Here is a 441,751-nt window from a genome sequence, read left to right as displayed (position 1 = left end):
CGGTTTTCAGTACCGAGAAGATGGGATGAAGCTAGAAATGGAGTAGCGGAGCGTAGGGAAAACTACGTGAGCAACGGACATTTCGGCTGAATTCCATATTCGATGCTGATGATGCCTTTAGGCATCTTTCGTAATCAAAAGCGGACTTTTTGAACTACCTCTTCTAATGTATAATTGTAAGGATAAAAGGGGGAAAGAAAAGTGTAAACATATGATCACACTTTTCACCTTTAATAGAGGAGTCATGACCATGGATACCCTACATACACACTTTATAAGGCTCGCCGGGGCCGAACAGCTTTCATTCAAGCTCCATGAACCTGTAGCTGTAACCATTGATAGCTTGTCCGCTGCCCTGTGCTGCACCCCTCGTAATGTGAAATTCATTCTCAGAAAATTGGAAGAACTGGGCTTCATCCATTGGCAACCGGGACGTGGTCGTGGACATCATTCGAAGCTAACGATGCTGCGCAGCATGAATGAGGCGCTGGAAGCGAGTTTTACCGAACTTTTGGGTAAAGGCAAAATGAAAGACGCCATTGAACTCATCGGAAACGTTCAGATGCATGATTCACTGCGAGAACAGCTCATGCTCTCCCTCCATCAACAGATGGGATTTCACAGCCACGATGAAACTTCCTCAGGTCAGGATATCTTGCGCATCATGAGGTCACGCCAGTTAGGTGATCTGGACCCGGCCTTTGTTTATACTGCATTTGAAACCTATCTGCTGAGCCAGGTCTGTAATACATTAATCACTTATGATGCCAAGACAGAATCTTTCCTGCCAGCACTGGCTCACATGTGGGAGTGCAGCGAGGATCATCGCCTATGGACCTTCTATCTCCGAAAAGGTGTACGTTTCCACAACGGACGTGTCATGACGTCCCGGGATGTTCAAGCGACGTTACAACGATTGATTGATGTGCATAGTCCGTCCATCTGGTTGTATCGGGATATTGAACGTGCGGAAGTAGCTGGTGATTACTGCATCAAGTTTGTTCTACATCGTCCTAATCGGTTCTTCTTGCATCTGTTCAGTTGTATTCGGATGACGATCCTGCCCTACGATTACAATGTAGCCAATACCTTAATTGGTACCGGTCCTTTTCAGATCTCTGAGCTGAATGAAGATGTGCTGGAGCTTACCGCTTTTGATGCGTACTACGGAATCAGGCCACATCTGGATCAAGTCCATTTCTGGTTTGTGCCTGACCTGAGTCCGAATGATCGCTATTATGAGCTACCGGGTACAGATCGATTGAGTGTCACAACAGGCTGTGATCAGACGAACAGTATCAATTACCCGGCGCTTGGTTGTCAGTATATGCTGTTCAATTTTCACAAGGAAGGCATCCATCATCATCCCCTATTTCGACATGCTCTGCGTATCGTCTATGATTCGGTCGCGCTTGTCCGAGATCTCGGTGGGAATCGGATCACACCAGCCAGCAGCTTTCTGCCCTGGAGAAGTGCAGCCCAAGACTGGTCCGCTGCCTCTCTTGAGCATGCTCTTGAACTGCTGCATAACTGTGGGTACCAGGGTGAGACGGTAACATTATCGTATAAGCATAATAAGGATACAGATGTTGCAGAGTGGTTTCAGTGCCGTGCAGCGTCCATCGGTCTGAACATCAGCATGCAAGCCGTTGTGGATTATTTCAACTCAGAGGAAACCACGAACGCACAATTGATCCTCGCTGAAGAGATACTGGAGGAAGATTGGCAGTACGGCATGATTCATTTTTTCAAAAACCTGTCCAACCATTTTCATATGTGTATGTCTCCTGCATTCCAGTCTCTACTGGATGACAAACTGGATCATTTCGCTAAGCTTCATCGGGCAGAACGTACTGCGCTCCTGGATGAAGCTGAAGCCTTGCTACGTGATCACTGCTGGATCTTGCATGGCTGTCACATGAACAAGCAGGCTGAACTGGATCAGAGCATCTTCGGTATGCAGACAGCGGAATTCGGATATATGGACATCTCGAAATTATGGATCAAAAATCCTTAGGGATTTGTGCACAGTCGCATCTGCGGCATACAGGAGTGGACCACGTAATGGAACAGCAAAAAAGCCGGTAGCCTATTGACGATAAGCTAGCGGCTCTATTGCCGATCCATTTTTAGTGCAATCAGAGATTAATATTTAGAGATTATTTTTGATGTAATAGGTCTCCAACACTTGCATAATGGACTCAATTTTAATCGGTTTGCTGACATACGCATCCATGCCTGCCTTCAAACATTTATCCATGTCTCCTCTTAACGCATTTGCAGTTACCGCAATAATGTATGGACAACTCTCGGGGTGCAAAGAATTTTTAATCACTTTTGTCGCTTCGAAGCCATTCAGTCTTGGCATATGCACATCCATGAAGACAATATCATACGAATTGTGTTTGACCGCTTCGACTGCCTCAACACCGTCTGCCACATGATCCACAAAGTGCCCTTTTTTCTCAACGATTCTGCTAAGGACGAGCTGATTCACCTCATTGTCTTCTGCGATTAAAATTCGCAAGGCTGATGTTCTGCTCTTCTTCTGCTGTTGATCCAACCTGTTGTTTTCTTCACCGTTATTTAATTTAAATCGGGCGGTAAATATAAATATTGTACCCGGTTCATCCGATTCCTCAATCCAGATCTCGCCCTGCATAAGCTCCACCAGTTTCTTGCTAATGGCAAGGCCAAGACCGGTCCCTTGGGGTTTGCGGGTCATAAAATTGTCCAGTTGGTAGAAAGGTTCAAATAATTGTTGTTTCCTCTGAGCCGGAATGCCAATGCCCGAATCCTTTACCTGAAAATAAAGCTGCACGTTATTGCTGCACTGCTCCTTAACTCCCACTTTAACTTCCACGCCGCCTTCTAAAGTGAATTTGACCGCGTTGCCGATGATATTGGTAAGTACCTGTTTAAGTCGATAAGCATCACCATACACCGGAGTTGGAATAGCATCTTCTATGCACATACGAACATCCAGCTTTTTTTCACGAGCCAGTGGTTTTACAATTTGCACTGTCTCGGTCACGATCTCTACGAGATCAAAAGGATCTTCAACCAGATCAGTTTTGCCTGATTCGATTTTGGAAAAATCAAGAATATCATTAATGATGGCAAGCAAGGAATCTCCACTCTTCTGGATGATTTCGATATATTCCTTTTGTTCCCCGCTAAGTCCAGGGGTATCCAGGAGCAAATCGGTCATCCCAATTACACCGTTCATGGGTGTGCGGATTTCATGACTCATCATCGCCAAAAATTCACTTTTGGCCTTATTCATTCTCTCCGCCGTTTCTTTGGCTACAAGTAGTTTTTTCTGCTCCGTAATATCCTTCGCAATCAGGTAAAACCCGACATTGGATTGGTTAACAATAATTGGAGCAAGCGTAGCCAAGACTTCTGTCTCAGATCCATCCGTGTGCCGAACAGCGTTGATCTCCTTTTCAGCCATCTCATAATTACTGCCCAGAATCAGACCCAGATTACTGGCTCCGATAAATCTGCTTATACTTGTGTCGATCATTTCAGCCACGGGACAGCCCGTCATTTTCACCGCTACTGGATTTGCATTCATAATATTACCATCCATGTTAAACGAGATAATGGCGTCATGATTGTATTTCTTAAGCGAAGTGTATCGCTCCACAGATTCCTGCAATTTAAATTCGATGCGTTTTCGTTCAGTGATATCCTGTAGTGTTCCGTTTAGCTGGATTGGCTGACGATTCTCATCGAGTGTAATCAATCCGCGCAAGTGAAGATACTTCTCATTTCCATCAGAACTGATGTGTTTGTATTCAAAATCAAGCGGTTCACCCTGTTTTACCCCTGTAATATGTTTTTGTATAGAGGCTATATCTTCGGAATTCATAACATCAAAAACATCACTTATACGATATGGTTTGCAGGTGCGTTCAAGTTCAAAAATCTCAAAGATCTGATCTGAAAATGTAATATGGTCTTTGACCATATCCCATTCCCAACTACCAATTAAGGCAATCCGTTCAGCCTCAGCACTGATATCCTCTTGTTTTTTTCGCTCTGATATATCTCGTCCAATCGTAAGAATCTGTTGTTCATGCTCCGCATCACCAAAGACCTTGTATGTGGTTTCAAACCAAAGATAATGCCCATCTTTGTGGCGGACTCTAATATTCAACAGATTACCTTTAGTCAAATCCATCTGTGAGATCCGTTCCAGATCTTGTGGGTGAAAGGAAGCATTATTGTTTCGGCCGATGACTTCTTCCGGGGAATAACCCAATATTTGTTGGACTGACGGTGAGCAGAACCGACAAACGCCCTCTAAATCAGCAATATAAATGATCTCCTGAGCATGGTCCGTAATAAGTTTGAACACTTCTTCACTATGTAGAAGTTTTTGTTCAGACAGTTTACGATAGGAAATATCAACAATATGGCAAATGAAATAAAGAGGTTCATCGTTAAATTCGCTTCGAACCAAGGAAACATGTATTGAACACCATAAGATGTCACCATTTTTATTGATGTAACGTTTCTCGTATTGATTTTCTTTTGATGTACCTTCACATAGCTCGTAACTACAGATCATATCTTGTGGTGAATCATCCGGATGTGTAATATCCTGATATGTGAGATCCATTAATTCAACACTTGTATAACCTAGCATACAGCAAAAAGCAGGGTTCACTTTCATCCATTGTCCTGTTGGAGCAACGAGTGCAATTCCAATAGGGGCTTGGTTATAGATCTGCTCGAACAATTCATGATGATCGACCTTTTGAACCTGCATTATAAGCTCTCCTTTTGGCATATAAACTTCATGTAAAGATTGTCGAAATCTAACGTTTTTCCTGATATAAGATGTTCTATAAGAATTAGTCAGTTTTAAAACAACAGTACCTGCTTAATACCCAGAAATCCAACTTTTGAAACAAATCTTTTTAAGAGAATTGTGTCTATAAAGTCAAAAAAGGCCTGGGATCCACTACTCTGGAGTCCCGACCTTTGTCGTTATATATCATTATAAGTCACATGCAGTAAGGAATGGTGAGAAAAATAGTTTAGCGCTCACGACCAACAAGATAATCCAATAGATGTCTCAAAAATGGAATAGGTTTCGGCATCTCGTTCAATGCATCTGTAGCAAGACAATAATGCTCCCACATCGCTTTCTTCGCGCCTTCATCACCAAGAATGGACACAAAGGTTGAATTATTGTTCCGCTCATCCTGACCTGCAGGTTTCCCAAGAATGAGATGATTTCCCTCGAAATCCAGCAAGTCGTCCTTGATCTGGAAGGCGATCCCCGCATGATAAGCGAACTTTTTCAGCATAGCCATCTCCGATTCCTTCACTTGGGCAAGTATGGCTGGCATGACCAGTGCAGCTTCGAAGGCAATGCCTGTTTTGTAAAAACAGATCATGTTCAACTGTTCAAGTGTTAATTCCTTGCCTTTGGAGTTCAGATCCATTGCCTGCCCCATACACATATCCTCTGCTTTTTCAGCCGAATATTGAATGAGCGTGAGCACAGTTGCCGCATCAAAGCGATTCAACGAGGATTGCTCTCCTATCGCCTTCTGAATGAGAAACAGACCAGTAAGCTCTGCTGTGGCGCTATTGTGTACCTGATGCAGCGTGGAACGTCCACGCCTTGTCGAAGCATTATCCTGCGTAGGCAGATCATCAAAGATCAGGGAAGCGGTATGCATGTACTCCAGTGATCTTAGCAGCGGAACGATAGAAGTTTCAGGTAGACCATACTCGCGCACACCCATAACCCAAGTTAATATGGGGCGTAACCTCTTTCCATCTCCCTGCAAACTGTAATTGGCTGCATCGATCAATGTTTCTTTCATCTCATGTAGTCCATTTGGTTTCGCAATCTGCAACTCCACATTAATCTGTTCGCGAACCGTTCGAATGGTCTGCTTGAACTCCTCTTTCTCCTGCTTGTCATTTTTCAATTGAAGCACAACCTGATCCCGTAACAATTTATCGAGGAAATCAACGTCATCTGCTTTTCGCACCATCTGTTGAACCAGTTGGTTGAATTCGGGCTGCCCAGAGGCAAAGATTGTCATCACTTCATCATATTTCTGCTGCCCCAACCGTTCTTTACAACGCTTTAGACCGTTTATAGCACGATCCAGTATGACCTCACGGGTTTTGGCGTCGGAGTTGTATACATCATGGATTAGGTAAGAGATGACTGCCCAGTACAATTCATATGGATTAATCAGATCAGGGCGCAGATCTCGGTACTTCAAATAGTACGTATACGGAGTTACTGCCCCTTCTTCCATATCGTCAAACATATCGGCAAAATCATCGGCCAGCTGATTATAGATCCCGTAATAAAACGTCCGCAGATCGAATCCTTCATCCACTGGCGCACTGAGTACAGACCGGACGATTAATCGGGAAGAGGAAGATTTAATAATAATCGGAATGTACAGTTCTTCATTGGTATAATTCGCATTGGCTAATTTCTTGCTGCGATCAATCTCCTGCGACTGAAAAAAGACATAGGATTGCTCTAAGAACGTCCGCTGTTTCTCTGGATGCTGGTAGTTCTTGATGTACTCAAATGCTTCCCGAAGTTCGGAATGTACATATTCAATCACTTCAAGATTGCTGCCTTTCCACTCCCCCAGATCAGGTACAACCCCTGTAAGAAGTGCATCGCGTATCATCAGGGAATATTGTTCTTTTTCCTGAACAGTCAAAGCTTGAGAATCCAGCAGGTCATCCACAAATGGATACGTCAAACCATACGAATAACCAAGTCTGATCGCCGCATCAAACCTCCGCGCACGCTCTTCAGGTGGTGTCTGCTCGTTCATCTCATCGTCCACATGAAGGACCACGCCGAGAATGATCTTGATGAGCTTCCGCTGCGCCTGCTCTGCATCCAGCTCCTTCGGGATGTTGGATGATACGTTTTTTAATTTGTTCATTACCCAGATGACAGCCGTTTCAATGTGCTCTTTCTGTCCCCACCGGTACAACGCAGCCAGACTGATATAATCAGGCTGTCCTTTGCGCCCAGCGGCAGAGCCCATAAAGTATTTTTTGGTATTCTGAACAACGTGCTGAATCCGGGCCTGCGTATCTGGAGAATTGAGGGCTTGCCCCAGATCTCGCATATAAATATAGGAGATACTCCGATCCAGGTAATCATCCAGCTTACCAGTAGTATTCATCCAGTGGATATATCTATGAACATCCCGGGGATCCGGTTTTCTTTTGCTAGGTGATAAAAGAGAAAGCCAGGCAAAACGATGAATATGTTTCTTTTGCCATACATGAATATCTTGGGTAAGTGCTGTTGTATACGTATTTTCCATAAGTTGCTGCCTAAGAGAAGTAAAATACTGAGATGCTTTCTGCTCAGCTAGCCGATATCCTGCATCAGCCTGTTCTGTTAGTACGTTATTCATAGGGTGGATACCTCAACTTCTATTAATGTTAAACATGTATCCATGAAAGGAGATGAGGTGCTCCATGGACGAAAACTGAACTCATTTGATCGTGTATCCAACGCTTCAGCTCATGTTCATAACCTATATACGGCGATTCAACCGTTTGGTTACGAAATCGTCATTGTTCATTCCCATATACGTGATTTTACAGAATGGATGACCAGACTTTGACCGCTGTGATGGCGATAAGTACGATTAATGCATATCGAAGTACCCTCACATTGATCATCGAACTAACCCGTGAACCAAGGGATGCGCCTAGCAGACTTCCGATCACCGTGTATATAATGGGTTCTAGCGGAATGTCTCCACCCGTAATTTTCCCTATAACGCCGCCAATGGCGGAGATAAATACAATCGCCAGTGAAGAAGCAATCGTTGTTCGTACGGGGATGTTGAGAATTGTCAGCATGATGGGAATAAGGATAAAGGCACCACCCGCACCAACAATTCCTGATACAATGCCTACTGCAAAAGCAGTGCCTGCTGCAATCCATCGGTTAAACACCAAAGGAGCTGAGGTATCAAGCTTTCCCTTTCCGGGAATCAGCATGAGAACAATTGCTATGATCGCCAGAATGCCATAGATCAGATTAATAACTCTTCCGTCCAGATGACCGGATATGAACCCGCCGATCAGACTGCCAGCAAGAATGCTGGAGCCCATGTACAACACCAATCCGCGGTGAACGATCGCCCCACCACTTCTACCCGTTTTTACTTTTCTGCGGAATGCAATCACACCGGCAAGTGAAGCGAAAAACACTTGAAACATACTAATCGAAGATACCTGATGTGCTGAGAATGGCTCCAGTCCCATCCAGGATGGAACATATAACAGTAGCGGATAATTGATAATGGCCCCACCAATACCCAACAAACCGGAGAAGAATGAACCGACCAGACCCAGTATAAACATGATGATAAAAAGCAGAAGATCCATCGGTTATGCGCTTCCTTTCGTGCAATATAAATCTCATCTCGATACCACTCAAAAGTGCTATACAAGGTGAATATAATCCGTTATAATGAAAACCAAGTAAATTAATCCGAAATGAGTGATTAAGCATGTTTAACGTGTTGAAGACTCTTTTTGAAAATAAATGTCCACAGTGCAACGAAAAATTACAGGTTCATAACGATGCGTTGTGCTCGACCAAAACTTGTTCTCAATGTCATTACAAAGAAGAGAGTTATGGCTCTCTCGGCGTTCGAATTGTCTATGACACCACAAAATGATAAAAAGCTATAACCTTGTTAATTGTATCACGATCTCTGAAATTTCGGGATGATTCGACAAACTTATTTCCGTCTTATATGCCACAATTACTTTATAATGAAAATACAAAAACGGTGCAAAACGAATAAATCGTTCTGCACCGTTTTTTTCTGTTTTTCTTTTTTTTGAGATGAGTTCCCTTAGATTAAAAGGGTTACTTACTTTATTTTATTTGGTTTTGAAGCTGAGGAATCCATCATCTACGGCTACGGTTGTACCGTTCACTGCACTTGCTGCATCACTGAACAGGAATGTAACCACACTGGCTACTTTCTCCGGTTGAATAAGCTCTCCACGCATATGTTGAGTAGCAAGCGCATCCTTCATGGCTTTGTCATCACCCAGAATCGGTGTTTCAATAAAGCCAGGTGCTACACCAACTACACGAATTCCATGCTCAGCAAGTTCCAGTGCACCGGATTTGGACATCATGACAACAGCAGCCTTGGCTGCATTGTAGTTGAAGCTGCCTACTGCGGCAACACTTCCATAGATCGAAGCTGTATTTACAATGGTACCTTGTACATTCAATTCAACCATTTTTTTCGCGCCATAATACATGCCGTAGTATACACTGTGCTGATCTACATCAATGACTCTGTGATAGGATTCCGGGTCCATCTCCAGAAAAGGCTTCACAAGTCCAATGCCTGCGTTATTGAAAATACCGCTTAACGTACCATATTGCTCTACGGTCCAGTCGATCAGGGCTTTGATCTCGTCCCCTTTGGATACATCCACTTTGTACGCGCCCGCTGTTCCGCCTGCTGCTTCAATCTCTGCCGCAAGCTTCTTGGCTCCGTCTTCATTATAGTCAGCGACAACAATAGTCGCACCTTGATCCGAAAGTTGAAGTGCTGTCTCTTTACCAATACCACTTGCTCCACCTGTAATAATGATCACTTTTCCATTGTGCTCCGTCATGACTCAGCTCTCCTTTGGCAAAATATATTTAGGTACATTTCATAACTTATAGTAAGTAACTATATTTTATTAACTTATATACTTATCATACGCCTCTGTCCTGACCTTGTCAAACCATAGATCATCTTCACATATATAAATATGAGATAAATGTCATATACATCTCCTATTTACATGATATAGTCTAGCTCCTGTGATATTAAATATGCATCCGTTTTCGGAAAATAAAAAAGCGAGCATAACGGTAATTCAATCATTCCGATATCTCGCCCTTCTCAAGTATTCGATTACATACTGATTGTCTTAAGGTGCTAAGATCAATTCAACTTATTCACCCTGAAGTCCGCTTAGCGGATCTTTCAAATTATTGATGTTCGTGATCAGTTCAGGAATGCCTGTCTTCTCCCAATTTTCTGCCGTAAAACCTTGCTCTGCAATTGTATTCTCGAAATTGCCCACGACTTCCGTTAATTGAGTATTGTAACTAACCAGATTCTCATGAATGCTCTCTCCTATTGCAGGAGCAGTCAACTGAGAAAATTCACTTGCTTCTGCTTGGATCAGATCGATTTTCTCCTGAATCTGCGTTGTAATCTCCGGATTATTCACCGCACTCGATGCGAGCTCTTGCAGATCAGCCCCGGCGTTTGAAACCTGTTCTATATAATCAGTAGCCCCACTCACATAATTTAGACTTTGATTCGCTTGTTCCACGACAGAACAGGCTGAAATCAGCAGAATACTTGATGCAATAAGGCCTGTCATCATTAACGTGTGCTTTCTTTTTCTTATGAACATGATCATCTCCCCTTCTCCTAATCGGAATCCTTGTTCCAAGTCCATGATACCTGTTAAGACTGCTTCTTTGCAAATGGGTCTGCAGCCAACGTTATTAACATGTATAATAGTAAAATCACACGGTAAAGGGATGTCATGATTATGCTTCAAGCCTTGAACCAACGCTTGAACCGCATCATGCCACTGATTACCCCAATCAGCATTATTGTTGGCGTGTTATGCGGGAGTTTTCTTTCTTCTTATACCTTTTTATCCCCTTGGCTTTTTGCGTTCATGACGTTCGCTGGAAGTATCAGTCTTGGGATACGGGATTTTGTGAACGTGCTGAAGAAGCCGTTTCCCCTGTTTGTATGTCTGTTTATTTTGCATTTGGCGATGCCTCTGATTGCACTCGGTATGGGCCATCTGGTCTTCCCTACAGATGCGTACACCATAACAGGCCTTGTTCTGGCAGCCGTAATTCCAACAGGAATAAGCAGCTTCATCTGGGTCAGCATCTATCGGGGCAATATCGCACTTACGCTATCTATCATCCTGATTGATACCATGCTTGCGCCTTTCGTTGTGCCCGGAGTGTTATCTTTGTTAATCGGCACCAGTGTCACATTGGATACAGCAGCCATGATGAGCAGTCTGTTCTGGATGATTGTTGTGCCATCGCTGGTGGGTATGCTTCTGAATGAGTGGACCAAAGGGGCCATTGTCCCGGTATGGGGACCGAGGTTGAATCCGTTATCCAAATTGTTTATGGCATCAGTTGTTGCAATTAACGGATCTGTCGTTGCGCCCTACTTGGCTGACTTCAACTGGAAGCTCGCTGGACTTGCGGTCATCATTATTTTCCTGGCATCATTCGGTTATGCGCTAAGTTACTTCATCGCCCGATTGCTGGGCTGGAATGAGGCCGATCAGGTCGCTCTGGTGTTCAATGGAGGTATGCGTAATATCAGTGCTGGCGCAGTACTTGCTGTTTCTTATTTTCCGCCACCTGTTGCTGTACCGGTCGTGCTAGGCATGGTATTCCAGCAGATGCTCGCTTCATTAACAGGTTATCTGCTCGGTCGTCGCTCTCAGCTTCTGCAAAAGTCGGATAAGACATCTGCCGCTTAACAAAATATTGGAATGTTTAAAAACGCCGACATATTAGTCAGCGTTTTGCATTGAGTTGCTATTGTTACTATTATTGCCAAGATACTGCTACGTTTCGTAAACCTAGCAATCCGTTCCTGGCTACAAATCCACTTTCATATTGCCCAGCATCTTGGCAACTTCAGGATTATCAATCTTCATGAATAGACTTTCCTTGGTATCCAGTGTGGAAATGGTTGCAATCTCTTCCGGGCTTAGTACAAAGTCGAAAATATCGAAGTTCTCGATAAGCCGCTCTTTGCGTACTGATTTTGGAATAACAACAACATCCCGCTGCACAAGCCAGCGCAGTACAACCTGGGCGACGGATTTGTTATGTTTGTCGGCAATGGAAACCAAGACTTCGTTGCTGAACAAATTGTTGCGACCTTCGGCGAACGGGGACCATGACTGGTGCTGTATCCCCTGTTCTTTCATGAAAACAGCGCTGTCGACCTGCTGTTGAAACGGATGAGTTTCGATCTGATTGATGACAGGCACAACTTCGTTGTGGACGATGAGGTCCATCAGGCGGTCAGGTAGGAAGTTACTGACACCGATAGCCCGGATCTTGCCCTCACGGTATAGTTCTTCCATCGCACGCCATGCGCCGTAGTAATTACCAAACGGCATGTGAATGAGGTACATATCCAGATAATCGAGCTGCAGCTTACTTAACGATTTGGCAAACGCCCGCTTGGCACTTTCGTATCCTGCATCCTGAATCCAAAGCTTGGTCGTGATGAAAAGTTCTTCCCGCGCTATGCCACTGCGTTTAATTGCACGTCCAACCGCTTCTTCGTTTAGGTAACCGGCAGCGGTATCAATTAGGCGGTAACCGGCCTTCAGCGCCTCATATACCGTGTTCTCACATTCATCAGCATCGGGAACCTGGTAGACACCAAAGCCAATAATCGGCATTTTCACTCCATTGTTCAAGGTTACAGTTTGCATATTCAATTCCTCCTATGGTTCAATTGTGAATCGCAAGTGTTCACGTATTCCTGAAATTCAGCAACGAAGCGAGGATTCCACTTCCGGCCGACTTGCGTTACAATAACCCTAGCTCCTTCGTCTTACACGAAGTCAAGCGGTCTCCAATATTTTTTTTGAAGGAGGAGTACATATGTATACTGTTCAGGATGCTGCCCAGCTTACGGGACTCACAGAGCACGCTGTTCGCTTTTACACGGATAAAGGCTTGGTTCCGAGCATTCAACGCAATAAAAATAATATTCGGGTGTTTGATGAAGAATCCATCAATTGGCTACATGGCGTCAAATGCCTCAAGCAGACAGGTTTACCGATTGAAAATATTAAAACATACGTCGATCTCTGCCTCGAAGGTGATTCAACCGTTTCGCAGCGATTCGCACTTATGATGGAGTATAAGGAAGCGGCGCTGATTCAGCTTGAAGAGGCCAAGAGCCGCGTAGCCCATTTGGAAGAGAAAGCACGTCAATATCAGGCCATTTTGGAGCAGCGCATCCCGGATATGACCAACCCGGTCAATTGGGAAACCAAGCGTGACGAAGAAGGGAGTTGTCCTGCATCCCGTTTAAAAAGTCGCAGTCTTCCTGAAGCTGAGGTTTCGGCTCAGTGCCCAGCAGCTGCTATGAAGCAGCAAACTAGCATAGTATCCTAAACTTCACATGATATAGCTCACGTATGTTCTAAACATATAGGATACTTCTTACATTATGTATACCTAAATGAGCCTGAGTAAAAAACGCCGACAACATTGTCGGCGTTTTTCGCCACTACAACCCTCTGCTGGAATCTCTTTAATCTATTCCTGCCCATTTTCTGGTCCCTGTTCACAATACAAAAAAACCATCAACAAGTGATGGTTTTTCATGAAATATCCTGTTCAGAAATCTGCTGCTCATGATGCCTTTATGCTTATTTCGGCTGAATATATCCTTCAGCTTTGAGTAGTTCTGCGATCAGAACCGCACCACCTGCTGCTCCACGGAGCGTGTTGTGGGACAATCCAACGAATTTGTAGTCATAGAGTGAATCTTCGCGCAGTCGGCCTGTGGAGACACCCATTCCGCGTTCGATGTCACGATCCAGTTTTGTCTGTGGTCTGTTCTCTTCTTCAAAATACGTAATGAACTGTTTTGGTGCACTTGGCAGAGCCAGTTCCTGCGGACGACCTTTGAACTGCAACCACCGCTCCAAAATTTCGTCTTTGCTTGGTTTTTTCTCGAAGTTTACAAACACGGTCGCCAGATGTCCATCCGTTACCGGTACACGAATACATTGGGTTGTAATTAATGGAGCCGATGCTTTGACGATCTGATTATTTTCGATACTACCCCAGATCCGCAGTGGTTCCTGCTCACTCTTCTCTTCTTCGCCACCGATGTATGGAATGACATTATCGAGCATATCTGGCCAGTCCGTAAAGTTTTTACCTGCTCCCGAGATTGCTTGATATGTGGAAGCGACAACCTGAGTCGGGTTGAATTCACGCAAGGCGTGCAGTGCAGGCACATAGCTCTGAATCGAGCAGTTTGGTTTTACAGCAATGAATCCGGTTTTTGTGCCCAGACGTTTGCGTTGAGCTTCAATCACATCCAGATGTCCCGGGTTAATCTCAGGGATTACCATGGGTACATCTGCTGTCCAGCGGTGAGCGGAGTTGTTGGACACTACAGGTGTTCCTGTTTTGGCATAAGCTTCTTCGAGCGCTTGAATCTCATTCTTTTTCATATCAACCGCGCAGAAAATAAAATCAACCTGGCTGGCAAAAGCTTCGACCTGGGAAGCATCCTGAACAACGATTTTCTTCACAGCTTCCGGAATAGGAACTGCGAGTTTCCATCTGCCTTGTACGGATTCTTCATATGTTTTACCTGCAGAATTGGCGCTTGCAGAAATAGCTGTTACTTCAAACCATGGATGTTGATCGAGCAGGTCCACAAAACGCTGACCCACCATTCCCGTTCCTCCGACGATACCAACTTTCAATTTTGCTGACATTCAATCATCATTTCCTTTCGGTTTAAGTGATTCTTCTCTTTGATCAATTTCATAACTCACTAAAAACGTATTATGAAATTTGACTTCCTAATTAACACTATTCAGGCAATTCCAAAGCGTGTAGTCACAGCCCTGGAAAAACCAAAAAATCCCATCCCCAAGACAATAGTCTCAGGGACGAGATTGAACTCTCGTGGTACCACCCAGATTCGCCAATATGTCACCATATCCGCCTCTTCAAGTAAAGGTTTACAACCATGTTGCTAGCTGTAGACCGTTCATACTCTAGCTCTGTAACAGGAGCTCCTGTCACATCATCCCTTAACGCTAAGTTCCGATGTGCTGCTCTGAGTCTTTATTCAATAAAAAGTTCTTTACTCCTTTTCAGCTGCCGGAGCTCTCTTTGAAAGAATGATTTTTATCTACTCGTCTCTTCGTCGCATTTGATATTGCGATTATAATATCAAAATTACCGTGATGAAGTAAACACATTTTTTTAGATCATGGAATTTATATGTTTCCAGCGGAGCTGAACCATTCAATTATCACAAGAAAAATTTCAGCTAAATGCGGTCTGTCTTCTGTGAAAAGTACGTGATAGACGTTTTTATTATAATATACTGCAAATAGCTATTTCCTTACTGTTTTTTGGCAACCATCGCATACGTTCCTAGTGGACTCCCAGGCCCCGAGACATGATGTGTCTTAAGTAATTTCAGTTCGGAAAGAAGAAGTGTTTTCACTTTGTCCGGGATCGGAAGCATTTGCAGTTCCACAGGCGCTTCTGCCAGTGTCATTTCGGTTTCCCAGCGACCGTCCTGCAACTCAGGAGAGTGGATTGAAGTCTCGTTCTTAATCGTCCAGCCTGCCGCAGACACAAGCTCTTGGATATCCTCCGGTGTAAAAAGCGTGCGCACATTGGAGAAGCTGTTCTCCTTGTAACATTCAACCTGAGACTGAATCAGAACGGATAACCAATGTGAGAGCTGGCTCACATCTGTAACTCGTGCATCCCATTCTGCGAAACATAACTGATGTCCCCACGTCCTAACCTTGGTAAGAATCTGGGCGAGTTCGTCAAACGATTTCAGGTACCAAGAACAATGGGATAGCACAATCACATCAAACTCATTCTCGGAGAATTGGGCTTGATCACTTAAAATGTCGTAATCATAATCCATTCGAATTCGATCACCCAGCGGAGATCTCCGCAGCTTGGCTGCCGCTTCGCCTACGGTCAGCGGTGCACCATAATCCTCTGGTGCAATATCTACACCATGAACGTACCCGTGCTCCCCCACCAGATGTGCAAGTACGGCCGTTGTATCTCCCTGACCACACCCGATTTCCAGAACGCGGCTGCCTTCCTGTATCCCCCAAAAGAGGCCCAGTTTCATCCGATGCTCAGTCTGAATATACTGAATGGCGGCGTTGTCCTCTACGTCCATATACTTAATAAGGTCTCTGATGATAGATTCATTCATGATTCCTCACCCCTCAAAGAGCAACTTAAACTTCTTGCTCATTGTAGCGTTACAGGAAGCAATGTACAATGCTGGAGTCTAGACAGAACCATGGCACGGAGGAGGCACCGTCCTACAGCAGATATAAACCTCTGCTACATATCAATTTCTAGGCCCACTGGGTTGCAAGCTTCTGAAGATAGGGGGTCAGCATGGGCTGTAATTCCTTGCGCATTAGTCCGATCTCCAAGATCGCCTGAATATATCCGAATTGATCACCAATATCGTAGCGGCGCCCCTGCAGTTCAAGGGCCAACAGTTCCTCCACCTGACTCACTTCTTTCAAGGCATCCGTTAACTGATATTCCCCTCCAGCCCCTCTCTCGATCTGATCCAGAATAGGAAAGATGGAAGGTTTCAGAATGTATCGTCCCATTACGGCTGTCCGGGATGGTGCTTCTGCAAGGGATGGTTTTTCGACCAGATTGGTGACTCGGTGAACCCGGTCCTCTGCACCATTCGAATCAATGATGCCATATTTGCTCACATTTGCCGCGTCTACCTGACGGACACCAATGATCTGGTTGCCTGTCTTTTCATAGAGATGAACCATCTGTGCAAGTGCAGGCGGATCAGACACCATAATGTCATCTCCAAGCAGTACAGCGAAGGCATCATCGCCTACAAATTGCCGTGCACACCCAATGGCATGCCCCAGACCCAGCGGTTCTTTTTGACGAATAAAATGAATATTTGCCATCTCGCTGATGGCCTGCACCTCTTCCAGTAAAGACTGTTTGCCCTTGGCATACAAAGAGTGTTCAAGTTCAACCGATTTATCAAAATGGTCTTCTATGGATTTTTTGTTGCGTCCGGTCACAATGAGGATATTCTCAATGCCTGATTGTACTGCTTCTTCAACAATGTATTGGATGGCCGGTTTGTCTACAATCGGTAACATCTCTTTGGGCTGTGCTTTGGTTGCTGGCAGGAAACGGGTTCCGAGACCCGCTGCCGGTATAACTGCTTTTTTAATTCGCATATCATCATACACTCCTTTCATTTGCTGCTTATAACCAATAATGCACACTCTGGGCAGCTAAGTAGCTATACGAAACACCCAATATCTGCTGGCCATATAGTTCAGAACCATCCCCATCAAGGTCGCCAGGATCTTGCTCATCACGAGACTCCAACCCAGCATGTCGTGCAAAGTCATCAGAATGAGGGCAGATAACGCGAGAACGATGAGATTGGTGATTAGAAAACGAACAAGTCTCGCTCTATCGCCGCCCCCTCGCGCCGTATCTCGAAAAGTCCACCTGCCGTTCAGCCAATAACTGTTCGCAACGCCGCAGCTGTACGAGATTACTTGAGCCATCAGAACCGGTACACCGATCACTGCAAGCAAAGCAAATATCACCGCATCCACTGCCGTATTTGCAACACCCACAATACCGAACTTGAAAAGTGTAACTAGACGTTTAGTCATGATGAGCAACTCGGGCTGTCAATCGGGATTGCGCTTGCTGGCCCTCGGCCTGAACCACATCTCTCACAATGTATAGCGGACGCGCCTTGGTCTCATCATAGATTCGGCCAACGTACTCGCCCAGAATGCCCAGCATGATCAAGATGAATCCGTTAAACATCAGCATGATGCTCACAATGGAGGGCCATCCCTTAATCGTTGAATCCGTAAAGATGGCCGAACCAATAACGGTTAACATGTAGATGAATCCACCTACCGACAGGATCGCACCTACATAACCTGCAAGCTTGAGCGGTTTATGCGAAAATGAAGTAATGCCATCCAGGCTTAGCTTCAGCATGCGTTTCAGCGGATATTTTGTTTCGCCTGCGAGACGTTCATCACGTTCATATTCAATCGCAGTCTGACGAAATCCGACCCAACTGACCAAACCGCGCACAAACCGATTTTTCTCCGGAAGACGTTTCATCTCATCACATACTTTGCGGTCAATCAGGCGAAAATCTCCGGTATCTACCGGGATATCCGTATCCGTTGAGGCACGAAGTACACGATAGAACAGACTTGCCGACCATTTTTTGAAGCGAGTTTCCCCGCTTCTTCTGGTGCGACGTGCATATACGACTTCGTAACCCTCTTTCCATTTGGCGATCATATCCAGTATCAGTTCGGGAGGGTCCTGCAGATCCGCATCAATAATAACCACCGCATCCCCCACTGCATAATCCATACCCGCTGTTATCGCAATCTGATGTCCGAAGTTACGGGCAAAATCGATCAGCTTCACACTCTCGTCCCAACGGGCGTAATCACGGATCATCTGTGCACTTCGATCCACGCTTCCATCATTGACAAACAACAGTTCATAGCTCTCTCCCGTGCTGCCCATGACCTTCTTCAGACGCCGATAAGTCTCCTCGATCACCGCTTCCTCGTTATACATGGGAATAATAATGCTGTATCGGTACGCGTGAGCCATGTTTGTCCCCTCCCTTTTCCAATGGACTTCGTTCGAGATTTTCATTCTATACAAATTGGACTAAAGATTATTTACACTGCATACTTCGATGACAGAACAACCTTCCAATCGCTGTTATCCCCAGATTTTTTTGATTCCTTTTATAAAGGGAAAATCCGGGGATAAAGGCGAACGCTTCGCTTTTTCAGGTTTTTTCTGTCCTCTCCGTTATCGTTTAAATGATAAGTTCAATTTATATAGCTATAATTTCACTTCGTACAAGGTGGACTGTCCGCCGAATCCGAACCCGAATCCAAATTCATTCTCCGTGTCACCGTTATCCATGGATCCGCTGTCCGTACCTGTCTTCCACTCTGACGTCGGAATCTCGGTTCCGTGCTCTTTGATCCAATCGCTAATATCCGAGTTCCCTCCGCGGCCACCCATGCCACCAACCATGAAGTATTTCACTTGCCCGCTCTTGACGAGTTGCTCAAGTTTTTCTGTTGTGTATACCGGGTCTGAGCCGGAGAAACCTCCAAGTGTAATGACCGCTGCTCTTTCATCGATGATATAAGGTGCTGCCTGATTATAGTCCGTAGTGGCAAAGAGATACGTTTCGCCTGTATTGTGCTCTTTCAGATAATTCAGTGTGGCTGTATCCACTTCTTCGTTACGGTTACCCATTCCGCCACGGCCACCCATTGTAGGCATTTCTGTGTCTCCTGCACCGTTACCCATCGGCATACCCATTCCTGCTCCACCAAACATACCATTGGAACCGGTGGGCCCTGCTGCCGGGATCATGCTGTTACCACCGTAAGTAATTGGGGTGAATGCCCAGTAGATTGGACCGATCAGCATCACCATGAATCCCGCGATAATGAAGCCCTGTTTCCATTGATGTGTGCGATGAAGCATAACGATTAGGATGACCGTAACCAGAATGCCTGCGATCAATTCACTAATGGACCAGCCTGCACCAATCGTCTCGTTATACACCTGCATGATATACCAGCCAAACAGAGTCGTCAGCAGCACGGACACCGGAAGCAACCATGCCTGCCATCCATCGCGATCACGATATGACTTCCACATCGCTACAAATCCTGCACCAGTCAGCGCCGCTATTGGAGGTGCAAGCATAATCAGATAATATTGATGGAAGAAACCTGCCACACTGAAAAAAGCAGCAACAGGAAGCAGCCATGCCAGCCAGAACAAGGCCTCCTTGTGCTTGTTGGTTATATTTCTCCGTCTTAATCCTGCAAATATAGCAATGCATCCAAGCAGCACAACTGGCAGAAGCCAGCTAGCTTGACCTGACAGTTCAGTCTGGAACAGACGCAGAGGACCTTTTTCCCCTGTTCCAAACATTCCGCCCATGCCTCCGCCGAAATTTCTTCCGTTCGGCATTTCCATATCATTTGGCATCTGCCCGTTCGGGAAATTGCCATTCGGCCCATTCATGCCACCCATGGCGTTTGTGCCATTCGAACCATTCATATTATCGTTATCCTGTGCATTGACATCTTGCCCAGCGCCAGGAACACCACTGCCTGTCTGATTAGGGCCTGAAGACAAGTCTCCTCGATTGCCACGATTATTTCCCTGTCCCATACCATTTGGCATACCTGCGTTACCTGCGGTATTCTGCTGACCCGTTAGGCGAGCCAGACCATTGTATCCAAAAGCGAGTTCCATGACCGAGTTAGTTTCACTGCTGCCGATATAAGGCCGCTCGTCTTCGGGTATAGAATCCACAGTGACCGCCCAGGATAAGGAAACGACCGCCAGAACCGCTGTGCTGCCGATCAGCAGGATGATCTTCCTTCTCCATTTCGCCTGAAATGCAAGCAGATAGAACAAGTAAAAAGCCGGGAGTACCATGTAGGCTTGAAGCATTTTCATATTAAAGGCTACGCCTATTAACCCAAAAGCAACCAGAATGCGCCAAGCACTGCCTTGTTTGCTGCCTTTGAACAAAAACCATGAACCCAGCAATAGTGTAAACACCAGCATGCTGTCAATATTGTTGGTCCGGCTGACTGCCGCCACAACAGGCACAGTTGCCATCGCAAGTGCCGAGATTCGTGCTGCTGCAAGTCCATATGTAGGTTTCACCATGAAATAGATCAGGAGCACCGAACCGATTCCCGCTAATACCTGCGGCAAAATAACGCTCCATCCGTGCAATCCAAAGACATAGGCAAAGGCCGTCTGGATCCAGAAGACAACAGGTGGTTTATCTACAGTGACCGAGCCTGCCGAGTCGAGTGAAGCATAGAAAAAGTTATGGAAGTTGCTGAGCATACTCCCAACGGCAGTCGTATAATAGGAATTGGCATATTGATCGTTCCAGATACCGTACCCATTCAGAAATGCCGCCAGTAATACAATCGGCAGAAGGACAAGATCCATCCTTCTTTTGGTGTTATTCAATGTTAATCACTCCTTCAAAGTTCTTCATGTCTAGTATTGTGACATGCCAAAATAAAACTGGGATGAGTGCCCGCTGAATGTTGTCTGAGGATAATTCACAATCCTTTCAGCTAAATTTCAGTTTAGCAAGCGATAATACAACATACAGTCCCTCCGAAGCGAGGGAGAAGTCTAGATGGATCAAGCAGGGAGAGAACGTACATTATGAAGCTTAGCAGCGGAATTAAAATACTATTGGCAGATGATGAACCACATATTTTGCAATTTCTGGAACTTGGATTAAGCAATGAAGGCTTCGATGTGCGTACAGCACCGGATGGAGCGGCTGCGCTTGAGTTGGCGCTTGAATTCAAGCCACATATGGCTATTTTGGATGTCATGATGCCAGAGATGGATGGATTCGAAGTGGTCGAGCGGCTGCGTAAGACCGGTGCCGAGGTTGGCGTAATTATGCTGACAGCGAAGGATGAAGTCGAGAATCGGGTTAAGGGCCTTTGGTTAGGTGCTGACGATTACATGATCAAACCCTTTGCCTTTGACGAGCTGCTCGCCCGGATTCAGGCCAGACTGCGTAATCAATTTCCTTTATTAATAGGAGCCGTCACCCACGGTCCCTTCCGAATTGATGATCAGCGCAAAGAAATCACCTATCAGAATCAGGTCCTGGAGCTATCTCCTACCGAATACGAACTGTTAAAATTTATTGTGCTAAATCATGGGATTGTACTTAGCAAAGCGACTATTCTAAGCCGGGTGTGGGGGTATGATTTTGGCGGGGAAGAAAATATTGTGGAGGTTTACGTTCGTTCCTTGCGCGACAAACTCGGTGATAAAGAGCATAAACTCATTCGCACGCTTCGGGGTGTGGGATACAGGGTGGATCTCTGATGTACTCGCTGCGTAAGAAAAATAAACTTCGTTTAAGACGTCTGCACCAATGGATCTGGCCTCGTTCATTACGATCTCAATTGCTCTCACGTTCTCTGTTCGTGCTTGCTGGGCTGTTATTGTTAATCGGTATCCTGCAATTCTGGATCATGGAAAGCTTTCTCTACCGGAATCAGGCAAAAACCATGGAAGAACAGCTCATGTCCATGCCCCCAGTTTGGCTCGGAATCCAGTCACGTAGCGGATCTTCCAACAATCCTTTTGGTGGACAGGCAGGAAACGGTTCTGGTAATCGGGTGCTGTTTATTCCTGACCGTTCACTGGCCCTGTTTGATAACCAAGGTACGTTCGAGGATGTTTTTGGGGAAGACGGTCTGAAGGCCCCTCATCTATCAACCGTTGAATATCAGGACATTACAGATGAGTTAAAAGAACAAAAACACATTCCCTACCGGATCGTCACGGATAGCCAAGGGAATGAGCAATTGATTGTATTCGCTTCACCCGGTCCACGCAATCGCGGTTTACCGATGGTCCAGATGGGAACGGCCACGAAGCCACTTAGAGACTTGATTATTAAACAGCTTCTGATCTTCCTCATGTTATCGCTGTTGGCCATGGTCGCCGGTCTTATTCTATACACTAAGGTATTACGCCGGACGCTGGTTCCTCTATCTAACATGGTGAATAAAGTACAGCAGATCGATGCAGGCAGCCTCGCAGAACGCCTTCCCGTCGTTCAGGGACAAGAGGAAGTGGATCAGCTCGCCGTTTCATTCAATGGTATGCTTGAAAGACTGGAGAACTCGTTTGAAGCTGAACGGGAATCGAAAGAGCGGATGCAGCGTTTCTTGTCCGATGCTTCACATGAGCTTCGTACCCCGCTTACCTCCATACACGGCTTCATTGAAGTTCTACAGCGGGGTGCAGCGACCAATCAAGATCAATTGTATAAAGCACTGGACAGTATGCACGGCGAATCCGTACGCATTAACAAGCTGGTTGAAGATTTACTGCTCCTGACCAAGCTGGATCAGGCTCCGAAACAGGAGCGGGAAGTCATTCAGCTCGACAGTCTGCTGCTCGAAATGCAACCACAACTTGCCATGATGGCTCAGCAAAGATCCGTTCATCTCGACCTGACGGCTGAGGTACATGTACTTGCTGACCCTTACAAGCTGAAGCAGGTTGTACTGAATCTGTTCCATAACGCGGTGCAGCACACCGATCCAGAGCATGGAGCCATCTCCATAACGTTGTATGCCACACACCATAAGGCTGAATTGTCAGTAAAGGATAATGGTACAGGCATTGAACCTGCACATCTGCCCCATATCTTTGAGCGATTTTACCGCACAAGCAGTTCTCGTTCGCGCAAACAAGGGGGTGCAGGTCTGGGTCTAGCCATTACCCGCTCGATTGTGGAGTCGTATGGTGGGAAAATTACTGTACGAAGTCAGGTAGGCTCGGGAACTGAATTTATGATTTTGATCCCGCTGTATAAGGCAGATGTCTAAATAGAGCGTCGGCTGCAAGTAGGTATAATTTGGCTATAAGCAGCTCTACGTAAGATCTACTTGATCATTACTCATGCTCTAGTCAAACTCTCCAAACGATGCTTTTCTTCTATTTTAATTTCGGCTTTCTCATTGCATGACGAATCCCCCACTCATTTCGGTTGAGGAATGAAAGGGGGATTCTTTTTGTATCTGATTGATAGAGTGTAGAGTATAGAGTAGTAACCCAGTTGGTTTCAGCCTTTCGCGCTTTCAGGCTAACGAATCTGAGGCGTCTTATTCAAGGATTTGATGCTTATAAATGCTTTTCATAAAATACCATTGTCATTTCGTCGTTAATTGCTTTTGTTACACCCGTTTTTTTGTAGCCTATCTTTTCATACAAATAACAGTTTCCTTTTTCTTGTAAGATGGTACCCAATTTCCATAACTTTGCATCCTCATATATCTGCTCAACCATTGTAAAGACCCTTTGAGCAATTCCTTTTCCTTGATGTTCTGGCAGTATAAAAATTGGGCTAATACTATAGATCTGATTATCTTTTTTCACGACTCTAATTCCACCAACAGCAACCTCAAGATGATGAATTATGAAATAATCTGTAAAAGATTGATTGATTTGAGTAATAATTCTTTCTACGGTTTCATTGGCGGGGCTTGTTTCAAAATCCTGATATTTTTCCAACAAAGGCATAAATGCTTTGATTTTCATTTCATGAACAGTCACTGCATCTTTTAAATCTGCTTTGTATAATGAAACCTCCATTAAATATATACCTCCGATTGATACACTTGTTAGAAATACGATTTATAGTACATGCTCCGTTAACTTAGTACAAGAAAGATGTTCGTCTACGTTTGGTGTTTGTTTCATTTACAGCATATAAACAAGATAAAACTAACTTATTTTTTTATTCGACGTTGTATTCTCATATTCCTTGATATCTAAGCAACGGAACCAAGCAAAAACTTCATCTAACATTACGCTATCATCCGTCGGACAAGATTATCCAGTATGAACGGTGGATTACCAAGGGTATACGCCATTCTCATCTAGGAATTCTCCGTTATGGCGTTTGCCATCCGTCGCATAGCGCACGATAATCGCAGCGCCGGCTTCTTTGGATTTACCGCCTTCGGCATTGCCATTAAGATCTGTTGATGTAAATCCGGGTGTTACTGCAAAGACTTGAGCCCTGCTGTTTTTAACTTCATAAGCCATCGAAAGTGTCATTGCACTGTTGGCCGTTTTGGATGAATTATAGTCGAAGGCGTTTAAAGTAAATTCCGCATTTTGCATATGGTCCAGAGAAGCCATGTCGGTTGATACATTAATGATTGTGCCTTCATTATCTTTGATTAACGGGAACAATCGCTGATTCAAACGGAAGGTGCCGAAAAAGTTCACTTCAAATGCGTTCCGCAGATCTTCCTCTTTTGTATCCGTGAAGGAATGAGAGAAAGCACCAGGCATACCGGCGTTATTGATCAAAAGGTTTATCTCGGGATAAGTCTTCTGAATCGTATCGGCTGCCTGCTGGATGCTATTCAAGTCAGTCATGTCAAGCTGTAGAAATTCTACGTCTAATCCCCTGGAAGTTAACTCGGAAACAGCTGCTTCCCCCCGTTCGACACTACGTGCGCCAAGAATAACTTTCCAACCCGCTTCACCCAACTGCTTGACGATTTCATATCCAATTCCTTTATTTGCTCCGGTTACAAAAACAGTTTTTTTCATGCGAATCCTTCTTTCCATATTTTGATTTATGTTTAACAATGTTTAAGTTACTATGCTACACTTAGTGTAGGTCAAATTATTTTTATAAAAGGGGGAATTATCATGTTAACGATTGGAGAAGTAGCGAAGAAAGTTGAAATCTCTATTGGAGCGATCCGCTTTTATGAAAGAAAGGGACTGCTGAAACCTGCTGCACGAAATGAGCAGAATAACCGTCTTTATTTGGAGGATGATCTGAACTGGCTCGTTTTTATCAAATGCCTTCGCGAAACCGGGATGAGTGTGGAAGACATCAAAAAGTATTATGATCAGGTCAATGAAGGAACCTCCACGCTGAAGGAAAGAACCAAACTGATTGAGGATCAAAAGCAAAAGTTGCTGAATGATATCGAGGAGAAAAAAGCGCAGCTTGTTCATTTGGATAACAAACTGGAGCGCTATTATCGCGGAGAAAATTATTAACACAATCCTTGTCCAATAGGCCAATTTTTTGCGTTTTATGTAAGAGAACACGTACCCTAACAAGGTTTCCTCAGTAGCTTCTTAAAATAAATACAAAAAAATCAGGCAGCCAGCAATAACTGTCTAACCTGATCCGAAATTTTCATATTATAGCTATTTTCAATGAGGATAAACGTTCAATCAAATATGACCTTTGCCCTTACACAGTTGATAATGGATATAGGGTTCATTCTCGATTTCGATCAAATTTAACCGTTCAAAATTACATTTCTGTATCACCTTATTGGATGCTTGATTGTTAGTCAAAGCGATCGCATTTAACACTTCCACATTTGTATGTTCAAATAAATACTCCGTCATTCCGTTCACTGCCTGCGTTGTATAGCCACGGTTCCTGAAGTGTTTCGAAATACCGTACATAATCTCCCGATTGGGTGCTGGCAGTTCGTCCTTGATACCTGAGCAGCACCATCCGATAAACTCATCATTTTCTTTGAGTACGATAGCCATACGTAAACATAACTCTCCAATATCCCCTCCCGTCACCACAGCTTGTTTAAAACGCTGATTCTCAGGGATTTCATATTCAGTGAGCCACAGGGTCCTGCTTTCAATTGTAGCGTTCCATCCAGGTAGGAATTCATACACCTCAGGTTGCCACGTAATTTCTTGCAGTTTCTTCAAATCCTCGAGTCGATACTCACGTAAATAAATATCCTTGCAATTGATGATTAATTCATCGGTTAGTATGGGTTGGTTCATAGTTCCTCCTACTACACACTTAATTTCAGCTTATTAGCTTTACTTCAAACAAGCCCCTCTTTTTCCATAAACTCATCTTTGGTTAATCCAAAGAGGATCAGATCCTGGTATTTTCCATCCGTATAGATCACCTGGCGACGCACACCTTCCTGAACACATCCAAGTTTTCTCATCATCGCTGCGGAAGGTTCATTTCCCTCGAGTACATAATCATTAAATTTGTTGAGCCTGCGCTCGAAGAAGGCATACTTCAGCAAGATTCGAACGGCTCTGGTTCCGTATCCTTTTCCTCGATGATCCCTGTCAATTTGAATGCCAATGCTAAAGGTACCGTTCCTTTCATCAATGCTGTTCAGATTCACACCTCCGACATTTTCACGATCCATATTTACGATTGTAAACATGATCCGTCCTTTGGCTAAAGAAAAATCAGAGAAGTTTTCCGTAAAACTCTTCGCTTCAACATGGGTTGGCGGCAACTCTACTGCACACTCCAATAACCGACGGGCAGGTGTATCAAAGCGGTTATAATAATGATCCTCCCAATCTTCTTCACGCAAAGCACGTAATCTGATCTTATCATCCTGCCAGAAATACTGACTATAATCGATCTCTCTCATTCCAAGTCCCCCCGCATATTCAACCAGATTTTTACTTCGAGCTACAAACATAATAACCCATAATGTGGAATTGGAGGAGATTTGTTTTCATTAAACACAACACAACGAAAATAACCCCCGAACAGGAAAAACCTGTTGGAGGCTACGCTCTATTTTATATCAAAATCTCATTACGATTCTTCCGTATATTGAGGCTTGGATACGTTATCCGGAACCGTTTCGTCAAAAACATCCTGACCTGGATAATCCCGTACGTCTCCCTCGTGAAGCTCATGATTTTCATAATCAAAACGATGTGCAGACCGCTGGTCCACCCGCCACGGTGAACTTTTCCCAAGAGACTCGGATAACAGCGACGAACCGTAAGGACCCTCCGGGAATTCTTCGAGTGTGATATCGTTTCGCTGCGACTCCACCGTAGACACATCGGTATATTCTTGCCGTTCTTCACGCAAAAACTTATCTTTCATCGTTTATCCCTCCTGATACAGATGACCAACGTCCACTTATTGTGAGCGAGGACTAACGCATTTATACATGATTATTGGAAAACACTGCGTTCAGGTTTTGATCCATTACGATCATTATCGCTATCACAATTGGCGAATCCATATTAAAAGTACAAAAACAATGAGGCCAGCCATGCTAATCCAGGTATCGCGTTTGGACCATACCAATAACGATGAACGTCCTCCGAGCGTAGAGTTCTCTCTAACTTTACGCATTTCCATCGCAATGGTCATATCCTCTGCACGTTGGAACAGTGCCATCAACAAGGGAATCACCATCGGACCCAGGTCACGAATTCGAACGGTATTTGGTCTTAAAGCTGCCTTTCCACGTGCCCGCACGATTAGTGAGAATCGCTGCCACTCACTCCAGATCATCGGGATAAACCGAAAGATTAACGATACAGCAAGTGCAAACGAAGCTACGGGCAACCTGATCTTTTTACCGATACCGAGTACCCAGTTAAGCCCTTCTACCATTCGCCCATAAGGTGTCGTCAACGAAAACCAAAGGCTTGCCAATGTGACGATAAACAAACGATACACATTCAGCAAAGTGCCCTCCGCCTGCATCAGGGAAAAGCCAAAGTGCAGACCTCCTCCCTCTGTTGAAAGAGTTGTCCCAGATAACGCCGTTGATATGATGAAAAATAATAATAATGGCTTCATTATCTTCATACATCCAGCCAAAGTCTGACGCGGGAGCACGGCAAGTGCTGTTACTACCGGCACCAGTGTTAACGTCAATCCCAGCCATCGCTGTTGAAGCATAGCTGCGGTGACCAGCAAAATATACAAAATCCATTTCAAACGCGGGTCCATAACGCCATATAATCCGCCTGAATGAGTCAATGTGTTCGGAAGAAGCTTCGGATCATCTTCCGTTTTAATGGACGACAGCATCAGTGCTTCTTTTTCATCCTTCATTGCATCGCTCTTGACTTCCATCATTACCGTCCCTGATGTTTCTATCGACTCGTTCTGAATCCCCACCTCAATTAACGTAGACTGAACAATGCTTTCAGCCATCTCTTCTGGCGTCATTGCGGTCAAAGGCAGCTCTAGACCCGCTGCTCTTAACTGCTGTGCCAGTCTCATCGATGGTGGCAGTCCGATCCCTGTCTGCTCCAGCAGTTCAGGTCTTTTGTGAAGTTCTATCGGCGTAAGATCGGCGATTAGACGGCCTTCCTGCAACAACAATACTCGATCCGCACAAGGCAAGAATGTATCCAGATCATGGGTTGCTACCACGCCCCCACCACCTGCCAGACGATGTTGCGACAATACATCCAGCAAAAGCCCGACACTTTGCGTTTCCAACCCGGCGCTTGGCTCATCCAGCAGAAGCCAGTGTGGATTGGTCACACTTCCGAGAGCAAGTCCAAGCCTGCGCTTCTCTCCCCCACTTAGAGCAAATGGCGACCTGTCCAGATGAAAACGTCGGTCCAACTCCGAGGACACTGGCGGGTCCCATTGGTTCAGTGCTTTTGTGATCCGTTCTTGTTGCTGTTTCTCTGAAAGTCGATAGGGACGCAGAGAATATGTGAATTCACGCTGAATACTTCGCGCAAACAGTTGTTGTTCCGGAAATTGAAACAATAGTCCCATTTGCAATAAAATCGACTGCGGCACTTTTCCTTCTTTCCAGAAAGGTGTGCCATCCAATGTGATACTTCCTGCATCGGGAGGTCTCAGACCAGCCAACGTCTGTAATAAAGTCGTTTTTCCTGAACCCGTGCAGCCCAACAGCAAGGTGATTTCCCCACTGTTCAACTGTACACTCACATCTTCAAGCAGTGCACGTTTGCCCGATTCGGATGCTTCTATACGTATATTGGTTAGCTTGATCTCCAACGTGCGACCTCCTTGGCCAGTTGCTCAGGTCGCAGTGGCATGGCTTCTGGCATCATACCTTTTTGCTTGAGCAATAACGCAGTTTTTACAGTAAAAGGGGGGTCCAATCCTAACCGTTCACAGGGAGATAGCTGTACATTTTCCCGAGTAGCCTTCTCATTCATCTCTGTTTCATAGTAAAAGGACTCCGGCTCCCCGTTGTACACACAACGTCCCCTCTCCATAGCAATGATTCGATCACACAGGGTTGCTTCCTCAAGATGATGTGTAATCCAGATTACTGTCGTACCCCGCTGGGTAATCTTCTGAACGATGGCCTCGATGCGGTCTCTTGCTCCTGGATCAAGCATGGCTGTTGGCTCATCCAGAATCAATATATCCGGTTTGGCCGCGAGTGCTACCGCAATGTTAAGCAGTTGTTTCTGTCCACCCGATAACTGTGAGATGGCCATATCCGGGGGATATTGAAGTCCTACGGTATGTAATGCGTCCTGCCTCTGCTCCAATTGTTCTTCTACAGTATTCATTAATGGTGACAATGCATAATGAAATTCCTCTTCAATGGTATCACCCAGTACCTGTGCATCAGGTTGCTGTAATACCCCCCGAACGGTAAGTTCATCCGAGATATCCCGTAAGCCTCCCGATAGTGGAATGAATCCAATCAGTAGTCCAGCGAGTGTGCTTTTTCCACTGCCATTCGCCCCTACTATACTAATCCATTCGCCTTGGTGCAGCGTAAGTGAAACCCCATCCAGCGCTTTCCTCACCTGACCACCTTCGGTAGCATAATGCACCCGGACATCTTCTAATGTAATTATAGGCAGGTTGCCTTGCATCGTAAATTAGTCCTTTCCCTTTCTATTGTTATGTGGTACGATCCTAATCGTTAACCACATTTATATAATTGGTTAACAATCATATTACCAAAATGGAGAGGATTGTTCAAACATGAAATTATCTTTGCGAGGCATTGTATTCAGCGCACTTATGGCCGCAATTTTAGTACTTTTTGGTTACATAAGCATTCCCATTGGCTTCTCCCCTGTACCGATAACATTACAAACTTTGGCTGTCATGCTGGCCGGAGGATTACTTGGTCCACTCTATGGTTTTCTAAGTGTCACGATCGTTGTTCTGCTCACCGCTCTTGGATTCCCCTTGCTACACGGGACCGGAGGACTTGCAGTACTGCTTGGACCTACCGGAGGATATGTGATGATGTGGCCGATCTCCGCATTATTGATTGGACTGCTGCTTGCACGAATCAACATCAAAGGTGTAACAGGATTCATTCTCGCTTTTGTTGTATTTGAACTATTTGGCTCACTGCTCTTGTATGTCTCAGGTGTCCCTTGGCTTGCCTATGCATACAAAATGTCCTTACCCGAGGCCATGATTCAAGGATTCTATCCTTACATTATTGGGGATTTGGTCAAAGCTGTATTTGCTGCCATCATCATTGCGCCCGTGCGCATGGTTTTCCCACCTCAACGTCTCACAGGTAACATGCATTCCACGGTTATAAAAGCGGATTCTTAATAGAAGCTACATAAGGTAACTAATCTGCCTATCTTTGAAAACGACGAAACCGCCAAAATCACTTTGGCGGTTTTCGTTACTTCTTTTCCTCTAAGATTGTTCTGTCATCGGAGTGATCCGTGTAAATCTTCTTTAGTTCAACTTATATATTCACCTGAATTAATTGACGCTCTGTAATCTGAAATTGTTGATCCGCTGTATTTTCAATAAACCTCTGATCATGAGATACATACAGAATTGTTCCTTCATAGGCCTTGATAAAACGCTCCAACGCTTCCAATGCATGCATATCAAGAAAATTCGTCGGCTCATCCAACAATAGAATGTTATATTGTCCAAGAAACAAGTGACATAATTGAAGACGAATCACTTCTCCTCCACTTAGTGTCCCAACATTCTTGAGCAAGTCATTCCCTGTAAACTGCATTGCGTGCAATGCACTTCTGAGCTCTGATTCCTCATATTCCGAACGATTTTTCAGGAATTGTAATACGGTCTCTTTTGTCGTGAAACGATAGCTCATTTGCTGAAAATAACCGAGCTTCGCTTTTGGAGACATTATGATCTGATCTCCGACATGGAAAACATGGTTAAGCAATGTACTTTTCCCACTGCCATTGGCTCCGGTTATCGCTATTTTTTGTTTTAATGGAACCTGAAAACTCACATCCTCCAGCAATACGTTACCTTCCACTTCAAGTGTAAGGCGATCTGCCATAATCGGAAATCGATTGTGCAGCTCCAGTGTCTTTGGCTGACGGAAGATCATAGGCCGATCCTCTTGCACTGCTTTTACCTCATGAAGTTGTTGCATCCGCTGTTCAATCGCTTTGGCTGCGCGGTGCACCGCTTTTTGACTGGTGCCTTTGGATTTTGTTTCAACCATACGGTTTGTTTTTGCCTTGGATTCTTTTTTGGACATGCTTCCGGCCTGCGTTATTTTCTCGGCTTTCTTCATCTTTTCCCTGGCGGCCAGCTCCAATCGTCTTTTCTCCTTCGAGAACTGTTCATGGGCCTGGTTTTGCTGTTCACGCTCCAGCCTCTTCTGTGCCTGATAATCACTATAGTTGCCAGAATATACGCGAACCTCGCCTTGATGGATTTCCCAGATCGTGGTCACCAGTTCATCCAGAACCGCACGATCATGACTGATCAGTACGATTGCCCCATAGTAATAACGCAATTCATCCAGCAAAAATGTAATGCCCTCTTGATCCAGGTGTGTTGTTGGTTCATCCAGTAACAGTACTTCATGATAATGAGTGAACATTTGAGCCAGTTTCAAACGGGTCTGTTCTCCTCCACTCCATGATTGATCGTGTTGCGGTATGGCTAATTTACTGAGTAAAGCCCCGTCAACTTCGATACTTTCGTTAGGCTGGGGTGGTTCGACTTGTTCCAAATAACCAAACTCTGCAAAACGTTTTACCTTTCCGGCTGTTGGCTGGATTTGCCCCGCAATGAGTTTCAACAGTGTACTTTTACCCTGACCATTACCACCCACTACACCAATGCGATCCAGTTGATGAACAGCCAGTCGCTCAATGTTCAGGATTACTTTATCCATATAGGTCATCTCAACCTGTTCTAATTCAAAACATATCTTTTCCATATTCGCTACCTCCGAAATAAGATTTATTTCGTATCGATAGCGAAGCACGCTTCTATCGATACGAGCTGATCGTGCCAGCTCGTATCAATAGAACAGTAACGTCATCATGGCGGTTACCTCCAGTAGTCTGTATTGAGCGCCTTTTACTTAATTATTTACCTGATTAAGATAATCAGAAGAAAAAACAAAGAATCACAGGCCACGGCCTGTGATTCAACGTAAACGGGAAAGCGAGTATAACACTTATTTTAAGGTCAGGATGATTGAAAATGACAGACTGATCCCGTTTACTCTGAACCAATAGTCAGAGCCTTTGAACGTATTCAATTACCGATTCAAAGGAAGGAAACGCAGTCTCATCGCATGTGTCATGTTCAATAATCCACCTTTCATTATCTTGTATAGATGTACAATTTTAATTATAATTTTCCAATTCCACCATGTCAACGGAACGATGAAAACACGGCACCATCAGATTAGTACATCAATCTACTTTTGTTCCTGGCCATTACCGCTACTTAATTTTAATAGAAGCTCTTGGCTACTAACCTGACCTGTAGCCTGTGGAATCACTTCTTCGTAGTTGGCTGAGTTGGTTACTATAATTGGCGTTACCGTGTGATAACCAGCGGCCTTAATCTGTGCAATATCGAACTCAAGCAACAGATCTCCCGCTTGGACCCGATCGCCTTCTTTGATATGGGAAACAAAATGCTGCCCATCCAATTTAACAGTATCAACTCCCACGTGAACCAATATTTCAGCACCGGTGTCTGATACTACAGCCAAGGCATGTTTTTTCTTAAATGCAACGGTAACTGTACCATCAAAAGGCGCTACGACTCTGCCCACAGCTGGCTCAATCGCAATCCCTTTACCCATTGCTCCTGATGCAAAGGCCGGATCTGGAACTTCCGACAATTCCACAATCGTTCCTTCGATTGGGCTGAATACAACTTCGTCTGAAGCATTCATTGTACGGGCAGGTTGCTGGGCGGATGACGTAGATTCAGTTATTGTTTCTTCTTCAACCGGATCTTTGAAGCCCATGATGTACGTGAGTACAGCCGAAACAACAAAGGATACTACGATACCCAGAATTAATCCAGGGAAGCCTTGTCCACCTGGTCCGTAGAAAATTGGCAAGGTCAGCAGTCCCGGTGCACCGGATGCAAATGCCAATGTGCCCGCTTGACCAATGATAGCTCCACCAACTGCACCACCGATAACTCCTGCAATGAATGGACGTTTCAGTGGTAATGTTACCCCATAGATGGCCGGTTCAGTAATACCGAACAAAGCCGTCAATGTGGATGATCCCGCTAATGTTTTCAGTTTTTTGTTCTTGGTTTTCAGCATAACCCCAAAAGCAGCACCCGTTTGAGCAAAGATTGAAGCTGTCGCAGCTGGTTTAACCCCATCCTGTCCATACACTGCAACGTTGTTGATAAATACCGGAATAAGACCCCAGTGTATTCCGAAGATAACGAGCAGCTGCCAGCTTGCACCCATAACGGCTCCTGCAAGCAATGGACTGAATCCAAATGCGGCAACGAGTCCAGCTGCAATTGCATTACCAACGTAGACACCAAATGGTCCGAATACCAACAGTGTCAGTGGTACCATAATCACTAGCAAAAACAATGGCGTAACAAAGTTTTTCACACTATCGTGAAGTGACTTATTAAAGAACTTCTCCAACTTGCTCATGACAATGACAGCTAAAATGATAGGAATAACCGTCGATGAATAGTTCATCAAAATGACAGGGATACCGAAGAAATCCGTTGGTGTTCCCTCTGATTTCAACGTGACGATGGACGGATAGATCAGTGCTCCTGCAATCGTCATCGCGACAAACATATTTCCCTGGAATTTACGTGCTGTTGTAACCGCTAACAACAGAGGCAGGAAATAGAAGAGACTATCTGCTGCTGCATACAGGATTGTATATGTTGTTTCTGTCGTTTCCAGCCATCCAATATTACTTGCAATCAACAATAACCCTTTTAGAATACCGGCTCCCGCCATAACACCCAGAAGTGGTGCAAAAATGCTGGATATGATATCGATAATACCTCCGAGCCCTTTGCCTGCTTTGCGAGGTTTTTCTTTATCTGACGAATCGTCCAGAATGTTACTGATCTGTCCAATGGCACTATAGACTTCAGGCACCTTGTTACCAACAACTACCTGGAACTGTCCTCCATTTTCTTTGACTGCGATGATGCCTTCTGTTTTCTCCAGTTTGGCTTTGTCTGCCTTGGCATCGTCCTTCAATACAAACCGTAACCGTGTTGCACAATGAACCAGCGATTCCACATTTTTCTCACCGCCGACCAGTTCTACAATCTCTTTGGCCAGTTTCTCTTGACTCATGATCTGCACCCCCACTTTTTCTCAAACAGGCCCTTTACCGATTTTTTTGCACGCAAAAAACCTAAGCCTTGAGCAAGGGGACACAATGGTCCTGACCTTCTCATGACTTAGGTTTTGCCTGCATAACCAGTAACAATCCCAGTTAAATCGTATTCAATTCCTGTTAATCACATATTATTATAATTAAACCATTTTTGTCAACATTTAAATATTATCGATTAACCACTCGTTCGATATGAACCGTCAGATACAATTTTTCTTCATTGGTCAGCTCATGGTTGTACTCTTTTTTGACAAACATCTCAATTTTCTCCGTACATGCTGCGGCATCAGGATGCTTCTCCTTAATCATGTCATAGAAATGATCATAGTTGTTGTCGTAATGCGTACCGCTGAGCACACGCTGGGAGAAGAACTTCAGATGTGTGATAAAGCGAAAATAACTGAGGGAGTCCTCATCAAATTCCATTTTGAAATGATATTTCGCTATATTAATAATCTGCTGGATAAACTTCGTAATATTCATCGTTGTGATAACTTCTTCGTTCATCTCTGCGTTGACAATATGAAGGGCAATAAAAGCGGCTTCATCGGGTGGAAGCTCAATATTCATGCGAGTATTGATCTGTTCCAGCGTCTTCAGGCCAAGTTCGAATTCGGGCTTGTACAACTGTTTGATCTCCCACATTAATGCGTTCTTGATCTCCACGCCTTCCCGATAACGTTCGATGGCGAAGTTAATATGATCTGTAAGAGATACATAGATGTTCTCATTCAGCTTTCGGCCCAGATTCTCACTTGCATACGTGATGATCTCTTCCACAATTTCAATCAGTTCCATCGGAACTTCGCGCAGCAGCATTTTGAAATTATCGGACGTCTGTTTGTTTTTCAATGCAAATACTTTCTGGATGCGGGTCTCGTCTACTATATCCCCCGGCTTTTTCTTAAAGGCAATCCCACGTCCCATCACCACAAGCTCTGCTCCATCCGCCTGATAGATGCTAATGACGTTATTGTTGATAACCTTTGCTATTTTCACTTCAATCCCCCCGTCACGTTCCACTCTCTTGGCAGTTATACATCGTCTTTTGGGCATACAAAAAAAACCTGAAGCATCACAAAATAAACAAGACATGGTGGTCTGCTTTTTTCGGTGCTTAGGTTTTGCCTACTTCGAGTAGTAACAATCCCAGAAACGATATAATTGCGTCAAGTATAGCGCGAACCTGACTATATGTCAACGCTTTCAATGTGAGGACAATCGGAAGTCCCATGGTTATATAAATTGAACTAGAGAATATTTACACTTGCTACTCCGATGACAGAACAACCTTCCCATCGCTGTTATCCCCAGATTTTTTGATTCCCTTTTTAAAGGGAAAATCCGGTGATAAAGGCGAACGCTTCGCTTCTCCAGCTTTTTTCTGTCCTCTCTGTTTTGTGTAAATGTTTAGTTCAATTTATATAGATGAAACTTCCGATGTTTTATTGCCGTACAAGACCATTTTAATTCAGAAAAAATATAAACTACTCGTCACCCAGGTTTGTTCCGTTGGATTCAATCACATTTTTGTACCACTCAAAACTCTTCTTCTTCAGCCGTGTCAGCTCACCTTGACCTTCATTATTACGATCCACGTAAATGTAGCCATAACGTTTTCTCATCTCACCTGAGGATGCACTTACAATATCAATAGGTCCCCAGCTGGTGTAACCGATGATGTTCACGCCATCCTGAATGGCCTCACCCATTTCAGCTACATGTCGTTTCAAGTAGTCAATCCGGTACCCATCATCCACTTCACCTTCCGGTGTAACCACGTCATTGGCACCAAATCCATTCTCAACAACAAACAGCGGCTTCTGATAACGATCATGTAGTTGATTGGCAGTAATACGGAATCCTTTGGGATCAATCGTCCATCCCCATTCGGACTTCGCCAGATATGGATTGGCTACCGAGCCAAATACATTACCACTGGTCATATTTTTGATAACTTCCGGATCGGTACTGGTTGTACGACTTGAATAATAGCTGAACCCGATATAATCTACGGTATGATTCTTCAAGATTTCCGCATCACCCGGCTGCATAACAATGTTCAACCCGTGATCTTTGAAGAAACGTTTGGCGTAACCCGGATATTCCCCACGTGACTGCACATCGATGAAGAAATAGGACTCTCTATCTTTTTCCATGCCCTGGAACACATCTTCCGGATTACAAGTATACGGATAGAAGCTTCCTGCGGCGAGCATGCACCCAATCATGGCACCAGGAATAATCTCATGACATGCCTTGACTGCCAATGCACTTGCAACCAGTTGATGGTGAGCAGCCTGATATTGAATTTCCTTGATGTTATCCCCTTCATTAAACGCCAGCCCCGCCCCAAGGAACGGAAGATGTAACAGCATGTTGATCTCATTAAATGTCATCCAGTATTTCACCTTGTCTTTGTACCGAGTGAATACCGTTGTAGCGTAAGTTTCGAATAGCGTCACCAGTTCACGACTTCTCCAGCTGCCATACTTCTCGATCAGGTGTACAGGCACATCGAAGTGAGCCAATGTAACCACAGGTTCAATGCCGTTTTTCAACAATTCATCAAACAGGTTATCATAAAATTGCAATCCGGCTTCATTTGGCTGTGCATCTTCTCCTGTTGGGAAAATCCGTGCCCAGGCAATGGAGACACGCAGTGCTTTGAACCCCATTTCGGCAAATAAAGCAATGTCTTCAGGGTAACGGTGATAGAAGTCAATCGCTTCGTGTGAAGGATAGAACTCGGTAGCAAGCGGCGTAAAAGCCGGAACATGACCTTTCATAACACTTCTACGGTTCTCTCCTGTTGGCAGCAAGTCAACGATACTCAGTCCTTTGCCGTCTTCCAGATACGCGCCCTCCGCCTGATTCGCAGCAATGGCTCCACCCCATAGAAAATCTTTAGGAAATTTAAAATTCGTCATCATCATTCTCCTTCCAAATATGTAATTCAGCTATCCGCTCAAATCCTGAAAAATATTAAAAAGACAAAATAGAAAAAACCCGAACCAGCCTGGGTACACGATTACGTGTAAACAAGCCAGCTCAGGTTATGCCCATATCGGTAACATTCCCAGATCATGATTATGCGGATTGGATAAAACTTTAGCAAGAATCAGAACAGTTGTCAACTTCTTGAAACCGGTTTAGCTTCGGATTGCCCGCTACGATATTTGATAGAACGCAGCACATGTGCCGCCAAGAATCATCTGTTGATCTGATATAGGTAGGGCATTAATATGACTCATAATGAGACCGTATACTTCAGAATACGTAGCTGAAACGTTGCTCACGGGCCAGTCGGACCCGAACATTAACCGTTCCGCACCAAAGGCTTCTATGGAGATATTCAGATAGGCTGTAAAGTCGCTCGGAGTCCAATTTGCCCAATCTGCTTCCGTCACCATCCCTGAAAGTTTACAGTACGCATTTGGTTGTTTGGCCAATGACTCAAGCGCTTCTTTCCATGGTGAGAGTATACCTGATTTTATGTCGGGTTTGGCTAGATGATCAAGTACAAATCGCTGTTCAGGAAACGCCTTAACCAGTTCAACGGCATAAGGCAGTTGCTCCTTGGACACCAACAGATCATAGGCCAAATCATACTCCTTAAGCAATGAAATTCCCCGCTGAAAGTCTTCTCTCAATACATACTTCAGATCAGGTTCATCCTGTATGACATGACGTACGCCCTTCAGATATGGATTGGACGCGAACAGTTCAAGCTGATTCCGAACTTCATCCGAACAAAGATCCACCCATCCGACAACACCTTTAATACATTCATGCCGATCTGCCAACTGCAGAAGCCACTCGGTTTCTGTCAGTGATTGTCTGGCTTGTACCGCAATACATCCCTCCAGTCCGGATTGGACCAATAAAGGTTCAAGTTTTTCCGGAAGAAAAGATTGACGAATGGCTTTCATCTCTTCGCCAATCCATCCGTACTCGGCGGCATTGTATTCCCAGAAATGTTGATGTGCATCCAGTTTCATATTAGATCCCTCCCAGGGTATTTAAATCTAATTATCATCAAAAAGCAACCATATGATTTTTATTTCCAATGAAATAAACGCTAACTACACAATCTATTCATTAACAAAATCACTAATTTTTACATGATTTTTATTCCAATTGTGCAGGTATTGTCCAATATTAAATCATGATATAGTAAATTACGAAAACGCTTTCAGTACATAAATCGGTGGTGATTCCAGTATTAAACAAGTGAATTTTGGTTTGCGTTGAGCTCTATTTTCACCCTGCTTAACCGCTATTCACGTTCAACCATTCTCTATTCGAAGGAGACTATATTAATGAAAAAAAACCGCAAATCAGTCCTTTCTCTTACGCTTGTGACTGCCATGATTCTATCTCTATTCTCCTCCGCTATGGCTTCAGCTGCAACTGACTACAGTCAACAGGTCAATACCTCTGCCGCTCCAAGCAAAATGCAGACCTATGTAAACGCCATGGAGCCTGGCTGGAATCTGGGTAACTCTCTGGACGCCGTTGGTGAGGATGAGACAGCCTGGGGCAATCCGCGCATTACAAAGGAACTAATTCAGTCAATCGCAGCTGAGGGCTACAACAGTATCCGTATTCCTGTGACCTGGGAAGCCCACATCGGTGACGCACCCGATTACATAATTGATTCCGCTTACATGAACCGGGTTCAAGAAGTGGTAAACTGGGCTCTTGATGCCGATCTCTACGTCATGATCAATCTTCACCATGATTCCTGGCGCTGGATCAGTTACATGGAGAAAGACCATGACAACGTGCTTGCACGTTATAACTCTGCCTGGACTCAGATTGCGAACAAATTCAAAGATGCATCCGATAAACTCATGTTCGAAAGTGTTAACGAACCACGTTTCTCTGAAGGCGGCACAACAGATGCAGCGATTGGATATCGCATGCTGGACGAGTTGAATACTTCTTTTCACAAGATCGTAAGAACTTCGGGTGGAAACAACGAGACACGTCCACTTGTGCTTCCAACGATGCATACTTCTTCCGCTCAACCTGATCTGGATGAACTGAATAAGACCATTCAAAAATTGAATGACAGCAATATTATTGCAACCGTTCACTACTACGGGTTCTGGCCATTCAGTGTGAACATCGCAGGTTACACCATGTATAACGAGGAAGTACAGAAGGACGTTACCGACACATTCGATCGGGTATACAATGCTTTTACAGCGAAAGGCATTCCGGTTATCGTTGGTGAGTATGGCTTGCTTGGTTTTGACCAGCACACAGGTGTCATTGAGCAAGGCGAAAAGCTGAAATTCTTCGAATTTGTTGGACAATATCTGCGTCAAAAACAGATGACAACGATGTTGTGGGATAACGGACAACACTTCGGACGCACAAGCTTTACTTGGTCTGATCAGGAATTATTTGATACCATGAAAGCCAGTTGGACAGGTCGCTCATCCACAGCCGAAACGGACCTCGTATATCTTAAACAAAATGAAGCTATTCAAGATAAGAAAGTAAAACTCAATCTGAATGGGAACAAATTCAATTCGTTGAAAAATGGCACTACCCCTCTTGTAAGAGGTAAAGACTATACAATCAAAAAAGATGTACTTACGTTAAAGTCCAATCTGTTAACCAAATTGACAGCCTCTGGTGATTTGGGCGTAAATGCCACACTCACGGCTGGATTCAATGAAGGTGCTGACTGGAACTTCAATATCATTAAATATGACACACCTAAGTTGAACGATGCAACAGGTACAACCAGTGCCTTTGCCATTCCGACTACGTTTAACGGCAATCAACTGGCCACGATGGAAGCAACGTATGCAAACGGAGAGAACGCCGGTCCACAGAACTGGACTTCGTTCAAAGAATTCTCCTACACATTTAGCCCAGATTACGAACGTAATGTGATTGAACTGAAACCTAACTTCTTCAATGAAACCAATGATGGTGAAGTCACGCTTAAATTCCATTTCTGGAACGGAGATGTGCTGACGTACAAAATCACGAAAAATGGAACCAGCGTTGTGGGCGTAGCTTCCAAATAAGAACTCATCTAACGTTCTGTTCAGAGCTTAAAGCTCTGGCAGAACGTTTTGTTTTTGTTTCACAATTGATCGAATAACGTACAAGTGGCCCTTCATACCTTTACACTAACTAGGATTGAGGGGGAAATGTCATGTTTAAGCGTGTAGACCGTCTTGCTATCGAACTACCCATATCCAGTAATCCTGACCCTAATGGAGCTAGTGCAGTTCAGGAGTTGCTTGGTGGAAAGTTCGGGGAAATGTCAACATTAAATAACTATATGTTTCAGTCATTCAATTTCAGAGGCAGATCCAAGCTGCGTCCTTTTTATGACATTGTTGCAAGCATTACTGCGGAGGAATTCGGCCATGTCGAACTTGTCGCCAATACGATTAATCTCATGCTTGAAGGTTCGACATCACCAGGCGCTCCAGACTCTACCCCGCTACGTGTAGGCAAAGACGCACGGATGACTTCACATTTTATTGAATCGGCTCAGACAGCGCTCCCTTATGACTCCATGGGAAGACCCTGGAATGGTTCGTATGTCGTGAGCAGTGGCAATCTGATCTTTGATCTGTTGCATAATTTCTTTCTTGAATGTGGAGCCAGGACGCACAAAATGAGAGTCTACGAAATGACGGACAATAAGACAGCCCGTGAAATGACAGGTTATCTGCTTGTACGTGGAGGTGTGCACGTTCTGGCATATGCTAAGGCACTGGAAATTGCAACGGGCGTGGATGTAACGAAGATGTTCCCTATTCCACGACTGGATAACAAAGCTTTTGAAACGACACGAAAATGGGAAGCGATGGGCGAGCACCGCAGGCTGTACACGTTTAGTGACAAGGATTATCAGGGTATTGCCCAGATCTGGAAAGGAGTACATCCAACCGATGGTGGTAAACTGGAGGCTTTTGCCGGCTTGCCAGGTTATGGAGGGCCAGTGCCTGAGCTACCTGATCTGCCGGAAGAATTTGCGCCAGGAATATCCGCGGAAGATCTAATGCAGATTGCCGAGCGACTGAAACGTCACGCTGGTCTGTAGGCCCGAGATTGACGTTGTTTATTCATTAGGCGTAGATTGGAATCACCGTAAAATGGTGCCCCTGCGTGCTGACTCTCTTGGATTGTTAGATCACCGATGATCTATTTCTTTGATTTCATACGATTGTACACAAAAAAGGGAAACGGGAGAGTTACATCTCTACCATTTCCCTTATATCGTGCCACTATTGTGGCTCAGTGAATTTCACTACAAGTACTGCTTCCCCATTAGCTTGAACATGACCTGTTGACGTTGCTGTAACGGTCGCTATGGTTTCATTTCCGCTTGGGATCAACACAGGTGTAATCACTGGCAGACCCGCGGCCTGAATGACATCCATGTCAAATTCAATCAACAATTGTCCTGCAGTTACACGCTCTCCGCTATTCACATACGCGGTAAAACCATTTCCCTTTAGTCCAACCGTATTAATTCCGATATGAACCAGCATCTGTACACCTGTTTCATGCTCCAGAATCACCGCATGTTTACTCTTGTTCATGACATGAGCGATGACACCATCAAACGGCGCATACACTTTGCCTTCTGACGGCTCGATGGCAATGCCCTCACCCATGTGTTTTTCCGAGAACGCCGGGTCAGGGACCTGCTCCAGAGCAACGACGGTACCGTTCATTGGCGAAGCGATTTCGAGAAAATCTACCTTAGGACGATTGCTTTTAACAGCATCGGTAACTGAATTAATACGCGGATTAGAATCCACTGCATTAACTTCACCTGATGTTACTCCACTGTTGTCATGGCTCATTGATTCTTCTGCAATCGGTTGATCCTTATATCCGAAGAACCAGGTAAGCGCAAATGCAATCGCCATGGCAACTACGTTGGACAAGATATATAACGGCAGTTGGCTGTTCAGATAGAGCAGTGTACCGGGAATAACCGTTACAGCCATGCCCGTACCTTGCAGATGGAACAGGGAAGCGATGAAACCACCCACACCACCACCAACCAGTCCCATAATAAATGGTTTCATATAACGCAAGTTAACTCCAAAGATGGCTGGCTCGGTAATGCCCAGAAATGCGGACAAGGAAGAAGGTAATGCGAGTGCTTTGAGTTTCATATTTTTGGTCTTCAGACCGACTGCGAGACAAGCCGCTCCTTGTGCTGCCATGGCACAGGTAATGATGGCGTTGAACGGATTGAATCCCGTTTTCTCTAGTAGTTGAATCTCCAGGAAATTAAAGATGTGATGCACACCGGTAACGACAATAATCTGATGGAAGAATCCAATGATAATACCTGCGATGCCAAACGGAAGATCTAATACGGCAGTTGTTCCATGCAGCACCCACTCTTCTAGGGAATGGAACACGGGACCAATCGCGAATAGTCCAAGCGTAATCATGACTGTTAACGTAATAAAAGGAGTCAGAATTAAGTCCAGTGCCTCTGGTACCCGTCTTCTTAATACCTTTTCAAACTTGGCTCCAATCAAACCTACAAAGAACGCGGGCAGAACCGATCCCTGATAACCCACGACAGGTATAAAACCGAACATATGCAGCGGCTGTGCTGATCCATCTGCCACCGCGTAAGCATTGGGTAATGCGGGATTAACCAGCATTAGCCCCAGTACGATACCAAGTACCGGACTTCCGCCAAATACGCGGAATGCGGACCACGCTACAAGTGCAGGCAGAAATGCAAATGCCGTATCCGTCAGGATTTGAGTGAACAACAGGAAATTGGCCGAGATATCATCCGGTGTTGCACCGAATAACGCCAGAATTTCACTCTGGGTAAGTAATCCGCGCAATCCCATGAACAGTCCTGTAGCTACCAGAACGGGAATGATGGGTACAAATACGTCACCAAACGTGCGGATAGCCCGTTGAAAAGCATTTCCTTCTTTTTTCCCCTGACTCTTCACATCATCCTTGGATGTTCCTTCGATTCCCAGCTTCTCAACCTCTTCAAAGATTCGATTCACTGTTCCCGTACCAAAGATAATCTGATATTGACCTGAGTTGAAAAAGGCGCCTTTCACCTTCTCGATGTTCTCGACCGTTTTCTGATCAATCTTTTCTTTATCTTTCACCATGATGCGAAGACGAGTTGCACAATGTGCAAATGATGCGATATTCTCTTTGCCCCCGATGGCATGAATGACTTCCTGGGCAATCCGTTGATTCTCCGACATGTTATCTCATTCCTCTCACGTAATACTTAATAATGCCAATGTGTTGCTTCAAAATCAGCTTTGCCTCCGCGTGCAAAGAAACGAATATCCACGCTGTCCGGACTTGGGAAAATCCGGCCGGTAAAGACCTCTTCCCCATCGTTCACAAAGACTTCTACCGAAGATGAATCCACGAACAATTGGAACTTAATCACATCTGCAGTAAGCGTACACCGCCGTACGGATCCATTTTGTTCTGCCAGCTCGGCACCAGACATCGTCCGATCCAGAATAACTTTCTGCTGAATCCGATCATACAGAAGAACCGTTTTCTCCGTTTCACTTGCTCGGAATTCGATGCCGACAATCTCTGCTTCTACATGGCCTATCTCACATATCAGCTCATAGACAGTCCCCTCAAAACCAGTGAAGGATCGGCTCTCATTGTCAATCGTTGCGCGAATATGAGTCCCTTCCTCTTGCTGACGTAATTGGATCATCTCTGCAACCGGTTGTTGGATTAACTTCCCGTCTCGGAGTGACAACTGCCGAGGAATGGTCAAGCAATGAGCCCAACCGTTATCGTCTGTCGGATACGCCAGATCGGGAAGTCCCATCCAACCAACCAGAATACGTCTTCCGTCCGGACCCTGCATGGTTTGCGGAGCATAGAAATCGAATCCACGATCCAACTCCTGAAATTCACCATGTGTGAACTCTCTCGTCTGGAGATTAAGCGGCTCACCGATCAGATAACCGGACTGAAAAATATTCTGATAATGATCTCCCGCAGCGTCTAAGCCTTGTGGGGAAAAGACAAGTACACCTTTCCCGTCTATCTCCATATAATCCGGGCACTCCCACATGTAACCAAAGGAGGTTAATTGCGTGCGAATTTCACCAAGAAACTCCCAGTTGTTCAGATCAATGGAGCGATACAGCACTGTACATCCCGTCTCGTCTGTTCTCTGTGCACCAATGACACAATAATACGTATCTCCTTGTTGCCACACCTTGGGATCTCTAAAGTGTTCCGTGTATCCGGCTGGCACAGACGAGATCACGGGATCATTCAGTTTGCTTACTGAACCGCTCTCATCCATGACTGCCAAGCACTGATACGGATGTCTGACCCAAGCCTCATCCCTCGTATTGCCCGTGTACAGCAAGTGCAGCTTGCCGTCTTTTTCAATCGCACTACCGGAATAAGCTCCGTGTGAGTCATACCAGCTATCCGGTTCGATTCCAATCCCGACATTTTCCCAGTTCACCAGATTCTTCGATCGGGTATGGTACCAGTATTTCATGCCATGTTCTGTTCCAAGTGGGAACCACTGATAAAACAGATGATAATAGCCTTGATAATATGCAAAGCCGTTAGGATCATTAAGCAGACCTGTTATCGGCTGAATGTGATAACTTTGTCTCCAAGGACATACGGATATCTGTGCTTCAAGCTTCGCAATCTCTCCAGGCTCTGCTTGCTCAATTCGTCTGTAGCGTTGCTCTCTAGTCATTTTCATAGTTGTTCTCCATTCTTGCTTATATAAGTTAGACCAAGAAATTTCACACTGGGACTACGATGGCAGAACAATCCTCCGATCGCTGTTATCCCCAGATTTCCTGATCCCTTTTCTAAAGGGTGAAATCCGGTGCTAGCGTATGCTTCCGAAGCAGCTTTCTTACAGAAAGCTTTAAGCGAACACTACGTTTCTTCAGATTTTTCTGCCCTCTCCGTAAATGTTTATTTCTTATTAACTTATACGAAAATCAAAATATAGGAACCGGTTCCATTGAACGCAAAAAAATAATTCCATATGGCATTCATGCCTGCCCGCGTTCGCATATCCGAATTGGATATTCAACAGTGGAACCGGTTCGATGGAATTATCATAAAGGATGTTTTTATAATTTGTCAACGCTTTCTCGAGGAATTAGTTCTACGTCCAATGTTGTTCGTTCCTCCACCGACTCGCCTTTGACCAGACGAATAATATGATTAGCCGCTACTTTGCCCGCCTGCAAATAATGATATTTCACTGTCGTCAGCGTGGGATGAATCATCTCCGTAATATCATATCCACCAAATCCGGTAACGGACAAATCTTGCGGAATGCGGATTTTATTGGAGAACGCAATCTTCATCACACCCAGTGCGATATTATCCGTGGCCCCTACAATGATTGTTGGTGTGATTTCTTTCAGTATGGCTTCAGCGGTAACAATGGCTTCCGACATCTTAAAGCTTGTCTCATAATACTTCACTTCACATCCACCACACTCGGCGATTGCTCGCTGGAACCCTTGTTTACGGTAGATCCCTACCGCCCGATCCTTCTCGCTAACTCCCATATACACGATCTTGCGGTGACCCTGTTCTACGACATATCTGCCCATCTCATAACCTGCCTGGTCATCATTGTGAACCAGACTGTGCAGCTGCTCATGCTGCTGCCCCACCAATAACACCGGAATCCGTATATCCTCAACGGCCTTCAGATGTGCTTCGGTCACTTCAGCAGCCAGCAGAATAATACCTGATACCTTCTGGCGTGCAAAATCATAGATGGCATCTATCTCGCGCTGCATGTCCTGACTCGTATTAGCGATCAGCATCTGATACTGATTACTTCGCAGTTCTTCATCAATTCCAATCAATGTCTGGGATGTTGCAAAAGAATCCAGGCGTGGCACAACCGTACCGATAATACTGGTCTTCTTAGCCTTCAGACTCTGTGCAAATGTGTTGGGAACATAATTGTATTGTTTGATAATACGCTCAATCTTCTGGCGTGTATCCTCACTAACAGATCCGCCATTCAGGTAGCGAGAGACCGTGCTTTTTGCCACACCTGCCATCTGAGCGATATCAGAAATCGTTTTATTCATAAAGACTCCTCTTGTTTCTATTAGCTAGTTTACCTTTTATTATACTTCGAATCGCAAACCCATGGCGAATTTGATTCAATTCCATTTATCGCACATCTATTGTACTTTCTCATTCCCGATGTAATAACAAAAGCCCGATATCAATGTGGCGTTCATACAGATGTATGATCCGACATTCATCAGGCTGTTAAATTTCAATATACACGTTTGCTCAGACCATCCGCACAAAAACGTTCCCTTTTCCTTACGGTCTCAGACTTCAATAATAATTGGCAAGATCATTGGTCTTCTCTTTGTTTGAGCGTAAATGTAGTGACCGATCTCGTCTTTCAGCTTCCTTTTGATTACATTCCACTGATTCACACCAGCCCCGGTTAACTCACCCATCCGGTTCAGAACCAGCTCATGAATCTCATGCATGAATTCTTCCGAATCCTTGACGAACACGAACCCTCTGGAGATAATTTCGGGTGACGTGACCATCTGTTTTTCCGTTTTGCTTAGTGTAGTCACAATCACCAACATACCATCGGAAGACAGTTGCCTGCGATCACGCAGTACAATATTGCCAACATCACCCATGATCAGACCATCTACGAGACTGTTTCCTGATGCAATCTTGGGACCTAGCGAAGCGGTGCCGTCTTTGTACTGGACCATATCCCCATTATTCACGATAAACACATGATCACGCTCTATACCTACGGACTCGGCAAGCAGTCTGTGTTGATACAACATGCGGAACTCACCGTGGATCGGAATCAGATAATCCGGCTTCATCAGAGTTAACATCAGTTTGAGTTCTTCCTGACTGCCGTGTCCGGATACATGCATTCCTGCTGCACCACTTGAACCATATATCACACGTGCTCCGAGAACATACAGGTTATCAATAACATGTGCAAGATTCCTCTCATTGCCCGGAATAGCTCCGGCAGCAATAATAACCGTGTCCCCGGCGTTAATTCTTACGTGAGGATGCTTACCGGAAGCCAAACGTGACAATGCTGCCATTGCTTCTCCCTGGCTACCGGTACATAATACAACGACTTGTTCCGGTGGAAACTGATCCGAATCGATAGCTTCAATCAACAATCCGTCAGGAACTTGCAAATACCCCAATTCACTGGCCACCGATACCACATTCACCATACTTCTGCCCAACAGTGCCAGTTTGCGCCCCGTCTCAAATGCTGCATTCACAATCTGCTGTACCCTGCTGACATTCGACGCAAAGGTGGAGATAAATACTTTTTGTTTGGCACGAATAAAGGCATCCAGAATGTGGTCTCCCACAACACGCTCGGAAGGTGTAAATCCGGGTCTTTCTGCATTCGTACTCTCGGAGAGCAAAATATGGACACCCTGTTTGCCAATCTCGGCCATGCGGTGCAGATCTGGGAAAGGTCCATGTACAGGCGACATATCAAACTTGAAATCTCCGGTATGCACAACATTGCCTGCTGGGGTCTGAAAAAAGATACCAAGACAATCCGGTATACTATGACTAGTTGCGAAAAAGGAAACCTCGATCCCTCCGAGCGTAATGATGGAATGAGCATCGATCGTATGCAAGTCGGCCTTGCGCAGCAACCCGTGCTCTTTCAGTTTAAGTTCGATCAGCCCACGAGTGAGCCTGGATGCATACACCGGGATGTTCATTTGTTTTAACAAATAGGGAATGCCACCGATGTGATCTTCATGTCCGTGGGTAACTACAAGACCCCTTACTTTATCCAGGTTCTCCAGCAGATACGTTACATCTGGAATGATCAGATCAATACCAGGCAATGTCTCATCGGGAAACTTCGAACCACAGTCAATCACGATGATGTCCTGATTGTACTGGATGAAATACATATTCTTCCCTATTTCATTCACGCCGCCAAGTGCAGCGATATACAGTTTGTTGTGGGCTAGATTCAACTCTGTTATTCCTCCTCTGCGTGGCAATCGTATACGATACGGATCTATATTCCTAGTATGGAAGCAATCGCCTCAGTTATGCATTTCAGCGTGATTATGCCAAAAAAACCACCATGGAATAGTCATTCCACAGTGGTTTATACGAAAAATAAATACGATTACACCAATGATTTATCACGCTGTAGTAATACGTCTTGTTCGTAGGTTTTAATATCGGTAATCCACTTTTCACGAACTGGAACGCCTTGCTGAGCACAATAGTAGTCCCAGATCGCGCCAAACGGATAGGATTTGAACTCTTCCGTTAAGGCAAGGCGCAACGTGTAATCCCCTTCCAATTCGGCTTGTTTCAAGGCATCCACTGGTTCGAGCATCGCTCGGAGAAGGGCTTTGATCGTGTTGCGAGTCCCCACAACCCATGCGGCTACACGGTTAATACTTGCATCAAAGAAATCCAGTCCAATATGTGTGGTCGCAAGAAGGTCATGTCGAACCAGTTCACGTGCAATCTCCAGCAACTCATCGTCCATAATTACCACATGGTCACTATCCCAACGCATCGGGCGGCTTACGTGAAGCAGAATGCCACTTGTAAACAAAGACAAGGACGACAGTTTATTGGAAATAACCTCTGTTGGATGGAAATGACCCGCATCCAGGCAGATTAACGTATCATTTTGCAAACCGTAACCCATATAAAATTCATGAGAACCCACCACATATGCTTCCGAACCCAGACCAAACAACTTACTCTCTACCGCGTCCAGGTTGTGCTCCGGGTTAAGTGGTTCGCCGAATACTTCATCCAGCGATTCTTTGAGACGTTTGCGTGGTGTCAACCGATCAACCGGATTATCCTTGAATCCGTCCGGTACCCATACATTGGTTACACAAGTCTGACCAAGCTGTTCTCCAAAGTAAGCACCAATCCGGCGGGACGCCTTACAGTGATCAATCCAGAACTTGCGAATCTCAGGGTCTGGATGACTGAGCGTGAACCCGTCACTTGATTTTTCATGGGAAAAACATGTTGGGTTGAAGTCCAGACCAAGTCCTTGTTCTTTGGCCCATTTCACCCAGTTCTCATAATGCTTTGGCTCAATCTGATCCAGTTCAACCTGCTCGTCTGTATCCGTGTAAATCGCGTGCAGATTGACCTTATGTTTGCCGGGAATCAGAGCAAAAGCTTGCTCCAGATCGTTACGAAGTTCTGCAGGTGTGGTCGCAGCCCCCGGATATTGACCTGTAACCGAAATACCACCTGTTAACTCTCCATCTTTATTCAGAAAACCTTTGACATCATCGCCTTGCCAGCAGTGTACGGATACTTTGATCTCCGCGAGTTTGTTCAGTACCTCGTCCGTATCAATTCCGTGCTGGGCATACAATGCCTTGGCTGCTTCATACGCTTGCTTGACTTGGTTATCCATCCGCAAGAACCCTCCTAATTTAACGTGTAAATGCTGCCGGTACACCGCCATCAATGGTCATCATGCAACCGGTTGTTTTTTCGGATTTCGAAGAAGCAAAGAATGCAATTCCTTCTGCAATATCTCTTGGATAGATATTCACGAGCAATGTCGTCCGTTTGCGATAATACTCTTCCAATTGATCCGGTTCAATCCCATATGCCGCTGCACGTTCGTTTCTCCAGGAACCGTTCCAGATCGCTGAACCCTGTAGAATGGCATCTGGAAGAATCGTGTTGACACGAATGCCATACTCTCCGCCTTCTGCTGCAATACAACGTGCCAGATGTGCTTCCAGCGCTTTCGCTGAGCTGTAAGCAGAAGCACTTTTACCTGCATACACCGAGTTCTTGGACCCGATAAATACCATGCTTCCCCCAATACCCTGCTGTTTCATCAGCTTGAATGCTTCGCGAGCCACGAGGAAATACCCTGTACCCAGTACATTCATGTTCAGGTTCCATTCTTTCAGGGACGTTTCGTCAAATGGGCTGGATGTGGCCAATCCTGCATTGTTTACGATGATATCCACTCCGCCATATTGCACAGCAACATCTGCATAAGCAGATTGAACGGCTTCCTCATCGGTTACGTCCATTTTCAGCGCATAAGCTCGATTCGCACCGTACTGATCATTAATTTCCTGTGCTACTTTCTGTGCGCCCTCCAGGTTGAGATCAGCAAGCACCACATGTGCGCCTTCAGATACCAATCTGCGTGCTGTTTCACTTCCGATCCCGCCTGCTCCACCTGTGATAAACGCCACTTTACGGGAGAATTCGGTTTCTGCCGGAGCCAGAGACAATTTGTACAATTCCAGCGGCCAGTACTCCACATTGTAAGATTCGTTTGCACTGAGTGATACGAATTGACCCAGGCTAGTAGCTCCACGCATAACGGCAATGGCTCTGTGATACAACGCTCCGCTTACTTGGGAAAGCGCCCAGCTCTTGCCTGTGTTGATCATGCCCACACCTGGAATGAGGATAACGCGTGGTGCCGCTTCGAACATGACATCACCTTCGTTTTTGTTGCTCTCAAAATACTGTTGATATTGCTCTTTGTAGGCAGCCACACCTTCTACCAGCTTGGCTTTTAAACCTTCAATATCTTCCGCATCCGGTGTCCAATCGATGAACAAAGGTACCACTTTGGTATGTACCAGATGATCCGGGCAAGCTGCGCCCACCTGAGACAATTCCGGGGAATCTGCTCCGCCCACAAAAGCAAGTACGTCCTCTTGATCGTCAAAGGACAAAATCATTTTTTTGCTATCCGACACCGCTCCACGAATCGTTGGCATCACACGTGATACGATCTGACGACGAACATCAGCGGCGAGTGCCGGGTGTTTCACACCACCAAACAAACTTTCTTCGTTCACCCTTGCTTCGATGAAAGCTTCTGCTTCATTGATAATCTTGATCGTTTGAGCGTAACATTCCTCGGATGTTTCTCCCCAAGTCACAAGTCCGTGTTTTTCCATCAGTACGAGTTCGGCATTGGGATTCGAGAATACGCTTTCAGCAATCATTTTAGATAACGTAAACCCAGGGCGTACGTAAGGCACCCATACAAAACGATCACCGTAGATCTCTTTCGCCAATTCCTTGCCGTTATGCGCACAACACAGGCTGATAATCGCATCCGGGTGCGTATGATCCACATGTTTATATGGAAGGAACGCATGCAGAAGAGTCTCGATGGAGGCGCGCGGGTGCTTGGCATCAATCATGCAATGTCCCAGATATTCAACCATCTCTTCATCCGACATAGATTCACGTTCAATTAATGGTCGAATGTCTTCGAGCCCAAGTCCGGTAAAATGTTTCGCTTCCATGGAACCCAGATCAGAGCCGCTTCCCTTCACATACATTACTTCTACATCACGACCACGAAAATCCTTCACTGTCGTTTTGGTAGACGTATTACCACCGTAGATGTTACATACACTGCGATCAGAACCAATGAGATTAGATCGGTAAACCAACTGCTCAAGTCCTGTTGTTTTCTCAGATGCCTGCGATGCATTCCATAAACTCTGTACCATTTGTTTCCCTCCGATAATGTTTGTTTTATTCCTAATCCGAGTTTAACATCTTTGTTTTATTTTGAAAACAAAATATTTTTAAAACCAAACGGAAATATTCAAAAGTCATTATAGATTGAGGTATATTATTAAAAAAACACCCTGACGTGAACGTCAGAGTGTTCCTGTATCATCGGCGGATTAGAAAATCCCCGCTTTTTGGGAAGTGTTTTTAATACCATAGGTATCATTAACTACGGTGTTGCCAAAGCTCGTTAAGCTTCCGTTCGGACCTGTGGCCATGTCCAGATAGTTCAGACCTGAACTGTTTCCGTACCAAGACCAGGCAAGCCAGCCTACCCCTTTTTCCTGACCATATCTCATGATGGCATACTCGTCCACATCACCGTTTGTGTGATATCCCCCGAATTCACCAATGATCAGAGCCAATCCTTTGTTCAGCACATTCTCCATATTGGCTTTGACGGTTGCAGCATCTTTGCCAGCATACTCATACATGTGAATGGAGAACACAGTATTTTTCTGAGAATCGGCTGCAAATACACTTTGTCCATAATCCACGATGGATTGAGGGAACTGTCCCCATCCGGCTGCATCCACAATTAGCGTATTTTTAATTCCCGCATTTCGGAGTTTCGGAATGGCTTTTTTGTAACCATCAGCCCACGCACTTCCATTCCACGTTCCATACCATTCATTGGCGATGTTGACGATTACCCGATCTTCTTTGCCAATCAAAGCTTCCTTAATGCTAATCCAGTAGTTCACTGCCGCATCCAACGAATTATAATCATCTTTCCCTGTGGCGTCATGCACCTCGAGTACAGCTATCATTTTATTTTGGTTAACCACATTAATTATATTTTTAACAGCGTTCAGATCATCTTTGGTGTACAGGCTACCATTCGAAAGAACAATGCGTACCGTATTGGCACCTGTTTTGGCGATTGCAGGGATAGCGGTATTCAAATCATTTTTGAACCAGGAATGTCCGTGATTAACACCTCTCATGACAAAAGCCTTGCCTGTGGAATCGTATAACTTGTTACCGCTTACATAAAAACCTGTAGCAGCAGATGCTTTGGGTGCTGCACTCCCTAATACCATAAACATGAGAGCAGCAATAACCGTGAAGATTGTACACTTTTTCAGATTAACCATTCGTTTGGAACCTCCTGTATTTGTTTTTTTTATTTCAATTAACCTTGCTCTAGGCAAGAAGTTAACTAAAATCGTTGGTAATAGAAGTTTTTTGGTTATTAAATAAATAACAATTAACTTTATCTAAGTTGCGTTATTTAGTTTAAATAAACTTTATCGTTAAAGTTATGAAGTTATAATAAATTGAAAACGCTTACCAGTCAAGATCTTTTTACCATGATTAGGAATCATTTGTTTTTACATAACACAGCAAAAAAAGGCTCTCTCCCCTCACAATCGTTCGGAGAAAGAACCCTCTGTATTATTAACGAAAGTTAACTCTTGTTTATCTGTTATTTATCTGTTGTTTAATCCCTGATTTAGTCTAAGTGTCTTCCCTAACTCCCGCCAATACCACACCAACCCGGTACTGTGGTCTCACCCGAATCTCATTAAACTTCCCGATCTCCACACCCTCAAATCGCTCCACATAAGCCTGATTCACATAACTCTCAGTCGTCCCTTTTCGAATTGGGGTTACAGACAGACGAAGCGCGTGATCAGCCAACAAATGACGGGATTGCTTCAAACCAAGCAGCCAGCTATGCCCATAGTGAATATGATCTGTTAACATCTGATGATGAATATGTGCTGCTGCAACATCTCCTTCATAATCAATCTCAACCCACACGTCATTTACTTGTTCCGGCCACGCTGTGTCCAATCTCAGTGTTGCTGCATACTCTTTGGGGTAATCAACCTCTACAGCAGGCTCGTAAGGCGAAACTTGGAATGTGTACGTAACGAATATTCCCTGCTTCGACTGGGATGACACAGCATATTTCGAAGCTGAAACATGCTCTGGAGCCGGATAAAAGGATACCTCCATCTCTGGTTGCTCCACAGATGTACATAGGAGCATCTCATTCTGTACATACAGATGACTGCTGCTAATTACAAGCCTTTCTTCTCCGCCCACACGGAAACGGTAGGCATGTAATGCCTCTTCACGGGTCAATGTAATGATTCGTATGACTATACCGTCCGATGTTGTGATTCGCAGATGATGGTCCTTGCCGGCAATCGGATGTATCACAACTTCATTCCCCTGCTCTGAAACAGTGCCTTCGGGCATATCCACATTTGTAACAGATGATGCATCCATAACATACTCAGGCGCCATACCTTCATGGGCATAAAAGACAGCCGCAAGCTCCTGATTTACCATAAATCGGGTCAGTGGCTGAACGGTAGCACTAATGATCTTCATTCCATTCAGATTCATATGGAAAGGCAGAATGGCCGCCATGCCGGATTTCAGCTGCATCTTTCCTTCTCTTGGATAGGAAGCAGTCCCTTTGCTGGTATGCAGTTCCAATTGAATATCTCGATCAGGCATCGCCACATGATCCTGATAATTATTCATGAACAGGAATCCTGAGCCATCTTGTTGGCGAACAGACCAACGCAGATCCATCGTGTTCTCCGGTGTTATCGCATGTTGACCATCCGGTACAACACAGCCCATTGGTGCAAGGAACTCACCGTATGCTTCCAGGAACATGGACAAGGTACGAATGCGGTCATACGATTCACCAACACGTCCAAATTCCCCGAGTGGCGATTGATAATCATACGTCATTTTAGGCAATGCCTGCTCGTTCATATATGAATTTTTGCCTATTGGATTGGTCCCCCCGTGATACATATAATACCCAACCAGATTGCTGCCGTTCGCAAGTTTCACAATGGTCATCGCCTCAACACTGTCTGCATCAACAACCGGACGAGCGTGATAACTGACCTGCATGCCACCAGCAAGCTCGCAATACGCAGCAGGATACTCCAGACTGTCATAATCCACTTCTTCCACAGGATTCATATGCAGATCCCGGAACAGATACTCCCGGCTTGGAGGCTGATTGGGAATCCATGGTGTGTACGCATACCCCGCTAGCATCGGTAATGTTCCTTCTTCAGGCACCGCAGCATTGCCCCAGGCCGTGGCAGTATAGAACATCGGCTTCATACCGACTTCTTCGGCAATATGGCGAAGCATCTGCAGATGTTCTCGTCCATCCCGGCCGGAGGAAATGTACTTATCACGTGTATACCCCCATGCATCCATGGGTGCGCCAGCGTGCATGTACTCATTTTCCAACTGTACCCCGATAACAGGGCCACCCTCCTGATAAAAACAGCCGTTGAGCTGACGGGCAATCTCCCGGTATAATCGCTTGGCGTAATACAGATATCCTTCATCGTTCGACCTGACTTCGAATGGATAACTGAATAGCCAATCCGGCATTCCACCATTACGCACTTCTCCATGACAGAATGGACCAATTCGCACGATCAGCGGCAGCTCATGTTTGCCACACAGATCCACAAAGTGCCGCAAATTCAGGTTTCCTGACCAATTAAATTCCTCTTCCTGCTCCTCGTGAAAATTCCAGAAAACATAGGAAGCGACAATGCTCACCCCGCCTGCCTTCATCTTCAGTAATTCTTCTTCCCACTGTAAGTAAGCGAATCTGGAGAAATGAAATTCACCTACCACAGGAATATGGGGTTTAGCATTACGAGTCATATAATAGTTGGTAAAATCATACGATTCCCCTCGTGGGCTTTTGCCGCCACTGCCAGTCATGCGACCCGCATGAATGTCCTTATCTTCCGCGTCCAAAATAAAGCGAATATGGCTTCCTGCTATACTATCGTTCATGGATTATATAACTCCTTTGATATAGATGGGATATGGTAGAATCGATTATCAATTATCGATGGATGATTGCCCCTTGATGATTCGGGTTTTTCTCCAGTACCCGCTCCAACTCAAGTTTGGCTTCACTCGTCCGACCCAGTCCCAGAAGACCCAATGCCCGCATATACCGGCAATGTTCTTCATTTCGCTGATTGAGATCGTCGTCGAATACTAGAAAATCGGGCAGAGATACCGCAAAATAATCCATTCGGATGTGATCATGCATATGTCTTTCGGCATAATCAATCAGTTTGTTAAAGCGCCTGTTTGCTTCCTTCACATTGCCAAACTTCTGCCAGGCCAGTCCCTGATAATAGATCGATTCCGGCGGCTGATCATTATAAAACATCGCGCTTGTCGGTTCGTTCAGACCGATTGAGGCTCTGTGGAAATTCTCCTCTGCAGCGTGATTATTCTTCAGTTGCTGGTAGGCACAGCCAAGATAAAAGTAAACGGGGTTATCTCCGGCTCCCTCCAATTTACCTTCACCTAAGTTCTCCGGGTAAACCAAAGCCTTCTTCAACAGCTCCAATGCTAGTTCAGGTTGTTGTTTCTCCAGATTTCGCTTTGCCAGTTCCGTCAGTGCCGTAACATATTGTCCTGTTACCTTACCTTCTCCACCCTCCCATGGATGAAACCGCCGGGTCTGAAGGGCATTCCATGCTTCTTGATGACTACCTTGCATATTCAATAAAGTCACCCACTCGATATACAGATCATCACGGTGGTGAATCAACTCCATATGTTGTTCCAGCAATTTGATTCGATGCTCGCAGGAATACCCTATCTTCTTGTGCAATTGATCCAACTCGTAGAAGATTCGGGCATCCTGTGAATCCAACCGGAAAGCTTCCTCTAATGATGCCAGTGCAAGATCAGGGCGATTCAGCTTGTTATAATAAGCCAGTCCCAGATTCCGATGTACAGTCGAATATGCAGCATTCACCTCGCGTGAAGTTTCCCAATGGGTGATTGCTTCCTCGTAGCGTTTATGATCATATAACCAATTTCCCAGGTAATAGTGAGCACGCGCATCATTCGAATCCACTGCCAATGCATCCTGAAGCACCATGAATTCAAATAACGTATTAGGAAAACAATAATCCGTTGGAGCAGCTTCCCCCTGCTTTTGACATTCCCGAGCCCGCTCCACATCCCCCAGCTGACGATACAAGTAGGCCTGAGCATAACCAACCATAGGATAAGGCTGTGAATTTTCGGATTCAACATACGAGAGTACCGTCAGTGCTTCTTCCCACAATCCACAATCCGCGTAATCTGCGGCTAGATTCAGATAATTATAAACGTCTCCTCTCATCAGACGATGGAAATGCTCACGTGTTTGCCCCGCTTGTTCTCTCTCTGAAGGTGCAGTTGCTCCGCTGTAGATCAGGACTAATTCATGTGCGGCTCCAAATTCAACCGGGTCCAGTGCCAACGTCTCACGCGCATATTGGATTGCCTGCTTATCTTGACCCAATCTACGCAGCAAAGCCACCTTCAGATGTCGAGCCTTATAATTTCTGGTGTTACGAATCAGCGAACGTTCGATGTGATCCAATGCTTCGAGGTCTCGATGTAACGCCGTATCGATCTGAGCAAGCATGCAATACCCCGTATCCTGATACTGTGCAGACCATACGGCTTTATACAGTGCTGCGTAGGCTTCTTCCTGTTTCCCCTGTAATTTCAAACTCAGACCGAGTTGGTAAAAAGCTTCACTATCATATGGATTCGTATTTTTCCACGTCAGCGATTGAACGGACTGTCTGAAATACTTCTCTGCATCTTGAAACAACCCTCTGTGCAGCAGCAATGTGCCATACGCAATGTTTAGACGAATATCCGTTGCATCACGCTTCAACCCTTCCAGATAATAAGGTTCTGGTTCATACGTGGCATGCCGATATTGCTCCAAATGAAGACCAGCCAGATATAGTTGTTCATTCGTACGAATCTCGGATGGTAGCGGGAGTGCTGTGGCCGGATCTGGAACTTCCTGAATCTCAGAACGTTCAGGCTGATAGGCCACGAGTACTCTTCCTTCCCCACTTCGAACACTTAACTTCAACTGATGCCATTCATCTTGTCCGCTCCACGAGAATGAAGATTTATATAGTTCCGTAGGTGAGATATTACATCTCTCATGGAGATATACCGTGGTTGGACCTATCACTTCAACGGTCACTTGTTCAAAAACCGACGTCGCATATACCATCACGGTTACCATTCCGGTCGTTTCATCCTTTTCCAGATTAACCGCTGCATCAATCGATGCATTTTTGATCATACCAATTCCTTTATACGGCATAAAATACTGCGAGAATGATTTTGCTTCATAGGGCTGTAACCACGTAAAATCAGGCTGATTATCGGTATAGATCCCGGTCATTAATTCAATATAAGGTCCATCCTCGTCCGTTAACTGGCGATCCCAAGCTTGCCCGAATTCCCCGTTCCCCCAGGTCCATTGCTTCTTGCCCGGAGAAATATGATGATTGGCTACATGCAACAAACCTGCCTGAACCCCGTGGTCATAACCCCCTACAAAATTATAATCCGACTTATACGCCATATAGGATGTTGGAACTGGTATGTTTTTGTATCGCGAGATATCCACACCTTCGGAATAGTCCATCTTGTAATAGGTTCCGGTTGCGATGGGGAAGCGGGATACGTCCCGTTTTCCGTGGTCCAGCACAGCTGTTACATCAGGCGGAAACACGGATTGCGTATGATCGTTGACGGCTACAGCCGGGTTGGCCCACCATAGAAAAGTTTGAGGTGCGCTGGTGCGATTGTATACCTCGGCATGGATTTCAAGATAGGCTTTGCCGGGATGTAATGTGAAGCCAGCGGTCATTTTGGTACCATACATGCGATCAATCTCACCCACCCACACGGTAGCGCTTCCATCTTCATTACTGCCAAATGTATAATCTACTGGACCAAACGTGTTGGGCCGATGATGCTGTGGCCAGTTGAATTCAATTCCTCCGGAAATCCATGGCCCTGCCAGACCCACGAGCGCAGGTTTAATCACCCGGTTATAATATACAAAATCGTAGTTGTTGGTCCGATCCAGCGCACGATAGATCCGTCCACCCAGTTCGGGCATCATCTCGATACGTACATATTCATTTTCGAGAATAATTAATCGATACGATTTCATTTGGGCCTTATCTTCAATGCTGTCGATCACAGGATACGGGTACACCTTACCCGAACTTCCCTGGTAGATTCTCTTTTCAAGAAACATCGGATTTTTGTCCGGTTTACCTGTACCATAGGTTGGGATATCTCTGGTTTCTTCCCATATGCGAACGTTTAATTTTGCTGTCACGTGATTCAATTCCCTCACTCCTCGGCCTCGTATATATTGTGATCATACGCTCCGACATGCAGGAAGAACATTGACATTAAGCGGTTCTTGATGGACGATCTTCGGATTCCCCCATAACCAAAGAGAGTACCGATCCACTGAATAATGCAGTGATAGGTACTCTCTGATCGATCTTGATTAACTTATCTGCGACGTGCAAAATCCACAAATCTGAACTTGTCCGGTCGATGCCTCGACTCCGTATACTGAAATTGACTGGCATCCTCCAGGTACACCTGGCTCCTCACCACAACCACATTATGGAACCCTTCAAGGTCAAGTAGTTCCCTGTCCTCAGCGGTTGGTTCTTCCACCAAAATCTCTTTTTTGGCAAACGAAATGGAAAGCCCCAACTCTTGTTCAATGTACTCATAGATGGAATCATTACAGATCTCTTTGCTGAGCCCAGGAACAAGCCGCTGGCTGATGTAATCTTTGTCCAGTATGACATGCTCTCCATCCACTTTGCGCACACGTCTGATTTCCCAGACCTGTTCATTCAGACCAAAGTTAATTTTTTTGTGCAACGCCTGATCAACCTGTTTCTCCTCGAAAACCTTCACATACGTTTGAGCACGATGTCCCATTTTTTTGGCCAATTCCTTGAAGCTAACCAGACCTGAGATGGGAAAATCGATCTTGCGTATGTCCAGTACAATCGAACCCTTGCCTTGAATCTTCTGAATATAACCTTCTTCATACAACATTTTCAATGCTTTGCGAATAGTCTCTCGAGACGTTTGATAACTTTCCGATAGATCCAGTTCCGATTGAAGCAGCGTCCCTGCCTCAATCTCTCCGGTCCGAATACGATCTGCAATATCTTCATATATCCGGATAAATTTATTATTCATTATTCATCACCATTGTTCATTACCCTTTTTTTATCATATTGGCAACCATTATAGCATTAAAAACCAATCAAGCGGTAATGTCGTTACTAGCGATGCTTGCATTCTCACATGTAAGAATCAATTCAATTTAGATATGACGATCGAACGCTGACGCTTTCTTCACTTGATCTGTACGGTTCTCATCCATGACTTGAATCAGCTTATTTAAGCGGAAGATCAGCGCTGCAGCTTCGGATCTGCTCAAATGCTGCATGGGACGGAAGCTGCCATCTTCATATCCGGTAATCATGTACAAACCTGCAAGTTCCTGCACTTCTTCTTTGGCCCAATATGATACATCAGTCTGGTCGGTAAACGCTCTTGGGGAAGTCAGCGGTTCCGGTCTGATTTTACGAACAACATTTGCTATAATCTTGGATGCCTGTTCACGTGTTACCAGTGCATACGGAGCGAATTTGCCGTTCCCCATCCCTTGAACCATCTCATGATGAACGGCTGCCTTAATCTCAGGAGCGAACCAATCCTCATCGTTCACATCCTGGAATCCATGCTGTTGATTGACCATTGTGTCCACACCTATCAAACGCACGATTAATGCGGTAAACTCTGCACGTGTGATCGGACGGCGTGGTTCGAAGCGAGTTTCACTTACACCTTGAATGATATTTTGTTCCGCCAGCCAGGTGATCTGGTCTTTATTAAATGTTTGGCTGATATCAATAAATTTGATATTTTTTTTCGCAGGTAACTCAGGTTGCTCATCAGAAGGTTCAGGTTGTGGACTCACCTCATCGGCTTTTACCGAAGTACCTGCTGGATTTGAAGCTGTACCACTACCGCTCCAAGCGGATGGTGGATACGGAAAAGTCATGGCTGCGGCCCGTTTGCTTTCACTTTTCTCACCTGCTGAATTCTCCGTCCATACTTCCACCTCATAATGCTGCTCGGCATTCAGCCCTGACCATACATAACTACGCTCGGTGCCACGGTAGATCTCACGATCTTTATGGGTGATCACAATCAACTCATTCATTGAATCCAGTTCCCAAGTTAGCTTAATCGTATTCGTACCTTGCGCTATGGCTGCTACTGTCAGTTCCTCGGAAGGCAACGTCTCGAATTCCGGAACCTGGAGCGCCTCACCCTCCCCTGCCTCATTAAATGGAATGATTGCAAAGTCAGTATAACGCTCTGCACTGTTCAAATCAGATACATGTATGGATGTCTCCGTTGTCGTTCCGATAAGCTCTTCATTTCGATAAACTCGATAACCCGCAGCACCAGGAATCAGCTCCCAAACGATGTCTGCACCATTCATTGAACGTCCCTCTACTACAGGTGATGAAGCAGCACTACCGGGCAAAGTCATTGCATGAAGGTAATAACCCCCATTACTACTGCCCGAGGGATTCATGGTCTTCACTGTATAGATATAGTTCACGCCCGGTTCGAGTTCCTTGTCGTCATAGAACAGTTCGTCTGCAGGAATACGAGCAACCTCTACACCATCCCGTTCAATGATAAACAACTCGGCACCTTCGACCCGGCTCTGTTCCAATATAAGACGAATGTGGTCCTTCGCCGAATGATACTCCACTTTGACAGGAGCTGCTGGCTTGGTCAGGACAGAATCCGCCAGCTTCTCCGATGCATCTCCCTGATCATTCTCTGTGTAGATTTGAATCGGGTACTGCTTGCCTGCATCTAGTTGCTCAACAATAAACTCTTTTGTTTTGCCTCTATATACTTCAGTACCATTTAGCAATACAACGAATGTTTCGTTCCCATAAGGAAAGTCCCATTCCAGTTTGGCGTGATCAGTCTCGGGGTATATCTTCATTTCCAGTGAATCAACATGAGGCAAGGTGTAAAAAGGAGTCACGGTCACTGGGCTTCCTGAACCAGCCGTATTATAAGGAATAATCTGTACCTGATCATATCGGGTTGCACTCTCCAGATGAGTTAATTTCACCTCTGTGATATCACCTTCTTCAATAGTGGTGAACATCTGATCTCCGATACGTATGATATATCCCTCCGCCCCTTGTACCTTAGGCCAAGAGATCAATCCCCCCTTTTCTCCAATCTTGCTTGCATGTAAAGGTTCATGAATGGTCGCTGGCAACGTTCGTAAGTAAACTTCGAAACCGGAATCACTCTCTCCCGTTGCATTGGATGTTTTGATGGTATACGTGTAATGCTCTCCTGGTGTCAGTCCATGATCTTCAAATGAAGTTTGATCTGCTGGAACCTTAGCGACTTCAACACCATCCCGCATAATAATGAATTGCTCTGCTCCCCGTGTGGAGCTTCCAGTCAGGTCCAGTACCGCAGTCTTATCTGTGATGTGTGTTATGCCTGCCGTCTGAGGTGATATGGGTTTCGTTAAAACCTGAATCTGAATAGACTCTGACCGATGACCATCTTCATTAATCGCAACAAGTTCGAATTCATACGCTGTGCCATCCAGCATGCTATTGAGATGTACAGACGGTTCAGACACGCTCTGTACATCTCCCGTTACCCGATTGCGAATCTCATATGCAACAGCTCCCTGAACAACCTCCCAAGCCAGATCCACCTGATGTGTTCCTGCTTTCACTGTGATATCTTCTGCAACCAATGGCAACGTTTGAGTCATTATACTGAACGTAAGCGGCGCACTCGTTCCACTCGCATTAACTGCCCGAATCACATATGTGTATTTCGTTCCTGGCGACAGATCCTTGTCTACGAATTGGGTTTCACTTGAATCCATCTGAGCGATCTCTCTTCCATCCCGTTCAATGACGTAATGATCTGCCCCTTGGACACCTGTGTTGCTGAAATCCAGACCAAGGCTGTTTTTTGCCACATCATATACTGCAACCTTAACGGGTTTCTGAGGCAAAGTCAGTAGGGATACCTCCGTCGCTTCAGAACGAGTTCCCTGTCTGTTGACCGCCCATAGTTGATAGCGATGCCTCGTTCCATCCTGGAGCCCTGTAATCGTTGCTTCATTCTCCATTCCTCTATAGATCTCCTTGCCATTCTGCTCAATCACGTATTCAGTGGCACCTTCCACGAGAGACCAGGAAACTTTTGCATGATGTACTCCTGGATCAACAAGTACTTCGGCAGGAGACACAGGTTTGGACAATCGGATGAGCTGCGCTGTCTCACCTGGACCAGAAGCATTCGTAGCCTGAACTTGCAAAGCGTACTCTGTACCTGGCAATAATCCCTCAACCTTGTAGGCCTGTTCTGATGTTCTGCCCACTTCTGTTCCATTGATTTTCACAATATAGAGATTCGCCGTATCTACAGCTTGCCATGCAAGTCCCATACTTGTCTCATCAGTCGATGTGACAATTAGCCCTTCCGGCCTGCTAGGTAGCGTAAGAATTGTACTACTGGTGGATGCACCGTACCCGGCAGCATTGCCCGCCTGTACTTCATAGGTATACTCACGACTGTTTGACAGATGGCGAACCGCGAGTTGTGTATCTGATATCTCATGGCTCTGTCCATCGATGACCACCCGATATTTCGTTGCCCCAGCTACAGGCTCCCAGCTCAAGATTGCTCCCTGTTCAGTTACTTGAACAACGTGAAGTCCCGACGGGCTCTCCGGTAGTGTTGTTCCTGATACCGAACTGCGTATCCCCTGTCCACTTCCGTTCACTGCTTGTACATCCAGTTGATAAGATGTTCCTGAACTCAGTCCCGCAAAGACCCATTCTTGGGTTCCAGCAGAAACCGTTCCCGACTTCTCTCCATTCAACCATAACTCATAACGATCGGCTCCTCGTACTGCTTCCCAATTCAGACGAAGGCTCGCTGTGGAAGCATCGGATACCTGTAAGCCGGACACTTGCCCAGGTAAAGTCTTGAGCAAAGGTAATCCTGCCAAGGGCCCTGGGCCTGTCTCGTTTCCGGCAATCAACGCATAGCTGTACTCCGTGCCACTATCCAGACCTGAATCCAGATACTCTGTCTGCTCTCCTTCATATATAGCTGTTCCATCACGCGAAAGACCATAATACGTTGCAGAAGTCACCGTATCCCACGTTAATGAAATATCATGCTCCCGAATCTGAACGGCCATAAACTCACCGGGCATTGCCGGCAGTGTGAGAAATCCGGTCCTACTGCTACCACCTGCGCCACTTTCATTCATTGCCGTTACCGAAATGTTATGAATGGTTCCTGGAACGAGGTTGCTGACATAGGGAAGGCTACCAGGATCAGATACCTTCTGATCAAATACGGTGGCACCGTCCGAAGTAGTCGCGATGATGCGGTAAGCATCCGCTCCTCGTACTGAATCAAATTGAATTTCGGCCAAATTGGGTTGCGAATCTACTTTTCGAACGCGCAACGTTCCGGGAGCTGCCGGGATAGTTAATACTTGAGCGCTTACTGCATCACTTACTCCGGTATGGTTTCTCACTCTAACTTCATATTCATAGACCTGACCACCACTTAGAGAGTGATCGATTATACTGTGGTTAGGATAATCCAGTGTCCATGACTGTCCTGTTGTTTTATTCGTTATCTCATACTGATATCCATCGGTATACCTTTCCCCAGTTGGCAAGTCCACTGTAAGTTCAGCTGATGTCTCAGCGATCTGTGTCATTCTCACATGATTCGGTTGCTGGGGCTTGCGTTGAATATGGTAAGGTGATGATGTTGTCTCATATGTATTCCCTGCTCTGTCCATGGTTTTCGCATGGATGTACCATATGCCTTCCGATTCGATGGATATTTTATGCTCGTCAGAGCGAGCTTCAAGCCAATGCTCCGGTGATTCTGCACTGTTCGTAACTTGATAGAATCGTTCCAGTTCCTGAATGCCTGAGTGGGCATCTGCATATTGAATGGTGGTGGATATGTCCATGTCCGTCCAGCCATGTCCGTTCGGTGCAAATGTAATCGTTGGAGCCATCTGATCCACATAGGCGATTCGACTGACTTCCTTGCTCACATTGCCAACGGTATCCCTTGCTCGCGCCCGAATGGTGGTAGCTCCGTTTGTACTAACTGTACCTGTATTTCCTGTCATATACGGAGCATCATTCAAGCTGTATTCATAGGATATCGCTCGTTCATCCACACTACCAGCGATATTAAATTGCACATGTTCTTTACTCCATCCAGAAGAACTTAAACTAATCACCGGCTCGGTTGGAGCTGTCGTGTCGATTCGAACCTTAGCCTGAGCGGACGTGCTTATATTGCCCACACGGTCAAGTGAGCGTGCATATACGATCGTTTCTCCCTCATCGGTAACCGTCACTTCGCCCGTGTAATCGATCCAGGGACCTTCTTTGTTAAGTCGATATTGGCTCTTGGCAAGCCCACTGCCCGTATCTTCACCACTGTTTATCGCAAAAGTTACATCCTGATTCGTCCAATCCTCTTCACTTAACGTAATCGTTGGTTGCTCAGGCCCAGTCTTATCGATTCTGGCTGTTGCCGAAGTGGAAGCACTGACATTGGAGGCCCGATCGACACTTCGTGCATAAATCTCCGTTATTCCTTCTTCACTGAGTGTAAAAGGGGTCCTGTAGTCGATCCATTCTCCCTCACTTCCCAGCTTATACTGTGTCAGACCAATGCCACTTGCTTCGTCCATACCCTCCGTTAATGTCACAATTACTGCCGCTTTTGTCCATTCGGGCGGATTCAAAGAGATAACAGGTGGTGTTGGTGCCGTCCGATCTACCCTGGCTGTCACAGCCGTTTCCTGTCCTGTATTACCAAACGTATCAATACTGCGTGCCATAACAGTTGTGTTGCCTTCACTGCTTACGGTAAACGGAGCGCTGTATTCACGCCATTCTCCTGCCTGACCAACTTTCACTTCAGTCTTCTGAGTTCCGCTCAAGGCATCCTTTCCTTCTTCGACCGTGACGAGAACATCTTCCTTAGTCCATGAGGATGGAGTGACTGTAACAGACGGAGCAGTTGGACCCGTCGTATCTTTCATCATCTCTCCAGCGGATATAAATGGGGTCTGTATCCCTTCTCCATTCAATGCCGCCACAAATACTTCATATTTTCCGTCCGCGAGTCCGGTCAGGGCAAACGCTGTACGTGTGGAAGTTGTTGTTCCCGTTCCGAGTACTTGCCCACCTGGACTGCGTATTTCCGTTTTGTAATGGGTGCCTGCAGGATTTCCATTATTATTCCAACTCGCTGTAACGGAGTTGCCTGATTGTGTCACAGCTGCAGCAGCGGGTGGATTGGCCAATGTATATTTGGTGGATGGACTAGAGTACCCCGTGAAGGAACCACTTGAATTTTTGGCCCGTACGGCAAAAGAATAACTGGTATTCGGAGTGAGCCCAGTCACCTGCCGACTGTTTGATGTACCTGTATCCACGATCTGATTCGTCGTCATATTCTTCAGCTCATACGTAACGGAGGCATCATTCGCCTTCTTATCCCAGTTCACCGTCAAGTTATTAGGGTTAACCAATGTATACGTCGGCGTTCCGGGCACAACAAAACTTCTTACCGTAAAGTTAACGGTGCCTGCTGAGGACACCCCACCTTTGTCATCCATGACCCATACTTGTAATGTGTGTGTGCCATCTGGCAGGGTGTCAGGCAAAGTGTAATTGGTGTTGAAAGACTGATTAGAACCCGTTGCGGTCATCTGGGTCAGAATGTTCTCGGACCCACCATCAATGGACCATTTTACGGTCAATAGGTCGCCTACATCCGTATCTCGCGTTGTACCAGAGATCTGAAGTTGCTCGCCTTTGTAATAGGTTTGACCTGAAGAGGGTGCTGTTAAGGTAAATGAAGGTGGAGCATTTTTGGGGCCGATCCCCACAATGGTTGAAAATTTGCGTGAAGCCTGATTTACTGTTGACTTGGCGTCCCACCAAAATTGTGCAGCTGTATCACTCGCCGTAACGGTCTGGGCTGGAGTGAATGCTGAAGGTGAAGACCCTCCTGTGAGTTGGGCACTGTCTGGACTGCTGTACTGGCCCATATATATGCGATCTGCATTCACAACATTGTACGTATTCGCATAAAAAGCCGTGACCTGAACACCACCGCTATAATTGCGCCATCCATTCTCGATGACTTCAAACGGAGATGCATCATTGCCATTCACCATCGTATCCCAATAAAATGTTCCACCCAAATTCAGTGCCGTTCCACTACGGTTGATAGCTTCCAGTTCAACCTTCATGTACCCACCTTGTGAGGTAGCATTAACGATAGATACACGCAAAATATATTCCACATTGTCCTTTTGCCGGGACATTTCAATCACATTATTGTTAATTCGGTAATAATTCAGCGGCAATGTTTTGAAGTTCACGGGAGATCCGTTATGGTCGATAATGGTGGATACATTCCCTGTATCGCCACCGTAAAATACATTTGTGTTTGGTAGTAATACAATTCTGTATTTACCGTCACTGTTCATCTCCACTTTCACCTTGGAAGACTGTACAGCCTTCATGCTGGACGTATCGGATACAATCCCGATTGTTTCAACCGTTTCAGCCATTACCGTGGCTGCACCCCATTCAAGCAACAGGGCTTGAGGTGATAATAACGCAAATGCCAGCACCACTTTGGTTAACTGTTCCGCTTGTTTCTTCACACGTTTTCCTGATTTCTTCAACGTCTACTCTCCTTTTTGGCACACAAAAAAAGGAGGCACCCCAACAAAGGAACGATGTCCTAAGTTGGGGTGCCTCCCCTAACAAGTGTTATTTTTTCTTGATTATAACGATTAAGCGCATGAATGTAAACACTTGATCATGAACGCCTTACTTCTCATTTCTCATCTCTGATCTTTAATAACGCTTCGTCCAGTGCACCAACGACCTTGTCACACCATACATCAAATTCCGGATCTTCGGTCTGTAATTCAGGATGGGCCAGAATATGCTCAATCGTGCTTCGAATGCCCTGATCGGCTCTTGTCGTTGCTACAAATTCCGGAACAAGCCGCTTCAGCTTACTGTTGTCAAACACAACGGTATTGGCTTTGTCCCCAAGCAAACCGCCGCGAAGATCCTGATCACTGCATGCTGCCAAGAACTCGGAGGGTACATGTACCGCATGAAGCTTAGCGCCCAACACGCCGGCTATAATCTCATGAATCTGATTCCAGGTGACGGATTCGTCCGAGGTGATATGTACTGATTCACCAATGGCATGGATATTACCCATAAGCCCGATAAACCCTTTGGCAAAATCAGTATTGTGCGTAATGGTCCACAGTGAGGTACCATCTCCATGGATGATAACGGGTTTGCCTTCACGTATACGCTTGAGAACCTGCCAGCTGCCTTGAGCACCATGAACACCGAGAGGTACCGATTTGTCGCCATACGTATGGCTCGGACGCACAATGGTCACCGGGAATCCGTGCTCACGATATTGTTTCATCAGATAGTCTTCACAGGCAATCTTGTTGCGAGAATACTCCCAGTATGGATTTGATAAAGGCGTACCTTCCGTGATCCGGTAATCAGCCAAGGGAGTCTGATACGCTGATGCTGAACTTATAAATATAAACTGCTTTGTTTTATCCTTGAACAAACGGTAATCTCTCTCCAGTTGAGACGGTACAAAAGCGATAAAATCTGCCACAACATCAAATTCCAGATCAGCTATCAGTTCCGCTACACGTGGCTCGTCATTAATATCCGCTTGAAGTACGTTGACTTCCTTAGGTAAGTCATGGTTATGATTGCCTCGATTAATCAGATACAGTTCACAGCCTTGCCGTGCAAGCATCTCCGTAATGGCCGTACTAATGGTGCCTGTCCCTCCAATAAATAGCGCTTTCATTTTTGCCACCTCCTGATCGATTTTACCCACTTTCCCATGATATCACGCACCAAAAAAAGGAGCAAAGCTCGGTGACCCGAAACCATGCTCCTTCTGCTTATACGACCTTAATCGTTGCGTATATCATATACATACCGCAGTGAATCTCGTATTCTCCCTTGGGCAGATCTTTGTCGACCGTATAATAATTAGGTCCCTTTTGCATGTATAGATCCATGCCAAGCTTTTGTGATCCGACTGATTTGACATGTGTCACCGAGCGGGTCAGAATAAAGTTGATTTTAGTCGGTACGCCAGCTTTCACCTCGATAACGTCTGGTCCAAAACCATCGTTACTTACGTCCACATCAATGACTTCATATCCCTTCAAATCCTCCGCTGTCTCAGCTTGTGCAGTTACAGCACTTCCTGATCCGGGGGATAAGTCTTTGCCCATAAAATAAACCAAAAATGATCCAAGCAGTACAACAACGGTCAGGCCCAGCGTTAACCAAGGCCATGTTTTTCCAAACCAGCTTTTCATATAAACACTCCTCATTCGATGTCCCATCAATAATCAATCAACAGACGGATGTATTCTTTAAGCATACCTGATTCGCATGACAATGAAAATGACCCCTCTGGGCTATTGCGGTTGAGCCGTATAAATTGAACTAGTGAATATTTACACTGGACACTCCGATGACAGAACAACCTTCCGATCGCTGTTATCCCCAGATTTTTTGATTTCCTTTTCAAAGGGTAAAATCCGGGAATAAAGGCGCACGCTTCGCTTCCTCAGGTTATTTCTATCCTCTCCGTTTCGTGTAAATGTTTAGTTCAATTTATCTAGAATATTTCATTAAAAAAAGCCTGATTTCTCAGGCTTTACTACGGTTATTCCCGTTAAGGCTTCCCAATATCCCTTTTTGTATAACTCAGGAATAGATCGGTTTACTGCGACTGCGACTTCGTCTCATGCGTAATTTATACAACTCTGGCAGGGCTACACCAATGAGCACAATGATAACTCCGAACCATTGCAATCCGCTGACATGCTCATGGAGCACGATTGAGGATAACAATACTGCAATTGGAAGCTCCACTGCACCCAAGATTCCGGCCATGTCACCACCAATATGCGGAACGCCGATAGCGAACAGTACTGGTGGAATAAAAGCCCCGAAGAATCCAAGTAACAATCCAAATACAAGCAACTGGCTCCAGATCAATCCGTTAAAGAGGAATGTCGGCGGGAACAAAATGCACAGCAGGATCAATCCGCCTGTAACCATCCACGCACTGCGGAAGGCTGGATGCGCTGAAGGAACCGCTTTGCCGCTAAACAAGACAAACAGGGAATAACTTACAGCTGCCATTAGTCCGAGAGCAATACCCAGACCGTTGAACTCACCCAATCCTTGTTCCAGGAAACCCGCTGCCAGCAAGGTTCCACCAAACAGAATGATCAACGTCAGGAACGTGACTTTGTCTGGACGTTGACGTTTGCTAATCGCCTGAATCAATACGCTAATCCATGTGAACTGGAACAACAGGATTATGGCAAGTGAAGCCGGGATATAACGTAAAGACTGATAATACACGAGACCTGTAATTACCGTTGGTGTTCCGGCAGCCATCAATAACAGACGTTGTTTCCACGTCAACCGTTTGAATACCTGTGCCACGGCTCCTGATGCTTTGCCATTTGCCTGTGACTTACGTTTTGTTCTAAATCTTGTGTATAGCGCCAGCATCCAGGATAGAAGAAAACCCGTGATCAACTGTGTTCCCACAACCTCTCCAAGTTTATATCCTTCGCCATACGCCAGAACCACAATCGTGGATAATATGCCATAGCTCATCGCTCCCGCGAGAACGGACAGATAATATTTCATTTGCGAATAAACCTCCTGATGATAAGAAAAATACGCCCGCATGTTGGTTCATGCCAAGGTCACAGACACCATCTAAATGCAAAAAATCCTAACTACTAGCAAGGAATACATTGATTCCTTGGCATCGTAGTTAGGAAGTATAGGCTTCCCGTAGAGACCCTCGCCCTGTGTACACTTTCGGCCTGCGAGGTTATACGAAATGATATATGCAATTTGATGTAATTCGTGTGTGACGACTTTTCATATATTACATGGGAGGTGAGATGGTGTCAACCCTATTCCGTATAAAAAGTTGAACTAAATTATTACACCGAGTCGCTTCAATTGCTGTACCATTCTTCACACACTATAATTACGCAAAAACGTCATGTTCGATTGGAGCCTGAAGAGTCCCACTCCAATGTTTGCTGTAAACCTGCCTTCAATCCATCCAGATCCAGCCCATCCACGGCAAAAGCCTCACGGATCAAAGGCGGCGCGACAAATTCATCATACTTGCCCAGATAAGGCGCTTCATCTTCAGCCAGTAACGCAGATGCGTCTTCAGCCGTTCGACACTCACTCATGATCTCGGCTAACAATGTTCGTTCGTCGACCTTGCCGGACACTACAAAATAATATGGCTCCATGGGCACAACCGAACGCAAGGCAAGTTTCTTGGACAGATTATGCTTCATCAGGCGCTCCAATGTACGGAATGATTTACTTCCCACCCAAGGAAGAACATACATCGAATCTCCCCCTGCCGGAATGACAACCTGCTTCAACAGTCCGCTTTCACGAGCTAGGCGGCGCGCCCGTTCAAGTCGATTGACGGCTTGTGGTGACAGGTAAGGATAGATCACTGAGTCAGACAACACTTCACGCATTTTCTGCACCACCGACGTATGAATATCTCCTCCCGCTCCAAGCCATAACGTATCTACTTTACCTTTTGCGGACTTCACATACACAGCCTTGTGCTTATGATCGACCTCTTCCACTTTCCACAGTTTGCCTGCGAGCGAAAAACAATAGCCAGGTGGGGGCACGGTTGTAATTGAACCAATCTCTTCGGAGCCGTTCAGTACTTTATGTTCCTCATCATCCTTAAACACCGCGTAGAAGCGATAATTATTCACGATTTTCTCACCTGTCAGACCGATAATCAATGTTCGATCCTCTGTCCATTGCAGGTGATCCGTCTCAATGAGGTATTTCAGGAAAACCTGATATTGATCAGGTCTTACCAACGCAAAGGGAGCCAGCGAAAGGATGGCATCTGCAAGATCTCTCGGCTCCGCCTCCCCCATACTTTTCAACATGCTCATCGTCTGATGGTAGAGCACACCTATGGGCATTTTGCGGGCTTCAAGCGGCTCGACCCACTTGGTTTTTACATATAGTTCAATAACAGCAATCGCACGCATCAAAGTCCACGGCATACGCGCTGGCAATTGCGCTTCCTCGTCCTCTTCCTCCGGACATACAAAAAGCATCTCTGATGCCATGTCCTCTCGTCTGCCTGATCGTCCCAGACGCTGTACAAAGCTGGACGCACTATACGGTGCACCGAGCTGAACCACACGTTCCAGTTCGCCCAGATCGATGCCCAGTTCAAGCGTGACCGTTGCCGCAGCAACCGCGGGCCCCGACCCGGTGCGCAGGGCAGCTTCTGTTTCCTCCCTCAGCATGGCGGAGATACTTCCATGATGCACATGGAACACATCACGTTCCTGTCTGCGAGCCGCGATCCGCCGCATCTCAAGAATGGTGACTTCTGCATCGGTACGGCTGTTGGTGAAGATCAACGCTTTTTTACGATGTGTGCTCTCATAAATGAAGTCGTAGTAGGCTTTGCGTGCGTTATGAAGCTGCTCCGCCTGCTCCTCGTCCTGCGCATCTGGAAAAGAGAAATGTTCCACCCGCAGTCGCAGCTTGCGACCGCCCGGGGACGAGACCACATCCACCCCCTGCTGCGTTCCAGCAGCAAGCCAAGATGTAGCCGTATCATAGTCACTAAGTGTAGCGGATAAGCCCACTCTTCGCGGTGTACAGCCAGCCATACGCTCGATTCTGGCAAGTTCGCTGAGTACTTGAATGCCCCGATCCGCTCCCATGAAAGCATGCACCTCATCGATGATGACATATCGCAAGTCATGAAACAGCGCCGGGATTGCATTAGGTCGATTCATGAGCAGACCTTCCAGCGATTCTGGCGTTATCTGGAGCACACCGGACGGATTTTTCATCAGTTTTGTTTTCTCCGCCTGAGGCACATCCCCGTGCCAATGCCAAACCGGAATATTCCCTTCGGATAACAGATCCTTAAGACGTTCGAATTGGTCGTTAATCAGGGCTTTCAAAGGTCCAATGTACAAAATGCCAACCGATTTTGAAGGCCGTTCATACAGCTCGGTCAATGCAGGAAAAAAAGCCGCCTCCGTTTTGCCGGAGGCTGTGCCTGCCGCAATCAGCATATGATGCGGAGTATGAAAACAGATATTGCAGGCCTCAATCTGAGCAGGCCGAAGCGATTCCCATCTTTTTTTATATATAAATTCCTGAACGAATGGTGCCAATCGATAGAACGGATTCTCACTCATAATTCAAACTCCGCCAGAAAGTCGTCCAACTCATCCGTATTTGCGGAAGCATCTGACCCTTTATCCGTTTCCTGAGGTTTGGCAACCCGCTCGCCAAGTAATTGAGTATATGTCACTTCAGGATTCTGATGGAGTGTATGCAGTACATCCATAAAGTCCCGTACCACTTCACGCGTGGTCAGCAATTCATCCGCCCCGAGTCGATTCACCGCCGTTTGCATAAAATCAATCAATTGTTCATCCGTCAGACTTGCGCTGTATCCAAAATGCAGGGCATGAATCTGCCGCAGCTTCTGGAGCAGAATCAGAATCTCTTCATGCGATAACATCGCCAGCTTCAGGATCGGTCCTGTGTAATTCGCATACGCTTTGGCTGCATAACGACCATCAATAAGCCTGGAGCGAAGCGCTTCATAGCTGTATAGTCCACGCCGTTCATCCTCGACAAATTGCGGCGTACCGCCTACAAATATGCCCAGATGCTCCGCTTTGCCCTGCATCGTATCATTAAACATCGTCAGCAATTTCTCATAGTTGCTTTGACGGGAGACACTGTTTGTAATTTTGTACAGATTCACCGCTTCATCAATGAACAACAGTAATCCTTTGTAACCAATGCGCGCTGTGAATTCAGACCACAATTTGAAGTAGTCATACCAGTTGTCATCATCAATGATAACCCCAACAGCCAGTTCTTTTTTTGCTTCCGTTTTGGTTGCAAATTCTCCTCGAAGCCAGCGAAGCGCCGCCTGTTTGCGATCATCATCAGCGAGCTTGTACCCATTCCAGTAAGAAGCCAGTACTTTGGCAAAATCAAAGCCGTGGACCAGATTCTGCATCTCTCCTGTCACCGCGTAGATCTGCTTCTCTACCTCAAGCGGCAGAGCGGGATCATCCGGGCGCAGGTTCTGACTCTGCATCGTGGATTGTTGCAGTCCTGCGATCCATTTTTGCAAAATTGGCTCCAACGCTCCCCCATCCGGGCGTGTGCGTGTAGACAGACGAGTCATCAGTTCGCGATATGTCGCAAGTCCCTGCCCTTTGGTTCCCACCAATCGTCGCTCAGGTGACAGATCCGCATCTGCCACAACGAAATCACGGTCCATCGCATAGTTACGAATCATCTGCAAAAGAAAGCTTTTACCGCTACCGTAACGGCCGGTAATGAGTTTGAACGCAGCGCCACCCTCCGCAATATTGTCCATATCCCGCAAAATGGCTTCCACTTCCGGTTTCCGGCCAACGGCAATCTGCTCCAGTCCAATTCTCGGGACAACACCCGCCGTTAATGAATTTACAAGTGCGGTGGTCAGCCGCTTTGGTATTTTAAGTTCTGTCACTGCCTATCACCTCTTCACATGTTCGAACACATCTATATAATCAGGAACAATCCGATCACCATCAATCAGAAGATCACCGATCGTTTCCATAGCTACATCATTAATTTCATCCAGTAGAAGCGTAGGCATCGTTCCATATTGCTCAGCCAGACGCATCAGCTCCGTATCTGGACTTGCGCCAAGTAGAACATGAATCGTTTGCACCTGCTGAGGGGAGAGTTCCTGGGCAAAAAGCAACCATTCTTCATCCAGATCAGCCTCAGTAGACTCGTCCCACTGCAGCCCAATTGATTCTGCTGACACTCCTGTTGTAATCTCTACCACAGATGGAGCTGGCTCCATGGAATCTTCAGTTGGAGTGATCTCATCCCTTGCTTCTAGCGCATCTACTGAAATACTTGCAACATTTGCGTTGTTAACCTCTTCATCCTTCACTTCAGAAGGGTGCTCAGCCTCAATTGTAAGCGCCAATCGCACGTACTCACTTTCCTGCTGTAACGATGCCAGTTTCTCTGAATCGATACGAATCATCGGTTGTTCCACAGACTCCGCCTGTTCGATCGCATATGTTTTGTCCAGGTAACGTTCAATCAGATTTGCAAGTTCGAGTTCAAGAGTCTGTCCTCGCAATCGGCCTCTGAATCCGAGCAGTTCACGAAGTTTATTTTCAGTACATCGATAGATTCGCGTGACCATCTGCACAAATTCAGCCTGTTCACCTATGGGCATATATCTGAACGATACCGATCTTCCATAGATCGAATCATCATAGACTGCTTTGCGAAACAGGATACGCTCCACCGTGCGTTCATCGTTAGGATCACACTCAGGCAACAGTCCAACTAGTCGCGTACGTTCCAGGTACGAATCAACCAAGGCCATGACCCGCGGGATGTACTGCTCCATCACTTCTTTGCCGCCATCTCTATAAAACTTACTGAGTGTAATATCGTAATCATAGTATCTTTGCAGCATATTCAGCGAGATATCCGATACCTTATCCTGTAAAATACGTTGCAGTTCCCTATCCAGCATCTCTGCTGGCAGGTATCCGCCCGAAAGGCCCATAACCTCGGATAAGGACCTCTCCATCTGATGGACCAGCACATAATCGACCATCCACTCTTGCATATATATATTTAATTGGGGCAACCGTTCACGGTAGTTCACCCATAGCTGCTTCAATTGATCATAACCATCCTGAGGATTCTGCCAGCCAATGCCGTTAATTAATTCGTAGATATGAACAAATAGATAGGACAGATCGGTATCCGGGTATCTCCCCTGACGTACTTCCTTCCTCCAATACAAATACCACTTGCGCTGGGCTTCGTTCATCACGCCATACGTTGGCCAGTAACTCATAAAGGGAACCCACGGGGATACATCCCCCTCCATCTCTGCCCACTGTTTTGCTTCCTCTACAAAACGTTTCTCTGAGGACAATATGCCTCCACGATGCTGCATCGGTTCATGTGCAGACTGCACAATGGTTGACCGATCAGGAACCGGAACCGCTGCTGTCTCCGCTTCTTCACTTAGATCTATCTCCATAAATTCCAGTTGTCTTGAATCGTCTTTCATAGAACGTTATCTCACCCTCCTCCAAGACAGAATACGAACAGGTGTATCCATAGGGATCATTATATCACTTGTCCTGTGTCTGCGGTGACGAAATTTAGACATTCTTGAACACAAAAAAAGAAGGCATCGCTGCCCTCTTTTATCAAGTCTATATAACTTCTTCATCCATTGATTAAATCTTGGTCAAAACGAACGTTGCACAGGCGTAATCAACCAACAATTACTCGATTCTTCCCTTCACTTTTCGCTTGAGCCAGCGCGCGACTCGCTTTTTCAATCAGGTCGGACGCATCAGTCCGTTCATCCGGTACCAGCACTGCACCTCCAACACTAACCGTAACGACTCCACTTGGGCCTGATAATTCTCGTTGAATCTGAAGTGCCAGAACATGCTGCCGGATCTCTTCCGCAAGTCCCGCGGCATATTCAGACGTTGTGCTCTTCAATTTCAGCATGAATGTTCCACCCCGAAGACGGGAAATCTGTGCTTCATGTTGTTCGCTAACGACGGTAAGCACTTCACCGATCCATTGCAGACACAAGTCGCCACCTTGAAGACCGTAAGCTGCATTATACGAACGGAAATCATCAATATCTATGATAAGCAATCCCAGCGTGCATTCATTCTGCATACAGTCATCCCAGTCATCCTGAAGCTGCGACTTGAATACCGTCTGAATCGGCATATCCGTTAACGGATCTGTCGTCAGATAGTTCTGAAGCTGGCTCGTCGTTTCAGTGTAATTGTCCTGTTCATGGTGGGACGCGCCGCTGTGCAACAGAACCATCACAGAAGGTTTACCCGCGTGCGTAACAGAAGCAAGTGTAATTTCAAGCAACAATGAGGTACCTGCTGCTGTGGTGAAATAGGACTGGCTGGTAATCAAACTTGTGTTATTGTGCTTTAATTCCTCAAAATTCTGTTGTAACGTCACTCTCGTTTGCTCTGGTACAAACGCCCTGAAGTCCTTGCCCATCAGGTTTTTGGAACTCTCGAACCCGAGCAGCTCGGCAGCCTTCGTATTACAGTAGATAATCTGACCGTCAGTCAAAGTAAAGAATGCTACGGGCGAGTAATCCATTAACTGCAAATAACGCTGTTCATTTTGTCGCAAAATACGAGCATTTTGCAGCGCCTGTTCTTCAGCCTGAACCAACTGGTTTTCTGTCTGCCGACGTACAATGGTTTTGAGTAAAGGTAACACGCTCAGCTCTTTGGATGTCCATGGATACGAAGTTGATTTTACAACCTCACGCCACTTTTCGAATGATTTACGAGGGGACAGACGCATGCCATCATCCGTCTTGAGCACCGCTTTGGCTGGGTCACCCGCCCAATCGACAACCTGGACGACCTCAGGTCGGAACCAGAGCATGTAGTTATGCTGTCCAGGCGAAATGGCAACATAAATAACCCCGGAAGCCTTATCCTGATAAGCTTTGGATGTTTCATACTCTGAACTCAGTTTCGACGTGTAATAACTATAATCCTCGGACTTTCCTGCAAGCCAACCTGCCAGTTCACGAATCTGTCCGCTGTTTGGCGTTTCACCATACAACAACAGCTTGTCCTGGTAACAGATCGCTGCTCCGGCAGCATCCATCAGGTTTAACACCGTCTCTTCTTCTCCCTGTAATTCCTCTAGAACTCGGGCAGGACTTGTATTTCCAATAAAAATGTTGGCAATTCGTGAAGCGGCTTCACGTGATTGAATCTCTGCTTGATAATCATCGAGTTGCTGACGCTGGAACAATTCATTCGAGAAGAATGCGCCCAGAAAATTGCACAGATTCCGTACGCGATGGGGTACATATCTGGCCGAATAATGATGGCATGTGATGAGTCCCCACAGTTGATTGTTATGAATGAGAGAGATCGTTACAGTCGCACCTACACCCATATTATGCAAATATTCGATATGAAGAGGAGATACGCTGCGCAGGACCGAAAGACTCAAATTTAGCGGTTTGCCTGTGAGCGGTTGTAGCATAGGCACAATCTCGACGGGTTTATAATTCACATTCACAATGGTTCGCAACCAATTGCGAAGATACAATTCCCGAGCCTGCTTGGGAATATCCGAAGCCGGATAGTGATGGCCAAGGAATGGTTCGAGTTCTTGTTCACGCGCTTCAGCAATTACTTTACCATTCCATTGCTCGTCAAACTCATAGATCATCACTCGGTCATAACCGAGCATTTCCTTCACCTGTTCAGCCGCAATCTGACTTGCTTCCACGCGACTATCTGTACTTTTAATCCGACCGAAGAATCGGGATATCCACTCAAAGTCGGTAGTCTCCACGCCCTCTTTTTCATAAAAAGGCTCAATCTCCAGAATGAGCAGCCCTTCACTTTCATGAAGAACAGAGGAGAAGACCCGGTCCTCACCGGATACCTTAATGGTCAGATCCATGTAATGCAAATCAGAGGTTACATCCGCATTGAAGCTGCTACCCAACAGTTTGCTTACTTCTTCCTTACCAATCAGATTTTCCAAAGGCATGCCCAGAACATCCTCATAGGCAATACCCAGATGGTCCTCCGTATTTTGACTACACTGAACAATGGTTGGCGTAAGACTGGTATTAATGGCCAAAAGAACACCATGAGGTTGAATAAAGCCGGGGATATGAATGGGTTCTTTATCACAGTTATTCAGATCTATCGGATCATTAGTGTATGTTCCCTGATGAAGCAATGTGCGGTTCAACAAATTTTGTTCTTTCTTGGACTTCGGTTCGGCCATGGCCAGGAAAATCCCCTCTCATGATGTTATATAAGTTGAACTAATGATTATTTACATTGCACTACGATGACAGAATAACCTTCCAATCGCTGTTATCCCCAGATTTTATCGATTCCCTTTTCTAAAGGGAAAAATCCGGTTATAAAGGCGCACGCTTCGCTTTTTCAGGTTTTTTCTGTCCTCTCCGTTAGGTGTAAATGTATAAGTTCAACTTATATAGATACCTTTTAATATATGAAAAAAGTCTGCCCTACAGGCGTTCGGGGTGGTGAACCGGCATGTTACTTGTCCTTGTCCGTATTAATCCACTGATCCAGCAGGCGGAACGTCTCCGATGCACTGTGTACCATGTTGTCATGATCTTCAGGAGTGCTGATGGATTGCTGTAGCAACCCCGTAAACTCGCTCCATCTTGTTCTTGTCTCTGAGCCGTAGGCATTGAAATATTCCAATCCACGATCCGCTTCAATGGGCAGGAACTGCGACAAACGTTTGGTCATGATCTGTCCACCGTTCGTGGACCCCTCAATTACATACAGATATCCGAACAAACGGGCAGGTGTTGAAATATCCGGCAGTTCTTTACAGAGCGGAAGTTGAGTAATCTCTTCTTCACTGGCACCCAGATTTCGTAAATCTTTTTCCAAGAGTCCAGCCTTGCCTCTAATCTCAATATCCAGTCCCGTACTTTCCCAGAAAGGCTGCTGTACAGCCTGATTCTCTAGCGGTTTCAGGAATCCATAAAATTTCTCTAAATATGTTCTATATTCTTCTATAGTCACAGTTTGATTCATAATGGCTTTTGCATAAGGGTTCTGTTCTACTTGTCTGTGGTAATGAGCTGTCTCGCTCTTCAGACGTTCCATAATAGTTGTTGCTGTCATCGTAGTTATCCCCTTTCACAATCTGTTCTGTTGTTGCATATGAGTGCTTATCCTCAATCGAATCTCAGTATATATTGAAATAGAAACCGTGTTTGTTGCAAACAGCTCCATTTAATGCAAAAAAGACTCTATGTAAGTATACTTATTCTTGTTTGAGAAAACTATATGAATCCAACATCTGTACATAGTTAACACTTTTCTTGGTTGTTATCTTAACTGACTGTAATCTGTATGTTTTAGTATTAACCGAAAACCATAAAACTGACCCCTATAATCTGGAAGACAGTAGATTTCAGATGTCAACATGGTACACTGTTTTTATATCCTGTCATTGGAGGAATGCATTCTATGGATCTTACTGTTCAAGACGTTGTACTTCATCTCGTAGATAACATTGCACTGCCGGAAAACACGGTGGATCAGCTCATTACTGGCTCACTTGATCGTAAGGTCACAGGAATTATCATAGCTTTTATGCCCACACAATATGTGATTGAACAAGCCATACAGCAAGGTGCTAACTTAATCATTGCGCATGAATCTCCGTTTTATAACCATCACAGTCATACCGATTGGCTTGCAAATGATTCGGTTTATATGGACAAAAGAAAGTTGATCGACGAAGCAGGCATTTCCATCTATCGATGTCATGATATCATCCACCGCTTCCAACCGGATGGCATTACCGAAGGACTGATTCAGGCCTTGGGGTGGTCCTCTTATGCGGAGCAACGAATACCAGAAGCAGACATCCTTTCTTTTCCGGAAGGAAGCACCGTTGAAGCTATTGCTCACCATGTGAAAAGTTCCCTAGGCATCGATTATGTACGCGTTGCAGGCAATGCCGAAATAGTCTGTAGACGCGCAGCGGTACTGGTAGGATTTCGTGGTAATGGACATGTAACGATTCCCTTGATTCAGAACGAGCAAGTGGACCTCATCATTGCTGGAGAAGGATTCGAATGGGAGACACCGGAATATATCCGTGATGCCGTGCAACAGGGCAAGTCCAAGGCACTGATCATGATGGGGCATGCAGAGAGCGAGGCTTCGGGGATGAAGCTATTAGCTGACAGGTTGGCAGAACGTTTTCCCGAATTGTCTGTTCGTTTTGTAGGCGAGAAGCCTTTGTATACTGTGATCTAATGATATGAATTTGATGTGTACCGAGAGGATCTAGCTGATTGGTTCTAATCTCATTGCCCAGCGTACCCCGGAGCTTGTATACCTTCAACGCTTCGGGGTCGAGTCGGCAGACTCTCTTTTCATTTCTTGGATAGCTAACGAACCTCATACACCCTATGTAGCAAATATTTGCCGATTATCAAAAATAACGAATCGTAGACACCCTATTCCTTCATCCCCTCCTGTTTTATAGCCACTTTCTACCCGACATAGCCCATTTAACGTTGCTGAGATTCCTTAGATTTCTCAATTCAATCGAATCAGTACAATAAGGTGTCACTGGTTCGTTAGATTATGATAAAAATTGAGTACTGAGCACATATGCCACGCATCTCTCTTTATACCCCATCTGGATTTTCGGGGTTCTTTATTGTACTCTAGATGCTGTGACTTCAAAGCTCAGGACATTTGTCCTTGGCGTTCAGAGTTAATTTGTCATTTAATAATAGAAGTCGAAGTGATTAAATAAGGAGCGTACATATGAGAGGAATTATTTTTGCATTACTGGGCGGCGCGTGTATCACGCTCCAAGGTGTTGCCAATACTCGGATTAGCACCGACATGGGCACATGGCAGGCCGCTACGATTACACAACTGACAGGATTCATCTTAGCGGCGCTGATCCTGATGTTTGTTAGAGACACCAACCTTCAAGGACTCAAACAAGTAAAACCTATGTACCTGGCTGGAGGTGCTTTTGGTGCCGTCATTATTTTCAGCGAAGTGACAGCAATTCAGCAAATTGGGGTTACATTCACGATCTCGGCCTTGCTCATTGCACAGCTGTTCCTGACTTTTCTGGTGGATAGCAACGGATGGTTCGGCGTGGTAAAACAAAAGATGAAACTGCCGCAATTTCTAGGCATTGCCTTAATGGTGACTGGTGTCATTATTATGAAACTATAGTTTTTGAAGAAGGATTGGAACATATCGTCGGGGGTGAACAACAGCGTGCAAGAAATCCATAACGAGCAACAATTAATACAATATCTGAAGCAATATGAACTCGAAACTGTATTTCACGAGCCCCTGCGTACACATATGACGTTATGCCACTTTGAGAAGTGTGAACTGATCTGTCGTGAAGGGGAAACTTCCGAATATTTGTACGTGCTAGTCGAAGGTAAAATCAAGATTTTCACCACCTCCGCACAGGACAAAACGCTGGTGCTTTGTTTCAAAACACCGCTTGAAGTTGTCGGTGACATAGAGTATGTCCGTGAAAGCGATATTGTTAATACGGTTCAGGCCGTGTCACCTGTGGTGATGCTTCGCATTCATTATCAATGGCTCGCTGAGCTTGCCAGCGATTATGCACCTTTACTTAAATTTTTGCTCAAAATCATCTCTCACAAATTCTACATTGACTCGAACTTTTCCAATTTCAACCTGATGTATCCCGTTGAGGTTCGTCTAGTCAGCTACCTGCTCTCCATCTCAACAGAAGAAGCGGGTAACGTCGTTCATGAAGAGCTGGATGCGTTCAATCTGACCGACATCGCGAATCTGATCGGCACCAGTTACCGACACCTGAACCGGGTCATCCAGAAGCTCTGTGCAGACGGGTTAATTGAACGACATCAGGGATTGATTATGATCAAGGACCGGGCGGGTCTACGTGAAATAGCAGGTCACAACATTTATGAATAAGGAGTTCGACAACCATGTTAATCACAGGTATTTCGCTTGCGCTACTGGCAGGTGCACTTGTCAGTCTGCAAACGATTTTTAATAGCAAAGTTAATGAACGCACCGGTTCATGGTCCACAACAACGATGGTGCTTTTCACCGGATTCATTGCTTCGTTCCTCATCTCTCTGCTAGTGGAGGGCAAAAATACATTCAGCTTTCAGCATATGCAACCCTGGTATTGGCTCAGTGGAGCCATCGGCGTTGGTGTAGTCTTCTGTCTCGTGCAAGGCATGAAGTTACTTGGTCCCACGTATGCCATCTCGATCGTGCTGACATCCCAACTGAGTTTTGCTCTATTGTTTGATTCCATGGGATGGCTCGGTCTGGAGCAAATTCCTTTTTCATGGAATCAGCTGCTCGGTGTACTTGTCATTGTTGGTGGAATTGTGTTATTCAAGTTCGGTGGGGGTAAATCGGAAAAATCAGAGCAGTCCCCTGGAACGTTGCAGTCTGACTCATAAAAGAACAAAAAAAGAGTGTCCGTCCAATCCCGCAGATTGGTCAGACACTCTTTTTATGCAATCAAACCACGTATCGCCTCGTTCTCTTACACGAACTCTACGTTATGGTAGACATGAAAAAATCTTATTCTTGAATTGTTGTAACTATGCCTTCTTCAAAATATACGTATCGATAGTTTGAATACACCCATTGTTCATGAACTCCAAACTCATAAGTTGTTTTGTTAATCTGGTCAGGTCCACCCCAACTAGACTCTCGCACTTCAGAAGCTGTCATTCCAATAGCTGGAGGAACCTTCGAAAATATCTTCTCGTACTCAGCTTTATGTCTAACCATGTCTCGTTCAGCTTCAATCCATTTATCTTTGGTTTGAATTTTCAATTTTGTTTTTAAAAATAAGTCTGAATACTTTCCAACATAGGCAACAGGTATGCTCTCTAAATAATGCATCATCATATCAGAATCGCCTTCCTTACGGGACAACTGAGACTCAGCAAAATAATAAAGCATCTTGCTCTCAACATTATAATCAATTTTGCTAACCAAAAGACGAGCGATTTCATTGTAGTCTTTATTACTCATTGCTTCTTTGAGCTTATCCTCTTCTGATACTCGTTTATATATTTTGTCCAATTCTTTTTGTTTCTGTTCTCCTTCCTCCCTCTTCTTAGCATAGAATGCCTTATAATACTCGTTTTTCTCATGATCTAGTTCTTCTTTGAATACTGTTATTTCATCTTTTAACTTACCATTGTATGTATCTAAATCTATTAAGTTCAATTTCATTACTATTGGCTCATATGATATCTTTCCAGAAGCCTTTTCATTTTCGTAGTCATTTTTAGCATCAACATAAGCAAATATTTCTTGATAATTTTCAATATCCTTGAAATCTGGTTTTGCTAAGTTCAACTTAGCCTCTCCCCATTTTTCAGAACTTATTAAACTTAATATTGTTTCTTTTTCTATTGTTAATTTGTCTGTTGTTTCTTTCTCCATTGTTACATTTACTGTTGTTTCTTTTTCCTCAATAGATTGAACATTGTTACACCCCACAACGAATATAATCAAACAAATTAAAGATAAAACTACAGTAATACTCCGTTTCAACTAACACACCCCTGCTCCTATAGTATTTTTGGTTATATGTGCTATATTCTAGTACATTTCTTAAATTGCATCAATAAGGATATATCTTCTATTTCAACAACTGAAAATTCATTACATAAATAATTCAGAAATACCCTATTGTTATTTCTATATCCTTTTATAGTGGGGATACTGTGGTCCTTGATCTCCTAATCAAAAAGAAACTCTTTGTAAACATCTTCAAATAACATAAAAAACTCACTCCTTATATGGATTTTCCCATAAAAAAGTGAGTTTTAATACTGCCCTTAGACATCATAGATAGGAAAACGTATATCATCATAAAAATCACCAAGCGCTAACAGGTATACCCTCGCTGAGCTATAAAAATAATGAATTCTTAATATTTGTCCTACCCTGACAAGGCTACAATTATGCAATCAAACCACGTATCGCCTCGTTCTCTTACACGAACTCTACGTTATGGTAAACCTGTTGAACATCTTCAAGGTCCTCAAGCGCATCGATCAGTTTCTCGAACTGAGCTTGTGCATCCTCTGGAAGTTCAATATGGTTTTGCGCAAGCATCGTCAGCTCGGCTACCGTGAACTCAGTAATACCAGCAGCTTTGAATGCTTCTTGTACAGCGTGGAATTGATCCGGTTCTGCATATACAATTACAGCATCGTCTTCGTCCACGATATCACGTACATCCACATCTGCTTCAAGCAAAAGTTCCAGTACTTCCTCGGAGTTTTTGCCTTCTATACCAATAACCGCTGTTGGATCAAACATGTAAGCAACAGAACCGCTGACACCCATGTTACCAGCGTTTTTGTTAAACGCAGAGCGCACTTCCGGCGCTGTACGATTTACATTGTTAGTGAGTGCATCAACGATGACCATCGCACCATTCGGTCCGAAGCCTTCATAACGCAGCTCTTCATAGTTCTCATCCCCGCTGCCTTTAGCTTTTTCCATCGCACGATCAATAATGGCTTTGGGTACATTATACGTTTTGGCACGTTCCAGCACGACTTTCAGTGCACGGTTCGCTTCCGGGTCCGGTTCGCCCTTCTTGGCAGCTACATAGATCTCAACCCCGAATTTAGCGTAGACCCGGCTCGTGTTTGCATCTTTTGAAGCTTTCTTTTCCTTGATATTATTCCACTTACGACCCATATCGTTTCCGCTCACTTTCAACATGTAATCTGCTTTCTACTATGCCATTATATCTTGTTGAGCGTACTTCAACAAGTTAATACCCACGAAAATATGGGAGTAACTGCGGTGATTATCCCTCTCCATTTGAAGATTAGCCTCAGTTTATCCTCTCATAAATCTCTCAGCAGCAACTAACGTTACCTCTATTCACTCCATATATAACAAACAAGAAGCACCCCATAAGGAATGCTTCCGTCCTTAAATCTGTCCTAACTTCGTTCATCTGACCCGGTCAATTAAGCGTGGAATTGTCGACCATCCAACACTTCAGGAACATAGCCTGCACGAATGACAAAGTCTCCGAAATGTTCACCTTCATAGCGCTCTTTGGCATATTGGTTCACCATTGGAGTCAACGTGTCCAGAATCTCGGCTTCCCCAATGTTTTCTTTGTACAGCTTGTTCAGACGATGTCCGGTGAAGCTGCCACCAAGATACATATTGTATTTCCCTGGTGCTTTACCGATAAATGAAATCTCCGCCAGCATTGGTCTTGCACATCCGTTCGGGCAACCCGTCATCCGAATGACAATCTCTTCGTCTCTCAGCCCGGCTTCGTCAAGTACAGGCTCCAGTTTGTCGATCAGAGACGGCAAGTAACGTTCCGACTCAGCCATCGCAAGACCGCAGGTTGGAAGGGCAACACAAGCCATGGAACTTCTACGCAGCGCAGAGTAATGTGCTCCATCAGTCAGGTTATACTGCTGAATAAGTGCTTCAATCTTTTTCTTCTTCTGGCTGCTGATATTACCTATGATCAGATTTTGATTGGCAGTCAGACGGAAATCACCCGTATGCACTTTGGCAATTTCACGTAGACCCGTCATGAGCGGATAGCCGTCTACATCTTTTACCCGGCCATTCTGAATGAACAGCGTGTAGTGCCATCTGCCATTATTACCTTTTACCCAACCATATCGATCTCCGTTTGTCTCGAAATGATACGGACGTGCCGCATCCAGTTTCCATCCCAGACGGGTGGTCAGCTCTTCGACAAACCACTCCACACCACGATCATCCAGCGTATATTTGAAACGAGCATGTTTACGAACTGCACGATCTCCATAGTCACGTTGAATCATAACTGTTTTCTCTGCAACATCAATCATTTGCTCCGGCGTACAGAAACCAATGACTTTGGACACCTGAGGATAGGTTTTGGCGTCACCATGAGACATTCCCATGCCGCCGCCAACGGAAACGTTGAAGCCTTGCAGTTTACCGTTCTCCACAATAGCAATAAAGCCAAGATCCTGTGAATAGACATCCACATCATTGGAAGGCGGTACAGCAATACCGATCTTGAACTTCCGTGGCAAATACACTTTGCCATAGATTGGTTCAACTTCTTCGTCGGAGTCCTGAGAATCAATCACTTTCTCGCCGTCCAGCCATAGCTCATGATAAGCCCGCGTACGAGGGTCCAGATGATTGCTCACCTGACATGCCCACTCATACACTTCAGCATGCACATCAGATTGATTCGGATTCGGGTTACACATCACGTTACGGTTTACGTCACCACATGCAGCCAGTGTGCTTAGCAACGAATCGTTCACTTCGCGAATGGTGTTCTTAAGATCCCACTTCAGTACACCATGCAGTTGGAAAGACTGACGTGTGGTCAGACGAATCGTCTCATTTGCATATTTATGTGCCACTCTGTCCATCATCAACCACTGCTCCGGGGTTACAATCCCACCGGAAGCACGCACACGCAACATGAATTGGTATGCAGGCTCCAGCTTGGATTTGTGACGCTCATTGCGCAGGTCACGGTCATCCTGCATATAACTGCCGTGGTGTTTCATCAGACGGTTGTCGTCCTCTGGAATAGCCCCCGTGATACGATCGGCCAACGTTTCGGTCAGACTTCCGCGCAAGTAATCACTTTTGATCTTTATATCTTCCACATCACTATTCGTGCGCTGTGGGTTAAGTAAGTTATTATAAACCATGCTGCTTTCTCCTCTCGTCTCTGCGGGATGGTGCAATCCGGCTGAGCCGGTTATTAATAGACGTCCCGCTGATAACGTTTCTCCTGCTGCAACCGTGTCAGATATTCCGATGCCTGCTCAGGCGATAAACCGCCTTCTTGTTCAAGAATCGTGGTGAGCGCAGCATGCACATCATGTGCCATTTTTTTCTCGTCGCCACAGATATATACGCTTGCACCTTCCTGAAGCCATTGGTACAGTTCTTTGCTGTGTTCCAGCATACGATGTTGTACATACACTTTCTGTTCCGTATCACGTGAGAAGGCTACATCCATCTTCGTGAGTACACCATCTTTGAGCCAACGTTGCCATTCCGTCTGGTACAAGAAATCGGTGGAGAAATGCTGATCTCCGTAGAACAGCCATGTCTTGCCCTCTGCTCCTGTTTCTTCACGCTCACCAAGGAAAGATCTGAATGGCGCTACACCTGTACCTGGGCCAACCATGATAATCGGTGTATCCGGATTCTCAGGAAGCTTGAAATTCGGGTTATGCTGTATATATACAGGCAGGGTGTCCCCAGCTTCGATTCGTTCAGCCAGATGTACCGAGCATACACCGTAACGTTCTCTGCCACGCGCTTCATAACGTACCGTACGAACGGTAAGATGAACTTCATCCGGGAAAGACTTCGAACTACTCGCTATCGAATACAGACGTGCCGGAATTTTGCGAAGAACAGCTACGAATTCTGCAGCAGGAATACCTTTCAGATTATAATCCTGAACCAGATCAAGCAGATCACAGCTATTCATGACTGTACGGAATTCGGAATCATCTGCAAGTAACGCCGTCAGTCCACTCCCAGGATTCAGTTTCGCAAGTTGTTCTACCACCGGTTTCGTCACCGCTGTAATTTCAAAATAACGCAGCAACGCTTCGTGCACAGATGCCTGATCCCCGTTTTTATTTACGGTCACGCGTTCATCGGCATTCCATCCCATGGCTGCAATCAATTCATCAACAAGGCGCGGGTGATTCTCAGGGAATACCCCAAGGCTGTCACCAGGCTCGTAATCCAGGCTGGAGCCTTCCAAAGACAACTCAATATGGCGTGTTTCACGGTCCGATCCTCTGCCATTCAGATTGAGATTCTCCAACACTTCAGCCTTGAATGGGTTCGTGCGATCATATTCGGACTCCCCGCCGCTCAGTGCAGCTGTAACAGCCTCAGTGGTTACCGTGCTCGCAGCAGCAGATGTACTGCTTAAGGAAGCCAGTACTTCATTCATCCACTCCGCAGCCGGTTCATCAAAATCAACATCACAGTCCACACGCGGTACAAGAGCTGTACCACCCAATTCCTGCAATCGTTTATCGAAGTCCTTACCTGTCTGACAAAAGAACTCATAGGAGGTATCTCCTAGAGCCAACACCGAGTAACGAAGCCCTTCAAGCTTCGGAGCCCGTTTGCTGTTCAGGAATTCATGCAATGGAATCGCATTATCCGGTGGTTCGCCCTCGCCATGCGTACTGACGATGATGAGGAGATTTTCAATTTTCTTGAGTCCGTTCGGTTTGAAATCTCCCATCGATGACAACGTTACCTGAAGACCCTGCTCTTCAAGTTTCTTGGCCAGCTTCTTCGATAGGCCGCTGGAATTCCCGGTTTGTGAACCAAAAAGCACGGTAACTTCACGGGATACGGGCGGAGCACTCACAGGTGCAATACCTGTAGTTGGTGCAGCCTGTACCAGGTTAGCTGGAGCCGCTATTGTTGCGCTTGCCTGAATTGCTGCAATATATCCGCTCAACCAAGTGCGTTGTCCATCGGTCAATGTAGGAATAAGACGATTAAGCAGTTCAACTTGTTCTTGATTAAATGGGCTGTTTGTCACTTGAAGTTCCACTGTTTGCCACCTCGCGCATTGCTTCGATTTTAATTCCGACTAAAATCATCACATTAATTTAATTTCTTCTCTCTAAAACCTAACACACCGGGTGTTGAGGGTCAATTTCAATGATTTTATAGCATTTATCAGTTTCGCTGATAAAGGACAAAAAACAACAAAAACCCTCCTTTTCAAATTAAGGACGGTTTTGTTTTATTTTTAATTTGGCGGCCAGCTCAAGTTGAAGTTGAAAGTGGAATATAGTCACTAAAATGATCTCCTAGGACTCTGCTTTTATCTCCGTATACTCTGTCCAAGTGATTCTCTCCCCACAGACATATGCGGTCAATGATGTCCTGTAGTGTCAAGCCGTACTCTGTCAGCTCATACTCTACCTTGGGCGGAATCTGAGGATGAATGATCCGATGGATGATTTCATTCTTTTCCAGTTCACGCAGCTGTTGGGTTAGGACCTTCTGGGTAATGCCAGGAATGGCTCTGCGAAGTTCGCTTGTTCGTTTTTTACCTGATATCAGCTGATGCAGAATAAGAATCCTCCATTTTCCACCGACCAGTTCCAGCATCGCCTGCACACCACTCTCATATTTTTTCATTTCTTGTTCCACTTGTACTCCCCCATAATTCACATATATGTTTATCCGTTATTAAAAGTAACCGAAGAACCCCAAAGTATCTACAGCACTCTCAGGTGCGTACTTCTCAAGGAGATGTCATGAAACTTATAATAACATTGGTCAGAATGTTTAACCAAAATAAAAAGAAAAAAGGATGGTTACTCCTACATGAAAGTTAAACTGGTCGTTACTCACCCAAGACAAGATTCCCTAACATTTGCCGTAATGAATCGTTTTATAGAAGGTATGCAGGAGAATTCCCATGAAATCGATATCCTCGATCTGTATCATGACGGATTCGATCCCCTATATCGTGTAGAAGATGAGCGAGACTGGCAAAATCCCGATAAACAGCATGCCCCTGTGATTCGCAAAGAGCTGGATCGTGTGCTTGCGGCTGATGCCATTGTATTTGTTTTCCCGATCTGGTGGTACAACGTTCCCTCCATGCTCAAAGCTTATCTGGACAAGGTATGGAACATGGGCCTGCTGAACAAGGCAAACTCCAAAAAGGCACTGTGGATTGCACTAGCTGGAGGAACGGAGGCTTCATTCCATAAATACGACTATTACAACATGATTTCCAATTATCTGAATAATGGGATCGCGGGTTATGCAAGAATGCAGGAATCCCGAGTTGAATTCCTCTATGAAACCATATCAGAATCCAAAGAACATATTGAAGGCTTGTTGGAGCAAGCGTATCAAATCGGCAAACATTACAATTAACAATTCGCAGAAATTACAGATAACATTCGCACACATTACAGATAACAACTGCAAAACGATATCAATCTACTCGTTCGTTGTGTAAATGACTTTTCGCTCCTTGCTGGCATACAATCAAGAAGGCTTACTCCAACCTGGGTTCCAGGTCAAAGTAAGCCTTCTTTTTCACACGCTACGATTCTGGTGTATCATCATTTCTTCCATACCAGTTTGCTCATCATCGCATATAACAACGTAGCCGATTCGGCTCGGGTTGCTTCGGCAAGTGGTTTCACCTCACCGTTGTACCCGTGGGCGATGCCCAGATCCACAAGTAATGCTACACTATCCCGGGCATAAGAGCGAATCTCGGAAGCATCACGGAAACGAGTAAGGTTATCTGTTCCAGCCTTCTCGGAGTCAACCAGTCCAGCCGCTGCAAGTGCACGAACTGTCAATGTCATCATCTCTTGACGAGTGATCGTCGACTCTGGCAAAAAGCGCCCGTCACCGGTACCACTGGTGATACCTAGCGAACGCGCAGCTGTAACAGCTTCGTAATATGGAGCCTTTTCGTTTACATCAGAGAACGCATTCCCGGAAGAAGCATTCAAGCCCAGCGCAGTCATCAACCACTGCATGTATTGGCCACGGGTCATCTCCTGTTTTGGATGTAACTGCGCGGAATCCCCACTTGCCTCAGCATCAATTACACCTCGGACAGCCAAAGCCTCCATTGCTTTCTTGGCCCACTGCACTTCTGCAAGATCTGCGAATGTCTGCTCCACAGACACAACAGCATAATTTCCTGTGAGTGATGTTACGGAAAATACAAGCTTCCCGCTTTTTTGATCGTAGTAACTTTGCGGCAATGGTGTTGCCACACCGTTCGCACCAATGGCAAATGCTACAATCCGATCCTGCTGAGCATTTTGTGATGATTGGAATGGCAGACGAAGTGTTAACTGGCTTTCCGATGGCCATGGTTGACCATCCAATTGAAGTTCAAGCTGGACTCCATATTGCGTGCCAAGCTGATCTGCGACTGTTTTTGGTAACTCCGTTCTGACCAATCGGATTGATGCAACCCCATCACGAACGACATCCTTCGTTAACAGTGTCGCAGGAAGCTCCAACATCCCCAGCTCTGTAACAATGTTGAACACATGTGACTCACCCTGATCTATTAACGCAGAGGCAGGCAGAGATACTTCATATGCCGTTGCTCCCGAAACTGGCTTCAGCCGAAGTTCAACCAATCGCTGACCCGCATCTGTTGAGGGTGCAACTTGAAAAGCCTCTTTAATCGTTGAAACATCCACGTTGGACTGCACTACACCCTTCTGTTCAGACTGTCCCTGCAACTCCAGAACTGAACGGTCTTTCTCAGGTTTAGGCTGTGGTGCAGCATTCTCTGCACTTGGACTTCCACTTCCTGATTGTCCGCCATGGTCGCCTGAACCAGAACCATTTCCTGAATTCCCACCGGAATTGCCGCCTGGATTACCGCCCGAACCAGGGTCCGTACCTCCAGGGGAAGGAACAGATGCGAGCACCTTCACCGTCAACGGTACAGTCAGGGCTCTGCTGTCGTCAGAAGTTCGAGTAATTTCCAACTCCAATGTTACTGTTGTTTCCTTAGATGGTGGGATAATCGTTCCATCGGTTTGAATGACGGACGGTACCGAACTGGAAGCGATCTTCACCGTGAACCCTTGTGGCACGGATGGTAACTTCAGTTTTTTTGCACCTGCGGAAGGCTGTTCCAGTGCCGTAATCCCTGTTGCTACATCGGCAGCGCTCTGCTGAGCCGTGTGCACCTGATAAGCGGAAGATACACCTCTCAAGGATTGTCCCGTCGCATCAAAAGCTTCCACTTTGTAATAATATTCCGTGCCGGGGTTCAGTTCACTGTCCGTGTACTCCCGTCCATTGCCGCTGTAGACCACCTTATACTCTCCTTGCTCACGATCTGAGCGGTAGAGCTTGTAGCTTGCTGCACCAAGATGAGCATCCCACTGAAGCGTTGCGCTCGCTGAATCGAACGTCTCAGCATGAAGGCCAGCACTATCATTTGCAGGTGGCGCGGCGTCAGGTTTAACGATCATAATCCAGCTAATCATCGGGTCCTGCGATGCCGTATTACGCACGGTCAACTCCAGTTTGTTGTCCGACACGCTGATGCCTTTGTGGGCTCTAACGCTGGCAGGTGTAAAAGTAACTGCACCAGTATTGGTTCCATTGATGATGAAATTTGCTCTGCGCGATGCATTGGTCCACGGATCGTTGAATCCGGCGTACACATCGTATGTCCCGTTTGGCACATCAAATCTATAGGTTAAGTCCGTGCCTTTAGGTGAATTGCTGACATTGCCACCGTTCAGATAACGTACGGTCGAGAATATATCTCCGCCATTCGAACCGGATGACAGTGCATCTGCGCTGGTATACCCCCAATTGCGACCCTCCACAGGAGCGTACATCTGGTCCGCCGTTCCCGGGTTGGCAAGTGTTCCTTTCATATAGGCACCCATGAGACTATAATCAGCCGTTTCGTAACCTCCGCTATTCACGAAATAGAGTGTGTTTTCCGGGATGACGTTTACGCGAACTGCCTGCTTTTTGTTGTTATATTCCGGTGTGGTTACCTGTAATGTGAGCGGTCCTGGCTTGGCAAAATCTTCTGCCGTCATGGCCCGGTTATCAATCGTCCATACTGCTGGCGTTGATACCAGTGCTACACCCTCGCGCACATTCAATGTTGATGGCAAGGATGGTACTATGCCTAGCGCCACGGCTTCTGGTAACGGATCAGCGATATCAACTTTGCCCATCGAATTCAGCAGATCAGGTGTCCAGCTGTTATACCACTTGATCGCGATATCCGAGCCTATTCCAAACTCAATTGGCAAGAACACGTATTTTGCAGCATCATTCGAGAAGTTGCCACCATTCCACGTATCCCCCACGTAAATGAATTTGCCTTTTTCCGGATCGACCGGAATGACGGAAGTGGTCTGTGTGCCAAATGCCTTGCCTGGATCGGGATCACTCGGCAACGTACGCACAAACGGATTGGTCTGCGTTGACCACGGGCCAAAGATGTTGTCCGCAACCGTCACTTTGTTTTCGTTAGGGGCCCAGCCAGAAGCTCCGGAAGTCAAAATATAATATTTCCCCTGATACTTAAACATCGCCGGTGCTTCGCGTTGCCCTCCCGGGAACACACGCACGTAATCTACGCCGTATTCCGCCTGATAGGTAGAATCTCGTACCGGATTGCCTTTGTCATCCGTTCGTCCTTCCTTATGCCACCCTGTTACGTCACTGTAGTCTTCATTCAGTTTGGAGATATAAAGCGTCAGGTTTTCTTCGCTGGAGTAGATCAGATAACCGGTGCCGTCATCATCCTTGAACAACGTCATGTCACGTGCCATACCCTTATCACTTGGAAAGTAATCTTTCTCCCCTTCCGGGGCTCTGTCCATCCGGTAACTCTTCTGATACACAAAAGGTCCTGTTGGAGAGTCGCTGATCGCATAACCGGCTCTCGCCTTACCGTAGTTCGCATTATCGTTATAAGGGTCCTTGTCGCCATCCATGTGGGCCCACATCACGTATTTCTTCGTTTTGTCGTTGTAGATGACCTTTGGTCGTTCAATGATCCGTCCTTTGCGAATATCTGCCCAGATATCCACCTTGTCTTCCCGTCCTGCATACAATTCGGAAATCAGTGGGTCATTGTCAAAATCATCCATCGATTGAAGCGTCGTCAGAGCCATGCCCTCGTCAGTCCAGTTCATCAGATCCTTCGATGAATACACACGCACACCAACAGCTGGCCAGCCGCCCTTATGATATTCGCCATACCAGTAATAGGTCTCCGTCTGTTCATCATAGAAAAAGCCAGCCCCATGCGCATCAATCGGCTTCCCGTCCAGATCTGGCCACAATTGCCCTGGTGTAATGCTTGTGCGAACTGTGGCAACACCCAGCGGTGTGGATGCTGGAGAAGTTACGCCGTCCACGGTCGCCTGAAGGATGTAAAAATATCCTGTGCCCATCGTCAGACCACTATCGTTAAACGTGCTTTCATTGCCGCTATAGACCTGCTGATACGTACCCGTAGCACTGGTAGACCTGGAGAGCGTATACGTTACATCAGATCCAGCAAGGGCATTCCACCCCAGAGAGATTGAAGTATCCGTCACAGCTGTGGCAGCAAACTCTGCAGGAGAGTCAATGGAGTACGTAGTAGCTTCTGCAACGGAGAATGCTGACTCACCAGCTGCATTAAAGGCCGTCACACGATAGCTGTAGCTGGTGCCCGGCTCAAGTGCAATATCCGTGAATATGAGCCCTTTCCCTTCGTATATCTGCTCATACTGGTCACTGCCAGCTTCGGCTCGAACCACGCGATAACCCGTTGACTTGTCCACGGCGGACCAAGATAGCTTCACGCTCGTTGCGTTGAGTGCTTCGGCCTTTAATTCGCCAGGAGCCTGTGGTGCCGCCGCAGTCGTCCGAACTTCCAGCGGAGCAGTCCATAATGATTCGGATAGGCCTCCGTATTCATAAGCCAGCTTGTAATAATACACCGTATCCCCGCTTAATCCTTCATCCGTGTGTCCCAAATTCCCGGTATTGGTTACCAGAGAATAACCGCCTTCAGGCGTAGAGGAACGGTACAAGCGGTAGGTTGATGCACCCGCGATTTCAGACCATTGCAATGAAACCGAAGACGCCGTCTGCTCAGCGATGGAGAGCTGAACATCGTTCCCAAGCGGTGGCTCGGAAATGATCACGTCATCTGCATGTACCGACTGCCACTTATTCCGAATGCCCACGGTACCTGACCCGTATGTAGGATCGACCAGATCAAATACCAACCGATCGGAGCCGTTTTCCACGATATACCCGCGAATGGTGGTACCTGATAACACCACTTTGAGCGTGTACCACGTATTTTTGGCAAACGCATAATCCACCGTTTTCAGAGGTGTGTCTGATCCGTTTACCCGTTTGGAGAATACGAGTTTATTATTGGGGACCTGCATTTGAAAATAGTAAAAGTTGCTCTTATCCTGAAACCGTGGCAATATTCCCGGATACCCCTGACCGGCTCCCGTGTAAAAGCGCATGGACACGGTCATGTCCGACATGGAGTCCCCAGTAGAGATGATGCCTTCATTGGTATCGCTCTGGAAAAGCGTAGAGTTGGACGCATCTGTCGGGTCAGAAATTACTTCCCAGTTGCCTGAACTTACGTTCCACGCAGGTGATTCCGTGTAATTCCCATCCGAAAAATCGTCCTGCAACAACGTGGCGGGTATCCTGCTCAGATCAGCATACGCCTTACTCGGCAGCATCAACGGTCCCGAAGACAGCGCAAGTGTTGCAGATAACATAAATATCATGGGTTTCCTGAGTTTATCCAATGTTCATTCTCTCCTTTGGCGTGAAAGATGAAAGCATGGTTCTTGATCGCGCGGTGTTGTTGTTCAGCCTATCCTCAGCAACCAGTGGTCAGTAACGAGCGTTTGTCCACCTCCTTATTTTAATGAAATCGGTTTCATTGGAGCGCAAAAAAAGACCCGTCTTCCCTTCTAAGTGCAATGATACCCATACGGAATACCGTTTCTTACTTGCCCCTATGTAGTGAAACAGGTTTTTAATATATAAATGTAATCGCTTTCTTGGATTATATTATTGCCTTATTCCAGCTGTCAACTGTGAATTGGGCTCAAACATCTTTCGTTAAAACCACGCAAAAAAGGCGCGAGTTCTGCCTGTTTTGCAAGCAAAATTCGCGCCTTTTCTCACGCTTCGAGCTTATTCGCAAGCTCGAAGCGTGATTCGTAATCAAAAGCGGACTTTTTGAACAACCTCTAATTAGAATACTTTCGTGGTCCATGATTCACAGTTCCACGTCTCCGTAACTACATCACGGTAGAATTCCGGTTCGTGGGAGATCAGAAGAATACTGCCTTTGTAAGCCTTGAGCGCACGTTTCAACTCTTCCTTGGCATCAACGTCCAGATGGTTCGTCGGCTCATCGAGTACAAGCAGGTTGGTTTCGTTATTGATCAGCTTACAGAGACGCACTTTGGCTTTCTCGCCACCACTTAGTACAGCTACCTTGCTCTCAATGTGTTTTGTAGTCAAACCACATTTTGCAAGTGCAGCACGCACCTCGAATTGGGTATAGGAAGGGAACTCCTGCCAGATCTCTTCAATACACGTATTGTAGTTGGCATCCTTCATCTCTTGCTGGAAGTAACCAATCTCCAGATGTTCACCTCGTTGAACGGTTCCTTCCAGAGCTTGAATTTCACCCAAAATACTGCGCATCAGGGTTGTTTTACCGATTCCGTTCGCACCCACGAGGGCAATCTTCTGTCCCCGCTCCATACGCAGATCCAGTGGTCTGGACAACGGTTCGTTGTAACCAATCACAAGTCCTTTGGTTTCGAAAATGAGCTTGCCGGATGTTCTTGCATCACGGAAGTTGAACTGCGGTTTCGGTTTCTCCTTGGCGATCTCAATGACATCCATCTTGTCGAGTTTCTTCTGTCTGGACATCGCCATATTACGTGTAGCTACACTTGCTTTGTTACGCGCTACAAAATCCTTGAGGTCAGCAATCTCTTGTTGTTGGCGCTTGTACGCCGACTCCAGCTGCTGTTTTCTCATCTCATGCACTTCCTGGAAATGATCATAATCGCCCACATAACGAGTTAGATTCTGGTTCTCCATGTGATAGATCAGGTTGATTACACTGTTCAGGAACGGAATATCGTGAGAAATGAGGATAAAAGCATTCTCATATTCCTGCAAATAACGTTTCAGCCATTCGATATGCAATTCATCCAAATAGTTCGTAGGCTCATCGAGGAGCAAAATATCGGGTTTTTCCAGCAGAAGCTTGGCAAGCAGTACTTTGGTACGCTGTCCACCACTCAGGTCATTGACGTCTTTATCCAGACCGATATCCGTCAGACCCAGACCACGTGCGGTTTCATCCACTTTGGCATCGATCATGTAGAAATCCTGGTTTGTCAATGTATCCTGAATCGTACCCACATCTTCAAGAAGTTGTTCAAGTTCCTCCGGGGTAACATCGCCCATTTTGCCATACATATCATTCATTTCCTGCTCCATGTCGAACAAATACTGGAACGCGCCGCGAAGTACGTCACGGATCGATTGGCCTTTATTCAATACAGCATGCTGGTCCAGATAACCAACACGCATCCGTTTGGACCACTCCACCTTGCCTTCATCCGGCTGAAGTTTTCCTGTAATAATGTTCATGAAGGTGGATTTACCTTCACCATTGGCCCCGATCAGACCAATATGTTCGCCCTTCAACAGGCGGAATGAAACGTCGTTAAAGATAGCACGGTCACCAAAACCGTGACTTAATTTTTCTACATTTAATATGCTCATTCATGACACCTTTTCTATATAGACTTAATTCTTTGTATATTATAAGCGTTATATCCCGCACAACTCAACGCCATATTCAAAAATATTGCACCTTTTTGTCTGAAATTTGCCTTATATGAAAGTATGGGTTAAAATTTTGCCTTAACGAATTACTACTATATAGAACGGAGCTCTTCGAAGAGCATCAGGTGAAGATTATGATTGAAGTGAAACAATCCAAGTTGGGTGATGGTGGTGAGTTTAACCGCGGGGTATTTGCTACCGTTGATATTGCCAAAGGAACGCTTATCCATCAGGCACCCGTTGTGCCTTACCCAAATGAAGATCATGAGCATGTCGAAAAAACGATTCTGGAAGATTACGTGTTCGAATACGGGGCGAATCATACCGCAATTCTGCTCGGTTACGGCAGTCTGATCAACCACTCCTATGAACCTAACGCTACTTATGATATCAATTTTGATAACCACACCTTTGACTTCTACGCGTATACAGACATCAAGGCTGGCGAAGAAATCGTGATCAATTATAACGGTGAGGAAGACAGCATGGACCCGTTATGGTTCCTGGATGATTACGAAGAGCGTATGCTTGAGTTCAATAAGTCCAATGATGATGAGGGTGAAAAAGAGACCGAACCCCAGTCCGTGGATACGGACACGAGTAAATAAACGTTAAACTCAAGTAAAGTTCGCAAGCACTCTGTTGTATGTGCGAAAAGAACTCACTGACCCCGGTGAATGATCAAATGAGTACCTGGAGTACTCTTCATGGTCCAAAGTTTAAACACAAAAATAAGCAAGTCCTCCATGAATGGAAGACTTGCTTGTTCGTGTTGTCTTGCTTTCTAAGCCAGATACACATGTTCATGTTTCATTGTTTATCGTGCCTCTTAACTTGTTTTAATCCGTAATCGGCGGATCTGTATGCAAGTCTTGATCGGGTGTCGTGGATCTCCACTTGGTAAAGGCTACCTCGAACCCTGCACGCTTCGGTGAACACAGAAATGGACCTGCGTGTTTGTTCGTTGGATAGGCAAACCGTGCAACCCGAATCGTACGCCAAGGATGCTCATCTGTGCGTGCACGAATGACAACAGCCTCATTACTGTAGGAGGCTCTGATTGTTACGATTCGTCCACCCCACTCTGGCACAGGAGAGAGTGACCAATCCGAATACGTATCCGTCACGACGGCTCCAACATGTGCCACGCCATCATTGACCTCAACTCCGGCCTTGATCCATTGGTCTTCTCCGTACCATAACATTAGTCCCGCCTGATCATATAATTCGGTGAATGAGCTTAGATCAAACGATACCTCAATCGCTTCCGTTCCGTCCCATGGAGCAAGCATGGCATGTCCATCCCGATGACAGAACCCGTAGAATGTGTTCTCCCAGAAGTCACTGCCTTCCCGAGCTTCCACAACGAAACGATCCCCATCCATTCGTGCAGCAACGGGTTCCTTAGTCCACTTGCCTTCATGAAGCCCAATAAAATCCGATGACATCGTTGTTTTCATCCTTCCTTCCGTCCCAAAGGGGAGTTCATCATCACTTCTAAATTAAAGAACCCAGGTCCGATGCAGCAGTAGGATATGCAAAATTCATGGTGTTTAACTGATCGATAGTCAGATTGAACTGAATCGCCATTGCAAAAAGGTTAATCAATTCTTCTGTTTTGCTCCCGAGCACATGCGCACCCAGAATACGTCCGGTTGATTTGTCGATCACCACTTTGGCCATGGCAAATTTTTCATGAGTTCGCTTGTAAGTATACCATTTCGACATATCATTTACCTGCACCTCGTAGCCCTCTTTCTTGGCTTGTTCCGTGCTCATACCTACAGCTCCAAGGGCAGGGACAGTAAACACAATGGAAGGCATCACTTTATAATTAGGTTTGTGTTGATTTCCCTCCAACAAATTGAACGATACAGCCCGGGATTCCTGACCTGCTAACGGGGTCAAGGGCAACCCTTTTGTATCGGTTACATCACCAGCAGCATACACTCGTGGATTGCTTTCGCTTTGCAAGTACTCGTTCACCGTAATACCCTTTTTGCTGTAGCTGACGTTGGCTTTCTCCAATTCCAGCCCATCCACATTAGGAATACGCCCAGCTCCATGAACGACAAGTCCACACTGCCACTGGTGATCTGCACCATTGCGTGTGCCATGAACGACATATGAGTTCCCCTCTTGCCGTATGGACTTCACCTCCGCGTTCAAGTGAACATGGATGCCGATCTCTTTTGATCTTTGCAACAAAGATTCTACCAGCTCCGCATCAAACGATTTCAGAGGCTGTTCACTCCGATGCAGGATGTGGACTTCCGTCCCGGCTCTGGCCGCAATATGCGCAAACTCAAATGCAATGTATCCACCGCCTACCAAAACTAATCGATCCGGCAGCTGTTCCAGATCCAGAAAGTCATCACTATATATAAGATGCTCTGAGCCCTCAATCTCAAGTGGCGCAGGTCTTGCACCAGTAGCAATCAGGATGTGTTTGCCATGGAGCACTTCTTCTCCCACTTGAATATGGTCTTCATCGACAAATGAAGCTTTACCATGGAACGTATCCATTCCGGCCTGTTTGAATTTATCCTCGCTTGCTCTAGGTATGCTCTCGGTAAAGGTACGTTTAAAGGCCATAAGTTCAGACCAGTTGATGGTTGCCTGTCCCTTAATTCCTTTCCCTTGCATCCGTTCATTCCAGTCAATCAGCTCCGCCGCTCCAGCCAGCACTTTCTTCGGATCACAGCCACGCAGTGCACACGTTCCGCCGAACTCACGTTCATCAATTACAGCGATTTTCCAGCCAGCTTTAGCGCAACGGGTGATTACAGAGCTTGCCGCGCTTCCTGTTCCAATTGCAATCAAGTCATACGTTTCTTCTGTCATCATGGTTCCTCCTCTTCCTTTTGTTACATCTATTGTTGGGATACACAACGTTAAAGCAACCCCGCCTGTTTAAGGTACTCCCTAGCCACCTGCTCGGGATTCGCTCCATCCACGTTCACGTCATAGTTCATCTGACGCATCTCGTCATCCGTAATTTTGCCAGCAAGCTGATTCAGCACCTCAACCAGTTGTGGATATTGATCTGCCGTTTCTTGACGAAGCATCGGCGCGCCTTGATACGGTGGGAATAACTCCTGATCATCCTCCAGCACAACAAGTTCATATTGTCTCAACTCACTATCTGTGGAGTAGGCATCTACGAGATTGATATCGCCACGTTGAACAGCACCATAGCGAAGCTTCGGTTCCATTGTCGCAACGTTCGGAAATTCAATTCCATACTTCTTCTGAATGCCTAGGTAACCGTCTTCCCGATCCGAGAATTCCAGGGTAAATCCTGCCTTCATCTGCTGTTCCACCGGTTTGAGATCCGAAATGGTCTTGAGATTGTATTGATCTGCGATGCTCTTTGGAACGGCCAACGTATACGTATTGTTGTAATCCATAGGGTTCAGCAGCACCATGTTGAACTGGCTCAGCATTCCATCTCTTGCCTGTTCGTACACCTCTGTCCGATCGGTACTCACTGCCGTTTCCTTCATGAATTCGGAGATCGCTGTCCCGGTGAATTCGGGATAGATGTCAATATCACCTGAGTTGAGTGCATTGAAAAGGAATGGCGTTTTGCCTAATCCGGGTTTTAGTTCAACGGTCAGGTCTGTATCTTTTTCGATTAGCAATTTGTACATATTAATGAGAATTTCGGGTTCAGCTCCCAGTTTGCCAGCAATCACGAGATCCTTCTGCCCTCCACGTGCCAAGAAGGGAATGGTAATCACAAGTATCGCGATTATTGCCAGCGAACCAAGGGTAACCAGTGTTTTCTTGAAGGATAACCGCTGGAACTGACGTAATAGTACATCAAACAAAATAGCCAGCAAGGCAGCCGGAATGGCTCCAAGGACGATCAGTGCGGTATCGTTCCGATCAATGCCCAGCAAGATTAATGCACCCAAACCTCCTGCGCCGATCAAGGCAGCAAGTGTCGCCGTTCCTACAATCAGGACCATAGCGGTCCGAATTCCAGCCATAATAACAGGCATCGCCAGTGGCAGTTCCACTTTGATTAGACGTTGCCAACTATTCATGCCCATCGCATTAGCTGCTTCCACCATGGAAGGATCAACTTCGGATATGCCTGTGTATGTGTTGCGAAGTACGGGAAGCAACGCATACACCACCAATGCAATAATTGCAGGAAGTGTGCCTATACCGAATAACGGGATGAGCAATCCGAGAAGCGCCAAGGAAGGTATCGTCTGCAACACAGCCGTAACCCCGATAATGGGTTCAGCCACTCTTGGTTTGCGTGTCAGGTATATACCTAGCGGAATAGCGATGAGGACAGCAAAGAACAATGCGATAAATGAGATCTGAATATGTTCCAGCAGAGCAGACAACAACTGACCTTTGCGCTCACTGAACACCTCCGTGAATCTATTCATGTCCTTCACCTCGTTCCTGTAACTGACCAGACCAGTATTTCATCAGATCAACTCGACTGATCTCGCCAATAATCTGGCGGTTACGTTCAACCAGCAGATGGTCATGGGAAGCCATGATATCAACTAACTCCGTTAACGTAATGGATACAGGAACGGCGGTTTTGGCTGATTTTGGCACATGACCCGGTGAGAGTGGTGACATGATGGATTCGAGATCAAAATCAGATTGTGAAATCGTATCGGCGTTAGGACTTCCAACAAATTCACGTACGAAATCATTAGCTGGCTGTCGGATCAGTTCTTCCGGGGTACCCACCTGCAAAACCTGTCCATCCTTCATGATGCAGATGCGATCCCCCAGCTTCATCGCTTCCTGAATGTCATGGGTGACAAACACAATTGTTTTTTTCATCTGACGTTGGATATCCAGAATATCGTCCTGCAATTTCTCCCGACTCATTGGATCGAGTGCACTGAACGGTTCATCCATCAAAACTATCTCGGGATCGGCAGCGAGTGCACGCAACACACCAATTCTCTGCTGTTGTCCTCCAGATAACTCGGACGGTTTACGCTCACTGTACGTATCTCCGTGCAAACCCACCATGTCCAGTAACGTATGTACACGCTTCTTGATTTGATCTGACTTCCATCTTCGCAGTTCAGGAACAACCGCAATATTTTCGGAAATTGTCATATGCGGGAATAGTGCAATCTGTTGCAGTACATATCCGATATTCCAGCGCAATTCGTGAATGTTGTATTCATCGATTGGGCGTTCATTAATGCGCACTGTTCCATCTGTTCGCTCAATCAGGCGATTGATCATTTTGAGCATGGTGGTTTTGCCACATCCACTCGGACCAATCATGACAAACAGTTCTCCCTTGTTAATGTTGAGGTTAACCTGACGCAAAGCCGTTGTTCCATCAGGATATTGTTTCGATACATTTTCGAACTGAATCATTCGCTCTCTTCGCCCCTTTATCAAACATTCATCCTCATCTATTTCCCCAAAAGTGTGTTCGTATAATCACTGCTTTCCGTGGTGTTCTTGATTAGGGAGAGATCCATATTTAAAATCAACGATGTCAACATGCTGGTAGACATGCAAAAAGACGGGCACTAGGCACCGTCTTCTCATTGAATATGAAAATATTTCTTCCATTATTCCCATACTTCCATATGATTCTGAATAAATTGCTCGAATGAAATCGGGTTATTCCCCGTTAATTTTTTCACCGTATCCGTCGTTTGATCTTCTCTCCCTTCCTCCCGGATGGGCACATCCAGTCCTGCGAGGGCAGCAGCGTATTCTTCTGACATTCCTGCGCGAATCATGCTGTTCCTCAATTCATCATCGGACAAAGATTCATGCTGGATGGACTGACCCAGTATACGACTAATGATGTCTGCAACCTGTCCATAGGACAACGACTCCGGCCCTGTAATAATATGCTCCGTATTATGAGGAACTACATCTGTCAGAGCATGGAAGGCCACCGCCGCGATATCATCTGCACTAACAAATCCAATTTTCCCTTCACCCGTAGCACTGTATATTTTCCCGAGTTGCTTCGTCGTCTCCCGATGCGGTCCCTCCGTAAAGTTCTCCATAAAATAGGAAGGCTGCAATACAGCCCACTCAGGAGCATGGGCTTTTAAATACTGATGTACTTTGCCAAATATAGGACCATTCTCATCGATCGAAGCACTGCCAAGTAAAACGAATCGCTTAACGCCGTTCCACAATGCTTCCTTGATGAATGGAATCATGGCGTTTTCTGGGCTCATATCCATTGCTGGCACAACAAGGTACACCTGATTCACATTTTTCAGCGCCGGAGCATATGTCTCGGAATCATACCAATCAAAATAGACATAATTATCGGCAGAACCAGAAAGTGATGATTTCGTTCTTCCTGCCAAACGCACCGGATATTGATGCTCTTGAAGTATGGCCGCAACACGGCTTCCCGTCTTCCCATTAGCCCCTGTAATAAGTGTCAACGTTTTATCATTGATCATGCTTGCTTCCTCCTTCAGTTTTGTTTGGCGTTTTTCCAGACCAATCGGTCTATAATAGTCAAAAAATAAACGCCCTAAGCGTCCATTTTCAAAACAAAATTAAAAATTATTGCTCAAATCATGTAATACGTTAATCCATAGCTCTTAGGGTCAGCTGTACAAAATCTCGCAGCGCTTCTGCACTTGCACCACTCTTCGCTGTAAAGGTCAATGAAAGTCGGGAATAATTCAGAAAACGGGCAAGCCCGGGCAATTCTTCCTCTGCGTGCTTCAATTCGCCACTCTTCTGGCCTCGTAACAGCGCAGTATGAAAAACATCTTCCATTTGTTGGTTAGTGGTTTGAATAAAGGCGGCGATTTCGTGATTTTGTGGTGCCTGTTCAACCGCGCTATTAATGATGAAACATTCATTACGACGTTCGTTGTCGGTCAACACGTTAACCACTTCGTTGAACAACTCGGTCACGCCTTGCCTCACACTTGTGCATTCGTTTAATAGTCTGATCCCCGCCTCTGTCTTCTGCTGAATATAGAATTTAAGAGCAGAGACAAATAAATCATGTTTAGTTCCGTAGGTGTCATACAGGCTTTGCCGCGCAATACCAAGTTCACTCAGCAGTAAGCTCAGAGATGTACCTTCATAACCGTACGCTCCAAATACAGACGTTGCTTTTCTTAGAACGCTCTCCGTGTCAAACTCCTTGGCTCTTCCCAATTTCAGACCTCACCTCCCTAATCATTAAATAAAGAATACCTTTTCCAGACTGATCAGTCAAGAAAATAAATGCTTTGATTTTTGACAAAGTGGTATAATGTGAATAGAAGCTGAATGAATTCTTTTACCATTTATTAACCATGACCACATATAAAGGAGTGTACCTATATGTATATTCAAATTACAGATTTGGCTGCAAAACGATTGACTGAAAGCCTGAATGACCAACCCGGATATTTCAAAGTGATCTATGACTTGGAAGGTTGCGGATGTAACGGAGTTATCGCGATTATCATTGTTGATGAACTTGCAGCTCTCGACGCGCAGATTGAAACCAATCTGGTTCCGTTCTATGTTGATCCGAAGCAGCAGCTGAACCTAGAACAACATATGAAGCTGGATACGGAAGAAAATTATCCTTCTTTCAAATTAAGCAGTGATTCCGGTGTGCTCAGCGCCAACGTTCGCGTTCGTGACACCCGTGCCGTAACAGCGGGAAGCTCCGGTGGATCTGACGCCTGCATGTTGTAATACAGTCTCCAGCTTACTTGAAGTAATCTAGCATTATCTTTCTTCACATCAAAAGCCGTTGCATCTAATGCAACGGCTTTTTCATGTGTACTGCCCCTACGAGAGTTGCAAAAAGAATATTTTATATAAATTGAACTTAACATTTACACGAAACGGAGAGGACAGAAACAACTGGAAGAAGCGAAGTGTTCGCCTAAAAGCTTTCTGAAAGAAAGCTGCTTCGTAAGCATACGCTATCCCCGGATTTTCCCCTATAAGGGGAATTCGTAAAATCTGGGGATAACAGCGATCGGAAGGTTATTCTGTCATCGTAGTGTCCAGTGTAAATATTTTTGGTTCAACTTATATAGCAAACTTTGTTTACAACTCGGAAACAATTGGAGAACCTATGGATATAATCCTCTAGTATACTCGGTATATAGATTCATATAATCCGAGGAGGAACACACATCATGAAATCTTTTACTCGTAAATCCATCATATCTACAATTCTCGTAGGCTCTGTTGTAGCAGGTTCTGCATTTACTACGTTTCCCATCACTTCAAGCCTAAATCCCGTCGCGTCTGCGGCAAGCTCCAGCTTCACTCAATTTCTGCATGATAATGCACCTGGTCGTACGATCAAAACGATTAAAAATGTGGCAACTGTGACCAATGTGTCCAGTACAGTTGTACTTGTCAATAAAAAGAGAAATCTGCCTTCAACTTATGCACCACAAGATCTGGTTGTACCTAATATTCCTTTTAGCTTCTCAGGTTCCAGTCCGAAGAAACAAATGCGTAAAGTAGCTGCAACAGCGCTAGAGAAACTATTTGCTGCTGCCAAAAAAGACGGCATCGATATCAAAGCGGTGTCTGGCTATCGCTCTTATGCGACCCAGAAATCAATCTTTGACCGTAATGCCAGCATCAAAGGTGAAGCTGTTGCCAATAAAACAAGTGCTCGGCCAGGACAAAGCGAACATCAGACTGGTCTAGCCATGGATATCTCCAGCGCTTCGGCTGGTTATGATCTTCAGCAAAGCTTCGGCAACACCAAAGAAGGCAAATGGCTGAAAGCCAATGCCCACAAGTACGGATTCATCATCCGTTATGGCAAAGATCAGGAGAAATTGACCGGTTACTCCTATGAGCCATGGCATGTACGTTATGTCGGAGTATATATTGCTGGTGAGATTACCAACCAGAAACTTACGCTGGAGCAGTATTTGGAACGTGCCAAATAAGGCAGTTATGAACCCAAAACTTAGACAGTTATTTGATTAGATAAAAGAAGCGTGACTATAGATAACATGACTGAAGGAGAAGATGGGGCCGCAACTGGCCCTCTTCTGCTTCAATCTTTCATTTACACCCCTCATCATGTCCCAACGATTTTTCTAAAGACCAGTGGCAGTCTCTTCAGGCCTTCTGTTCCAGCCCAAGAGCCTACGCCAGCAAGTATTGCATTATGGCACAAATAAAGTGCGACATTGTACACGATAGGGCCTAGAATAATCTCCACAACTACAAAACGTTTTAACGTCGAAGATTGGATCACATATACCCGAAATTCATGAGGGTCATGTCCTCCCATATACCTTGCGATCAATGCTTTCATGAATCACCTCTAGTGTTTTATTTTAGCGTATGGCAGACAATCCTTGTCTTATTCTAAAATAACACTTACATAAAGTAACTAAGTGTGTTATAGTCAGTTTATAAATTATACATAAGCGAGGGAAACCACCATGAGTGAGTTGGAGAATCTAGTCAAAAACCGTAGATCGGCCGTTATTTTTGAAGAAGGAATTGAAATTTCAGATTCGGAACTACAAGAGATTTTTGCCCTGAACAAATTTGCACCATCTGCCTTTAACCTGCAACACACGCACTATCTTGTGATTAAAGATGAGGAACAGAAAGAGAAAGTCTATGAAGCTTCCCAGCAATATAAAGTAAAAACAGCTTCTGCGGTCATCGTGGTTTTGGGCGATGTTAACGCACATCATCATATCCGCACCATTAACGAAGGCTTGCTGAACCTGGGCGCTCTTACTCCGTTCCAATACGAGCAGGAATCTCAAAGTGTCACTGAATTTTACGAATCTCGGGGCAGATTCTTCCAACGTGAGGATGCGATTCGCAATGCCAGCCTGTCTGCCATGCAATTGATGCTGATCGCTCAGGATCGCGGTTGGGACACTTGTCCAATGATTGGCTTTGACTCCGAAGAACTGCAAAAGAGTTTGGAAATCCCTAACCATTATGTACCGGTTATGCTGATCACCATCGGCAAAAAGTCGGAAGCCAAACAGCGCCCGCGCGGTTACCGTAAACCAATTAACGAATATGTTAGCTTCAACAAAATGCACGCTGAGTAACATATAATATAACAATTTATATAAGTTGAACTAACATTTACACGATAACGGAGAGGACAGAAAAAAACTGAAAAAGCGAAGCGTTCGCCTTTATCCCCGGATTTTCCCCTTTAGAAAAGGAATCGAATAAAATCTGGGGATAACAGCGATTGGAAGGTTGTTCTGTCATCGTAGTGACAGTGTAAATAATCTTTAGTTCAACTTATATAGCACAATAACACAGCAAAAAAGCCACGATCTCGTGGCTTTAGTACGTTTCATAGATCAACGTATCCAACATTTGAAATTCATCGTCAAACTCGGCATATATGTAAAGTCGACCAGCTGGTGTATCCCCCGCATCATAACCCAATCGAAGGTATTGATCTCCCTGAAATTCTACGTCAGCCAAAATCAATTCATTGATATCTTCGTCCGGATGAGCCTCGGCAATGGTTCTGAGCGCCCGCTCACCAAGCATGTCCCACCGTTTCCACGTCGCTTCCATATATGGGGATAATGTTACCATCTCTGTCTTGGTTGAAACCTGTGCAGTGACTACCAGTTCTTTATCCTGAATAAGTAATCGCATCTGATAGTTGGACATCGATGCGTCATACTGAAACACACCCATCCCCTGAACTTCATGATTGGATTCAAATATTAGATTGTCTGCATGCTGCAATCTTTCCAGCTTGGGATTAGCGCTATAATCCAACTCGGCCAACTTGTTCTCTGAACAGTACAGCTCTTTCAGTTGCACGTTATGGCGAATATCCAGCTTGCTAATATGGTTGTTAAAACACCGGACACTCTCCAAAACCAAATTCGAACGAAGATCCAACTGTTTGATATGATTGTGATTACAGCGAAGTTCAATCAAGTTTGGACAACCTGTTACATCAAGTTCCAGCATGTAATTGTTGGCGCAATCAAGTCGCCGCAGTTGCTTATTCTGTTCAAGTTCAAGTGAGAAAAGAGCGTTATAACTGCAACTAAGTTCCTCCAACTGCTCAAGGTGCTCCGAAGCCAGCTCCGACAACATATTCCAATTACACTCCACCGTTATAAGTTTGGAATTATAAGAAAGATCTAATTTTCGAAGTCGATTAAAACTGCAATCCAGCACTTGCAATTCCGAATTGGAACGGAGGTCCAGTGTAAGAAGTTGATTCTCTCTGCAACGTAACGTCCTCAGCTTGTGATTCTGAGTAAGATCCAGACCGGTCAATTGATTATAGGCACAATCCAGCTCTTGAAGACCCCTGAAATACTCGATTCCATCAAGATTGCTAATATTATGATTGAAAAGTTGCAATATCTCAACCTCACAAACGTCACTCTCCTGAATGAAATCCCGGTGATCACAAAAACGATCCAACACAACTTGCCTGAAATGTTCATCCGTGAAGGCATAAGTAATATCCATGTCTAACACCTCCCCCTCTCGTTTTGCTCAATTGGAACAGTCTTCCAACATATTATCCCTATTCTATGAGTTTCGTCGCCGAGATTCAACAATAACCTAAGCAAATTCTTTTATACCATGTTAGCATCCAACTTGTAAGAGAAACCATATTGAGAGGAAGAATTCCATGCAAATGTATATCGAAAACCTCCCGTCATATCGTCTTGCCTATGTTCGACAAGTGGGTCCTTACGGTCCAGCCAATGCTCAAGCGATGAATACGCTGAAACAATGGGCAGACAAAAATCAACTGCTTAATGAAGCAGCAATTCTACTCGGTATTCCCCAGGATGACCCGGCGAGCACACCTCCTCAGAACTGCAGATATGATGCCTGTATTGTTATCACTGAATCTGAACGTCTGAAAGATGATTCTATTGAGTTTGGCGAGCTATCAGGCGGAGATTATCTCATCTGTATAGTAAAGCACACGGCAGAAGCTATTCAGCAAGCATGGAATATGATCATCCCTCATTTACAAACAAGTGGTTATCAGATGGACAACAAGCCGGTTATAGAACGATATCGTTGGGAACTGCTTAATCAGCATTATTGCGAGATATGTGTGCCTGTAAGACCTGTGTAATTCATGTTATGAAGAAACAAAAAAAGCGACTTCAAATTGAAGTCACTTTTTTTGTTAACGATTGCTACTACTGCTACTACTAGCTAGTTAAGACTTGTTAAGATATTAAAATGCCCAATTGCCTTTACGGAATACCGGCTCGATTGTGCCGTCCTGTAACTCACCATCGATATCCAGCTCTGCGGAACCGATCATGAAATCGACGTGTGTCAAACTCACATTGCACTCATGCTTCAGCAACTCTTCGTTCGACATCGTTGTGCCATCTTTCATGTTGAATGGATATGCACTGCCCACAGCCAAATGGCAGGATGCATTTTCATCAATACCCGTATTGTAGAAAATGCGATTCAGGTTGGAGATCGGGGAGTCATGTGGTACGAGTGCCACTTCACCCAGATAACGTGCTCCTTCATCGGTGGCAAACAGGTTCTTCAAATGCTCTTCACCGGATGCTGCCGTAAACGCTACAACCTGTCCATCCTTGAATGTGATTCTCATCTGGTCTACCAGCTGTCCATTCAGGTTCAAAGGCATGGTGCTGCTGACATATCCATTCACTCCACTGCGCTTAGGCATGGTGAATACTTCTTCAGTTGGCATATTCGCGACCGTGTATACACCTTGTTTATTTTCGCTACCACCGCCACCCCAGATGTGGTTGTGGACCAATTCAATTTTCAGGTCTGTACCTGGCGCACGGTAATGCAGACTCTTATAGTTCTTTTTGTTCAGGAGATCACTCATGGTATTCAGGGTATCCAGATGTTCTCTCCAATTTTGTACAGCGTCTCCGCCATCCACACGGTTCATTTTGAAGATCGTTTCCCACATCACGTTGATTCGGTCTTCTTCCGGGATGTCGGCAAACACTTTGTTCGCCCAAGCCTTGGTCGGTGCCTTGATCAGACACCAGCTAATTTCATGATTACGTGTGTATTTTGAGTACCCTTTACGTGCCTGAGCAGCCGCTTTGGTTGCCCGGGACACGCTGTCGGAGTCAATTCCGTTATACAGTTCAGGATCTGGAACTTTGATCGTCAGGGTAGCACCGCCTGCTTCTGCAAACTTCTCCATCATATCCGCCTTCCAGGCTGGATAGTAGTCAAAGCTGTCATTGGAGCCATGTTCAAAACGACTGCGGGTAATATTGTCGTCATCGAAGTCCACTTGTACATAGTTTGCACCAGCCGCATAGGCTTTTTGCACAATGAGACGTGTGAATTCAAGTGTTTCGATGGGAGCAGTAACGAGCAGATCCTGTCCTTTTTGAATATTCACGCCAACTTTGACAACCAGTTCTGCGTATTGTTCCAATGACTTTTCAAAGGTTTGTTCAAATTGACTCATGGTTGTGTTCACTCCTGTTTCAAATTTTAAGATGACTCGGAATCTGCTGAGTGGCCGTTACAGCGAAGGATCGTTCTTTAGATCGTCGTTGTCTCCAAATTTTCTTCATCGTATTTCAAAGGTTAAAATTAGGAGACAAATACGAACGCTATCGCTTCTTCAGAATCGATTCCTTCTCTTTCACTACTTATGCTATTATTTTTCAATCATTCGTTACCTAATCTCATTTAACTATTTCGTTTTTCTTGTTCGCGCAACTCGATCCGGCGGATTTTGCCTGAGTTTGTCTTCGGCAGATCCGTAACAAATTCGATCTTACGTGGATATTTATAAGGTGCTGTGATTTCCTTGACGTGGTGCTGCAATTCACGCATCAGTTCTGGTGAAGCCAGTGAATCATCTCGCAGTACGACAAATGCTTTCACCACATTCCCACGGATCTCATCCGGACTTGCAACCACCGCGCATTCCTTCACACTGGCATGTTTCATGAGTGCTTCTTCCACCTCGAATGGTCCAATCGTGTAGCCCGAACTGATGATGATGTCATCACTGCGTCCTTCAAACCAGAAGTATCCTTCTTCGTCTTTGCGTGCACGGTCCCCTGTTACAAAATAATCGCCACGCTGACTCGCTTCCTTCCGTCCCTCATCCTGATAATAAGACCGGAACAAAGCTGGCATCTCTTTGTGTACCGCGATATCTCCGACTTCACCCGCAGGAACAGGCTGTCCGTCTTCGTTAATGATTTCAATCAACCCAGGTGTAATCGACTGACCCATGGAGCCAATGCGTACCGGAGCGTCTTTGAGACTGCCGATTAACAATGTGCTCTCGGTCTGTCCATATCCGTCTCGAATGGTCAAATCGAAATGACGTTGGAAGATTTCAATGACTTCCTGATTGAGCGGTTCACCCGCTGACACGGCACTGCGCAGATGGGACAGGTCATAATGTCCAAGATCATCGGCTTTGGCCATCAACCGATATTCCGTTGGTGTACAGCAAAGGACATTAATCTGATGTTCCTGCATCAGTTCCAGGTAACGCTTGGGCTGGAATGATCCGTTGTAGACCAGTCCAGTCGCGCCTCTTCCGAGTACCGACAGGAACGGGCTCCAGATCCATTTTTGCCAGCCAGGTGCAGCCGTTGCCCATACGGTATCTGAAGGTTGAATATCCAGCCATAATGAAGAAGCGATCCGCAGGTGGGCATATCCCCAACCGTGGCTATGTACAACTCCTTTGGGATTACCTGTTGTGCCCGAAGTATAAGCAAGAATAGCTGTATCATCACGGTGTGTTTCCACCGCAGCCATCTCATCGGGTTGATTCTGCATTAACTCATGCACATTGACCCAACCTTCGGCAGGTACGCCAACTTCACCATTGGGTGATGCTACGATGCGATGTGCCAGTGATGGCAGATCCGCGTCCATCTTTTCCACTTCCGAGGTCGTCTCGGACCATACAATAACAGCCCGCGCCTCAGAGTGACGCAGACGATATTCCAGATCTTTTGCCCGTAACATCTCGGAGGAAGGAATAACAGCAATCCCCAGTTTCAGACAAGCAATATAAATGACATAGGCAATAATACGGCGTGGTACCATGACCAACACCCGGTCACCTTTCTCCAGTCCAAGTTCACGCAAGCCACCAGCAAGACGATTCGCCTGCTTGAACAAATCACCATACGTGATCTCTTCCAATTCTCGTTGATCGCTGAGCCATCTAAGTGCAATCCGGTCTGATGGATGATTCTCCATCTCGGATGTCAGGTTATAGCTTTCAGGCGAAATCCACTGTTCAAAGTTCAAATGGAGCCTCTCCTTCGTAGTTCAAATGTATAGCTTCTATATATTATACCCTAAATCCTAGGACCAGGTGCTATGAACTAGGCTCATTCCGAAAAAATAAACATAGGTCAATTAATGAACTATTATAATAGATCTTATCCTATAAAGAAAATGACATATACAAAATGGCGCCTTCCTGATTGATCAGATAGGCGCCATTTCATTCTTCATTTATATTACATTAGTTTTACCTAACTATGATTTTCACACAGCTATACTGTGTATGTTACCACGGATAATTACCCATTCCGTCCAAAATGCTTTCGATCTCATTCAACTCTTCCGTTGTCAGGTCAGGTGCGCTGAGCGCAGCTACATTTTCTTCAATCTGGGACACTCGGCTTGCACCAATCAGTGCAGAGGTTACACGGTTCTCACGCAAAATCCAGTTCAGAGCCAGTTGGGAGATTGTCTGACCTCTTCGCTCCGCAACCGCCTGAAGCGCATCGAACTTGGCAATCCGTTCGTCCGTGTATGCTTCTTTTTTCAAATTGCCTGTTGGATTGGCGCGTTCTTCCTTGATCTTATCGACATATTTATTCGTCAACTGACCGCGGCCGAGTGGACAGAACGCAATGGAACCTACACCCTGCTCATCCAGTACGTCTTGCAAACCGTCTTCAATCCAGCGATTCAGCATCGAGTAGTTTGGCTGATGAACCAGACACGGCGTACCCAGACGACGGAGAATGGTTACCGCTTCTTGCGTCTGTTCTGCATTATAATTGGACAAGCCCACATACAGAGCTTTACCTTGCCGCACGATGTGATCCAGTGCCGTCATCGTTTCTTCCAACGGTGTATCCGGATCTGGACGGTGATGATAGAAAATGTCCACATAGTTCAGCCCCATCCGACCAAGACTTTGATCCAGACTGGCAATCAGGTTTTTGCGGGAACCCCACTCGCCATATGGTCCACTCCACATATGGTAACCTGCCTTCGACGAGATAAGCAGTTCATCCCGGTAAGGACGCAGATGTTTTTTGTAGATCACGCCAAAGTTCTCTTCCGCCGATCCTGGAGGTGGGCCATAGTTATTCGCCAGATCGAAATGGTTAATTCCGAGGTCAAAGGCACGCAAAATCATTTCTTCCTGAATATCCAATGTGCGGTTGCCACCAAAGTTCTGCCATAAACCCAGCGCAATTTGCGGCAGTCTGATTCCGGATTTGCCGGAACGTACATATTTCATCTCATCATATCGTTGTTCACTCGCAGTATAGGGCATTGTCATTCTCACTTTCCTGTAAGGTTTGTTGAATTCCTTTTCATCTTAGACATTTCTCTGGCAAAACGATATGGCATTTCACTTTGAACATATGGAAAAATGATTGTTATCTATATAAACTAGTCTTAAATTATTCATCTTTCACACTAATTAATATGTTAAAATGCAAGATGAGACGAAATCGTACAGGAGTGAATACCCTTGATTACGTATATGTTCAAGAACAATCATTTTCAGGAGCTTCAGCTCCTTCATTATGGCACGGAAGCCTGTACACCTGGTCACCACTTTGGCCCTGCCATGCGAGACTATTATAAAATTCATTATATTTTGAATGGCAAAGGCACCTTCGAAGTTAGTGGCAAAACGCATACCCTGCACAAAGGTCAAGGTTTTCTGATTGTTCCGCATTCCGTCGTGCATTACGAAGCAGATCAGGATGATCCATGGGAATACAGCTGGGTTGCTTTTCAAGGCAGCAATAGTTCTTCCTTTTTACAGCAGGCCTGTCTGTCCGAGCATCACCCGATTTTTGAGCTGGGTAATGAGGATGACGAGATGCGATCCTGCCTGCACCGAATGATTAATTCGCGGCATACCCACAAAGGCTGGGAGATTAGCATGACTGGTTTGCTGTATCAATTCTTCTCCATTTTAATTGATCAGGCTAATTCAGATCATCTTCAACCCATGCCGGATTATTCGAAGGAAACGTACGTAACGCAGGTAATCGACTTCATTGAAATGAACTATGCCAATGCCATTACCGTTCAATCCATCGCGGCCCATGTCGGTTTGCAGCGCAGTTACCTGTGCTCTCTCTTCAAGGACAAGATGGGAAGCAGCATCCAGTCGTATCTGGTTCATTATCGGATGCGCAGGGCAGCCGAACTGACGCTTGATCCCGGTCTGACCATTGGTGATATTGCCCGTTCTGTGGGCTATACGGATCAATTGCTTTTCTCCAAAATGTTCAAAAAAGTGATGGGTGAAGCGCCCACCTACTACCGCAAACATAAAACAGCACCCTCCCAGTTAAGTTGTTAATTGGGAAGGTGCTGTTTTTTTGCCAATTGGTTATACCGTCTCCGGCATGGATATGCCAACAACTTGCACTTTGATTTCATCGACCATGACGCCTGCTAATTGTTCAACAGCCTGTTGAACATTATGTTGAAGTTCACGGCAGACCTCGTGCATCTTGTTGCCATATTGAATGTTGATGCGCAGCTGGATGGTTGCCTGATCGTCTTTGACATGTACGTCAATCCCTTTTTGCAGGCTCTTGCCGCTGATACTCTTGGCAATCCCTTCAGTCAGTCCAACCGACATGGAGGATACGCCAGCCGTTGATTGAGCGGCCATCCCCACGATCTTGGATAACACATCGTTCGAGATGTGAATGGTACCCATTTGAACAGATTGAGGTGCGATATATTCAGGTTCATTGTATTGTTTTTCGATAATTTCAGACATGTGCTCCACTCCTTCGAATAATTTAAATTCTATGCATTCTGCCATTTGTCCTTGAAGAACATGTTATAGATTCGAACCAGAAGAATTTTAACGATCATATAAACTGGGATAATAATCAGGATGGCAATAATTCCACCCAGGTCCCCTGCACCCAAGACCAGAATAATCGTCGTTAACGGGTGAATATCCAGCTTTTTGCCGAATACGTACGGTGCAACCAGGTTGTCCTGAATCTGCTGAGCGACGAGAATAATAATCAGAGACCAGATGGCAACCGATGGTGATACCACGAGACCCATGATCACAATAGGCACGGACGACACAATCGCTCCGATAAATGGAACAAAGTTCATGATGACCGCGATTACCGTGAGCAGTAATGCGTACGGCAGTCCAATGATCAGGAAACCGATATACATCAGTACACCCAGCGCCAGATTTACCAAGACTCGACCTACAATAAAACCACTCAGCGCCTGATCAATCTCAAGTACAACTTCACGGCTGTCATTTTGGAAACGTTTTGGAGCGATATGTGCCAGTTTACGACCAAATTTCTCGCCTTGTAACAGCATATAGAACAAAAGGATCGGTAGTGTAAACAAGATGATCGCAAAACTGGAAACGAGTGAGAAGAATCCACTTACATAGTTGGTTACAAAGTTAAATCCTTTGTTGATATACTCCGTGATCTGGGAGAAAGGTGTCGAGCCCTCAGGGAACAAGGCCTGAATGGCACCATTTTGCTCCAGCTCTCTCAGCTGTTCACTTAATGAATTAATTAGACTTGGTGCGTTATCAACCAGATTGATCAGTTGCTCACGTAACGATGGCCATAAACCAATGATGAAGAACACTCCCAGAATAGCAATAACCAGATAGATTAGCAAAATACTTAGCGTGCGATTTATTTTCTTTTTCTCCATATAATTCACAAGCGGTCTGAGCAGATAATAAAAGAACACCGACAACATCATCGGCACGGTAATGACCGTGATCATGGTGACGAGCGGCTGAAAGATGAAGCTCACACGTGATAATAAATAGATATTAACCAATATCAGCGCCAGTGCAATACTGAACCGGACAAACGTATTTACTTTGAACAAAATATTTCCCTCCACATGGACATTTCTTCTCTTATTTAATTTGGAATCTCAATGGTAAACACGGTGGTCTCTCGCCCACGCCGGGAAAGGATCAGCCGTCCACCCATTTTCTCCGTATTACGTCGTGCGATGGACAAACCAAGTCCGGTGCCTCCGGTCGCTGTCCGCGCCTCATCCCCTCGTACAAACGGGTCAAAGATCGTTGACCATAGTTCTTGAGGTATGCCCACTCCGTTATCTGCCACCTCTATCACCACATGGGTATGAAGCGGAATGAGTTCGACGCGCAGTTCTGTCCCGAGTGGATTATAAGACAGAGCATTGGTGATCAGATTCTGAATGACTCTGGATAACAGCTCCGGATCGTACCTCGCGTAGATCACCTCATCAGGAACAAGTACATGAAGGACAAACTGTTTCTGTTCAATCTCCCCATACGTGTCTGCCATAATCTCGCGCACGAATTCTCCAATCTCTCTTCTCTGAATATGCATGCGAAAATCGGGCGAATCCACCTTGAGCAACTCCAGCATATTCTGTATCATGCGTGCAACTTGAACAGACTTGTTATAGATGTATCCCAGATATCTTTGCTGCCTGTCCTTGTCCTCTCCACGTCCTTCCACCAAAGCCTGCGCATATCCCTGTATAGATGTTATCGGTGTCTTCAGATCATGTGATAAATCTACAATCAGTCGCTGTTTGCTCTCTTCAGCGTAACGTTTCTCCGCAGAGGTGTTCTCAATGACATCCGCCATGTAGTTAAAGGTCTCACCAATCTGGACAAATTCCCTCTCGGCTGAGATCGACATTCGTGTACTATAATTTCCTTGTATCATCTGCGTAAGACCCGAGGAGAGGATACTGAGTGGTTTTTTGATTCTCCGTGCGACCCAATAGCTATATACAAAGATCAACAATAAAACCAAACCGATGCCAATCATAATGTAAAAGGATAATGGATGTTTCAGATTAGTAATCAACTGATTATCGTTAATTCGCACGCTGATCAGATCACGCGGGATCTTCAGCAACACATACGTTGCCGCTCCTTCTGTCGAAAATGGAGTGATGGAGTAATAGTACGGCTGGTCGCTTCGGTTCTCCAGTCCAGCATACAGATCAGCTTCACTGTAATGGGTGAACGAATCTTGCTTGTCTCCCACATGACGAATGACATTGCGATTCGCATCCAGAATTTCAATCCAGCCACCGCTGTCCTTGAGACGTTGAATCTCTGTGTCTTTGCCTTTCGCCACCGAACCACCACCGGAGTAAAATTCGTTCTCCAGCTCTTCCACATATACGTGGGCTTCAACATTCAGATCCGGATCAACCACCTGATCCGAAATGCGAAAATCCACGACATCAAGCGAAACCATAAGGTACACAATCAATACCAGTAACAGCAAAAAGAAGTTGAACAGCAAGAAGTCCAGTGTCAGTGAAGTCTGCAACAGTCGCTTTTCTCTAGCTTTCCATGGGCGCTTCAATTTTGTATCCCAGTCCCCTTATCGTTTTGAGGTATTCCGGTTGTCTGGAGTCACGCTCGATCTTTTCCCGAATGTTGCTGATATGTACCATAATCGTGCTGTCCTCGTGCGCATAATAATCGCCCCAGACCGCTTCGTATATTTTTTTGCGGGTGAACACTCGGCCAGGTTGATCGAGCAACAATTCCATGATTTTATACTCTGTAGAGGTCAATGTTACAGGACTTCCTGAACGAAAAAGTATACATTGGGATCGATCCAGCGTCAGATCACCTAACACCAGATTTTGATCTTTTTCTGCGGGGATCTCCGCTGCGTCAAATTGATTGACTCTTCTCAGCAACGCCTCTACTCTGGCGACAATCTCAAGCGGGTTGAATGGCTTCGATATATAATCGTCTGCCCCAAGTCCGAGTCCAAGGATTTTATCGTGATCCTGACTTTTGGCAGATAGGAACAGAACAGGCATGTGATATGTCGCCCTGATTTGTTTGATCAACTGCAATCCATCCATTACAGGCATCATAATGTCCAGTATGACCAGATCGATCTGTGTTGAACGTATGGTTTGTAACGCCTCGGCTCCATTCACCGCAGTTTTAATGGTATAGTCCTTCTCCAGATAGAGTTGAAGCAGTTCCACAATCTCTGGTTCGTCATCTGCTATTAATACGGTGTATCTCATGTTATTCCTCTCATTTCCTATACTCTATGCCTATCTCTACATTAATACTATATACTACGTCTCTTAATTCAACCTAAATCATTTCTAAAGATAATCTAAATAAATAGAAATAGAGCCCTGGCGCAAGCCAAGGCATTAACTAAAATAGGGCTGTTTTCAGCCTACATTCAAGCTTTGCGTTCTTCATTCAGGCTTTTCAATCTTCATTCGGACCATTTGTATTAGATTATCAGATCAGTCCTTAAGCGAACGAAGCCACGGTTCAACTTTTCCCAATAAACGTTCCTTGTCATACTGCACATATTGGCTCGCCCGGTTGCGCACGGGATCACCCGCGTAGAAACGTTCATATAGATCATGCCTTGCTCCAAGTGGACTTCCGGTCAGCTCCCATGCGAGTTGAAAGAGTCGAATCTTCTCCGCAGCTTGCATCGTTACTCCACCAAGATATTTGCCTATCATGGAACCCATCTTTTCATTCATCTCAAACGTACCAGAAGGAATCTGCATCAGACCGCCCGCAGCAATGGTCTTCAAAATCTCCACCGCGCGGGGATAATAGTGATTGCCCAGATTACGTGCGGTTTCAATATATTTGAATTCCGGCAACCAGTTGCCAAATGCGTCCGGCTTGGACTGTGCTTCAGCAGCAATAATCAGTCCCTCAATGGTCTGCATCTGACTGATCAGCTCTCCGAGTTGTTCCTGTACATTCAGGAAGGAGTCCACCCCGATCTCCTTGGCAATAGCTGAAGTCACGGCTGTAATAAACTCCAGTTTCGAGTGTAATCGAATGACACTCTGATGGTAGGCCAGACTGGCCGAAGCTGTATTACAGCGAATCTGCCATACGGCTTCAGGGTTATTGTGCAGCAATACACGTTCCCAGGGCACAAATACATCGTCAAAAAATAACACGGCATCCATCTCATCGTACTGCGCACTGAGTGGATGTGATTGATCTGTATCTTTTGCCACAAAAGATTCTCGACACATCATGTGTAAGCCCGGACTGTCCGCAGCTACAATTACCATATGGGCCAGCTCTGGCAAGTGGCCTGGAATTCGTTGAACGGGATAAGCAATGATATCATCGGCATAAGGCGCTGCTGTTGCCACCATTTTGGCCCCGCGGATCACAACGCCCTCTGTATTCCTTTTGACAATTCGCAGCATGGCATCCTCATCTTCTCCAACAGGCAAGGAACGATTAATCTGTGGGTCCCGCTGGACAATTGTCAGGAATGCATCTTTTCGTTTGGCTTGTGCAAAATAATCCGATATTTTGTCTGCAAATGCCGGGTCATGCGCTGTCATCTCATGTCGTGTTGCATACCAACCGGTCAGCCTGGATCGGGCATAATCAGACAATCGGCTCATCACCCCATACGTCCGATCGGCCCACAGCCGAAAAGCATCCGCCCTGCTGTTCACGTCAGGAAGTGAACGAGGCACAAGAAAAGAGCGATGCACGTAACTTCCCGTCTGTTCGTCCCAATAGGCCACGGTTTCCCTTGTCTCCGGGTCATCCACCAGATTGAACAATCCTTCTATGGTTTGAAGTGTTCCCTGAAAGGCCTGATGCCCAGTTACCTGGATACGCTCTCCGTCCAGCCATACATTCCGCTCATCATTCAGACGCTGAATGTAAGCTTGTCCACGAGACATCGTGATACTCATGATATGTCCTCCCTCTCAGGCACCGGCCTGACATTTCTGTAACTCCATCCTTCTAACTGCTTGAGAAACTATGTAATGATACATTCTGTATCTAATAAAATAGTACTGTGCCTTGGATAGAAAAGTCAACAGACACCGAGCCATAAGTCCGGTGTCTGTTGGGCCATACTATTTTAGACTAATTTGGAATACATGTGACGCAGATACCGCCAGCGAACTAGTGCAAAATACAAAATCTGCATGGAAGCAAACACCAAGAAGATGCGCAGGCTGTATCCAAAGACCGAGAAATCAACCAGTTGCTGCAACGCCACAAAGGCAACCGAACTGTGGATGACCGCCACCAGAATCGGCAGGAAGAACATAAGCAATAGCTGCCTTGTTACGATCTTACGGAGTTCGGGACGACTCAGTCCCATTTTGCCAATCATGCGATACTGCGCTTCATCCCGTTCTAGATCTGCGTAAAGTCTGAAATACGTGAAACTTGCTGCAAAGGTGAAGAAAACAATGCCGATCAGGCCGCTCAAAATTAGAATGATGCCATTGGTCTGCTTGGAATTAAGCCAATCCACCACAAGCGCGCTGACCTCGTAATAACCTTTTTCGGAATGATCATCTTGAATGGATTTGATCAATTCAGGAGCAAAGCTGCGTGTACCCATCCAATCTTTCACGATAAATTGTATCGTTCGACTCGAATAGAAACCTTCAGGCATGCCAACTTCCTCGTTGTACGCAGGTCTCATCTTATTAAACAATTCGTCGGTTACGACGTAGAGATAAATTTCATATTGAAAAGGAATCACAATATCGGTACCAGGTGTCGATAGCTGGACAGGTACGCGCTGATTATCAACCTCCAGATTGATCTTTCCTCCCGAGGCTTCTTGTTCAACCTGTTCACGGTACTCCTTGCGCATCGCCAAATTGCTTGGTGTCATAAATGACTCATCGATTTGTTTCAACGTACGTTCTTCATACCCCAGTGCCTTCGCAAGACGGTTATAATCACTCAGTTTGATAATATTCCCATTATTATTTTCACCTATAGGAGCATAACTGCCCTTCACGTAGGGAACTTGATTATCAATCAACGTTTCTTCAATCTGCCGAATATGTCGCTCGGAGTTTGGAGTATACCAGTTATTCATATAACTGAATGCGTACGGATTCGACATGGACGACAACCCCGGGTCAGCAATAGCAAGCATGGTGCCAATTCCCGTAAATGAAGAAGCCGAGATGATACTTACCATGAAAAACATGATGGCGTTATCTTTCATTCGGTAGGTAAGTTCAGATAAGAAGAGCAGATTGGTTTTACGGAAAAACAACCTTGGATTTCTTTTCAGTGCCCGAATGATGTATACACTGAGCTGTGTGAACAGAAAGTAAGTACCTACTATAACAACCACGACACTTGCAAGTAATAATGGAAAGGAGAAGCTTACCCATACAAAAGTGAATACTCCTGCATAACCCCCGCCAATGAACAGCACCGACATCAAGGCGAGTAAGCGTGATGCTTTGGGCTCTGGTTTCGGTTTTTCCTCTGATTTCACAAGGTCAATGAGTGAACCTTTCCGTATGAGCAAGGATGACGACATCGCGATGACAACGAACAATAGCAGAAATGCTCCAACCGTCAAGGCGATGCCTTTCAGCGGAAAATAGAACCGAAGACTGTTCTCAACAGCCAGCATGGAGCCACAGATGAGCAGAATCAATTTGCCGAAAATGAGCCCGAGTCCGATGCCCGTAATGATCGAAGCTAATCCAATACTCATATTCTCCATAAACAGAAGCCGATTCATCTGTTTGCGTGTCATGCCAAGAATCAGGAAGATACCAAATTCCTTCTTACGCGTCTTCAGAAATGAACCTACCGAGTAGAGCAGGAACAGGAACGAAAAGATGAATATAATGATCTCCGCAATCATAAACCCCTGATTCGCAAGCAAAGTAACCGTACCACTTGATCCCTTTAACCCCGCTTTCAAATCGGGATGGAACAATAGCAATGCATAAGTAAAAAAGATCATGACGGAAAACGTACTGCTCAGAAAATGAGCCAGATAAATTCGTTTATTACGAACAACGTTATTAATGGCGAACTGGCGAAAATTCATGTCCTGACCCTCCAATTAGGGATAATACATTAATTATCTTCTGGTAAAAGGCTGCACGATTATCGCCGTAGTGAATTTCGTTGTAGAGTTTGCCATCCTTGATAAAGACAACCCGACTGCAATAACTTGCAGCTACTGCATCATGAGTGACCAGCAGCATCGTAGCCTGATCCTCCTGATTGCGAGTTTCGAGAATCTCCATGACATCTCTTGCCGCCTTAGAATCCAGGTTACCTGTTGGCTCATCTGCCAGAATCAACTTCGGGGAATGGATAAGCGCTCTGGCAATGGCCGTACGCTGTGCCTGTCCTCCTGATATCTCATATGTCCGTTTGTTCAGAATACCCTCGATCCCCAGTTTGCTTGCCAGCTGTTCAACACGAGTGTTCATCTCTGCTAGCGAAACACCGTCAAGAGTCAGTGGCAGCACAATGTTTTCCTTAACTGTCAGTGTATTTAACAGATTGAACGATTGAAAAACGAATCCAAGCTCTTTACGCCGGAACAGCGCGAGTTCGTCCTGATTCAATTCAAACGGATTCTTCCCTGCAATCCGCAGTTCGCCCGACGTGGGTTGATCAATGGTTGAGATCATGTTCAGCAGTGTTGTTTTGCCACTACCTGATGGTCCCATAATGCCAACAAACTCACCTTCCTGAATACTGAGGTCAATACCTGATAACGCTTCATAAGATACGATGCCTTTGTAGATTTTACTGATCTGTTTCACAGAACAAATCTCCATGGTTACAACTCCTTAGTGATGTATGAATTCAAAATTAAGTTACTTTCATGCTGTGTGCATGTGTATTGTGCGTGGCCTTTCCTGTACTCTTATGACTATAGTCTATCGAAGTTTCGGCCATTCTCCTATGGTTTAACCTTTCATCAACATGACAATGTTGTAAGGTTACATCATGAAAATCAAAAAGACGCCTTCGCCCCGATCAGGCAATAGACGTCTATACTTACACCTACACTGTAATTCATACCCCACTCACACTTTTTCAACAAAAATACAGCCCTCACATTCCAATCTTATCTTCAACCTGTCACTTCAGGAGTTGAATGTAATTCGGACAGTCGTTCCTTCGCCGTACACCGATTCCAGATCGATCCGATGATTCATTCGCGTTAACACTTCTTTGGCAATATACAACCCCATGCCTGTGGACTCTTTGAAATGCCGCCCGTTCTCCCCAGTGAAGAAAGGCTGGAATACCCGGTTCAGATCAGACTTCGGAATCCCGATGCCCTGATCCTGCACTTCCAGTATGATGGAGCGTTCGGCTTCATACGCACGCAGATGAATCTTTTGTCCGTTGCCCGCAGAGTACTTGATTGCGTTCGACAGTAACTGTACCAAGACAAAACGAATCCACTTAGCATCGGATTGTACAACCAGCGCAGAATCTATATGCATCTCTGGATAGACGTGATTGCGAATAAAGAATCGCTTGAGCTCATGGATCGCTTCTTCCCCAGCGGTCTTCAGTATCACAGGTTCCACACTGAAATCCTGCTCGAAGGTATCCAACCGCGCCACATACAGCACAGTCTCCAATCCCCGTCTCATCTGGTCTGCTTCCTCTCGAATGCTTATGAGCCTAGGGTCGTCATCTTCCTGACCTTCCACGGTCAACTCGATGACGGATAACGGTGTCTTCATCTGATGGACCCACTGGTTCATGAATGTCAGATATTCTTGCTGTCGCTGCTCCAGCCGATGCAGATGTGCGTGATACTGGCCGTATTGTGAATCCAATAACTTTTCCAGCGCCAGTGATAATGGACTTGTTTCGTTCAATGGTACAAATTCCTTCAGCGAATCCATCGACCGTGACATCCGGGTATAAAAGGAGCGATGTGAATAATAACGATACACCAAATATCCAATGTACAAAAATAATCCCAGCGTTACGGCATAAGTAGCCGTGACCCAATCGTTGTAACCGTCATACCAGAACACTGCAACAACGGTGAACAAGATGGCAACAACCCAGCAAGTTAAAGCGAGATGTTCTCGTATAAACAATCTCATGATGGAGAAGAAGCTTTCCAGTTATTGTTCAATCGGTAACCCGAACCTCTGACCGTCTCCAGTGCATCCGTAATACCAAGCTCGGCTAATCGCTTACGCACCCGAGTAACGTTAACGCTGAGTGTATTGTCATCCACAAAAGAGTCATCCCAAAGTTTCTCCAAGATTGTCTCTCTGCTCACCAGCTTGGGACTGCGGCGCAGTAACGTTTCCAGCAGAATCGTTTCCTTCTTCGTCAGCTGCACTTTGCGATCACCAAGCTGAATCTCCAGTCTTTCCAAGTACACGACCAAGCCGTCCAGTTCCACCTTGCGTTCTTCGTCACGTGCAGCATAATCCCCATATACCCGGCGTAGCTGACTTCGAATTTTTGCTATCACAATCTCATGCTCAAATGGCTTCGTGATATAATCATCCGCTCCGTTCTCCAGTGCCATGACCTGATCCATCTTTCCACTCCGCGCGGAGATAAACAAAATTGGGCATGTGGACAGCGTACGAATCTGGCGGCACCAATAGAAACCATCGTAACTGGGCAAATTGATATCCAGAAGTACCACATGTGGCTGTACCTGCTCAAACTGTTGCACAATCATCTCAAAATCCTCGACCAGAACGGCCCGGTCCCCGTAGCGTTCAATATGTGATTTCAATAATCCCGCAATCTTGGGATCGTCCTCTATTATCATAATGGTATACATTATTGGATCTCACCTCTGGCAAAATCATAACACAGGATTTATTATCGAGCATCGATTTCCTTACGCCAATCCACAATATCTGCATTCAATTGCTTCAGGTCTCCGGAAGCTTTCTGATCATCCGATAACTTGTATTGTTGCTTCAATGCCAGGATACGATATACACTTTCATCAATTCGGGATTCGGAGATTTTACCTGACTTCACTGCACTCATTAGCGTGTCAAAAATCGTCTTGGCACTTTCATAACTATGAGCTACCAAGAGAATGTCACTTCCTGCTTTCACCGTTGCTAGGGCAGCTTCATCCAACTTGAAGTTCTTCGCTATTGCTCCCATACTCAGGTCATCTGTGATGACGACACCGTCATACTTAAATTTGCCGCGCAAATGTTCACCAATAATGACATCCGATAAGGAAGCCGGATGATCCGGATCAAGCTTCGGGAACAAAATGTGTGCAACCATGACCGCCTCTACCTGCTCCTTCACTGCGGCCTGGAACGGAATCCATTCAAGCTCGGCCAGTTGTTTTTCCGTTTTGTTCACAACAGGCAGATCGAGATGGGAGTCTACGGATGTATCGCCATGACCCGGAAAATGCTTCACCACCGGAATAATACCTTCACTACGTAGTCCCTTCATCTCTGCAATCCCCATACGTGACACCAGTTCTGCCGAGTTGCCGAATGAACGATCTCCAATCACCGGGTTCTTCGGATTACTATTCACATCCAGCACAGGAGCAAAGTCCACATTAAAACCCGCAAGCTGAACTTGTCTCGCCAACAATTCACCCATCGTTTCAGCAAGCACACTATCTTTCGTCTCGCCTACTTTTCTACTGGAAGGAATGGATTCCACCGTCTCCGGCATACGACTGACTTTGCCGCCCTCCTGATCCACACTCATGAAGATCGGTACCGGGTTGGACTGATTCGCTTCCTTGATGGATTGCACAAACTTGGCTGTTCCATCGAGTGTAGATACATTGTTGGCATAGAAAATAATGCCCCCTACCTTTTGATCCGTAATCATCAGTTTGGCTTGATCATCCAACGTTGTCCCTTGAACACCGGCCAGTATCATCTGTCCAATCTTCTCTTCTAACGTTAATGAACTGAGCTGCTCCTGCACCGGATCGACTTCTTCTTGCGGTTCCTCTGGTACTTCTTCCTGCGGTGGAGCGGTATTCTGCTCCGGCGATGAGGAAGATTGCCCTGAGTTAGAGCCAGCGTTCGAGCCGGTATTCGAGTCCGTTGCAGAGGAAGGTTTCTGTGCTTGGCCACATGCCGATAAAAGCAGGACTACTCCCAGCAGAAGACACAGCATCTGCAGTGGTTTTCTCCATTTACTGTTCGAGGTGTAACTATAGTTGTACAAGGATATTCATCCTCCTTATGTAATGTCATCTTGGTAATCCAAAGGTTCAGGCCTAACCTTATCACAAGGTGAATGATTTTCAAAATGAGCGCTTCTGAGGATTGAATCGTTGTGCTGACATATATGCAGCGAAAAAAATGGTTGCTATAGAGCCTGAAATATGGAACTAAATGGTGTTGTGACTAGCGCGTGCGGGGCGTGTGGGGATAATGAATAGGAGCAACGGTGCAGGAAAGTGTTTTACTATTGTGAATTTTTCATATGTTGAAATTATTATTATAGGTGGCTCAAAAAGCCGCCCAAAGGCGGCCTATTTGTTCGTTTTATTTACTTTTCGTTGTAAATCGTTGCCGTTCAGCGTTGGTTCACCTTTCACCAAACGTTCTTAGTCTTCGATTAATGGAGTGTTTGCAACACTTCCGTTGTAAAAGGAATGATTTCGGATATGCGACCTTCACGAACTTTGGCAGGCCATTCGGGATCACTAAGCAGAACACGACCCAAGGCGATCAAGTCAAATTCATTGTTCTCCAGCTTCTCATTTAAAAGATCCAAATGGGCATCCCCTGTTCCCTGGTTCTCGGTTGCTCTATCTACAAATTCAGCTTCAAGACCTACCGATCCAACCGAGATGGCTGGTTTGCCAGTGATTTTCTGTGTCCAACCCGCAAGATTCAGCTCAGATCCTTCGAATTCCGGTAACCAGAACCGGCGTGTAGAACAATGGAAAATATCCACGCCAGCAGCACTGAGCGGGGCCAGGAATTGCTCCAATTGTTCTGGCGTCTCCACCAGACGTGCCTCATAATTCCCCATCTTCCATTGGGAGAACCGGAGCACAATTGGGAAATCAGGACCAACCGCCGCACGACAAGCTTCAATCACTTCAACCGCAAATTGGGTTCGACGTACCAAATCACCACCATATTGGTCGGTCCGTCGATTCGTCTGCTCCCAGAAGAATTGGTCAATCAGGTATCCATGGGCTCCGTGCAGTTCAATGCCGTCAAACCCGATTCGCTGTGCATCCGCTGCCGCTTGGGCAAATGCCTGTACAAGACCTTGAATCTCCTCTTCCGTTAATGGTTCACGTGATGGTTCACCTGCCATGCTAACCCCTGACGGACTTACAGGATCAGCTTCTGCGTTAGGCAAGTCACCGGAACGACGTGCTGTACCCACATGCCACAATTGTGGCATAATTTTGCCACCCGCTTCATGTACTGCTTTTACTACATTAGCCCATCCTTGCAACGAATCTTCACCATGGAATAATGGAATACTCGCTCCACTAACCGAAGATGGATGATTAATGCCTGTACCTTCCGTTATGATGAGCCCCACTCCCCCTGCTGCTCTGCGACGATAGTATTCAGCAACTTCTGGTCCAGGTACACCCTCTGGTGAGAATCCGCGAGTCATGGGTGCCATAACGATTCGATTAGACAATGTTAGCTTGTCCGAGGTGAAAGGTTTGAATAATGCTGAAGGTACATTCATAGTACATTGCTCCTTTGCAATTGGAAGTGTGGAACTCCGCATCCACATGAAATGCGACATACTTTTGTATATTGTAACACGTGTAATCCAGTTGACTGGTTTAGGATTATTTCTCTATCCATTTTATAGTTTCTTAATTTTATTTTCAAATTTTCGAAGTTAGGCAGTCATGTTCATCTTATGAACAAAAAAAGAGAGCTACCTTGTGGCAGCCTCTGTTTGAACACACTACCACAGCAATCCGTCCTGCGATCTACGATACAACAGGTATTTTCCCGGTCACCAATAATGTGGATGTAGCATAGTATATAATCCATAATCTTCCTTCCATTTTAATTAGCATTCACGGGGATATCACTCCGATTCACTCGAAGCAATTTCCCTGATGAAGTCGATAACACATCCGGATCGGTACCCAGACCAAAGTAGAAGTCACCCTCGTTCTCTTCGAAAGACTTGGCATACGTGTCCTGGTTAAAACGTAAAATCTCATTCCATGTGGTCAGATCCGTTGATTGGTAGACCCGATTGATATACAGATTGGCACTTTGGCGAGTGTACGTAAGCACATACACCTTGCCATCACGCAACAGCACATCTGTAGGAAGCGCCTTGGCATCTGGCAGATTAACTCGTCTTACCTGATTAATATCGGTCATGACATTTAAGGATTTGGGCAGCAGCTGCCCATCATTAAATACACCTCCGGCTATATAGAGCAACTTGTTATTAAAGTTAACATTTTTGCCTATTTTATTATAAGGAATCGTGCCCGTTTGATAGGTTAGTCCAGGCAGCATTTTGCTGCCATAGATGACAACATCCCGTTTCTCAAGCTTTTCATTAATCTCCAGGATATTAGTTTTGTCATTCCATATTTTATTGGCAGGATACATCATGCCAGATGCATATAATTTTCCATTAAGATGGAACATGGTATAGGCCCGGAAACCAAACGTATTAATCGTCGCATATTTCTGCCAAGTTTCACCTTCATCATGAGAGATTAATATGGTTGGTTTGGACTCCGTGCCCAGCGCGGCAAACATCTTGCCCTGATAAGAAGCCAAATCGTATACGTGTACACCAAGTGGAAGATTACGATATTTGGTCCACACCTCTCCATCCAAACGATAGAAGTTGCCCAGTTCCCACTTCTCACTATCCGAATCATTGCCAGGGATATATAACTTGTCGTTCAGCACTCTGTAAATGTCAATCTGTTCCTCATCCACATACATCTTCGTCAATGGCATAATACTCGGATTGCTGTTGGTTACCGACTGGGTCTTGAATTTCGCATTTGCTGTATCATAATAAATGACTGGAATAGGACCTGAATTCGGCGCTACACCCAGATTACTACTGTTCCCGTGGCCCAAATATATTTTGCCGTTGTACAGTTGCATGTCCCAGACGTTATTAGCATATGGTGTTTTGGTAAAAGGTCTGCCTAACAGTTCGATCTTCGATGTTACATCGGCTGAACTGATCGGTGCATTCGACACCTTGGCAAGCCCACGTTCCGTCGCAGGGGGTTGACTCGTTGACGTAGTGTTTTTCGGCTTGGAGTTCCCCATAAGCATCCAGCTCATTCCTGCGACAATGGTCAAAATTACAGCTGTCCATTTCGTATGTCTCTGCATGTCCGCTTCCTCCTTCATTTTTTCACCATCATTACCTTCACACCAAGATGATACAAATTGTATCTTTTTATACTATGTAAAACCACCCGCACATGCAACAAATTCCGCCCTATTTATACAAAAAAAGTAGACAATCACATCTGTTGATGTGCTGTCTACTTGTTCTTACTGTCTGTGATTTCTATTCAGCTTTTACCAAAATCTTAACCTGATTTTTCTCTTTTAACAGTGCTTCAAATCCATGCTCTACCACTTCATCCAACGAAATTCGTTTGGTCACCAGCTTGTCAGCCGGGAAGAAACCTTTATCCATCAGACTGATCACCGCCGGGAACACATCGCGATAACCAATAATGCCATTAACTGTACGTTCTTTCATGACAATTGAGTTCGGGTGGATCGGTGCTTCCTGTTCAAAAATACTGACGATCATCAACTCTCCACCAATACGTGTCGAATCGATGGCTTGTTGCAGAACACGTGGAACACCGGTTACTTCATAGGCTACGTTAACGCCACCTTGTGTACGTTGGTGGATCTCTTCCACTACATTAAACTGCACTGGATCAATCACAATGGCACCAAGTTCTTCGGCTTTTGCTTTCCGTTCATCCGATAACTCCACCACGTAAATATCCGACGCTCCCGAAGCTTTAAGCGCTTCGATGACCAGTAGTCCGATTGGGCCTGCGCCAAACACGGCTGCCGTATCTCCCACTTTCAGCTTGCTTTGGCGCACAGCGTGAAGTGCTACAGCTGAAGGTTCAACCAACGCACCTTGCTCATACGAGATTGAATCCGGAATGGCATGTACCATGTTTTCTGCAGCAGTTACATACTCGGAGAATCCTCCTCCGCCTCCAGCGAGTCCAAGGAAACCCATCTGATCGCACAGATTGTATCTGCCCTGTTTACAAGCTTCGCAGTGTCCACATGCATAGATGGGTTCTACCACAACACGATCGCCTGCCTTGAAACGTGTAACACCTTCCCCTACTTCAACCACCTGTCCTGAGAATTCATGCCCCATAACTATAGGCGCTTGTTCCCCTGTTAACGGATGCGGTGCTTGAGCTGGAATGAAGATTGGACCTGCTGTGTACTCGTGCAAATCACTGCCGCAGATACCGCACCATTCCACTTTTATTTTGACCTTTCCTTCTTCAGGCTGAGGTTCATTAATATTTTCGAGACGTAAATCTTTGACTCCATGCCAACGTAATGCTTTCATTCATTTCATCTCCCAGATCATAATTTGTGATATAATCGGAAACGTTTCCGTAAATTAAATATGTCACATTTTAGATACGCTGTCAAACATATTTCTCCATTAATATGTCTATTTCGTGATCATATCGAGTTCATTTTAGAATGCTTATACTTTAATTCAAGTGATCTTAGCGGTATTACAAACGATGTAATCCTTGTTATTAACATATATTATGGCAAATATTATTGTAGATCTATTGAAATTTAATCAGGCCTCGCCATAAAACTGATCCTTTCACGGGATACTTCATTGTTCAAATGTTATAATCAGGTTATATAACTATCGTGAAGCACATACATATTCCTAATAATTCGGAATCGTTTCCGATAAAGTGAGGTAACCGTACATTGAAGAAAGAACAGAAACTTACGATCAAGGATGTTGCAGAGCGTGCCGGCGTGGGCATCGCTACCGTATCCCGGGCCATCAACAATTCAGAAGGCATCAGCAGTAAAACACGAGATAAAGTGATGCAGGCCATTGAAGAACTGGGGTTTGTACCCAACACCTCAGCACAGAGTCTAAAAATCCGGCAAACGCACCAGATCGCGCTCGTGGTACCCGACATTCGTAACGCCATCATTCCGGAAATCTCCTGGTCTGTAGAGCAAACGGCGAAGCAGCACGGGTACCATGTCGTGCAGATCAATACGGCAGGCAATGCCAGAACGGAGCTTGAAACCATTCGTAATGTAAAAAAATTGCATGTGGACGGACTGATCTTCATGCCTCTGGCGTACCCCAAAACGTTACCCGGACTGATTGATAAAGCGCCGCTCCCTATCTCCATGATTAATTACGGCAAAAAACTGGAACCGGGTATGAAGGCAGATATCGTCTCTCTTTCTCAGCCCGAAGGCAAACTGGTGATGGAGCATCTGTTCAAAATTGGCCGGACTCGAATCGCTTATGCAGGAGCACCGAAGGACATTATTGAAGAACGCTTTCGTGCGTATGAGCAAGCCGTAGGTCACGTGGACATCTCGCTCGTCTATTTTGGTGAGGACTTTTCATTAAATACAGGTGCCAATGCTGCAGATTATTTCTATGGACTTACGCATATGCCAGATGCTGTCTATGCCATTAATGATATGGTTGCCATCGGATTGGTTAATCGGTTCAAGGAGTTAGGGGTCCGTGTACCGGAAGATGTGGCTGTTGTGGGTGTGGATAACAATCAATGGACAACCGTCACGTCTCCTCAGATTAGTTCCGTGTCCATTATGGGCGAAGAAGTCGCCAGACTTGCTACCGAGCTGTTGTTAAAACGAATTCGGGAGATGAATACGACCGATTACGAACACATCCAATTTGAACCACGCTTAATCGTTCGTGAGTCAAGCGTAGCCATGATTCATTCCTCCCAGCGAGGACCACACAGTTAAATTTGGTGAGTGGGTTGTGCCAGTAAGATAAAATATATTTTACGGCTATCCCTTCATTTGTTTTGCTACACAGATAGACAAAAAAAGGTGTCGCTCAGGTCTAACTCTTTCCTGGCAGCACCTTATTTGTCGTTGATTATATATAACTATAGCAGAGTCATACTCCGCATACGTTCATTCTAAGAAAACAGTTGCCTGATTGGAGTTCCCTTCAGGAACATCACTATATTCTCTACGGTATGATTATAATAGATCTCATAATTGCCACGAGTCACATAACCTAGATGCGGTGTGGCCAAGACGTTGGGTAATGTTCGCATCACATGGTTAACTGGTAGCGGTTCCTGCACATATACATCCAGACCTGCACCAGCAATCACACCACTCTGCAATGCCTCCACCATAGCTTCCTGATCAACAATGCCCGCTCGCGACGTATTAATCAATAGTGCACTCGATTTCATTTGTTGAAATTCGGCTTGTCCGATCAGATTCTGCGTACGATCACTTAATACTAGATGTATGGATACGATGTCACTCTGTGCAAGCAGTTGCTCCTTGGTCTCGGACCAGATCACACCATGTTTTTCGGCCTTCTCTTGTGTTAGATTCTCACTCCAGGCCATCACATTCATACCAAATGCTTGTGCGATCTCAGCCATGCGAGTGCCTATTTTGCCCAAACCAAGCAATCCAAGTGTTCTCCCATGCAAATCCAACCCGACCGTGCTCTGCCAGTTTCGATTGGAGCGAAGTGCATTATTTTCCGTAACCAGTTGTCTGGACAGCCCCAGAATCAGTGCCCATGTAAGCTCCGTCGGCGGATTAGAGCTTCCCTCGGTTCCACACACAATAATCCCGTTCTTCTCTGCAGCCTTGAGATCTATCGACGCGTTGCGCATACCACTTGTAATCAGAAGTTTTAGCTTAGGGAGCTGAGAAATGACCTTCTCCGGAAACGGTGTACGTTCCCGCATCAGAACCACAATATCGAAATCCTGCAATTCCTGAATGACTTTTTCTTCCGAGCCCATATAGTTGTTGAATGTCTGAATCTCTACCTGATCCATCAACGGACCCCAATCCGCCGACGTCAGCGCAACATTCTGATAGTCATCCAAAACGGCACAGCGCAACTTTGTATTCATTTCTGATCTCCTCCTATATCTGCTCAATTCTTAAATATATAAATTACACTAAAGAATATTTACACTTGTCACTACAATGACAGAACAACCTTCTGATCGCTGTTATCCCCAGATTTTCTTCGATTCCTTTTTTATAAAGGAAAAATCCGGGGATAAGCTTATGCTTCCAATGTAGCTTTCTTCCAGAAAGCTTTTAGGCGAACGCTCCGCTTCCTCAGCTTATTTCTGTCCTCTCCGTTTTGTATAAATGTTATGTTCAATTTATATATATTGTAGCAACTCCGCATCACTTTCAAAAGTTCTATTCCAATTACTGTAACAAAGACAGCGTAACCTGGATGCTTTGCTCTACAAACAAGCGGTCCGGTCCTGATTTCATCAGTACAGTCAGTCCAATCATGGATACAACCAGAGACTGTGCGACCGCACTCGCGTTCATGTCAGTAGACAACTCCCCGCTCTGTTGCCCTCGTTCTATCGTTTCCTTGAAAAGAACACCCAGGTACATCTGATGCTCCCGTGTAAGGACAGCGAATTTGGGATCATGTGGAGCCAGCTCAACCATCGTATTAATGCAAAAACAGCCGTGACTAGGCTCGGTCACACTCCCCTCTGCTCCAATATGTTCAAACAATCCACGAAAGGCTTCTCGCACGGAGGAGCCCTGTTGAAGTCTAGCTCTGACTTGAGCCGCATGCTGAGTGGTATACCTGCGAAGTGCTGTTTCGAATAATTCCTTTTTATCGCCAAAAGCCGCATACAGACTGGGACGTTGAATGCCCATTGCAGTCGTCAAATCACTTAAAGATGATGCTTCGAACCCCTTGTCCCAAAATGTATGCATCGCTGCATCGAGTGCTTTATCCGTATCAAATTCCCGTTGTCTAACCATACAATTCACCTCTTTATGTATCGATCAGTATGTTTATATATTTTAACTTCATACCAATGGATAAGTCAAAGATCACTCACTTAAAATGATTGAAAATTAAATAAACTCCTCCCTAAAGTGTTTTAACCAAGTTGAAAATCTCATCCAATTCTCTGTTGACAGAATTCACGTAAATAAAGTATGGTTATCCCGAAACATAACATACCGATCAGTACATAATAGAAAGGTGACAACGACTCATGCAAACTTCTTCTCCAGATGCACAATTATCCACTAAGGATCGTCCTGCCATGTCACGGTTAGTTGCTCTACTCTTTGCCGTGTGCAGTGGACTTGCGGTCGCCAATATTTATTATGCTCAGCCTCTGCTGGACTCCATCGCTCAAGAATTCAGCCTCTCTCCATCATCCATAGGGATTGTCATCACAGTGACTCAAATATGTTATGCCTTGGGGCTGTTCCTTCTTGTTCCGCTTGGGGATCTTTTAAATCGTCGCAAGTTGATCATCAATCAAATGCTCTTATCCGTGCTTGCACTGGTTCTCGTAGGAACCGCACAATCCAGCTCACTTTTATTCACGGGCATGGCTGTCGTTGGTTTATTAGCCGTCATTACGCAAACACTCGTTGCCTTTGCTGCACACTTGGCAGCCCCTTCCGAACGTGGTCGCATTGTCGGTCAGGTAACCAGCGGAATCGTCATTGGCATTTTACTTGCCCGAACGGTTGCTGGTACGCTGAACGATTGGCTCGGGTGGAGATCGGTATATCTGTTCTCTGCCGGCCTTACATTACTCGGAATTGCCGCCTTATTTTTCGTTCTCCCAAGGCAACAATCACCACAAGTAAAACAAAGCTATATCCAATTACTCGGATCCGTCTTGCAATTGTACCGTGAGTTGCGTGTGTTACGAGTACGAGGTGTACTGGCCATGCTGATTTTTACAGCCTTCAGCATCTTGTGGACTTCTATGGTTCTGCCACTAAGTAGCCCTCCACTGTCCCTGTCTCATACGGTCATAGGTGCATTCGGTCTCGCAGGAGCGGCGGGAGCATTGGCTGCTGCCCGTGCAGGTAAACTTGCAGACCGGGGCCTTGGGCAGAAAACAACCGGTATCGCCCTTGTCATTCTGCTCTTGTCCTGGCTACCCATCGGTTATGTCCATCATTCTCTCTGGTTTCTGATCCTGGGCGTTATCCTGCTCGATCTCGCCGTGCAGGCCGTACATGTTACCAACCAGAGCCTGATCTACGAAGTTCGCCCCGAAGCACAAAGCCGCCTGACGGCAGCTTATATGATCTTTTATTCCATCGGCAGTGCAACCGGCTCCATCGTTTCTACCCAAGTGTATGCATGGGCGGGCTGGACAGCCGTTTGCTGGTTAGGCGCGGGTGTTAGTGCAGCCGCACTTCTGTTCTGGATGATCGATCGTTATATGCATCGGAATCTCGATCGTTGAATTAGTCCAGTTTATTCCACACCACAATAAATAGGGTTGCCAACGGACCAAATAACAGGGAAATCAGAAACCAGTTCCGACCACTTCTGTTTTTTCCCTGTGCCAGTCCGGCATTAATCAATGCAAGGGTGCCCCAACCTACAAAATATTCATTATCCATCAAACGTCTTCTCTCCTCTATCCCTTCAATAATGACTACTGCTCAAGCATATCTTTGAGCTTACGATTACGATCCTCTAGAAATGCCTGCATGTACCTCTTCAGCACAAGTCGCTCGGTTGCCCATCCCAGCAATCCAAGTGGAGCTTCGAATCGAAGTGTGTCTCTCATGCAAGTCATCTGATCCCCAATTACACTGAAATGATGTTCATGTCGCATGCTCTTGAAAGCCCCTTTCTCCATTTGATCCACAAATAGAAACGGTCGTTCAAACTGCACAATTCGGGACTTCAGCTTCTGTCTGACACCAAAATGAGTAGCCTGAAATGTAACTGTATCCCCTGCTCCAATTCTTCCTGTGGTTACTCCTGCGACTGCTCGCTCTCTCGTATGTTGCCAGACGGTCTGAGTATGTACATCAATATCCCGGGCATAGTCAAAGCATCGTTCAATCGAGGCATGTATCGTAATCTCGGTTGTCACTGCAATCATGGCAATCGCTCCTTGGCAGGAAAAATAAGGTCTTTGCAAGTATACGCTTGCTTCCTTGGTCGAACAACACATCGTGGATGATATAACAAAAAACGGGTCCCCTGTCTTAGTACAGGAGGCCCGTTCTCAATATAAGTAAGGAATACAGATCATATTCAGATTAAATAAGCAATTCATCAATGGCAAGCGTACGCTCTTTGGAGAGATCGCGATATTCTTCAGACTCTACTTTGATGAGCGGTTTGAAAATATCAGACGTATTGTTCATAACAATTACACCTTTTTCTCCATTGCTGAGCAGTACCTGTTTTCCGATGAAATTAGGAAGCAAATGCTGCATCAATGCCTGAACCGGTTTTTCATTCAGTTTACCAAATCCCATTCCATAGATATCTCTAAGGTTGTTGATCAGATTTGGATTGCTGCCTCCGTGGTTCCCGGATCTCATGCCTATATAGATATCAGCTACAGATACAATCTGGGTATATGGATGAATTTCACTTTTCTCAAGTTGCATCGGATAACCCGATCCATCTTCCCGCTCGTGATGTTGCAGAGCAACCAGTGCTGTCGCTTCATCCGTCATCGAATTTTTGATGATTTCATGGCCATATATGGTGTGACGCTGCATTTCAAGCTGCTCGTCCGCCGTCAACGGTTCTGTTTTGTTCCGAATCCGGTGGGATACTTTGCACTTTCCAATGTCATGCAGATAACCACCGCGACTAATCTGATAACTCTCCTTCTGAGAATACCCAAGCCAATTCGCAAGGTAGAAGGACAACAATCCTACCTGGATTGAATGTGTATAGTTATTGACATCATCCCGCTCCAGCATCATCAGGAGATGAACGACATCTTTCTGCTCATCCAGCCCCTCAACCATCGGTTGCAGTGCATCATCCACCATGGTGGCGTTGAACTTGCCAACGGTCAGAGCTTCGAGAAAAGCATTTTGATAATTATGTACAGTCTGAATAAATTGGGACTTCATCTCTTCTTCAGGCGGCTCTTCCTTCGTGCTTGTATTTAACCCCGAAGCATGCTTGGCGGCTGCAGCAAAAAATTCTGCTTCAGTGATTTCCTCTTCGCGTGATTCAATATCTACATAATCTACACGGTGCTGCATAAGCAAGGAGATATCCTCACCTTTGATCACAGTTCCCTTCCCGAGAACGTGTAATCCTGCATCGCTGAATGTATCCGCAGTTAGACGGTCTCCGTCTTGCAGGTTCATAATATGGATTCTCAAATCGGTATTCCCCCTGAACAATTCATTATAGTAACAGCACCCAACGGAACGGGGCCACAAAAATACCTATACTCTTTATATCGTTATAATTCTTCATTTCATACATAGTTCAAACGACCTTAATCGAAAAGGTAAATACGAACGTATAAGACTTTATCCTCACCCCAATATTCAGATTAGTCCCGGTTTATATACTTTTAGACACTTTTGTGTCTCGTATTTGTATCAGAGTAAGCCAAAGAAGTTCAAACGCTCCGTTTGAACTTCTTCAAGACCTCTCACATTAGATTTTGATCGAAGCCAGACTTGCCCCTTTAACAAATAAACGTTCAATGCTCTTCTCCACCGAAGCATCGGGAATCAGCGGCGGTGCCTGGTGAGGTTTGGTACGCGCATCAATAATCACCTGATCACAGCCCCAATGCTTGTGGTCATATCCGCTATTAACCCCGTACATGTCATGTGAAGGGTTGCTGCGAGTAAAGGTGGCCCATAAGAAGTTGCTGAGGTTAGCACTCAGGAACGAACTGTCGTCACATAGAATGATCAGCGGACACGAGTCCAGACCTCCCTGTTCTTTCAATAGAGACGTGAATGCTTGCATCTCCTGTGCTGTATCCGCATAACTCGTGAAGGCCGATGTCTGGATGGAAACGATACCCGGCATGATGAGCTGCGGATTCTCATAACCACGAATGTTCTTCAAAGACTCCGGAACTTCCGTGCACAGATCCCGAACCTTGTCGCCATACGCTGCAAAAACAACTTTGCTACCGCTGTTCAGCCCTGTACCCGAGTAATCCAGAGTATCAATCGTTGTATGGGTGTGGAAATGAATATCCCGTTGCATATCCATACGCTCCAAGATATAGGTCAGGAATTCAACTTCCTTATGGGTGTCTAAAGGCTGCTGATCCTCAGCGGTAATGAACAGGTACTTCGCCAAACTGAGCTGACCCGTACCCAAAATACGATTGGCAATCGTAAGCAACTCTGTCGGTTGCTTCACCGCCTGGTAAGGCGTGTAACGTTCACTGCCGATTGCAAACAGTAATGGATGGACCCCTGCCGCATCAACCGCATGCACTTCTTTGACGCCTGGAATCTCCTGTTTGATCGCGTCTCCAGTAATCTCATGAATCAAATCGCCAAACGCCGTATCCTCTTGCGGTGGACGACCAACAACCGTAAACGGCCAGATAGCATTAGGTTTGGCATAAACTTTATGCACACGCATTAACGGGAATTCATGTGTCAGACTGTAATAACCCAGATGATCACCGAACGGCCCTTCGGGTTTTGTCTCACCTGGGTAGATATCACCTGTGATGACAAAATCAGCATCATTACTGATGCAATATCCGTCCTTGTAACTGTACCGGAAGCGACGTCCAGCGAGCAAACCGGCAAATGTCATCTCACTTAGTCCTTCAGGCAAAGGCATAACCGCTGAAAGTGTATGTGCAGGTGGACCACCAATGAAAATACTCACTTTAAGCGGTTCTCCCTTTTTGACAGCTTTGGCTTGATGTATACCGATTCCGCGATGAATCTGATAGTGTAACCCTATTTCCTTGTTCATTTCAAAATCATTGCCATCCAGTTGAACCCGGTACATTCCCAGATTGGAATTCATGATGCCTGGCTTATCTGGATCTTCGGAATACACCTGTGGCAACGTTACAAATGCTCCGCCGTCCATGGGCCAATGTTTGATAAGGGGCAGGTCAGAGATTTGAATCTCTTGCGCGGACACCGGCAGGCTTATAGATTTCTGTTTTGGCAGCGCCTGCCACGCAGCAAGACCTGTACGGACATGCTGCAATGGCGTCTTAAGCGCCTTCATGGGATCGTCACGAACAGCCATGACCCGTTGTACACCTTCGAGTGTACCACGGAACATGAACTTGCTTCGTTCCACCGTGCCGAACAGATTGGATACAGCCTGGAACTTTGAGCCTTTTACATTTTCGAATAACAACGCCGGGCCTTTAGCCTCGTGCACTTTCATATGGATCGCTGCCATCTCCAGATGCGGATCAACCTCTTCTTTGACCCGAATCAAATGACCATGCTGCTCCAGATCGTTAATACAATCTTCCATATTGCGATATTTCATTGGATGGCTCCATTCTGTGTATGATAAATTAATTAAGTTCATAGATTCACATAACGTCTCTTCTATTTTATCAAATGATCCACTGCTAAACAAAACTATATGTGAAATTTTGTCGCGAATACAGATATCAAAAAAAGCAATATGGCAGCAATTTGAATCCTGAACGCACAGGAACCAATTGTTACCATATTGCTACTCTCTCTGTTCTGACTTGCCTTAAGGTGTAATGGTTGATCTGGGAATCGTGACAATAAACTGTGTGCCTTTACCCATTTCGCTCTCCACATCAATTGTACATTGATGCAATTTCAATATTTTAATCACAATGGACAAACCCAATCCATTCCCTCGAAGCGAGCTGCTCCGCGCTTTATCCACCATGTAGAATCGATCAAAAATATACGGGAGTGCTTCCTCAGGTATTCCTTGTCCAGAATCTCTAATCAATACCTTCACAAATGAAGATGACGTCTCAATTTCGACATGAATGGTACCTTGTGGACCGGTGTATTTGATCGCATTGTTTATTAAATTCTGCCAGACCTGATCAAACAAATCTTTGTCCACTGTGATTTCACAGGGCAACAAGTCCAGTTCGATCTGTATATCCTTCTGCGCCCACTGCGGCTCCGCCAGTAAGATCGCCCTTCTTAATTGTTCATCCAACTGGAACGTGGTGAAATGAACCGGATGATGCTCTGAATCCAGCGAGGCTAGCCGAAGCAGATTATCACTGAGCCTCGATAAGCGCAGCGTTTCCTCATAGATAATATCCAAATGCTCTTTCTGCTCTTCTAATGGAATAACACCATCCTGTAGTGCTCTGGTAAATCCCCTGATTGAAGTGAGCGGAGACTGCATTTCATGAGAGACGTTGCTGACAAAGTCATCACGAACCGAATCGATTTTTTGCAACTCACTGGCCATATGATTAAAGCTCTCCATCAGTTCGCCAAACTCATCCTGATTATTATGTTTCAAGCGGACCGACAGATCACCTGATGACATCTCCTTCGCTGCAACCGTTAATCTCTTAATCGGTTTCACAATGTACCCGGACATGAACAGGATTAATAAACTACCAATCACCAGAACCGTTAACAGTGAGGTTAAGAGCGTGTTTCGCAATGTATGAAAAAGAGACGAGAAATCGCTTTGAATCAGAAATGTGCCGATCCCCTCGGTTGTTCCGGGAACACCTATGGTCGCAATTCCATCTTTACTGGACATAAACATTGCATCGGTTGTACCTTCCTCAAATAACGAATGAACTTTGTCCTCTGGCAAGGAAGATAACACTTCACTTTGTTCATTCACAGGAGTGATATTCAAGCCGTAGCGAGCAAAAATATCCAAGCTTGATTTCACTTTTTCCGGATCATCGATCAGGTTAATCAGTGTAGCGAGGTCTTCAGCAAAAGTAACCATAAAACGATTCGGTGTCTTTTCTTGGGACCCGTTATTTATCATAAAGGAGAGAATTAAACTCACCAGAACAATCCCGATAAAAGTAGCTACGATGCGAAGTCGCAGGCTTTTCCTAAACATTTTCATGCCCGCTCCAGACGATATCCAAGTCCTCTTATCGTTGAGATCACTAGCTCAGGTACAGGTTCAAGCCGTTCCCTTAACCGTTTGATATGTACGTCAACCGTACGCTCATCTCCTTCGTAGTCGATGCCCCATATGTCATCTATAAGCTGTGTACGTGTGAATATTTTCCCTGGCGAACTCGCCAGAGAAAATAACAATTCACATTCCTTCTTTTTTAATTCGATAGTTTGTCCGTCCGCAATGACCATCAGATTGCCCAAATCAATTGTTACACCGGTGATCTGAATCATGTTTGATGAACTTTTGTTATATCGTTTCAGTAACGATTTTACACGCAAGATTAACTCCACAGGATCAAACGGTTTAACCAGGTAATCGTCTGACCCGGCATTAAATCCTCTGACTTTGTCCTTGGATTCTCCCTTGGCAGTCACCATCAGGATTGGAATATCCAGATAAGACCGAATATCTTCCGTCAGTTCAATGCCGTCTATTCGCGGCATCATCACATCCACAATCGCCAGATCAACTTTCGTATGCGAGAGGATATCTAACGCCTCTTGACCGTCTGGTGCTTCCAGCACGGAGAATTGATTCTTTTCAAGATAGATTCGGATTAATTTGCGGATATGGGAATCATCGTCCACCACCAGAATTGTGTTCATGTAGCCATTATCCTTTCCACGATTGGTTTTATTCGTATCGCAAGGATTCCATCGGGTCCAGCTTCGCCGCTTTTGATGATGGCATCAAACCGGCCACGATACTAATTCCTGTACTTACCACGATACCAAACAAGATATAATATCCCGAGAGATTAATGAGTTTGGCTCCAAACGCATTGTCCAGGAGAATATTTAATACATAACTAATGATCACTGCAAAGACCACCGCAATAATACCACTAAATACGCCTAATAAGGCAGATTCGGAGAAGAATATTCGCTTGATATCTTTCTTTCTAGCTCCAATGGCCCGAAGAATGCCGATCTCTTTTGTCCGTTCCACGACACTAATATAGAGTACAACCAATATCATAATACCAGATACGATCAACGAAATGCCTGCAATACCCGCGAGCACAATGGAAGCCATACTTACATATGTCGTGATATTCTCCATAACTTTGGCCATCTGGGAGCCTGCGAAGCCAGCATCAACAGCAGCTTCATTGATATCATTTACATATTTCATATCGGTTGCATAGGCGTTAACCTGAATCGGTCCGATTGTTATTCCTTTGTCCGTATACATTTGCTCTAGCGTCCCTGATGAAATGTATCCCGGGGATTGTTGCATTGGAGATCGTTGATCTGCGGCTTCATAGATACCTGAGATCGTTACTTCTTTCTCCAAAGTTACCGGTTTATTATTGCCATCCATCTCGTTGATATATAGAAACACAGACTTACCGATCATGGTTTCAGCTTGATCATTTCCGCTTAATTGTTTCGCCGTATCGAGGGGTAACAACATCTCATTTTCTACCGGCAGAACACCCGTTGTTATCAATGCTGGATCAAAAGCATCCGTTAACGTTGTTAATTGCGTGAGTCCCACACTTTGTTTTTCATTCACCATAGTCGATTGGCCTGTAATGGTCGTAATTGTCTCTACGTGATCTACATTAGGGAAACTTCGGATCGTCTCGATATCAGCTTCGGTGAACGGTTCACCCGCAGCCATCAAAGCCTCGGGGCCTTGCATATCCTTGGCTTCTTCACTCGGCTTTGTTATATCCACGAGCAAAGGGTCCATACTTGAATTGATTTCGTCATTCATATAAGTCGTTATACCATTCCCCAAGGAGAGCATCAGGAGTACACTTAATATACCTATAGATCCCCCCAATGCTACCAGTACATTACGCTTGCCGTTGAGTTTCATATTTTTGAGTGCCATCTTGAATGAAGCAAGCAAACTCAGGCTCCGGGAAGAATCCTGACCACTCTCGTAAACAGCCGTAGAAGGATCTTTCAGGTCAATATCGTCACTAATGCGCCCCTCTTCAACCTTCACAATACGTGTACCCGAGTCAGCGACTTTCTGCGAGTGAGTTACGGCAATCACCAGCATTCCCTTTTTGGCTATACTGTCCAGCAAAGCGAGGATTTGATCTCCATTTTCCTTATCCAGAGCCCCGGTTGGTTCATCCGCCAAAATAATATCGGGATTGTTGGACAACGCACGTGCGATGGAAACCCGTTGCTTCTGTCCCCCGGATAATTGGTTGGGACGTTTGTTCAGATGATCTTTCAGTCCAACCTCTGTCAAAATATCAACGGCACGTTGGTTCCGATCCTTCTCGTTTGTATCCGTCATTTGCATTGCAATCGTCACATTTTCTAGGACTGACAAATGCGGGATCAGATTGAAATTTTGAAAGACAAAGCCGATATTATTCTTCCGATAATCATCCATTTCCTTCTCTGTCATGGCACTTAAGTTCTTGCCACGAACAACGACGTCCCCTTCATAATCGGAGTCCATGCCACCGATGATATTCATCAGCGTGGATTTACCACAGCCAGATTCGCCTAGGATGGAGACAAACTCCCCCGTCTCAAAGCTTAAGTTCAAACCGTGGAGTACCGGAACTCTTTCTTTTCCATATAAGGTGTATGATTTCTTCACATTTTTAACTTCTAGTATTTTCATATGGATCTCTTCCTCTCCTGAACATGCACAATATCTATCTATTTGATGTTTCATATCGTAACAAATCATTGTGAACTGATAATGAACTGGACCATTGCACCTATAGAGGTTGTTCAAAAGAACTATATACAAAAAAAAACACCTACAGCTTGCTTGAAATAAATCATTCCAAGTAAGTGTAGGTGTCCAAAATTTGATTAGATTAATCCGGCTTTTGCCAGCAGCCTTTTCACAATTGCCGCAGATTGTGCACGACTAATGTCTGCATCTGTCATCAGCTTGCCATCAGCACCTTGTACCAGCTCTTGTTTAATTGCCGATGCAACCGGCTCTGCTGCCCATGCTTGTACTTTAGCGCTATCGCTGTATGTGCTCAGCAGACTTGTTGTCTCTGAAGCATCGGCCTGTGCCAGACCGACCAGTTTCATCGCACGTGACACAATGGTCAACGCTTCAGCACGAGAAATTTCGCTGTTCGGACGGAAGCTGTCGTCAGCATAACCTGAGATCAGGCCGTAGGACACAGCCGTCTGAACCTCATCCTCATACCAGCTGCCTGTATTCACATCTGTGAACGATGCCGCTTCTGTACTGCGCGGTGCGTGCAGCCCCAAACCTCTTAACAGAACAGCCGTAAACTCTGCTCGCGTAATACTCCGGTCTGGCGCAAACACGTTCTCACCAGTACCTTGTACGATCAGACGGGATGCCAGATCCTGTACGTCATCACGACTCCAGTGGTTCGTTACATCACTGAATGTTGCCGGATGATAGATCAGAGCATAAGTGCTGTTCGTCAAGCTGTTAATAATAGCAGAATCTTGTCCATTACCTTTGATAACCTTGGTTGGTACATGCAGAAGGCTGCCATCTGGCTGAAGTACAACTCCTGTCGTGATCTTTGAACCATCGACACCCTCTGGCAATGTAATGGAGCGCTCTACATATGAGTTGAAACGATCCACATTAACCTGCTGTCCATTCCAAATCGCTTTCACTTCAAAATCAACCGGAGCTGCGATCACTGTAGTGTTCTCCAATTTGTCCGCTGCCGCCTGAATGGCTGTTTGTTTGGATGCAGCACTAGGCGCAATGGCGATCTGAATTGTGATATCTTCGAGTGGAGTCGTTCCTCCAAATTGGTTATGAATCTGATCCACCTGAATCTGGTTAGCTGGGAGGGTGTATGTACCACTGTCAGTCTGAATGACAACTTCGGCATTACTTCCTTCCATTGTTTTGACCAGCTTGCCGTTCAGTTCACCAACGACCGCGCCCTTACCTGTACCTGTAATCGGCAGCAGAAGCGTTCTTAGTCCACTACCAATCTGATTGATGACTTTGTCATTATCCACGTGAATCGTGGTGGTAACCTGATTGTTTACCGTTGATGTGGTAGCTGTCGCAGATTGTTCCTGTTTCTGTCCGTTCACATAGATGTCTACACCTTTAGTTACCGCCGGAGTCGATGGAACTGGGGTAACGACAGGGGAGGTTGGTGATACACTACCTCCTCCACCCGAAGAGTTACCAGGATTCGGTGTAGGTGTCGAACCAGAATTGTCGCCACCTGAGTTTGCTGCTGTAATTGTGATTGTTCCACCAGACAATTCAGTATAATTTTCATAATCTACGTTTGTGAAACTCCAGTGCTCTGCATCTTCCCTATTAACCGTGAGTTTTTTCGTTCCTGGAGCCGCATTATTTTTGGCTTTGACCTCAATATCAAACAGTTGTTGCTCCACAGGTACTGGATGTTCGCCTGCAGTAAAATCAGCCCAGATGATCCGCACCCAGCCAGCTTCATTATCAATCTTATAATGGAAGTTTTCTTCATTGTTTTCCACTATGGATGGTAAATTGCCGCCCACATATTTAGGCGTGATACGTACGATCTCCAGTGCAGACGAATCATAATCAATCTGCATATTATAAGCGGTAACTGCCGCATAATGCGGTTGTTTTAACGTCACAGGAACATGCACGCTCTGTCCAGCCTGTACGCTGACATCCGTAAACTGTACCTGTGATGGTTCCATCGGCTCCGCCCCTGCTACACTCGGCAATACGAGTGACGAGAGTAACGCCAGTGCGATCAAACCTGACATTGTTTTTCTGATTCTTGGACGTTTCTTTTTCGGTTGAAACATGTAATAACCTCCATAGTCTTTATTCTTTAATAGATGCACTGATGAACGAGATTTTTATCCCCTACTTAAGATCAAGGGGGTGGTGGAGGTCCTTCAACAGCTTGTTTGCCAACAATTGTTACTGTTCTTCCTCGGAATTGCTCGTCGGAAGTAGATTGAGGTGTGATTTCAAGGAAAAGGTATTTTCCCAAGTCGCTCGTAGTAATAGTGTACTCAGAGCTTGTTGCTTCCGCGATCTCTGTCTTACCTTCTCCCGTTGCATCCGAACCTTGGTACCATTGATACAGCGTCGTATTAGGGTAATCACCATCTGCGTCAAAGTATTCGACTGTACTGGTTATCTTGACTCCGGTCTTCATCTCACCGATTAGTTGAGCATTCAATGCATAAGGCGCATCGTCCACTTGCTTGAATGTCAATACATAACGGTTATCCTTGGCACCAAGCTCTGTAACGGCATAGCCTTCCAGCAAAGCCTGAGGATCAGACCAAAAAACTTCACCGTCACGGTTGACATCCATCCGATTCATCTCAACAGCAGTATAGGAGCGACGGTTGAATTCGTTACGAAGATGTTTCAATAGCGCTGCTGCATCCGCAGAATTCACTTTGCCATCATTATTCACATCACCTTGTTTACTAATATAAAGTTCGAAATTATCCTTAACAGGTTCACCGGATAAAGTATAATTGGCTTTCAATTCAATGTTGATCTTACCCCATTTATAGGGAATGATTACCAATTTATTTTCATTGTTTACGTATACGCGAGCCACACTATCATCATCTGAACTGGCGCCTACCGAATCGTATGCATTGAGTGGAAAATGCGTATTTAAATCAATGATAACAGTCTTATCCAGTGCCTCGATTGGTGTATACGACACGAGAGAATGCTGATTTGAATCTTCCGATGAACGATTCAACCATCGAATATCCTCGTTGAGCACAGGTCGTGAAATGGTTATTTCCGGACCAATGGCTCCTGCGTTAGCCTGTGGGAGCGTTCCACCTATAGGCAATGCAATGCCCAATCCGAGCGCAGTCAACATGCTTTTTTTCAATATCGGCTTAAGCCGTTTTTTGTTTTGTTTCCCCTTCAATTCATGTTCCTCCTCGTATACATTTCAAATTTGAACAACTACATGCTCAGTATAACGACCCATTCTGAACCAATTCTGAACAGGACCATGGACCTATTACCAGTTATAATTCGACAAAAAACGCCATGGAGTAAGCCTCCATAGCGTTTTGAGTACAAATATTTTTCCAGTTTGGATCAAATTCACTAAAAATTAAATTCCCTCAACAATTCTTTTTGCTCTAACCTTTACCTCACGGTAGAGTTCATCCTCATCAATCGTCAGCAGTTTCCTGCCTCGCATGAGAATCTGACCATTCACAATCGTGGTGTCCACGTCCGCTCCATTTACGCTGTAAGCCAGTAACGATTCTACCTCATGTACCGGTTGAAGATGTGGTTTCGCCAGATCAATCAGGATCAGATCAGCTTTGCGCCCCACCTCAAGCACACCCATTTCATCCTGTAGACCTAGCAGACTAGCACTTCCGCGTGTAGCCATGCTTAGTATGTCCTTGGCTGGCAAGCGAGTGGGATCGCCATAGTCCAGCTTTTGCAGCCAGGTGGCAGCTTTGATCTCCTCGAACATATCCACGGTTGTGGCACTTCCCGCTCCATCCGTTCCGATGCCCACGTTAATTCCCTGGGCCAACATCTCGGTAATTGGAGCAATTCCACACCCCAACTTCAGATTGCTGACCGGATTGTGTGCTACACCGCCGCGCATGCCCTTCAATCTGCCGATGTCCCTGCGATTGAGGTGTACACCATGCGCAAGCAGTACATGTGCCTGTTCGAACATCCCCGCCTCTTCCAGATACTCTGTCGGTGTCAAACCATAGCGCTCACGAATCTTCACAACTTCTTCCTTTGTCTCAGCCAGATGAATATGCAGAGGAATATCCTCCCTGACAGCCAGAGCAATGACTTCACGAAGCGGCTCCACGGGACAAGTGTACGGTGAGTGGGGTCCATACATCGTTGTAATCCGTCCCTCAGCCGCTCCAGACCAGCGTTGTACAAGATCGATCGCCTCCTGCAACCTGCGTCCCCCATCATCCTCCATGAATACCATCCCACGTGTAAGCGATGCCCGCATACCCGTTTGCTTAACTGCTTCTGCAATCTCATTCATATGAATGTACATATCCGCAAACGCAGTGGTACCCGAACGGATCATCTCGGCGATGGATAACTTGGCCCCCCAATAGATGTCTTCCGGGTTCATCCTCGCTTCGGCAGGCAACATTTTGCGTTCGAGCCAGTCCATCAGCTTCAGATCATCCGAGAATCCCCGAAGCAGGCTCATTGGTGTATGTTGATGGGCATTAATCAGACCCGGCATGGCGATCTTATTGCGGCCATCGATAATCTCATCTTGCGGTTGAGGCAAAATGTGTTCAGCAATCTGCGTAATGCGATCTCCCTCAACACGAATATCCCCCGTGAAGGGGGCATAGGCATCTTTCATCGTTAGGATTGTAGCTTGCTGAATCAGTATACTCATTACATTCACGGCTCCTCTGGATTGGTTATGGTTCTTTCCATATCCGAGGGTAAGCCTTCACGTAACGGCAAGGTCAAGTCATTTTAATTTTTGAATCGTCATCTTTCTGAAACTTTGTATAAAGGGTTTGGGGTCGATTTCGACCATATATGGATATACTCCTGTGCTTGTGTGCAGATAGAAAAATCCACCTTCATCACCCATACGGCGAAACGACATGTCGAACACTTCCGTAATGTTGAATTCGCGGTATTTGGTTACGATTTTATCTGAATACAGAATCATGGAACGGGCATTCATCTCAATCTGCTGGGCGAGACCCGTCACTTCTCTCTGTACTTTGTAATAAGGTAATACAGCAACGCAGTTCATGAACTCCCTCCATTCATGCCATGATTATTGTTCCATCATAGCAGATCGGAGGTTCTCAGCAAAAGAACATGAAACTAGGTGATCTTGGTCGTCACCTTTAGTGGCGTATGAAGTGCATCCTGAATGTCCTGCAAAGAGAGACACTGTTCAATATGAAACACACCATGAGGCAACTCTGTTTTATACACACGTTCTGCCACGGCTGCAGCTACCGCTGCTGTTGCATCTGCTTCCTTTGCGCCGGCCAGTAGTTGTTCGACGCGGATTTGCTCACCATTTTCCCATCCTGCGGCATCAACCTTGACCGCATACATCGGCTCTCCCCCAGGAATAAGGCCAAATGCCTTAACCGTTCCATTCCGAATAGACGGGATACGCAGTAACGAAAACAACCCTGCACGTTTGGAGAGTGCCATGGATCCTGTGATCCAGCGGGAGTCCAGACAGAGTCTGGTAGATACGGTTGGAATACGTAACGTCCGGGCAACCACATGCTGATCCGAGAAGTTAAATCGATAGGCCTTCCGCTGCCCTAGTTTTGCTCCAAAATCAATACGTTTGCCATCTCCGAAACTTTGTACCTCAGCAGGTTTGCCCTTTTTCATCACTTGGTAAGTGGCATTCATCTGATCAACGGTCCACTCCACGGCAGCTTTTCCGTGCTTCTCTCCAAGTCCCAGCATTACGGTAATGTCTGCTTCCTCCACCTGATCCATATGCATGGTCGCTTCGCGCACAAGCAAATTAGTCACTCCGGGTGATAATCCAACGCTGAGGATCGCGGTCGATTGGGAACGTTGCATTTTGGTGTGCAGTTGTTCCACCTGGGCGAGAAAATCATATTTTGCAGAAATATCAATATAGTCGGTTCCGGCTTGTGCGCAGGCTTCAACAAAACGGGTATCGCTCTGATCCACACACATGATGACCAGTTTCACAGGCCTTAACATGGATGGCTCTACAGGTCGTGTTACATCCAGTTGAAGTGGTAGCACAGCACCACCTGTAGACCTGCTGAATTCCTCCGCACGGTTCATGCGTGTACCCGCAGCCCATACTTTACCCGGGAACAATTTCCCCAGTTGAGTACATATCATCTGCCCCACTTGACCATAACCGCCAATCACCCAGATCTGATCTTTCATAGGCTTCACGTTAGTTTCGAATTGCATAATACCCCTCCACCCAGAACGCCCCGAAGTATCGTGTAATATGTGAGAAACCGCATTCGGTCAGTAGCTGAGTCATCTCTTCAGAGGATATGGGATCGGATTCACGGCCCAAGGAAGCAGCAAAACGCTCCCACTCTTCAGGAAGGACGCCCACACTCAACATGTGATCCTTCCAAGCTTGCATCATGATTGGATGTGCAGGTGAACAAAGATCGGCATTTACAGCCGCAATGATCAGTGGTGCACCCGGTTTAAGTCTCGCTGCAAGACTGGTAAGAAACGTTCTCTTGGCCTCCCTCCCCTGAAGGAAATGTATCATGAGCATGCTTGTCGCCCCATCATATACGATATCCTCCGGCAATTCTTCAACCGTGACAGGCTGCAGCTTCACTCTGGAACCGATGCCTGCTTCCGCGACTCGTTTCTCAGCAAGTTGCAGCATGGGCAGTGAAGGATCAACACCAGTCAATGTCCACTCCGTATGGCGTAAGCCAAGCAGAGCAATCTCTTTTCCCCCTCCCGCTCCGGCTATAAGTATATTAATATCGTTGTTATCCGCAAAAGATGCTGCAAGCAGCCGTTCCATTAGATCATGCATATGAGAATAACCCGGAATTTTCAGGGCTATCGATTGTTCGTAACGATGAACATCTGCTGTTTCCCAGCTCATCGGTGATGGATTGTGATTCATGGACACTGCACTCCTCTTGAATTGAAGTTAGACTTGACTCGTTGTTCGTCTAATTTCATTATAGAAGGATACGGCGAGCCTACAATCCCAGAACATTGGGATATGCGCACAGAGAGAGGAGTAATCTTGTTGACATCACGTATTGATCGGAACCACAGACTTATCACTTCTCTTGAAAAAGGAACCTGGACCTCACATACCTATCGGGAAGCTGTTCTCAAGCAGATCCATACGGTTATACCTTACGATGCATACTGTTTCACTACCGTTGATCCTCTGACTCTTCTCTCCACAGGAGCCGTGACAGAAGATGGCATTGAGGCCATTCATGATCGGTTATTCATCAATGAATACATGGAAGAAGATATACATAAATACGCTGAATTAATTCGCAGCGGTGAGCATACAGCTACACTTCATACGTCCATGAACTCACAGCTTGAACAAAGCCCACGTTATATCAACATTCTTCAGCCAGCGGGGTTTGGTGATGAACTACGTGCTGTATTGGTCAGTGGAGACGCTTGCTGGGGATATCTGACCCTATATCGTAAGACAGAAAGTGCTGTCTTTACAGAAGAGGAGCGGATGATGATTCAGTCCTGGACCGCTTCTATTGCATCGATGCTGCGGTCCACGAGCCTGACACTGATCGATGAGATCACGAGTGAAAGTCCCGAGGAACCCGGAATTTTGATCACCTCAGACACGTTCCAGCTCTTATCCCTGAACGCCTCCGCTCAATATTGGCTGTCCCAATTACGTATGCTGGAACATGTAGGGCCGGATGTGTTGCCCCGTCCGGTACGTGCAGTGAGTTCCCACTTGCAGCGCAAGAATCGGGCAGAACTGGTCGTGGGTACTCAGATTGCAACCGATCCACCCTCCAAAGTTTGTATCCAACTTCCGGATGGCCGTTACCTCCTACTTCATGCCAGTCTCATGCAACAGCTTACGGGACCGGATCAGATTGCTATCCGTTTGGAGCAGGCGATGCCACAGGATTTGCTGCCCTTGCTCGCCGAAAGCCACGGATTATCCAGTCGAGAGCGGGAACTGCTCGGATATGTGCTGCGCAGCTATTCTTCCAAAGAGATTGCTGCCGCGATGCATATTTCTGTATACACGGTTCAGGATCATTTAAAATCCATTTTCGCCAAAACCAAGGTATCCTCACGTCGCGAGCTCATCTGGTATTTCGTTTCCCGTTTCCAGCTGTCGGATGAACCTGCGATATAAATCCTGATGAAATTTCCCAGTAATCAATTTGACTATCAAATAATGAGAAAAAATCAAAAGATGCCAATACGATATCCTCGTAATGGCATCCTTTTTTATATGCTATTTATGGATAAACATAGCGGTAATGCAGGCTAGCTTCAGTCATTGAACTTCATATTTTGCATTCTGCTTTTAAACGCAGCGTGCAGTTCTACCGAGCCGTTTGCCACAAAATATCCAGACCATTTCATTGATTGTGTTATTTGGTTTTCGCTAATAAATAAAGAAAATATGGAACACTAATAACTGTAATGACGATTCCTGTCGGCACATCTCCTACCAGGCTAACCGTGCGCGTAATCGTGTCAGCCACCACCACGACTAGACCCCCGGCCAAGCTGGCAGCCGGAATGAGTAATTTGTGATCGGGACCGACCAGTTTTCTGGCCATATGCGGAGCGATCAAGCCAACGAAAAAGAAGCTTCCCCCCACAGCTACACTGCCAGAGGATAAAGCAACAGCAGCGATTGACAACCCCAAGAACTGCCGCTTCACGGAAACACCAAGCCCCTGTGCTGTCTGATTGCCTAGATGGAGGGCATTCAGTATGCGAGCCTTGTAAAAAATATAGCCGAGTAAGATCAAGACCCATGGTGTCAGTATGGAAATATAGCCCCAATCATCTCCCCATAGGCTCCCCGCGAGCCAATACAGCATGAAGTTCATCTGCGAATCATCCAGCTTGAGTGTCAAGAAAGTCGTCAGCGCCCCATACCCGCTTCCTAGCGCGACCCCGGTCAAGATTAAACCGATTGGTGAGATATCTCGTCCGCGGCGATACGATAATAAGAAGATCAATCCCGCCGCCAATAGTCCGCCAACAAAAGCCAACAGAGGCAGAGCAATGAAGGAACTCTTCCCTGTTGGTGCAATGAATACAACAAAGAACAGGACAAACAAGCCCGATCCCGAACTAATTCCCAGTGTTCCCGGACTAGCCATGTCATTGCGCAGCAAACTCTGCATCACGACCCCCGCCGCTCCCATTCCCAGACCTACCAAGATCGAAAGTACAATTCGTGGCAAACGAAAGTCAAACACAATCAGATTTTGCTTATCGGTACCGTTTCCCACGAGAACGTTCAGCACTTCTAGCGGTGAAAGATTCATCTTGCCAGAATTCATGCTAATGATAGCAAAAACAAGGATAAGCACCATAAGCACTACATTGATGATAATGCCTCGTTTCACCGTATAACGCCGCTTGGTCATTCGTATTCCCTCCTTTGTCTTCGAGCCAAGAAGAGAAAATACGGCACACCAATGATAGAAAATATAATGGCAATCGGCGTTTCGAACGGTTTATTGATCAAGCGTCCAGCCAAATCGGCCGATACGGTCAGCAACGCACCATATATTGCCGCTGCCGGAATAATGTATCGATAGTCGACACCTACCATATATCGCACAATATGCGGTGTAATCAGACCCACAAAACCGACCGGGCCAACCACAACAACAGCCAATCCAGTCAGCACGAGTACAATAATTGTCGACAAAATCTTGACCAGTCCGCTACGAATGCCGAGTCCACTTGCCACATCATCTCCCAAACTGAGCAATGTAACGGAAGGGGATAAGGCCAGTGCCAGCAGTATACCACCAACAAAGAGCGGTGAGATTATCAGCAATTCTCCCCATTTGACACCCGCTGTACTACCCGCCGTCCAGAATGTCAATGCTCGGCCCAGGTTATAATTGATCGCCAAATACTGACTGAGTGCGCCAAACAACATTGAAATAGATAGACCTGCCAGTACAAGCCGCTGTGGAGTCATTCCGCGATTGCCCAGTGACGCGGTAAAGTAAGTCATACCGGTGGCGATCGCTGCTCCCAGACAGGCGAACAACATCATCTGCCAATACGAATAACCCGGCAGAAAGGCCAGGCAAAGTGCAATTGCAAATGCTGCGCCAGAGCTAATCCCCATGAGCCCGGAGTCGGCCAGCGGATTGCGCGTTGTCCCCTGCATGATAGCGCCACATACCGCAAGGCTGCAGCCAACGATCAGATCGGCTACGGTACGCGGAAGACGCATGGTTTGGATAATTTGATGTTCAGTGCGCATTGGATCAAATCGGAAAATAGCCTCCCATACCGTTGCTAACCTCATATCAGCAGCACCAAACATAATCGATGCCGCCGACATGAGAACCGTTAATCCAAGCCCTACTACCATGTACATGGTGAAGTTCATCGCCCCACGGCGTTTTTGTTCAGGCTTGCTTTTCATCTCGTTTCCCTTTCATCACCTATTGACAATCCAAACGAATATGGATATTAACGTCCATATATTCGATTGGTCATGTTTGAAAATTTGGAGTGTTCAATTAAAATATCGTTCTAACTCTTATTTAGCTAATGCTAGCAATTGACTAACAATATAATCAATCAATGCACTGGAAGTCATTACGTCGGTGGACCAAGATAGCGAAGAATCCACCTTTACGATCCGATCATGTTGCACAGCAGGTATGGCATTCCACACAGCATTATCAGAAGCAACGTTTCCATCTCCTAAGAAGATCATATAATCCCCAGAGTAAGCGGGTAATACTTCCATGGAGACATCGCCCCAATATTTATCTGCGTCGATAATATCCGTTTGGACTTTTGAAGGTGCCTGCAATTGAAGTTCATCGTAAACAAGCTCGCCAACGGCATGCTTGGCTCCAGCTATGTAGTTACTTTTATCACTGAATTCTCCAACCGTAATCGTTACATCGGATAGGCCCGCATTCTGAAAAGCTAGCTTTGCTTCTTCAATTTTTCCGGTATAAGCATTCAAAACAGCCTTAGCCTCTTCCTGTTTGTTCAAAACATCGCTAATAAATTGTATCCGCTCTTCTGTAGTCATATCACCATAGGGAACATAAATGGTCGGGGCAATTTTGGATAAATCATCATACGACTCATCACTCCATGCCAAAATGATAAGATCAGGCTCAAGCGTCATGATATCTTCCGGCTCCATGGCTACTTTTATGGAGTCTGTAATCTGGTTAGCATAAACAGGCTCTGTCTCTCCCCGTGCAGCTCTAGCCACACCTAAAGGAGTTACACCTAGGGCTACCACATCACCAACCAAATAATCGACTACAACTCGCTGAGGGTTGTTAGGTACCTCAACATCACCCTTAACTGTGGTTATCGTTCTGGTCTGCGAGACTGCTTCCGAAGCTTTTGTCTCCGCCCCTTCCTGTTGTGTCGTCTGCTGTGTCTGTGCAGGTGTTGTATTCGCCGTTCCCCCATTATTCGCTGGCGTCCCTGACGTACATGCTGTCAATAAGAGCATCATGCTTATCGCCGCCGCCAAAATCATTTCTTTACTTCTTAATGATCCAAACATCGTTGATTCCCCATCTCTATAAGACTTGACTAGACTCGCTAGTTCCCTCTCATCGTAAGGGAGGTGAGAATCATTATCAATACCATCAACCTGCATGGATAGTGCGTTTATTTTCCGATAATCACTTGGTGTCATCTTATAATGCTTCTTAAACATGCGGAACAGGTTTTTCTCATCTGTGAAACCAGCTCCAGATGCGATTTCTTTAACTGTCGCTTCTGTATGTTTCAAGTCATGACAGGCAGCTTCAATCCTCCTCTGAATGAGATACTCCTGTAAGTTCATCCCTTCCCTTTTTTTGAACAACCGCGTCAATTGTCCACCACTGATCCCAAACATATCGGCAATTTGTTGAAACATAATCGGCTCCCTGTAATGTTTATCGAGATATATCTTGGCAGAACAGGCTGGATCTGGCTGGAGATACCGAATCTCACCACCCTCCAAATCCCTATACACCTCATGAATCAATTGATATAGAAAACTTTTCGCCTGTAGCTGATCCATCGCTTTGCCACGTTTCCAGCCATTCATCATCCGTTGGAACCAATCGCGTAGCAAGATGGGATTACTTGGCGTATAACCAAACTGTTGAACAAATGGATTGACTTGCTCCAGTAATTGCTGCAGGTGTTTCTTGAAAAAGAGAGGTGATTCTGCTCTATAGAAAACCATAAAGGTATTCACAATCTCCTCTTTAGGCGTAATACTGAGCAGGCTCCCCTTCCCACCGTGAACTAAGCCAAAACGTTCCATTGCAAATGTGGTTTCATTCAGTTGGATTTGCGCTTCTCCCCCATATGCATAGATAAACATGCTACTAGGCATTTTATATTGCTCCAACGGGTATTGTGACGCTACATTCTGAAAGCGTACATCTATTAATGTAATGATCGAACGTGTCCAGATACTGGCCATCATATCAATCATCTCCGGTGTAAATCCCTGTCTTGCTTCTTCCTCTTGCATCTATCCGCGCTCCTCGTTTCACTTTTTCCAATGTATACATCACTCAATAATTGATATTGATTATCAATATCATATCTGATCAGGTAAGTATATCATCATTAAGTGATATTGGGGAACAGGCTGTAGACGTTATGCTTTTCATCCGCTTTCGTAAAAAAAACTAAAAAGGAACACCTGAGAGTACAAAAAAAGCCTGATCCATATGGATCAGGCTTCTTCATTATGTTTTTCGTGTTCAACACTGTTCCGTAATCACCATGTTTCCGCAGCCAACTGGGACCAAGTTTATTAAGACTTTGCAGGTTTCCGAGAAGGTTTGGATGAGGTAGATTTTTTATTCTTTTTCTTACTCACTTCCACAACCACTGGCTCCTGTGGATGTTCCACCGGGTACATTTTACGGAATAATAACGTCTGTAGTACCAGGAATGACCCCCCAACCGTCCAGTAGAGCGGCATCGCTGCCGGAGCTGTAAGAGAAAAGAATGCCATCATCAATGGGGAGAGATATCCCATAATGGCGAACTGTTTTCGCTGCTCAGGCGCCATATTGGCTTGTGATACCTTGGCTTGAATCAGATATATGACCGCGACCACCACAGCGAGTACATAGTCCGGCGCTCCCAGTTTGAACCACAGGAACGAGTGGGAGGACAACTCCGGTGTAAGTCGGATGGCTGTGTAAATACCGGACAGGATAGGCAACTGAATGAGCATTGGCAAGCAACCAATGTTCAGCGGATTGAACTTATGTTTCTTGTATAGCTCCATCGTTTCCTGAGACAGCTTTTGCTTATCAGCAGGGTCATTTTTGCCTTCATATTTTTTCTTGAGCGCATCCATTTCAGGTTTCATGGCGTTCATGATGACTCGTGTTCCCTGCTGGGACTTGGCTTGACGCATCATCAATGGCAACAGTGCTAAACGAATGACCAGCGTAATCACGATAATCGCGACCCCGTAGCTTCCGTTAAATATCGTGGCAATATGCTGAATCAGATACGACAGTGGAAATACAATGTAGTGATTAAAAAATCCCGGTGTCGATGAAGTAATCTCCGACACGTTGTTGCTGCATCCGGCAAGCAGCATGACTGCAAACAAAATGAAAATCAGGCCATAGATCCGTCCCTTGCCCGAAGTAAAAGTGAATCCCTTGTTAGTCTTATGTTCCATATATATCCTCCTCGTTGATTTGTTGACCAATCGTTCAACGAGGAATGACAATCTGGTTCATCTTCATCGGGCGCTTCTCTTCGTCTAATCATGCGGCTCCAGTCTTCCTGTCTATGCTGTCTGTCCAAACACAGGGCAGGAAGAACAGGTTCAAGTCCACCACCGGCGCCACCTTCCATCCAGTACTCTGTCATGCCACAATGAAGATGGGCAATATAGGCATAACTGACGGTGAAGATGAGTCCAATCGAGAATAAATATGGTAATAACTCCTGCAGTTCAAACAAGGGATTCACCCCCTTTATAGGTTAGTTTTTATATTATAACACTTACATATTGTTTTTGCATAAATCCGTACGTGAAAACAAATACTCTTCAGCTATTCCGTTCTCAATTTGGACAACTCTTGCTCAGCTCGGTGTCTTGCCACGTTATAAGAAGGCCATGAGCGATCTGATGTATCCATATCCAGATATGCTTGACGTTCCAGCATTTCCCTCTTGAGATCCGGATACTCCTCCTGAGCAAACTCTCGAAGTAACGGAACTGCATCTGCCGGTAGACTCGCCAGATAGGTTGCATCAATATTGCCAGTCTGATGATAACGTTCAATATTCAGCTCGGCAATCCTTTTATCCATGCCCACATAGTTGACTGCAACATAAGCTGTGAGCGCCAGCACAATATACCAGCGAATCAGCGGTATTGACGTGTACCGTATACGAAGGCCAGCAATCAGCAACAGGAGTGCAAGGAAGATCATAAATGCGTGTACCAGGAAGCGGATGTACGTATATCCATATGCCTGCTCATAAAGATTTAGGCGCATAAACGCGGAATACAACATAATTGCTGAACAACTGACCAGAATCAGGAGCAATACCTGATGCACGATGGAACCCGCTTTGCCACTCGAACGGGTATACTGCAAAGCAACAATAAGAATAAAGAAGTTAATACCTGTGACGAGAATTAACTCTGCGAATCCACTTCTCGCATAGTCTGCGTAAGACAGATCTACCGGAAGATGCCCCTCTCCTGCACCAAACAGATACGAAAACTGTACAAGTACAAACAAAACGTACACACAGTTAATGACAACCAGCATCGTCCCTACAACGATGGGGTCCAATCTGAATGGTTCCCGCTGAACTGGAGTGCGTTCGGGCTCGGGTGTAATCTTATTCGTAACCTTACCTTCAGTGGCCGGGTCCACAGGAGAGAATATATAGGTGTGGTCACGCTTATCAACCGTGGATGCAGCTCCATTTTTCCAATGTGCGTTCTCTCTCTTCTCTGCCTCATATTGCATTGGCTGTACAAATCCCCATACATAACCGAACAGCAATACACCCACAATGACAATCCAGATGATTCTTGGTATCCCTGGAGTAAAAGCCAATTGATTCAGCCACTCCGGAAAACCGGCTAAATACTGATCAAAGACCCCGTCAGCGGAGGATAGTAATGCAACGACTACAATGAGGATAGGCAAGGACGCCACAAGACCAATGAGCACTTTGAACACAACTGTTTTCTGGGATTTGCCCATGCCACGCCCGCCTGCTCTCACAGCAGTGGCAGCAACAGTCCCCCAATGACGTATGGCTTGAGGCAGCAAGTGGTCAATAGCCGTACCAATCAAACCAATCTCCCACCACTGCTTCTGTTTTCTGCCCATCAGATACGTCATATGTAAGATAACTACGCCGGGTACAACCAGAAAATTAAGAACATACAGCAGTTCATTATCGTATAACAGGAACGTTAGCGACAACAATAGCACTACAGCCGCTACAAAAGCATCAATGAACTTGAAAGACCTCATGCGGTCCCGTGCAAACAGATACATGAACACATAAAAGAGAATTACAAAAATAGGATACGATACGCCAATCTCATTACCATAGAATAAATACTGATGAATGATTGCCAGCATCCATGCGGACAGTAGCGTGATTAGAGCGCGTTGCGGTGAAGCCATTATTTTATCAATCATGGGAAAAACCTCCATTAACCTTTCTATGCTATATTCTAGATGATAAAATAGGAATATAAATAGAAATTAAAATCGACAAAACTTCTTATTTTAGAGGAATACGTCAGAGTTCACCTCCAGGAGGGAATCAACACTTGAAATTACATCAGCAATATCTGCTGTTGCATCGTCATTACGGCCACCATACAGAACATGAACTTACACTCGCCGATCTCGCTGAGTTGCTAAATTGTACGCACCGCAATACGTTAACGATTGTCAAAAAGATGGTTACCCATGATTGGATTCGTTGGGTTTCCCAGCGTGGCCGGGGTCGGCGTTCTTCACTGACCTTGCTTGTTCCGGCTGATCAAATCGCCGCAGAATATATGATGCAGGCCATGAATCGCCGGGAGTTGCAGGAAGCTGCAGAGCAGGTGAGCGCATTCTCCAGTTCAACAATCATGCAGGATCATCTAAACCAGTGGTTGCTCGGGTATTCGGGACATCATACAGAAGCCGGCACCAATAATGAGCAGATTGATACGCTTCGATTGCCTCTGCGCCAACAGCTTCATGCGCTTGATCCGCTGTACATTAATCTATTGGCTGAATCCTTTGTTACCAGCCATGTCTTTGACGGGTTAGTTCAGCGGGGTGAACAAGGAGAGATTCTTCCCTGTCTGGCTCATACCTGGGATGTCAGTGCAGACCGAAAGACCTGGATCTTTTATTTGCGAAAAGGTATTACATTTCACGATGGTCAGATGCTGACGGCCCATGATATTGTGCATACGTTTGAACGGCTGCAATCTACAGATCGCCGGACACTGTACCGTGATGTAAGCAAACAGATTCTATCTATTGAAGCGGTCGATTCCTTAACCGTGTGTTTCCAGCTTAAAAATCCTCATGAATTGTTTTTGTCCTTCCTGACAACAAGTCGTGCGGCGATTGTACCCTCACCCGGAACACACGAACAGAAGATGAAGCATTCCGGTGATGTGCATGGGATGCAAAAACCTGTCGGGACGGGGCCGTTCAAGGTCACTGCCTGGGATGATCACTTGTGCAGACTTGAAGCCTTTTCATCGTATTTTCAGGGTAGAGCACATATGGACCGGGTAGATATCCTGCAAATTCCGTGGAGTGCCTCGGCCAAAATGGACGATAGCCAAGATATCGAAACTCCGTTCTTTCATCTTGTTCATAATCCGTCTTCGTCTACGGGTGCAGACTGGACACAGATTAGTGCAGGGGTGATGGTTCATAAATTGCTCACGTGTAATACGCAAAAAGCCGGACCGTTAAACGATCCGGAAGTAAGAGCACACCTTCAGTTATGCCTTGCTGGAATGTATAGAGATGATGGAACTGCAGAAGACTCTGAGGTCGTTGTGTCTGATTTTAGTACGGTGAATACCAAGAAAGTCCAGGCCCACTCGGAGGGATTTAGCGATATATCGATAAGTTCCGTATCCTCCAGTCCCATCTCCCTGCACATTGCAACCATTCCACAATATCGCAGGGATGCCCAACATCTGGCGTCCATACTGGAGCAGTGCGGTTTCTCTTGTACCGTCCGTACCGCTACAATGGAGCAGTTCAAAGGAAATCTGCGGTTGGAATCTGATCTGATTCTCTTCTCGCTCATTCGGGACAGGGACGAAGAACTGCGCAGGTATGATCTCTACTCCACGTTGTCTGAGCATTTGGAAGATTCTGCTCGCATAGCGATTCATAAGATTTTGCAAACCATCGTCGCCTCTCCCATCGCTGCGGATCGAACTCGTGAATTAGACCGCATTGAGCAATTTTTGGTCAGCCAGAACCTACTGTTCCATTTATCTGAAAAACCGGTAGAGACGGCTTATCTGCCTTCGGTGCGTGGTCTATCTTTCAACAGCCAGGGCTGGGTGAACCTGCGTCATATCTGGTTTCCTTCTGACGCACGAGCACATCAGTCTGATTAAACATCGTATTATATGACTTATACCATCCGATCACGTATCTTTTTTTATTTTGACATGGTCGTGATCGGCTCTCCCTGTTTGCTTCTCAATGAAATAGTATCTTTACGTCGATATACTCCAAGCAGTAAACCCACCATGGCGTATTCTAAGATCACATGAGAACCAAATCCAATAAAAGGGAAAGTAACGCTGACAATCGGAACCTTTCCGGTAGTCATCGCCAGCGAGTAAAGCATTTGCAATGCAAACATCATTGTAATACTAAACACGATCATACGACCAAATTCATCGAGTACACGAGGTAGCATTTTCAGCATACTAGTAAGAAACCATACGATTCCAAGCAACAGCATTATGCCTGCTAACCAACCAAATACATCAATAAGCATTACACCGGGATAGTCCATATAAAATCCTGTAAAGTGGTCCAAAGACGTGTCAGAACCGTTTCCCCACCATCCGGCAGAATGAAGAATATTCATAATCGTTTGGTTATAGTAACCGTTTCCTAGCGGATCATTCTGGAGATCCAACACAACAGAGAGTCTCTCAAACCGCCTGTATTCACCATTCAAAAACAACTGTATCATAGTGACACTTCCCGTAATTGCAGCACCCACGAACGTATAAAACCATTTTCGTGTAATCCAGGCAAACAAGATAATAGTTGCCGTTCCGAATGGAAACAATCGTACCCAATCTGAAGCCTGAAACAGGCTAAAAGACGGCAAAGCCACAAGAAGAATATACGTTGAGACAGATTGTACATCGCACTTATTACGCAGCTTATCCATCATAATCGCACCTATGGCAAGGGGCAATACCCACATGGATATCGTCGTAAGATCAATTGTTAACCCAAATATGCTCCAGAACCGTTGTACACCATAATCAAACGGTGATACCAGGGGATTAATCCACAACATTCCACTTAACAAAATATAGATCCACCAGGCAGATTTTTTCCATTTTTGATAATCAAAATACATCAAAAACACCATCAGCACTAAACCAACAATAGTGTAGAGCAAATGACTTTTATACAAAAACTGAAACTTTTCAACTGAGATATTTGTCGTATAAATCCACATCAGCAGCAGGCTTACTATTAGCAAACTGGCAATTCCCGTTAACAGCGCCCAATGCATACGATGACGATGCAATCGGTGCATACTCTTGCCCACTACTGCAGGATCGCCCATCTGTTCAATGGCATATGCAATTGCTTCTTCCTCTGTATAACCTTCTTGTTCTTTATCCAAAATCATCTCTTCCATGTGGTTTCCCAACTCATCACGCAGGTCGTTATGTACTTCGCGAGCTTTAACCTGAACACACATGTGATCAAGATAATGCTGAATTCGCTCATGTCGATTCGTCATGTCAGGCCTCCTTCCCCAAGCACCCGATCCACAGCTCGACGGAACAAATTCCACTCTGCTTTTTTACTTTGTAAGGCCTCCATCCCCTTGTCACGAATCGAATAATATTTCCGTTTACGGCCTTCGACCTCCATCCAGTACGACTCTACCCAACCTTCAATCTCCATGGCATGCAAAATAGGATATAACGTGCCCTCTTTCAGATTAAACACACCCTCAGATTGACGATGTAGTTCCTTAATTAATTCATAACCGTACAATGGTCGTTCCTGAAGCAAGGTCAGAATCAATGTCTCGGTACTGCCTTTAATCATTTGTTTGTTAACCTGCAACGCGCTCACTCCTTCCTTTCCACATACATCGGAAACCTATGCATAGAACAACTAGGTATGATATTACCTTATCCTTCCTTTTCTGTCTAGCCAACAAGCTTCTTTATTTATGTTAAAATAAACAAGTCCTTTCATTCATGAACTCTAATGATGAATCTATATATTCGTGTATTTTTTAATTACAGATACTATTTTTTCAATACAATTAAGGAGGTATTACATTCATGAGCAAACTAATTTTCTTTCTCGGCGGAGCCGGAAGTGGCAAGACCACACTTGCCAAAGCCCTTTCCCGTAAACATAAAGCTGCTTTCTTCGATATGGATATTCTGCTTCGTCCTGCGGCTGAGGCAATCATGACCCTTCAGGGACTTGACCCATCTGACCGAGATTCGCCTGAATACAAAAGGTTGTGCCGTGATCTTGGGTACCGCATTACGATGGATGCTGCTCTGGATAACGTTCAGTTGGGTATCGATACCATCGTTGTAGGACCCTTTACCAGAGAAATTGGAACCACCGATTGGATTGCTCAGGAACTTGCACAGATCGGACGTACCCTGGATGATACGGATGTTCGTGTGGCCTATATTTATCTGGAGAATGAAGCGTTGTATCACAAACGGATTACAGCGAGACAATCTCCACTAGATGATTGGAAACTCGCAAACTGGGATGCCTTTACAGCTTCTCTCATCCGAAAAGAAGTAGCCTGGCCGCTCCCTGCTTCATCCGTCGCTTATATTGACAATTCCAGTGATGATCCTGCGATTGCCTATGCTGAACTTGAACGACGGATGTACGAGTAAAAAGAATGACACGCTAACGAATCTCAGGCACCTTATTACCTGGTTTGGACTAACATGAAAATTCTAACGAACCTCAGTAACGCTAAACTGGATCTAACAAATGAAAATAGGCAAAAATGTACTACACACGAAGAGATAAGGTGTCTCAGATTCCTTACGATTTCAATCTGACTCATATGCGTGGAATAGGGTGCGTCAGGTTCGTTAGCTTTCCAAAGAGTGCCCAGCAAAGAAGCCAATTGTGCGCAAAAATGCTTCTGAATGCTATTCGAATGTGATCTGAATGAAAGCTGTACACCGATCACATATACATATCTAACAATATCAAAAAAAAGGGATCCGTCTCACCAAGCCTAGCAGGCCGATGAAACCGATCCCTTTTTCCATTAAACATCCCCGCACACATGGGATAGCCGATACCTTCTACTCCAATTGGACGTCAGATATCTGCCGAGAAGAATACTTCACATTCCTCCGTCACCCTACCATTCACCTATCCATGCACTTAGCATAAAATAGACCAATCTGCCTATCCGCGCTGACGCGCAGCATGACGTTCAGCAATACGGGCCGTGATTATTCCGTGACTCTCATCGATCTCGTCCGGTGTACACGCGGCTTTTAACTCATATACTTTCACCGGAGAACGGTCGATAATATCCAAAAACGAATCAAAAAATGTCATGTCTTTACTATGAATGTATGGACACCAATGATCTGCCAGCCCTACGGTTTCATGAATATGCACACCAACCACGTGATCAATCAACGCGTTAGCCTCACGTACATTGTCATACAACCCCATTCGATCCATCATCATGCCGTGACCAATATCGTACCAGAGACCAAGCGGAGCGCCCTTCATTTGTCCAATAATTGTTCCTGCTTCGTTCAAAGTCGGCATCTGATAACAGCGTGAACGGGTCTCAATACCGAAATTCACCCCGTATCCTCGCTGCTCAGACAAGTCACATACCTCTTCTAGGCTCTCCTGAATCCGTCTCAGGTAATGTGCGCTGCCATCTTTCCGCTTCTCCAGCATCTCTTGCCATAAAGATTGATATGCAGGTGAATCCGGTCCTTGATCGTGGTATATCTTTTTCAACGCTTCATCTATGTTGTATTCAAACGGAACCTCACCCGGATGTACAACAACAGCCTTGGCCCCATAACGATGTGCGTACTCGGCTGAGCGAAGTAACAGTTCAATCGCCCGCTTGCGGCGCGGTTCATCATCGAATCCGAGCAGGACGGAATCCGTCCCGTAATCTGGATCAGCCACATGCGGGAATGTATTATGCACACTGGATACACCGATCTCTCCCCGTTCAATCATCGGTTCTATCGTCTGTTGCATCTCTTCCGTAACGTTGTAATTCAATTCCACCTGTCTGAACCCAAGAGACTTGATCTCTTCAATCATGCCTTGTCCGGTCGTATGACGTTTGATATTCCAACATGTTGAAAACGAATATTCCTGCTTGTCCGTATACATGATTGGTCCTCCTGTCTCTCATTCTATCGCCCATTCATATTCCATTAATCTCTCTATCTACCTCTACTATTCATTCCTCTATCCGTTGTTTTCACGGAGAGTCAATTCAAATCTCATCTTGTTCGCAGTTTTCCCAGGCACATAACGATAGATGATCTCCGCATGATTCACGTACATTAATACGGATGGTTCAGGCGCTTCAGCCTTCACGATACACGTAAGTCCAGGGAACTGCCATAACGCTGGTGTAATGTCCTGCTGACGGAGGGATGGCCCTCTGATTTCAAAATAAACATCGATCTCTTCCGCCGTATCCAGCTCCACATCAATGGTTAACGAATCTGGCGTGAGATCCACGTCAAACGTCACTCCGCGCAGATGACTGTTCCACCCCTCGCCTACCTCACGGCGGATCAAGCGAAGATAATAACGCTCCCCCATCTCTGTCTGCCAGTGGATCGTGGCTGGATGCATCTGGCCGTTGGTATTCACACTTCCCGACATGGCACCAATCATCCGGTCCTCACCAATCCAGGCTTTGGCCGTACATAGATTCCGATTGGACGTTGGATCATTGCGCTCACACAGTTCCATGAACTGTTTCTGCACAAGCCGATCCTCTTGATGAGCCTTGAAATACGGCACGGCTTCCGCGGGCACATCTACCCCAAGGAGCGCAATCAGTGGATCATGGCCTGACTCACAGTTGATTCCTGCCAGATATTCATACCCTTCTCCAAGCAAGAGATAGATAAATACACCGATTGAACTATGCTCTCGCATCTCCATGTCGTACGCCCGAGAGAATGGGCCGGAGAGATTTTCGAGGTTGGCATTATAATATAGCGCAATGTTATTCCACAGCCCATGTTCAATTCGGTGTCCAATTTCAAGTAAACGTTTGGTGACTCCGTACTTTCGATACATACCAAGCACGGAGAGATCCACCCCGTAATACGTTGTTGTATTGAATTCAGCGAATGTCCCGTCGTACTGTTCAAACTCCTTCATCAATCCCTCCGCCTGTTCATCCGAATGCTGAATCCATTCTGTTCGGTTCAAGCGATGGCCGTAGTAGTGGGTAATGAAAATATGCATTAACTCAATATTGGTGTTCATGGGGATTACGTCAGATAACCTGCGTTCTATTGACCCTTGAACAGCCAATGCCATGGCATGGTCCATCCGTTTCATGAGTGTCTCCGGTATAAGTTCAGCGAATTCAGCAGTTACGACCACACAGACACAAGCGATAAACTCGCGCCAGTTGGGATCATAGCTGATCCAGACCGGTGGCAGAATCTGATTCACTGCCGAATGAAAAAGGCGTTTCAGTTGTTTGGAATCTGCCGCCTCTGTGAGCAGAGATCCATCTTCCTGTAGTTTATGGATAAACTGCGCAGACACCTTCTCAAAGGTGCGTTCCAGGAAATAGGCCGTGCCTGGCGCAAAAGATTTCCAAGCATAGTGACCCGCTGGTGGATGCACATCAGTTGGCCGGGTCGCGAAGGTTCCGTGATAGATCTCATCCGGAGCGTCATATTGAACATCGAGCACCTTGTGGAACACTTGTATCGCGCGTTCCACATCACCAGGCTCATTTCGAATCAACAACCCAAGCGCATAATGTGCACTGGCTCGTGTGCTGTGCTGCGATGAATCCTCTTCTTCAAAACTCCGAAGCAGATCCAGTTCCTTATCATAGAAGCTATCCATCATCGTCATGGACTGGTTTACAAGATACTGCTGCTCTTTCGACATCTTTTCTACCATTCGTTGTGTCATGTCATGCGCCCTCCCGAGACTATAGGTGCGTGTTCAAAAAGATCAGTTTTCAGTACCAAGAAGATGGAATTAAGCTAGAAATGGAGTAGCGGAGCGTAGGACAACTACGCGAGCAACTACAATGTTTCTGAAGGAAACATACTTCGTAAGCATCAACCTATTTCGGCTAAATTTCATATTCGATACTGATGATGCCACTAGGCATCATTCGTAATCAAAAGTGAACTTTTTGAACAACCTCTATTAACCTTTTACAGCACCTACCATTACGCCACTGATAAAGTACCTCTGCAACCACGGATACACAAGCAAGATCGGTAAGGTTGAGAAAATAACGCTGGCTGCTTTCAGACTCTCAGGCAGGACTTGAACGGCACCAATGCCTTCGTTCTGCATCAGTTCTGTAATCTGGTTTTGCTGAATCATCTGATACAATTTCAATTGCAAAGGGTAAAGCTCAGGCTTGGTGATATACATCAGTGCATCCTGGAAACCATTCCACCGTCCTACTGCGTAGAACAGGCTCAGTGTCGCCATAACCGGAAGGGATAGCGGCAAAATAATACGCATAAGTGTTCCGAAGTGGCTGCTTCCATCAATGCCCGCCGCTTCTTCGAGACTTTCGGGAATCCCTCGGAAGAAGGTGATGAGGATAATCATATAGAATGGACTAATCAATCCAGGCAGAATAAGTCCCCATGTGCTATCGAGTAGATGCAGATTTTTGATCAGAATGTACTCGGGAATAATGCCCCCACTGAAGAACATCGTCACCACAATGACAAGCATGAACCACTTACGCCCTTTCAGATTACTCTTCGCCAGTGGATAAGCTGCTGCAATGGTCATCGCCATGCTTAACACCGTACTCAGGACGGTCAGCCAGATCGTATAGATCAGGGAACGAATCATCGATCCATCTGCAAATACTTTGGTATACGCCTCAAAGGATAACTCTTTGGGAAAAAAAGAAACTTCTCCTGAACCGATCGCCCGGTTTGAGCTGAGCGAGATCGCAATAATATGAATGAATGGTGCAAGACACAGCACCATCGTAATGATAATAAGAATGACGTTTACCGTGTTGAATATTCGATTCGCCGTGTTTTCAGACATCTCACTCACTCCTTACAGATCATATGTGAATCAAATCCACTACATAATGCTCTCATCGGTCAATTTCTTGGACGTATAGTTTGCTCCGAGTATGAAGACAAGTCCAACTAATGCCTGGAACAAACCTACAGCTGTTGCGAGCGTGACCTGACCGGATTGTAAACCGACACGATAGACAAACGTGCTGAGCACATCCGAGTATTCACGTACAGCCACATTTCCGATAATAAATGGTCGGTCGAACCCGATAGAGATCATGTTGCCGACATTGATGATCAATAAGGTAACAATCGTTGTTTTGATGCCTGGCAAGGAGATGTGCCAGATTCTGCGTAGCCGACTTGCTCCATCCACTTCTGCCGCTTCATACAGTTCACGGTTAATCCCTGTCAGAGATGCCAGATACAGAATCGTACCCCAGCCTGCACTCTGCCACACACCTACCGCAAGATACGTAAAGAGCCAATAGTTTTTGTCTGAAAGGAAAGGTAATGGATCAAATCCCATGCTCATCAAGATATTGTTAATGAAACCCGATTGTGTACCAAATACTTGAAGTACGATCCCTCCAATAATGACCCACGAAATAAAGTGAGGAATGTACAGTAAAGTTTGTGCCAGTTTTTTGAACCAAGCCTTTTTAAGCTCGAACAATAAGATGGCCAATATAAGCGGCGCCGGGAAGGAAACCAGTAGATCCAGCATGTTTAGCACTAACGTGTTGCGTAATGCCGTGTAAAATCCCTGATTTTGAAACACTTCTCTGAATGCATCCATGCCAATCCACTCACTACCGGAGATCCCTTGAAAGAAGTTAAAGTCCTTGAACGCAATCTGCACGCCATACATTGGCCCATACTTGAAAATAATGAAGTAGATCATGGGCAGTAGGAGCAACGCATATAGTTGCCAGTTTCTGCGGAAATAGATGCTTGTTTTCATAAACCTTCCCCCCATGTCATTCAGGATTCTTCATCAAGGCGATGTTACCATCGCCCTAATGAAATCCCTGTTCTTTGTTGTCATACACATTAGATGTGATCTCTACTCTACTTATTTCATCGCTTTGTAAGCTTCTGTACGTTCATCCAGGATCGCTTGACCACCGCTTGCCATGTAGTCTTTCATCATGCTGTCATACGTGGCTTCAAAATCAGCGGGTTTGGAAATGGTTGTTTTCACGAAGAACTCCATGAATTTGTCTTTCAAGCCGTTACCGTAACGTGCTTCTGCATCAATCGGCTTGGAGAAACGTACCGGTTGAATCGTGTCCGTGTTGGAAATTGCTACCGACTTGCGCATGTCATCCCGATACTTCGACTCTACCTGTACGACATAAGCCTCTTCATTTTTCTTGTCATCCCCAACGTATTTACCATTAACGATAATGGCAATGTCACCGGAATTATAGATACGACCTGCGATTTCAGGTGAAGCATCATCTTTGATCAGTGGTACACCATCCACGAGCTCATAGTTCTCATTTTCAACACCGAATTGCAGGTCGAACAGGTTGTTGCCCGAAGCCATCCAATCCAGATACTTCATCGCTGCTTCCGCATTTTTGCTCGATTTTGGAATCATGACATACATCGCATTGGGAGCATATGCCGGTTTGGCAAATTTGCCTTCGGAGTTCTTGAATGCATCAATCGGTGTGATCACTGCACCAGGTTTATTGGTTTGCAAGTTTTTGTACGTACCGGAGATGTAAATCTCCCCTGCATCTTCGGTGTAGAATCCAACTTTGCCGTTAGATACATCTTCCCACAGCTTTTTCTTGTCTTTATCTAGTCCAAAGTCCTTGCTCATTAATCCTTCATTATAAAGTGTGTTCATATATTTCAGAGCGTCTTTGAAACCAGGCAACAACGTTGGATAGTCATTGGAACCCAGTTGTTGTGTTAACGTATATTTTTGTTCTTCCGTCAGTGGTTCAATGAATGACCAGATGAGTGGTTCATATTGAGCCGAGGCAATCGACATCCCCATTGGGATAAGTCCTGTGCCAACCTTACCCGGATCTTTTTCCTTAAAGGCCTTCAGTGTTGTATGCAGCTCCTCAGCTGTCTCAGGGGAAGGCAATCCGAGCGCGTCCAGCCAGTCCTGACGAACATAGGATGCATACTTGCCAAGTACAAGACGTTTACCTGGAACCGCGAACTGTTGTCCATCATATTGACCGTAGGCCAGCGTTTCATCTCCCAGGAACTTCTTCAGGTTAGGACCGCTTTGATTGATCAGATCCGTAAGTTCAGTCAGACCTCCTTGCTCTGCATATCGGTTGAATGTTCCCGAGTCGTAGGTAAATACGATATCAGGTACTTCAGAGCCACTCGCCATCAGAACGTTAAGCTTCTGTACTTCCTCCGAACGTGGTACCGGAACAAACTGAACATCAATGTTGTTTGGATCACCAAACTTCTCTTGTATGAAGCGAGTCAGATAACTGTCCGAAATGGTGTAGCCCGCCGGAGTATTTCCGCGGTCGAAGATTTCTACTTTCAAAGTTGTTTTTTCCCCCGAACCCGACGCTTCTGATGAAGATGCAGATTCGCTTCCTGATGAACATGCGGATAATAATAGAGTGAATGCTGTTACCACTGCGAGGATTGAACTTGCCTTGCCCGCCTTACGTCTTTGAAATAATCTCATTTGACCTTTCCCCTTTCGCACACTCTCTGAATGAATTCACATGATTGCCACTCCACTTTGTTCAGCCCATTTTGTTGCACCTGTGAATGTCACCAATCATTACATATGAGCTGTTATTTAGACAATAAACTATTTTCAAAATGTAAAATTCACGTTTTTTAAGTTAAATACCGCGATATATAAACATATTTCCTGACAATATACAATTTTCACGACACCTATGTTAACTATATTAACATAATATGTTGTGTTATGGTCGATTTCTCATACCCAATCTGGCATCACCCATCTTGCAATAATCCTTTTTCCATAGAATCTCTCTTCAAAAAATGAAAAAGAGACCACATCTTATGTGATCTCCTTGTTTAACAACACGTGTAGAACGACTCGACGCACTAATTCCTCGGCGGAAGATTAAACTTCACTTGACCAAACAACGTATCGATGGCATTTCCCGCAAATTGATCGATAACATGTTCGTTGTTCGTATCCGTATGTTCCAAAATCAATACATTATACTTCTCATCATAATGCATTCCGCCCAAAATAAATCGTACAGGAGTGTTCTGAGCCGCCCCTGCCTTCGAAATGGCCTGAATAAGTTCAGATTCATGCCTTTGTTGACTTGTCTTGTAGGTACCAACAGGTATAGTTATCGTATATGACGAGTCATCTACATGAAATGTAAATGTGTTGTTGTTTTCTGTAATGGTAACCCCTTTACTGATATCTACTGACCCCCATACTTGCTGTCCGTGTTTGTACATCATCTTCACTCCTGCCCTATTAATCTATGAATTGTCATAATGCTAGTATAGGACATTCGTAAAATTCCATAACAACATACCAGCTACACTGGCCTAAGATCGTTGTTGAACATCCAAAAAATCTCCTGCAAAGGACGATAAGGGAAAAACCTTATTGCCTCATTCAGGAGATTTCATTGGTATCTCTAAGATTATTGGATTTCACCCGATACTCGGATGTTCTAACACGTGCAATACCGTTATTGATCTCCTTGTTTTCCACTCTGCTTGCGGTAGTCTCCTGGTGTCACGCCCATAATCCGTTTAAATACTCTGCCAAAGGAGATGGCATTGGCATAACCCACTTGCAAAGCAATATCCTGAACAGCCATATCGGATGCAGACAACAGACGACAGGCCTTTTCGACCCTCAGTTTCACCAGAAAATCAACAAACTTCATCTCAAACTCTTCCTTGAACAGATAACTTGCATATTTGCCCGAGATTTGGAACCGATCACTCAGATGTTTCAGCGACAGATCCGGATCATCAAAATGCTCTTCAATATAAATCCGCAGCTCATTGATCATCGCACGATGACTTTTCGTTTCATTTACGGATACATAATTGCGGTAGACCTCTTTAAGCCACTCCTGCAAAATCTCTTGAATCCCCTCCAGTGTCTCCACCTGCTGGATATCACTGCGAAGACGAGTCAGGATTTCCTCGGCAAATTGGCTTTGCAACCGCTCAGACAGCTCCCCGAATTCACGGGACAACATCTGGATTAACGCCTGCAGCAACATGCGAATATCGTTATCTGTAATCTGATCTTCGCTGAACGCAACAAACATCTGGTCCAGCTGCGTCCGCCAACCATCACCGGTTAGTCTGAATTCACGGACAAAGTCTGCGAGCATCTGCAAATACTTGTACGATTGCAGCTCAATACGATCCGGCAGTTGCTCACTGAGAACGATGGCATCTTTACCCAGGGTAAGTCTATGCTGCAAACCCGCATCTGCACTCGCATAGGAACGAGTAATCTCCTCCCAGCCCGATACGGTTCGTCCAATCCCGAACGTAAACCGGAGGCGGAAATTTTCCGCAATCCACATATGCATCTGTTTAGCCAGATCCATAAGCAATTCACGGTCCAGTCCTTCATGCTCATCCGACGCAATCACCACAATAAGCCTGCGGTTCCCAAACCATTCAGCCCAACCACCGAATTGAGTCTCGTTCTGCACAAGTTCTTCCACTACGTTCATGAGCGCAATCTTCAGAATATTCTGATTGGTCGAGAGATCGTCACCATTCATCTCCGCAATGAGGACAGCAACACTCTTCGGTTCCATGAATCGTTCCTCTAGCGGTTGCAGATGGCGAAGTCGCTGACGGAACGAATCCATTCGCTCTCCTTCCATCAGATCAACAAGCAACTGTCTGCGATGAATCAGCAGGTTTTCATGATGCTGTTTCTCATAGTCAACCGTTTGAGCTATCAGATGTTCGAGCGCACGGTCGATGAGAGCCAGTTCATCCTTAACGGATGGAGCTGCTTCATCCTCCTCGGCACGTGGCTGTAACGCCTGAATTCGATTCATGATGAGCTGGATGGGCCGCGTATTTCTGCGCGTAATGTAGATTAGTCCCGCCACTGCACCAACAATCGTTAATAATCCAATACCGATCCACACATAAGAGACGAGTGATACCCATGAATACAGCTGTCCGGATTGAATGCCGCTCTCAAAGACCAGACCAAGCTTGTCCGCAGTCACACGATTAAGGATTTCACCTGCAGAAGGGTCCATTTGATGCGCGGTATAGATCAGATTGTCGCTCTTATCCCGAACCTGAAGAACAGATAACTTTTCATTGGTCATGTTATCAATCTGCCGTTCTACTGCATACATGCGGATGGTAATGACTAGCAGACCTTCCCCGCCCCACGGCAAAGGAAGCCACTTATTCATGCTAATCACCTGTGAAGGTACGTCGAAGGAACGTTCCTTATAATCACGTGGCAAGTTCCAACCAAGATTCTCCCGATCTTTCAAGGCTTGCTCAATATAGGCACGGTCTTCGAAGTCTTCCAAGCGCATCATACCTCTAGGCGTAAGGATCTGGGAATCCGACATGCGATAGAGATAAATGGATTGAATCATATCCTGCTGATCCAGCATCCGTCCCAGCCCGCTTGCCGCATCATAGATGAACTGACTTGATAATTGTCCCTGTCCAGCTTCCAGAAAGCGACTATATGTCTTGTTCGCACCAATGTCTTCAAGCAACCGAAGTTCAATGTCGCTTAGCGAGCGTTCCAATGTATCCACGATATAACGGGTGGAGATCATGTCGGCTTTTTGCGTTTCGTTACGTGAGAGTTCGTTGACAATCAGGAAGGAGAGAAAGATCAGAATGGAAATCGTAAGCAGAAAAATAGGGAAATAGGAATACATCAACTTGGTGTGCCAATTCCGCTTCAGATTTACTTTCATAGGCTCCAACTCCTTCCATCTCTATTCTAATGAGTATGCTCTTCTCTGTTCTTTGGCCTGTCTGCTGACAATATACAGAATCACTGATCCTAGTGCCGCACTAATCGTGCAAGCCAGATACATCAGTGATGGACCGCCGGAATCGAGTAAATATCCGTTAAGCATATTACCAACAATTCCGCCCAATCCGGCAAATACCATGTTAAATAAACTTTGTCCTGTAGCCTGCATCTCTCGTCCCGTAACGGAAGCTACATATTCCACTGCTGCGATATAGAAGAATCCGAAGGATAACCCATGCAGCACCTGAACGCCAATCATGACCTCAGGCGTCGGCCATAGCCATTGTATCCCCCAACGTAACATATACGCCCCGGCTGCAAGCAGCATCGTCCGTTCATGTCCCCATTTTCGGAGTATGAATGCTGCTGCCAACATGGATGGAACATTGGTAATCGACGCCAGCAACAGTGCTGTACCCGTCATGGTCACAGAACCGCCAGCCATCTGAAATGAAATAACAAAAAAGGAGTTAAACGCAGTGAGCGTTTGGTTAACCAGGAAACAACCTGTTAGAAATAGAAGGAATGTCCGGTTTCGGAGCAATCTTGCCAAACCTACGGAGAAGGTTACCGAGGACGAGGAGATACTCGTCTGCCGGGGAAGTGTACTTGCCAGTATAGCGCTCAGAATGTTAAACAGGAGAAATGGCAGCCATAACATGTGAATGGAAAACTGGGAGAGATACATCCCTGCGGCAAATCCACCAACTCCCGTTCCTATGCTGCCGAAGAGTCGGATCATGCCATATGAGGTGTTTGCGGCTCTCGCGGCTGTAACCGCATAGGAGTCAGCAACGGGTATTTGAGTCACTTGGAATATAGTGCATAAAGTATAAATCAATATTAATATAAAGTACACTTGAATATTGTAGAAGTACGCTAACGACGCAGGAACAAGCAGGCTTATGACCAGGACGAACCGTGTCTTTTTAAACTTATCTACCAGAATTCCCCATATAGGTTGAAGAATAATGGATACAAGTGTGCCAAACGCCATAATAAATCCTGTTTCTTTACTGGAAAACCCTTGTGCTACGAATATGGGATTAATGTACGGGTTAAACATCCCCCCGGCAAGCCCCATAAACAGATATAGGCCCTGTAATTGGAGTAAAACACGTTTTGCATCATTGGAATCGGCTTTTGTTTTCTCTGTGTAAGCCTTCATATGTCTACTTCTCATCCGGATCTCCATCCTTTATTTCTGTAGTTGCTTCGCCTATTCTCTATTTTTATGTGCGTGTCAGACTCGATTTGATTGCAGCCAATGCCCCGATTGCTCCTGCTTTGTTCCCCAGTTCAGCTACAGCTAAAAGTGTAGGCAGAACGGTGTAGCGTTGGAGGCGCGTGCGCACTTCATTTAGATAATAGGATGGGTTGGATGCAGCCACGCCACCACCGATCACTATAATGGAAGGATTGAGTAAAGCCGTAATATTCGCCAGACCTCTAGCCATATAACGCATAGGCAGTTCCAGAATCTCAAGTGCAGCAACATCACCTGATTCGGCTGCTCTGAATACATGTCTGGCTTCAATCTGTTCCACTTCCCCTCCTGCCAGACTCATAATCAGGGATAAGGAACTCCCCTTTCCAGCAGCAAAATAACGCCTCGCCTGTTCGGTAATCCCCGTACCTGAAGTCACTTGCTCAAATACGCCAAAGGAATCCGCATCTGCAACATAACCGGTATGAAGCCCTTCGTCTCCTGCAATGAAATGCCCAATCTCACCTGCTGCTCCATTCTGGCCGCTGTAGAGTTGTCCGTTCAGGATAAGAGCAGCTCCAATGCCTGTTCCAACCGTGACCATCACACAGTGTTGATGTCCCTGCGCTGCCCCTCGATCATATTCTCCCATTGCGGCCAGATTCACATCATTGTCCAACATGATATTCCCGCTGTAATACTTCGCAATAACAGGGCGAATATCTAGCTCAGGCCACTGAAAAGCTGGAGCATTTCGCAGTATCCCCTCCTCCTGCAGAATCACACCAGGGAATCCCAAGCCTGCACCCGAAAGTTGATCCAGACTGCATCCAACTTCGCGGCAGAACGTTTCCAATTCAGCGAATAACCATCGGAAGAACTCATCCGGCTGATCACTTGCAAGCGTAGGCAAGATACGTTCATGAACTTCACTTCCAGCCTGTTGTGATGACAAGAGCATTAATGTTTTGGTGCCTCCAATGTCAATACCTGCAATCCAGCCGGATCGATCACCTCCAACCGTACCATCCTGATTGGACTGATCATCATTACTTACGTTTTTCACGGATTCTGTCATCCCTTTCCCCTCCTCACATGTTGTATATCCAATCTCTTATTCCATGGCTTCCTGCTGAAGGTTCAGCATCGTTTGTTGTATGGCTACCTGTACCGCGCCAGTGACAACAGCCTGCTCACCAAGCTTGGAACAGATTAACTGTGGTTGCACCGGGAATTGCTCAGATATAATCTGCCTCAGTAAAGGCAATAACACATCACCGTTTCCTCCTACGCCTCCGCCAAGCACAATGAGATCTGGAGCAAGCACAACGCTAATCTGCCGCAGAGCTGAAGCAATCTTCTGGCTGTATTGCTTTAAAATCTCTAACGCCTCTACTTCTCCACTACGTGCAGCTTCAAATAACTTCTCGGGAGTCAGGTGTCTGTGAAGATCATCTGTAACTACATGTCCTTTTACATCCGCATCCACATCCGAATCCGAATCAGCAACTTCCAATAGTTCATCATGCGAATTAAGATGAAGGTTCGCCAGTTGCATCAGACCATCAGCGGACAGCACTTCCTCCAGACGTCGACCATCGTCCACCAGCATCTCTGCGATCTCGCCAGTTAAGCCACCTAAACCTCGAAGCAGTTGGCCATGTACCATGATGCCAGCACCCGTCCCTGTACCAATCGAGAAAAAAACAAACAAGGGATACCCTGCTGCTGCACCACTCCGATACTCCCCAAGCGCCGCTAGATTCACATCATTTTCCAGAATTACTTCACAGGGAAAAGCTCCTGACAACGACTCTAGAGAGAAAGCTTCTTCCAGACCCGCTAACGGGTCCACAATACGATGGATACGCCCTGAATCAGGCAGCACTACGCCTGGTATACCAAACCCGATGCATTGAATCTGATCCCAATTCAGATGATTCTTATCAAGCAATTCGTTCATATGGCTTCGAAGAAGCTCCAACATCGTCGCTTCTGCTGGCTCATGAGCTTTTTGAACAACCATAGGATATGTTCGATAGGCAATGATCTCTCCATTCAGATCGGATAATGCAATCCGAATACGTGTTGCGCCGATATCTATCCCACAGACATAATAAGCCGTTTCATTGAAACGAATGAGGGTTGCTTTGCGACCCTGAGCGTTGTCAGCTCTCCCCATTTCCCTCACCAGATTACGGTCAATCAGATGTTCGATCGCCAAAGACACCGTTGGTTTACTAAGTCCGGTCTGACGGCTGATATCCGCTCTCGACATCGTTCCCTGAGTTATCAGGGCATCCATAATGAGATTTTCATTCAGATTGCGGATATACTGCGGTGTGCCAGCCATGTTATCGCCTCCTCTAATAGTTAGTTAGGTTTATTAACAAATTGATTAATTCAATATATCATCGTGCTTAGTCGGTGTACAGCTTTTTGTCATTGCACTCTTTTACTAGAAAGAACCACATCTTCACCTGTAACACAAAAGCCTAATAAAGGAATTATTATACAATAATAGACGTTTATACATTTCCGAAACAGTGACGCGGTCATAGAATACCTTATCACGATCAGGGAGGTTTTAATATGTATAGAAAACATCATAAATGTCATCATCCAAGACCAAAGTGTTTTTACAAAAAAATTACGAAAACTTGTGTTACCAAAATCAAATATGTCCCTACAAAGTGTAAAAAACATTGTTGTGTCACTGTTGAATATTGTCCAGTCAAAAAAAGAAAACATTATTAATATTCTTTTGCCCTTCTCTATAGAGAAGGGTTCTTTCTATTTGAACTAGATTAATACCGGATACCATTAACCTATCAAAAAAGTTGCGGTGATATTTCACCGCAACTCCTTTCTTCCTTATATACATATTCATCAAGTTTTGGAGAGTTCAATAAATCCTTCACCGAATACATCACGCACGTCATGAATGGTGATAAAAGCAATCTCATCTTCCGCTCGTACAATCTTCTTCAGCATAGAAACTTCCTGCTTACTAATCACAATGTATAGAATTTCTTTCTTATTTTTCGTGTAATAGCCATGACCAGACAGGACGGTTACTCCGCGATCCATCTTCTCAATAACTTGCTTCGCGATTTCATCCTGTTTGGAAGAGATAATCATGACTGCTTTTTTCGGATTGAGTCCTTCAATAATGAACTCCATTGTTTTGGTTCCGACAAACAGCAAGACAATTGTACACATTAATCCTTGCGGTCCAATGATGAAGTATGAGGAGAAAGCCACAATCAGATCGAAGAACAGAAGTCCGTAACTGATATTCCAATCCAGATATTTGTTGGCAAGTCGGGCCAGGATCACTGTTCCCGCCGTTGTGCCTCCCACTCTAACAATTAAGCCAATACCAAGACCGGCAAATACTCCTGCAAAGATGGTATTGATCCAGAGTTCATCCGACGCAATCGTCCAACTCTCCGTCAGATGCAGGAACAACGAGTTGAATACAACCGCAATAATCGTATACACCGTAGTTGTTTTATCAAGAAACCGGTATCCTACAATTAACAAAATACCGTTCAGGATCAAGTTCATCAGTCCAGGGGACCATTCAAACAGGTAATACAAAATAATCGTGATACCCGTGACGCCACCTTCAGCCAAATCGTTCGGGATGACAAACAGGTTCACCGCCAGTGCAAACAGAAATGCACCTGCCATAATAAATAGGATATCCGTAATTCGTTTCTTCATTATGCATTCCATCCAATCCATCAGAAATCAACCTAATCGACCCGTCTCATAAGTTGTCATAACCACTCAAAGATAGATTTTACCATGCTCTCAACAAAATTTGTATACATAATACAAATTGTTGCGTAATTTGTGCAAAGGAATTTGTAAAACCTGCTCTTCCGTCTTCTGCAGAGCTATTGAGCATCATACACCCATGACAAATGTCATGGTCCGTCATTGATATTCATCATTACAGAAGGCTGACGTTTATGACTTACTGTCATGTTCGGATTGTTTTACAATGATAAAAACGCTTCCTACAGGAAAGTCTAGCGGGAAACGCCAAGTTGTAGCTGATTACAGTTATAACGATTGAGGAGGACACAATTTTATGAACAGATCAAAAGAAATGGCCTTAAAAAAAGAAGTTACCCCTTACGAAAAAAATGATCTCAGATTAAGTATCCGTCAGTTAATCAATACATTGCTCCCGCTCTTCTTGTTATGGGCTGCAGCTTACTTTAGCTTATCGGTTTCCTACTGGCTGACCTTCCCGATTGCTTTGGTGGCATCCGGATTTGTACTTCGGACCTTTATTATTTTCCATGACTGCTGTCATGGTTCGTTCTTCAAGAGCAAACGCGCCAATGATATTCTCGGTACCATTACGGGTGTATTAACAGTCACACCTTATCAGCAGTGGAAAAACGAGCATTCTATCCATCACGCGACAAGCAGTAATCTTGACAAACGTGGTGTAGGTGATATCTGGGTTATGACGGTTGACGAATACAAAGCAGCTTCTCCTTGGGGACGCCTCTTCTATCGGATTTATCGTAACCCGTTTGTATTGTTTTGTATCGGACCTATTTACGTGTTTCTGTTGGCTTACCGTTTTAACCGTAAAGGTGCAAGACGTAAAGAACGCATCAACACACATCTGACTACCGCATTGATCGTAGTGCTCTATGCATTCATGTCCTGGTTAGTCGGATGGCAGGCTTTTGTAATGGTGCAGGCACCTATCTTCTTCTTCTCTGGTTTCTTTGGTATCTGGCTGTTCTACGTGCAACATCAGTTCGAAGAGACGTATTTTGAACATGAAGATGAATGGAGTTATGTAAAAGCAGCTGTTGAAGGCAGTTCTTATTACAAATTGCCAAAATTATTGCAATGGATCAGTGGTAATATTGGGTTTCACCATGTGCATCACTTGAGCCCGCGTGTACCTAACTATTTCTTGGAAGAAGCACATAACGCAACACCACCCTTGCAAAAAGCTACGACTATTACACTACGTTCCAGTCTGGTTGCCCTGCGCTTCCGTCTGTGGGATGAAGATTCCAAACAGTTTATTAGCTTCAGACAGCTCAAAAAGCTGTCCCGCAAGCCTTATATTCAACCGACTATCCGTGTAACGAATCCAGCGGGTCTGACAGAGAAGCCTTAACTCTGTCGGATTCGTTTTCTTGTGTTCAAGCCATAGTCATGCTACAGTCATGCTAAAGTTGAGTACAAGTACAAGGAGGAGAATTACATTCAAAAGTGGATGCAGATTTTTTATAAAAATACAGGGTTGAACCCTTATGTATGGCTCGTCTTTTTCATCCTGCCCTTCTATTACATTTCACAATATTCCAAATTATGGACGATGGTAACAGGCATTATTATCATTCTCGTTTTCTTCGTCTGTTATCTGCTCGCCTTCATCACCAAGGGCTGGCAGGTATACATGTGGATTGGATTGCTCATTGCCATATCCATTACGATGACGATTGCCTATGATTATGCCTACTTCTCATTGTTTCTTGCTTTTTTTATTGGGAATATTAAAAATAAAGCCGGTTTCTTCACCCTCTACTCGGTGAACTTGGGAGCCAGTTTCCTAACCATTAATTATGGTTTTATCAATCAGAGTTCATTGCTCGTGAGTCAGTTCCCGTTTGTGTTCATCAGCTTAATGGCCTCCATCCTGCTTCCAATCAGTACGTATAACAAAAACAAGACTGAACAATTGGAAGGCCAATTGGAGAATGCGAACAAGCGACTTGATGATCTCGTAAAAATGGAAGAACGCCAGCGTATCGCTCGTGACCTGCACGATACACTTGGACAGAAGCTCTCTCTGATCGGTCTGAAAACCGATCTGGCGAGACGGCTGCTCCGCAATAATCCCGATCAGGCTGAGATCGAGTTGAACGACCTCAGACAAACGGCAAGTACAGCTCTGAAGGAAGTCCGGGAAATGGTCACCACCATGCGTGGTACACAATTGGTTGATGAACTGTTCCGGGCGGAACAGATTCTGAAGGCCGCTTCGATTGAATTTGAGCTGGAAGGCAATCCGAAGTTACAGGATACGTCACAATTAAATGAAAATGTGCTCGGTATGTGCTTGAAAGAAGCTGTCACCAATGTCGTCAAACACAGTCAGGCAACAACATGTACCATCACCATTAAGGAAACACTGGCGGATAATGTGTTAACCATACAAGATAACGGTGTTGGAATAGAACGAACTCGCAAACAGGATCGGCGCGGAACAGGAATTTTGGGCATGAAGGAACGACTTGAATTTGTGAACGGTTGTCTGGATATTCGCTCTGCAACAGACATCCCGGGTACAGCGATCATTATTCATGTTCCCAAACTCGTCCGCAAACCGATAAAGGAGGCAGAATCATGATTAGAATTGTAATCGCGGAAGATCAGCGCATGATGCTTGGCGCCTTGTCCTCCCTCCTCAATCTGGAGGAAGATATGGAAGTTGTCGGACGTGCCAGCAACGGCCAGGAAGCCCTTGCCCTTGTCCAGGAGCTTGCACCAGACATCTGTCTGATGGATATAGAAATGCCCGTGAAAAGCGGCCTCGAAGCTGCAGAAGAACTTAAAGGAATGAGCTGTAAGGTCATTATCCTGACCACTTTTGCCCGGACCGGATATTTCGAACGTGCCCTAAAGGGCGGTGTCCGTGGTTACCTGCTCAAAGATAGTCCGATTGAAGAACTTGCCGAATCCATTCGCCAAGTCATGAACGGCAGAAGAATCTTCGCTCCCGACCTGGTCGATGAAGCTTATGTAGAAGAAAATCCCCTGACAGAACGGGAGAATGCCGTACTAGGCCTCATGGCAGATGGGAAAAACACCAAGGAAATCGCCGGGCATCTTTTCATCACAACGGGAACAGTGCGTAACTACATCTCCATTATTCTCAACAAGTTAAATGCCAGTAACCGCATTGAGGCCATCACTCGCTCCAAGGAAAAAGGGTGGTTCAAATGAAAGTACCGCTTTAACCCACTGAAACAAAAATAAACATGTGTCCCGGCTGCATAAGCTGCGATAACATGCTCCAAATAAAAAGCTTGGCCCAGGAAAAAATTGCTGGGCCAAGCTTTTTTATGTGTATCGTAACAACCCAACACTCATTTCTTCTACATTGCAGAATATCCGTAAAACACTCAAGATTTCACAGATACAGCCAAGCCAAGAGCTTCTAATGGCACTTGATCGGTCTTAAGCTGATGAATTTGGTTACCGTCCTGCCATGAGATCGTTACATGAACTGACTTTCCACCACTTGGATATTCAACCTTGATATACCCTTTATCTTTGGGTACAGGCAACGTATGGGACTCCAGGTACTCTACCATTTTCTTCGCTATGCCCGGATTATTCATTTCATCTTCGGATACCGAACGAATTTCCAGCGTCCATCTACCTTCTTGCCAAGTCAGATATTGACTGCCTGCGGCACCTTCACTCATGCCTTTGATGCCATGTCCCAGATCCACAGCCATATCTGCTGGAATATCTTTCAGGTCCGTCTCAGGGAAAATTTCTGGCTGATTCGGGTCCTTATAGGTCTTCACTTCATAGGAAGCCAGTACAGGTATCTTACTATCGGATGCAGTTAAAGATTGATCATTAATGGCAACAGACTGAGTGGTAGCATAGAAGTTTACCTTAAATGCATCAGCAGTATTGGACAGTATTGCCGCACCCAAAGATGTACCCTTGTCCAATGTGAATGAAGTGGGTAACGCTGCATCCTTCATCTTCAGTTGGTTGCGAACTTGTTTGATCATATCATTCACACCTGATTGACCAGTAGCAACATGGTTGTCGCCCGCCTGCGATCCTGATGCTTCTTCATTATCTGTTGTGCCCGTATTCGCTTTGGTTCCTGTTTCATTTTCATTAGAAAAATCAGCACCACCGCTGCCGGTCTCGGTCTGTTCACCCACTGTTGTCGTTGTTGAAGAACTGTTCTCTGATGATGCTGCATTTGAATCCGGTCCGCCACATCCTGCCAGAGCAAGTAAAACGGCTGTCGTTACTGGAATCGTGATCCATAATGGTTGTTTCTTCATGATGTGTACCTCCTTCGTTGTAGCCAATCTGTAGAAAAATTAAAAAGATTAACGCTTGTCGTTCCAGAAGTTAACCGGCTGCACTTTTTTGCTTAATACTTCAAAACGATACCCTTCTGCCTTCAATGTTTTCAACACTTGCGGTAATACTTTCAGCGTTGCTTCCTGGTCGTGCATAAGCACAACTGGCGTTGTTCCGCTCTTTTGCACATTGTGGATCTGCTTCATTACACTGTTATAGACTTTCTGGTGATCTTTCTGGTATTTCCAGTCTTCCGAATCCACATTCCAATCCCATAGATGGAATCCACCCTGGCCCAGCAGTACATTACGGAATGCCGGTTTGAGATATGGTTTACTACCATATGGCGTCCGAACGAGACTTGTTTTAACTCCGGCAACCTTATTCAGACTTACATTGGCCTGTTGCATCTCTTTCAATCCGCTATATGCAGATTTATAGAATTTGCTTGGAACGTGAGTCACACCATGCAGACCCAATCCATGCCCGTCAGCTACGATTCGTTTGGTAGCCTTCTGAAATTTCTCCATTTGAGGACCCAGCATGAAAAACGTTGCCTTTGCATTATACTGATCCAGAATATCCAGTAACTGACCCGTATGAGCGGTTGGCCCATCATCAAACGTCAGATATATGATTTTGGAATTTGCTTTGCTTGCACCACCCTTGGATGCAGCTGATTTGGCAGATACCGACTGCGGCAATAGTAGTGGAATGATTAGTAAAATAGCAAGTGTGAGCATGATAGATTTGCGAATATGTAACATAATTAAAAATCTCCCTTGTGTGTTATATTTCCCCGGGTGTCCATGTTTTTCTACCTTCATCCCTTGGCGATTAATCCTAATACTATCAAAGATAGTCACTCCTGTTCTCGCTTCAAAGGCTACGGTAGAGTTACACTTTTGTCAGATAAACCTAAAATTTAATACGAATTTGATAGATTTAAGTAAAAAAAAAGATCCCGTCAGGATAGATCAATTGTGACATATCCTCTATTACCCACATTCAGAATTTTGATAGACTTTTACTCCAATTCAAACAAATCTATACAATCATTAAATATCGTTGCATGCAAAAAAACCTGCACAAGTGCAGGCTTCTTTGTCTTCAATCAGCATATGGCATCAAACCATCATCCCTTGCAAGGGGATTGCCCCCATTGCTTTCAGGATCATTACCTCATGCTGTATGTACATGGTGTTTTGACGCTGGAATCTTCTCGACTCCCTACGTGCAATTTATTCAGTTGGAGCAGTGAACGAACGTTTGCCAAACTCGGCATCCAGCATATAGAAGGCATTGCTGTCTTTTTCAATGCGGCGAAGCTTCTGAATAATATTGTCAAACAAAGCTTCCTCTTCAACCTGCTCATCAATGAACCATTTCAGGAAATACATCGTTGCATGTTCACGTTCATTCAGAGCGATGTCAGCCAGATTGTAGAATTTTTTCGTGTTTTGCTGTTCATGAGCATAACCATGCTCAAATACATCCAGCATCGAAGCATATTCATTCTTCGGTTCTGGCAAAGCCGCAAGTGTGGCACGTTGTCCACGATCATTCAGGAATTTGTATATTTTCATGCCATGGAATCGCTCTTCTTCCGCTTGCACGATGAAGAAGTTCGCAAATCCATCCAGACTTTTGCTGGAACAATAGGCTGCCATAGCCAGATATACATGAGCGGAATAAAACTCAAAATTCATCTGTTCATTTAAAGATTCTGTTAACGCTTGGCTCATAATCAAAACACCTCTTTCTTTCTCTAGGGATGGTTACATTCTAACATAACGTAAGCAGGACTTACACCGATTTTCTACAAAATTCGCCAATGACTGAACGAACAAAAAAAGCTCTGCCGCGATGGCAGAGCTTCTTTCATTCTTTAGAGATATGCAATTATACCAAGAACGCTTTGGAGATGATAACCAACAGGATGAACAGAACCAGAATGGCACCTACAGAAGTGAAACCTCCGTATCCGTAGCCTCTTGTTTCTCCACCTAATACTTCGCTCATTGACCGTACCTCCTCTGCAACAGGTATGGGTTATCTTATGCAGGAAGAACGACTTTGACAGGGCGGATGCCCTAATTATTCAGATTGCTGTTTTTTTCATTCAGTACCGGGGAGATTGCACACGCATGATATCCAGAAAAGGTACCTTCGCTGTGAACTCTTCTTCGGTATACTCTACATGCACAAGTCGTGTACGGGAGTCCATTTTGACGATGACTCCTTGCACCTGATCTTCCTTGCCCCATACCGTCAACAGTACTTCCGAACGTTCCCGAAAGGCTTCAACCAGCTGGTTTCCCAACTCTTCAAGTTCAAACTCATCCCGTGTAGGTCTTTTTGCTACTTTTGCTTTTGCCAATGTGGCTGCCTCCTCTACTCCGACGTCCCGATTCCACGGGTTGATTGCCGAGTTCATATTCAATTAGTATACCATTCATTTACGTTCGTGTAATCTCATGGCATCCAGAATGAGCAAATTCCTCAGGCAATTTACCGTTAACCGTGATACCTCCTATTCTTCTCCATACTCCACAATGATGCTGTACTCATTCGATCGGGTTTCTCCAGCCCGTTTTTGTCCATTCCATTCATACGTGTACCTGGCAATCAAGTCTCCTTGCAGCGTCCCCGCCTTCTCAGAAGCTAACTGCGCTACATACGAGATGTTCTTTTCCGTTCCAGGCTCAATCACGCCCACATGCAGAACCCGTGGTGTGGAATACTCTGATATGCTCAATTGGATCTCACCCGTAGCTTGCCCAAGCCATCTGGCACCCTCAGGTAAAATGCTCCCAAGTTGTACACGTGCCGGCAAATTGCCCGTATTCCCCACACGTACCTGAAAAGTGACGGTACCTCCCTGCTCGACCAATGTGGGTGTCACTTGAACATAAGCCTGAATTATCGGCGCTTTTAATTCGACCACAGCTTCATTGGATGTAATCATCCGCTGCACTGACCGTGAATCCGGCAATCGAAATGTATACATCAGGCTAGCATGATTCACATACCTGTAGTCCTCAGGCATCGATTCATCTCGATCTGGAAGTTTCGCTTCGAACTGAATATTCAGAACCGAACGGGCTGTCAACGTCCCCAGATTAAGCCCTTTAACCAGATTGGTTCCGGGACGTTTAACCCCATTCCAGCGCAGACTGCCTTCAACAAATGTCACACCTGTTGGCATTACATCCAGGAGAGTTCCATCCACCGCATAACTGCTTGCATTGGAGACGGTAATATTATATTGGACGGCATCACCCAATGTGGCCGTTACCGGGAGCACACTTTTCACCACAGAGACCTGGGGCTGTATCACTTCCAGGGTAACCTGATTGGAGTAGACCGTCTCCTGCTGTCCTGCTGAAATATACGCCAGTACGGCTAAACTTGATATTCCGTTTGCATCGCTTCCCCCCATAACCTGAACCCGATATTGTATCCTAATTGAGCTTCCGGGCAAAATCTCTCCAAGTTGTATGCCCGTATCAGGCGTTACTTGTGGCGCAAACATTTCATCTACGATGACACTCGCAGGTATAAAAACAATACCCTGTGGCAAAGAAATCGTTACTTGGGCATTCGTGGCCGCAATAAAACCCGGATTGCTCACGATGACGGTGTACATGACAATATCCCCTGAGAAGGTATAGATGTGATCCGCCTGCAAGGAGATCTCCAGCCGGGATGAGACCAGATTGACCTCCACGATATTGGATTGTTCCATACCTGTAACCGTTCTGCCTTCCGGTGTCAAAAACTCATAGTTAACCTGTGCCTGATTCAACAGCTTCAGTGTCTCAGGTAAACGCAATATTACAACTTGGAAGTGGTATCGCAACGTGGCTCCGGGCTCGATTTCAGCTGGAGGCAATCCTCTCTCCGGTGATGCTCCCGGTAACGGAATACCATCACGTAATACACTGTTGGGAAGCAGTGCCGTCTCTGCAGATAGCTGATCCAATAGGCGCACTACGGCCGTAAGATTTCCGGTGTTAACAATTTCAACACGGTAGATAAGAGACTGCCCCAAGGCAGCCTCCGTGACATTGCACACTTTTCTGACTTCAAGCCTGGGGCCGATCCACGGTGTTACAACCGTATTCGAATAAGATACCTGTTCCAGTTCAGTCGCACCCGAGCTGAATCGAACCAGGGACTGATTCTTTAGCCAGTGGGACAACGGACCGGAAGATTGGCTCATATCACCACAACCTCTACTCTGAATGTAACCGTAACGGAAGCACCCGCAGCAATCGAACCAAGCGTGATGCCTGTATTCGGATTCCCTGTTGGTCTTGGCACACCATCCACCGTAACACTTCCTTGCACAAATACTGTACCGACAGGTACCGGGTCAACCATGACCACATTATTCACCACTTCAATGCCGCTATTAGTTACTACAACCGTATAGGTGATTACATCACCAACAACAGCATCAATGGCACTTGTGCTTTTGGCAACAACAACATTTGGTGCAGATACCGGGATAACCAGAACATTCGAAGATACGGTGCCCGTCAACAGACGGCCATCGGGTGGACTAAATGTATAGTTGGCCACCGCCTGGTTAACCAGTTGCTGATCCTGCGGCAACGTATCTACAGTCACTTCGAGGGTAACCGTTACAATAACCGTACCTCCGGACGGTATGGTACCCACAACGATACCCGTCTCCGGATTGGCACCTGGCTGTGGAACACCATCAATCAGAACACTGTTGGGAAGCAGTACGGCTCCATTCGGTATATTGTCCGTTAATGTCAAATTTGCATCAAGATTCCCGCTATTGTTAATGGCAAAAGAATAGGTGATAGTGTCACCAATCGTTGCATTGGAAGTGCTCCCTGTTTTGGTTACGGCAATAATCGGCTGATAGATTGGTGTTACAACCGTATTGGAATACGCTGCTCCCGAGAAAACACCCGATGTGAAACTTACGGAAGACTGACTGCTCACTTGTGGTGGTGTTGGCAGTGTATTGACCCGAACTGCATACGATACCGCTATCGATGCTCCAGGTGCCAAACTACCAAGGGCTATGCCCAGCGCAGGGTTGGCCAAGGCACGTGGGACGCCGTCCACCAGAACACTGCCTGTAACAAATGTAGTGGCTGGGTTGATCGGATCGGTGATCACAATGTTGTTTACCGGGTCAATTCCTTCATTGGTCACAACCATCTCGTATACAATCGTATCGCCCACCACAGCATCAATCACCGGAGTGGTCTTCACAACGCTGACATTCGGAGCAGATACTTGAATGTTGAGTGCGTTGGACGTAATCGTGCCTCCAAGTGTTCTTCCATCAGGTAATGTGTACGAAAATGTAGCAGAAGCCTGATTGGTGATGGACTGGCTCAAAGGTAATGTCACAATCACAACGGAGAAGGTAACTAGAGTTGTTGTAGAAACGACACCAAGCGGAATACCCGAAGCCGGATCTGCACCTGGTGCAGAAGCCCCGTTAATAATAACGCTATTTGGAACAAGCTCTGTTCCGGCTGGAATGGTATCGGTCAACGTGACGGATGCCCCATAGTTCCCGGCATTGGAGATGGCGATGCTGTACACAACGGTATCCCCTACCGTTGCTATCGTCTGATCTCCCGTTTTCACTGCCGACAGAATAGGTTGATAGACCGGAGTTGTAACTGTATTGGAGAATGTGGTCGCTGAGAAAGTACCTGATGTAAAGCTGACCGTGGACTGATTGTTTAACACTGCACTTGCCGGGAGCGCCGTAACCTGCACACTAAATACAACGGTTACCGTAACACCAGGTGCGATGGAACCAAGTGTTATTCCCGTAGAAGGATTGGCACCAGGGCGCAGAACACCATCGACAAACACGCCGGTTGGCGCAAGAACGGTACTTGTCGGCAATGCATCCGTGAAAACCACATTGTTCACCGTTGCAATTCCGTTATTGGTTACAGCGATGCTATACGTTACGACATCACCAACAGATACCGCCGTTGAAGTTGTGGATTTGACGACATCGACATCCGGTGCCGATACAGTAATGGTCAGCACATTGGATAGAACAGACCCCGTGATGTTCCGCCCATCCGGCAATGTATATGATAGAGCTACCGTAGCCTGATTCACCAGTTGTTGCGGACTTGGCAGCGTATCAACAACTACTGAAAAGGTAATGGTGGTCGTAGCTCCGGGAGCCACATTGCCTGCGGGGATGCCGGTTGCCGGACTTCCTGCTGGCAGCGGTTGACCGTTCACAATAACGCTATTTGGAACAAGGATGGTTCCGGCTGGAAGGTTATCTGTCAAGTTAATCTGGGCTCCATAGTTTCCCTGATTGCTCACGGTGATCGTGTAGCTGACCGTATCCCCAACGGTAGCGTTTTGTGTACTGGCTGTTTTTTGTGCTGAAAGAATAGGCTGGTACACCGGAGTGACCACGGTATTTGAAAAGGTTGTGCTTGAGAATGTACCTGAGGTAAAACTGACCGTAGAGCGATTGCTCAACTGATTGCTTGGCGGGATCGCGTCGACACGGATACTGAACGTGACCGTTGCGGACGTTCCGGGCCCCAATGTCCCAAGGGATATCCCACCTGCCGGATTGGCTCCAGGTTGCGCAACCCCATTCACTGTGACACTACCTGTAACAAAGGAGGCTCCGGCTGGAATCGGGTCCGAAAACTGAATATTGTTCACTGGTGCAATTCCACTGTTAGTCACCAGAATGGAATAGGTCACCGTATCGCCTACCGTAGCCGCAGTGGAAGCTGTGCTTTTGACAACAGCGACGTTTGGTGACGAGACCGGGAACGTGAGCGTATTCGAAGTGGCTGAGCCAGTCAACGTCCGCCCATCTGGAGGTGTAAAGGTAAAGGATGATGTAGCAAAATTGCTAAGCTGCTGCGGAGATGGAAGGGAATCCACAACAACAGCAAACGTGACAACAGCCGTCGCCCCCGCTGCTACAATGCCTACCGGGATGCCAGCTGCTGGCGTCGCTCCAGGTTGGGGTACACCAGATACCACAACACTGTTAGCTACTAAAGTAGTCGCAGCTGGAATGGTATCTGTCACTGTAACATTTGCCTCCAGATTGCCTGTGTTGCTAACCGTTACCGTGTATACAACCGTATCACCTACGGTTGCATTGACGGTATTTGCCGTTTTGACAAGTGAAATCTGCGGTTGTATGACCGGAGTCTGAGTCGTATTGGACGATGATGACCCTGAAAATGAACCGGATGTGAAGCTGACCGTCGACTGATTGTTAATCTGTGAAGGAATCGGCATGGTAATCGTCACCTCAAAAGTTACGGTAACCTCGGCTCCTGGAGCCAACGTACCGATTGGAATGCCGGCTGTCGGATTGGAGAGCGGGAACGAAGTCCCGTTCACAATGACACTTCCGGGTACAAATGGGGTATTTGAAGGAAGAGGATTGACATATACCACATTATTAACGGCTACTGTGCCGTTATTACGAATAACAGATGTGTATCGAATGACATCCCCGACTACGCCGTACTCTACATTGTCACTGTTAACAATCGTAACATTGGGTAGAGACACTGGAATAGTGATGGTGTTTGATGACGAGAGACCGGCAATCGTTCTCCCACTTGGCAGCGTGTAGGCAAACGAAGCAACCGCCTGATTAATTAACTGTCTTGCATCTGGCAAACTGGTAACCGTCGCAACAAAGGTGACTGTTGCACCTGAGCCCGCAGCAATCTCTCCTAGACTGATTCCTATCTCCGGGCTGACCCCAGGTGTAGGTACGCCATTAATAATGACACTATTTGTGCTGAATACTGCTCCTGCTGGAATGGGATCAGTCAAGGTAACCGTTGCAGCTATATTACCTGTATTGTTAATTTGGATGGTGTAATTAAACGTATCGCCTACCGTCAAACTTGTTGTACTTGCTGACTTCACCACTTGGATCACTGGCAGAAATATGGGGGTATTTACTGATATGGAAGAAGAAACACCATTAAAACTGCCTGATGTAAATGCTGCATTGGCCCGGTTACTAACCAAACCCGTGGGTGGAACAGAATTCACTCGGGTCTGATAGGTCACAGTTACACTGCTTGAGCTATTCAATGTACCCACTGCTATTCCCGCAACGGGGCTTGCGCTTGTAACAGCAGATCCATTAATCGTGACACTACCCGGGACAAATTCAGAGCCGGATGGTGCATCCGAAATCACCAGATTTTGTACTGCACTAATTCCTGCGTTTGTTGCAACAACGGTATACGTAAGCACATCTCCTACTGTCGCATCCGGTGTATTTACTGTTTTACTAATAGAAACATTGGGAGCCGATGCAGATATACGAACGATATTGGATAAGCTGCTGCCTGAGAGATTCCTTCCACTTGGAAGCTGGTACGTATAACTTGCTGTCCCTTGATTCTCCAGTGTCGGGGGAGTCGGAAGTGTGGTGAGTGTAGCGCGAAACACCACCGTAGCCGTAACTCCCGGCAGGAGGCTGCCCAGTGTTATTCCGGTTAATGGGCTGGTTCCAGGACGTGCAGTACCATTCACGGTTACCGAATCCGGGACAAACGTCAGTCCCGCTGGAATCGTATCGGTCACATTTACTTGAGTCGCTATGTTTCCACTGTTCGTGACCACAAGTGTGTATGCAATCTGATCCCCCAGTGTCGCATTGGTTTGGCTTGCCGACTTGTTGATACCAACAACAGCTTGGTATACAGGGGTTGTAATGGAATTGGAGTTGGAAATACCCGTGAACGCACCTGAGCTATACGATACTACCGCTCGGTTGACTAACGAACCCGAAGCAGGCTGGGACTGCACATTCACCTGAAACGTCACCGTTGCAGAACTTCCGGCCGCCAATGTCCCAATAGAGATACCACTGCTCGGATTCGCAGACGGTACGACAGTTCCCCTTACGGTTGCACTGCCGGGAACAAAAGTTATTCCAGCAGGGAGCGCATCTGTAAGTACCACATTGTTAATCACCTGAATACCGCTGTTGGTAGTAACTACGGTGTACGTGAAGGTCTCCCCGACAGCAACATCGGTGACTGATGCTGATTTTACCGTGGTCACATTGGGCAAGGTTACCGGGATTGTTAAGGTATTCGAGGCGATGTTTCCCGTGATCGTCCGACCATCAGGTGAATTGAAGGAATAAGAAGCCGTAGCCTGATCCACAAGAGTCGGCGGTGTCGGCAAGCTTGTTACAAGTACCTGAAAGGTCACGGTATTGGCACTTCCTGCCGCAAGGCTCCCCAGATTAACGCCGGTAACCGGATTGGCGCCAGCAATCACATTTCCATTCAGACGAAAGCTGCCTGCTACATATGAGCTACCACTTGGAATGTTATCCCTCAATGTAACGTTGGCAGCAACATTCCCTCCGTTGTTCACTTGGAGTGTATAAGTTACCAGGTCACCCACCGTGGCATTGGTGGTACTCGCCGATTTCACAATGGACAGGTTTGGCGAATAAACAGGAAGGGTGGAGTTATTGGACGGAATAACTCCGGTAATGACCGGCCCCCCTGCTACGCTTTGAAAGGTAAAGGCTGCATTGGCCGAATTCACCAGTTGCAGGATGCTTGCATCCTGACCGATGAGTGCTCGATAGGTTACAACGACACTGCTGGATAAAGTTAACGAACCCAGCGGAATGCCTGCCGTCACATCAAGTGTTGGACGGGATACACCTGCAACAGTGACACTGCCTGGAATAAAGGTAAGACCTGCAGGAAGTGAATCGGATAAAACAACACTGGCCGCACTCGCAGTGCCTGCATTGGTAACGGTAACCGAATATAAAATACTATCCCCGGCAACTGCACCGGCGGCGACCGTTGCCTTAGCCAATGTGATCTTGGGTGCATTAATATCAACTTGAATTGCATTGGCGTTGACAATGTAGGCATCCCCCGAGGTGGTTAATGTCAACACCGCAGATGACTGGTTATTGATCAACCTTGCTGAAACATCCACATTGGTAATATCCCAGCCTTGACGTCCACCGATAATATTGGTGCCTGGAGCCCCGTTGATCTGATTTCGTGTCCCAAACGTTCCTGTTGTATTAAGCGCTCCGGTATCTCCGTTAATCTGAGAAGCAAAAAAGTTCGCAGCTAGATTATTGGGCCCGGACAAAGCAACCGATGTAGCTGAGGTTGGCCCGAATAATGCCTGGTCACCGGTCCGGTTCGCGTCGCCCTCCTGCGCACTGAACAGTATTCTTCCTCCCAGTACACCGGAAAGGGGCGTTGCAAATCCAGTCAATGTGGTAACGACAGGTGGTGAAGTGGATTGAACGAGTACGCCTCCTGCACGCAAAGACATGTTGCGAAAAGGCAGATTGGGATTCTGATAAATGACTCCAAGTGTCCATCCCGCATGATTGGCCGTGGAATCATTTGTAATAACAATAGTCCCTACTACTGCTCCGGTGATATATGTACCTGCTCCCCCATTTTGTACAAGTGTCGTCACATTGGCGGAACGTACATAGCCAGCAGCACCGCCCCCAAGATCAAATTGATTGTAGGTAAGTGGATCGGGGGTAACACTGGAAGTCCCTGCCGGTGTAATAAACGTAACCGGATTGTTGATGGCAGCACTCAGATTGACTGTACCATTGATGTAACTGCCGCCCCAGATCAATTCTGCATACAGAACGGTACTTCCAGCCGGCAGCGTAAGAATGGCTGCTGAACTGTTGCTCTGATACAGGCTTGTCGTTCCCAGTGGATAGGTGCCGTACTGGAGGCTGGTGTTGGTTGTGATAAAACCTCCAATACTGTCCTGTGTTCCGGGTACCCCCGCTGTTTCCGAACGACTCAGTCCAAGCGTATTTCCTGTAAATGTAATTGCTCCCGTAGCATTAACGGTTGAACGAACGACAAGAGGAATGAAGATCACCTCCCCTTCATCAATGATTTCCTACATATGGAACGGAGCCATGTATATAGTCTATGAGTGTATCGTTGAGTTTTGTTTGTCCTCCATAAAAAGTTTGTGACAACTCGAAACTTCTGTGAGTTTTGTTCTCACATAACAGTTAAATACATTTGCGTTTTGTTCATTGTGATTTATAATCATCATATACGAGAGTAATTCTGTCGTACCATTATGATGCAGTCAGCGGTGATATATGAAAGGTTTCCATACGCGCAATAGCCATATTCCAACAGAATACGAGTTCAAACATTCCAAATGGATTCAAAAAATGCTCCATGCCTACTGGGTTGTTATCATTGCACATTTCGCCATTCAGATTGGCTGTTTCCTGTTTCTGGAGTATGAGCGCACACCGATAGATTTCTTGATGAATGTGCTTTTCTGGCCTACGGCCGTCAGCAGTTCATGCATTTTGTTCGCAAGTTGGGTTGATCGGCGCTTCAGTTCATATTCCTTTTACACCATGTCTATAGCCAGCACGGTTATCGCCTGGACGATTATTCATGTCAATTATGACATTCGGATTATATTAGCAATCTGTCTGTTGCCCATCTTTGCTTCGGTACTGTTCTTCAGTAAAAAAAGAGTCTGGATTGTCTTTCTGATGCAGATGATTGGTTACCTTCTGGTTTTGTTCGATCCGGCCTACCGGTTGTACCTGTCTTCATTTGACATGGTATCCATTCCGGCTTTTCTAATCCTTGGTACATATGTAGCACAGGTTATCGTAACCAGCGGCGTTGAAGTTTTGGAAGATCTTCAGGCCAGTATGGTTGCCAAGCAGGACCTTATTGTGCGAAATGCCATTATGACCAAACAGTCCAAAACTGACGGTTTAACGAACCTTTATAATCAAAGCTCATTCAAGGATTATTACGAAAAAGCATTTGAGTATGCCAACAGTGGCTTGAGTTTGCATCTGGCCCTGATCGATATTGATGACTTCAAATCCATTAATGATACGTATGGTCATCGGGTTGGAGACATCATTCTGGAGAAAGTGTCCCTGATCATTCAGGAAACGATTACCTCAAGTGATATTGCAGCACGGTACGGGGGCGAAGAGTTCGCCATATTGATGTTTGAGCAATCTTTCAAGCAGGCCTATGCCTTGGTGGAACAGATTCGTCAGAAGATTGCCCTGATGGGCCATCTGGAACTTGAAGGAGCTTCCATCACGGTGAGTATCGGTCTCAAAAGCTACAGTCCTAATCTAAGCAAAGACAAATTGTTCGAGGAAGTGGATGCCTGTCTGTATGCCGCCAAACGAACAGGTAAAAATAAAACCGTAACATCACTTGATCTGACTCCGTCTCCTTCGTAGAGAAAATATAAATAAAAAAGTTGTGCTGTACACCGGAATTCCGGTTTGTACAACACAACTTTTTTTGGGTTTGCTTATGATCAATTAGCCGATCTTCTCTCTAAATCCATACCTGCAACTATGTCTGTACATCATTCCGCCCATTCCCAGCGATGACGATTTTGCTCCAGCCTGGGATGCAGGTATTCGGACGATCCGTCAATGATGAGACGCAGCTCTTTGATCCAATCCTTGAAGGAATCAAATGAAGCAAACATATTCGCCATCTCTATCGTCAAGTATAGAAAGTGAGGGGCTGGATATTCCGCAGTGATATGGCGCAACGCGCTATCCACAGGTGTATATTTCTTTCTCTTGCCCTCAAGCCCCTCCACACGTATACGTGAAGTTGGATGTTCCCGCCGCCAATCATGCAGGCGGTCTTCTCTTTTGTAATATGCCTGTATTGTATCCTTGCTCATTCGTTTAAACGTGCTCTCATGTAAAGGATACAGCACAAGCTGTATGAATGAACGGGTATCCACCGTTGCAGCAGCGCGCTCGAGTTGCTCATCCGTCACATGTTCAAACGAGTCATAAAAAGTCAGTGTGCCTTTACGGCTGGCCGCAGGTGGCTCATAACCATAAGGTACAGATGTATGATTTCCAGACATTTCACCCCTCCTTGTCTATACGCACATTCGCACAAAGGTAATTGGGATAACCCAGCTATTGTTATTATACGCTAACGATCCTGCTTCAACTCGGAATAAAATGTCATTCTGTTCTTGCCTGCACGTTTGGACTCATACAAAGCTTCGTCCGCCATCCGAATAATCTCACTTGGGTTGTCGCTGTTGGTTGGATATTCAGCACCTCCAATGCTACATCCAATTCGAATTCGCTCGTATTCGATAATAAACGGCTTGTTCAGACTTTGAATGATGGCTTCTGCATAAGCCATGGCTTCTTCCCTCGGATGACTTCCAACAGACTGAAGTACAATCAGGAATTCATCTCCGCCCAATCGGACTGTTATACCCTTCTCCTGACCAAGAGCCGACAGTCGCTGGGCCACTTTCTGTAGCAGCACATCTCCAGTCTGATGTCCAAGTGTATCGTTGACCCGTTTGAATCCATCGAGATCCAGATAGAGAAAAGTCAGCGTGTGATTTTCACTTTCGGTCTCCAGAGACTCCTCCAGATACACTTCAAGAGCAGTGCGATTCGGCAGACTAGTCAACTGATCAAAATGCGCCAGATTCTGCATCACGACGAGCTCTGAGTTTTTATTCATAAGAGAGGTCAGCATATCCCGAAGCGAACGGGACAACACTTCAATCTCCTTTATCCCCTTATTCGCAGGAATCTCAAGCTCTTCCCCTGCACGCAGTCGATTGGCTACTCTGGTAAGACGCACTAGTGGGGAAGAGATCAGACGTGAGACAAACCAGCCAATCAGTGCAAACAGCACGGTAACGGCGAGTCCAGACCACACATTAAACCACATCAGGTCAAACACAGAAGCAAAGGCAGAAGACTTGACTTGACGAATGACTACGGTCCAGCCTAATCCGGGGTAATCCAGATGACCCTGGCTGTAGGCAAACCCTGTCACATATTCATTACCGTCAGGCCACTTTTCAATGGACCAACTGCTTTTGTTGCGCTGGGCCTCTTCGATGCCGGGCAGTACCAACGGTTTACCAACCCATTCCTTCGGCCCCAGCAGCACTGTATGTTCCTTTTTGCTCACGATAAAGAACTCAATGTCTTTTTCTTCCCTTTTCAATGGGGCAAGAACGGATTCCTCGACTTCCTTCGCCCATTCCCAGCTTAAATGTGCAGCGAGCACACCTTGAATATGTCCTTTGCTATCCTTCAGCGGAAAACTGATATCGACAAATTGCAACGGCTCTCCCGTTGGATTCGGAAGCAGCTTGGCAAGAAGTACTGCATTATGCACATCTCCAATGAATTTACCCTTGATTCCCTCCTGATACACAGGTCGCTCCGATAAATTTTCCCCAAGCAAGATACCATCCGTGGCAGCTAACACTTTTCCTTTTGGGTTCATGAATCCAACCCATGAGAATGAGGGAAAGCTATCTTGTAACTGATCCAGCAGCATCTGAATCTCATCAGGTTGGAATCCATCTTCCAACGAAACCATCCGGCCCAGCAGGTCCAGTTCACCCGCGCGAGCGGACATGAATCGATCCAGCTTGTCTGAAGCCTGTGAGGCCGTGCCTGTAAGCGAGTGACCAATCTCAGTCTCTACAGCAACAAATGACTTTTGGCTAAAAATAGACCCAATCGTCAGAGTAACCAGCAGGGATAACACAGCGAAGATGACTGTAAGCACAGTTCTAATTTTGAATGACATTACTTCCTCCATTACACGGTGAAACCATCTTGCTTTTCAACATAACTATGCTGTAAAGAGTACACGGAATGTCACCTCGGACGTGTCTCAAAACTCGCTGAAGTGCATCTTTTACCGCCTTTTCGCCCCCTGCTGCGTCACTTTCCCTTGACGTGCCCCGGCACGCCTGCGGAAAACTTCCTGGCTTGGAACGAAAATTCGGCAAAATCTGCTTCTTCGGAGTTTCAGACACGCCCTAATCGTTTTCATATTTATCGGAACTTGTGTGTTTATTTATTATACATCCCCATACAATATTATACTGAAATTTTCACCGTGTTTCTTCCATTCAAAGAATAGACACGATTCTGTATATACATACTTGGGTTATGAATATAGAGAGCAAGCATATCCTTCAAAGGATCATGCGCCTGTATGTCACAGAGAGAGTAATCGAACTACTAAACATTGGGGGTGTAATGTTGAGCCTGCTTCATGTTGCTGTTATTCTGCCTTTTGCCGCTGGCATTCTTCTTGCCACGCTGCATCGTTTCTTCCGTAAATTACATTTGGGATGGCCGGTTCTCCTTGTTCCGGCACTATTATTTGTATACTTTGCGAGTCTCATACCCGCTGTGTCACAGCGCAATACCGTATCTGGAAATATCCCATGGATTCCTTCACTGGACATTGGATTTAACCTGTATCTGGACGGTCTGAGCCTCATGCTGACACTGCTAATCACCGGAATCGGTGTCCTCGTTGTTCTCTACTCCATCTTCTACATGGATATGAAAGAAGCGCTGAACCGTTTCTACCTGTATCTGTTGATGTTCATGGGAGCCATGTTGGGCGTGGTGCTGTCTGATAATATGATCGTGCTCTACGGATTCTGGGAATTGACCAGTATTACGTCATTCCTGTTGATTGCATTTCATTACAAACGTAAAGCCTCGACTTCAGGTGCACAAAAATCATTCCTGATTACGGTATTTGGCGGTTTCGCCATGCTTACCGGATTCATGATGATGTATCTCATTACCGGAACATTCAGTATTCGTGCAACCATTGCAGGATTGGGTCAGTTTCAGGAAAGCGCGCTATTTCTACCCGCACTTATCTTGATCCTGATTGGAGCTTTCACCAAGTCAGCTCAATTCCCGTTCCACATCTGGTTGCCGGATGCCATGGAAGCTCCCACACCTGTTAGTGCCTATCTTCACTCAGCCACCATGGTCAAGGCCGGACTGTACGTTGTGGCCCGATTCACACCAATCTTCGGTGGAGAGGGACTCTGGTTCTGGCTGGTTACTGGCGTTGGTCTTCTAACTTTGTGTTATGGATCATTCCTGGCGGTGAAAAAAAACGATCTCAAAGCGATTCTCGCCTATTCGACCATCTCTCAACTTGGTCTGATCATGTCCCTGTTAGGGGTTGGATCTGCTGCTCTCTACTTCGGATATGGCGAATCCTCTGCGATGTATACCGTGGCAATAACCGCTGCGCTGCTTCACCTGTTTAATCATGCGACCTTCAAGGCCGCTCTGTTCATGGTCGTAGGCATTGTCGATCATGAAACGGGTACACGTGACATTCGGAAGCTCGGTGGACTTGCTTCATTCATGCCAATTACATTCACCGTGGCATTGCTCGGTTCACTTGCCATGGCGGGTATTCCGCCGTTCAACGGATTCCTGAGCAAGGAGTTATTCTTCCAGGCGATGGTAGAAGTCACGCATCTGCGAATCTTTGGACTTGGGTCCTGGAGTGTTCTATTGCCGGTATTCGCTTGGCTTGCAAGTGTGTTTACCCTGATCTATGCGCTTATTATCGTGTTCAAAACATTCCTCGGTCGTAGCCAAAGCGAGATCCCTGCCGAGAAGCTACACGAAGCGCCCGCTGGCATGCTCATTCCGCCTGTTGTTCTAGGTGTTCTTGTCATCGTATTCGGACTCTTCCCGAATCTGCTGGCCGGATCACTGATTGAACCGGCAATGGCCGCTGTGCTTCCATCCCTCTTAAATGGGAATGAGCGCTTCGATGTACATTTCTCTCTGTGGCATGGATGGACTCCGGAACTGATTATGACGATCGGAGTTGTGATTCTCGGAATCACTCTCTACAAGCTGTTGCCACGATGGAGGAATATTTATGAGCATTATCCACAAGGATTAACAATTAACAATATGTACCATGTCGTGCTGGATAATCTTCAGCATTATGCACGCAAATGGACGGAAGCCTATATGAATGGCTCGGTTCGTAATTATCTCGTTTACATTTTCTCATTCACGGTCGCGTTGCTGGTCTATGCCTTCTTCCGTTCAGGAGAAAATATTACCTGGAATCTGCAGGGCAATGCACCTTACTCATTCTATGAGGTGGTACTGCTAGTCACGCTCATCGGCGCTGCAGTTTCAATTCCTTTTGCCAAGAACAGATTGTCGGCAGTCATTATGACCGGAGCGGTTGGTTACCTCGTAACCCTGCTGTTTGTACTCTTCCGGGCGCCGGATCTGGCGTTGACACAGATGATTGTTGAGACGGTATCCGTTGCGTTGTTCCTGCTCTGCTTCTACCATCTGCCTGAGCTTCAACGTGGCAAATCAAGCCGCAGTTATCTCACGGTGAATATGATCGTAGCGATTGCAGTCGGAATCGTGATGACTTTTGTGGCACTGGCTGCAAGCGGAACAGCATCACTCGACAGCATTTCTACTTTCTTCCTTCAGGAAGCCTATGATTCGGCTGGTGGTAAAAATGTCGTGAACGTGTTATTGGTGGATTTCCGAGGCTTCGATACGTTATTGGAGATTATGGTGCTTGGGGTTGCTTCATTGTCCATCTACTCCATGATTAATCTGAACCTCGAAGCAAAAGATCTCGGAGCCCGCTTGAAGTTCCGTAAGAAGGACGAAAGTCAGGATTCCGAGCCCGATCTGGATGATGAAACAGACAATACGAAAAAATATGGTAACCGGGAACGCAGCTCATCCTCGTGGGATACTGTTCCCTTGCAGAGTAATGATGTATTGCTGCAAACGACCACCAAGGTCGTTGTGTTCATCATTCTGACGTTTGCCATGCATCTCTTCTTTGCAGGTCACCACAATCCGGGCGGAGGTTTCATCGGCGGCTTGGTAACAGCGGCAGCGCTCGTATTGATTGCCCTGGCATTCACTACTGATACAATACGCAAAGCGTTACCCGTTGACTTCCGTGTTCTCACAGGGATCGGATTGGGTATAGCGTTACTTACGGGTGCGGGTTCATTTATATTCGGAGTCCCGTTCCTAAGTCAAACCTTCGGCTATTTCGAACTTCCTTTGCTGGGAGAGACAGAACTCGCCACGGCCATGCTGTTTGATCTTGGCGTGTATCTCGCTGTCCTGGGTGTCACCATGACCATCATTCTACAGATCGGGGAGGATCGCTGATATGGAAATATTGATGTGTGTAGCCGTTGGCATTCTGTTTGCGGTTGCCGTCTTTTTAATCTTGTCGCGGAGCCTGCTCCGCATCGTACTTGGCATGTCCATACTAACCCATGGCGTGCATCTGCTCTTGATCACCATGTCACGTCTCAAAACTGGGGCACCACCACTGCTTGGGGAGATGGCTGAACGTTATGTCGATCCACTTCCTCAGGCTTTGATACTAACTTCAATTGTTATTAATTTTGGCCTCACTGCGTTCTTCTTTGTTCTCTCCTATCGTTCTTATCTGAAGTTAAAAACAGACGATATGGAAGAAGTAAGGGGGCGCCCATATGAATAATCTCGTCGTTCTGCCGATTCTGTTGCCTTTAATTACAGGCGTTCTGACTTTGCTCTTTTTCCGGAAAACAAATATCCAGCGGATCATTAGTGTCATCGGACTTTTGTTTACAGCAGCGGTCTCAACCATACTCATTACTCGTGTGACTCAAACTGGAGTTCTAACGCTTAATATGGGCGGTTGGGCACCTCCTTATGGTATTGTGCTTGTTGCTGACATGGTGTCGGCGCTACTTGTCGTAGCCGCTTCCATCATTGCACTGGCGTGTCTACTGTATGCTTTCCGCAGTGTGAACAAGGAGCGGGAAGAGCACCACTTCTATCCGTTCTTTCATTTCCTGATTGCGGGAGTTAATGGATCATTTCTAACCGGAGATTTGTTCAATTTGTTTGTCAGCTTTGAACTGATGCTCATCTCTTCCTATGCACTGATCGTATTGGGAGGTACGGAAAGACAATTACGTGAAACGATTAAATATGTCTTGATTAACATCGTTTCTTCAGCACTGTTTGTCGCTTCCATCGGCTTCCTCTACTCTATTACTGGCACATTGAACATGGCAGACTTGTCCGTAAAAATTGCTGAAGTGGGACAGAGCGGGGTCATTACCTTAATTGCCGTACTCTTCCTAATCGTATTTAGCATCAAGGCCGGACTGTTCCTGTTCTTCTGGCTGTCGGGCTCTTATGCGGCACCACCTGCTGTCGTCACTGCATTGTTCGCAGGATTGCTTACCAAAGTTGGCTTGTACGCAATTGTGCGAACATTCACACTGATCTTCTATCATGATCCTGATTTCTTCCATACACTGATCGGATGGATGGCTGGTGCAACGATGGTCCTTGGTGTCATTGGTGCGATCTCATACCGCGATGTGAACAAAATTCTCATTTACAACGTGGTCGCAGGTGTAGGTTTTGTCGCTTTTGGTATGGCTTCGGCCAGTCGTCCTGCACTGGAGGGGCTGCTCTTCTATATGCTGCATGATATGTTGATCAAAACATTGCTCTTCCTGCTCGGCGGTGCCTTGATCGCTGTTGCCGGAACATCAAAACTCGATAACATGGGTGGGCTGATCCATCGCTATCCACTGCTCGGCTGGATGTTCTTCATTAGCGCACTTGCCTTGGCAGGTTTGCCGCCATTCAGTGGATTTCCAGGGAAGTTGCTTCTCTTTGAAGGAGGCTTGCAGGCAGGCTTGTATGGTCTTACCGGCATTGCGGTGCTTTCGAGCTTGTTGATGTTATATTCGGTACTACGCATCTTCATACAAGCGTTCTGGGGCGAACCGCCTGCCGGGGTTACAAGACGCCCTTACGCGGTGAACGGCCTGCTGATTCCTGCCGGAATTCTGTTTGTATTCATCATCGTAATGGGTGTGGGGGCTGAAGGCATGTTCCAATTGACCTCCCGCGCAGGCGATATTCTACTGCATCCCAATATTTATATTGATGCCGTATTGAAGGAGTAGATGTCTATGGCCTTTCAGATTGTACTGAATCTTATCATTGCTTTTGTATGGATGTTTCTGAACAATGCCTGGAATGGTGTTGGTTTTCTCATAGGTTACCTGCTTGGACTGCTTCTCATCGGGGGAATGCGCAGATTTTTCCCCCAGCGCTTCTATATTGTGCGGGTCTGGGCCATCTTCAAACTGATTACACTGCTGTTCAAGGAACTGGTGCGAGCCAGCATTGAGGTTATACGCCAGATTATCAAGCCCAAGCTCGATATAAGGCCCGGTATTTTTACGTATAAAACTCAATTGTCCTCGGATTGGGAGGTTACTCTGCTCTGCTTACTCATCTCATTGACACCAGGTTCTCTTCCGCTTGAGATCTCGGGTAATCAACGCAAACTGTTTATTCATGCACTGGATATCAAGGATGAACAGAAAATGAGAGATGATATCCAAAATACATTCGAAAAAGCAATTATGGAGGTGACGCGTTAATGTTATCCTCACTGTTGTTCATCTCCTTGCTCATCCTCTCCTTAGCCATACTAGGTTGCTTGTACAGGGTGCTGCGGGGACCATCCATGGCTGATCGGATTACAGCATTGGATACCATCGGTATCAATGTAATTGCCATCGTTGCCGTTCTGTCGATGATGCTGCAAACCCAAGCCTATCTGGATATCATCTTGCTGATTGGTATTCTGGCCTTTCTAAGTACAGTGGCATTTGCACGTTATATCGAACGGGGGGCGGTATTCAAAAATGATGGAGATCGTTAAAGTAACCACTGAAACCGCTATAGGTCTACTCGTACTGCTCGGTGCACTACTCAGTGCACTCAGTGCATTCGGACTTATTCGTCTGCCTGATGTATATCTGAGAGCCCATGCCGCAACCAAAAGTATGACACTTGGAGTATTCTGTGTATTAAGCGCTACATTTTTCTACTTCTGGTACTTCGATAACTATATCAGTGCCCGCTTGTTGCTTGGTATCCTGTTTGTATTCATCACGGCTCCGGTGGCCGGACATCTGAACGGACGGGCCGCCTATCGCACAGATGTACCGCTGTGGGAGCAGAGCGTTCAAGATGAACTGGAACCTTTGTTAAAAGGGAAAAAGGTGAACCATGAGGCCAAGGATATGATGGAATAATCCCAAGCCTAGGCATAACGAATACCCCCAAGGGATCAACCGCTCGTTTTGCGGTACGTCCTGGGGGTATTTTTTATTTTCATACACGGATCATATCAAACACTGATTATACAGACAGATTAAGTAGTATAGTCAGAAACCATTCAGTCCCTGTCTTCTCAGATCCGCAGCCACAATACGCGCAAGCTCCGCAGCGCCTTGACGATTCGGATGCAGACTATCCCCTGTCATATATAGACCAAGTGTTGCCGCTGGACCAATGGACGTGAAATAGGCAGAACTTAACTTATTCAGTTCAACCAGGGTGACTCCCTCTTCCTGAGCTAGTGCACGGGTGGATTGATTGTACCAGCGGTTCTCCGCTTGATGCACATTGGCTGAATTAAAGTCCGTTGCCCGGCCTTGAGGCGTAGAGAGAATGACCGTTGCTCCTTTGTTCTTTGCCTGACGCACCATATCCCGCATAATCTCCTTGAACTGCGCCTCTGTTGTATTGTTCTTGGCATTGGTGTCGTTAATTCCGAATTGCAAAATAAAATAATCTCCCGGCTTGATATACTTGAGAATCGCTTCCATCTGACCATCATCGCGGAATCCTCTCGCAAACTGACCACTTGCCGCCATATTGCGAACCTGGAAGGTGGAATTGTTCACATAGGACGGAAACAGCTGTCCCCAACCTCCTTGTACACTGCTACCCAGCGGATAGTAATTGCAGACTGTTGAATCCCCACCAATGTAGATTGTGCGGTTGGTAACGGTCTGATTGGATAACTTCCGGATTTCGAGTGCACTAAGTGTGAAGGCGGTGCCTGTCTTTCCTTCCGTAACCAGCAGGTTTAATTGCCCGTCAGTCACCGGAATTTGAAATTGGTCCGTTGCCCCGTTGCCTGTCATATTAATGATCTGGTAGACACCTTCTGCAGCCACACTCGCTCTGGCTGTATTGCCCAGAACCACTTTGACCTCATAGAGACCATTGGACAGATTCACATTGAAGGTATTGGTGCTCTTCGTGCCGTAAGTCAGAAACTGCACAGCGTCACTCTTAACCCCGCTTCCTGAGGCAGACACATTCCTCATCTGTGCAGGTGTGTTGAAGCCATAACCTTTCGTAGATGTATAGGCATCTCCTGCGGACACGCCTGTGTAACCGCTCTCAACAGCACCCGAACCAAAATCAAATCTGTAATTGTCTGTTGCCGCTTCGGCGACTCGCCCTCCACTGCTTCCCAAACCGATGCCCATTGTACTCGCAAACAGAACAAGACAGAGCAGAAGCTTTACCGATATTGACCATTTCATCACTGAATTCTCCTCTCGAATCAGAATTAACTCGGTGCACGATCCACAACTTCACAGAACTTGGTCAAGCCAGTCATAGGCTTTCGCTCCGCTAATCTCATGTCCACCTGTAAAGAAATCCGCATCCAGTGATTCTGATGCTCCCGCCTGCTCATATATGTGTGTCAAACGGGCATACGCCTCTCTCGCTGCATGAATGGGGAACACCAGGTCATCACTTCCAGCTTCAATAAAAAGTGGCCTAGGCACAATCAGGCCGATGAGATCCGGCAACTCCGCTTCACCCAGGATACCTGGCACATAGTTGTCCAGACAATGGTTCCGATCCAATATGCTGCCCTGGAATGTATTTGCATAACCGCTTACCACAGTTGCCCTGAACCGTTCATCCAACGCGGCTGTAAATGCGGTCACCAGCCCACCGCCCGAGATACCCATGCTTCCAATTCGCTCCGAATCCACTTCTGGCCGAGTCGATACATAATCCAATACACGTGTTGTTTCATACACCCTATGACCGGCGAGGGTCTTCCCCACCATGAGCAGATGCGCAGCAATCTTCGTACAGGAACTTACCCCTGGTGGCGCATCGCGGTCCTCTTCCAGTCTTCGATCACCAAATCCGAGCAGCTCTGGAGCCGCAACCACATAACCACGCTTCACAAGAGCTACTGCAAAGTCCTTGTGTAATCCGGGCTCTCCTGTCCGTGGCGACCCATCAGGTTCCATACCCGATATCTCTCGGCTACCGTAGCCATGCCCATGACAAGCAACGATAGCAGGTCTTTTAGTATCGGTAACGTTACCCTCATCTGGAATTAATAAATATACAGGCATACGAAGTCCTGCATAGGTCGTGATTTCAATCCGCTCCCGAATATATCCGTCACATGTAATGCGCTCCAGTAAGACAGGATTCAGTGCGGCCGCCATCGTGGGAAAACCGCCCAACCGTTCTTTTACACGTGTACGTAACTGACTTCGCCATAACTCCAGGGGTTGATCTGCATGATACGCGGAACGATCACGGAGATTCGTTTGTTGTTGTAGATAGACTTCAATATCCGACATGGGCCTGTGTCCCTCCTGTTATTCGTAGGATAACGTAGATATAAGACTGTTACATGGAATTAATCCCATCCATTATAGAACATCTAGGTCAGCCATGAATTGAACATGTTTGCCTGTTTTGAATAGAATCACACGATTTCTAGCCAAAAAGGATATCTCCAACCTGAAGACAGGTTACGGAAATACCCTTCATTTCATCTGACCTGGCAGCCACCAGTTCCACCTGCCCATTAATTTCATCAATGCAGGTACCAGTATTAGCCGAATTAATGTAACGTCAATCAACACCGCTGCCGTGATTCCGATCCCTAACTGCCTCACACCTGCGACTTCGGCAGAAGCAAACGGCACGGTCACCGCAAGCAGAATTGCCGCGGCGGAGGTAACCAGACGACCCGTAGAAGCCAATCCCTGTTGGACAGCCACATCACTGTCTCCGGTTCGTCTATACACTTCCTGAATACGGCTCAGCATAAACACACCATAATCCATGGATATGCCAAACACCAATCCTGCAATGAATACAGGAATCATAATGGCAATGGCTGACGGCTCCATACCTAGATGTCCTTCATTGAACACCCACACCAATATGCCAAATGAAGCGGCTAAGCTGAGCAGATTCATCAGAATTGCCTTGATTGGAATGAGCATCGATCGGAATGCCGCCAGTAACACAAGATAATTGGTGACCACTACAAATACCAGCACTTTGGGCAGTTGACTTGTGACTTCCTGCATTATTTCATACTGCTTGGCAGCTTCCCCACCATAACGTAGTTTTACGTTGTTGGAACCAAGCGTATAATCGCTATTCCTCATTCGTTCCAGCCAATCTGCCACCTGCTCCGACCCGGGCTCCCCGTGTACGGTGGCTACCAATCGTATGGAATGATCAGAGACCGTTGAACGCAGCCATGCCGTCCTTGTTGACTCCTTACCTTCTATGGAAGGAGTGAGCGACGACGGCGGAATTCGAAAAAGGCTTTGCGCGCCATTTTGATTCGGCTGTAATAGACCCCATGGTGAAACAATGCTCAATACGTCTGAGTCCTGCAGTAATTGACGGGCTTTGTTGTGGGCCAACTGCCAGTGAGAGGCAGTTAACAGTTCCTGCTGTCCGCCAATCACGATCTCGATGGCGGAGGTATTCTTTTGCCCCAAATCATGTTGCAACTGCTCTGCTGTCTGGCGGGACTCCATTCTCTCTGGCAGTGAAGAAGCATCCGGGACGGACAGTTCCAACCGGGTCACTGGATAAACACACAGGAGCAGCACAACCGTACCTCCAATGGCCATACTGACTGGTCGTTTCATGACCATTGCTGACCATCTATGCCAGACCGAGCGTCTGGGTAACGAATGGATTAACTTTCGCTTGAAGACCCGATCCGCAGACAGTGACAGTAGAGCTGGCAGCAGCGTAACATTTAACAATAGCGATAGGAGCAGAACAATAATGGCCCCCAAGGAGACACTCAGAAACATTGGCAGTCTGATCCAGAGCAAACCCAGCAGCCCAAGGAGCACGCAAGCTGCCGAGAACAATACCGCTCTGCCTGCTGTACGCAATGTTCGCTGAAGAATCTCGCTCCGCAAAACCTCGCTTTGCATATCCAGGCTGCTGCCCGTAACGTTAGCTTTGCCTTCATCTTCGTAGACCCGCTGAAGTTCTTCCCTGTACCTGCTCAGGATGATCAGGGCAAAGTCTATACTGAGTGCCATTCCCACCATGGGAATCACATTAATGATAAAGTTGGACAATTCCAGATGATAACCAAGGAGTGACGTGACTCCCATAGCGGTAATCACAGCACTGATGCCCATCATAACAGCAATCAACGCGGCATATAGCCCCCTGAATGCAAAACACAAAACGATCAGGGCAATCGGCAGGCCGACCATTTCTGCACGTTCCAGATCACGAAAGCTCAGATGATTGACATCCTGCTGCACGACTGCCTTTCCCGTCAATTGCACCGTACCTGGACCGTCTGTTGCCAACACGGCGCGCAACTGCTCCAGTGGGGGACCCATCTGATGCGCGGGCACATCCATTTTCACAAGGGCATATGCCCTTTGGTCTTGCATCGTCACTCTTTCGCTAACATCCAGAGGGGACGTGATAGAGGTTACCGCAGGCAGCACTAGAACCTGTGTCAATTGATCCTTGATCCACTGCCGGAACTGTAACGGCGAGGTATTTTCCTTTTTCTCAAAAACCAGAATAACCGGATCAGCAGGAGAACCGAATTCGTCCTCCAGAACAGCATCAACTGCTTGCGCATCCCCGTGAACCCGTTTTAATCCGTGATCCTGAACTATGTCAGGTAACTTCCACGCCCAGACCGCTGACATTCCGATGATAAATACCCAGCAGAGAATAATGAACCTCGGATATCGGCTGATGAAGGCAGCAAGTCTGCGATAACCCATACCTAAGCTCCTCTGCAATTAGATTAGTCCTTCGATTATGTTCATCGGTAAGATCTAAGCACATTCATACACTTGCGGTGTATATCTCCTTCACTCGGGTTCGCGAACTATTGGATACCATGATTCACAGGTGTTCTGTTCGCTATGGGGGCAGGGATGTATGTAAAAGGAAGTAACTCTGCCGTCAGTCCCGGGCCAAAGGCCAGCGCAATCCCACTGGAATGCTCTTCCTTCTGTCTGTAATCCTCGCGGATGGCTTGAAGAACAAAAAGAATCGTCACGGACGACAGGTTGCCATAATCCCGCAGAATGTTTCTGCTGTAGGAGACCTGCTCATCTGTCAACTGATACAGCTTCTGAACGGCATCCACGATGCCTCTGCCTCCCGGATGGATCGCCCATATTTCCGGTAAACTGCTACCCTCCAGCAACCGCTCTACCTCTGGACCGAGATGCAAACCAAGCAGCTTCGGAATCTGTGGTGACAGGTAGAGATCAAAGCCTGTATTGCCCACTTCCCAGATCATTTCTTCAGCACAATCCGGCAGCAACGTTGAGTGCCCACGACCCAGTCGAAAACATTCATTGCGGTCTGTTCCGGACGCACCAATAACACAGGCAGAGGCGCCGTCTCCGAAGAACGATGCAGCATACAGGTCGTCCCGTTTGGCAGATGGCTGAAAGTGAAGTGTACATAGTTCCACACACACGATAAGAACCGTAGCCTTCTGATCTGCCGTTACAATGGAATTCGCCAGTTGGATCGCCTTCAGACCGGCTGCACATCCTTGAAACACCAGTGGAATCCGGTTGATCTGCGGTGACAGTTCAAGCTGTTGGATCAGCCGAACATCAAGTCCCGGCAAGAATTGCCCCGTGCAACTCACCGTAATGAGATGTGTAATTTCCGAGGAGGTTACGTCTGCATCCTGAATGGCCTGTCCGGCCGCCTCGAGACCAAGTGGAACAGCAGCAGCTTTGTATTTGCCCATACGTTCGGATGTAGTCGGAACCTCGTCCGCATTGGTAAAGGGTAAATATCGGCAAGAATCAACAGGCTCAAGCAGATTCGGTTCACACGTATACCGAGTCTCCACACCGCACTGATTAAAGATTCGTTTGGCCCACCTTCTCGCATCTGGCTCATGTTCCAGCGCTTGCGCGAGACGGGCAGACACATCCTTTTGCTCAATACGGTGGGCAGGCCACGCCGTTCCTATTCCCATAATACTTGCCCCAGTAGTTGCCTCAAGCTGGTTCATCGGCTTAACCCCCTTATAGTACGTGTTCAAAAGTAGGCTTTTTAAACAACCTATATATAAAATAGGTTCATATGACATGTGTGCAGGATATAGTACAAGTCTATTCACTACCTGTCCTGTTTATGTTCATATTAACAAGCAAAGGCGAACAACATATGCGAGTTTCGCACGTGCTGTCCGCCTTTGCTACCGGATTAAACCCGTTCCTATATTACATATTCGATCTGTCAGAACTACTCAGGCCGAATTATAGTAAATCTCTCCCCAAGTTTGGCATAATCATTACCTGCCAGTCGGCTGACTGGTTTCAAATGATCCATGAGGATATAGCCTTTGTCCGGATTATAGACTTGTTCGCTGAAATGATACTGCACAATGCGTACCAGCAGCAGGTCACTCACCGGTTTACCATCATCATTCGTGATAGGAATGTGTTGATACAGCTCACACTCCATCCGAATAAGTGCTTCTTTTATTCCTGGCACGGTGACCTTTGTACTCGGCACTGTAGTCAGTTTCGTCCGCTCAAGCTCACTTTCGTGGGGTTCAAGAATAGCTGCTGTCTCATTCACTTCTGTTATGATCGCTTCATCACATATATGCACGACCAGTTCTTTATGAGCAAGCACATTACGTGCGGTATCTTTCATGATACCGTCTTTACGTGCAATGGATATGGATAACAGCGGTGGGTCCGAACTAACCACATTAAAGAAGCTAAAAGGCGCTGCATTGATCACACCATTCTCATCTGAACGTGTCGTCACAAAAGCTATTGGACGCGGCACCACCGAACCACTCATCAGTTTATAGTTGTCTCTTCCCGTTATTTCACGTGGATCCAATGTATACATATGTAATATCTCCTTCCCTGCCACAAAGTATATGACCACTCTACTTCATGACAATACAATAAACTAACTTCTTTATTATATATCCTAAAATGCTGTATTAACAAAAAAACTCCCTGGTGTCCATTGCACCAAGGAGTTCAAACATGTTTTACAATTGACCATTTCTTATTTAACAATGCTCTTTTGAATGTCTTCCATAATTTGAAGATTCGCTTGAACACCACTATACAGCCAGCTGCTGGAACGGGTAAACTCGAACAGATTACCATTTTTCACAGCCGGGATACTTTGCCATACCGGATCTTTCAGTGCTTCTGACCCTGTACCTTCATCACTATTCACAAAGAACAAGTAGTCTACATCCATTTCAGCCAGCTTCTCCATAGAGATGGAAGACCAGTTACCTGTCGCATTGGCAGAGATTTCTTTTACAACTTCAGGCTCTACAAGTCCCAGTTCTTTGTACATTACTTCTCCACTCGATACATTGTCACTTACGATGAAGAACTTGCCGCTAACCAACCAAATAGCCGCTGCCGATTTCGTTCCCCCTGTAACGGTGTTGATCTTTTCCTTGATTTCTGTAGCTTTAACTTCGTAATCATCCAGCGCTTTTTGAGCTTCGGCACTCTTATTCAAAATTTCACCGATTTTCAGCTGCGTTTTGCGCCAGTCGCTATTGATCTCATCACCGAGTACGTACGTCGGTGCAATCTTACTGTACTGTTCGTACTTCTCACCTTCAACTACACTTTCGGAACCGATAATAATCAGATCCGGATTAAAACTTGTTACCGCTTCAAAAGGCAGATCGAAAGCAATCGTTGGAATACCATTCAGATCTTTTTGTAAATATTCCTGAATTCCGTTGGCTACAGACCATTGAGCAACTGGCTTAACACCGAGTGTTACCAGATTGTCTTCCAGATAAGACGCGATGATGCGCTCCGGATTTGCGGGAATTGTTACTTCGTGTCCCATTGCATCTGTTAATGTGCGCTCTGTAGCGGCTTCTGTTTGCGTCTCTGCCTCCGTTGTTGTATCGTTCTCTCCTGCTGCTCCGTTCTCTGCAGGCTTCGCTCCACACGCGGCCAACCAGATGGACATGACCATCACCGTAATTAGAAGCATGATCATCTTTCTATTTCTCTTAAACACTGTATTAACCCCTTTCAATATGAACACCTCATTAGGCGTTATTATGACAGATATCTACGTTCAAAAATATTGATACTATTATTGATACATATAATATCCGTATGTACATTTGTCCGATTCCATTGACAATGATAATTGTTATCAGTTCAGTTGTCAATTCGATTATGCTCTGCGCTATAAAGTTGAACTAAAGATTATTTACACTGACACTTCGATGATAGAACAACCTTCCAATCGCTGTTATCCCCAGATTTTTTCGATCCCCCTTTCTCTAAGGGAAAATCCGGTGATAGCGTATGCTTCCGATGCAGCTTTCTTTCAGAAAGCTTTTAGGCGAGCGCTTCGCTTTTTCAGGTTTTTTCTATCTTCTCCGTTTGGTGTAAATGATTAGTTCAACTATATAGATCATATAAAATCTTCTTGACGGCACTCACATATAGGCGGATGCCGCCATATGCTGAATGCAGAATACGACGACAGGAAGGATGTTCTGTACATGTATTACGAATATAACCCTTATCTAAGTTATGGAGAAGACCGTTCCTTTCAATTGCCTCCACTGTTCCCAGGTGGTGGTGGCGGCACACCGGGTGGTCAGACGTTTCCAGGTACACCTGGCGGTCAAGGCTCCTATCCTCCATACATTCCAGGCGGAGGACCTGGTCCATATATCCCCGGAGGCATTCCGGGTACATTCCCGGGTACAGCAACGGGCGTACCTGCGCAACTGGCGCAAGGCAATCTGCCCACCCTGCTTAGTGCCTATCCTCGTCCGGTAGGTCAGCCTCCGGCAGAAATGCTTTTTCTGTATAACCTGATCAAAAGCAGCCCGGGTCTGCTTCCGCTCTTCCTCCAGCAACAGCCGCAAAACCTCACTCAAGCTGTGCAATTTGCACAGACTGGTGCAGCGGCACCACGAGATAACGAAGAACGTGTGCTGCCCAACTTTTGCTATAACCGGTGGTCCCTTGTCTTCACATACAATGATGTGTACCTGATGTGGCCTGCCATCAATCTGTTTGGTTTTGTGGTGGGGTACTTCTATCCATTCCTCACGCCAGGTATACTGTCCAATACACAGATTTTGTTTGCGCTCTGCTAATCCTGTCCTTACCTACAGCAAGAGCCCCACTTGGAAGCATGATTCCTTCCAAATGAGGCTCTTGTTCGTTCTTTTACCAGATGTACCTTTACATTATTAAGACCCCACAAATGCAAGGTGTGCAGAATCAGTGTCTTTAACTCAACACCTGATCCATCTGACGCTTCCTGCCCCTACTGACCATTAGGAAGTAAATCACCAAGGCCCCGAGATCCGCACACGCGATAACGATTCCCATTGGCACAGCTGTGCCTTCTCCCCCGAGACCTACGAGGGGAGCGACAATACCACCAAACAGGAACGTCATCACACCAATAAGCGCAGACGCACTGCCTGCCGATTTCTCCTGATTGGCCATCGCCAAGGCAAAGGACGCGGTATTGACCAACCCAACACTGGATACCACCAGAAATAACGGAATCAGTACAGAGATTAGATTACCTCCAGCCAGAATGGCGATGAGCAGTGAAGTTCCTCCGAGCGCCGCGGTTAGCAGCCCCGCGATTAACAGCCGGGTTTCAGATACCTTACCTGCAAGTCTGCCGGCAATCTGACTGGCCAGAATAATGCCCAGCCCGTTTATGGCAAAGCAGACACTAAACATTTGCGGGGATACCCCGTATATCTTCTGAAGCACAAACGGCGAACCGGATATGTACGCAAACATGCCAGCAGCTACAAACCCTTGGGTTAACGCATACCCCATAAACTGACGATCCCCTGCGATTTGGCGAAACGTAATTAATGTCTGCTTCAATCCGCCGCTTGATCTGCGGTTGGAAGGCAAGGTCTCTCCAAGACCAAAAATGACAGCCAACAGCGTCAGTATTCCGATGAGGCTAAGCAAAATAAATACGCCGCGCCACGACGTATACGTCAACAATTGTCCACCAATAATCGGTGCAGCAATCGGAGCTACGCCGTTAATCAGCATTAACAGGGAGAAGAACCGTGTAAGTTCCGGGCCCGAATATACGTCTCTGACGATTGCGCGCGAGATAACGATCCCTGCCGCTCCGGCTACACCCTGAATGAACCGCAGCACAACAAAAGAGCCCATCGTCGGGCTGACCAGGCAAAGTATGGAGGCGATAGTATAGAGCACAAGCCCTGCAATGAGCGGTGTTCGCCGACCACGTACATCACTTAGCGGTCCGGCAAGCAACTGTCCAACCGCAAGTCCAATCATACACGCCGTCAGACTGAGTTGAGCATACGAAGTAGATGAACCAAACTCATCAGCCAGCGTGGGCAATGCGGGTAAATACATATCCAGGGACAACGGCCCAAAGGCCGACAGTGTCCCCAGAATTAAAGCCATCCGTACACGAGATGTGGAGTTTGTGTTCAATGAAGCTGTTGTACTTTTCATCAAATACTACTCCCCGCTACCCAGTAGCTTGAGCAGGTTGGATGGCAGTGTGAACTGTTGATTGTTAATAATAATACGGCGCAGTTCTTCTTCATCCCGCTCATTATCGGCGTCCTTAATCTCCTGAATTTCCCGGTGAAGTCGCTCCATCTGTTGATCCAGCGCATTTGCCGAATCTGCCGCACTCTTTAACTCTCTCGTCAAATGCTCGGGAACATCCTTATTGTATTTATAAAAAATCTTATGCTCCAGACTCGCCCAGAAATCCATCGCTATTGTACGGATCTGGATCTCCACACATGCTCGTTCCTCACCATTGGACATGTACACAGGCACTTCCACCAGAAGGTGAAGGCTTTGGTAGCCGTTTGGCTTTGGATTCTCGATGTAGTCTTTGACCTCCAGTACACGCAGATCACTCTGGTTGCACAGCATATCCTTAATGCGATAGATATCCGAGATAAAGGAACATGTAATCCGTACCCCGGCGATATCCTTGATATTTTGCTTGATGCTCTCAAATGTTAACTCATGATTTTTACGGAACATCTTGTTCATAATGCTCTCAGGAGATTTCAGTCTGGACTTTGTATGCTCAATTGGACTGTAATCATGCAAAGACTGGAATTCTTCCTTCAGGACTTCAATCTTGGTCTCCATTTGATCCAGAGCAAATTTATAGATCATCATAAATCTCGTAATTTCATATTTGAATTTCTTGAATTGATCGATTGGATGTGGAGCGTTCATCATGGCTTTCTCCCTTTCTTTCTGCACACTAAAATTAGTTTTATGAATATGAGAACAAGCGGTCATCCACAGGTCTCCTGAACCATTATAAATCATATGGAGCCAATAAACGAATTTCTCACATTTGGGCTGGTGATTCAGCCTGGAAGGTATGGAAACTTATTTTACGCGCATCCTATAGAAGCATCCCTGTCATTTGGCACGCAAATATTAATAAAAGAGGTGGATTTTACTGCTCTATCAAGTGACGTATTCATCCGATACACTTCGAGTTAAAGCTTATTTATACCTGCCACAAGGTTGTTCATTACCTGATATCACGACATATGAAACTTCTCATCCCGGCTCTGTCTCCTCTTCCTTCCCAGACTTCGCTTCCATACATAAGCCTCTACATCTTCATCTGCAACCGCTCGCCAGCCATTACCCTGCTGCAACAATACATGATACGGATAACTTACCGGAACAGTGGCCGGTTTTGATCTATTGCCGCGGCGGACTTGGCAGCTATGGCGGGGTAAATACCGTTTGGCTTGAGCAATTTGTACATAAAGGTTATATCGTGTTCGCCCCATCCTATCGTGGCAACGAAGGAGGTGAGGGCCGTGACGAGTATGGCGGGAAAGATGCCGAAGATGTGCATGCCGCTTACCGGTTGATACAGCGTTTACCCTTTGTCGACCCAACTCGGATATCGTTAATGGGGTTCTCCCGTGGAGCCATTAATGCTGTACATACCGCAACTGCCTACAATGAGGGACCGGACAAAGTACATAAGTTAATTCTTTGGAGCGGTGTCGCCGATGTGGAACGCACTTACCAAGAGCGAACCGACCTGAGGCGCACATTGAAACGTGTGCTGGGAGGTTCCCCACGCGCAGTTCCGGAAGCTTATCTCGCCCGCTCTCCCTTGTCAAAAGCAAACAAATTATCTTGTCCCGTGCTAATCATGCATGGTACATCAGATACACAGGTGAATTACAGTCACGGAACCCGAATGTATCACTGGCTTAAGCGCCGAGGTGCAGACGTCACATTTCACGCTTATGGCGGGCAGGATCATCATTTTCACGAGAAAATACATGAGTCAGCGGTGAACAATATGTTTGATTGGCTCGCTGCACCTTAAGTCTTTCACTATGAATTTCATTTTGAAGAATCATGCGTTATGGCTGTATACTGGAGGGGCTACGTTTTTCTGAAAGGACGGATAGAATGAATCAAAGCACCCTCCAAAAATACGCCATGCTGCTTCTCTGCATGACTGCCGGAATGGTGGATCTGATCGGATATCTGGGACTCGGGCATGTGCTTACAGCCAATATGACGGGAAATATTGTTTTATTGGGTATTGCCATTGCCCGTGCTCAGGAATTTGTTGTGCTGCGGTCATTGCTTGCTCTCATTGGTTTTATTGCCGGCAATGCCATTGCAGCACATATGGTTGGACCTGTGCAGACCAAAAATGGCTGGTCTTCCAGGGTCACAGCCGTGTTCACTGTTGAAAGCATATTGCTTCTGCTGTTCGCAATCACTATGATTAGTCCATTTTCAGAACAACTGTCTTATCTGTTAATTGTCATCCTAGCCGTTGCAATGGGGATGCAAACAACTGCGGCACGCCGCATTGGCATTGCTGGCATCTCAACAACCGTGCTCACCAATAATTTGGCCGCTGTGGTTGAGGATACCGTAAGCATTCTCAAAAAGCTGCGACATGCCAATATCCGATCGTTAGCCAAAGCCTTGTCCATAGACGCCTACCTTCGTGCAGGTGCTGTTGTCATCTATTTGATCGGCGTCATTGCAGCCGCATTGTTATTCCACCGTGTGCCCATGATTGCAGTCTGGATTCCTGTCCTGATCATTGGCGGCGTAACCCTATACGCCCGATTACATGCATGGGGAACTTCACAACAAAGCGAAAGTTAATTGCCGAAGAAGCAACCTATTCATTTTTAAGAGGCTGTTCAAAAATCCGCTATAGGATACTGAAAACTGGTCTTTTTGAACATGGACTTTAAGTTATTTTAAGTATAATCACGCTATTTATTTCATCAAAGCAGCTTCTTGGCGGATAAGCTTGACCAGATGTTGTGCAGCAGGCGACAACACTTCCCCTGCTCGTGTACATACGGCAACCGTATTTCTCAGCTGTACACCTCGAACGAACACACGTGCCAGCTTGCCTTGCTGCACATCTTCCTTCACAACCAAAGAAGATATAAAGTTGGCTCCATAACCTGCCTTCACCGCACTAATCGTTTCATTCAGCCCGTTGAACTGAAGCGCAATGCGGGGAGCGGCCAGGTTATTTGTTGTGCATAGGGAAACGAGTCGCTCACGCGTGGCGCTGCCTTCTTCACGCATGATGAACGGCTCTGCCACCATCTCATTCAGCTCGATTTCTTTGCCTGCATACGGATGGTCTGGATGTACAACAAACCACATCTCATCGTCAAACAATTCATCCCATTGGACACCCGCATGTGTAATTCCACTTCCACCATACACTGCAATCTCTGCCTCATAACGAAGTAACTGGTCAAAAGCCATCCGGGTGTTGGTTGTGCTCACAACAATCTCCACATCCTCGTGCATTTGCTTAAACCGCGCAATCCAGCCCGGCAACAGAAAATTCGAAGGCAAGTAGGTTGCGGTAAGACGGATTAGTCCTTTCTTGCCCTCCCGAAAATCCTGCACAAAATTCTCGACATCCTGCTCCAGCATGAACAGGCGTTCCGCATAACCGGTTAACTGTACCCCCGCATCCGTAAGCACCAGTCTTCTTCCCTCCGAAACAAAAAGCTGGATTCCCAATTCACGTTCAAACTTCTTCACCTGAGAAGATACCGCAGGTTGACTAATATTTAGTTCCTCTGCGGCACGAGTGACCCCGCCATATCTCACGATGGCATGAAATAATCGTAATCCATGCAGATTCATGTGTTACACCTCTTCCACGTCAAATACATAATCTAAAGTTATATTAACATACATAATATATATTTTATTTATACATTCACTCCATCTATAGTTGAATTATGAAATCCAATACACGAAACAAAGAAAGGAACATGTGAAAATGAAAAATATAAATACGACCAACCTACAGCATACCTGGACTCAAGTCGACGATTACATGAATGATCTGCTGATTCCATCAGATACCCTGCTGGAACATACACTGCAAAGCAATGCCGAAGCTGGACTCCCGGCTCATGACGTAACACCAAATCAAGGAAAGTTACTTCAACTCCTGCTGCAAATCCAAGGTGCATCCCGTGTACTTGAAATCGGCACATTGGGTGGGTACAGTACCATCTGGATGGCAAGAGCACTGCCTGAACACGGACGCATCGTCTCACTGGAATCCGAACCACACCATGCGGACTTGGCGCGAGCCAATCTCACACGAGCAGGACTGATGCACAAGGTTGACCTGAGAGTTGGTCCTGCACTAACCACCCTTCCCGATGTTCAGGAAGAATACAGAGAACCGTTTGATATGATCTTCATCGATGCTGACAAACCGAGTAATCCCGATTATCTGAGATGGGCCCTACGACTGACTCGGCCGGGGAGTCTTATTATTGGTGATAATATCGTCAGAGACGGTGAAGTGATCCGCACAGACAGCACAGACCCCAGAGTTCAGGGCGTTCGATCATTCCTGCAGTTGATCGCGGATCACCCTCGGCTTGAAGCTACAGCACTACAAACGGTCGGTAGCAAAGGTTACGATGGATTCGTCATTGCTCGTGTGATTGATGCCCCTGAACCAAAATAAACAGTGGTCAATTCTTCCGCAAATTCCCCTTTCCTGTTAAACTGGAATCACTGCACAGGCAGACTGGGGGGAACCACTTGAGAGTTTTACAACATATTCATGATGAAATTCGCGGCTGGTCCCGCAATATTCAACTGTTTTTCCTGGCTAGCATTCTGTATCAGATCGGAAATGGCATGTTCTCTGTCTTGTACAATCTGTATATTCAGGGTCTGGGCTATAATGATACAATGAACGGCCAGATTGTAAGTATTCAATCACTCGCAACAGCCATTATGTTTGTTCCTATCGGTCTATGCGGTGATCTGTTCAGCCGCAAGCGATTACTCATTACCGGGGCGTTATTCAGCGGAATCTTTCTGATCGGACGCTCCTTCGATTATTCGGCTACAGGACTGATCTGGTTCGCGGTATTCTCTGGCCTTTTCGCTGGGGTGTTCCAAGTACTGGCCATTCCTTATCTGGCGGAAAACGTCAAGAAAAGCCAGCGGCTGAAAATGTTCAGTTATTATTCATCCCTTGTGCTCGCTTCCCAGGTGCTTGGTAGCCTGGGTGGCGGCGTATTCGCAGATTTGTTACATACGGCAGGACTCGCCAAAGTAACCGGATTGCAGACGGTTTTATTTGTCGGTGGTGCAGCAACACTGGCTGCATTTATTCCACTGTTATTTGTAACCGAAGGCAAGGCTGCTCCGCAGACAACAATTCCGGCGCAACCCGTTCTTCAACCCAATGCGGATCTAAAAGAAAGTTCAACAAATAACCCAAGCAACGACGATTCGATCACCAAGAAAAAAGATTCCCGACTGATTGGTCAGTTTATAGTGACTCAGTTGTTAATTGGATTAGGTTCTGGACTGGTTGTACCGTATCTGAATCTGTATTTCACCAATCGGTTCTCGGTTTCTCTGAGCGGTATGAGCTTACTGATTGCACTTGGTCAGATTATGACGATTGTATCCATGCTGATTGGTCCTACCCTGGCGGCAAAGGTCGGAAGCGTAAGAGCCGTTGTCATTTTCCAGGTCATGTCGCTGCCCTTCCTTCTATTAACAGGCTTCACCAATCTGTTGTTCATTGCTTCGCTCAGTTTCTTATTCAGACAAGCATTGATGAACGCAGCCAATCCCATTCATTCAGCCATACTGGTGGATCGGATCTCTGACAAACGCCGCGGCATTGCCAATTCACTGATGCAGACCTCGTTCATGATTGGTTGGGCTACCATGGGACCTGTCCAATCCTATCTGGTCACCACGTACGGAACGTATTGGGGTTATGCAATCACATTCAGCATCACAGGCTGTCTATACGTTATTTCATCACTGATGTACTTTGTAATGTTCAGAGAACCCAAACCTTCCGCTACGGCTCTCGCAGGATCTTAATGAGTTGAACAGAAGTAGCCTGGTTGTTCCGCAGATAACGCAACGTATCTCATCATCAGGAGTGATCACACATGAGCATGAATCTTTCATTAAAGCTGAATGTATACCTGAATCTCATACCACCTCATTCAACCGGTAGGCTAAACGGATGGAACTGATGCATAAGCTCGGTTCCCACGTTGTCTTTCGGTTTTTTCTTAGTCTGGGTGTCTCTGTTCTTGGCGGATTGCTGTTCACAGTCATTCATACACCGATCCCGTGGTTGCTCGGGCCAATGGTATTCATGCTGCTTGGTTCCCAAGTTGCCAAATGGCCGCTTATGTGGCCTGCCTCCATCCGGGACTATGGCATTCTCATTGTTGGTTATTCGATTGGACTCACCTTAACAGAAGAGGCACTGCACGGCATTTTGCAACAACTTCCCATGATGCTTCTGATGACCTTGTTGTTAATCGGATTGTGTGTCCTTACAGCCTACATCGCTTCAAAGGTAACCGACTTTGACTTTCCCTCCCTGCTGGTTGGCAGCATTCCAGGAGGACTATCCCAGATGGTGTCCCTTGCAGAAGAGATGAAATCCATCAATCTGACGCTGGTTACTTTTTTGCAGGTGACTCGGCTGATCATGATTGTCTTCTGTGTTCCGTTCCTGCTATTCAGTCCTTGGATTGGAGGTACTGCAGGTGGTGGAACAGATCAGCCTTTCATTGACGTAGCAACATGGGGTACCCTTTTCCCTGAGATTCTTCTCTATGCTCCGCTCTGTGTAGGGGGTGCATGGGTTGCACGCAAACTCCGATTTCCGACGGCCTTTATGCTGGGTCCCATGATTGTCATGTGTGTCGTTCAATTAAGCACAACGCTGCACACACCCAGTCTGCCAACCTCCCTCTTAAACGTATCGCAATTGATGATTGGCAGTCACGTTGGGTTGATGCTCAAGCCGGAACAGTTGCAACGCAAGACACAGACAGTCACGCTAGCGGTGATGAGTAGTGTACTGCTCATTGTTGGTGCACTTGGATTAAGTTATCTGTTAATGAATGTGTTCTCCCTCTCCGCGGCAACCTCACTACTCAGTATGGCCCCTGGCGGGATGGATCAGATGAGTATCATGGCACATGAAGTGAATGCCGATCTTTCGGTTGTATCCGGGTATCAATTGTTTCGGATTCTGTTTATTTTCTTCATCGTCTCTTCCGTACTGAAGATGATTCTCATACATATGCTAAAGGGAAAGAAAGCTAAGCCCTATCTTTAATGATCATATCTTGTCTGATCCCATGCCAAAGAGAGTATCCATTTGATGTCACATCCTGTGGATACTCTCTTTTATTTGTACAGACTCTGCTTCAGCATTTTGCCTCATTCAATTTTAAGCATAATGACTAATTATGAATATATTCGGTTGTACATCCAGCCCACAATGCCTACCGTAACCACTGTTGCCCCAATAATAAATGCATAATAGCCAATCTTACTTTTGGACTCCGAAGTCTGATGGTCATAATAATCCGAGTTACGTCGGTAAAACCCCATCCATAACTCTCCGATCATATTCACAACAACCAATACAAAACGTTTAACAAGCCCCATTGTATTCGCGTCTCCTCTCTCTAATCAACCTTCTTCCATATTAAGTATAATTATCCCAATTCATTAAAACAACCTACTCATATTACCTTCGGTGCAGTTTCTTGCTCCAACCAGGTTAGAATATCAAATGCTTCCTGATCGGTGCTACCACACATCTCTTCCTCAGCTTGCAATCCACTGCATACCGCAGGACGATCTTTTTGGCCAAAAATTCCGCAGCGATTATCATCGGTAAGCTGCACACACCGTACACCTGCCGGCTTGCCATGAGCCATGCCCGGTATCGGTGATGATATGGAAATCGCGATACAACATGCGGCACAGCCTGTCCTGCATTCCATACGTATACCCTCCTAATTTCAATACACTTACAATACATGTTCAAAAAGATCGGTTTTCAGTACCAAGAAGATGGGCTGAATTCCATATTCGATGCTGATGATGCCATTAGGCATCCTTCGTAATCAAAAGCGGACTTTTTGAACTACCTCTTATTTATGAACGATTTATCCAGGTCCAGGTTCGAGCAAGCCCCTGAGCAATTCTCCGATTCATACTTCGATTGGAAAAATACCCCCCATGACTTAGCGGATTCCAACTCATAGCCACGCCGCCAGAGTTCACTTCAATGTCTTCTTTGACCGCTTTCTCATAAGCAGGATCAATGGGGCGTAACGGATAACCCAGAATATCATCCCGATCGTAGAAGTTCACCCATTCCCCTTCCAGCCCGGCATAATACTGATTCACATGGGAAGAGGGCACCTGAATTGGGCAACTAAAGTCATGGTAACGCAAACTCCATAAGGGCAGGGTTGTACCAAACGAGTAAAAATTGGTCAGGGTGTCACCCCGCTCCAGAGCCGAGTTCACATCCACAACTTCAGGAACACGACTGGACGGATATTGCAGATCGTAGAAGAAGTTACTAGCGATTACGGCACCCAAACTATGGGCAACCACACAGAGCGGAGCTTCCGGTCCATTACGCTGTGCAAGGGTATGCAGCGCCTGATTCAACGTTCGATGTACGGCATCATAGTTATGGCCTTGATTTTCCACCGGTTGATAAGCAACCGCATCAGCCAGGTAATGGATAACAAATCGGCGCAACGCCTGAAAGTTCAATCCCGGAGAGCTGACGAGTTGTTGAAAGAGTGCCTCCTCCCGCTCCTCAAATACATCCGCCCAATATACAGGTTCGATATCCAGCATCTGTTTGGAGGCTCCAGGCAAGACCATTACCTTGTCCAATTCCTTATGCAAACAAGCAATCAGCTTGTCCGCATACCCTTCCTTCCGCATACCCAGCCCATGAATGACCATCACCGCAATACGTGTCATGGCTCTCCTCCTCATCGATTGACTAGGATCTCTTTCTCCACCATATGAACGCCACGACTCGAACATGCCTGAAGCTTGCTTTGTCAGAAAAACCTTTCCAACCACCATTATTTTAAAAATGTGATTCTTCCATTTTATATACAGTTTACCATGATCGTCATGAAAATAACGATCATACAACAAAAAGGAGCTGCACATCACGCAGCCCCTTCTTGTTGTTGTATTCAATTAACCTTTCAGATGAACCTTCAGCACACCATTTTGATTAGATGTAACATCACCTGTGGTGACTTCCACCCGTTCAACCATATCCTGACCATCTGGAATGATAATCGGTGTAATCAGCGGGTATCCCGCATCTTCAATTACCTTACGATCAAACTCCAACAGCTTTTGTCCAGCCTTTACATGCTCGCCAGCTTCGACATGCATGTTGAAGCCTTCACCTTTGAGAGATACCGTATTGATCCCGACATGGATCAGAACCTGTAATCCACTCGCGTGTTCAAGAATCACAGCATGTTTACTCTTGATTACATGAGCGACTTGAGCATCAAACGGGGCAACAACAACGTTGCCGGAAGGTTCAATCGCTACACCCTCACCCATCTGTTTCTCGGCAAAAGCCGGATCAGGTACTTGCTCCAGCGATACGGCCTGGCCTGTTAATGGCGCCATGATTTCCAGTGTATTCACGGCTTCGTCCCCTACTTGAGCTGCACTACGTGTGCGCTGGTTTGGATCTGTTTTTGCAGTTGAAGAAGTAACACCTGAAGCAGACTGCGATGTAGACGCTTTAGGCTCATTAACGGTTTCATTGCTTGCACTACGATCTTCTTTTCTCAGTTTGGCTCTGCCAAAAAGGACAGTCAGTACAAATGGTACAACCAGGACAATCGCCATGCCGATGAAGAAGACACCCCACTTGTTAGGGAAAATCGAAAGGAATCCCGGTACGCCACCTACACCGATGGAGGTTGCCTGAACATTATTCATCGTCAGCAACACACCACCAATCGCGGAACCGACCATACCAAAGATAAACGGATAACGGTAACGGATATTCACTCCGAAGATCGCCGGCTCGGTTACCCCGAGGAAGGCCGACACCGAGGACGTTGCTGCAAGTCCTCTCATTTTCTTCTCACGCAAGACAAGCATCATCGCAAGTGCCGCCGAACCTTGTGCAATATTGGACAATGCCAGCATCGGCCACAGGAACGTACCGCCCTGACTACCAATGAGCTGAACATCCACCGCGAGGAACGTGTGATGCATACCGGTGATAACAAGCAAAGCGTACAGACCACCGTAGATCAGACCGCCAAGCGCCGCGTAGGAATCGTATACATAGATCAAGCCAGATGTAATTGCATTTGCAATAGCAAATGTAACCGGTCCAATAATCGTAAATGCCAGGAAGCCGGTAATCAGCAACGTAACTGGTGCAACAACCAGCAGTTTAATTGAATCATGCACTCTTTTGTTCAGGAAAATTTCCATCTTCGCAAGCAGATAGGCCGATACCAGTACTGGCAGAACCTGCCCTTGATAACCGATCTTCTCAATCTCCCAACCAAACAGATTCCATGTTGGCACCGTGCCATTATTCACAGCATCAGCGTAACCATATGCACTCAGCAGATCGGGATGTACCAGAATGAGACCAAGCACGATCCCGAGCAGCGGACTGCCGCCGAACCTTTTTACAGCTGCCCAACCAATTAGAGCCGGCAGGAACGTGAAGGCTGTACTTGCGATTGTATTAATAATGGACGCAAGATCCTTCCAGGCTGGATAGACATCCACCAGTGATTTTCCATCAAAGAAAATGCCTGGACCTGTCAGAATATTGTTAATCCCGAGCAATAGACCTGCCGTAATGATTGCAGGCAAGATTGGAATGAAAATATCCGAGAGTGTTTTAATCGCTCGCTGGATTGGGTTTTGCTTTTTACCAGCAACCGCCTTCACATCATCCTTGGAAGACCGATCTCCCCCGGTAATCTGAATCATCTCATCATAGACTTTATCTACCAGACCAGGCCCAATAACGACCTGGAATTGTCCTTGGGAAGAGAACTGTCCTTTAACCAGATCATTCTGATCCAGACTTTCAGTATCCACTTTACTCTCATCGTACAAGGCAAACCGGAGTCGTGTAACACAGTGTGTTGCAGCTTCAATATTCTCTTTGCCACCAACTGCCCGGACGATCTCCTCAACCTGTTTTTTATCGATTGCCATAGTGTCACTTCCTATTTATAAAATGTGATTAGTCCTGTTGTGGTACAAGCCACATATAGGATGCATACGGACTGAGAGAGATTTCCTGCGTCAGCGCAAGGGCTGCCTCCGTATTTCCTATGAGTAACTCTGCTGATTTGCCTGCAATGTGATCATTCCAGACTGCCTCCGGAAGCGAGAACGTGACGTCTCGTTTACTAAAGTTGGATACAACAATCAGAGTTTCATTTCCATTGGTCCGTGCGTACGCGAATACATCCGGGTGTGCATCGTCTAGGCGTTCATACAGACCGTTGATCAGCACGTTAACCTTTTTACGCAGGGCAATCAATTTGCGGTAATGGTAGTAGATTGAATCCGGATCAGCCAGTTGCTGTTCCACGTGAATGGACGGATACCTTTCATCTACTTTCAGCCAAGGTGTTCCGGTAGTAAATCCGGCGTTCTTACTGCCATCCCACTGCATCGGTGTGCGGGAGTTGTCCCGGGAACGCTCTTTTACGATGTTGAAAGCTTCTTCAGCGGATTTGCCTCGTTCTTCCTGAAGCAGGCGGTACATGTTCGTTGATTCGATATCGCGGAACTCACTAACGTCATTCCAGACTGGATTCGGCATTCCAATCTCTTCACCCTGGTAGACATAAGGTGTACCTTGCATTCCGTGTATCGTTGTTGCAAGCATCTTGGCACTCTCGGCACGATAATCACCATCATCGGCGAATCGGGATAGTGCCCGCGGCTGATCATGGTTATTAAGGAACAGCGCGTTCCAACCTCCACCGGCCTGCATGCCTGTCTGCCACTCACTGAAGAGCTGCTTCATCGCTTCGAAATCATACGGCATCAGTTCCCATTTCTGACCATTCGGATAATCCACTTTCAGGTGGTGGAAGTTAAACGTCATCGAAAACTCCCGGGAAGCCGGGTTCGAATATTGGATGCAATGTTCCAGTGTTGTAGAGGACATTTCCCCTACTGTCACCATGTTGTGAGGCCCGAATACTTCATCGTACATCTCGGTGATGTACTCATGGACACGCGGTCCATCCGTGTAATATTTACGCCCATCACCCGGTGACACGCTGCCATCATCATTAGGGAAACGCTGGTCTTTGGAGATCAGGTTGATCACGTCCATACGGAAACCATCTACACCTTTTTCGGCCCAGAACTTGATCATATCCCGCACAGCTTTGCGTACTTCTTCATTCTCCCAATTCAGATCTGCCTGCGTTTTATCAAATAAAGTCAAGAAATATTGTCCCGTCTGTTCATCGTACTGCCATGCAGGCCCACCGAACTTGGATTGCCAGTTGTTCGGCACACCGCCGTCCGGAGCAGGATCTTTCCAAATATAATAATCCCGGTACGGATTATCCTTGGAAGAACGGGATTGCTGGAACCACTCATGATCTGTCGAGGAGTGATTCACTACGATATCAATCATCAGTTTCATATCACGAGCCTTCAGACCTTTCAGCAGTTCGTCAAAATCCTCCATCGTCCCATAATCCGGATTAATGCGGTAATAGTCCGCTACGTCATATCCATTATCATGCTGTGGGGATACATATACCGGCTGCAACCATACAATATCGATACCCAGATGCTGCAAATAATCAAGCTTCTCGGTTAATCCACGAATATCTCCCGTACCCGATCCGGTTGTATCATTAAAACTCTTCGGATATACCTGATACACCGTTGATGTCTTCCACCAAGATGACGGAGTTGTGTTATTAGAACTCATGTTAACGCCTCCAATAAATTGTAATGCTCTTATGTGATGTTCTCGGTTAACTTCATATCTATATTACATAAGTAAACATGTATATACAAGTTGAAACTATAATATGTATATTCTTCGCCTCTTCTACACATTCCCCATAAATCTTTCCTCTGTAACATTTATTTTGGAACCTGCGTTCGTAAACTCCATGATATCTGTATTGGGACAACAAGAAACCGTCTGTTCTTCCCACGATTGGGTGGGCAACAGACGGTCTACTTGGTTGAACTTTTTAAAAACGCCTCTTATGACATCTCGGGTGAAACTACGGCTTTTCCCTGTTTTTCCTGCATGTTTAACTTCAATAAAGATAGTGCAGCCTGTTCTTCCCTTTCCAGTTCAGCAGCACTGATCTCACCAGAGAGTACGGCACGCATTCGCTTCTGATCCAGCAGACCTTCCCATTTTGCAACCACAAATGCTGCAACACAGTTGCCCATCAGGTTTGTGAAGACACGCATTGTATCCATGAATCGATCTGCACCAAGCAGCAGAGCAACCGCTGCTACCGGAAAAGCATTGACGGCCACTGCCGTTGCGGACAGGGCCAGAAATGCGGAGCCAGGTACTCCTGCCATGCCTTTGGAACTTAACATCAACACCAGTAAAATTGTAATCTGCTGCATCAATGTCAGTTCAATCCCTACGGCCTGAGCAACAAAAACCGTTGCCAAGGATAAATAGATCGAAGCGCCATCCAGATTAAACGAGTACCCCGTCGGCACTACAAGACCCACAACCGCACGATCACAACCCGCCTTGGTTAGTTTGTCCATCATGCGCGGCATCACCACTTCTGATGATCCGGTTCCAATCGCCAGCATCACTTCAGAACGGGTATACTTCACAAATTGCAGGAAATTCAGCCCGGTAATCCACCAGGCAGCCAGTGCCAGCATGACCAGAAACAGCAGCGCTGCGCCGTAACAGGCCAGAATTAACAGACCAAAGGACGATAATGTGGAAGCCCCATAGGCACCTACCGTGTAAGCCATGGCTCCAAATGCACCAATTGGCGCGAGTTTCATGATATAACCGATGATGCGGAACACAATGCTGAGCAAGTTCTCAATCAGCGTCAGTACATTCTCTTTTGCCTTGCTCTCTGTTGCTGCCAGAGCAACCCCGAACAAGCATGCCACGAGCAGTACTTGCAGAAGTGCATTTTGTGCAAAGGCATCTACAACACTTGTCGGAATAATATTCATAATAAAGTCTACCGTATGTGGTAACTCGGAACCATTGGTTTTCGCTTCAATGCCGCTTGCATCTATGGTTGAAGGGTCCACGTTCATTCCGGCACCGGGGCGAAGCAGATTGGCTGTTCCCAATCCAAGTACCAGCGCCACTGTAGTTGCAATCTCGAACCACACGATAGCTTTCAGTCCAATGCGACCTACCGACTTCAGATCACCGATCTTCGCAATGCCTGTCACAATGACCATGAAAATCAGTGGTGCGATGATCATCTTGATCAATTTGATGAAACCTGTTCCGAGCGGTTGCAGCAAGCTACCCAGATCCGGCCACAGGATGCCTACACCAATCCCGATGATTACCGCTACAATAATTTGAAAAAATAATGATTTCATAAATGACATGAACGCTCCCCCTGTTTGCGGTCAATTCGGATTTCCGTTTGGTTTCCGTGTAACTTTTTATATCATTCTAAACGGGAGTTCAACAATGGAATTTCAATGTTTTTGTCATTTGTACCAACTCTATTGGTGAAAATTGAACCTGAAACCGAAAAAAGACGAATACCACGTCAGTTATCTTGACGTGATATTCGTCTTTATCCATCAATCCATTTATTATTGAACAGGGGTTAAATGTGCATCACAGGGTAATAGATTCTCCCGGGGCCAGCACACGGCCTTCCAACCCTTTTGCAGCCAGTTGTTGCACGAAGTGTTCCGCATCCTGACGAATCACCGGGAATGTATCATAATGAACCGGAATCGTCAGTTTGGCATTAAACCATTCCGCCGCTTGTAGCGCATCCTCAGGTCCCATGGTGAAATGTCCACCGATCGGCAAGAAAGCTACATCAATATCATGGCGATCACCGATCATTTTCATATCCCCGAAGAGACTTGTGTCTCCGGCATGCAAAATCGTTTTACCACCAATATTAATGATATATCCAGCAGGCAAACCTGCATACATGATCCGTTGTTCTTCTTCGAGCACAATCCCGGAAGTATGGAACGCCTGAATCATTTTAGCTTGAGCAAAGCCAAGATCTACCGTGCCGCCCATGTTCATGCCGAGTGTATCCAGACCTTTCCAGGACATATATGTAGCCAATTCCACAATAGCCACAACTTTGGCGTTATTCGCTTTGGCAATAGGCTCAGCATCGAGGATGTGATCCATATGTGCATGTGTCAGCAACACAACATCGGTCTTAATATCTTCAGGCTTTGTGACGGCAAGCTCGTTGCCACGCAGGAAGGGATCAATGATCAGAGACTTTTCTTCTGTGCCCAGCTGTACACTGGAGTGACCGTGGAACGTAATATTCAACAACTTGGATTCCTCCCGACATATGTTTTGATTATTTTGAAACCACTATTTATTATAAATCATAGCTCTTCACCAACGCAAAATTACGCTAGCCTCCGTGTCACCGCTGCTTACGATATACCCTTGCCTCATACGGCTGAAGCTGAATGGCACCTTCATCGGTAGAATAACGTCTGCTTACGTTGCTGATGATCAGCTTGGCATGCTTGGAATCCCAGCCTTCCGGCCAGTGCATCTCAGGTTCATGACCACGGAAATTCAGAATGACCAGCATCTGCTCATCTTCCAGCGTTCTGGTATAGGCATAGATATCCGGATCATCCGGCAGTAACAGCTCATATGCGCCATAGATAAGCACTTTATGTTGTTTGCGAAGCGCAATTAACTTACGGTAATAATGCAAAATGGATTGCGGATCACTTTCGGCATCAGCCACATTAATCTCAGGATAATTATCATTCACCTGAATCCACGGCTGACCCTGGGTAAACCCTGCGTGTTCCGTCTCATCCCATTGCATCGGCGTGCGGGCATTATCGCGGCTCTTCAGCCAGATCGCCTGCATGACTTCATGCTTCGACTTACCTTGACCAATGTAATGATTGTAATAATTTTTGGTCTCAATGTCCCGGTATTGTTCGATATCCTGAAAAGCGACATTGGTCATGCCGATCTCTTCTCCTTGATAGATGTAGGGGGTCCCTTCGAGTGTAAGCATCCATGTCGCCAGCATTTGAGCAGAACGCACCCGATATTTACCGTCATCACCAAAACGGGAAACCGGACGTGGCTGATCATGGTTGCCCATATAATTGGCGTTCCAGCCTCTACCATGTAAAACTGTTTGCCACCGGCTCATGATTTCTTTGAGATCTGTCAATTTCCATTCCTTATAGTTCCATTTACCAATTCCGGAGGATTTGGCATCGATAAACATATGCTCAAACTGGAATACCATATTAAGTTCGTCACGATCCGTCCCCACATAAGCCAAGGCCTGCTCAGGCCCAAGTCCGGAAGTCTCGCCAACCGTCATGGGTCCGTAAGGTTTCAGGATCATGTTATTCAGTTTCTTCAAAATCGAGTGTACCTGTTCCAGGTTGGAAAAGAGCTGATACGCTGGAACCACCGGCAGATTATCCGGATTGTGGGCACTTGGCAGACCCTCTGCCTTGGCGATATGCGCTACTGCATCGAAACGGAATCCGTCGACCCCTTTTTCCAGCCACCAATGCACCATCTCATACATCTCTTCTGCCATCTGTGCATTGTTCCAGTTGAGATCCGGTTGCTGTTCCGAATACAGATGCAGATAATACTCATTTGTCTCGGGATCATGCTTCCACACCGAACCTCCAAAATAGGACTCCCAGTTATTCGGCACCTGACCATTTTTGCCTGAACGCCAAATATAATAATCCCGTTTCGGATTTATCTTTGATGAACGCGATTCAGCAAACCACGCATGTTCATCCGACGTATGATTCAGTACCAGGTCCATCATGATCTTGAGACCACGCTTGTGTGCCTCTGCCAATAATCGATCAAAATCCTCCATCGTGCCATACTTGCGCAGAATGGCATAATAATCACGAATATCATATCCGTTATCATGTCCTGGTGAATCGTAGATGGGACAGAGCCAGATCACATCCACGCCCAAATGCTCTAAATAATCGAGCTTCTCACAGATCCCCTGCAAGTCGCCATATCCATCTCCATCCGAATCCTTGAAGCTGTTCGGGTAAATCTGGTATACCACACTCTCTTTCCACCAGACGATATCGCCCACCTCGCTCTCATCATTGTCTACTATATAAATTGAACTTAAGAATATTTACACTGGACACTCCGATGACAGAACAACCTTCCGATCGCTGTTATCCCCTGATTTTATGAATTCCCCTTATAAGGGGAAAATCCGGTGATAAAGGCGAACGCTCTCGCTTCTTCAGGTTTTTTCTGTCCTCTCCGTTTTGTGTAAACGTTTAGTTCATTTCTGCTCACGATATAAATAAGCCGTTAATATGTTTTATCCGAAATGATTCCCTTGTAAACATTTGAAAGGTATCTTATGCAAAAAGACCCGGTCATGGACCGCGATCTGCGGTTCAATTCCGAGTCCTTTTTTGTGAATATAAGATTAACTTAAATCCGGCGTATCCGATCCAGGCACCGATCGTGTTCAGAATAATGTCATCCACATCAAACGAACCTACACGTGTAATCAATTGTGTGACTTCAACACCAAGCAGAAGCAAAACCACTGTGGATGTAAAAGTCAGGAACAAACGGCACCTTCGAAACAACCACGGAATCCAGATGCCTAGTGGAATGAACAATACAATATTGCCGAACAAATTCTTGACCCAGGCATCTGTATGGTACCTCTCCCTCTCCAATAGAAGTGGCCGAATGGTCTCAAAGGGGACCAGATTATATTGATAATGCATGCCTGGCGTTCGTCCACTGACAAACAGTAAATTGCCCATAATGAGTATGTATAGCACTGCCATGCAAGCAACAATGGTCAGCATCCACTTGGAGTGGAGCCACGACTTTTCGCTCATTCATCCCGTCCTCCGACCTTGATTTCCGCAAAGCGGTAAGGTCTATTTTATCGGGATATAGATCTTCATGTCCAGTTGTTCAGGGGGCGATTTCCAGACATCCGTCACTTCAAAGTCTGGTCCTTCCCTCCGTTCATAGTTGGACTGCGGCAGCCAGCTGCCATAGATCATTTTACGAATATCCTGCCCGGAGCCTTCCACGGTGAACTCTGCATACAAGCCGCCCGGAATTTCAATCGAAGTAAAACCGGGTTCAAGTGCCTGTGATGCTCCACTGCTTTCTTCACCCACAATAAAAGAAAATGCTCCATCCTCTTCAAAATGACAGGCCACACCGTAAGCCATATCAGGGCGTGTCCTCTCCGGGATCGCCATGAATCTCTGTTCCATGCCAAAATCATGATAAAATCCAGGTATTTCAGCATAATGCTGATTGTCATTCAGGTTGGTCTTATATTCATAACCGATAATCCCGTTCGGTGCCAATGTGACCAGACGGGGTGTGTTCATGTGGAATGTTCCACCAAGCGAAGTTCGATAATCATTAAAATCAATGCTCTGTTGCATCTTCAGAAGAGACAACTGATCCGTTTCCAGCTTACGCAGCTTCGCGGGTGTCATTCCAAAGTGGGCTGAAAATGCACGGGTAAATGCCTCCTGGGATTGATAGCCAAAGCTCATCGCAACGTCCAATATGCCTTCCGATGTGCCTCGCAGCATCGCAGCAGCCTCCGTTAATCTGCGTCTGCGCACGTATTCCAGTACCGTGAATCCCGTGATCGCCTGGAATAAACGCTGAAAATGAAACGCCGAAAAGCTCGCAGCAGCGGACGTCTCTCTGATATTAAAATCATCTTGCAAATGCTGCTCCAAATACTCAATAGCAAGCTGAATTCGTGTGTAATGATCCATAGTGAAGGCTCCCCTATCTAATTCAAAATATCAAACGATTTCTTATGTAGTATGACTGAGATCCAGATCTTTTTTTTGATTTTGTGTGCGAACTTGTATGATGAAAAATACGCGAGTTTCACTTATCTTCAAGTTGAATGACACTATGATACAATGTATGTCAAAATCCCCTTGTTCTACAAGGAGATACTCTCTACTCTGGTTGATTTACCAGCAGAGATGTCTCTTGTGAACAAGGGGACTTGTTAGTCTAACAATCTATTCTTAACCTTTCCAGTTCCCGGACACGGGATGAATACCCCAGATATCTGTCGCATACTCACTAATGGTACGATCACTGGAGAATATGCCGGAATGAGCCGTGTTCAATATCGCTTTCCGAGTCCAGCCCGGAATATCCCGATACGCCTGGTCAATGGCAGCATGCGCATCTGCATAAGCAGCAAAATCACGCAATACAAAGTATTCGTCACCATGGGCCAGCAAGGAGTCATAAATATCCCAGAACTCCCCGTCACGATAACAGAATGCACCTGGATGTACTAATTGCTCCACAACCTCGCGAATACGTTCATCATGCTGCACAATCTCATTCGGACGATAGCTTCCAGAACGATAATATTCAAGCACTTCATCTGCACGCAGACCATAAATGAACATATTTTCTTCTCCGACCTGCTCCGCCATCTCCACGTTGGCTCCATCCATCGTGCCAATCGTTAAAGCACCGTTCATCATAAATTTCATGTTGCCCGTACCGGAAGCTTCCTTGCCTGCGGTTGAAATCTGCTCACTAACATCCGCAGCGGGAATGATCTTCTCTGCAAGAGAGACGGAATAGTTCTCGAGGAAAAATACCTTCAAGCGGTCATTCACGGCCGCATCCCTATTCACTGTGTCAGCCACGGTGTTGATCAGCTTAATAATTTTCTTGGCAAAATAATAACTCGGCGCTGCCTTGGCACCAAAGATGAAGGTACGTGGCACCATATCAAACGAAGCATCATTCTTAAGCCGGTTATACAGATGCATAACATGCAGAATGTTCAACAGTTGACGTTTATACCCGTGCAGCCTCTTCACCTGTACATCAAAGATGGAATCCGGATTCACTGCTGTCCCTGTATGATCCAGAATATACGCAGCAAGCCGCTCTTTGTTGTGCCGCTTAATTGAACGGAACTGCTCTTGGAATGATGTATTATCCGCAAAGCCTGCAAGTTGGTCCAGCTTGCCCGGCTCTGTTATCCATTCGTTACCGATTGTATCCGTAATCAGATCCGACAGTTTCGGATTGGCATGCATCAGCCACCGGCGATGGGTAATCCCATTGGTTTTGTTATTGAAACGCTCTGGATACAGCGCATAGAACGGAGCCATCTCGCGCTCTTTCAAAATCTCGGTATGCAATGCAGCCACACCATTCACGCTATGACTGCCTACAATCGCCAGATGCGCCATCCGTACCTGATCGTTCGCAACAATTGCCAGATGCCCTATGCGATCCTGATCTCCCGGATACCGATCCAGCAGCATGCCACAGAAGCGTTTGTTGATCTCTTCAATGATCATGTAGATCCGTGGCAGCAGCTTGCTGATCATGGATACAGGCCATTTTTCAAGCGCCTCACTAAGCGTTGTATGATTGGTATACGATACAGTGCGAGTCGTGATATCCCACGCTTCATCCCAGCCATAACCCTTCACATCAATCAGGATGCGCATCAGTTCTGGAATAACCAAGGTTGGATGCGTGTCATTAATATGGAAGGCCACTTTATCAGGCAAACGATCATACGGTAGCTCCAGCTTGTTGAACGTACGCAAGGCGCTCTGTACACCTGCTGAACACATGAAGTATTGCTGCTTCAATCGCAGCAGCTTTCCTTCGTACTGGGAATCATCCGGGTACAGGAATTCCGAGATCGATTCTACCGAACGGCTATAATCCAGATAGCCATAGTAGTTCGAAGGGGTGTCGAGTGAAGTCTCGCGCTTTGGCTCGGCACTCCATAGACGCAATGTATTCACATGAGTTTGACCATAACCGATGACAGGCACGTCATAGGGAATGGCAACAACCGATTCGGCATCTTTTGTAACAAACTGATAATGTCCATCCTGCTCGTGAGCTTCTACCCGGCCCCAGAACTGGACTTCCACTTTTTTGTCTGGACGGCGGACTTCCCATTCATTGCCCTTATCCAGCCAATTGTCGGGTAACTCCACCTGATTGCCGTTGATGATTTTTTGCTCAAACAACCCGTATTTATAGCGAATGCCGCAACCATGTCCTGCATATCGGAGTGATGCGAGTGAATCCAGGAAACAGGCAGCAAGTCGTCCCAGACCTCCGTTACCAAGTCCTGCATCCGCCTCCTGTTCTTCTACCTCTTCCAAAGAGAAACCCAGTTCAGCCAGACTATCACGGACCAATTCCAATTCATTCACATTCAGCAGATTGTTGCCGAGCAGACGTCCAATCAGGAATTCCAGCGAGAAGTAATAGACTTGTTTATCCTGGCGCTGCTTAAACCCCTGATTCGACGCTGCCCAATCCTGTCCTGCATATTCACGGATCATGCTTCCCAGCACGTGGTATACGTCTTCCTGTGTTGCTTCTTCAATCGGTTTGCCCAATTTGCTGACCAGATTCCGTGTAAAGATACTCTTGAACGTTTCTTTGTTGTCAAACAAAAGTAGGTTCCTCCCGGGGAAATCCTGTAGGATGGTGGCGGTTCATACAAATTTTGCGCGTGAGTGTCAAAGTTATAAATGCTACACTTTCGACTGAAAGCCCGTTCCGGGGACGAATCGTTCTTATGATCGCTGTTGTCTCCAAAATTCTCGATTAGCCTATATTCATTGAACTAAATCATATTTACACTGGCCACTTCGATGACAGAATAACCTTCCGATCGCTGTTATCCCCAGATTTTTTTGATTCCTTTTTAAAATGGGAAAATCCGGGGATAAAGGCGAGCGCTACGCTTCTTCAGGTCATTTCTGTCCTCTCCGTTTTGTGTAAATGTTTAAGTTGAATTTATATAATCAAGGGTAAAATTTGAAGCCAGCATATGCTTTCGAAGCAGCTTTCTTGCAGAAAGCTTTTAGGCGAACGCTACGCTTCAGAATCGATTTCGTCCCCTCCACTACGTTTGCACGTATGAAAAGCTCTAGCAGTAGTACCCGATGCGTCGAAAGTGTATGAATCTTAAATCCATCCTACAGGATTTTTATTTTATATATATTTATAGAAGATATCGGTTACGTGTGGGGATTAGATAATAGTGCTTTTTGCTAAAATGTATGGATTCGACGGGGCACCGATCAGCGTCTGTCCTCCGGTCAGCTTCACGTCTTTATCGAGAATGACGTTCTCAAGTACGGTACCCTCACCAATGTAACATTTCTGCATGATGATGGAACCTTTTATTTTGGCACCCTTGGCCACCTGTACACCACGGAACAGAATGCTGTCCTCCACCTCTCCCCCTACGATGCAGCCATTCGCGAGAAGTGAATGTTTAACATCGGCGGTATCCAGGTATTTGGCAGGCGCTTCGTATTTAATTTTCGTCTGGATCGGATCTTCCTTGAACAGTTGTTCATATTGCCCTGTGTTCAGCAGATCCATACTGTTGCGATAATAACTGTCAATGGAATTGATGACTGCGTGATAGCCATCATATGCATACGCAGCGATATTCAATCCATCCGGATTTTTTTGAATCACATCCCGGAAGAAATGGCTCTCGCCATGATCAATGCAGCGTTGCACCTGGCGCAGGAACAATTCTTTTTCCATGATGAAAATTTCTGTATATATATTCGGGTGATTAGCGCTTTGGTGAATGTCCACCACGTTACCGTCCCCGTCATGTTCAACTTTGACACAGGCGTCATGCTCAGGTAGCAGCTGATCTACTTTTTTGCAAACCAGTGTAACGTCCGCTCCTTTACTGATGTGATACCTGTAGACATCCTGGAGGTCTGCTTTGGTCACATGGCGACTGCCTGCATGCACAACATATTGTCCTGCCCCTCTGTGGAAAAAGTCCAAATTGTTGTGGAAATGCTGCAAGTCCCCTTGTGATGTATCTGTTGGATCATTCCAGTCTGGTGGCAAAATAAACATGCCCCCATGCTTGCGATCCAAATCCCAAGGCTTACCATCACCAAGATGGTCCATCAACGAGCGATATTTTCGCCGTACAAATACACCTATACTCTCAATGCCTGCATTCATCATATTGGATAGAACAAAATCGATCAGACGGTAACGCCCGGCATAAGGCACCGCGGCTCCGCAGCGAAAATACGTCAATTCCTTCAATTCTTCAAGTTCATGGTCAAGGTTAATAACTCCGATCAATTGTTTCATCGCATGCACCGTCCTTTTAACTTCAATTAGGCCTTGCTAGTTATTCCTTGGCGAAGCTGACGTTCCAGTTCTTCCTGATCCACGAGCAATATATCACTCTCATCTCCCGGTGCAGGCGAAATCTGAGTTCCATCAGGAATAACCAATCCTTCTGCGATAATAGCTCGGTAAATGCGTACATTTTGCCCGATTTTCACTCTTGGCATGATTACTGAATCGATGACAGCACTGTTCTCACCAACTTCAATCCCGTAGAACAGAACAGAATGATTGACCTCGCCATGCACCACACTGCCTTCACTAATAATACAATTCCGCACCTTGGCCGATGGCGAGATGTATTGTGCAGGTTGGTTCGGATTACGTGTGAAAATACGCCAGTCCGGATCATTCAGATTAAACGGTGTATCTTCGTCCAACAGGTCCATATTGGATTCCCACAGACTGCGAATGGTACCCACGTCTTTCCAATAACCTTCAAATGGATACGCATATAAGGATTTTTCGTTTTCAAGCAATAAAGGAATAATATCTTTACCAAAATCATAGGAGGTGGATGCCTGTTGTTCATCCTGGATCAGGAAACGTTTCAGTACATCCCACTTGAAGAGATAGATACCCATGGAAGCGAGTGTGCTCTTGGGCTCAGGAGGTTTTTCTTCAAATTCATAGATGCTATAGTCATCGTTGGTGTTCAGCACCCCGAAACGGCTGGCTTCTTCCAATGAGACATCAATGACCGATATGGTGCAATCCGCATCTTTATCTTTGTGATACTGGAGCATTTTTTCGTAGTCCATCTTATAGATATGATCCCCTGACAGAATGAGCACATGCTCAGGATCGAATTGTTCAATAAAGTTCAGGTTACGGAAGATGGCATCTGCTGTGCCACGGTACCAGCTGCTTCCGTCTTCACGTTCATGTGGAGGAAGTACATATACCCCACCGTTTTTCCGATCCAGATCCCAGTCACTGCCAATGCCAATATAGGAATGTAAGACAAGTGGTTCATATTGAGTCAATACACCCACTGTATCAATACCAGAATTAGAGCAGTTACTCAGCGGAAAATCAATGATTCGGTATGTGCCCCCAAAATATACAGCTGGCTTAGCCAGTGATTTGGTCAATCCTTTTAACCTTTTACCTTGCCCTCCGGCAAGTAGCATCGCTACAACTTCTTTTTTCGCCATCATTACAGCCTCCTCCACGTGCATTCGTTCTGATTCATTTCAGAGCCCATAATCGATATTCTGTTGTGTGGACACTGTTGTCTTGATTAGGAGCATGCTGTACAGATGTGTAACAGGTGAATCTTGTTGCAGTTGAACTTCATGGATTGTAAAGCCTGAAATAGAGATGATGCTGGTGTAGAATTGCCTTGACTGTCTTACAGAGGTGAATGTTAGATGCAGAACTTCAGGTGTACTCGTGCAAATGAAATAGACTACTCCTATTTAACATTAAACACGAAACGGACTGGGGAATCTTACTGGAAAACATCGACATCAAGTTTTGGGTGAAATTACCCTTTTTCGTGCTCGTGCCGCTGTTATTTATATTGTATTCGATAAAAGAGAATCAAACTCCTTTTGGAAAATTCATGGTAAATCTGTGACACTCTAGACCCGTAAACCTATAAAACCAGAAATACAGGTCATATGAATCAGGAAATGGCAATTTATTTGTAAATATTTAGAGGAATATATAGAAATGTGTCGAATAATAGATATGGTATAAAAGGAGCACTTAGAATTGCATTAAGCAATTTATCGAAGAGTTACATACTAATAACTATAAATTATTTGGAGGTTAATAATGAAGCATGCTCTGTTAGATCATCAGAGAAAAATAAAACATGAGATTTTTAATAAAATGAAGGAATCTCGTAATTTTTTTATAGTTGAAGGGGTTTCAGGAACCGGAAAAAGTTTTTTACGTCAAGATATTATTAATGAGTTGTTTCTAACCAATGAATTCGAAATTTTTCTTATGGAAGGAGATAAGAATTGTATTACAAGAGAATACTATCCCATTGAACAATGTCTATCATCAAAACAAAACATTTCGAAACATCAAAATGAAGTTTTCAAGAGCACTGTTGCTAAAACCGCTGGAGCTGTACCCTTGTTTGGAAAAGCACTTGAGAACTTTGTGCATGAGTTACTGAATTATAATAACAATAAATTTAGAAACTATAATACACACCTAACTGATACTGAACGTGACATAATTTTCAGAATGCGCCACATTAGTAAAAAAAGATTCTTGATATACGCAGAGAATTTTCAATGGTGGGATGAGAAATCAACTGATTTGTTATATCAAATTATGAAAGAAAACCAAAACGAGAATTCATTCTTGAAAAACGCAGTAGTTATAATTAATTGGACTGATGAAGAACTTGCAAATTATCAAAATTTAAAAATTGATGTTTCAGGAAATTTTGAATTCATTCCATTCAAGTTGGATGTGATTAAGAAAAAGAACTATACAAATGTTTTACATTCGATGGGACTGAAAAAAGGTATTAAAAATGATTTGTTAAATGATCTGTACTCAATAACAGGTGGTCATCTGCATCTTACAAAAGTAATGATAAATTATCTTAACGATTCAAACGATCAATCATCTATTAAGTTAGAGGAACTAGCTGATACTAATCAAATATCAACATTAATTCAGGACCGGTTGAAAAACCTTGGCGCAGCTGGACAAGTCATAGATGAAGTATTAAAATATGCTTCAGTTTTAGGGATTTCATTTACTTTTTTTGAACTTGAGAAAATTACAAATAAAAACCAAGAAGAACTACAATATATAATCAAAGAAGCGAATAAATTACATTTTGTTGAGCAAGCAAATAAAAAAGTGAACTTTATTCATGAATTTATTAGAAGTCTGTTTGAAAAAAAACTCGAAGATACCAAAACATATTATTATGCTTACGCTGAATGTTTGAAAGTAATTAAACCTAGCGACTATATTGCAAGAGCACGTGCTATGTTGAAAGCAAGCTGTTTAAAAGAAGCTGCCTTACTATACGTTTTAGCATATATACAAAAGTTAAGAAACAACGACATTATAAAAACCGAATTTCTTGAAGAAATATTCATCTCTATTAAGGAGCTTGATGTTGAAGAATATATTGAGCTAATGCAACAGGCTTATAAAGAATATAACAATAAAGAATTTGATAAAGCAATTGAACATTTGAGTTGGATTGAAGACACATACCCTACTGTATTGAAAGCAGAAAGAGACTATCTATTAGCTATGTGTTTGACAAAAAAAATTGATAGAAGTCATCGACAAGATTCGGTTTCTATTCTTGAAAACTATAGAGATCTTGATACATTAGAAGCAGAAAGTGAACTATGGTCAAGGATTTTATCCCTTCTAATAATTAGTTACATTCATATTAATGATAAAGAAAGTGCCAAGAAGATCGAAAAAGATCTTATGTTATATTTACACGAAAGAGTAGAATATGATCTCAATGCAAAGGATAAAATAAATATATTACGTAGGAAATCAAGTGCAGTCCATTCCATTTCTTTAGCCCAGAGAAACACACAAAAAAGTGTTAAATATTTTGGACCCTCAGAAGAGAGCGGAGCTCCACTTAATCCAATTCAATATTACTTTGCTTTGAATAATCATGTCGCAAATACTTTTGTTCTCGGGAAGTTTGAGGAAAGCCACAGAGATGCTAATAAATTGATTGAATATATAACAATAAATCCCGAAATAGAGTTTCCTCGAACTGAAAATGCATTGAACAATTTTGTATTGAGTGGGATCGCAGCAAAAAAAATATCCCTCCAAGAAGGCTTAGGGATATTTACAGAGATATTTAAAGAAACTAAGTCAAGTGCGGATCGAATTCTACTTCGAATAAATCAATCAGTTTTATTTGCTGCAACAAATCAATTGGATGAATCCTTAAGTGTACTAACTGAACTCAAAAACTTACTAATTAATAAATCAAATATCGAACTTTATTATCAATATTACATTGATTCCAATCTTATGGTTGTAGAATATTTATTAGGAAACAAACCAAAAGCCATGGAATTGTGGACTAATATTTCTGACTTACCTTCAATTGGTGATGAGAATTATTACGTCAAGCGCCATGAAATTATAAAAGTTATATTTGATAGTAATATCAGAATCTCTGGGGAAGAATGGCTTACATATATTGATAAAAATTATCCAGAGCTTATTGAACGCTCTAAAGAAAAATCCTTTGGGAACGGTTATTTAGTATCAGATATCCAGTTTTGGTCAGAATCATAAACCATATTTCTCAAACGTAACTGCTATTAAAGTAGCCAACATTTCATCGTATGTATAGCCTAATTCTTTAAATGAATTATGGAAAGAGCTATGTTTTACAATGTGTGGATTTGTAGCAATATCAGTTATAAAAAACTCATTATTTTGATTTATTCGATAATCTATTCTTCCGAAACCTGTGATTCCTAGTATTAATGCAATCCTTCTCGTGGATTCAATCAATCTTTGATTTAATTTCTCATTGTAGACGCCGTAGTTGTAGAATGAATATTGGTCTTTTCCTCGTATTTCATATGTTAGAATTTGTTCGTTCAGAAACTTTTTTTCAGCTAATTGAATTCCCATAGGAACAAGTGGTGTGATGCTATCATTTGCAATAAAAGGATGTTCAATTTCATAACCCTCAATAAATTCTTGAACAATGATTTCCTGTTCATACTCCATGCATCGTTGGTGGATGGTTGGATCAAGTGAAGATTGATAAATAATAACACTCCTTTGATCAATCCCAATACTGGCAGATTCATTATTCAACTTAGTTATAACCTTGAGACCTTCTGGTGGTTTTTTTCCAAAAAGCCACCCTTTTTTATTATATAACCAACTCTCAGGAACTTTAAGACCGTGGGCTTCCAATAATATACCTGTATGATACTTGTTCCTACACAAGCTTACGGTATAAGGATTAGAGCTCGTATATTTTAAATTATACAGATCACAAAAGGATGGTAACAATGATTTCCGACCCAATTTTTTTCCCTTTTGAGCCATGCTCAGTACAATTCCAATTTGCTTGCCATTTAGCATAGGATGCTTATTCTTAACAATTTGCCGTATGAACTCTTTCTCATCAAAATGAATTACTGTTTGAAATCCAGAATCTTCAAATCCTTGATTTAATTCGTCTAATTCTAACTCACTTAAATATTCGGAAGTTAAAGAGTTCTTTTCATAATCGTCAAACTTACTTGTGTGATTATCTACGTTAGTTACCATGACGACCATAATCTTTTCTTTTTGTGAATTCACTAAATTAAGGTAATTTTTAATTATCTCCACCTACAAAACCTCCAAATAATTTATAGTTATTTGGAGGTTCTACTCTACACTTTTAAGTTATTTCTTGGATTGAACCTCGACAGTACATCCTTCTTCCGCTCAACAGACACCTCTGTATAAATTTGGGTTGTACTAACGTTCGTATGCCCGAGAATCTCCTGCACTGAGCGCAAATCTGCACCGTTGTTCAGAAGATGTGTAGCAAAACTGTGCCTTAGGTAGTGTGGTGTTGATTTTTTGCTTACTTTAGACAAGTCCCTGTATTTAGAGTAAATATCTTCAATGGAATAAATTGAAAGTCGATCGCCATACTTATTGATAAACAACGCATTAGACTTGGAATCGAAATGCTCGCGAGCATGAAGCCAAGTTTTGATCTTAAGGATTACCTCGTTGCTCGAAATATACAATAAGCGCTCTTTACGGCCCTTCCCAAAGATCAACACTGTTTTTTCTTCCAGATCAATGTGCTCCAGATCAATATTCACTAATTCGCCGATCCGAATACCGATTACGTAAAGCAATTCGATAATAGCATCATTACGCTGGTTAATCCGTTTTCTAAAGATAGTACGTAATTGCTTCATATGTTCTTGTGGTGCATTTAACAGCCTTTCAACCTCGGTCACAGAGAGAGTCTTCGGAATACGTCTTGCTGTTTTAAAATTTCTTCCGAATCCAGAGATAGGCGATTCAGCAATGTCTCCTTCTTGTACCAAATAATTAAAAAATGCTTTAAAGCATATGTATTTCCTTTTGATCGTTGAGTCTTTCAATGTGTGTTTACTTGTTAATTGTTCCAGGTACTTTCTTAAATTATCTCTGTTCACATCATGTAATTGATTGTCATTGAGCCATTCTACAAGTCGATTAAGGTCAGATCGATAGGCTTTTATTGATTTGTTGGATAAATTCCGTTCTACGCTTAAATAGATTTCATATTGCTTGATATATGTATTTAAATCATGATTGCCGAGTTTCATAGTGCCTCCTGATGTATATATATGATATGTCGCGTCGCTCGACCTACATTATTGCGCATGCCAGCTTATTTGTGAAGATGTCCAAAGTGCTATAGACTGGCCAATACTGATTTTCTTGCAAAGAAAAAACGCAGAAACCCAATTTATGGTTTCTGCGCTCCGGTAATGACGGAAACAATACTCTCCCGCAGCTGATCTGCATTTTTCGTTTCATAAGGATCGGCATTAAAGATAATGGCGTCGGCAAGATAACCTTCTGCAATCTGCCCCAATTCATCTCCTCGACCCAGAATTTCGGCAGCATGAGTCGTCGCAGACTGCCACGCTTCTGTCCGGGTCAAGCCATAGTCAATCAGTGTGTCCAGCTCCTGCAGGTTGTAGCCATGGAGCGCAGGTGTAGCATAATCAGTACCGAATCCGAAACGGACTCCTGCTCTTTTGGCATATCCGATGGCTGTGGAATGAGCTTCAGCAGCACGTGCGGCACGATCACTAATGACAGCAGGCAGCGCCAGCACACCTTTTGGATCTGCGGCGATTCGATAGATCGATGTGGTCGGCACAAAGGCGGTTCGGGACTCAGCAAGTCTGCCAGTCTGATCCTCGGTTAAGAACATTCCATGTTCCACTGACTCCACTCCTGCCTGAATGGACCAGTCGATCGTCATGCCTCCCCAGGTATGAACAAGCACCTTTTTATGATGAGCATGTGCATAACGAACGATGAATGCAAACTCTTCCTCCGAAAATACGGGATCTAACACTTGTTCGGTAGGCGCTCCAAGTCCACCTGTTGCCATGATTTTAACCCAGCCTGCGCCTGTATCAAATATATTGTTCAACCGTTGCTCCAGATGCTTCACACCACGCGCATCTGCCGCACCCAACATATCACTGCTGGTTTCAACCTTCAGAGGATGTCCATAGTGTTCAGCAAGATGCTGAGCCGTGCTTGGCAACAATCCACCTGCATCACGAGCGGTGGTTACGCCAGTCCTAAGCGTGGCTGCAAAAGCTTGCGCCTGCATGACTTCAATCTCGTGTTTATCACGCTTCAATTGATCCGAGTGGTCGAAGTCTGTCCATGCCAGATGTGTATGAAGGTCAATTATGCCCGGACTAATCCACAAATCAGCATCTGGACGAACATGATCATCATACGGTGACACGGATTCTACGACTGATGCAAACCGGCCATTCTGAATCGAGATATCGAAGCGTTTGCCTTCAAGACCTGCTATAAAAATATGTTTGAAGTTCTGATCTTCCGATTTCACCTGAGTCATATTCATTTCCCCCAAACGAGGCGAACAGCCTGGACTGCCTGCTCATGGTCCTGATTCAATAATGCCGCAATGGTCGCAACAGCTTCCTCCACGCCTGACAAGGATGCATTGGCCCCAAAATGATTAATTCGCAGCAGCTGACCGAAAAGTTCTCCGTCCCCCGGAGCAACAATGCCGATCGGGTGATCGATATGCAACTTCTCTTCCCCGGAAATTCGAACCGTCGTAGTCAGTGTAGAATACGTTTTGTTATCTTTTTGCCAAGGCTCCAGACCTAAAGCCTGAATACCGGCAATGGCTGATGCAGCAGCCCGTTCATGACGCTTGATCACCTGCTCCAACCCTTCTGACTCGATCGCTGTCAATGCCGAGATCAGTGCTCTGGCTTCCAGCGTTGGAATGTTGGGAGGAACACGTACCGGTGCAGTCCCCTTCCCAGATGGCTTCAGATCGAGCAAAGAGAGAATGGAGTTACGTGGCGCATACGCATTGGACTCAAGAAATTTCCAGCCGCGCGGCGAAACGCTTACTGCGCTGATGCCATTGGGACCAGCGAGAGCTTTTTGGGCACCGATAGCTACAAAATCCACGCCCCATTCATCAACAGGTAGAGCCTCTCCCCCAACTGCCGAGACAGAGTCGCTCACCGTAATCAGTTTGTGGGCACGGGCAATCTTTATGATTTCCTCCGCAGGATTGGATCCACCTGTAACCACCTCAGCTTGAACAAAGGATACCGCGGATGGTTTATACCGTTCAATCGCGGCAGCGACCTCCTCCGCAGGTACAACTTCATCAAAAGGGACTTTAACTTCAATAACCGTTGCCCCTCCGCGTTCAAGCCATCGACCAAATAAACTGCCGTATGGCCCTGTCACGACATTAACAATGGTGCGACCTGGCGCAGATATTCCGGCTGCCACGGCCTCTATACCCAAGATCGCCTCTCCAGGGATGATCACCGGGGCATGCTCCGTAGACAAGAGCCTGGAGAGCAAATGTGTAAGCGTCTCGTATTCACTTCGCGTAAGCGGTACAAATCCTTTATATGGTTGGCTCATATAAACCTCCTGATGAAATTGATTTTGGCATTTTTGGAACGGCTGATAGCAACTCTCGACTATATGCCGATTCAGGACGAGTGAAGAATTGCTCCTTGGGACTAATTTCCACAAGCTGACCCTGCCGCATAACGGCTACCGTATCACTAATGGCATGGATGACTCCCAGATCGTGAGAGATGAACAACAACGTAAGATTAAGCTCATGCTTTAGCGACTTGAACAGTTCAAGCACACTTAGCTGGACAGAGACATCTAGTGCACTCGTCGGTTCATCCGCAATGAGCAAGCTCGGCTCCACGCTTATTGCCCTTGCGATTGCAATCCGTTGACGTTGTCCGCCGGAGAATTCATGAGGATACTTGTCCAGTGCTTTACTCTCTAACTGAACACGGGCCAGGAGCTCTCTCGATCTTTTCTCCACCTGTGCACGGTCCACAATCCGATGAAACAACAGTGCTTCAGCAAGAATCTGCCGGATGGAATGCTTGGGATTCAGTGAGGCATCCGGATTTTGGAAGATCATCTGTATATTTTTATATTGCTCACGACTTCTCTTCTTTTTCAATGTTTGATCTCCCAGCAGCATTTGCCCCTCATCGGGCGTGATCAAGCCGGCAATAACCCTCGCAAGAGTAGATTTTCCTGAGCCAGACTCACCGACAAGACCAAGTGTCGTATGATGCTGGAGATTCAATTCTATGTGGTCCAGTGCAGTAAAGTCACCATAACGAACCGATACATTTTGTATTTGTAAAGCTGGTTCCATCGTTATTCGCTCCCTTCAAGCTCCGGCAAAGGAAGCACCGAGTTAATCAGCATCTGGGTGTACGGATTTTGTGGATTTTGCAAAATGGCAAGTGAATCTCCATGCTCCACAATTCGCCCCTGTTTCATCACACACAGCTTCGAGCACAGGGTCGCTGCAATGGCAAGATTATGTGTTACAAATACCATAGCAAAGCCCAGTTCACGCTGCAATCGGGTGATCGTATCTATAATTTGCTGCTGCACCGTAACGTCCAGCGCTGTTGTTGGCTCATCACAGAGCAGAATGCCAGGCTTGCAAGCCAGAGCCAGTGCAATAACTACCCGCTGACACTGCCCACCTGACAGTTGGCTAGGGTATCGGTCCTCACGCTTCAGCGAGTCGGGAAGACCCAACAGTTCAAGCAACTCCAGTGCGGCTACCCTTGAAGCCTTCCGGCTTAACTTTTGCCTGTAATAGACAACTTCGGCCAGTTGTTTAACAACGGTACAGAGCGGATCGAGCGCACCTCTCGGGTCTTGAAACACCATTGCGCTGCTCACGTCACTTCGAATGCTGCCTCCAGTCTGCTCCACTCCGCTTGGCAGGAGGCCCAGAATGGAACGCAATGTAAGTGATTTTCCGGAACCGGATTCACCTACTAATCCCAGGCTCTCCCCTCTGCCGAGCGAGAAATGAACATCTTGGACTAATTTTTGATTCGACTTGGTCGACAGTGACAATGCCTCGACCTCCAAAATGGGACTTGTGGACATTATTTTTTCCTCCATAGATCGGCCAACCCATCACCTACAAGGGACAGAGCAATTCCAGTGTATACCACTGCGAATCCCGGAACTGCCGAAAGCCACCAAGCTGTTGTGATAAAGGATTGACCATCCGAGATCATTGTGCCCCAGTCCGGGGTAGGCGGTGCAATGCCGATGCCCAGATATCCGAGGGTAACAATTGCCACTAGCAGGCCAACCATATCCGTCATTAACACAACAACTGCCTGGGGCAGTACGTTAGGCAGGAGATGACGCAGTATAATCCGTATTCCCGGTAGTCCCAATGTCTGTGCGGAAGCCACCCATTCCTGTTTGCGATAAGATGCACTTAGACCCCTGACTACACGGGCAAATACGATCCATCCAACGAGCATAAACGTGATATAAATTCCCCGCTCACCTGCTCCGCTGGCAAATGCCACGATAATGACGATTAGATAAAAAGGGAACGCGATAAATGTGTCCGTGATCAACGATATCATTTTATCTACCCATTTTCCGTAATACCCTGCAAGCATCCCCAGAAATATCCCCATGCAAAAAGGGACAATTTCCGCCAACACCATAATACTCAGGTCGGTTCGTGCGGCATAGATCAGTCTGGTAAACAAATCACGTCCCAGTTGGTCTGTACCGAGCCAATGTTCGGCAGAAGGAGGCTGCAAAAAAGCACTCAAATTTTGCTCGGAAGGGTCATACGGACTAATAAACGGTATGCTCACAGCCAAGACAATCAGTACGGCAAACATAACACCTCCCACAAGCAGGGAAGGGATTCTTAAGATGCGGTTTATAAGGGTCGGGTTCAGGTGCTCTTCATATAACCGAGGTTCTGTTCCTATCATTTTCATGGTTTTCCTTTCGTTCTGGGATCAAGCCACCTGGTAAGGATCTCTATCAGGAGACTAATAATCACCACAGATACAGCACAGTAAAGGGCTATGCCTTGAATGACCGGGAAATCCCGTTTAGAAATAGAACTAAACAGCAAACTGCCGATTCCCTTGATGCCAAATACTTGTTCAACGACCAATGTCCCACCTATCAGATAAGAAATGTTAACACCAAGAAGGATAAGCGTTGGTAGCGCCGCATTGCGCAGGACATGTTTGAACAAAATAACCCGACTTGGCAATCTCGCCGCCTTCAAAGTAACGACAAAATCAGATTCCAGTACTTCAAGCATCTGGGCTCTCAATGAACGAACCAATGTCGGAATCTGTGACAAAGCTACGGTAATGGCAGGAAGCGTCAAACTGTACAACGTGCCCCACCACCCTTCGCCGACTCCACCAACGGGAAACCAGTGAAGACGCACACTCAGCAGCAGAATCAAAAGGATGCCAACCCAGAAGATTGGCATACCTAGCGTTACGGTAGGAAAAATACGTATGACATGATCCAGCAGCTTATCCTTATGCGTAGCTGCCAGCGTAGCAAGCACAAGGGCAATGACAATGGCCAAAGCACAAGCCATGCCGATGAGCAACAACGTGACGGGCGCCCGGTCAGCAATCAATTCTCGGGTAGAGGTTCCATTTATAATTGAGTTGCCGGTATCTCCCTGCGTGAATAGCGTTTTGACAAACCGAATGTACTGTTCACCCACCGGAAGATCCAGCCCGAGAGCATGATGCATGCTCTCAAGCGCCTCTGGCGTGCTATATTCCCCCAGAATCATTTTAGCGGGATCTCCTGGTACCATACGGATGAGAAAAAAGACTGCTGTCATTACACAAAGGATTACTGCCAATGCTCTTCCTACAACACTGAACAACCAGAACTTCTTCATTTCTTAATATGAACGTCTTCGAACCGCACGCTGCCATTAGGCAACACAACGAGTCCATCTACGGAAGAACGAGCGCCGATCAGAATGTCCGGATAATAAAGCGGGAGATAAGGCACTTCATCGGCAAGCGTCTGAAGCAGCTTGGAGTAGATTTCCGCACGACCATCGCCGTCCGCCGTTTTTTGACCTTGGTACAGAAGCTTGGTTACTTCATCATTGGTGTAATGTGTCCAGTACGATTTACTGAATCCGTCCGGATCGGTCTGGAAAGCAATGATCGAGTTTGCTTCCGGAGAATCAGCCTGTCCACTATTCAGCATTATTGCAAAATCATAAGCAAAGAATCGTTCACGGAAGGATGCCAGCTCAATTGATTCAATTTCGATGTTGATGCCGATTTGTTTTCCCGCCGCCTGAATGATTTGCGCTTCTTGCGCTCTGGTGCTGTTGCCTGAAGCTACAAGCAATTTTGTAGTGAACCCATCCGGGAAAGCCGATTTTGCCAGTTCTGCCTTCGCCGCAGTTACATCAAAGTTCAGCGCCTTAATTGTGTCATTCGCATTATACGGAATCGTCGTAGGCAACAATGAATTAGCGGTCTGTGCATACCCAAAGGTAAGCGCCTTAGTCAGACCGTCACGATCAAGTGCCAGAGCCAGGGCACGACGAACATGCACATCGGAAAAATGCTTGTCCAGCGTATTGAAGAATACTTGCTCTGTCACCCAACTACCGTTTGTTACAACGGTTGTATCTGCACCATTCTTTATTTCATCAGCATTTTGCAGCGCCAACGATTCAATCGCATCTACTTCTCCTGCCTTCAGCTGGTTGATCGCTTGACTATCGTCTTCAATCAGCTTATACACCAATTTATCCACTGAAGGTTTTCCTTCTTGCCAATAATGAGTGTTCTTAGTAAAGGTTACATCGCCTGCCGGGTCCCACTGCTCAACCACGAACGGTCCCGTACCTACCGGTTTCTTGAAAAATTCTTCCTCCGTAACTCCACCAAAATTGTTCGGGATAATACCATTCGAGAAGTTGGACAACTCGGAAATAAACGGTGTATACGGCTCTTTAAGCGTAATAACCAGCGTATGCTTATCCGTTGCTTTAATCGTATCCACTTTGGCGGATATAGCCAACGGGCCTCCAACTTTCAAATGCCGCTCAAGAGAAAATACAGCATCCTCCGCAGTAACATCACTGCCGTTAGAGAATTTCAATCCGTCACGCAGCACAAATGTATACGTTAAGCCGTCATCACTGATCTTATGTGACTTGGCGAGCCAGTCCACAATTTCTCCCTTGCTGTCAAAAGCAACCAAAGATTCAAATACTTTATCAATGGCAAATGCATTGTTCGACGTAATCTGATTATGCAAATCAAACGAGGTTACAGAAGCTGGCCTGCCGTAGACAAAAGTCCCTCCTGTCGCAGTCTCGTCTGTTTTTGATTTATCATCCGTACCTTGACTAGCACCTGGCTGAGCTGCTGTATTGGGAGCGGGATCATTCTTGGACCCGGAGCATCCGCTAACGATCACCAATAATAGGACCGCTAAAGCTCCTACCCATAATGACTTTCTGGCTGATAATTTAAACTGTGACATGTCTGAATATCCCCTTCCAATAATTCATATCTGATTAGTATGGATTGATTATGGATCAAAGGAATCCCTCTGTCAAACAAAAATTGTTGCTTACAGCGGGATTAAAACTAATATATCCATTACAGGAAATGGTTTCGTAATCAAAGGACTCTAAAGTTCATACAACACTAAAAAAGCCAGAATATTGGTATTATCCCCTTTTAGTAGACATGAGAAAAAAGACATCTGTTAAGATGAACTTAATCATGTAAACGAAGGGGATTTTTTCATGGCTAAAAAAGGACAAACATTCCGGCGGTACTCTTTGGATTTGAAATTGGAGGCAGTCCGGCTGGTCAACGAAGAACATATGAGTATACGTGAAGTAGCGACACGTTTAGATATTCAAAATAAATCTCAGGTACAAGTGTGGGCAGCAAAAGCAAAACAGGGAATGAGTCTGGAACCTGCTACGCCCAAACGGGGACGCCCTAGAACCAAGTTTTCCAGTATGGAAGAAGAGATGGCGTACTTGCGTGCGGAGATTGAATACTTAAAAAAGCAGTATCCAAATCTACACAAGGAGTGACGAGTAAAGCGGCCAGATTTCAAATCATTGAGGACCTGCGAGCACGCCATGGTCTGGTTTGGCTCTTGAAGTTAGCTGCGGTTTCCCGCTCGGGTTATTACAAGTGGAGAAAAAGCTTAGCAGCGGCAAACGAGCGTAGACACAAGGAACAGGAACTAGAATCCCATTTGCTTGCCATCCATCGCGTGCATCCCTACTTTGGTTATCTTCGAATGACCGTAGCTTTACGGCGGGAAGGCCTCCGAGTCAACCACAAAAAGGTGTACCGATTAATGAAACAATTAGGTATCTGTTCTGTCATTCGAAAAAAACGTCGATTTTTTGGAAAACAAGCCTCTGTGGTGAACCCGAATCGGCTGGAGCGCCAATTCCGGGCGGATACGCCACGAACGAAGCTGGTTACGGACATTACCTATATTCGTGCTGGAGAACACTTTGTGTATCTTTCTGTTATTCAGGATTTATACAATAACGAAATTGTTGCATGGCATCTTTCTGAACGAAATGATCTTGCTTTGGTTCATGAAACGCTGGATAGACTCCGTCAGCACGTGGATCTGAGTGGCGTAATCCTACATTCGGATCAAGGATTTCAATATACGTCGAAGCCTTTTAACCGTAAACTGAACCAGCTCGGCATGCTAGGTAGTCATTCCAGGCGTGGAAATTGCTTAGATAATGCCTGTATTGAATCTTTCTTCTCTCATTTGAAGACTGAGAAAATTTATTTGAAAAAGGCAGCAAACAAAGCGGAGGTTGAACAGCAAGTAAGCGAATACATATTGTTTTACAACCAAAACCGATTTCAGAAAAAACTAAACGACCGTTCCCCGGTAGAATACCGGGAAACGGCCGCAGCTTAAATATCGTCTTTTTAGTACTGTCTACTTGACAGGGTTATGACCATATACTCTGGCTCTCTTTGTGCTTACATTTATATAATTTTGCGGAACAGCTCCATCACTTCATCCTTGGAGGGTTGATAGGGGTTGCCTGGTGCACAAGCATCTTTCATCGCGTTATCGGCAAGCAGTTCCACATCCGGATCTTTTACTCCCAGTTCAGACAGTTTCTCAGGGATCCCAACTTCCTTCGATAGCTTACGTATGGCCTCAATGACGTAATCAGAACACTCCTCATCACTTCTACCCTTCACATCCATACCAATGGCCTTGGCAATATGACGAAATTTTCCGGGTACATGCTTGGCGTTTAACTCCTCCACATAAGGAAGTAACATGGCGTTGCACACACCGTGCGGCAGATCATATACACCACCCAGTTGATGTGCCATGGCATGAACATAACCTAATCCTGCATTATTAAAAGCAATTCCACCAAGGAAACACGCGTACGTCATATGTTCCCGCGCTTCCAGATCACTGCCGTCTCTCACGGCTCTAGGCAAATATTCAAAGATCAGTTCAACAGCTGCTGCAGCTGTCGCACTTGTCACTGTAAATCCACCCGGTGTAACCATCGCTTCCACGGCATGGGTCAACGCATCCATTCCTGTGGCCGCTGTGAGACTTGCAGGTTTGCTGAGCATCAGCTCCGGATCATTAACCGACAGGGAGACCAGACTATTGCGGTCCACCATCACCATCTTCACTTTACGTTCCTCATCTGTAATCACGTAGTTAATTGTCACCTCGCTCGATGTGCCAGCCGTTGTGTTAAAAGCCACAAGTGGCACGGACTTATGTTTCGATTGATGCAATCCTTCATATTCACGGATATGCCCACCGTTCGTAGCTACAATGCCAATCCCTTTGGCAGCATCCTGCGGTGAACCTCCACCTATCGATATAATGGCGTCACAGCCATGATCCTGGAATACTCGAAGTCCGTCATGTACATTCTGACATGTTGGATTAGGCTGAACCTCATCATATACTACATAGTCTAACCCTGATTTTCTTAGTATAGACATTACCTGTTCAGCAACGCCTGAAGTTATCAATTGACGATCACTTACAACCAGCGCTTTGCAGATACCCATCTGTTCAATCATCTGACCTGCTTCCTGTAAACAGCCTCTACCCATCAAGTTCACGGGCGGAACATAATATGCATGTGTTGCCATTTGAACCAGCCTCCTGTAACCCCTGATTTACTATCTCCATTGTAACTGAATCCGTTTTCAGATATAGTGAAATAAATCACAATGAGTCCGATAAATGTTACACTTAAGGTCGATTTTTACCCGTAATAAAAAAGACGACCCAGACACCCGCAGGTCTCCAAGCCGTCTTACTTATCTATCTTAAAGCATTATCCACTACTTATACCTTACCTAAGGTACTTTCACTAAAAGCATCCTTACGAAGGCTTACAGCGCCTTATCGTTCACACCGTCAAGCCATGCCTCAATATCGCCAATTACGGAGGATACACAGCCATCCTCGAATGGTGAGTTCAATCCAGCCAGTTCAACCAATCCGGTGAAGGACAGGCTTCCTCCCGCTTTGCACAATGTCAGATAGTCGGCCCATGCGGACTTCATGTCCTCATTGCTGCGTTTCCAGAACTGGAATGCACAGATTTGTGCTAACGTATAGTCAATGTAATAGAATGGCGATGAGAAAATGTGACCCTGCTTATGCCAGAAACCACCTTGCTCCAAATACGCATTATCTTTGTAATTGATATGTGGCAGATAAGTCTTCTCAATGTTGCGCCATGCCTGCTTACGCTCCGTTGGAGTTGCATCCGGGTTCGCATACACAAAATGCTGGAATTCATCCACAGCTACACCATACGGAATGAACAACAGACCGGAAGACAGGTGATCAAACTTGTACTTGTCCGTATCTTCCTTGAAGAACAACTGCATCCACGGCCATGTGAAGAACTCCATGCTCATGGAATGAATTTCAGCCGATTCATATGTCGGCCAGTTGTACTCAGGCACTGCAAAATCACGGCTCTCATACACCTGGAAAGCATGACCTGCTTCATGCGTCAATACATCAATATCACCGGATGTACCGTTGAAGTTGGAGAAGATAAACGGCACTTTGTAATCGTTCAGGAACGTACAATATCCGCCGCCCTGTTTACCTTTTTTGCTTACCAGATCCATAAGCTCGTTTTCGGTCATCATTTGGAAAAATGCATCTGTCTCTGGTGATAATTCAGCATACATTTTTTTACCATTTTCAATAATCCAGTCTGCGTCACCCTTCGGTGTCGGGTTACCCGTCTTGAAGCTGAAGCCCTGATCGTAATAATACAGTGTATCCACATCAATCCGGTTACGCTGGCGCTCTCTGAGCTTGGTCGCTACAGGTACAATATAATCACGAACTTGTGCCCGGAAGTTGGCTACCATCTCTGCGTTGTAATCCGTACGGTTCATGCGATCATAACCGAGTTCCACATAGCTTGGATAGCCCAGTTTCTTCGCGATCTGTGTACGTACTTTAACCAGTTCATCGTAAATGCGATCAAATTCAGCCTCATGTTCAGCCATGAAAGTGTATCTGGCTTCCGACGCACGCTCCCGCATGGAGCGATCCGTGGACAGTTCGAATGGATGAAGCTGTGGCAACGTGCGCTCTTCACCTTCGAACGGAATTTTGGCTGATGCGATCAATTGATTGTATTCTGTGGAAAGTTTGTTCTCCTTCTGGAGTTCTTCAATAATTTCCGGGCTGAAAGTTTTCAGCGAAAGATCCGCCAGCTGGAACAGCTGTGAGCCCCATTTTTGTTCCAACTCATTGCGGAATTTGGAGTTAACCAGTGCACGGTAAAAATCCGTAATATATTCCTGCACAATGGGTGCATTCTCATCCAGAAATTCGTTCTCCGCTTTGTAAAACTCATCATTGGTATCAATGGAATGACGGATGTAGACCAATTGGGCTTGCGTCTCAAAATCACTGCGCAGCGCGTTAATCTGATCCATGAATCCGCTCTGTTCTTCAACCGTTGCCGCAGCTTCAAAACCGCTCAATAGCTCACGGAAAGATGTCTTGATATGTTCCAGATTCGGACGTGTATACGTATACTCACTAAATTTCATTTATGTACACCCTTTCCTGTTTGGCAGAATCTCGGGAGGATCCCGAGTTAAACTACCCCCTATTATACAAAAGAGCAGCTAAAAAATCCCATCTTTACGAAAAATATTTGTCCATCGGTCAAATTTGTACAACATTCATGGCTATATTTATTACGTGCTCATGTAAGGTCAGTTCTTCAAAAAAATTTTCCCACACAAATAAGCCCGCCTCGCGTTAGCGAAGCCAGCTTATAGGTTGTCTCTCTTCTCTTTACATTTAAAAATTACTAGCTTTGGTCTTTATCCATAATCCGATAGAACCAGCCCATTCCGACCATGCCCACGACCATAATAACGGCCATAATAATGATATATGTCATGAATGTAACCTCCCTGCTTCCGTATATTCATCACACTACTACTAGTGTACACGGTGAAACACCGTTTGAATTGACCGAACATTGACAAAAATACGAAATCTTTAATTTTAATCTATTATTATTTCCCCAAACACACTAAATCATACTTACCTCACTGCACGGTGCAAAGTTTCATCCGCCATGCTTACGGTGTATACTATACTTCTATGAAATGGAATTTGGATTTTTACGCAGAAAGGTTGAAAGACATGTCAACTCGCATCCCATTACGTCAGCTATTTCTTATTGTTTTACTAGCCCTTATGTTATCTGTTTTATCCGCCTGTGCTGATGGAGAAGCCCATCTAACGGTGAATATGGATGGATCAACGGATCTGGATCTCAATCTCAATGTAGAGAACTCCGCTCTTGGAAAGATTGGACAAGACAATCTCATGCCTCTGATCGCAGATGCATTGAATCGAAATAACTTCCAGGCAGAGGTTACCGAACAGGGAGATCAGAAGCAACTCAAAGCGACCACCCATTATGAAAAAAGCAATACAACCAGCTTTGATACATCCGAGTTACCACAAGGGATCAAGGTTGAACAATCAACTACGCCCGGCTTCTTCACTTCCAAGATGCACATTACAGCAGAAGCCGACCTCATGGAGTCCATGCCGGATGGTGAGATCAAAAATCAGATTAACAAGGTGCCTGGCTTTCTGAAGAACCTCTTGTTAAAAGATGTTAACTTTGACTTCAAGTTGTCTTTACCCATCAAGGCAGCCGATTCCAATGCGGATCAGGTGGAGGATGGCGGAAAAACGCTCATTTGGCACGTTTCACCCCTCCAGATGAATAAACTGGATCTGACTGTACAGGTTCCCAATATTCGGAACATCATCATAATTGCAGTCATTGGTCTATTATTAGTCGTTGCTTTGCTCATTTGGTTTTTTGTTCGTCGCAGACGGGCCAGACAGCGCCACAGTGCAAGATCACATCGCGGAAAAAATTAATTCCCTCACACCAATTTTATTTGTGACTTGCCAAACGGTGTTATGGATAGTAGAATACATCCGTACTGTGTGAACGGTTAATTTTTTATTAAGCAAAGCTAAAGAGGTGACAGGTTTCATGAATATCCGCGAATGCCCACTACCTGGTATCGGAGTTAAGTACCAGTTTGATACAAAGGGCGGCCAGCAGTTAGTCATCATTGTACATGAGGACGGACGCCGTGAATTATTCTCCGTTGATCCACAAGACAACGAAGAACTCACTCTGATTGCAGATTTGGAAGATGACGAATGCGTAACCCTCTCCGGGTTAATCGGAGGCTGGTCCTGAGTTTAGTTATCAGGTGCCTACTAATTTGAGTAAATGACAGAATAACCTGTACCTTGAATTTCAAGGCGCAGGTTATTTTTCTATTATGTTACCCGCTGAGAGCGAATATATGGAACCCATGTATTTAATACGCGGCTAATCTCCGTGGAATGGAACGGTTTGCTGATAAAGTCTTGCATCCCGCATTTCAGACACTCCTCACGATCACTGGCGCCTGCAAAAGCTGTAATCGCTGCAATAACCGGTATTTCCGGGTGGGTCTGTCTGATTTGGCAGGTCGCTTCAATCCCATCCATAACCGGCATCTGAATATCCATAAACACCAGGTCATATTGAACCTTGTTCAATGAATCAACGGCCTGTGCCCCATTTTCAACGATATCACATACTCCGCCAAATTTACGCAGCATTTCCTCCAACAGATGACTGTTGACCGCTTGATCTTCAGCAATCAAAATTTTGATGTCATGGGCAAGACTAGCGCGATCCAATTGCAGTTCATCATTCGTGGTGATTTCGATCGGGTCACTACTTTCCTCTTGCCACCGCTCAACTACAAGGGTGAACTGGAATTCTGCCCCCTCACCGATCTCACTCTGTACGCCAATCGCTCCGCCCATTAATTCCACCAGTTTCTTGCTGATTGCAAGCCCTAGGCCTGTCCCGCCAAACTTGCGATTGATAGCCGGGTCAAGCTGTGAGAAGGATTGGAATAACTGATGCTGCTTTTCAATTGGAATGCCGATCCCCGTATCTCTCACCTTAAAGGTCAACATCAGGTTATCCTGACCATGCTCATCTGAGAAATCAGCACCTACGCTCACCTCAATACGGCCCTGCTCTGTGAATTTAACGGCATTACCCACCAGATTAATCAAAACCTGCCGGATTCGTGTCTCATCCCCTCGAATGCGCTCAGGAATATGATCCGACACTTCACAATAGAGTTCAATATTTTTCTCCGAGGCCTTCAGTGCAAATAGCTCGATCACCCCACCCAGCATCGCCTTAATATCTACAGGTGCGCGCTCCAGATCCATTTTGCCTGCTTCGATTTTGCTAAAATCCAAAATTTCGTTCAAAATGTACAAAAGAGATTCGCCGCTATCAATCATGATTTCCGCAAAACCTTTCTGTTCATCATCCAGCTCGGTTTCCATTAACAGATGGGCCATACCCATGATACCGTTCAATGGCGTACGAAGCTCATGACTCATGATGGCGAGAAATTCGGACTTCGCTCGGTCTGCATGCTCTGCTGCTTCCTTGGCACGTATGATATCTTTTACGGATGTCATATCACGGAAAACCAACACTGCCCCGCGGGTTCTACCCTGATCCATAATTGGCTTCAATTGAAACTCCGCCAGGAAACTGGACCCATCCTGTCTCCAGAATACGGATTCGGTACGCGGCAGACCTCGTCCCTCACGAACAGCCTGTAGAATTGGTGTATCCTTGGATGGGTAGGGAATGCCTTCGCTCTGCATTTGGATCATCAATTGCTCTAGTGCTTTGCCATTCATTTCACTTGGACAGAAGTTGATGATCTCCGCAGCGGCCGGATTGGCAAAGTTCAGATTCCCATCCAGGTCCAGTCCAATAACCCCCTCAGACATGCCATTCAAAATCAATGCCCGTTCATAACTAAGATTCTCGATTTCCTCGACGTAACGTTTGGACTCTGTAATATCGCTGGTGATTCCGTAGACCCCAACAACTTTGTCCTCAAGTATAATAGGAACATTAATCACATGTGTTTCGATTCGCTCCCCATTTTTGTGAATTAAACCTATCTCGTAGCTCTGTGCTGTACCCTTCACCGTCTCCTCAAAATGATATCGAGTCTTCTCCAGATCCACAGGATCAATGAGGTGATCGAAAGGTCGACTGAGCAGCTCCTCCTTGGTGTGTCCTGTCAACTGTTCCTGACCCATGTTGGCTTTCAACAGATTGCCGTCCAGATCAAGAGAAGCCACGCCCAGGGGATTACAGTCAAATAACGATCTGTACTCCTGCATGCTTAACTGTTGTTGCTGGCTGGCTGTGATATCCCGGGTTACAGCGACGAGCTCTATCAGTTCACCTGCACTGTCATAAACATAATGTGTAATGGTATCTGCCCACACCGTAGATCCATCCTTATGTAGCAGGCGATAACTGAGCCTTTTGGGAGCCAGACCCTTTCTCTGCTCTTCCACGTACGCTTCAACCAAAGGCACATCATCCGGATAGATAACGAATGTTCCCGGCTTACCTAAAACTTCTTCCAACTCATAGCCCAACATGCTCTTACATGCATTCGACACATATTTAAATGTACGACTTGAATCGGCGGCATGGATTGCAATCAGGTCTAGGGAAGACTCTGCCAGCAGGCGAGAGATGCGACTGCTCTCTTCCAATTGTTTACGTTGCACAATGAGGATTTCCTCTGCATCTTTTTGTTTCGTAATATCAGCAGCTTGTACCAGCAGATACAAGGGCTCACCATTGGTTTCATCCCTCACAATGCACGCTCGAATGGTTGCCCATAATAACGAACCGTCCTTTCGTTTCAGACGAACCTCCGTTTCGTACATCGGACTTGTTTCATGGGTCATTTCCCAGAACTTGCTGCGGAATTCCTCCATGTGCAGATCTTCTTCGTAGATCATATGTATGACCGAAGTATCGATCAGTTCATCTTCACTGTATGCAAGCATCTCGCAAAATGCAGGATTAAGCTGTAACCACCGTCCGTTTACATGCGATGCGACAGCAATGCCGATTGGTGCGTGCGTATACAATTGTTCGAACAGAGATCGGCTCTCTGTAATGGATTTCGACATTACATGTCCTCCTTTATGAGAATCTGAATGTATTCCGTATGAATAGATCGACCTGAACATAACTTCATCTATAGAGTACTACCCCAAATGCCATGATTTATAAACGAGGTCAGACAAAATGCACACATGAATCGACATCTTTAATCATCGATACGAATGACTTTCTTTAAAATATACCAATTCGAACACGTGACGTCATATACTACACAATACCTGTGCTCTCCCGATTATACAATGTTGAATATTCGAATAGGAACGGAGGTTGTGGATTATGATCATTGTCGCAAACCAACCGGTAGAACTGAACCGCTCGGAATGGTCTGCTTTTGAATGGTATTGGTTACAGCAACTCCAGAGTAGTCCAACGAGGTATGTGTACCAATCCATGGATCATCTTCGATTTGAATGGGACTTGAGGGGCTCTCTTGTGGATGCAGCGGAAGGACTGGATCGAAGTGGTGTGAGTTTTGCATCCTTTGAAAAATCCAGATGTAATCCTGCCTACTGGAATCGTAATGCAGAGGGTGGATTCGAGCTAAAATCAAACGTAACCCCTGCCGAGGGCATCCGGGATATCTGGAGGAATGGACACTTATACGCCTTTGAATGTGCCACAGCCACCGTCATTGTGCTGTATGGTGGCGTGCTGGGAAGCATTCGCGAAGACGCCTTTAATTCCCTGTTTCGAAATCTGTTACTCTTTGACTGGCATTATGACAGCGATCTGCGATTGACCGAAAAAAACGGTAGTGAAACGGCCCTTCCAGGAGATGTGCTGTATTTCAAAAACCCGGATGTTTCTCCCGAAACCCCCGAATGGCAGGGAGAGAATACGATTATGCTGCGCGAGAACTGGTATTACGGACATGGCATTGGCATTGCACGCGGCGAAGATATTATACGTACCCTGAATCAGTTCCGCATTCCAGGTAGCCGGGTCTCCGCCTACTTAATGGATATGGTTATCTATCCGGACTTCTTTTATTTATCCCGATTCGCCAAGAACAACCAGAATAATATGGCCGCTGGTTCTACGCCTGTATTACCCGGACAGTTATATGTACGACTTGGTGGCAGCCGTTATTTACGCAGTTGAACTACTGGACGGAAACGGCTTTTGCATTAAATTGCACGATACCTCAATCCAAGTGATGACAAACAAGCCCAATACAGCAGCAGTTAACCTGCCACCTCATTGGGCTTTCTTTACATCCAAAAGATCATTACTGCATCAACATTCGCCTTACATTTGTGCTACATCGAGGATCGCTCTTGGCAGTTTACGCATTCGGGTCCAGTTGCACAACAACCTGTTTACCACTTACCTGAACACCTGTCGTTTTGCTACCGAATTCAGCCAGCGATTTGCTCAGTTGCTCAGCCCACTCCTTACCTGCAACTCCCTCTTTGGCTCCATGCACCTGGATGACGAGTTTTACCGAATCACCCTTCTTCAGAATGCGCTCCGCTTGAGACTGCTTTGTCTCCCGGTCATGATCCTCCATACCAAGGTTCAAGCGAATTTCCTTCACTTTACGTTTATCGGGGGATTTACTCGCTTTTTTCTTCGCCTGTTGCGCTTCCGCTTTGGCCGCTCCAGCTGCAATCAGCTTGCAAGGCGGTGGACTCGTCATCAAGGACAAGCACACCAGATCTACTTTGTGCTGCTTCGCAAGTAGAAGTGCTTCCTGCGTGGACATCACACCCAGATCTTCACCATTCAGGCCGGTGAGCTGTACTTCCGCTGCTTTGATCTTTTCATTTTTGATCATGATTCTTCCTCCTCTACATCAAAAGCCTGTCCTGACCATTTACGGATCAGAGCAGGCTAGGATGGTGTTTCTCTATTTGCAATGTATATCGGCGTACGAATACGCCATTCCGTCCGATTTACAGCGTGTTGAATGCTTCCGTTAGAACCGGTACAATTTGTGATTTGCGTGATACTACGCCTTTCAAGAGCGCTCTGCTATCAGACAGTGTCACATTGTAGGCTTTTTCCACAGCTTTGGTGGATGTACCATATGCCAGAGCTACGGAATCGTTGTTCAGAATGTCTGTTACGACAAATACAAACAGGTCGAGACCTTTACTGGAGATAATCGCCTCAATAGCTGCTTCAAGCTCAGGTTGCTTCACGAGAACATCATTCACGTCAACGGCATTAACCTGTGCAATTTCCACTTTGGATTGACCCATTACAAATTCTTTGGCATCCAGGGAAATCAGTTCAGCGATTGTTTTTTGGCTCAGATCCGCACCGGCTTTCAGCATGTCCAGACCATAACTGTCTGCATCTACACCAGCAATGGCAGCCAGTTCACGCGCAGCAGCTACGTCCTGCTCTGTGCAAGTCGGGGATTTGAACAACAGGGAATCGGAGATAATGGCAGACAGCATCAGACCAGCAATCGGCGCACTCACTTCGATACCATTTTCTTTGTACATTTTATTCAAAATAGTTGCTGTACAACCTACAGGCTCTGCACGGAAATACAGAGGTCCGCTTGTCTCAAAGTTAGCAATACGGTGATGGTCAATAACTTCAACGACAGTCACTTCCTCAATATCGCTTACACTTTGCTGACGCTCGTTGTGGTCAACCAGAATGACTTTATTTACTTCATTTGCAGCTGTTTTAATCAGACGCGGTGCTGCGATTTTGAATTGATCCAGTGCGAACTGGGTTTCACCATTGACTTCGCCGAGACGCACAGCTTCAACGTCCTGACCCAATTTTGTTTTCAGATCCGCATAGGCGATTGCCGAACAGATCGTATCCGTGTCGGGATTTTTGTGACCGAAGATTAACGCTTTCTCCATATTTATAGCCCTCCGTCAATTCTCATTTAGAATAATACATGTCATATTTTAATCATACCCTACTGATTATAGCGCTAATAAGGCTTAATTCCAATCCTTTTACAGCGAATTGATTGCAAATCATTCTCAGGTAAGTCATTTTGGAAAATAGCCAAACTTGGTTCATTACCCTCAAGTCGATATGATATGTATCGTATTTATTCATCGTACAACCTTATAAAATTAGCATACGAAACCCTGATACGCAACGAAAACATTAAATCTCAGGCTCTTCCGCGCTCTGCCCTTGTCGTACAAAAAAGGTCTGTAGACTGCCGTCTTCGCTAATCTCCAGCAGGTTCAATTGCGCTCCGTAGGCACAACCACCGTCAATGCCAATTTTGTCTCCGCTCGGGTCAAACCAAATGCCTGTCTCATCATGCAAATGCTTCACGGGGGTGTGGCCAAATACGACCGTCTCTCTAATCGTCGTTGGTCTGGAATAGAATGATTCACGAATCCAAATGAAGTCCCGCTCGGACTGGTTTCTCCAATTCTCAATGTCAGGGTTGATCCCGGCATGCACAAAAATATAACCCGGAATCTCGTACACCAGCGGAAGCTGTTCCAGAAAACGAAGATGGTGTTCATAGTGTGTACGTATCCACTGTTTGGCTTCACCATAAGCTTCCCAATCTATCTGTTGCTCATCATAAGTAAGCTCCAGATCCAGATAACTTGCCATCGTCTGTAGTCCGCCGTTACGAATCCAGTGTTGATCATATTGCTCAACATCCTGGGTTAACGCCTTGACCATCATGGCATCGTGATTGCCTTTAATCACAATAATATGGTGCTGTTGCTGAAGCTGCATAATCTGTTCGATGACCTGTCTGCTACTTGGACCGCGATCCACATAATCACCAAGTAAAATCAATTCATCCTGCTGCGGATTATAATCTGCAAGCTTAAGCAGTGCATTAAATTCATCGTAACAGCCATGAATATCACTAATGACACATCTGCGCATGTGAATCCCTCCTCTCCCTGATCACGCAAGAGTATAACCGGAACCTTGCAAGAGCAAGATTCCAGTCTGTTCAGAGTAGTTATTCCCGCTTGCTCACTATTAGTCCTGCTTGAGTCCAAAGGCTTCTGCAATCAGGCCGAATGAACGTAGACGTGCTTCAAACGAATGGACCGCTGATGCAATAATGACTTCATCTGCTTCATGGCGTTCAGCCATTGCGGTAATTTTATCTTTCACCTGATCTGGTGTACCCACAATGGAAAAAGAACGACGTTGACGGATCTGTTCCATCTCCATCGCTGTGAATGGATAGTTGTTCACCGTCTCCAGGGATGGGAAGGAACTTTGTTCAAGACCTCGTCCGAGGCGCAGGAAGAAAAGTTCATTGCTGCGCGCCAGTTCAGCGGCTTCCTCCTCTGTCTCCGCGCAGAATGCCGAGACAGCAATCATTGAATGTGGTTTGTCATTCAGGATGGACGGCTTGAAATGTCTGCGGTAATGTTTCATCGCTTCTTCGCCGCCTGGTGTTCCGAAGAATTGGGCAAACGCATACGATGTCCCTTGCGCTGCAGCAATTCTCGCACCTTCGGAGCTGGAACCCAGCAACCACACTTCTGGTACCGTTGGAACCGATGGTCCGGCTACCAGAGATGCAAACCGATGATCCTCGGGCAACTGCTCGTGGAAATATCCGCCCAGATCCGCGATCTGTTGAGGAAAGAATTGTACATTCGATGATTTCCCTTCATTCAGAGCTCTGCTGGCAATCGGCATGCCGCCTGGTGCTCTGCCAATCCCCAGGTCAATCCGCCCCGGATGCAAAGCTTCCAGCAGACGGAAATTCTCCGCAACCTTATAGGCACTATAATGAGGCAGCATAACGCCACCGGAACCTACGCGAATCCGATCCGTATGTGCAGCCACATGTGCAATCATAACTTCAGGACTGGAGAATGACAGCGCGCCACTCCCGTGATGCTCCGACATCCAGAAACGGGAGTACCCCAATTGATCCGCATGTTGTGCGAGTTTCACCGTTTCCTGCAACGTATCCTGTACACTGCGTCCTTCATTGATATGTCCATGTTCGAGTACACTCAGTTTCATATATGTTCAATCCTCTCGTCTGTTAGGTTCACTAAGTACTGTGAATATGAGTTCTGCGAATATTACGCGCTCTTGCTCACTTCATTCTTGCTCATTACATTGTAACATTAATTATTACAGTTTCAAACTTTAGTTATTCTCTTTATTACCACACTTGCACAAGAAACATGCAAAAAAACGCCACCAGCTTTTGAACTGGTGACGTTCTGATCTAACCTAATTGAAGAGAAAATTGATTTATGGCGCACGTTTCGGTAACAATTTCACATACTCGTCAGACAGTTTCATCAGGCTGAGCACATGTTCATAGTCGGCACGATAGGGTTCCAAATCCGTTACCGGTTCATATGTGTTCAGCGAATAGGCTGTTCCATCGTCAAAGCCCGCACCCGGGATAAACATGATGTCATTGTTGACAAATGAACCCGTTGGCAAGTAATACCGGATACCGAAGGCATTATGGTCCATGTTGAGCAGATCATGTCCGAAGGCAGTGAATTTCTCATCCTGGAGCGAAACTCCCATCAGGTTCATGATCGTTGGCAACATATCCAACTGACCGCCTGGCTGCTCAATCACTTGTCCTTTGGTCTGTTTCGGCGTATGAATCATTAACGGGATGTTGAATCGACTTACTTTACCGTCATACGGGACGCCCAGATTGGCCTGAATCTGCTGTGTAATCTCTTCGTCAGCAGGCAGACCAAAGTGGTCTCCGTAGAGCACTAACGTTGTATTATCCCATAATCCGTTCGCCTTCAACTCATTAATGAGTTGACCGATGGCATAATCCGTATAGTTGATCGCTTGCAGATAATCGTGAAGCAATTTGTTCGTGATGGTCGCAGGAATCGTAATTCGTGCACGATCAGTGGGAACCGTAAACGGCGAGTGGCTCGATGCCGTAATGAACTGAGCATAGAACGGCTGATTCGCAGCCTGATGCGCAGTCATTTTTTCCACACCTACACGGTACAACTCTTCATCCGATGGTCCAAAGTCATTAAATCTGTCGTTAGTGAAGCTGGGCTTGTCGAAGTAACGAGTGAATCCGAGTGCCGGATACATTTTGTTCCGGTTCCAGAAGGTGACGTCATTGACGTGGTACGTCTCTGACTCATATCCCTCTTTCCCCAATAATTTGGGAAGACTCGGCAGTTCGCGGTCACTATACCCTGCTGACATGGGAACAACTCCGGTTGGATAGATAGAGGTGTTCGACATGAACTCCGCGTCTGATGTGTTTCCCTGTCCGATCTGTTGGAAAAAATGAGAGAAATAATAGCTTTCTTTGGCCAGATCATTCAGTACCGGCGTTAACTCCTGACCGTCTAATGAAGCATTAATCGGGAAATTCTGAAAGGATTCCAGTTGCAGTACGATCAGATTGCTGCCTTTGGCCTGACCAAAATATTTGGCTTTCACGGCTGTACCATCACTTGGTTTATCCTGATACGGATACTGGCTAACCAGCTCATTGATCTTAGCAATTGTTTCGTTAATGTTGCCATTTGCAATGGCCTCATTCTCTTTGCTTGTCAGAATGGCAGACGATACCTGGTAGTTCAGGAAACCGAGATTCTCCGCCCGAACCAGCTCATTATCAATCGTTTCACCTTTGACAATAAAACTGCCAGACAGCACGATGCAGAATGCAGCGGTAAGCGCAACGCCGAGCTTGCCCCAGTAACGTCTGCGAATTCTGCCAAACGTCAAACCGCTATCGCGGTAACTGCTGTGGTTACGCCAGCCAGCACGTCTGCGCATAATCAACCATATTGGCAATGCCAGTACGATGTCTGCAAAAAACAGAAAGTGCTCAGGTCGAACCAGTGGTCCGATACTTCCCCGCACTTGGGCAACTTGCCCCAGCTCACTTAGCGCGGTATAGGTGGGTACCGAACTGAAATGAACGTTATACAGCGTAGCCGCGAACAGAACCAGAGAAAACAGAATATTGAATCCTCCGTATACTGCTCGCTTCCAGCCTTTGGGCACGATCAGATCCAGCAGGCATACCACAGTTAGTGCACCTAATGCGTCAGTTAACAGACCGATGCCGGACAGACCCTGGAAAAAGAAATACCGCAGCAGTGATAACTTCAGCAGCATAAGAATGAATAACACGGCGAATAAGGTCCGTGATGAAGTTCGTTCATTTTTGGAATTATACATGGTCGCTTTCAACCCTTACCCTGAAATTTTACGTTCATTTTACAAAACGCATATTTCAGTATAACAGTTTTCCGGTTGCTATTCCATGGAAGTTCCGTGTAGGACAGGGTGAGCGTTACGCAATTGTAGATATATCCGTTTTCTGCGTGTCTGCTCCCTCTCTCTGTGCCTTAATGGCTGCTTGTGCAGCAGCAATTCGTGCATATGCGATCTGTTCAGGCAAACAACTTACGTAATCCATACCAATGCGGTGACAGAAGGTTATGGACTCTAGATCCACAACATTTTCTCCGCAGATCCCTGTCTTCAGATGAGGTTTTCGAATTCGACCTTGGACTACCGCCATCTCAATCAGTTGTCCAACTCCCTCAATGTCCAGCACATGAAATGGATTATTCATTACCGTACGAGAGTCCGTATCCATTTGAATGAATCGTTTCTCAGCTTCATGGCGACTATATCCAAATGTCATCTCTGTCAGCTCATCCGTGCCAAACGAGAAAAAGTCAGCCTGGCGAGCAATGTGAGTCGCCGTCAGCGCCGCTCTCGGAGCTTCGATCATCGCCCCCACTCTATAGAGACAATGCCGCTTCTCCTCACCAAGCACCTGGTCAGCCACATGATCCACCAGATCTCTCATCACCTGAAGTTCATGCAGATGACCGATCTGCGGGATCATAATCTCGGGACGTACCCACCAGCCTTGCCGGATGCCTTTCACCGCTGCGCGAAAAATCGCTTCAAGCTGCATATCAACGATCTCCGGGAACACCGTACTCAGCCGACAAGCCTGTTGCCCCAATGTCGGATTATGTTCATGCAATTCGCTGACTCTGCGAATTACACGTTCCAGTTCCTCCAGTTCAATCTGATGGTCTTTTTGCTCCTGCCACTCCTCTGCTTGTAACCACTCACGTCGTTTCTCCAACACTCCCAGATCCGGTAGCAGTTCATGCAACGGCGAATCGAGCAAACGTATCGTTACCGGGTATCCATCCATCGCTTCGAATATCTGTTCAAAATCAGACTGCTGCATCGGCAACAGACGCTCCAAACCACGCCTGCGTTCGGATTCACTGTCTGCCAGGATCATTTTTTGTACAAATGGTAACCGCGCAGGTGATAACAGCATGTTCTCCGTCCTGCACAGACCTATTCCCTCAGCCCCCAGTATCCGTGCTGTTATGGCATCTTGTGGTCGATCAGCATTGGCCATTACCTTCAGCTCTCTCACTTCATCAGCCCAATCGAGCAGTAGTTGCAGATCTGCTGATAAAAGTGAATCTGAGTTGTTATAAGCTGGACATTCATCATTAGTTACTGGAAAATTTCCAGTGCTCGCTTCGTTGATAGAACTAGGATTTGTGTAAAGCTTCTGCACTTCCGTTATATGCGCAGGTTGGATGTGAAGAAGTGCATCCTTCTTGGTGATGAATCCTTCATGGACAAAATCCACGGTACTCCTCAGTGTGGCTGTGGAGGATAATCGTGCGGGCTGAGTCTGCGCAACATACATCGCGCCGGATTCAATCACAAAGGTGATTTCCTGCACTTCTCCCTTATGCGTCTCCAACTGGCTACCTATCTCCAGCAAACTTTTGTACAGCTCAAGTTCGTCATTCCGTAAACGCTCCAGACCATGATCTGTTTGGCTCGCGTTCCCGGTTGGGACGTATTGTCCAGTGATTCCCCTTTCTCCTGTAAGTGGACTGCGTGTATACATTGTTCCGGTACCGCTTGATTCTCCACATTTTCCATGCATCATCGTCTGTATAAGAACAGGAGCGCTTTGCTCCGAAGAGATGTAATATGATTTACGCATGATCTCGTCCTGAGATCTGGATGCTTTACTACGCTGTGAATGATATACCGCACGTACTGCTTCTTTAAATTGAATTTGAACATCTTGAGGAAAAGGGTTCCGCCCCTCCCCTTCGATTAAATATTTAAATTGTGTAATGGTTAATTCAAGTTCCGTTTCATCCCGACCCTTGACATGACTCGATATTTCTGTGAAAAATTCAGACGGAATTGCATACACCAGCTGTCCATATTCCTTTAAATAATCTAGATAACATCGGAGTGCATACAACCGATCACCGGTTTGACGTGCGAGTCCTTCCACAGTAGCATCATTAAGACCAACATTGAGCAGTGATCGTGTCACAGTTGCTGATGCTCGATCCTGGTCCGTACGTACCGCGAGTAGTAGCGGATTCTCCGAATGTCCGAAGAACTTCCCGGTTTGCTGTTCCAGATGCCGGATCGCGTTAATAATCTCTTCCTCTCCTTCACCGGAAAGATGTCCAAGACGGGTACAGAACTCGCGACAGCATTCCGTTGTGACCACAAATCCGGCTGGGACAGACCACCCTGCATGGATAAGTTCTGCAAGATCAGCCCCTTTACTGCCCATTAGCCCTTTCATCTCTGCCGTACCTTCTTCCAACAGAATTACCCGTTTTGTCATTACAGCTCTCCCATCCGCCATTCATGGCTATGCTTGAAGACTTCAAACTCTGAGTTACAGATCAGCCTTCATTCTAATGGTATGTCACAATCGTTCAGTCAAGGACATCCGCTTTTGCATTTTGTGCTCGTTATCCAGTTTTTTTGTAAACGCTACACTAAAATAAGATGAAACAAGCCTTTCGGGTAGTTGCATTGGCTCATTCATCACTGTGAAGCAAAAAGAAGCCCCTTTAGCCTAAGCTGAAGGAACTTCACATTTTTTAGTATTCACTTACCTCAAACGTCAGCACCCGATCAAACAGGATATAATCCTTCCGACTCTTAAAAGGCCCTTTGTTATTGTCGTGTTTATCGATCGCATACGATGCTTTTCCGCTTCCCGCTTGCTTGGCTTCATACCAGTCGATGAAATCATTTACTTCTTTCATGCTTAGGTCGAATTCTGGAATTTTATTTTTTTATTGGATATAAAAAGAGCCCAAGAAGAAAAAACATCTTCTTGCGCTCCTAAATTGTAAAGTGATGAATTTGCTATTCCCATTCACCTTTTTTAACGTAAGTTGCATCATAAGCAACAATTATATTTGTTTTATCTGTTACCTTTTGTAAATCATCGAACACAACTTCTTGTTCACCGTAATCTACTAAACTCGAATCCACTTTCTCGAAGACCCCACAATCCTTCACATAAATTATATCTGGATGGTTAGAATCATATCTTAAGCTTTCAGGAAGATCTTCACCCGAAATTTCATGCGATTCGGCGACCGCAGTCGTCGATATTGCTGTAACAGGAATCATCCCAATAACAGCTATTACTAAAAGCGAGGCCCAGATTTTTTTATGCATAGGATGTCTATTCTCCAATTCATTTTTCCTATATCATACAGTAAATCCGATTAATAGAGTATTTTTTTCATTTTCTTCGATTTTAATTTAATTATTGAAACCAGCTTGTTTGAAGTTAGTTTTAGCTCCCATTCATTATCAAGCCATAAACCGCAGAATATCCTCAATCTTCTTCCCATGTGAGATCACACCGTAGTTCATCCACGACATGAAATCCACCTCATACACATTGCCACTCTTCACCGCAGGCAGGCACTTCCATTCGTCGCTGTTGAGCAATTCGCGCTCATCTCCAGGTTTAGCAGAATTTCCAGTGTCAAATGTAATCAACAAATGATCCGCATGAAGCTGACTTAACTGGTCCAATCCAATGAAAATCCTCCGCTCGTGTCTTGTCCATTGCTTCACACGGGAGTGCGGAGTCAGTCCAAGATCCTGATAAATTACTGGTCCGACATAGCCCTGCTGATCCCCATAGAGAGTAATATCCGACGCGGATATACGCAAAAAAGCTACGGTTTCTCCACGCATATAACGCGATAACCGACTCTTAGCCTCTGATGCCTTGTCCTCATACGCACCAATTACATCTTGAACCCGACTTACCTTCCCCAATACATCGGCTGTCGATCTCAAAATGGAGCGCCAATCTTCTCCCAGATGATCGACGTAAAATGTGGGTGCCACATGCTCAAAGCGGTCCAGATTCCATCGATCATATCCCTTATCCAGCATGATAAAATCAGGTACATGGCCCAGATTAAATTGCGCATCCTGCTGGCTCACATCAAATTCGGGTACATCATCCAACCCCAAATATTGCTGTCTGCCCCAGGAATGATGTGAACATTGCAATACGGGTTTTACGCCTAGAGCCAACACAAAGTCTTCCAGATACGGAGCAAAGACACGAACCTCTTGACGGTGATGACGGCGGTACAATCCAGGTGAAATACCAGCATATTGCTTGAAACGGCGACCAAAATAATACTCACTGCTGAACCCCACATTTTGTGCAATTTCATGGATACGGTCATCCGTCAGCTGCAATAGTTGTTTCGAGCGCTCCAACCGAACCGTATTCACATAATCAAGCGGGAGCTTACCCGTAATTTTTTTGAATTGCCGAGTGTAGCTGGCTCTTGTTAGACCAATATCTGCTGCGAGCTCATCCACGGTTATGGTCTGATCATAGTGATCGCCAATATAACGAATTGAACTTTGAAGACGGGCACGGTCATCGGGTACTTCTGTTTCGGGGACACTCTGGCGAAGCAAGGCACGGAACCACTCCTGGAAACGAAGCTCTACCTCCCATTGCTCCAGCCAATCGTCAGTGACCTGTTGACGCAGTATTTGTTCCAAGGCTTCCAGACAGGAACTCCACGGACTGTAGCTGAGTTGCATAAGCGGTAATAATGTCGGAGAATCTGGACTTTGGGAAAGTTCCTGCTGCTCCTCCGTGTTTCTTCTAGACAAAGCGTTCGAAGTCTCTTCGCTTAACTCAGCCACCATCAGATCAAGCTTATAGTACTGCAATTCACTTTCTGTCCAAGGCGAACCTACTATTTTAACGGATGTTCCAGCCGGAACAAACATAACCATTCCTTTTTCCAGATGAGATTCCCGATCTGAGCAAACTATTGAACCTTTCCCAGACGTTACAACAAATATAGAGTGTGAAGTCGACATTCTGTATAACAAACGTTTATCGATATGAGATTGATGGTGATCTACGTATTCCATATGCTGAAGTGAGCATAGCCAGGGCTTGGGGATCAGTTGTATTATGGTGTGGCACATGTTCATCGTCCTTAACTGAGAATTATTATCATTTAAAAATAGTGTATACGAAAAAAGAAAGCTCTTCAACCCTGGCTGAAGAACTTTCTTTCTTATGAGATTATTATTATGGAGTCATTTTTTCCAAAATATCATCTATTTTCATGGAATTCGCTGTAATCGCACCTGATTGCCAATGTGATCTTTCCATGATGTACACCTGATTGTTCTTAACGGCAGGAAGAGATTTCCACAATTTGCTGTCAAGTACCTTCAAGGCTTCCTTGTTCTCAGGAGAAGACCATTCTCCATTGGAAGGGAAAATAATAAGATGATCTGCATCAAGTTGCGGCACGGCCTCCTCAGACAGAATTTCCTGATATTCTTCCATCTTGCTAACCAGAGGATGAGGTGTTAGACCAAGCTCGGAATAAATAAATCCGGTAAATCGATTCTTCACACCGAACAACGCCAGTGTGTCATCGTTAACATTCAGCCGGACAACTGCGACAGTCTCGTCTCCAACCGCTTCCTGCAACTTCGCCTTAGCATCTGCAATCTTGGCCTCAAATGCCGCAGCAACTTCTTCACCCTTTTCCGGTTTCCCTACAACATCGGCAATGGTTTTCAAAACTTGATTCGAATCCTGCAGTACGCTCTCAGGCAGACGATACGTCGGTGCCACCTTGGAATACATCTCATATTTCTCCGCATCCGCTCCACCATCTACAATAATCAGATCCGGATTATATTCCAATAAAGCCTCAATACTCCCTGTAGTATCAAATTTAGGAACATCCAGTTCTAAATAATCCTGCACGCCCCACATCGGATTATACCACTGCACGACAGGTGTAATATCGAGCGCCTTCAGATAATCTTCCACATATATTCCAGCAATCCGCTGTGGCTGAACCGGAATCGTCACATCTCCAAATTCATCCTGTACAACTCGTGTCGCAGGCTCTGTCTCGTTTCCAGAAGTATTTTCTCCAGAAGCTGCACTTTCAGTTTCAGTTGCAGGAGTCTGTTCTGTATTCGTAGCGGTATTTGTACTACATCCTGAAATAACCAGACCCATGAGCAGTAATGTAATTGTCCACCCTTTGAAACCTTTAACTAAACCTACCATGTTACCCTTCACCCCTATGTGATCTGTTGATGTAACCGTGAGAATGTTTCACATATAATGATTATCATTCTCATCGATTGCTTAGGTGAATTGTACCTTATGCCTCAGCCGACCCACAATGTACATTTGATGCTGTTTTTTTATACAAACGAAAACAGCCCTGTTGGTCCTCCCCCGCTTATCGCAGGGGCAACCTGCCTTGACGATAACTTTCCAACAGTTCATTAACAAATGGTTCATGTACCACATCCTGTAACAGTGCAGCGCCAATTAAACCGATATCATCACTTACATACCCCGCTAACTCAGGTTCGCCGGTGAGAGCTAAAGTTTGTTTGAAAGCCTGTTCCCTGCATGCGCGCAGCACCTCTTCTTCAGCCACCGCTGTAACTCGAGCCCATCGTTCAAAAGCTTGCATCCACTTATCAGCAAATACAGAGGCATCCCTTTCGTCCAGGTAAACTTCCACATCCAGTCCTTCGAATGTCTGCTGGGTCAGAATCCGTCCCTCGTTAAGATCCAACAGTAGCTTCTCCACATCCGTTCTGCTCATTGATCTCTCCTCCAGTTCCTTATCATGTCAGATACATCTCTGGTATAACGAAACGTTTCATCATCTGCTTGGGATCGGCAGTAAAATGATTCAATTGAAGTTTCTCATATTCGCTAAGAATACATTCAAAGATATCAGCGATCACACTACAATCTGCCAAAGCATTGTGCCTGTGAATTCCATCTGTATTCAGATCATAATACCCAATCAGAAAATCCGTTGAGACGACCTCGGTAATCTCAGGATGAATATAGGTAAACATCGCTTTTGTATCCAGCACCGGGTTGGTCAACATCGGGAGGCCATACTCATCACAATGCCGCTTCAAGATGGGCAGGTCATACTCATATCCGGCTTGTGTCACCAGGACGTTATCCCCTATGAATTCCTGAAAGGTCTGAAATGCTTCTACAAACGAAGGAGCTTCCAACATATCCTCATTCGAAATGCCTGTTAACTTGGCCACAGGTTCTGGTATAGGTTTGTTCGCACGTGCAAGTGAAGAAAATGTTGTATTACATTGTTGACCTCTCTGGTAATGCATCGCACCAAATTGAGTCACACTCTCCACCACAGGATTAATGCCTGTCCCTTCGAGATCAAATATGCAGTACATTCTATCCTGTAATGAAGATACGCTTAGATTTTCAATAAAGTATGTATCAGGCAAAAGCGTAATTTTCATCCGTCCAACTCACTCCTCTCCACTATCATTCTGGTTAATACATTTCTCATATATAACTCTGTCACTCCCACAATCGGGTGACCTGGACCAACTTGCGCGTTCCATCAAACCGCAACTTATAGATATCCGGCATCGTAGTACTTTCCCAGAAATCATAACCGTAGGAAGAATCATAGTGTTGTAAAATAAGCGTCATGACATCTCCATGGGTTCCGATGACTACCTTGTGACCCACATGTTTATCCAAAATTTTCTCGATCGCCGTTACTGCTCTTAAGCGAGCCTGTTCACCAGACTCTCCTCCAGGATACGCATACGTAGGATCACGGTACAATCGTTGCTTGGCTTCACGAAAATTATCATGCCTCACATCCGAACTCGATAACTGGCGTTCACGCAGATCTTCCTCTGTCACCACAATTCCACCTGACCGATCTGCCAGAATCTGAATCGTATCCACCGCTCGCCTGTAAGGGCTAGAATAGAACAGTTGAATCTGCTCCCCATGGAGCAGACTGGCAACCGTTCCCGCATCTTGATGACCTTGCTCTGTTAGTCCACGCTCGCGTTCCTGTCCTTCAACATACCGTGACTCCGCATGTCTAACAAAATACAAAACCGTGCTGGCCTCGCTCATCATCCATCCGCCAATCCTTTCTTCTTCTCAATGACAATCAGGCAGGTACTGTCTGGCAAAGGCGCAGGTTCTCCATCTTCCCTCATAAAGATAATTCGTTCACCTAGTGCCTCCGTGTAACCCTCCTGAAGGAAATGTCGTAACGTAATAATGTCGGCTTGTTCACCCAGCGCTTCTCGAATACAGTTCTCATAGGCTGTTGGCGTGAATATACCGAACTGCTCCTGAATTTCATGGACGTATGCCTCTTCCCCCCACGTATAGGTATAGAGAAATTCCATCGCATCGTTGATCGGCAATACGACCTCATTGTCTGAGACCCGCTCATATTGAATTGCACGTCCCTGAAAATCCTCTGCATACCGCTCCAGCCAGCGCATCCCATCCGGTTCCAGAAAACGAATCCGGCGCTTCTGTGCCTCCGGTTCACTCATGATGCCATCCCGAATCAGAATTCTTCCTCCAGGTGACAGCACACGGAATGAACTTCTCAGCGCTGCAACAACCGTATCGGAATTAAATCTTCGACCGTCCAGTTCAATATAGGAATATAGTTCATGCAGAATGGATGAAAAAATAACCGTATCCACAGTGCCCGGCTGCACATATTGCTCCAGTTGCAGGGCATCCCCCTTCATCACTTGCCAGCGATGTCCCTCACGTTGTTTTTTGCGTTCCAGCGCTTCAATGACATTGGCCGAGATATCGATACCAATAGGCTCCACTTCCGGTTTTTCTTGCTCAATCAGATCCAGCAGAATTCCTCCACCTGGACCGATATCAAGTACTCGTTTACCAACGATATAGTCAAGCAGTACTTTTTTGTAATCACCGGAGCTGTTCATATCGGACAAATACGTCTCTTCGTTGTGGAAACGGTCATAGGCATCCCGGCGCAATCCGAACAGGTCAAATAACAGCAGTACAGCCTTCTCGTATAATGGTGACTTTTCCGCTTCAATACAGAATGCAATCAGCTTCTCAGCCGCTGGGGAAAATTCGAAGGTCACAAACAGTGTATCGGGCAGATCCGTATGACGTTCAATGCGATGGGTTAGATGGGGATAGACGATCTGCTCCCCTGACACAATCTGTTCCCACGAATACTGTTCCAAATATTTTTCAATCATTCGTTTCTTGTAAATATTGAGCTTCTTGACGCCTTTGTAGTCGTAATACATCGTATTCATCAATGGTTCGAAGCTGATATGGCGAACGATTTCAGATCGACTCTCCATGGATGTTGGATGCATGCTCTCGCTGTGAAGTGTCAACAGGAACACTTTTACCATCTCCTGCAACGAAAAATCCTGCATGGCAGACTCCACATACCACAGAGTACGATGAGCCAGCGGAGCCAACGTCTGTTCTACATCCAGTTCCGTTTGGAGCTTAGCGTAAGCCGTATCCATAGCTTCTCCCTGCCGAATGGATGAACTTCTTAAGCGGGATAACCGTTCCTTCACACTCCAGTCCTCGTGATCCGGTCCAGCGATAATCCAGCCTACAATTCGTTGTACCTCAGCCTGAACCTGAACCCATAACACTGGATCAACGCCTGCAATAATGCATTCATTTAATGCCATCAGTATGGTGTGCAGTTCATCTGTAGTAAGCCATCCTTTGACAATCAAGGCGTGAAGCGGAGCATTCTCGGCAAATGGAATCTCTCCGCGTATGTATTGACCAATAAGTCCATGTGTAGCAATTAGAGTACGAATAATCTCATGCCTTGGTGTGTGTGAAGTCAGCACAGCATGCTCGCTTATATCTGTACTCTTACTTTGGGCACCACTCGGAGATCCAGGTTGATTTATACTTGTCTCCTTGGTCTTACCTATGTCATTATCCAGGTGGTCTGTCCCTGTGTATAGATCATATAACTGAGCGGACCCCACATTGTGTACAAACAGGTTAACGCCCTGCTTTTGCCATACCCGCCGCTGTTCCCGAGATCCGGCCTTCGCCGTCTCTGACCAGATTAATACGTCCTCCAGAACTTCTCTTACCCAAAAAGAAACCTGAAGTTTCTCCAGCACTTGCAGTGTACGTTCGGTGTAATCCAACACCGGATTTGTTCCCTCAAGTTCGGCAATGGAATGAATGCGTTCGAGGTTAATATGGGGCTTCTCCGCTGCTGCCAGCAGTTGCAACCATTGCTGCTGGTCTTCCGGCGTGTTTCCTGACTTGTATGATTGTATGGCCTTTAATGAATGCAGCATGAATAAGTCCCCTCTTTCTCTACCCTTTTTATATAATATAGTTAGATTCGTCTAACCGACGAATACGTTCCTGAACAAACTTGAGCAGCTGTTCCACCTCTTGAGCAGGCAAATCCTCGTCAAGACGCGCGGCAGCAACTGGCAGCATCCAGGACTCTATTACTTCACGTGTAATCCCGGAAAGTTGCATATAATGATGGATGTAATATTCGACCAGCGATTCACGAGCCGTTTCAAAACCCATTCGTATAGCAGGATCTGTATCTTCCGGTAATGTGCCGCTCATTAATATTACCCAGCTTCGAGCCACATCACCCGCAGGATCACCGGACATACCAGTCATCCAATCGATGACCCAGTATTGATCGCTAGCCTCACTGAGCATAACATTATCAGGGTGAAAATCGCCATGACAGATCTGCTGTTGATCAGGCAATGTTGTTAAGTAGGAAAGGACTCGCTCTTGATCGCCCTCCGACAATAATCGAACATTGTGAATCGCTCCAGATAAAATCTGCTTCTGGGAGGGAAGTGTTCCTTCATCATCTCGCTCACAATGAAGTCTGTAATGGCAGTCAGCCATTTTAAACGCCAGCTGCTCTAGTAACTCCAGTTGCTGAATGATAAGTGATAACAGGGTACTCCCCTGGATTCGCTCAAAAACGATGCCTGCTCGCGATGTAGTATGTTCCATCAAGGATACTGCCTGTGGGACGGGGAGTCCTTTTTTGTATGCCAACTCACTTATTCTAAATTCATTTTGAACTGCTTCGAGTGGAAAATCCATTCGATATAACTTCATAATGTGCTCGTTCGAATACGTATAGATCTCCGCAGTTCTTCCCTGACCAATTCGCTCCATATCTATCCTCCCTTTAATGGAACTCACTGCCTCTGACTTTGGAGAAAACCATACAATCAACCAGCGTACCTGTACTGTTCCGCCGCATCTTGCGCAGTATACCTTCCAGCGTATAACCCGCTCGTTCGGCTACTTTGGCACTTCGCACATTGCGGGCATCACAGCGGATCTCCAGCCGATTCGCCTCCAGATGAGTAATGGCAAATTGCTCAATGCCTCTCACCGCTTCTGTCATCAACCCCTCACCAGCTCGCGATGTGCGAATCCAGTAACCGATCTCAAAACAGCGTGCATTCCAGTCGATGCGATGTAACCCGCTGCTGCCTACGAATTCATCCGTATGTCTATCACGCAAATGTAACATCATGTCGGTACGCTCAAGATATTTAAGCCTTGCTTTGCGAACAGTCACTTCAGACTCTTCCAATGAAGGGATTTTCTCGGCAAAAGGCAACCACAACCGCAGTTGCTCCACACTTTCACGAACCGCTTCATTCATGGCCTGGCCATCCCCCCACTGCGGTGCTCGAATCGTGAGGCGTTCCGTATGGAAGCTCTCGGGTATCGTTAACATGATCGGATTAAATGAAGACGATTCTGTCATCGTTATACCTACTCCTCTACCTGAAAAATAGAATCAATGATCAGCGGCAAATTATCCCTTACGGATACTGCACCGAATACTGAACGTGCGTGGATTCCCTGTTCCCCGAATACCTCCATCATCAGATCCGAGAACCCATTCAGCACTTTATGATGCTCCTGATATGAAGCGGACGCATTGATAAAGCCCTGCACTTTAACCACTCTCTTCACCCGATCCAGTGAACCCAACACATCTCGAACGACAGCAAGCACCTCCAGTCCAGCGTTCCAGGCAAAATCATATCCCTGCTCTGTTGTGAAGTCTGATCCCAGTTTGCCACGTTCGGAGGTATCCGGTCCTTTCCCCGATACGTACATGATTCCATTAACTATAACGGCATTGGCATATTTCGCTGCGGGCGCGCTGGCCTGTGGCAAAATGATCCCCAGTTCATTTAATCTCGCTTCAATCATCGTCCATTCTCTCCCTCATTTACGGTCCTCACGGAACCCGATTCCTTGTATTCCTGTCGATAGACTCTTGGTGATACCTGAACGGTACGTTTAAACATCTTGCCAAAATGAGAGAAGTTACTGAATCCTGCAAGCCAGGCGATATCCGTAATGGATTCCTCACTTTCTCGCAGCAAACGCTGTGCTTCCTTCACCCGTAACAGGTTCAGATAATCACTGAATGTAAACCCCGTCGTTTGTTTGAACAATCGACTCAGATAATGCGGACTAATACGAAACATGCCCGCCACCTCCGGTAATGTCAGTGGTTTCTGATAGTTCTCATTCAAGTAACGAACAACTGCCTGTGTCTTGGGATGAAGAACCGGCTCACGATCATCGGAGCTTAACCTGCCCAGGTGTTGATTACGATAGGCATGCAGCAACAATTCAATAGCCCGGTGACGAAGCAGCAGGTTGCTTCCAGGTTGAGGACAAAGCATTTCATCCACCATTTCGCTAACCATCCGCTCCAAAACTTCCTTGACCTGGGAAGGAAACCTTACAATTGGAATCTCCCAGCTGAAGGGCTCCTTCAAGGCTTCAACTAACTCCATTGAAATTGCCATGGCTGCAAAAAGCTCAGGCTTCAAATACAGCACCATCCGCTCATGGTCAGGCATGCCACTCTCCAATGTTTTATGAACCGTATTTCGGTCAACAAACACCAGATCACCAGCCTTTACCCGGTAGGTCCGGTCCTTAATGAAATAGATACGCTCGCCAGACAACAGGTAATACAACTCATAATGATCATGCAGGTGGTCATCCGTCATCGAGAAATATCCAATGCGACGATCATATTCGATATGTAGTAAATCCGTGGGATCATGAAAATCTGCACTGAAAGGTTCTGTCATGTCGGCCTCTCTCCTTTCCATAAATTATAGCAAAATATGCGGCATTTGAAAGCGGTTACGCATAAAATGCGGCGAAAGAAGTACTCCCTTGTTATAGTCTAGAGCTATATTCAAGGAGGCGATAGACATGAGTAACAAGAAACGTTATGTATTAGTCGGAACTGGCGGCCGCGCCGAATTTTTTTATGGTGCTTTGACCCGGGATTACAGGGATACATCCGAGCTTGTCGGCTTTTGTGATATAAATCAAGTCCGTATGAACTACGCGAATCAACTGTTAAAGGAAAAGTACAATTATCCCGAGGTACCCACCTATACTGCAGATCAATTTGATCAGATGATTGAAAACGAGAAGCCTGATTATGTCATCGTAACCAGCGTTGACCGCACCCATCACAAGTATATCATTCGTGCGATGGAACTGGGTTGTGACGTTGTCACTGAAAAACCGATGACGATCGATGAGGAGAAATGTCAGGAGATTCTGGATGCCGTCAAGCGGACTGGCCAGAACGTGAGAGTAACCTTTAACTACCGTTATGCACCGCACCATACTAAGATTCGGGAACTTATTCTGAATGATACCATTGGGAAAGTCACTTCCGTTCACTTTGAATGGCTGCTGAATACGCGCCACGGGGCAGATTATTTCCGCCGCTGGCATCGGGACAAGCGCAATAGCGGTGGACTGCTCGTTCACAAATCCACCCATCACTTCGACTTGGTGAATTTCTGGATCGGCTCACAGCCGGATACCGTGTTTGCATTTGGTGATCTGATGTATTACGGCAGAGAAAATGCAGAAGAACGCGGTGTAACGCAGTTCTACAATCGGGCAACCGGCAATCCGATCGCAAAGGATGATCCTTTTGCACTGCATTTGGATTCGGATGCTCATATGAAGTCCATGTATCTGGATGCCGAATCGGAAGATGGTTACCAGCGCGATCAGAACGTATTCGGGGATGGCATCAACATTGAGGATACGATGGGTGTTCTTGTGAAGTATCGGAACAAAGCGATTCTAACGTACTCCCTCGTCGCCTACCAGCCATGGGAAGGTTACCGCATTGCCATTAATGGCACCAAAGGTCGGATTGAGATGAACATTGTGGAGCAATCCTATGTCAATTCATTGGGTGATAAAAGTAAGGAAGGTGCATTGATCGGTAAAACATTGCGGGTTCTTCCAATGTTTGATGCGCCATATGAGGTTGAAGTGGAAGAGAAAGCAGGTGGACATGGCGGAGGTGACCCGGTTCTGCTGAATGATCTGTTTGGAGAGCCTGTTGAAGATCCGTATCATCGCGCTGCTAACCATGTGGACGGTGCCAGATCCATTTTGACGGGTATTGCGGCCAATCGCGCCATCGCCACAGGCTTGCCTGTCAACGTCAATAATCTGGTTCGTTTCTAAGTCTCTCAGGTCTGCACTACATTAATAATTTCATTTAAAGGCTGCGCATATTTCGCAGTCTTTTTTATATTTTTAACATTAACCTGCACGCAAGTCGACTCGATAGAAGGAGGAAATCCATGTTCTTCTCTTTAAAAAATCGCCTGATTGCCTTTATCGTTGTCCTGTTTGTCCTCGCTTTTGGCACACTCTCCTACTTGCTCTTCAAGGAATCACGCACGGTCATTCGCTCTTACATCGAATCCTCTGCTCTTGAGAAAATGGAGGAGTACGGTTCATATGTAGACATGGTGCAGATGCAGATCTACGATGTCGCCTCTCTTGTTTTCAATAGTGACATGGGCAAAAACTGGGATAACATGATTAGTGATCCAAACCTTCCCGAAGGAGAAAAGATGCTGGCCAACCTTGCGATGAGCCGTTTTCTCACTCAGGCAACCAACAGTTACACCAGTATCTCGGATGTATCCATTTATCGACGGAATGGACTGCGAATTGGCAGCGAGAATCAGGTAACATATGACCGTGCCTTTGTACAAGAATCCTGGTATACAAATTTCTATACGTTGGGGGAACGGTGGTTACCTGCACACACCGACCAACATGAACGTGTCAGAGATCATGGCAATCCGGTGGTCAGTCTGCTGATGCCCATTGGCACCTTTCATCATGCTACAGCGCAGAATGTCATGAAGGTGAATGTCAGTGAATCCTATTTTCTGGAGCCGCTCCGGCGCATACATCTTGCGGAGAATAGCACTATTTTTCTGCTGGGTGAGCAAGGAAATCCCATTCTGTCACAGCAGGTAGACACGTTAGGTGGTATAGCTACCACAGAGATCGACCGTATTCGAAACAGCCCGCTCAAATCCGGTGTGGCATACCTCACGAACCAGGAAGGACAGCGAGACATTCTTGTATTCAAGAAACTGGGACGTACCGGCTGGATGTTGGCGGGTCTTGCACCTGAAAAGGAAATGTACCTCTCTCTCCATAAGCTCCAAAGCACGATTGTGGTGGTGACGATTACCCTGATTCTGGTCTCCCTCTTGACTGCTGCATGGCTATCCTATGGTGTAACCAAACCTTTGACCAGACTGGTGCTGGCGATGAGGCAGGTTCAACGAGGTGCTTTTGACCAAGCGGATTCACTTCTGCCTCCGGATAAAAATGTAAAGAGCGAAATCAGTTATGTGATCTTCACCTTCCGTTATATGATCAGTCAGCTGCGGCAGCATATCCAGAATGAATTTGAACTGAAACTTCTTCGCCAGCAAGCAGAGTACAAAGCACTTCTCATACAGATTAATCCACATTTTATGTTTAATACTCTGGAGCTGGTGAGCAGCCTTGCCATTCAGCGCCGAACGGATGATACGGTTCAGGTCATTGAGGATTTGGGTAAAATGATGCGCTTTTCTATCAACACCAATGACGACCGTGTTCCCCTAACCGAAGAGCTGGATTATGTACAGCGTTATATCTCCATTTTGCAGACTCGTTTCGGTCATAAGCTCGACATTTCGGTAACGTTGGAAGGCACACTGAACTCCATGGTCATCATCAAGTTTATTCTTCAGCCACTTATTGAAAATGCAGTGAAATACAGCTTCCAGCATCAGACGACAGCTCAGGTACGGATACGAATCAATCGGATGTATGATCGTCTGCACATTAGCGTTTCAGACAACGGACCGGGTATTCCAGCAGAAATCATCCACAAGTTGCAACATCCGGTTGCTCCCTCCTCAATGGAATCCATATTGCATAATGAAGGCTGGCATATTGGACTGGGCAATGTCATTGCTCGTTGCCGTCTGCATTATGGTGCCTTGTTCACCGTCCACATGGATAACAATGAGCGCGGAGGGGCTTGCATCGAACTGACTCTACCCGTACAGGAGGAATATGATGTACAACGTATTAATCGCAGATGACGAGATCGAAGTTCGCGAAGGATTAAAATTGAAAGTCGATTGGCATGGCATGGGCTTTGTTATAACAGGAGAAGCCTCTAACGGGATTGAAGCGGATGAACTTTTGAAATCTGAACATTTTGACTTGCTGATTACCGATATGAATATGCCTGTCATGGACGGTGTCCGATTACTGGATGTCTGCCGCAGCTATAATCCTTCTATCCAGATTGTCATAATCACGGGTTATGAAGATTTTCAATATGCCAGAGCGGGGGTCCGCAGCCAGGTGATGGATTATTTACTGAAGCCTGTAACCCGGGATGAACTGAAGGCCACATTAGGCAAAATCAAAGCGGATCTGGATGAACAACGTAAAGTGCAAGGCGACTCCGAATGGATGCAATGGCGACTCTCTCAGTATTACCGGGAAATGAAGGAACGTTTCCTTCTTGATCTCGTCAAAGGCAATCGCTTACCGCCTTCCTCCATGCCAGAACGACTCAGATTATTTCATCTCGAATCATGGCAAGATCAGAAGGTCTGTTTCATCACCGCCAGTATAAGTCAATCGGACAAGCAGAATATTCGAAAAGATCGCTCACACGAGCAGATGCATCTTCCTTTTGAGATGGTATGTTATGAAATCGCCCAGTCTGATTCAGACAATGTCCAGGTTTTTCATGATACGGCATACGCAGGCATCATGCATTTCATGGTACAAGACGGTATGCAGCACGAATTCATCCAACAGCTCACGGGACATACGGCATCTGTTTTTTCCATGAAACTTAAGATTGGGGTGGGACTTTCTGGTTCTGGACTTGAGCATTGGAAAGAAGGTTACATCCATTCCCTTCTGGCTTGGAATTCAGCTGAACGGGCTGGCGGCGATCCAAACCCAATGGCAGGAACAGATTATAGTCCATTACTGCCTGAGGAGACTACCCGAACGTTGCATCGTTTCCTCATTCGAGGGGAACTGGACTCCTTCCGTAGCATCATCCACAATGAACTTCACGAGGCATTCCAGCTCTCTCCCTCCCGAATGACTCGAAGCATTTTTCAAATTTCACTGTTGATGGGTTGTCCTATGGCCCCGGAATGGATACTGTGGCTTAAGACGCCAGATCAAGCAGAACGCTTATTAATGCAATGGGCGCAAGACTTCCTGAGTCGACAACTTCCTTTAGAAGATGGGGATGGGACGGTTATTGATTTAGCCAAACGATATATCGAAGAGAACTACATGCAGGAGCTAACGTTGACGTTGCTCGCTGAACGATTTAACTATTATCCTACCTATTTCTCCGAATTGTTTAAGGAAGGGGCAGGTACCTCTTTTATTCAATATGTGACGGGAGTTAGGATGAAACACGCCTTGCAACTGTTGAAGGAAACCCAATTAACCGTATGGGATATTACAGAACTGACCGGCTTCAGTTCACCAAGTTATTTCAGTTCGAAATTCAAAAGAATGTTCAACATGAGTCCATCAGAATATCGCTTGCTGCATTCCGAAAAAACCGATAGCCATGATCCGAAGAAATGAGATTCAAGCTTCTCCCCTTCCCCGGTATGATGTGGTTACCAAGAGAACGCTGTATGTTGTAAGCGGATTCATACTTGGTGGCCATTATTCTTACCCATTCAGAAGGGAGGCATATGATGAAAAAACAGACCAAGCCCTTATACGGTCAGCAAAATACCACAGCCTACTTGTTTCTTCTGCCCTGGCTGATCGGACTTTTCTGTCTGACACTGGGACCGATGGTTGCGTCCCTATACTTATCCATGACCAAATTCAATCTGCTGTCATCACCGACTTGGACTGGACTTAGCAACTATGTTCACATTTTTACCGAGGACGATACCTTTCGCAGGTCCCTCGGGCTGACGTTTTATTATGTTTTTCTATCTGTTCCACTAAGGCTCGCCTTCGCCCTATTGGTTGCAATGGCGCTGAACAAAGGTATTCGAGCCCTCGGCGTCTACCGGACTGTATATTACATCCCTTCCCTCTTGGGCGGCAGCATCGCGATTGCAATCGTCTGGCGTCAACTTTTTGAGGGAAATGGACTGGTCAATCAGTTTTTAAGCTGGTTTGGTATCTCGGGCCCATCCTGGATTGCGCATCCGGATTATGTAGTCTATACCATCATCACACTATCCGTGTGGCAATTTGGGTCTGCCATGGTCATCTTTCTTGCAGGTCTGAAACAGATCCCGGCAGACTTATATGAAGCGTCCGATGTCGATGGAGCGGGAAAAATACGTCAATTTTTCGGAATCACCCTGCCCATGCTCTCCCCCGTTATCTTTTTTAACCTGATCATGAGCATGATCAATTCATTCCAGGCGTTTACACCAGCTTACGTGATTGGGGATGGCCGCGGGGGTCCACTCGACGCAACGATGTTTTATACCTTGTATCTGTATCTGAAAGGTTTCTCGTTCTTTGATATGGGTTATGCTTCAGCTCTGGCTTGGATCATGTTGGTCATTATCGGGGTATTCACCGCAATCGTCTTTGTTACATCCCGATTTTGGGTGTTCTACGGGGACAATCAGGAGGGGAGGTAATGCATATGCCAATCAAACGACAACTGGTTCAGGCCGGGAGGCATGCCGCCATTATACTCTTCGGTCTGCTGATGTTATATCCAGTACTATGGTTGATTCTCAGTTCGTTTAAACCAAACCATCTCATTTTCACCAGTGGTAGTCTTTTCCCAACCAGTTTCACGCTGGAGCACTATATTAATGGCTGGAAAGGTCTGCAGGGCATCTCCTTTGGCCGTTTCTTCGGCAACTCCGTGCTGATCTCGGTCATGAGTGTGCTGGGCAATGTGATCTCCTGTTCCCTTGCAGCATTTGCTTTCTCCAGATTAAAGTTCAGATTCAAAGGCTTGTGGTTCAGCATGATGTTGGTCACGATTATGTTGCCTTACCATGTTACCCTTGTGCCTCAGTACATTCTCTATAATGAGCTTCAATGGATTAATACGTATTTCCCGCTGATTCTGCCTAAGTGGCTTGCGCAGGATTCCTTCTTCATCTTGCTTATGGTTCAATTCATACGCGGTATACCGCGGGAGCTGGACGAGAGTGCAACCATTGACGGTTGCGGGCAATCACAGATCTTTTTCCGAATCGTAGTGCCACTGCTCGTTCCAGCACTGATTACAACAGCGATTTTCACCTTCCTGTGGAGCTGGGATGACTTTTTCAGCCAGATGATCTATCTGAGCAAAATTGATCTGTTCACCGTGCAGTTGGGCATTCGATCTCTCTTTGATCCATCAGGACAATCCGATTGGGGCGCATTGCTCGCCATGTCCACCCTGTCACTGCTTCCCGTGACCATCATCTTTTTACTGTTTCAACGATATTTCCTTGAGGGCATTGCGACCACAGGTCTGAAGTAACAACACGTTCTCATTATCCATAGACAGGGGGATTTAACATGTTCAAACGTTTCATGATCGGTATGATCACTTCACTTTTGTTATTCGTAACCGCTTGCTCTGGAACAGACCATACAGGGGCTAATGATAATGCAGGCAATGGTAATGATAATGGAACGACCGAGGGCGGACAGGTCGAACTTCGCATCATGTGGTGGGGTGACCAGAAACGGGCAGATATTACGAATGAAGCCTTGAAGATCTTTCAGGCTAAACATCCGAATATTAAAATTGTAGGTGAATTTGCACCCTCCTCCGGATATTTCGACAAACTGAATACCCAGCTGGCATCAGGCACAGCACCAGATATCTTTTTCCTTGGCGGAAATGTCGTGGACTATGCCAAAAAAGATGTCCTGCTCAATCTGGACCCGTATGTAGGCAACGAACTGAATCTGGACGGAATGGATGAAACCATGATCGAATACGGACGTCTCGACGGGAAGCTGCAACATATCTCTGCCGGTGCGAACGCACGGGGAATTGTTGTAAATCAGGCACTCTTCGAGAAAGCCGGCGTACCTTTGCCAGCTTCGGATTGGGACTGGGCGGATTATGCCGCCATCAGCAAGGAGTTGTCCGACAAGCTCGGAGACGGCTTCTATGGAACGTACAACTTTACCGTCGACGGGATGGATATTTATCTAAAACAACGGGGTAAACAACTGTATGACATGAAAAACGGCACACTCGGATTTGCCAAAGAAGACATTCTGGAATGGTTCCAGTATTGGGAAAAGACTTCGGCATCCGGCGGTGTAGTTACACCGGAATTGCAGGTATCCAACCCGCATGATGACACCAGTAAGTCCCTGTTAATCACAGGCAAAGCAGCCATGACCCTTCTGCCATCCAACCAGCTGGCTGCGTTCCAGAGTTTGACGGAAGACCCGCTAGTACTTCTCCCTGTACCACGAGGCCCTAAGGGAACGGGAGTTGTATTTGAATCAAGTCAGGGATTATCAGGTTATGCCAATACCAAACATCCGAAGGAAGTGGCAACGTTAATGGACTTCTGGATTCATGATCCTGAAGCAGCCAAAATCCTTGGTAATGACCGCGGAGTGCCTGTTACGGAAGCCAATCGAAATCTTCTTCAGGAAGGTGCAGGCCCTGTGGAGGAGATTGTCTATAACTATACGAGCCTTGTCTCTGAAGCTACGAAGACTGAACCTTTTGACGTGAGTTACAATCCTCCGGGATTCGCAGAGTTCTCCAAGTTAGCTCAGACGACAAATCAGGAGATCGGATTTGGACGAAAAAGTGTGGATCAAGCTGTCTCCGACTTCTATAACGGAACCGTTCGAATCTTTGAATCGAATCAATAAGCAGACACTGTGAGGAGGAACATATGACAGAAGAGATACTGAATCGGCTGCGCAACATTTCGATTATGGATCAAGTTCAGCCAGTTAAACCGGAAGATCAGCAGTTATTACAAGAATGGCATGCGTCGGGTATCCGGTTTGCGGCATCGGGCGGTCAAATGGAAGCTACGTATTATGCAGCGGTGGAGAAATTGCTTGCTTGCATCCTGCCCATAGGAGACAGCAATCCTATTATACAAGAAGGTGGCATCTATCTCGGATGTTGGTTAGAGAGTACAGGTACCATCAATGCAGAGCTGTTGTCTCGCCTGCTGCCTTCCGTATCCGAAACAACGTACCTCGCATTTGCCAAGCAACAAAGAGAAGATGGATTGCTCCCGTATAAACTCACGGCAAACGGGCCCTCTTTCCGGCAAATCCAGTTGGTCACTCCGCTGGCACGCAGTGTATGGAACCACTATCAGCTTCATAGCAATCATGGCAAGCAGTCGCCTTTCCTGAACACGATGTATAAGGCTATGGTTCGTTACGATGAGTGGATTGCCCACAACCGTAATACCCGAGGAACTGGCTGTGTAGAGGCCTTCAGTACGTTTGACACGGGACATGACTTATCCCCGCGATTCTGGCATGTTCCGGATACACCTTATATGAATGATGCTTCTGCCTATCATCCGGATTCTCCGATTCTGCCTTTTCTGGCACCGGATCTGACCGCCAATATCTATTGTCAGCGCATGTATCTGTCCCGTATGGCTGAAGAACTGGGAGAATCAGGAACGGATTGGAAAGCAAAAGCCGAGTCCAGCCTGGAAAGTCTCTTCCGTTATTGTTACAACGAACAGGATATGTTCTTTTATGATCGGGACCGCAATGACGAATTCGTCGGAGTCCAATCCGATGTGCTGCTTCGCGTGATGGCCTGCGAGGTGGGAGACCGTGAATTGTTCGATAACCTGCTGCGTCGCTACCTGTTGAATACAAGCAAGTTTTTCGCTAAATACCCGTTTACATCGATTTCAATGGATGATCCCAGATTCGATCCCTTTTCCTCCTATAACAGCTGGGGAGGGGCATCCAATTTCCTGAGTCTGATTCGGGCACCAAACGCATTTGAGTATCATCATCGATATGTGGAGCTAACATGGGTAATGCAGCCAATCTTGTCCGCTCTATCCAAAGATAAGCGATTTGGTCAGGTACTAAGCCCATGGACTGGAGAACAAGGTTTTACCGAGACTTACTCCCCCTCCATCCTCTGTCTCCTGGATTATGTGGAGCGATTATGCGGAATTATGCCTGTTGGATCAAATCAACTCTGGTTTACCGGACTGCTCCCTATCGATATGGATCATGGGGAGGTCGTATCTGGCAACACGGCTTATAGCCGAAAAGTCAACGGAGTAGGTTATGAATTGGTCAACACCTCGGATCGCATGACGGTATATCTGGAAGGCAAGGTTCATCTGGACGGCCCGTCAGGGATTCGGCTTGTCACGGATCATAGTGGACATCTGGAGGCAGTCATCGGAATGACCGTTCGCACCGTTGAGGGAGAACTTTTCTATCAAGGAGAGCACATCCCGATTCGGATCAAAGGAAATGAAATGCAGCGTTACACTGATGGAAGTTTCAGAACCGAGCGCGATATTGGCATCATCCATCCTACGTATCGTTAATTGTTTGTATGCAAAAAGCGCAAGTTGCCGAGGTTTACTGCCCCTGCACTTGCGCTCTTGTATTTCTTTATTTTTACACCTTCCGGTTCCACGCCGGGTGACGATAAAATTCAATCGTATCAATATAATTTACCGTGAACTGCTGTTCCACATCCGACAAGTTCAACAGTTTGCGGTCGATTTGCTTCATCCCCATGACCACATCGTGCCTTAGCAGGTCCATCGCAATTTTGCCTACAAACCCGCCTTCCATCTCTTTATGTTTGGCACGGAACTCTTCATTGTAGATCAGTTCAGGCGTGAATGCCGCTTCAACGAATGCATTAACGAGCGTAAGCTCATTGCCATCCATCTGTACTGCCATATAATAATTGCCACGCTCATCCTTAATGAGGTCTTTATACATTTCTACGATCATTTGAATCACTCCTCTATTATAAAAGAAACCCCGTTAGCCTTAGCGAACATGGGCTATCAAACGTACACCTTCCGACCCCGTGCCTTCATATACTAGGTACAAATGGCGAACGGAGGAATACTTATGAGCTGGCAGCATCTCCATACCGGAAAAACACTTCAGCAGCGCCTGGCAGAACTCCAGGGGCACCTTGCAGAACTGAATACTCCACTCTCCGGGTTGGAACCGGGACGTATTCGTCGTGTCTATCCAAGGCAGTTTATCAAAGTAAACCGTCAATTATTCATTCCACTTAGTCTGAATTCCATTCGGGTATTCGATATTCCTCGAACACGGCGAGGTGTCAGAGTGGGAATCCGCACGACTTTCCCTTCCAGGAATGCATTTAACAATATCAGACTTGTGGGTGTGGGACTGGATTATCTTGAACTCCAGGGAAAAGGCAGAGTCCCTTCCCGTATATTATTTCCTCTCTCCAGCGTCGAGTCAATCTATCGGCCAACCACCGGAAGAAAAAACCTGAAACGGCCTTGTAGGCGGAAGTAAAGCTGGTTCTTTTCGCAAGCCATATAATGGTTCCCGAATGTCTGCATACGGGTGCTCCCTTCCAATATATAATTATAACCCATGCAACCACTTATCTGCTGAAGAATCATTTTATGTCAAAAAGCGGTGAGAACAGAACTGCTTCTGTATCTCACCGCTCAGCCAGTTACGGATCAAGCTGACCCTTCACATGTCTATATCAGATGCCTGTCCATACATCCTTGGCATAACGACCTTCCTGCTGAAGCTGATTAAGCCAATCTTCTGCTTCCTTCGCGGACTTGCCATGAATATCAGCGTATGCCTGCTGGAGTGTAGCTTCCACATCAGGTGCCATCTTGCTGCCATCACCGCAGATATACAGATGCGCACCCTCTTCAAACAAAGGAATCAGGTAACGAGCATCGTCTCTCATCAGATGCTGTACATAACATTTCTCCTCCCCGTCTACACGGGAGAAGGCCGTATGAAGCTTCACAAGCCCTTCTTGCTGGGCTGCTTCCAATTCATTTTTGTACAGATAATCATGCTCGGGATTCCGGCATCCAAAGTACAGGTGGGCTTCGCCAACCTCTTGACCTTGTTCCTTCAATACATGCCTTGCCTGCAAGAAACCTCGGAATGGAGCAACACCCGTACCCGGCCCTACCATAATGACGGGAACCTGTGGATCCTCCGGCAGTTGGAAACCCGATTCCGGTGTCCGCGTGAACATGACGATCTCGTCACCCGCTTTCAGGTTAGCCAGATAGTTGGACGCAATGCCTTTGTATTCTCCCTGCCCACTCCATGCCGGGGCACGCACAACACTGACCGTAATACTCGCTTGATCGGGCTGAACACGCGGTGAACTGGAGATCGAGTAATATCTGGCTTTCAGTGAAGGCAATAATTCAAGGAAGCGCTCAAACGGCAGTTCACATGCCTCATATTTCACCAGATAATCCAGCATGGAGATCCGTTTATTCCGAACTTCATCCATATACACAGATTCATCAAGCAGCGCTTCAAGTTCCTTCTTATGCGGTGGACATACGGTGTATGCTGCCATTTCTCTCAGTTGCGCACGAGTTGCCGCCTCCTGAAGCTCAACGCTATGACTGAGCAGATCATACAGGTTAACCGGTTGATGCAGCGGCAGATGCGCGGCACTCCGACCGGATGCATCCAGAACGAGATGCTCCGTTCCGGTGAATCCATAACGACGCAATACACGTTCCACCAGCTCCGGTGGGTTCTGAGGCAGAATGCCCAGGTGATCCCCTTCCTTGTAGGTTATGCCTTCAGGCAATTGGATCTCCAGGTGACGTGTGCTGCGTTCACTGCCCGCGTCGTGAAGCTCCCTGTTCTCGAGTACTTCTGCCACATGGGCATCATACGTATCCGCAAGCGGTGTTACGGCGAGCCCACTGACAAACTGTACAGATAGTGAGCTGCGTTCGCTATTGGAGCTTGTATTTAACTTCAATCCCATCGTTCGTGCAAGATCCGGCCATAATTGCTCCGTCCAATCCCCTACCTGTTTCTCGAAATCTCCGCTAGCATCTGACTCACCCAGCGGTGATAACCGCTCTGCTCCTCTGGAAGATAACTGTTCATCTATTAAACGCGGGATACGCTGATAGGTGCTTGCCCAGTTGTGGTCACCACATCCAAGAACGGCGAAACGCACACCTTTGAATTCATTGGCATCCGCATGTTCGATCCACTCGACAAACATCTTGGCATTACTTGGCGGCTGACCGTTATAGGATGCACTGACAATAATGACGGCACCCTCCTTTGGCAGTTTGCCAACACGATCATCCAGCGTAGCAACCTCACTCCGGAAACCCTGATATCTGGCGGTATCCGCAATTTCGCGTGCAATGCCTTCAGCGGTACCCAGATTGGAACCGTACAGAACAAGCATCGGTGTGTGGTGGGCATTGGCTGCATCCGGCTCCGTTCTTTTGGCAACTGGCTTTGGTTCTTCGACCGCTACACCCGGAACGGCCATGACTGGCTGCCCGCCACGCGCACGTACACGAATTGTGAAGTTATCCGGTTTAAGCGTCAGCGTTTCTTTCACCTTTAACTGATAATCCGAATGATCTATGAAGTCAAAATGCTTCAACACCATGCCCAGTACCAGCGTTGCTTCCTGAAGTGCAAACTGCTGACCAATGCAGGCCCGTTGACCATTACCAAAAGGTTTATAGGCATCATGCGGCACTTTGCTCGGATCTTCGAACCGTTCCGGGCGGAATTCCTCTACGTCGTCTCCCCATGCTTCTCGGTCACGATGCAACTTGGGAATAAGTACACTGACGCTGTCTCCTTTTTGCAAAGGATATTGACCCGCAAGTACCGTGTCCTCTTTTGCATACAGAGAAAATGCTGGGGCCGTCGGCCATAACCGCAATGCTTCATTCAAAACCATACGAACGTACTTCAGATTGCGAACCTGGTTGTACGTTGGAACCGGATCTTTCAGAATCTGATCCACTTCTGCTTGGGCTTTAGCCAGCGTATCCGGATTCTTCATCAGATAATAAACGGCGAAGGATAACAGTCCACTTGTGGTCTCATGTCCAGCGATCAGGAATGTAATAATCTGATAACGGATGTTCTCATCATCCAGTGTTTCTCCCGTTTCCGGGTCCTTGCCGCTGAGCATGTGGGACAACAGATCGTCTGCACCTTCCTGCGGTTTCTCTTTACGCTCAGCTATAATGTGATCCACCAACGAGAACATGGAACGGATATCCTGTTCAAACTGTTTCTTTTTGGTGATCATCAGCTTGTCTTGCAGACGCAGTCGCTGCAATGAACTCATGGATTCATCCAACGCACGAACCATGCTTGTAATGAATGGATGTGGTTCTTCCCGGTAGAAGCTGTTAAACCGATAGTTGAACCCACACAGGCCAATCGTGTCGAGCGTAAGACGTGTCATATCATCCGGAACGTTAACCGTCTCATCCGGGTTCAACCGTGACCATTTCTGAACCAGCTGCACAGCCAGATCAATCATTTTGTTGTGATATCCCTGCATGGCACGTTGACTGAAGCTTGGCAGCAGTACGTTATGAGCTTTTTTCCAATTCGGCTCCTCGGTCCAACTCGTAAATAGTCCATCTCCTGCAAAAGCACGAACCTTCGCAAGGGGTGCCCACACACGTTTGTCGAATTTGGATTCATCTGTTACCTCGGCGACCAGTTCGTGACCGGAAATATACAATTCACTTCGCCCGGGGTACTCCATACGAAAGATCGGTCCATATTCTTCAGCCAGTTTCACCAAGGATTGCACCGGTTCTTCAAAGTTCAATTGCGGCAAATTGCCCAGTGGACCAAATGTTTTTGGTTGAGGCACTGAAATTGGTGGCATGACGCTCACTCCTTCTTTCCAAGTTAAGAGTTCTACAACTAAAAATAATGACTTGATTTACAGACGCGATTACACTTACTCTTCAGATCAACAGATTCAAGTTATTTTTTGCACATTTTCATATTTCATCCAGATAACGATAAAACCATCAAAGAACTAACTGACCAAAATGGTATATTGGTCATTTTTGATTAAAAAAAATGGAGGACTTCGTTATCTTCTTTTACCCTAACATTTCCAGTTCTAATCTTCAACAGTCCCAAAGTCATAGGACCTCAGGACAGGGATTTAGGTATACTTATGATTTCTTTAACAGAATCTGAATAGCCGACTCCATTTCTAATGGAGCAACTGTCGTTTCATAACGGCCATGGACGTTCCCACTGCGGTCAATCAGGAATTTGGTGAAATTCCATTTGATCCCGTCTCCTTGGTACAATTCTGGATGCTTCTCCTTCACAAAAGTGTCCATCCACTGTCCTTCCTTCGTGTCCAGATCATAGCCTTCAAACGGCGCTTCTTCAATCAGATAACGGAACAAAGGATGCATCGATTGCCCCATAACCTCAACCTTCTCGAGGATCGGAAAGGATATCTGAAACTGACTTCTACAATACTCGGCTACCTCAGCGCTACTGCCAGGTTCTTTCTCGTTAAACTGGTTGCAAGGAAAAGCCAGAATCTCCAGCCCCTGTTCACCATATTTCTCATACATCTGCTGAAGTTCACTGAACTGGCGGGAGTAACTACACCGACTTGCTGTATTCACAATAAGCAGAACTTTCCCTTTAAAAGCAGAAAAATCACTCTCGTGTCCATCCATAAACGGAACTTGGTAAGAAAATGTACTCATCTGTATTCATCCTCCTCTTTGTCTTTTGTATCTCATATGAATTCTCTCTTGAAATGGATTATACACCTCCATTATTAATAGGTGAAATATATAATTAATATAATTTTAATAGTTTTTAACTATAGTGAAAAAATAAAAACTGCCCTCTGCAGTCAAATACTGCATCTCGGACAGTTATCAAAATCATGATGCGCCATCACACTCGACACACCGTTAACCCATAATTAAACCATATACAATGCCTGGTCCGTGTACCCCAATGGTTAAATCATTTTCAATATCGGAAGATCGGCTTGGCCCTGAAATAAAGTGGATGCCTGCCGGAAGATTCTCTCTCCCCACTTCGTCAAATCGATCCAGCGTCTCACCCAGTCTGGTGTACAGTCGATCTACTGGAATAATGATGATGAGTACCGTAGGCAACAGACTCACTGACCGACCTTTTTCCGGTGAAGAAAGTACAGTGACTGAGCCTGTGTATGCTGTCGCATAATCCGCCATGACCACACCGATATCCGCCTCAGCTGCCCGTGCCCTCCAGTTCTCATCCGCCTGACTATTCCACACTGAGATCTGCACATCCGGTAACTGTTCTTCCAATCCAAGATCTTGTAACGCCTGTTCATTTTGGCGAATGATATATTTGGCACTCAGTTCATGAGATTTGGTGGCAATAAATCGGGACACTTCTTCCATGTTTTGAACCCGGGCAATGTGTGCGCCTACACTCACAAAGTTATCTGTAAATGCTTCAATACGCTTCTCTTCATCCCATTCCAGCCCAGTCCAAAAGTCGGGTGCTCCCCGAAAGGGTTGGGTCGGCGCATGTCGTTGCCTTGGTCTTCTCAATTTCGAAGCAATGTCATTCATGAACTGCTCCTGTTTCTCCATGGACTTCTTCTCCAATTGTGCGAGCCATTGCTGATGTTCAGTGACCATGCTTAGTACCCTCCCCTTCTTCTCGTTCACGAATAATCTGCTCCATGCGACTGCGAACGGAAGAATCCATGGCCGGTTGCTCTTGGTTCAGTTCCTGATCCAGCTTGTTCCATTGTTGCCGGAAGGATTTCTTGGCGAGACTTGGGGCAACCCGATAATTGTTCCAGCCTTTGAGAGGACCCAGCTTGAGTGAAATGCCGTTGTTGCGTACAACTGCCTTCTGCCCGATCTGTCCCAGACGTATGGCCGCACTGAAACGTTTGGAATTGGATACAACGGCGGCAAAGCCCTTCATGCCCATGCTCTCCATTTTGTTACCATGGCCGTCTTCCACTTTACGCCTGCGTAGATAAACGAGCATATCATGCAATGGAATTTTAACTGGACATGCTTCATAACAGGCTCCGCACAGACTTGAAGCACCCGCAATATCGTTCCATTCATCAATGTTGCCATTGAGTGCAGGTGTCAGTACCGCGCCAATCGGACCACTGTATGTTCCGCCGTAGGCATGACCTCCAATATGACGATATACCGGGCAAGCATTCAGACAAGCACCACAGCGAATACAATTCAGCAACTCCTGGAATTCAGGATCACCGAGCTGTAAAGATCGACCGTTGTCCACGATAATAATATGCATTTCATCCGGCCCATCAGCATCCGCTGTACGACGCGGACCTGTGATGCCTGACATGTACATCGTCAGTTTCTGACCTGTTGCAGAGCGTGGCAACAAGGTTGCCATGACCTCCAGATCCGTCCACGACGGGATGATCCGCTCCATGCCCATCAGTGTAATCTGCGTTTTCGGAACAGTGGATACCATACGGGCATTGCCTTCATTTTCGAACAAAACCATGGAACCTGTCTCTGCAATCGCAAAATTGCAGCCGGTCATGCCGATATCTGCTTCCAGGAATTTCTCGCGTAACTTTTTACGTACAAATCCAGCGAGCACCGTTGTGTCCGGCTCCAGAATTTCACCCGCTTCCTTCGACAACAACTCTGCAATCTGATAGCGGTTCTTATGGATGGCTGGAATGACAATATGAGATGGGGCCTCGCCTGCCAACTGAATGATATATTCACCCAGGTCAGTCTCGATGGCTTCAATGCCCGCCGACTCCAACACATGATTCAGATGTACTTCCTCCGACACCATCGATTTGGACTTCACCACCGTAGAAGCCTGCTTGTGCGCCGCAATATCCAGCGCAATCGCCGCAGCTTCCACCGATGTATCTGCAAAATGAATATGAACCCCGTTCGCACGGGCGTTATTCACAAATTCATTCAGATAATAATCAAGATACGCAATCGTATGCAGACGAATCTGACGGCCTCGTTCCCGCCATTCATCCCAATTTCCATGTTCTTCTGAGGCAGATTTCTTCCCGTTACGCAATCGTTCTGTCGTAAATTTGACCGCTTTACGCAGAAAATCATCATTCAAGGCCAGTCCGGCACGTTCTTTGACCGTAGTATCCATCACTCCCGGTTGGCTCATCCTGTTTGCACCCCTTCATACAGTAGCTCCGCCAAATGCATCACACGCACCGGTTCATTCCGATAACGCAGATTACCTGCAATATTCATCAGACAGGCCATGTCCAGCCCAACCAGCACTTCGGCTTGTGTCTCTTTGACATGATCGACCTTCTCCGTCACCATCGCTCCTGAAATATCGGACATTTTAATGGCAAACGTACCCCCGAACCCACAGCAATCCTCAGCGAATGGAAGTGGAACCAATTCCAGACCTTTTACTTGGGACAGTAGCGCCATCGGCTCATCCTTCACACCCAGCAGACGGCTGCCGTGGCAGGATGGATGATAGGTTACTTTGTGCGGAAAATGTGCGCCCAGATCGGTTATCCCGAGTACCTGAACAAGGAATTGAGTAAACTCATAAGCTTTGGCTTCCAATCGTTTTGCCTTCTCCAGCCAGACTGGTTCATCTGCGAACAGTTCGGGATAATGATGAATCATATACGTACATGATCCGGATGGACAGACTACAAAATCACTGTCGTCAAACGCTTCAAGAATCGTCTTGGCCGCTACCCGAGTCTCATCCCAGTACCCGCTATTGTAGGAAGGCTGACCACAGCAGGTCTGAATCGGCGGAAAATCCAGCCGAACGCCATGAGCGGCGAGCAATCTAACCATGGCTTCCCCCACTCGGGGATAGATGGCATCGCTGAGGCAGGTAATGAATAAGGAGACCTTCATAATTACACGCTCCTATTAACTGATTAGTAGATAAATTGACTAAGAATATTTACACTGTCCTCTCCGTTTCGTGTAAATGTTTAGTTCAATTTATATAGATTAAATCTGAAAGATTAAACCGTGATGATACCAATATCGTATCCGCTCAAACGTTCTGTCTGTTCAGCCTCCAATGGCTGATTGGTAATGATCGTATGGACTGCATTTAACCCGGATACTCGGGCAAAAGCACGGACACCAAATTTACTGGCATCTGCAAGTAAGATGACCTGATCGGATATGCCAACCATCTTCTGCTTCAGCCTTGCTTGAAGTTCATTGGATTCACTGATTCCGCCACCTTCGAGATGTACACCTTTGCACGACATGAACATTTTATCCACGTGATATGTTTCCAGAGAACGCTCCGCGAGTGGCCCAACAAAAGACAACGAGCGCGATGCCAACTGGCCCCCTGTTGAGATGACCTCAACCTTGTCACGGCTGCTGAGTTCAGTGGCAATTTGGATCGAGTTGGTTAAGACTGTCAGCGGGAAATCCGGCATATTCGCTGCCATATAACCTGCCGTTGTGCTCGCATCCAACAGAATGCGATCACCCGGATTAATCATCGCCAGAGCCGCTTGTGCAATCCGCTTTTTCTCTTCCGCATGGGTTGTCTCCCTGATCCGGTAAGGGATCTCCGGTTGATCTTCCTTCACACTCACTGCACCACCGTGAGATCGGCGCAGTCGTCCTGCCTGTTCCAGCCGATCCAGGTCCCGCCGGATGGTTTCCTCTGTCACCCGGCAGCGCTCACTAAGCTCGGATACACGCATACTTCCCTTTACGTTCACCATCTCCACAATCCGGTCATATCGCTCGGCTGCCAGCATGTTACACCTCACTCCCCGCTTGTGAATTAGATGAAGCCGTCACACGCAGAAATCTGCCGTAAGCATCTTCCCAGATTGACCTGTCCTGCGGCTCATACGCAGTTACCGGAAATGAATCACGAATGGCCTTACGGGCTTCCCAGATATCCTTAAAAGCTCCGCTTGCCATCCATTGCACAGCCATATTCCCGATGGCACTTCCCTCTGCCGGTCCCGCCCATACCGGTTTGCCAATGGAATTTGCAGTCCACTGACATAACAGGCGGTTCTGGATGCCTCCACCGACCATATGCAATCCGTTGAACGTCTGACCCGACAATTGCTCCGTCCATTCCAGAACTCTTTTATACTTCAATGCCAGACTCTCCAGAATTGCCCGGGCAATAGCGCCCTGATCCTCTGGCACCACTTGCCCTGTATCACGACAATACTGGCGGATGCGGGTCGTCATATCTCCTGCTGGCATGAACAGTTCATCATCCGGATCAAACAAACTGGCAAATGGAGCTGCCTGTTCCGCCTGCGCCAACAACGCATCGTAGCTAATTCCCTGCCCCTGACGATCCCACTCCCGCATACTTTCCTGCAAAATCCATAGTCCCATGATGTTCTTCAGCAGACGGAATGTTCCCCCCGCCCCGCCTTCGTTCGTGAAGTTCAAAGCCAGACTTTGGCTACTTATCGCAGGATGATCTATCTCCGTACCCATCAGGGACCAGGTTCCACAGCTCAGATAAGCAAATGAACGTTCCGTTGCAGGAACAGCCACAACGGCTGAACCCGTATCATGCTCCGCAACAGCGATCACGGGGATCGGGGACAATCCCAGATCGTTACAGATACTGCTTCGCAATTGTCCAACACGGGTACCTGGCAGCACGGCTTCACCAAACAGTTTCTCCGAAATACGAATATGCGTCAGCAACTCACTATCCCACTGCCCTGCTGATGGATTGTATAATTGTGTTGTGGTTGCATTCGTGAACTCATTCACCGCTTCCCCTGTCAGGAAATAACGTAGCAAATCCGGAATCATGAGAAAACGCTCTGCTTCATGAAGTAACGGGGAACCGCTGCGTTGAAGCGTTGCCAATTGATACAAGGTATTAAAGCTAAGAAACTGAATCCCTGTACGTTCGAAGATCCGCTGAGAGGTCAGCTCTTGGCGTACCTGATCCATCATGCCGTTAAACTGTGTATCACGGTAATGATACGGGTTACCTAGCAACTCACCATTACTGCCAAGCAAACCAAAATCAACGCCCCAGGAATCGATCCCCAGGCTCTCCGGCTTTTCCCCCTGCTGTTTTACAAGAGTAAGCCCTTGCAACAATTCATGATGTAATCGCAGAATATCCCAGTGCATCCGCTCGCCTACCTTCACCGGTTCATTCTTGAACCGATGAATTTCGCTTGTTTCGATCCCACGATCATTCAGATGTCCCAGTAGCGCTCTCCCGCTCCCAGCGCCCAAATCATAAGCCAGCACACTCACCGCGCTTCACCAACCTTTCGAACCCATCCTATTTTCCAAACGGCATCTCTTGAATTCAGTCCGTAACCCTGTACTTTATTCTGTATTTATTGTTTGTTTGTTTTTGTTTAATACTGTTTTACTTTATTTTACGAGTATATCACCATTGTAAGCGTTTGAATACCCTTCGGTTTTTCTTTCTTTTGTCTATACCAAAAACGACTCTCTCCCGCCTGGGAGGAGCCGCAGTTCTTTTTTTACGTATAAAATTGACCTTTGCTTACCCCCGACTGGGGCTGTACATCTCTCTCAAAATGCTTGAATCGTGTCCCCTGATACGTCAGCATCCCTCGATCATTTTCCACCATCATGCCATAATGGTTTCCGCCAACAATTAGTTCAGTGCGCTCCCCATTGTCGAATTCAAATGTAACATAATACCGGGTAGTTGCACTGCTATCGCCGCTTCCACCTGAGACTTCCGTTCGTTTGGCCACCACCGTTGAGTGCAGGGTTAACAAGGCTGCTGCGTTATTTGACATCCCTGAGCGTATGCCTGAAATAATAACAAAAACAATAACTCCCGCAATGATGAGAAATATGCCGCCAATGAAAATCGAAGCAAATGCATTCATTGTTGCAAACTCATTAAATCCCGAAAAAAAACCACCCTGATTGCCTTCAAAACCTGGTACTCCATTCATGTCGTCAAACACACCAAAGCCGTCTACGCTTAATCGGCCCATCGATGAGGACACGCTCGTTAACGCCATTCATCATCGTTCCTTTCCCCTTGCAAAATAAGATGCACCGCCCTCACGCAAGGAAGGCGGTGCATGCAGACAACCCGTTCTGCCTTGTCCGTATACTATATGAACAAGATCAGGAATACAGACGTTCAAGTTCGTCGACCAGACTGCCGACATAAGCAACCGCAGAGCGAATCGGCTCAGGTCCGGACATATCCACACCCGCAAGCTTCATTAACTCCTGTGGGGTGAGACTTCCACCAGCTTTCAGTGCATCAAGCCAGCGATCTACCGCAGGCTGTCCTTCTTCCCGAATCTGCTGTGCAGCCGCGGTGGAAGCCGTCAGACCTGCCGCATAGGTATACGGATATAGTCCCATATAATAATGAGGTTGTCTCATCCACGTGAGCTTGGCCCCTTCATCAATTACCAGATCAGGTCCCCAGAATTCGGAAAGGATGTCTCCTTTGAGCTGACATAACGTCTTCGCCGTAATGGGCTCATCATTGGTTGCGCGTGCATACACCCTGCGCTGTAATTCACCTTCCAGCAGATGTGTAACGAAGTTATGGTAATACGTGTTCAACAGTTGCAAAATGACCCAGCGACGCATTCTCGGATTATCGGAACGCTTCAATAAATGGTCTGCCAGCAGCATCTCATTCATGGTCGACGGTGCCTCAATGAAATAAAGAGATGGCCGTGTATTCGTGAGCCGTTGGTAACATCCCGCAAGCATGAAGTGGCCTGCATGCCCCACTTCATGGGCAAGTGTAAATGCTCCACGCATATTGTTAGCCCATGAAATTAAGATATAGGAGTGTGAACCATATATAGAGGAGCAAAATGCCCCTGTGGATTTGCCTGCATTATCTGCGTAATCCACCCAGCGATCACTGAATGCGCGCTCTACGATCTCGCCGTACTCAGGCCCAAGCACATCAAGTGCTTCTCGAATGAGTGTGCACGCCTCATCATATGTAATGGCAGGGCTAAATTCAGGATCAAGCGGCGCCTTCAGATCACAGAACATTAGCTTGTCCAGACCCAGCTCACGTTTCTTAAGAGCTGCCAGTCTGCGCATATGAGGTGCGAGTTCCTGCTGGATAATATCCAGAATATTATTGTACATCTCTTTGCTCACTTGCTGTGGGCTGAGAAGCATATCTGTAACATCGTCGTAACCACGCAGCCTGGATAAAACAACCTGTTTCTTCACTTCGGTTGCATAACCTTCTGCGAACGTATTTTTGTAATCATTTAATGTCGAGCTGAATGCAGCATAAGCAGAACGGCGCAGCTTTGTATCAGACGACATCTCATAATTATTTTCATAGAATGACCAGGACAGTGGACGATTATTGTCCTCTCCATCAAGAGCATCGTCAAACGTCATGTCAGCCAGTTTACCGCGCAGATAGATACGGTATGGCGAATCCAGTACCTCTCCGAGTGAAGCGAGTACCTTCTCGGTCTCTGGCGTGAGCCGATGTGCTTTTTCTCGAATCAAACGCTCCAAACTGCGCGCATACGGCTCCAATCCCGGAAGTTCTTCAAGGTAACGTTCAACGGTCCCCTCCGGCAGATCAACGATCTCCGAATTGACAAAAGACAAGGATGACGACAGATTTGATAGGATATCTCCTGCTTTAGCTGAATTCTCAATATTCACCGGATTGGTGCTGTCCTCTGACTGCTTCAAGCGGGCATAAGAAGCCGTCTTGGCGATCCGCTCCTGCAAAGCTTCGCGCGCATCCAGACAAGCCAGCAATTGTTCAGCTCCTTCGCCCAAATGTCCTTTGAACCTTTCGATCTGGGCAGCAGCCTGAGGAAGTGATCGAAGCTCCTGCTCCCACTCTACATCGGTTACAAACAAGTCTTTCAGATCCCAAGTGGTTTCTGGGTTTACCTCAGCACGTGTACGTATTTTTTCCATCTTTAGTTGTCATCCTCCTTGCATTTCCAATATCTCTCATCGTATCATATTCCAGTGCAAGGGAGTATAGATTGGACTAAAGATTATTCACACTTACCACTCCGATGACAGAACAACCTTCCGATCGCTCTTATCCCCAGATTTTTTGATTCCCTTTTTCAAAGGTGAAAATCCGGAGATAAAGGCGACCGCTCCGCTTCTTCAGGTTCTTTCTGTCCTCTACGTTCTCGTGTGAATGTTTAGTTCCATCTATACAAAAGGGGTATCTAAGATAAAGGCCAGTATGTGCTTGCGATGTAGCTTTCTTTCAGAAAGCTTTTAGCTTCGCTTCTTCAAGCTATTTCTGTCCTCTACGTTTCGTATAAACTTTTGCTCATGTGACCATGGTCTGAAAGTAAATCAAAAAACCGCCGGGTAATGGAAGAATCCATTTACCTAGCGGTCGTTCTAACTATAACTTATTTAGCTTTCTTTCCAGATTACATTTTCACCGTAATTTTTACCCCAGTTATACATTGCGTGCAGCACGGGCATCAGACTCTGACCGTGATCTGTCAACGTATATTCCACACGTGGAGGGACTTCTGCATACACCTTGCGCTCAATCAACTTGTCTTCCTCCAGCTCACGTAACTGGTTGGTCAGCATCTTCTGGGTAATATGAGGGATTAGGCGTTTCAGCTCACTGAAACGTTTGGTGCCTTCCAGACCCAAATGCCACAAAATAATCAGTTTCCATTTGCCACCGATCACCGCAAGGGTCAGTTCCTTCTCACAGTTGATTTCTTTCAGATTAATCCGTTCCTTCACTTCGGATGCCATGGCTCCGAGCCCCCTCATCTTCAATCTTATATCGCGTATATTACGCATATCACGGGGACACTTTACACGAAGTAAGCTTTCCGCTCCATGCACGATGTAATAAGTACATTCATTCGATACAGCTATCTATTAATTCTACTACAGCCTGGTCGGGATGCAAAGTTTAAGTGAAAATCACGAATAAAATCTATACAGATGAATGACTTTGCATCGCAGAAAAGACCAGAACCCTTTGCAATCAAAGGATTCCGGTCTTTCTTTCATCTAATCGCTATTCCAGGTTCGCGTGGCGGCCAAACATATCCGCTCCGGTCATCCCCTTCATTTCCATCATCGTAAGGATGAGAGCATCCATACCGATTAACAGTCCTTGTTCAAACAACGAGCCCATCGGCTGAATGGTTACTGCCGCTCCGGAAGTTGCTGTGTCCTCTTTGGCTGAAGCCGGGAGACGCACTACCGTAGTCGCCAATTTCCCAATCGTGGACTCTGGCTTAATCGTAATGAGACCTACAGATGCACCAGCTTGACTAGCCTTTTGAGCCATGGCTACCAGACTGCCTGTCTCTCCTGAGCCAGAGCACAGCAAGAGGAAATCCTTCGAGCTGATCCCAGGTGTTACGGTCTCGCCCACCACATATACACGAAGCCCCATCTGCATCAGTCTCATGGCAAAAGCCTTTCCCATAAGTCCTGACCGGCCTGCTCCTGCTACAAAAATCTGTTCCGCAGCCAAAATGTGTTCAGCCATCGCTTGCATCTCTGCATCATCGATCTGGCTTAACGTACGTTCCAGCTCCTTCAAGATGTCAGCTGCGTACTGTGTTTTGCTCATCTGCTTACCCTTGTTTAACAAGACGTTGCATTTCAGCTGCAACTGCCGCTTTGTCTGCTTGTCCTGTGATACCGCCGCCTACAATAACCAGATCCGGTTGTGCTTTGATTACTTCTGGCAATGTTTCCAGTTTAATTCCACCAGCAACAGCAGTTTTAGCATTTTTCACAGCTGCTTTGATCGTTTGCAGATCTTCGAACGGGCTTTGTCCTTCAGCTTGCAGGTCATAACCTGTGTGTACACAGATGTAATCTACGCCAAGCGCATCAATCTCACGAGCACGTTGTTCAAGGTTAGGCACGTTGATCATGTCCACAAGAACTTGTTTGTTTTGTTTTTTCGCTTCTGCTACTGCACCTTTGATCGTACTGTCATTGGTTGCCCCAAGCACAGTGATCAGATCCGCACCAGCCTCAGCTGCTTTCATGATTTCATAACCACCAGCGTCCATGATTTTAAGGTCTGCAAGAACTTGCAGATTAGGGAATGCTTCTTTCATCGCTTTTACCGCGTGCAAACCTTCATTAATAACGATTGGAGTACCAATCTCAACGATATCAATATATTGTTCAACCTCTTTAACCAGTGCGATACCTTCAGGGATATTTACCAAGTCGAGCGCCAATTGCAATTTCATCATTTATTTCTCCTTTGTTGTTCAAGTATGAGTCGTTCCTGTAAAAATAATAATTAGATATTTAGCTTGCACCTATTTGTCTGTTCAGATGCATGCAGTGTTTGTTTTGGCTACTCACTCATTGTAGACCCTGACTATCCATTCAGGAAGTACGCACTTTGAAGTGGGGTAGTTACCTGGGCGATACTATTGGTAATTATTCGTTGTTAGGTGAATCAAATATAGGATTAATCCTGTGTTCCAATCCGCACGCTACAGCAGAACAACAGCCTAATCATCCCATTAGATATTCAATATAAAAGACCCCGCCACATGGCAGGGTCTTTATCTTTATCATTTTCAATCCAGCCAGGGCTGTTCAGAAAATTATCATTTTACAGATATACAGGTTTCACGCATACCGGCTTGGATACACCTGTGCTGTGACCAGTGTATTTCAGACGTCCGCTCTCCTGATCCACCGTGAATGTCACGAGGTTGTTGGTATCGCGGTTAGCTGCGATCAGCAATTTGCCGTTAGGTGTCAGCGCAAAGTGACGCGGGTGCTCACCTTCAGCAGATACATGCTCAACCAGTGTCAGGTGACCTTTGTCTGCATCTACTGCAAATACAACGATGCTGTCATGTCCACGGTTAGAACCATATACATAACGTCCATCATTGGAAACCGTGATTTCAGCTGTTGTATTCTCTTTGCCATCATATCCATCAGGCAGTGTGGATACAGTAGACAATTCAGTCAACGTGCCCGCTGCTGCATCATATTTGAACGAAGTAATGGAAGAATCCACTTCATTGATGACATAGGCGAATTGACCATTCGGGTGGAACGCCAAGTGACGTGGGCCTGCTCCCGGATGTGTTTTGGTTTCACTGTGCAGCACAAGTTCATTTTTGTCTGCATCAATGGAATAAATCGCGATTTTATCCGCACCCAGATCCTGTACCATCATGTATTTACCATCCGGGCTGAAGAATGCGGAGTGAACATGTGGCTTGTCCTGACGCTCAGGATGCGCACCTTGTCCTTCATGTTTCTTCTCGTCCAGAAGCGCTCCAACTTCACCGTTATCCGTCAAGGCTTGCAGACCTACCAGACCACCGTGGTAGCTGGAGAGAATCAAGTATTTGCCGGAAGGATCACGCTGGATATGACATGGTGGTGCTGAAATGGAGTCATTCCGGTTCAGCAACGTTAATTTTCCTGTAGAAGGATCAATGCTCAGAGCTACAGCTTCAGACATTTTGTTGCCTTCAGCTGACGCTGTTTCACCAATCGCATACAGTTTGTTTCCTTCAGCATCCACGTTGACAAACGTTGGGTTTTTCACGCCCGCGATGCCGTCAAGCTTGGACAAGCTGCCTGTATCCTCATTCAATTCATATGCATAAATGCCCTCATTTTCCGCTTCGGCGTAAGAGCCAGCAAGTACGAGCAAGCGTTTTGATTCACTCATTACAGTTTCCTCCTCTATGTGTATGTAATCTTGTTGCACCTCTTCTATAATAAATCTGCCATATCAAAATAGCAATCCGCTGTCGCTGCACATCAGGGAAATCCTTAGTTAAGCAAGGCGATTACTACACATCATCATACTGAAATCCATTCATATGAGGTGCATCTTCTGCTATGATAAGATAGGTTTTTCATCCAGAAGGGACTGAGTTGCATTGCTTCACTCATTTTTACTCACGTTATACCATGTGTTCCTGCCGATATCACTTCCCGTGATTGGAGGTATTCTGTTAAAACGCTTCAAGAATTGGGATACCCGGTCGCTCTCGACCTTTTCCCTTTATATTTTGAGCCCTGCGCTCATCTTCAATACATTGCTGCATGCCGAGATTACCTGGACGGACGTCACCAGCACGTTCTGGTTCTCTATTATTAATCTGATTGCTCTGTGGGCACTCGCCGAGCTGTTAAGCCGGGTTTTCCGTCTGGGTGCAAGCGAAAAAGCGGGCCTCACCCTCGTCTCCACGTTTACGAACTGCGTGAATTACGGGCTCCCGCTTGTACTGCTTGCCTTTGGTCAGCTTGGACTGGACAAGGCTTCCGTCTACGTCATTGGACAGATGATCATTGTTAATACGGTAGGTATCTTTTTTGCCGCGCGATCCGAATTCACGGTGAAAGATGCGATTCTATCCGTTTTCCGCATGCCATCCATCTATGCTGCTGGCATCGCCATTGCGCTGCGTGCGTCCAATCTGAGCCTGCCTGAAGCGCTGGATGGAGGGATTTCCATGCTGGCTGCGGGCTACTCTCCTGTCGTTCTCGCCATTCTGGGAGCACAGATGCTCAGACCAAAAGGTGCAACGGCACCTTGGCTGCCCAATGTACGCCGAGCTTTCTGGACCGGGCTTGTAGTCCGTCTCGCAGCTGCGCCGATCCTGTCCTGGCTGATACTGACCGCGCTTCAGGTCGAAGGTACGTTGTTCAGTGTGCTGCTGATCCTGGCATCGATGCCGACCGCAGTGAACGCCGTTATTTTGGCTGAACAGTTCAATGCTTCTCCGCAGTTTGTATCCCGCTGCATTCTGTGGACCACAGCTGCATCCATGTTGATGCTGCCCATTATGATTGTGATGGCTTCCTGATTAATACCGGAGGTGATACCGAAGCGCTATCCGCTTGTCGGCGTTTCTCCAGCCGGCGTTCATAACGCCGGTTGAGCGCTCTGACGTAGAAGAATTTTACGACAAAGTACGAAACCACACCCAGAATGACACCAAATACGGACATGCCTGCCAGAATATCCAATCCACCAAGCAACAATTCACTCACGGCCGACCAGTTTCCGCGAAACAGCTCCATGAATGCACTCTCGTGTACCAGTCCCTGTCCCATGCTGTGAGCAGGCAATATCCATGAGCCAATTTGTTTGGCGAGTGGCATCAGAATAATAGGTAAAAACGTAAGTTTCCCGATCACATTACCAACAATCGCTGCTGGCACCGAACCCCCAGACAGTCGCACAATCGGATAAAATACGAGATATATCAGGGAAGCGGTCGAGATCACGATCAGTTCCAGTCCGAACCCTATGGCAAATCCGGTAGATACTTTATGGGCACCTCCGGGAGCACGTAACAATTTGAGAAAATTCAGCTTCATAGCACGTGTTAAACGTGCCCAGCGGTTAGTCTTGCGCTTCTGTGTGTTCATACCGAATTACTCCTTATTTTACACAAATGACAATTTGAATTGTCTATTCTTCAGTATATCACACCGCGTTAGCTCCTGTAGTAACAATGACCGGCTGTGTCTCCATCTGGACATTACCTGCCACCGCTCGGGAGATCATACAGGAAGATTCAGCCTTATGAGCCAAGCGCTCAGCCTTGGTCAGATCCGCCTCTGAAGCATCTTGGCTGAGTACAATCCGGGGTCTATGTACGATCCGTTCGTACGTAAATACGTTATTCGTAACATCTACCGTTGCTTCCGATTCAAGCGTCAATTCATCCGGCGTAATATCCGAACGCTCCAGCATCGCTGCCAGCGTGATCAGGTAACAAGTGGAGGCTGCACCCAGCAGCATCTCGTCCGGGTTAGTTCCCGTACCGGGTCCGCCCATCTCCTGCGGAATCGATATGACCGTTTTTAACCCACCTGCATCGATTGTTCCCTCACTGTTACGCCCACCATTCCATACCGCTTTCAGATGAAAAGGATGTTTCATGACATTCATTCCTTTCTTGTTTACACACGTATACACGTAATATTCTGCTCAATCAATGCGCTAACGTGCTCTTCATCTACGCCCTGATCTGTAATCACTTTGCCCACACTGCTCATCTCAGCAACTCTGGTAAACGCCTGTATGTTAAATTTGCTGGAATCTGCAAGTAAAATGACCTCATCCGCAATATGGATCATTTTCTGCTTCACCAAAGCCTGTAATTCATTGGATTCACTGATACCTTTGGTCAGATGTACACCTTTACAAGACAGGAATACTTTATCCACATGATAGGCATCAAGCGAACGTTCCGCCAGTGGTCCTACAAAAGACAGTGACTTCGAAGCCAATTGCCCACCTGTGGCAATCACACGAATCTGCTCCTTGTTACTCAGCTCAGCGGCGACCTTAATCGAGTTGGTTAATACCGTCAGTGGAATGTTTGGCAATCCTGCCGCCATATACCACGCCGTTGTACTTGCATCCAAGGCGATCCGGTCGCCGGATTCCACCATTTTCACCGCTTCGCTTGCAATTCTGAGCTTCTCTTCTGCATGGGCTACAGCCCGTTCCGGATACGGAATCTCCGACTGTAACTCATCCTTGTATTTTACGCTGACCGCCCCGCCATGGGACCGTCTGAGCCTGCCCGCCTGTTCGAGCTTGTCCAGATCACGACGAATCGTCTCTTCCGTCACCCCGCAGCGCTCACTAAGTTCGGTCACACGCATGCTGCCTTGCGTATCCACCCATTCCACTATTTTCTCATACCGTTCAGCTACGAGCATATTCCTTCACTCCAAACCGTTGATTATCCAGTTGATCCTGTTCATCCATCATACCACAGAGCGATGACAAGAAGAATCTGGACCATGTGCAAAAAGAGGGAGCTTTCGCCCCCTCCATTCCAGTTCTGAAGTGTATCTTATTTATCTTCTGCCATAGGGAACCAGCCTGGCGTGTGGATGATTGCATTCCACAATCCGTCAGGGATAACCAGACGTTCCTGATCCGATTTGGTCAGAATCGTCTCGATATCTTCTTCACGTCCGCTCTCGATTTTCTCGACCCAATCCGGCTCGATAATCAGTTCACGTCCAATAGCCAGCAGAGGTACCCCCGTTTGGAGCGCTTCAGCGGCCTGATCTGCCGTATGAATCGAACCTACGCCAATCACAGGCAATTTGCCGTTCACACGATCCAGGATGAATTCCATTCTTGAACGTGTATCTGCCTCGCCACGTCTTGGCTTGGACCAGAATTCGTTCAGGGAAACGTGCAGGTAATCCAGGTTTTTATCTTTAAGCGCATCCACCAGTGCATACGTATCTTCCATTGTGAGTCCCGGTGTTTCCGGTTCCTCCGGGGAGAAACGGTATCCAATGATGAACGGCAGTTTGGTATGTTCGGCAACAACTTTCTGAATCTCATCCACTACAGCAAGCGGGAAAGTAAGACGTTTCTCGACGCTACCGCCCCAACGGTCTTCACGTCGGTTGGAATGAGGGGAGAAGAATTGCTGGATCAGATAACCATTAGCACCGTGAATCTCAACACCATCAAATCCGGCTTCGATTGCACGACGTGTCGCTTCCCCGAAGTCTTTAATAATGGAAGTAATCTCGGCATCCGTCAATTCTCTAGGTTCAGGCGATCCTGGACGCTCACTCGCAACCGCACTAGGAGCAACCACTTGACCCGCAGGTACAGCTTGTTCAGGTGTCAGACGGCCCGCATGGAAAATTTGCAACACGGCAACGGAACCCTGTTGTTTCATGGTGTCAGCCAATCGTTTCAGGCCAGGAATGAAGCGATCATCATATACGCCAAACTGAGCTGGGAAACCAATGCCATGCTCTGTTACATGCCCTACAGCCGTAAGCGACATGCCAGCACCACCGGTGCGACGTGCATAATAAGCAAGTTCAGCGTCAGATATCGTACCATCAGCATTCGAGGACATATGAGTCATGGGAGCGAGCACGATACGGTTTTTCAGTGTAATACCAGTCGGCAGTGAAACTTGTTCAAACATCTGGTTAAACTTTGGATTCATTCGTGGTTCCCTCCTGATTATAAATATCTCTTTTAATAGATATATGGATATGTGCGTTCACTTACTGTAATGATTATAGTTACGTTTCACTGCAATTGCAACTTTTCATTTTCTGAAAGAAAAAAAGAGCAGAGTGTCTCCAGACTCTCAGCCCTCTTCATCTTCTTCACATCATCCAAAGGATATTCAGAAACTCCGAACGTAAGCCAGCTTCTGATCCATCTCTTCCACGCATTCGTAACAATCATGTTCATCGTTGGCGACCATTGGGGTGACTGGATACAGATTCATCTCTGTACTATTATACGATTTCAATAGCGGTAACAACTGAGTCACCCGTGTATTAGCCGGGTCAAGCCAGGTGTTGATCTCTTCTTCGGAGAGAATGGCTGGCATTTTGCTACCAAACTCACGTGTAACCATATTTGCGCCTGTCATAAGCATCGTGCAGGTACGAAGCGGCTCTTTCCGTGTATCTCTCCACACCTCGTATAACCCAGCAATGCCGAACAGACCGCGATCCGGCATGACAACACGAACCGCATAACTTTTCTTGCCCTCTTGCCGCCAGTAATATAATCCATTGCAGGGAATGACGCAGCGCTTGGTCTCTACCAGTTTGTAATAGGAAGGATTCTCATGTACCGTCATGAGGTTCGCGTTAACGGCATCACGACCCCAGAATGGAATGAACCCCCATCTAAACTCATCCAATACACGCTCACCATCCTGATGCAAAATAATCGGCGTATGCTGGGTTGGGCTGATATTGTATCGGTTTTTGTAATAATACATCACCCGCTGAATCTTGAAATGATCTCTGACCTCGTCCAAATCGGCTGCCAATGAAAAACGGTTGCACATGCTCAAGCACTACCTTTCCCTGTGAGAAGTTGAACGTATTGTTTGTTATTTCAGGGAAATTATGCATGCATATCAAACAGAAAATGACTTATTTTGACACCATTATGGTCTAATCAAGATATATTTTATGTTTTTCACGACAAAAACAACGACCTCGGACTCATTCCAACTCCAATATTACTTGTTACTATAATAGAGATTAAAATACATTTATTGGAGGTTTTAAGTATGAAAAGGAAGTTTTTGATGAGCATCATGTTGTTCTCAGCGATTGCGATGTTTGGCAGTACCATCTATGCGGCAACCTTTCTAACCTACGGTTATCCCAGCACCACCATCCCCATTCGTACGTATAATTACGCCTCCGCATGGCAGACTCCCATGGACGCTTCCCTTACCAACTGGAACAATGCAGGTGCCAAAGTTAAATTCACCAAAACAAGTAACTCCCCAAACACCATCACCGCAGGAAACTTCAATAATACAGCATATGGTGTCAACTACGCCTCCGTATCCGGCAGTCAAGTCGTAAGCTTCCGCATCGAACTCAATGCATCCACAATCACCCCTGACGCGACCAACTTATCCAACTTCATTCAAAGCGTATTTGTCCACGAACTCGGTCACTCCATCTGGCTCGGTGACAACCCAACAACAAGCAGTCCTTCCATTATGTCTTACTCCCGCAACCGCAATTCCATGACCCAACCCCAAACTTTTGATATCAATAACGTAAGATCCAAGTACTAATCCGCTACGAACTTATCCCAAAAATCCAAGGAGGATTCCTGTCCATGAACAAAAATCGAGTATTAACGCTGCTTCTCTCTTCCATTTTCATTTTATCTGCTGTTGGATGTTCTTCTGTCACACCTACCGCGTCCCCATCCGATGCACCCATGACCATTATTGCTTCTGAAGATTACCCGAGTTATGCCAGCATTGGCGACCTATCCGAGAGAGCAAATACAATTGTGAAAGGCAGTGTTATTGAGACTCGTGTGGAAGCTTTAAACGATATTGTACAAGTTACTGATGCTGCTAATGAAAACGAGTTAAACTCCGCGTCCAATCCGGGCGGAGAGCCGTCTTCTTTTGACAAAATCTATACGATCCACACGATTCAGGTCGCTGAATCCTATAAGGGCAGTTACACTGCCGGGGAACACATTGAAGTGAAGCAACTTGGCGGACAATTAGGTAACACCGAGATTATTAATGATGACAACCTCAAGCTGATTCCTACCAAAGACTATGTGCTTTTCCTGGAAACGTATGAAGATACCCCTGCCAGCCTGCTCAACTCCGTTCAAAGTCTCTACGTAATCAAACCTGCCGCCAAGTCGAACCAGCCAGGTCAGCAACAATCACAATCGGAAGTCATCGTGAGCGCAAACCCCGAGAATGACCTCTCACTACAACTGGAGGATCTGCAAGAAATTCAAAACGAACAAAAGAAACAATAACCAATATCTTTTATACGGCAATCACACCGCTATTTCTTCTCCGTACAGACAGCTAGTCCCCTTCTACTGTTCAGTCCTACATAAAAATATGAAAACCGTGCTGCTCAGCAAACTGGGCGGCACGGTTTTTTTGAAGTTTCTTACTTAGACGGTGTATTAAGTCCAATAATCCATTCAGCGAGATCCTGTGTCTGTTTCAACAAGGCGATAGGGTCACGGAACCAGGATTGCTCTTCCGTCCATATGTACACTTTTCCATTTTTGATAGCAGGCAATGAACCCCAGATTGGATCAGCCTGAAGCTCTTTCAGCTGAGAGTTACTGGTCAGCACAATGTAATCTCCGGCATATTTCGAGAGCAGTTCTATGGAGAATTCATGATAAGCGCCCTGCATCAACTCGGATGGAATGTTCTTTGGTGCTTGCAATCCAAGCAATTCGTAGATGTTACGTCCTCCCCGGCCCGACTGATTACCAAAAATGAAGACTTGGCGATCATATTCCTGCATAACGGAGAATGTAGCGTCAGCTGGAACAACACTCTGCACCTCCTGCTTAATTTTGGCAATCTCCTCATCGAAATCAGCCAGCCACTTCTCTGCTTCCGCTTCTCTGCCAAGGACTTTACCGAAATAGTTTACTTCGTCCTTCAGTGTTGGGAAAGTGATGGATGCGATCGAAACGGTTGGAGCAATCTTGCTGTATTTCTCATAAGCGGCCTTGTCCGGATTCAATGTAATAATGAGATCCGGCTCCAGCTCCATCAATTGTTCAACGGAATCCCCTATCGTTTCAAGACCATCCATGTGACCTTCCAGATAAGGACTGTTCATTAGAAATTGGCCTCCACCAATCGGTTTGACACCAAGAGCAAGCACCGTTCCCAGATAATCTATGGCAGCAACTCGCTCCGGATGTGCAGGAATTTCTACCTCGCCAAAGGTCGTATTCACCATTTGAGTTTCCACGACTGCCGGTTGTTCGGGTTCAGCCGCAACTTCGGATGTTTCTGCCCCCTGTTGGGCTGTTCCACAAGCACTCAATGTGAGTACAAGCGCAAGCGACATAATCGCTGATTTAAAATGGTTAAACATGTTGATTTCCTCATCTCCCTCATATCGATAATGATTATCATCATCAATTAAAGGATAACGTTCCTCTCCCTCTGTTACAATGGATTCATTTGTTGCATTTAATGTACTTTTCGAAACTGATTTCGAGTTTTCCTGCTGCTTCAACCGATATTGCCCCGGTGTTATACCAGTCTCTTTTTTGAATATACGATTGAAATAAAACGGGTCCATATAACCCACATACGCAGCAATCTCCTGTAATGAAGCTTCTGTGGACGCAAGCAGACTCCTTGCCTCACTCATTCGTAACCGAATCACATATTCTGTCGGTGTACATCCCGTCTGTTCCTTGAATTTGCGTGATAAATATTGCGGACTGTAACTCAAGGACTGGGCAAGCCAATCAAGTGAGATGGATTCCCGGTAATGAGCTTTGATATATCGCAAAACCTGATCGGTAAGCGAAGGCTGTTGAACTTCGTTAAACATGCGACTCCGCTGTAACAATACAAGCTGTACCAGTTGAAAAAAATACACTTTGACCTGAATTTTGCCCACTTGCTCCTGCCCTGACCAGCATTCATGTATATTCCGCACAAGCTCACGCAACTCAAGTGTATGATCCGGCACTGTCGCCCAGGACTCTTCAAACAGATTACGCTGGTTCAACATCATTCGGTACTCCACAAGCACATTGGAGGGCAAGGTTGATTTGTACAAAATCAGATGTACCTCCATAACCCCTGTCGCTTCAAGTGTCAGACGTCTTCCTTTCCCCCCATGCAGCAGCAAGAACTGGCTTGTAGTCCACACCTCTTCATCCAGCCAGACCTGCCCCCTGCCTCGAACATACACAAATGCACTCGTCGGTAACACATAATTGCGTATGAACTCGTGTGTTGCGAGTGATATAAGACGCACATCTAGCACGCGAACCTGTACCTGATCCCACAGCTTGATGTCATTCTGAATTCCCATATAAACTCCCTCTCCTAAGCGCTCAAACATGCACAATACCCTGGCATTGTGACTAAAAACCCACCTATAATTGATAATGATTATCAATTATAGCAATGATGGAACCATCTTAGAAGCCTACCTCCATTTTTGTTAGATGCCGCGAAATAAAAAACGGTCGAAATCCCTTATAGAGAGATCTCAACCGTTCTAAAATTATGGCCTTATTATGTTTTGATAAAGTCAGCTGCCCTTCTCTACTCGATAAATGACAGTAAATACCCGTATCTTTCTTCCTCCATCTTGTCTAACGGAATAAACCGGATCGATGCACTGTTAATACAGTAACGTTTGCCGCCGCGATCTTCGGGACCATCATCGAACACATGACCGAGGTGGATGTCACCTGCCCGGCTTCGTACCTCCGTGCGATCCATACCAAAGCTCGTATCCGTTGTATAGGTAACAACCTCAGGTACAATCGGTTTTGTAAAACTCGGCCACCCGCAACCGGAATCATACTTATCTCGACTGGTGAATAACGGCTCTCCCGTTGCAATATCCACATACAGACCGGGCTCCTCATTATCCCAATATTCGTTACTGAACGCATGCTCCGTATCATTGTTTACCGTAACCGCATACTGTTCGTCTGTTAATCGTTCCTTTAATTGTTCATCTGTTGGACGTGGATATTGAGCGGGATCAATTCCAATCTCCAGGTCATCCAGGACAGTCATATCAATGTGACAATATCCGTTCGGATTTTTTTCCAAATAATCCTGATGGTACTCCTCCGCCAAATAATAATTCTGCAGAGGCATTACTTCCGTTACGATGGGTTGGTCATATTTTTCTTGCTCTGCCTCTACAGCTTGCTCAATGATTTTGGCATCTTCAGGCAACGTATAATATATTCCTGTCCGATACTGAATGCCACGATCATTGCCCTGCTTATTCAAGCTGGTAGGATCAATAACTCGAAAATAAGATTCAAGCAATTTCTTCAAAGATACTTGCTGCGGATCATATTTTACATGAACAGTCTCCGCAAACCCTTGGTCCCCGCGAATAACATCCTCATAGGTTGGATTCTCTCCTTCCCCGTTGGCATAACCGGAAGTCACATCCTGAACCCCCGGAATACGAGCCATATATGCCTCTACACCCCAGAAACAGCCTCCTGCCAAGTACAGGTTACTCAGGTTTTCCTCGGAGACACTCGATGCCTTGACAGGTTGAGTGGATATCGAAGATGAAGCTGAATGGCTCTCACCCCTGTTTCCACAAGCAGACACAACTATCGCTATAACAAGGAGGCACAGGCCCAGCAGCGTCCTTTTCATGACACTTCCTCCCTTCTCACAAAATCTCTTGTAATGATTCCATGATCTGTTCATTGGATGCATGCCCTGGCTGCGATTTCGCTAAAATACCATCAGAGCCAATATAAAAGGAACTAGGATACGCTCTTACACCAAATTCCTTGGCCCATACACCTTTCTCATCCAAAAGAACAGTTATGTTATCATATGGCTGTTGGTCAAACCATTCGGTAAACGCTTGAGAGGATTTCTCTCCTTTGTAGTCCGGCGTCACAATCGTAATGACTTGAAAATCATTGTTTTGACCAGCCAGATTATTCAGGTCTTCCAAACCCGCAAGGCAGATGGAACACCAGGAAGCCCAGTATTTCACATACACTTTCTTGCCTTGAACATCAGAAAGTCCAACCGTGTTTCCTTTCAGATCACGCAATGAAAATTCCGGAGCCGTCTCTCCCTTGTTCATTATGGTTGACGAACTCATATCTGATGTTGATGCTGGGGCTGATGATGACCCCGTTTGTTCGGATTCAGTTTGCTGTGATTCACATGCGCTCAAGATCAACAGGACTCCAGCAAATACGATTACAGTTACTATCCATTTCCGTGCCATCTTCATACCAAATTCCTCCAATGATTATTGAAACCAGGTCACCAAGCTGTTTAGTCGGTCTGTCATTAACAATAGTCCCATTACAATAAGAATACAGCCGGAGGTTATTTTGATGACACCCATGTACCTGTATAAACGACGTATCCGCTTCATAACATATTCCGAAAAAACGGACAGAATCAGAAAAGGAATCGCCAACCCAAGGGTATACAGGAACATGAGAAACCCGCCATACAGTGGAGAGCCTTCTCCTGCGGCGATACCAAGAATGGCCGCCAGCACAGGCCCGATACAAGGCGTCCAGCCAAAACTAAACGTCAGACCCAGCAGGAACGCTCCAACATACCCTCCTCGTCTGGCATGATCGTTTGACAGCTTTCTCTCCCGTTCCAGCCAGGATAGTCGGATCAACCCGGTTTGATAAATCCCAAAAAGCACCACGATGGCTCCGCAGATCGCAATAAACACAGGACTTGAGATCAAATTACCAACGATGCCAGAACCAAAACCGAGTAAAACAAATACCAGGGACAGCCCAAGAACAAATAAAAATGTCCGCAAAACAAGTGTGGACCGCAACCGAACCGAATGGGTGTCAGGCTGCTGCTGATTCGTACCGTTGACCATGCTTCCGGATAGATAAGACACATATACCGGGATCAGCGGCAGAATACATGGCGCAAAAAACGATAACAATCCTGCACCAAAAACCCCGATAAGAAAAACCAAATCACTGGTCAAGTCATTCACCACCTGAATAAATACTACGTTTGATAAACAAGGTTAACGACTGACGTAGATCGGAAGCGTGAACCAGAAGCAGCTTCCTTCTCCTTTTGTACTCTGAACCCCGATCTCGCCACCATGGAGTTCCACAATCGATTGAGCGATGGCAAGGCCAAGCCCGGCCCCCCCATTACTCTTGCTGCGTGATTTGTCAATTCGATAAAAACGTTCAAATATACGTGAAGTTTCCTCGGCTTCAATGCCTTCCCCTTCATCCGTAACTGAAATTTGTATAAACGGCCCCTTCTCTTCGGCAGCTAGAATGATTTTTCCTTCAACAGGAGAGTATTGAATGGCATTTTGCAGCAAATTGGAAAGGACCCGCTTCATTTGTGCAGGCATCATGACCGCGGCTGGTAATTTATCGGGCAAATCGATTTCAACGTTCAGCGTTTTTTCGGCGAGATGAAACGAAAAACTCTCCAACGTACTGAGCAGCAACTCATCAACGTGACAAGGCTGAGGGTCAAATACCTCCCCTTGCGCTTCCAGGCTGGATAATTCAAACAAATCTTGAATAAGCCCTCCTAAACGCTTCGTCTCAAGTCGTATCGTGTTCAGGTAACGTTGAAAGGTTTCTTTATCCTGAATGACATCATCCTCCAACGCTTCGACGAATGACTGAATGGATGCCAATGGAGTCCGTAAATCATGGGAAACATTGGCGATCAACTCTCGTCTCGCGGTTTCTGAGTGATGCAGATGATCAAAGCTTTCCTTCAGCTCGGAACTCATCTCGTTAAATTGCTGTGCCAGGAGCTTAAATTCCTGCGTACCGATGAGAGGGACTTCCGTATGGAAATCCCCTTCGGCAATGCGTATTGTCTGCTGTGTAATTCGCGCAATTGATTTCTCTAATGGCTTGGTCAGCAAATATTGAAGAATAAACGAAAGTAAGCCTACCCCTGCCGTTATAGCCGATAACCAATACAATTGTTCAATCGTAAGCAGCATTTTGGAATAACTGATGAACAAACAAATTAATAATACGCCAATGCCTGTGAGACTGGACAATACCAAGTACGTGCGAAGTTTCATGAACTGCCACCCGCAAACTTGTAGCCTATACCCCAAACTGTTTTAATATATTTTGGATCAGAAGGATTCTGTTCGATCTTCTCTCGTAATCTCCGAACATGTACAGTCACCGTTGTTGTATCTCCCTCATAGCTAAAATCCCAAATCTTGCTTAACATCTGGTTACGGGAGAATACCTGGCCCGGGTGACTTGCCAACAAATACAACATCTCAAACTCCGTAACTGTCAATTCAATGGCCTGCCCGCTGATGTGTACTTCCCGCTTGGTAAAATCAATGGTAAGCCCTTCATAATTGATCGTATATTCAGATGTTGTAACAGGTGATGCCTGCGCAATTCGCATTCTCCGCAGGATTGCCTTCACACGCAAAACAAGTTCTCTCGGACTAAAAGGTTTGGTCAGATAATCATCCGCCCCCATCGTCAGTCCCATCAGACGATCCTGTTCCTCACCCCGGGCCGTCAGCATTACAATGGGCACATCCTCAGTTTGCCGAATCTCGTTGCAAACTTCCCAACCATTCTTATGTGGCATCATCAGGTCGAGCACAATCAAGCTTGGCGTTTGGCTGTGCCACAGCTCTATAGCCTCCAGACCATCCTTGGCCGTCACGACGAGATAACCTTCCCGTTCCAGATATCTGCGACAAACGTCGGTAATATTTGTATCATCATCAGCAACCAGTACACATTCATTCAAACAAACCCACCCCATATTCCAGAAAATACATTTGAGCCAATCATATCATATGGTGATGGCGATGCTTAGCCCTTAAATTACTTCATTCCCATGGCTGGCATCATGTACTGTTTAATTACAGACTCAGCCGCATAAGAATTCCCTTCATGGATGACAGGCATCGATTTCAAGTTAACTTGCATACCGTCTACCATGATTTTTTTCGATCCAATCCACAATTTAATCGTTTTTCCCGCAGGCATCATCGTGTCTTCCATCATGTTGTCATCTTTCATCATCATGTCGTCTTCCATCATCTTATCGTCTTTCATCATCTTGTCGTCCATTTTGCCCATATACATCAAAGTTACAGATCTATCCTTGCTGTCCCACATAATGCTGTAATCATACATTTTGGCTGCCTGTCTCAATTGAACAAGCTCCATGCCATCCTTTTTAATTGTTTTTATATCTGCAGCACTTGCCAATCCAGAAAAGGCCATAGACATCATCAATACCGCTGCTACCATCGCTTTTTTGCTCTTATTTGTTTTCATCATTCTTATCACTCTCCATTCGTTTATTACTTACATGGATTACAATAAGCAAGATTGCTTACGATTCTCTAAGCGAAGTATTACGAAACCATTACGATATATAAATGAGGTCAGGTTTCAATAAAAAAAAACGGTTGAAATCTCTCTTACGAGAGACTCCAACCGTGTCTTCTAGGTCAAACGAATAAAATCAATCATGGATCGAACCTCGATCGGTCCCGGATTTAATATCACATCATTAGACTGCAATCCCTCTCTGGAAGTGAACTGCACCTTCACCGGAATGCCAGGAATCAAGTCGAAGAAGTTATCCGAGAAGACACCCTCCACATCCGAAGATAGCCATACCTGTTTAGCAAGCACGTCACTTTCCAGTACCAGATGAACGCCGTTCTCATCCGCTCCCCCGCTTACATTGATGTTTGCAGGCTGCAGAGTAAGGTCTTTGGACGGTACAAAATAGTGTTCCTGTACGATATTCGCCGCACCTTCCTGTTTCAGATCCAGGCGCAGCAGCGTGTTAGCTGTATCATGACCTTCAAGCCACTCCGCGTTACGTAATGACAGCACTCGTTCACCTGTATTAGGTGCCAGGGTCACGTCATGTGTTTCATCACGATGCACCGTTCCATCGAACCCGAGCAAACGAATCTGTAACTGCCCTTTTACAGGTTGTAATTGATCCGAGATGATATATATATCTGTTGTATCTTCTTTTGTTCCATCTACCGATACCAACACATCGCTGAAGCTGCGTTTCGCATAATATTGCAATGCTTTCCAGCGACCAAGGTAGTCCATACCTGCCCATGAAGCTACCGGCCAGCAATCATTCATTTGCCAGTAAAGTGTGCCCATGCAGAATGGTTTGCGGCGACGGTGCGCTTCAATGGCTGTCTTCATCGCTTCCGCCTGAAGCACCTGGCTCATATACAGGAACGATGGGAAGTCCTTCGATTCATGCATGTACATATCCATGTACTGTTTGATCAGACGATTGCCTGCCCCATTCTTTTGATGAGCCAGCATGACTTCCGATTCCAGAGCCAGATCCTCTTCTTCTGCGTAAGTGCGTACTGACTTGTACTCCGGAAAAGACTGGAATCCGTATTCACTCATGAAACGACCCACATGCACGTTGTAGTTCTCGAATGGTTCTACATTGTGCCACACACCCCAGTAGTGGATATCCCCTTCAGCTGTGGATGGGTGCGCATGCTGCGTCTCATCCCCTGTCAGTGATACCAGTGGTGAGGAAGGCCAGTAATCCACACCTGGAGCATACGCTTCAACGACTTCTGGCAGCAGATCATGGAAGATGGCTTCGTAATCGGCCCAGATGCTTTCACGCTGCTCGGCAGTAAATTCCTTTTTCCAACCCCAACCACCATTCTCAACATAGTGCGCCCACGCCGAATCAATCTCGTTGTTCCCACACCAGAGTGCAACACTTGGATGGTTGCGAAGACGTTTCACATTATCAATGGCTTCATGTCTTACACTGTTCAGGAACGCTTCATCTCCTGGATACATGCTGCAAGCAAACATGAAGTCTTGCCATACCAGGATTCCATATTCATCACATAGTTCGTAGAACACATCCTGCTCATAGATTCCGCCACCCCACACGCGCAGCATATTCATATTAGACTCGGCTGCGGATACAATCTCATGACGATAACGTTCATGAGTAATTTCAGTGATGAAGCTATCATTTGGAATGTGATTGGCCCCTTTGGCAAAGACCGCAACACCGTTTAGTTCAAAATAAAAGGATGCTCCTGCTTCATCTTTGTCACGTACCAGCCGAATGGAACGAAGCCCAGTCTTCACTGTAGATTCAGCCACAGCTCGCTCACCTTGAAGCACTTCGGTAAGGAAGGTGTACATATGCGGATCACCAAGCCCACGGCTCCACCACAGTTTCGGTTCGTCAATGGAGATTGGAATCTCCACAGTCTGAGTTCCGGGTTGTAGCGATACGGATCTTTCCCATCTCTGTCCATCTGCACCGATACGAATAATCGTATCTACCGCTTGGGATGTCTCGACTTCCACAACAGCCGTTAATGAAGCTGAGGTAGCGCTTACTTCATTTTGCTGGATATACACATCATTGATTCGTACCTGTGTCCAACCTTCAAGACGTGCTTCACGCCAGATCCCACTGGTTACAAAACGCGGACCCCAGTCCCAACCATAGTGATACGGGGCTTTACGTGCAAAAATACTTACTCTTTTATCGCCAAGTCCGCCAACATCGGACTGATCATTCGATGCAGGTAATGCATATCCGAGCTTCTCCAGCTTCGGCAGATCTTCCTGAATCGGTGACCGAAAACGTATTCGGAGAATGTTGCCTTTCCCTTTTAATACGGCCTTCACATCCGCCTTCCATACCCGGAACATATTATCTGCTGATAACACATGCACATCATTCACATACACATCCGCATATGTATCCAGACCATCAAACACCAGTTCCAGATGTTCCTGCGAGAACAACCCTTCGGCAACATCAAATTCTGTCTGATATTCCCAATCTATCTTATCAATCCATTGTACTTCCTTCTCGTTTGTTCCATAAAAAGGATCTGGAATCTTGCCCAGCTTCAGCAAATCTGTATGCACACAGCCGGGCACCTGAGCCGGCATCCACTCTTGATCTTCGCAAGCCTTGAACGTCCAATTCTGAAAAACATGTGATTGTATTGTGCTCATGACAGCCTCCATTGTTGTTAGAGTTGGTAAACATGATTTTGTTAGGTTTTGTTATTATAAAAACAAATAACTTACAAAACAAAATTAACACGATATGCTTCTTATAGTCAATCCGTTTTGTAATTTAATTTGTTAAACAATCTCTGCATAACAAAAAGACATGAAGCTCTAACCTCTCCATGTCTTTCACCTAATTTCATTTACCCTAATGATCATTGTTAAATTGAGCCCATAAGTTCATATCCCATTACTGTATACTGGCGTTATATTCATCACGAATAATTAATTCCGAATAGATCAGCTTGCGTTCATAAGGTTCATCCAGGTGTTTGATCCGCCACAATAGCTGATCTACTGCTCTTGTTCCCAGATTCTCTTTGTTAATATGTACCGAAGCAAGAATGGGTTCATCCGTCTGGGTATTGTCAAATCCGGTTACGGCACAGCGTTCAGGCACCTTAATGCCTCGACTTTGGAGTGCCTGAATGACAATGACAGCTGTATGGTCATTTGCGCACACGATAACTTCAGGGATATCCTCCAGCTCCATTTCAGCAACGGATCTCCGAATCTGATCATACTCTGGTCCCAGCAAGCCTTCTTGCTGTTCCCCCTCCAACTGCTTCTCTTCCAGCACCGTACGATATCCAAGCCAGCGTTCTCTAAAACTTGCTGCATCGGGCAGTTGCCCGGCAAACTGGAACCTTCTATACCCTTTACCAACAAGCATGAGAACCAGTTCTTTCATACATTTCATATTGTCCGTAAAAACCGAGTCTGCGTATATGGCAGGGTCTTCATGATCCACCATGACAAGCGGAATACGCAGTCTGTAAATCTCCAGCAATACCGATGTCGAGATGGTGCCCACGGTAATGACTCCGCTAATTGCGTCGGGATTAAGAACCGAGAACATCCGATCTGAAGAGGGTTCTGTCAGCGTTAAAATATCCATACCCTTCTCATTCAGCCTCTCAGAAATGCCATCAAACACAGGCCCCCAGTATAAGGAAGCTCGATTCTGAGAACGAATGTTGGGAAACAAAATTAATATCGTACCTTGTCGCTCCGCTTCTGGCTTCATCGCCGCTGATATCTGTGTCTCGCCCGGATAACGCTTCGGTTCGGTTCTGAAATACCCAAGCTGCCCCGCCGTTCTGACAATCATCTCGCGTGTATGCTCACTCACACCAGGCTTGCCCGTCAGCGCACGGGAGACTGCGAATTTGGACACCCCCGCAGCATCCGCAATTTGCTGCATCGTTACTCTTTTGGCCATCCTACTCACCCGTTTTTCCTAATTTTCCATTCAGTGTAGCATAAAAAACAAAAATCAACAAAACAAGGTTATGTTATTCTGTTTTTGTTAGGTAGTTGTTTATCAGTTACACTAGGTGTGCGACATAACCAAAAAAGGCCCTCTCCCCACCTTCCATAGAAGATGACGAAAGGACCTTTTATCCCCAAATTATACGCCTGGTGCTCCCTGATCCCCAAGTTCCGACTGTAAAACCGGGCGTTTTCTACGCCAGAAGATAGGCTGTGGAAGTTTGATCTCTGTGATCAGAACACCAACCAACATCAAAGCTGCTCCTGCATATCCTTGTAACGTTAGCGATTCCCCTTGAAAGGTAAATGCAAATGCTGCTGCAAACAGTGGTTCGAGTGAAAAAATCAGACTTGTTCTTGTAGGAGAGGCATGACGCTGCGCGAGTGTCTGCAGAATATACCCCAAGCCGCTACATAAAACACCTAAGCCGAGAATCGCTGCCCAGGATTCAGCCGTATCGGGCATACGTGGCGTTTCCAGTATAAATGTAGCTGCAATTCCCCACATCGCTGCAACACCTAATTGAACTGTCCCCAATGTTAATGGATCATGCTTCGGTGTGAACTTGCCAGCAATCATTATATAGATGGCATACACAAGTGCTGCTAGTATGCACAGAATATCTCCCGTGTGCAGACTCAGCTGATGCTGAAGCGTCAGCAAGCCAAGCCCGGTAACTGCAACCAGGATACTGAGCGTCAATCGTTTGTCCGGCATACGACGATGCTGGATGGTCGTCAGGATCGGTACAAAAATAACGGCCAAACTTATTAGGAATCCCGCTTGGGATGTCGTTGTTCGTTGCACACCATAGGTGATGAATACAAATGCAGCAAATAAAGCTGTCCCCATAATAGCTCCTGCCACAAGTGTTCTGCGATCCATGTTAAACAACCGCCGATGAAAAAGAAGTCCTGCCGCAATAAAGGCAATTCCAAAACGAAATGCGACCAGATTCAATTCTTGCATGGACTCCAGGCCCGATTTCATAAACAGGTAGGATGATCCCCATATAACCGTTGCGAGCAGCATCTGTATGTCCGCTCTTCTTGTTGCCTGACCTTGATTAACATGTACACCATTCATCTTGCTTCAACCTTCATTCTATGTATTCTGAGCTGTGTGATCGTGCGTCAAACTAACTCGCCTTGGCAAGTATAAACGATCTCTTTGCATTATAAAAATGAATATTTATAATGTATTATATGAAATAAACTCATACATTAAATGAGGGAAGGAACGGAACCGTTCATGTCACTGATCAAATACGAAATATTGAATACCGTTGTGGAATATGGCAGTCTCACCAAAGCAGCAGAAGCATTAAACATCACCCAATCCGCCGTCAGCCATGCCATCGCCAGTCTGGAGACAGAATGTGGTTTTTCACTGCTCCATCGCGGCCGCTCCGGGGTGCGGGTTACCGCTGAAGGCGAACGCATTCTGGGATACACACGTGAGATTCTGCGCTGGACGGAACTCATGAACCAGGAGATCTCCCTCATTCGCGGCGCGGAGATTGGTACGGTGCGTATTGGCACCTTCGCCAGTGTCTCCACACAATGGTTGCCAGGCATCCTGAAACAGTTTCGTCTGCGTCATCCCGGAATTGAGATCAAGCTGTGGGAGGGCGATTATGCTGAGATTGAGGGCTGGCTGGCTGGAGGTGCCATCGATCTCGGATTTCTGTCCCTCGGCGATTCATCACCTTTTGAGACGATCCCATTGCAAAAAGACAGGATGATGTGCATCCTGCCTCTGGACCATCCTCTTGCCTCAGAGGAATCTGTTTCGTTTGATATTCTGCTGGAGCAACCCTTTATTCTGCCCAAATGGGGCGGAGACAACGAGATTGAACGGCTGATCCGGCAGCATGCAGCCAAGCTCAATGTCGTCTATGAAGTCGCAGAAGATCAAGCCATCATGGCGATGGTCCGTAATGGTCTGGGTATCAGCTTGTTGCCGGAAATGGTACTTCAAAATCATACTGATTCGCTCGCGCTCGTGCCACTCACTGGAGATCCTTATCGCACGATTGGCATGGCCTGCCCGTCTTTGGTTAATCTATCGCCAGCTACGCGGCGTTTCATTGAAGAGGTGCAACAGTGGCTCAGCCAGACAATGTAAATTTGGAGAATTACTACGTTTGTCGTTATAATCGATTGCTCCTATCTGTGCGTTGTCAGAATTAGTAAGAGTGATTCATCAAAAAAACTTATGTATGAATAAAAATTTTCATAATTATTGAGAGAAATTTATTATTCAATTTGAATTGCTCAATGATTTTCATAATGAGTGATAAAAAGCGGAAACTCACTTTGCATCTTTATGCATGAATATCTTAATCTTGATTATACAACAAAAAACCACTATCTAGTATTAGATAACAGTCTCAATTTAACATACTCTACTCACTTAAATTAAAATCATTTCGCCTTCTACTCTTCTACAGAAACATCATACTTAAATCCAGATTATGTAGCATTAAACATATAGCACCATAAGCTAGTTTAACTCAGACTTTTTATTGAATTATTTAAGATATTCAAATATTGTTAAACTTAAAATTTAGTAGATTCAACATACAAATTTATACCTTTAAGAATCAACGTACACGCTATTTTAGCATAGCGAGTGGCCAGACGACGATAATTTTTCACTTTATTGAAAAAGCATTCTAATAAATGACGTTCTCTGTATATAACTCAATCATAAGGTTGAATCTCTCGGCGATTCTTCTGCTTGGAATCACTGAAATTGCTTCTTACTCGTCTAAAAGCTCGAACCGCTTGGTACAATATGCTCGATTAGCCAATACTTGCTTCATCGAAGAAGTTCATAGCCCTTAACGGAGTCATGAGCTTAACCGCCTGTTAATTCGAAACGAAGCAAATTGCCTAACGCATCAACAAAGGCATGTATTTTGGTGCTTAATCCACCACAGGATCGTCCGATCGTTTGCTTGCTCTGCCGCCCTTTTGTGCCGATCCATGCTGATGAACGCGCACAATTGTGGCATCAATCATGACCCTTTCTTCACTGGTACCTTGTGCTTTCTGCCAGCCTCGAAAGCGGGTTAGACAGATTCCCAATGGGGAAAGTAACCAGGGAGACCACGACATGGGGCGCCTGAACGTGAAACCCTAGCATTGAATTTAACATGATTTCGGTTGTCCAAAACGGAGCGTCTCCTTGAGGTTTCCGTTCAGGTGGAAACAAATCTTGGACTGGCTGCCATGGTTGGGGTATCTTTAGTATGGTCATAAAAATTAACTTTTAAACACATAAAAAGGACGGTTCAAGACAGATACTATGATCTTGTCTAATAATTTTGCAGCTCGATTAGACCCGTTAATCTAATCAAATCACACAGATTAACGGGTTTTAAAAAACTTAATAAGCATATTCTCTGCCTTTGAATAGAATGCCATACTCGGCTGCACATTTTGAGATGATCAGTTTAGTAAAGTTTCCTTACTTACGACTTGCTCGTGAAGTCCGTTTTAAACTGGTACAAAAATATAAAATAAAGTACTACGTCTAAACCTCCATATTTTTTAACCTCACCTGAGCTTGATTCTTAAATGTCATTTATCACAATGTCATTCAAACCAACTATTTAAATCCCTTGAAAAAGTTTATATTCCAAATCAATAATAGTACGAAGCTTTTCCTTAGATTTACGATCGTTTTTATCACTCCCGGAAACCATATTTTTAATCATTACATTTTTAAAAATCTCCCATTCCAAAGCTAGTTCCAAAGACCTTTCCGCAAATTTTATTAGTCCGGTATCTCTATATTTCGGTTTATCTTGCATTCTTTTAAGCAGCATATGACCATTTTTTTTGTGATTTTGTACAAATGAAGTTGTCCGAAGCGAGAAAATACTTACATCCTCACAACTACCAATAATCTCCTCATATTCTTCTAAATATTGATCTAATACAGATAAACCCACCTGATAATATAGATCATATTCCTTTACATACCTTATTTCACTTAAAGAAATCGTATCTTTAATTTCTTCCAACATTAGATCATAGTTACCAAAATCATTATTTTTGATTTTATTTTCTAGAGGTGTTACTTCACTGAAACAAACTTGCCTTCCTTGTTGTAACAAAAACTTCGTCGACTCTGTAACAACTTCTTTTGGAATCTGATAGCTTTGCATATGACCAGGTGATAAACAGTCCTCTATTGCCGTATAAGTCCCCTGTTCTTCAGAGTATCCATATAAAAAAGTCGGATGAACAAAGTGTAACTTTCCTGTCTCTCTGCCTGATGAGAAAAAAAAGCGATCAACGTGTAAAAAAACAAACTTATTTTCTGAGAATGCATCGCATATTAATTCATGTATCCCATTAATTTTCGAATTCTGGAAAATCCTTTTTTCAATATTAAAGAAGGATTTTATCTGATCAGTTTGATAAATAATCTTGGGAATAAATAAGCCTTGCTTCAATAAACTCTTATATGTATCCCGTGAATCAAATTGTTGTGATTTTTTTTTTCCAATATTCGAATTTCATTGTTGCAGGTAATAATTCAAAAATACTATCATATGAAATTAGTATAGACATCAAATTATTTTGAATACAGTCTAGCCAAATCTCATTATATGGCTTTAAATTGCCCCTAACACTGTAATTCATATATTTTCTCCCTTCAACCAAATTCCCCATATTTGTATATAATGGTTTAATACGGATTAGTAATCACCTAAAAATTTGTAGATATAGCAAGAGGTGATGCGTGATGCTTGTAAGTACTTATTGCAGACTAATTTATACGTTGGAGTTTATCCCAAACTTCCTTTACTTCCTCGGTTAGACGAGGGTGTTCCACTCTTTTACGGCGTGGAACAAGTTCTTTTAAATATGGCGCTATCTCAATTCCAATAAAATTAGAAAGCCGATCATTTTCAATGCCTTCACAGAGGCGCTGATATTCAACAACAAGGTAACGTTCCTTAGATAAAGCAGTAATCTGCTCAATCGCTTCGGAATGCCACGACACCCACTTTGTTAGATTTCCAGGAACGGAAAGAGGACGCCATGGGCGATCTCCTTCCCACTCCATTACAGATGAAGCAACATCATATGGATCTCGAAACATCAGAATATATTTGGCGTCAGGTACTACGTTGTTAAGATAAGAAAATATCTGAAGATATTCATTGTATTTATCTCCCCATCTTGTAAAACCTTTATAGCTTTCGGAAACAATTCTCCTTCCTAACTCAAGTTCATTGCCTTGATATCCCTCGGCAACATCGATCGCAACTTCTCGCAACACTTTCTCAACCTGGTATAAATATCGTTCTATACCGATTCCACCAGGGACACGTCGTTTCAATGAAAATAATATTTCATCCACACGTAAGTGACGATAATCAATATCCTTCATAGTGAGCCATCGCTGTAAATAATACATCAATTTTCCATTTACACTAAACAACCCATTATCTACATCAAACGCTTCGCTTAACTTATGCGCAAACACCGTAGTCCCAGATCTCTGAAAACCAAGCAAAATTATAGGATTTTCATTATTTTTTTTCATTAGGACACCTCATTGATATAAGATAGCAGTCGCTGCATACATTCTACTGAAGCTTCATACCCATCCATAGAAAAAGAATCAAACCATGGATTGTCCCGTTGTTTCTGGTCAAGCACCCGTCCTTTTCTCCAATGAGTTTCTAGAGAGACATAGCCTTGATAATCATCGTTCTTCAATGTTTGAATGATATCCCGCCATGGGACATCACCATCACCAAATCTGACGTATTGACTCTGACCTTGCGGATCTTTAATATGTATGTGTTTAATGAACTCTTTCCCCAAGGTATAATCTTCTGGAAACGGATTCAAGTGTTGTCCGGAAAATACCGAATTTCCAGGATCCCAAACAATACCTAATCGGTTATCAGCGACCTCATCTAGAAAATCAAGCATATGCTTTATTGTGGGTGTATTCGTTCGCATACCAGTCTCCACATAAATTTGAATATCATCTGGAACAAGCCCATCAACAATTTGTTTTACAGCTCTTGCAGCTAGCTTGGGTTGTGCTTCTCCTTCTCGATAAAATGTGAATACCCTAACAAAACCGGAATCTAACAAACGAGCCTGGTCGATAGCTTTTGCCAAAGTTTTTCGAGAACTCTCCAATAGTTTATCTGTCGTCGGGAATTCTACTTTAAAACAAGGGGAATCAAAGCCAGCTATATTTAGTCCTGCAGAACGAACGGAATCACGGATCAGCTCTAATTGTTCATTACTTAATTGGTCCGGACGTGTATTCCAGACGGAACGCACTTCAATACCATGGAATGTATTCTCCTGAACTGCATGAATTACTCGATGCAAATCTTGATCTATTTCATCACCAATAATAGCTAGTTTCATTGTTGATCTCCCCTTAATATTCAGATTTTAATGCTAAGAGTGACTGCAAAATCTTGATATCCTCCGGTGCACTTCCTGACCTAGTTTCAACTGTAACTGAACAATTAGTATCCACCAGCATCTGCAATATGAGATAAGTTTTATTTATGTCAGTCTCGGAAAGTGGAACGTGCATACTTTCAAATGGTTTATCCCAATTAAATCCTTTAGTTTGCACCCCAGAAATGAATTGCATAAGGCTCTTCATAGCTTTGAGAGGATCCTCAGAAATACATGCAAATCCCAAAGTATCCAACAATATGCGGGTGCCAAGCAATTCACTTATTCGAACAAGTTCATCTACACCACAGTTTCCTTTGTGAGTCTCGACCCAGATCCTATCCTTCCCTCCTGCAATGCTTGCTAACACTTGCACTTGCTCATATGTTGATTCGATCTGTTGGGTTGTAGTACATCCGGGTTTTGAAAAAACTTTTAGAGGAATATCAGCATAAGGAGCTATTGATTTGATAAGAGTTTCTTTATCAAATCTGTCATCGCCAAGTGTTAAACTTATACCAATAAAAGCAATGTCAATACCGGATTGCCGCAAGGGAGTAAGACCCTCTTCTTCCCATCTATGCCCTTTTCCCACCCTTAGATCGACCGTATTGCAACCAGTCTCACTTAATTTCTGAATTAACTCTTTTGCAGTAAGATCCGGCATACTACCAGAGGATAAACCGATTCGTAGTGACATTAAATACGTATGCCTCCATTCATCGCGATTTGTTCTAATAAACGTGTAACTCCACGCCCACCTTGTAAATGACAGCGTTCCGGTTGTACTTTATTTTTTATAGAAGAGGCAAAATCCATATAAAGTTGTTTTCGCATCTCATGCGTAGAGTGGACAGGATACTGTCTTAGATCACCTTTGGATTCTACGGTAGACCTTCCATCTTCGATAGTTAGACGTATATCCGGTCCATACAAGGACAAGCGCTCTTTACGCGCTTCTGCCTCGCATGTAACCACAAATGACATTGCGGCTCCAGTGGAAAATTCAATTGTTCCTACCGTGCGTAAATCAATGCCAGGAGAAAATTCTCTTGTTCCTGCTTGGTGAAACGAAGTAGGTTCTCCAAGCATTTGGCAAGCTAAATCTAAATAATGTATTCCAAGATGAGCTGTAATCCCGCCAAAAGATAAAGTAGGATCTTGTCTCCAGTCATTGAAGTATCTATTTATAACACGCGGCCGCGAAACTTCCAAAATAGCTGTTGTTTGGTGATCCCACTTAACGTTAAATGCTTCCTCAGGAAGACGATATCTATGCTGGAACATGATTCCGATGGTTTGATGTGCATCGTTTGCAGCTTTCAGTAACTGATCAAGTTCTTTTTCCGTCGTACATGGTGGTTTTTCAAGAAGGACTGACTTTCCTGCTTCCAATGCCTCAAATGCCATATTCGCTCTTCCGCCAGGTGGGAGACACAATGCTATAGCGTTTACATCAGGATTGGACAGTAACTCCTCCCACGAGGTGAATCGATAGACACTATCTGTATCGACCATCGAATTTTTTTCGTAAATACCATAAAGTGAAACATGATCCATATCCAATAGAGTCTTTGCATGTTGACGTCCTGCAGACCCATAGCCAACAATAGCTATATTTACCGCCATATCTTAAAGACCTCCTTTATAATTAAAACGAATTTTAATATTCAATCCCTAACCAACTAAATACAGCTGACGGTAGCTACCCATTTGGCTTATCAATTCCTCATGTGTACCCTCCTCCACTACTTGCCCTCGTTCCATAACAATAATTTTATCGGACTGAACAATTGTAGAAAGACGATGAGCAATAATGATTACTGTTCTACTTTGTGATAGGGTTTGAATGATATCCTGAATTTTCGATTCATTTTCTGAATCTAATGCTGAAGTTGCTTCGTCCAGTACAAAGATGGGAGAAGGTTTTAGAATAGCTCTTGCGATTCCGACCCTTTGGCGTTGTCCACCAGAAAGTCTTATCCCCTTCTCTCCTACCTTAGTATCATATTGATCTGGCAAGGTAGTGATGTAATCATGAATTTGGGAAAGCTTTGCAGCCTCAATAATCTCTTGATCGGTAGCATTTAGACATCCCATTCGTATGTTCTCTCTTATAGTGGTATTAAATAGGTAAGTATCTTGAGGCACATATGCAATTAAATCTCTTAAATCTTTATGATTATATTGACTTATAGATTTTCCGAATAATAAAATATCTCCGGAATCTGTATCGTAGAAACGCATCAACAATTTGGCTAAAGTGCTTTTTCCAGAACCACTTGTTCCCACCAAAGCTATACTTTGATTTCTAGAGATAGATGCATTCACATTGTCTAAGATTTTTTTATCACCATAGCTAAAAGTTACACTTCTAAAATTAATGATACATTCAGTTAGCTCTTCTGATTGTCTTTCCGATCTTGATACTTGTTCTTCTCCTTCAATTTGAATCGAAAGCATTTTTAGAACTCTTTCTGTGCCAACAATACTATTCTGGAGCTGCACGATTAACCTGCCTAAGGTGTTAAACATAATACTTACACCAGCATATAGTTGCATGATAGCAACTACATTACCGAGAGAAGTAAGATTGTTCACTACCATATAAGCACTAATAAACAATAGGGTCGTGAAATTTAACCAATGAATAAGTGTATTAAATTGTTGTTGTTTTGCTCCTTCATGAGTTGCCTTCATACCCAAGTTGACTAAAACACTGTTTGTCTTCTCAAACTTCGGATAAATAAAGTTAGAATAGAATTTAAATACTGACAGACCATGGAAAACCTCTAACATTACTTTTGCAAGCACAGCATTGTTTTCCGATTGTTCTTTGGCGATCTTTTTCCCAATACGTGCAAACTTAGAGTTCACAGCTGTAGCGAGTAATGCAAAGATAATTAAGAAAACGCTAATTCTCCAATCAAGAATCATCATGAAAATAGCAGAATACATACCGGTCATGACAGATGTAATTACATTACGTAAGTGCCCTCCATATACCATCTCCATTAAATACTGATCATAATTTAGAATAGAAAGTGCGTCCCCGCTGTGGATCTTATCAAAATGGTCGACGGGCACCAGTTGTATTTGTCGAAAGATTTTTTTCTTCACATCAGTCATAGTCCTTCTAATACTTGTTCGAAAGGTATAACTGAAAAATACGTACATAGTTACGAGCAATATCATACCCGAACCGAGTATATACACGCTGGTACGGAGCAAATTGCTTTGGCCATTGACCGAGAAATCGATTACGAACTTCATCCCGAAAGCCAAGATAACAGGTACAATTGCGTGAGTCATACTTAATCCAAATAGACCAATTAAGTACCAGCCAATTCTAGGTTTCATAAATGCATATAACTGAGAGAATACACTTCGATTTTTTTGTTCCATTACTGTATAACCCTCTTTAATTGAATGGATTGTTTTTCAAATAAATGATAATAAACTCCTCTTTGCAGAATGAGTTCTTCATGAGACCCTTTTTCCACCAGATGTCCGTTTTGAAGTACGAATATGGAGTTCACATATGTAATAGATGAAAATCGATGCGAAATAATAATGACACTCTTGCCTTCAAGCTTGGTGAGAATATTATGAAAAATTTGTCTTTCATTCTCGGAGTCTAAGGCTGAGGTTGACTCATCCATAATAATGATATCAGAATCCTTTAAGAGAGCTCTTGCAATACAAATCCGCTGTTTCTGGCCTCCCGATAGCCCGTTTCCGGATTCAGATAAATACGTGTTGTAACCCTCTGGAAGACTCATAATAAAATCATGAGCATTGGATAATTTGCATGCTTCCATGATGTCTTTAAGTGAAGCATCAGGTTTCCCACATGCGATATTTTCTAAAATTGTGCCTGAAAACAAATACGCGTCCTGAGAAATGTATGCAACACGACTTCTTAATGACTCTAAATTCCATTGCTTTAGATCGCGCCCCATTACTTTTAGAGACCCCATGTAATCATCGTAAAATCCACAAAGCAACTTAGCTAATGTACTCTTACCACTCCCACTTTCGCCTACCAAAGCAATTTTCTCACCTTTTTCAATCTGGAGAGACAATTCATTTAACCTTATTTGAGCATCATATCCAAAGGTAAGCCGACTAGCAGAAATTAAATTGTCTTCTGTTTCTTTCAAATCACGATCACCGGAAGTTCTCTCTTTAGTTTGATTGACAACTTCAAGTAAACGTTGACATGCCCCTTGCATACTGTAAGTATCAATTATCATTTCAGGAAGAGTACCCAGAAATCCAGTTAATCTTCTCAGTATTTGTAAAAAAGCTAACAGTTCTCCGGCACTCATAGAACCTTGTGAGGTGAGAAACCCTCCATAACTTATGCAGATTAACATAGGAATAAAATCAACGAAATAATTCATTGCTCCCATCCAAGATTTTCTTCTTTCAAATATGATTTTCTTTTCAAGTGCTCTATCAATGTAGCTTGCATACTTCTTAAACCAATGATTTTCCAGATTATACGATTTAACAATTTCTCTGGCACGTATACTATCTAAAACGATTGTGTTTGACTTAGACACAATTTCTTGCTCTTTTTTGCTCAAAGACTGTGTAGAATTTTTAAATATTCTGGTTATCAAAAGGATAATTGGGGTAATGGAGATACTGATTAAAAAGAGCTTCCAATCAAGCACCAACAAATAAATAGCAAAACCTATTGAGAGAATTAGAGTTCTTGATAAATTGATGAATGTAGAGCTTAAATAATTACTCACAACTTGTAAGTTATTTGTAATTACTGATGAGACCTTACCTGAATCAAATCTTTCAGCATACGAAATGGGCATGCCGGAAATTTGTTTAGCAATATAAATCCTTAATTTCTTCAGTGTTTGAACTGAAAATCTACCACTAAACGTAACTTCCATGTACTCTACAAATATAGCGATTACAATAAATAGAATTACATATATCATAAAATCGAAAATTGCACTTATTTGCCCACCTAAGGTGAGGTCAATCATCTGCTGAATAACGTAGGCCTCTGAAATCCCTACAAAGACCTTAGCGATCATAAAAAGTACACAAATGGCTAGAGTAAACCATTCCAAAAAGCATACAGAGTAAAAATTACGAATCGGGCGTTCCTTCAAAGAATGATTCTCCCCTCCTGAAAAAGGAGACCATAGAATGGTCACCTTAACAATAAATTATACCTTGTCGTATTGTAAAAAATTGTATACTTTCAATTTATTACTTTTCTCATCAATAGTTAATTGTTTCTGCAGACTCACTGTAATTTCAAGCTCAATCCCAAGCTTATCTAGAAAGAATGATTTTATATGTGTGCGAAGTTCTTCTTGAAAAGAGGTATAATCACTTACAATTTTAAACTCGAAATGGTGTTCTTGTAGCTGTATCACTTGGAATTGCTTAATAAATGTCTTCAGTTTCAGGACGTTAAAACTTTCAATACAATTTTTAAAAATGTGCGCGTGTACTTTATTCGATCCATACATAAAAAATTCTGATGTTCTCCCGCTTTTTAACTGAAGAACAGGTTCTTTCCTCCCACAACTGCATCGTTTCGTTTCAATTTTTCCGATATCTCCAATTTTGTAACGTATAAATGGCATAGCGTAGTTATGAAGACTTGTAATAATAATCTCTCCATATCCTTCTTCATCTTCATTCACAGTCTCAACATGTAGTTGTTCAGAAACAATATGAAGATTATGGTTTGGACAAGAGTATGCTACACAAAAAAATTCTTGGGTACCATAATTATTGGCTACAACTGCACCAGGAAATGCCTCAATGATTTCATCTCGTATATACTCAAACAAATACTCACTCCCTAGCTCGATGTATTGTGCTTGAATATCCATAGTACTCTTATTATTTCTTTTACAATATGTAACCAGTTCAAATAAAATCGAAGGTTGGCAGCGTATCATATACGGGCGGAATTCGATTAAAGCGTCATAGATTTTCTCAACGTAAGTGTCACCAACATTTAAATAGTTAATGTAGAGTGTGTTACCGTCACGCGCAATCAATCCATTACGAGCGGAATTTGCATGCCTGCGATTACCTGCATGAAAAACTGCCATTTTCTTCCCCATAATATCAGAAGAATTCTTTTTTCGTTCTCCCCAAAGAGCTAACGATCTTCTGATTCTTTCATTTTTATCATACCTACAGTTTAAAGGAATTCCTGACGATCCACTCGTTCTTTCTAATAAAAGAGAATTAATATCATATTCATCTGAAATGATCTCTTTCTCATTGACTTGGATACCAGCTTTCGACAAGAAAGGGATTTTTGTAAATTCATTGATATCACGAGTGTTAATTCCATTATTTGAAAACAGCTTTGAATAGTACTCCGTATGATTCTCTGCATATTGCAACAGATCTACGATTTTTTTTTCATCCACTATACTTCCCCTCCTTTTACTTTCTCAAGAATATATTCAACAACCTTCCCATAAATTTGAAAGTTACTTATAATCATATCTTCAGCTGGAATCTCTATTTGAAACCGTTGTTCTACAATAACGATTAACTGAATCATATCAATTGAGTTTAAGCCAGCATCTTGAATTAAATCGACATTGTCATTAATTTCAGACACATCTACCGTTGTAAGACCTCCTACAATTTCTTTCAGTTTGTTACGTACTTCCAGCTCAAAGTCACTCATTCTCAGTACCCCTCTTCTATGAATTAGAATTTACTCTTGAACCACGTTGAACTTTTCCGTTTTCTGTTCTCTTGATTGAGTCCACTACATTAACAGACTTCGGAATCTTATATTTTGAAAGATAATCTGAACAAAATTTACGAATATTAGACAACTTAACTTCACCTAAACGTACTACAACCTCTGCGACTACCTGTTCACCTGTCAATGAATCCTCTGTTCCATAAACATAGGCATCTGAGATATCAGGAAAACGACAAAGTACTTCTTCCACCTCTTCAGGGTATACATTCATACCACCAACTATAATAATATTTTTGGATCTTCCTATAATAAAGAGTTGATTCTCGGCATCAATATATCCGATATCCCCCGTTTTCAACCACTCTTCTTTAGGTTTTTGTTTTTTTCCTTTTTCATAATATCCATTATATAGGGATGGACTATTAACCCATATCTCTCCTGGTTCGAACAATAGACATTCTGTTCCTTCGTTTTCTTCTCGCATCACCTTAATTTGTACACCCTTAAGTGGAACCCCTGATGAATCATTAGACACGATCTGGTTTTTCAGTCCACATGAGACCCTAGGTCCTGCCTCTGTTAGTCCATATGCTCTTACAATATCCGCATGTTTAAACATCTCTCTTGCTTGGCTGATTGTCTCTATGTCTGTAGGGGCTCCAGCACAAACCATAAGCTTAAGCGTTTTCACATCATCAGGAGAAGGTGGATTTTGTACAAACAACTTAAGGTGAGTAGATACACAACCCATACTAGTGATCTGGTAATTATGAATAGTCTGATAGATATCCCGCGGGAATAAAACGCCATTGTGTATTACACACGTTCCTCCAATTAAAAGCTGTGCTAAAAATTGTGTTGTATGTGCAAAACTTGAGGTTAGAGGTAGAATAACAAGCGCAATATCATCATTCTCCATATCTAAGTGTTCATTGTGAGTCATTGCGTTCCAGATCAATGCTTTATGGGATAACTCTACTATTTTGGGTTTTGAGATACTTCCCGACGTTGGAATCATGACTGCTGTGTTGTCGTTTGTTATTAATTGTTGATCCGATTGCAGAAGATCAAAATTACCCTGCTCAATAGAATAAACAAAGATTTTTCCAAAAAGGTTGGTAAGATCTGTCCTATCGGTAAATAACACATCACAATCTGCTTCCTCCAACATGGTAATAACTTCAGATTGTGATGAACTTGCTGACAACAATAAATTTTGCCCTCCGCCTATCAAGGATCCTAAATAGACTATTGCGAATTGTATTGGATCTTTTATACAGATACCAACGCGCAATGGTCTAGTGAACCGTTTGGCTAAATCCCTTGCTCGGTTAACCAATTCTTGATATGTTACGGATTTATTTAAGGTAATAATGGCCTTTTTATCACGATACTTATCTGCAACAAGTAGGATGGATTCGTGAATTGTTGTTGGGACTGTCCAGTCTTTCATAACTTAGATTAACCATTCTAAAAATTCCAACCGATTTCCAAATGGATCATTTACATAAAATCTAATTGCTCCTTCAAGTGGCTCATCATCTTTAGTCTTTATCCCAGAACGCTCTATATGTTCTTTTAACTCCAATACATTTTTAACGTGAAAGGCAGGGTGAGCCTTTTTAGCAGGAACAAAACTTTCTTGTACTCCAATATGCAATTGATGTTGACCACATTGAAACCAAACCCCTCCACGCTTCTGTAAATTTACTGGCTTTTCAATCTCCTGCATACCTAGGACTTCCCCAAAGAATTGACGAGCTTGATCCTCACATTGTTCAGATGCTGCAAGTTGTACATGATCAATTCCAACAAAATTATAATTCATAGTAGATCCTCCTCGTATTAGTTAAATAAATACACGCTTTATTCTGACAGTAGCTACTCTATATGTTTACTTACAAGTCCAATTCCAGGCTATATCAGGCTAAGCTGTAACTGGTCATTAATTAACTTTAATTTATTGTACGTGCCCATTGCTATCGGAATACCATCTTTCCTGTCCTCCATTGCTTTTTTCTCTTTTTCTCCAGGTATCAGTATCTCTTCCACCCCATCAGCCTTCAAACTGTTCTTAATGCTTTCTAGCCAATCTTGGACTCTTCCATTGAACTCTTCCAAAGGAGCAATCTTGGAAACATCCAACGCAATAAAGGTATGACAAGATTCAGAAATCTTATCAGCATGTGCTCTCTGACGCTTTACATTCACGGAATACGAACCACCACTTAAAACCCCTGTAAGTAAATCTACGACCATTCCAATACCAAACCCTTTATGACCACCGAAAGGAAGTACAACTCCCCCATCGATAAACTCTTGTGGATGAGAAGCAGGTTGTCCTGCTGCATTAAGTGCCCAAGTCTTAGGCATCTCATTAATTCCCTTCTCAGCTAAATCTCTAATTTTTCCACAAGCCACCTCTCCGGTAGCCATATCCAGCACAAACGGAATACCTCCATCATTCGGTAAAGCAACTGATAGAGCATTATTCCCAAGAACAGCTTCTTTCCCTCCCCAAGCAGCAACGTTGGGCCCAGAATTTGTTAGAACAATCCCTACTTGGTTCTTACTCGCAATCATCCTAGTATAATACCCTAGCATTCCAATATGATTGCTATTTCTAACCATAACAATCGATATACCATTCTCATTTGCTTGATTTATGGCCTCTGTTGCAGCCTCACAAGCTGTGACTGGTCCGATACCACCATCAGCATCTATAATTTTCATGAACGATGTTTCAAAGATCACCTGTTTTTGGGGATTTTTATGAATACCTCCTTGTTCAATTCTACGCAGGTAGGTTGGCAGTAGATCTACACCATGGGAATCCATTCCCATTAAATTTGCATTAATCAATACGTTTGCTACAATACCTGACTCATCCTTCTCAATACCTGAAGCGATAAGTGCAGATACGACAAGTTCCGTTAATTCTTCAATGCACATGGTTTTTGTATTCATAAGAATGATTCCTCATTTCATATTTTTAAGCTGTATCTCACGTTTTTGGATTCTTCCAAGAAGATGAATGGCATTTAAACTCCAGTTTAAAGATGCTATCCAAAAAGTCTTTCCAATTGCACTCTGTTTCACTGCCGCTAGATTTCGCACTGAATCTCGTAGACTGACTTGCTTGGGATGAAACTTCCCTGAATTGTAGGCTTCAATTATAGCCTTCATCAAACCTTTGCTATTGCGGTGTAGAATAATTAATTCTGGAATGAAATGAATTTTATAACCCTGATTTTCGATATCTATAACAAAGTTATTATCTCCACCACTTCCCAACGAATTAAAACCATTTACTTTTTTAAACAATGTAGTCCATACAGCAGAATTACCACCAGAAAAAAACTGGACAGGTTGCTCACGTGAAACACTCAAATATCTCATATCGTACCTTGCTTGACGTGCAGCAGATACGATACCACTATCAAAACGTAATACTCTTCCTGTAATTCCTCCTCTATTTTGGAGAAGCTCTCTTTCAATCACGGATAGCCAGTCCGCTGTTGGGACAGCGTCATCATCCAAAAATGCGATTACGTTAGACTCAACTAACATTCCGGCAATGTTACGACAGATGGCGGCTCCCTTTGGTTCTTCGTTACGAATAACCCTAATCGGTAAGTTAAAACTCTCAACTAACGGAGCAATTGCTGTTTCTGAGCCGTCATCAACCACAATAATTTCATGGAGTAACTTTAAATCATTATCTTGAATTCCTTTAATACACCGATGCAGATCTTGAGGACGATCCTGAGTCGGAATTATCACCGTAATTCGAACCATTGTTCCCTCCAACTTTTAGCCATTGCTGGCCAGATATTCATTTGTCCTGTTGGTAAGTACGTACGACGTATATTAAATGGTACTTCATTCCAGGGATTTGGAGGCGCTTTGACTGTCCCGTAAGCAAAACATCCTTTTGGAAAATTCAATACTTGTTGAGGGATGAATCCATAGGGGTATGCAAAATGTATTGGATTTTCGGGATTAGTGCAGTGCTCTTTTACTTTGTTTATGGACTCTTCCATCTGCCATTGAGAAGTTTGTATTGAAATCTCATGCATTCTCGGATGGGATAAGGTATGCGCACCAAGCACATGTCCAGCGGTTTCTATTTCAACAAGGTTTCTCCAATTCATAAAAAGATGTGAAGCGTCCGAATGGTTACAGTCTTCAGCATTTAACTCCATATTATTGGTAATAACAAAGAACATTGCCTTTACTCCGAATTGCTCCAATATAGGTACTGCATATTCGATATTATCCTTATATCCATCATCAAAAGTTATGAGAACAGACGGTTCTTTGGGTAACCATTTATCGCACTCATAGGATACAATCTTTGGATCCACACTTCCTCCGACTTCATTCAGAACAATCTCAAGTGAACGAGCAAATTGATCAGGTGTTAGTGATGTATAATGGTCAATTTTAGGATGAATGTGATGGTAATATAAAACAAGTGGCCAACCAGGCGCTGAACCAATACTTGGATCAAAAATGTGAAAACAACTCCTCCATTAACTAATGCTCATTTCTTAAGAACTAATCGTCCACTCTCAAGCCGAAAAGTAGTATCAAGACAGTCTTTATAGACCTCCAAATTGGATGAGAGTAGAATTGTTATTCGATTTGCAAATAACTTTTGATTGAGAACCAATGATATGTTTTCCCTATTAATAGAAGTCTCTGCATCGTCAATGATAAGTAAGCCAAGATTTCTCTGTTCAAGGGCGATAAGCAGCGGAGACATATTGGAAGTACGTTTAGTACCGTTTATCAATATGCTTTTCAGTTTACCTTTCTGTACCTCTCCATACTTTGGTTGCAAATCTCCTACTAATACAGACGCAAGAGTTGACTTACCGGATTTAGAATCACCTTCAATTCCTATTACCTTGCCTGCTGAAACATCAAGGTTTAGAGCTCTCAGTACAACCACTTCTCCACCTTTCTTGCCGTATGAAACTACGATATCTCTCGCAAGTAACACTTATATCCCTCCAAATTAGGATAATAAACTGGTACTGTGTTTTGCTTCTGTGTAGACATCTTGAAAAGTTATATAATGACGTTGTTCCAGTAATGCCACGACTTTCACTGCACATTGCTCAACTGTTTCTAAATCTGTTCTTAGTACCAAATCAGCATTATTAGGACGCTCATAAGGATCATTAACTCCAGTAAAAGATTTAATTTCACCTGCAATTGCCTTTTTATAGAGACCTTTTACATCCCGTTTAATTAACTCTGAGAGTGGTGCATCGACGAAAACTTCGATAAATTCCCCAATCTCTTGGCGAGCCATTTCTCTCATGTTGTTATAAGGAGAAATAAATGAAGCTAGCGTAACAATTTGATTTTTAGTTAATAGTTTAGCGACAAATGAGATTCGCTCAATATTTTTGATTCTATCCTCTTTGGAGAACCCCAAGTCTTTGCATAACGAATTGCGAACAACGTCTCCATCCAGTGTTTCAACTGCAATTCCTCGTTCTTGTAGTATTCCAGTAACATATGAAGCAATCGTAGTTTTTCCTGCACCGGAAAGACCAGTAAACCAAACTGTCACCCCGCGTTGTGACATTTAATATCCCTCCAATATTTAAAGGAGTATAATTTTCTCCCTATTCTCCATTACATTTTTCGTTGCATTTCGAGTATCTATGATTATGGGGGCATATTTAACAACGTTGTCATAATCTATAAAGCTATGATCTGTAACAATGACAACTGCATCTAAATTTCTCAGAATGTTTTCGGTCAATTTAACAGAATAAAGCTTGTCTATACCAGACCTGTGATCGAATTGAACACTTGCTATGTTTGGATCATGATACATCACTGAAGCTCCTCCACTATGGAGCAATTCTATTATTTTTAATGAAGAAGACTCTCGGTAATCTGCAATATTTTTTTTGTACGCCACTCCTAGAACTAATACGCGAGAATCACGTAACGGTTTACCGCTATTATTCAAGGCTTTAATCGTCTTATCGATAACGAAATAAGGCATTCTAGAATTCACATCGCTAGCTAATTCTACAAATTTTACGGGAAAATCGTATTCCTTGGCCTTCCACGCTAAATAGTGAGGATCTATCGGAATACAGTGACCCCCTATCCCTGGACCAGGATAGAACTCTTGCAATCCATAAGGTTTAGTGAATGCAGCTTCGAGCATTTCCCAAACATTGATACCCATTCGATCACATAGCAAAGTAATTTCATTTACCAAGCCAATGTTGACCATCCTATAAGTGTTCTCATATACCTTTACCATTTCTGCAACAAGTGCAGATGATACTGGGACAACTAGTGCCACTGATTCAAAAAATACTTGTGCTATTTTCGTGCAAACTGATGTGCTTCCACCAACAACTTTAGGGACATTCGAACGTGTGTAATTTATATTTCCAAAATCAACTCGTTCTGGCGAGTGTGCTAAAAAATAATCAACCCCTACACGGAAACCCGTTCTTTCCAAGCAAGGCAAAATCACCTCGTCCGTTGTCCCCGGATATGTAGTGCTCTCCAATATTACTAATTGTCCAGAATGTAGAGAGCCAGCAATCTTCTCCGTGACACTCCGAATAATTGAAATATCCGGTTCTTTATTAATTGATAATGGTGTTGGGACACAGATAATCACTATGTCTGCATCTTTTAAAACTTGAAAATCAGATGTTCCAATGATCCTCTTTTCTCTAACTAAACCAGAAAGTTCATCAGTGGATACGTCTTCAATATAGCTAATTCCCAATTGGATCATTTCAACTCTCTTTTGATCATCTTCTAGACCCCATACAATGAATCCAGCCTTAGAAAGTTGTACAGCAAGCGTAAGCCCGATGTATCCAGCTCCAATTATTGCTATTTTTGCATTTTTCGTTTTAATTTTGTTGGTTAATTCATGTGCAACCGAACTCATATCCTCTAATAAAGCTTGTGTTGTATTATCACTCAACCCCTGTGACGCCCCTCTCCGTTAATGCGATAAAGTATTAAGGCAGAATTAAAACACTTAAAATCTGTACATTACAATAGCTTCGCCACCTTATATCAACATAATTTAATACAATTTTTCCATAAATCGCGCTTATATATCGGTAGTCTTCTTACTTAATTTTCAAGTACATATCGTAATCGTACTAGACTCCCCAATATTACAAATTTTCTCTATTATGTTAAGTGATGAAGGCGGTTACATGTTGTAGCATATAGCATTCCTTATGTCGAAGTAAGGGGAAATTTGTCAAAAATAAAAAAACATGTGATTTTTGCAACTTACATAAAAATAAAATATTTTAAATTAATTCAAAATATTGACTAAATTGAGAATGGGGTTATTATGAGTCTAATGCAAAATTACAATATTACATCAAAAATAATCGACATTATTCTAAAATGTTTTCTTGAAATATCCCAACGTTTTCAAAAAAAACTATGTATTGATCAAGTATTGATCAATATTTTCATACAAGAAAGAGTTTAATATTTCGAATATTATAAGGAGCAACTATATGGACAAAACTGTTAAATTAGTAGGTTTTAAAGCGTTCGATGGAATGAAAAAAATGTATCCTGACTATAACTTTCCTTAATTTAATTGCAGTTACAATGCATTACTAACACTCGGTGAATATTATCAAAAAAACACATTATCCATATTATGTAATCCTATCAGTATTTATAGAATAGACAGTACAGACAAATTCAAATATGAAGTTACTGAATTTAATAAGAAAGAAGAATTACTTGAGGAGTTAGGGATAAAGACTAAGTCACAACCTATTATGATAGATGCTCTGCGCGAACAAATTACATCATGTATCCTTGATGGTAACCCGATCAGAATTAAAATTGATTTATTTTATCAAAATGGGCGGGAGTTTTATTTTGGTAAAAAACACGGACTTCATCCTGTGTTAGTTCATGGTTACGATCCTTCAAGAGATAATATCTATATTGTTGATGATATCTCAGAGTATACCGAGTATTGTGTTCCTTTTACTGAATTCTTAGAATATTTTACAGAAAACGAAGCCATCACTGATAACTCCATTACACAATATGTTTTGAAGCATTCACATTCAAGCAATATAAATGAAAAGGTCATTCAAAATTTTGTAAGTAACTTGTTATTGTTGGAATCCGAATTGTTTGATTCTATCTCAAACATCCTTCAATTAGCCGATATCTACCCTTTTGCACTTAAACATGAGGATTTAATTGAAACTCTAAGTAGTACAATTTATAGAAAATGCTCTGAAAGGTACAGACTTCTCAAACTTCTTAATTTAAATAATGATAGTAATTCAATCAAAAACAGCATAATCAAAAAAATGGATCAGGTACTTGATGATTGGTTGTTGCTCCGAGCATTATCAATTAAAGCCATTTATACCCGCAATTACGGCAAGAAGTTAATCGATAACTCTAGAATTAATCTACACAGGATATCTAAATTAGAACGGGAATATCACATACTCTTCTATTCGCTAATTCACAACTTTAATTTTAATTTTTCTGCTGAACAGGAGTTCTATCATTAACTACAAAGGAGCGAGGATACATGTCTTCAAAAAAGTTATTCATGAATAATAATCCATTGATAAATACTTTCAATGTATATGCTAGTGTGCTATCCATTATTGGCAGAGATAATATCAATATCTCACCCTGGTTATATAATAACTTTATCCAGATTCGTTATGTCTATGATTGGCATACATATTTTTTTGACAATCATCATCAGATTTTCGATCAATGCCCATGGATCAATCATCATGTAATTCCTGAAACAATTTTAAAGAATAAATGGACTTCTTTACATGAGTTTATTATTGATGCGATTAACGAGTCGCGTTATGTGTATCTATATGTTGATCGCTACTATATATCGGCTTCAAAAGCCTATCAAAAAAATCACAATTGGCATGAAATATTTATTTTCGGGTACGACTTAGAAAAGGGTACCTTTCATGTAGCGGATAATATACAGGAAGGGAAATATATCCATGCCGAATGCTCATTTAGCGAATTAAATGAAGGCTATAATGCTATGAACTCTGACAATGAATTTTTTCATAACGTCCATTTATTAGGTATAAAAGAGGAGCATGAGTACAAATTTAATTTACAGCAGGTAGCCTCAACATTAGAGAATTACGTTTACTCCAAACCTACAATTGATATGTCATTTAAAGAAAAGTCAATATTTGGAATAGATGCATTAAATTTAACTATAAAATCTGCCGTTAACTCCGATCCATCTAGTTTTCGTTTTGATAAAAGAGCATTCCATCTGTTTTGGGAACACAAAAAAATGATGACCCTACGTTTAGAGTATATGTACCAATTGTCATTAATCCCGAATGGACTCGAGTTAATCAGTAGCTACAAAGAGCTAGAATCACGGTATTTGATGTTAAGAAATTTAGTTATTAAGTACAACATATCTAAAAAAAATACTTTGTGCGAACAAATTATCGAAATTTTAAAAAGTAATATTAACAAGGAAAAAGAAGTTATATACAACATACTTGGTAAAATACAATAATTTCAGGAAAATGGATACTTGCTCTCAACAAATTCGTAGAGGTATTTTCGTGATTTTTTGTTTTTGTACCTAAATTAATCTCTAATCAAATACTTCTATATTACTCCCTTATCACCACGCCCATAATCCTATTCACTTCACTTTTAATAACTTCTTCGCTTTTTACAACGAAATTATTCATTTTATGTATCAATAAAACATAGTTAAAAGGGTGATAAACCTGGATAGGAAATTGTATATTAACAAACCAGAAGTTCCCAGATATCCCCTGCATGCTAGCATGACCTCCATACTTACTAAACACCATTCATATAAAAATTGGCTCTTTACGAATTTTACTTTTATCTGGCCACATAAGTTCTGTCATGATAATACTTAGATAACAATCTACTCCGAAATGACACATTGTTCTTGTCCTTTTCGGCATTGGAACCAAGTTCTTGTCCTTAGCTTGTGACAAGAACTTGGTTTCTCTAGAGTAAAAGGCTGGGGAAAACCCAGCCCCTCCTCATCAAACCGTACGTGAGGTTTTCCCTCATACGGCTTTCCGATGTTCGTCTTTCATGGGCATGCAGATCACAATAACGTTTTTAGTCCATACATTTTGGTTATATACTTGACCTCAGATATTGAATTCATCCATCTCCTGCGTTGTCTCTTCTTGGCGTACCACCGGGCGAATCTCAGTAGATTATACCAATCCAGCTTCGCTAATCTCTTTTGGCTGTATGTATCTTCCGATTTCACCAATATCTTTGAGAATTCAATAAATTCTCTTAGGATCATAAATCTATGGGCATCCACTAGCAATTCAGGAGTTTCTCTCTTGTCACAGAGAGGATTGGAGTAAGAATGATCCCACGCGTTTATTATAAATGAAGGTAACTGAAAGTGTCTCTCGACTTGTTTAATAAGTCTTCTCCATTTAATTAAATTGAAAAAAATTCAAGTGTTAAGTATCTTTCACTTATAAAATGGGTGTGGTGGGTTCGATGGTTTTAGAAGTTGATGATTAAGAAAAGTTTGATTCTCATGCAGCATTCTATGCTTAACTTAGCGAGTATTCCGACTGCAATACGGATTAAGGTGCCGTCTATATTATAATAACTTTTCATCATATCACCCTGAAGTGACGTCCGATTTCATTAAATCCGATTTGTTCAACTAAATCAAACACTTTCCAGAAACTAATTTTTCCATGCGAACCGTAAAACCTCCTTTTTTTATTGAATCCCATAAAAAAAGATCGAGATAGCTTCTCTCGACCTCTTTGTACTACCTAATCAATCATAAGACTCCTTGCACAATCCTACTTTCTTCTCACTACATATCCTTTATCCCTCCAGCAAGTTCAAAATACTATCATCACCTAGGGAGTGAACTGCACCAATCACGATGATACTCCTCTGATCCATTAGATTAACAACAGAATATTTTTCAAGGGTGCAATGCCATCAAAAACATACATATTTACGCGCATAAACATACATTTCTCATTAATTTTGAAAAAGTTGGATCATAAATCATGAAAATATTATCACTAATTGTGACAACGCACACTACCCGTTACTAACAAATTGGATAACACCAAGAGTCAGCAGCAGTACAGATATAATCGCAATCGTGATGCCAAAACCAATCAGGAAGCGCACGCCAGGTGAGCGTTTGCCCTGTTGGCTGCCTCCCAGGTTATCCAGCTTTTTATCAATTTGATCCAACCTTTCATTTACCTGTTTCAGATCTTGATTGGAGTTCATTCATCCATCTCTCCCTTTTCTGTGTATTCGATCTATTCCCACACCCGATCGAGCTGATCTGCGTAGTAACGGATGGCTCTGTTATAGTCATTGATTCTCTTGTCACTTGATGTGTCCGCAAGTTGCACGAGCAGTCTTTGCATCGCTTCTGCATGTTCACCCAGATTATAGAGCACCATGGCATAGAAAACTTCAAATTCCCGGTACGCCGGGAATTCTTTCATCCCTTTTTCAAACCAAACTTTCGCCTGCTCGTACTGTCCAAGCGTTCTGTATGTACTGCCTAATCCGAGTATTGCACCTGCTCTGTCCTCCCCAGAAAGTCCAAGACTCAGTGCCTTCTCATAATACGGAACAGCTTCCCGCTCCAATCCAAGCGAATCATGTGCCCAAGCCAGCTGATACCAAACATTCGCATTCTCGGGTTCCTGGACTGTAATCTCTTGCAAAAGTTCAATCGCTTCCTGCACCTTGCCTTCTTGTCTCCATCGTACGGCCTGTTCCAAATCACTCATGATGTCACTTCCCATCTTGCATTATAATTTCCACATATATGATTCAATTGTTTTATTATACCAAAAAAGCACACTGAAGAATATGTTGTAACAACTCAAGGTTGTCCAAACGCTATTCCATCGTGTGCTTTTTCATTCAATGCAGCCAGCTAGCTTAAGGTGAAATCTCTCTGAAAATGATCTGTTCATCACTTAATTAAGACCATGTCGTATTCGCTACCATGACAATAAATACGAGCATGAGATAATTAACCGAGATCAGAAAGTTTACTTTTGCCCACTTCTCATCATCCTGTGTCTTCAGTCCGCTAAGTGTATGCACGAACCAGATCAGTCCACCGACCAGAGATACAATCAGAAATACCAGACCAACGTAGTCGTAATAATACAACAGAAATACAGCAGGAAGCAGCAGAAAAACATAAGGAATCATCTGAAACTTGGTGCGTTTCACCCCTTTAACCACTGGCAACAACGGGAAGCCAGCAGCACGATACTCCTCTACCCGGCGAATACCCAATGACCAGAAGTGTGGTGGTTGCCACAAGAATAATAGTGCAAACAGCAACCAGGCACCTGCATCAATCTCATTGGTTACAGCCGTATAACCGATGACAGGCGGCATCGCTCCTGCAATTCCACCGAGCGACGTGCTCCACGTTGAACTGCGTTTCAACCACATCGTGTAAATCATGATGTAAGCGAACCATCCAAGCAGTGCCATCCAGCCTGATAACGGATTCACCAGGAGATACAGTACTGCTAGTCCCACAACACCAAGGATAATGCCATAGCCAAGTACAAACCCTGGCTTCAGATGGTTAATGTAATCCATCCTTTTTTTGGTGCGCTCCATCTTTTGGTCCAATTCACGATCCCAATAATTGTTGATTACACAAGCTGAAGCAATAACCAAGGTTGATCCAATCACGACCATGAGAAGAGATAACCAGTTGATATCCCATTTTGAAGCTACCCAGAATCCTACCGCCACCGCAAACACATTTAACCTTAGAAGTCCGGGCTTAGTTAATGCAATCATGTCTTTAAGCATGAGGCTCCTCCTGAACTATGTAAAAACGCCATTCCAATAATGATACATGTACCTACCATTAATTACAATCGCTTTCATGAATTTGTCATAACCAAAAAGCATCCCTCACCGTTCAATGAACAGGAGGAATGCTTGAATGATGAATTTCATCTTATTTTATGGGATGTATTGTTGCACAATTTTAGTAACTTTTCCGTCCTGCACCGTCAGATGATACGGGAATACGGACAGATCAAGAATACGGGTATTCTCATACAATGATTCGAACTTGGATAATGTCACAGGTTCATTCCACTGAATGTCTGCGCCCTGCATCGTACCATCCCGATCATACAACTGCATCAACACTTCAGCATTGGCACTAACCTCAACTTGTTCCTGCTCTTTGCTATCGTTGACAATATAGTAACCATCTGGAGCACCATCTATACCAGCTTCCGGATTGCGCTGTGCAAAAATCGCATCGGCTTCTTCACCCTGATACCAGCCAATCTTGTCCACTGTCATAAACAATTTGCCGTCTTCTATATGCATACCTTCAACATAGGCTGTAAACATCTCGGAGTTTGCAACTTGAGCTTCTTTCGCAGAAGGTTGTTGAGCGTCCGTACTACCTTGAGCATTCGCAGGGGTAAGTAAATATGTAGTCAGCACAATCATACCAAGTAAAGCAACAACTGCACCGATCATTCCTAGTTTCCATTGTTTTGTCGCGTTCTTCATAGGTAACATCTCTCCTTAATATGAACGTTACTATTCCTTAACCGGAAGTCTTGCTTCTCAAACGCTCATGTGAACTATCGATTCCAACGTTCTTTCTTTTCCTATCATACTTCGAACAGGGATTATAAAAGTATCAGCCAGATTAAAAATAGTTACAATGTGCGTCATCACTCCTGTCTGTAGTCTCCGTAAACGGCAATAACCCCTGAAGGCATCGCCATTCAGAGGTTATTTACTAGGGTGTGTCTTTTAAACTCAGGCAAGTGATACGTTGAAGGATGTCTGTGTCCCAAACATCTTGAAGTCCAAGCTGCCTAGTCCTGACGGTTGATCCATACAACTAAGGAACCGAGGAAGTCTTATTTGGCCTTCTGGCGCACCTTTTATTTTGTAAGGAACATGAGACACGTTATTTTCCAGAATTCCCTGAAAACACGCTAGCAACGGCTGTTTATACCAATATAGCGTGTGTCAGATTCCTTAGATTGCTGCGGGGCTTTCAAACCCCTGAATAAGACGTTACAGGTTCGTTAGCGCCCCGCTCTATGCCCTGCTCCAGACACGTTCAGAGTTACACTCCGGCTTATGCAGGGTATTTGACAGGTTTGAAGACCTGCTCAAAATATTTCTTATGCTTACGCATAGATGTTGATCTTAATGATTTGGTGTGGAGCTTTGTGCCAATCGAACGAGCATGTGAGCCAACATGTGACGTTCCTCTTCCTTGCCGACATTCCACAGCTCCTGCAGCAGTTTTTCTTCACGATTACGGGGTTCCTCCCGAGCTGCCAGATGATCCGCTACTTTCTCGGCAATTTTAGCCATCTGTTCCTCACTTAGTCCGATCGATTCACCCATCGCAATTCGCTTACCCAGGTATTCTTTGAACGCATCAAAGTTCTGTAAAATCTGTTCTCTTTCTTCCGGCGCAATCTTCTCGATTGCATTGTCCACCTTGTCAGTTGAAACTTGGCCATCTTTATGGATTACATGATTTTGTTCATTCATCTGAATAACCTCCTGTATAATAGTTGTTTATTGGTTTTAAGCTTTAAACTTAATACTCATTGGTTATCTATAATATAAACGTATTGCAGAAGTTTAATCAGTACGTTCAATTCTGTATATATCTTCTATATATGAACAAGTACGCGTTTCAAAAGAACTACAGCGGTTAATCGTTTACATATACGTAACGGTGTTTGGATATGTTAATGAACACCTTATACAATATCGAACCAGGAGGGATTTCCCATGCGTGATAAAACCAAACATGAAAAGACAAACGATGAACTTGAACCAGGAGTGAATACCGTTATCCATCCAGACAAAAATAATCCCGGACCAACCGATATGATCGAAGGCGTGGTTGGCGATATCGTGGACAACATTCGCAAAGATTTCTCCCATGAATCGAAGGACAAGACGTCCTCTTCCAAGTCACAGGATTCATCGGATAAATGATTGTCCTTTTTCTAGATGAAGTTAACCTCAAAAGACCTCCCGCCATAATCATGGCTTGGGAGGTCTTTTGGGGTTCATGGAAAAATGGTGTTCTAATCATTCTAACTGAAAATTATGATGATGAACTCCCAGTTAATCCTTGGTCATCTGCTGTAAAGCCTTATGAATCCAGATCGCGGCAATGGAACCTTCACCCATCGCAACCGTTGCTTGTTCTGCGTGCAGCCCCAGATCCCCGGCTATCCACACATTAGTCGCTGCCCGCAAGCTGCGCGGATCAGCTTCCACATGTTTATTATCTGCGATTACAGCTCCCAGTTGCTCCGCCAGTTCATAGTGTACACGATTGCCTCCAAATGCGATAAACCCACGCTCCGACTCAAAAATCTGTCCATCTTCGGTCAGAACACCGGTGATATGGCCATCCTCAATCTGTTGTACTTCCTGAACAGCCGCTTCCAGATAACGAACGCCCTCCTCTTTCATGCTGCGATGAAGCTCTGCAGATATGGGGGCCTGCTCATGATTGATATATAACAGATCATTCGTACGCTGAATTAAAATCATCGCCATATTGGCACCTGCTTCGCCAGATCCCAATAGTACCGTACGTTGATCCTGAATCTCATAACCATCGCAATCAGGGCAGACATAGACTGTTCGGCCTAGCGTTGGGGTTAGTCCCGGAATATCTGGCACTCTATCTGAAAGCCCTGTTGCCAATAACACGGTTTTGCTCCTATATTCAGCGCCTGAAGTACCGAACAATTGAATCTTCTCTCCATGACGGCTTGCTTTAACAATACGGTCTTTCTCAAAAGATACACCCGTCCGCTCTGCCTGCATCCTGCCTCGGGCTCTGAGCTCTTCACCGGATACCCCATCGGGGAAACCGAGGATATTATGATAAGTCCGGCACAACGTCGATCTTCCTTCTCCCGCGTCGATTACCAACACCTGATGAGCTGAATAACGTCCAAGCTGAATGGCTGCCTGAAGCCCTGCGAGCCCTCCACCTACAATTATGCAATCAACCTCTCGCATGCTCCTTCTCCTCCTGAACTATATACATTGAACTAAAGAATATTTACACTGATCACTCCGATGACAGAACAACCTTCCGATCGCTGTTATCCCCAGATTTTTTTATATCTTTTACAAAGGTTAAATCCGGTGATAAAGGCGTACGCTTCGCTTCTTCAGCTTCGTTCTGTCCTCTCCGTTTTGTGTAAATGTTTAGCTCAATATATATATATTTTGTCCTTATATACATTAAACCGTTCAGCCAAGCTTAAACGATTCCTCATATTGCTTATCTTATACCAAAACAAACAGACCCAAACCATCCGGCTGTATCCCGGTCCGCTTGAGTCTATCAGATTCATGAATGTTTAGAAGTTATACGATTCAAATCGCGAAGCATTCGAAATGGCGTTCCATACATCAGCTGTTTCGCCGCCCATATACCAGTAAGCCAGTCCGGCAATCTGCCGCTGCTCACTCATTAACACTTTGGCTGATAACGAACGACTATCCTCTGCCCATATATATCTTGGCTTACCATTACTGTTGTACCCGATAATATATTGAACCAGACTTGAATCCCATCGTCTTACAGATCCCGTAGCATGCGCACGCATTCCCTGGTCTGCCAGTGTAATGTCCCAAGAGCTGGTTGCCGGATTCACTGAAGACCAGTCCCGTGTATATAGCGGAAGGGCCAAAATGGTTTTGGCACGTACCACCTCGGAGAGCATGGTATCCAGTGCCTTTTTCACCCATGGAAGAGACGCCACTGATCCCGCTTTCGGATCACCGTTCCAGTGTTCCTCGTATCCCATCAGCACCATATAATCCGATACAGCGCCCAGTTTGGCATAATCAAATGCATCCGTCCAATCAGTACCCAGGTCTGGCGAAACGTCCACGGACACCACAGCACCGAGTGCGTGCAACGTAGCCGTCAAAGAGGTTACAAATGCCGTTAACCCTTCACGATCCGCAGGATCAACATTCTCGAAGTCCACATTAATGCCGTCCAGTTTATAGGTTTTGACATAAGCGGCTACCTGTGAGATCACTGCCGCTCGGTTGGCTGAGCTTGATAACATCTGATGGGTAAGTGCCGAATCGGAACGATTCCCAAGCAATGGCCATAACTGCCTGTCTGTGGCGGATGCCCAAGAGATCAATGCAGGGTCCGCGTGATCTGTTACTTTCATACTGCTGTTCAGGAAAAACCAGCGCGGGACAAGCGTATTCACTTCAGACTGTTCCACTTGCTTCTTGAATTCAGCTGTAGTGGAGTTGTATTGCCAGCCCAACTGAACGCCAAGTTCATCCCCACGTTGTAACTGCTCAGACCATGTTTTCTTTTGTAAAATGGCATCGAGCATTACGGCTGCTTCTTCGCGCGTTACCTGATCATGTGGTCGGAACACGCCTCCGCTTCCCTTCATCAGTCCAAGCTGATATACCGTCTGCACATAAGGGCGTGCCCAGTCCGAAATATCATCTGCGTCAAAATAGGTTGAAGATAAGAGTGATGTCTCTACGGGTTGTTGTTTCAACATTCGAACAAGAAGGGCGGCCGCTTCTTCGCGCGTAATGGAAGCATTAGGCTGAAACGTCCCCTGACCCTTACCCTCCAGAATAAAAAGATTGGTCATGGCGGCAACGTTGCCGTAATACCAAGCATTCATGCTTATATCCTGGTAGGGATTAATATTATTTTTAACGGGCTTCAAACCTAGCAATCTCACCGCAAACGTCGCAAACTCTGCACGAGTAACGGCTTTCTTCGGTTCAAATGTAGTCTCTGACGTACCGGCAGCAATGCCTTTGTCCACCAGATGTGTAATGGCATCCTTCGCATAACTGGTACGCGTATCCTGAAACTGTTGCTGCACGGTTGCAGCCTGAACGGTAGAGCCGTATCCAGCCACCGATCCAAGTGTTAATAAACCGCATAAAGCCATTTTCCATATCCGTTGGTTCGTTATGTCTTTTAATCTATTATTCACATCAAAAAGCCTCGCTTCATTGGATTACGATCAACTATCATCGTATCAAATTGAAGCGAGGCCGTATGTGGTTAAATGTTGGGAAATGCGAAGCTTACTTAAATCAATTTCATAACTCATTAAAATGAATTTATGTAACTAGATATAGACAAATTGAAACGTTTTGATCTATATCTAGCCTTGATTGAAGCAGCTAAAGGTATTATGAAATTGATTTATTTGTGTACTTTTACGCGCTCTTCAATGGGTTGGAATTCTTTCTCACCCGGTGCTGCCGTTGGTTTACCAAATGGCATCTGAGCGATCAATCTCCAGTTCTCAGGGATGTTCCATTCTTGCTTCACTTTCTCGTCAATCAACGGATTGTAGTGCTGCAAAGATGCACCCAGACCTTCTTGTTCCAGAGCAGTCCAGATTACCAGTTGCAACATACCGTTGGATTGGTTAGCCCAGATTGGGAAGTTATCTGCATAAGCTGCAAAATTTTGTTGAAGCTGTGCGATCGCATTGTTATCTTCGAAGAAGAGAACCGTACCATATCCGCTGCGGAATCCAGTCATTTTCTCTGCTGTGGATTTGAAGGCTTCTTCATTGCCTACGACTTCACGCAAAATTTCTTCTGTGTGATTCCACAATTTATCATGTTGTTCACCGAGCAATACAACGGCACGGGATGTTTGTGAGTTGAAGGAAGTTGGTGTATATTTCACCGCTTCTTCTACGATTTCCTGGATTTTAGCATCCGAAATTGTAGATTCCTTACTGATTCCATAATAAGATCTTCTGTTTTTCAACGCATCAAAAAAAGTTGTCATTCTTATTCGCCTCCCAAAATTTTTTTTCAATTGCCAACATAGTAACTATAATATAGTAACATACATTAGTCAACAAACTAATTTATTTTCACTAAATATACATTCACCGAAAACATTTCAACAAGTTTGCCCACAACAGCAATTGGAATTATCCTTCGCCCGTCTTTTTGCGATAATCCGCCCGGTATTTCTCTTCCGTAGACGAGTTACTTTTTGTCTGATCTTTATTCTTCTCTTCCTGAGCTTCCATATTCAGATCTTCCATTGGAATTGGATCTACAGTCTGTTCTTCTTCATGTCGGTCAAGCAGACTTTCGTGCTCTGTCTTATATTGTTCAGGATTGTCATGGGATTGTTCCTGATGGGTATCGCTGTTATTCTGATCCGGTGTGCGCTGTTTCATTCATATTCGCCTCCTCTGGGTTCATTACCTTTCTTTACCTGTTCTGCGTGTCCTCTAAACACAGTGGTATGCATTCCTCAAACGAAAATTAACAAAAAAAGCCGACCAGACAAGCTGGTCAGCTCACAGAAGGCTTCTATGATTGGCGATGCAATTGGGTACGGTACAGATCAGGCGAACATCCCACACTTTGTTTGAACATCCGACTAAAATGCGAAAGGCGTTTGAAACCGGACAATCGACTTGCTTCTGTCACGGTGATTTCAGGCTGGAACTGAAACAAAAGCTTCGCCTGATTGATACGGCGGTCATACAGGTATTTGAATATCGTCAAACCTGTCATTTCCTTAAACATGCCTGCCACATATGGCTTGGACAGATGTAATTCCAGTGCCAGATCATCTAGACCAATGTCCTTCATATAATGGGTATCCACATAACGAATAATGTGTTGGACATGTCGCTCCCTCTCCGATGAGGGAAGTTGTTCTTGGACATCGCCCTGGCAGATCTCTGCTACAAAATACAACAGATCACACAGTCTGACATTCATTCGCTCTTGCCTGAAATTGCTCTGACTTTGAGACAGACGATGAAGATCATGCAATAGAGCTTCGAATTCAGAGCGACTATCTCCCTTCAGATTGACCCGGCAATTTCTGAGTTCTTCAAATGGCCTCAAGACCTCAGCCATACGGTCCGGGTGCAGGCTGCTGCGAATGGCAGACGGATCAAAATGCAGTGTGCTTCGCTCATAAGCACTGCCTGGCTTCGGATGTGGTCGATGAAGGGTCAAGCCATGCATTAACACCAGATCACCCGGCTCCAGGTTATATACCCGGTCTCCTATGATATAAGTACATTCTCCATCATGAAAATAATAAATCTCATAATGTGGATGTGAATGGAATCCATCTGACTTGCCTGGGTTAAACGTACTGGTGGATCGGTAACTATACTCCAGTGAAGCACTAAATTGCATCATGCTCGGCACATTCATGCACCTCCTGTTCGGAAGAGGGGAACGATTTGTGTCATGCCCCTGTAGGATATATGAAAGTGAAATTATAAAAGCTGTTTAATACTCTCTTGAATCTCGTCGATGGAGTCGATAGGTTCGAAGCGTCTGACCACACGACCCTCTGCATCAATCAGGAATTTAGTGAAATTCCACTTGATTGCATCTCCATGTAACCATTCCGGTGCCTTCTCAGCCACCATTAATTTCAATAATTTGGCCTGTATATCTGTTTCATCAAAGCCAGCAAAAGGCCCTGATCTTTTCAAAAAGTCGTAGAGCGGGTGCGCCGCTTCTCCATTCACATCCAGTTTGGAGAACATCGGAAATTTCACACCATAGTTAATCTGGCAAAACGATTCCGCTTCCGAACTGCTTCCGGGCTCTTGCTCTGCAAACTGGTTACACGGGAAACCAATAATCTGAAGCCCTTGATCCTTGTACTGGTCATACAGCTTCTGCATATCATCAAACTGGTGCGTATATTTACATTTACTTGCCGTGTTTACGATGAGCACAGGTTTTCCTTCATATTGATAGAGTGGGAAACGCTCTCCACTGGTTCTGGTTACGGTAAAGTCGTAGATGGTTGGCATAAGTCTAGTGCACCTCGCGATAGTTATGTAGTCATACAGCATCATATGATTTTATATTATATACGAAGTTTGAACTATTGTATTGGAGAAGATATTGATCGTTCAGATTAGACTCAGAGATATTTGAAAATATATCGATTACTCAACTGCTCTAATACTCATAACATATTTGGTTCTCGGCAGATACTTTATTTGCAGCGTTTTATCTCGATCTCCCCAGGCAATATCTCGAGTGTTAATCAATTCCATTTGATTTAATTCGATGGTTTGTTCCCTCCATTTCCTGCCCATGGACCCTATGTAGTTCGGTTTACCTGTTATTGTTTCGTAATCTTGGGAAAGATAAGGACCTATATCCTGGATACCCGACACTGTCTTAGGAGCAAAAAATAGTATCAATCCGATACCAAAAATGATGCAACAGCACTTGAAAGATATTCGTTTTACGATGTTTTCTATTTGCTTCATGCCATGAAACAACCCCATACCAAGTGTAAAAACTCCCACGGCTGCTCCAATCAAATTTAAAAAGATCCAACTAGGAAAAAAGGTTGGAAAGAACGAAGAAACACCAAACAATATAAAAACAATAAATATGATTATACTTAGCTTCAACAACATCCTCTTCCTTCATTATAAATGTGTCCCATGAATCCCGATAAAATCACTGCAAAGCTACATATATATCAATCTCATTGTTGGGACTTTCCGGTTGATAACGCTCATCCCAAATTTCAAAATCATAATCTTTGGGTTCATGTCCCGTCTCACCAAACCACTGTCCATATATATAATCATATGTATCACCAATCTCTGACTCAACCCCTCGATGAGTGCACGTCACATACTGACTGTCAGGGACCTCATGACTTATCATCTCTGAAGGAACATTCTCCGAACTAATTACTTCATATCCTAGTAGATGTGTGAACTTATCAACCTTTGCATTGAAATCCTCGTTCATCGGATAAAGCTGCATCAACATGACGTTGTCATTTTTTCGATGTTGAAATTCATCTTTTCTCTCAACAAGCTTATGATAGTGGCTCTTGCACAGACCCGATTCGAACTCTTCTATAGTCGCTTTGATTGAATATCCTACAACGCAAAAAGCAGGCAATGTGATGACTTTCACTTCCATGAGAATCGCCTCCAATAGATAAACTCAGATCATGGATTAATTCTCCCTTTTAACAGAAAACCCTTCTGCCGCGAAAATCTCTTCGTTCAGCAAAAGGGTTATGATATGGGATCACAGTGACAGCAGCTTCAGCCCTTCACGGCACTTCCGGCCACGCCCTGGATAATATAATGCTGTCCCACCAGGAACACGATGATCATCGGAATAATACCTGCCGTGGCAGCGGCCATCATGCCGTTGTAATCCACATTGTTCTCCAGAATAAAGTTCTGCAGTCCGAGCGGCACAGTGTACAGGTCTTTGTCGATCAGGAACACAAGCGCATTTTCATAATCATTCCAATGCCATGAGAAATCGATGATCGCCAGGGTAGCCAGCGCTGGCTTCGCCAAGGGCAGAATCAGTCTGAAGAATATGCGCAGATGACCGGCACCATCGATGAACGCGGCTTCCGAGATCTCTGAAGGCACCGACAGGAAAAATTGTCGAAGCATAAACACCCCAAAGATCGTGAACATTCCGGGCAGAATCAAGGCCCAATGCGTATTATATATGCCGACCCATTCAAACATCAGGAACTTGGGCACAAAGAGCACCTGCGGTGGCACCATCATCATCGAGAGATAGATCAGGAACAGAGTCTCCCGACCTTTGAATTGAATCCTTGCGAAGCCATAGGCTGCAAAAGCTGAGAGAAACACAGCTCCGATCGTGCTAATTAGCGATATTTTCAACGAGTTCAGATAATACGTCGCAAAGGTATCCGCCCCACTCCAGACCTTGATATGATGCTCCCAGTTCAGGCTGGAGGGTATCCACTGAATGGGATAGGTGAATACGTCCGCAGGAGATTTGAACGACGTGCTGATCATCCAGATAAACGGCATAATCATCAGCAGGGCAAACCCGGACATCAGAAGTGTCAATATGATTCTCCGAATTTGCGTCAAGGACTCCATGCGGACTTTAACTTTAGGTGAATGTGGAGCTGTGGGCTTCGCATTCGTGACAATTTGTTTCTCCATAACGATCCCTCCTCTCCTAGTAGTGAACCCAACGTTTCTGACCAAGCCACTGCAATACAGTGAAGATCATAATGATGGCAAAGAGTGCCCAGCTAATGGCAGCAGCGTATCCCATCTCGTAATATCGGAAGGCATTCTGGTAGATAAAAAGTGACAGCACGGTTGTACTGTTCCCCGGTCCACCTTGAGTAATTGCCTGGATAATGCCAAAGTTTTTGATGGTCATAATCAGTCCTGTGATCAGCAGCAAAAAGGTCGTTGGGCTCACAAGCGGCCAAATCACTTGGCGTATCGTCTGCCAGGGGCGAGCTCCATCAATCCGTGCTGCCTCAACCAATTCCTCCGGAATTTCCTGCAATGCGGCCAGATAAATAATCATGTTGTAACCCAGCATGAACCAGATCCAGATGATATCAATCGCATACATGGACCATTCAGTTGTTGATAACCAGCCGGGTGGGTTCGTAATACCGATTCCCCGCAAGAAGCCATTAATAGGCCCCGATGTTGGCTGGAACAGCAGCATCCAGACAAAGGCGATGGCAACGCCGCTGGTGATATAAGGCATGAAATAGAGGGCACGTAGTGTTTTTTGCCAGTACACCGACTTATTCAGCGCCACCGCCACGATAAAAGCTAATCCCATCGATACCGGAACCGCTAACAGAAATACAAATGTATTTCGCAGCGCCACGCCAAACAGATCATCATTCAACATCCGGCGGATATTGTCCAGCCCGACGAAATTCGTCTCCGGGCTCATGAATTTGTAATCGGTGAACATGAGATAAAACGAATAGACAGCCGGTATAATAAAAAACAACAGCACTCCAAGCATATTGGGCCCAATAAACAGATACCCGAGCCTGCTCTGCCGTTTCATCCAGGATTTATGCATATGCTCCCCACTCCTTAACATCTGTTCTGGAATTAAGCATAACAAGATGTCCTCTAACATTTAAGGAACATAACCCTGTACCTGATATCACAGATATATGTATTTCGGCAGTGCCTTTTGGGAGGAAAACAACATGGAATTGTTCTATTTCTTATATAGAAAAAACCGTCCCATTGGGGACGGCCTTTGGACTCATTACTTTTGCATTCTATTGATTCTGCTTCAGCCAGTCATTATGGCGTTTGACCATGTTCTGTACCGTAACTTCGGCAGTCTGGTTACCAAGGAAGAACTTTTCATACTCCTGTGCACGCAGATCGACCACTTCCTGCGCAATGCTGCGGACAAACGTAGGTGTCTCGTCACCATACAACACAAATTCCAGTGACTCTTTATCATAAGAATCGGCATAATCGCCCAGCAGGTGATCAATAGCAGTCTGTTGATCAACCGCATTTGAGGAAGGCAAACGTCCACCCGCAGCCATCGGCATCATTCCCCCATCGGCGTACCATTTCAGGAACTCCCATGCGGCTTCTTTGTTTTTCGACTTGGAATTGATCGCGATAAAGTCACCAAGTCCTCCACTCTTCACCATATCTGCTTCTTGTGCAGCCAGTCTCGGTACAGGTGCAAAGGCGATTTTCCAATCCCGCGGGAACTCGGTCATATTGTTTGATGTGCGAATCAGCCATTCGCCGATATTAATCATGGCAGACTCACCGCCAAGGAACATGTTTTCCACCGGCATTTTGGAAGTCAGCTGCTCTCCGAGCGGAGGGGTAGTTGCATCCTCCTTCATCATTCCGTTCAACGTCTCCAGCCATTTAGTGACAAGCGGATCATCGAGGTTAGAAGTACCGTCTGCCTTAACATAGCCGTTCTTCACCAGAACGGAATCGAGCGGGTCTACATAGGAAGCGGTATGCTGCACCAATCCGTACTTGAAGCCAGCCGTCTTCAGTTTGAGTGCATACTCACTGGCTTCATCCCATGTCCAGGCTTTCGGTACACTCAGTCCGGCCTGATCAAGCGCTTTCATATTTAAAGCGAAGAAGGCAGCGTTTTTCTTGGTTGGCATCCCGTAATATTTGCCGTCCACTTTCCAGGAAGCCGCATCTTCACCCATTTTCTCATCAATGTTGTAATCGGTGAACTCTCCCAGGTCCAGTGCTGTCCCACCCTTGATGCGTTTATCGAGGTTCGTGAGAGTGTAATTGACATATAAGTCAACGTTCTGCCCGGTGGACAGCGCCGTATCCAGCTTCAGGTTGCCGTCGTCATCATTCACAAACCGCACATATTCCACCTGAATATCAGGATGCTCCGCATTCCAGGTATCCACGACTTCCTGCGGACCATTCTCGGGCGGCACCGCGCCCCACATGGTGAGTTTCACTTTTCCCGCGGCCGCTCCACCTCCGTTGTCCCCACCGTTCGTCTCATTTTTACCAACACAGCCGGCAAGCAAGCCCAGCATCAGCGCACCTACGATTAATCCCGTTAATCCTTTTTTGATTCTCATCTGGTCACATGACCTCCCTGAATTGAAGTGTACCTTCCGTTACATCGTAGCAGGGACCTTGCTGGGTTCATAAGATACATATCCATGATTCGGATTGAACAAAAATACGGATTTATCCTTGCTTGCCTGAGCCCTCGGTACACATATTCCTTCTACTCCTCCTGTGAGTCACGAGCGATGGCGATACTGGCTGGGCGTGCAACCGGTCCAACGCTTGAATATTTTAATGAAATAATTATCACTTCCGAACCCTACCCGGTAACCAATCTCCTGTACGGGAAGGTCCGTCTCGCGCAAATATTCAGCCGCTTTCTCCATCCGTACCCCATGCAAGTAGTGAATCAGGGTATGGCCGGTTTTCTTTTTGAACAAAGCGCTCACATAATTCTCGCCCATCATCACATATCGTGACATGGATTTGACGGTAATGTCCTGGTCATAATGCTGTCCGATGTACTCAATTATTTTGCTAATCTCCGGATGCTTCACAACCGGCTCACGAACAGGTGTAAATGGAAGATCCGTATCAGACGGGGTCGCAGAAGAGACCGTAAGAGAATTAGGCAAAGCAGGCGTTGATGTGAGAACCGGTGTGGAAGGTGGCACTTCATGTTGATCTGTCTCTGTCCGGGCTTCAGCCGAAGCTCCCAGTTCCGCACTTACTTTACGCAGAGTATCACGCAGTGAATTTACACTCATCGACAGCTTCAGAATATAATTGGAAGCCCCGTATTCCATTGCCCGGCGTACATATTCGAACTCCCCCATACAGGTGAGCATGACAAACTTGGTTTTTAACCCGGCCTGACGGGTCTGTTTGAGTAATTCCAGACCATCCATACCCGGCATGACAATATCGGTCAGTACCAGATCCGGTGTATCCTGTATGATCATCGCCAGCGCTTCGGTCCCATTACCGGATTCCCCGATGACCGTGAAACCCAGCTCTTCCCAGGAAATAATCTCTCGCACCGACTCACGTACAAATACTTCATCTTCTACAAGCAATACCTTCCACATTCCAGATTCCCCTCTCCAGTCGTCTAGTGAGATCGCTTCTGTACATAAGGCGTCGACAATAAAAAAGGAATGCTGAACCTCACTAATGTCCCTGGTTGATTATCAAATATTTCAAGTTTACTTTGACCTTTGAACAATAACCGTAATCGTTCCCTGAGGTTGGACAGGCCGATCCCCGGACGCGTCCGGGTGACCTGCAAACGCCGGGATTCCTCCATACCAATTCCGTTATCTGCTACCTCCAGCATCAGTGTTCCTGTGTCTTGCCTATATATGCTGATACGGATCTGACCAAGCTGCTCCTGTGGTCCGACACCGTGATGAATCGCGTTCTCCACGAGTGGTTGCAAGCTTAGCTTGGGCACCAGCGCATACTCTAGCTTGTCGTCAAACTCACAAGTCACCTCGAAGCTGTCCCGATAACGAATACGCTGGATATGAAGATAAGCTTGAACCAGCTCGATCTCATCCTTCAGGTAAACCAATTCGACCTGTGAATTCAGGCTGACCTCCAGCAATTTTCCCAGGGAAACACACATCTCGGAGATCTCTTCATTTCCGCTGCGGATCGCACTCCATTTCATTGTATTCAACGTGTTCAGGAGAAAGTGCGGATTCATCTGAGCCAGGAGCATATGAAAATGTACCGCTTCCTTCTGGCGTTCCTCCGTCTTGAGTCTGTTGATCATCTGATTGGCATCATCCAGCATCGTATTAAACGTACGTGTCAGTTCCAGCACTTCGCCACGGCTGTGGCCTTCAGGAATACGAATCTTGAGGTTTTTGCGGACGACCTCCTTCATCTGTTTCTGCAGATGCGACAAAGGGCGCGTGAACGTCGCCGAGATCATAAAAGCCATCAGCACAAATGCTCCTGTGAAACCAAAAAAGGTCAGAAAGTAACGCTGTTTAAGCTCGGATATCTCTGTAAACAGAATGGAAAGTGGAATGCGATTCACCATATACCAGTCCAGTGATTCAATGTACACGTAGTTAATCAGCGTATCCGAGGCTGGATCAGTCAGATAAGCCTGTGCCGGATGAAGAGCTATTTCACGCGTAACTTCCGGGGAAAGCGCCGCTGTTTTGGATGAACTGGCTATGGTCTCTCCACTACCTGTGATAAGGTAATACTCTTGGTTACTCTGTGAATCCTTCAGCATGGTCTGGAACCAGTAGGAATAATCGATACTAATTCGTGCCAGCCCGTATCGCTTGCCGCCGCTATCTTTCATGTAAGCATACAGCGACAACAGATATGGGCTGGAGGATAACTCTCTGAGCACAGGGTTGGAATCCCGTGCATCCCAGCGATAGAAGAGTTCTTCCGGTTGAAGCGAGTGTGAATCCGCACCGCCTTTTGGAATGGTTATTTCCCCCAGACGTTCGCGGAATTGCTCCAGATAGGGGCCATAAGTCAGTGCTTTTTTGGGCAAATACGAAGTGTAAACGCTATCATAAAAATCCAACAAGGTAAAGTACACCGAAGGATTATATAGAAAAAAGCTGTTGTTGATCATTTTGAACTTTTCTTCCACCAACGACTTGTTCTCAAGCGGCATGCGACTGTTCGGGGAGGTTAGCACACTTCTTACCGCAGAATCCTGTTCCAGAAAAATGAGCGTTTTGAAGGCAATGCTCATCTGGTCCTCCAGAGAGCTGTACATCTGGACTAGCTGCTCATGACTCTGCTCACTGATTTTCTGCTCGACCAGCGATTCAATTTGCTGATAATTGTAGACATTCAATGCACTGAACGGCAAGAGAATCAACACCACAAACGCACCGAACAGTCGGTATCTAAGCCGCTGTGGCAACCAACTTTTCCAATTTGGCTTCTTCATTCCTTAGTGCTCGCTCCCCTACAATTAATGACCCCATTATAGCACCTACCTGCCATTCACAGCCGGAGTTGAATGATTTGCATGGATTTGTGATATTCGTTGCCTACATCCATGTGAACTACACAGATATGTTCTATTGGTGTAAGCAAGAAATGAATGAATGAATGGAAGGCTAGCTGGACGAGACCCTTACCTCATACTTGATGTCGTCTCCGATACTCCGACGGGCTGATTCCTATGGTCGACGAAAATACACGGCTCAGATAAAATCCGTTCTCATATCCACATCTCTCGGCAATCTGCGTAAGGGTCAGACGGCTATCTGCCAACAAGGCTTTTGCTTTTTTGAGACGAATCGCTTTCAGATAATCAGATGGTGTTTCTTGAAAGGCCTCCCGGAACCTTCGAGTGAACTGGACTGGACTCAACGCTAAATGTTCGGCCAACGTACGGAGACTTACCGCCTCTCCAGCCCACTCCTCCAACAAACCTGCCGCTTCAGCCATGAGAGCATCCTCCGTGAACTTCGTTTCCATTAACCTGCTCTGTCTGCGCTCCCATTGATACAGTCGCCACAAATCCATCATCAGATGAGTCTTCCATCCTGTTGTAACCGCATCGTTCTCCTCGCTCGCCTGACGCAGGTAGGCATATGTTGAAGCCAGACGCTTTGTATCATTAATGAGAGATTTTCCGATTGGGGGCAGAAGACTCTCACCCTCTGCGGAGTTACAACGGAACAGTATATAGTGAAACGTCAGCGGGGTTACCGCCTCTCTGCGAAAAGGAACGTGTGGTGGACACAACACCAGGTCAGCAAAACCCGCCTCTCCGCTCTGCCCATCAATCTCGTAACGAAATACGCCCTCTTCAACGGCAAAGACCACCCAAGCGTCGTAGATATCTTCTGCCAGAGCAAATTCAGCTTTCTTCTTCCAGTAGATGTGATTAAGGAGGTCCATGACACACCTGCCTTTGTTATGAAATAAAGTATATGCTCGATGATAATATAGTGTATTTGAAAAGTAAATATATAGAACTAATATGAAATTATAGATATGAAATATGAAATCTGAGCTTAGGCTCATCCATTTCAATGAGAGAGGTGTTCATATGAAGCACGAACTCGTTAAACCGGATATCACCGTCATCGGGGGTGGGCTTGCTGGCGTATGCGCTGCCATATCTGCTGCCCGGCTGGGCCAACAGGTCGCTCTGGTGCAGAATCGTCCTGTACTCGGCGGCAATTCCAGCAGCGAAGTACGCGTATGGGTCTGCGGCGCTACCGCCCACGGGATTAACCGCTATGCCCGCGAGACGGGTATCATGGGGGAACTATTTGTAGAGAATCAGTATCGTAATCCAGAGGGCAATCCTTATCTCTGGGACTTGATCATTCTGGAAGCCGTTCGAGCTGAATCCAACATTAGCCTGTACCTGAACACGGATGTACATGAAGTCGAGGCCACTGGGGATGAAGATGAACGCATGATCACCTCTGTTACCGGGTGGATGATGGGTTCTGAGCGCAAAATCCGATTCGAAAGTCAGATCTATCTGGACTGTACGGGTGATGGATTGGTTGGCTTTCTGGCTGGAGCCAAGTTTGCACTCGGTCGGGAAGCCCGCAGCGAATATGGCGAAGAGTGGGCACCAGAGGTGGCTGATCAAATCACGCTGGGCAGTACACTTCTCTTTTATACCAAGGATGCTGGTGCGCCTGTCCGTTATATCCCGCCTTCTTTTGCCAAGGATATTACACAGACCAGCATTCCGATTCGCCGGGTCATTCGCAGCGGGGATTCCGGTTGTCATTATTGGTGGATTGAATGGGGCGGTGAACATGACACCGTTCATGACAATGAGCTGATCCGTGATGAGCTGTGGTCCGTAATCTACGGGATCTGGGACTATATCAAGAATTCCGGCAAGTTTGATGCAGATCATATGACGCTGGAGTGGATCGGTTCGCTGCCTGGCAAAAGGGAGTACCGCCGCTTCACGGGTGACTATGTGCTCACCCAGAACGATATTATCAGCCAGCGGGAATTCCCGGATGCCGTTGCCTTTGGCGGATGGTCCATTGACCTGCATCCCCCACAGGGCATGTATGCCGAAGCGAGCGGCTCGAAGCATATGCATGCCGATGGCGTATATCACGTGCCGTTCCGCTCGTTGTATTCCTCAAATGTGCGGAATATGCTCATGGCCGGGCGCGACATCAGTGCATCACATGTCGCCTTCGGCACAACGCGCGTCATGGCAACATGCGCGGTCATCGGCGAAGCCGCTGGTACGGGCGCGGCGCTCTGCGCGGCCATGGAGGTGTCGCCGCGCGAGCTGCACGCGAGGCATCTGGCGTTGCTGCAGCAGACATTGCTGCGGCAGGACGCTTCCATCATCGGGGTGCGCAGCAACGATGAGCTGGATCTGGCCCGGCGTGCCAAGGCTACAGCCTCCAGCACGCTGACGGGCATCGCCCTTGAGCAGCCTGGCGAGACGTACCCGCTGGGGACGGATGTTGCCCTGCTGCTGCCTGTGCATCCACTGCTCAGCGGCCTGGAGCTGCTGCTGGATGCATCCAGCGATACCGCGCTGACGGTAGAGCTGTGGGATACGGGGCGTAAGGAGAACTACGTCCCGCATTCGTTACAAGTTACGGCGACTGTTAACGTTACAACAGGAACTGCGCAGTGGGTGAAGCTTCCGCTCGAATGGCGACCGGAAGAACCGCAGAATGCTTTTGTGATCATCCGCTCCAATAAAGCGGTCTCTCTCTACCATTCGATAGAAGCACACAGCGGGGTGCTGATCTTCTTCAGAACAGAAGAAAACCACGTGTCCAAAAATCTGGAGGATCATGCCACGGATCAGCCTGTCGTATTATGGTCCATGCAGGGGTTGGCGCGTCAACCGTTCTGCTGTCGTACCCTCTCTGAGACCACGGCCTATTCAGCGGACAACACGATCAACGGATACCATCGCCCCTTCGGTGGGCCGCAACAGTGGATGTCGCAGCCGATGCAGTCTGGGAAGCCGGAATGGGTACAACTGACATGGGAAGAACCACAAACCTTGGCTGAATTGCACTTGACGTTTAATGATGATGTGAACGAGGATCTGGTTAATTTACATCACCATCAGACTGCATTTCGTGTCATGCCTGAACTTGTGCGTGATTATCGCGTGGATGTACTGACTCCAGCTGGCGAATGGACACAAGTCGCAAGTGTTCAAGAAAACCATAAAAGAAAAGTTATTCATTCCCTGGATGTCCCTGTTTCAGCTCAGGCTCTGAGAATCATAATTGATACCACAAATGGCAGCAGATATGCCGAATTAATCGAGATTCGAGCTTACTAAAACCAAAAGGAGGATACAGGAAACTGTATCCCCCATCCTCCGTACAAGTCCGCCTTAATCTATTCGGCGGTTGGAACCCGCAAGCCCTCAATCAGAATAAACAACGTAAGTGCTTGTCCATAACCCATCGGACTGATCGCTATATCTTTATAAAACTGAGCATCCAGCCCCACAGGAGTACCATAGGACACCTGCTGTACAACTCCGTGATCATCAATTTGTTTCAACACCGCTTCAAGCGCACTCAAGCCATTATGGCGATAGGATTCATCCAGGTATCCATACCGGATTCCCTTGAGAATGCCGTATCCAATCGCTGCTGTTGCCGAGGTTTCTTTGTATGAGGTTGGATCATCCAGCACAGTATGCCACATGCCATCCTCACCCTGAAGCTTGCTCAGTGCTCTGACTTGAGCGGTTGCTGTATCCAACAGATAGGCCTTCAGCCCGTCTTCGATCGGAACGATATTCAGGAAATCCATAACTCCCGCCGTATACCATGCATTGCCCCTTCCCCAATGAACAGTACCATAGTTATGATTTTCATTGAAATCCCAGCCATGATAGAATAATCCGGTTTTCTTATTGTATAGATATTTGATATGCACAAGAAACTGTCGCTTGGCTTCTTCCACCATGTCGGGTTTCTTGAAGTATACTCCTGCCTTGGCCAAAAATAGCACCGTCATAAACAGGGTATCAATCAGAATTTGACCATCATTGGCATCTCCTGTGATCATATGTTGAAACGCACCATCTCCGGTTCGCAGCAGTCCATCCATGATCCAACTGCTCCATTCCTCACAGACATGTTCGTATTCCCTGTTTCTGGTCAGCTCGCATAGCGAGATCAATGTAAGGAGCGGAGCACAAGTGTTTACATTTTTTTCTGGTAATCCTTCCATCAGCCTTGCGTTGTACCATGATTCGAGAAATTCCAGCACTTTGGGATCTTTCGTTGCCTCATAGAGCTGAAGCAAGCCATACAGACCAACACCTTGCGGCCATTCCCATAGATGTATGTCGATTAGTCCGATGGGAAACTGTTCATTGATGCTTGTGTTTTTCATAGACTCCATCGCTTGGGATACCTTGCTTATTCTCTCCTGCAGCACCATTTGATTCAGCATGTTGGTTATCACTCCCTTGGTTTCTTGCACACGATTCAGCGCTCCATGTCCATTAACTTCAGTTGTCCCTTCACTCCATGACCGTCATGTACGATTTCCTCTTCTTGAATATAAAAAGGCTTGTTCATTCCCCATTGAATTGGACCATATACCGGGTCTGTTAGAGTGAGAGTTAAAGCTTGATTATCGAATTGCGGGCTTGCAGAACAAACTTGGTTAATAAAAGCGTCAAATGACCCGAATTGCTGCTCGCTTCCTGCTCTTATAATCCAGGCGTTGCGCAAGCCAGGTGAAATAAGCTCACGTTCTCTTGTCACCCCGCTGCTCTCCATACTCGTCCCGTTGGCCGCATATATAGCTGCATACCCCTTATCCAAACGGGCAAAGTGCCAGTTCTCATGCCTTACCCATTCCGTGAAGGAGTGAGTAGGAAAATAAGCATGTGTCCAGTCAGAGTTGTGATCCGCAGGAATATCAAACATCATTAAAGCGATCCCCTCATACTGAACAACGTCGGGTAATATCCCATTCCCAGCCCAGAAGCAAGGCCGACCATCCCCATGCTTGTATATTTCTGCCGGATGATTCACCCAGATCAGCGCCTCAGGTGACAGAGATAAATGCTGGACATGCTCCTGATAACCTGGCTTGCCTGGACGAAAGCGAATGATTGAGGATAAGGAGTATTCCTCAGTCCGACAGTGATAGAGCTTGGCGTAACCTCCCTTGCCCTGCTGATTGGCAAACACCAATTGCTGATTCTCCCCAAGCAACAGATGCTCCTGATATGCTGCTGGAGGACTGTAATCCGATAAACTCAAGGCAACATTGCTTATTGAATAATTGTTTACATTGCCAACGCCATAAGCGATCCAGCACATTGAAGTTGTTCCCGCTGCATAGCTACCCAGCAGTTCCTTCTCATAGCTGCGCCCAAACGATGTGGACAAAACTCCTTGATGCATCTGAACGGTAATATAATAGAATAACAGGTCCATCGCCTTTTTGGCTTGTTGCCTGAGCTGTTCATTATGGGCAAACTCATAGATATGCAATAGCCCAACCGCATCAATTGGAATGTAAGCACTTGAATTCCATTCTGCCAATCCTTCATCCAAAAAGCGCTCAAACCATAATGCAAGCCTCTGCTCTGCTTTTTGACGGTGTACTTCACCGGATTCATCACTGTTGCTGAACGTTTCATCCCCAAACAGCTGTCCGGCTAACAGTTCATTGGTATGGAACAACAAGGCATGGTTCTCACTGAAGAACCACATCACATCATCGCCAGGTTCATCAATCCAATATCGATAACCCAGAATGCTTGCTTTTACCCGATCCCAGAACGATTCACTGAACAGACCGCTATTTCGCTCATCTCTCCAAAGACGGAACAGTCCCACCAGATAGAAGTCACTGCAATCCTTCCGTTGCTCGATCCCTTCCACACCCTCAAGCAAAATGTTTTCTGCTTCTTGCAGATTACCTCCTGTTTTGAGCATGGCGATCGCCTTATGAATATTGGGACTGCCTTTCTCGGCAATGCACCGCAGAGCCAGGGATTTGCGGGATTCAATATCCGCAGCTTGCTGAGCCGCCTCATCATAGCTGGTATCATAGGATTGGCAGCCAAATTTCTTGGTTAGTACAACATTTGAAACTGAAATAGCCAGCGTGAAATATACGTAATGATGACCGAGTTGATTTGTATGTGCCAGGACCAGATCCGTTTCCTGTTCGGTTATGTGTATTGTTTTATTTTCGGTGCCATCAAAAAAATTGCCATACTGAATATCAACCTCTCTAACGATATCCGGTAAGGGAAGTGGCAGCTTGAGCTTAATCTGCTCACCTCTGAAGAGATCCGAAGGAAAATAAGCCTGTTCAAGGGCTTCCTCTGCGGATTTTACAGACTCCGCCAAATGAGGAGCAATAGGCAGGGAAATCACTAATTCCTCGTCTCCCAGATATTCCACCGCAAAAGCATACATCGTATCCCGCTCAGCAAGATCCTCCCAGCAGGCATAGATCTCATTGATTCCAGCTACTAGTTCAGCTTTAATAACGATTTCCTGTTCCTTGTTACGCGTGAGTGGTGCAAAGTCCGTTACCATTTCCCCATTCACCCACAACGTCAGACTGCCATAGGTCTTAATCCGCATAGAGGCGGTATGAGCAGTCGGAGAAATGAGTCTTGTCGCCGCGTAACTGCGCAGATGTGTTGGCACAAACCAAAATCCTGATTTCTCCACCCGTGGATTATTCCAAGGTGAATACAGTGCCCAAGGCATTCCGTTCTCTTCTCCAACGAAGTCGTCTCCCGGGCTAGGAAACTCGCTCCATTGATCAAAAAAGCGGTTCACAGGCTGCGTTCTCCTATGTTCTACAAATTCCTTTCTGCATGGATTCTCATGAATGGCAAAACCATCGATAAGCCAATCATTAATATCTCCCTCCATCGTTGTTGGAACAAAGGCAACAGGCTTTGTATATATGCCGCTGATCATCCAATGATTAATGACCTGATTGTGACCTAATTTCATAGGTTTATAATTCAAGGTATCCATCCGACTCCGGGTGGTATCTGACATTCAACTCATCCTTTCATTCCTGAAGTAATCATGCCGCTGACAAAATATCGCTGGAAAACCATAAAAACAATCAGTACTGGAAGCATCGTGATGACGGACATCGCAAGCAAACTTCCCCAATCCACGTTGTATTCACCAATAAAATTAGAGAGTGCAAGCTGGATCGTATATTTCGATGGATCACTAATCGCAATTAACGGCCATACAAAATCATCCCATCTCCACATGAAGGAGAAGATTGCGAGCACCGCAAGAATTGGCTTCGCTATCGGAAGAATAATGCTCCAGTAAATTTTCCATTCACCGGCTCCATCCATCCGGGCAGCTTCCAACAGCTCGTCTGGTACGGACAACAAATACTGCCGCATAAGGAATACACCTGTTGGGGTTGCTGCTGGCGGGATAATAATCGCGAGCAGGCTATTATACAGCCCCAGTGCACTCAGCACCTTGAATATGGGGATCATAATTACCTCAATCGGAATCATGAGTGTTGAGACAAAAGCGATTAATATGATCGCGCTTCCGCGGAAGCGATATTTCGCCAATGCAAAACCTGCCATGGAGTTAATCAATAACAGTAGCAGCGTTGAGCTTACAGTTACGATCGTACTATTCATAAAATACAAGCCAAAATCGCCTTTACTGAATGCCTCCTTGAAATGCTCGAAGGTGATTGGCTGCGGCCATAGCTTTGGAGGGAAGCTGTACAGATCGCTATTCGTTTTCAAAGCAGATATCACGACCCACAGGACAGGCAGGAGCCACACCACTGCGGCAACACTTAATAGACTGTAGATGAAGATTTTGATCATAGGCTTCATTACCATTACGTAGCCCCTCCTTTTGATAGACGGAATTGCAGAGCCGAGAATCCACCAATAAGGATAAACAGTATCACCGACATGGCACTGGCCAGACCAAGCTCCTGTCTGTTAAAGCCAATCTCATAAATATATTGAACAATATAGGTGGTATCTTTGCCCGGACCACCACCTGTAAGCGCAAACATAAGTGGAAATGCTTTGAACGCGTCAATCAGAGTCAGCATAACAACAAGCAAGCTTGTGGGCTTCAACAACGGAAGCGTGATATAGCGAAACACCTTCATTCCCGTTGCCCCGTCCAAGCGGGCAGCCTCATAATAATCCGTAGGTATAGCCTGCAAACCCGCGATAAAAATGACCATGAAAAAGCCTGCACGTGACCATACTGTCGCGATGATTACAGCCGTATTTGCCCAAAAGGAAGAGGTTAAAAAGCCGACAGGTTCCACACCAACCACGGTTAACAGATGATTCAAAATGCCAAATGAATCTCCGAAAATCCACTTCCAGGTCAATCCTACGATAATGTAAGAAATCATGGTCGGCCAGTAAAATACGGCCCTGAAGAACCCGCGCATTCTAATCTCGCGTGCAAGTAGCAAAGCAATGCCTAACGCTGCTGCATATATTAGCGGGACAACAATTGCTGCATAAATCCCCGTTCGTCCGATGGTCGACCAAAATTCCCGATCTCCTATAATTTTGATATAATTGTCCAGCCCGTTGAACTTCATCGGGTTCAATCCATCATAGACATGGAAGGAATAATAGAGGCCCAATAAAGAGGGAAATACGATAAAAGTTCCAAAGATCAGGAGGTTGGGAAGTATAAACAGATAAGGAGCAATAACGAGCTTCCTGTTCTGTTTTGCCAGCGTATTCCTGTTTAATCGTTGTTCTTCACTCATCTGCTTGCCCCTTCCTTATCGTTATTCGAGAGGGAGGCTTTACAGGTATCGATAAGCCCCTGTTATGCGAATTATCCAAATGACTTTACGTTTATTGACTGCCAATAGCCTCGTTAATCAGCTTGGCTGTTCGATCCAAAGCCTCCTGCGGAGTTGCCTTATCGGATAGAACCTCAACAATATTATTTTTCAGGTCCGTTGAAATTTTGGATATAATGGTCTGTCTGGACCAGTCATTAGCTGCAAGAGGCGAACTGTTCTTCAGTTCATCCGCGAAAATTTCAAACATCTCCTTGCCGAATTCATAATTCAATACAGAGCTGTCCTTCTGCGGACTCATAAACAATGATTCCTGGTTATATTTTGAATTCACTTCTTTGGACGTTAAGTATTCAATAAATTCTGCTGCCTCCTGCTCATATCCGCTGCCTTTGAAAGCCATCAGAAACTTCCCGCCTGGTACTGAAGAACGTTGTGTTCCTTTTGGCATATAGGTGACTCCCCATTCAAAATCGGTGATATCCTTGTAATTGCTGATCATCCAGTTGCCAGCCCAGTGGGTAGCCACCGTCCCGGAACGGAACAGGTTGTTCGGATTTTCCCCTCCGAGCCATACGGATTCGGGCATGCTCCCTTCTTGATGAAGCTGCTTGAACTGCTCCATGCTACGGATTCCGGCTTCATTGTTAATCGCTGCCGCAGTGCCATCCTCCGTTAAGATGCTTCCGCCATTCTGATACAAAAGAGTGGACCATCTATGCGGTGTGACATCCCATACCATGCCATAACGTGCTCCGCCTTTGTCCATAACCTGTTTTAACGCAGCTGTGTATTCATCCCACGTCCATACCTGGTCAGGAGAGGTCGGTACTTTGACGCCCGCTTTATCAAATAAGGTTTTGTTATAAATAAGCCCATTCGCTGTAACATCCATAGGCGCCGCTACCAGCTTGTCATTAATAACATAATAAGGTTTAAGTGAGTCAATAAATTGATCCTTGAATTGATCCGCATTGTCCACGTAGGGTGTCAGATCAACCGCCTGATTAGCAAATGATCCGGTATCCGTGACCCGGCTCAGGGCAGGTGGCTTTCCACCGGATAACATTGTTTTTAATTTGGTTTGGATATCCTTGAAGCCAACTTCAATCAGGTTGATTTTAACCTTGGTATTGGTTTGCTCATACTCTTTAATGATTTCCTTGATGACTTCTCCTTCTTTTCCGTCAGAGAACCACAGGAAATCCAGAGTTGTTTGTTTTGAATTAGCATTGGTACCCGAATTTCCGCAAGCAGTTAATACGATGAGTAACATGACCAATACCATGCTAGTGATGAGCTTAAACGTTGTTCTTCTTGTCATATCAACATCTCCTTGGAAGGGTCTAATGAATTTTGGCTTCGTTGAGCAATTCACTTTTACGGAATAACTGTGGTGATACACCCACATATTGTTTAAAGGCCCTGCTAAAATATACAGGTGTGTTAAAACCTAGCGTCTCAGATATGGATAAAATCGGCGCATCCGTAGACAGCAACAATTTTTTGGCCTCTGCAACTCTTTTCCGTATAACATAATTGCTTATGGTATATCCCGTCGTCTCTTTGAAAGAGTGACAAATGTAGTACTTATTCAAATGGAGTGTTTTGGACAGTTCATCCAACGAAACATTCTCCGTGTAGTTCTGGTTTAAATAATGAAGAACCCGGCTCACGCTTGTCTGCTTCTGGGAAGAACATAAGATAGGATTGGCGGATTGCTCACTGGTTGTTTTCCGGTAAATCCGCAGTAGCAATTGGGTAAGACTTAATTTGACCATTGTTTTGTACCCTGTATTTCCTGCCCCCATCTCCTCCTTGATTCCCTTAAATACAGCTGTGATATGCTCACGCTCCTCCGGAGGCCAATGCACCAATAACCCATTGGGATGACGGAATATGGACATCAGATTCTCCAACTGACTGACAGCAAGCATGTCCAAAAGCAATAATTCCGTGAAATTGACAAAACTTCGCTTGTACACGATTTCTCTTGAAGGATTGATTCGGTGGGGCACACCGCCTCTGAATATAAACATATCTCCAGGCAGCGGCTTATATATTCGGTCACCGATTAGAAAGGTTGCATCTCCTTGAATAAAATAATGTATCTCATACCCATTATGCGTATGAACAGGCCATTCATCCTGAAAATTATCTGCTTCAGATCGCACATAAACTTCATTTTCCTGCAAAGCAATATTCGTCGGGGTGTGTATGGTTAGCATCAGTAAAGATCTCCCTTCCTAGAATATAAAAAGCAATATAGTTTAATAATTTGCAATGATAGCGCTTTACAATGAATTGTATCACAGTTATTTCGTTCTAATCTGAACTATATTGCTGTATTGTTGATCACAATTGTTGAAAATGATTAGAAAGGAATTCATAGGGACTTGAAAGATGAAAACAAAAAAACCGCTGTCCAGCCCGTAGGCTATCACGCGGTCTATTAGCATTACCTCTCAAACCCATTCATCCCAATGGTTTTCAAGAAAAATGACTTCTTTCTCATAGTGGGCCAGATGACCCTCTTCGACCATCTTCATAAAAGCGACATCTCCATCCGCCGCACGATCAGTCAGTGTTTTACACATGAAACGGATACGGGATATGACCCAATCCTTCAAATCTGCTGGAACACTCAGCCCGTACGTAGCCATAAATAAGGCAATCCGTTCTTTTCGAATAGTTCCGTGCGCCTGGCTAGCGTATGGCATTACACCCTTTCCGTCCATCTTTGGTGAAAATTCTGCGAGTGGAACGGATGTATACAAGACATAGGCGATATCCCACATTCGCGGACCTGGACCCGCCATATCAAAATCAATAATGCCATGAGGACGGCCATCCTTGTACACCACATTATACGGCGCAAAATCGTTATGACATACAACTTCATCTTCAGTTAGGCCTGGATATCTGTTCGTTGATACTGATGTTGTTGTAAATCCAACGGTCGCATCATGGTAACTTCTCAACAGTTTCGCGACTTCAATCAGAGATTCGTCTGACCACATATACTCTTCTAGATCAGGATAATCATTGCCTGGAACGATGCCTTCGAGGTAAGAGAGCGTTTCTCTCCCCTGTTCATCTATTCCCAGAAATCGAGGGGCATGATCATAACCAACTTTTTCGAGATGTAAAAGCAATTCAATCACATATGGATTTGGTTTCGCATGCCGGCGAACCGTCTCACCTATTCTGACGACCTTATTCACATTACCTCCCGATAACACTTCCTCCTGTTCGGCCACTTTCATCCCTCCTCAAGCTAAACTTCCTTGTTATGCCCATGATTACGATTTTTCTTATAACTCCCCGGGAATCCCGCGACCAATAGTATGAATCCAACAAAGAACATGAAGTATACGAGTAAACCTGTTGGATGCTCGTTCGTCTGAGCAAACTGGGGTACGTTGGTCCCTCCTGAAGCGTATCCTGCTTCTACTATAGCGACAGAGACTCGTATTGAAATTCTCTCCATTGTTGAAATAAACACACTGCCAAGCATGAGGACTACACCCAAAATCTTGTTAATATTATTCATTTCATGCCTCCTACATTAACCGCACACAATATTGCATACGCTTTATCTACTTATGTGACTTTCGATTCTCTATTCCATATTCCTGCATTTATGTCCAAATATGTTCCATTTTCAATCTCATCATAGTAAATAGCGCCGTCATCTCTGACGCCGCTGTTTATGCTCTCTGAATATGTTACGTAGCTACCACTTGGTGCAGATCCATACTATTTTCGAAAAAGGCTGACTGTCCAACATAATACAGATCATACATCTGTTCATTCATGTTGATCTGTTGATATACATCTGGATACACATCATTGGCTAATTTCACATAAGGCAGTTTTTGTACGGCTTTTCTGGATCTTATATTTTGCTTGCGTATCTTCATAAATACCGTTTCAATCCCATGTTCCAGAAACAATTCAACAAAGAAGGCTGATTTGGCTCTTTGGCTATACCCATTTCCAAAAAACGGTGATCCAATCCATGTGGCTAAAAAACCGGTTTGATGCTCAATGTGATATAGATCTATGGTTCCAATAGGCTGACCTGTTTCATTCAAAATCGTTCGGGAAATCACTGTCTTTTGCTCTTCTTCGGCTATCAATTGTTTGGTCAGGAATAGATATTCCTCATACGATTGGCATGCATAACGAACGTAAGGAGAAACTGCGGGGTCCATCATTAAGCTGTACAGTGAATGGCATTCCTGCAAATCACGTTTTTTTAACATTCTGTCTACCACCTAGTCCTTTTAGTTCGCTATATCAAGCAAATTAAGTATATAAAAGCTATTGTGGCATTTAATGAACTCTGTATGTGGCTTATGTAAAATGCATTGGTAAATGTTGTTCAAACCCTCTCGGGTAACACAAAAAACGGCATGTCCCTTTTGGAGGAACACGCCGTTTGTATGAATACAGCCATATGGTAAATTATTGCATACCTTGCATGATCGCATTAATGATATTTTGCTGCGTCACGGTATTATTCGAACGGTTAAACAATGCGAATCCATGTTGACCGTTATGCCCGTTATCCCAATAAACAGGAACCATTTTGTATTTTTTAGCTTTTGCGGTAACTGCTTTTGCGTATGCAGCACGATATACATTGTTGCTGGAATCGTAGGACGTTTTATCAATGGAACCGAACTCACCAATCACTACAGGATAGCCCTGAGTTACAAATTTGTCGTACATGGACTTGAACTGTGATTCAAGATAATCCTCTTGTCCCCAAGTAGACTTCTTGGCAGGATTCGTAGCCGTTGCACCCCACTGTGTGATATTGCCGTTTTCCTCACCTGCAAAGTCCCATGGAGAGTAATAGTGGGCCGAGATCATGATTCTCTTCTGCGAACTAGGAATAGCCGAGGATCTGTAATTATCTGTCGGAAGAGAGAAGCCATAGTTACCAACAGTGTAGTCAATATTGGTATTCCAGCCTGGAATCAGCAACCATCTGGCATTGTTGTTACCACCAGTCTGACGAACCGTATCCACGAAGATTTGATTGTATGCGTTCAGATTGGCGTAATACGCCGAGTTTGGATTGCCATAGTTACCATCGAATACTTCGTTCATGGATTCGAAAATAAGACGATCATTGTAGTTGCTAAACTTAGTGGCAATCTGCTGCCACACCTTTTTGTATTTTTCCTTAATGGCAGTCTGATTGCCACCATTCACGAGCAGCCATCCACCCTGGACGGAATTATACCCATCGCCATGGATGTTGATAATAACATACAGACCTTCATTGTACGCGTAGTCCACGACTTGCTGAATTCGATTCAGCCATGCCGCATTGATTGTATAATTGGGAGCGCTTCCAATGTTGTTCAAATAGGAAACGGGAATACGAATGGATTTGAATCCTGCCGCTTTTACCTTTTTGATTAACTCTGGAGTTATTGTAGGATTACCCCAAGCTGTCTCATTCGGTGTACCGTTCACCGCTGCTTCCAGCTGATTGCCGAGATTCCATCCTGCACCCATCTCAGCCACCACTTGCGAAGCGTCTGCTGCTGATGCTTTAGGGCTCCATCCGGTAAAGGCTACGGCAGCCACTAACACAAGCGCCAAGCTGCTGACGCCAAATCTCTTCCATTTTTTGAACATAACCATACCTCCGCTTATTCTATTATTTTTAACAAGCAGTGCAGTTAATCTATCCATACAGATTGAATGATTCGAGAATACGTGCCTCCTCTCCCTATCGATCAAACAAATGAATTTTTCGCCCGACACCAACATAATAACACATTTATGGAAAATAAAGCGATATCTTTATTGTTTTTTGTGACTATTTACTACAAAATAATCCATCTATCCGTTTAAGTGGATTGCTTGAATTTGTTCTCTATCAAAATCAATAATCATGATGTGATCGCGCGAAATATGATCTCCGCAAGATATTGTTGCGCCGTAGTCGGTTATACCGTTAAATGTGATATCCACACGATAGACTTCAATCTCATTAAACCAATTCTGATGTACCTTTTCCTGAAGTTCATTCTCATAATATTCTCGAAAGACAGTCTCACAAATAGAAAACCACTTAATGTAGTCTTCTATTTTATTAACCATTGAATCAAACGGTGTGTTAGTGGACACATATATTCGGACGTCATTTAAATCCTCATCCTGTATGCAATGTTTAAATATTTGCACTGTATTTTGCAGAGTGTAACACCGGTAACTCTCATCACTCTCTTCTTCAAGCTCAATGAATTCACTTAACAATATGATCTTGCTCCTTTCAATGCATATTAAAATCGCTCATTTAACCACTTTACGAATTTTTCTTTCTCCTCAAACTGTGGGTAATGCGCTGACTCGTTGAATACAATGAAGTCTTTGATCGGTGCATCCAATACGTCAAAATAATCACGTGCTGCATTCGCAGTAGTCATATAATCATATTTACCCGTTACAAAATAGGTAGGAATCTCCAGATGATCAACAATATCAGGTAAATTTTGATCAAATGCTTCCTTCAGTAAGATGTCTTGTGAACTGAACATCCCTGTATAAAAGCGAATCATATCCAGCCCATTATATTCGGGATTTAAAAGGAATCCTGAAATATAATCTCTATTCTCGTTGATGAGTCTGGCTGCACCACCGTACTTTTGCAACAAAATTCTAGGCGTAAGTTCCTTTCCTTGCTCGATCGAGCTGCGGATTAGCTCCAGTTTTTTAACATCATCTTCATTACCAGCTTGTTTCGCTTGCTCGTACGTGTACTCCAAACTTTCCAGTTCGCTCTGAAGTGTATTAGCCATCTGTCCAATGCCTATATAAGCGTGAAACTGAGTGGGTGCTTTAGCCGCAGCTTTCATCCCGATGTATGTACCAAATGAATGACCAATTAATATAGCCTTCTCTTGATTTAACTCCTTAGATACATAATCCCTTAACGCTAACAAATCATCTACTAATACATCTGTTGTCAGATTCGAGTAATCCTCAAAAAAGTGATAGGACTTCCCACTCCCACGTTGATCGTAATGCACCACCGTGAAGTGTTGCTCAAGCTCTTTCTGATACTTCCTTACGTACGGAATCTCCGAGCATCCCGGCCCGCCATGCACAAAAATCAGGATAGGATTAGTCCGATCAACACCCCTGATCATGACTTCATGTCCTGTACCGTTAATTTCGACCTGCTCTAACATGCTGATGCTGTTTTCACCTTTAATTTTGGGTGTCCATGTGGGAAATATCAGAGCTACTATAATCATTAACATAATACTGAAAATGCTGTATTTGAGTGTTCTACGTATTTTGTTTCGCATGTAATGCTCCTTAAATAATAAGTTTCATTTGTCATTCTACCAACGGTTCATTTATCGTAACGGATACAGCAATTCAACGGGTTCTTTCACCAGCTCTTCTTGGAATATGTAATTGTGATCGGCTCCTACGATACAGAGGATTCGTTTTCCTGGATGAGCTTCAATTGTATTTTTGACTCTTTGAACCATAATCTGATTACGGACCACCCAGCGAAAGTTCTGTACCTTCGCGTTTACCTGATGCAACCATTCATATTTTTGTCTGGTTACCCGATCAAACTCCTTTGAATTAAAAGGAATCTCGCCAAACTGATACGTCTCCATTTGCTCTGCAAACCAATGATCATCCCGTTGTTCAAGTTCTTGGCGTTCCACGCCCGAATAACCGTTGAATGGATCAAAAGCATTCCACACATCCAATTCAAACCAATCAATAGGGACAAATGGGATGTTATGCTCCTCGCATAAAGGGAAGACCAATTCCCAATACTCACTAGCTGGTTCTCCCCAGTATCCTCTATCATGTTTGTCCTTCAGGTACCTCAACCAACTCTGCGGATGAACTTCACCACAAATGAGATCTGGTTTAAACTCAGTGATCACATCCTTGTAAAGGGAAAGGGAACAATGATATCGCTCTCTGAGTTCTGGACTATGAATGGTTCCGAGTATCCCAACCGTTGTCATGGGCCCAGCTCCTTTATCATGTGTATATCTTTCGGCTCTTTGTCATAAAGTTCTTGATCAATCTCGCTTGCAATCTGACTGCCCTGACTTCTATAAAAGGATACCGCTGATTTCGTCTCTGTGGAGGAGATATACAGATACTGTGCACCACGTTTCTTAGCCTCTTCACCTAACTCGTTTAGAATACGTTTTCCAATACCTTGTCTTCTGTACCCGCGTGAGACATACATCAAGTCAACTTGTAATTGATTTCGTTCTTTTCCTCTATATTGATGTGCCAGCACTCCAAATCCGATTAATTGATCGTCAGCAAACGCGCCATATGCCATGCCACCTTGTTCTAATTCGTACACATATCGATTTTGAATCTCTTTTAAAAGCATCTCATCCCAGTTGGAGCACTCATGATTTTGTTCAAGCTCAACCAATCGGTTCTCTCTCATTTCATAGATGAGATCAATATGTTCCGAGCGATCTATTTCCTGCAGCTGATTCACATCATCAAGGGTCAACGTTCTATACGTTATCATGATTGTTGCCATCTCTCTTTCTACATATTATTTCTAAAATCTATGGTTTATAGATCGAAGTCTGTATTTATCAAAAACTATTTTCGTAAAAAATTTTCACTAATTCTTTTCATCTCTTTTAGTTTCAAAACAGAGCTCCTCCAACTAAAACTAGCTTATTTTAATTTCAGGTAACTCATTCAAATGATTTATTTCGATAGTGTATTTCTTAAGCTTATGGTTCTCAAGTCCATCCCATCTATCCGAGAAATGATAAAACATATCTCCGAAGTTCATACCTTCAGGTAATACATCCACAAGCTTTATTTCATCAATTTCAGACTCCGGTAAGCTCTCCAGCAATTTAACCTCAGCATAAGAAACCATACCAAAGCTCCCATTCCATTCATATACACCATAAGGTATTAATTCGAAGCGTACTGCCCCTGTCTCTTCATAGAGTTCTCGACTTGCCGTGTGTAAAATTGTTTCCCCTATTTCTTTGTTGCCTCCTGGTATCTCCCAACCTCCTCTTTTCCTATTTTTTATAATGATGAATTTATTATTGTATTTCGCGATCATAACTGCAAATTTGATTAACTCTGGATCAAGTTCATCTAGATCAAACCAGTGGCTCATGTTATCTCTCCCATAAACAACTATTCTGTCAATATATAATTGTTAAACCATTGAAGTGGTAACAAACTATCATCGGATATAATCGTTGTGAATACCGCAACCAATCCTCGCTTTTGGTTAACAAAGATATATTGCCCTCTGAAATGCTGAGTCTATCATTTTATTTCCAACCTGTAGATCACTTCATCATCTGAATTGGTTCTATTCTCACTGATAAACAACATGCTCTTATACAAGTTCTGTGCTATTTCATTATTCCGTTCAACCGTTAATGAAATAACCTTGCACAACGGATGCTGTTTCGTAATGTAATCTAGAATGGCTCTTAAAGCACGCTTTCCCATTCCTTTACCTTGATAGGATTGATCGATTTGAAAACCACCAATCCAGTAATTATCTGTACTATCTGGCGTATAACTTAGATAAAAGAAACCAAATACCTTCCCATCGATCTCAAGTACGTAAGGATCAAATGCTTCATCCCACGGTTTTACATAGGCGTAAGCGATTCCCTCAATAACGGACGGAACTAATGACGCTTGGTGTTCATACAAAGAGATTTTCAGCGCCTCTTCCCAATTCTCTCGTGTGACTGGTTGAATTTTTATATTCACCACTGTATCTCCTCTTTCGATAATCTTTGATTACCTCTAAGGTTCTTTTCACTCTCACTTACAACCACTTTCAAATGATGTTCAATCAACTGTATCACTTGTTTTTTATTCTTCGTGATTGTTGCAGTCTTATGGTTTTCATTAATTGAACATATAACTTCTTCTATATTATATTGATGGTTCCATTTTACAATCATCTTGCATAAGTCCGTGAATGACTGCTTGTAATTCCACGGTTGCAGTCCCATTCTGGACAATACAAACCTCTTTATAATCCGATAATCTCTAATGAAAACATTTGGAGCTAATACAAAAATCAAATCCGCTTCCTGGATGGACTTTATTGTCCAATCTTTGCACTGTACTCCTTCTATGATCCAAGCCTCTGAACTGACAATAGATTGGACAGATTCATCCCTAACATGTTCAGGATATCTCAGATTTTCGGCACTTCTGTCCCATATGAGATTGTCTAATTCATAGGAAGGAATACCGTATTTATCCGACAATTCTTTGGCTAATGTTGATTTCCCACTACCGCAAGATCCAATAATTCGTATTTTCATACATATTCTTTCTTCAAAAATGCATAGATGACATTATCAACAAATCGATTTTTCCAAATAAAATTCTCTTTCAATATGCCTTCTTCACTGAACCCAATTTTCTCAAGCAACTTTCTTGATCCCGCGTTCTCTGGCTCTACAAATGCTTCAATTCTATTTAATTCAAGGTTATTGAATCCATATTCAACGATTTTCTGAGTTACCTCGGTCATGTAACCCTGCCGCCAGAACTCCGGTGCTAATTCATATCCCATCACGGCTTTATGATGTTGCTTCATCCAACCATGAAATCCGCATGTTCCAATAATTCTACCATCCGACTTCAAAGCAATTCCCCAGCGGATGACCTGACCATTTTCGAATCGTTCATTCCATCTTTGTATGAGTTCTTCTGCTTGTTTTGTATTCGTAAAACTTTCTACATCGTAGAACCTTGTAACTTCATCTGAAGAAAAATATTGAAATATGTCTTGGGAATCACTCTGTTTAATCTCTCTTAACAGCAATCTTTTGGTTTCTAATTCAGGAAATGGAGTCATATTCACTTCACCTCAATCGAGTACACTGCTACATTTTTCCCAATGATGTCTACGTCCTTCTCGTGTTTCATGCCATTCTTTTGCGCGACTTTCATAGAACCCACATTGCCATGTTGAATTAAAGATATTAATCTTTTCTTCTTCAAGTGATCCATGCCATACTCTTTCCACGCTTTTGCTTGTTCATATCCGTAACCCATTTCCCAGTATTGCTCGATAACCCAGTAACCAACTTCAAGCTCATCAGTGCCTTCAATGATTTGAGGAATCAGTCCAGAGGTTCCAATTAACTTGGTATCCTCTTTATTAAATGCGAGGAACAACCCCTTATCGTCTTTATTCCAGTTGATGTACTTTTCAAGGCTTTGCATGGTTTCTTCCTTCGTCCAGGGTCCGCCATGTCTTATAAATTTCATCATATTCGGCTCGCGTGTCATCTCAAAAAGTAAATCGAAATCATTTTTGGTATATTTCCGCAATATAAGTCGTTCTGTCTCCATCTTTCTCTCAGCTCCTTTTTTATTCATAAAGATGTAATCGTATTCATAAACATTCACATATCATGGGGAAGCGGACTAGAGTGTGTCTTCAAACTCAGGCGATTTTCTAAGGAACACAGGACATCTTATTCGGCCTTCACGTCCTCTTTTAAGATTGTAAGGAACATGAGACATCTTATTTCCCAAAATCATCTGACAAAAACGCTACAAAAGGCTATTTTTTCTGATATAGCGTGTCTCAGATTCCTTAGATTTCGAAAGGCGTTTCAAATCCCCGAATAAGACGTGTCAGGTTCGTTGGCATTAGCACCTAACACTAAACTCAACGCTATGTTAACGCATATCAACGAAAGCATGGGAAGGTCTATCAAACCTTAGCAGTTAATCCAAAGCTCCTTTATCACCAGACCGATAGTTTTGTCCTCGTATCATTCTCATCCGTTATACATTTGAGAGATTATTCAACCCAATTGCTCATATTCACTTTTTAAGATACTCATGCAAACACTATCCCAGTATTTCCCCTTTTTATATATCTTCTTTCTGTATCTTCCTTCTTCTTTAAACCCACATTTTAAATAACATTTGTAAGCAATCTCATTATACTCGTACACTTCAAGTTCCAATCTGTTTAAATTTAGCTCTTCGAAGACAAACTTCTGTAGTACACGGATTGCTTCACTTCCATAACCTTTACCTAAAAATTCTTTTCTCCCTATTACAATTGCTAAACATGCAAAGCGATTTTTATAATCAATTTTGTACAAATCGATCTGGCCTATATAATCTAGCGAATCCTTTAACCCGATAATAAAACTTTTATTCGAAGACTTGCCTTCAACCATTTTCCTGAAAAAGACTTCTGTCTCATAACTCGAATGAGGATACAAAAAATTATCTGATAATGTCCCTGTGATTTCCGGATCGTTCACCCATTGTTTGATGTAATCCACATCAGAATCCTGGTATTCTCTTAACACAATCCTTTCTCCATAAATACGAGACATCGATAATCCTCCCAGCTAATCTTTTTTTCTTTTGCACCATTCTTAATAAAACCCAACGCTTTTCTACCTTGTATTAGTTATTCAACGCTCGTGCATTTTTACAATTCGAAGCATAATAACAGTACAGTTATTTCAATCGATATTTCTCATTTTTTATAATTTCGCTTACTATTCCAGGTAATTGTGCTTCTGTAAAATGACTCGTATACAGCTTGTTATCTACTCTCAGATCCGGATGATTTTCAAACTCATCCAGCAGAATTATACTTCTTTCTTTCATTTGATATTCTTCTGCTCTTAGACGGTCTCTACGAATAATGGTTTGACGATCAACCATTAATACAACATAGATTATGCGAACATGATAGTCTGCCAATTCTGTCATTAACCCATCCATGTCTTCCGGAAAGGCCACATAGTCCAGCACTACATCGTATTTATAATCCAATAAGTTTTTCACTAGGCTAGATATATTTTTCCAAGTTAAGTCGTTTGTATCCTTATCAAGCCAGGGTTTACCTCTCCCTTTGACCGGAAAGTGACTAACCGCATCTCCAGAAATGTAGGCACTTTTATCTAAAGTCTGAACCAGCAGCTTGGAAGTTGTAGATTTCCCTACTCCAGGGGGGCCAGATATAATATATAGGTTTTTACTCATTTCTTATTCTCCTTACAATATCTTTTGGAAACTTCCAATATCCAGTTTTCTATCGAATTTATATCCAATCTCTTTGAACAGAGCACATTGTTCATAACCATTTCTCTCAAATAATGATTTACTTCTTGTATTCTCCATGCAAATTGTCGCAATTAAGGTATGGAATCCTTGTTCTTTTGCAACCTTCTCAATGAAACCTAGTGCTTGTTTCCCCAAGTCTTTTCCCAAAATATCGTGCTTTAGATATATGGTGACTTCACCACAAATGTCATATGCCTGTTTACTCTTATATTGGGTGATCAGAACATAGCCCATCATTTGATTGCTTTCAAGCATTACATAAGTTTTATACCGTGTATCTTTGTTCATTACAGAGGATTTAATCTGATCAAGATTTAATTCCTCCGTATGAAACGAAATCGTTGTATTCATTACATAATAGTTATAAATCTCTCTAATTTCAGGGAGGTGCTGTTCGGTTACCTCTTCAAAAGTCACAGTCGTCAATTAGGTTCCATCCTCTTCTGTTCAATTTCTTCAACGAAACCAGCGTCTATCCAAGAAATCTGACATCACTGCATGTTCTCTAAATCAGGAGGTAGCGAAAATCTCCCTTCTTCATTAGGCTCAAAATCATATGTATGAGATACAGCGTCAAGATTTAACTCACCGTAAATATGAGGATATTCCCTGCCTTCATTATACAGATCTTCCCATATAACTTCTGATTTTATTTTAGATGCATCCAAGCAAAGTAATACTAACCCTTTTGTCCCGTGGTAATTATAATTAGCCACAGCTACGATCTTATCCACAGGTGAGCAATGAATAAAACCTTCCTTTTCTAAAGATGCTGCTCTGTATACCCCATTGATCAACGCGGCTTCCCAATCTTTTCTTGAGAGTACATGTACAATCATCATCCTAAAATCCTCCTTAATAAGTAAGATAATTATTTGGATAGGACCTTCTTCAAAATGAGTTCTATGATTTCACTAGTCTCCAAATGATCGGTAATAATGCGAGTTTGAAATTGTTCATCCTTGAAAGCTTCAACACACTTTGGTGCTTGTTGATACTGCCAGCCTCCATATTCATCTCCGCGTTTAGCCAAACGATGATAAATCGTCTCTTCTTTAGCCGTTAGGCAAAAATGATGAATGTCCTGATCGATCTCTTTCAACCCGTTATAAATGTAATTAAAGTTTTCCTCTTTATAGATGGTCATAGGGATAATTAAGTGTTTGTTGTATTTCTGCTTTACTTCTTTAGCTGTCTTTACGGTTAGAATCTTCCATAGATCGATATCTTGAAAATCATCCGTACGTTCCCTCTCCTCTCTACAATTCTCCGGAAGAAGTTTTCTCAGCATATAACCTATTTCTTCAGGATCGTATATCATACTGTTTGCAATCAAAGGTTGAAGTGCTTCTGCTGCAGAAGTTTTCCCCGAACCAAACGCTCCGTTAATCATAATGATCATGTGGTCAATCCACTCCTATTCCATAAATGGTTTCAATACACACCAAATTTTCCCTATCCTCAATTTCATCCATTATAAATGTTTTCCCTCCACTTTTGTGTTACAAAATGTCCAAAAACATGATGAGATCCCATTGGGGTCAACCCAACGGGATCTCATCATCGTGTATTATTTTTCAATCAACCTTGAGCTTGTTAATGTATTTCCAAGTAATCGATATATATATCCCATGTCCCGTCATCGGCTGTTACAACCAACTCAATGACCTGATTTCCCGTCCCATGGCTGATATTATTCAGGGTATAGACCGCTGGAGAGCTCCCTCCAAAGTAAAAGGTTCCCTTCGTCTGTCCGCCAATCTTCAAATCAACTCTCGCCATGTTGGCATTGTTTGAAGCTCCACGAAGTGAAAAATTGTGAGTGCTCGTTGCAAAATTCTGAGTGTATTTAACCAAATCATTGTTAGCATAAAGGACCACGCCATTGAAAGGAGAACTGATATTGCCGGTGTATTGCCCACCTTTGGTCATATTCTCAGCTTCCACTTTTGTTCCGTTACTTGGCGGATTCGTAGTGCTACTATCGGGTGCAACTGCCCGACCGGTCGTTGATGAGATCATACCGGAGCAAAGGCCGCGATTCTTCAGATTTTGTGCAATCTGCGGAATGGCTTGAAGTGTCGTCTGGTACTGATCATGCATTAGAATGACGTCACCACTTTTCATCGTGTTCACTGCTGCTACAATCTGGGCTGCGCTGGCACCATTCCAGTCTTGGGAATCTACGTTCCACAGTATTTCCTTCAGGCCGTTTTGGCTCACAACGGATTTCAAGGTCGCATTTGTCGCACCATAAGGAGGTCTGAACAGTTTAGGTGAACTTCCGGTAATAGACTGGATCGTCTGCTGTGTCCGAGTAATCTCTGACGACATCTGAGAACTGTTTAATGTAGTCATGTTTGGATGTGTATAGGAATGATTGCCAATCCACATACCAGCTGCTACTTGTGCAGAAACAAGAGATTGATTATTTTGTGCATTTTGTCCAACATTGAACATCGTTGCCCGTAAGCCAGCCTGCTTCAACGCGTTAAGCATGTTTGTTGTATTTCCAGATGGGCCATCATCAAACGTCAAACCTACATAACCATTCGGACAACTTGCATCTGCAGCACGAGCATCGGGTACCGCCGGAATAGAAAATAAGGTACCGAAAAGCGCGAGAGATATTACCGCCTTTGCTAGCTTTACTTTAAACATAAAATTACCTCCTCATAATATATTCACAGCATACTACCTTCTACACTCCCTCTCTTTATCAAACTTTCACCCTCAAAAAAAGCGCTTTCATATACACATAATCCGCTACGTCCTTTCTCATAGATAAGAGCTTTAGTTCAAGGTGAGTTCAGTATAAACGATAAGTTTATTTAAAGTAAATTGAATTTTATCCAAAATGTTCTATTTATTCACGAATTCTAGAATCGCCTGTTGTACATCTCCCGTTTAGCACTCTCCTGTGTAAAAATGTCCTCCGGGGGCACCATGCGCTTCGGGAGTGTACGCCCTGCAATAATTTCTTTTGTAGCCTGCATAAGCTGAGGACCAAGCAGCGGGTTACATTCCACCACAGCGTTGATTTTCCCACTCGCCAGAATTTCAAGTGCTTTGCGGGAGCCGTCCACCGAGACAATGATAATGTCCTCTCCCGGCTTCAGCCCAACCTCTTCTATCGCTTGTATGGCGCCAAACGCCATTTCATCATTATGGGCAAAAAGAACCTGCGGCCGTTTGTCTTCCGGGACCTGAAGGAATTCTTTCATCACTTGTTTCCCATTGTCCTCCGTAAAATCGGCAGGAGCACTTTGTGAGAAGATGATATCTGCTCTGGTGTCAAAAATGCTTCTAAAGCCCTCGCCACGCTGGATAGAGGGTGTAGAACCACTCGTGCCTTGCAGTTCGGCAATCCGTATCAAACCCGGATGATTTCGCATCCGATCCTGAATGTACTTCCCGGCCTTCACACCTTCCTCATAAAAGTCCGATCCAATCGTTGTTACAAAAAGTGAAGTATCTTTGACATCAACTGACCGGTCTACGATAATCACGGGTATACCTGCATCCCTGGCCTCCTGAAGAATACCATCCCAGCCCGATTCCACGACCGGTGCAATGGCAATGACATCCACCTTTTGCCTGATGAACGACCGAACAGCCTCGAACTGTTTCGTCTGAGACTGTTCTGCATTTTTTATTACAAGGGAGATTCCCGATTCAGCCGCAGCATTGCGAATAGACGTGGAGTTCGCCAGACGCCAGGCACTCTCTCTGCCCAGTTGTGAAAAACCCAAGACAATCGGTTTCGTAGAGGTATCCCTTGCTACCGCTGATTCCATCCATTCCTCAACGGAGGGAAGAGTTTCCAAGTTGTTAGACGAGATGGGAGGAGGCACAGATTCAGACTCAGGGGTTGTGCAGCCGACAAGCAGCAGTAGAATGAACAAACACAACCCGTTCACATGTCTTCTCACTCACGTATCCCCCATCTCCATGTTACGCTCAGCATTCACCAATGCAGAGCGCATATTGTTATATCATTGTTTCGGTATCCGTGTTCAATATCATTTCATTCGATCAATTTAATGCAGTGATTTCGAGGATACTCGCCGCCCGCTAAGAAGTCGCTGGAACAAAATAAAAACAAACAGCATCAGACCAATCACAATCTTGGTCCACCATGAGCTGAGCGTACCTTCGAAGCTAATTATAGTTTGGATAGCCCCCTGGATCAATACACCAATAAAGGTTCCCGCTACATACCCCACACCACCTGTTAACAAGGTGCCTCCTATCACAACAGCCGCGATGGTATCGAGTTCAAGACCCATGGCGTGTAATCCATAACCGGATAACATATAGAAGGTAAAGACAACACCGGCAAGCGCGGAGCACAAACCGCTGAACGTGTACACCAGGATTTTGGTACGTGCAACCGGCAGTCCCATGAGCAACGCGGATTGCTCGCTTCCGCCGATGGCGTAAACGTTGCGCCCAAACCGGGTGTAATGTGCCAGGTAGATCGCGAGTAGTACAATAACCAGTGCAATAATCACATTAATGGAGACAAAGCTGCCCCCTGGCAGGGAAATTTTCGCCTGTGCAACCTGTGTGTAAAATGGATTCGTAATGGTAATGGTGTCGAGACTGATGACATAACACAGCCCCCGTGCCAAAAACATGCCGGCCAGCGTCACAATGAAGGGCTGAATTTTAAAATAGTGGATGATAGCCCCCATGACTGTACCAAACAACGCGCCCATGACAAGCACCATCGGTATAACGATGGCAGGCGACCAGCCCTGCTTCTCGACCAGACTTGCGCTAATGATGGTTGTCAGCGCAATGACAGAACCAACCGACAGGTCGATCCCTCCCGATACAATCACAAAAGTCATGCCAATCGCCGTGATAATCAGAAAGGCGTTATCAATGAGAAGATTAAACAGGACTTGTGTGGAAAAGAACCCCGTATATCGGAAAGAGCCTATGGCAAACATCACGGCCAGCAAGCCGAAAGTGACAAAGACTGGGAGATACTTACGATTAAGAAACATGGCGGTTAACCCCCTGTTCGGCTGGAAACTTCCGTTTTTTCCAACGGATCACCATGGAATTGCGGAATGAATCGGATTGAATCAAACATACGGCAAGTACTACAAAGGCTTTGACAACCAGCGTAACTTCTGGCGGGACTCCAATCATATAGATCGTCGTTGTTAAGGTTTGGATAATGAGTGCTCCAACGACGGTACCCATTAGATAGAAACGACCACCATTGAGCGAAGTACCCCCGATGACGACAGCAAGAATGGCATCAAGTTCATACCACAGACCTGCGTTATTGCCATCCGCACTGGATACATTCGAGCTGAGAATAAGCCCGGCAATACCGGCACACAGCCCACAGAAGACATATACCGTGAGAATAACCGTTTTTGAACGAATACCCGCTAGTCGGCTCGCGTTTGCGTTACTTCCGACCGATTCGATAAACAGTCCCAGTGCCGTTTTTCTCGTCAACAGTGAGGCAACAAGCAGGACAGTTAATACGATGAAGATGGAAAAAGGCAATGCTGCAAGCGAACCGGCCCCGATATAGGCGTAGTTTGCATTGGATACAGTAATAATCTGTCCACTCGTAATCAATTGCGCAATCCCACGTCCGGCTACCATCAGAATAAGCGTTGCAATAATGGGCTGGATTCGGGCAACCGAAACAAGCGCCCCGTTCCACATGCCCAAGATCAGGGAGAGACCTATAGATAATCCGAGTGCACCCAACACAAGCCCGAAGGAACTCTGATCTACTCCTCTGCTAATGCTCATACAAGCCACGGCACCGGAGATCGCTACAATGGAGCCCACGGACAAATCGATACCTCCGGTCGCAATGACCAGCGTCATACCGATCGATACCAGAATTAAAGGTGCTCCGAAATTGAGAATATCAATCAAGCTGCCATACAGATTCCCTTCACGCATGACGAGGGAGAAGAAATCTGGTGAGTACAGCAAATTAAAGATTAAAAGTAAACCAAGCATACATAACGGCCAAAACAAATGATGTTTACGCATCTTGCCCGCCATCTCTTTAACCTCCTGCCATTGCTTTCATAATTTGCTGTTGATGGATCTGATCCCCGCTAAGTTCTTGCACTTTTTTGCGGTCCCGGATTACGGCAATCCGGTGGCTGACACGAATCACTTCTTCCAGCTCGGACGAAATGAACAGCACGGCCATGCCCTGCTTCGACAGAGAGAGCACCAGCTTCTGTATTTCAGTCTTGGCACCGATATCAATTCCACGCGTAGGTTCATCGAGAATCAACAGATCGGGGTTCATCAGCAGCCACCGAGCAAGCAACACCTTTTGCTGATTACCGCCGCTCAGATTTTTAATTAAATGCTCCGGGTTTTTCGGATGGATATTTAACAGGTTGATGTACTTTTCGGCGATCTCATCCTGTTTCTTGCGTGAGATTGGTTTGGACCAGCCTCGTGTCGCTTGTAAAGCCAGAATAATGTTCTCCCGAATGGTCAAATCATCGATTATGCCTTCGGTTTTACGGTTCTCGGAGCAAAAAGCAATATTCTGATCAATTGCATGACGCGGCGACTTGACCGTACTTCCTGTATCTACAACGAGCAGCTTGCCTACATCTGAACGATCTGCACCAAAGAAAAGGCGAGCGATCTCGGTACGACCAGACCCCAATAACCCAGCCAAGCCGACGACTTCTCCTTTGCGAATGTCCAGATCAAAAGGCTCAATTGCTCCTTTGCGTCCAAGTGCCTTAGCGGTAATTAATAGTTCTCCCGACTCCGCCTGGGCAGCATCCGCTTCCTTCGGAAGCTCCTCAAGCACCTCAAGCTCCTTGCCGATCATCTTGAGCACCAGTTCCATGCGTGGAAGTTCTGCGGCTATGTACTCTCCTTCCAATTCCCCGTTACGGAGCACCGTTAGACGATCCGACATTTCGTATACCTGATCAAGAAAATGAGTGACAAAAAGAATTGCGAGACCTTCACTCTTTAATTTCTGCATAATACGAAACAGTTGCTGAACCTCGTTTTTGTCCAGACTGGATGTGGGTTCATCCAAAATGAGCACTTTTGCCGAGATGCTGAGTGCTCTGGCAATTGCAATCAGTTGTTGCATCGCGACCGAATAGGTCTGTAAAGGAGCCTTAACATCGATGGACAGATGTAATCTGTCTCGCAGCAGGTTCTCCGCATCTTTGTTCATTTGCTTCCAATTGATTTTGCCAAATCGTATCGGCTCCCGACCGATGAAAATATTCTCAGCAACCGTTAAGTTCGGACAGAGATTGACCTCTTGGTAAACGGTACTGATTCCCGCCTTTTGCGCTTCAAGCGGACCGGAGATCGAGAGATCACGGTTATCCATGGTTACCGTTCCTTCGTCAATGGAATAAACGCCGGTCAGAACTTTAATAAGCGTCGACTTCCCCGCTCCGTTTTCACCCATCAAGGCATGAATCTCGCCCGGAAACAAGCGAAAGCTGACGCTGGACAGCGCTTTAACCCCGGGAAATTGTTTGGTGATGCCTGTCATTTGCAAAATCGGTGCTTGCTCGGCCATATAACCCTCTCCTTTGTTATGGAAAAAAGTCATTTAGCGACAGCCTGGTCGAAAAATGACTTTTCGGTGTTATACGAATCTGCTTTTAATATTCGCGTGTTGGCAATGCTTCTTTGGCTTGCTCCGATGTGAAAGTTGTCTCATCCGTTACGATCCGGGGTTCGATATCTTTCCCGTCCACTACCGCTTGAACCGCTTCCATTAATTGAGGTCCTAACAACGGATTACATTCGACGATAAAGTTGATTTTGCCATCAGCAGCAGCCTGCATCCCATCCTTCACGGCATCTACAGAGATAATGGTGATATCTACGCCTGGTTTCAGTCCTGCCGCTTCAATGGCCTGAATTGCACCAAGTGCCATATCGTCATTATGTGCATAGAGAACATCTATTTTTTTATGTGCTTTGAGGAAAGCTTGCATGACTTCTTTGCCTTTGGCACGGGTAAAGTCACCTGATTGTGAAGCAATCACTTTAAGCTTCGAATTGGAAGCAATCAATTCCATAAAGCCCTCTTGACGGTCATTCGCGGGTGCGGAGCCTGTTGTGCCCTGCAGCTCAACGATATTGATCTCGTCTTGTGTGTCCTTGTATTGGTCAATAAGCCACTGACCTGCTTTGCGTCCTTCTTCTACAAAGTCGGAGCCAATAAAGGTTTTGTAGAGGGTTTTATCTGGCGAATCCACAGCGCGGTCCGTCAAAATCACGGGAATGCCTGCGTCCTTCGCTTCTTTCAATACGGTATCCCAACCGGATTCCACAACAGGGGAAAATGCAATTACCGTCACCTTCTGCTGGATGAAGGATCGCAAAGCTTTAATTTGATTTTCCTGCTTTTGCTGCGCATCCGAAAATTTCAAATCATAACCTGCTTCTTTGGCTGAATCCTGAATCGACTTGGTATTTGCCGAACGCCAGCCACTCTCTGCACCAACCTGCGAAAAACCAAGCGTAATGGTTTTGGCGCTGGCAGGTGTACTGCCCTCCCCATTTGTTGAAGTTGCATTATCGGAGCCTGTTCCTCCATTCGTACTGCTACATGCCGTGCTAACCAGCATCACCATAGCCAATGTTATGGCAAGTCCCCACTTTTTTTTGATTCGCATGTTGTGATCCTCCCTTTTCGTTTCACCTTGTGGTGTGATCACATTATAGAACGCTTTCATTTTAAGCTTATATGGAGTCTCATGCTTTTTTGATGTAATAATTTAGCAATTTCAAAAAATGAGATTTAAAAAGTGTAGTTTCTTTGTTTAATTGTGTAGTATTTAGCGAATCTCTTATATATTAGAAAATCATGTTATACTAATGGTACATTTTTGATCCCTTCAGATGGAGTGGAATACGTTGAAACTCATTCAGTGGATTGCTTCAAGCCTCAGGCTTAAATTACTCAGCATGTTTATCATCCTCAGTTCAGTACCACTGATCGTGGTTGGATTGATTTCTTACCACAAATCCTATACGGTCGTATCCAATCATAACAAGGCATCGACACAACTGGTTGCCGACCAGCTTGCCAGGAATATTGACATCTTGTTTGAGGATACGGAACGGCTGCTTGAACTCGGCAAGAACCCGCAGGTGCTTCAATACCTGTATTCTCAATCGGAGTCCTACCCGGAAGCCAAAGCCATCCTTCAGACATACAATCTTTATCGGGAAACCTACAAGTATGACAAGGTACTTAATATCTCGTTCGTGAATTTCTATGGAAAAGGCATAAGTGAACGAAAAGGCGTGTTCAAGCTGGAACGAAATCCGCTGCGTAACCCGTACTTCAAGTATCTGATACAGTATCCGGATGCCATTCTGCGCATCCCTCATTCTGCAGCCTATGCCGAATATAACAGGCTGGATGGGTTTGCTTACCCTAAACAGAATGCGCTTTCAATTATAACCACGGTCAAAGAGCGGATTACGCATGAGGTCATCGGGTTCATCGTAATTGATTTGAATGATTCGTTCATTGATGATTTTTTGACAAATACCCCTATTAAGGATTCCGGTTTTTTCTATATTAGTGATCAATACGGAAATACACTCTTCAGGCCGGATGCCACCCCGGCATCCATAACCACGATGGATCAGATCCGATCGATTCCTTTACATCTACAGCACGACAGCTTTATCCTGTCTGCAGGATCCAAGCCCCAGTTTGTTGTATACAGCACCTCAAAACAGACCGGATGGAAAATGATCGGGGTAGCTCCTTATCAGGAAATCATTGCAGAGGCCAATAGCATTCGCCAATTGATCATCATTACCGTTTTGTTAAGTGCGTTCTTTGCGATATCGTTATATTTTTTCCTAAATAATCGACTGATTCTGCCCATCCGGATTCTGATGAACAAGATGCGTAAAGCTGCAAACGGTTACTTGGAAGCCAAAGTCACACCACACGGCTCGGACGAAATTGCTGATCTGGGCAAAAGCTTTAATGTGATGCTTGATAAGCTCAAAACACTAATTGAAAAGAGCATTCGAGAGAATGAACAGGTAAAAATAGCTGAATTACGTACGCTGCAAGCTCAGATCAACCCTCACTTCCTCTATAACACGTTGGAATCCATTCTATGGATGGCTGAAGCAGAGAAAAAAGAAAATGTAATTAAGCTTGTCCAGGCCCTCTCGAAGTTCTTTCGTTTGAGTCTGAACAAAGGATTCGACTGGGTGTCCATTCAAACCGAGCTTGAACATGCACGGAGTTACTTGGTCATTCAACAGATGAGGTACCACGATATTCTCACCTACGAGATCAGCGTTGACTGTGAGCTTCAGGACTATCCCATTTTAAAAATGACGCTGCAGCCCCTGATTGAAAACGCGCTCTACCATGGAATTAAGAACAAACGTGGTCAAGGGCTGATATCCATACACGGATATGTAGAGGACAATAGCATCATTCTCACCGTACAGGATAACGGAATTGGCATGTCTGCGGATCGATTGGCACAATTACGTGAAGAGCTGGAGAAGCCGGCCGGTTCCCGTTCACCCCAAGATGACGAGCAGGAAGGCGGATTTGGTCTGCTCAATGTACATCACCGGATTCGACTCTATTTTGGACCAGCTTATGGCGTTGAAATGGAAAGTACGTATATGGAAGGCAGCACATTTATGATTCGTATCCCCAAAAGCAAGGAGGTTAACCGTTGAAAAAGGTGATGATCGTGGATGACGAAATTGGAATTCGGGAAAATATACGGAGCTGCATTGATTGGGAAAAGGAAGGTTTTCACTATTGCGGGGATGCACCTGACGGCGAGCTTGCGTTACCTTTAATTCATGAATGGGCTCCGGATATTCTGATTACGGATATCAAAATGCCATTTATGAACGGATTGGAACTGACCTCCATCGTTCGCACTCAACAACCTGATATCAAAATCATTATCATGAGCGGTCATGATGAATTCAGCTATGCCCAGGAGGCCATCCGTCTTGGTGTGACCGAGTACTGTCTAAAGCCCATTAGTGCAGCAGAGCTAATCCAAATGCTGCATAAGGTCAGCAAACAAATGGATGAAGAACATCAACGCATGACAAACCGGACGATCACCAAAGAAAAACTGCTGGCCGATCTGTGCGGAGGACTCATCGGTACAACCGATGCGATTGAATCAGCCAAACAACTCTCACTTCCTCTCTCGGCCAGGTTTTATACGATTGTCATTATCGACGTTCGATTAACAGATGAATCCCGGGATTCAGAATCCCTGATGAAGAAGCTGATTCCCATACTGGAGGAAACTCGTGATCCCCACGTTGAACTTCTTCCTTATATTCGAAGCCGGACAGAGCTCGTGCTTCTGCTTAAGTATCACTCCGATGACAGCATATCCGTATATCTGGAGCAGCTTCGCGGGCGGGTTCGTATGGAGCTTGAGCATATGTTCAACTGTAATATTATTCTGGGCATTGGCAGTCAACAGGAGCGTCTGCAAGGAATTCATGTCTCGTATCTGGAAGCGGAGGAGGATAAATATATTAACCGGCTCACCCTTCAGAACAGAGCTTCTCTACGTGAAATTAACCTGGATGAGCAAACAACTCTTTTTCTCGACAGGAATTCGTTTCTTGAATTTCTCAAAATCGGCAGCCCCAATCTGCGTGACCATTTTGTGCAGGAGTTTGCCGCTCCATTACAGTCCTTCGACTGGAAGTCCTCATCGTATGGCTTCTATCTGTTGAATGATCTTACGCTGGAGTCGTTTCGGCTTGCAAATCAGCTGTTCCGCATGAGTGACCATTCGGATGAGAATATTACTTCCCTGCAGCAGACGATCCGGAAGATCACGTGCTGGGAGGATTGTACCCAGTATCTGTGTTCCCTGCTTAACCTGTTATGGCAGAGAAGAGCCGCGTGCTCCGGAAAATACAGTGATGTTATTGATCAGGTGAAAGCCTATGTATCCCGTGAATACAATAACGAACAGGTCTCGTTGAAGATGATTTCTGCACACGTCAGAATCAGTCCAAGTCATCTAAGCAAGATTTTCAGTCAGGAAACTGGTCAAACGATAACGGAGTATTTAACCCAGATTCGAATCGGTAAAGCCAAGGAGTTGCTGAAAACAACCAACAACAAAACCTTTGAGATTGCTTATAAAGTTGGTTACAACGACTCTCACTATTTTTCCAATATATTTAAGAAAACAACAGGTTTTACACCAAGAGAATACCGCACTCAAGGAACCGTGGAATCACAGGCCAGACCAGCAGATATGAGAAAAGAGCCCATGTATGAATAAAGCCAGATTTGCACTTTTACTTACACTAATACTGCTGTTCCCGATGATCATTTCATCCGGTTCGGCACACATTCGCCCACAGCAGATGGCTGCAACACTTCCTGCAACTTCACCTGTAGAGAAATCTGCAGCGAGCAAAACTTTTGGTATTATCTATCCAATGACGTATCCAACCTATGAGATGATCACGAAGGATGCAACGGAGTATGCAGGGAAACACAATATCACGTTAATTGTAAACGCACCTGATGAAGCCAACACCGAACAACAGATCCGTATCATGGAGAATATGATTAAACAGCATGTGGACGGGATAGCTATATCTCCTGTGGATGCTGCTGCACTTACACCCGTTATTGATGCAGCCCAAGCTGCGGGTATTCCGGTCATTACATTTGAGTCAGATGTTCCATCCAGTCACCGAATCGCTTATGTGGGCGCCGATAACTATCGTACCGGCCAGCAATTCGCGATGACGACTACAAGACTTCTGCATAATCAAGGCATGATTCTTGTCGAGAATGGCTTGGAGGAGATGCAAGGTTTGCAACAGCGGCTTAATGGATTCATTGATTATATCCGCAGTGAAACAGACATCGAAATCTTGGAAGTTCGTTATCATCAAGGGAATGAAGATCAAGCCATGTCCGATATGGAGAACATGATTCAAGCTCACCCTCACTTCAATGCGATTATCGGGCTCGATTTTGTTTCTGTCTCTGCCTCTACCCTGATCTGGAAAGCAAAAGGCCTTAACCGGCATTTAATCGCGTTCGGTGACAGCCCAACCAGTGAAAACGGGTTGCTCAACGGTCAATTGTCTGCCGTTATTTCGCAGAATGAAGGAGTCTGGGGTGCCAAAATGATGGAGACCCTGTTACTCGCTAGCGACGGTGTGCCTGTGAAGGAATTTATTGATACGGGGATCATTGAAATAAACCAGGAAGCAATTAATTAAGGGGATGTCCTCCTGTCATTCTGATGACAGGAGGACATCCCCTTTTAAATTTTCGTACACGTAGTTATTACATCCGTTCATCGAAGGGTTTCTCATGAAAGATGACCTTTTTCTGAGAGTTGCTCATATCTATCCTTTACGTTTAAGCTTCATAATGAGCCGATCCAGGATGAACCCCACTCCGCCCCAAAAAATCAAATGTAACAAGTATATTAACGGCCTGAACAATGAGTTCGTCTCTGGATTTGTATTTATTTTGGTCAACCAGTCATTCAGCAACGGATTTATAGGATTCGTTAGGTAAATCAGAATATTCTTATCATCATTTCCTGATAGATTAATGAAACATACGGTTAGCGAGAAAATAACAAACCAAAAAGTCAGCTTTTTCAGTATGCTCAGCATGAAGAGTGGGAGAACCTCCTTTCAAGTATATGATCCCTTTTGAGAAGTTATTTTTTCCATTCGTTTTCTAGAATGCTCATCTCGATAAGATTCCAGAAGGTATCTTCATATCTTCTTGCATCACGAATAAGTCCCTCTTGTACAAAGCCCGCTTTTTCATAACATCGGATGGCTGAGACATTAAAATCAAATACGCCCAGACTGATCCGGTGTAACTTCTCCTCTTCAAATCCAATTCGAAGTGCCTCATCGATCATTTGCTTCCCATAACCTTTACCCTGATATGGCTTGCCAAGTAGCACCTTACCGATACGCCCTGAACGATTATATCGATCGATACCGCCAAGAGCAATATGGCCCACAATCTCCTGAGTCGATTCATCCATCACTTTATAAATGAACTTATTTGAAGTGTCCTTATCATTGGCACCATGCAAATAATCCGATAGCTGCTCTCTGGAAAGTGGATAATGGAACTGAGGGCCGGCCCACTGGAGCAGAAATGCTTCATCCCCACTCCACTCGATTAGTTGTTCAAAATCTTCCGGTTCAAAGTATTGGAATGTAATCATATCAATCTGCCCTTTCTTTTTTATGTCATATCATAACCTATTTCAGTTCTCTTGTGTCGTCATAATTATGAGTTTCATCAAACGCTTTGTTTCTTATATTCATTTCACGGATGGAGTTCTGAACCCAATTCATTCTGGCTAATAAACAGATAACTCCACCCAAAATGCATATCGCACCTATCCAATAATTCAGTTCAAAATTCACTTGATAAGCACTCGAATCATAACTGCCAGCTGCTGCTGACTGGAATGCTGCATACCCTAGCTTGGGAATCACCTCTTCAATCATTTTCGAAATTGTAATAATCACAATTCCTAACATGATAAAGAGTAATGAGAAAATAATGTGTACATGCTTCAAAGACAAGCTACCTCCTTTACAATCCAAATTGCGTGTGTTTTGGCACTACTTGCATCTTAGAAGCCGAATGAACTCGCCATCAATCAGCCCTTCACTTACTCTCTGAAAACCAAGTGATTCATACAAATTCCCGGCGATACTATTTTCCGGCCTATGTCCAATCATGATGCGTTTGCAGTTCAGCGATTCTTTCATTAGATCAATCAACTTCCTAAGCGCTTCTCTTCCATAACCTCTGCCCTGATATTTTGTATCTACCATTAGAGCAAGAAGCCAGTAGTTATCCTCATGATCCGGCTTATCTGAGTACACAGCAAAACCAACCAGATCCGAATCATAATAGATGGCCATGGGGTGAAAATCGGTCACCACCTTGGATTCAGCAATCCAATATACAACCGGCGCGGGAAAACTTTTTTTCTGCTCTTCCGTTACATTCAGTTGAGTACATGCATACCAGTTATCCACCGACACACTTTTTAAATGAATCATAGTTTGAAATTCCTCCTCTTGAAAATTACACAGAGGAATCCCACTGAAGACTTCCTTGGGTCCTCTGCGCTAAACAAAAACACCTCCGGCAACTTTATTCCTTCTACTCAGATTCGTATTGTTTCTCATATCACATCACTCCTCTCACGTATATTTCAGCGTTTCAAAAAAATTTCATGATTAAGCCTTGCCAAAGCTCGCTTGCAGTGTCCATTCTAATCTGCTCAGCCATTCCCTATGTACATCTGGATGAGCATTCTTGATTCGGTTCATGATCTGTATTACTTTGGATGTGGAGTATGCCCGAATTAGATCATTTGTTACTTCAATATTTGTACGTTCTGTATATGCATTTAAGAAGACTTCTGACAGATCCTTTGCCATGTGAGGATAATGAAGATGCACAAACCACACCACCCATGCGATATCAAACAATGGATTGCCCCATCCAGCCCACTCCCAGTCCAAAATGAACATTGAATCGTTAGATAATATGACATTATGTGGTCCGTAATCTCCGTGAATCAGAGTTTGCTTCCCATGATCGGAAATGTCCAACACTTCTTTTACCATGCTTTTGATTCGGGAGGGTACAAACTCAAGTTCCTCCACATCAATAGCGGACTTCGTTATGAGTGGCAACTCTGCTTCGCAATCATATCGTTTGATGGAGTGCACGTCTCTGGCGAGATATATACCAAGTTGCTCATAAATTTTCCTGCCTTGGTCACGTCCATCTTGATCCAGTAGCCTCTGTGCGTTTATTCCTGGAACGTAATCCATCATAACATACAGCCAGTTTTCTTTTTCAAAGCAATCATGCACTCGCGGAGTCACGCCAGAATGATTTAACAACCTTAGCGCGCTTATTTCTGTCCTTGCATCTGTATTTTCTACATGATAGATTTTAGCAATCATCTGCGGATCAGTTCCCTCAAGTAAAAGGGTCGTATTGGTATAACCACCTGTTAGTTTAACAATGTTCACATTCGGAAATCTGTTTAACAAGATGTCATGGTTCACTTCATGCATTCCTTCCTTCTTAGTCCTTGAAGTTCAGTCCTCTTTTAGACAACCTCAAACCTAATCTTCGATCTCTGAAAGCATAGGGCTATGTTTAATCAGTTCAGCGATTTCAAAAGATTTATTGGCACCTAACACTTCCCTAACAGCTTCAACCCCCTCTGACTTCCAGACCGAACAGACATATTTAGAAAAAGCATACCCATTCAAAGCATATCCATTGTCCTGTAGCCGTCTGAATAACCCCACACTTTCCTCTACCTTTTCAATATCTGTCAAAATACATGCCAGATTGTTCATCGCGATGTGAACATCTCTCTGTGAGTTACTGGATGAATTCAATTGTCTCCAGCTACCTACAAGTTCCTGATTTTTTATTTGATCTAATGCTGACCAGTCGATCTTGTTTATCAAATTCAGCATTTCATCCAGAAGCAGATTTACTTCTCTAACCTCCCCAACATGATGCAGATAGGCCAGACGCTGTTTGTTGTACGTAATCCGGAAAAAAAGAATATTGGACCATGTCTCATCTTCTTGTATGAGTTGGTTCATATTTTCAAGCACACTGTCCATTTCACTGTATCTCTTCAAAACCCAAAGCGAACCACCCAAAGCCCGATGGCTCTCGAATCGAACACCTCGGTTGGTATCCAACTTCGGGGCATGATCACAAGCATATTGGTACCAATCCATCCAATGGTCAAAGTAGTTTCCCAGAGATAATGACAACGCTTGTGTTGAATCCGAAACAATCCAGTGTAACTGCTCCGGAGCGAGATTTTCTTTCCCCCATTCGAAGAATGCCCGGTGATTGGCATAAAGCAGTTCCGGCTCTCTTAACAAGGCATAACCGTCGGAAACATTCCAGTAGACCCAGCCTCGTTCATTAACAGACAACTTCCTGGATTGTTCGTAGTTTTTTAGTAACTCAATCATACCCTGATGATCCCCTCGAACTACTAATTCCTGAAAAGAATGAACGATATTCATCCCCATCCTCCGTCCTTAATTAGTTTCAATTCAGCTATATCAATGGCTTCTTGCCGCAAGCTGTAATGAAATTCATCATGGCATAGGCTTCCCGCGAATGATTTATCGCTTCAGAAGCTTGTTGCAGCTGAGCAAATTCCTCCGAACTGATCACACCTTTTTCAGCAAAATGTACAAAACGATTAAGATTAAACTGCTGCTTGAACCCTTCAATACCTAACAGATCACTATGTTGAAGGACAGAATCAATGTCAACATCGATGTATCCGTTCCCAGAAAGGAGACGCGGCAGACTTCTACCAATTAAACGATTACCGCCGTGTTGTGCCACATAGTCCGAAATCTTCATTAATACCGTATGTAAAGCAGGAACATCAGGATTCACTGCTCCAAAAACGCCGTCATCCACATCAATAATGGCAAGACGGCCGCCAGGCTTCAGTACACGATATATCTCTTGTGCAGCTTCGTCAGGATTGTTCAAGTGAAGAAAGATCAGTCTCGCCACGACAAAATCAAAAGAATCAACAGGCAGATCCATCTGGTAGATGGAAGATTCTACAAATTGCAATCGCTTGGAAGGAATATCTTTCAGCCGTTCTTTGGCTTGTGCTTGCAGTGAACGATCAATCTCAAGTGAGGTAAGCTCACTGTCTGGCAAACTGTTCAATAATTGCTCTGTAATGTAACCTGGTCCGCTTCCGACCTCCAATACTCGCATTCCATTTTTCAAACCATACCATTCTAGATTTCGGAACTCTTTGGTCCACCCCATTACCGCCTGTATTTTTAACCTCTCTAATTCCTCTTGTAAACTTAACACTGCCGTTTGGATACTGTATGTTGAACGCGGATCACTCATATATTCTCTCCTGTTCTTCAGTAGATTAATGAAAACATATATTCTTAGACCTTTTTCTTCCCTTGAAAAAGAGCAACCTTATGTTGTTTCTCTATCGTTCCACCTGCAATCTCTATGGAATCTTTGACTCGCTCCAGAAGTGAGCGCCGAACATCCTCAGCCAGCTGTTGATGCTTCGAATTTGTATTTAATAAAGCGACATATTCTTCGCTAGAGCAAGTCTGTATCCAGTTATACTCCTTAACCTCAATATCCGTGAACAAGCCGGATTTTTCTGTTATTTCTTTACGCTCCTGGATAACTTCATCTGGCGAAGGATAGTGAGAATCATCCAGATGAGGGGCTAATGCTATGTAGTGTGAACGAATTTCATTGTGCAGCTGGTCATAGACCGGTACATGAACTGTCCAGAAAAGTCCAATGCCGCCTGTATTCTCTAGCAATTCCCAAGCTCGGCGGTAACCAACCTCTGGATCAATGAAGTGAAAGGCCGTTCCGGACACAACCAATTGAAATCGCTTTCCTTCGTTATTCCAGTTCTCAAAGGAAGTGTTGATTACTTGAATCGATGGATATGACTTGAATTTGTCTGCGGTGAACTGTGCCAAGTTGCTGCCTAATTCAATACACGTGATGTTAGTATAATCCTTGCTCACCAATCCGCCAGTGGCCTGCCCCGTTCCGCAGCCAATCTCTAGAATGGAATCCTATTTATTAAGATTCAGGTATGTAAAAATATCATCAAACATTTCACTCGGATAGACGGGTCTATATCGTTCATATTCATGTGTTACGAGATTAAACGTTTCCTTATTTTCCATTTCAGTAGCCCCCATTTCAATTATGATTTTCCCATAATACATTGACTAAACTTACCATATCTTATTATTCTTGATAGTAAGAGGATAAACCTTTCAATAAGAGAATGAGGATCGTTTAAGTTCAAATTTTATATTCTAGAGGACTGGGGTGTTCTTGTGAAAAGTATATTTAATACGATAAATGCTGCTGAAATTACAGAGCGCATGGATCAACTTAGTGAAAATTACATCCCTAAATGGGGCACGATGCAGGTCTCTCAGATGCTGGCTCACTGTTCAGCATTTCATGATATCCCTTTAGGAAATGCTTTTCCACCTAGAGGATTACTTGGGAGACTTATAGGACGGTTCGCAAAACCAATGTTCTATAATGACAAGCCCTTGCCCCATAATATGTCTACGATCCCGACAATCATTATTGATGACCAACGACAGTTTATGGCAGAAAAAGAAAAGCTTAAGCAGCAGATTAATATCTTTCAACAAGGTGCTTCAGAAAAATTCTCCCGCCACCCCCATCCCTTCTTCGGAAAATTAACAGCCGAGCAATGGGGTAAAGGCATATACAAACATTTAGATCATCATCTCAAGCAATTTGGAGTTTAGCGGTTATGTACCGTCTAAATTAGCAATGACTCAACTTCATTAACCCAATCTCCTTCTTCGTCAGCCAGTAAAGTCTTCCAACCGAGTAGACTAGCAGAATGCATATTCTTCTCCTGATCATCTATAAATAGAACCTCTTCTCCAGCTACCAGGAAGGTTTCGACCCGTTGGTATATCTCAATCTCAGGTTTGCATAAACCCACTTGATTAGAGATGGTTACACTTTTGGTAAATGAGCTTAAACGGCTCAGATTCGGCTCAATCCATTCCTTACAATGATTGCTGAGCAGATGGATATCGGCGGACTCACTCCATCGCTCAAGGTATTGAGCGGCTGGTAAGGGAACAATTGAATTGTATAAGATGTCTTTCGCTCGGCTTATTGATAATTCGGGATACATCTCCTTCAACGATTGCCAGAACTCTTCTTCCCTCATCATTCCTGTCCAGAGCTTTCGTTTGATTCCTGCAAAATGTACTTTCAAAGATTCTGCGGATAGGTTGGTTTCCTGAATCATATCTTTCCAGCACGTCAGCGACATATTACTTAACAAAACACCTGCGATATCTAAAACGATCTGTGGCCTGCCTTTCATTTTATCGACCCCCAAAGTTCATCTAATACGACGTATAACAGGCCTCAAGTTACTTAAAAGCATCATGTGGAAGGACAGCATGCACACCCTTCACTCCATTCACAATTTGGGTGATACGCAGGTCAATTACCGCGCTTCCAAGTGCAATCGCTTCCACTCGATCTAGTCCGTACAACTCACCCATCAGATTTAACATGCCGTCTAATGCTTGAACGGTAGCCTCATTCAAATCTTCATGAAAACCGAAGGTAAGCCAGCCTGACGGCGTATGTGCTCGAGGATTGGTCAAAATCATATCATCAATCACGTTGATCGTGATATCGACAAGCTCCATTGGGCATTCAATGGCCTGACAGCTGACTTCACCATCTCCCTGCCGTGCATGACCATCACCAATCGCGAGAAAACCTCCGTCTACGGGGATCGGTAAGTATAATTTACTTCCCTGCAACAGTTCCTTGCAGTCGATGTTCCCTCCACAATAGCGAGGCGGCCAAGTCGTATGAATCCCTCGTGACTCTGGTGGCATTCCCACTACTCCCATAAACGGCGAGAGAGACACCGTAAAGGATTTCCCGTGTATTTCACAAGTTCCACTCATCGTTTGACGATCAAGTGTCCAATTCAGCGACAGTTCTTCAACCTCTGTTAGATGTAACTTCTGGTTCTGCCAGTTCGGATATCCACCAGCGGAAGTAAACCCGTATCTCCCGGGCACGATCTCATTGAAAACAATCTCCAACGTCTGTCCTTGCTTCGCCTCTTCGATATAGATCGGACCGATTAATGCATGACCTCCATCTTTTTCACCTTGTCGATCAAAAGGTTTCATGCGTTCGGCATAACTCGCACCCGTCCCCCAGCCCGCATCCAGCGTCTGAAAACGAATAGAGTCACCAGATTTCACGCTCAAAATGGGAGTTACCTCATTGGTAAATGAACCAATCAGATTTTCCTTAGTTAATTCTATCGTATGAACGGTCATCATAACCTCCACAGTTTCTGAATTCAGCTTTTTGCTTAATTATCACGGTATCGAGTATCTTTATTTGCAATAACGCTCTGCTTCAATGATCATATGAACTTCTCATCCTTTCTAATAAATAACTTTTCAAGCTCTTCTCTCGTCACTGGATGTAAAATAATATCTTGTGAATTTATCATTCGTTCTACCAGATTAGAATCTTTCACTTTACGTCCCCATTTTCTTGAAAAAGACCTCCAATCACATACCATTTCTATCAGATATTTCGTAGGCATGGGCAGAGCTTCTTTTGTATTCCTATTCACAATCCAATACTCCCAATGATGTTTGTTATGATTTTGGTGATGTAGCCATGCGTTCTTCCATCTTAGATGGGTTTCTTCATCCTTCTGTTCTGAATAAAAATGAATTGCATAGGGAATAAATTCTTGCGGAAAGAACTTGGATATATCATGAATTAGACCTTGCACATACAGACCTTCTTGCCAACATTCGATCAGCACGTTCAAATTATGCTCAACAACATATAGAAAATACCTCCAGTATGCGGAACGAATGGTCACCAACTCCCATAGCATTGTGTTTAGAGCAGTGCTCCAATAATCATCTCGGCACATTCTTCAGGTGTATGTACACTCGTATCCACCGAGAAACTATACTGAATGTCGGAAGCCATGATTTGATGCTGCTCATCCGATTGCTCTTCTCTTCTATCCCCACGTTCAATGTTCCTCTGACGGCAGATGTCGAGGGGGCAATATAACTCAACGATATCCAGTGGATACCCTTCAAAAATCTGTTTGACTTGTTCATAATGCGGCACGAGCTCTGGTCTTTCCACAAGAATGCCATCGATCAGAACATGCTTTCCATGGTCTGAAAATACTTTTGCCGTATGATACATCATTACAATCGCTTCACTCAGATACTTCCAGTAATCCGTCTGAAGATGTTTATCTCCGATTGTATTTTCAAAAAGATCATTAGCTACCACATAGAAAAACGGATCATCGTATGATTGCATCGCCTCTACAATTGAAGTTTTACCAGAGCTAGTTACACCGTTCAAATAATTTTGCCTTTTTCCATGATAGTCATCTTCCTTACTTAAGTATAATTTTATAAACGTAATACAGCATGTACTACGTGTGTTTCATTGATTTTTTGAGCAGCATGATCTGGCCAATATGATAGGCATTATGAATACATAGATTTGATACAACTTCCCACCATGGCGCGTTGAAATAGGAAGGGATTTCACGGGTCAACTTATGTTCTTCACTATCTTCAAGTGCCCTGTTCCAATCACCAAAGACGGTTTTCAGTCTATGTAATGTCTTGCCCCACTCCACATCATTCAAGTTAGACGGATCTATCTCGAATGTATCCTCATTATTCACTGAATACTGCCCGTCGACCTGTTCGGCAATATATCTCTCAAGCCACTTCTCATTCCAGAAAATAAGATGATTTACGATCGCCCAAATGGAATGTTCCCCCTCATTTTTTACATAAGAGGCTTCCGCCGCATTGAGGTCTGTCAAAATATCATGAAGCGGTATAAACCAGCTCTTGTCATGATAACAGGCATTTAATTGGTCTATGAGAATAGCTTTGTAACTCATCGTTGCACCTCACTCAGATTAAACTTTGAATCAGAAGTTACGTAAGAACCATTTTGGTAAATTAAACAATTCAGTTGCATTCCATAGGCACATCCACCATCAATGCCTATCTTGTCTTCACCAAACCAAACATCCGCAGATCCATGAATGTCTATCGTTGTTGTATGGCCAAAGACGATCTTTTTGTGCAGATTGGTAAACGTATGATGAATAAATTTATCTTTGATATACATAAAATCATGATCTGGTTGTTTCCACCATTCTATGTAATCAGGGTTTAATCCGGCATGAACGTAAATATGTGTCTCATCCTCATGGTATAGAGGTAATTCACTCAAAAAATCAATATGATGACCGTAATCTATTTTTATTGACTCTCTCGCTTGGTCCAACATTTCATCAGAAATTTCCCCTTCAATATTACAATAGCTCTGAAGTGTTTGAAGCCCTCCATGTTCAATAAACTTGGCTTTAATTAATGAACTTCCCTCATTTATAAAATCAACAAATCGTTGATCGTGATTACCTCTTAATGCGATCGCATGATGTTCTTTTACTAATCTGATAACCTCTTTGACCACTTCTTTACTGTTAGGACCTCGATCCACATAGTCACCGAGCAAAATTAGTTGATCATATTTCGAATTGTAATTGATATCATCCAATAACTGATTAAATGGATCAATGCAGCCATGAATATCGCTAATCATTATCGTCCGATTCATAGAAACTCCTTTTAGAACAGTTATAATATAAAATTTATCCGTTCATTGACTTCGCAATCTTCATCACAAGATCTTCTGACATGTTTCTGCCAATGATCTCGTATTGCAGTGCCTTTCCATGCACATCCTCTTCGATCCATATCAATTGGGAATTTTCATTATCGGAAATATAAAATGCTTGGACGCCACGTATGCCTGTTTCCTTAACCGTAGTACCACCATGATCAGGCAATGCGATCCGGCTCTTCGTTGTCCCGAAAATATTAAGTTTATAACCACCGTATTCTTTATACGTAATGCTGATGCCCACAACCTTCTTATTGGACTTCAGGTCTCGTATCACTACATTTCTGCCTGACCTGTTACTTTCTTCAATCATTTCATCAATTTCTTGCGGAGTTAAATTATCAAATCCATAAAATACATGAATGGCATCTATATCAGAATCAATCGGAAATTTCGGCTGCCATGGAGAATAATGTTTCTGCAATTGTTCCAAACCGTCTTCCCATGGAATAGCTGCATAATTGGTCTGTTGCGTGAATTGGTTCTCTGTAACATCTGCGGTGTATATCGCCTTCCCTTCACCAGGCTTTAAGTCAATGACGATCCGGTCAATCGCATTATCATTGCGTAAGGATTCAATTTGAATTTTTCCAAGCACATCTCCGCTTTTGTTTTTGATATCCATTGGTCCTTCACTCCTTTGCTTTCAAAAATACCTTTCTGATCTTCATACAATAGAAAGCTGAGCCCTACAGAAGATAAAGCGATCATGAGGGCTCCAAATATGCAAATGGTCGGCAAGATATCCTCGTAACCATAACGTGTCGCTTATTCGTCTGAGATAAAAACCTTTTGGAAAATCGTTATCCTCCGTAAGGGCTTCAGATGCTATAGTAATGGAGCCGGACGGAGCTTTGTAACCGTCTGAAATATTGGTAGAACATATCTCGGGCTGATCCAAATATTGCATTCTTAGATAAGGTCCTAACTCAACCGGACAACATTCCAACCCAAGATCATTTGCTCTTCGAAATAGCTGAAAAGTCGTAGCACCATCCGAAAATCCAAGTTGTCTGACGGTTAACTCAACCGTTTGCAAGCTTTGCTTTCTACTGGAAACCATAAATCTCTCATCATTTAATAACTGTTCTCCATATTTATTCAATGAAATAGAGTATTGATCCAGTTTCTGAATAAGCTGTGGCTTTGTTAAGCCGCCAATGTCTACAGTTCTTATTTCAACTGAACAGTCAGGGTATACGTTCTCATCTTCAATCAACATCCGTATCCCCCCTAATCTAGATTCACTTCTATTTGACTTTATATATCGAATGCAGTCGCTCACCTATTTCTGAATCCGTTTACATACATATCCTCGGTAAATGATAGCAGCATACCAAGGCTCTTCATTAGAAATTCAATTCACAATTATGGTGTTCCCACACATCAAATAAGTTACCGTCCAGATCTTCTAACACAAAAAACTTCCCATACTGTCCCTCATCACTAACAGCCCCTACTTTCACATTCTCTGATGTTAAGTAGTCATGTAAAGAACCAATATCATCAGTAAAAAATGTAATGACCCATCTCTTTTTCTGATGAACTTCAAATGTCGCTCGTGTTTCATTATCGCTTTGGATCAAGTCCAAAATTGGGCGATCACCCCGAAATAAACTCAAATATCCTTCGCGTTGGTGGCGAATGTTAAATCCAAAATGTTTTACAAACCAGGCGGCTGACACTTCTAAATCTTTCACTGGAATTACATTATACGCTATGCCCAGGATCCTTCCATTTCCCATATGTTACCTCCATACTTGAGATGTGTATAAGACCTAGCACTTCTGCGATGTGATACAAGATTTAATTTGAGCAATATGGTGCTGACCGTGCCATACAAATCTTTGAATCGCGATATCCAGTGTAATTGTACCTAACACTTCTGTACGGAGTTTTCGTCTAAACTGATCGGGATGTAAACCATACAACAGCGTGAGAAATCGCTTGTGTAGTATCTCCATCAGCAAAATTGAATCTTCGATGGGTGTTTTCCTGTAATCATGTAAAGATGCCCATAAATCCTCTCGATATGAGCTTGCCATCGGTTCCTCTTCAGTCAAGGCTCTCTTAAATCTGATATAAGCGTTCATGTCATTGTCCGCAAGGTGGTGCACAATCTGTGTGATTGTCCAACCGCCATCACGATAAGGAGTACAAAGTTGATCATCATTGAGATGTTCTGTAGTCTCTCTTAAGGTTTTCGTAATTCCGGGAATTTGGCTTATGATGTGGATTCGGTCCTCATTAGAGAATTTAAAAATTGGCTCAAAGTGTCCTATCGGAAAGCGTACATTTTCATCCAAAGTTGACCGCCTCTCCATTTCTCTACTATAGAACCAAATCATATCCAATATAACCCACAATGTTCCATTTGCGAAGTGTAAAAGCAAAAAAGAAGCAACCTCGTTATCAGGCTGCTCCTTATATTAAACTACTCTCATATCTGTATTTGGATTAGAAAACTAGCGCAATTAAACCTGAGTTACGAAGATACAATCATATAAGAAAGCGCCACTATCTTGGGTAGAATGGTGTTTGTCTAGAACAACACCAACCAAGATAGGAGTAACTTTAAGGTACAATCTACCATAATGAGTGACCTTATTCTGAAAATTCAATCAAAAAAGGATGGCTTTTCTCATCTAATGCATTATGAATTCTGTCATAGAAATTTCCCCATGTTATCATTTGCCCAGCTTCTTCTAAAGTAAAGTAGCCCACTTCTTCACTTTCATCACTGGTAGTTAAAGATCCACCAATCGGTTTTCCAGTAAATATATTGTTGCATACGCCACGCGTTATGTTCTGATACAAACCACAAAATTTAATTAATTCAATGTCAATCCCTGTTTCCTCTTTCACTTCTCGAACCGCTGCCTGCCTAATAGTCTCTCCTTCTTCAACACAACCTTGAGGCATTTCCCAACCTCTTCGACCTTTCATGAGTAAAATCTCATTATGTTCATTGAGAACGATTACACTAGCAGAAACAATAAATTTCATGCTAATTCCTCCTGTTATATTTATTTTTTTTAAAATATATCTTATCTTAGATAGTTCCTATCTTAGGTCCGCTTCAATCGTTCCTTCCTAACTAATAATATAATTAACTGCTTCTTCGAAATCACTTGCAATAAAATCTGCTTCTGTGTTTAACCATTTATGTCTGTATTTATTTAAAGCTTCATTCCCTGCTCCAGTCAAAACTAATATCTTTTTGCATCCAGCATGATGACCTGCTAAAATATCAGACCATCGATCCCCAATTACAATACATTTACTTAAATCTAAATTGTTTTTCTTAGCAGCGTCAAGTAACATTCCTGGGTTCGGTTTGCGGCATTCACATCTCTCAGTATGTTGATGCGGACATATAAAAACATTATCAAAGCCAAATTCTATCATTTCTCTTACAAATACTTCTTTTGTAGCTTCACCTCTTGAAATACCGGGCTGATTCGTAAATCCGTACAGTTTAATTCCAAGTGTTTTTAATTTTTCCAGAGATTTTTTAGTGTATGGAAATAATTCAAATTCCCCCGGGTAAAGGACTTCATCTGAACCACCGATCGTTCCATCACGATCGATAAAAACTGCTTCAACAGTGAATGCTCTCATAATTAACCTCCAATTATCGGATTTTGATCATTTATAAATACACCTTCACTAAGCTTTACGATAATATTTCTGTAATCACCACTCGAAACCAACATTAAGATTATCTCTTGGAAAACATCTAAGAATTGATTCTAAATCTAGCTAAAGTTTGTCTTCAAACCACTGTTATTCCTCCCTGCTTCTAACATTAGCGATAATCTCACAAAACGTTCCCGTACTCACGACGTTCATTTTTAAATATGTAATCTGGAGCGCTTCCATAAAATACATTTCCAGTAGACTATGGCTCCTTTACGAGCCACAGCATAAATATAATGTTATACGGCGGAATCGATTCTCTGATTTGACTAACATATTATTTTCTTCTTCAACTTAGTTTCGAATCTGCTATATGCTCCAATAGATCTCCAGGCTGACATCCCAATGCCGTACATAATTTATCGATTACTTCTAACGATACATACTCATTCGTATTAAGTTTTGCCATCGTTGCCGATGAAATCCCCGTCATTTTCAATAAATCCTGCTTCTTAATATCCCTGTCAATTAATAATTTTTGAAATGGTTTATAACTTATCATTTGGTACCCCTTCATTTCCGAATTGAAGGTTTGTATAGCGACCTTCTCAAAAACAACTCCATCAATAATCAATTCTCATTTGATCGGAATCTTTAATTCAAAAGGATACATGAGCTTTACCTCAGGACATGCGTAGAACTCTATTTCTTTATGATGACGCAGACCTTTTTGTTCATACAATATTAGAACGTGAAATCTATTTACAGGTGTTAAGGATACTCTTCAATTACATAATGAATTAAATATATCATCCAATTGAGAGCCAGGTGGATAGAAACGTGAATATTATGTTATGTGATGCTACTTCTTCTTTGTAATTTTTATCTGCAATTATTTATGGATTTGATCTTTGATTTTAGAAATTTGTTTACTTATTAAATCGTAAATTTTTTCGATCTTGTCTTCTTCAACTCTATTCTTCACTAGTTCAGTTTTAATTTCCTTTTGAAGTTCAGTTAGTGCTTCAAGTTTTAAAGTGATGTACCAGCCTGTCCATTCTGTCACTAGGCTATCGTCAAAACATTCCCCATTGGTATGAAAGAACATTCTATAATAGCCTATTCTTTCATTGATGTAGTAAATATCTAATGTAGATATAACTTGCTGAGAATAGAGGCTATCTGCAATCTGATAATCAGGATGAAAAATGGTTTTATGCTCTATCGTATCTATTGAAGCTTTAATATCTTTTATATTGAATTCATTAAAAAACAAATCAATTTCTTCAAGGGATTCTTTTATGTAGTTATTAAATGCTACCCAAAAACCTTTCAAGGTTCGGTCTATGATTTTGTGTGTATCAATCCAGCCTTTTAGCGCTATATTATCCATTTAAATTCATCCATTCTATAAATTTTTATATGGTTTTACATAACGTTGTTGTGTTTATGACGTCCCACCACCTTAAAGGAGCATATAACTTCCTTCGGACCAAGGGGCCGACGCCCCTACGTATTAACGTGTTTTCATCTGATTCTACCAACTTCTTTGATAAACTTAAACTGCTATACCATATCTGAAATAAACATGGCTTTAGTTCCTTCTTCTGGCTTAAATCCAAATAATCCATAGAATTTTTCTGCACTATCATAAGATATAAGCACTTTTGTTTTGATATTAGAATATCGACTAAGCATTTGTTCCATCATTCTCTTACCAATTCCTAATGATTGATATTCTTTGTGTACTAACATGTAATGAAAATATACTGTCATCACTCCGTCAGACAATGCATTTATTAAGCCAACTAATTTGGTACCATCCCATGCAGTAATAACCGTATGCGAGTTGTTTATTGCTTGTCTAAGATCTTCTGGGAAATCTCCTGATTTCCAGTCCACCGAGTGAAACAGTTCTTGAATTGCGTGTGTATCAATGTCTTTTAATTCTTTGAAAATGATTGTCATAATATTGCTCCTATGCTTGTTGTTTTGATTGAGAGTATTGGACAACGTTTCTATATTCATGAACCCCAAAGGGGATGTTTGCTGAAACTCTTCTCGAAATCCATCCGCAGCCCCAGGCTCCGAAGGAGCAATGCTTGAATATTATGTTATAGGACTGAATCGCTTCTCGAATTGACCTTCATTATTTATTTTTCTCCTGGTACGTATTCAATTAAATCAGATAATTTACAATTAAATGTATCGCATAGCTTGAATAAGGTTTCCAGCTTTGTTGTTTCTATATTTGTTTCCCTATAGAGTTTATTGATCGAATTCCGGCTTAAGCCCGATTTTGCCATCAATTCTGTTATATCATCTATTCGATGTTCTGCCATGAGTTCTCGTATATTACACTTGATTATGTTCATCTTTTCCCCTCCGTAATTCTATCTTATCTTTCATATTAGCAATCATCAACAGAAAGCGAAGTTTTAACTCTACAAAGTCAAATATTCACCTTGCAATTAACTCTAAGAGGTCATATAATAACTTTATAGAGTTAATTGAAGGAGGAACTAAATATGATTAATACTGTAGAATCATTAACAGAACCACTGATAAGAATACGTTTAGATTTGCTCTATACTAAGCTTCTGGAGTGTCATAGGGAGTACACTCAGCTTTCTGCTGAGACAGATGAATATTTTAAAACACTTCGTGATGCTTTGCCCGATCAACTTCAACATACAGTTTTTCTTTACGAAGACGCACAAATCTCACTCCAATCCATCCTAGAAAGAAGTATCTACATACAAGATTTCAAAGATGCCCTACAACTATTTAGTGAATTGCAGAATTCTAGTATTTAGAGGGTTATATGACCCTCTTTTTCTATTGTTTTTGATTCTGTCGTATAACCTACCCGTAGCCGAGCCACTTCCTTGGAATGCCTCGAGCGGACTAGGATAGGTACCAGCCGGTCCGCAGGTAAATATGATGGTAGACGATGCCGTACTGAATTAGTTTTCATTAAATGCTTTTAATTTCTTGTACTAAATTCTTGTATATATTTTTTTCGATCTTGTACATAGTGTTCAGTGTAGTTAGTTCCTTTAAAATCTTCTATTACATTTCTCCAAAATGTCCTTGCCGGAAGATTGCTCTCCATTTGCGAAATCTTCCAATTCGCTTTGTACATCTTAAATGCTTCTATTGCTGCTTTACGACCTATGCCCGATCTTCTGTATTTCTGTAAAACCATAAAATCGTATATCACATGCGTCGGATCTGGATCAGTATCCATATTCTCAAAAAGGACTACTATAAAACCAACGAGTTTACCTGCTACTTCTATAAAAAATGGATTCCATCTTTCGTCGCCTTCCCAATAATAATTTATGTTTACTTCGAATTTTCCGTTCCTATCTATATCTCGACCTGTATATTTACTGAAGTCATACTCGTACAATTCATATAAATTGATTAGTATACTTTTATCTTCAGGATTTACTCGGACAAGTTTTAATTCCATGTTTGCATCTAACTCCTTTTTGTTTTTTCAATGCACTTCGCGTTTTCACCTAACGTATGTCCATTCCTGACTTTGATTCCCCTTAGATAGCTCTTATCTTAAGTAAAATCAATGTGTCGTCTGGATTCACGTTATCGAAACTTCGCAGGCGACCAAGGCGTGGTATTCCCGCGACTTGAATACAGTTATGCCCGTTACTCTCTTCCAAGCATCACCTAAAACCTTTGATCCAGATTCCAACTCTATTTTTTACTTTGGTATAAAAACTCAACTTCACCATCTAACAAATATTGATATTCAAATAATTGCATTGTTCTTTCCCTAATTCTCTCCCGTATAACCGTGCCTAGGCTTACCGATCCTTTTGATCCAAGGTAACCATTATTAATAAATGTCTTCTCTACAAATTTTGTTTCCTTTAAGTGATACTGTAACCATTCTTTCTGCGATTCAATTAGTGCTTCTCTTGGTTCTTCATCCAACTTAGAAAGAAGTTTTTTATATATTTGATTCAACTCTTTATCCCAAATCTCTGTATATTTGCTTTCCAATGCCCCCCATCCCATTGTTGTAATAATCTCTTTTGAATTTTGAGCCTCATTAAATTCCACTTCATAATCATGATCTATAGAATTTCGAAGCATTTCATCATAAAATTCTCCTTTCAATTCATAGTTCCCAATGCTCATGGATAACACTTCATTGTTAGAAGCATCTGATTGACCTTCAGTTATTTCTTTCGATTCTGTTTCATCACCTCTACTCACTACATCAGGAGGCAGTTCAGAATTCATTATTGATTTAGTTTCGCTGTTCAAGGTAGTCGATTGACTGCTATTTTGGCAAGATGAAAACACTATTGTAATATATAATAAGAAGAGTATCTTACCTTTCATAAATTAATCTCCTTTAATGCGCATAAAGTTACTGTACCCACGACGTCTCACTGACTTAAGCGACCAATGGGAGCGGCCTGGATCGGTTAGTCGGTACGGATGTGTCCGCTGGATACACTCCCCTGCTATTCCCCTTCGGCAGACCGAGGAGCCTTTAGGCGCCGAAACACGGATATGATGTTAGAAACTCCCTAGACCTATGGCCTCAAAGTCCTTAATAAGTCCTTTTGCTTCCCCAATATTATTTAATCCCCATTGAGCATAATCTTTCGCGTCCCTATCATTACCTAGAAATTTATGTGTTCGTGCAATTAACAAAGCCAGCCTTAAATCAAGTGGAGCTCCAAAATCTTCAATCTTCTTAGATCTAGCTATTATCTCGGCCAATGAAATTGATGTAATCATCCTAGGATTATTAAATTGAGAAAAATAACTCATTCCTTGATCCAAAAATAACTGTGTCATTTCATCTATAGTAACTATTGCATCCTCGTCTGTTTCTCCGTATTGAAACCATCTTTCACGCTCCACTGTAAAAAATCTCTTAAACCAATTTGCTTTTTTATCAAGACGTTTTCTGAATTCACAATCATAGGTCGTGATTTCATTCGAAGACTTAAATTCACCAATAGAATTCGGGAGAAAATCTAGATGTACCCCCATCTCCATAACACAAGATCCACCGGATTTATCTGCCTGAATCACCAGAGTGTAAATAAAGTGATTATCAGTTGTCTTAACAAAATGATGATCGGTTCCCATAAACCCAACCTCATGTAGTTTTGGAGCAAAATACACCCTAATTAGCTTTCTAAAATCTTTAGTATTCACGTTTTCATATCCTTTGTGAGATTTTCGATAACGTTGTTTTATTCACAAACCCGAGAGGTTAAAGAGCACCAGCGACTGGGTCGAAGACCTAGCATCGTAGGAGTTGTCTGTCTGATACGAGTTCCGCGAAATATCTTTAACAGACCAAGGGGCATTAGCCCCTGCAGCGTGGTTAATTTGCTATCGGATATTTTAGTCCCATTGAGCAACCTACAAGTTCTTTCCATATTCATTAAGTACTTTATTTACAAATTCGGTCTTCCCATCCGTATAAGACTGACGATTTTCTCTATATTTAATAGCACGTTCTTTCTTTAGATTGGCATATTCGACTACAAATTCGGGACTGCTAATTAATGCATCTCTGAAGGATATATGTCTTAATAACTCTTTGCTCTCTCTATTACAAACATATAAATGATGTTCAGGTTTCTGTATTTTTACTATACTATAAGGCACATTTGCATCCTTTCTTGCAAAAGCTTCTCTGTTCTCAATACCCAAATTCCCTTCATGATAGTAACCTAAACTTTCTAATCCTTGAATTACATCTGGAAGCAAATCCATAGAATCAATTACTACATCAATATCTAAAATAGGTTTTGCCGCTAGTCCAGGTACTGCGGTACTACCAACGTGCTCAATTCTAAGTACTAGATCCCCGAGTCTTTGTTCTATGATGGATTTTAGATCAGAAAACATTTCAGGCCATTCATTGTTGTAATTTTCAATAATTATTGTTTTTTCACTCATCCTTGAGATGCCCCCCAAAAATAAAGTATTTACGAATATTTTAGATAACATTCCTGTATCTACGAACCCGAGAGTCTTAAGTGACCGAAGCGAACGGGTCGCCAGACTTATGCTCACAGGGTTGTCCGGCTGTTTTCACTTTCCTGCTCATAACTTCGGCCGGGCATAAGGTGTTAGCACGCAGAGTGAATACGTTATACGCCCCCTCTTCTTCAAATCCCCTCAAGCTATCGTTTACTTAAGTGTTTAATATATCTTCCATCTGTTCCGTCTTGAAGCAACTCTAGTAACCCATCTGGTACCAGTTTTACTGTCAAGTTCCCCTTAAAATAATGAAGTGGTTTCCATACTGCTTTATAGGGTTTACTTCCTTCTATTCCATCTATTTCTTTCAAATCGTAAAGTGATCTATTCATAAGTTCAGCCTCATAAATAAAATCATTTTCGTGTCCAATTTGATCTTGGTAGTTGAATATATTCTCAATTACACCAATCAAGATAGGTTCTGAAATATCTGCACCAATTTCTTCTTTGACTTCACGAATTACGGTGATTTTGCTACTTTCTCCATATTCAACGGTTCCCCCTATAGGTCGATAATAAGTTATTCCTACATCCTCATCAAAAAACTCTTCTAACAGTAGTTCTTCCCCTCTTCGGATAACACAAAGTGAAACTGTTCTAATCATTAATATGTCCTCCCTGCTTCTATGCAATTAGCCCACACAAATATAATTAGAGAATGTCGTATAACCTTCCTGTACCCACGATGTCCCACCGACTTAAGGACCGAAAAGGGTCTCCAGCCGCGATGCGGTTAGTCAGGACGGATGTGTCCGCTAAATTCTCTTCCCTGCCGTTCGCCTCTCGTGGACAAAGGAGCTGTCAAGCTCCGGAGCGTGGATATAATGTTAGATGATGTCAGTTGCTTTTAGCGTTAACTCAATCCTTCTCTTACAATTTGCAATAATTCTTCTTTGTGGTCTGGGTGACATGCAATTAAATAAGGTTCTTCTTTCATTCCGTTAAACTTATTTCCATCAAAATCTATAACAAGTCCCCCTGCTTCCTTAACCATTAAGATACCTGAATACAAGTCATCACCTTCAGAATTGTACAGAACAATTCCATCAATATCTCCTTTGGCCAACATACACCATTGAAGCGTTGGAGCCCATAATCTTAACATTCGTTTAAATCTAATATCAATGTGTTGTCTTAGTTTTACTGCTTGTGGGTCGTTTTGTACTCTGTGACCTTGAATCCAACCTATATTTCCTTTGAAAATATTCGGGTTACTCTTAATTTGTATTTGTCGATTATTGCAGCTTGCCCCTTCACCAATAACAGATACAAATAAACGTTCTGTTAGAGGTTCATAGACCACTCCAAGCACAGGCTCTCTTTTGTACATTAAGGTAATTGATATCGCAAAAACAGGTAAACCAATCGCAAAATTATTAGTTCCATCTAAAGGATCAATTAACCATAACCAATCGTGCTTAGTTCCGATAAGCCCTGCCTCTTCACTGTGTATCTGATGACTTGGAAATACGTCTTGTATTTGTTTGATAATGATTTCTTCACAGATATGATCTACTTCAGTAACCACATCCCCAAATTCATCTTTAGATCTCAGTTCAACAAAGTTATCAAACTTCTCTTTAGAGATTAGACCTGCTTCGCGAATAATTCTTATTGCAATCTCTTTTGCGGTTTGAATAATCTTACGATCCATTACGCACCTCATATTGATTTTGATTTTAGCTGATTTCACATAACGTTTTGTGTTTACGAAGACCGACGAATGCCTGATACGTCTATCTGGATACATTCTTCTGCTTATAGCGTCTACCAGACCGAGGAACACTAGCGACGATGCTTGAACATCTGGTTAGGCGATGTGGTTGCCCTCCATGATTACCCTTACATACTCATCCCAATTCTTATCATCTGTATTGATTTCTATTGTTGGAACTCTTGAGATTTGAGCTTGATGTCTTAATACATTTTGGATTCTTAATAGTTCACTTACCGACGATCTTACTTCTTCTTCTGTTTTATAGATCCATTCTTCTGGTTGTCTACTTTTAATTCTTTCTTCTACAACTTCGGGCGAGATTGTAAGCAAAATACACCTGGCACCTAAAGACTCAAGCTGTTCTTCTATTTTATTTATCTCATCCAAATCCGAATCTACAAATGCGGCTCTATGATTTAAGTGAAACCTCTCCAGAACATAAAATAGTCCCCTAGATCCTCTAGATGCAGGACCAAGTTGAATTGCCCATTCGTTAAGTTTCTTTAGCATTTCAACCCGCTCTTTAAGTAACTCAATATGTCCTTCTCGGGTTAGACTTACATATTCTCCATGTTTATTATTCAAAATTTGAGAATAATGTTCTCCAAGAATAACTACGCTCCGTTCTGAGGATTCTTCTTGTGATTGATAACGTTTAATTGCTTTTAATACTGAAGTCTTCCCGGCATTTGAGTATCATTCAAGAATTATTCCTCTAATATGCATTTAAATCTCCTTCCACTAGCAATTATTTCGCTTAACGTTTCTATATTCATCGTTCAACGTAGTTGAATATATGGTGAAGCGCTTTCATCTGGCAGACCAAGACTCCGAAGGAGCCGCAGCTTGAATATTATGTTATCTGATGCTGATACTTCTTTTAAATACCCCAATACATTCTTTAGTTTTTATCTTTCAAAAGTTCTTCCCATTCTTCGATTGATAATTTATTTGATATATTCTTTAAGTTTTCAGGGACACTTACAAAACACATTAATTCTAAACTATTTCCATCTGGATCATTGAAGTAGACCGAAGCATTTCCCTGATTAGGCCTAACAAATGGATCTATTGAATCTCTTTTTCCAAATGGGACAGGCTCTATTTCAATGGTTTGAAGCCATTTCACACTATGTCTAAGATCTTCATAACTAACTCGAAATGCTATATGCCTTAATGATGGATGATAAGAAGTGAGATACTCTTCGCCTTGCCATAGACCGACCCAACTCTTTTCTTTTTCAATCCAGAAGAAAGCTGTATCTTCATCTCTCCAGGCCAGCTCTAATCCTAATTTAGAATAAAATTCGATTGATTGATGTAAGTTACTCACTGGTAAATGTGCTTCATACAACCCAAGTATCATATTTTCTCCTTTCAATCTTGCCAGTTTCAGATAACGTTTTGTATTGGCGATGTCCCGACGGGCTTAGGGGCTGGATGTGGTCACTCGCTTCTCAAGGTGATTACGATCGTTAATATATTGTTAGTCAAATGAATTTCTGGAAGCAGCCATTGTATTTAGAGTGTTCTCAAAATAGCGATATACTTCATCTGCGATTTCCAGAAACTCTTCAACAAGTACATTGCTACTATCCAAGTAACAAGCATATAAATACTCAACTAAAGCGGAGTCAATCTCACAATAGTTTAATATGGCATTCTTCATCTTGATGATTTCATCTTCCCATACCCCTGTATCTTCTAAAACCAAAGAGTATAATGCACGAATTAATCTCTTAGAGTAACCTTTAATATATCTAGTTTTCATTGAGTGATCACTAACATTAGAAAGTGAACGATGAACACGATCTACTTCCTCCTTGGTATCTGTATTTAAGTCTAAAATGAATTCTGGAGAAATTATGATCGGGGGTACTTTTTCACCAATGTCCTCCCCATGTATGCAAACACAAATGATCTTAACCCAAAAACCCCAATCGTTCGGTCTACTTAATACATCATCAATCGAGCAAATGATCGTATCCATCTTAGTGACGAATGAATATTCTTCCAAAAGCCTGTCTTTAATCATTGATAATCTTTCGTAATCAATATCTTCGGGATTTGCACATACAATAGTAAAGTCTGCATCTGACTTACAAGGTTGAGCCGTTCCTTTGGGAATCGAGCCACACATATAAATGCTATGAATCTTATCTTTGAATTCGTTAAGAATATGATCCACATACTTATCAACCAAATCCTTATATTCACTTTGTATTGCAATTCTATTTATAACTTTTTCTAATATCATATAGACTCCTCCTAAAATAAGAACTTCTTCGAGCTATATATAATGAATTTACGAATTTCAATGTGCTTGGTTCATTAAGATTGAGATATATTCTTCATCTTTAAGCCTTGTCACCGTACAGTTTTCAATGGATTCAAATTCTACTATTCTCTCTTCAATTGTTTTATTAGTACTATCTTTAAATATGTCCTCTCGATCATAGTGAGGAAAAATAAGCTTGTCGATTACACCTAATGCCTTAAAATCCGTTAAATTCATTGTGTTCATCTGTGGAGTAAAGAAATCCACAATGTTAATATTCGGCCCCAGTAATAACGTTCCTGCACTTACTCCAACGATAATTGCATTCTGTGCGGCCAGTGTTCTGATAATTTCATCAGCACCACTTTTCTTAGCGTAATACAATAATGTAAATGGATTTCCACCATTGATATATATAACATCTCTATGTAAGAGAATTTGCGGATCATCAAATTCAATATCTACAAAATTGATATGCTGAAATCCCATGTCCTTAAACTCTTGCAATGCTCTTTGTGCATATCTATTCGTTTCTTTTGAAGGGGATGCTGTTGTAATAATTGAGACCTTTAATTGAGAAATTTCTCCATCAATAAACTCCAGAAATTGATTTTTAATATCTTCAGTATAAAAACCACAAGAGGTTAGTAACAATCTACTCATTGCAATCCCCGTCCTTAACTAATAGTATATCTAATCTTTATAATTTGATTAAGGAATCCCTTGGTTTCTGCTAACGTTCCTGTATTCAGGACTCGGCGTATGCTGAGTGTCCGGCAAATGCCGGACGAAGGATGACTGTCTGCAGCATGAATATTATGGTAGGTGATGTCGGGCGCTTCTTTGAGTTCTCATTTAAAATGTACTTATGTCCCTATCCTAATGCCTTTCCATAGCACCTTCTTGAAGTAATCCAATTCATAAATATTTTGGGTTTTATGTTCAGTCATTTAAGCTTGAAAGTAAGTTTTCCTTTATAGGTATCAAAGCTAACTGTCCCTCTCGTCCATTTTGGAGCAGAGTAATCAAAAGTATCTTCTTGGGAAAGATATAAGTCATGTGGCTCTTCTATCACAACTTCCTTAGTCGTTAACTCAGTTAAGAATAAACCCCAAAACTTCGTTTGGTAGACACGATACTGTGTAATGCCTTGATCCAGCAGATTAGCTCGATGTTCAACTATAACTTCACTATAATGTCCAGGGCCAGGGATATGCAGATGTTTGTAGCTGTATGGATCAAATACTGGAGCAAATGAATACTTAATCAAAAGAAGAGAAGAAAAAATAATCAAAATAACAAAAAGAATTAGCTTTTTTCCTTTACTTTTATAGCCTAACCAAAAAAATAGAATGATGTGTAGTACGATAGGCACTACAAAGTTACTTTTTTTGAATATAGTAATATCATAATTGATGATAAATGAAAATAACCAAATTATATCTATAATCACTATTATCAAGATAAATTTCTTTCGAAGTTTCAGGAGGGAATTGTTCATGTTTATATATTCCTTTCGCTTCAGTGCTTTAATGAAGCCCTTTCTGATTGTTACAAGGGTCGGCATCGTACAAAAACTTGCTTTGAAGAAAAGTTTAGACATTTGGGAACTGGAACCAACCAAACGATCTCCTTAACTGATCTATATCACTTTTATTTCCATTCAGGTGTTGTTATCTATTCCTTCGATTTGATAAAGTTTTTAGCATTCTGCTGAATTTCACCTTACGTTCCTGTATTCACGACTCGACACATGTCGAGTGTACGGCGGATGCCGGGCCAAGGGCTAACGCCCGTAGCGTGAATGTTATGTTATGGATCAGTCGTCTTAGAATCTGCCTTCACCCCTAAGACTTTATTCTAATTCTATCTAAATACTTCTACTCTTTGAGTCCTGAAATCATTAAAAGCATCAGTATGTTGCTGATTAAATAAATCAGGCATTTCATCAGGATTAAAGAATTGAAGTTCTATACTTTCTTCATTACTACTAATCAGTTGTCCGTTAGAAATGCATCCCTGATAAAAAAAAGAAATCGTTTGTGCCTTTTGTAAACAAGTCCACTTAATCCTATTTTCCATCTGATTTGAATTTGATAGGTTTTAGCGATTTACAATTAACAATAAACCTTTATTTTCTTTTGTGATTATTATTTCTCTATTTTTTACGGATATCTCTCACTTCATTAATTAACACATCTAATCTTTCAATAATTCTTTTATCATTTTCAAGTTTCTTTTTTAATCTCCCATCTATAATTGCTACTCCCATAACAATAATTATAAGCAGGATCAAAATTAGCACCTTGATCACTTCCCCTCTAGCAACAGAACGTTGCAATTGAATTAACTCTATAATTAGATAATATATACTTTTTCTTTTTACAGTTTTAATCATTTTTCAATCTTACAGATAACGTTCCTGTATTCACGAACCCTCACTGGCTTAAGGGCTACAGCCGGGTCTGACGGACTTAGCCAGTGCAGGGTTGTCCGGCTGCTCCCAATTCCCCTGCCTGACCCAGGGCCGAATGGCCCGAGGCGTGAATATATTGTTATTTGCAGTGCCCTCTTCTGTGACCAAGCTATGGGCTATCTGTTATTTAGCTTTTCCAATAATTCTAACTCCTCTTCCTCTGAAAGTTGTTCTTCCGCTCTTGTTCTCGTCTCATCTATCTTTCGTACTTTTAATCCTCTTTTTATGAGCCATTCTTCACCAGGTTTCATGGTAGTTGCTGGATGTGGATATACATCCTCACTTATAATTTCCTCATCAATTATGTAAATGTATCCACATAACTTACCATTATGAAATCTTGCGCCATTCTCATCAAAAGAAACAATAGATGGTTTCTGCGAAAAGATTCTTGCTAACTCTCGATCTTGAGTTATTGTGCTTCCGACTAGTAATTCATTTAGAAATAATGGCGAGCCATGGAACCAAGGCTTACTGTAGTCCCAATCTCTCATAATTATCACCTTCAATTAAGTTTTATTATGTTTCTTCTTTTATTGTTCTTTAGTTTCTTCTTAATTTTAGGGTATTGCGTATAACGTTGCGCATTTCTGACGTCCAAACGGCTTAAGGATCGGAGGTCCGGGTGGCTCTGCCACTTAGCCGGCTGGATGTGTCGCCTGATTCCAATTTCCTGTCATTCCTCTTTGGGCAGACCGAGGAGCGTCAGCGACGAAGCAAAAATGCATTGTTATACGCTGCCCCTTCTTCTTCGATTCCACATCATTATATGTCTTGTGTGTTTTATGTATTTATTATGTCTTTACGTGTTTTATCTTTTGGTTCTATCAAATCCGTTTCCGCATAGGAAAGATCCCCTCATTTACTCTCGTACGCCTTCAGCAGTATCAACTTTGGTTTGTGTAGTAACTTCATTCAATGAACGCTACCCTTATAAGAGGCTCGTGTTCCTCGGACCGGAGATTTGCCGATGGCTTCATTCAGATTCCTGCTCAAGTTGGACACCCCTGCCTTAAGCTATGGCTTACTTCTAACCTCACCACTCGGGACTTAATCCTTGATATAGAATACATGCTGAACGCACAATCACAATTTAAGAGGATTGTTGTCCTCCCTTTAATTCGCAATAGACAAATATGTATTAATGACATGCACAATACCAAAAAGTACTGTTGGTATAATAGCCAGATAATTTTGAAGCCAAATCTCAGCTATTATAAAATATACTACCGGGAGAACGGCCATCCCCAAAAAAATAATCGAGTTTGCGTTGCCTGTAAAATACAATATCCATAGCCCATAATAAAAAATCAACATTATTGCCATACCAATTATATACGGACACCGCATTTCAGATGCTTGTTTTCTTACAACAAATATCAGAAGAAAGAAAAATATCGCCTGACTTCCGTGCTCCAAAACATCTAAAATCAAATGGCTATTTGCATTGTTTCCTGATATATCTGACGCAGGGATTAAAAAATAAAATATATTTGGTATCATTGGCAATAAAAAGATTATCAGACCCTTCCATGAAAAACCAAAATGATAATTCATTTGATCCTCTCTTTCGCATAATAGAAATATTCTTTAGTTTGCACTTTATTATGAATCCGCTTCTCTGGTATTCCTCTTGATGACCAAGGAGCATAACTAACGATGTGGAAATTTATTGTTATATGGTACACCTTCTAATATTCCGTTCATCCTGGTTTTCAACTGCTACGTTGTAAATGTATTCTTTCACCTATATTTATTATTTGTTATTAATTGGTTGCATGGTTTAACATTCTTAAGGGGTTGCGTATAACGTTCCTGTATCTACGAACTCGAGAGGCTTAAGGGAGCACCAGCGACCGGGTCCGACGGACTTAGCCTCTCAGGGTTGTTCGCTGATTCAACTTCTCCGCTTTCCACTTCTCGCGAACCAAGGGCCGAACGGCCCGCAGCGTAGATATTATGTTATAGGTTGTCAGCCCTCTTTGAGCTATTTAAATTCTTTAATTCCATTCTCAAAAGCTTCTTGATCATTATGATCTATCCCATGTAAAGCTTCCTGTAAAGCAAAGGTGCTTCTATAAAAGTGAACTCGTTCTGAAATTTGTTTTCCACCCGGATACAGATTAGTGCATATTTCACAAAACTCTTCTCCGTAACTGGAGAGAATTCCTGCGAAATCATATGCTGGATCCCCAAGTCCTGAGCCTCCGAAGTCAATAACTCCTGCAATTCTGTTTTCTTTTCGATTCCATATGATATTGCCTGCTCCAAAGTCTCCATGAATATAGGTTTTCTCTAAATTCTGACTATGAGTATTATTTAAAAATGTATTAAAGTTATCTACTACTTTTTCTTGCGCATCTACACGCATAAATGGAAAGAGTTTCTCTCTTATTCTAATAAACAGATTTTCTATAATTCTATGTACACTTTCATGTTGTTTTTGAATAACAACTGCTTTCGGTATTTCCATAGAATGGAGTTCAATAAGAAAAGCAACAAGTTGTGAGGCAATTGTAACCATTAGGTCTTGGCTTTTGATGGTTAATAATTCTTCCTTCCAAAAAGGAGCACCTTCAATCAGCTCATAGCCCATGAAAACCTTACCTACCTCCATCTCATCAATAGATTTATAGGCTGGATAGGGAATCTGCAATGTTACAGTCTTACTAATAGTTTCTAACATCTCGGTTTCTCGCTTTAATTTCTCTAATCCTTCCTTATACTTAGGAAACCTAAAAACGAGAGATTCATTAAGAATAAATACGTTATTATTCTGTCCGATCTCATTTTGTTTAACATCTTGAATATGTAAATTTGGGTAAACTTCTTGAATGCGTCGAACGAAGGTAGAGATCATATACAAGCTCCTTCAATAATAAATATTTTGTTTACTTGAATTGTTGCTTATTTCCTATAACGTTCCTGTATTCATGAACCCCGAAGGGGTTGTCTGCTGAAATGCCTCTTCGAAATCCACCTCGCAGACCAAGGCTCCATAAGGAGCCACAGCGTAAATATTATGTTATATGTAGTAGGCCGCTTCTTCGAATACTCCTTCAAATACTTCTTCTTAATTCCTGATTAAATAGTTTTGGCTTATTTGTTTCTATAGCTTTTAATAGTTCTTCTCCAAAAATACAAATTGATTTCTCCCATGGGTGACCTAAATACCCCCATGAAAAATCCTTCTTAATAAAAAGGTAGTAGTCCCCATTGGGATATAAAGGGATAGGCCATTCATTCAGCTCATTCCTGGGGCTATCAAGCCGTGGGTTAAACAAATATGATTCATGTTGCCAATCGAGTACATACAAATATTCATCTTCATCAGAGCACTTAATCATAGCCTTTGTTATACATGTCTCTAAATCACTATATAACTTCTCGAAATTTGGTCCATATAGATGAGCAATATTATAAACAATAAAGGGACTAGGCGGAGTAAAACTTGGCCATTCTTCCTTATAAATACTGGGTTTGAAATTAAAGTTTTTACATACTCTCTCCCATAATTGATAGTTAAGAGAAGAATCGATCTTCATCCAGTCTTTCATAGAATCACCCTCATATATTATTGTTTTCCGGCCTATTTCCTATAACGTTCCTGTATTCACGACCCAGCATATGCTGGGTGTCCGGCGAATGCCGGACCAAGAGCGAATGCTCGCAGCGTGAATATTATGTTATAAGATGTTGGCTCCTTCTTAAATTACTCACACGTACTATAAATTAAATTCATCTTTAATTAATCTTGCGACTTCATCTGCACTTAAATTTGTATTATTGATTCTCAAATAGTTCTCTCTAGTAATTTCTCCCTCTTTAGAATTGAGTCGATGTTCTTCCATCGTTTTGATTAAGTCCATTTTAGAATGTTCAATATTTCTTTTTGTTGGTTTTTGATCGAGTCTAAACGCCGTTGTATTTCGTTTTAATCGTTCTTCTATATCTGACTCTAATTCAACAAAATAAATTCCTGCCCCTTTCGATTCAAACAAGTTACATGTTTGCTTGACGAATTCCCAGTCCTTCTGAAGATCAAACCCCCAAAGGTAAGTAAAAATAAGTCCATACTGGTTGCTGCTTGCAAACGATTCAAAAAGCTCTCTTCTTACAATACTTGATAACCTCCAAGTTTCACTACCAAAACCAAAAAAGGGATGAAATAGCTCGATCGACATATGATTGTGAAACAATTTCAATTCCGTTATTTTCGTTAATTCATGACCAACCGTCATCTTTCCAACGGCCTGTGGGCCAAATATCAATATGAACTTCATAGGTATCACCCCGGTTCTTAATATCTTGCGCCAATTTCTTATAACATCATATCTACGAACTTCGTAAACACCTCTCTTTTCAAACAATATCCGAACTACATATAATATAACCCAAATTAATCCATATGCGAAGTCACAAACATACTCAAAAAAGCAGCTCCAGTGTGAACTACTCCATTCATTAGACATAACTAACCTGTTGGATGCAGTTTAACATTTGGGCTGCTCTTTCTTCACTTAACAAAAGAAGAATTACGGATAACCTTTAGTGATCAACCTTTGCTCCCCTTCACCTAAAACATTACTTCGTTCCACCACTCCAAACCACACGCTCGCTCATCGCTTTATGCTGTGCAATCAGGCAGAGTTCTGCCGCTTTGAATGCATGTTCCTGTGTCATGGCTGTCTCGGTGCGATCCAGACAATCGCGAATCAGCTGACCGAAGAACGGGTACCCGACCTTGCCTTTTACATTGTAGCGGTACTCCCCTTCATGATTGACCAGGTACACCTGATCCCCCTGAGGTTCCCTTGCGATGTCGATATACTTCCGCAGTTCGATATAACCGTCCGTTCCAAGAATAACCGTACGCCCATCGCCCCATGTGCCCAGACCATCCGGTGTGAACCAGTCCACTCGGAAGTAACCGGAAGCTCCGTTATCACCAATCAGAGAAGCTTCGCCGAAGTCTTCCAGTTCCGGGAACTGTGGGTGATTGAAGTTATGCACACGACTGAACCCTACCTCAGCGTCCGTACATGATGCAAACGTCAGAAATTGTTCGATCTGGTGACTCCCGATATCACAGAGAATACCGCCATACTGCTCGTGCTTGAAGAACCAGTCGGGTCTTCCTCCAGCATTCAGGCGATGCGGGCCTGTACCCATAACTTGCACTACTTTGCCGATTGCCCCCTGTTCAATGAGCTGCCCCGCATAGATCGCACTTTCTACATGCAGTCGTTCACTGTAATACACCATATACTTTTTGCCCGTTCGCTTCACTTCTTCTCGTGCAAGCTTTAATTGCTCCAGCGTGGTGAACGGGGCTTTGTCTGTAAAATAATCCTTGCCTGCGGCCAGAACTCTCATGCCAAGCGGCGCACGATCTGAAGTGATCGCTGCACTTGCCACCAATAACACCTCATCATCTGCAAGCACTTCGGCTTCAGATCCAGCAACTTGAGCCTGTGGGAACTGCTTCTGAAATGCCGCTACCTTCGCCGGGTCCGGATCATACACCCACTTGAGGGTAGCACCAGCCTCCAACAATGCCCCAACCATGCCGTAGATGTGTCCATGATCCAGCGCGACAGCAGCAATCGTGAACTCACCCGGACCACATACGACCTCTTTTGTAACACTTTTTGGTGCATAGAACATCCCGTCTTTAGCCATGTCATCCCATCCTTTTTATAAAATGTTGATTACAATGAACTCGTCTATATAAGCTGAACTAGAGATTATTCACACAGACACTACGATGACAGAATAACCTTCCAATCGCTGTTATCCCCAGATTTTTTGATTCCCTTTTCCAAAGGGGAAAATCCGGGGATAAAGGCGAACGCTTCGCTTTTCCAGGTTTTTTCTGTCCTCTCCGTTACGTGTAAATGATTAGTTCAACTTATATAACAAATCGTCTTCATTTAAACGTCTGACTCAAATCAGCAGGTTGACTGCCACTGAATGCCTTGTCTTTCTTCGTCGTTGATCCAGCAATGCGTTCCTGCAGATGCTCGTAGAACAGATCCTCATCGATCGGCAGATCCACCCAGTTATCCGTCCAGGTGGACAGTAACATAGCGTTCGATAATGTTAATCCGTGTATACCATCCTCACCGGGAGCAATAAGTGGTGCGCCTATACGAATGGCATCTACCCAATTGCGAATCAGACCCGGATGCCCCGTTTCCACACCTGTAATCGGAATCTCACATTTCCAACATTCTGGTAGTCCAAAACCTCCGGTAAACCGCTGATTGAATTCAGGCTCAGATTCCCGAAGTCGCCAGAACGTAAGTTTTCCGTCTTCGATCACGATTTTACCTCGGTCTCCGTTGACCTCAAATCGGTTCGTACCTGGTGCTTCACCAGTAGTCGTTACGAAAACACCAGTTGCTCCATTTTCATACTCCACATAAGCGGTTACATCATCTTCCACTTCAATGTTCCGATACTTGCCAAATGAACAGAAAGCACGCATTCGTACCGGCATCATGCCAATTGTCCACTGCCACAGATCCAGTTGATGCGGGTCCTGGTTAATCAGTACACCGCCACCTTCTCCTGCCCAAGTTGCCCGCCAGCCGCCGGAATCATAGTAACTTTGGGATCGGTACCAGTTCGTAATAATCCAATTGGTACGGCGTACCTCGCCCAGTTCCCCCGACGCAATTAAGTCTCTTAGTTTAATGTAGAGTGGGTTGGTCCGCTGGTTATACATCATGGAAAAGACTTTGCCACTGGCTGCGGCCGCTTCATTCATCTTGCGTACCTGTTTCGTATATACACCGGCCGGCTTCTCGATCATGACATGCAAGCCATGCTGGAAAGCCTGAATGGCCTGTTCCGGATGATCATAATGCGGCGTTGCAATAATGACTGCATCAATCGTACCCGAAGCCATCATCTGCTCTGCATCCTGCCAATAGGTGACCGTTGCCGGAAGGTGACTGGATACCCAGCTCTCCATCTCTCTTCTTACATCACATACGGCGACCAGCTCTGCACCGGGTACTTCTCCAGCCACCAACGTTCTGGCATGTGCTGCTCCCATGTTTCCAATACCAATAACCGCTACTCGTACGATACTCATGACTGCTCCTCCTCGTCCACACGACGCTCAATTTCGGCGAAAACGTCTGCAAAATGCTGTAACATCGCCTTGGATTCCAAGGCACCACTAAAGTCCTCTATTCCATAAAATCCGTCATACCCGACGGCACGAAGATCCCGCACCATCTGTACCCAATCGACCATGCCTTCAGTCAGCGGCGTCCAGTGACATTTCCAAGCTGTATTCAGAGTCACTCCGCTGCTCTTCTCAGCCACCTTAGCCTTTTGCGAATCTTTCCCTTCTGGTTCAAACCACCCGGCATTTTTTACATGTACATGAGCCAGATAAGGCCCCAGTAACTCAAGTCCCATCCGATGATTCTCATATCCTTCATGCACCATATTGCCTGGATCGTACAATACACCAACATGCTGCGGGTCGAGCGATTGCACAAGCCGATAGGCCAGCGATGCGGTCGGTGCAATCGTCTGATGATGTGTCTCTACAATCGCCTTGATGTTGTACTGTTTGGCCAAATCCTGTACTTCACTCAGGTAATCCACGGCTTTACGATACAACTCAGGATAACTGGTCTTGCGATCATATACAGGAACACCCACACGCATCATAGATGCTCCTAAACCAGCCGCAGCCTGAAACGCCTGTTCGGTGGCAGACAGATCTCCACAGTCCAGATACGGTACAAGTGCGATGGATTTTCTACCTTGCCCTACCGCTGCTTCACGAAAAACAGGAACCTGTTCTTCCCAGCGGCTCGGATCTACGGAGCATCGATTATTTCTCCAGTAAGAAGGCTCTTCAGACATAGCATCTTCAGGAATTCCACGGAATCTCCATTCAATTCCATCAATCCCCGCCGCTGCCGCAGCCGATGCCAATTCTTCTGCATTCAGATCAGGGGTAGCCACGGTGAATACAGACAGTTTCATCATGATCCATCTCCTTATGTAAACGTATTCATTTCATGTCGTAAAGGCATTGTATCACTCCACTGAACGTCACCATAGGGGAAAACGCCAACAGATGAATGACAGATAACGTACAGAGCACATTCCCCATTCAGAGATAACTTCCAAGAGAATGATGTGATCAAAAATCAAAAAAGACATCCCTGGAACAGATTTCAATTCTGTTCAAAGATGCCTTGTACAATAATCATATATATAAGATGAAATTTAAGGAAAAGGTTCCCTATCAGTTATCAAGTCGCCACTTGAGTAGCTGTCTCTGGTTCTGGCTCTTGTACTAGTCCAACTTGCAACCAGCGCCTATCTCTCTAATCCCGATCAAAGAACACGTGTTCAGCCTGTATTTTCCCCTGATCTATTGTCATGATGCCAAATGAGTATTGCTTCTGAAAACGTTTATCCGTAGGCGACCCCGGATTAAATACCAGCGTGTTATCGACGGTATGCATCACCGGGATGTGTGAGTGTCCGTAGATCACAGCATCCACATGCTGGCCTGCAAAGGTATGAATTGCATTCTGCTCCGTACCCTTTGATCCCAGATGACCGTGCACAAGCCCCAGACGAAGTCCTTCCACTTCAACAATACGGGAATACCCCAGTTTTTCCGCGATTTCGGACGGGTCTGTATTACCCGCTACGCCTTCAACAGGTGCATACTCGCTAAGCAATGGGTATACGCTCCAATCCGACCAGTCACCGGCATGAAGAATGAGATCGGCACTCGGCAGTACATCAAGGAGCCTAACCGGTAATTTCTGTGATTTACGTGAACAATGCGTGTCAGAGATGACTACAATTTTCATATAACAACCCACCTTTCCTTTAAGAGGTCGTTCAAAAAGTCCGCTTTTGATTACGAAGGATGCCTAACGGCATCGCAGCATCGAATATGGAATTCAGCCGAATTAAGCATATGCTTACGAAGGTTGTTTCCTTAGGAAACATTGTAGTTGCTCATGTAGTTTCCTAAGCTCCGCTACTCCATTTCTAGCTTCATCCCATCTTCTCGGTACTGAAAACCACCCTTTTTGAACATGCACTTTAAGTCTTTATTGCAATCTATTCTGTCTGTGATGGAACAGCTTGCATCTGTGAACTGGAACGTTCCATATCTTCGAGTGTAATGGATGCAAAGAACTGCTCCACCTTCGCCTCGGCAACCTGATACAGATTGGTCAGCAAGCTGTCAATGTGCAAGCCCACTTCACAATCCGGGTTACAATTACCGTGAATTGGGAACAACGGACCTTCGTCCTTGGCAGCCTGATAGATCATGGCCAACGTAATTTCACTTGCCGGCTTAGCCAGATAGAAACCTCTTGTTCCAGGAGAGGAGTTCACCAATCCCGCCTTTTTCAGCCCGCCCAGAATACGTCTGACGACGACAGGGTTGGTATTCACGCTACCTGCAATATGTGCAGACGTGATTCGTTCAGGCGCGCTGAGAGACAATAACAACAAACAATGCACACTGACCGAAAAATGAGTACTCATGATTAACCACCTTTATTTAATATAATCCAGGACATGCTGCCGTTATTCAGAGAACAGATCCTTTTCGGGACGTGCTCTGATCTTGATCTGTCGCACACTGTACTCCAGTTGTTTCACAATATCATCCAGCTGTTTGCGATCAATCTTGGTCGGATCTTCCACCGGTTTTGCAGACGACTTGAGATCACGGATCGTTAACTGCTGTTCTTGCCATTTGTCCATCAGATCTGCAATATTGGCATAGAAACGTTCGTAATCTTTGATGACCAGATCAAGATAAGCATCTACCTCATCCGGATCATAACCACGAAGTTTATAATTAAATTGTTTTTCATGTATCGATAACGCATCTAGCTGCACTCCCAATTGTTTAAACAATTGTCTCTGTTTATCCAATCTTCGTTTCATATGTTCATCCATATTGACAACCTCCATTATAAGCCAAGCCGTGGTTCTATTTCCTGTAAATATCATACGGCATTTTCTCTCTCTATTTTTATAACACATAATCCGTCAGATATAAAACGATACAGCCCTATTCCTCACGAAATGATTGCTTTTCACCCAATTCGGGTAAAGACTCACTACACCCCACAACGGGAAAGGAGCATGCCCTTATGAGTACATTAACTAAAGATCAACATCAAATACTGAAAAACGCCCTTTTGGAGCAACGTGAAAACTTGCAGCGTCATTTTGAATCCAGCATGGAAGACGGTGCTCCAGTCGAGTCGCTGAAAGATTCAACTGGTGAACTGTCCTCCTATGATAATCATCCGGCAGATGCGGGTACAGAAACATTCGAACGTAGCCGTGATCTGGCGATTGACGATACATTAACAGACGAATTCAATCAAGTGAACGACGCATTGGAACGTATGGAGCAAGGTACATATGGAACCTGTGTAACGTGCGGAGAAGATATTCCCTTCGAACGACTTGAGGCTATCCCTTATACCGCTTACTGTATTGACGACACGCCTAATCGGGAGATCAGCAACGATCGGCCCGTTGAAGAAGAAGTAATGACCATGCCTCCGAGTGGTGCTGGAGAAGGAAGACAGCAGCGGGCCGGCAAGTTCGACAACGCAGATGCCTGGGAAGCGGTCGAAG

At 44.6% G+C, this 441,751-nt stretch carries 378 protein-coding genes, 1 pseudogene, 1 riboswitch and 1 other annotated feature (1 of these 381 cut by a window edge); of the genes and pseudogenes, 68 read left to right on the top strand and 311 right to left on the bottom strand.

Annotated features, from left to right (window positions below):
- Positions 1–250: 250 nt before the first annotated feature.
- Positions 251–2,017, top strand: a complete 1,767-nt coding sequence (locus MKY87_RS29545) for an ABC transporter substrate-binding protein (protein ID WP_339784086.1) — start codon at positions 251–253, stop codon at positions 2,015–2,017.
- Positions 2,018–2,152: 135 nt separating this feature from the next.
- Here MKY87_RS29545 and MKY87_RS29540 read toward each other — a convergent pair whose 3' ends face one another.
- The 5 genes from MKY87_RS29540 to MKY87_RS29520 form a co-directional block, all read right to left on the bottom strand.
- Positions 2,153–4,780, bottom strand: a complete 2,628-nt coding sequence (locus tag MKY87_RS29540; RefSeq protein WP_340967348.1) for a PAS domain S-box protein — start codon at positions 4,778–4,780, stop codon at positions 2,153–2,155.
- A 271-nt stretch (positions 4,781–5,051) separates the two neighbouring features.
- Positions 5,052–7,433 carry a polyprenyl synthetase family protein gene (locus MKY87_RS29535; protein WP_340967346.1) on the bottom strand — a complete coding sequence of 794 codons (2,382 nt, stop codon included), beginning with the start codon at positions 7,431–7,433 and terminating at the stop codon, positions 5,052–5,054.
- 187 nt (positions 7,434–7,620) lie between these two features.
- On the bottom strand, positions 7,621–8,418 hold the full coding sequence (locus MKY87_RS29530; RefSeq protein WP_339784089.1) for a sulfite exporter TauE/SafE family protein: 798 nt from the start codon (positions 8,416–8,418) through the stop codon (positions 7,621–7,623).
- Between the two features lie 504 nt (positions 8,419–8,922).
- A complete protein-coding gene (locus tag MKY87_RS29525) occupies positions 8,923–9,678 on the bottom strand; it encodes an SDR family NAD(P)-dependent oxidoreductase (RefSeq protein WP_133384598.1) in 756 nt (251 codons plus the stop codon).
- A 327-nt stretch (positions 9,679–10,005) separates the two neighbouring features.
- Positions 10,006–10,476 (bottom strand): DUF6376 family protein, encoded by a 471-nt coding sequence (locus MKY87_RS29520; protein ID WP_162158960.1) that lies wholly within the window; start codon positions 10,474–10,476, stop codon positions 10,006–10,008.
- Positions 10,477–10,617: 141 nt separating this feature from the next.
- On the opposite strand from MKY87_RS29520, the gene MKY87_RS29515 reads away from it, so the two are divergent.
- Positions 10,618–11,586: a bile acid:sodium symporter family protein gene (locus MKY87_RS29515; protein WP_036608400.1), complete on the top strand. Its 969-nt coding sequence runs from the start codon at positions 10,618–10,620 to the stop codon at positions 11,584–11,586.
- A gap of 120 nt (positions 11,587–11,706) precedes the next feature.
- On the opposite strand, the gene MKY87_RS29510 is transcribed toward MKY87_RS29515, so the two are convergent.
- The gene (locus tag MKY87_RS29510) at positions 11,707–12,558 is read right to left on the bottom strand and encodes an aldo/keto reductase (protein ID WP_340967345.1); all 852 of its coding nucleotides are present in this window, start codon (positions 12,556–12,558) and stop codon (positions 11,707–11,709) included.
- 172 nt (positions 12,559–12,730) lie between these two features.
- Between MKY87_RS29510 and MKY87_RS29505 the strand changes: the two genes are divergently transcribed.
- Entirely contained in the window at positions 12,731–13,249 is a 519-nt protein-coding gene (locus MKY87_RS29505) for a MerR family transcriptional regulator (RefSeq protein WP_047842784.1), read from the top strand.
- 257 nt (positions 13,250–13,506) lie between these two features.
- Here MKY87_RS29505 and asd read toward each other — a convergent pair whose 3' ends face one another.
- The 6 genes from asd to MKY87_RS29475 all read right to left on the bottom strand — a co-directional run bounded on the left by asd (position 13,507) and on the right by MKY87_RS29475 (position 20,926).
- Positions 13,507–14,592, bottom strand: a complete 1,086-nt coding sequence (asd, locus tag MKY87_RS29500) for an aspartate-semialdehyde dehydrogenase (protein WP_074094892.1) — start codon at positions 14,590–14,592, stop codon at positions 13,507–13,509.
- A 170-nt stretch (positions 14,593–14,762) separates the two neighbouring features.
- Positions 14,763–15,039: a binding site (T-box leader), on the bottom strand.
- Between the two features lie 191 nt (positions 15,040–15,230).
- Positions 15,231–16,076 (bottom strand): class I SAM-dependent methyltransferase, encoded by an 846-nt coding sequence (locus tag MKY87_RS29495; RefSeq protein WP_339784092.1) that lies wholly within the window; start codon positions 16,074–16,076, stop codon positions 15,231–15,233.
- A gap of 148 nt (positions 16,077–16,224) precedes the next feature.
- Positions 16,225–17,097 (bottom strand): UTP--glucose-1-phosphate uridylyltransferase GalU, encoded by an 873-nt coding sequence (galU, locus tag MKY87_RS29490; RefSeq protein WP_340967341.1) that lies wholly within the window; start codon positions 17,095–17,097, stop codon positions 16,225–16,227.
- Between the two features lie 57 nt (positions 17,098–17,154).
- A complete protein-coding gene (locus MKY87_RS29485) occupies positions 17,155–17,547 on the bottom strand; it encodes a GtrA family protein (protein WP_340967338.1) in 393 nt (130 codons plus the stop codon).
- Positions 17,540–18,526, bottom strand: coding sequence for a glycosyltransferase family 2 protein (locus MKY87_RS29480; RefSeq protein ID WP_036608414.1), 987 nt, complete (start codon positions 18,524–18,526; stop codon positions 17,540–17,542). Before MKY87_RS29480 ends, MKY87_RS29485 begins: the two co-directional genes overlap by 8 nt.
- A gap of 240 nt (positions 18,527–18,766) precedes the next feature.
- Complete coding sequence (locus MKY87_RS29475) at positions 18,767–20,926, bottom strand: glycosyltransferase family 39 protein (RefSeq protein WP_445669470.1); 2,160 nt, start codon at positions 20,924–20,926, stop codon at positions 18,767–18,769.
- A 225-nt stretch (positions 20,927–21,151) separates the two neighbouring features.
- On the opposite strand from MKY87_RS29475, the gene MKY87_RS29470 reads away from it, so the two are divergent.
- Together MKY87_RS29470 and MKY87_RS29465 are read left to right on the top strand one after the other, a co-directional pair.
- Positions 21,152–21,835, top strand: coding sequence for a response regulator transcription factor (locus MKY87_RS29470; RefSeq protein ID WP_036670730.1), 684 nt, complete (start codon positions 21,152–21,154; stop codon positions 21,833–21,835).
- Entirely contained in the window at positions 21,835–23,352 is a 1,518-nt protein-coding gene (locus tag MKY87_RS29465; protein ID WP_340967334.1) for a sensor histidine kinase, read from the top strand. Before MKY87_RS29470 ends, MKY87_RS29465 begins: the two co-directional genes overlap by 1 nt.
- Positions 23,353–23,647: 295 nt before the next feature.
- Here MKY87_RS29465 and MKY87_RS29460 read toward each other — a convergent pair whose 3' ends face one another.
- Together MKY87_RS29460 and MKY87_RS29455 are read right to left on the bottom strand one after the other, a co-directional pair.
- Entirely contained in the window at positions 23,648–24,118 is a 471-nt protein-coding gene (locus tag MKY87_RS29460; protein ID WP_340967332.1) for a GNAT family N-acetyltransferase, read from the bottom strand.
- Positions 24,119–24,379: 261 nt separating this feature from the next.
- The gene (locus MKY87_RS29455; protein ID WP_340967331.1) at positions 24,380–25,090 is read right to left on the bottom strand and encodes an SDR family NAD(P)-dependent oxidoreductase; all 711 of its coding nucleotides are present in this window, start codon (positions 25,088–25,090) and stop codon (positions 24,380–24,382) included.
- A gap of 102 nt (positions 25,091–25,192) precedes the next feature.
- Here MKY87_RS29455 and MKY87_RS29450 point away from each other — a divergent pair, with 102 nt between their 5' ends.
- The gene (locus MKY87_RS29450; RefSeq protein WP_076249478.1) at positions 25,193–25,552 is read left to right on the top strand and encodes a MerR family transcriptional regulator; all 360 of its coding nucleotides are present in this window, start codon (positions 25,193–25,195) and stop codon (positions 25,550–25,552) included.
- A gap of 180 nt (positions 25,553–25,732) precedes the next feature.
- Here the strand turns inward: MKY87_RS29450 and MKY87_RS29445 are convergent, their stop codons facing one another.
- The 5 genes from MKY87_RS29445 to MKY87_RS29425 form a co-directional block, all read right to left on the bottom strand.
- Positions 25,733–26,314: a GNAT family N-acetyltransferase gene (locus MKY87_RS29445; protein ID WP_340967330.1), complete on the bottom strand. Its 582-nt coding sequence runs from the start codon at positions 26,312–26,314 to the stop codon at positions 25,733–25,735.
- A 44-nt stretch (positions 26,315–26,358) separates the two neighbouring features.
- Positions 26,359–26,934, bottom strand: a complete 576-nt coding sequence (locus MKY87_RS29440; RefSeq protein ID WP_340967329.1) for a GNAT family N-acetyltransferase — start codon at positions 26,932–26,934, stop codon at positions 26,359–26,361.
- A gap of 170 nt (positions 26,935–27,104) precedes the next feature.
- Complete coding sequence (locus tag MKY87_RS29435) at positions 27,105–27,404, bottom strand: hypothetical protein (protein ID WP_036608432.1); 300 nt, start codon at positions 27,402–27,404, stop codon at positions 27,105–27,107.
- 123 nt (positions 27,405–27,527) lie between these two features.
- Complete coding sequence (locus tag MKY87_RS29430; RefSeq protein ID WP_340967328.1) at positions 27,528–29,297, bottom strand: ATP-binding cassette domain-containing protein; 1,770 nt, start codon at positions 29,295–29,297, stop codon at positions 27,528–27,530.
- The gene (locus tag MKY87_RS29425; protein ID WP_340967327.1) at positions 29,282–30,136 is read right to left on the bottom strand and encodes an energy-coupling factor ABC transporter ATP-binding protein; all 855 of its coding nucleotides are present in this window, start codon (positions 30,134–30,136) and stop codon (positions 29,282–29,284) included. The genes MKY87_RS29430 and MKY87_RS29425 overlap by 16 nt, the downstream gene beginning before the upstream one ends.
- A gap of 112 nt (positions 30,137–30,248) precedes the next feature.
- Between MKY87_RS29425 and MKY87_RS29420 the strand changes: the two genes are divergently transcribed.
- On the top strand, positions 30,249–30,839 hold the full coding sequence (locus MKY87_RS29420; RefSeq protein ID WP_036608438.1) for a biotin transporter BioY: 591 nt from the start codon (positions 30,249–30,251) through the stop codon (positions 30,837–30,839).
- A gap of 142 nt (positions 30,840–30,981) precedes the next feature.
- Here MKY87_RS29420 and MKY87_RS29415 read toward each other — a convergent pair whose 3' ends face one another.
- The 5 genes from MKY87_RS29415 to MKY87_RS29395 form a co-directional block, all read right to left on the bottom strand.
- Positions 30,982–32,451, bottom strand: a complete 1,470-nt coding sequence (locus MKY87_RS29415) for an Msr family ABC-F type ribosomal protection protein (RefSeq protein ID WP_340967326.1) — start codon at positions 32,449–32,451, stop codon at positions 30,982–30,984.
- A 489-nt stretch (positions 32,452–32,940) separates the two neighbouring features.
- Complete coding sequence (locus tag MKY87_RS29410; RefSeq protein WP_340967325.1) at positions 32,941–34,830, bottom strand: beta-glucoside-specific PTS transporter subunit IIABC; 1,890 nt, start codon at positions 34,828–34,830, stop codon at positions 32,941–32,943.
- 211 nt (positions 34,831–35,041) lie between these two features.
- Positions 35,042–35,872, bottom strand: a complete 831-nt coding sequence (gene licT, locus MKY87_RS29405) for a BglG family transcription antiterminator LicT (protein WP_340967323.1) — start codon at positions 35,870–35,872, stop codon at positions 35,042–35,044.
- A gap of 488 nt (positions 35,873–36,360) precedes the next feature.
- Positions 36,361–37,803 carry a 6-phospho-beta-glucosidase gene (locus MKY87_RS29400; protein ID WP_340967579.1) on the bottom strand — a complete coding sequence of 481 codons (1,443 nt, stop codon included), beginning with the start codon at positions 37,801–37,803 and terminating at the stop codon, positions 36,361–36,363.
- A gap of 240 nt (positions 37,804–38,043) precedes the next feature.
- Positions 38,044–38,874, bottom strand: a complete 831-nt coding sequence (locus MKY87_RS29395) for an amidohydrolase family protein (protein ID WP_340967321.1) — start codon at positions 38,872–38,874, stop codon at positions 38,044–38,046.
- A gap of 321 nt (positions 38,875–39,195) precedes the next feature.
- Here MKY87_RS29395 and MKY87_RS29390 point away from each other — a divergent pair, with 321 nt between their 5' ends.
- Together MKY87_RS29390 and MKY87_RS29385 are read left to right on the top strand one after the other, a co-directional pair.
- Complete coding sequence (locus tag MKY87_RS29390; protein ID WP_340967318.1) at positions 39,196–40,923, top strand: cellulase family glycosylhydrolase; 1,728 nt, start codon at positions 39,196–39,198, stop codon at positions 40,921–40,923.
- Positions 40,924–41,054: 131 nt separating this feature from the next.
- Positions 41,055–41,954, top strand: a complete 900-nt coding sequence (locus MKY87_RS29385; protein ID WP_338594374.1) for a manganese catalase family protein — start codon at positions 41,055–41,057, stop codon at positions 41,952–41,954.
- Positions 41,955–42,138: 184 nt separating this feature from the next.
- On the opposite strand, the gene MKY87_RS29380 is transcribed toward MKY87_RS29385, so the two are convergent.
- From MKY87_RS29380 to MKY87_RS29290, 19 genes are all read right to left on the bottom strand, one after another.
- Positions 42,139–44,121, bottom strand: a complete 1,983-nt coding sequence (locus MKY87_RS29380) for a sucrose-specific PTS transporter subunit IIBC (RefSeq protein WP_340967316.1) — start codon at positions 44,119–44,121, stop codon at positions 42,139–42,141.
- 26 nt (positions 44,122–44,147) lie between these two features.
- Complete coding sequence (locus tag MKY87_RS29375; RefSeq protein WP_340967314.1) at positions 44,148–45,623, bottom strand: glycoside hydrolase family 32 protein; 1,476 nt, start codon at positions 45,621–45,623, stop codon at positions 44,148–44,150.
- Between the two features lie 382 nt (positions 45,624–46,005).
- Positions 46,006–46,989, bottom strand: coding sequence for a LacI family DNA-binding transcriptional regulator (locus MKY87_RS29370; RefSeq protein WP_105598542.1), 984 nt, complete (start codon positions 46,987–46,989; stop codon positions 46,006–46,008).
- A 252-nt stretch (positions 46,990–47,241) separates the two neighbouring features.
- Positions 47,242–48,915 carry a ribonuclease J gene (locus tag MKY87_RS29365; RefSeq protein WP_340967311.1) on the bottom strand — a complete coding sequence of 558 codons (1,674 nt, stop codon included), beginning with the start codon at positions 48,913–48,915 and terminating at the stop codon, positions 47,242–47,244.
- A 158-nt stretch (positions 48,916–49,073) separates the two neighbouring features.
- A complete protein-coding gene (rhaA, locus tag MKY87_RS29360; RefSeq protein WP_101313986.1) occupies positions 49,074–50,345 on the bottom strand; it encodes an L-rhamnose isomerase in 1,272 nt (423 codons plus the stop codon).
- 19 nt (positions 50,346–50,364) lie between these two features.
- Positions 50,365–52,434: a bifunctional aldolase/short-chain dehydrogenase gene (locus tag MKY87_RS29355; RefSeq protein ID WP_091016717.1), complete on the bottom strand. Its 2,070-nt coding sequence runs from the start codon at positions 52,432–52,434 to the stop codon at positions 50,365–50,367.
- Positions 52,435–52,614: 180 nt separating this feature from the next.
- Positions 52,615–53,547: a glycoside hydrolase family 5 protein gene (locus tag MKY87_RS29350; protein WP_370739085.1), complete on the bottom strand. Its 933-nt coding sequence runs from the start codon at positions 53,545–53,547 to the stop codon at positions 52,615–52,617.
- Between the two features lie 412 nt (positions 53,548–53,959).
- Entirely contained in the window at positions 53,960–56,299 is a 2,340-nt protein-coding gene (locus MKY87_RS29345) for a beta-galactosidase (protein WP_340967310.1), read from the bottom strand.
- Between the two features lie 52 nt (positions 56,300–56,351).
- Positions 56,352–59,690 (bottom strand): DUF5107 domain-containing protein, encoded by a 3,339-nt coding sequence (locus MKY87_RS29340; RefSeq protein ID WP_340967308.1) that lies wholly within the window; start codon positions 59,688–59,690, stop codon positions 56,352–56,354.
- 173 nt (positions 59,691–59,863) lie between these two features.
- Positions 59,864–60,574, bottom strand: a complete 711-nt coding sequence (gene treR / locus MKY87_RS29335; protein WP_339784112.1) for a trehalose operon repressor — start codon at positions 60,572–60,574, stop codon at positions 59,864–59,866.
- A gap of 127 nt (positions 60,575–60,701) precedes the next feature.
- Positions 60,702–68,207 (bottom strand): fibronectin type III domain-containing protein, encoded by a 7,506-nt coding sequence (locus MKY87_RS29330; RefSeq protein WP_340967307.1) that lies wholly within the window; start codon positions 68,205–68,207, stop codon positions 60,702–60,704.
- Between the two features lie 155 nt (positions 68,208–68,362).
- Positions 68,363–69,385 carry an SDR family oxidoreductase gene (locus MKY87_RS29325; protein WP_339784114.1) on the bottom strand — a complete coding sequence of 341 codons (1,023 nt, stop codon included), beginning with the start codon at positions 69,383–69,385 and terminating at the stop codon, positions 68,363–68,365.
- Positions 69,386–69,482: 97 nt separating this feature from the next.
- A complete protein-coding gene (locus MKY87_RS29320) occupies positions 69,483–69,908 on the bottom strand; it encodes a cupredoxin domain-containing protein (RefSeq protein ID WP_165980157.1) in 426 nt (141 codons plus the stop codon).
- Between the two features lie 394 nt (positions 69,909–70,302).
- Positions 70,303–71,262: an EamA family transporter gene (locus MKY87_RS29315; RefSeq protein ID WP_264933780.1), complete on the bottom strand. Its 960-nt coding sequence runs from the start codon at positions 71,260–71,262 to the stop codon at positions 70,303–70,305.
- Positions 71,263–71,369: 107 nt separating this feature from the next.
- Positions 71,370–71,480, bottom strand: a riboswitch (purine riboswitch).
- A 147-nt stretch (positions 71,481–71,627) separates the two neighbouring features.
- Entirely contained in the window at positions 71,628–73,847 is a 2,220-nt protein-coding gene (locus MKY87_RS29310; RefSeq protein WP_340967305.1) for a DEAD/DEAH box helicase, read from the bottom strand.
- A complete protein-coding gene (locus tag MKY87_RS29305) occupies positions 73,844–75,187 on the bottom strand; it encodes an ATP-binding protein (RefSeq protein WP_340967304.1) in 1,344 nt (447 codons plus the stop codon). Before MKY87_RS29305 ends, MKY87_RS29310 begins: the two co-directional genes overlap by 4 nt.
- Positions 75,188–75,193: 6 nt before the next feature.
- On the bottom strand, positions 75,194–76,771 hold the full coding sequence (locus tag MKY87_RS29300) for a TerB N-terminal domain-containing protein (RefSeq protein WP_340967303.1): 1,578 nt from the start codon (positions 76,769–76,771) through the stop codon (positions 75,194–75,196).
- 209 nt (positions 76,772–76,980) lie between these two features.
- Entirely contained in the window at positions 76,981–79,521 is a 2,541-nt protein-coding gene (locus MKY87_RS29295; RefSeq protein ID WP_340967300.1) for a diguanylate cyclase domain-containing protein, read from the bottom strand.
- A 281-nt stretch (positions 79,522–79,802) separates the two neighbouring features.
- The gene (locus MKY87_RS29290; protein WP_340967298.1) at positions 79,803–80,405 is read right to left on the bottom strand and encodes a biliverdin-producing heme oxygenase; all 603 of its coding nucleotides are present in this window, start codon (positions 80,403–80,405) and stop codon (positions 79,803–79,805) included.
- A 348-nt stretch (positions 80,406–80,753) separates the two neighbouring features.
- Between MKY87_RS29290 and MKY87_RS29285 the strand changes: the two genes are divergently transcribed.
- The 4 genes from MKY87_RS29285 (at position 80,754) to MKY87_RS29270 (ending at position 83,743) form a co-directional block, all read left to right on the top strand.
- The gene (locus MKY87_RS29285; protein WP_340967296.1) at positions 80,754–81,551 is read left to right on the top strand and encodes a Nif3-like dinuclear metal center hexameric protein; all 798 of its coding nucleotides are present in this window, start codon (positions 80,754–80,756) and stop codon (positions 81,549–81,551) included.
- 519 nt (positions 81,552–82,070) lie between these two features.
- Positions 82,071–82,496 (top strand): DMT family transporter, encoded by a 426-nt coding sequence (locus MKY87_RS29280; RefSeq protein WP_036608521.1) that lies wholly within the window; start codon positions 82,071–82,073, stop codon positions 82,494–82,496.
- Between the two features lie 45 nt (positions 82,497–82,541).
- Entirely contained in the window at positions 82,542–83,240 is a 699-nt protein-coding gene (locus MKY87_RS29275) for a Crp/Fnr family transcriptional regulator (RefSeq protein ID WP_340967577.1), read from the top strand.
- Positions 83,241–83,254: 14 nt separating this feature from the next.
- On the top strand, positions 83,255–83,743 hold the full coding sequence (locus MKY87_RS29270) for a DMT family transporter (protein WP_062834134.1): 489 nt from the start codon (positions 83,255–83,257) through the stop codon (positions 83,741–83,743).
- A gap of 124 nt (positions 83,744–83,867) precedes the next feature.
- Here MKY87_RS29270 and MKY87_RS29265 read toward each other — a convergent pair whose 3' ends face one another.
- The 5 genes from MKY87_RS29265 to MKY87_RS29245 all read right to left on the bottom strand — a co-directional run bounded on the left by MKY87_RS29265 (position 83,868) and on the right by MKY87_RS29245 (position 90,512).
- A complete protein-coding gene (locus MKY87_RS29265; protein WP_340967294.1) occupies positions 83,868–84,854 on the bottom strand; it encodes a hypothetical protein in 987 nt (328 codons plus the stop codon).
- A gap of 444 nt (positions 84,855–85,298) precedes the next feature.
- Positions 85,299–86,015: a YebC/PmpR family DNA-binding transcriptional regulator gene (locus MKY87_RS29260; RefSeq protein ID WP_036608916.1), complete on the bottom strand. Its 717-nt coding sequence runs from the start codon at positions 86,013–86,015 to the stop codon at positions 85,299–85,301.
- Positions 86,016–86,293: 278 nt separating this feature from the next.
- Positions 86,294–88,015 (bottom strand): assimilatory sulfite reductase (NADPH) hemoprotein subunit, encoded by a 1,722-nt coding sequence (cysI, locus tag MKY87_RS29255; protein ID WP_338594332.1) that lies wholly within the window; start codon positions 88,013–88,015, stop codon positions 86,294–86,296.
- Positions 88,016–88,068: 53 nt separating this feature from the next.
- Positions 88,069–89,904 carry an assimilatory sulfite reductase (NADPH) flavoprotein subunit gene (locus tag MKY87_RS29250; RefSeq protein ID WP_340967291.1) on the bottom strand — a complete coding sequence of 612 codons (1,836 nt, stop codon included), beginning with the start codon at positions 89,902–89,904 and terminating at the stop codon, positions 88,069–88,071.
- 218 nt (positions 89,905–90,122) lie between these two features.
- Positions 90,123–90,512, bottom strand: coding sequence for a winged helix-turn-helix transcriptional regulator (locus MKY87_RS29245; RefSeq protein ID WP_280523071.1), 390 nt, complete (start codon positions 90,510–90,512; stop codon positions 90,123–90,125).
- 177 nt (positions 90,513–90,689) lie between these two features.
- Between MKY87_RS29245 and MKY87_RS29240 the strand changes: the two genes are divergently transcribed.
- The gene (locus MKY87_RS29240) at positions 90,690–91,250 is read left to right on the top strand and encodes an NAD(P)H oxidoreductase (protein WP_036608534.1); all 561 of its coding nucleotides are present in this window, start codon (positions 90,690–90,692) and stop codon (positions 91,248–91,250) included.
- A gap of 191 nt (positions 91,251–91,441) precedes the next feature.
- Here the strand turns inward: MKY87_RS29240 and MKY87_RS29235 are convergent, their stop codons facing one another.
- Positions 91,442–96,637 (bottom strand): S-layer homology domain-containing protein, encoded by a 5,196-nt coding sequence (locus tag MKY87_RS29235; protein ID WP_340967288.1) that lies wholly within the window; start codon positions 96,635–96,637, stop codon positions 91,442–91,444.
- Between the two features lie 484 nt (positions 96,638–97,121).
- Positions 97,122–98,678 (bottom strand): ABC-F family ATP-binding cassette domain-containing protein, encoded by a 1,557-nt coding sequence (locus MKY87_RS29230; protein ID WP_017688769.1) that lies wholly within the window; start codon positions 98,676–98,678, stop codon positions 97,122–97,124.
- A 197-nt stretch (positions 98,679–98,875) separates the two neighbouring features.
- Here MKY87_RS29230 and MKY87_RS29225 point away from each other — a divergent pair, with 197 nt between their 5' ends.
- Complete coding sequence (locus MKY87_RS29225; protein WP_340967286.1) at positions 98,876–99,349, top strand: SET domain-containing protein; 474 nt, start codon at positions 98,876–98,878, stop codon at positions 99,347–99,349.
- A gap of 231 nt (positions 99,350–99,580) precedes the next feature.
- Here MKY87_RS29225 and MKY87_RS29220 read toward each other — a convergent pair whose 3' ends face one another.
- The 6 genes from MKY87_RS29220 to MKY87_RS29195 form a co-directional block, all read right to left on the bottom strand.
- The gene (locus MKY87_RS29220; protein ID WP_235200736.1) at positions 99,581–100,201 is read right to left on the bottom strand and encodes a DUF1349 domain-containing protein; all 621 of its coding nucleotides are present in this window, start codon (positions 100,199–100,201) and stop codon (positions 99,581–99,583) included.
- Positions 100,202–100,238: 37 nt separating this feature from the next.
- A complete protein-coding gene (locus tag MKY87_RS29215) occupies positions 100,239–101,585 on the bottom strand; it encodes a dihydrolipoyl dehydrogenase family protein (protein ID WP_340967576.1) in 1,347 nt (448 codons plus the stop codon).
- Between the two features lie 50 nt (positions 101,586–101,635).
- Positions 101,636–103,150, bottom strand: coding sequence for an osmoprotectant update ABC transporter permease/substrate-binding subunit OpuFB (gene opuFB, locus MKY87_RS29210; protein WP_340967284.1), 1,515 nt, complete (start codon positions 103,148–103,150; stop codon positions 101,636–101,638).
- The gene (locus MKY87_RS29205; RefSeq protein WP_340967282.1) at positions 103,143–104,117 is read right to left on the bottom strand and encodes an ABC transporter ATP-binding protein; all 975 of its coding nucleotides are present in this window, start codon (positions 104,115–104,117) and stop codon (positions 103,143–103,145) included. The genes opuFB and MKY87_RS29205 overlap by 8 nt, the downstream gene beginning before the upstream one ends.
- Positions 104,118–104,317: 200 nt before the next feature.
- Entirely contained in the window at positions 104,318–105,178 is an 861-nt protein-coding gene (locus MKY87_RS29200; protein WP_340967280.1) for an ergot alkaloid biosynthesis protein, read from the bottom strand.
- 130 nt (positions 105,179–105,308) lie between these two features.
- Positions 105,309–105,893, bottom strand: a complete 585-nt coding sequence (locus tag MKY87_RS29195; protein WP_340967279.1) for a TetR/AcrR family transcriptional regulator — start codon at positions 105,891–105,893, stop codon at positions 105,309–105,311.
- Positions 105,894–106,061: 168 nt separating this feature from the next.
- On the opposite strand from MKY87_RS29195, the gene MKY87_RS29190 reads away from it, so the two are divergent.
- Both MKY87_RS29190 and MKY87_RS29185 read left to right on the top strand, forming a co-directional pair.
- The gene (locus MKY87_RS29190; RefSeq protein ID WP_076214772.1) at positions 106,062–106,424 is read left to right on the top strand and encodes an iron-sulfur cluster biosynthesis family protein; all 363 of its coding nucleotides are present in this window, start codon (positions 106,062–106,064) and stop codon (positions 106,422–106,424) included.
- A gap of 452 nt (positions 106,425–106,876) precedes the next feature.
- Positions 106,877–107,650: a M15 family metallopeptidase gene (locus tag MKY87_RS29185; protein ID WP_340967278.1), complete on the top strand. Its 774-nt coding sequence runs from the start codon at positions 106,877–106,879 to the stop codon at positions 107,648–107,650.
- A 134-nt stretch (positions 107,651–107,784) separates the two neighbouring features.
- On the opposite strand, the gene MKY87_RS29180 is transcribed toward MKY87_RS29185, so the two are convergent.
- Positions 107,785–108,024: a hypothetical protein gene (locus MKY87_RS29180; protein WP_017688780.1), complete on the bottom strand. Its 240-nt coding sequence runs from the start codon at positions 108,022–108,024 to the stop codon at positions 107,785–107,787.
- Positions 108,025–108,154: 130 nt separating this feature from the next.
- Between MKY87_RS29180 and MKY87_RS29175 the strand changes: the two genes are divergently transcribed.
- Positions 108,155–108,787, top strand: coding sequence for a nitroreductase family protein (locus tag MKY87_RS29175; protein ID WP_074094845.1), 633 nt, complete (start codon positions 108,155–108,157; stop codon positions 108,785–108,787).
- Between the two features lie 247 nt (positions 108,788–109,034).
- On the opposite strand, the gene MKY87_RS29170 is transcribed toward MKY87_RS29175, so the two are convergent.
- Positions 109,035–110,195 carry a leucine-rich repeat domain-containing protein gene (locus MKY87_RS29170; protein WP_340967277.1) on the bottom strand — a complete coding sequence of 387 codons (1,161 nt, stop codon included), beginning with the start codon at positions 110,193–110,195 and terminating at the stop codon, positions 109,035–109,037.
- Between the two features lie 166 nt (positions 110,196–110,361).
- Between MKY87_RS29170 and MKY87_RS29165 the strand changes: the two genes are divergently transcribed.
- Positions 110,362–110,820: an AraC family transcriptional regulator gene (locus MKY87_RS29165; RefSeq protein ID WP_340915080.1), complete on the top strand. Its 459-nt coding sequence runs from the start codon at positions 110,362–110,364 to the stop codon at positions 110,818–110,820.
- A 105-nt stretch (positions 110,821–110,925) separates the two neighbouring features.
- On the opposite strand, the gene MKY87_RS29160 is transcribed toward MKY87_RS29165, so the two are convergent.
- The 3 genes from MKY87_RS29160 to MKY87_RS29150 form a co-directional block, all read right to left on the bottom strand.
- Positions 110,926–112,170 (bottom strand): aminopeptidase, encoded by a 1,245-nt coding sequence (locus tag MKY87_RS29160; RefSeq protein WP_145147292.1) that lies wholly within the window; start codon positions 112,168–112,170, stop codon positions 110,926–110,928.
- A gap of 227 nt (positions 112,171–112,397) precedes the next feature.
- Positions 112,398–113,990: an acyl-CoA synthetase MbcS gene (gene mbcS / locus MKY87_RS29155; RefSeq protein WP_445669441.1), complete on the bottom strand. Its 1,593-nt coding sequence runs from the start codon at positions 113,988–113,990 to the stop codon at positions 112,398–112,400.
- A 265-nt stretch (positions 113,991–114,255) separates the two neighbouring features.
- On the bottom strand, positions 114,256–115,260 hold the full coding sequence (locus MKY87_RS29150; RefSeq protein WP_340967574.1) for an aldo/keto reductase: 1,005 nt from the start codon (positions 115,258–115,260) through the stop codon (positions 114,256–114,258).
- A gap of 201 nt (positions 115,261–115,461) precedes the next feature.
- Between MKY87_RS29150 and MKY87_RS29145 the strand changes: the two genes are divergently transcribed.
- Positions 115,462–116,307: an AraC family transcriptional regulator gene (locus MKY87_RS29145; RefSeq protein WP_340967274.1), complete on the top strand. Its 846-nt coding sequence runs from the start codon at positions 115,462–115,464 to the stop codon at positions 116,305–116,307.
- A gap of 30 nt (positions 116,308–116,337) precedes the next feature.
- On the opposite strand, the gene MKY87_RS29140 is transcribed toward MKY87_RS29145, so the two are convergent.
- The 13 genes from MKY87_RS29140 to MKY87_RS29080 all read right to left on the bottom strand — a co-directional run bounded on the left by MKY87_RS29140 (position 116,338) and on the right by MKY87_RS29080 (position 132,336).
- The gene (locus tag MKY87_RS29140) at positions 116,338–116,736 is read right to left on the bottom strand and encodes an Asp23/Gls24 family envelope stress response protein (RefSeq protein ID WP_047842725.1); all 399 of its coding nucleotides are present in this window, start codon (positions 116,734–116,736) and stop codon (positions 116,338–116,340) included.
- Positions 116,737–116,765: 29 nt separating this feature from the next.
- The gene (locus MKY87_RS29135; protein WP_091031174.1) at positions 116,766–117,845 is read right to left on the bottom strand and encodes an AI-2E family transporter; all 1,080 of its coding nucleotides are present in this window, start codon (positions 117,843–117,845) and stop codon (positions 116,766–116,768) included.
- A gap of 35 nt (positions 117,846–117,880) precedes the next feature.
- Positions 117,881–119,338 (bottom strand): sensor histidine kinase, encoded by a 1,458-nt coding sequence (locus tag MKY87_RS29130; protein ID WP_340967272.1) that lies wholly within the window; start codon positions 119,336–119,338, stop codon positions 117,881–117,883.
- Positions 119,316–120,023, bottom strand: coding sequence for a response regulator transcription factor (locus MKY87_RS29125; protein WP_340967271.1), 708 nt, complete (start codon positions 120,021–120,023; stop codon positions 119,316–119,318). Before MKY87_RS29125 ends, MKY87_RS29130 begins: the two co-directional genes overlap by 23 nt.
- A gap of 234 nt (positions 120,024–120,257) precedes the next feature.
- Positions 120,258–121,703 carry a 4-hydroxyphenylacetate 3-hydroxylase family protein gene (locus MKY87_RS29120; RefSeq protein WP_340967269.1) on the bottom strand — a complete coding sequence of 482 codons (1,446 nt, stop codon included), beginning with the start codon at positions 121,701–121,703 and terminating at the stop codon, positions 120,258–120,260.
- 173 nt (positions 121,704–121,876) lie between these two features.
- Positions 121,877–123,835, bottom strand: a complete 1,959-nt coding sequence (locus tag MKY87_RS29115; protein WP_340967266.1) for an ABC transporter permease — start codon at positions 123,833–123,835, stop codon at positions 121,877–121,879.
- Positions 123,810–124,580 carry an ABC transporter ATP-binding protein gene (locus MKY87_RS29110; RefSeq protein WP_340967264.1) on the bottom strand — a complete coding sequence of 257 codons (771 nt, stop codon included), beginning with the start codon at positions 124,578–124,580 and terminating at the stop codon, positions 123,810–123,812. Before MKY87_RS29110 ends, MKY87_RS29115 begins: the two co-directional genes overlap by 26 nt.
- A 312-nt stretch (positions 124,581–124,892) precedes the next feature.
- Positions 124,893–125,876, bottom strand: coding sequence for a sensor histidine kinase (locus MKY87_RS29105; RefSeq protein WP_340967263.1), 984 nt, complete (start codon positions 125,874–125,876; stop codon positions 124,893–124,895).
- On the bottom strand, positions 125,873–126,577 hold the full coding sequence (locus tag MKY87_RS29100; protein ID WP_091031246.1) for a response regulator transcription factor: 705 nt from the start codon (positions 126,575–126,577) through the stop codon (positions 125,873–125,875). The genes MKY87_RS29105 and MKY87_RS29100 overlap by 4 nt, the downstream gene beginning before the upstream one ends.
- Before the next feature lie 41 nt (positions 126,578–126,618).
- Complete coding sequence (gene nagZ / locus MKY87_RS29095) at positions 126,619–127,959, bottom strand: beta-N-acetylhexosaminidase (RefSeq protein ID WP_340967261.1); 1,341 nt, start codon at positions 127,957–127,959, stop codon at positions 126,619–126,621.
- 396 nt (positions 127,960–128,355) lie between these two features.
- Positions 128,356–129,459, bottom strand: coding sequence for an NADH:flavin oxidoreductase (locus MKY87_RS29090; RefSeq protein ID WP_340915097.1), 1,104 nt, complete (start codon positions 129,457–129,459; stop codon positions 128,356–128,358).
- 332 nt (positions 129,460–129,791) lie between these two features.
- Entirely contained in the window at positions 129,792–131,105 is a 1,314-nt protein-coding gene (locus tag MKY87_RS29085) for a hypothetical protein (RefSeq protein ID WP_340967260.1), read from the bottom strand.
- A 181-nt stretch (positions 131,106–131,286) separates the two neighbouring features.
- A complete protein-coding gene (locus tag MKY87_RS29080; RefSeq protein WP_338594292.1) occupies positions 131,287–132,336 on the bottom strand; it encodes a 2,3-butanediol dehydrogenase in 1,050 nt (349 codons plus the stop codon).
- 386 nt (positions 132,337–132,722) lie between these two features.
- On the opposite strand from MKY87_RS29080, the gene MKY87_RS29075 reads away from it, so the two are divergent.
- Positions 132,723–133,760, top strand: a complete 1,038-nt coding sequence (locus MKY87_RS29075; protein ID WP_340967258.1) for a LacI family DNA-binding transcriptional regulator — start codon at positions 132,723–132,725, stop codon at positions 133,758–133,760.
- 179 nt (positions 133,761–133,939) lie between these two features.
- Here the strand turns inward: MKY87_RS29075 and MKY87_RS29070 are convergent, their stop codons facing one another.
- Positions 133,940–134,908: a D-2-hydroxyacid dehydrogenase family protein gene (locus MKY87_RS29070; protein ID WP_340967257.1), complete on the bottom strand. Its 969-nt coding sequence runs from the start codon at positions 134,906–134,908 to the stop codon at positions 133,940–133,942.
- Between the two features lie 310 nt (positions 134,909–135,218).
- Positions 135,219–135,800 carry a TetR/AcrR family transcriptional regulator gene (locus MKY87_RS29065; RefSeq protein ID WP_340967255.1) on the bottom strand — a complete coding sequence of 194 codons (582 nt, stop codon included), beginning with the start codon at positions 135,798–135,800 and terminating at the stop codon, positions 135,219–135,221.
- A 239-nt stretch (positions 135,801–136,039) separates the two neighbouring features.
- On the opposite strand from MKY87_RS29065, the gene MKY87_RS29060 reads away from it, so the two are divergent.
- A complete protein-coding gene (locus tag MKY87_RS29060) occupies positions 136,040–137,260 on the top strand; it encodes an MFS transporter (protein WP_340967253.1) in 1,221 nt (406 codons plus the stop codon).
- 1 nt (position 137,261) lies between these two features.
- Here MKY87_RS29060 and MKY87_RS29055 read toward each other — a convergent pair whose 3' ends face one another.
- The 13 genes from MKY87_RS29055 to MKY87_RS28995 all read right to left on the bottom strand — a co-directional run bounded on the left by MKY87_RS29055 (position 137,262) and on the right by MKY87_RS28995 (position 152,467).
- Complete coding sequence (locus MKY87_RS29055; protein ID WP_155985038.1) at positions 137,262–137,423, bottom strand: hypothetical protein; 162 nt, start codon at positions 137,421–137,423, stop codon at positions 137,262–137,264.
- Between the two features lie 32 nt (positions 137,424–137,455).
- Positions 137,456–137,911 carry an SRPBCC family protein gene (locus MKY87_RS29050; RefSeq protein WP_338594288.1) on the bottom strand — a complete coding sequence of 152 codons (456 nt, stop codon included), beginning with the start codon at positions 137,909–137,911 and terminating at the stop codon, positions 137,456–137,458.
- Between the two features lie 160 nt (positions 137,912–138,071).
- On the bottom strand, positions 138,072–139,163 hold the full coding sequence (locus MKY87_RS29045) for an HD-GYP domain-containing protein (protein ID WP_338594287.1): 1,092 nt from the start codon (positions 139,161–139,163) through the stop codon (positions 138,072–138,074).
- A gap of 283 nt (positions 139,164–139,446) precedes the next feature.
- Positions 139,447–141,282, bottom strand: coding sequence for a UbiD family decarboxylase (locus MKY87_RS29040; RefSeq protein WP_340967252.1), 1,836 nt, complete (start codon positions 141,280–141,282; stop codon positions 139,447–139,449).
- Positions 141,283–141,498: 216 nt separating this feature from the next.
- A complete protein-coding gene (locus MKY87_RS29035; RefSeq protein WP_340967251.1) occupies positions 141,499–142,830 on the bottom strand; it encodes a sensor histidine kinase in 1,332 nt (443 codons plus the stop codon).
- A gap of 2 nt (positions 142,831–142,832) precedes the next feature.
- The gene (locus tag MKY87_RS29030; protein ID WP_340915117.1) at positions 142,833–143,501 is read right to left on the bottom strand and encodes a response regulator transcription factor; all 669 of its coding nucleotides are present in this window, start codon (positions 143,499–143,501) and stop codon (positions 142,833–142,835) included.
- Positions 143,502–143,529: 28 nt separating this feature from the next.
- Entirely contained in the window at positions 143,530–145,494 is a 1,965-nt protein-coding gene (locus tag MKY87_RS29025; RefSeq protein ID WP_340967249.1) for an ABC transporter ATP-binding protein/permease, read from the bottom strand.
- A gap of 197 nt (positions 145,495–145,691) precedes the next feature.
- The gene (locus MKY87_RS29020; protein ID WP_339784156.1) at positions 145,692–147,644 is read right to left on the bottom strand and encodes an S-layer homology domain-containing protein; all 1,953 of its coding nucleotides are present in this window, start codon (positions 147,642–147,644) and stop codon (positions 145,692–145,694) included.
- Positions 147,645–147,715: 71 nt separating this feature from the next.
- A complete protein-coding gene (locus MKY87_RS29015) occupies positions 147,716–148,747 on the bottom strand; it encodes a dockerin type I domain-containing protein (protein WP_339784157.1) in 1,032 nt (343 codons plus the stop codon).
- 192 nt (positions 148,748–148,939) lie between these two features.
- A complete protein-coding gene (locus MKY87_RS29010) occupies positions 148,940–150,232 on the bottom strand; it encodes an amidohydrolase (RefSeq protein WP_339784158.1) in 1,293 nt (430 codons plus the stop codon).
- Between the two features lie 78 nt (positions 150,233–150,310).
- A complete protein-coding gene (locus MKY87_RS29005) occupies positions 150,311–150,604 on the bottom strand; it encodes a hypothetical protein (RefSeq protein WP_339784159.1) in 294 nt (97 codons plus the stop codon).
- 74 nt (positions 150,605–150,678) lie between these two features.
- A complete protein-coding gene (locus MKY87_RS29000; RefSeq protein WP_339784160.1) occupies positions 150,679–151,776 on the bottom strand; it encodes a saccharopine dehydrogenase family protein in 1,098 nt (365 codons plus the stop codon).
- Entirely contained in the window at positions 151,760–152,467 is a 708-nt protein-coding gene (locus MKY87_RS28995; RefSeq protein ID WP_340967246.1) for a class I SAM-dependent methyltransferase, read from the bottom strand. Before MKY87_RS28995 ends, MKY87_RS29000 begins: the two co-directional genes overlap by 17 nt.
- 129 nt (positions 152,468–152,596) lie before the next feature.
- Between MKY87_RS28995 and MKY87_RS28990 the strand changes: the two genes are divergently transcribed.
- Complete coding sequence (locus MKY87_RS28990; RefSeq protein ID WP_339784162.1) at positions 152,597–153,706, top strand: helix-turn-helix transcriptional regulator; 1,110 nt, start codon at positions 152,597–152,599, stop codon at positions 153,704–153,706.
- 241 nt (positions 153,707–153,947) lie between these two features.
- Here the strand turns inward: MKY87_RS28990 and MKY87_RS28985 are convergent, their stop codons facing one another.
- The 6 genes from MKY87_RS28985 to MKY87_RS28960 form a co-directional block, all read right to left on the bottom strand.
- Positions 153,948–154,961 (bottom strand): FecCD family ABC transporter permease, encoded by a 1,014-nt coding sequence (locus MKY87_RS28985; RefSeq protein WP_340967245.1) that lies wholly within the window; start codon positions 154,959–154,961, stop codon positions 153,948–153,950.
- Positions 154,958–155,983 (bottom strand): FecCD family ABC transporter permease, encoded by a 1,026-nt coding sequence (locus tag MKY87_RS28980; protein ID WP_091031293.1) that lies wholly within the window; start codon positions 155,981–155,983, stop codon positions 154,958–154,960. Before MKY87_RS28980 ends, MKY87_RS28985 begins: the two co-directional genes overlap by 4 nt.
- A gap of 117 nt (positions 155,984–156,100) precedes the next feature.
- The gene (locus MKY87_RS28975) at positions 156,101–158,068 is read right to left on the bottom strand and encodes an AraC family transcriptional regulator (protein ID WP_340967243.1); all 1,968 of its coding nucleotides are present in this window, start codon (positions 158,066–158,068) and stop codon (positions 156,101–156,103) included.
- A gap of 288 nt (positions 158,069–158,356) precedes the next feature.
- Positions 158,357–159,244: a membrane protein insertase YidC gene (gene yidC / locus MKY87_RS28970; RefSeq protein ID WP_340967241.1), complete on the bottom strand. Its 888-nt coding sequence runs from the start codon at positions 159,242–159,244 to the stop codon at positions 158,357–158,359.
- Entirely contained in the window at positions 159,181–159,531 is a 351-nt protein-coding gene (locus MKY87_RS28965; protein ID WP_241230758.1) for a hypothetical protein, read from the bottom strand. The genes yidC and MKY87_RS28965 overlap by 64 nt, the downstream gene beginning before the upstream one ends.
- Before the next feature lie 92 nt (positions 159,532–159,623).
- Positions 159,624–161,243, bottom strand: a complete 1,620-nt coding sequence (locus MKY87_RS28960) for a DUF4153 domain-containing protein (RefSeq protein ID WP_340967240.1) — start codon at positions 161,241–161,243, stop codon at positions 159,624–159,626.
- 134 nt (positions 161,244–161,377) lie between these two features.
- On the opposite strand from MKY87_RS28960, the gene MKY87_RS28955 reads away from it, so the two are divergent.
- Entirely contained in the window at positions 161,378–163,195 is a 1,818-nt protein-coding gene (locus MKY87_RS28955; RefSeq protein ID WP_340967238.1) for an ABC transporter substrate-binding protein, read from the top strand.
- Between the two features lie 44 nt (positions 163,196–163,239).
- Here the strand turns inward: MKY87_RS28955 and MKY87_RS28950 are convergent, their stop codons facing one another.
- Together MKY87_RS28950 and MKY87_RS28945 are read right to left on the bottom strand one after the other, a co-directional pair.
- Positions 163,240–164,577 carry an FtsW/RodA/SpoVE family cell cycle protein gene (locus MKY87_RS28950; protein ID WP_340967236.1) on the bottom strand — a complete coding sequence of 446 codons (1,338 nt, stop codon included), beginning with the start codon at positions 164,575–164,577 and terminating at the stop codon, positions 163,240–163,242.
- Positions 164,574–164,909, bottom strand: a complete 336-nt coding sequence (locus MKY87_RS28945) for a PadR family transcriptional regulator (protein WP_017688825.1) — start codon at positions 164,907–164,909, stop codon at positions 164,574–164,576. The genes MKY87_RS28950 and MKY87_RS28945 overlap by 4 nt, the downstream gene beginning before the upstream one ends.
- A gap of 224 nt (positions 164,910–165,133) precedes the next feature.
- Between MKY87_RS28945 and MKY87_RS28940 the strand changes: the two genes are divergently transcribed.
- The gene (locus MKY87_RS28940; protein WP_340967234.1) at positions 165,134–165,718 is read left to right on the top strand and encodes an AAA family ATPase; all 585 of its coding nucleotides are present in this window, start codon (positions 165,134–165,136) and stop codon (positions 165,716–165,718) included.
- 529 nt (positions 165,719–166,247) lie between these two features.
- Here MKY87_RS28940 and MKY87_RS28935 read toward each other — a convergent pair.
- The 11 genes from MKY87_RS28935 to MKY87_RS28885 all read right to left on the bottom strand — a co-directional run bounded on the left by MKY87_RS28935 (position 166,248) and on the right by MKY87_RS28885 (position 181,017).
- Positions 166,248–167,213 carry a sugar phosphate isomerase/epimerase family protein gene (locus MKY87_RS28935; RefSeq protein WP_340967233.1) on the bottom strand — a complete coding sequence of 322 codons (966 nt, stop codon included), beginning with the start codon at positions 167,211–167,213 and terminating at the stop codon, positions 166,248–166,250.
- Positions 167,214–167,291: 78 nt separating this feature from the next.
- On the bottom strand, positions 167,292–168,998 hold the full coding sequence (locus tag MKY87_RS28930) for a hypothetical protein (protein WP_340967232.1): 1,707 nt from the start codon (positions 168,996–168,998) through the stop codon (positions 167,292–167,294).
- A gap of 243 nt (positions 168,999–169,241) precedes the next feature.
- On the bottom strand, positions 169,242–170,114 hold the full coding sequence (locus MKY87_RS28925) for a carbohydrate ABC transporter permease (RefSeq protein ID WP_062834079.1): 873 nt from the start codon (positions 170,112–170,114) through the stop codon (positions 169,242–169,244).
- 39 nt (positions 170,115–170,153) lie between these two features.
- On the bottom strand, positions 170,154–171,056 hold the full coding sequence (locus MKY87_RS28920; RefSeq protein WP_340967230.1) for an ABC transporter permease: 903 nt from the start codon (positions 171,054–171,056) through the stop codon (positions 170,154–170,156).
- Between the two features lie 111 nt (positions 171,057–171,167).
- On the bottom strand, positions 171,168–172,769 hold the full coding sequence (locus tag MKY87_RS28915; RefSeq protein ID WP_340967228.1) for an extracellular solute-binding protein: 1,602 nt from the start codon (positions 172,767–172,769) through the stop codon (positions 171,168–171,170).
- Positions 172,770–173,164: 395 nt separating this feature from the next.
- Positions 173,165–173,539 carry a hypothetical protein gene (locus MKY87_RS28910; RefSeq protein WP_340967227.1) on the bottom strand — a complete coding sequence of 125 codons (375 nt, stop codon included), beginning with the start codon at positions 173,537–173,539 and terminating at the stop codon, positions 173,165–173,167.
- Between the two features lie 236 nt (positions 173,540–173,775).
- Positions 173,776–176,019, bottom strand: coding sequence for a helix-turn-helix domain-containing protein (locus MKY87_RS28905; protein ID WP_340967226.1), 2,244 nt, complete (start codon positions 176,017–176,019; stop codon positions 173,776–173,778).
- A 21-nt stretch (positions 176,020–176,040) separates the two neighbouring features.
- Positions 176,041–177,249 carry an MFS transporter gene (locus tag MKY87_RS28900; RefSeq protein ID WP_340967225.1) on the bottom strand — a complete coding sequence of 403 codons (1,209 nt, stop codon included), beginning with the start codon at positions 177,247–177,249 and terminating at the stop codon, positions 176,041–176,043.
- Between the two features lie 64 nt (positions 177,250–177,313).
- Complete coding sequence (locus MKY87_RS28895) at positions 177,314–178,366, bottom strand: ROK family protein (protein ID WP_340967224.1); 1,053 nt, start codon at positions 178,364–178,366, stop codon at positions 177,314–177,316.
- 36 nt (positions 178,367–178,402) lie between these two features.
- Entirely contained in the window at positions 178,403–179,641 is a 1,239-nt protein-coding gene (locus tag MKY87_RS28890) for an ROK family transcriptional regulator (RefSeq protein WP_340967223.1), read from the bottom strand.
- A gap of 536 nt (positions 179,642–180,177) precedes the next feature.
- Complete coding sequence (locus MKY87_RS28885) at positions 180,178–181,017, bottom strand: YitT family protein (protein ID WP_062834072.1); 840 nt, start codon at positions 181,015–181,017, stop codon at positions 180,178–180,180.
- 373 nt (positions 181,018–181,390) lie between these two features.
- On the opposite strand from MKY87_RS28885, the gene MKY87_RS28880 reads away from it, so the two are divergent.
- The 3 genes from MKY87_RS28880 to MKY87_RS28870 all read left to right on the top strand — a co-directional run bounded on the left by MKY87_RS28880 (position 181,391) and on the right by MKY87_RS28870 (position 184,281).
- Positions 181,391–182,449: a fatty acid desaturase gene (locus MKY87_RS28880; RefSeq protein ID WP_339784179.1), complete on the top strand. Its 1,059-nt coding sequence runs from the start codon at positions 181,391–181,393 to the stop codon at positions 182,447–182,449.
- A gap of 87 nt (positions 182,450–182,536) precedes the next feature.
- Positions 182,537–183,685, top strand: coding sequence for a sensor histidine kinase (locus MKY87_RS28875; RefSeq protein WP_339790662.1), 1,149 nt, complete (start codon positions 182,537–182,539; stop codon positions 183,683–183,685).
- On the top strand, positions 183,682–184,281 hold the full coding sequence (locus tag MKY87_RS28870) for a response regulator transcription factor (RefSeq protein WP_036608692.1): 600 nt from the start codon (positions 183,682–183,684) through the stop codon (positions 184,279–184,281). Before MKY87_RS28875 ends, MKY87_RS28870 begins: the two co-directional genes overlap by 4 nt.
- A 179-nt stretch (positions 184,282–184,460) precedes the next feature.
- Here MKY87_RS28870 and MKY87_RS28865 read toward each other — a convergent pair whose 3' ends face one another.
- From MKY87_RS28865 to MKY87_RS28835, 7 genes are all read right to left on the bottom strand, one after another.
- A complete protein-coding gene (locus MKY87_RS28865) occupies positions 184,461–185,372 on the bottom strand; it encodes a hypothetical protein (protein WP_340967220.1) in 912 nt (303 codons plus the stop codon).
- Positions 185,373–185,420: 48 nt separating this feature from the next.
- Positions 185,421–186,161, bottom strand: a complete 741-nt coding sequence (locus MKY87_RS28860) for a polysaccharide deacetylase family protein (protein WP_339784181.1) — start codon at positions 186,159–186,161, stop codon at positions 185,421–185,423.
- 474 nt (positions 186,162–186,635) lie between these two features.
- Positions 186,636–187,139, bottom strand: a complete 504-nt coding sequence (locus tag MKY87_RS28855) for a ferritin (protein ID WP_339784182.1) — start codon at positions 187,137–187,139, stop codon at positions 186,636–186,638.
- A gap of 157 nt (positions 187,140–187,296) precedes the next feature.
- Positions 187,297–187,416, bottom strand: coding sequence for a hypothetical protein (locus MKY87_RS28850; RefSeq protein ID WP_017688846.1), 120 nt, complete (start codon positions 187,414–187,416; stop codon positions 187,297–187,299).
- 100 nt (positions 187,417–187,516) lie between these two features.
- Positions 187,517–187,774, bottom strand: coding sequence for a YolD-like family protein (locus tag MKY87_RS28845; protein WP_036608707.1), 258 nt, complete (start codon positions 187,772–187,774; stop codon positions 187,517–187,519).
- A 153-nt stretch (positions 187,775–187,927) separates the two neighbouring features.
- Positions 187,928–189,619, bottom strand: a complete 1,692-nt coding sequence (locus MKY87_RS28840) for a DUF11 domain-containing protein (RefSeq protein ID WP_339784183.1) — start codon at positions 189,617–189,619, stop codon at positions 187,928–187,930.
- A complete protein-coding gene (locus MKY87_RS28835) occupies positions 189,616–196,326 on the bottom strand; it encodes a DUF7507 domain-containing protein (RefSeq protein WP_339784184.1) in 6,711 nt (2,236 codons plus the stop codon). Before MKY87_RS28835 ends, MKY87_RS28840 begins: the two co-directional genes overlap by 4 nt.
- A gap of 232 nt (positions 196,327–196,558) precedes the next feature.
- Here MKY87_RS28835 and MKY87_RS28830 point away from each other — a divergent pair, with 232 nt between their 5' ends.
- Positions 196,559–197,689 carry a GGDEF domain-containing protein gene (locus tag MKY87_RS28830; protein WP_339784185.1) on the top strand — a complete coding sequence of 377 codons (1,131 nt, stop codon included), beginning with the start codon at positions 196,559–196,561 and terminating at the stop codon, positions 197,687–197,689.
- Between the two features lie 131 nt (positions 197,690–197,820).
- On the opposite strand, the gene MKY87_RS28825 is transcribed toward MKY87_RS28830, so the two are convergent.
- A complete protein-coding gene (locus MKY87_RS28825) occupies positions 197,821–198,342 on the bottom strand; it encodes a hypothetical protein (RefSeq protein ID WP_340967219.1) in 522 nt (173 codons plus the stop codon).
- 71 nt (positions 198,343–198,413) lie between these two features.
- Entirely contained in the window at positions 198,414–200,054 is a 1,641-nt protein-coding gene (locus tag MKY87_RS28820; RefSeq protein WP_339784187.1) for a sensor domain-containing diguanylate cyclase, read from the bottom strand.
- Positions 200,055–200,515: 461 nt separating this feature from the next.
- Between MKY87_RS28820 and MKY87_RS28815 the strand changes: the two genes are divergently transcribed.
- The 6 genes from MKY87_RS28815 to mnhG are packed head-to-tail and all read left to right on the top strand — an operon-like array spanning position 200,516 to position 206,424.
- Positions 200,516–203,470, top strand: a complete 2,955-nt coding sequence (locus MKY87_RS28815) for a Na+/H+ antiporter subunit A (RefSeq protein WP_339790664.1) — start codon at positions 200,516–200,518, stop codon at positions 203,468–203,470.
- 1 nt (position 203,471) lies between these two features.
- Complete coding sequence (locus MKY87_RS28810) at positions 203,472–203,810, top strand: Na(+)/H(+) antiporter subunit C (RefSeq protein WP_036670645.1); 339 nt, start codon at positions 203,472–203,474, stop codon at positions 203,808–203,810.
- Positions 203,803–205,281 (top strand): Na+/H+ antiporter subunit D, encoded by a 1,479-nt coding sequence (locus MKY87_RS28805; protein WP_339784188.1) that lies wholly within the window; start codon positions 203,803–203,805, stop codon positions 205,279–205,281. Before MKY87_RS28810 ends, MKY87_RS28805 begins: the two co-directional genes overlap by 8 nt.
- Before the next feature lie 6 nt (positions 205,282–205,287).
- On the top strand, positions 205,288–205,764 hold the full coding sequence (locus MKY87_RS28800; protein ID WP_036608718.1) for a Na+/H+ antiporter subunit E: 477 nt from the start codon (positions 205,288–205,290) through the stop codon (positions 205,762–205,764).
- Entirely contained in the window at positions 205,764–206,048 is a 285-nt protein-coding gene (locus MKY87_RS28795) for a Na(+)/H(+) antiporter subunit F1 (protein WP_017688855.1), read from the top strand. The genes MKY87_RS28800 and MKY87_RS28795 overlap by 1 nt, the downstream gene beginning before the upstream one ends.
- Positions 206,032–206,424, top strand: coding sequence for a monovalent cation/H(+) antiporter subunit G (gene mnhG / locus MKY87_RS28790; RefSeq protein WP_074094788.1), 393 nt, complete (start codon positions 206,032–206,034; stop codon positions 206,422–206,424). Before MKY87_RS28795 ends, mnhG begins: the two co-directional genes overlap by 17 nt.
- A gap of 132 nt (positions 206,425–206,556) precedes the next feature.
- Here the strand turns inward: mnhG and MKY87_RS28785 are convergent, their stop codons facing one another.
- The 6 genes from MKY87_RS28785 to MKY87_RS28760 form a co-directional block, all read right to left on the bottom strand.
- Positions 206,557–207,672 (bottom strand): rhamnogalacturonan acetylesterase, encoded by a 1,116-nt coding sequence (locus MKY87_RS28785; protein WP_339790667.1) that lies wholly within the window; start codon positions 207,670–207,672, stop codon positions 206,557–206,559.
- A gap of 108 nt (positions 207,673–207,780) precedes the next feature.
- Positions 207,781–208,800: a dienelactone hydrolase family protein gene (locus MKY87_RS28780; RefSeq protein ID WP_340967216.1), complete on the bottom strand. Its 1,020-nt coding sequence runs from the start codon at positions 208,798–208,800 to the stop codon at positions 207,781–207,783.
- Between the two features lie 189 nt (positions 208,801–208,989).
- Complete coding sequence (locus MKY87_RS28775) at positions 208,990–211,236, bottom strand: MMPL family transporter (RefSeq protein ID WP_339784190.1); 2,247 nt, start codon at positions 211,234–211,236, stop codon at positions 208,990–208,992.
- A gap of 107 nt (positions 211,237–211,343) precedes the next feature.
- Entirely contained in the window at positions 211,344–212,498 is a 1,155-nt protein-coding gene (locus MKY87_RS28770) for a type III polyketide synthase (protein ID WP_340967214.1), read from the bottom strand.
- A 233-nt stretch (positions 212,499–212,731) separates the two neighbouring features.
- Positions 212,732–213,352: a flavin reductase family protein gene (locus MKY87_RS28765; RefSeq protein ID WP_339784192.1), complete on the bottom strand. Its 621-nt coding sequence runs from the start codon at positions 213,350–213,352 to the stop codon at positions 212,732–212,734.
- Between the two features lie 165 nt (positions 213,353–213,517).
- Complete coding sequence (locus MKY87_RS28760) at positions 213,518–214,510, bottom strand: iron-hydroxamate ABC transporter substrate-binding protein (RefSeq protein ID WP_340967213.1); 993 nt, start codon at positions 214,508–214,510, stop codon at positions 213,518–213,520.
- Between the two features lie 454 nt (positions 214,511–214,964).
- Between MKY87_RS28760 and MKY87_RS28755 the strand changes: the two genes are divergently transcribed.
- A complete protein-coding gene (locus tag MKY87_RS28755) occupies positions 214,965–215,612 on the top strand; it encodes a hypothetical protein (protein WP_339784194.1) in 648 nt (215 codons plus the stop codon).
- A gap of 136 nt (positions 215,613–215,748) precedes the next feature.
- Here MKY87_RS28755 and MKY87_RS28750 read toward each other — a convergent pair whose 3' ends face one another.
- Both MKY87_RS28750 and MKY87_RS28745 read right to left on the bottom strand, forming a co-directional pair.
- Positions 215,749–216,984 carry a multidrug effflux MFS transporter gene (locus MKY87_RS28750; protein WP_340967209.1) on the bottom strand — a complete coding sequence of 412 codons (1,236 nt, stop codon included), beginning with the start codon at positions 216,982–216,984 and terminating at the stop codon, positions 215,749–215,751.
- A gap of 6 nt (positions 216,985–216,990) precedes the next feature.
- Positions 216,991–217,734 carry a GTP pyrophosphokinase gene (locus MKY87_RS28745; RefSeq protein WP_036608962.1) on the bottom strand — a complete coding sequence of 248 codons (744 nt, stop codon included), beginning with the start codon at positions 217,732–217,734 and terminating at the stop codon, positions 216,991–216,993.
- A gap of 244 nt (positions 217,735–217,978) precedes the next feature.
- On the opposite strand from MKY87_RS28745, the gene MKY87_RS28740 reads away from it, so the two are divergent.
- Both MKY87_RS28740 and MKY87_RS28735 read left to right on the top strand, forming a co-directional pair.
- On the top strand, positions 217,979–218,863 hold the full coding sequence (locus MKY87_RS28740) for an alpha/beta hydrolase family protein (RefSeq protein ID WP_340967208.1): 885 nt from the start codon (positions 217,979–217,981) through the stop codon (positions 218,861–218,863).
- A gap of 86 nt (positions 218,864–218,949) precedes the next feature.
- Positions 218,950–219,666: a YoaK family protein gene (locus MKY87_RS28735; RefSeq protein WP_340967205.1), complete on the top strand. Its 717-nt coding sequence runs from the start codon at positions 218,950–218,952 to the stop codon at positions 219,664–219,666.
- 117 nt (positions 219,667–219,783) lie between these two features.
- Here the strand turns inward: MKY87_RS28735 and MKY87_RS28730 are convergent, their stop codons facing one another.
- A complete protein-coding gene (locus MKY87_RS28730) occupies positions 219,784–220,680 on the bottom strand; it encodes a LysR family transcriptional regulator (protein WP_340967203.1) in 897 nt (298 codons plus the stop codon).
- A 139-nt stretch (positions 220,681–220,819) separates the two neighbouring features.
- Here MKY87_RS28730 and MKY87_RS28725 point away from each other — a divergent pair, with 139 nt between their 5' ends.
- The 3 genes from MKY87_RS28725 to MKY87_RS28715 all read left to right on the top strand — a co-directional run bounded on the left by MKY87_RS28725 (position 220,820) and on the right by MKY87_RS28715 (position 224,173).
- Positions 220,820–221,524 (top strand): O-methyltransferase, encoded by a 705-nt coding sequence (locus MKY87_RS28725; RefSeq protein WP_339784199.1) that lies wholly within the window; start codon positions 220,820–220,822, stop codon positions 221,522–221,524.
- 77 nt (positions 221,525–221,601) lie between these two features.
- The gene (locus MKY87_RS28720) at positions 221,602–222,912 is read left to right on the top strand and encodes an MFS transporter (protein WP_338594202.1); all 1,311 of its coding nucleotides are present in this window, start codon (positions 221,602–221,604) and stop codon (positions 222,910–222,912) included.
- A 148-nt stretch (positions 222,913–223,060) separates the two neighbouring features.
- Positions 223,061–224,173 carry an AbrB family transcriptional regulator gene (locus MKY87_RS28715; protein WP_340967201.1) on the top strand — a complete coding sequence of 371 codons (1,113 nt, stop codon included), beginning with the start codon at positions 223,061–223,063 and terminating at the stop codon, positions 224,171–224,173.
- 131 nt (positions 224,174–224,304) lie between these two features.
- Here MKY87_RS28715 and MKY87_RS28710 read toward each other — a convergent pair whose 3' ends face one another.
- The 13 genes from MKY87_RS28710 to MKY87_RS28650 all read right to left on the bottom strand — a co-directional run bounded on the left by MKY87_RS28710 (position 224,305) and on the right by MKY87_RS28650 (position 241,479).
- Entirely contained in the window at positions 224,305–224,508 is a 204-nt protein-coding gene (locus MKY87_RS28710) for a hypothetical protein (RefSeq protein ID WP_017688872.1), read from the bottom strand.
- Positions 224,509–224,585: 77 nt separating this feature from the next.
- Entirely contained in the window at positions 224,586–224,849 is a 264-nt protein-coding gene (locus MKY87_RS28705; RefSeq protein ID WP_017688873.1) for a YkgJ family cysteine cluster protein, read from the bottom strand.
- A gap of 154 nt (positions 224,850–225,003) precedes the next feature.
- The gene (locus tag MKY87_RS28700) at positions 225,004–225,852 is read right to left on the bottom strand and encodes a chemotaxis protein (protein ID WP_340967198.1); all 849 of its coding nucleotides are present in this window, start codon (positions 225,850–225,852) and stop codon (positions 225,004–225,006) included.
- A gap of 228 nt (positions 225,853–226,080) precedes the next feature.
- Positions 226,081–228,099, bottom strand: coding sequence for a PTS system trehalose-specific EIIBC component (treP, locus tag MKY87_RS28695; protein WP_340967197.1), 2,019 nt, complete (start codon positions 228,097–228,099; stop codon positions 226,081–226,083).
- Between the two features lie 28 nt (positions 228,100–228,127).
- The gene (treC, locus tag MKY87_RS28690; RefSeq protein WP_340967195.1) at positions 228,128–229,849 is read right to left on the bottom strand and encodes an alpha,alpha-phosphotrehalase; all 1,722 of its coding nucleotides are present in this window, start codon (positions 229,847–229,849) and stop codon (positions 228,128–228,130) included.
- Positions 229,850–230,133: 284 nt separating this feature from the next.
- Positions 230,134–231,489 (bottom strand): C4-dicarboxylate transporter DctA, encoded by a 1,356-nt coding sequence (dctA, locus tag MKY87_RS28685; protein WP_133384482.1) that lies wholly within the window; start codon positions 231,487–231,489, stop codon positions 230,134–230,136.
- Positions 231,490–231,727: 238 nt separating this feature from the next.
- Entirely contained in the window at positions 231,728–232,420 is a 693-nt protein-coding gene (locus MKY87_RS28680) for a metal-dependent hydrolase (RefSeq protein WP_133384481.1), read from the bottom strand.
- Between the two features lie 97 nt (positions 232,421–232,517).
- Positions 232,518–234,209 (bottom strand): glycoside hydrolase family 13 protein, encoded by a 1,692-nt coding sequence (locus MKY87_RS28675; RefSeq protein ID WP_340967194.1) that lies wholly within the window; start codon positions 234,207–234,209, stop codon positions 232,518–232,520.
- 319 nt (positions 234,210–234,528) lie between these two features.
- A complete protein-coding gene (locus MKY87_RS28670; RefSeq protein ID WP_340967192.1) occupies positions 234,529–234,987 on the bottom strand; it encodes a VanZ family protein in 459 nt (152 codons plus the stop codon).
- Positions 234,988–235,029: 42 nt separating this feature from the next.
- The gene (locus MKY87_RS28665; RefSeq protein ID WP_340967191.1) at positions 235,030–235,899 is read right to left on the bottom strand and encodes an effector binding domain-containing protein; all 870 of its coding nucleotides are present in this window, start codon (positions 235,897–235,899) and stop codon (positions 235,030–235,032) included.
- Positions 235,900–236,163: 264 nt separating this feature from the next.
- Positions 236,164–238,596 (bottom strand): glycogen/starch/alpha-glucan phosphorylase, encoded by a 2,433-nt coding sequence (locus MKY87_RS28660; protein WP_340967190.1) that lies wholly within the window; start codon positions 238,594–238,596, stop codon positions 236,164–236,166.
- 583 nt (positions 238,597–239,179) lie between these two features.
- A complete protein-coding gene (gene glgD, locus MKY87_RS28655) occupies positions 239,180–240,283 on the bottom strand; it encodes a glucose-1-phosphate adenylyltransferase subunit GlgD (protein WP_338594175.1) in 1,104 nt (367 codons plus the stop codon).
- A gap of 26 nt (positions 240,284–240,309) precedes the next feature.
- Positions 240,310–241,479 (bottom strand): glucose-1-phosphate adenylyltransferase, encoded by a 1,170-nt coding sequence (locus tag MKY87_RS28650; RefSeq protein ID WP_340967572.1) that lies wholly within the window; start codon positions 241,477–241,479, stop codon positions 240,310–240,312.
- 625 nt (positions 241,480–242,104) lie between these two features.
- Here MKY87_RS28650 and MKY87_RS28645 point away from each other — a divergent pair.
- On the top strand, positions 242,105–244,588 hold the full coding sequence (locus MKY87_RS28645) for a hypothetical protein (RefSeq protein ID WP_340967187.1): 2,484 nt from the start codon (positions 242,105–242,107) through the stop codon (positions 244,586–244,588).
- Here MKY87_RS28645 and MKY87_RS28640 read toward each other — a convergent pair.
- The 9 genes from MKY87_RS28640 to MKY87_RS28600 form a co-directional block, all read right to left on the bottom strand.
- Positions 244,583–245,647 (bottom strand): hypothetical protein, encoded by a 1,065-nt coding sequence (locus MKY87_RS28640; RefSeq protein WP_340967185.1) that lies wholly within the window; start codon positions 245,645–245,647, stop codon positions 244,583–244,585. The genes MKY87_RS28645 and MKY87_RS28640 overlap by 6 nt on opposite strands.
- A 44-nt stretch (positions 245,648–245,691) precedes the next feature.
- On the bottom strand, positions 245,692–246,630 hold the full coding sequence (locus tag MKY87_RS28635) for a tyrosine-type recombinase/integrase (RefSeq protein ID WP_340967184.1): 939 nt from the start codon (positions 246,628–246,630) through the stop codon (positions 245,692–245,694).
- Positions 246,631–246,773: 143 nt separating this feature from the next.
- Positions 246,774–247,916, bottom strand: a complete 1,143-nt coding sequence (locus MKY87_RS28630) for an amidohydrolase family protein (RefSeq protein WP_340967183.1) — start codon at positions 247,914–247,916, stop codon at positions 246,774–246,776.
- A 2-nt stretch (positions 247,917–247,918) separates the two neighbouring features.
- Entirely contained in the window at positions 247,919–248,977 is a 1,059-nt protein-coding gene (locus MKY87_RS28625; protein WP_340967182.1) for a pyridoxal-phosphate-dependent aminotransferase family protein, read from the bottom strand.
- A complete protein-coding gene (locus tag MKY87_RS28620) occupies positions 248,961–249,746 on the bottom strand; it encodes an ABC transporter ATP-binding protein (RefSeq protein ID WP_340967180.1) in 786 nt (261 codons plus the stop codon). Before MKY87_RS28620 ends, MKY87_RS28625 begins: the two co-directional genes overlap by 17 nt.
- Before the next feature lie 2 nt (positions 249,747–249,748).
- On the bottom strand, positions 249,749–250,501 hold the full coding sequence (locus tag MKY87_RS28615) for an ABC transporter ATP-binding protein (RefSeq protein WP_340967179.1): 753 nt from the start codon (positions 250,499–250,501) through the stop codon (positions 249,749–249,751).
- Entirely contained in the window at positions 250,501–251,361 is an 861-nt protein-coding gene (locus MKY87_RS28610; RefSeq protein WP_340967177.1) for an ABC transporter permease, read from the bottom strand. The genes MKY87_RS28615 and MKY87_RS28610 overlap by 1 nt, the downstream gene beginning before the upstream one ends.
- A 2-nt stretch (positions 251,362–251,363) precedes the next feature.
- A complete protein-coding gene (locus MKY87_RS28605; protein ID WP_340967175.1) occupies positions 251,364–252,308 on the bottom strand; it encodes an ABC transporter permease in 945 nt (314 codons plus the stop codon).
- Positions 252,305–253,924 carry an ABC transporter substrate-binding protein gene (locus MKY87_RS28600; protein ID WP_340967174.1) on the bottom strand — a complete coding sequence of 540 codons (1,620 nt, stop codon included), beginning with the start codon at positions 253,922–253,924 and terminating at the stop codon, positions 252,305–252,307. The genes MKY87_RS28605 and MKY87_RS28600 overlap by 4 nt, the downstream gene beginning before the upstream one ends.
- Before the next feature lie 268 nt (positions 253,925–254,192).
- Here MKY87_RS28600 and MKY87_RS28595 point away from each other — a divergent pair.
- A protein-coding gene (locus MKY87_RS28595; RefSeq protein WP_445669403.1) for an IS3 family transposase occupies positions 254,193–255,355 on the top strand; the annotation gives its coding sequence in 2 pieces (ribosomal slippage) (positions 254,193–254,457 and positions 254,457–255,355; 1,164 coding nt in all).
- A gap of 71 nt (positions 255,356–255,426) precedes the next feature.
- Here MKY87_RS28595 and MKY87_RS28590 read toward each other — a convergent pair.
- Together MKY87_RS28590 and MKY87_RS28585 are read right to left on the bottom strand one after the other, a co-directional pair.
- Positions 255,427–256,578: an iron-containing alcohol dehydrogenase gene (locus MKY87_RS28590; protein WP_340967173.1), complete on the bottom strand. Its 1,152-nt coding sequence runs from the start codon at positions 256,576–256,578 to the stop codon at positions 255,427–255,429.
- 246 nt (positions 256,579–256,824) lie between these two features.
- A complete protein-coding gene (locus MKY87_RS28585) occupies positions 256,825–258,519 on the bottom strand; it encodes a M3 family oligoendopeptidase (protein WP_289392200.1) in 1,695 nt (564 codons plus the stop codon).
- A 607-nt stretch (positions 258,520–259,126) separates the two neighbouring features.
- Between MKY87_RS28585 and MKY87_RS28580 the strand changes: the two genes are divergently transcribed.
- Entirely contained in the window at positions 259,127–259,882 is a 756-nt protein-coding gene (locus MKY87_RS28580) for a hypothetical protein (RefSeq protein WP_340967172.1), read from the top strand.
- A gap of 106 nt (positions 259,883–259,988) precedes the next feature.
- Complete coding sequence (locus MKY87_RS28575) at positions 259,989–260,213, top strand: hypothetical protein (RefSeq protein ID WP_340967171.1); 225 nt, start codon at positions 259,989–259,991, stop codon at positions 260,211–260,213.
- Positions 260,214–260,296: 83 nt separating this feature from the next.
- On the opposite strand, the gene MKY87_RS28570 is transcribed toward MKY87_RS28575, so the two are convergent.
- On the bottom strand, positions 260,297–263,044 hold the full coding sequence (locus MKY87_RS28570; RefSeq protein WP_340967170.1) for a PAS domain-containing hybrid sensor histidine kinase/response regulator: 2,748 nt from the start codon (positions 263,042–263,044) through the stop codon (positions 260,297–260,299).
- A gap of 271 nt (positions 263,045–263,315) precedes the next feature.
- Between MKY87_RS28570 and MKY87_RS28565 the strand changes: the two genes are divergently transcribed.
- Entirely contained in the window at positions 263,316–264,140 is an 825-nt protein-coding gene (locus MKY87_RS28565; protein ID WP_076330832.1) for a protein-glutamine gamma-glutamyltransferase, read from the top strand.
- A gap of 184 nt (positions 264,141–264,324) precedes the next feature.
- Here the strand turns inward: MKY87_RS28565 and infC are convergent, their stop codons facing one another.
- The 18 genes and pseudogenes from infC to MKY87_RS28475 form a co-directional block, all read right to left on the bottom strand.
- Positions 264,325–264,816, bottom strand: a complete 492-nt coding sequence (infC, locus tag MKY87_RS28560) for a translation initiation factor IF-3 (RefSeq protein WP_340967169.1) — start codon at positions 264,814–264,816, stop codon at positions 264,325–264,327.
- 118 nt (positions 264,817–264,934) lie between these two features.
- Positions 264,935–265,867, bottom strand: coding sequence for a manganese-dependent inorganic pyrophosphatase (locus MKY87_RS28555; protein ID WP_076330830.1), 933 nt, complete (start codon positions 265,865–265,867; stop codon positions 264,935–264,937).
- 256 nt (positions 265,868–266,123) lie between these two features.
- Positions 266,124–266,876 (bottom strand): metallophosphoesterase family protein, encoded by a 753-nt coding sequence (locus MKY87_RS28550; RefSeq protein WP_340967167.1) that lies wholly within the window; start codon positions 266,874–266,876, stop codon positions 266,124–266,126.
- Between the two features lie 99 nt (positions 266,877–266,975).
- Positions 266,976–267,983 (bottom strand): LLM class flavin-dependent oxidoreductase, encoded by a 1,008-nt coding sequence (locus MKY87_RS28545; RefSeq protein ID WP_338594154.1) that lies wholly within the window; start codon positions 267,981–267,983, stop codon positions 266,976–266,978.
- A gap of 237 nt (positions 267,984–268,220) precedes the next feature.
- Positions 268,221–270,158 carry an LTA synthase family protein gene (locus MKY87_RS28540; protein WP_340967165.1) on the bottom strand — a complete coding sequence of 646 codons (1,938 nt, stop codon included), beginning with the start codon at positions 270,156–270,158 and terminating at the stop codon, positions 268,221–268,223.
- Positions 270,159–270,273: 115 nt separating this feature from the next.
- The gene (locus tag MKY87_RS28535) at positions 270,274–272,628 is read right to left on the bottom strand and encodes a putative PEP-binding protein (RefSeq protein WP_340967162.1); all 2,355 of its coding nucleotides are present in this window, start codon (positions 272,626–272,628) and stop codon (positions 270,274–270,276) included.
- Positions 272,629–272,890: 262 nt separating this feature from the next.
- Positions 272,891–273,073: pseudogene (locus tag MKY87_RS28530) on the bottom strand (fibronectin type III domain-containing protein); the annotation flags it as partial.
- Between the two features lie 88 nt (positions 273,074–273,161).
- A complete protein-coding gene (locus MKY87_RS28525; RefSeq protein WP_339784217.1) occupies positions 273,162–273,479 on the bottom strand; it encodes a hypothetical protein in 318 nt (105 codons plus the stop codon).
- A 138-nt stretch (positions 273,480–273,617) separates the two neighbouring features.
- Positions 273,618–275,084 (bottom strand): AraC family transcriptional regulator, encoded by a 1,467-nt coding sequence (locus MKY87_RS28520; RefSeq protein WP_340967161.1) that lies wholly within the window; start codon positions 275,082–275,084, stop codon positions 273,618–273,620.
- 304 nt (positions 275,085–275,388) lie between these two features.
- Positions 275,389–276,393 (bottom strand): ABC transporter substrate-binding protein, encoded by a 1,005-nt coding sequence (locus MKY87_RS28515; RefSeq protein WP_340967159.1) that lies wholly within the window; start codon positions 276,391–276,393, stop codon positions 275,389–275,391.
- A gap of 178 nt (positions 276,394–276,571) precedes the next feature.
- Positions 276,572–276,946: a hypothetical protein gene (locus MKY87_RS28510; RefSeq protein WP_340967157.1), complete on the bottom strand. Its 375-nt coding sequence runs from the start codon at positions 276,944–276,946 to the stop codon at positions 276,572–276,574.
- 22 nt (positions 276,947–276,968) lie between these two features.
- Entirely contained in the window at positions 276,969–277,631 is a 663-nt protein-coding gene (locus MKY87_RS28505) for a 3'-5' exonuclease (protein WP_091031447.1), read from the bottom strand.
- Between the two features lie 61 nt (positions 277,632–277,692).
- Positions 277,693–278,247, bottom strand: a complete 555-nt coding sequence (locus MKY87_RS28500; protein WP_340967156.1) for a histidine phosphatase family protein — start codon at positions 278,245–278,247, stop codon at positions 277,693–277,695.
- Between the two features lie 20 nt (positions 278,248–278,267).
- The gene (locus MKY87_RS28495) at positions 278,268–280,490 is read right to left on the bottom strand and encodes a class I SAM-dependent methyltransferase (RefSeq protein ID WP_340967154.1); all 2,223 of its coding nucleotides are present in this window, start codon (positions 280,488–280,490) and stop codon (positions 278,268–278,270) included.
- 28 nt (positions 280,491–280,518) lie between these two features.
- Positions 280,519–281,352 (bottom strand): phosphotransferase family protein, encoded by an 834-nt coding sequence (locus MKY87_RS28490; protein WP_340967151.1) that lies wholly within the window; start codon positions 281,350–281,352, stop codon positions 280,519–280,521.
- A 13-nt stretch (positions 281,353–281,365) separates the two neighbouring features.
- Positions 281,366–281,956, bottom strand: a complete 591-nt coding sequence (locus MKY87_RS28485) for a GNAT family N-acetyltransferase (RefSeq protein ID WP_338594127.1) — start codon at positions 281,954–281,956, stop codon at positions 281,366–281,368.
- An 8-nt stretch (positions 281,957–281,964) separates the two neighbouring features.
- Entirely contained in the window at positions 281,965–282,411 is a 447-nt protein-coding gene (locus tag MKY87_RS28480; protein WP_340967149.1) for a RidA family protein, read from the bottom strand.
- Complete coding sequence (locus MKY87_RS28475) at positions 282,408–283,310, bottom strand: AraC family transcriptional regulator (RefSeq protein WP_340967147.1); 903 nt, start codon at positions 283,308–283,310, stop codon at positions 282,408–282,410. Before MKY87_RS28475 ends, MKY87_RS28480 begins: the two co-directional genes overlap by 4 nt.
- A gap of 127 nt (positions 283,311–283,437) precedes the next feature.
- Here MKY87_RS28475 and MKY87_RS28470 point away from each other — a divergent pair, with 127 nt between their 5' ends.
- The 7 genes from MKY87_RS28470 (at position 283,438) to MKY87_RS28440 (ending at position 293,117) form a co-directional block, all read left to right on the top strand.
- The gene (locus MKY87_RS28470) at positions 283,438–284,727 is read left to right on the top strand and encodes a Gfo/Idh/MocA family oxidoreductase (RefSeq protein ID WP_340967144.1); all 1,290 of its coding nucleotides are present in this window, start codon (positions 283,438–283,440) and stop codon (positions 284,725–284,727) included.
- 119 nt (positions 284,728–284,846) lie between these two features.
- The gene (locus MKY87_RS28465) at positions 284,847–286,664 is read left to right on the top strand and encodes a sensor histidine kinase (protein WP_340967142.1); all 1,818 of its coding nucleotides are present in this window, start codon (positions 284,847–284,849) and stop codon (positions 286,662–286,664) included.
- A complete protein-coding gene (locus MKY87_RS28460; protein WP_340967141.1) occupies positions 286,639–288,195 on the top strand; it encodes a helix-turn-helix domain-containing protein in 1,557 nt (518 codons plus the stop codon). Before MKY87_RS28465 ends, MKY87_RS28460 begins: the two co-directional genes overlap by 26 nt.
- Before the next feature lie 116 nt (positions 288,196–288,311).
- Positions 288,312–289,226: a carbohydrate ABC transporter permease gene (locus tag MKY87_RS28455; protein ID WP_340967570.1), complete on the top strand. Its 915-nt coding sequence runs from the start codon at positions 288,312–288,314 to the stop codon at positions 289,224–289,226.
- A 5-nt stretch (positions 289,227–289,231) separates the two neighbouring features.
- A complete protein-coding gene (locus tag MKY87_RS28450; protein ID WP_047844271.1) occupies positions 289,232–290,071 on the top strand; it encodes a carbohydrate ABC transporter permease in 840 nt (279 codons plus the stop codon).
- Positions 290,072–290,109: 38 nt separating this feature from the next.
- Positions 290,110–291,438, top strand: coding sequence for an ABC transporter substrate-binding protein (locus tag MKY87_RS28445; protein WP_340967140.1), 1,329 nt, complete (start codon positions 290,110–290,112; stop codon positions 291,436–291,438).
- A 23-nt stretch (positions 291,439–291,461) separates the two neighbouring features.
- Positions 291,462–293,117 (top strand): MGH1-like glycoside hydrolase domain-containing protein, encoded by a 1,656-nt coding sequence (locus MKY87_RS28440; protein ID WP_340967138.1) that lies wholly within the window; start codon positions 291,462–291,464, stop codon positions 293,115–293,117.
- 73 nt (positions 293,118–293,190) lie between these two features.
- Here MKY87_RS28440 and MKY87_RS28435 read toward each other — a convergent pair whose 3' ends face one another.
- On the bottom strand, positions 293,191–293,535 hold the full coding sequence (locus MKY87_RS28435; RefSeq protein ID WP_339784240.1) for a hypothetical protein: 345 nt from the start codon (positions 293,533–293,535) through the stop codon (positions 293,191–293,193).
- A gap of 123 nt (positions 293,536–293,658) precedes the next feature.
- On the opposite strand from MKY87_RS28435, the gene MKY87_RS28430 reads away from it, so the two are divergent.
- Positions 293,659–294,081: a hypothetical protein gene (locus tag MKY87_RS28430; RefSeq protein WP_036608832.1), complete on the top strand. Its 423-nt coding sequence runs from the start codon at positions 293,659–293,661 to the stop codon at positions 294,079–294,081.
- 199 nt (positions 294,082–294,280) lie between these two features.
- Here MKY87_RS28430 and MKY87_RS28425 read toward each other — a convergent pair whose 3' ends face one another.
- From MKY87_RS28425 to MKY87_RS28365, 13 genes are all read right to left on the bottom strand, one after another.
- A complete protein-coding gene (locus MKY87_RS28425; RefSeq protein ID WP_340967136.1) occupies positions 294,281–297,454 on the bottom strand; it encodes a bifunctional cytochrome P450/NADPH--P450 reductase in 3,174 nt (1,057 codons plus the stop codon).
- A 298-nt stretch (positions 297,455–297,752) separates the two neighbouring features.
- The gene (locus MKY87_RS28420; protein ID WP_340967133.1) at positions 297,753–298,307 is read right to left on the bottom strand and encodes a glutathione peroxidase; all 555 of its coding nucleotides are present in this window, start codon (positions 298,305–298,307) and stop codon (positions 297,753–297,755) included.
- Positions 298,308–298,520: 213 nt separating this feature from the next.
- On the bottom strand, positions 298,521–299,246 hold the full coding sequence (locus MKY87_RS28415) for a LutC/YkgG family protein (protein WP_340967131.1): 726 nt from the start codon (positions 299,244–299,246) through the stop codon (positions 298,521–298,523).
- The gene (locus tag MKY87_RS28410) at positions 299,236–300,756 is read right to left on the bottom strand and encodes a LutB/LldF family L-lactate oxidation iron-sulfur protein (RefSeq protein ID WP_076318672.1); all 1,521 of its coding nucleotides are present in this window, start codon (positions 300,754–300,756) and stop codon (positions 299,236–299,238) included. Before MKY87_RS28410 ends, MKY87_RS28415 begins: the two co-directional genes overlap by 11 nt.
- Positions 300,753–301,481 carry a (Fe-S)-binding protein gene (locus MKY87_RS28405; RefSeq protein ID WP_133384450.1) on the bottom strand — a complete coding sequence of 243 codons (729 nt, stop codon included), beginning with the start codon at positions 301,479–301,481 and terminating at the stop codon, positions 300,753–300,755. The genes MKY87_RS28410 and MKY87_RS28405 overlap by 4 nt, the downstream gene beginning before the upstream one ends.
- Before the next feature lie 113 nt (positions 301,482–301,594).
- The gene (locus tag MKY87_RS28400) at positions 301,595–302,356 is read right to left on the bottom strand and encodes a DeoR/GlpR family DNA-binding transcription regulator (RefSeq protein ID WP_339784250.1); all 762 of its coding nucleotides are present in this window, start codon (positions 302,354–302,356) and stop codon (positions 301,595–301,597) included.
- Between the two features lies 1 nt (position 302,357).
- The gene (locus tag MKY87_RS28395) at positions 302,358–303,851 is read right to left on the bottom strand and encodes a rhamnulokinase (RefSeq protein WP_340967129.1); all 1,494 of its coding nucleotides are present in this window, start codon (positions 303,849–303,851) and stop codon (positions 302,358–302,360) included.
- A 236-nt stretch (positions 303,852–304,087) separates the two neighbouring features.
- On the bottom strand, positions 304,088–304,576 hold the full coding sequence (locus MKY87_RS28390; protein WP_340967128.1) for a DUF2500 domain-containing protein: 489 nt from the start codon (positions 304,574–304,576) through the stop codon (positions 304,088–304,090).
- A gap of 136 nt (positions 304,577–304,712) precedes the next feature.
- Positions 304,713–306,515: an oligoendopeptidase F gene (gene pepF / locus MKY87_RS28385; protein WP_340967127.1), complete on the bottom strand. Its 1,803-nt coding sequence runs from the start codon at positions 306,513–306,515 to the stop codon at positions 304,713–304,715.
- 462 nt (positions 306,516–306,977) lie between these two features.
- Positions 306,978–307,337, bottom strand: coding sequence for a winged helix-turn-helix transcriptional regulator (locus MKY87_RS28380; protein ID WP_036608849.1), 360 nt, complete (start codon positions 307,335–307,337; stop codon positions 306,978–306,980).
- A gap of 271 nt (positions 307,338–307,608) precedes the next feature.
- Positions 307,609–308,172 carry a 6-phospho-3-hexuloisomerase gene (hxlB, locus tag MKY87_RS28375; RefSeq protein ID WP_340967126.1) on the bottom strand — a complete coding sequence of 188 codons (564 nt, stop codon included), beginning with the start codon at positions 308,170–308,172 and terminating at the stop codon, positions 307,609–307,611.
- 4 nt (positions 308,173–308,176) lie between these two features.
- The gene (gene hxlA, locus MKY87_RS28370) at positions 308,177–308,809 is read right to left on the bottom strand and encodes a 3-hexulose-6-phosphate synthase (RefSeq protein ID WP_036670570.1); all 633 of its coding nucleotides are present in this window, start codon (positions 308,807–308,809) and stop codon (positions 308,177–308,179) included.
- Positions 308,810–309,183: 374 nt separating this feature from the next.
- The gene (locus tag MKY87_RS28365; protein ID WP_340967124.1) at positions 309,184–310,266 is read right to left on the bottom strand and encodes a lactonase family protein; all 1,083 of its coding nucleotides are present in this window, start codon (positions 310,264–310,266) and stop codon (positions 309,184–309,186) included.
- 214 nt (positions 310,267–310,480) lie between these two features.
- Between MKY87_RS28365 and MKY87_RS28360 the strand changes: the two genes are divergently transcribed.
- Entirely contained in the window at positions 310,481–311,410 is a 930-nt protein-coding gene (locus MKY87_RS28360; RefSeq protein WP_133384446.1) for an AEC family transporter, read from the top strand.
- Here MKY87_RS28360 and MKY87_RS28355 read toward each other — a convergent pair.
- The 5 genes from MKY87_RS28355 to MKY87_RS28335 all read right to left on the bottom strand — a co-directional run bounded on the left by MKY87_RS28355 (position 311,388) and on the right by MKY87_RS28335 (position 315,415).
- On the bottom strand, positions 311,388–311,978 hold the full coding sequence (locus tag MKY87_RS28355) for a DUF2062 domain-containing protein (RefSeq protein ID WP_340967122.1): 591 nt from the start codon (positions 311,976–311,978) through the stop codon (positions 311,388–311,390). The genes MKY87_RS28360 and MKY87_RS28355 overlap by 23 nt on opposite strands.
- A gap of 58 nt (positions 311,979–312,036) precedes the next feature.
- The gene (locus MKY87_RS28350; RefSeq protein WP_076216163.1) at positions 312,037–312,495 is read right to left on the bottom strand and encodes an OsmC family protein; all 459 of its coding nucleotides are present in this window, start codon (positions 312,493–312,495) and stop codon (positions 312,037–312,039) included.
- Positions 312,496–312,515: 20 nt separating this feature from the next.
- Positions 312,516–313,283 (bottom strand): DeoR/GlpR family DNA-binding transcription regulator, encoded by a 768-nt coding sequence (locus MKY87_RS28345; RefSeq protein ID WP_339784261.1) that lies wholly within the window; start codon positions 313,281–313,283, stop codon positions 312,516–312,518.
- Positions 313,284–313,420: 137 nt separating this feature from the next.
- Positions 313,421–314,551 carry an NADH-dependent flavin oxidoreductase gene (locus MKY87_RS28340; RefSeq protein ID WP_091031500.1) on the bottom strand — a complete coding sequence of 377 codons (1,131 nt, stop codon included), beginning with the start codon at positions 314,549–314,551 and terminating at the stop codon, positions 313,421–313,423.
- 186 nt (positions 314,552–314,737) lie between these two features.
- On the bottom strand, positions 314,738–315,415 hold the full coding sequence (locus tag MKY87_RS28335) for an SOS response-associated peptidase (protein WP_091016984.1): 678 nt from the start codon (positions 315,413–315,415) through the stop codon (positions 314,738–314,740).
- A gap of 228 nt (positions 315,416–315,643) precedes the next feature.
- Between MKY87_RS28335 and MKY87_RS28330 the strand changes: the two genes are divergently transcribed.
- Both MKY87_RS28330 and MKY87_RS28325 read left to right on the top strand, forming a co-directional pair.
- Positions 315,644–316,165, top strand: coding sequence for a hypothetical protein (locus MKY87_RS28330; protein WP_124114211.1), 522 nt, complete (start codon positions 315,644–315,646; stop codon positions 316,163–316,165).
- A 44-nt stretch (positions 316,166–316,209) separates the two neighbouring features.
- Complete coding sequence (locus MKY87_RS28325; RefSeq protein ID WP_340967115.1) at positions 316,210–316,881, top strand: hypothetical protein; 672 nt, start codon at positions 316,210–316,212, stop codon at positions 316,879–316,881.
- Between the two features lie 140 nt (positions 316,882–317,021).
- Here the strand turns inward: MKY87_RS28325 and MKY87_RS28320 are convergent, their stop codons facing one another.
- The 10 genes from MKY87_RS28320 to MKY87_RS28275 form a co-directional block, all read right to left on the bottom strand.
- Positions 317,022–318,932: an AraC family transcriptional regulator gene (locus MKY87_RS28320; RefSeq protein ID WP_340967113.1), complete on the bottom strand. Its 1,911-nt coding sequence runs from the start codon at positions 318,930–318,932 to the stop codon at positions 317,022–317,024.
- A 236-nt stretch (positions 318,933–319,168) separates the two neighbouring features.
- Positions 319,169–320,257 (bottom strand): peptide-methionine (R)-S-oxide reductase MsrB, encoded by a 1,089-nt coding sequence (gene msrB, locus MKY87_RS28315; RefSeq protein WP_340967111.1) that lies wholly within the window; start codon positions 320,255–320,257, stop codon positions 319,169–319,171.
- Between the two features lie 16 nt (positions 320,258–320,273).
- Positions 320,274–320,855, bottom strand: coding sequence for a redoxin family protein (locus tag MKY87_RS28310; RefSeq protein ID WP_340967110.1), 582 nt, complete (start codon positions 320,853–320,855; stop codon positions 320,274–320,276).
- A gap of 18 nt (positions 320,856–320,873) precedes the next feature.
- Positions 320,874–321,599, bottom strand: coding sequence for a cytochrome c biogenesis CcdA family protein (locus MKY87_RS28305; protein ID WP_340967109.1), 726 nt, complete (start codon positions 321,597–321,599; stop codon positions 320,874–320,876).
- 33 nt (positions 321,600–321,632) lie between these two features.
- Entirely contained in the window at positions 321,633–322,673 is a 1,041-nt protein-coding gene (locus MKY87_RS28300) for a sensor histidine kinase (protein ID WP_340967108.1), read from the bottom strand.
- On the bottom strand, positions 322,670–323,374 hold the full coding sequence (locus MKY87_RS28295; protein ID WP_017688950.1) for a response regulator transcription factor: 705 nt from the start codon (positions 323,372–323,374) through the stop codon (positions 322,670–322,672). Before MKY87_RS28295 ends, MKY87_RS28300 begins: the two co-directional genes overlap by 4 nt.
- A gap of 77 nt (positions 323,375–323,451) precedes the next feature.
- A complete protein-coding gene (locus tag MKY87_RS28290) occupies positions 323,452–323,913 on the bottom strand; it encodes a stalk domain-containing protein (protein WP_340967107.1) in 462 nt (153 codons plus the stop codon).
- 168 nt (positions 323,914–324,081) lie between these two features.
- Positions 324,082–326,631: a beta-mannosidase gene (locus MKY87_RS28285; protein WP_340967104.1), complete on the bottom strand. Its 2,550-nt coding sequence runs from the start codon at positions 326,629–326,631 to the stop codon at positions 324,082–324,084.
- 247 nt (positions 326,632–326,878) lie between these two features.
- Positions 326,879–327,910, bottom strand: coding sequence for a LacI family DNA-binding transcriptional regulator (locus MKY87_RS28280; RefSeq protein WP_340967102.1), 1,032 nt, complete (start codon positions 327,908–327,910; stop codon positions 326,879–326,881).
- A 189-nt stretch (positions 327,911–328,099) separates the two neighbouring features.
- Positions 328,100–329,047, bottom strand: coding sequence for a DMT family transporter (locus MKY87_RS28275; protein ID WP_339784279.1), 948 nt, complete (start codon positions 329,045–329,047; stop codon positions 328,100–328,102).
- A gap of 165 nt (positions 329,048–329,212) precedes the next feature.
- On the opposite strand from MKY87_RS28275, the gene MKY87_RS28270 reads away from it, so the two are divergent.
- Positions 329,213–330,088, top strand: a complete 876-nt coding sequence (locus MKY87_RS28270; protein ID WP_340967100.1) for a LysR family transcriptional regulator — start codon at positions 329,213–329,215, stop codon at positions 330,086–330,088.
- A gap of 1,492 nt (positions 330,089–331,580) precedes the next feature.
- On the opposite strand, the gene MKY87_RS28265 is transcribed toward MKY87_RS28270, so the two are convergent.
- The 17 genes from MKY87_RS28265 to MKY87_RS28185 form a co-directional block, all read right to left on the bottom strand.
- Positions 331,581–332,429 (bottom strand): hypothetical protein, encoded by an 849-nt coding sequence (locus tag MKY87_RS28265; RefSeq protein ID WP_340967098.1) that lies wholly within the window; start codon positions 332,427–332,429, stop codon positions 331,581–331,583.
- A 317-nt stretch (positions 332,430–332,746) separates the two neighbouring features.
- A complete protein-coding gene (locus MKY87_RS28260; protein ID WP_340967096.1) occupies positions 332,747–333,529 on the bottom strand; it encodes a sulfotransferase in 783 nt (260 codons plus the stop codon).
- Entirely contained in the window at positions 333,529–334,377 is an 849-nt protein-coding gene (locus tag MKY87_RS28255; protein WP_339784288.1) for a sugar phosphate isomerase/epimerase family protein, read from the bottom strand. Before MKY87_RS28255 ends, MKY87_RS28260 begins: the two co-directional genes overlap by 1 nt.
- Positions 334,378–334,390: 13 nt before the next feature.
- Entirely contained in the window at positions 334,391–335,116 is a 726-nt protein-coding gene (locus MKY87_RS28250) for a sugar phosphate isomerase/epimerase family protein (protein WP_339784289.1), read from the bottom strand.
- On the bottom strand, positions 335,116–336,045 hold the full coding sequence (locus MKY87_RS28245) for a Gfo/Idh/MocA family protein (RefSeq protein ID WP_339784290.1): 930 nt from the start codon (positions 336,043–336,045) through the stop codon (positions 335,116–335,118). The genes MKY87_RS28250 and MKY87_RS28245 overlap by 1 nt, the downstream gene beginning before the upstream one ends.
- A gap of 48 nt (positions 336,046–336,093) precedes the next feature.
- On the bottom strand, positions 336,094–337,821 hold the full coding sequence (locus MKY87_RS28240) for an ABC transporter ATP-binding protein (RefSeq protein ID WP_339784292.1): 1,728 nt from the start codon (positions 337,819–337,821) through the stop codon (positions 336,094–336,096).
- Positions 337,821–339,557: an ABC transporter ATP-binding protein gene (locus MKY87_RS28235; protein ID WP_339784293.1), complete on the bottom strand. Its 1,737-nt coding sequence runs from the start codon at positions 339,555–339,557 to the stop codon at positions 337,821–337,823. The genes MKY87_RS28240 and MKY87_RS28235 overlap by 1 nt, the downstream gene beginning before the upstream one ends.
- 57 nt (positions 339,558–339,614) lie before the next feature.
- Positions 339,615–340,844, bottom strand: a complete 1,230-nt coding sequence (locus MKY87_RS28230; RefSeq protein ID WP_340967093.1) for a phenylacetate--CoA ligase family protein — start codon at positions 340,842–340,844, stop codon at positions 339,615–339,617.
- Positions 340,844–341,110, bottom strand: coding sequence for an acyl carrier protein (locus MKY87_RS28225; RefSeq protein ID WP_339784297.1), 267 nt, complete (start codon positions 341,108–341,110; stop codon positions 340,844–340,846). The genes MKY87_RS28230 and MKY87_RS28225 overlap by 1 nt, the downstream gene beginning before the upstream one ends.
- A gap of 16 nt (positions 341,111–341,126) precedes the next feature.
- Positions 341,127–342,587, bottom strand: coding sequence for a class I adenylate-forming enzyme family protein (locus MKY87_RS28220; protein ID WP_340967091.1), 1,461 nt, complete (start codon positions 342,585–342,587; stop codon positions 341,127–341,129).
- Positions 342,588–342,590: 3 nt separating this feature from the next.
- Positions 342,591–342,962 (bottom strand): VOC family protein, encoded by a 372-nt coding sequence (locus MKY87_RS28215; RefSeq protein ID WP_339784301.1) that lies wholly within the window; start codon positions 342,960–342,962, stop codon positions 342,591–342,593.
- An 89-nt stretch (positions 342,963–343,051) separates the two neighbouring features.
- Complete coding sequence (locus MKY87_RS28210) at positions 343,052–344,101, bottom strand: Ldh family oxidoreductase (RefSeq protein ID WP_340967089.1); 1,050 nt, start codon at positions 344,099–344,101, stop codon at positions 343,052–343,054.
- 12 nt (positions 344,102–344,113) lie between these two features.
- Positions 344,114–344,932 (bottom strand): glycosyltransferase family 2 protein, encoded by an 819-nt coding sequence (locus tag MKY87_RS28205; RefSeq protein ID WP_339784305.1) that lies wholly within the window; start codon positions 344,930–344,932, stop codon positions 344,114–344,116.
- A complete protein-coding gene (locus MKY87_RS28200) occupies positions 344,914–345,501 on the bottom strand; it encodes a polysaccharide deacetylase family protein (RefSeq protein ID WP_340967087.1) in 588 nt (195 codons plus the stop codon). The genes MKY87_RS28205 and MKY87_RS28200 overlap by 19 nt, the downstream gene beginning before the upstream one ends.
- Before the next feature lie 179 nt (positions 345,502–345,680).
- A complete protein-coding gene (locus tag MKY87_RS28195; RefSeq protein WP_340967085.1) occupies positions 345,681–346,142 on the bottom strand; it encodes an ATP-binding cassette domain-containing protein in 462 nt (153 codons plus the stop codon).
- Between the two features lie 15 nt (positions 346,143–346,157).
- Positions 346,158–346,736, bottom strand: coding sequence for an adenylyl-sulfate kinase (gene cysC / locus MKY87_RS28190; protein ID WP_340967084.1), 579 nt, complete (start codon positions 346,734–346,736; stop codon positions 346,158–346,160).
- Between the two features lie 18 nt (positions 346,737–346,754).
- Complete coding sequence (locus MKY87_RS28185) at positions 346,755–348,116, bottom strand: nucleotide sugar dehydrogenase (RefSeq protein WP_339784313.1); 1,362 nt, start codon at positions 348,114–348,116, stop codon at positions 346,755–346,757.
- A gap of 829 nt (positions 348,117–348,945) precedes the next feature.
- Here MKY87_RS28185 and MKY87_RS28180 point away from each other — a divergent pair.
- Both MKY87_RS28180 and MKY87_RS28175 read left to right on the top strand, forming a co-directional pair.
- Positions 348,946–349,704 carry a hypothetical protein gene (locus MKY87_RS28180; protein WP_340967080.1) on the top strand — a complete coding sequence of 253 codons (759 nt, stop codon included), beginning with the start codon at positions 348,946–348,948 and terminating at the stop codon, positions 349,702–349,704.
- 41 nt (positions 349,705–349,745) lie between these two features.
- Entirely contained in the window at positions 349,746–350,711 is a 966-nt protein-coding gene (locus tag MKY87_RS28175) for a hypothetical protein (RefSeq protein ID WP_340967079.1), read from the top strand.
- 1,559 nt (positions 350,712–352,270) lie between these two features.
- Here MKY87_RS28175 and MKY87_RS28170 read toward each other — a convergent pair.
- From MKY87_RS28170 to MKY87_RS28150, 5 genes are all read right to left on the bottom strand, one after another.
- Positions 352,271–352,468, bottom strand: coding sequence for a hypothetical protein (locus MKY87_RS28170; protein ID WP_339784319.1), 198 nt, complete (start codon positions 352,466–352,468; stop codon positions 352,271–352,273).
- 32 nt (positions 352,469–352,500) lie between these two features.
- Positions 352,501–352,983, bottom strand: a complete 483-nt coding sequence (locus MKY87_RS28165) for a tetratricopeptide repeat protein (protein WP_091031530.1) — start codon at positions 352,981–352,983, stop codon at positions 352,501–352,503.
- A gap of 196 nt (positions 352,984–353,179) precedes the next feature.
- Entirely contained in the window at positions 353,180–354,037 is an 858-nt protein-coding gene (gene cyoE / locus MKY87_RS28160; RefSeq protein ID WP_339784321.1) for a heme o synthase, read from the bottom strand.
- Between the two features lie 156 nt (positions 354,038–354,193).
- Positions 354,194–354,760, bottom strand: coding sequence for a hypothetical protein (locus tag MKY87_RS28155; protein ID WP_036609022.1), 567 nt, complete (start codon positions 354,758–354,760; stop codon positions 354,194–354,196).
- Positions 354,761–355,414: 654 nt separating this feature from the next.
- Positions 355,415–355,768, bottom strand: a complete 354-nt coding sequence (locus MKY87_RS28150; RefSeq protein ID WP_338594080.1) for a DUF3243 domain-containing protein — start codon at positions 355,766–355,768, stop codon at positions 355,415–355,417.
- 246 nt (positions 355,769–356,014) lie between these two features.
- On the opposite strand from MKY87_RS28150, the gene MKY87_RS28145 reads away from it, so the two are divergent.
- Positions 356,015–356,224: a hypothetical protein gene (locus MKY87_RS28145; RefSeq protein WP_339784323.1), complete on the top strand. Its 210-nt coding sequence runs from the start codon at positions 356,015–356,017 to the stop codon at positions 356,222–356,224.
- Positions 356,225–356,356: 132 nt separating this feature from the next.
- Here the strand turns inward: MKY87_RS28145 and MKY87_RS28140 are convergent, their stop codons facing one another.
- The 14 genes from MKY87_RS28140 to MKY87_RS28075 form a co-directional block, all read right to left on the bottom strand.
- Positions 356,357–357,268: an NAD(P)/FAD-dependent oxidoreductase gene (locus MKY87_RS28140; RefSeq protein WP_340967077.1), complete on the bottom strand. Its 912-nt coding sequence runs from the start codon at positions 357,266–357,268 to the stop codon at positions 356,357–356,359.
- Between the two features lie 347 nt (positions 357,269–357,615).
- A complete protein-coding gene (locus tag MKY87_RS28135) occupies positions 357,616–359,247 on the bottom strand; it encodes an S-layer homology domain-containing protein (protein WP_340967076.1) in 1,632 nt (543 codons plus the stop codon).
- A 215-nt stretch (positions 359,248–359,462) separates the two neighbouring features.
- Complete coding sequence (locus tag MKY87_RS28130; protein ID WP_036670536.1) at positions 359,463–360,062, bottom strand: nitroreductase family protein; 600 nt, start codon at positions 360,060–360,062, stop codon at positions 359,463–359,465.
- 148 nt (positions 360,063–360,210) lie between these two features.
- Positions 360,211–360,465 (bottom strand): hypothetical protein, encoded by a 255-nt coding sequence (locus tag MKY87_RS28125; protein WP_133384427.1) that lies wholly within the window; start codon positions 360,463–360,465, stop codon positions 360,211–360,213.
- Positions 360,466–360,601: 136 nt separating this feature from the next.
- Positions 360,602–361,465 carry an AraC family transcriptional regulator gene (locus MKY87_RS28120; RefSeq protein ID WP_340967075.1) on the bottom strand — a complete coding sequence of 288 codons (864 nt, stop codon included), beginning with the start codon at positions 361,463–361,465 and terminating at the stop codon, positions 360,602–360,604.
- A 65-nt stretch (positions 361,466–361,530) separates the two neighbouring features.
- Positions 361,531–362,079, bottom strand: a complete 549-nt coding sequence (locus MKY87_RS28115; RefSeq protein ID WP_076216217.1) for a glutathione peroxidase — start codon at positions 362,077–362,079, stop codon at positions 361,531–361,533.
- A gap of 138 nt (positions 362,080–362,217) precedes the next feature.
- Positions 362,218–362,694 carry a hypothetical protein gene (locus MKY87_RS28110; RefSeq protein ID WP_340967073.1) on the bottom strand — a complete coding sequence of 159 codons (477 nt, stop codon included), beginning with the start codon at positions 362,692–362,694 and terminating at the stop codon, positions 362,218–362,220.
- Between the two features lie 49 nt (positions 362,695–362,743).
- Entirely contained in the window at positions 362,744–363,220 is a 477-nt protein-coding gene (locus MKY87_RS28105; RefSeq protein WP_340967070.1) for a GyrI-like domain-containing protein, read from the bottom strand.
- Between the two features lie 128 nt (positions 363,221–363,348).
- Positions 363,349–364,245: a carbohydrate ABC transporter permease gene (locus MKY87_RS28100; RefSeq protein WP_340967069.1), complete on the bottom strand. Its 897-nt coding sequence runs from the start codon at positions 364,243–364,245 to the stop codon at positions 363,349–363,351.
- Positions 364,246–364,261: 16 nt separating this feature from the next.
- Entirely contained in the window at positions 364,262–365,143 is an 882-nt protein-coding gene (locus MKY87_RS28095) for a carbohydrate ABC transporter permease (RefSeq protein ID WP_338594065.1), read from the bottom strand.
- A 208-nt stretch (positions 365,144–365,351) separates the two neighbouring features.
- Complete coding sequence (locus MKY87_RS28090; protein WP_340967067.1) at positions 365,352–366,668, bottom strand: ABC transporter substrate-binding protein; 1,317 nt, start codon at positions 366,666–366,668, stop codon at positions 365,352–365,354.
- 168 nt (positions 366,669–366,836) lie between these two features.
- Positions 366,837–367,688 carry a response regulator transcription factor gene (locus MKY87_RS28085; RefSeq protein WP_091031554.1) on the bottom strand — a complete coding sequence of 284 codons (852 nt, stop codon included), beginning with the start codon at positions 367,686–367,688 and terminating at the stop codon, positions 366,837–366,839.
- 23 nt (positions 367,689–367,711) lie between these two features.
- Entirely contained in the window at positions 367,712–369,532 is a 1,821-nt protein-coding gene (locus MKY87_RS28080) for a cache domain-containing sensor histidine kinase (RefSeq protein ID WP_340967065.1), read from the bottom strand.
- A gap of 194 nt (positions 369,533–369,726) precedes the next feature.
- Positions 369,727–370,494, bottom strand: coding sequence for a helix-turn-helix transcriptional regulator (locus MKY87_RS28075; RefSeq protein ID WP_340967062.1), 768 nt, complete (start codon positions 370,492–370,494; stop codon positions 369,727–369,729).
- Between the two features lie 151 nt (positions 370,495–370,645).
- On the opposite strand from MKY87_RS28075, the gene MKY87_RS28070 reads away from it, so the two are divergent.
- Positions 370,646–372,895 (top strand): FAD-dependent oxidoreductase, encoded by a 2,250-nt coding sequence (locus MKY87_RS28070; RefSeq protein WP_340967060.1) that lies wholly within the window; start codon positions 370,646–370,648, stop codon positions 372,893–372,895.
- Between the two features lie 59 nt (positions 372,896–372,954).
- Here the strand turns inward: MKY87_RS28070 and bglB are convergent, their stop codons facing one another.
- The 30 genes from bglB to MKY87_RS27920 form a co-directional block, all read right to left on the bottom strand.
- Complete coding sequence (bglB, locus tag MKY87_RS28065) at positions 372,955–374,025, bottom strand: beta-galactosidase BglB (protein ID WP_340967058.1); 1,071 nt, start codon at positions 374,023–374,025, stop codon at positions 372,955–372,957.
- Between the two features lie 35 nt (positions 374,026–374,060).
- Positions 374,061–376,592 (bottom strand): hypothetical protein, encoded by a 2,532-nt coding sequence (locus MKY87_RS28060; protein ID WP_340967056.1) that lies wholly within the window; start codon positions 376,590–376,592, stop codon positions 374,061–374,063.
- A gap of 29 nt (positions 376,593–376,621) precedes the next feature.
- The gene (locus MKY87_RS28055) at positions 376,622–377,446 is read right to left on the bottom strand and encodes a carbohydrate ABC transporter permease (protein ID WP_340967055.1); all 825 of its coding nucleotides are present in this window, start codon (positions 377,444–377,446) and stop codon (positions 376,622–376,624) included.
- A complete protein-coding gene (locus MKY87_RS28050) occupies positions 377,446–378,351 on the bottom strand; it encodes a carbohydrate ABC transporter permease (RefSeq protein ID WP_338594050.1) in 906 nt (301 codons plus the stop codon). Before MKY87_RS28050 ends, MKY87_RS28055 begins: the two co-directional genes overlap by 1 nt.
- A 91-nt stretch (positions 378,352–378,442) precedes the next feature.
- Positions 378,443–379,714, bottom strand: a complete 1,272-nt coding sequence (locus MKY87_RS28045; protein ID WP_340967054.1) for an ABC transporter substrate-binding protein — start codon at positions 379,712–379,714, stop codon at positions 378,443–378,445.
- Positions 379,715–379,736: 22 nt separating this feature from the next.
- Positions 379,737–380,618 (bottom strand): AraC family transcriptional regulator, encoded by an 882-nt coding sequence (locus MKY87_RS28040; RefSeq protein WP_339784352.1) that lies wholly within the window; start codon positions 380,616–380,618, stop codon positions 379,737–379,739.
- Positions 380,619–380,855: 237 nt separating this feature from the next.
- Entirely contained in the window at positions 380,856–381,656 is an 801-nt protein-coding gene (locus MKY87_RS28035) for a phosphotransferase (RefSeq protein ID WP_340967053.1), read from the bottom strand.
- Between the two features lie 11 nt (positions 381,657–381,667).
- A complete protein-coding gene (locus tag MKY87_RS28030; RefSeq protein WP_340967051.1) occupies positions 381,668–381,943 on the bottom strand; it encodes a hypothetical protein in 276 nt (91 codons plus the stop codon).
- A gap of 175 nt (positions 381,944–382,118) precedes the next feature.
- The gene (locus tag MKY87_RS28025; protein WP_340967050.1) at positions 382,119–382,658 is read right to left on the bottom strand and encodes a GNAT family N-acetyltransferase; all 540 of its coding nucleotides are present in this window, start codon (positions 382,656–382,658) and stop codon (positions 382,119–382,121) included.
- A 202-nt stretch (positions 382,659–382,860) separates the two neighbouring features.
- Positions 382,861–384,048 (bottom strand): glycoside hydrolase family 5 protein, encoded by a 1,188-nt coding sequence (locus tag MKY87_RS28020; protein ID WP_340967048.1) that lies wholly within the window; start codon positions 384,046–384,048, stop codon positions 382,861–382,863.
- Positions 384,049–384,255: 207 nt separating this feature from the next.
- Positions 384,256–384,672 (bottom strand): hypothetical protein, encoded by a 417-nt coding sequence (locus MKY87_RS28015; RefSeq protein ID WP_340967047.1) that lies wholly within the window; start codon positions 384,670–384,672, stop codon positions 384,256–384,258.
- 26 nt (positions 384,673–384,698) lie between these two features.
- Positions 384,699–385,727, bottom strand: a complete 1,029-nt coding sequence (locus MKY87_RS28010; RefSeq protein ID WP_340967046.1) for an alpha/beta fold hydrolase — start codon at positions 385,725–385,727, stop codon at positions 384,699–384,701.
- Between the two features lie 51 nt (positions 385,728–385,778).
- Positions 385,779–386,414 carry a hypothetical protein gene (locus MKY87_RS28005; RefSeq protein ID WP_340967045.1) on the bottom strand — a complete coding sequence of 212 codons (636 nt, stop codon included), beginning with the start codon at positions 386,412–386,414 and terminating at the stop codon, positions 385,779–385,781.
- Positions 386,411–386,944 (bottom strand): GNAT family N-acetyltransferase, encoded by a 534-nt coding sequence (locus MKY87_RS28000; RefSeq protein WP_340967044.1) that lies wholly within the window; start codon positions 386,942–386,944, stop codon positions 386,411–386,413. Before MKY87_RS28000 ends, MKY87_RS28005 begins: the two co-directional genes overlap by 4 nt.
- 150 nt (positions 386,945–387,094) lie before the next feature.
- Complete coding sequence (locus tag MKY87_RS27995) at positions 387,095–387,562, bottom strand: NUDIX domain-containing protein (RefSeq protein ID WP_339784369.1); 468 nt, start codon at positions 387,560–387,562, stop codon at positions 387,095–387,097.
- A gap of 155 nt (positions 387,563–387,717) precedes the next feature.
- Positions 387,718–388,176 carry a GNAT family N-acetyltransferase gene (locus MKY87_RS27990; protein ID WP_340967042.1) on the bottom strand — a complete coding sequence of 153 codons (459 nt, stop codon included), beginning with the start codon at positions 388,174–388,176 and terminating at the stop codon, positions 387,718–387,720.
- Positions 388,173–388,742, bottom strand: a complete 570-nt coding sequence (locus MKY87_RS27985) for a hypothetical protein (RefSeq protein WP_340967041.1) — start codon at positions 388,740–388,742, stop codon at positions 388,173–388,175. Before MKY87_RS27985 ends, MKY87_RS27990 begins: the two co-directional genes overlap by 4 nt.
- A complete protein-coding gene (locus MKY87_RS27980; RefSeq protein ID WP_340967039.1) occupies positions 388,739–389,281 on the bottom strand; it encodes a GNAT family N-acetyltransferase in 543 nt (180 codons plus the stop codon). Before MKY87_RS27980 ends, MKY87_RS27985 begins: the two co-directional genes overlap by 4 nt.
- Positions 389,282–389,283: 2 nt before the next feature.
- Positions 389,284–389,808, bottom strand: coding sequence for a GNAT family N-acetyltransferase (locus MKY87_RS27975; RefSeq protein WP_340967037.1), 525 nt, complete (start codon positions 389,806–389,808; stop codon positions 389,284–389,286).
- Positions 389,809–390,242: 434 nt separating this feature from the next.
- Positions 390,243–390,788, bottom strand: coding sequence for a GNAT family N-acetyltransferase (locus MKY87_RS27970; protein ID WP_340967035.1), 546 nt, complete (start codon positions 390,786–390,788; stop codon positions 390,243–390,245).
- A gap of 127 nt (positions 390,789–390,915) precedes the next feature.
- Positions 390,916–391,446: an AAA family ATPase gene (locus MKY87_RS27965; protein ID WP_340967033.1), complete on the bottom strand. Its 531-nt coding sequence runs from the start codon at positions 391,444–391,446 to the stop codon at positions 390,916–390,918.
- Between the two features lie 12 nt (positions 391,447–391,458).
- Positions 391,459–391,944 carry a GNAT family N-acetyltransferase gene (locus tag MKY87_RS27960; protein ID WP_340967569.1) on the bottom strand — a complete coding sequence of 162 codons (486 nt, stop codon included), beginning with the start codon at positions 391,942–391,944 and terminating at the stop codon, positions 391,459–391,461.
- Positions 391,945–392,018: 74 nt separating this feature from the next.
- On the bottom strand, positions 392,019–392,369 hold the full coding sequence (locus MKY87_RS27955; protein WP_340967032.1) for a DUF952 domain-containing protein: 351 nt from the start codon (positions 392,367–392,369) through the stop codon (positions 392,019–392,021).
- A 29-nt stretch (positions 392,370–392,398) separates the two neighbouring features.
- Entirely contained in the window at positions 392,399–392,929 is a 531-nt protein-coding gene (locus tag MKY87_RS27950; protein WP_340967031.1) for an AAA family ATPase, read from the bottom strand.
- 194 nt (positions 392,930–393,123) lie between these two features.
- Positions 393,124–394,188, bottom strand: a complete 1,065-nt coding sequence (locus MKY87_RS27945) for a polysaccharide deacetylase family protein (RefSeq protein WP_340967030.1) — start codon at positions 394,186–394,188, stop codon at positions 393,124–393,126.
- Between the two features lie 218 nt (positions 394,189–394,406).
- Entirely contained in the window at positions 394,407–395,459 is a 1,053-nt protein-coding gene (locus MKY87_RS27940; protein WP_340967029.1) for an ABC transporter substrate-binding protein, read from the bottom strand.
- A 108-nt stretch (positions 395,460–395,567) separates the two neighbouring features.
- Positions 395,568–396,542: a galactofuranose ABC transporter, permease protein YjfF gene (gene yjfF, locus MKY87_RS27935; RefSeq protein WP_340967028.1), complete on the bottom strand. Its 975-nt coding sequence runs from the start codon at positions 396,540–396,542 to the stop codon at positions 395,568–395,570.
- Complete coding sequence (locus MKY87_RS27930) at positions 396,532–397,575, bottom strand: ABC transporter permease (protein WP_340967027.1); 1,044 nt, start codon at positions 397,573–397,575, stop codon at positions 396,532–396,534. The genes yjfF and MKY87_RS27930 overlap by 11 nt, the downstream gene beginning before the upstream one ends.
- 4 nt (positions 397,576–397,579) lie before the next feature.
- The gene (locus tag MKY87_RS27925; RefSeq protein ID WP_340967026.1) at positions 397,580–399,091 is read right to left on the bottom strand and encodes a sugar ABC transporter ATP-binding protein; all 1,512 of its coding nucleotides are present in this window, start codon (positions 399,089–399,091) and stop codon (positions 397,580–397,582) included.
- Between the two features lie 85 nt (positions 399,092–399,176).
- The gene (locus MKY87_RS27920; RefSeq protein WP_340967025.1) at positions 399,177–400,199 is read right to left on the bottom strand and encodes an ABC transporter substrate-binding protein; all 1,023 of its coding nucleotides are present in this window, start codon (positions 400,197–400,199) and stop codon (positions 399,177–399,179) included.
- A 241-nt stretch (positions 400,200–400,440) separates the two neighbouring features.
- On the opposite strand from MKY87_RS27920, the gene MKY87_RS27915 reads away from it, so the two are divergent.
- The 3 genes from MKY87_RS27915 to MKY87_RS27905 are packed head-to-tail and all read left to right on the top strand — an operon-like array spanning position 400,441 to position 404,805.
- Positions 400,441–402,252: a cache domain-containing sensor histidine kinase gene (locus MKY87_RS27915; RefSeq protein WP_340967024.1), complete on the top strand. Its 1,812-nt coding sequence runs from the start codon at positions 400,441–400,443 to the stop codon at positions 402,250–402,252.
- Between the two features lie 5 nt (positions 402,253–402,257).
- Positions 402,258–403,847 (top strand): response regulator, encoded by a 1,590-nt coding sequence (locus MKY87_RS27910; protein ID WP_340967568.1) that lies wholly within the window; start codon positions 402,258–402,260, stop codon positions 403,845–403,847.
- Positions 403,840–404,805, top strand: coding sequence for a sugar ABC transporter substrate-binding protein (locus MKY87_RS27905; protein ID WP_339784402.1), 966 nt, complete (start codon positions 403,840–403,842; stop codon positions 404,803–404,805). Before MKY87_RS27910 ends, MKY87_RS27905 begins: the two co-directional genes overlap by 8 nt.
- A 452-nt stretch (positions 404,806–405,257) precedes the next feature.
- Here the strand turns inward: MKY87_RS27905 and MKY87_RS27900 are convergent, their stop codons facing one another.
- From MKY87_RS27900 to MKY87_RS27870, 7 genes are all read right to left on the bottom strand, one after another.
- On the bottom strand, positions 405,258–405,782 hold the full coding sequence (locus tag MKY87_RS27900) for a GNAT family N-acetyltransferase (protein WP_340967023.1): 525 nt from the start codon (positions 405,780–405,782) through the stop codon (positions 405,258–405,260).
- Positions 405,783–405,819: 37 nt separating this feature from the next.
- Positions 405,820–406,143, bottom strand: coding sequence for a hypothetical protein (locus MKY87_RS27895; RefSeq protein ID WP_340967022.1), 324 nt, complete (start codon positions 406,141–406,143; stop codon positions 405,820–405,822).
- A gap of 45 nt (positions 406,144–406,188) precedes the next feature.
- Complete coding sequence (locus MKY87_RS27890; protein ID WP_340967021.1) at positions 406,189–406,635, bottom strand: GNAT family N-acetyltransferase; 447 nt, start codon at positions 406,633–406,635, stop codon at positions 406,189–406,191.
- A gap of 180 nt (positions 406,636–406,815) precedes the next feature.
- Entirely contained in the window at positions 406,816–407,622 is an 807-nt protein-coding gene (locus MKY87_RS27885) for a phosphotransferase family protein (protein ID WP_340967020.1), read from the bottom strand.
- A 96-nt stretch (positions 407,623–407,718) separates the two neighbouring features.
- Positions 407,719–408,651, bottom strand: a complete 933-nt coding sequence (locus tag MKY87_RS27880; protein WP_340967019.1) for a hypothetical protein — start codon at positions 408,649–408,651, stop codon at positions 407,719–407,721.
- Between the two features lie 34 nt (positions 408,652–408,685).
- Entirely contained in the window at positions 408,686–409,513 is an 828-nt protein-coding gene (locus tag MKY87_RS27875) for a methyltransferase domain-containing protein (protein WP_340967017.1), read from the bottom strand.
- Between the two features lie 44 nt (positions 409,514–409,557).
- Entirely contained in the window at positions 409,558–410,214 is a 657-nt protein-coding gene (locus MKY87_RS27870) for a class I SAM-dependent methyltransferase (protein ID WP_340967567.1), read from the bottom strand.
- 276 nt (positions 410,215–410,490) lie between these two features.
- Here MKY87_RS27870 and MKY87_RS27865 point away from each other — a divergent pair, with 276 nt between their 5' ends.
- A complete protein-coding gene (locus MKY87_RS27865; protein ID WP_340967016.1) occupies positions 410,491–410,940 on the top strand; it encodes a DUF1569 domain-containing protein in 450 nt (149 codons plus the stop codon).
- A 14-nt stretch (positions 410,941–410,954) separates the two neighbouring features.
- Here MKY87_RS27865 and MKY87_RS27860 read toward each other — a convergent pair whose 3' ends face one another.
- The 16 genes from MKY87_RS27860 to MKY87_RS27785 form a co-directional block, all read right to left on the bottom strand.
- Positions 410,955–411,536, bottom strand: a complete 582-nt coding sequence (locus tag MKY87_RS27860; protein ID WP_340967015.1) for an HAD-IA family hydrolase — start codon at positions 411,534–411,536, stop codon at positions 410,955–410,957.
- A 49-nt stretch (positions 411,537–411,585) separates the two neighbouring features.
- Positions 411,586–412,521 carry an acetamidase/formamidase family protein gene (locus MKY87_RS27855; protein WP_340967566.1) on the bottom strand — a complete coding sequence of 312 codons (936 nt, stop codon included), beginning with the start codon at positions 412,519–412,521 and terminating at the stop codon, positions 411,586–411,588.
- A gap of 89 nt (positions 412,522–412,610) precedes the next feature.
- Positions 412,611–413,099: a DUF5662 family protein gene (locus MKY87_RS27850; protein WP_340967014.1), complete on the bottom strand. Its 489-nt coding sequence runs from the start codon at positions 413,097–413,099 to the stop codon at positions 412,611–412,613.
- 5 nt (positions 413,100–413,104) lie between these two features.
- Positions 413,105–413,590: a phosphotransferase-like protein gene (locus tag MKY87_RS27845; RefSeq protein ID WP_445669440.1), complete on the bottom strand. Its 486-nt coding sequence runs from the start codon at positions 413,588–413,590 to the stop codon at positions 413,105–413,107.
- Positions 413,591–413,663: 73 nt separating this feature from the next.
- The gene (locus MKY87_RS27840) at positions 413,664–414,146 is read right to left on the bottom strand and encodes a DinB family protein (protein WP_340967013.1); all 483 of its coding nucleotides are present in this window, start codon (positions 414,144–414,146) and stop codon (positions 413,664–413,666) included.
- Positions 414,143–414,871, bottom strand: a complete 729-nt coding sequence (locus MKY87_RS27835; RefSeq protein WP_340967012.1) for a metallophosphoesterase — start codon at positions 414,869–414,871, stop codon at positions 414,143–414,145. Before MKY87_RS27835 ends, MKY87_RS27840 begins: the two co-directional genes overlap by 4 nt.
- A 34-nt stretch (positions 414,872–414,905) precedes the next feature.
- Positions 414,906–415,562 carry a DUF4367 domain-containing protein gene (locus MKY87_RS27830; protein WP_340967011.1) on the bottom strand — a complete coding sequence of 219 codons (657 nt, stop codon included), beginning with the start codon at positions 415,560–415,562 and terminating at the stop codon, positions 414,906–414,908.
- A 42-nt stretch (positions 415,563–415,604) separates the two neighbouring features.
- On the bottom strand, positions 415,605–416,159 hold the full coding sequence (locus tag MKY87_RS27825) for a helicase (protein ID WP_340967010.1): 555 nt from the start codon (positions 416,157–416,159) through the stop codon (positions 415,605–415,607).
- Positions 416,160–416,286: 127 nt separating this feature from the next.
- A complete protein-coding gene (locus MKY87_RS27820; protein ID WP_340967009.1) occupies positions 416,287–416,682 on the bottom strand; it encodes a VOC family protein in 396 nt (131 codons plus the stop codon).
- 33 nt (positions 416,683–416,715) lie between these two features.
- Complete coding sequence (locus MKY87_RS27815; protein ID WP_340967007.1) at positions 416,716–417,243, bottom strand: YfiT family bacillithiol transferase; 528 nt, start codon at positions 417,241–417,243, stop codon at positions 416,716–416,718.
- A gap of 298 nt (positions 417,244–417,541) precedes the next feature.
- Complete coding sequence (locus MKY87_RS27810; protein ID WP_338593975.1) at positions 417,542–417,943, bottom strand: NUDIX hydrolase; 402 nt, start codon at positions 417,941–417,943, stop codon at positions 417,542–417,544.
- An 87-nt stretch (positions 417,944–418,030) separates the two neighbouring features.
- A complete protein-coding gene (locus MKY87_RS27805; protein WP_340967006.1) occupies positions 418,031–418,558 on the bottom strand; it encodes an HAD-IIIA family hydrolase in 528 nt (175 codons plus the stop codon).
- Between the two features lie 367 nt (positions 418,559–418,925).
- Positions 418,926–419,138 carry a helix-turn-helix domain-containing protein gene (locus tag MKY87_RS27800; RefSeq protein ID WP_340967564.1) on the bottom strand — a complete coding sequence of 71 codons (213 nt, stop codon included), beginning with the start codon at positions 419,136–419,138 and terminating at the stop codon, positions 418,926–418,928.
- A 330-nt stretch (positions 419,139–419,468) separates the two neighbouring features.
- Positions 419,469–419,969 carry a hypothetical protein gene (locus MKY87_RS27795; protein WP_340967005.1) on the bottom strand — a complete coding sequence of 167 codons (501 nt, stop codon included), beginning with the start codon at positions 419,967–419,969 and terminating at the stop codon, positions 419,469–419,471.
- 173 nt (positions 419,970–420,142) lie between these two features.
- Complete coding sequence (locus MKY87_RS27790) at positions 420,143–420,604, bottom strand: GNAT family N-acetyltransferase (RefSeq protein WP_340967003.1); 462 nt, start codon at positions 420,602–420,604, stop codon at positions 420,143–420,145.
- Positions 420,605–420,729: 125 nt separating this feature from the next.
- Complete coding sequence (locus MKY87_RS27785) at positions 420,730–420,951, bottom strand: helix-turn-helix domain-containing protein (RefSeq protein ID WP_179086413.1); 222 nt, start codon at positions 420,949–420,951, stop codon at positions 420,730–420,732.
- A gap of 153 nt (positions 420,952–421,104) precedes the next feature.
- Here MKY87_RS27785 and MKY87_RS27780 point away from each other — a divergent pair, with 153 nt between their 5' ends.
- Positions 421,105–421,392: a hypothetical protein gene (locus tag MKY87_RS27780; RefSeq protein WP_340967001.1), complete on the top strand. Its 288-nt coding sequence runs from the start codon at positions 421,105–421,107 to the stop codon at positions 421,390–421,392.
- A gap of 170 nt (positions 421,393–421,562) precedes the next feature.
- On the opposite strand, the gene MKY87_RS27775 is transcribed toward MKY87_RS27780, so the two are convergent.
- From MKY87_RS27775 to MKY87_RS27660, 24 genes are all read right to left on the bottom strand, one after another.
- On the bottom strand, positions 421,563–422,054 hold the full coding sequence (locus tag MKY87_RS27775; protein WP_091031695.1) for a GNAT family N-acetyltransferase: 492 nt from the start codon (positions 422,052–422,054) through the stop codon (positions 421,563–421,565).
- Between the two features lie 242 nt (positions 422,055–422,296).
- Positions 422,297–422,950: a lysozyme inhibitor LprI family protein gene (locus MKY87_RS27770; protein WP_340967000.1), complete on the bottom strand. Its 654-nt coding sequence runs from the start codon at positions 422,948–422,950 to the stop codon at positions 422,297–422,299.
- A 180-nt stretch (positions 422,951–423,130) separates the two neighbouring features.
- Positions 423,131–423,781, bottom strand: a complete 651-nt coding sequence (locus tag MKY87_RS27765; protein ID WP_340966999.1) for a DUF4304 domain-containing protein — start codon at positions 423,779–423,781, stop codon at positions 423,131–423,133.
- Positions 423,782–423,991: 210 nt separating this feature from the next.
- Positions 423,992–424,534 carry a GrpB family protein gene (locus MKY87_RS27760; protein ID WP_340966998.1) on the bottom strand — a complete coding sequence of 181 codons (543 nt, stop codon included), beginning with the start codon at positions 424,532–424,534 and terminating at the stop codon, positions 423,992–423,994.
- Between the two features lie 227 nt (positions 424,535–424,761).
- A complete protein-coding gene (locus MKY87_RS27755) occupies positions 424,762–425,223 on the bottom strand; it encodes an NUDIX hydrolase (protein ID WP_340966996.1) in 462 nt (153 codons plus the stop codon).
- Between the two features lie 248 nt (positions 425,224–425,471).
- Positions 425,472–426,272, bottom strand: coding sequence for an inositol monophosphatase family protein (locus MKY87_RS27750; protein ID WP_340966994.1), 801 nt, complete (start codon positions 426,270–426,272; stop codon positions 425,472–425,474).
- 156 nt (positions 426,273–426,428) lie between these two features.
- Complete coding sequence (locus tag MKY87_RS27745; RefSeq protein WP_340966992.1) at positions 426,429–426,920, bottom strand: hypothetical protein; 492 nt, start codon at positions 426,918–426,920, stop codon at positions 426,429–426,431.
- 316 nt (positions 426,921–427,236) lie between these two features.
- Positions 427,237–427,701, bottom strand: coding sequence for a VOC family protein (locus tag MKY87_RS27740; RefSeq protein ID WP_340966991.1), 465 nt, complete (start codon positions 427,699–427,701; stop codon positions 427,237–427,239).
- 120 nt (positions 427,702–427,821) lie between these two features.
- Positions 427,822–428,592 carry a nucleotidyltransferase gene (locus MKY87_RS27735; RefSeq protein ID WP_340966990.1) on the bottom strand — a complete coding sequence of 257 codons (771 nt, stop codon included), beginning with the start codon at positions 428,590–428,592 and terminating at the stop codon, positions 427,822–427,824.
- A gap of 57 nt (positions 428,593–428,649) precedes the next feature.
- Positions 428,650–429,276, bottom strand: coding sequence for a Type 1 glutamine amidotransferase-like domain-containing protein (locus MKY87_RS27730; RefSeq protein ID WP_340966989.1), 627 nt, complete (start codon positions 429,274–429,276; stop codon positions 428,650–428,652).
- A gap of 283 nt (positions 429,277–429,559) precedes the next feature.
- On the bottom strand, positions 429,560–430,114 hold the full coding sequence (locus tag MKY87_RS27725) for a hypothetical protein (RefSeq protein WP_340966988.1): 555 nt from the start codon (positions 430,112–430,114) through the stop codon (positions 429,560–429,562).
- A gap of 365 nt (positions 430,115–430,479) precedes the next feature.
- Positions 430,480–430,695, bottom strand: coding sequence for a hypothetical protein (locus MKY87_RS27720; RefSeq protein WP_340966986.1), 216 nt, complete (start codon positions 430,693–430,695; stop codon positions 430,480–430,482).
- A gap of 76 nt (positions 430,696–430,771) precedes the next feature.
- On the bottom strand, positions 430,772–431,011 hold the full coding sequence (locus MKY87_RS27715; protein ID WP_192132250.1) for a hypothetical protein: 240 nt from the start codon (positions 431,009–431,011) through the stop codon (positions 430,772–430,774).
- A 194-nt stretch (positions 431,012–431,205) separates the two neighbouring features.
- Positions 431,206–431,583, bottom strand: coding sequence for a hypothetical protein (locus tag MKY87_RS27710; protein WP_340966983.1), 378 nt, complete (start codon positions 431,581–431,583; stop codon positions 431,206–431,208).
- A 622-nt stretch (positions 431,584–432,205) separates the two neighbouring features.
- The gene (locus tag MKY87_RS27705; protein ID WP_340966981.1) at positions 432,206–432,646 is read right to left on the bottom strand and encodes a hypothetical protein; all 441 of its coding nucleotides are present in this window, start codon (positions 432,644–432,646) and stop codon (positions 432,206–432,208) included.
- Between the two features lie 430 nt (positions 432,647–433,076).
- The gene (locus tag MKY87_RS27700; RefSeq protein ID WP_340966979.1) at positions 433,077–433,949 is read right to left on the bottom strand and encodes a phosphotransferase family protein; all 873 of its coding nucleotides are present in this window, start codon (positions 433,947–433,949) and stop codon (positions 433,077–433,079) included.
- A gap of 199 nt (positions 433,950–434,148) precedes the next feature.
- Positions 434,149–434,646: a DUF2716 domain-containing protein gene (locus MKY87_RS27695; RefSeq protein ID WP_340966977.1), complete on the bottom strand. Its 498-nt coding sequence runs from the start codon at positions 434,644–434,646 to the stop codon at positions 434,149–434,151.
- A 168-nt stretch (positions 434,647–434,814) separates the two neighbouring features.
- Complete coding sequence (locus tag MKY87_RS27690) at positions 434,815–435,372, bottom strand: shikimate kinase (RefSeq protein WP_340966976.1); 558 nt, start codon at positions 435,370–435,372, stop codon at positions 434,815–434,817.
- A 301-nt stretch (positions 435,373–435,673) separates the two neighbouring features.
- Complete coding sequence (locus tag MKY87_RS27685) at positions 435,674–436,771, bottom strand: Gfo/Idh/MocA family protein (RefSeq protein ID WP_340966974.1); 1,098 nt, start codon at positions 436,769–436,771, stop codon at positions 435,674–435,676.
- A 247-nt stretch (positions 436,772–437,018) separates the two neighbouring features.
- Positions 437,019–438,191: a Gfo/Idh/MocA family protein gene (locus MKY87_RS27680; RefSeq protein WP_340966973.1), complete on the bottom strand. Its 1,173-nt coding sequence runs from the start codon at positions 438,189–438,191 to the stop codon at positions 437,019–437,021.
- Positions 438,188–439,102, bottom strand: coding sequence for a sugar phosphate isomerase/epimerase family protein (locus tag MKY87_RS27675; RefSeq protein ID WP_340967563.1), 915 nt, complete (start codon positions 439,100–439,102; stop codon positions 438,188–438,190). Before MKY87_RS27675 ends, MKY87_RS27680 begins: the two co-directional genes overlap by 4 nt.
- 347 nt (positions 439,103–439,449) lie before the next feature.
- Positions 439,450–439,947, bottom strand: a complete 498-nt coding sequence (locus MKY87_RS27670) for a metallophosphoesterase family protein (RefSeq protein ID WP_315936264.1) — start codon at positions 439,945–439,947, stop codon at positions 439,450–439,452.
- Between the two features lie 256 nt (positions 439,948–440,203).
- Entirely contained in the window at positions 440,204–440,638 is a 435-nt protein-coding gene (locus MKY87_RS27665) for an Rrf2 family transcriptional regulator (RefSeq protein ID WP_340966972.1), read from the bottom strand.
- A 42-nt stretch (positions 440,639–440,680) separates the two neighbouring features.
- Positions 440,681–441,058, bottom strand: a complete 378-nt coding sequence (locus MKY87_RS27660; RefSeq protein WP_340966971.1) for a DivIVA domain-containing protein — start codon at positions 441,056–441,058, stop codon at positions 440,681–440,683.
- A 197-nt stretch (positions 441,059–441,255) separates the two neighbouring features.
- Between MKY87_RS27660 and MKY87_RS27655 the strand changes: the two genes are divergently transcribed.
- On the top strand, positions 441,256–441,751 hold the 5' portion of the coding sequence (locus MKY87_RS27655) for a TraR/DksA C4-type zinc finger protein (RefSeq protein ID WP_036609176.1). 71 nt of this gene lie beyond the right edge of the window; the window shows 496 of its 567 coding nt (coding positions 1–496); its start codon is at positions 441,256–441,258; its stop codon lies off the right edge, out of view.

Source organism: Paenibacillus sp. FSL R7-0198 (genome assembly GCF_038000415.1).
In the GTDB taxonomy this organism is placed as follows: domain Bacteria; phylum Bacillota; class Bacilli; order Paenibacillales; family Paenibacillaceae; genus Paenibacillus.
The sequence above is the reverse complement of the archived record's forward strand: the minus strand, read 5'-3'. Positions and strand labels throughout refer to the sequence as shown.

Coding starts and splice junctions, on each gene's coding strand:
- MKY87_RS28820 (WP_339784187.1), bottom strand. CDS start 200,054: ATGTCATTCAAAATTAGAACTGTGCTTACAGTCATCTTCGCTGTGTTA.
- MKY87_RS28915 (WP_340967228.1), bottom strand. CDS start 172,769: ATGAGATTATTTCAAAGACGTAAGGCGGGCAAGGCAAGTTCAATCCTC.
- yidC (WP_340967241.1), bottom strand. CDS start 159,244: ATGGAACATAAGACTAACAAGGGATTCACTTTTACTTCGGGCAAGGGA.
- MKY87_RS28930 (WP_340967232.1), bottom strand. CDS start 168,998: ATGACACAACGAATGGTAGAAAAGATGTCGAAAGAGCAGCAGTATCTT.
- MKY87_RS28800 (WP_036608718.1), top strand. CDS start 205,288: ATGGCCTTTCAGATTGTACTGAATCTTATCATTGCTTTTGTATGGATG.
- MKY87_RS28925 (WP_062834079.1), bottom strand. CDS start 170,114: ATGTCTGAAAACACGGCGAATCGAATATTCAACACGGTAAACGTCATT.
- MKY87_RS28345 (WP_339784261.1), bottom strand. CDS start 313,283: ATGCTCGTAGCTGAACGGTATGAGAAAATAGTGGAATGGGTGGATACG.
- MKY87_RS29525 (WP_133384598.1), bottom strand. CDS start 9,678: ATGACGGAGCACAATGGAAAAGTGATCATTATTACAGGTGGAGCAAGT.
- MKY87_RS27795 (WP_340967005.1), bottom strand. CDS start 419,969: ATGGATAATATAGCGCTAAAAGGCTGGATTGATACACACAAAATCATA.
- MKY87_RS28210 (WP_340967089.1), bottom strand. CDS start 344,101: ATGAATACAAAAACCATGTGCATTGAAGAATTAACGGAACTTGTCGTA.
- MKY87_RS29505 (WP_047842784.1), top strand. CDS start 12,731: ATGTATACTGTTCAGGATGCTGCCCAGCTTACGGGACTCACAGAGCAC.
- MKY87_RS29050 (WP_338594288.1), bottom strand. CDS start 137,911: ATGATTGCAGTGACAACCGAGATTACGATACATGCCTCGATTGAACGA.
- MKY87_RS28180 (WP_340967080.1), top strand. CDS start 348,946: ATGATAGATGCTCTGCGCGAACAAATTACATCATGTATCCTTGATGGT.
- MKY87_RS29450 (WP_076249478.1), top strand. CDS start 25,193: ATGTTAACGATTGGAGAAGTAGCGAAGAAAGTTGAAATCTCTATTGGA.
- MKY87_RS28325 (WP_340967115.1), top strand. CDS start 316,210: ATGAACAAAAATCGAGTATTAACGCTGCTTCTCTCTTCCATTTTCATT.
- MKY87_RS29350 (WP_370739085.1), bottom strand. CDS start 53,547: ATGTTTATGGTATTAGGGAGTGCAGCACCCAAAGCATCTGCTGCTACA.
- MKY87_RS27665 (WP_340966972.1), bottom strand. CDS start 440,638: ATGAGTACTCATTTTTCGGTCAGTGTGCATTGTTTGTTGTTATTGTCT.
- MKY87_RS28665 (WP_340967191.1), bottom strand. CDS start 235,899: ATGGATCATTACACACGAATTCAGCTTGCTATTGAGTATTTGGAGCAG.
- MKY87_RS27835 (WP_340967012.1), bottom strand. CDS start 414,871: ATGAATCGGACGATAATGATTAGCGATATTCATGGCTGCATTGATCCA.
- MKY87_RS28780 (WP_340967216.1), bottom strand. CDS start 208,800: ATGTCGGATATTGAAGTCTATCTACAACAACAAACGAATCTCCGTGAT.
- pepF (WP_340967127.1), bottom strand. CDS start 306,515: ATGGAAAAAATACGTACACGTGCTGAGGTAAACCCAGAAACCACTTGG.
- MKY87_RS29435 (WP_036608432.1), bottom strand. CDS start 27,404: ATGAAAGATAAGTTTTTGCGTGAAGAACGGCAAGAATATACCGATGTG.
- MKY87_RS29125 (WP_340967271.1), bottom strand. CDS start 120,023: ATGAGATACACCGTATTAATAGCAGATGACGAACCAGAGATTGTGGAA.
- MKY87_RS29115 (WP_340967266.1), bottom strand. CDS start 123,835: ATGAATTTTCGCCAGTTCGCCATTAATAACGTTGTTCGTAATAAACGA.
- MKY87_RS28615 (WP_340967179.1), bottom strand. CDS start 250,501: ATGTCCACAAGTCCCATTTTGGAGGTCGAGGCATTGTCACTGTCGACC.
- MKY87_RS28605 (WP_340967175.1), bottom strand. CDS start 252,308: ATGAAGAAGTTCTGGTTGTTCAGTGTTGTAGGAAGAGCATTGGCAGTA.
- MKY87_RS28975 (WP_340967243.1), bottom strand. CDS start 158,068: ATGCAAGAGGAAGAAGCAAGACAGGGATTTACACCGGAGATGATTGAT.
- MKY87_RS29085 (WP_340967260.1), bottom strand. CDS start 131,105: ATGCAGAGACATACGAAATGGACAGCTGTAATTTTGACCATTGTCGCA.
- MKY87_RS28775 (WP_339784190.1), bottom strand. CDS start 211,236: ATGGGTTATCGCAGACTTGCTGCCTTCATCAGCCGATATCCGAGGTTC.
- MKY87_RS29320 (WP_165980157.1), bottom strand. CDS start 69,908: ATGAAAAGCTGGTTTGGAAAAACATGGCCTTGGTTAACGCTGGGCCTG.
- MKY87_RS28935 (WP_340967233.1), bottom strand. CDS start 167,213: ATGTATACGGACAAGCAGGAATATTCGTTTTCAACATGTTGGAATATC.
- MKY87_RS29170 (WP_340967277.1), bottom strand. CDS start 110,195: ATGGATATTACTTATGCCTTCACGGATGAACATTTCAGGCAAGTTGTG.
- MKY87_RS28805 (WP_339784188.1), top strand. CDS start 203,803: ATGAATAATCTCGTCGTTCTGCCGATTCTGTTGCCTTTAATTACAGGC.
- MKY87_RS28350 (WP_076216163.1), bottom strand. CDS start 312,495: ATGAAACATCCTTTTCATCTGAAAGCGGTATGGAATGGTGGGCGTAAC.
- MKY87_RS28810 (WP_036670645.1), top strand. CDS start 203,472: ATGGAAATATTGATGTGTGTAGCCGTTGGCATTCTGTTTGCGGTTGCC.
- MKY87_RS29400 (WP_340967579.1), bottom strand. CDS start 37,803: ATGACGAATTTTAAATTTCCTAAAGATTTTCTATGGGGTGGAGCCATT.
- MKY87_RS27755 (WP_340966996.1), bottom strand. CDS start 425,223: ATGATTAGAACAGTTTCACTTTGTGTTATCCGAAGAGGGGAAGAACTA.
- MKY87_RS29270 (WP_062834134.1), top strand. CDS start 83,255: ATGTTAATCACAGGTATTTCGCTTGCGCTACTGGCAGGTGCACTTGTC.
- MKY87_RS28565 (WP_076330832.1), top strand. CDS start 263,316: ATGATCATTGTCGCAAACCAACCGGTAGAACTGAACCGCTCGGAATGG.
- MKY87_RS29225 (WP_340967286.1), top strand. CDS start 98,876: ATGATTGAAGTGAAACAATCCAAGTTGGGTGATGGTGGTGAGTTTAAC.
- MKY87_RS28525 (WP_339784217.1), bottom strand. CDS start 273,479: ATGCATAAAAAAATCTGGGCCTCGCTTTTAGTAATAGCTGTTATTGGG.
- MKY87_RS29180 (WP_017688780.1), bottom strand. CDS start 108,024: ATGAAAGCATTGATCGCAAGGTATATGGGAGGACATGACCCTCATGAA.
- MKY87_RS29300 (WP_340967303.1), bottom strand. CDS start 76,771: ATGAAAGACGATTCAAGACAACTGGAATTTATGGAGATAGATCTAAGT.
- glgD (WP_338594175.1), bottom strand. CDS start 240,283: ATGAAACAATTGATCGGAGTTATTAACCTTGACCATGAACTTGAAGAA.
- infC (WP_340967169.1), bottom strand. CDS start 264,816: ATGATCAAAAATGAAAAGATCAAAGCAGCGGAAGTACAGCTCACCGGC.
- MKY87_RS29290 (WP_340967298.1), bottom strand. CDS start 80,405: ATGACAGCAACAACTATTATGGAACGTCTGAAGAGCGAGACAGCTCAT.
- MKY87_RS29110 (WP_340967264.1), bottom strand. CDS start 124,580: ATGGAGATTTGTTCTGTGAAACAGATCAGTAAAATCTACAAAGGCATC.
- MKY87_RS29215 (WP_340967576.1), bottom strand. CDS start 101,585: ATGACAGAAGAAACGTATGACTTGATTGCAATTGGAACAGGAAGCGCG.
- MKY87_RS29175 (WP_074094845.1), top strand. CDS start 108,155: ATGAGTGAGTTGGAGAATCTAGTCAAAAACCGTAGATCGGCCGTTATT.
- MKY87_RS29540 (WP_340967348.1), bottom strand. CDS start 4,780: ATGCAGGTTCAAAAGGTCGATCATCATGAATTGTTCGAGCAGATCTAT.
- MKY87_RS28785 (WP_339790667.1), bottom strand. CDS start 207,672: ATGGGCATCGGTTTGGGAAGCAGTGGAGGGCGAGTCGCCGAAGCGGCA.
- MKY87_RS29545 (WP_339784086.1), top strand. CDS start 251: ATGGATACCCTACATACACACTTTATAAGGCTCGCCGGGGCCGAACAG.
- MKY87_RS28900 (WP_340967225.1), bottom strand. CDS start 177,249: ATGAAGGCTTACACAGAGAAAACAAAAGCCGATTCCAATGATGCAAAA.
- MKY87_RS27825 (WP_340967010.1), bottom strand. CDS start 416,159: ATGTTGATTGAAGATGAGAACGTATACCCTGACTGTTCAGTTGAAATA.
- MKY87_RS29425 (WP_340967327.1), bottom strand. CDS start 30,136: ATGCAAGGCAACCTGCCTATAATTACATTAGAAGATGTCCGGGTGCAT.
- MKY87_RS28320 (WP_340967113.1), bottom strand. CDS start 318,932: ATGGGAATTCAGAATGACATCAAGCTGTGGGATCAGGTACAGGTTCGC.
- MKY87_RS28860 (WP_339784181.1), bottom strand. CDS start 186,161: ATGTTACATATTCGCAAATCTATCATGCTCACACTTGCTATTTTACTA.
- yjfF (WP_340967028.1), bottom strand. CDS start 396,542: ATGTTTCTTAATCGTAAGTATCTCCCAGTCTTTGTCACTTTCGGCTTG.
- MKY87_RS27715 (WP_192132250.1), bottom strand. CDS start 431,011: ATGATTAAAACTGTAAAAAGAAAAAGTATATATTATCTAATTATAGAG.
- MKY87_RS27930 (WP_340967027.1), bottom strand. CDS start 397,575: ATGGCGGGCAAGATGCGTAAACATCATTTGTTTTGGCCGTTATGTATG.
- MKY87_RS28225 (WP_339784297.1), bottom strand. CDS start 341,110: ATGAGTGACTTTGAGCTGGAAGTACGTAACAAACTGAAAGAAATTGTA.
- MKY87_RS28425 (WP_340967136.1), bottom strand. CDS start 297,454: ATGCCACCAATTTCAGTGCCTCAACCAAAAACATTTGGTCCACTGGGC.
- MKY87_RS28795 (WP_017688855.1), top strand. CDS start 205,764: ATGTTATCCTCACTGTTGTTCATCTCCTTGCTCATCCTCTCCTTAGCC.
- MKY87_RS28280 (WP_340967102.1), bottom strand. CDS start 327,910: ATGGCCAAAAGAGTAACGATGCAGCAAATTGCGGATGCTGCGGGGGTG.
- MKY87_RS27955 (WP_340967032.1), bottom strand. CDS start 392,369: ATGATGATTGTACATGTACTCTCAAGAAAAGATTGGGAAGCCGCGTTG.
- MKY87_RS28250 (WP_339784289.1), bottom strand. CDS start 335,116: ATGTCACTACGAATCGGTTTATCCTCTGGTAGTATGCCGGATCTTACT.
- MKY87_RS28300 (WP_340967108.1), bottom strand. CDS start 322,673: ATGAAACTTCGCACGTACTTGGTATTGTCCAGTCTCACAGGCATTGGC.
- MKY87_RS27970 (WP_340967035.1), bottom strand. CDS start 390,788: ATGTCTCGTATTTATGGAGAAAGGATTGTGTTAAGAGAATACCAGGAT.
- MKY87_RS27790 (WP_340967003.1), bottom strand. CDS start 420,604: ATGAATATAGAAACGTTGTCCAATACTCTCAATCAAAACAACAAGCAT.
- MKY87_RS28670 (WP_340967192.1), bottom strand. CDS start 234,987: ATGAGCGAAAAGTCGTGGCTCCACTCCAAGTGGATGCTGACCATTGTT.
- MKY87_RS27950 (WP_340967031.1), bottom strand. CDS start 392,929: ATGATCATTATGATTAACGGAGCGTTTGGTTCGGGGAAAACTTCTGCA.
- MKY87_RS29090 (WP_340915097.1), bottom strand. CDS start 129,459: ATGAATGTACCTTCAGCATTATTCAAACCTTTCACCTCGGACAAGCTA.
- MKY87_RS29440 (WP_340967329.1), bottom strand. CDS start 26,934: ATGAGAGAGATCGATTATAGTCAGTATTTCTGGCAGGATGATAAGATC.
- MKY87_RS29520 (WP_162158960.1), bottom strand. CDS start 10,476: ATGTTCATAAGAAAAAGAAAGCACACGTTAATGATGACAGGCCTTATT.
- MKY87_RS28765 (WP_339784192.1), bottom strand. CDS start 213,352: ATGTATACATTGGATCCACGTGAAATAACGGGAAGAGACAACTATAAA.
- MKY87_RS28585 (WP_289392200.1), bottom strand. CDS start 258,519: ATGAAATTTAGTGAGTATACGTATACACGTCCGAATCTGGAACATATC.
- MKY87_RS28480 (WP_340967149.1), bottom strand. CDS start 282,411: ATGATTGAAGCGAGATTAAATGAACTGGGGATCATTTTGCCACAGGCC.
- hxlA (WP_036670570.1), bottom strand. CDS start 308,809: ATGAAATTGCAATTGGCGCTCGACTTGGTAAATATCCCTGAAGGTATC.
- MKY87_RS29285 (WP_340967296.1), top strand. CDS start 80,754: ATGGATCTTACTGTTCAAGACGTTGTACTTCATCTCGTAGATAACATT.
- MKY87_RS27775 (WP_091031695.1), bottom strand. CDS start 422,054: ATGGAATTAAAACTTGTCCGAGTAAATCCTGAAGATAAAAGTATACTA.
- MKY87_RS28090 (WP_340967067.1), bottom strand. CDS start 366,668: ATGAGAATCAAAAAAGGATTAACGGGATTAATCGTAGGTGCGCTGATG.
- MKY87_RS28485 (WP_338594127.1), bottom strand. CDS start 281,956: ATGACAGAATCGTCTTCATTTAATCCGATCATGTTAACGATACCCGAG.
- rhaA (WP_101313986.1), bottom strand. CDS start 50,345: ATGGATAACCAAGTCAAGCAAGCGTATGAAGCAGCCAAGGCATTGTAT.
- MKY87_RS28830 (WP_339784185.1), top strand. CDS start 196,559: ATGAAAGGTTTCCATACGCGCAATAGCCATATTCCAACAGAATACGAG.
- MKY87_RS28700 (WP_340967198.1), bottom strand. CDS start 225,852: ATGACACGTATTGCGGTGATGGTCATTCATGGGCTGGGTATGCGGAAG.
- hxlB (WP_340967126.1), bottom strand. CDS start 308,172: ATGAGCAAAACACAGTACGCAGCTGACATCTTGAAGGAGCTGGAACGT.
- MKY87_RS29510 (WP_340967345.1), bottom strand. CDS start 12,558: ATGCAAACTGTAACCTTGAACAATGGAGTGAAAATGCCGATTATTGGC.
- MKY87_RS27945 (WP_340967030.1), bottom strand. CDS start 394,188: ATGTTTAAAGTAAAGCTAGCAAAGGCGGTAATATCTCTCGCGCTTTTC.
- MKY87_RS27900 (WP_340967023.1), bottom strand. CDS start 405,782: ATGATTACATTCCAATACTTTGAACCGGAAGATTTTGAACAACTAATC.
- MKY87_RS27685 (WP_340966974.1), bottom strand. CDS start 436,771: ATGGCTAAAGACGGGATGTTCTATGCACCAAAAAGTGTTACAAAAGAG.
- MKY87_RS28510 (WP_340967157.1), bottom strand. CDS start 276,946: ATGAGCAGAACGGATGTGGAGAAGCTACTGTTGGATCTTAACGAGGGA.
- MKY87_RS28540 (WP_340967165.1), bottom strand. CDS start 270,158: ATGTATAATTCCAAAAATGAACGAACTTCATCACGGACCTTATTCGCC.
- MKY87_RS27805 (WP_340967006.1), bottom strand. CDS start 418,558: ATGAGAGCATTCACTGTTGAAGCAGTTTTTATCGATCGTGATGGAACG.
- MKY87_RS27850 (WP_340967014.1), bottom strand. CDS start 413,099: ATGCTATGGGAGTTGGTGACCATTCGTTCCGCATACTGGAGGTATTTT.
- MKY87_RS27680 (WP_340966973.1), bottom strand. CDS start 438,191: ATGAGTATCGTACGAGTAGCGGTTATTGGTATTGGAAACATGGGAGCA.
- MKY87_RS29410 (WP_340967325.1), bottom strand. CDS start 34,830: ATGAGTCAAGAGAAACTGGCCAAAGAGATTGTAGAACTGGTCGGCGGT.
- MKY87_RS27860 (WP_340967015.1), bottom strand. CDS start 411,536: ATGAAAGGCAGGCCACAGATCGTTTTAGATATCGCAGGTGTTTTGTTA.
- MKY87_RS28610 (WP_340967177.1), bottom strand. CDS start 251,361: ATGATAGGAACAGAACCTCGGTTATATGAAGAGCACCTGAACCCGACC.
- MKY87_RS28030 (WP_340967051.1), bottom strand. CDS start 381,943: ATGAATAATATTAACAAGATTTTGGGTGTAGTCCTCATGCTTGGCAGT.
- MKY87_RS28415 (WP_340967131.1), bottom strand. CDS start 299,246: ATGGTCACTGAACATCAGCAATGGCTCGCACAATTGGAGAAGAAGTCC.
- MKY87_RS28440 (WP_340967138.1), top strand. CDS start 291,462: ATGACAGAAGAGATACTGAATCGGCTGCGCAACATTTCGATTATGGAT.
- MKY87_RS29495 (WP_339784092.1), bottom strand. CDS start 16,076: ATGAATGAATCTATCATCAGAGACCTTATTAAGTATATGGACGTAGAG.
- MKY87_RS29390 (WP_340967318.1), top strand. CDS start 39,196: ATGAAAAAAAACCGCAAATCAGTCCTTTCTCTTACGCTTGTGACTGCC.
- MKY87_RS28705 (WP_017688873.1), bottom strand. CDS start 224,849: ATGGAATGCAGGACAGGCTGTGCCGCATGTTGTATCGCGATTTCCATA.
- MKY87_RS28730 (WP_340967203.1), bottom strand. CDS start 220,680: ATGAATCTGCATGGATTACGATTATTTCATGCCATCGTGAGATATGGC.
- MKY87_RS29060 (WP_340967253.1), top strand. CDS start 136,040: ATGCAAACTTCTTCTCCAGATGCACAATTATCCACTAAGGATCGTCCT.
- MKY87_RS27730 (WP_340966989.1), bottom strand. CDS start 429,276: ATGAGTAGATTGTTACTAACCTCTTGTGGTTTTTATACTGAAGATATT.
- MKY87_RS28865 (WP_340967220.1), bottom strand. CDS start 185,372: ATGAAGAAACAACCATTATGGATCACGATTCCAGTAACGACAGCCGTT.
- MKY87_RS28505 (WP_091031447.1), bottom strand. CDS start 277,631: ATGAAAATTACGCTTTTGCCTGATACATACTTTATTGAAAATCTAAGC.
- MKY87_RS28600 (WP_340967174.1), bottom strand. CDS start 253,924: ATGTCACAGTTTAAATTATCAGCCAGAAAGTCATTATGGGTAGGAGCT.
- MKY87_RS28045 (WP_340967054.1), bottom strand. CDS start 379,714: ATGACAAGAAGAACAACGTTTAAGCTCATCACTAGCATGGTATTGGTC.
- galU (WP_340967341.1), bottom strand. CDS start 17,097: ATGCGAATTAAAAAAGCAGTTATACCGGCAGCGGGTCTCGGAACCCGT.
- MKY87_RS28885 (WP_062834072.1), bottom strand. CDS start 181,017: ATGAAGAAACGAATTACGGATATCCTATTTATTATGGCAGGTGCATTT.
- asd (WP_074094892.1), bottom strand. CDS start 14,592: ATGTCAGCAAAATTGAAAGTTGGTATCGTCGGAGGAACGGGAATGGTG.
- MKY87_RS27925 (WP_340967026.1), bottom strand. CDS start 399,091: ATGGCCGAGCAAGCACCGATTTTGCAAATGACAGGCATCACCAAACAA.
- MKY87_RS27675 (WP_340967563.1), bottom strand. CDS start 439,102: ATGAAACTGTCTGTATTCACCGTGGCTACCCCTGATCTGAATGCAGAA.
- MKY87_RS28495 (WP_340967154.1), bottom strand. CDS start 280,490: ATGCTGCATTCATTAAAGGCCATACAATCATACAAGTCAGGAAACACG.
- MKY87_RS27785 (WP_179086413.1), bottom strand. CDS start 420,951: ATGAACATAATCAAGTGTAATATACGAGAACTCATGGCAGAACATCGA.
- MKY87_RS28755 (WP_339784194.1), top strand. CDS start 214,965: ATGCTGAATGCAGAATACGACGACAGGAAGGATGTTCTGTACATGTAT.
- MKY87_RS28335 (WP_091016984.1), bottom strand. CDS start 315,415: ATGTGCAACCGTTTTTCATTGGCAGCCGATTTGGACGAGGTCAGAGAT.
- cyoE (WP_339784321.1), bottom strand. CDS start 354,037: ATGCTTAAAGACATGATTGCATTAACTAAGCCCGGACTTCTAAGGTTA.
- MKY87_RS27920 (WP_340967025.1), bottom strand. CDS start 400,199: ATGCGAATCAAAAAAAAGTGGGGACTTGCCATAACATTGGCTATGGTG.
- MKY87_RS29230 (WP_017688769.1), bottom strand. CDS start 98,678: ATGAGCATATTAAATGTAGAAAAATTAAGTCACGGTTTTGGTGACCGT.
- MKY87_RS29140 (WP_047842725.1), bottom strand. CDS start 116,736: ATGTCTGAAATTATCGAAAAACAATACAATGAACCTGAATATATCGCA.
- MKY87_RS29475 (WP_445669470.1), bottom strand. CDS start 20,926: ATGGATCTTGTCCTTCTGCCGATTGTATTACTGGCGGCATTTCTGAAT.
- MKY87_RS29395 (WP_340967321.1), bottom strand. CDS start 38,874: ATGAAACTGGATGCACATCAACATTTCTGGGAATACAATGCCGCCGAG.
- MKY87_RS28270 (WP_340967100.1), top strand. CDS start 329,213: ATGTCACTGATCAAATACGAAATATTGAATACCGTTGTGGAATATGGC.
- MKY87_RS28115 (WP_076216217.1), bottom strand. CDS start 362,079: ATGCCAACCATCTACGACTTTACCGTAACCAGAACCAGTGGAGAGCGT.
- MKY87_RS27660 (WP_340966971.1), bottom strand. CDS start 441,058: ATGGATGAACATATGAAACGAAGATTGGATAAACAGAGACAATTGTTT.
- MKY87_RS28590 (WP_340967173.1), bottom strand. CDS start 256,578: ATGGCAACACATGCATATTATGTTCCGCCCGTGAACTTGATGGGTAGA.
- MKY87_RS28400 (WP_339784250.1), bottom strand. CDS start 302,356: ATGCTGGCAGCCGAGCGATATGACCGGATTGTGGAGATGGTGAACGTA.
- MKY87_RS28070 (WP_340967060.1), top strand. CDS start 370,646: ATGAAGCACGAACTCGTTAAACCGGATATCACCGTCATCGGGGGTGGG.
- MKY87_RS28985 (WP_340967245.1), bottom strand. CDS start 154,961: ATGACCAAGCGGCGTTATACGGTGAAACGAGGCATTATCATCAATGTA.
- MKY87_RS27725 (WP_340966988.1), bottom strand. CDS start 430,114: ATGAACAATTCCCTCCTGAAACTTCGAAAGAAATTTATCTTGATAATA.
- MKY87_RS28060 (WP_340967056.1), bottom strand. CDS start 376,592: ATGGATACCTTGAATTATAAACCTATGAAATTAGGTCACAATCAGGTC.
- MKY87_RS28155 (WP_036609022.1), bottom strand. CDS start 354,760: ATGAAGAACGCGACAAAACAATGGAAACTAGGAATGATCGGTGCAGTT.
- MKY87_RS27965 (WP_340967033.1), bottom strand. CDS start 391,446: ATGAGTAAAAACCTATATATTATATCTGGCCCCCCTGGAGTAGGGAAA.
- dctA (WP_133384482.1), bottom strand. CDS start 231,489: ATGTCATTTATGAAATCATTATTTTTTCAAATTATTGTAGCGGTAATC.
- MKY87_RS29535 (WP_340967346.1), bottom strand. CDS start 7,433: ATGAATAACGTACTAACAGAACAGGCTGATGCAGGATATCGGCTAGCT.
- MKY87_RS28040 (WP_339784352.1), bottom strand. CDS start 380,618: ATGCTAACCATACACACCCCGACGAATATTGCTTTGCAGGAAAATGAA.
- MKY87_RS29200 (WP_340967280.1), bottom strand. CDS start 105,178: ATGATCAATGATAAAACGTTGACACTTATTACAGGGGCTAATGGGAAG.
- MKY87_RS29375 (WP_340967314.1), bottom strand. CDS start 45,623: ATGAAAATGACTAGAGAGCAACGCTACAGACGAATTGAGCAAGCAGAG.
- MKY87_RS28290 (WP_340967107.1), bottom strand. CDS start 323,913: ATGATGAAAACAAATAAGAGCAAAAAAGCGATGGTAGCAGCGGTATTG.
- MKY87_RS28405 (WP_133384450.1), bottom strand. CDS start 301,481: ATGAAGGTCTCCTTATTCATTACCTGCCTCAGCGATGCCATCTATCCC.
- MKY87_RS28770 (WP_340967214.1), bottom strand. CDS start 212,498: ATGAACCAGCTTGAGGCAACTACTGGGGCAAGTATTATGGGAATAGGA.
- MKY87_RS28035 (WP_340967053.1), bottom strand. CDS start 381,656: ATGAAAGTGGCCGAACAGGAGGAAGTGTTATCGGGAGGTAATGTGAAT.
- MKY87_RS28285 (WP_340967104.1), bottom strand. CDS start 326,631: ATGAGCACAATACAATCACATGTTTTTCAGAATTGGACGTTCAAGGCT.
- msrB (WP_340967111.1), bottom strand. CDS start 320,257: ATGAAAAGGACGCTGCTGGGCCTGTGCCTCCTTGTTATAGCGATAGTT.
- MKY87_RS27690 (WP_340966976.1), bottom strand. CDS start 435,372: ATGAAGTTCATATTGATATTTGGCCCACAGGCCGTTGGAAAGATGACG.
- MKY87_RS28960 (WP_340967240.1), bottom strand. CDS start 161,243: ATGATTGATAAAATAATGGCTTCACCGCAACGCGCTCTAATCACGCTA.
- MKY87_RS27855 (WP_340967566.1), bottom strand. CDS start 412,521: ATGACCGTTCATACGATAGAATTAACTAAGGAAAATCTGATTGGTTCA.
- MKY87_RS28120 (WP_340967075.1), bottom strand. CDS start 361,465: ATGAATGTGCCGAGCATGATGCAATTTAGTGCTTCACTGGAGTATAGT.
- MKY87_RS29295 (WP_340967300.1), bottom strand. CDS start 79,521: ATGGCCGAACCGAAGTCCAAGAAAGAACAAAATTTGTTGAACCGCACA.
- MKY87_RS27880 (WP_340967019.1), bottom strand. CDS start 408,651: ATGAATATCGTTCATTCTTTTCAGGAATTAGTAGTTCGAGGGGATCAT.
- MKY87_RS28430 (WP_036608832.1), top strand. CDS start 293,659: ATGAGCTGGCAGCATCTCCATACCGGAAAAACACTTCAGCAGCGCCTG.
- MKY87_RS28260 (WP_340967096.1), bottom strand. CDS start 333,529: ATGAAAAAAAATAATGAAAATCCTATAATTTTGCTTGGTTTTCAGAGA.
- bglB (WP_340967058.1), bottom strand. CDS start 374,025: ATGCTGAATCAAATGGTGCTGCAGGAGAGAATAAGCAAGGTATCCCAA.
- MKY87_RS29000 (WP_339784160.1), bottom strand. CDS start 151,776: ATGCAATTCGAAACTAACGTGAAGCCTATGAAAGATCAGATCTGGGTG.
- MKY87_RS28850 (WP_017688846.1), bottom strand. CDS start 187,416: ATGAGCGAAGTATTAGGTGGAGAAACAAGAGGCTACGGATACGGAGGT.
- MKY87_RS27740 (WP_340966991.1), bottom strand. CDS start 427,701: ATGATACTTGGGTTGTATGAAGCACATTTACCAGTGAGTAACTTACAT.
- MKY87_RS29185 (WP_340967278.1), top strand. CDS start 106,877: ATGAAATCTTTTACTCGTAAATCCATCATATCTACAATTCTCGTAGGC.
- MKY87_RS27700 (WP_340966979.1), bottom strand. CDS start 433,949: ATGATCTCTACCTTCGTTCGACGCATTCAAGAAGTTTACCCAAATTTA.
- MKY87_RS29020 (WP_339784156.1), bottom strand. CDS start 147,644: ATGTTTCAACCGAAAAAGAAACGTCCAAGAATCAGAAAAACAATGTCA.
- MKY87_RS27810 (WP_338593975.1), bottom strand. CDS start 417,943: ATGAAATTTATTGTTTCTGCTAGTGTAATCGTTCTCAATGAACATAAT.
- MKY87_RS28545 (WP_338594154.1), bottom strand. CDS start 267,983: ATGAAACTGAGTGTACTCGAACATGGACATATCAATGAAGGACGCAGT.
- MKY87_RS29220 (WP_235200736.1), bottom strand. CDS start 100,201: ATGAAAACAACGATGTCATCGGATTTTATTGGGCTTCATGAAGGCAAG.
- MKY87_RS28910 (WP_340967227.1), bottom strand. CDS start 173,539: ATGATGTACAAACACGGACAGCAAGTATGGGGGTCAGTAGATATCAGT.
- MKY87_RS28435 (WP_339784240.1), bottom strand. CDS start 293,535: ATGATCGTAGAAATGTATAAAGACCTCATTAAGGATGAGCGTGGCAAT.
- MKY87_RS28750 (WP_340967209.1), bottom strand. CDS start 216,984: ATGAAAAGTACAACAGCTTCATTGAACACAAACTCCACATCTCGTGTA.
- MKY87_RS28855 (WP_339784182.1), bottom strand. CDS start 187,139: ATGAGCCAAGCGTTAACAGAATCTTTAAATGAACAGATGAATTTTGAG.
- MKY87_RS28455 (WP_340967570.1), top strand. CDS start 288,312: ATGAAAAAACAGACCAAGCCCTTATACGGTCAGCAAAATACCACAGCC.
- MKY87_RS27840 (WP_340967013.1), bottom strand. CDS start 414,146: ATGAGTTACAAAGCTATTCTCATAGACCAATTAAATGCCTGTTATCAT.
- MKY87_RS28710 (WP_017688872.1), bottom strand. CDS start 224,508: ATGGGGCTTGTTAAACGTTTTGTATTGGTTGTTGTGAATATGATCGGA.
- MKY87_RS27995 (WP_339784369.1), bottom strand. CDS start 387,562: ATGAGCCACTGGTTTGATCTAGATGAACTTGATCCAGAGTTAATCAAA.
- MKY87_RS28380 (WP_036608849.1), bottom strand. CDS start 307,337: ATGGCATCCGAAGTGAAGGAACGGATTAATCTGAAAGAAATCAACTGT.
- MKY87_RS27980 (WP_340967039.1), bottom strand. CDS start 389,281: ATGACTCCATTTCCTGAATTAGAAACCAAAAGATTGCTGTTAAGAGAG.
- MKY87_RS28460 (WP_340967141.1), top strand. CDS start 286,639: ATGTACAACGTATTAATCGCAGATGACGAGATCGAAGTTCGCGAAGGA.
- MKY87_RS29105 (WP_340967263.1), bottom strand. CDS start 125,876: ATGAGATTGTTTATACGAGAACATCTCGCTTTAACTTGCTGGGTTGTT.
- MKY87_RS28880 (WP_339784179.1), top strand. CDS start 181,391: ATGAACAGATCAAAAGAAATGGCCTTAAAAAAAGAAGTTACCCCTTAC.
- MKY87_RS29190 (WP_076214772.1), top strand. CDS start 106,062: ATGTATATTCAAATTACAGATTTGGCTGCAAAACGATTGACTGAAAGC.
- MKY87_RS28735 (WP_340967205.1), top strand. CDS start 218,950: ATGAATCAAAGCACCCTCCAAAAATACGCCATGCTGCTTCTCTGCATG.
- MKY87_RS28140 (WP_340967077.1), bottom strand. CDS start 357,268: ATGCGAGAGGTTGATTGCATAATTGTAGGTGGAGGGCTCGCAGGGCTT.
- MKY87_RS28080 (WP_340967065.1), bottom strand. CDS start 369,532: ATGAAGAAGCCAAATTGGAAAAGTTGGTTGCCACAGCGGCTTAGATAC.
- MKY87_RS28825 (WP_340967219.1), bottom strand. CDS start 198,342: ATGTCTGGAAATCATACATCTGTACCTTATGGTTATGAGCCACCTGCG.
- MKY87_RS28245 (WP_339784290.1), bottom strand. CDS start 336,045: ATGGCGGTAAATATAGCTATTGTTGGCTATGGGTCTGCAGGACGTCAA.
- MKY87_RS28725 (WP_339784199.1), top strand. CDS start 220,820: ATGAAAAATATAAATACGACCAACCTACAGCATACCTGGACTCAAGTC.
- MKY87_RS27720 (WP_340966986.1), bottom strand. CDS start 430,695: ATGGAAAATAGGATTAAGTGGACTTGTTTACAAAAGGCACAAACGATT.
- MKY87_RS28570 (WP_340967170.1), bottom strand. CDS start 263,044: ATGTCGAAATCCATTACAGAGAGCCGATCTCTGTTCGAACAATTGTAT.
- MKY87_RS28105 (WP_340967070.1), bottom strand. CDS start 363,220: ATGGAAGTGAAAGTCATCACATTGCCTGCTTTTTGCGTTGTAGGATAT.
- MKY87_RS28980 (WP_091031293.1), bottom strand. CDS start 155,983: ATGAAAAGCAAGCCTGAACAAAAACGCCGTGGGGCGATGAACTTCACC.
- MKY87_RS29205 (WP_340967282.1), bottom strand. CDS start 104,117: ATGATTCAGTTCGAAAATGTATCGAAACAATATCCTGATGGAACAACG.
- opuFB (WP_340967284.1), bottom strand. CDS start 103,150: ATGAATAGATTCACGGAGGTGTTCAGTGAGCGCAAAGGTCAGTTGTTG.
- MKY87_RS28085 (WP_091031554.1), bottom strand. CDS start 367,688: ATGTGGAAGGTATTGCTTGTAGAAGATGAAGTATTTGTACGTGAGTCG.
- MKY87_RS27875 (WP_340967017.1), bottom strand. CDS start 409,513: ATGAGTGATCCGCGTTCAACATACAGTATCCAAACGGCAGTGTTAAGT.
- MKY87_RS28625 (WP_340967182.1), bottom strand. CDS start 248,977: ATGAGCCAACCATATAAAGGATTTGTACCGCTTACGCGAAGTGAATAC.
- MKY87_RS29380 (WP_340967316.1), bottom strand. CDS start 44,121: ATGTCGGAGAATCAACGGATTGCCCAGGAAGTCATTCATGCCATCGGG.
- MKY87_RS28255 (WP_339784288.1), bottom strand. CDS start 334,377: ATGAAACTAGCTATTATTGGTGATGAAATAGATCAAGATTTGCATCGA.
- MKY87_RS28150 (WP_338594080.1), bottom strand. CDS start 355,768: ATGAATGAACAAAATCATGTAATCCATAAAGATGGCCAAGTTTCAACT.
- MKY87_RS27780 (WP_340967001.1), top strand. CDS start 421,105: ATGATTAATACTGTAGAATCATTAACAGAACCACTGATAAGAATACGT.
- MKY87_RS28125 (WP_133384427.1), bottom strand. CDS start 360,465: ATGAAACAGCGCACACCGGATCAGAATAACAGCGATACCCATCAGGAA.
- MKY87_RS28215 (WP_339784301.1), bottom strand. CDS start 342,962: ATGAATTATAATTTTGTTGGAATTGATCATGTACAACTTGCAGCATCT.
- MKY87_RS28025 (WP_340967050.1), bottom strand. CDS start 382,658: ATGTTAAAAAAACGTGATTTGCAGGAATGCCATTCACTGTACAGCTTA.
- MKY87_RS28650 (WP_340967572.1), bottom strand. CDS start 241,479: ATGGCGAAAAAAGAAGTTGTAGCGATGCTACTTGCCGGAGGGCAAGGT.
- MKY87_RS29515 (WP_036608400.1), top strand. CDS start 10,618: ATGCTTCAAGCCTTGAACCAACGCTTGAACCGCATCATGCCACTGATT.
- MKY87_RS27670 (WP_315936264.1), bottom strand. CDS start 439,947: ATGAAAATTGTAGTCATCTCTGACACGCATTGTTCACGTAAATCACAG.
- MKY87_RS28170 (WP_339784319.1), bottom strand. CDS start 352,468: ATGAACTCCAATCAAGATCTGAAACAGGTAAATGAAAGGTTGGATCAA.
- MKY87_RS28635 (WP_340967184.1), bottom strand. CDS start 246,630: ATGAAACTCGGCAATCATGATTTAAATACATATATCAAGCAATATGAA.
- MKY87_RS27760 (WP_340966998.1), bottom strand. CDS start 424,534: ATGAGTGAAAAAACAATAATTATTGAAAATTACAACAATGAATGGCCT.
- MKY87_RS28940 (WP_340967234.1), top strand. CDS start 165,134: ATGAGCAAACTAATTTTCTTTCTCGGCGGAGCCGGAAGTGGCAAGACC.
- MKY87_RS27975 (WP_340967037.1), bottom strand. CDS start 389,808: ATGAATAAAAAAGGAGCTGAGAGAAAGATGGAGACAGAACGACTTATA.
- MKY87_RS28340 (WP_091031500.1), bottom strand. CDS start 314,551: ATGAATCCAAAGTTTAACCAGATGTTTGAACAAGTTTCACTGCCGACT.
- MKY87_RS28520 (WP_340967161.1), bottom strand. CDS start 275,084: ATGGTTATGTTTGTTCCGGCTGGAACATCCGTTAAAATAGTAGGTTCG.
- MKY87_RS27710 (WP_340966983.1), bottom strand. CDS start 431,583: ATGAGAGATTGGGACTACAGTAAGCCTTGGTTCCATGGCTCGCCATTA.
- MKY87_RS28365 (WP_340967124.1), bottom strand. CDS start 310,266: ATGAGTGAATCAAAACGCTTGCTCGTACTTGCTGGCTCTTACGCCGAA.
- MKY87_RS29470 (WP_036670730.1), top strand. CDS start 21,152: ATGAAGCTTAGCAGCGGAATTAAAATACTATTGGCAGATGATGAACCA.
- MKY87_RS29080 (WP_338594292.1), bottom strand. CDS start 132,336: ATGAAAGCATTACGTTGGCATGGAGTCAAAGATTTACGTCTCGAAAAT.
- MKY87_RS29345 (WP_340967310.1), bottom strand. CDS start 56,299: ATGAACGATAGTATAGCAGGAAGCCATATTCGCTTTATTTTGGACGCG.
- MKY87_RS29420 (WP_036608438.1), top strand. CDS start 30,249: ATGAAATTATCTTTGCGAGGCATTGTATTCAGCGCACTTATGGCCGCA.
- MKY87_RS28420 (WP_340967133.1), bottom strand. CDS start 298,307: ATGAGTACATTTTCTTACCAAGTTCCGTTTATGGATGGACACGAGAGT.
- MKY87_RS28450 (WP_047844271.1), top strand. CDS start 289,232: ATGCCAATCAAACGACAACTGGTTCAGGCCGGGAGGCATGCCGCCATT.
- MKY87_RS28490 (WP_340967151.1), bottom strand. CDS start 281,352: ATGGAGCGAATTGGTCAGGGAAGAACTGCGGAGATCTATACGTATTCG.
- MKY87_RS28950 (WP_340967236.1), bottom strand. CDS start 164,577: ATGACGAATCGACATGAGCGAATTCAGCATTATCTTGATCACATGTGT.
- MKY87_RS29025 (WP_340967249.1), bottom strand. CDS start 145,494: ATGAAAATACTAGAAGTTAAAAATGTGAAGAAATCATACACCTTATAT.
- MKY87_RS28000 (WP_340967044.1), bottom strand. CDS start 386,944: ATGATAACGTATAGAACGTTGACCCTTGATGATGTGAATCAGCTGCAG.
- MKY87_RS28515 (WP_340967159.1), bottom strand. CDS start 276,393: ATGGTAGGTTTAGTTAAAGGTTTCAAAGGGTGGACAATTACATTACTG.
- MKY87_RS29070 (WP_340967257.1), bottom strand. CDS start 134,908: ATGAATACAAAGTTGCGCTGTGCCGTTTTGGATGACTATCAGAATGTT.
- MKY87_RS29235 (WP_340967288.1), bottom strand. CDS start 96,637: ATGTTATCTGCAACACTTGCGCTGTCTTCGGGACCGTTGATGCTGCCG.
- MKY87_RS28075 (WP_340967062.1), bottom strand. CDS start 370,494: ATGGACCTCCTTAATCACATCTACTGGAAGAAGAAAGCTGAATTTGCT.
- MKY87_RS29480 (WP_036608414.1), bottom strand. CDS start 18,526: ATGGCTCACGCGTACCGATACAGCATTATTATTCCCATGTATAACGAG.
- MKY87_RS27695 (WP_340966977.1), bottom strand. CDS start 434,646: ATGAAAGACTGGATGAAGATCGATTCTTCTCTTAACTATCAATTATGG.
- MKY87_RS29460 (WP_340967332.1), bottom strand. CDS start 24,118: ATGGAGGTTTCATTATACAAAGCAGATTTAAAAGATGCAGTGACTGTT.
- MKY87_RS28465 (WP_340967142.1), top strand. CDS start 284,847: ATGTTCTTCTCTTTAAAAAATCGCCTGATTGCCTTTATCGTTGTCCTG.
- MKY87_RS27905 (WP_339784402.1), top strand. CDS start 403,840: ATGAATAAAGCCAGATTTGCACTTTTACTTACACTAATACTGCTGTTC.
- mnhG (WP_074094788.1), top strand. CDS start 206,032: ATGATGGAGATCGTTAAAGTAACCACTGAAACCGCTATAGGTCTACTC.
- MKY87_RS29315 (WP_264933780.1), bottom strand. CDS start 71,262: ATGAAATATTATCTGTCCGTTCTCGCGGGAGCGATGAGCTATGGCATA.
- MKY87_RS28645 (WP_340967187.1), top strand. CDS start 242,105: ATGAAGCATGCTCTGTTAGATCATCAGAGAAAAATAAAACATGAGATT.
- MKY87_RS28050 (WP_338594050.1), bottom strand. CDS start 378,351: ATGAGTGAAGAACAACGATTAAACAGGAATACGCTGGCAAAACAGAAC.
- MKY87_RS27820 (WP_340967009.1), bottom strand. CDS start 416,682: ATGGGAAATGGAAGGATCCTGGGCATAGCGTATAATGTAATTCCAGTG.
- MKY87_RS29100 (WP_091031246.1), bottom strand. CDS start 126,577: ATGTATACCATTATGATAATAGAGGACGATCCCAAGATTGCGGGATTA.
- MKY87_RS29030 (WP_340915117.1), bottom strand. CDS start 143,501: ATGAACACAATTCTGGTGGTGGACGATGATTCCCATATCCGCAAATTA.
- MKY87_RS28310 (WP_340967110.1), bottom strand. CDS start 320,855: ATGAAGATGGCACGGAAATGGATAGTAACTGTAATCGTATTTGCTGGA.
- MKY87_RS27830 (WP_340967011.1), bottom strand. CDS start 415,562: ATGGATATCAAAAACAAAAGCGGAGATGTGCTTGGAAAAATTCAAATT.
- MKY87_RS28330 (WP_124114211.1), top strand. CDS start 315,644: ATGAAAAGGAAGTTTTTGATGAGCATCATGTTGTTCTCAGCGATTGCG.
- MKY87_RS28470 (WP_340967144.1), top strand. CDS start 283,438: ATGAGTAACAAGAAACGTTATGTATTAGTCGGAACTGGCGGCCGCGCC.
- MKY87_RS28095 (WP_338594065.1), bottom strand. CDS start 365,143: ATGCATAAATCCTGGATGAAACGGCAGAGCAGGCTCGGGTATCTGTTT.
- MKY87_RS28005 (WP_340967045.1), bottom strand. CDS start 386,414: ATGACAACGGTTGGGATACTCGGAACCATTCATAGTCCAGAACTCAGA.
- MKY87_RS28390 (WP_340967128.1), bottom strand. CDS start 304,576: ATGGGCCGATTAAGCGTAGACGGCTTTGGTGTGTTTGACGACATGAAT.
- MKY87_RS28840 (WP_339784183.1), bottom strand. CDS start 189,619: ATGAGCCAATCTTCCGGTCCGTTGTCCCACTGGCTAAAGAATCAGTCC.
- MKY87_RS28240 (WP_339784292.1), bottom strand. CDS start 337,821: ATGGAACAAAAAAATCGAAGTGTATTCTCTCAGTTATATGCATTTATG.
- MKY87_RS29165 (WP_340915080.1), top strand. CDS start 110,362: ATGCAAATGTATATCGAAAACCTCCCGTCATATCGTCTTGCCTATGTT.
- MKY87_RS29065 (WP_340967255.1), bottom strand. CDS start 135,800: ATGGTTAGACAACGGGAATTTGATACGGATAAAGCACTCGATGCAGCG.
- MKY87_RS28870 (WP_036608692.1), top strand. CDS start 183,682: ATGATTAGAATTGTAATCGCGGAAGATCAGCGCATGATGCTTGGCGCC.
- MKY87_RS28630 (WP_340967183.1), bottom strand. CDS start 247,916: ATGACTCAGGTGAAATCGGAAGATCAGAACTTCAAACATATTTTTATA.
- MKY87_RS29310 (WP_340967305.1), bottom strand. CDS start 73,847: ATGAGTGAGAATCCGTTCTATCGATTGGCACCATTCGTTCAGGAATTT.
- MKY87_RS28555 (WP_076330830.1), bottom strand. CDS start 265,867: ATGGAGAAAGCGTTAATCTTCGGTCACAAAAATCCCGACACGGATACG.
- MKY87_RS28620 (WP_340967180.1), bottom strand. CDS start 249,746: ATGGAACCAGCTTTACAAATACAAAATGTATCGGTTCGTTATGGTGAC.
- MKY87_RS28890 (WP_340967223.1), bottom strand. CDS start 179,641: ATGGCTGGCACACCGCAGTATATCCGCAATCTGAATGAAAATCTCATT.
- MKY87_RS28580 (WP_340967172.1), top strand. CDS start 259,127: ATGTCAACTCGCATCCCATTACGTCAGCTATTTCTTATTGTTTTACTA.
- MKY87_RS29385 (WP_338594374.1), top strand. CDS start 41,055: ATGTTTAAGCGTGTAGACCGTCTTGCTATCGAACTACCCATATCCAGT.
- MKY87_RS28410 (WP_076318672.1), bottom strand. CDS start 300,756: ATGAGCCAACCGGGAGTGATGGATACTACGGTCAAAGAACGTGCCGGA.
- MKY87_RS28145 (WP_339784323.1), top strand. CDS start 356,015: ATGCGTGATAAAACCAAACATGAAAAGACAAACGATGAACTTGAACCA.
- MKY87_RS29040 (WP_340967252.1), bottom strand. CDS start 141,282: ATGAAATATCGCAATATGGAAGATTGTATTAACGATCTGGAGCAGCAT.
- treC (WP_340967195.1), bottom strand. CDS start 229,849: ATGAGTTCTAATAACACAACTCCGTCATCTTGGTGGAAGACATCAACG.
- MKY87_RS29120 (WP_340967269.1), bottom strand. CDS start 121,703: ATGAGTATCACGATGTCTCGTGGACAAGCTTACATTCAGCGTCTGAAT.
- MKY87_RS28130 (WP_036670536.1), bottom strand. CDS start 360,062: ATGACAACTTTTTTTGATGCGTTGAAAAACAGAAGATCTTATTATGGA.
- MKY87_RS29465 (WP_340967334.1), top strand. CDS start 21,835: ATGTACTCGCTGCGTAAGAAAAATAAACTTCGTTTAAGACGTCTGCAC.
- MKY87_RS28175 (WP_340967079.1), top strand. CDS start 349,746: ATGAATAATAATCCATTGATAAATACTTTCAATGTATATGCTAGTGTG.
- MKY87_RS29240 (WP_036608534.1), top strand. CDS start 90,690: ATGAAAGTTAAACTGGTCGTTACTCACCCAAGACAAGATTCCCTAACA.
- MKY87_RS28995 (WP_340967246.1), bottom strand. CDS start 152,467: ATGAATCACAATCCATCACCGATGAGCTGGGAAACAGCAGATGTTCAT.
- MKY87_RS29260 (WP_036608916.1), bottom strand. CDS start 86,015: ATGGGTCGTAAGTGGAATAATATCAAGGAAAAGAAAGCTTCAAAAGAT.
- MKY87_RS28745 (WP_036608962.1), bottom strand. CDS start 217,734: ATGAACGCTCCACATCCAATCGATCAATTCAAGAAATTCAAATATGAA.
- MKY87_RS29280 (WP_036608521.1), top strand. CDS start 82,071: ATGAGAGGAATTATTTTTGCATTACTGGGCGGCGCGTGTATCACGCTC.
- MKY87_RS29445 (WP_340967330.1), bottom strand. CDS start 26,314: ATGAACCAACCCATACTAACCGATGAATTAATCATCAATTGCAAGGAT.
- MKY87_RS29370 (WP_105598542.1), bottom strand. CDS start 46,989: ATGAATAAAACGATTTCTGATATCGCTCAGATGGCAGGTGTGGCAAAA.
- MKY87_RS27985 (WP_340967041.1), bottom strand. CDS start 388,742: ATGAAAATACGAATTATTGGATCTTGCGGTAGTGGGAAATCAACATTA.
- MKY87_RS29485 (WP_340967338.1), bottom strand. CDS start 17,547: ATGACTAAACGTCTAGTTACACTTTTCAAGTTCGGTATTGTGGGTGTT.
- MKY87_RS27735 (WP_340966990.1), bottom strand. CDS start 428,592: ATGATATTAGAAAAAGTTATAAATAGAATTGCAATACAAAGTGAATAT.
- MKY87_RS29010 (WP_339784158.1), bottom strand. CDS start 150,232: ATGAGTATACTGATTCAGCAAGCTACAATCCTAACGATGAAAGATGCC.
- MKY87_RS28550 (WP_340967167.1), bottom strand. CDS start 266,876: ATGCGCAGATGTGTCATTAGTGATATTCATGGCTGTTACGATGAATTT.
- MKY87_RS29160 (WP_145147292.1), bottom strand. CDS start 112,170: ATGAGTCAATTTGAACAAACCTTTGAAAAGTCATTGGAACAATACGCA.
- MKY87_RS28905 (WP_340967226.1), bottom strand. CDS start 176,019: ATGAAAGTAAATCTGAAGCGGAATTGGCACACCAAGTTGATGTATTCC.
- cysI (WP_338594332.1), bottom strand. CDS start 88,015: ATGGTTTATAATAACTTACTTAACCCACAGCGCACGAATAGTGATGTG.
- treR (WP_339784112.1), bottom strand. CDS start 60,574: ATGAATAATAAATTTATCCGGATATATGAAGATATTGCAGATCGTATT.
- MKY87_RS29355 (WP_091016717.1), bottom strand. CDS start 52,434: ATGGTACAGAGTTTATGGAATGCATCGCAGGCATCTGAGAAAACAACA.
- MKY87_RS27800 (WP_340967564.1), bottom strand. CDS start 419,138: ATGATAAGTTATAAACCATTTCAAAAATTATTAATTGACAGGGATATT.
- MKY87_RS28535 (WP_340967162.1), bottom strand. CDS start 272,628: ATGACAAAACGGGTAATTCTGTTGGAAGAAGGTACGGCAGAGATGAAA.
- MKY87_RS28275 (WP_339784279.1), bottom strand. CDS start 329,047: ATGAATGGTGTACATGTTAATCAAGGTCAGGCAACAAGAAGAGCGGAC.
- MKY87_RS28010 (WP_340967046.1), bottom strand. CDS start 385,727: ATGCGAAACAAAATACGTAGAACACTCAAATACAGCATTTTCAGTATT.
- MKY87_RS28715 (WP_340967201.1), top strand. CDS start 223,061: ATGGAACTGATGCATAAGCTCGGTTCCCACGTTGTCTTTCGGTTTTTT.
- MKY87_RS28100 (WP_340967069.1), bottom strand. CDS start 364,245: ATGGAGAAACAAATTGTCACGAATGCGAAGCCCACAGCTCCACATTCA.
- MKY87_RS29455 (WP_340967331.1), bottom strand. CDS start 25,090: ATGAAAAAAACTGTTTTTGTAACCGGAGCAAATAAAGGAATTGGATAT.
- MKY87_RS28895 (WP_340967224.1), bottom strand. CDS start 178,366: ATGACAGAATCCGTGAAAAACGTAAGTAATGATGATCAGTCCAATCAG.
- MKY87_RS28020 (WP_340967048.1), bottom strand. CDS start 384,048: ATGTTCAAAAAATGGAAGAGATTTGGCGTCAGCAGCTTGGCGCTTGTG.
- MKY87_RS28055 (WP_340967055.1), bottom strand. CDS start 377,446: ATGGTAATGAAGCCTATGATCAAAATCTTCATCTACAGTCTATTAAGT.
- MKY87_RS28165 (WP_091031530.1), bottom strand. CDS start 352,983: ATGAGTGATTTGGAACAGGCCGTACGATGGAGACAAGAAGGCAAGGTG.
- MKY87_RS28920 (WP_340967230.1), bottom strand. CDS start 171,056: ATGAAAACAAGCATCTATTTCCGCAGAAACTGGCAACTATATGCGTTG.
- MKY87_RS28220 (WP_340967091.1), bottom strand. CDS start 342,587: ATGAAAGACTGGACAGTCCCAACAACAATTCACGAATCCATCCTACTT.
- MKY87_RS29005 (WP_339784159.1), bottom strand. CDS start 150,604: ATGAACTGCGTTGCTGTATTACCTTATTACAAAGTACAGAGAGAAGTG.
- MKY87_RS28445 (WP_340967140.1), top strand. CDS start 290,110: ATGTTCAAACGTTTCATGATCGGTATGATCACTTCACTTTTGTTATTC.
- cysC (WP_340967084.1), bottom strand. CDS start 346,736: ATGTCACAACGCGGGGTGACAGTTTGGTTTACTGGTCTTTCCGGTGCA.
- MKY87_RS29150 (WP_340967574.1), bottom strand. CDS start 115,260: ATGCCCTATACTGCGAGTGAACAACGATATGATGAGATGAAATATGTA.
- MKY87_RS29415 (WP_340967326.1), bottom strand. CDS start 32,451: ATGGAAAAGATATGTTTTGAATTAGAACAGGTTGAGATGACCTATATG.
- MKY87_RS29325 (WP_339784114.1), bottom strand. CDS start 69,385: ATGAAAGCGCTATTTATTGGAGGGACAGGCACCATTAGTACGGCCATT.
- MKY87_RS28205 (WP_339784305.1), bottom strand. CDS start 344,932: ATGGTTCGAATTACGGTGATAATTCCGACTCAGGATCGTCCTCAAGAT.
- MKY87_RS29530 (WP_339784089.1), bottom strand. CDS start 8,418: ATGGATCTTCTGCTTTTTATCATCATGTTTATACTGGGTCTGGTCGGT.
- MKY87_RS28355 (WP_340967122.1), bottom strand. CDS start 311,978: ATGAACACACAGAAGCGCAAGACTAACCGCTGGGCACGTTTAACACGT.
- MKY87_RS27890 (WP_340967021.1), bottom strand. CDS start 406,635: ATGATTCATTTAAAAAGTGTGTCGGTGGATAACTGGTATGCATGTACT.
- MKY87_RS27750 (WP_340966994.1), bottom strand. CDS start 426,272: ATGGATCGTAAGATTATTCAAACCGCAAAAGAGATTGCAATAAGAATT.
- MKY87_RS27705 (WP_340966981.1), bottom strand. CDS start 432,646: ATGAATTATCATTTTGGTTTTTCATGGAAGGGTCTGATAATCTTTTTA.
- MKY87_RS28475 (WP_340967147.1), bottom strand. CDS start 283,310: ATGACAGAACCTTTCAGTGCAGATTTTCATGATCCCACGGATTTACTA.
- treP (WP_340967197.1), bottom strand. CDS start 228,099: ATGGCAATCGATAAAAAACAGGTTGAGGAGATCGTCCGGGCAGTTGGT.
- MKY87_RS27770 (WP_340967000.1), bottom strand. CDS start 422,950: ATGAAAGGTAAGATACTCTTCTTATTATATATTACAATAGTGTTTTCA.
- MKY87_RS29035 (WP_340967251.1), bottom strand. CDS start 142,830: ATGTTTAGGAAAAGCCTGCGACTTCGCATCGTAGCTACTTTTATCGGG.